Origin of the sequence: Morococcus cerebrosus, assembly GCF_022749515.1 — a bacterium.
Lineage (GTDB): Bacteria > Pseudomonadota > Gammaproteobacteria > Burkholderiales > Neisseriaceae > Neisseria > Neisseria cerebrosa.
Window position 1 is genome coordinate 403,217 of record NZ_CP094242.1, and the last position, 461,373, is coordinate 864,589.

The following is a 461,373-nucleotide window of genomic DNA, read 5'->3' on the forward strand; positions in this document are numbered from 1 at the left end:
AGCCAGCGGCGCGTTGATTGCCAAAGTGATGCCGAACAGCCCTGCCATGCAGGCAGGGTTGCAAGTGGGCGACATCGTCCGCAGCGTCAACGGCGAAGAAGTGCGCGTTTCCAGCGATTTGCCGGTCATGGTCGGCTCGATGCTGCCGGGTAAGGAAGTCACGCTGGAGGTATGGCGCAAAGGCGAGAAAATCAATGTGAAAGTCAAACTCGGCAGCATGGCGGAGCAGAACGAAACTTCTTCTCGCGCTACCGAGCAGCCGCAGCAGGCAAATCCGGCGGACGGATTTACCGTCGATAATACAGGTCTGACCCTGCGCGTCGATGAAGGTGCAGGCAAAAGCCGCCTGATTGTTTCCCGCGTCAGCGGCGCGGCGGAACGTGCCGGACTCAAACGCGGTGACGAAATCCTCGCCGTCAGCCAAATCAGCGTCAACGACGAATCGAGCTTCCGCAGCGCGTTGGCAGGCGCGGGCAAAAATGTGCCGCTGCTGGTTCAGCGCGACGGCAATACGCTTTTCCTCGCCCTGACCCTGCAATAAGGTGCAACGCAAGCGCCATTCAATGATAGAATACCCGCCATCCTAAGGTGGCGGGTATTTTGTAATTTTAGCAACCGATTGATTTGTTTGTTTTTTGATGGTTTTGCTCTTTTGGCTTTGTCAACAATCGCATTCAAAGGTCGTCTGAAAACGTTCCGCTCCGATTGACTTCCTATTAATAAAAATATTATGCACCTGATTGATTATTCACATTCGTTTTTATCCGTCGTGCCGCCGTTTTTGGCATTGGCGCTTGCCGTCATCACCCGCCGTGTGCTGCTGTCTTTGGGCATCGGTATCTTGGTCGGCGTTGCCTTTTTGGTCGGCGGCAGCCCGATTGACGGACTGACACACCTGAAAGACATGGTGGTCGGACTGGCTTGGGCAGACGGCGATTGGTCGCTGGGAAAACCTAAAATCCTGATTTTCTTATTGTTGCTCGGTATTTTCACTTCTCTTTTAACTTTTTCGGGCAGCAATCAGGCGTTTGCCGATTGGGCGAAGCAACACATCAAAGGGCGGCGCGGCGCAAAAATGCTGACTGCCTGCCTCGTATTCGTTACCTTTATCGACGACTATTTCCACAGCCTCGCCGTCGGTGCGATTGCCCGCCCCGTTACCGACAAATTCAAAGTTTCCCGCGCCAAACTCGCGTATATCCTTGATTCCACCGCTGCGCCGATGTGCGTACTGATGCCGGTTTCAAGCTGGGGCGCATCGATTATCGCCACGCTGGCAGGTCTGCTCGTTACCTACCACATCACCGGATACACGCCGATGGGTGTGTTTGTTGCCATGAGCCTGATGAATTATTACGCCCTGTTCGCCCTGATCATGGTGTTTGTCGTCGCTTGGTTTTCTTTCGACATCGGCTCGATGGCGCGCCTTGAAAAAGCGGCATTGCAGGAAACCCATGACGAATCCGCCGGCTCTGACGGCCCTAAAGGCAGGGTTTACGCGCTGATTATCCCTGTTTTGGTGTTGATCGCATCCACCGTTTCCGCCATGATTTACACAGGCGCGCAGGCAAGCGAAACTTTCACTATTTTGGGCGCGTTTGAAAATACCGATGTAAACACTTCGCTGGTGTTCGGCGGTACTTGCGGCGTACTCGCCGTCGTCCTCTGCACACTCGGCACCATCAAGGCCGCCGACTATCCCAAAGCCGTCCGTCAGGGCATATCTTCGATGTTCGGCGCGATTACCATCCTGATTCTTGCCTGGCTCATCAGCACCGTCGTCAGCGAAATGCACACCGGCGACTACCTCTCCACGCTGGTTGCAGACAACATCCATCCCGGCTTCCTGCCCGTCATCCTCTTCCTGCTTGCCAGCGTGATGGCGTTCGCCACAGGCACAAGCTGGGGCACGTTCGGCATTATGCTGCCGATTGCCGCCGCGATGGCGGTTAAAGTCGATGCATCGTTGGTTATCCCGTGTATGTCCGCCGTGATGGCAGGCGCGGTGTGCGGCGACCACTGCTCGCCCATTTCCGACACCACCATCCTGTCTTCCACCGGCGCGCATTGCAACCATATCGACCACGTTACATCGCAACTGCCTTATGCCTTGACCGTCGCAGGCGCGGCAGCGGCAGGCTACCTCGTGTTGGGCATGACGCAATCGGCTTGGCTGGGCTTTTTCGCCACTGGCGTCGTCATGACCGCCCTCATCTTCATACTGAAAGACAAAAAAGGCAAAGCTGCCTAATGTGTTTTCCCGTTTTCAGACGACCTTCGATACTTTAAGGTCGTCTGAAAACATTTTAAGGAATCCAAAAATGAACGCTCCCTATTCCATCCCGCGCGGTCCCGTTATGGCAGACGTCGCCGCCTACTGTCTCTCCGAAGAAGAAAAACAACGCTTGCTCGACCCGTCTATCGGCGGCGTCATCTTGTTCCGCCGCAACTTCGAAAACGTCGGGCAGCTCAAAGCCCTGGTTCAAGAAATCAAAGCACTGCGCACACCCGAACTCATCATCGCCGTCGATCACGAAGGCGGCAGGGTGCAACGCTTCATCGAAGGCTTCACCCGACTGCCCGCCATGAACACCTTAGGGCAGATTTGGGACATCGAAGGCGAAGCCACCGCCAAAGAAAAAGCCGAGCAGGTCGGCTGGGTATTGGCGACGGAACTGACCGCCTGCGGCATAGACCTCTCCTTCACGCCCGTCCTCGACCTCGACTGGGGAACATGTCCCGTCATCGGCAACCGCAGTTTCCACCACAACGCCGACACCGTAACCCAGCTCGCCCTTGCCCTGCAAAAAGGTCTGAACCGGGGCGGCATGAAATCCTGCGGCAAACATTTCCCCGGACACGGATTCGTCGAAGGCGACAGCCATTTGGTGCAACCCGAAGACACGCGTAGCCTTGCCGAACTCGAAGCCGCCGACATGATTCCGTTCCGCGCCTTAAGCGGCGCAGGCATGGCGGCGGTTATGCCCGCCCACGTCGTTTATCCGCAAATTGACGGCAAGCCCGCCGGTTTCTCTGAAAAATGGCTCAAACAAATCCTGCGCCAAGACATCGGATTTAAAGGCGTTATATTTTCAGACGACCTCACGATGGAAGGTGCAGGCGCAGCGGGCGGCATCAAAGAACGCGCAAACGCTTCCTTTACGGCAGGCTGCGACATCGTCCTCGTCTGCAACCGTCCCGACCTCGTGGACGAACTGCGCGACGGCTTCCAAATCCCCGCCAATCCAGATTTGGCAAACCGCTGGCAATACATGGCGAACACATTGGGCAAGGAAGCCGCCCAAGCCGTGATGCAAACGCCCGCTTTCCAAGCCGCACAAGCCATGACCGCGCAACTTGCTACGCCTAAAGACACAGCCGGCGGCGTGAAAGTCGGCGAAGCGTTTTAAAGGCGTTTGATTTAGAAAGCATGAAAGAAGGTCGTCTGAAAACCTTGAATTAAGGTTTTCAGACGACCTTTTTATAGTGGATTAAATTTAAATCAGGACAAGGCGACGAAGCCGCAGACAGTACAGATAGTACGGCAAGGCGAGGCAACGCCGTACTGGTTTAAAGTTAATCCACTATATTTCACAATGATAATTTGATTATCCTTCGTCAGGCAGCTTGGTGATCTGTACCCGCTCGATGCGTTGACCGTCTTTTTCAACGACTTGGAAACGCCAGCCGTGGAAGTCGGCAAAGTCGCCGACATCGGGAATGCTTTGCAGCTCTTCCATAATCAGTCCGGCGACAGTGTGGAAGTCGGCATCTTCTTCTTGCGGCGGGAGGTTGAGTTGCGGCGCGAGTTCGACGTATTCGAGCGAACCGTCCACGGTCAAGCTTTCATCGGCATTTTCTTGAACGGCGGGTTCTTCTTGGCGTTCAAACTCTTCGGGGAATTCGCCGGCAATGGTTTCCAGCAGGTCTTTCATGGTAACCATGCCCAAAACCGCGCCGAATTCATCGACTACCAAAGCATAATCCGCGCTGCTTTGGCGGAACAGTTCAATCGCGCCCAACGCAGTCGTACTGTCCGGCAGGACTAGTGGCTGGCGCAGGACGGCTTGGATATTGAGTTCGCCGGTTTCGAGCAGTTGGGCGAGTAGGTCTTTTTTGTTGATGTAGCCCAACGGTTCGTCCACGCCGGCTTTACCGACGACGAGCAGGCGGCTGTACGGGGTGTTTTGCAGTTGGGCGTGTTGCTCTTCACGGCTTTGGGAGATGTCCAAACGCTCAATGTCGCGGCGGGGAATCATCACGCCGAGGATGGGACGTTCGGCAAGCGTAAGGACGCTGCGTATCATGGATTTTTCGTTTTCTTCGAAATGCCCATCATCCTCTGCTTCATCGCCCGCTTTGGCAAGCACGCTTTCGCGTATGCCCATCATGCCCAAGACGTTCTCGGCGGTTCGTTTGCGCCATGAGCTGCTAATGTAGTCGTTTTTGCGGCTGTTGCGCTGCGAAATTTGGTTGAATGCTTCAATCAGGATGGAGAAGCCGATAGCGGCGTAGAGGTAGCCTTTCGGAATGTGGAAATGGAAGGCTTCGGCAATGAGGCTGAAACCGATCATCAGCAGAAAACCCAAGCAGAGCATGACGACGGTAGGATGCCTGTCCACAAATTCGGTCAGCGGTTTGCTGGCGGAAATCATGACGGTCATGGCAACGGCAACGGCACCCATGGCGACGACGATGTGATCGACCATCGCGACGGCAGTGATGACGGAATCGATGGAAAATACCGCGTCAAGAATCAGGATTTGGGCAACCACGCTCCAAAATCGCGCGTGTTTTCTCTGACTGTCGGCAACGGCAAATTGGTTATGCCCTTCGAGGCGTTCGTGCAGTTCGGTGGTGGCTTTGTAGAGCAAGAAGATGCCGCCCGCGAGCATAATCATGTCTTTGCCGGAAACGTCCAACCCACCAATGTGGAACAGCGGGCGCGTCAGGGTCATGATGTGTGCCATGAAGCCGAGCATGATGATGCGGATAACGACCGCAAGCCCCAAACCGGTAATACGCGCGCGGTCTCGTTGGGCGGGTTTGACTTTGTTCGCCAAAATGGCGACGAAAACGAGGTTGTCTATCCCCAAGACGACTTCGAGTACCAGAAGCGTGGCAAAGCCTATCCAAGTATGCGGCTCTGCCAACCAACTGAAATCCATGATTTTTGTATTCCTTTGTGTTCAAACGCGAAAAGGCAGCCTGAAACGCTCAAGCTGCCTGATTCATATCGATACGCACGAAAAACGGCGGGCGGTCATGCTGCTCTGCTCTGGGTCTTTCATGTGTGCGTATGTCTCAAGTAAAAATAATGTAAATAGTTTAGCAGTTTGGGAGGCGGATGGCAAAAGGTCGTCTGAAAGATAAGCCTTATTTTCAGACGACCTTTTTTTCAAGCTAAACCTGATTCAGATTCAGCCTCTGTTTTTCAACCGTCCGTGCAACTCCTGCACGCTGTACACGCCCAGGTGGTCGCGGCTTTTTGCGCCTTCGCTCATGGCTTCGCCGCCGGCGATGGTGGTGTATTGCGGCACGCGTTGGGTGAGGGAGGTGCGGCGGATGCTGTGGCTGTCAGCGATGGATTGCGCGGAGCTGCTGACGGTGTTGACCACCAGTGCGATTTCACCGTTTTTAATCGCGTCCACGATGTGCGGGCGGCCTTCCTGCACTTTGTTCACCGCTTGCACGATGATGCCGTGCTCTTTCAGGTATTCGGCGGTGCCGCGTGTGGCACAGACGCCGTAGCCTAAGGCTTGGAAGTTTTGCGCGGTTTTGACGATGAGCGGTTTGTCTTCGTCGCGCACGGCGAGGAAGATTTTGCCGGTCGGGTTCAGGCGTTCGCCTGCGCCGAGTTGGGCTTTGTAGTAGGCTTCGCCGAAGCTTGCACCCACGCCCATCACTTCGCCGGTGGAGCGCATTTCCGGGCCGAGGATGGTGTCCACGCCGGGGAATTTGATGAAGGGGAACACGGCTTCTTTAACGGCATAGAAATCGGGGACGACTTCTTTTTCCACGCCTTGCTCTTGCAGGGAAATGCCTGCCATACAGCGCGCGCCGACTTTGGCGAGCGGCACGCTGGTGGCTTTGGAGACGAAGGGAACGGTACGGCTGGCGCGCGGGTTCACTTCCAACACGAACACCACGCCGTCCTGCACGGCAAACTGGACGTTCATCAGGCCGACCACGCCCAGCGCGTACGCCATGGCTTTGGTTTGGCGGCGGATTTCGTCTTGGATTTCTTCGCTGAGCGAGTAAGGCGGCAGCGAACAGCCGGAGTCGCCGGAGTGGATGCCTGCCTGTTCGACGTGCTGCATGATGCCGCCGATAACGACGTCTTTGCCGTCTGAAACGCAGTCCACATCGACTTCAATCGCGTTGTTCAGGAAGAAGTCGAGCAACACGGGGCTGTCTTCGGATACCTGCACGGCTTCGCGCATGTATTTTTGCAGCTCTTCGGCGGAGTGGACGACCTGCATGGCGCGGCCGCCGAGGACGTAAGACGGGCGCACGACCAGCGGATAGCCGATTTCTTCGGCTTTGACGAGCGCTTCTTCTTCGTTGTGGGCGATGCGGTTGGGCGGCTGGCGCAAGCCTAAGTCGTTCAACACTTTTTGGAAGCGTTCGCGGTCTTCGGCGGCGTCGATGCTGTCGGCGGACGTGCCGATGATGTTCACGCCGTTTTCAACCAATGCGTTGGCGAGTTTGAGCGGGGTTTGACCGCCGTAATGCACAATCACGCCCCACGGGTTTTCGGTACGGACGATTTCCAACACGTCTTCCAGCGTCAGCGGCTCGAAATAGAGGCGGTCGCTGGTGTCGAAGTCGGTGGACACGGTTTCGGGGTTGCAGTTCACCATAATCGTTTCAAAGCCCGATTCGCGCAGGGCGAGCGCGGCGTGGACGCAGCAGTAGTCAAACTCGATGCCTTGACCGATGCGGTTTGGGCCGCCGCCGAGAATCATCACTTTTTTACGGTCGGAAGGACGCGCTTCGCATTCTTCTTCGTAAGTGGAATAGAGGTAGGCGGTTTCGGTGGCGAACTCGGCGGCACAGGTGTCGACGCGTTTATAGACGGGATGCAGCTTCAGCGCGTAGCGGTGTTCGCGCACTTCTTTTTCTTTTACGCCTAAAAGTTGCGCGATGCGTTTGTCGGAGAAACCTTTGCGTTTCAGACGACGTAAGGCGGCGAAATCCAAATCTTGCAGGCAGCCTGCACTTACCTGCTGCTCTTCTTTCACCAAGTCTTCGATTTGCGCCAAGAACCAAGGGTCGATGGCGCAGATTTCGTGGATTTCTTCCAGCGTGAAGCCCGCGCGGAACGCGTCTGCCACAAACAGCATACGCTCAGGGCCTGGGTTGGCCAGTTCGCGGCGGATTTCCGCTTTGTCAGAGCTTCTCGGATTGAAGCCGCACAAGCCCGTTTCCAAGCCGCGCAGGGCTTTTTGGAAGCTTTCCTGAATCGTGCGGCCCATCGCCATTACTTCGCCCACCGATTTCATCTGCGTGGTCAGGCGGTCGTCTGCGGCGGGGAATTTTTCAAACGCAAAACGCGGGATTTTGGTCACGACATAGTCGATGGACGGCTCGAACGACGCGGGCGTACGGCCGCCGGTGATGTCGTTGCGCAACTCGTCCAGCGTAAAGCCGACCGCCAGTTTTGCCGCCACCTTCGCAATCGGGAAGCCCGTCGCTTTGGAAGCCAGCGCGGACGAACGGCTCACGCGCGGGTTCATCTCAATCACAATCATCTCGCCGTTTTCAGGGTTCACCGCAAACTGCACGTTCGAGCCGCCCGTGTCCACGCCGATTTCGCGCAATACCGCCAAGCTTGCGTTGCGCATGATTTGGTATTCTTTGTCCGTGAGCGTTTGCGCCGGCGCAACCGTAATCGAGTCGCCCGTATGCACGCCCATCGGGTCGAAGTTTTCAATCGAACAGATGATGATGCAGTTGTCGGCCTTATCGCGCACCACCTCCATCTCGTACTCTTTCCAGCCGAGGACGGACTGCTCAATCAGCAACTCATGCGTGGGCGACGCATCGAAACCGCGTTCGCAAATCGCCAAAAACTCGTCTTTATTGTAGGCAATGCCGCCGCCCGAACCGCCCATCGTGAAAGACGGACGAATCAGCGTCGGAAAGCCGACCTGTTCCTGCGCCGCCAAGGCTTCGTTCATCGTGTGGCAGACAAAAGATTTCGGGCAGGAGAGGCCGATTTTCTCCATCGCCTCCTTAAAGCGGCCGCGGTCTTCCGCCTTGTCGATGGCGTCTTCCGTCGCGCCGATCAGCTCAACATTGTATTTCGCCAGCACGCCGTTGCGCGCCAAATCCAGCGCACAGTTCAGCGCGGTCTGGCCGCCCATCGTCGGCAGAATCGCATCAGGACGCTCCTTAGCAATAATCTTCTCCACCGTCTGCCACATAATCGGCTCGATGTAGGTAACATCCGCCATTTCAGGGTCGGTCATAATCGTGGCGGGGTTGGAATTCACCAGAATGACTTTGTAGCCTTCTTCACGCAAAGCCTTGCAGGCCTGTGCGCCCGAATAGTCAAATTCGCAGGCCTGACCGATAACGATAGGGCCGGCGCCGATGATAAGGATGGATTTTAGGTCGGTACGTTTGGGCATGATGTTTCCTGTTGGATTAAGTCTAAAGTTAATCTATTTTAACTGAAGGTAATGTTTTCAATGAATTGAGAAAGTTATGCCATTCTGCAACTTCCTCCTGTTTCTCAATAATTTTTTCAAATGGCAATAAATTCTCAAAGGTTAGGAAATTAACGCAAAATTTAATAGCAGTATCTATTTTATTTTTTAAATTTGGAATTTCTTTTACTTCCTTTGCCCAATATGCTAAGTCTTTAGATGATAATAAATCAATTTTATCTATTGGGAAATTTTCTATAAATTTTTTTAGTGTATCAGTAATTAGAAGTTTTAAATTATTCTGATCATACATTGCTTCTATACCAGAAACTGTAGCTATATTTTCTTCGATATATTTAATTTCGGTCCTACCTATATTTTCGTAGATAGCTTTTTCTTTTTCTGTCAGTTCTCTTTCAATTGTTATTTGATAAGTCCTATCTCTAGACATTTTTGAAATTTTTTTTCGAACAGTTTCTGGAATTCCTTTGCCATCTCTTAATTGACTAATATATCGATTAATATTTTTTGCAATTTTAAGTCGTGTCTCACACCATTCATTTAAGTTGTTTAAATTGAAGGTATGTAATTCTTCTCGATTAGTGTAGTCTTTGATATCTTGAGTTAATTTTGATGACATAGTTTTAAAATCAACCCCAAAATATTTTTCACCACAATCTTTTCCAATATTTGTAATATGCCCATCAGTAGATACTACAATGTAACCATTTTGATGTTGAGTGTGGCAATTTTTCAATCCACATATAACTTTTCCATGTTCTCCACTGTACTGACCTATAATTTCTTTTAATTTGGTTTCTTCTGGATTTATCTCTCTTCTAAAACCAGCCATTTCTTCTAAGTCAGACCAGTTTTTTATGTAAACTAAGTTTCTATCTTTTTTTAAAGTAATCATGATAAATCCTTAAGCAAGCCTTAGCCCGCATATAGAGTGTGTGCGGTACGCACGCGTTCTCCATTTTCCCTGCAACCTCAACCCACCGCGTGCGTGCCTTGCGGCACACACTCTACCGATGGGTTCAAAGGTCGTCTGAAAAAACGCTCGCGGCGTTTGTTCCATCTGCCTGGCGATAAAGGCTGCCTGAAAAATTCCTGCCGTTGATGTTTCGGGCATTCTTTTTCAGACGGCCTGCAACGCTTGAATCCGCTGCAACCTGCTCCCTCCCCCGTGGGGGAGGGCTGGGGAGAGGGCATTCTCCAAATTGCGGCAACCTTTCCCAATCCCCTAACCACCTCAATACAAGCCTTGCGGCTTGTTGCCCTCTCTCTAACTCTCTCCCACGGGGAGAGAGGACGTGGGCTGTTGGGGTTAAGGGTTCTGCAAACTAATCAGGTTGTATTGGCTGCTTTTTTATTTTTCAGACGACCTGAAATCAAAGACAGTAAATCTAAGTTGCTTTTCAAACCGCCTGTAACCGTAAAACCTGCTGCAATCCACCCCCTCCCCTGTGGGGGAGGGCTGGGGAGAGGGCATTCTCCAAATTGCGGCAACCTTTCACAATACCCTAACTGCCCAAATACAAGCCTTGCGGCTTGTTGCCCTCTCTCTAACTCTCTCCCACGGGAGAGAGGATGGGGTGGCTGTTGGAATTAAGGGTTTTGCAAGGAAAACAGCAAGCCGTAGCCCGCATGTAGGGTGTGTGTGGTACGCACGCGCTCCCCATTTTCCCTGTAACTCCAACCCACCGCGTGCGTGCCACACCCTACCGATGGGTTCAAAGGTCGTCTGAAAAAACGCTCGCGGCGTTTGTTCCATCTGCCTTGCGATAAAGGCTATCTGAAAAATTCCTGCTGTTGATATTTCGGGCATTCTTTTTCAGACGACCTGCAACGCCTGAATCCGCTGCAACCTGCTCCCTCCCCTGTGGGGGAGGGCTGGGGAGAGGGCACGCCCCGAATTTCGGCAACCTTCCCTAACACCCTAACCGACCAAATACAAGCCTTGCGGCTTGTTGCCCTCTCTCTAACTCTCTCCCACGGAGAGAGAGGACCGGGCGGCTGTTGGAATTAAGGGTTCTTCAAGGAAAACAGGTTGTGCAGGCTGTTTTTTACTTTTCAGACGACCTAAAATCAACGACAGTAAACCCAAGCTGCTTTTTAAACCGCCTGCAACCGCAAAAACTGCTGCAACCTGCTCCCTCCCCTGTGGGGGAGGGCTGGGGAGAGGGAATTCCTCGAATTGAGGCAATCTTTCCCAGCACCCTAACCGCCCAAATACAAGCCTTGCGGCTTGTTGCCCTCTCTCTAACTCTCTCCCACAGGAGAGAGGACGGGGTGGCTGTTGGGGTTAAGGGGTCTGCAAGGAAAATAGGTTGTGCAGACTGTTTTTTATTTTTCAGACGACCTGCATCAACAGTTGTAAATCCAAGTTGCTTTTCAAACCGCCTGCAACCGTAAAGCCTGCTGCAACCCGCTCCCTCCCCTGTGGGGGAGGGTTGGGGAGAGGGCATTCTCCAAATTTCGGCAACCTTCCCCAACACCCTAACCGCCCAAAATACAAGCCTTGCGGCTTGTTGCCCTCTCTCTAGCTCTCTCCCACGGGGAGAGAGGACGGGGTATCTGCTGGAGTTAAGGGTTCTGCAAGGAAAACAGGTTGTGCAGGCTACTTTTTGCTTTTCAGATGACCTTTATAAATGCTCAATTCAGGCAGCCTGCACCCTATAATTTCCAATAATCCAATCAAAATCAGCCATCTGCTACCGTGCAGGCTGCTTTTCCAATTCCTGTAACACACGCAGGATTTCTGTCAGCACATCGTTTGTCTGCTGCAAAATCTCGTGATTCCAAAAACGCAGCACGGTAAAGCCCAGGCTGTTGAGATATGCCGTCCGCGCGTGGTCGTATGCGGCTTGTTCTGTGTGCTGCCCTCCGTCTGCTTCGATAATCAGCTTGGGCGTTACGCACATAAAATCAACAATATAATTTCCCATCGGCTGCTGGCGGCGGAATTTATAGCCGTTCAGACGGCCTGCCCGCAGGTGCTGCCACAATTTCGCTTCCGCCTCGCTCATTTCTTGACGCATAGCCTTGGCGCGTTGATTCAGGGTGGGGTTGTCGGCGGTCAATAGTTTTTCGGGCGGGTTCATTTTTTTATTATTGGGTGTGGAAAACGCCTTGATGACCATCTATTTTCAGTATAGTGGATTAACTTTAAACCAGTACGGCGTTGCCTCGCCTTGTCGTACTATCTGTACTGTCTGCGGCTTCGTCGCCTTGTCCTGATTTAAATTTAATCCACTATAAGTGTAGATTAGCTTAAAAAACAGCATAACACGCGTAATCGTACAAAAACGTCGGGCTTGCCAATTCAACCCACCCTTGAGGTCGTCTGAAAAAATCTTGGCGTTTTGTATGTAGGTCTTGGTGAGTTTCTTTCCGGTAATGTTGAGAACGTTAGTTTGTTATGGTGTATTGAGTGGTGGGTGCTGAGTTGCCGAATGTGGTTTTATTCTATGTCTATGATGGTTTGTACGCCTTCTAAGATTTTATTGGATAGGTTTTCTAGGCTTCTTGCGCCTTCATCGACCCTTGCCCCTTTTTGCTTGAGTGCCTGATCCATGTAGATGCTGCCTGCCATGGCGGGTTCTTTCAGGCAGTGGTCTACGGAAAATTGCTCCAATTCTGCGGCGGTTGTCGGGATGGCGCATTCTGAATTGGCTATGGTTTTGCTGCTTTCAGAGATGGTTTTGTAGACGCCTTGGGTGGCGGAATCGAAGATATCCGCGCCGAGTTGGCTGATTTTTTTCAGGTCGATGGTTTTGTCACCTGCGAAGGCGGGGGTGCTCATAAGCAGGCAGAGGAGTAAAGCCGTTTTTTTCATGAAATGCCTTTATGGGTGGGTTTTCTTCAGGCGGTTTGACGGGTAAACCGCCTTGTGGTTTGGTGTAATGTGTTAGCGATTGTTTTGTTTTTGGTAGTCGTCATTCCATGCTTGTACGGCTGTATTGGCGTCGCGTGCGACGGAGTGGATGGTGTTGCACGCGGATAATGCGCCGATTAATGCGATAAACAGGGCTACTTTTTTCATAGGGTTAATCCTTATGTTGATGGTGGTGAGTAAGGCCGGCCAGTGTTTGACCGACATGAAATCGGTATGGTTTTTAAAAGCTGGTGATAAAGGTAATCAAGCCCAAAATGATACCGGGGGCGTTTGCCAGCATAACGGGGTAGTCGCGTTTTTCTTTCAAAAAGCCGTAGGCAACCCATAATGTGCAGTTGATGGCGGCGACGAGTGGTTGCAGCGGCGAGCCAGGGTTGCCTGCGAGGTTGTTTTGGATTTGCGGGATATAGGAAACGTACATGCCTACGGCGGTCAGGGTGGCGACGACGGAGAGGACGCGCATTTGTTTTTCAGTCATGGGGTTTCCTTTCTGACTTGAGGGGGGGATTTTTCAGACGACCTTGTTGAGTTGAGAGGTCGTCTGAAAAGGCGGTTTATTGTTTTGCCGCTTTCATATTGTCAATGAATTTGTCAAACAGATAGCTGACATCCTGCGGGCCGGGGCTGGCTTCGGGGTGGCCTTGGAAGCAGAACACGGGTTTGTCGGTCAGCTCGATGCCTTGCAAGGTGTTGTCGAACAAGGATTTGTGGGTAATTCTTGCGTTGGCGGGTAGGGTGTCGGCATCGACGGCGAAGCCGTGGTTTTGGCTGGTGATGACGACTTTGCCGCTGTCCAAATCTTGAACGGGGTGGTTCGCGCCGTGGTGGCTGAAGTGCATTTTCAGGGTTTTCGCGCCGATGGCGAGGCTGATGAGCTGGTGTCCCAAGCAGATGCCGAAGATGGGTTTGCCGCTTGCCATCAGTTTTTGCACGGCTTCGATGGCGTAGTCGCAAGGTTCGGGGTCGCCGGGGCCGTTGGAGAGGAACACGCCGTCGGGGTTGAGTGCCAACACGTCTTCCGCGCTGGTTTGTGCTGGGACAACGGTCAGGCGGCAGCCGCGTGAGGCGAGCATGCGCAGGATGTTGGTTTTCACGCCGAAATCGTAGGCGACGACGTGGAACGGCTGTTCGGCAGGGGTAACGAAACCTTTGCCCAGCGCCCATTCGCCTTCGGTCCATTCGTAGGCTTCTGTGCAGGAAACTTCTTTTGCCAAGTCTTTGCCGACCATGCTGCCGAACGCGGCGATGAGTTCTTGCGCTTTTTCAACCGTGGCATCCGCGCCGGTCAAAATCGCGCCTCCTTGTGCGCCTTTTTCGCGTAGCAGCGTGGTCAGGCGACGGGTGTCGATGTCGGCGATGGCGACGGTTTTATTACGCACGAGATAGTCGTGCAGGCTTTCGGAGGCGCGGAAGTTGCTGTGCAGCAGCGGCAGGTCGCGGATAATCAAGCCTGCGGCATAAACGCTGCGGCTTTCTTCGTCTTCGGCGTTGGTGCCGGTATTGCCGATGTGGGGGTAGGTAAGGGTAACGATTTGTTTGCAGTAGGACGGGTCGGTCAGGATTTCCTGATAGCCGGTCATGGAAGTGTTGAACACGACTTCGCCGGAAGTCGAACCTTCGTAACCGATTGATGTGCCGTGAAATACGCTGCCGTCAGCGAGAACGAGAAGAGCCGGAGTGGTCATGATGAATCCTGTTTGCCTGATGATGGTCGGTTTGCAGAAACGGGCAGGGGTCGTCTGAAAATTGTTTACAAAAAAGACCGCCTGAGAAAATATCGGCTAAAAAAAAACACGCCCCGCAGCCTTGATTTTGCTGCGTAACGTGCTTTTTCAGGCATAGCTGCCTATGCCGTAGAAGCAATGCATTCTACGTCAAAAAGCCGCATCGTTCAAGTTGTATCCTAAGATAGTTTCTACCTTAATAATCATGCGGTCTGTTTCATTTTCACCATTTGTCCCCTGTATCAGGCAAAAAAATATTCGGAACTGCACATAAATGACATTGTAAATGTTAGAATCACATTCCGAGAAAATAAAAACAACGTCATCATCCGTCAACCGACGATTTTACGAAAAAAGAACGCATTATGAAAAACAACCTTTCACGTTTCCCCGGTACCGTCCGTCCGATGATTTACAGCATCGCCTCCGCGCTCGCCCTGATGGGGGCAGCATCGCAAGCGCAAGCGCAATTTGCCAAAACCCCGCTTTACCTGCAAAACGAATCTCAGATTATCGAGCAGCCAAAAATTAAACATAACATTATGTTTTTTATTGATAACTCCGGGAGTATGGGATGGGGGGCAGGAGGTGGTACCAATAAAACGCGGATGGAAGTAACGAAAGAAGCGTTGCATGCCGTTTTGGATGAGCATAAAGATAAATTCAACTGGGGCTTGCAGGCTTTGGTCAATACCGAAAACGATCCAAACAACGCAGATCCCAAAAAGCGTACCAAAAAGAATTACACCAACGGGGATGAAACATTCAATACTTCATGGGAGCAGATGAAAACCCTGGTGGACGGTATGAGTCCGTCTGGCTATACGCCTTCTACCCGCCGTTATTACGAGGTTGTCGCCACAACGGTGATGCCGAATATCAAATACCGCTGTCAGAAGTCTTATGTCGTCATGATGTCTGACGGCGATGCCAACTTGTCGTGCAGTTTTTCTGCAGGACCAGAGTTTCACCATCGTTTCAATTATGATGGAAATAATAATTGGAGCAATGAGCGAAATGGCGCGTATCGGATGACTTACTACAACTACAACGTATATAACGCTGCGCGAGGGCAGAGTTATCGGGACCCTGCCTTTGTTTCTGCATATAAATATTTCGGTCCGTCTCCGATGAAAGGTCTTTCCACTGCGCAATTGGGAGGATTATGCCGACGAGAGAAACCTAATGATGATAGTACTCCTTGGATTTCCAACTTTTGGGATACTACTGACGGCTATAACGGTGTAGAGGGCGGTATCCGCTTTTTCAGTAAGACGCTTGCTTCCAAAGATATTAAAACTGCAGCTGACGGTAACGGTAAGGATGAGGCGGGTGTAAGTTGGGATGGTGATCCTAATATCGACCCCAAAGGGGTGGATTATAGCAAGCAGTTGGTTCAGACTTTTACAGTCGGTTTTGGCAACACTCTTTCTGATACAGGTAAAAAGTATCTGACCAGAGGAGCGAGCCAAGACGATGGGTATTTCAATGCGGCGCAACCAAAAGATTTACTGGAAGCATTTAATAAAATTATCAGTCTGATTTCGAATGATAGTGCAAACCCGAAATTTGAAGGTGAGGGTGGTACTGCGCCTGCAACTTCCAGCAGTGGTATTCCTGATCTGGCGGCAACCATCAAGCTGAATACCGGTTCTTGGAGTAGTCAGATTTTATTTAAGAAATTGAATGAAAAAGGCAGAAGGAGCAGTACTGATACCGACACTCAACCTTCCTTTGGTAATCGTAAAACGTTGATTAACACAGGTTCTAATACTTACTTTATCGGCGCCATCACTGATGACAAAGTCAGCAATGCCTATTTCGGTATTGAGAGTAGTGACAAAGACGAATGGAAAAAGCTGCTCAATTGGACGGGCAGGGTTGGTAGTGATGACAGTGCATACAGTCCTTACCGTGTCCGTAAGGCCGGAGAGCGTGATTTGGGTGATATTTTGGATGGTTCTGTTGCTGCAGTCGGCAATCAGGAGCATGGTCGCCGCAAATATTTGGTTGCCGCAGCCAATGACGGTATGGTGCATATTTTCCAAAGTACGGATGGTAACCATCCTTATGATTTGAAAGTCAGCTATCTTCCTTCTGCAATGGAGCGCGAAAATGATGCTTCGGGTAACCCGATTACGCTTGCCAAAGCATTGAAAGACATTGCGCATGCGGATTACGGAAAATCCATTGAAAACCATAAATATGGTGTAAACGGCGGTTTTACCCTGCGTCAGACCCCTGTTGCAGAACAAGGCAGTAAGTTTCAGCAGCGCGTGTTTATGTTTGGCGCGATGGGGCAAGGCGGACGTGGCGCATACGCTCTCAATATAGGCGGTAAAGAAGATCAAACCACCAATACCGGTCTGGATGCGGCTGCTTGGAGTGATAAAGTTCCTTTGTTTGAAACGGCCAAAGGGAAAGACAATACTTTGGGCTTTACCATCGGTACGCCGCAAATCGGTCGCGTTTCCATCAAACGTGAAACCGATGGTAGTGTCAAACTGGAGGAAAATATTCGCTATGCGGGCTTTCTTGCCAGCGGCTACGCAGCTGAAGAAAAGGATGCGACAGCCAACGAAACTGCGTTATATGTTTACGAAATGCTTGGTAAAGAAGTCGGTACAGGCGAGAAACGCGGTCAGTCTGCGGGAGAAGAAGATAAGGCAGGTAAAGAGTTGGCGAAAATTATCGTGTCGGGCGGTGTAGGCGGTCTGTCCACACCGACACTGCTTGATACCGATTTTGACGGAGTTGTCGATTTTGCCTTTGCAGGTGATAGAGGGGGTAATATGTACCGCTTCGACCTGCGCGGTGAAACGCCGAAAAATTGGACTGCGGTCAAAATCTTCTCAGGTTCGTCAAGCAAGCCGATTACCTCGGCTCCTGCCGTATCACGAAAAGGAGCTAAGGAATACGTCGTGATTTTCGGTACAGGTAGCGAAATCTACCAAAGTGATTTGAGCAATACTGAAACACAATCGATTTACGGTATTTTCCAAAAACTGGATAAAGCGCCGAAAGATCTATTCGAAGACAAGACAAATCAGGATGTTACCGAGCAAAACCTGCGCGAGCAAACGATTACTGAGGTAGAGCAGTCATACAAAGATGAAAATGATCAGCCGAAAACCGGCAAAGCATTGTATCTGAGTAACAAAAAAATTGAAGACGCCCATAAGGGCTGGTTCATCAATCTAGGTTCTGGCGAGCGTGTCAGCATTAAGCCGACCATGATTCTGCGTACTGCCATCGTTACAATACGCAAATACACTTCAGATGGTGGTAAAACCATCGGCAAGGAAGAGGCGGAAAAAGACTTGTGTCTGCCTGTCAGCAACAATAAGTCAACCGTGACCAGTACAACCTTCCTTGGCATCAATGCTGATAATGGCGGTGCACTCAATAACCGTAGCGCACGTTTTACACCTGATATATTTAAGCGTGAATTGAGTGGTTTCGGTACGCAATACGCCAACGGTTTGACTCTAGAAGGTATTATTGCCAGCTTCACCTTTATCGATCCGAACAAGCGTACAGACGATCCCGTTACCGCCGATGGTGACAGCGGTGGTACAGGTACGGATAAAGAGCTGGGTTATGGTTCTGGTACGCCTAACAATAAATGCTTCTCCGGTAAAGAAGATGATCACCGTAGTTTATTGTTGAATAAGAAGGATGAAAGGTTGAATCAGAAGGATAAAGGGTCGCTTGAAGTGAAGGGTCGTATCTGCGGTCTGCAACGTATCAGTTGGCGCGAGCTGTTTTTCTGATTGGTTCGTGTAAGCGTATGAAGACCAAGAGGTCGTCTGAAAACTTGGAAACAGGTTTTCAGACGACCTTTCCTTTTTCTTTTGCATGGCTCTTTTAGTTATTCATTGAATTTTGAGCTGGGGCTTTTGCGCAGGTAAGATCCACGCTAAACTTCGTGATAAGTATTGGCGCAGCATTAGTCGTCAGGCCAAGCTTATTTTTATGCTGCTATCGAATACAGTTTGTCGAGATGTATTGGACACGGGAGCCTGATTGATAAAACGAAAGGTCGTTTGAAAACTTGGAAACAGGTTTCAGACGACCTTTCGTTTGATATGCTTGATTCGATTAACCCGGTTTGCCATCCGCACGCGGACGGATGAGCCAAGGGATGTATTTCCATGCGTAAAGCAGCAGCGCCAGCGCAAACAGGACTGAGGAGGTGCGGATACTGTGGACATAGCCGGTACCACTGACGAAAATCGCCACCATACGGATAACCGTAGAAGCAATCATCAACCAAAAGGCAATGGGTACGGATTTGGGCGGCGGGTAAATAGAGTTGCCGGTATGCCCAAGCGCGGTGCGTGCCATCATGCCTAAGGTCAGAACACCGATACCGCCGACGCCGATAAGGTGTACGCCGAGGTTGAGGAATGGGGTATGGAAGTAAGAAGCTCCGACGGCAATCAGTCCCAAGCCAGTGAACAAATAACCCGCAAACAAAATCCACAGCATCGGCTCTTTCAAAACGGCTTTATACCACCAGCGGTAAACCTGCACGGTAAAAATCACGCCCGCTGCAAAAGCAAAAGCAGATGAGAGCCAAGGCAGGGCTTGGTGCGCCATCAGCATGGCAGTCAACATAGGCAACCAAAGGGATGCGTGTGCCACCCATACCGGGCTGGGGATTTGCGGAACGTTCAGGCGTTTGGAGGTAAAGAATGAAATAATCCGCATGCCGATAAGACCGATAAAGCCTGCAACCATAATCAAACCGGATTGCAACCCGCTGAGAAGTGCGGCTGCGTTTCCGGCATGCAGTTGAAAGTGGAATGCGGCGTGCGTGCAGCCTAGTACGACGATGGCGAATACGGCGACATAGTTGCGTTTGTTCTTAGACTGGATAACAGGCAATGCCATGCAAACTGCGCCATACCAGAAAAACAGCGTACCGAGTATGCCGCTTGCGGTTGCGCCCCAACCTGGAATGAAAACCGCAATCCGCGCTGCGAGCCAAAGTGCGGTTAACCCAACTAAAACGCCTCCGCGTGTAGGCGGCTGCCCTGTCCAGGTGGCAACAGCGGTCAACAGGAAGGCAATGACGACAAGTCCGGCATACCCCCAAATCATTTCATGGGCGTGCCAGTAAAAGCCGCGCAACTCGGGCGTACCCGTATAGCCGAAGCCCCAAAGCAGGATGGACAGTGCGCCGTATAGTGCCGCCAGAGAGTAGAACGGGCGGAATGCCATTGCCCAAACAGGGTGTTTGAAAAAGGCGGTCATGGTAGTTCCTTGGTTTGTTTTTTTGGAATGGTTTATTTTAAATTTGAATAGATAGGAAGGGGTCGTCTGAAAAAGCTGACATCGCGTTTTTGACTTTTCAGACGACCTTCTTGTCAGATTCCTCCAGGCGGCGGCAGGAACGGCTCGACTGCGGGAAACAGTTCGCGCTCTTCAAAGCGCGCATGGTCGCGCAGAGTAACGGCAAAGTCCTTATTCCACTCTTCATTAAGATATTTAGGATTTGCCATCATACCGCGCAATTTAGCGTGTTCCTTCTCGAAACGCTCACGCATCGCAGCGGGGATATTTTGCCAATATGGAGCAAACATGACCTCCTCTTCAGCAAAATGCGGTTCTAATTCAATAAAATGGGCTTCCAACTCTGTCTGATGACTTTCTGCAGGCGTACGCAGAAGGCGGACACAGAGCGAAAGAGCATGATGGTGTTCGCGGGAAAGTTCGATAAGTGCTGGATGGCGTTTTAACGGCTTCATAATATTTGATTATAATGATAATAAATTATCAAACTGCACTAGATTAATTCAAATGTTTCAGATATTATGAAACTTAATCATATATAAAGTCAAACACATAACGGCGACAGTTCTCCTTAGGACACACTGCCGCCGTTCCAAAAAATAATATATTCAAACAGAGAAAACCATGTATCTGACGCAACATACGGATTATGGTCTGCGGGTATTGATTTATGCGGCCATAAACGACGATTCGTTAGTCAATATCGGAACCATTGCCGAAGCCTATAACATCTCCAAAAGTCATTTGATGAAAGTCGTTACCGCGCTTGTCAAAGGCGGATTTCTGACCAGTATAAGAGGTAAAGGAGGCGGACTACGTCTTGCCGACACACCCGATAAAATCAATGTCGGCGCGGTCGTGCGCCATCTTGAACCCATGCAGATTGTCGAATGCATGGGAGAAAACAATGAATGTCTGATTACGCCATCCTGCCGTCTTGCCGGTATTTTGGGCGGAGCGATTAAGGCTTTCTTTGCACATTTGGACGGGTTTACTTTGCAGGATTTGCTTAACAAGCCGACTTATGATTTGTTGTATGAGCCGAGAATTGAAATTTTTGTAGAAAAAATGAGTAATAAGTCGGCATGATACGATTTTATGAAATTTAAGTTATCAATAGGTGTTTGCGTCTTAGGCGAAGATGGAGACATTTGATTTATTCTGATGATTGCAACATTTTGAACAGGTAAGGTTTTTATTTCAGGCAGCTTATCACCCAATTTAGGTAAAAAATTTTCTTTCCATTTCCATGGGTTTCCTGTTTGTAGTGACTAAAATAAGCCTGAAAAAAAATAAGCCGCAATCAGATATATTTGTATATCATTAAATTTGTTTCGTTATCGTGATTTTTTTTGTTCGTAATCTGGTTAGATGATGAACTTTTTTCATTAAATACATTCTAACCCAATCAACTGAGGCATTAAGTCCTCTTTTTCTTTTGCCTGCTATGATAATGAATAGCAATATCAAAAAATCATGCGTATGATATTAAAATGAGGAAATATTTTTAAATGGATATTCACTAAAAAACAAATGTAAAAATGGGTTGCAAACACAAATTGTTGCTATTATCATGCGTTGATTATGAATAAAGAACGAATTTTAACTCCAGCAGTCGTCATCTCGGTGGTTTTAATCCACGCGGGTTTGGTCGCGTTGTTATGGCAAGCACACAAGCCGCCTGTGCCGGAAATGATGAATATTGAGTTTGTCGATTTGGCAGATTTGGGCGGCGATGGTGGTGGAGACGGTAGTCCTGAGGGCGAAGGTGCGCCGGCGGCTCCGGAAAAGATCCCTGAGCCTGAAAAGCCAAAACCGAAACCCAAGCCGGTTGAGCCTACAAAGCCTGTTATCAAGCCGGTGGTGACGAAAAAAGAGGATGCTGATATCCAGCAGCCTAAAGAGAAGCCGAAGCCGGTTGAAAAACCGAAACCTGAACCTAAGCCGGAACCCAAACCTGAGCCTAAACCGGAGCCACGCCCAGAGCCTAAGCCTGAACCTAAAACAGAATCCAAGCCTGCACCTCAAGCTTCGGAATACACCGGTACTAAAACCGGTCCGAATACTGCGGAAAACGGAAAAGGCAGTGGAGAAGGTAAGGCCCTTCACGGTGAGGGTAAAGGAAGTGGTGGCGGTACGAAAGGTACCGGCAGCGGACGCGGTGAGGGCAGTGGATCAGGCAGTGGCGGTGCCAAAGGTGAGCATGGATCAGGTACCGGTAGCGGCGGAGGTGCAGGAGGTGGAAGCGGTGGCCCTCCTGCTGTCGTAGATAAAGGTTTCCTGCCTACACCAGCTTACCCGCCCCTCTCTCTAGAAAATGGGGAGGAAGGAGTAGTTCATTTATCTATTCTTGTTCAGCCCGGTGGTAAGGTTGTAAAAGTTACCGTAACTAAAAGTAGCGGATTCCAACGTTTGGATAATGCAGCAAGGAAGGCAGCTACTGCCGCCGGCAGCAGATACCCTACAAACCGTTTGACAGAATACCGGGGTAAAATTAATTTCCAACTTCAGTAAATGAACGCGAATTACCTGTATTTTGACAAAAAAGAAATTTTTTAATTTTATTTTTAATCTGGAAAAATTATGGATTTGAAATTAGTGTTTGAATCAGGCGATTTCGTCCTGATTAGTGTATTCGTACTGATGCTGGTGATGAGCATTGTTACTTGGTGCCTGATTATCCTGCGCACTATCAAACTGAAAAAAGCCAAAAGTGCCAATGCTGAAGTAAAAACGCAAATGCTAAATGCTTTTACGCTGTCGGAAGCGGTACAAAAAGTGAAAAGCATCGATTCACCGATGAGCCGTGTGGCGGACGAATCCCTGCGTGCCTACCAAAGCTATCGTCAAAGCAATGCGAAAACACTTACTACCGAACTGCCTTTGAACGAATACCTCGTCATTCAGATCCGAAACAGTATGGAGCAAGCCATGCGCCAGTTTGACTACGGTATGACTGCTTTGGCATCCATTGGTGCAACCGCTCCATTTATCGGCTTATTCGGTACGGTTTGGGGAATTTACCATGCTTTAATCAATATCGGTCAAAGCGGACAAATGAGTATTGCTGCCGTTGCCGGTCCGATTGGTGAGGCGTTGGTATCTACTGCTGCCGGTTTGTTTGTCGCCATTCCTGCTGTTTTGGCGTACAACTTCCTCAATCGCGGTAAGAAAACCCTCTCTCAAGATATGGACGCTTTCGCACACGATTTACACGTCCGCCTGTTGAATCAAAAGGACTAAATTATGGCATTCGGCTCAATGAATTCCGGCGATGACGCGCCGATGTCGGACATCAACGTTACGCCTTTGGTCGATGTTATGCTGGTGTTGTTGATCGTTTTCATGATCACCATGCCCGTATTGACCCACTCGATTCCTTTGGAATTGCCGACCGCTTCGGAAAAAGCGGCAAAGCAGAAGGAAAAGCAGCCTAAAGACCCGCTGCGACTGACGATAGATGCCAACGGCAGCTACTATGTCGGTGGTGATTCTGCGACTAAAGTCGATATTGATACGGTGATTTCACGTTTGAAAACCGAGAAGCAGGAAAATGCGGATACGATCGTAGCAATTGCGGCTGATAAAGCAGTCGAGTACGAATACGTCAATAAGGCGCTCGAAGCTGCGCGTGAAGCCGGTATCAGTAAAATCGGCTTTGTAACTGAAACTAAGGCGCAATAGGATTATCAGCAGATAAAAGGTCGTCTGAAAGGCTAAAGGCTTTTCAGACGACCTTTTTATAATGGGTTGCCACTCTTTGCTTTGCTATCTTCCTCAACAAGGTAAGCATCGGGCAGGTGGTAGGCTGGGGAAGTGATAAAGGTCGTCTGAATCACTACCAAGCGTTTTCAGACGACCTTTCGTGTTAAATACAACAGGAACAGTACGGATTTGCGTCCCGTCAATGCAGACCATACGACGACCGATTACAATGACTCGGAATTTTCCGGATTTCCGATATTCAAGTTGTCCATTTCTTCTTGATGCGTAGCAAACCATGCTCCAACGACTTGGTTGACTTCTTCGATGCCTTGCTTTTTAAGGCTGGAAAATAGTTGTACGCTGATGCGTTGACGGGTCATATAGGGTTTGAGCGATTTTTTGACTGAGCCTAAAGTTTTGATTTGCTCGTTTTTCGACAGCTTGTCGGCTTTCGACAACAAAATATGCACAGGGCGGCCGGTGATGTGGAAAAAGTCCAGCATCCTCAAATCCAGCTCTTTCAATGGGTGGCGCGCATCCATAATCAACACCAAGCCGATGAGCTGGCGCCGTTGTTGGAGGTAGTCGCCCAAGAGTTTGACCCAATGCGTGCGGATGGCTTCGGGAACTTGTGCATAGCCGTAACCCGGCAAATCGACCATAAAGCTGCCGTTGCTCAATTCGAAGAAATTGATGTGTTGGGTTCGCCCCGGCGTTTTGGAAACGTAGGCGAGCCGGACATGGTTGGTCAGGGTATTGATCGCGCTGGATTTGCCTGCGTTACTGCGCCCGACAAATGCGATTTCTGCGGGTGTGTCGGGCAGGTCTTTGAGATGGTTGACGGTAGTGAAGAATTTGGCGTTCTGAAAGAGGTTCATCCGTATTTCCTTGTTCCCTGAGACGGAGTGGCGGAATTTGCCGTGTCCATGTTGCGAAACATGGTAGTAATTTAATGTAAATCTAGTATAGAATAGCACGTTTATAGAATTATCGGTTTTTATCGGGTAAAATTTATCCGGCGTTTTGAGTATAAAAAAGGCATTGTCGCGGTATGCAATGCTGTAATCAGGAGCACTCCATGAAACGATTGACTTTAGCGGCCTTGGTTTTGGCTGCCGGCGCGGCTGTCGCTGCCCCGAAAGCGGATATTGCAAAAGGCAAAGAAGTGGCTACTACCATTTGTGCGGCATGTCATGCGGCGGACGGCAACAGCGGTATCGCCATGTATCCAAAGCTCGCCGCGCAACACAGTGCCTATATCTACCGTCAAACCTTGGACATTAAAGAAGGCAAACGTACAAACGGTTCCGCCGCTGTGATGAAACCTATGGTGATGAACCTGTCCGAGCAAGACATTCTGAATGTATCCGCATTCTATGCCAAACAACAGGCCAAATCCGGCGAGGCTAACCCGAAACAAAATGATCCTGTTTTGGGCGGCAAAATCTACCGAGGCGGTTTGGTGGATAAAAAAGTTCCTGCCTGTATGTCCTGCCACGGCCCCAGCGGCGCGGGTATTCCGGGCGGCGGTACCGAAATCGGCGCATATCCGCGCTTAGGCGGCCAACATATGTCTTATGTGGTCGATCAAATGAAGGCTTATAAATCCGGACAACGCAAAAACGCGATTATGGAAGATATTGCCAAACGCCTGACCGAAGAAGAGTTGAATGCGGTTTCCAACTTCATCCAAGGTCTGCATTGATTCCTGTCAATCCGTCTGTTTGCGGATGATGTGAATATCAAGGTCGTCTGAAAACGCTTGCTCTTGGGCAATTGTTTTCAGACGACCTTGTGCGATGGTATGCCGCCGCTTTTGAGGCAATAAGTATTTTCAAATGGCAGCCTTTGGCTTTTTGCCCCATCATATCTATTTTTCGTGCCGTTCGATAATCGGGCCTCTTCCGGATCCCGACCATCCCCGTATTCTTTATCAAATCAAACCGCTATGAGCAAATCCTCTTCATCCGTCCCCCTTATCCGCAAACCTTGGTTCGCTTTTTTAAGCTCCATGCGTTTTGCCGTTGCCTTGCTCAGTCTTTTGGGTGTCGCTTCGGTTATCGGGACGGTGTTGCAGCAAAACCAGCCGCAGGTCAATTATGTTGTGAAATTCGGTCCGTTTTGGTCGCAGATTTTCAATTTTTTAGGCTTGTACGATGTTTATGCGTCCGCTTGGTTTGTGGTCATCATGATGTTTTTGGTGATATCGACCAGCTTGTGCCTGATTCGCAATGTTCCGCCTTTTCTCCGCGAAATCAAATCGTTCCGTGAAAACGCCAAAGAAAAATCATTGGCGGCGATGCGCCATTCGACTGTGTTGGAAGGCAAGATGTCGTCTGAAATCGCCCGGCGTTATCTCGAAGTACAAGGCTTCAGCTGCAAAACCGTAACGCGCGAAGACGGATCGGTTTTGGTTGCTGCTAAAAAAGGGGCGATGAACAAGTGGGGGTATATCTTTGCCCATACTGCGCTGATTGTGATTTGCTTGGGCGGCTTGATAGACAGCAACCTCCTGCTGAAAATCGGTATGCTGACCGGACGCGTCGTGCCGGACAACCATTCCGTCTATGCCAAAGACTTCAAACCGGAAAGCATTTTGGGTACGTCGAACCTGTCGTTCCGCGGCAATGTGAACATTACCGAAGGGCAAAGCGCGGACGTGGTCTTTCTCAATGCCGACAACGGGATGCTGGTTCAGGATTTGCCGTTTGAAGTGAAGCTGAAGAAATTCCACATCGACTTTTACAATACCGGGATGCCGCGTGATTTTGCCAGCGATTTGGAAATTACCGACAAGGAAAGCGGCAAAAAATCCGAACACACCATCCGCGTCAATCATCCGCTGACGCTGCACGGCATCACCATCTATCAAGCGAGCTTTGCCGACGGCGGCTCCGATTTGAAGTTCAAAGCCTGGAACTTGGGCAACCCAAGCCGCGAGCCGGTAACGCTCAGGGCGACATCTATGCGCGACTTCCCGCTCGACATCGGCAATACGTCCTACAAACTGGAGTTTGACCAATTCACGTCTATGAACGTGGAAGACATGAGCAAGTCGTCTGAAAAAGAGCAAACCCTGCAATCAGCGATTAACGACGTGCGCGCCGTCTCTCAAGAAAACAAAAAATACACCAACATCGGCCCGTCCGTTGTTTACCGAATCCGCGACAAAGCGGGTCAGGCTGTCGAATATAAAAACTACATGCTGCCCGTTAAGCAGGAACAGGATTATTTCTTCATCACCGGTACGCGCACAGGCCTGGAACAGCAATACCGTTGGCTGCGCATTCCTGCCGATAAGACTTTCAAACCCGATACCTTCATGGCGATGCGCGAACTCTTGAAAGACGAAGCCGCACGCAAAGCCGTCATCCGCAACGCGACCTTGAACGCGCCCGACAACATCCGCGAGCAATTCACCCTTGCCGCCGAAAACACCTTGGGCATTTTTGCGAAAGGCGGCTATTTGGCGTTGGACGAATTTATCACCAAAAACATCCCCAAAGAGCAGCAGGAAAAAATGCAGGGATATTTTTACGAAATGCTGTTCGGCGTCATGAACGCCGTATTGGAAGAAACCATCCAAAAATACAAGCTGCCCGCATGGCCTCAAGACGAAGCGCGCAACCGCTTCCTGCTGCACAGCATGGACGCCTATACCGGCCTGACCGAATACCCCGCCCCCATGCTCCTGCAACTGGACGGCTTTGAAGAAGTCCGCTCCTCCGGCTTGCAAATGACCCGTTCGCCCGGTGCATTTTTAGTCTATTTAGGCTCTGTTTTGCTGGTTCTCGGCACGATATTTATGTTCTACATCCGCGAGAAACGCGCGTGGGTTCTGTTTTCAGACGACCACATCCGCTTTGCCATGTCTTCCAGCCGCAACGAGCGCGACCTGCAAAAAGAGTTTCCGCAACATACACAAAGCCTGCAACGACTGGCGAAAGATTTGAACCATGACGCATAACCATAACCCCCTACCCGAACACGAGCTGCTGACGCACAAATCGTTCCTCAAGTCCCTGAATACGGTTGACTGCCTATTCGCCCTCTTGACCGCAGCCGGCGCATTCTTCGCCCAAACCCGCATTCAGCACGCCATGGACATCTACGAAATGGTGATTTTGTGGGCAAGCGCGGGCATTACCGTCTTTTTAGGCTGGTTTTTCAAACCCATGCGCTGGTTTGTCCCCTTGTGTGCCGTCCTCGCATACGGCGCCGTCATGCTCTACGATGGCGAAATCACGCATTCCGACGGCTTCCTGCTCAAATACTTCCTCAGCAGCCAGTCCGCGATTATGTGGCAATGCGCCTTCGTCTTCTTCGCACTCTTCGCCTACATCACCGGCGCCGTGTTGGCACAACGCAAAAACGTCGCCACCAACACCCTGCTCGGCATGGGTTCCGTCTTTGCCTGGGTGTCTGCCGTCGCAGGCTTTACCGGGCTTTTAGTGCGCTGGCACGAAAGCTACCTCCTGCGCCCTGACGCAGGACACATCCCCGTTTCCAACCTCTACGAAGTCTTCATCCTCTTCCTCGTCATCACCGCCCTGATGTACCTCTACTACGAAGCCCGTTTTGCCGTACAAAAACTCGGCGGCTTCGTCTTCAGCTTCATGGCAATCGTCGTCGGCTTCGTCCTTTGGTACAGCTTTTCCCGCGAAGCACACACCATCCAACCCCTGATTCCCGCCCTGCAATCATGGTGGATGAAAATCCACGTTCCTGCTAACTTCATCGGCTACGGCGCATTCTGTATTGCCGCCATGCTCGGCATCGCCGAACTTTGGGCATTGAGAAACGAAAACGTCGGCAAAAAATCATCGCTGCCGCCTTCGCAAGTCATCGAAGAAGTCATGTACAAAGCCATCGCCGTCGGCTTTCTGTTCTTCACCATCGCCACCATCCTCGGCGCACTGTGGGCGGCTGACGCATGGGGACGCTACTGGAGCTGGGACCCGAAAGAAACTTGGGCATTCATCGTCTGGCTCAACTACGCCGTCTGGCTGCACCTGCGCCTCGTCGCCGGCTGGCGCGGCAAAATCCTCGCATGGTGGGCAGTCATCGGACTGTTCGTTACCGCCTTTGCCTTCATCGGCGTCAATATGTTCCTGAGCGGCCTGCACTCTTACGGTACCTTGTAAGCTTCAAGGCACAATATCGAAAGGTCGTCTGAAAAGCCCATACGGTTTTCAGACGACCTTTTTTAAATACGGTTCATGTTTATATCCCTTTTATCTTGATGGCTTCCGTTTAAAACAAAGGCAGCTCCCGCAATAAAGAACGAAGCATCTTCCTTAAACAAAGGTCGTCTGAAAACAGTTTCCCATTTTCAGACGACCTTTTTATTTGCATAAAGCACTAAAGGCTTAGTAGCGGTATGCAGCCAGTTTGCGCCGTATTTCAGGAATGGCGGCTTTCGCGGCACGTTCTCCCTCGGCAATGGCACGTTGTTTTTGGCTGAAGCCGCCGACCGCGCCTAAGTCCAAGACTTGGGGATGGATGATGACATTTGCTTGGCTTAATTCATGTTGCAGGGCCGATTGCGACATGACGTTGATGGATTGGTCGAGGTAGGAGAAAAAGCCTTGTTTGAGGTTTTTAGACGGCCTGTCGGAAATATCAACGGCGATGATGAAGTTTGCTCCCTGTTTTTTTGCCGCGCTGACGGGTACGGGCTGGGTCAGTCCGCCGTCAACGTATCGACGGCCGCCGATCAGGACGGGTTGGAACACGTTGGGGATGGCGGCGGATGCGCGGACTGCCTGTCCGGCATTGCCGCGGTTGAAGGCGACGGCTTTGGAAGATTCGAAGTCGGTGGCGACGGCGGCGAATTTAATCGGGAAGTCTTGAATCGGGCGGTTACCGACTTTGCGGTTGATGTAGTCTTGCAGTTTTTGTCCTTTGATAAAGCCGCTGGTGGATAGGGTCAGATCGACCAAATCGGTTGAGCCGAGAATTTCGGCTTCCAATTCCAAACGGTCGGGACTTGCGCCGGAGGCATACAGGCTGCCGACGATGGCGCCTGCCGACGTACCGGTAATGATTTTGACGGGGATGCCGTTTTGTTTGAGGGCTTTGATGATGCCGATATGGGCAAACCCTTTGGATGCGCCGCCGCCGAGTGCTAAAGCAACGACTGCCTGCGGTTTGGGGGGAGGGGTAATTTGGGTGTTGTGCCGCGGCGGGTTGACGGGGGAAGTGTTGCTTGGACACGCACTGAGGATCAGAACGGAAGAGACGGTCAGCGCGGTACGGAAAACGGAGGAAAAGGAGGATTTCATTTTCAGACGACCTCTGTGTAAGAAGGATGTTTTGCCAGGGTGATAATGGAACACGGTAAATTTTATCTTAGCAATCACGTTAAGATGTTATCGTTTGGCATTATCGCACAGCAAGAGGTCGTCTGAAAACGGTTTGTCATTGTTTTTCAGGCTTTTTTACTGCCGTATAGTCTGCCGGTGCGGGAGGGGCGGATTCCGGCATGATGATGACGGTACTTGAACGGTCGTCCGTCAGCATTTGTGCGGCTTTTTGTACTTCTTCGGCGGTTACGGCCTGTATGCGGCGGCGGATTGCGGCTTCATCGGAATATTTGAACCCGCGTGCTTCCAAACGACCCATCAGCGAAGCTTGTGAAACCATGGAGTCGCGCGCGTAGATTTCGCCCGCCAATGCCTGTGCTTTGATGCGGTCGAGCTCTTCTTTGCTGATGCCGTTGTCGGCGATGTCTTTGATTTCGGACTTCATCTGCGTAAGCAGGGTCTCGGCGGATACGTTTTCAGCAGGCATTCCAAATACGCCGAAAAGCGGCATTTCGCGGCTGAGCAGGTCGTAATGGGCATTTGCGCTTAACGCACTTTGTTTGTCTCGCACGAGGTTTTTGTCCAAACGGCTGGAGGTATTGCCCGCCAAAACGTCGGTCAGTACATCCAAGGCGTAAGGCAGCTTGTCGTCAAGGCGGGAGAGGGAGGGAACGCGCCAGCTGATGGCAGCCAACGGTTGACGGGTAACGGGAGAGGAAGCTTGGGCAAAGGAAGGTGCGCGTTTGACCGGTTCGGCTTTCAGGTTGTTCCGTTCAGGCAAAGATTTACGCGGTATTTTGCCGAACAATCCTGCCGCCGTGCGCAGGGTCTGTTTGGCATCGACATCGCCGACGATGACCAAAACGGCATTATTGGGTGCGTAAAATTGTTTGTACCAAGCACGCAAATCGTCGGCACGCAAGGTGTGCAGGTCTTCCATATAGCCGATAACGGAGGCTTTCATGGAGGGCAGGGTGAAGCTGTTCAGGTAGATTTGTTCCCACATCTTCCCGTCGGCATCGTCTTCTGTACGCTGGCGGCGTTCTTCTCGGATAACGTTCATTTCGTTAGCGAACTCTTTATCGCTGAAATTGAGGTTGTGCATCCGGTCGGCTTCAAGTTTGAGGACTTCGGGCAAGTTGGCAGAGGCGATATTGGCGTAATATACCGTTTCGCTGCGGTTGGTATAGGCATTGTCATCGCCGCCCAAACGGGCGATGCGGCTGCTGTATTCGCCTGATGGTACGGAAGGCGTACCTTTGAACATCATGTGTTCTAAGGCGTGGCTTAATCCGCTTTTGCCCGGTTTCTCATCCACGCTGCCGACTTTGTACCAAATCTGGGAAACGGCGACAGGTGCGCGGCGGTCTTCTTTGACGATGATTTTCAGACCGTTGGGCAGGGTTTGGGACAAGGTTTGTGCGAAGGTGGCGCAAGAGAGGAGGCAGGCAGATAAAAAAACATAACGGCTCAGCATAATGGCTCCTAATAAATATAAATGGTAATGGACAGACTGTAACAAGAAATTTGCCCTCAGGCTATAAAAAAGGTCGTCTGAAAACCCCGATTCAAGGTTTTCAGACGACCTTTCCACATTTTAAAGTCAGGAGAATCAGACTTACACGATGCCTTGCGCCAGCATCGCATCGGCGACTTTGACGAAACCGGCGATGTTCGCGCCGTTGACGTAGTTGGTTTTGCCGTTTTCAGTGCCGTATTTCAGGCAGGATTCGTGGATGCTTTGCATGATGTCGAATAGGCGTTGGTCGACTTCTTCGCGGCTCCAAGCTAGACGGACGGCGTTTTGGCTCATTTCCAAGCCTGAAGTTGCCACGCCGCCGGCGTTGGAGGCTTTGCCCGGCGCATACAGGATGCCCGCTTTGACGAACTGCTCGACCGCGCCCAAAGTAGAAGGCATGTTTGCACCTTCGGCAACGACGTAGCAGCCGTTTGCCAGCAAGGTTTTGGCGGCTTCTTCGTCCAATTCGTTTTGGGTCGCGCAGGGCAGGGCGACTTCGGCGGCAACGCCCCACGGTTTTTGGTTTTCAAAGTATTTCAAACCTTGTTCTTTGGCATAGGTGGAAACACGTTCGCGACGGACTTCTTTCAGCTCGATAAGCGCGGCGAGTTGGTCTTCGGTCATGCCGCTGTCGGGGAAGAGGACGAAGCCGTTGGAGTCGGAAACGGTCAGCACTTTCGCGCCCAGCTGGATGGCTTTTTCGGCGGCGTATTGTGCGACGTTGCCGGAGCCGGAAATCAGCACGCGTTTGCCTTCAATCGAATCGCCGCGCGTTTGCAGCATGGATTGGGCGAAGTACACAGTACCGTAGCCGGTCGCTTCCGGACGGATAAGGCTGCCGCCCCATTCGAGGCCTTTGCCGGTCAGGACGGAGGCAAATTCGTTGCGGATTTTTTTGTATTGTCCGAAGAGGAAACCGATTTCGCGGCCGCCTACGCCGATGTCGCCCGCAGGTACGTCGGTGTTCGGGCCGATGTGGCGGTAGAGTTCGTTCATAAAGGCTTGGCAGAAACGCATCACTTCGGCGTCGGATTTGCCTTTGGGGTCGAAGTCGGAACCGCCTTTACCGCCGCCCATAGGCAGGGTGGTCAGGGCGTTTTTGAACACTTGTTCAAAGGCGAGGAATTTCAATACGCCCAAATCGACGGTCGGGTGGAAGCGCAAGCCGCCTTTGTAAGGGCCGATGGCGGAGCTCATTTGAATACGGTAACCGCGGTTGACTTGGACTTGTCCTTTGTCGTCCACCCAAGTGACGCGGAACATAATGACGCGTTCAGGTTCGACGATGCGTTCAAGCAGGTTTTGTTGGGTGTATTTCGGGTTTTTTGCCAAAAACGGGCCCAAGCTCATGAATACTTCTTCAACCGCTTGGTGAAACGGCTCTTGATTGGGGTTACGTTGTTTGAGGTTGGCAAACAAGGCGTTCAAATCGGTCATTTTATGCTCCCTGTGGATTAGATTGGAAAGGATGATGAATTTGTGGAAAGCAATATAAACCTAATTTTTTTGCCTGCCAAGCAGTTTTGATGAAAATTGTTGACATTATTTTTTTGAGAATTTTATTATTTGGTATATATAGTCAATAAAATATAAAAATATTTTTGAAAATTCCATTATTTTAAAATAAATTGGTTATATATTCTAAGTAATTAAACTAGAAATTTGAAACGAGAGAGTGTAAAAAATTCGATTCAGCGCAAATTTTCATGTGAAAACGGTCAATATTGTCAACAATTTTACGAAAATTACCCTTGGAAAACAGGGTAAGAAGGAAAATAACATATTGAAAGATGAACCTTGTTATTAAATAGATGTCTAGGTAAAGGATGTAGTCAGCTTTCTAAAGCTACCCCTTATAATTCAGTATGATATATTTCGCTCTGATATAATGTGCGGGCAAGGCGTACGGAAGCCGGCGTCTTGCCTTTTTTCAACTTTAGATACTAAGGAACTTATATGTGCGGTATCGTCGGCGCCATCCGCGCCAATCACAATGTAGTCGATTTTCTGACCGACGGTCTCAAACGCCTTGAATATCGGGGCTACGACTCGTCGGGTATCGCCGTGAATACAGACGGCAAAATCAAGCGCGTGCGCCGTGTCGGCCGCGTGCAGCTGATGGAAGACGCCGCGCGCGAAAAAGGCGTGTTCGGACACATCGGCATCGGCCATACCCGCTGGGCAACCCACGGCGGCGTAACCGAACCCAACGCCCACCCCCACATCTCCGGCGGCATGATTGCCGTCGTCCACAACGGCATCATCGAAAACTTCGAAGCTGAACGCGAACGCCTCAAAGCCTTGGGTTACACCTTCGAATCGCAAACCGATACCGAAGTCATCGCCCACAGCGTCAATCACGAATACACCCAAAACGGCGGTAAACTGTTTGAAGCCGTCCGCGCAGCTACCGCCCGTTTCCACGGCGCGTATGCCATCGCCGTGATGGCGCAGGACAAACCCGAAGAAATGGTGGTCGCACGCATGGGCTGCCCGCTCTTGGTGGCATTGGGCGACCAAGAAACCTTCATCGCCTCCGACGTTTCCGCCGTCATCGCCTTTACCCGCCGCATTGCCTATTTGGAAGACGGCGACATCGCCGTATTGAGCGCGAACGGCATCGAAAAACTCATCGACAAAACCGGTGCCGACACCCAACGCAAAGTCAAAGTATCCGAATTGTCGCTCGCTTCGCTGGAGTTGGGCCCGTACAGCCACTTCATGCAAAAAGAAATCCACGAACAGCCGCGTGCCATCGCCGATACCGCCGAAGTCTTCCTTGACGGTGGCTTCGAACCTGAAAACTTCGGCGCGAACGCACGCGAAGTGTTCGACGACATCCGCAGCATCAAAATCCTTGCCTGCGGCACGTCCTACTACGCCGCGCTGACCTCTAAATACTGGCTCGAATCCATCGCCAAAATCCCGACCGATGTCGAAATCGCCAGCGAATACCGCTACCGCGACGTGATTGCCGATCCAAAACAATTGGTCATCACCATTTCCCAATCCGGCGAAACCTTGGACACGATGGAAGCCCTGAAATACGCGCAGTCTTTAGGACACAAACACAGCCTGTCCATCTGCAACGTCATGGAATCCGCCCTGCCGCGCGAAAGCGAATTGGTGCTGTACACCCGTGCCGGCGCAGAAATCGGCGTTGCCTCTACCAAAGCGTTCACCACGCAACTGGTTGTATTGTTCGGCTTGGCGGTAACGCTGGGCAAACAACGCGGCTTTGTTTCCGCCGAAAAAGCGCATGAATACGTCGAAGAACTGCGCCAACTGCCCGGCAGCATCCAACACGCCCTCAACCTTGAGCCGCAAATCGCCGCGTGGGCGCAAAAATTCGCCAAGAAAAACAGCGCACTGTTTTTAGGTCGAGGCATCCACTTCCCGATCGCTCTCGAAGGCGCGTTGAAGCTGAAAGAAATCACCTACATCCACGCCGAAGCCTATCCCGCAGGCGAATTGAAACATGGCCCGCTGGCATTGGTGGACGAAAACATGCCCGTCGTCGTCATCGCACCGAACGACGGCTTGCTGGACAAAGTCAAAGCCAATATGCAGGAAGTCGGCGCACGCGGCGGCGAACTCTTCGTCTTTGCCGATTTGGACAGCAATTTCAACGCCACCGACGGCGTGCACGTCATCCGCGCCCCGCGACACGTCGGCGTACTCTCGCCGATCGTGCATACCATCCCCGTGCAGCTCCTGTCCTACCACGCCGCCCTCGCACGCGGCACGGACGTGGACAAACCGCGCAATCTGGCGAAATCGGTTACGGTTGAATAAAGCTTGATTTGAATGGTAAAAGGTCGTCTGAAAACTAGGAAACCAGGTTTTCAGACGACCTTTTTAATCAATCCCAAAAGGATGCTTAACAATACTTCCTTATTTGCGTATCACGCCTAAGTCAGCGGTTTGCGGTATCGGATTGCGTGGGATAACAACGCTTCAATCTCTATCCACATAGCTCCTCCCATTTACAGCAAACCGGGCTGACCCAGTGCGGGGTCGGTCGCGCGGGCGGCTTTCGCATCTTCAACGGTCAGCCCCAAGGCTTTCGCCACGCCTTCGCCGTAGGCGGGGTCGCAACGGTGGCAGTTGCGGATGTGGCGGTATTTGATGAAGTCGGGGGCGTCGCCCATGGCGGCGGCGGTGTTGTCGAACAAAGCCTGTTTCTGCGCGTCGTTCATCAGGTTAAACAAGGCGCGCGGTTGGCTGAAATAGTCGTCATCGTCTTGACGGTAGTCCCAGTGCGCCGCGTCGCCGCTGATTTTCAAAGGCGGTTCGGCGAAGTCGGGCTGTTGCTGCCATTGGCCGAAGCTGTTGGGTTCGTAGTGCGGCAGGCTGCCGTAGTTGCCGTCGGCGCGGCCTTGTCCGTCGCGCTGGTTGCTGTGGACGGGACAACGCGGGCGGTTGACGGGGATTTGGCGGAAGTTTACGCCCAGGCGGTAACGTTGCGCGTCGGCGTAATTGAACAAACGGGCTTGCAGCATTTTGTCGGGGCTGGCGCCGATACCGGGAACAAGGTTGCTCGGTGCGAAGGCGGATTGTTCCACATCGGCGAAGAAGTTTTCGGGATTGCGGTTCAACTCAAATTCGCCCACTTCAATCAGCGGATAGTCTTTTTTCGGCCAAACTTTGGTCAAGTCAAACGGATGATAAGGCACTTTTTCCGCATCGGCTTCAGGCATGACTTGGATGTACATCGTCCATTTCGGAAACTCGCCGCGTTCGATGGCTTCGTACAAGTCGCGTTGGTGGCTTTCGCGGTCGTCTCCGATGATTTTCGCAGCTTCTTTGTCGGTCAGGTTTTTAATGCCTTGCTGGGTGCGGAAATGGAATTTCACCCAAAAACGCTCGCCCGCTTCGTTCCAGAAGCTGTAAGTATGCGAACCGAAGCCGTGCATATGGCGGTAACTGGCGGGAATGCCGCGGTCGCTCATGACGATGGTGACTTGGTGCAGGGCTTCGGGCAGCAGCGTCCAGAAGTCCCAGTTGTTCGTAGCGGAGCGCATATTGGTGCGCGGGTCGCGTTTGACGGCTTTGTTCAGGTCGGGGAATTTGCGCGGATCGCGCAGGAAGAATACGGGCGTGTTGTTGCCGACCATATCCCAGTTGCCTTCTTCGGTATAGAACTTCAACGCAAAGCCGCGGATGTCGCGTTCCGCATCGGCTGCGCCGCGCTCGCCTGCCACGGTGGTGAAACGGGCGAACATCTCAGTTTGCTTGCCGACTTCGCTGAAGATTTTGGCGCGGGTGTATTTTGTGATGTCGTGTGTTACGGTAAACGTACCGAACGCGCCCGAACCTTTGGCGTGCATACGGCGTTCGGGGATGACTTCGCGCACGAAGTCGGCGAGTTTTTCATTCAGCCACAAATCCTGCGCCAGCAACGGGCCGCGCGGACCAGCCGTCAGGCTGTTTTGATTGTCGGCAACGGGCGCGCCGTTGTTCATGGTCAGGTGGGTTACGGGGCATTTAGAGACAGTCATAATAATTTCCTTTGTGAAATGGTCAGTGGTTTATAAAACGATTTGCCGAAAAGCATATTCGTAGCCGGTTTCTTGGCATTCATAAATTTCTTGTATCGACATTTATTTTTCCTTTTGTTTAAGCTATGAAAAGGACTATACAGAAAGATTTTGACTATTGGAACTATGACTTCAATTTAATATTGTTATTATTAATTGGGATTTGATTTTTGTTAGATTTTTATTATTGATTAATGCATGAAATAGAAAAAGGTCGTCTGAAACTGTTTTCAGACGACCTTTTTGTATCTTCGTTCCCATTAAAGCTTGCGCATCATCATCATGAAATATGCGCCGCCTATGAGCGTGGCCATCATTCCGGCAGGGACTTCGTAAGGGAACATTACCTGCCTGCCCAGCCAGTCGGCCGTCATCATAACCGATGCGCCGATGAGTGCGGCGGCGGCAAGTTGCTGTTTGGGCAGGCGTGCGCCGAGCATACGGGCCAGATGCGGCGCAAGCAGTCCGACGAAGCTCAAGGGGCCGATAAGCAGGGTGGATAAGGCGGTTAACGCTGCGCTTGAGACGATCAGCACCAGCCGTGCGAGGGGGACGTTGATGCCGACGGAGCGGGCGATTGTCGCGTTCAGGCTGAGCAGTCCGAGCCAGCGTTGCAGCGGGAGGATGAGGAGGAGCGAGGCGACGGCGAGGAGGCCGACGGTAAGGGCGGATTCGGGCGTTGCCTGATAGGTCGAACCTGACATCCACAATAAAAGCAGTTGTACGCGGAAATCGCCGCTTGCCGTCCAAATGCGGATGGCGGCATCGGCGAGTGCGGCCAGCGCCATGCCGGTAAGCAGGATTTTTTCGGGAGCCAGCCCGTTTTTGCGGTTGAACAGCATCAACAGTCCCAAGGATGCCAGTGCGGAAATCACTCCGACCAGCCAAAACCAGCCGCTGCCCGAAGTGATGCCGAACAGCATGACGCAGGCCATCGCGCCGAATGCCGTGCCGGAACTGATGCCCAAAAGCTCGGGGCCTGCCATCGGATTTTGCGTCAGCCTTTGCAGCATCACGCCGGTCAGCGCGAGCATGGTGCCAGTGGCGGCGGCAAGCATCACGCGCGGATAGCGGAATACGAAATATTCGGGGTCTATGGTCAGGCGCAGGGTTTCATCGTAGCGTCCGACGGTCAGGGCCAATACCGCTGCGGCAATGGCAATCAGCGGCAGCAGGCGCAACAGGCGCGAGGTATGCAGCGCGGCAGGCGCGGTGTCGGAGGCCGTCTGAAAAGAAGGACGGGACGGGGTTTTCATCATCAGCCACAGCAGAAGCGGCGCGCCGATGAGTGCCGTTACTGCACCGGCAGGCAGGTCTATGCCGCGATAGTGCTTCAGCAGCATCAGGCTGTTGTCAGTCAGCATCAAAAGCAGTGCGCCGATGATGAAGGAACAGATCAGGCGCATGGGCAGTGTGCGCACGCCCGTCTGCCGTACCAGCGTGGCCGCCGCCAGTCCGGCAAAGCCCATCATGCCGACGAAGCCGACCACGCTTGCGCCCAAAAAGGCCGCCGCTGCCAACGAGAGCAGGCGGATTTTTTTGACAGGGACGCCCACCGATTCCGCCTGCGTGTCACCCAGGCTCATGATGGTCAGCGGTTTGATCAGAAAGGCTGTAAACAGGGCGGTTGCGGCGACGCGCCACAAAAGTCCCAGCGTGTCGCGCCAACTGTCCTGCACCAGCGAGCCGCTGCCCCACTGCATCACGCCGCGCGTCTCTTCGCTGAAAAACAGCATCACAATGCCCGTCAGCGAGCCGAGATAGAGGCTGACCACCAGGCCTGCCAGCACGACGGTAAGCGGTTGCAGGCCGCGCCGGGACGACAGCCACAAGACTGCGCCCAAGGCCGCCGCCGCACCGGCAAAAGCCACGGCGGACGTGCCGTAGGAGAGGAAGGAGGGGGCGAATACGGTTGCCGCCACCAGTGCCGTCTGTGCGCCGCTGCTGACTGCCAGCGTGCCGTCAGAGGCGAGCGGATTGCGCATCAGCTGCTGCATCAGCATGGTTGCCGCCGCCGTACTGCCGCCGGCGAGCAGCGCCATCGCCATACGCGGCAGGGTATTGTTCTGCACCATCAGTGCGTCCAGGGGCAGGGTGTCGGGGCGGTCGAAAATCCGCAGCCACGGCAGCGTCCATTCCAGCTTCAAGATCCACCATGCCGTCAGCGCACACAAAAGAAGCAGCAGGACGGCAAGCGGGGGCAGGGGTCGTCTGAACATATTTACCATGCGGCCTCCTTGTTTGCGGATGCCGTTTCAGACGGCATCGAACGCATCAGTTGCAAAGTGAAGTGTTGCATGGAGGGTAGTGCGCCGTAGCTCCACGACGGTTCGAAAATACGGCGGTTTTCCGGCCTGCTGAACGGCAGTCTTTTCCAAAGCGTGCTTTTTTCCAATACCGGCCGCGTATTTTGCGGATGCGGTTTGACGATAATCAGCACCGTATCCGGCGGCAGCTTGGCCAAGTCCACCAGCGTGATGTTTTCAAACCCCCATTCGTTGCTCTTGCCCGTCCATGCATTTTTCAGCCCCAGCTTGTCGAAAACGACCTGAAAGAGCGAAGTTTTGCTGTAAATCCGCAAATGCCGGCCGTCGGCAAACTGGACGGCCGCAAAGGGGCGGTTGCGGTAAGGGGCGAGTACGGGACGGGCGCGGGCGAACAGGTTTTCCGTGTCGCGTATCAGCTTTTCGGCAGCCGGCGTATCGCCGATAAGCCTGCCCAGTTTGCGCGTCGTATCCAGCGTGTGCGCGTATTCGATGCCTTTTGGGGTACCGAAATCCAGCTCGTGTACCGGCGCGATTTTTTCAAATTGCGGCTTGGCGGCGGCATACCATGAAGATTGTACGAAGAAATCGGGTTTGATCTGATAGAGCCTCTCCAGGTTCGGCTGGAAGCGCAAACCTGCCTCTTTCACCGAGGCAGGCAGCGGCGGATAGTTTACCCAGGTATCGTAAACCCTTCTGTCGGCGACACCGACGGGCGGATGCCCCATCGCCGTCAGCGTTTCGGTTATCGTCCAGTCCGAAGTCGCCACACGCGGTGCGGCATGGGAAAAAACGGCAAACAGCGCGGCGGCGGTGAGAAACAGCCGTGCGGCAAAGTGGGGGAGGTCGTCTGAAAAGCGGTGGGACATTTGTTCGGCAGTCTTTCGGGGGTTGGGGTCAAGGTCGTCTGAAAAATGTGGGTCGGATTCTCGAATCCGATATTTTCAAATTGGCGGTGCCGTTCAAAGCAACCGAAATATCTGTGTTTTGTCGGATACGGGTATCCGACCTGCACATTCCGGCTTTTCAGACGACGTGTTCTTCTTGGAAGAATTTTTCAAGGCAATGCCACGGGGCGGCCGTTTTCGGGGTGGGCGATGATGTTCATCTCGACGCTGTAAATGTCTTTCAACACTTGCGCCGTCATGATTTCGGACGGCCTGCCCGTTTTCAGCAGCCGCCCTTGTTTGAGCGCGACCAGTTCATCGCAATACTGCGCCGCCAGATTAATGTCGTGGATGACGATGATGACGCCCAAACCCAAATCGCGAGACAGCTTGCGCACCAGTGCCATCACGTCGATTTGGTGGGCGATGTCCAAAGCGGCAAGCGGTTCGTCCAGCAGCAAAAAGCGGCTTTGCTGCGCCAGGCACATCGCCAGCCAGACGCGCGAACGTTCGCCGCCCGAAAGCGTATCGACGATTTGATCGGCAAATTTTTCCGTATGCGTCAGCCGCAACGCCTGTTCCACCGCCTGTCTGTCCGCATCGTTCGTGCGCCCTAAAAGCCCGCTCCAGGCATAACGCCCCATCATAACCAGCTCGCGCGCGGTCAACGCGGTGGCGGCGGGCAGGTGCTGCGGAAGATAGGCGACTTCTTTGGCGTATGCGCGGGCGGAATAGGCGCGTATTTCTTTGTCGTTCAGCAATATCCTGCCGCCTGCGGGTTCATGCTGGCGGGTGAGCAGTTTCAACAGCGTGGATTTGCCCGAGCCGTTATGGCCGATGAGGCCGTACACGCGGTTAGGGGAAAAGTTGACGCTGATGTCGTGCAGCAGCGAGCGGCCGGGTATGGCGAAGGTGGCGTTTTGGATTTGGAACACGTTTCAGACGACCTTTTGGTGGGTTTGACGTTATGTCGGAGAAAGCGGCGGCGCGGCAAAACCCATTGCCCGTTGTCGATGCCGATGCCGCAAAGGCGGAGTTTTACGGCGGTTGTCCGAAAGCGTAGGGCAAAGTCGGACGCATCAGGCTCCAAGGTCGTCTGAAAACGTTTCAGACGACCTTTGGACCGTTGGAGGCCGTTTGCCGCCCGTCCCTTAAAAATCGACCGAAGCCGACAGGGTGAAGCTGCGCGGTGTGCCGGCGTTCAGGTAGCCATTGTTAGGGTATCCGCCGACGGATGCCCAGTATTTCTTGTTGGCAACATTATCGAGGCGGGCGCGGAAGGTGGCTTCGTGCCTGCCGATTTGGGTGCGGTAGCGCGCGCCGATGTCGAAGCGCGTCCAGCCGCCGACTTTAAGCGTATTGGCCGCATCGGCGTAGGAAGAACCGGTGTAAACCATGCGTCCGTCAAACGCCAGCCCCTGCACTTTCGGCACTTCCCATTCCAAGCCGATGTTGGCCTGGGTTTTGGCCACACCGATGGTGCGTTTGCCGTCGGTCGAGGACGAGCCGGTGGATTTCTGTTTGGCATCGAGCAGGGTTACACCGCCCAAGAGTTTCACGCCCGGGGCAACTTCGCCGTAAACGGTGATTTCCGCACCTTGGTGGCGGTCTTTGCCTTCGGAAGTGAGACGGGCGGTGTTGTTTTCGACAACGTAGAGCGAACGCGGTTTGTCGGTGTGGAACAGGGCCAATCCCGCGCCGAAGCCGTTGGCTTCAAATTTCGTGCCGATTTCTTTTTGTTTGGAAACATAGGGTTTGAGCGATTCGCCGGCATTGCTGACGGCGTAGGCCCGGCCGTTGATGGAGGCAGTCGAGCCTGCGGTCGCGCCTTGTCCCAGGCTTTCGATGTAGTTGCCGTACACCGACCAATTCGGCGTGATGCGGTACACCGCGCCGACGGCGGGACTGAGGCGCGATTTTTTGTAATTTTCGGTTTGCGCGCCCGTATTATAGGCGTAAGCCTTGTTATGCACCTGCTGCCAGCGCGCCCCGAGCATGAATTGCAGGCGTTTGTCCCAAAGGCTGAAGGTGTCGCCCAAGGCGAAGCTGGTCAGACGTGTTTTGCCGGTAACGGCAGGATTGCCCATGTCGTTGCCCGAATACAGCGGGTCGGCGGCTGCGGGTTGCGGATAGCGGGACGGGTTGTAGAGGTTGGTCGTATATTGGTTGCCCCAATCCATGATGTAAGCGTTTTTGCGCGAGGATTGGAAACGGTTGGCGGCAGCGGTCCATTCGTGCTCTACCGCACCCGTATTGAATTTGCCGCGCAAACCGATTTCGCCCGTGTCGATTTTATCCTTACGCGCGTTGTCGAAGCGGTAAATCGATCCGTCGCCGTTGACATTGCGGACAGTCAGGTTTGCCAGAGAATTGTTTTCCTTGCTGCGGCGGAAGCCATAGGCGGCGTAGGCAGTCAGGTTGTCGTTGAAATCGTATTCGCCGCGCATTGTGCCGAACCAGTCGCGCTCGTTGGAATACGTCCACGGCTGCGCCCAGTTGGACGAGGCATCAGGCGCGGCCGGCACGGCGGTCAGGCCTGACAGGGTAACATTGGTACGCGTGGATTTGAGCTTGTTGTCCTGCCAACCCAAATCGGCGGACAGGCGGGCATTTTCATTGCGCCAGTCTAAGCCGACATTGACCAGGCTGAGTTTGGACTTTTCGTCGTCTATTGCGGTTTTGCCGTTATGGTGCGCCGCATTGACGCGCACGCCGAATTCCCGATTTTGTCCGAAACGGCGCGCCACGTCCGCTGCCAAACCACCGCGTTTTCCCGCGCCGTAATTGGCAGTCAGCCGGTTCAATCCTTCATTGGACGCGCGTTTGGGCAATACGGATACCGTGCCGCCGATATTGTTGCCGCCCGGCGCCATGCCGTTTAAGAAGGCGGATGCGCCGCGCTGGACTTCCACGCGTTCGAAAAGCTCGGTGGCGATGTATTGGCGCGGCAGGATGCCGTAAAGGCCGTTGTACATGGTATCGTCCGATTCGGCGGCAAAGCCGCGTATGAAATAGGCTTCCTGAAAATTGCCGTAACCGCGCGCAACGCGGACGGTCGGGTCGTTTTGCAGTACGTCGCCGACGCTGCGCGCATGTTTGTCTTGAATCAGCCTATTGGTGTAAGCAGTATTGGAGAACGGCGATTCTAGGTTTTTTTTATTGCCCAAAATACCCACGCGGCTGCCGCGCGCCACCTGTCCGCCCTTAAATGCAGGAATCAAACCGCCCTTGGATGCGTCCGCGCTGGCGGTTACGGTGATGGTTTCGAGTTCGGCGGTTTCTCGGACTTGGGGTTCGTCTGAGGCAAATGCCGCCGAAACGGCAAGGAGGGAGAGGCTGAGGATGCTGAGTCTGGAAGCGGGCTTAATCATTTGTATTTTCTTTCAAAAGTCGATCGTAACGGTTAATTCTAAAAGAAAATTAATTTCATTTCAAAAAAATATAGTGAATTAAATTTAAATCAGGACAAGGCGACGAAGCCGCAGACAGTACAGATAGTACGGCAAGGCGAGGCAACGCCGTACTGGTTTAAAGTTAATTCACTATAAATGATAAAAGGTCGTCTGAAACTGTTTTCAGACGACCTTTTGACTGAATGGCTGTCAACTTTACCGTTTACGCCGCATCGTACAAACCGCGCACCACCCTGCCGATGGCGGCGATGCCTTTTTCCAGCGTTTCCGCGTCCTGCGCGATGCTCATGCGGATGCACTCGCGGGCGTGCGGGTAGTCCTGCGTGTCAATGCCGACGAAGAAATGTTCACCCGGAATAATCAGCGTGCCTTCGGCTTTGAGCATTTCGTACAGGGTTTGCGATGAAACAGGCAGGTTTTCAAACCAAAGCCACAGGAAAATCGCGCCTTCGGGCTTGTGGATTTTCAGCGAATACTCACCCAGCTCGCGCTTGAGCAGCGAGACGGCGGTTTGCGCCTGATTGCGGTAAAACGGTCGGATGACGTCGTCTGAAAGCTGTTTCAGACGACCGTCCTGCAACAGCGGCGTTGCGATGGCCGCGCCGAAGCGGGTGGGCGACAGGTTCACAATCGCATTCAGACTGCTGACGGCTTTGACGACTTCGGGCGCGGCGACGATGATGCCGGTGCGCACGCCAGGTAAGCCGACTTTGGAAAGGCTGAAGCAGAGGATGATGTTTTCGTGCCAATTCAGCGTCACGTCGCTGTAAATGATGTTGGGGAACGGCATTCCGTAGGCGTTGTCGATAATCAGCGGAATGCCGTGTTCTTGCGCCAAAGCGTCCAGCCGCGCCATTTCGCCGTCGGTCAACACATTGCCGGTCGGGTTAGTCGGGCGCGAACAGCAAATCGCGCCGATTTTGCCCGCTTTAAGTTCGGGCAGGCTTTCCAGCGCGTCAAAGTCCACGCGGTATTTGAAGAAGCCTGCTTCGCCTTCGTGTTCGACCGCTTCGATTTTCGGTTTGACGGAAACAAAGTGCTGCCCTTCGACATGCACGTCGGCATAGCCGATGTATTCGGGCGCGAGCGGCAGCAGGATGGCTTTCTCTACGGAAAGGTCGTCTGAAACCTTGAATTTGCCGCCGAAGAGGTTGAAAAGATAGAAAAACGCGTTCTGCGAACCGTTGGTCAGCGCGATATTGTCGGCGGTCAGGTTCCAGCCGTATTCGCGGTTGAGGAAGGCGGTCAACGCGTCAATCAGCGCGGCATCGCCTTGGGGGTTGGAGTAGTTGCCGATGTTCTCGACGGCGTGTTCCGCCGCCAGCTTGGAAAATACGTCGGCGAACACGGCATTGACTTCGGCGATCCGCGCCGGATTGCCGCCGCCGAGCATGTTGACGGGCTTATCGCTTTTGAGCGCGTCGCCGAGGTCGTCCATAAGTTGCAGGATGCCGCTGTGTTGCGTGAATTTTTCGCCGAATGCCGAGAACTGCATGATGACTCCGTGTAAATATGATTGGCGGGGATTATATCAGCTTGATATGGTGAGGGGTCTCCTGCCAGCCTGAAAACGGGTTTCAGACGACCTTTGATATTTAGGAAGATGTTCCGCCCGTCCATTCGGGTACGGCGCCGGTGTCGAAACCTAAAAGTGAAAGCGCGTGGGCGGTGCTGTGGGTGATGATGTCGTCTATGGTTTGCGGCTGCTGGTAGAGGGCGGGGGTAGGTGGGAAGACGATGCCGCCCATTTCGGTAACGCGGCGCATATTGTCTAGATGGGCAAGGTTGAGCGGGGCTTCGCGCACCATCAGCACAAGGCGGCGGCGCTCTTTCAGGACTACGTCCGCCGCGCGTGTCAGCAGGTTGTCGCCGAAGCCGTTTGCAACCGCAGCCAGCGTGCGCATCGAACAAGGGGCAATCAGCATCCCGTCGGTTTTAAACGAACCGCTGGCGATGGCGGAACCTATATGGTTTATCGGATGGACGACATCGGCAAGGCGGTAGAGTTCGTCTTTTTCATACGGCGTTTCCAGCGCGCGCGTCATTTCCGCGCTTTTGGATACCACCAGATGCGTTTCGACATCGTGTGCGCGCAAAAGCGACAAGGCCTTGATGCCGTATTGAAAACCGCTGGCTCCGCTGATGCCGATAATCAAACGTCGGGTCATGAAAGTCTTTCGTAAAAGCGTATTTTGGCAACATTATAAAGCAGGTCGTCTTGACAGGCAGGTTTCATATTTTGAACAGCGGCTGTTTGACTGAAGGCAAGGGTAGGGGAGGCGGTTCGGCAGAAGCAGCCGAAATATGTTATAAATAAGCCCTTCTACGACCTAAAACTTGGAGCATACGACATGGAATTGGTATTTATCCGCCACGGACAAAGCGAATGGAACGCGAAAAACCTGTTTACAGGCTGGCGCGACGTAAAACTGAGCGAGCAGGGGCTTGCCGAAGCTGCCGCCGCCGGTAAAAAACTGAAGGAAAAAGGCTACGAGTTCGACATCGCCTTCACTTCCGTCCTGACCCGCGCGATTAAAACCTGCAACATCGTTTTGGAAGAATCCGACCAACTGTTCGTGCCGCAAATCAAAAGCTGGAGGCTGAACGAGCGCCACTACGGCCAACTGCAAGGTTTGGATAAAAAACAAACCGCCGAAAAATACGGCGACGAGCAAGTCCACATCTGGCGCCGCAGCTACGACACCCTGCCGCCGCTGCTCGATCCGAAAGACCCGTTCTCCGCGCACAACGACCGCCGCTATGCCAACCTGCCCGCCGATGTCATCCCCGACGGCGAAAACCTGAAAGTTACTTTGGAGCGCGTATTGCCGTTCTGGGAAGACCAAATCGCCCCCGCGCTTCTGAGCGGCAAACGCGTCCTGGTCGCCGCACACGGCAACTCCCTGCGCGCATTGGCCAAACACATCGAAGGCATTTCCGACGAAGACATCATGGGCTTGGAAATCCCGACCGGTCAGCCGCTGGTGTACAAATTGGATGATAATTTGAAAGTGGTTGAAAAATTCTATCTGTAAGCTTTGCGGATAATAAAAAGGTCGTCTGAAACCCTGATTTGTGGTTTCAGACGACCTTTCTTGTCTGAATACGCGTAGAAGGCCTATTGGGCGGTAAAGGTCGTCTGAAAAGTTTGTCCGCCTATGGTGATGTTGGCGATGTAGTCGCGTCTGCCTTCGACGCAGACGGGCAGGTGGATTTGGTGCGCTTGCCAGGTGCGCGGGGATTGTTGTTGGAGCATATAGCGGTTGAAGCCCATGTCCATGTCTTTCATGCTGAAGCTGATGCTGACTTGTTGTGTTTCGGCCGGGGTGTTTTCGACGGTGATGTCGAAGGCGGAGCGGTGGCTGATGGGGGTGGAGCGGACGTGCGAGCCGTCGGGCAGGATGCAGCCTTTGATGAGGTCGCACTCGGCCGCGCGGGCTTGGGGTTGTTGTTTCTGCCACCAGTCCAGCAGCAGGAGTTTGGCGGCGGCGAAGAGGATGAGGAGGACGCCTGCGAGGAGGAGTTTGCGGTTTTTGTCCATTTCAGACGACCTCGGTGTCATTGTCGGACAGGACGGCGTGTGCGCCTGTCGAGAGCCAGCGGTCGCGGTAGCTTGAAACCAGTGTTTCGGGCGCGGCGACAACCAGCGGAACGGATACGCCTTGTTCCAATATTTCAAGCACTTGTCGTGCGCTTGCGTCGTCGTTGACTTGCCAAACGACGACGTCGGCATCTTGAACACGCTGCCATTGTTCGCGGGTGTGTACCGACACCCAAACGCTTTGGGCTTGGGGCAGCTTGCCGAGTTTGCGCAGTTCGGTTTCTGAGATGAGGATGTTGGCGTGGTGCTGCTCAGCTAGGGAGTAGGGGGCGACGCGGTATTCGCCGGTGCTGTTTTGTCCGTGCAAACCGGTTTTCAGACGACCTTGAAGCCGGCGCGGGACGGAGAGGGCGCGCAGCAGCGGACCGTTGGCAGGCAGCATGGGAGCGACGTTGAAATCGCCCGCTTTTTGCCACGACCATGCCTGTCCTTCGCGGGATTGGGGTTCGCCCGTCCATTGGTCGGGGTTTACCCATAGGAATTTCAGGAAGACGCGGGCGTGTTCGTAGGAATGGATTTTGGTCAGCCAAGGTGTGGCGGCGAGGATGCGGATGCCGAGTTCTTCTTCAAACTCGCGTTGCAGGGCTTGGAAGTCGGTTTCGCCCGCTTCGACTTTGCCACCGGCAAATTCCCAATATCCGGCATAGGGTTTGCCTTCGGGGCGGGAACTGAGCAGGTAGTCGCCGTCTTGGTTGAGCAGGATGCCGGCAACGACGCGGATAAGGGGGCGGGTGTCTTGGGTCATGGGGATAGGGAGAAGGGTCGTCTGAAAATTCGGAAAGGTCGGATTTGGGAATCCGACCTGCCAATGGGTGCTGTCTTATTTTTCGGCAACGACAAATGCCAACACGGTGTCTTCTTCGTCGCTCATGCTGAGGCTGATGCGGCTGATGCCTTGTTCTTCCAGCCATTTGGACAGGGTGGGGGCGTAGAAGAATTCGGGTTTGCCCAATGCGTCATGCCCGATGCCGATGTTGCGGAAGGAAACCGCGCCGCGTATGCCCGTGCCGACGGCTTTGGCGAAGGCTTCTTTGGCGGCGAAGCGTTTGGCAAGGTAGTTGACGGGTTTGCCCGCTTGCGGGAATTCGAGCAGCTCTTCGGGGGTGAGGATGCGCTCGGCAAACGCCTGTCCGAATTTTTTGCTCAGGCGGATGATGCGTTTGAGGGAAACGATGTCTGTGCCTATGCCGTAAATCATGCGGTGGTCTCCTTGTTGAGAGAAGGTCGTCTGAAAAGGTGGTGTCGCCTATCAAGGCAGCATTCTTGCCCTGAACATGATTTCCTTCATCTGGCGGACGGCTTCGGGCAGGCCGAGGAAGAGGGCTTGGGCAATCAGCGAATGCCCGATGTTCAGCTCGCGGATGGCGAGGATTTGGGCGATGGGGGTAACGTTGTGTATGGTCAGGCCGTGTCCGGCGTTGACGACCAAGCCCAAATCGCTGGCAAAATGCGCGCCGTTTTGCAGACGCTCGAATTGCTTGATTTGTTCGGCGTGGCTGTGTGCATCGGCGTATGCGCCGGTGTGCAGCTCGATAACGGGCGCGCCGACATCATAGGCGGCTTGGATTTGCTCGTTGTCGGCATCGATAAAGAGCGAAACGCGGATGCCCGCGTTGGTCAGGATTTTGGTGAACTCGGCGATTTTTTCCTGTTGCGCCAATACGTCCAAACCGCCTTCGGTCGTGATTTCCTGACGTTTTTCAGGCACGATGCACACGTCTTCCGGCATGACTTTGAGCGCGTTTTCCAGCATTTCTTCGGTCAGCGCCATTTCAAGGTTCAGGCGCGTGCGGATGGCGTTTTTGACGGCGAACACGTCCGCGTCTTTGATGTGGCGGCGGTCTTCGCGCAGGTGCATGGTAATCAAATCCGCACCGTGTGTTTCCGCGACCAACGCCGCTTCCACGGGGCTGGGATAGGTCGTACCGCGGGCGTTGCGGACGGTGGCGATGTGGTCGATGTTTACACCTAAGAGCATGATGTGTCCTTTCTTTGGATTTTCAGACGACCCGCTAATTGTAATCTTTCTGGTCGAAAAAGGCAGCATACCGACGCATGCTGCCTTGCTGATTGGGAAAAATTGCAGTTGCCATAAGGATGGAAAGTCGTCTGAAACTCCCTTTCAGACGACCTTTATAGCTTTATACGCCTGCGGCTGCTTTCAATGCGGCTGCTTTGTCGGTGCGCTCCCAAGTAAATTCAGGCTCTTCGCGGCCAAAATGGCCGTAGGCGGCGGATTTACTGTAAATCGGGCGCAAGAGGTCGAGCATTTGGACGATGCCTTTGGGGCGCAGGTCGAAATGTTCGCGAACCAGGGCAATCAGTTTGTCTTCGCTGATTTTGCCTGTGCCGAAAGTGTCGATGGAAATCGAAGTCGGTTCGGCAACGCCGATGGCGTAGGAAACCTGAATCTGACATTGGGTTGCCAAACCGGCGGCAACGATGTTTTTCGCGACATAACGGCAGGCGTAAGCGGCGGAACGGTCCACTTTGGACGGGTCTTTGCCGGAGAATGCGCCGCCGCCGTGCGGAGCTGCGCCGCCGTAGGTATCGACGATGATTTTGCGGCCGGTCAGACCGCAGTCGCCTTGCGGGCCGCCGATGACGAAGCGGCCGGTCGGGTTGATCAGGTATTTGGTTTCGGCAGTCAGCATTTCGGGCGGCAGAACGGGCTTGATAATCTGCTCGATCACGGCTTTGCTCAGTTCTTCATGGCTGATTGCAGGGTCGTGCTGGGTGGACAGGACGACGGTGTCGATGCGTTTTACTTTGCCGGTTTCGCTGTCGTAAACTACGGTCAGCTGCGCTTTTGCGTCGGGACGCAGCCACGGCAGGCGGCCGTCTTTACGCAATTCGCTTTGACGCTGCATCAGGCGGTGGCTGTAATAGATGGCAAACGGCATCAGGGTCGGGGTTTCGTCGCAGGCGTAGCCGAACATCAAACCTTGGTCGCCCGCGCCTTGGTTCAGGTCGATGCCTTCGCCTTCGTTCACGCCTTGGGCGATGTCAGGGGATTGTTGGTCGTAGTACACGCCGACCGCGCAGCCGTTGGCATCAAAGCCCAACTCGGACGAGTTGTAGCCGATGCGTTTGATGGTCTCTCGTGCGACTTTGATGTAGTCCACATGGGCGGTGGTGGTGATTTCGCCCGCCAACACGCACAAACCGGTGTTTACCAGAGTTTCCGCCGCGACGCGCGCTTTGGGGTCTTGCGCCAAAACCGCATCCAAAATCGCATCGGACACTTGGTCGGCTACTTTGTCCGGATGGCCTTCGGAAACCGATTCGGAAGTAAACAGATATTCACTCATTTCAATATTTTCCTTCAAAAACAAGCCGTCTGCTTTCAGACGACCTGTTGTTTCAATATACGTCCCACAACGGAAATCATAACAAAATTTCCACCTGCACTCCATCCAAATGATAAATATTCCCACTTGGATAAAGCGGTTCGGAATCCTGCCCGTACAGAACATACGGGCAAAAAAATTCCCGCATCAAGCGGGGGGATTTGAATTGCCCTCTCGGACCACATCGGCTTTGCAGCCGTCCACCTTACCTTTCCGTCTGAAAAGCAGGTTGGCATGGAATTCCCAACTCTTAATGCAGCGCGGATGTTAGCAGAAAAGCCCTTCCCCCGCAAGCCGCGCGCCCTTGCGTTTTACGTTACAATACGTCGTCTGAAAACACCCGAACACCCTATCATGCACCTGCCCTCCGCCATTCCCGCCCTTGCCGCCGCCCTCGCCCTTACCCTGCCCTTGGGCGCGTGCGGCAAAAAAACATCCGAACAAACCGTGCTTCAGGGCGAAACGATGGGTACGACCTATACCGTCAAATACCTTTCAGACGACCTCCCCAACCCGCCCGCGCCCGAAGCCGTGAAAAAGCAGATTGACGGTGCGCTCGAAGAGGTCAACCGCCAAATGTCCACCTACCGCGAAAACTCCGAAATCAGCCGCTTCAACCAAATGCGCGAGACCCGCAAACCCATGCCCGTTTCCGCCGATTTCGCCGCCGTTACCGCTGAAGCCTTACGCCTCAACCGCCTCACACAAGGCGCGCTCGACGTAACCGTCGGCCCGCTCGTCAACCTTTGGGGCTTCGGACCGAACAAAGAAATCACCCGCGAACCCACCCAAGCCGAAATCGACAAAGCCGCCGCCCAAACCGGTACGGACAAAATCATCCTCACGCAAAACGGCAAACAAGCCGCGCTCGCCAAAACCCAACCCGAAACCTACCTCGACCTTTCCTCCATCGCCAAAGGCTTCGGCGTGGACAAAGTGGCAGGCGAACTTGAAAAACTTGGCATCCAAAACTACCTTGTCGAAATCGGCGGCGAGTTGCACGGCAAAGGCCGCAACGCCCAAGGCGAACCTTGGCGCATCGGCATCGAACAGCCCAACATCGTCCAAGGCGGCAACACCCAAATCGTCGTCCCCCTCGACAACCGCTCCCTCGCCACCTCCGGCGACTACCGCATTTTCCACGTTGACCCGCAAGGCAGGCGGCTGTCCCACATCATCGACCCCAAAACCCGCCGTCCGCTGTCGCACCGCCTCGCCTCCATCAGCGTCGTCGCCGATAACGCCACCACCGCCGACGGCCTGTCCACCGGACTTTTCGTACTCGGCGAAACCGAAGCCCTCAAACTCGCCGAACAGCAAAACCTCGCCGTTTTCCTGATTATCCGCGACCAAAACGGCTACCATACCGAAATGTCCGGCGCGTTTAAAAAACTACTCCATTAATATCCACGCACTCATATCCATCCCACAGGAACACCATCATGAAAACCCTACTCCTCACCTTCGGCCTCTTCCTCCTCGTCATCCTCGGCATGGCGGTCGGCTATATTTTTTCCAAACGCACCATCAAAGGCAGTTGCGGCGGCATCTCCTCGCTGGGCATGAAAAAAGTCTGCGACTGCGACACCCCGTGCGACACGCTGCAAAAGAAACTGGACGAACAGAAACAGCAGGAAAGCAAAGGCATTACCGTCGATCATTGAACCTTATCCTAATCAGGTTCAGCCTGGCTTTGAACTTGGCAACACAAAAGGTCGTCTGAAAACCGCATATCGCAGTTTGAACTGCACCCCAAAAGTTGGACATCCCCCCTCCAACTCACAAGGTGCAGTTTTTTTATGAGCAAATATACATTACACTTTAAATACCAAGCCGTACTCCACTACCTGCATATACGCAGCCAACAGCGTACCGCAGACCACTACGGCATCTCCCGAACCCACCTGCGACGATGGATACGCGCCTATCAAGAAGGCGGCATCGGCGCACTCGAACATCCCCAATCCAAAACCATGCCCCAACACCGCAAAAACCCCTTCATCGCCGACAAACCCGACCACGAAAAAACACAGGCGGAGCTTATCGAAGAGTTGTGCTATATGCGCGCAGAGGTCGCCTACCTAAAGGAGTTAAAAGCCCTCAGCCAAAAGCGGACCGAAAAGGACAAAGCCAAACCGTCCAAACACTGAGGGCGCAACACCCGCTCAAATACCTGCTGCACATCGCAAACCTGCCCAAAAGCAGCTTTTACTACCATCACCAAGATCGACCCGATCCCGACGAGGCCGACAAAGCCCTCCTTGTCGAAACCTACAAACGGCATAAAGGACGCTACGGACAAAGGCGCATTGCCGCAGCATTGGATTGGAACCGCAAAAAAGCAGCGCGGTTGATGAAGCAGTTGGAACTGAAAGCCCTCATACGGGCAAAAAAAGCCTACCGCCATCCCGCCATGGGCGAGATATCGGAACACCTCCTCAAACGCCTATTCACAGCCGAAAAGCCCAACGAGAAATGGCTGACCGACGTGACCGAACTCAAAGGAAAGGACGGCAAACTGTACCTCTCGCCAATCTTGGACCTGTTCAACCGAGAAATCGTCGCCTACGCCATGAGCCGCAATGCTAACAGCGAAATGGTGAAGGAAATGCTCGAAAAAGCCGCACCCCGGCTGACCGGCGAAGGAACGATGCTTCATTCGGACCAAGGCGTGCTGTACCGTACGGCGGGATATAGGGAATTGCTTGCGGAGCATTCCATGGTTCAAAGCATGTCGCGAAAGGCGAACTGCTGGGACAATGCGCCGATGGAAAGCTTCTTTGCGGTGTTGAAGACGGAGTGTTTCTATAACGCAGGAGAATTGACGGTGGACGAATTGATGAAGCAGATAGATGACTATATGGATTACTACAACCGGGAGCGTTGCAGTCTGAAATTGAAAAAGCTGAGTCCTGTCGCATACAGAACCCAGCTTGCACAGAGCGCCTGAAAAGGCTTTTATGAGTGTCCAAGATTTGGGGGCCAGTTCAGTTTTCAGACGACCTTTGATTTGCAAGTGTGGCTGTTTTTATAGTGGATTAACTTTAAACCAGGACGGCGTTGCCTCGCCTTGCCGTACCGGTTTAAAGTTAATCCACTATACTTACAATGTCGATTTACGATACAGAAAAAAAGGTCGTCTGAAAAACTCGAAATCCGTTTTTCAGACGACCTTTTGCTCCTCCTTACAAGCGTGTGACGCTCAACACGCCTTTGACGTCGCCGAGGCTGGCGAGGACGCGCGGGAGGTCGTTGACTTGTTTGACTTCGAGCGTGAACCTCATGCTGGCTTCCAAGTCGCGGGACTGGGTTTGCACGGCGGTAACGTTGAGTTTGTGGCGGGCGAGCGCGTCGGATACGTCGCGCAAAAGGCCTGAGCGGTCTTGGGCGCGGATTTCGACATCGACAGCAAACACTTGTCCTTCCTGCAACGCCGCCCAGCTTGCGTCCAACACTTTTTCAGGCGCTTGTTCGGCAAGGTGTTGGAAAGAGGGGCAGGTTTTGCGGTGGACGGAAATGCCGCGTTCGCGGGTAACGAAGCCGACAATATCGTCGGGTGGTGCGGGTTTGCAGCATTTGGCAAGCGTGGTCATCAAACCGTCTTCGCCATCGATAAGAACACCTGTTTTGCCGCCTTTTTTAATTTTGGACTGTTTGACGATGGTGGTTTCGCTGACGGGTACGGGCGGCGGTTCGTTCAGCGTGCCGCAGGCTTTCTGGATGGCGCGGTTGGAAATTTCGCCCTGTCCGACGGCGGTGTAGAGGTCGTCGAGTTTTTTGTAGCCGAGGTTTTCGGCAAGCTCTTGCAGGTTGGGTTTGGGCGTGAGTTTGGCAAGCTGCTTGTCGAGTTGGACGCGGCCTTCTTCGCGCACGGTGTCGGCATTCTGCTGACGGATGTAGGCGCGGATTTTGCCGATTGCCTTGCTGGACTTGACCCAGCCTTCGTAGAGCCAGTTGACGGAAGGATGCCCTTCTTTGGCGGTAATGATTTCGACGCGCTGTCCGTTTTCGAGCGGGGTGGACAGCGGCACGATTTGCCCTTCGACTTTCGCGCCGCGGCAGCGGTCGCCGATGCTGCTGTGCAGGGCGTAGGCGAAGTCGATGGGGGTTGCGCCGGTGGGCAGGGAAAGGACTTTGCCGTGCGGGGTCAGGACGTAAATCGTGTCGTTGAAAAGCTCGGTTTTGAAGGCGGCGGCGAGGTCTTCCTTGCCGCTTTCCGCCATGTTTTCGCGCCAGTCCAAGAGTTGGCGCAACCAAGCGATTTTTTGTTCGTAGGCGGAATCGCCCTTGCCGCCCTCTTTGTAACGCCAGTGCGCGGCGACACCGAATTCGTTGAATTGGTGCATATCGAAGGTGCGGATTTGCACTTCCACGCCTTTGTCTTCCGGGCCGACAATGACGGTGTGCAAACTTTTATAGCCGTTGCCTTTGGGGTTGGCGATGTAGTCGTCGAACTCGCCGGGGATAGGTTGCCAAAGGCTGTGGACGATACCCAGCGTGGTGTAACACTCGGGGACGGTATCGACCAAAATCCGCACGGCGCGGATGTCAAACAGCCCGTCGAAGCTGAGTTTTTTCTTCACCATTTTTTTGTAAATGGAGTAGATGTGTTTCGGGCGGCCGGCGACTTCAAAGTGGACGTTGTATTTTTTGAGCTCCGCGCGCAGGATGTTGAGGAAGTTTTCGATGTATTCGAGGCGTTCGGTGCGTTTTTCGTCCAAAAGCAGCGCGATTTCGCGGTATTTTTCGGGTTCTTGATGGCGGAAGCCGAGGTCTTCGAGCTGCCATTTGAGCTGCCACACGCCCAAACGGTTGGCGAGCGGGGCGAAGATATCGAGGGTTTCTTTGGCGACAGCGCGTTTTTCGGGGCTGTCGGGGATATTGCTGAGAAACTGCATGGTGCGGGTGCGCATGGCGAGTTTGATTAACACGACGCGGATGTCAGTTACCATCGCCAGCAGCATTTTACGCATGGTTTCAGCTTGCTGGGCGCGCTCTTCGGAAGTGGCGAGGCTGTCCACCCGGGCGAAGTGGGTGAGTTTCTGCACTTCGTCCACACCTTTGACCAGCTCGGCGACGGTGCTGTTGCAGCGTTCCGTGAGCAGCTCGCGCCAGTCGGGCACAAAACGCACGATGTCGGCCAAAAGCGTGGCGGCCACCGCATCGGGCAGCAAATCCAATTCGTTCACCATACGCGCCGCACCCAAAAGGTGCGCCAAAAGCGGCTCGCCCGCAGGCGTGGCCGCATCGGCAGGATAATGCGTCTCGGCCAGCGACAAGGCCGTCTGAAGCAGCTTTTGCGCAGGTTCGGGCAAACCGGCGGTGTGCGCGTCAAACCACGCGCGGGATTCTTGCAGCGGTGCGGCGGGGATTTCCGGTGTTTGTCGTGTGTTGCTCATGGCGTGCCGTTTCTCCGTTTGTTTTGTTTCGACATAGCGGCTGTATTGTAGCAGCTTGCCCGTATTTTGCGACAAAGCATGTTTCAGACGGCCTGGGCTACCCAACTTGCAATAACATATAAACATCAAAATAAAACAAACAATTAGCGTGTAAATGTGCTTGCAGTGAAAAAATATTGGAAATAATATCAATGCAAGTAATAATTTTTATGAAGAAGGAGATGAGTGTGAAATTTTTAGCTGCTTTGTTGTGGCCGGCCATGTTGCTGCCCATTTTGTCTCATGCTGATAGCGGCATTCAGACGGTCTCTGTTTCTCAAGCATATGCGGATGACGCAACGGGCTGCGAGCAGCTTTATCCTGTAAATAGCTTCGAGAATTTGTTCAGACAGATGGCAGGCACGCTGCATAGTGCCTGTTTGCTTGATATGCCGCCTGAAGATTTAGCGAAAAAGTGGCAGATTCCCGTGTACCGGCGCTATCTGCGGCTTTCTGGCCGTTTGCGGCCTGACGGAGAAAAACAGGCGGTACTCAGATGGAAAGACAAGGCAGAGCGGCAGAAATGGCTCAAACACAGGCGGCGTAAGCTAAAACGGCCGACCGATGGCTTTACGGTAGTGCATCAGACCGACTACGACGGCAGTACTTTTTTAGAAATCGAAGCAACGCCTGATTATTTAAAGCATTACCGTTCGCTGTTTCCTGACAACCGTTATCCTGATGATTTGCCGAAACCCTATGTTTCATCTCATATCCTAAGCCCGGTCAGCGTATGCTTTAACGACGGAACAAGAAAGAATTTCCCCAGGTATACGGTAGTAAATCAAGTAGCAGTAGATGAAGACAACCGTTTGATCGGGAGTGATAGACATTTGATTATAAGGGAGGGGAAAGGTGCAGGAATATTATTTCAGCATCCAACAGACAAATGCATTAATGATATTTCCAGCATCTTTCTTATCAGATAGTCGATAGTATTTAATTTTAAAGGTATATGGTATGGCTACAACAGCACAAATCCGGCAGCATTTTTTAAAATTAGGGATGCCTGTTTCAGAGGTAAATCAGATTATTCGGGATCCGATTTTAATGGGACAAACTCGTAATTTTATTAGTCAGTGGGGATTAGGGAGCGTTCGAGCGGATCCCGAATATTCCGGTATATTTTTTAAAAGTGAACTAGTTAATAACAAAGAAAATAGAAGCATTGTATTCGGTACGGCAGACAAAAGATATCTGACTGCTTCTGATTGGGCGCATGAAATAGGGCATGGGCTTTCAAAAACAATGTCCAAGCTTGATCTTGATATTGATGGAAATCGTAATACAACAGCGAATGAATATGCACGAAGATTTGTTTATGAGGAAGGAAAAGCCGAATACAACCGTTTTCAGTTTGATCTGCGGAATAATCCCAAAGAAACCAAATACGGATCGGATACGGCAGCAATCAAGGCGATGAATCAACAACAGGCTGTTGATTATTTTGCCCATAAAATGAAAACCCAAAACCCCAGCGGCCAGCCCGGCGATACTTATTGGACATTGGCGAAATCAATATTCCTTAAGAAAATCAATCCAAACCTGCTAAACGGTAAAACTCCGGCCGAAAAGCAAAAAATCCTGCAATCAGGAATGGATGAAGCAGCGCCTGACCATCCCAGCAGACTGTTTGGCGTAGGTGACGAGCGGGTTCGCTTTCAGAAAACCGATCCGAATATGCCGCTTAGTCTGATGCCGATGATGGCGCGTGGAAATCCTACGCTGATGGTGGTATTTGTACCTGCCAACAGCCGTTTGGCAGACGGTACGGTAACGACGGCTGCAAGAACAGCGTTATATTATTCTTCAGGCGGAAAGCAGGGGGCGATTGAATTCGGTATCGGCAGCGCGGGCAAGAGTGTCAGCTTCAACGATAATTTAGTAAATTACTCAAAAAGTGCGTATGCGGCACTGATTACTTCAGCCAGCAGGCTTCATTCCAATGCAGTGAACCGCTTGGCTGCTTTGGTCGAACAGCAAAAATCCGAACAGGCATCAGGAAAAGGCAAAGAAATTCATAATGAAAACGAAGCTTTGAAAGCTTTGCAGGATTTACTGAACAAAGCCAATATTTCACTTGATTTGCAGGGCGGAGTGGATAATCTTCAGCAGAATTTTGACCAAATTGCCAAAAATTACCATACTCCTCTTGCTATCGAGCTGTATGGAGAAGAGTTGCTCACGACTTCGGTAGAGGATGGAGTGAGTTTTGATATGGATGGCGACGGGATGGCCGAACAGACGGCTTGGCTCAAAAAAGGCAGCAGTTTTTTGGTTTGGGATAAAAATGGAGACGGCATGGTAAACGACGGAACGGAGATGTTTGGTGAGGCAACAGTTATGTCTGACGGCAAGCGCGCAGAAAACGGCGTAGAAGCTTTGAAAGATTTGGACAGCGACAATAATAATATCATTAATCAATATGATGAATTGTGGGGCGAGCTAAGAATCTGGCATGACGAAAACAGTAACGGGAAAACGGAGGAAGGAGAGCTTTCTCTATTGTCCGACTGGAATATCCAGTCGATCTCTTTGGATTTTGCAGAAATCAATCTGAAAGATGAAACCGATAATAAAATATTATTTGAATCAGAAGTGGTTTTGGAAAACGGGGAAAGGCGCAAGGTTGCCGATATTGATTTCCAAAACGACAAAGGAATTTACAATGAGTTGGCAGGTGAAATTTCAGCAGAGACAGCCGCTGATGTCGTGTATCCGACGGAAATTTCAACATCGGTTATACTGCCCGGAGAAAATACTGCATATATCCCGGCCGTATAAACACGTTATCAGATATGGCTTCCAAAGATATTTGGCAGGATAATCCTTTTGCGTGAGGCATTCAGACGGCCTTTGCCCAATCAAACCCATTTTCGGAGGATTTTTAATGAAACTGTATTACTATGACCATTGCCCGTTTTGCGTGCGGGCGCGGATAGCGGCGGGACTGTTTGGCGCGGACGTTGAAGACGTCGTGCTGGCAAACGACGACGAGGCGACGCCCATCGGCATGATCGGCGCGAAACAAGTGCCCATCCTGCAAAAAGAAGACGGTTCGTTTATGGGCGAGAGTTTGGACGTTGTCCGCTATCTTGACCGCGAGGGTCGTCTGAAAGATGAAACCCGCCCCGAAATCCAGGCATGGTTGGACAAAGTGGGCGAATACAACCTGAAACTCGTCCAGCCGCGCGTGATCAAACTCGGACTGCCCGAATTTGAAACGCCGGAAGCGGTGAAATATTTCACGGACAAAAAAGAGAAAAGCATCGGCAGCTTCGCCGCCAATTTGGAGAAAACCGGTCAGTATGTGCAACGGCTGAACGAAGATTTGGCGGAACTGGAAACGCTGATGACCGAAAACGGCGCAGGTTTGAACGGCGAAATCGGCATGGAAGACATATTGGTGTTCCCGATATTGCGCAACCTGACCGTCGTGCGCGGTGTCGAGTGGCCGCAGAAGGTTATGGACTACCTGCTGCGCATGAGCGAAGCATCGGGCGTGCCGCTGTATTTCGACCACGCCTTGTAATAACCGAATCCGCCGGATAAAACAAACGGAAAGGTCGTCTGAAAACAGTTTTCAGACGACCTTTCCGTTTGCGCCCGCCCTACCTTCCGGGAGTGAATGGAATTAGGCGGAACAAGCATGGCGAGAAATTGTTGATGTATGACCCCGAACAGATCGGGTGATACATCAATAATTCCTAGCTGTGCTTATTGTGCGGCAGGTGCAGAAGCAGCGGCTGCGGCTGCGCCTTCAGCGGCGCTGCGTTGGTAGCCTTTGTCTTTCATACATGCATCGAACACGGCGCGGTCTTGGTTTGCACCGGAAGCTTGTTGACATTGAGCGATTGCCTCTTCAACGCTTACGCTAGGAGTTTTAGCTTCTTCAGTAGTTTTGCTGCTAGAGCAGGCACCCAGCATCAGGCTTGCAGCGGCAACGGCGATCAATAAAGTTTTCATGTCGTATATTCCTATTGTGATTGATGGTTTACAGCGCAAATTTGCGTCTGTCTCAAAACAGAGTCCCATTAGTACGATTTAGTTTCATTTACATATGAAAGGTTTCGATAAGTTTGAACTATGACAGTAAATGCCGTCAGGAAATGATAAGCGGTTTCAAAAATTTAAGGGACATAAACGCCGTCGGCATGGCAATGTAAAAAATCCCCTTTCCACTCCGGCAACACCGCCCAATCCCAACGCCCCGACCGCCTGCCGTTGGGCGGCGCAAGGGTTTTATGGCATAATCGCGCTTACCTTTCCATACCGCAGAGACCATATCCCCACTTCTGCGGTTTGCCGTAAACCGGCCGCATACTTTGCCGGCGGCATCCTATCAAACACACAATCAAAACATCCTCCCGTTTCAGACGACCCCATGCGGCATTCCGCATCCCGTCCGGACAGAAAGATACCGCCATGAATCCATTCGCCTCACTCGGGCTTGGCAGCGAAATCGTTTCCGCGCTGACCGAACAAGGTTACGAAAACCCGACGCCCATCCAAGCCGCCGCCATCCCCAAAGCACTCGCCGGCCACGACTTGCTCGCCGCCGCCCAAACCGGCACAGGCAAAACCGCCGCCTTTATGCTGCCCAGCCTGGAACGCCTCAAACGCTACGCCACTTCCAGCACCTCGCCTGCGATGCACCCCGTGCGTATGCTCGTATTGACCCCGACGCGCGAACTTGCCGACCAAATCGATCAAAACGTGCAGGGCTACATCAAAAACCTGCCGCTGCGGCATACCGTCCTCTTCGGCGGCGTCAACATGGACAAACAAACCGCCGACCTGCGCGCCGGCTGCGAAATCGTCGTCGCCACCGTCGGCAGGCTGCTTGACCACGTCAAACAGAAAAATATCAACCTAAACAAAGTCGAAATCGTCGTCCTCGACGAAGCCGACCGTATGCTGGATATGGGTTTCATCGACGACATCCGCAAAATCATGCAGATGCTGCCCAAACCACGCCAAACCCTGCTCTTTTCCGCAACCTTTGCCCCGCCCATCCGCAAGCTCGCCAAAGACTTCATGAACGCGCCCGAAATCGTCGAAGTCGCCGCGCAAAACACCACCAGCGCCAATGTCGAGCAGCACATCATCGCCGTTGACGCGCTCAAAAAACGCAACCTCTTAGAGCGGCTGATTGTCGATTTGCAGATGAACCAAGTCATCGTATTCTGCAAAACCAAACAAAGCGTCGACCAAGTCACCCGCGACCTCGTACGCCGCAACCTTGCCGCCCAATCCATCCACGGCGACAAATCCCAGCAAAGCCGCCTCGAAACCCTCAACGCCTTCAAAGAAGGCAGCCTGCGCGTCCTCGTCGCCACCGACGTCGCCGCACGCGGTCTGGATATCGCCGAGCTGCCCTTCGTCATCAACTACGAACTGCCGACCCAGCCCGAAGACTACGTCCACCGCATCGGGCGCACCGGCAGGGCGGGCGCGGACGGTGTCGCCATTTCCCTGATGGACAAAACCGAACAGAAAATGTTTGAAGCCATCAAGGAGCTGACCGGCAACGACTTGGCAGTCGAACGCATCGAAGGCTTCGAACCGAACTGGTGGGGAAGTGACGCCGACAGCGATACCGCCGCAGACACCCAAGCCGCCCCAACCCGCAGCCGTGGCAGCGACAGAAACCGTTCCGAACGGAACAACCGCAGCGAACGCAATGAACGTAACGAGCGCGGCGACAAATCCCAAAAAGCCGACAAAACCGATCCCGGCGTAGCCTGCGGCACCATCGCCGGACGCAGTCGCCGCAGCCGCAGGGAACGCCAACCCTGCGCCCTGCTGCAACCCAATTTCGGCGCAAAATAAAGCCGGTTCTCCATAAAACCCGAAAGGTCGTCTGAAAAAGATTTCAGACGACCTTTTGTGTATGGTCCGTTATTTTTGTTTACGCAGTTGCGGGTGGTTTTTCAGATTGTCCAAGAGGATGTCAATCATACGCGGTGCGGTTTGGGCAAGGTCGAAACTTTTGTCGGACGAGAGCCAACGCCAAATCAGACCGTCCAGCATCGATTTGATGAAGATGACCGCCATGTCGGTATCCAAATCTTCGGATAAGGCATGTTGGGCAATGGATTTGGTCAGGACTTCGGTAATTTTCTCGCGCCAAATCGATTGATGTTTATCCGCAATGTCGATGACGGCAGCGTTCTGCTCGGTGTGTTCGCATTTTAAAAACAGGATACTGTGGAATTTATAGTGGATGTCGTTGGTTTGCAGGCGCGTGAAAAAGTGCATCAAGGTACGGCGGAAAAGCGACCACTCTTGTTCATCGCTATCGGCCGCGTCCTGATGCATACAGTTTTCGATGTCGTCGCAAATGCGCTGGAAGAGGGCGTCGAACAAGTCTTCTTTGTTTTTGAAATGCCAGTACAACGCGCCACGCGTCACGCCGGCGGCCTGGGCGATTTCGTTGAGCGAAGTGCGCACGATGCCTTTTTGGTAGAAGGTTTCCAGCGCGGCGAGCATGAGATGTTCTTTGGTTTTAAGGGCTTCGGTTTTGGTTTCCCGCATGATACCTATTTCAATTGGGTGGAATATTGGGAATTATAAAAAATACTTTGTATCCATGCAAGCATGTATGTATAATGGCACTCGTAATTGAGATTGGCTCTCAAGTATAAAATAAATTTTCAGACGACCTGCTCCGGATATTGAGGCAGGTTATTGTTGTTTCGGAACCAAAAATCGGCTCTGATGACAAAGTATAGGGTAAAACCTCATAACAATTATACAGATAGGAAAAGTAATGGCTTCTTATGCTTCTAAGGTGATGCGCATGGCGGCAATCGCCGCCGCTACTGCGTTGGCTCTTTCAGCGTGTAACAAAGGCTCCGATGCGACGCAAGGTGCAAAAGATGGAAAAGGGCAGCAGGCAGCTGCGCAAAAAGAAGCTCCGCCCCCTGTGGTCGGTGTCGTTACCGTCCATCCTGAAACCGTCGCGCTGACGACCGAGCTGCCGGGCCGTCTGGAGTCGCTGCGCACCGCGGAAGTCCGCGCCCAAGTGGGCGGTATCATCCAAAAACGCCTGTTTCAAGAGGGCAGCTATGTCCGCGCCGGACAGCCGCTTTACCAAATCGATAGTTCCACCTATGAAGCAAATCTGGAAAGCTCGCGCGCCCAGTTGGCAAGCGCGCAGGCAACCCTTGCCAAAGCCAATGCCGACTTGGCGCGTTACAAACCACTGGTTGCCGCCGATGCTATCAGTAAACAGGATTACGATGCGGCGGTAACGGCGAAACGTTCTGCCGAAGCAAGCGTCAAAGCGGCTCAGGCGGCGATTAAATCTGCCGGTATCAATCTGAACAGGGCGCGCATTACCGCGCCGATTTCAGGTTTCATCGGTCAGTCCAAAGTATCCGAAGGTACGCTGCTGAACGCGGGCGATACAACCGTACTGGCGACCATCCGCCAAACCAATCCTATGTATGTGAACATTACTCAATCCGCGACCGAAGTGATGAAGCTGCGCCAACAGGTTGCCGAGGGCAAATTGTCGGGCGTGGACGGCGCGATTGAAGTGGGTATCAAGTTCGACAACGGCGAAGTTTATCCGCATAAAGGCCGTTTGCTGTTCTCCGATCCGTCTGTTAACGAAACAACCGGACAAATCACGCTGCGCGCGTCAGTGCCGAACGACAAAAACATTTTGATGTCAGGTCTTTATGTGCGCGTCCTGATGGAACAAGTGGCTGCCGACAACGCTTTTGTCGTACCGCAGCAGGCAGTAACGCGCGGTACGAAAGATACCGTGATGATTGTGAATGCCAAAGGTGAAATGGAGCCGCGCGAGGTAACAGTTGCCCAGCAGCAGGGAACCAACTGGGTGATCACTGCAGGTCTGAAAGACGGCGACAAAGTCATTGTTGACGGCATCGCCATTGCATCCATGAGTGGCGGGAAAAAGGTTACGCCTAAAGAATGGACACCTCCCGAAAAGGCTGCCGCATCTGCTGCCGGAGCCGTACCCAAAGCTGCTTCCGAAGCGAAAAAAGACGTTCAGACGACCTCTGAAGCCAAACCGGCATCCGCAGCTAAATAAGGAATGCATCAATGGCTAAGTTTTTTATCGACCGCCCCATCTTTGCATGGGTCATTGCGATTTTTATTATCGCATTGGGTGTTATCGGCATTAGGAGTTTGCCGGTTTCCCAGTATCCGTCCGTTGCCGCGCCAACCATTACTTTGCGCGCTACTTATCCGGGCGCTTCTGCACAAGTAATGGAAGACAGCGTGCTTGCCGTTATCGAACGCAATATGAACGGTGTGGAAGGTTTGGACTACATGAGCACTTCCGCCGACTCCAGCGGCAGTGGCAGCGTAAGTTTGACGTTTACGCCTGAAACCGACGAAGATTTGGCGCAGGTAGAGGTACAGAACAAACTCTCCGAAGTATTGAGTAATCTGCCTGCTACCGTGCAGCAATATGGTGTTACCGTATCGAAAGCGCGTTCCAACTTCCTGATGATTGTAATGCTTTCGTCAGACGTGCAGTCCACTGAGGAAATGAACGACTACGCACAGCGCAATATCGTTCCCGAGTTGCAGCGTATCGACGGTGTAGGTTCGGTACGGTTGTTTGGTGCGCAACGCGCCATGCGCATTTGGATTGATCCGAAAAAACTGCAAAACTACAACCTGTCGTTTTCTGCGGTAACCAACGCGCTTGCAACACAAAACATCCAAATTTCAGCAGGTTCTATCGGTTCTCTGCCTGCTGCGCCGGGACAGACCATTTCGGCGACCGTTACGGCGCAAGGTCAATTGAGTACGGCTGAAGAGTTCGGCAACATCATTTTGGTATCCAATACCGACGGCTCGAATGTCTATCTGAAAGATGTGGCGAAAGTCAGCTTGGGTATGGAAGACTATTCTTCTTCCGCCCGCCTGAACGGTGTGAACACCACCGGTATGGCGGTGATGTTGTCCAACAGTGGTAACGCTTTGGCAACCGCCACCGCAGTGAAGGAAAAAATGGCGACCCTGCAAAAATACTTCCCGCAGGGCATGAGCTGGAAAACGCCTTACGATACTTCCAAATTCGTCGATATTTCGATTGAGAAAGTGATCCATACGCTTTTGGAAGCCATTGTATTGGTATTTTTGGTGATGTTCCTATTCCTGCAAAACATCCGCTATACGCTGATTCCGACTATTGTCGTGCCGATTTCGCTGTTGGGCGGTTTTGCCTTCATCTCTTATATGGGCATGTCGATTAACGTATTGACCATGTTTGCGATGGTATTGGTCATCGGTATCGTGGTCGACGATGCGATTGTGGTCGTTGAAAACGTCGAGCGTATTATGGCGACGGAAGGTTTGCCGCCTAAAGCCGCGACTAAAAAAGCGATGGGTCAGATTTCCGGCGCGGTGGTCGGTATTACCGCCGTCCTGATTTCCGTATTTGTGCCTTTGGCAATGTTCAGCGGTGCAACCGGTAATATTTATAAACAGTTCGCTTTAACCATGGCGGCATCGATTGCATTCTCCGCATTCCTTGCACTGACGCTGACGCCGGCATTGTGCGCCACCATGCTCAAGCCGATTCAGAAGGGGCATCACGAAGAGAAAAAAGGTTTCTTCGGCTGGTTCAATAAAAAATTTGATAGCTGGACACACGGTTATGAAGGCTGGGTTGCCAAAGTGTTGCGTAAGACTTTGCGCATGATGGTTGTTTACATCGGTTTGGCGGCTGTCGGCGTATTCCTGTTTATGCGCTTGCCGACTTCTTTCTTGCCGACCGAAGATCAAGGCTTCGTCATGGTCAGCGTGCAACTGCCCGCGGGTGCGACCAAAGAGCGTACCGATGCGACATTGGCGCAAGTTACCCAGTTGGCGAAAAGCATTCCTGAAATTGAAAATATCATTACTGTTTCCGGTTTCAGCTTTTCGGGCAGCGGTCAAAATATGGCTATGGGTTTTGCCATACTTAAAGACTGGAATGAGCGTAAAACTCCAGGCAGCGATGCAACGTCTATTTCAAACAAGCTGACTGGTATGATGATGGGTACGCTTAAAGACGGTTTCGGTATCGCTATTACGCCTCCTCCAATTATGGAATTGGGTAACGGCTCGGGTCTGACCATCAACCTGCAAGACCGCAACAATACCGGTCATGCCGCATTGCTGGCGAAGCGCAACGAATTGATCGGCAAAATGCGCGAAAGCGGCCTGTTTGACCCGAGCACCGTCCGTGCCAGTGGTCTGGAAGATGCGCCGCAATTGAAAATCGACATCGACCGCGCCGCTGCTGCCGCACAGGGCATTTCGTTCTCAGACATCCGAACGACCCTGGCTTCCTCTTTGGGTTCGTCTTATGTCAACGACTTCCCGAACCAGGGTCGTCTGCAACGCGTGATGGTTCAGGCTGATGCTTCTGCTCGTATGCAGCCGTCCGACATCCTGAATTTGACTGTGCCCAACAGTTCCGGTGTCGCTGTCCCGCTTTCTACCATTGCTACTGTTTCCTGGCAGACAGGTACGGAACAAAGCGTCCGCTTCAACGGCTATCCCTCTATGGAACTTTCCGGCTCTCCGGCTACCGGTGTTTCATCCGGCCAAGCAATGGCTGCGGTACAGCAAATGGTTGACGAAATGGGCGGCGGTTACAGCCTAGAATGGGGCGGTCAGTCGCGCGAAGAAGCCAAAGGCAGTTCGCAAACCTTGATTTTGTACGGCTTGGCGATTGCTTCTGTATTCTTGGTGCTTGCCGCGCTTTATGAAAGCTGGTCTATCCCGCTGGCAGTTATCCTCGTGATTCCGTTGGGTTTGATTGGCGCGGCATTGGGTGTTACCGGGCGTAATACGTTTGAAGCTCTGTTGGGCAGTATCCCCTCGTTTACCAATGATATTTACTTCCAAGTCGGCTTTGTAACCGTAATGGGCTTGAGTGCGAAAAACGCGATTTTGATTATCGAGTTTGCCAAAGACCTGCAAGCGCAAGGCAAGAGCGCACTGGAAGCCGCGCTGGAAGCCGCACGCCTGCGTTTCCGTCCGATTATTATGACTTCGTTTGCCTTCATTTTGGGCGTGGTTCCGCTGTATATTGCCAGCGGTGCCAGCTCAGCCAGCCAGCGTGCCATCGGTACGACTGTGTTCTGGGGTATGTTGATCGGTACGATTTTGTCCGTGTTCCTTGTGCCGCTCTTTTATGTCATCGTGCGCAAATTCTTTAAGGAAAGCGCGCACGAACATGAAATGGCCGTGAAACACGCTGCTGAAGCAGGCATGATTTCCCTCGAAGATCAAAATACGGACAACAAGCACTAAGCAAAAAGGTCGTCTGAAAACCTGAAACACGGATTTCAGACGACCTCCAGGAATCCTTATGAACAAAAAGACATTCAAAACGGTATTGAGTACCGTCGCCGCAGCCGTCGCGCTGTCCGCCTGTACCATGATCCCGAAATACGAACAACCGCAGGTTGAAGTTGCCGAAACCTTCAAATACGACACCTTCGACGACGGTATCCGCGCCGCCGACTTGGGCTGGCAGGACTTCTTTGCCGACCCGCGCCTGCACCGCCTTATCGACATCGCGTTGGAACGCAATACCGACTTGCGCACCGCCGCATTGAACGCCGAAATCTACCGCAAACAATACATGATTGCCCGCAACGACCTGCTGCCGAGTATCAACGCCAGCGGTACCGGAACTCGGGTAGGCAGTTTGAGCGGCGGCGTTACCCGCAGCGAATACACCGTCGGTTTGGGCGCAGCAGCCTACGAGCTGGACCTTTTCGGACGCGTCCGCAGCAACAGCCAAGCCGCATTGCAAGGTTATTTCAGCGTAGCCGCGAACCGTGATGCCGCCCACCTTGCCCTGATTGCCGCCGTTGCCAAAGCCCATTTCAACGAACTGTACGCCCAAGAATCGATGGCATTGGCGCAGCGCGTGCTTAAAACCCGCGAAACCACTTACAAACTTTCCCAAATGCGCCACAAAGCAGGCGTGATTTCCGCTGTCGATTTGCGCCAACAGGAAGCCCTGATTGAATCCGCCAAAGCCGATTACGCGAACGCCGTCAAAAACCGCGAACAAGCCCGCAATGCCTTGGCGACCCTGATTAACCAACCCCTGCCGGAAGATCTGCCTGCCGCGCTGCCTTTGAGCAAACAGTTCAAAATCACCCGTCTGCCTGCCGGCTTGAGTTCCGAAGTCCTGCTGAACCGTCCCGACATCCGCGCCGCCGAACACTCGCTCAAACAAGCCAATGCCAACATCGGCGCAGCGCGTGCCGCCTTCTTCCCCACCATCAGCCTGACCGGTTCGGTCGGTACCGCGTCCAGCGAGTTGAGCGGCCTCTTCAAAAGCGGTACGGGCATCTGGTCGTTCGCACCTTCCATTACCCTGCCGATTTTCAACTGGGGTACCAACAAAGCGAATCTCGACGTAGCCAAGCTGCGTAAAGAGGCGCAAATCGTTGCTTACGAAGCCGCCGTCCAAGCCGCCTTCCAAGACGTATCCAACGCCTTGGTCGCACGCGAGCAACTCGACAAGAGCTACGTCGCGCTAAACAAACAAAGCCGTGCTTACAACGACTCCCTGCGCCTTATCAATCTGCGCTACAAACACGGCGTATCCAACGCCCTCGACCTGCTTGACGCAGAACGCAGCAGCTATGGTGCAGAAACCGCGTTGCTTGCTAACCAGCTTACCCGCCTCGAAAACCTCGCCGACCTCTATAAAGCACTCGGCGGCGGTTTGAAACGCGAAACCGTTAGCCAACCAGCCGCGCAGCAGTAAGTCTGTTTGAAATAAACGGCATCAAAACGTCGTCTGAAAACCGGCAATCGGGTTTCAGACGACGTTTTATATTTTGGCATGGATACAATATGGATGGATTGGGCTAGCAGGCAGGTATCTAAGAGTTTGAGCTTACGGCAATTCTAAAGTATGACTGACAATCTGAGGTCGGGATTCCTGCTTGCGCAGAATGACGATGATTAATTATTTTCTATTATAATTTACTATACAAAAAGGTCGTCTGAAAACTTCAGACGACCTGCTGTTTGATTACGCGGTTAGCTGCCCATCAATTTCAAACGCTGACCCGGGGTAACGGTTCGGGTATTTTTATTCCAACGGCGGATATCGTTGACATCTATGTTAAAGCGATCGGCAATCGTATTGAGCGTATCGCCTCTGCGGACTGTATAAGAAACATTTTGAATGTTATTTTTACGGGTTTTGACCGGATCCGCGCTAACGCGTAACAGCTGACCTTTTCGGATATTGCTGCCTTTGATGTTGTTGGTCACAATCAAATCGGCAACGCTTAAATTGTAGCGTTTGGAAATATTGAACAGGGTATCCCCATCAGCTACGCGGTGCATACCTGCCATAGTTGTCGGCTGGGCAGATGATTGATTATTTGCCCTTGCCAGTCGCGCTTCAGTACGGCTTTGATGCTTGGCAATATTTTCGGCAATACGTTCGCTGCGCGCTTTGGTTGCGTCAACCTCTTGATGAAGTGTGATATCTTGAGCAACAGTGGTTTGATGCTCTTCTGTTTTTTGCAGACTCGAATCAACATTGGAAAGCAATGCCATCAGTTGGTCAGGTTCTTCGACTGCAGAGGGAGTGGAAGGGGTAGCTGATTTTGCGGATGCCACAACCTGCGGTTCTGTTAAGGTTAAGGCAGGTTGTGCAGGCTCGGCCGCCGCAATGACAGTTGTGTCCGTAGCAGGTTTGGCTTCCGTGGATTGTACGGTTTGAACGCGTTCTACACGGGGTTGGGCGGTTGTAACGGCATCGGCGGCGATAGGGGCAGTTGCAGCTTTGGTATTGGCAACAAAATCAAAGGTTGTTGGAGCAGGTTCTTGTGCAACCGTATTGGCAGGGGCGACGACTTTTTTGACTGTATCGGTTTTGAGTTCTGCCGTTTGAATCGGAGCCATTGTCGGCATATTCGAACGGTAGGTATCCGGAGTATTGTCAGTATCGATGAAATTAATCATATCCTGTTTGGTAGCAGTATCGGTTTGTGCAACCAAAATGGTACGTCCTTCAGACAGCGAATTGCTGTTTAAGCCGTTCAGTCGTTTGATTTCGGCAACGCTCATCCCGGTTTCTGTCGCAATCGTGTTCAGATTGGTATTGCGGGCCGAGGTATAAGCATTGAAAGAGAGCAGGGTTTCAGGATTCGCATTGCGGTAATTTTTTTCGAATGCGGATACGGCGGAAACGGGCAGCAATAATTTGCGGTTGTTTTTCGGGATGAAGACAGGTGCGTTGAAAGCAGGGTTCAATGTCAGCAGCTCGCTCTCGCTGATATTGGCGAGACGGGCGATGGTGCTGTTGTCGATGGGTTTGTCAATACTGACTGTTTGGAAATAAGGTTGATTGGTGATTTCGCTGATATTCATGCCGAAAGTCTGGGGGCTGGCGACGATATTGCGGACAGCCAGCAATTTTGGAACGTAGTTGCGTGTCTCGTTCGGCATGCGCAGGTTTTCGTAAGTGGGTTCCAGGCCTTGTGCGCGGGCACGGTTGACGGCGCGGCCTACATTGCCTTCGCCCCAGTTGTATGCAGCCAAAGCCAAAGACCAGTCGTTAAACAGCCCGTGCAGATATTGCAGGTAGTTCAGCGCGGCGTCGGTCGCGGCATATACGTCGTGGCGGCCGTCATACAAAGGTGTTTTTTCCAAGCCGAAATGACGGCCGGTTGCCGGCATGAATTGCCACAGGCCGGATGCGCCGACGTGGGATTTGGCTTTGGTGACGAATGCGCTTTCAATGAAGGGGAGGAGCGCGATTTCGGCGGGCATATTGCGTTTTTTAACTTCGGTTGCAATATGGTACATATAAGGTTTACTGCGCGTGATGGTGCGGTCGAAATAGGCACCGTTTGCGGCGAATTTGCTTTCGTGGCGGCGGACCAGCTCGGAATTAACTTCGCTCATGCGGAAGTCTTTTTTCAATGAAGCCCACAGGCTGCCGGAACCGAAAGTCTTGGCTTTGGCTTGGTCGAGAAGGGCAGAATTGAGCCGCATCATTGCCATACCTGTTTGGTTGGGAGTGGCGTTTTGTGCGGCGGCCGCGCCGGAAACGGCGGATAAACCGGACAGCGTCAGGGCGATGGTTTTCAGTTTTGCCATAGTAGTCAATTATCAATATATATTATTCAGTCTTGGCGATGTTACTGTCTGATTCATGTGAACGTCAAGGATATAAGGGTAATTTACATATGACCGGGGCTTAATGATAAAATTTGTCGCGAAAATACGGCGGTTTGCGTATATATGCCGTCAAAATCAGATTAAGCAAAAGAACATGCTATAAAGAACATTCTATGATTTCCGAAAATTCCTCCCTGCTCGATTTCGACCGCGCCCATCTGCTCCATCCCTATACATCCATGACCGACCCGTTGCCTGTTTATCCGGTGCGCCGTGCGGAGGGCGTGCATATCGAATTGGCGGACGGTACGCGGCTGATTGACGGGATGTCGTCTTGGTGGTGTGCGATACACGGCTACAATCATCCCGTTTTGAATCAGGCGGTTGAGGCGCAGATTAAGCAAATGTCGCATGTGATGTTCGGCGGTTTGACGCACGGGCCAGCGGTGGAGCTGGGCAAATTATTGGTCGGAATTTTGCCGCAGGGGTTGGACCGTATTTTTTATGCGGATTCGGGTTCGGTTTCGGTAGAAGTTGCGCTGAAGATGGCGGTGCAATACCAGCAGGCGCGGGGTTTGACCGCGAAGCAGAATATTGCGACGGTGCGGCGCGGGTATCACGGCGATACTTGGAACGCGATGTCCGTCTGCGATCCGGAAACGGGGATGCACCATATTTTCGGCAGCGCTCTGCCGCAGCGTTATTTTGTCGATAATCCAAAAAGCCGTTTCGACGATGAATGGGACGGGGCGGATTTGCAGCCTGTCCGCGCCTTGTTTGAAGCGCATCATGCGGATATTGCCGCCTTTATTTTGGAACCAGTCGTGCAGGGTGCGGGCGGCATGTATTTTTATCATCCGCAGTATCTTCGCGGTTTGCGCGATTTGTGTGATGAATTTGATATTGTGTTGATTTTTGACGAAATCGCCACCGGATTCGGGCGTACAGGCAAGATGTTTGCCTGCGAACACGCGGAGGTCGTGCCGGATATTATGTGTATCGGCAAGGGCTTAAGCGGCGGCTATATGACGCTGGCGGCGGCAATCACTTCGCAAAAAGTCACCGAAACGATTTCGCGCGGCGAAGCGGGCGTGTTCATGCACGGCCCGACATTTATGGCGAACCCGCTGGCGTGTGCCGTTGCCTGCGCTTCGGTCAAGCTGCTTTTGTCCCAAGATTGGCAGGCAAATATCCGCCGCATCGAAAGCATCCTGAAAGGTCGTCTGAAAACCGCATGGGACATCTGTGGCGTGAAAGACGTGCGCGTTTTGGGTGCCATCGGCGTGATCGAGTTGGAAAAAGGCGTGGATATGGCGCGTTTTCAAGCGGACTGCGTGGCGCAGGGCATTTGGGTGCGCCCATTCGGCAGGCTGGTGTACCTCATGCCGCCTTACATCATTTCAGACGACCTCTTGACCGAACTTGCCGATAAAACCGTACAAATCTTGAAGGAACACAGCAAATGAAAGGCGTTTACTTCGTCAGCGGCATAGATACGGACATCGGCAAAACCGTCGCCACCGGCGTGTTGGCAAAACAATTGTTGCAGCAGGGCAAAAGCGTGATCACGCAAAAGCCCGTGCAAACCGGTTGCCAAAACATCGCTGACGACATCGCCGTCCACCGCAAAATCATGGGCATACCCATGCAGGAAGCCGACAAACAGCGGCTGACCATGCCCGAAATATTCAGCTATCCCGCCTCGCCCCACCTCGCCGCCCGTCTGGACGGCAGGGCTTTGGACTTGAACAAAATCCGCACCGCCACGCAGCAACTGGCGGCACAATACGAAATCGTGTTGGTCGAAGGCGCGGGCGGATTGATGGTTCCACTGACGGAAAACCTGTTAACCATTGATTATATTCAGCAACAGGCTTATCCCGTCATTCTCGTTACCAGCGGACGGCTCGGCAGCATCAACCACACCCTGCTCAGCTTCGCCGCGCTCAAACAATACGGCATCAGCCTGCATAGCCTGATTTTCAACCACATCCACGACAGCCGCGACGAACACATCGCCCAAGACAGCTTGGCGTATCTAAAAGGTCGTCTGAAAACAGATTTTCCCGATGCGGAGTGGATGGAGTTAGATAAGGTGGAGACGGACGAAAGGTCGTCTGAAAACGATTAACACATGAAACACATCAATCTAAACCCCATGAATCCCCCTTTGAATTGGCAAGACAAACTTCCCGACGAACTGCCGCAAGGCTGGAACGAACGCGCCGCCGCTTTGTGCCAAGCGCAATCGCTGACCGCCGCCTTACGCGCCTTGGGCGGCAGTTTTACGGTAAAAGTGCTGTATATGGGCGAATTGGACGGGCAGGGCAATTTGTTTGGCGAAAACCATACCGAAACCGCCGCCCCGCAATTTGTCCGCGACGTTTTGCTGCATCTGGACGGCGTGCCCGTCGTACAGGCGCGCAGCGCGTGCGGCCTGCAATCTCAAGCCTGGCGCGGCGTGTTGGATTGCGGCACGCAGCCTTTGGGTGAGCGGCTGTTTGACGGTACGCTGCCCCTGAAGCGTTCGGCATTCGAGTTTTGTCTGATGGAAAACGCAGGCGGTCAGGATGATTTCAGACGACCTGTCGCCGCCCGCAGGTCTTATTTTGATTGGGATGGCGAGGTGTTGGAACTGACGGAATATTTTTTGCCGGGGTTGGCGCGGATTATGCGCTAAACGTCGCAGCAATATAAAGAAAGGTCGTCTGAAACGGTTTTCAGACGACCTTTTTAATCTATTACAATTTCACCGAATGCTCGCGCGTTTCGTGGAACACGATGTCCGGCCAGCGTTCTTGCGTGAGGCCCAAATTCACGCGGTTGGGGGCGAGATACGCGAGGTTGCCGCCTGCGTCGATGGCGAGGTTGCCCGCATTGGCTTTTTCAAACTCCGCCAGCTTTTTCTTGTCGTCGCACGATACCCAGCGTGCCGACCAGATGGATGCGTTGTCGAACACGGCTTCTACGCCGTATTCGTTGGCCAGCCGCGAGGTAACGACTTCAAACTGCAACACGCCGACTGCGCCCAAAATCAAATCTGCGCCGCTCATGGGTTTGAAGACCTGTACCGCGCCTTCTTCGCCGAGTTGTTGCAAGCCTTTTTGCAGTTGCTTGATTTTCAGCGGGTTTTTGATGCGGACGCTGCGGAACAGTTCGGGTGCGAAGAAGGGGATGCCAGTGAACGCCAGTTGTTCGCCTTCGGAGAAGCTGTCGCCGATTTGGATGTTGCCGTGGTTCGGGATGCCGATGATGTCGCCCGCGTAGGCTTCTTCCACCAGCTCGCGGTCGTGCGACATGAACGTTACCACGCTGGACGCGGCGATTTCGCGGTTGATGCGCAGGTGTTTCATCTTCATACCGCGCTCGAATTTGCCGGAGCAGACGCGCAAAAAGGCGATGCGGTCGCGGTGTTTCGGGTCCATATTGGCTTGGATTTTAAAGATAAATCCGGAGAACTTCGGCTCGTCAGGCTCGACCATGCGTATGGTCGCGTCGCGCGGTTTCGGTGCGGGCGCCCAGTCAATCAATGAATTGAGGATTTCCTGAATACCGAAGTTGTTAATCGCCGAGCCGAAGAACACGGGCGTGAGTTCGCCAGCGAGAAATTCGTCGAGATTGAACTCGTTGGAAGCCGCCTGCACCAATTCGATTTCGTCGCGCAACTGCTGGATTTCCAATGGAAAGCGTTGTTCCAATTCGGGATTGTTGATGCCTTTGATGATGTCGAACTCGTGCGGCAGACGTTCGCCGCCCGCTTCAAAGAGATAGATTTCGTCGTTCAGGATGTGGTACACGCCTTTGAAGTTTTTGCCCATGCCGATCGGCCAAGTGACGGGCGCGCAGCGGATTTTTAAAATATTTTCCACTTCGTCCAGCAATTCCAAAGAATCGCGCACTTCGCGGTCGTATTTGTTCATGAACGTCACAATCGGCGTATTACGCAGGCGGCAGACGTTCAAGAGTTTGATGGTTTGCGCTTCCACGCCTTTTGCCGCGTCGATGACCATTAATGCGCTGTCCACGGCGGTTAAAACGCGGTAGGTGTCCTCGGAGAAGTCTTGGTGTCCCGGCGTGTCCAAGAGGTTGACGGTGTGGTCTTTGTAGTCGAACTGCATCACGCTTGATGCCACGGAAATGCCGCGCTGCCTCTCGATTTCCATCCAGTCAGAGGTGGCGAATTTGCCGGTTTTCTTGCCTTTTACCGTACCCGCGCTCTGAATCGCGCCTGAAAACAACAACAGTTTTTCGGTCAGCGTGGTTTTACCTGCGTCGGGGTGGGAGATGATGGCAAACGTGCGGCGGCGGCGCACTTGGTCAAGGATTTCTTGGGACATGGGCTTTCTTTGCAAAAAGGTTCAGGCCGCTTTTCCGACGGCCTGAGGAATGGTTAAGATGGCGGGGATTGTACAAAAAAACATTAATCGGTTCAATGATTAGGGGATAAAAAAGGTCGTCTGAAAACTTTTCAGACGACCTTCTCTTGGATCGGCATCTTGTTTATTCGGTAATTTCTTCGACTATGGGGCTGTAAGTAGCACCGTCAAAGGTGGGCATGGGTGGGGGCAGCAGGTTGTTGAGGGTTAGGGCGGCGGGGTTCAGGGTAGGGTAGCCGCTAAAGGTTACGGTGTAGCCGCCGTTGGCAGTGCTGTGGATTTTGGCATGTGCACCCAAGGGGAAGGTGCTTTTATTGGTAATGTGTCCGAAGGGGAAGCCTGTCAGGACGGGGACTTTGGCGGTGCGTGAGACGTGGTTGACGACAGCGGAGAAGTCGTAGCTTGAGTCGTATACGTCGCGGATGGTGCCCATGCGGAAGTCGCCGAAGATGATGGCGCGTTGTTTTTGCAGGATGCCTGCAAGATAAAGCGTGTTCAACATGCGTTCGATGCGGTAGGGTTGTTCGCTGACGTCTTCGACGAACAGGATGCCGCCTTGGATGTCGGGCATATAGGGCGAGCCTGCGAGGGAGGCGAGAACGCTGAGGTTGCCGCCCCATAAGGTACCTTCGACGTTGACGTTGGCGCGTTGGATGGCGGGAACGTCGATAATGTTGACGTTGTTGGTGGTGCCGCGGATGAACGAATCCATGGTGAAGACACTGGGTTCGGGTTTGCCGAATTCGCTGTAAACCATAGGGCCGGCGAAGCTTGCCATATTGTCTTTGGCGAGCAGGGCGAGTTGGACGGCGCAAACGTCGCTGAAGCCGAAGAACAAGGTGCCGCGTTCGCGCATTCTGGCGCCGAGTGAAGCGAAGTCGATTTGCGGCAGGATGCGTGCCGCGCCGTAGCCGCCGCGCAAGCCCATGAGGACTTTGGGTGTTTCAACGCGGCCGGTGGCGACCTCTTGGAAGTCGGCGGCACGTTGGGCGTCGGAGCCAGCGAAGCGTTGATAGCGTCGGCTGCCTGCTTGTTGGTTGGTCACGGTAAAACCTGCGTTATAGAGGCGGGTTAAGCCTGCGTTGACGCGGTTGGGGTCTTCGGCAAAGCCGGAAGGGGCGACGACGCGGAGGAGGTTATCGCCGGAGCGTGGGGGATGGCTGGTTTTGGGCTGCACGGGTTGGGCTTTCGCTGTGTTGCCGGTTTGAGTGGATGGGGTGACGGTAGTGCCGGTGCCGCAGGCTTGCAGCAGTCCGGCTCCGGCTGCGGCGGAGCAGGCGCGGAGGAAATGGCGGCGGGAGGTTTGCCAGGTCATATGGTTTCCTTTGCTTGGGTTTCAGACGACCTTTTCGGCAGGGGTCGTCTGAAAATCGGTTGATATGCGGTATCCGATACGCCCGTTAAGGTCGTCTGAACGTTACGCCAGCAGGGCTTTGACTTGTTCCGTCCAGTTGTCCGGCAGGGTCATGCCGTGTTCGCGGACTGAGGCTGCCCAAATCGGGGCAGGAAAGTTGGCATCGTTTTCGAAGCGGGCGATGACGTGCCAATGCAGATGGGGGACGACGTTGCCCAGGCTGGCAAGGTTGATTTTGGCGGGACGGAACACTTGGCGCATGGCGGCTTCGACTTTATACACCATTTCCATGATTTCGGCGCGTTCGGCGGCTGAAAGGTCGGTCATCTCGGCGATGTGGTCGTTCCAGATGACGCGGCAGAATGCCGGGGCTGAGGCTTCGTTGTGGACGGCGATAACGCGCAGGTTTGGGGTTTGCAGCAAAATGTCTTCGTTGTCGGCAGTGCAGATGGGGCAGGTCATGGGGTTTTCTCGTTTGGATATGAGGGGACAGGTTGTCGGAAATGAGAAAGGTCGTCTGAAAACTTAATCCATCGTTTTCAGACGACCTTCGATGATTTTATTTTCCGCGCATCAGCTCGAAGAAATCGTCGTTGTTTTTGGAATCTTTGAGTTTGCCCACCAAAAATTCGGTGGCCTCGATTTCGTCCATCGGATGCAAGAATTTGCGTAAGAGCCACATGCGCTGCAACTGGTCGTTCGGTACCAGCAGCTCTTCGCGGCGCGTGCCGGATTTGTTGATGTTGATGGCGGGGAACAGGCGTTTTTCCGCCATGCGGCGGTCGAGGTGCAGCTCCATATTGCCTGTGCCTTTAAATTCTTCATAAATCACATCATCCATGCGACTGCCGGTTTCTACCAAAGCGGTCGCAATAATGGTGAGCGAGCCACCTTCTTCAACGTTGCGCGCCGCGCCGAAGAAGCGTTTGGGGCGGTGGAGGGCATTGGCATCTACGCCGCCGGTGAGGATTTTGCCGGAGGTCGGCACGACGGTGTTATAGGCGCGGGCGAGGCGGGTAATCGAGTCAAGCAGGATGACCACGTCTTTTTTGTGTTCCACCATACGCTTGGCTTTTTCAATCACCATTTCGGCCACTTGAACATGGCGCTGCGCCGGTTCGTCGAAGGTAGAAGACACGACTTCGCCGCGTACGGAACGGCTCATTTCGGTAACCTCTTCGGGGCGTTCGTCAATCAAAAGGACGATGAGTTCGACGTCGGGATAATTGGCGGTAATCGCGTGGGCGATGTTTTGCAGCATCACGGTCTTACCGGTTTTCGGCGGCGCAACCAAAAGGGCGCGTTGTCCGCGGCCGATGGGGGAAACTAAATCAATGGCGCGGCCGGTAAGGTTTTCTTCGGCTTTAATGTCGCGCTCGAGTTTGAATTGCTTGGTAGGGAAAAGCGGGGTGAGGTTTTCGAAGAGGATTTTGTGCTTGCAGACTTCGGGATGATCGCCGTTGATGCTGTCGAGACGGACGAGGGCGAAATAGCGTTCGTTGTCTTTGGGTACGCGTACGCTGCCTTCGATGGTGTCGCCCGTATGCAGGTTGAAGCGGCGGATTTGCGTGGGTGAGACGTAGATGTCGTCGGGACCTGCGAGGTAGGAGGTGTCTGCGCTGCGTAAAAAGCCGAAGCCGTCGGGCAGGATTTCGAGCGTGCCGGAACAGGTAAAGCTTTCGCCCTGCTTCATCATTTGGCGGACGATGGCAAATACGAGGTCTTGTTTGCGGAAACGGTTGGCGTTTTCAATGCCGTGTTCTTCTGCCATTTCCAAGAGTTTGGAAATGTGTAGGGTTTGTAGTTCTGAAACGTGCATGATTTTTGACAGTTGTATTGGAAAAGAATGGGATTCGGAAGACAGAGGTCGTCTGAAAAGAATGGTGTACGGAATGTACGGTGATTTTTGAGAAACCTGAATTGTAGGCAGTCGGAGGGCGGGTGTCAAATTTAGGTGGGGCAAGGTTTGTATGGCATAGGTTTTGTTGCATGGCTGGTAACATCGAATTGAAAAAGTCGTCTGAAATAGGTTTCAGACGACTTTGAGAAGAAATAACCATCTTCTACTGAAAGATTAGTATTTGTTCAGACGACCTTGGGGGAAAATACTGCGATAGGCGGTGTATATGCCGATCATTGCTACAGGGTAGAGAACCAGGTAAGTAATCAATAAGAAGATGAAGAACAAAATAAGGAAAGGGCCGGAGAGCGCGGTTGATTGCTGTATTGATGCTTCTGTTGCAAATGCGGAAATCATGACTATCATAAATATGAACCAAAACGCGATACCGATACCCAGCCAAATTAAGCCGTATACCAGCAGGGCTGGGATATTGCGGCGGCAGGCATTGAAGCTGGCCTTAATGGCGGCAACAGGGTTCATATCCTCCAACATGACAAAGGCGGGAGCCAGCCAAAACATCATGGAGTAAATGGCGATAATAACCAACAGGATAATAAATAAAATCGGAAAGGCCGGCATAAAGTCTGCCCTTAAGAAATTTCCGTTGGCGAATATGCTGAAAGGAATAACAACGGCCAAAGCTAAAAGCAGGCATACGACGATACTCAGCAGTAAAAGAATCAGGAATGCTCCGCTTTTTTTAATCGAAAATCCGGCAAACAGAGAGCCGAAGTTGAAATTCTTACCTTGCGCGGTTTGGGCTGCAAGCAGCACGATACCGCCGAGGAAACAAAAGCCCACCCAATAGAAAAACAGATTGAAGAGCAATTCTCGGATTATTATGGTTGAGGTGAAATCATTGAAATCAGCGGGCGGGCTTTCAATGCCTAGCAAACCGAATAGAAAACCTACCGCGAAAGGAATAAGGCTGATTAAAATAATTGCGCCCATCCATTTGAATTTGTTTTTACTGAAAATACGCCATGAGTCGGTAAACCAGCTTACCCCTTCGCCTGCGCGCAGACGTTTGGGTTCGTTGAAGGAGTTTTTTGGGGGGATAGGGTGCTGGGAAGGTTGCAATGTTTCCATAAAAATAATTTCCAAGTTTACAGATGAGAAAGGCTATCATTATATCATAAGCGTATATGGTTATTTGTTGAGAGTTTGACAAAAGGTCGTCTGAAAATTTTTCAGACGACCTTTGTGTTTAGCATGAGGCAGTTTATAGCGTACCAAGATAAATTGCAGATGGGTTATTGGGCGATATGTTTCGAAATCTATCGGCAGACGGTTTTCTGTTTTGGGAAGGATACGTTTAAAGAACGATGGCAGCTTGCTGTCTGTCAGCTGAACCAAAAGCGGAAAACCAAATAAAAAACCAATGCCAACACGCCAGCCCAGACGACCAGCATAAATCCTGCAACGGCCTGCCCTAATCGGTAAACGGGATTTTTACGTTCGTCTTCAGGCAGGGAAGGCTGAGTGTTTTTAGGTTCAGTCATGTTGTCGGCTCCCGTCGGTAATCGGATAAAAGCGTAAGGTTACGCCGTGGCGGGGAAAGATTCAAGTTTGCTGCATTTTTACAGCGGGATTTCTTCAAGAAGCCTGTTGCCTTCATGGCGGGCTGTTCCGCTATAATCCTTGCTTTCCGAATATCTTTAAAGAGAGGGGAGATATGAAAATCCGTACCAAAATATGCGGCATTACCCGCCCCGAAGATGCGCAATCTGCCGCCGATGCGGGCGCGGATGCTGTCGGGCTGGTGTTTTACGCGAAAAGCAAACGTGCGGTAACGGCGGAACAGGCGGCGGAAATTGTGGCCGCATTGCCGCCCTTTGTGTCGGCGGTTGCTTTATTTGTTAATGAAACGGCGGACAATATCCGCGAAATCCTGCACCAAGTGCCGATAGACGTGATGCAGTTTCATGGTGATGAAGACGATGATTTTTGCCACCAATTTGACCGTCCGTATCTCAAAGCCGTGCGCGTGCAGTCAGCCGCCGATATTCAGACGGCCTGCGCCAGGTTTCCCAACGCGCGTGCGCTGTTGTTCGACGCTTACCATCCTACCGAATACGGCGGCACGGGACAGAGTTTCGATTGGACGCTGTTGCGCGGCAATATCGGCAAACCGTGGATTTTGGCGGGCGGCCTGACGCCGGAAAACGTTGCCGATGCGGTGAGAACCAGCGGCGCGGCGGCGGTGGATGTGTCCGGCGGCGTGGAAAGCTCGGCAGGGATTAAAGACAAGGAAAAAATAGCGGCGTTTGTGGCGGCAACAAAGGTCGTCTGAAACTGGAAATCTGATTTTCAGACGACCTTTGTTGATAAAGGAATGAGATGGAACGTTATTCTGTACATTTGAAACTGCTGGGGATGGCGGTGTTGTGGGGTGCGTCTTGGCCGATGGGGCGGATGCTGGGGCAGTCGCTGCCGCCGCTGACGGGCGGGGCGGTTCGGTTTGTACTGGCTTCGGTTTTGTTGTTGGGCTGGTTGTTTGCGCGCAGCAGGTTTGCGACTTTGGCGGCTTTGTCGGTGCGGCAATGGCTGGGTTTGACGGTGGCCGCTTCCGTCGGGGTGTGCGGCTATGCGGTGTTTTTTATGCTGGGTTTGCAAGCGATGCCGGCGGGTAAGGCGGCGGTAGTCGTGGCGGTGAATCCCGTGCTGACGCTGCTGCTGGCGGCTTGGCTTTTCGGCGAACGTTTAAATGCGAAGATTTTGGCGGGTATGCTGCTGGCGGTCAGCGGTGCCATTGTGGCGGTTACGCAAGGACAACCGTTGACGGTATTGTCGGGCGGCATCAAGGCGGGGGAGTGGCTGATTTTCGGCTGCGTGGTCTGCTGGGCGGCTTATACCTTAATCGGACGTGCGGTCTTGCGCGGGATAGACGCGTTGACGGTAACGGCGGCAACGTCGTTCATCGGCGCGCTGATGTTGTCGGTGGTGGCGTTGTGGACGGACGGAATGCCGTTTGAGGCAATGGCAGCGATGGATGCACATGGTTGGACGGCATTGGCGTGGCTGGTCATCGGCGCGACGGTATTGGCCTACGCGTGGTATTTCGAAGGCGTGAAGACTTTGGGTGCAGGCAGCGCGGCGGCGTATATTACGCTCGTGCCGATTTTCGGTATGCTCAGCTCGGCATGGGTTTTGGGCGAACCGTTGCATATTTCGCTGGTTGCGGGCTGCGCGGCGGCAGTCGGCGGCATGACGTTGATGCGGTATGGGCAGAAGGTCGTCTGAAAAGGCGGCAACCGGCTGCTTTGTGTTCAATATTTTTTATCAAGGAAATCATGATGTCCGCTCCGCTTGAAATCGAAACCCACCCTTTTCCTGCTTTGCTGCCGCCACAGGCGACGGTAATGATGATGGGGACGTTTCCGCCCAAGGAAGACAAACGCGCGATGCAGTTTCATTATCCGAATTTCCAAAACGATATGTGGCGCGTCTACGGGCTGGTGTTTTTTAATGATGCGGCGCATTTCCAAAGGTCGTCTGAAAAAGCGTTTGATGAGGAGAAAATCAAGGCGTTTTTGCGCGAACGGGGGATTGCGTCCTGCCCGACCGTGTTGAAGGCGGTGCGGGAACACGGCAATGCGTCCGACAAGTTTTTGCAAGTGGTCGAAACCGTCGATTTGGCGGCGGTGTTGGCGCAGATGCCCGACTGCCGACATATCTGCACTACCGGCGGCAAGGCGACGGAAGTCCTGCTCGATATTCAGGGCGGCGGTATCAAAATGCCGAAAACGGGCGAAACCGTGCCGTTTCCGTTTGCCGGACGGGATTTGACCCTAACCCGCCTGCCGTCCACTTCGCGCGCTTATCCTTTGAGTTTGGCGAAAAAGGCGGCGGCGTATCGGGCATTTTTCGAAATGGCGGGCTTGGTGTAAGATTGACTGAAAACAGATTGGAAAGAACGGAGGGTATGTATGTTTATGACATCGGGTCTGTTGTTGTGTCTGTTATGGTGTGCAGTAGATATAGTCGCCGTCAATCGAGGATTCGGATTAAACACGAAACAAGGAGCCCATAACCGCACCAATTTTATGGCAGAACTAAATTCACGAGGAGGACGCGTAAAATCTGAAACCCAAACTGATATTGAAGGCATTACCCGAATTAAATATGAGATTCCTACACTAGACAGGACAGGTAAACCTGATGGTGGATTTAAGGAAATTTCAAGTATAAAAACTGTTTATGATCCTAAAAAATTTTCTGATGATAAAATACTTCAAATGGCTCAAAAAGCTGCTTCACAAGGATATTCAAAAGCCTCTAAAATTGCTCAAAATGAAAGAACTAAATCAATATCGGAAAGAAAAAATGTCATTCAATTCTCAGAAACCTTTGACGGAATCAAATTTAGATCATATTTTGATGTAAATACAGGAAGAATTACAAACATTCACCCAGAATAATTTAAAGAAAAAATTATGAAAAATAATATTTTTCTAAACTTAAAGAAAAAATCTATAAATAACAACCATTTTGTTATTTCGATTTTTTTTGAAACAATTTACCAATTTGAAACTAAAGATACGCTTTTAGAGTGTTTTAAAAATATTACAACTACCGGACATTTTGGAGTAATAGGTGCTCAATATGAAAAAATAGATGCTACCAGATGGATTGGAGATTATGAAGAGGTAAATGGATTTGAGTATATTGATAAAGCTCCTTCTATTTATTTTTCAGTTGGAGATGATTTCAATCCTGAAGAATTAATTATACCTATTAATTTAGCATATCATTACTTTAATATTGCAATATCTGATTTCTTAATAGCTCACCCTGAATATCAAAAAAAGTGTAAAGAAATACAAAAAACATATTCTCAAACAAACTGTAGCCTGCATGAAACCTAAAATCCATGCGTAAGGTGTGTGCTTCAGCACGCACGCGTTCCATGATTTACGGCTCAATGCCGTCTGAAAAGCTCACAATTTTTCAGACGGCATTTGTTATGCAAGTAAATATAGCCAAAAACCTTAACTTCCTCCATACTATCCACCATGACCTACTCAACAGACTTCCGCCAACTGGCCTTAAGCAAAATCAAACAAGGCCAATCTATCTACAAAGTTGCCAAAGAAATGGGCAATAGTGGATTAACTTTAAACCAGTACGGCATTGCCTCGCCTTGGCTCAAAGAGAACGATTCTCTAAGGTGCTGAAGCACCAAGTGAATCGGTTCCGTACTATCTGTACTGTCTGCGGCTTCGTCGCCTTGTCCTGATTTAAAGTTAATCCAATATATCTGTATTAACGCGGCGGTATTCGGTAAAAAAGGTCGTCTGAAAACCTTAAATCTGGGTTTTCAGACGACCTTTTGTCCTGATGGGGCTGTCTTTATTTGTTGGCGTTCAGATAAAGGTTGATCAGGCGGGTAGTGGAGCTGTCGTGTTTTTGTACGCCGGTTTCGCCGGTCAGCTCGGCGAGGATGGTTTTGGCGAGCTGTTTGCCGAGTTCGACACCCCATTGGTCAAAGCTGTTGATGCCCCAAATAATGCCTTGAACGAAGGTTTTGTGTTCGTACATGGCAATCAGGCTGCCCATATTGCGCGGATTGATTTTGTCCATGAGGATGAGGTTGGTCGGGCGGTTGCCTGAGAAGGTTTTGTGCGGAACCAGCTCTTCGATGCGCTCTGCTTCCATGCCTTGGGCTTTGAGTTCGGCGCGGACTTCGTCGGGGGTTTTGCCGCGCATGAAGGCTTCGGCTTGGGCGAAGACGTTGGCGAGCAGGATTTCGTGGTGGCCGCGCAGGTTGCTGCGTTTTTCAAGCGAGGCGATGAGGTCGATCGGGGTGATGTGGGTACCTTGGTGTAGCAGTTGGAAGAAGGCGTGCTGACCGTTGATGCCGGTTTCGCCCCAAATAATCGGGGAGGTTTCGTAGCCGACTGCTTTGCCGTCGAGGGTAACTTGTTTGCCGTTGCTCTCCATGTCGAGCTGCTGGATGAATTTGGGCAGGCGGTGGAGGTGTTGGTCGTAGGGGGCGATGACGTGGCTGCCGCCGCCGTAGTAGTTGATGTACCAGATGCCGATGAGGGCAAGGATGACGGGCATGTTGCGCTCAAGCGGGGTGTTGATGAAGTGTTGGTCCATCAGGTGCGCGCCGTTGAGCATTTCGATGAAGTTTTCTTCGCCCAAATAGAGCATGATGGGCAGGCCGATGGCTGACCAGAGGCTGTATCGTCCGCCGACCCAGTCCCAAAATTCGAACATGTTGGCGGTGTCGATGCCGAACTCGGCAACGGCTTTTTGGTTGGTGGAGACGGCGACGAAGTGTTTGGCGACGGCGGCTTCGTCGCCGGCGTGGTCAAGGAACCATTTGCGCGCGGTCAGGGCGTTGGTGAGGGTTTCTTGGGTGGTGAAGGTTTTGGAGGCGATGATGAAGAGGGTGGTCTCGGGGTGGACTTTGGACAATACGTCGCGCAGTTGGGAGCCGTCCACATTGGAGACGAAGTGCATGTTCAAACGCGGATGGCCGAATTGTTTGAGCGCGGTACACATCATCAGCGGACCGAGGTCGGAGCCGCCGATACCGATGTTGACGACGTCGGTGATGACTTGGTTGGTATAGCCCAACCAGCTGCCGCTGCGGACTTCGTGTGCAAATTCGCCCATGCGTTGCAGGACATGGTTGACTTTGGGCATCACATCTTCGCCGTCCACGACGATGGGGGCGTTGGTGCGGTTACGCAGGGCGACGTGGAGAACGGCGCGGTTTTCGGTGGTATTGATTTTTTCGCCGTGGAACATTTGCTGCATCCGCTCCGGCACGCCTGCTTCACGCGCCAGCTCGAACAACAGTGCCATGGTTTCGTCGTTGATGCGGTTTTTGGAATAATCCAGTGTCAGGCCGCCGACTTGCAGCCAGTAACGCTCGGCACGTTCGGGATCTTGATCGAACATTTCGCGCATGTGTTGTTCTTTGGTTTCGTCAAAATGTATCCATAATTTTGACCAAGCCGGTAAATCGTGAAGGTGTTTCATCGGATGCTCCTGAGGTTGGACGGTTTTGTGGGAAAACGGCCGCGAGGTCGTCTGAAACGGGAACGGGTGGGTTTCCGTTTTTAGGGTTGGGTGTGAATGCGGGGTGTCTGCCGTTATTTGGGTTGGGTGTCAACATTGAGGGAAAACGGCGGCACTGATTTTTTGGCCGGTATTTTCAGACGACCTTGGGATATGTCGGGTCGTCTGAAAATGTATAGTGGCTTAACTTTAAACCAGTACGGCGTTGCCTCGCCTTGTCGTACTATCTGTACTGTCTGCGGCTTCGTCGCCTTGTCCTGATTTAAATTTAATCCACTATATTGTTTAGTCTTTGTCGTAATCGATGTGTTTGTTGTGTATGCTTTTTTTGCTTTTTTGCAGTTGCAGGCTGGCTGCATCGCCCAGGCGCAGGGCGAGTCCGATGGCGAGGATGTCGATGACGGCGAGTTGCAGCAGGCGGGACACCATGGGGGTATAGAGTTCGGCGTTTTCCTGCGTGGCGATGCTCAATACGCAGTCGGCAAGCTGTGCCAGCGGAGAGTCGTTGCGGGTCAGGGCGATGACGGACGCGCCGTTTTCTTTGGCGATGCTGACGGCGTCTAAAAGCTCGATGGACGAGCCGGTGTTGGAAATGGCGACGACGACGTCTTGGTCGGACAGGACGGAGGCTGCCATCAGTTGGGTGTGGGTATCGACGTAGGCGACGGTGGAAATGCCGAAGCGGAAGAATTTGTGTTGCGCGTCTTGGGCGACGATGCCGGAGTTGCCGACGCCGTAAAACTCGACACGGCGCGCGTGCATCAGGGTGGCGATGGCGTTTTCCAGTTCGGACTCTTTCAGGAAGCGGCGTTCGCCCAAAATGGAGGCGGCGGCGTTGCCCAATACTTTTTCGACAACGATGCTCATGTCGTCGTCGGCGTTGAGCTCTTCATGGACGTAGGGCATACCTTCGTGGCCTATGCTGGCGGACAGGGCGAGTTTGAACTCGGGCAGTCCTTTGTAGCCCAGGCTGCGGCAAAAACGGATGACGGTCGGCTGGCTGACGGATGCGCGCTCGGCGATTTCGGCGACGGCGGCATGGACAAACCATTTGGGTTCCGCCAAGGCGCATTCGGCGACTTTGCGTTCCGCGCCCGACAGGTTTGACAGTGATTCGCTGATTTTGCTTAACATAAATATGCCCTTCGGTGTGTGCCACCCCTTGTCGGGGCGGCTTGTGTGATTAAACGTTTTTCAAGTGGTTGTCGAGTGCCGCCGCTGCGCCGGTGATGCCCGGAAATTCGCTTAAGACGACATAGACGGGAATCGCGGCGAGATAGGCTTCGAAACGGCCTTTGTTTTCAAAGCGGCTGCGGAAAGGTGAGGTTTTAAAATATTCCAAAACGCGGGGGATGATGCCGCCGCACAAATATACGCCGCCGCGCGCGCCCAGCGTCAGGGCGAGGTTGGAGGCAACCGTGCCGAGCATGGCGCAGAAGATGTCCAAAGTCTGACGGCAGAGCGGGGACGTGCCGCTTAAGGCTTTTTCGGTGATTTCGGACGGTTTGAGGCGGTAGTTTTTCAGTTTGTCGCGTTTGGCGAGTGCTTCGTAAATCAGGCTCAAACCTGCGCCGCTGAGGAAGCGTTCGGCGGAAACATGGCCGTATTTGTTTTTCGCATACTGCCAAATCAAAACTTCCATGTCGTCAAACGGCGGGAAGCTGGAATGTCCGCCTTCGCCGGCAAGCGCGACCCAGCCTGCGGGGCTGTGCACCAGTCCGCTCACGCCCAAACCGGTTCCCGGCCCGATGACGGCTTTGGGGGCGAATTCGATGGGTTTATGCCCGCCTACCTGCATCAGGTCTTTGCTTGAAGTCTGCGTTACCGCCAATGCCTGCGCGGTAAAGTCGTTCAAGAGGATGAGGGTGTCCAGCTCCAATGCCTGACGGGTGGTTTCGATGGAAAACGCCCAGTGGTGGTTGGTCATTTGCACCCAGTCGCCCAAAATCGGGTTGGCGATGGCGAAGGCGGCATGTCGGACTTCGGCTCCGCCTGCCTGTTCCAAATAGGCTTTGGCGGCATCGACGATGGTGTCGTAGTCTTTGCACGGCAAGACTTGGGCTTTTTCAATCTGATGCGGGGCGGTTTCGAGCGCGAAGCGGGCGTTGGTGCCGCCGATGTCGGCGACCAGGCGCGGATAGTTTTTGCCGACGGGTTGTTGAATATCAGTTTGAGTAGAAGACATGGCAGTTCACTCCTTGATGGTTCAATACCAGGCTGGTCGGATATTCCAAATCGGCGCGCGCGGCGGCTTTGTCGAACACGGCTTTTTTCTCCGCACCCTGAATCGCCAAAAAGACGTTTTCCGTTTTGGCGATGGCGCCCAAGGTCATGCTGACGCGCTCGTGCGGCGCGGTAACGGGCGTGGTGTGGATGAGGGTCGGGTCGCCTGATTCGTTGATGGCTGCCTTCAGTTGCGGCGCTTGCGGAAAAAGGGAGGCGGTATGTCCGTCGCCGCCCATGCCTAAAATCAGTACGTCAGGTTGTTTGTAATGTTTCAGCGCGTAAGCAACGACGCTGTCGGGTTGTAATTCAGTTTCAGTTTTACCCGCTTCGACAACGGGAATCCAGGTTGCTGCGGCGGCTTTGTTTTGCAGCAGGTATTCGTGCGCCAGGGCGGTGTTGCTGTCGGCGTGGGTCGTCGGCACGATGCGCTCGTCAACCAAAGTGATGCCGACTTTTTGCCAGTCCAAATCTTTTTGCGACAGGGCTTGGAAGAAGGGAATCGGCGAGCGGCCGCCGGAAACCGCCAACACTGCGCTGCCTTTGTTATCCAGCGCGTTTTGCAGCGCGGCGGCGACTGCGTCTGCCAAAGCCTCTGAAGCGGCTGCTGCGTTTTCGTATTCATGCCAAACGAACATAAAAGTGTCCTTTCTCTGTTTTCAGACGACCTTTTGTTAAGAAGGGGGCAGGAGGTCGTCTGAAAGGCAGTGTTTGTGAGCGGGAAAGTAAGTGAGAGCCTGTATTGTCGATGGCAGCGCGAATGTTGGCGGAAACGCCTAATCTGCCGCCTTATGGTTTTCAGACGACCTTTTTGAACCGTGAACGCTTCAAGCAAAGGTCGTCTGAAAAGGCTTTACTGGTCTTCGTGCCACTTGTGTCCGTTGCGCGCCAACAGTTCGCGGGCGGCTTCCGGGCCCCATGAATGCGCGTCGTAGCCGTGCGGCGGGGTGGTGTTGCTTGCCCAGTTTTCCAGAATCGGCATCACATATTCCCAAGCGGCTTCGAGTTCGTCGCGGCGGTTGAAGAGGGCGAGCTTGCCGTTGATGACGTCCAGCAGCAGGCGTTCGTAAGCTTCGGCGCGGCGGCCTTCGAGGACTTTTTCCAAGTCGGCTGCCAGCGGCACGATTTCGACTTTGTTGCCTGCACCCGGCGCTTTCATCTGCGTATAGAGGCGAACGGATTCGGTCGGTTGCAATTCGATAACCAAACGGTTCGGCGCGGCTTGGCTGTTTTCAAAAATATGGTTTTGCAGCGGACGGAAGTTCAATACGATTTCCGCCACTTTGCCCGCCATACGTTTGCCGGTGCGCAGATAGAAGGGAACGCCTTTCCAACGGTCGTTTTCGATTTCGGCTTTGATGGCGACGTAGGTTTCGGTGAAGCTGTCTTGCGGAACGTTGATTTCTTGAAGATAGCCGTTCATGCCTTTGGCGGCGGTGTATTGTCCGCGCACGACGTTTTCGTTGACAGATTCGATGGTCAGCGGTTTCAACGACTTGATGACTTTGACTTTTTCATCACGTACCGCGTCGGCATCCAAGCTGGCGGGCGCTTCCATCGCAGTCATGCACAGCATTTGCATCAGGTGGTTTTGCACCATGTCGCGCAGCGCGCCGGTAATGTCGTAGAACTCGCCACGTTCTTCCACACCGAGCTGTTCGGCGATGGTCAGTTGTACGCTTTCGATGTATTTGTTGTTCCACAACGGCTCGAACATCACGTTGGCAAAACGCAGCGCCAGCAGGTTTTGCAGGCTTTCTTTGCCTAAGTAGTGGTCGATGCGGTAGATTTGGCTCTCTTTGAAGTAGCGGGCGACATCGGTATTGATTTGTTGGGAAGAGGCGAGGTCGGTACCCAGCGGTTTTTCCAAAACGACGCGCGCGTTGTCGGCGTTCAGTCCGACTTTGGCAAGGTTTTCGCAGGCTTGCGCGAAGAATTTCGGCGCGGTGGAAAGATAGATGATGACGTTGTCGGTCTCTTTGCGGGCTTTGACTTTTTCGCCCAAAGCGGCAAAATCGGCTTCTTGGGTAACGTCGACTTTCAGATATTCGATGCGTTTGACGAACGATGCCCAAGCGTCGTCTGAAAAGTTTTGTTTGACATGGATTTTGGAGTTGGTTTCCACTTTTGCCAAAAAGCCCGCCGTATCCAAATCGCTGCGGCTGACACCTAAAATACGCCCCTGAGGATTGAGCAACCCTGCAACGTGCGCCTGATACAGACAAGGCAGCAGCTTACGCATTGCCAAATCGCCGGTCGCGCCGAACAACACCAAATCAAAATTTGTTTGTGTACTCATCGTTTTATCTCTCGTTGAGGAAGGCCTTGTGCCGGCGCCGCCGGATGCCGTGAAAGACGGGCGGTTTCGGCAGAAAAGCAATGGAAACCAATCGCCTGCATCAAAATTTCAAAACAGGCGGGCTAATGAGTAGTAATACTACACATGGCTACACATTTTGTCTATTCTCATTTTTACAAATTATTTGACTTAGTTTAAAAGTTTGATGAGTTTGGTCTGGTAGATTTTCACAAATGACGCATATCACGATTTAAATCAAATTTCTTACATTTAGCAGATTATTTTGTAACTAAATTACAAGTTTTGTATTATAATAGCCTGCATAGATAGAGTGAGGCTTTCAGACGACCCCTTGCATGGTTTGAAAGGTCGTCTGAAACGCTGAACGCCCCACACCCAATACAAAAAATCAGAAACGCGCAAACAAAAATCCCATACCACCCCTTCCGACAGGAGACCGAACATGAATCCCACTCCTATCCACCCCAAGCTCGCCGAAATCACCGAGCGCATCATCGAGCGCAGCCGTCCGACCCGCGAAAAATATCTGGCGAAAATCCGCAGCGCCAAACAAATGGGACGGCTGGAACGCAACCAGCTCGGTTGCAGCAACTTGGCGCACGGCTACGCCTCCATGCCCAAAAGCATCAAAATCGAAATGCTTCAGGACACCGTTCCCAATTTAGGCATCATCACCGCCTACAACGACATGGTTTCCGCACACCAGCCGTTTAAAGACTTCCCCGACCAAATTAAAGACGAAGCACAGAAAAACGGCGCGACCGCCCAAGTCGCCGGCGGTACGCCCGCCATGTGCGACGGCATCACGCAAGGCTACGCCGGTATGGAATTGTCGCTGTTCTCCCGCGATGTGATTGCCATGAGTACCGCCATCGGTCTGTCGCACCAAATGTTCGACGGCAGCCTGTTTATGGGCGTGTGCGACAAAATCGTGCCGGGTTTGATGATAGGCGCGCTTTCGTTCGGTCATATTCCCGGCATCTTCGTTCCCGCAGGCCCGATGTCCAGCGGCATAGGCAATAAAGAAAAAGCCCGTACCCGCCAACTTTTCGCCGAAGGTAAAGTCGGTCGTGATGCCTTGCTCGAAAGCGAAATGGGTTCCTACCACAGCCCCGGCACCTGCACTTTCTACGGCACGGCAAACTCCAACCAAATGATGATGGAAATGATGGGCGTACACCTGCCCGCCGCCGCCTTCGTCCATCCTTATACCGACCTGCGCGAAGCCCTGACTCGCTACGCCGCCGGACACCTCGCGCGCGGCATCAAAAACGGCACCATCAAACCCTTGGGCGAAATGTTGACCGAAAAATCCTTCATCAACGCCCTGATCGGTTTGATGGCAACCGGCGGTTCGACCAACCACACCATGCACCTCGTCGCCATGGCGCGCGCCGCAGGCGTGATTTTGAACTGGGACGACTTCGACGAAATTTCCTCCATCATCCCGCTGCTTATCCGCGTGTACCCCAACGGCAAAGCCGACGTGAACCACTTTACCGCAGCAGGCGGCCTGCCTTTCGTTATCCGCGAATTACTGGACGCAGGTCTGTTGCACGACGATGTCGATACCGTCGTCGGACACGGTATGCGCCACTACACCAAAGAGCCTTTCCTCATCGACGGCAAACTCGAATGGCGCGAAGCCCCCGAAACCAGCGGCAACGACGACATCCTGCGCAAAGCCGACAACCCGTTCTCCCCGGACGGCGGCCTGCGCCTGATGAAAGGCAACATCGGACGCGGCGTGATTAAAGTGTCCGCCGTGCGCGAAGGCTGCCGCATCATCGAAGCGCCCGCCATTGTGTTCAACGACCAACGCGAAGTGTTGGCGGCATTCGAACGCGGCGAGTTGGAACGCGATTTTGTGTGTGTTGTCCGCTACCAAGGCCCGCGCGCCAACGGTATGCCCGAGTTGCACAAACTGACCCCGCCTTTGGGCATCCTGCAAGACCGTGGCTTCAAAGTAGCGCTACTGACCGATGGCCGTATGTCCGGCGCATCCGGCAAAGTTCCAGCTTCCATTCACATGACGCCCGAAGCCCTGATGGGCGGCAACATCGCCAAAATCCGTACCGGCGACCTGATCCGCTTCGACTCCGTTACCGGCGAACTCAACGTCCTGATTGACGAAGCCGAATGGAACGCCCGCGAAGTCGAACACATCGACTTGAGCGCGAACCAACAAGGCTGCGGCCGCGAACTCTTCGCCAACTTCCGCAGCATGACCAGCAGCGCAGAAACCGGTGCCATGAGCTTCGGCGGTGAATTTGCCTGATGCACGTTTCAGACGACCTTTTCAAACGGAAGGTCGTCTGAAAAATTATTGAAGCGGTTTAAGTTCAAGATGTCGGATTCAAGAATCCGACCTACAGCTCCAAAGGTCTGAAATTTATAATCCCGTCCCGTTTTAACGCAGCAGATGTAGCGTGGGCTTTGCCCACGAACAAAACCAAAGACGTAGGTCGGATTCTTGAATCCGACATTATCAGGACATTTATCGGATACAAGTATCCGAATACAGCCCCTAAAGGTCGTCTGAAACTTAAACCGCCATCCCGTTTGAACGCAGCAAACATAGCGTGGGCTTAGCCCGCAAACAAAATCAAAGACGTAGGTCGGATTCTCGAATCCGACGTTATCAGGGCATTTGTCGGATACGAATATTCGACCTACAGCCCCAAAGGTCGTCTGAAAACTTAAACCTCCGTCCCGTTTGAACGCAGCAGACATAGCGTGGGCTTAGCCCGCGAAAACCAAAGACGTAGGTCAGATTCTCGAAATCCGACACAGCCGTCCAAGATGTCGGATTCAAGAATCCGACCTACAGCCCAAAGGTCGTCTGAAAACTTAAACCCCCATCCCGTTTGACCTCAACAAAAACGACAACCCCATCCCACCTGGAGAATCGAAATGTCCAAACTGACCCCCCGCGAAATCCTGAGCGCCGGCGCAGTCGTGCCCGTCATGGCGATTGACGACTTGAGTACCGCCGTCGATTTGTCCCACGCCCTTGTCGAAGGCGGCATCCCCACCCTCGAAATCACCCTGCGCACTCCCGTCGGCCTCGACGCCATCCGCCTGATTGCCAAAGAAGTGCCCAACGCCATCGTCGGCGCAGGTACGGTTACCAACCCTGAACAGCTCAAAGCCGTCGAAGACGCAGGCGCGGTTTTCGCCATCAGCCCGGGTTTGCACGAATCCCTCGCCAAAGCCAGCCACAACAGCGGCATCCCCCTGATTCCGGGCGTTGCTACTCCGGGCGAAGTCCAACTGGCTTTGGAACACGGCATCGATACCCTCAAACTCTTCCCCGCTGAAGTCGTCGGCGGCAAAGCCATGCTCAAAGCACTCTACGGTCCTTATGCCGACGTGCGTTTCTGTCCGACCGGCGGCATCAGCCTCGCCACCGCCCCCGATTACTTGGCGCTGCCCAACGTCTTGTGCGTCGGCGGCTCATGGCTGACCCCGAAAGAAGCCGTGAAAAACAAAGACTGGGACGCCATCACCCGCCTCGCCAAAGAAGCAGCGGCATTGAAACCCAAAGCCTGATGCTCCCACATCCTAAAGGTCGTCTGAAACCGTTTTCTAGGGTTTCAGACGACCTTGCTCTTTCAGGCGGCGTATATTCGGACGAAATCCGCTATAATCCGTACGATTTTTTTCCATTTTCGCGGTTCGCAAACCTCCCGCGTTACCAAAACTAGGATTCACCATGCAAAACCAACAAGCCTTGGTCATCTTCTCCGGCGGCCAGGACTCCACCACCTGCCTGATTCAGGCGATTCAAACCTACGGGCGCGAAAACGTCCAAGCCATCACTTTCCAATACGGGCAACGCCACGCCGTCGAGCTGGAACGCGCCCGCTGGATCGCGCAGGATTTAGGCGTCAAACAAACCGTACTCGACTTGAGCCTGATGCAGCAGATTACGCACAACGCCCTGATGGACGACACCGCCGCCATCGAAACCGCTTCAGACGGCCTGCCCAATACCTTCGTAGACGGACGCAACGCCCTGTTTCTACTCTACGCCGCCATCTACGCCAAAGGACAGGGCATCAGGCACATCATCGCTGGCGTGTGCGAAACCGACTTCTCCGGCTATCCCGACTGCCGCGACGTATTCGTCAAATCCATGAATGTTACCCTCAATCTGGCGATGGACTACGCCTTCCAAATCCATACCCCGCTGATGTACCTGACCAAAGCGCAAACTTGGGCGCTGGCGGACGAAATGGGCGCGCTGGACTACATCCGCGAACAGACCCATACCTGCTACAACGGCATCGTTGGCGGCTGCCACGAATGCCCAAGCTGCGTGTTGCGCGAGCGCGGGCTGGCGGAATATTTGGAAAGTAAAAGGGTCGGCGGATTCGCATTTGAAGTGCAACTTTCCATAACAGAAAAAGGCCAGTATGCGGTAGCATACGGCCTGTCCTGCAAGAAAGATTGCCATGAGCTACACACAACTGACCCAAGACGAACGATACCATATCCAATACCTGTCCCGCCACTGCACCATCGCCGAAATCGCCAAACAGCTCAACCGCCACAAAAGCACCATCAGCCGCGAAATCAAGCGGCACTGCATCCAAGGACAGCAATACAGCGCCGAAAAAGCACAGAAGCAAAGCCGGCTGACCAAACAGCACCGGCGAAAACCCTATAAGCTCGATTCGCAGCTGGTTCAACACATCGACACCCTTATCCGCCGCAAACTCAGTCCCGAACAAGTATGTGCCTACCTGCATAAACACCACGGGATCACACTCCATCACAGCACCATTTACCGCTACCTTCGCCAAGACAAAAGCAACGGCGGCACTTTGTGGCAACACCTCAGAATATGCAGCAAACCCTACCGCAAACGCTACGGCAGCACATGGACCAGAGGCAAAGTGCCCGACCGCGTCGGCATAGAGAACCGACCTGCTATCGTCGACCGGAAAACCCGCATCGGCGATTGGGAGGCCGACACCATCGTCGGCAAAAATCAGAAAAGCGCGTTATTGACCTTGGTCGAACGCGTTACCCGCTACACCATCATCTGCAAATTAAAGAACTTAAAAGCCGAAGACACTGCCCGGGCGGCCATTAGGGTATTAAAGGCATATAAAGCCAGAGTCCACACCATCACCATGGATAACGGCAAAGAGTTCTACCAACACACCAAAATAGCCAAAGCCTTGAAGGCGAAAACCTATTTTTGCCGCCCTTACCATTCTTGGGAGAAAGGGCTGAATGAGAACACCAATGGACTCATCCGGCAATATTTCCCCAAACAAACCGATTTCCGAAACATCAGCGATCGGGAGATACGCAGGGTTCAAGATGAGTTGAACCACCGGCCGAGAAAAACACTTGGCTACGAAACGCCAAGTGTTTTATTCTTAAATCTGTTCCAACCACTGGTACCCTAGTGTTGCACTTGAAATCCGAATCCAAGGTCGTCTGAAAATACAACCATCATCCGATACAAGCCTTATCATGACCAAACTTTATATGTTCTATCTCGGCGGTAACGCAGGCCGCTCCAATATCGAAGTGCACGACATCCAATTTGCCGTGTGCGACGATTACCGCGAAGCCATCCCCACGCTCAAAGCTGCATGGTTCGGCGATGCGGACAAAATCCACATCGACGGCTGGCAGATTGTCGAATGGGTGGATGGTTACGATGTTGACGTATCCGATATCGCCGAGCCACAGGGGTCGTCTGAAAACGCCCCGCACCTGTATTTCGTCAATGTCGGCGGTTATCGCGCGGGACAGCTTGCCGAGGCGCACGCTTTCGGACTGTTCGTTGCCGCCACGCCCACCGAAGTCAAACACAAAGCCCTGCAAACCCTGTTGACCGACCATGTTCAACAGCATAAAGACAACCTGAAAGACGTGGACAACCTGCTCCTGCTCGACCGCATCGGCAATCATACCATCCGCCTGACCCCGAATCCGAACAGCAAGCCTGCCGAAATGGGCTTTCAGGGCTATTTACCGATTTAAAGTACCCACCATGAAAATTACCAAGATATTTACCTTCGACTCCTCGCACATGCTCGACGGGCATGACGGCAAATGCCAAAATTTGCACGGGCATACCTACAAACTCGAAATCACCGTTTCAGACGACCCCATACGGGGTGGCGCGAAAGACGGCATGGTGATGGATTTCACCGACCTCAAAGCCGCCGTCAAAAAACACATCACCGACCCCTTCGACCACGCGTTTATCTACAACGGCGGCAACGAGCGCGAATGTCAAATCGCCGCGCTCTTGGAAGGCTGGAATATGAAAACCCTGTGCCTGCCCTGCCGCACCACTGCCGAAAATATGGCGGTCGAAATGTATGACCGTTTGCAAAACGCGGGGCTGAAAGTGTGCAGCGTGAAATTGTGGGAAACGCCGACATCGTGTGCGGAGTATGAAGGGGAGTAGGGAATATCTTGCACGTATCAATATAGTAAATTCAAATAAGACATGCCCAACCGCGTCATTCCCGCGCAGGCGGGAATTCAGACCTTGGTTTTTCAGGAATATTTAAAAATTGCAGCAATTCCAAATCTCTGGATTCCCGCCTGCGCGGGAATGACGATGTGGAGCGTCCTTATTTGAATCTGCTTTAAAACGGTTTTTTTCCAGTAAGGATTCCCCCCGTTTTTTCAGACGACCTTCCATATCAAATACACCCATTCAAAGGAATACCCATGAAACTTCTTCCCACCATCCTAGTCCTCCTCGTCGCCGCCGAACATTTCTATATCGCCTGGCTTGAAATGACGCAGATTCCCAGCGAAAAAGCGGCGGAAATGTTCAAGCTGCCTTATGAATTTATGGAACAACAACAAGTGCAGACCCTGTTCAGCAACCAAGGGCTGTATAACGGCTTTCTCGGCATCGGGCTGGTGTGGTCTCGGTTTGCCGCGCCGGACAATGCCGTTTACGGCGCGACGATTCTGTTTCTCGGCTTCGTGTTGATTGCCGCCGCATGGGGCGCGTTCTCTTCCGGCAACAAAGGCATACTCGTCAAGCAAGGCCTGCCCGCGATGCTGGCGGCAGCAGCGGTGTTGGCGGTATGAAAAAAATAAGCGTCGCCCCCGAAAATCCGCAATACCGCATCGTTGAAATTTTCGAGAGCCTGCAAGGCGAGGGCTGGAACACGGGCATGGCTGCCGTTTTCCTCCGCTTGGGCAAATGCAATTTAGCGTGCGGCTGGTGTGATACCGATTATTTGACATTCGGCATGATGAGCCTGTCCGACATCTTAGGTCGTCTGAAAACCTACACCGCCCGCAATATCATCATTACCGGCGGCGAGCCGACCATACAGCCGCATCTCGATATGCTGCTGGATGCGCTCAAGGCGGAAGGTTATTTCCTCTGCATCGAAACCAACGGACTCAAGCCCGCGCCGCCGCAAATCGACTACGTCGCCACCAGTCCCAAAGCCTGCTACGCCGCCAAATACGAAAAAAGCTGCATCGAAACAGCCGACGAAGTGCGCATCGTTGCCGACGGCGATGTCGTTGCGTTCTGCGAAAAAATGGAACGCAAAATCCGCGCGCGCCATTACTACCTTTCGCCCTGCGAACAAAACGGCGTGATGAACATCTACGACACCATCCGCCAAATCGGTATCTTAAACAGCCGCCCCGACGCGCCCGTGCATTGGCAGTTGAGCGTGCAGACACACAAATGGGCGGGGATAGAGTAGGGGAATGGTGAAGAATCAAATGCCAACCTAATACGCAAATATCATTCTTCTAAATCCTTATATTATTGAAAAGGTCGTCTGAAAATTTTCAGACGACCTTTTTTACAACTTTTGGATTTGTTTGATTGAGAATGAAAGATGGTCATGCAGATGAAAATGATGTATCGGGGACTGTGTAAATTATTTGATTCATGCCCGTCAGTTTCCTATACTCCGACCGTTTTATTTCATCCCATTACAGAAATTTGATAAAAATTCTTATTTAATACGCAAAAAAGCCGTTTGCTGCCGAATGGTGCAAGGAGGTTTGGAACTCCGCTGCCGTTCGGACGGCTAAATAATTAGGAGACACCATGCCATTATCTAAATTTCGTCCGGCGCGTTTGCCGGTTGCCGTTGCTACGGCACTTTTGTCTGCCTATTCCTTGGGTGCAGGGGATGGGGTTGAGCAGGTTGATTTGCCTACTGTCCAAGTACGTGGCATCGGCAAACAGACAACCTCCAACTACACCATTCCGGCTTCCTCCGCTGCGACAGGCATCCGCCTGACCCAGCGCGAAACGCCGCAGTCTTTGTCCGTCGTTACCGAAAAACAAATGGACGACCAAGGTTTGGATACCTTGCAGGACGTGTTGAAACAAACACCGGGCGTGTTCCACAGCAAAATGGGCAACAACGTGTCCGGCCACAGCGAGTTTATTTCGCGCAGTCAGGCGATTGACAGCATTTCTGTGGACGGCGCGCCCAAGTTCCTTTACGACAGTAAAGCCATCCGCCGCGGCACCAACAATCTGGACAGCGCATTGTACGAACAAGTCGTCGTCGTGCGCGGCGCAAGCGGTTTGTCCAACGGCGGTATGGGCGAACCGGGCGGTACGGTTGCTTTGGAACGCAAAAAACCGACTGCCAAGCCAGCCGTCAGCGTGGAAGCCGGTGTCGGTTCTTGGAAACACTACCGCTTCGTCCTTGATGCCAATCATCCTCTGAATGCCGACAATACCTTGCGCGGCCGCGCCATTTTGGTCAGCGACCACGGCGGCGATTACCTGCCGAACACTTCGCGCCACAATCACACTTTCTACGGCATCCTGTCTTACGATCTCACGCCGCAAACCCACTGGCGTTTCGGTACGGAAATACACCGTTTCCGCAATACCGGCAGCTCTCCTTTCAGCTATCTGACCGTAGCGGGAGACCCTGACAACAATCAACCTTTCGAACCGTTTGCAGCCTCACCGCGCAGCAATTCCTCGGCAAAATGGGCTTACGGTAAAGAAAACAGTGCGGAAATCTTCACCTCTGTCAATCATGAGTTTGAAAACGGTTGGACTCTGAACGGCAACTACAGCCATACTTATGGAAAAAGTGACGCGGTTGCCGGCATGGCTGGTCCTTTTGTCATTAATCCCGACTATTCCGCTCAATTCGTTGCCGAGCGCGACCAAGCCAAGTACACCGACCAAGATTTTTCTCTGAGTTTGGACGGCGATTACCCGCTTTGGGGACGCAAACATGAATTCAATGCCGGCATCAGCTATCAGTACAATAAGGAAACTCCCTCATATTACGAGAGAAATAAAGATGGGATTGTCCCTGATTTACGCCTTTTTGACGGAAATTTCACAAAACCGTCCATACCCTACATTCGCGACGGCTTTGCCCATATGAAAAACCTCTCTGTTTACGGTTCGACCCGTTTCAAACTGACCGACAGGCTGGCATTGATAGGCGGCGGACGGTTTGTCGATTGGCAGTACCGCTACAGTTCCGATCGCAACCATTTTGCCGACAGCAGGCATAAAAACAAGGTATTTATTCCCTATTTGGGCGCAAGCTATGATTTAAACGACAATCTGACAGCCTACACCTCCTATACCACCATATTCCGCCCGCAAGTGCGCAATTTGGATCGAAACGGCAAACCGCTCGAACCGCAACGCGGTAAAACATATGAACTCGGCTTAAAAGCTTCATGGTTTGAAGGCCGTTTGAACGCTTCTGCGGCGGCGTTTATCAATAAACGCGACCATTTGTCTAAAGAAATTTATGATCGTAAAAATCAACGGGTTTACTATGAATCTATTGACCGCACGACGACCAAAGGTGTGGAATTGTCCGTCGGCGGACGCTTGAGCGACAAATGGCTGATCAATGCTTCTTATGCGTACTCCAAACTCAAAAACGATTCGGGCAATTTGGTCAACCCTTCTTATCCTACCCACCTTTTCAAACTCTTTACTGCGTATGACGTTACCGACCGCCTAAACTTGGGTGCAAACGTCAACTGGCAAAGCGGCACAAACGCCTATGATGAATACCAGCCTTTCACCGTTGCCGGTAAAGAAGCCTTAACCCAACGCCCATACGCTACGCTGGATTTGACCGCGCATTACAAAATCGGCAAATCCACCCGCATCGGTTTGGATTTTGAAAACGTGTTCAACAAACGCTACCGCCCCATGCCCGACATCCACGTTTACGGCACGCCGCGCAGCCTGACCGCTACGTTGAAACACACGTTCTAAAGCAGGCAGAAGAAAAAGTCGTCTGAAAAAACCGATTTAAGGTTTTCAGACGACCTTTGTGTTTTTATAGCGAGCATACTTAACTTTATAATCAATTAAAAACAAAATAGTACAATACTCAACTTTGAAGGTCTAACCATGGCATACTCTGCGGACTTAAGAAACAAAGCTTTAAACTATTACGAACAATGCAAAAACATCAGCCAAACCGCAGCAACGTTTAATTTGTCAAGAAACACGCTTTACCTGTGGATTCGCCTTAAAAAACAAACAGGCAGCCTAAAACATCAAGTTACCGGTCTAAATGCCGTAAAATTGGATAGGCAAAAACTGGCTCAATATGTTGAGCAGCACCAGGATGCCTATCTGCATGAAATCGCCAAACATTTTGATTGTACGCCAGCCGCCGTTTGCTATGCACTCAAACAGATGGGGATGACGCGCAAAAAAAGACCACCACTTACAAAGAACAAGACCCGGCCAAAGTAACGCATTATTTGACACAGCTGGCCGAATTTTCCGGCTACCAACGTGTTTATTTGGATGAAACAGGATTTGACCGCTACCTGTTCCGTCCCTATGCCCGCAGCCCGAAAGGGCAAATAGTGAAAGCGCAGATAAGTGGAAAAAGATACCGACGCTTATCTCTGGTGTCCGCACAAGTCGGCAACCGGCTGATTGCTCCGATGGTTTATCAAAATACGATGACCGGAGTCTTTTTTGAAGCGTGGTTTCAGCAATGCCTACTGCCTGCATTGACTCAAAAATCGGTGATTATTTTAGATAATGCGCGATTTCACCGTATGGGTGTTTTACGGGAAATGGCGGGAAAATGGGGACATAAGGTATTGCCTCTTGCACCTTATTCACCTGAGCTCAACCCGATTGAGAAGGTGTGGGCGAATATTAAGCGGTATCTGCGAACCGTATTGTCTGATTACGCCCGATTTGACGATGCGTTACTGTCCTATTTTGATTTTAATTGACTATAAATACGGTATGTCATCAAATTCCGTCATTCCCGCGTAGGCGGGAATCCATTGTAAAACTTGAGAAACCTTGATTTGAAAAACAGTTTCTGAATTTCAAAAATGGATTCATGCCTGCGCAGGAATAACGACAACCGATAAGTTGCGTATCGAAAAAAGTCATTTAGCTATATCAATCCGTCAGGCGTTTACAGGTTGGGATTGACGATGATTTTGACGGCGGATTCGTTGTTGTGAATCAGACGCTCGAAGCCTTCGGAAACCAGCTCGTCCAGCTTGATGCGCTGGGTGATGAAAGGTTCGAGGTTGATTTTGCCTTCTTCCACCAGTTTGATGGTTTCGGCGTGGTCGTTGCAGTAGGCGATGGTACCGCGCACGTCCAGCTCTTTCATCACAACGCTGTGGACGTTGATGGTGGCGGGGTGGCTCCAAATGGATACGATGACGACTTTCGCAGTCGGACGGCAGGCTTCGACCATGGTGTCCAGCACTTTATTGACGCTGGTGCATTCGAATGCGACGTCCACGCCTTCGCCGTTGGTCAGTTTTTTCACTTCTTCGACGACGTCGACTTCGGACGGGTCGAGGATGTAGTCGGCAACGCCGGATTCGCGGGCTTTGTCTTTGCGCGCTTTGCTCAATTCGGTGATGATGACTTTGATGCCTTTGGCTTTCAACACGGCGGCAAGCAGCAAACCGATGGGGCCTGCGCCGCCGACCAATGCCACGTCGCCTGCTTTCGCGCCGCTGCGGACGTAGGCGTGATGGCCGACGGACAGGGGCTCAATCAAAGCGGCTTGGTCTAACGGGATTTTGTCGGAAATCGGATGCACCCAGCGGCGTTTGACGGCGATTTTTTCGGCAAGGCCGCCACCGCAGCCGCCCAAGCCGATGAAGTTCATGTCTTTGGAGAGATGGTAGTTGCTGCCTTCGCCGGTCGGTACGTCATCGCGGATGATGTAGGGTTCGACCACGACGTGTTGTCCGACTTTGAGGTCATCCACGCCTTCGCCGACGGCATAAACCACGCCGGAGAACTCGTGTCCCATCGTTACGGGCGCGGACTCGCCGGAAATCGGGTGCGGATGGCCGCAGGGCGGAATGAAAATCGGACCTTCCATAAATTCGTGCAGGTCGGTACCGCAGATGCCGCACCAGGCGACGTTGATGCCGACGGTGCCGGGGGCGACGGTCGGTTCGGGGATGTCTTCGATGCGGATGTCGCCTTTATCGTAAAAACGTGCTGCTTTCATTGTAACGCTCCTTGTTTTGAGGTTGGAAAGAAAGGTCGTCTGAAAGGTAGGACGGCTTTTCAGGGAAGGGTAGGTGTGCGCTTGAATGACGACAGTTTTTATTATCGGCAGGGTTTGTGTCGTTTGATTGCTGTTATTTTAATACTTTTTGCTTTGGCCGGCAGGCCGTATTTTGAATAAACAAAAAGAGGTCGTCTGAAAACCTTGTTTCTAGGTTTTCAGACGACCTTTCGTTTAGCCTGACTGGAAATGCGGATTACAGGCTGTAATACATTTCAAATTCCAACGGGTGCGGCGCCATGCGGATGCGGCGTACGTCTTCTTCTTTGAAGGTGATGTAGCTGTCGATCCAGTCTTTGCTGAACACGCCGCCGCGCAGCAGGAATTCGTGGTCGGCTTTGAGGGCGGCGAGGGCTTCTTCCAAAGAGGCGCAGACGGTTGGGACGAGTGCGTCTTCTTCCGGCGGCAGGTCGTAGAGGTTTTTATCGGCTGGGTCGCCCGGGTGGATTTTGTTTTGAATGCCGTCCAAACCCGCCATCAGCAGGGCGGCGAACGCCAAGTATGGGTTGGCGGTCGGGTCGGGGAAACGCGCTTCGATGCGGCGTGCCTTGCTGCTGTTCACGGACGGGATGCGGATGGACGCGGAACGGTTTTTGGCAGAGTAGGCGAGTTTGGTCGGCGCTTCGAAGTGCGGCACGAGGCGTTTGTAGGAGTTGGTGGACGGATTGGTAATCGCGTTCAGGGCTTTGGCGTGTTTGATGATGCCGCCGATGTAGTAGAGCGCGGTGTCGCTCAAGCCGGCATAGCCGTCGCCTGCGAACAGGTTTTGACCGTCTTTCCAGATGGATTGGTGGACGTGCATACCGCTGCCGTTATCGCCCATGATGGGTTTGGGCATGAAGGTGGCGGTTTTGCCGAAGTTGTGGGCGACGTTTTGGATAACGTATTTCATGTCCTGGGTTTGGTCGGCACGTTTGACCAGGGTGGCGAAGCGAGTGCCGATTTCCATTTGGCTGCCGGTGCCGACTTCGGCGTGGTGGACTTCGACTTCGATGCCGAGTTCTTCCAAAATGTTCACCATGGCAGAGCGCAGGTCTTGTCCGGCATCAATCGGGGCGACGGGGGCGTAGCCGCCTTTGACGGCGGGACGGTGGCCGGTATTTTGACCGTCCATGTGCAGGCCGCTTGCCCATGCGCCGCTTTCGGACGTGATTTCGTAACGGGTTTTGTGCATATCGGTTTCAAACTCTACGCCGTCGAAGACGAAGAATTCGGGTTCGGGGCCGAAGTAGGCAGTGTCGCCGATGCCGGAGGATTTGAGGTAGGCTTCGGCGCGGCGGGCGATGGAGCGCGGGTCGCGGTCGTAGCCTTGACCGTCGGCGGGGTCGATGACGTCACAGGTGAGGACGACGGTGGTGTCGTCGTAGAAGGGGTCGATGAAGGCAGTCGCGGGGTCGGGGCGCAACTGCATGTCGGATGCCTGAATGCCTTTCCAGCCGCCGATGGACGAGCCGTCAAACGCCTGACCGTTTTCAAACCACTCTTCGGGGTCGTCGAGGACGATGCGGGCGGGGACGGTGAAGTGGTGCTGCTTGCCTTTGGTATCGGTAAAGCGCAAATCTACGAAGCGGGCTTCGCTTTCTTCAATCAGTTTTACTGCGTCTTTGATAGACATTTTCGGCTCCTAAATGGGAAGTAACGGATACGCAATCTCGCGGAAAATCTGCTGCATTTTATCATGCTGAAGGTCGTCTGAAACCGCAAATCCGTTAAATTTCTGACTTGCGGAATATAGTTTCAGACGACCTGATTGTCAACAATCCGATGCGTATTTGGATTTATTGGAAAACAGCGGTGTGAGGCGGCAAAGGCGGTTATAATGGGCGGTCTTTGCATTTGTCCTGCCGGATAGGATTTTTATGAACACTGTTCCCCGTTATGCCGTTTTCGGCAACCCCGTCGCACACAGCAAATCGCCGCAGATTCATCAACAGTTTGCCTTGCAGGAAGGTGTTGAAATCGAATATGAACGCATTTGCGCCGACATCGGCGGTTTCGCGCAGGCGGTTGAAGCGTTTTTTGCCGACGGCGGACGCGGGGCGAATGTTACCGTACCGTTCAAGCAGGAAGCGTTTGCCTTGTCGGACGAACATTCCGAACGCGCTTTGGCGGCGGGTGCGGTCAATACGCTGATTTTGCTGGAAAACGGTAAAATACGCGGCGACAATACCGACGGAATCGGACTGACGGACGATATTTCAAAGAGGCTGGGTGTGGAACTGTCGGGCAAAACCGTCTTACTGCTCGGCGCGGGCGGCGCGGTGCGCGGCGTCATTCCCGTATTGAAAGAATACCGCACCGCGCGCATCGTCATCGCCAACCGAACCCACGCCAAAGCGGCGGAAATGGCGGCGCATTTCGATATTGAAGCCATACCTTTGGATGAACTGGAAGGCGGCTTCGACATCATCATCAACGGCACATCCGGCGGCTTAAGCGGACAGCTTCCCGCCGTATCGCCCAAAGTCTTTGAACATTGCACTTTGGCTTACGATATGGTTTACGGCGGGGCGGCAGAGCCGTTTTTAGCGTTCTCCCGCCAATCAGGCGCAAAACAAACCGCCGACGGATTGGGCATGCTGGTCGGGCAGGCGGCAGCTTCCTATCGGCTTTGGCGCGGCTTCGCGCCCGATGTCCTGCCCGTCGTCCAATATATGAGAGAGTTATAAAATGTTCCGCATCATCAAATGGCTGATTGCCCTGCCTTTGGGCGCATTTATCTTTTTCAACGCTTATGTGTACGGCAACATCATCACTTACCGCGCCGTCGCGCCGAACAAAACCGCCTTCATGGCGATGCGGATGCGGCAGTTTCAAAGCGAAGGCAAAGATGTCGCGCTCGATTACCGCTGGGTGCCTTACGACCGCATTTCGGTCAACCTGAAAAAAGCCCTGATTGCCTCCGAAGATGCCAAATTCGCCGAACACGGCGGCTTCGACTGGGGCGGCATCCAATACGCCATCAAGCGCAACAAACAAAGCGGCGAGGTCAAAGCAGGCGGCTCGACCATCAGCCAACAGCTTGCCAAAAACCTGTTTCTGAACGAAAGCCGCAGCTATATCCGCAAAGGCGAAGAAGCCGCGATTACCGCGATGATGGAAGCCGTTACCGACAAAGACCGCATTTTCGAGCTGTATCTGAACGCCATCGAATGGCACTACGGCATATTCGGCGCAGAAGCCGCGTCCCAGTATTTCTATAAAAGACCCGCCGCCAACCTGACCAAACAGCAGGCCGCCAAACTCGCCGCCCGCGTCCCCGCGCCGCTGTTTTACGCCGACAACCCGAAAAGCAAACGCCTGCGTAACAAAACCAATATCATCCTGCGCCGCATGGGTTCGGCGGAGCTGCCCGAAAGCGATATGGATTGAGGTCGTCTGAAAATCAGGTGAAGGGGTTTCAGACGACCTTTGTGCAACTGTAACCCTGTTTGCCGTATCACATATATCGCCTATCTTCCCAGTTTTTAATACTTTTTCCGTCATTCCCGCGCAGGCGGGAATCCATTGTAAAACTTGAGAAATCTTGGTTTAAAAAAAGGTTTCTGAATTTCAAAAATGGATTCCCGCCGTAGCCTGTCCTCGCGCAGGCGGGGGCGGGAATGACGATAAGCGGTAAGTTGCGTGTCGAAAATAAAGTAATTTAGCTAAAGTACATAAGGGCATTGGCAACGCCTTATCATTGCAATTTTAATCCACTCCAGAAAACGCCCGTTTCGTCATCTTTACCCCGCCTGCGAGGGAATGACGAAACGGGCGTTTTTGAATGGATTTTCTTTCTGCGCCGCTGTCTTCGGCAAAATTTACGCCACGAAATCCAAGCCTATGTCCAACGAGCGACTGCTGTGGGTCAGATAGCCGAGGGCGATGCCGTCTACGCCGGTTTGTGCCACGCGCTTCAGGCGGTTGAAGCCGATGCCGCCCGATGCTTCGCAATAGATGGTATGGGGGTAGGCGGTTTGCGTGTGGCAGCGGTTTGCCGCTTCTTTCAGGGTTTCGTCGTCCATGTTGTCCAGCAAAATCCGTTCCGCGCCCGCCGCGATGGCTTCGTCCAGTTGTGCCAATGTGTCCACTTCGATTTCCACGCAAGTCAACGGTCCGACCGCCTGTTTTGCCTGCCGAACTGCTTGGGCGATGCTGTCGCAATAGGCGAGGTGGTTGTCTTTGATGAGTACGGCGTCGTCCAAGCCCATGCGGTGGTTCACGCCGCCGCCCGCCCTGACGGCGTATTTTTGCAGGACGCGCAGCAGGGGGATGGTTTTGCGGCTGCACACGATGTCTATACCGTATTCGGCGACTTCGGCTACTGCGCGAGCGGTGGCGGTAGCGATGCCGCTCAAGTGTGTGAGGTAATTGAGTGCAGTGCGTTCAGCGGCGAGTAGTGCGCGGGCGTTGCCTTCGACGGCGGCAAGCATCTGACCTGCAAGGACGGCTTGTCCGTCTTGGATTTTGGCTTGGAAACGGACGGACGGATCCATCGTCTGAAAGGCAAGGCGTGCCAAGTCCATGCCGGCAATGACGCCGTCTTCGCGGCTGACCAGGAAGAGTTTGGCGGTTTTGTCGGGTGTGATGACGGCGGCGGACGTAATGTCGCCGCGCCTGCCCAAGTCTTCACTCAAGGCTTGTTCTACCATGGGACGCAACAGGGTATCGGGTAGAGGAAGAAGATTATTTTCAGACGACATGAAGTTTCCTTTGTTGGAAAAATATTGATATTGCCTCGATGAGGCAAAATTTAATTTGAGACCGTCTGAAAATCAGTTAGCGGCTACCCAGCGGCAGTCCGATATCAGAAATCAGCTGATCGGGCAGGACATCGTCGCGGAAACGGTAAAGCTGCGCAGGACGGCCTTTACTGCCTGATACGCCGGTATCCGACGGCTCGATAAGGTTTTGCTGCTGAATCTGGCGGCGGAAGTTTTGCTTGTGCAGCAATCTGCCGCTGATGGCTTCGACGCTGTTTTGCAGTTGCAGCAGTGTAAATTCGGGCAGCATCAGTTCAAAAATCACGGGGCGGTATTTGATTTTGGCGCGTAGGCGGGACAGGGCTGTCGCCAGTACGCGGCGATGGTCGTGGCGCATGGGCTGCCCCGTGAGCGCGAAATCAAAGTTTGCCTGCGGCTCGGTGGCTTCCGCTATCAGACCGCTTTCATACAGCATTTCATAGCGTTGCAAAACGTATTCTTCCGAGCAGTTTTCAGGTTCTACCCCCCAGCACAAATGAATGCGCTTGAGCCGTTTTTGGCGTACTTCCTCCGTATCCGCAGAGTTTGCCCAAATGCGCAGGCGGCTGACGATGGTCTCATGTTGCCTACCGGCGCTACGTAAATCTTCCCACGGAAAATAGCAGTAGCAGTCCTGCCATTTCGCGTCGGGATGCAGGATGTTGTCGGCCGCCTCGCGCACCAGCCCCAAATAGCTGACGTACAAGACGGGCATGCCGTGTTCGTTGCGGCGGTGGGTATCGACAAAGGTGTAAAGCTGTTCCACATAGCCCATAGGCTGCGAAGTCTGCTTGGCGACCCACAGCTTCACGCCCGCCTGCAGGGAATTGCGCAGGGGGGAGAGCGGGCCGTTGGGCAGGAGCGTGCCTTGGGCGACGGTCAACACCCGCAGGTCGCCGTCGGTAACGGCAATCAATACGGGAACCAGCTCGACGATGCTTTGCGGCGGGGCTTCGGCTTCGGGGTAGGCGTCCATGCTCGGCTTTCTGCGGGTGGGAAAGGCTTTATTGTAAACCAAAGCGGTTTGTCGGAACGAAGCGGGTCGGTTTTGCGGTATCTCAAACCTGTTTTCAGACGACCTTGCATATTATACTCAAGTTGAGCATAATATAAAAACAGTTTGAAAAACAGACGGCAAACCTTCATGCCGTCTGAAAACCAGCTACAAGGAAACATCATGCAAACCGCCGCCCGCCGCTCGTTCGACTACGATATGCCCCTCATCCAAACGCCGACTTCCGCCTGCCAAATCCGTCAGGCGTGGGCGAAGGTTGCCGACACGCCCGACCGCGAGACGGCAGGTCGTCTGAAAGACGAAATCAAGGCTTTGCTGAAGGAGAAAAACGCGGTCTTGGTGGCGCATTATTACGTCGATCCGCTGATTCAGGATTTGGCTTTGGAAACAGGCGGATGCGTGGGCGATTCGCTGGAAATGGCACGCTTCGGCGCCGAACACGAAGCCGGTACGCTGGTGGTGGCGGGCGTGCGCTTCATGGGCGAGAGCGCGAAAATCCTCTGCCCTGAAAAAACGGTGCTGATGCCTGATTTGGAAGCAGAATGTTCTTTGGATTTGGGTTGCCCGGAAGAGGCGTTTTCGGCGTTTTGCGACCAACACCCCGAACGCACGGTGGTGGTGTACGCCAACACTTCCGCTGCCGTGAAAGCGCGTGCCGACTGGGTGGTCACATCTTCGGTGGCGTTGGAAATCGTGTCGTATTTGAAATCGCGCGGCGAGAAGCTGATTTGGGGGCCCGACCGCCACCTCGGCGACTACATCCGCCGCGAAACGGGCGCGGATATGCTGTTGTGGCAGGGTTCGTGCATCGTCCACAACGAATTTAAAGGGCAGGAGCTGTCGGCGTTGAAGGCGGAACACCCCGACGCAGTGGTGCTGGTTCATCCTGAATCGCCGCAAAGCGTCATCGAACTGGGCGACGTGGTCGGCTCGACCAGCAAACTGCTCAAAGCCGCCGTATCGCGTCCCGAAAAAAAATTCATCGTGGCGACCGATTTGGGCATCCTGCACGAAATGCAAAAGCAGGCGCCCGACAAAGAATTTATCGCCGCGCCGACGGCGGGCAACGGCGGAAGCTGCAAAAGCTGCGCGTTCTGCCCGTGGATGGCGATGAATTCGCTGGGCGGCATCAAACACGCCCTGACAGGCGGGCGCAACGAAATCCTGTTGGACAGAAAGCTGGGCGAAGCCGCCAAACTGCCTTTACAGCGTATGCTCGACTTCGCGGCAGGGCTGAAGAAAAAAGATGTGTTCAACGGCATGGGGCCCGCCTGATTTGCCGTCCGTATTACCGTTTCAGACGACCTCTCAAACAAGGACAACACCATGCAAACCGATTGCGACGTATTGATTGCCGGAAACGGGCTGGCGGCACTGACGCTCGCCCTGTCGCTGCCTGAATCGTTCCGCATCGTCATTTTGTGCAAAAACCGGCTGGACGACACCGCCAGCCGTCATGCGCAAGGCGGGATTGCGGCGGCGTGGTCGGGAGAGGACGACATCGAAAAACACGTTGCCGATACCTTGGAAGCGGGCGCGGGTTTGTGCGACGAAGCCGCCGTCCGCGCCATCCTGTCGCAGGGCAAACCGGCAATCGAATGGCTGCTGGCGCAGGGCGTGGCGTTCGACCAAAATAATAACGACCTGCACCTGACGCGCGAAGGCGGGCACACCTGCCGCCGAATCGCCCACGTCGCCGACTACACGGGCGAAGCAGTCATGCAGAGCCTGATTGCCCAAATACGCCGCCGCCCGAACATCCGCGTTTGCGAGCGGCAGATGGCGTTGGATGTTCAAACCGAATCGGGCTCAGCGTGCGGACTGACCGTCCTCGACCGCCGAACGCAAGAAACCTACAGCATCCGTGCCAGCCATACCGTACTCGCAGGCGGCGGCTTGGGACAGATTTACGCCGCCACCACCACTCCGCCCGAATGCACGGGCGACGCCATCGCCATGGCGATACGCGCAGGTTGCGCAGTCGAAAATCTCGAATTTATCCAATTCCACCCCACAGGCTTGGCAAGGTCGTCTGAAAACGGACGCACCTTCCTGATTTCCGAAGCCGTGCGCGGCGAAGGCGGCATCCTGATCAACCAAGCGGGCGAACGGTTTATGCCGCATTACGACCGCCGCGCCGAACTCGCGCCGCGCGACATCGTTGCCCGCGCCATCGCCGCCGAAATCGCCAAACAAACGCAAGACTTCGTCTCGCTCGACATCAGCCACCAACCCGCAGAGTTCGTCCGTCAGCATTTCCCGTCCATCCATCGGCACTGTCTGTCCCAATGCGACTTGGACATCACGCGCCAAGCCATCCCCGTCAGCCCCGTGCAACACTATACCTGCGGCGGTATCCAAACCGACCCCTGCGGCAGAACCTCCCTGCCGCAGCTCTACGCCTTAGGCGAAACCGCCTGCACCGGCTTGCACGGAGCCAACCGCCTCGCCAGCAACTCCCTGCTCGAATGCGTCGTTACCGCCAGGCTTGCCGCCCAAACCATCGCAGACGGGCAAGCGTTCCAAACCGCACCGCCCCAAAGGTCGTCTGAAAGCCCCTCCGCCGAAGCAGGCATCTTTTCAGACGACCTCCAAAACACATTCAGCCGCCACGTCCTGCAAGCCTTCAACCAACGCCATCTCGGCATCCTCCGCAACGATATCGGCCTGCGCCACGCCATCGCCCAACTGCGGCTTTGGAAGCAAAACCAAGCCGAGCCGCACACCGCGTCCGAATACGAAAACCGCAACCTGATCGAATGCAGCCTCGCTGTCGCCCAAGCCGCATACGCAAGGCGGCAAAACATTGGTGCGCATTTCAATACCGACTTGACAGAGCGTGTCGAGTGGAAAAAACAGGCGGCAGGCTGAAGGGTAGGGCTGCACGGGGGTTGGGGATATTCCTGTGGAGAATGAAGAAAGGTCGTCTGAAAGGGGATTTCAGACGACCTTTTTATTCTTCCATTATCTCTTTTTGATGAATTTTTTATCCATTTACCGGACGGAATTTAATTCACCATTTTCAATAATAAGCAGGATACACATCCAATTCATTTTTTTTTATTGGAAATGAACAGAAAAGTTATACCGGTTTTACTTGGAAAAAAGGGGAATTGCCCCTGTATAATCGATTAAATATCTGGCTTTTGAAAAGTACGGTGCGGCGTAAAGTCATTCTGCATTTTCTAAAACAGCCTACATCAAATTTGAAAATCATCCCTACATAAAACCTGCTTTAAGGTATTAAGGAATAACAACGATGAAAACCGGAAGCCTCCAACAACACCCCCATCACAGTGCGCTCGTTTCAATGATTTGGAACATCGCTAACGGTCTGCGCGGAACTTACCGCCCGCCTCAGTATCGCCGTGTGATGTTGCCTTTGATTGTGCTTGCCCGCTTTGATGCGATTTTGAGTAAACATGCAGATGCAATGAAGGCTTTATTTGACGAGAATCAGGCGGAAGACGGAACAGTCAAGTTCCCACAAGTGTTGTTAGATAAAAAACTCACTGAGATTGTCGGTAAAGACCGCAAGCAAACGCTGTATAACGTCAGCGGTTTCAACCTCGCCCGCCTGCTGGACGACCCCGACCATATCCGCGCGAATTTAATCCACTATATCAACGGCTTTTCTGCCAAAGCCAAAGATATTTTTGACAAATTCGAATTTGAAAAAGAAATCGACAAGCTGGATGAAGCCAATCGTCTGTATAAAGTCCTGCAAACCTTTGTCGGAGATTTGCAGTCGCACGGACTGACTTTGTCGCCGGATGTCATTTCCAACACGCAAATGGGCTATTTGTTTGAAGAATTGATTCGCAAGTTTAACGAGCAGGCCAATGAAGAAGCCGGGGATCACTTTACCCCGCGCGAAGTCATCCGCCTGATGGTCAATATCGCCTCTTGGATTCGGATTTCAAGTGCAACACTAGGGTACCAGTGGTTGGAACAGATTTAAGAATAAAACACTTGGCGTTTCGTAGCCAAGTGTTTTTCTCGGCCGGTGGTTCAACTCATCTTGAACCCTGCGTATCTCCCGATCGCTGATGTTTCGGAAATCGGTTTGTTTGGGGAAATATTGCCGGATGAGTCCATTGGTGTTCTCATTCAGCCCTTTCTCCCAAGAATGGTAAGGGCGGCAAAAATAGGTTTTCGCCTTCAAGGCTTTGGCTATTTTGGTGTGTTGGTAGAACTCTTTGCCGTTATCCATGGTGATGGTGTGGACTCTGGCTTTATATGCCTTTAATACCCTAATGGCCGCCCGGGCAGTGTCTTCGGCTTTTAAGTTCTTTAATTTGCAGATGATGGTGTAGCGGGTAGTGCGTTCGACCAAGGTCAATAACGCGCTTTTCTGATTTTTGCCGACGATGGTGTCGGCCTCCCAATCGCCGATGCGGGTTTTCTGGTCGACGATAGCAGGTCGGTTCTCTATGCCGACGCGGTCGGGCACTTTGCCTCTGGTCCATGTGCTGCCGTAGCGTTTGCGGTAGGGTTTGCTGCATATTCTGAGATGTTGCCACAAAGTGCCGCCGTTGCTTTTGTCTTGGCGAAGGTAGCGGTAAATGGTGCTGTGATGGAGTGTGATCCCGTGGTGTTTATGCAGGTAGGCACATACTTGTTCGGGACTGAGTTTGCGGCGGATAAGGGTGTCGATGTGTTGAACCAGCTGCGAATCGAGCTTATAGGGTTTTCGCCGGTGCTGTTTGGTCAGCCGGCTTTGCTTCTGTGCTTTTTCGGCGCTGTATTGCTGTCCTTGGATGCAGTGCCGCTTGATTTCTCGGCTGATGGTGCTTTTGTGGCGGTTGAGCTGTTTGGCGATTTCGGCGATGGTGCAGTGGCGGGACAGGTATTGGATATGGTATCGTTCGTCTTGGGTCAGTTGTGTGTAGCTCATGGCAATCTTTCTTGCAGGAAAGGCCGTATGCTACCGCATACTGGCCTTTTTCTGTTATGGAAAGTTGCACTTCAAATGCGAATCCGCCCCTTTGCAGAAGATCATCAAGAATTGTCCAAATCCGGCGTGTACTGTGAAATTTATGACCCGACCTGCGGTACGGGCGGCATGCTTTCCGAATCTGAAAAAGCCTTGAAAGGATTCAATCAAAAAATCCATCTGGGCTTATACGGGCAAGAATATAACAACGAATCCTATGCCATTTGCTGCGCCGATTTATTGATTAAAGACGAACCCGCCGAAAACATCATTTTCGGCGATACCTTGGGGGTAAAAAACGCCAAAGACAAAGGAAACGGCTTTACCCCGCATGACGGACACCCAAGCAAACGCTTTGATTATATGTTTGCGAATCCGCCTTTTGGGGTGGAATGGAAAATCCAAGAAGATTACGTCAAAGAAGAATACGCAGATAAAGGCTTCAATGGACGTTTCGGCGCAGGTCTGCCGCGTATCAACGACGGCTCGCTCCTCTTTTTGCAACACATGATCAGCAAAATGAAGCAGCCTGAAAAAGACGGTCAAGGCTCGCGCATTGCCGTGGTGTTTAACGGCTCGCCGCTGTTTACCGGCGATGCAGGCAGCGGAGAAAGCAATATCCGCCGTTATGTGATTGAAAACGACCTGCTTGAAGCCGTTATCGCGCTGCCGGATCAAATGTTTTACAACACCGGCATTTATACCTACATTTGGATTTTATCGAATAAGAAAAGTGCCAAACGGCAAGGCAAAGTACAGTTGATTAACGCCACGCAGTATTATCAAAAAATGCAAAAATCGCTCGGCAACAAGCGCAACGAATTGTCAGAAAAGCATATTGCCGACATTACCAAACTGTATGCCGATTTTGCCGAAACCAAAGACAGCAAGATTTTCAACAACCAAGATTTCGCCTATTTGAAAATCACGGTAGAACGCCCCTTGCGCCTGAATTTCCAAGCCGGCGCAGAACGCATTGAAAAACTGTGGGAACAAGCCGCCTTTGCGAATTTGGCGAAAAGCAAAAAAATCAAAGACGAAGCGCAAATCAAAGCCGATGAAGAGCGTGGCGAAGCACAACAACAAGCCATTATTGACGCATTGAGCGGATTGGATGACACACTTTATACAAACCGCAACGCCTTTTTAAAAGTATTGAATCCCGCGTTAAAAGCCTTGGATTTCACCATCGGCGCACCGCTGAAAAAAGCCATTTTGGACGCATTGAGCGAGCGCGACCCAACCGCTGATATTTGCACAGACAGCAAAGGCAATAAAGAAGCCGATTCACAACTGCGCGATACCGAACTGGTACCGATGCCGTCTGAAATCCTATTCCCATTAAGTTTGGGCTATGACAACGAAACGAATTTGGACGAATTATTGACTGCACTCCGTCCGACGATAGAAGCCTATATGCAAGCCGAAGTCTTGCCGCATGTGCCTGATGCGTGGGTGGATGAGGGCAAAACCAAGCTCGGCTTTGAAATTCCGATAAACCGCCATTTTTATGAATACCAGCCGCCGCGTGATTTAGCGGTTATCAAAGCCGAAATCAACGCTCTGGAGCAGGAAATCATACAAATGCTCGGCAATTTGCAATAACAGGCGGACGGGATTTTTCTGAAATGGTCGCAATACCATCGCAGGATAAGCAGAAACATCTCTGCGACGGTATTAAAAACGAGATTAAAAATGAACAGATATGAGAGCTATAAAGACAGCGGTATTCCTTGGTTGGGGGAAGTGCCAGCGCATTGGGAAGTAAAGCGATTAAGATTTACAGTAAACTTAAATCCAGTTAAATCAGAACTTGATATTCCCGAAGATACTTTAGTTTCATTTATCCCTATGGAAGCGGTTAATTTTGATAAGAATTTAACGTTAACTGAAGAAAGAAATCTTGATGAAGTATATAAAGGATACACCTATTTTAAAAATGGCGATGTTGTTTTAGCAAAAATAACACCATGTTTTGAAAATGGAAAGTCTGCTATTGCTCAAAATCTAACAAATGGAATTGCCTTTGGAACAACAGAATTACACGTTTTAAGATCTCAAAATTCTATAAATAATCACTTTTTGTATTATTTAATTAAATCCGATTCTTTTATGAAAATTGGTGAATCTGAAATGTACGGTGCTGGTGGTCAAAAGCGCATTCCTGAAGAATTTATCAAAAACTTTTTTATTGGTTTACCTCCATATTACGAACAAACCGCCATCGCCCACTACCTAGATACTAAGCTCGGTGAAATCGATGTGCTGATTGATAAGCAACAAACCCTGCTCGAAAAACTCGCAGAACAGCGCACCGCCGTGATTACCCATGCCGTAACCAAAGGCTTAAACCCTACAGCCCCGATGAAAAATAGCGGCGTGGAATGGTTGGGGGATGTACCAGCGCATTGGGAAGTTAAGCGTTTGAAGTTTTCAGTTAGAAATATTTCACAAAAAGTAGAATCTCAAACAAGTGATTTAAGATATTTTGGTTTGGAGAACATCGAATCATTCACGGGAAGATTAATATTAAATATTGAGTTAGAAAGTGAAGGAATTGCTAATAAGTTTCAAGAAAATGATGTGCTATTTGGTAAGTTACGACCTTATTTGGCAAAAGTGCATCTAGCTACACAAAACGGTTTAGTTTCAACAGAGACATTAGTCTTTAGGGCAAAAAAAGCAATTAACCCCAAATTTTTATTCTACTTTTGCGTATCTAAAGATTTTATTGACGCAGTCAATGGTACAACTTTTGGTTCTAAAATGCCTAGAGCAAATTGGGAGGACATCGGTAATTTTAAGATGTTGATTCCATCACTAGAAGAACAGGCAATTATTATTGACTACCTTAACCAAGAAACCGCCAAAATCGACCGCTTGTGTGAAACGGTCAATCAAACCATAGGTCGTCTGAAAGAATACCGCACCGCGCTGATTACTCAGGCGGTAACCGGGAAAATAAAAGTAACCGATGAATAAAGGGCAGGGGGGGGATTTAAGCCCATCTTGCAATCAATGAAATAGGAGCAAATGGATGCATACCGAACCATACTTTGAAAATGAAATTGAATACAGCCTATTAACGGAAGGCGGTTACCAAAAAGGCTTGGCAGAAGATTATGAAAAATCAACCGCACTTTTTCCTGCCGATGCCGTGGCATTTATTCAGACGACCCAACCGAAACTATGGGCGTATTTGGAAATGTCGCGTAAAGATAAGGCGAAAGACGAGCTGATCAAAGCGTTAAATCAAGAATTGAACATTAAAGGCAGCCTGCATGTGCTGCGCAATGGTTTCCGTGTGGCAAACCGTACGGCAAAAATGGCATATTTCGCCCCCAATTCCACTTTAAATGAAACCACGCAGCAGCAATACGATGCCAATATCGTCAAAATTACCCGCCAAGTGATTACCGAATGTAACGAGCGGATTGATATGGTGGTATCGGTAAACGGTATTCCTGTTATCACCATCGAATTAAAAAACGAAATGTCGGCAACCGGCTGGACGGTGGAAGATGCGATGCGCCAATACCGTCAAGATCGGAATCCGCAGGGCAAATTATTTGAATTTAAAAAACGTGCGTTGGTGCATTTTGCGGTGGATACGCAAGAAGTGCATATGACCACCAAGCTGGAAGGAGAAGGTACGCGCTTTTTGCCGTTTAACCGCGGTTTTAATGATGGTAAAGGCAATCCGCCGGTTGAAAACGATGTGCGTACGGCGTATTTGTGGCGCGAGGTGTTGCGTAAAGACAGCTTAATGGAATTGATTGGGCGCTTTTTGCATTTGAGCCGTGAAGAACGAAAAGTCCGCCTGAATTCGGGTTTCCGCTATATCACAACCGAGAGCATGATTTTTCCGCGTTTCCATCAGCTTGATGCGGTAAGGAAATTGATTGCCCACACTAAAGCGCACGGCGCGGGCAGAAATTATCTGATTCAGCATTCGGCAGGCTCGGGTAAATCCAATACGATTGCTTGGCTAGCGCATCATTTGGCTTCTTTGCATAATGCCGCCGATGAAAAAATCTTTAACTCGGTGATTATCGTTACCGACCGCGTGGTGTTGGACAGACAGTTGCAAGAAACGGTGGCGCAATTTGAACAAACCGATGGCGTGGTGCAGAAAATTGATAGGGATACCCACCAGCTTACCGCCGCGCTTGCAGCAAATGTGCCGATTATCATCACGACGATTCAAAAATTCCCTTATGTAATGCACAGTATCCAAACCAAAGCAAAACATGGCGAACACATTTCGCTTGATACCGAAGGCAAACGCTTTGCGGTCATCGTGGATGAAGCGCACAGTTCGCAAACGGGCGAGACGGCAAGCGAGTTGCGCCAGGTGTTGAACAAAAGCGGGATTGAAGCGGCGATTGCGGCTGAGTTTTTAGATTTGGAAGATGACGAGCTGCCTGAAGATATTGAAACGCAAAAAAATATCCTGCGCGAACAGTTCAAACGCAGCCGCCAAGATAATTTGAGCTTTTTTGCTTTCACCGCTACGCCAAAATGGAAAACGTTGGCGTTGTTTGACGAACCGAACGAGCAAGGCAAAACGCCGTTTCATAGCTACGCCATGAAACAGGCGATTGAAGAAAGCTTTATTTTGGATGTGTTGGCAAACTATACGACCTATAAACAATATTTCCGTTTATTGAGTACGGCAGATAGCCATATCGAATTACCGAAGCACAAAGCCAAAAAAGAGCTGATGCGGTTTGTGAATTTACATCCGAGCGTAATCAGTCAAAAGGTGGAAATCATTATCGAGCATTTTCAGTCGGTTACTCGCCATAAGATTGGCGGCTATGCTAAAGCGATGGTGGTTACGGGTTCGCGTGAAGCTGCGGTACGCTATAAATTGGCATTTGATGAGTATATTGCCGAAAAAGGGTATGAAGGGATCAAATCACTGGTGGCATTTTCAGGCAAAGTAATTCTGCCGGAACAAACCGAAAAAGAATATTCCGAACCCGGCATGAATGGCGGCATTAAGGAAACGGAGTTGCCGGAACAGTTTGACAGCGATAATTATCAAGTGCTTTTGGTGGCGGATAAATATCAAACCGGTTTTGACCAGCCGTTGTTGCATACCATGTTTGTCGATAAAGTGCTGTCGGGTGTGCAGGCGGTGCAGACGCTGTCTCGTTTAAACCGTACGGCAAAAGGCAAGGAAGATACGTTTGTACTGGATTTTGTCAATGACCGTGAAGACATTTATGCCGCTTTCAAACCGTATTATCAACGGACAGAGTTGGGCGAGATTCCGGATGATGAGAAGTTGGCAAGTTTAGGCAATACACTGGATGAGTGGAAGATTTATACACAAAATGATATTGATGAATTTGCCGGCGTTTGGTTCGGCGGCGGTACTACACCAACCCATAGCGAACATAAAAAGCTCAATGCGATCATCGATAAAGCGATTGAAAAATATCTGCATATTTCAGACGAACCCGAGCATAATGAAGAGCAACAAAAACTCTTTAAAAGCCAGCTGCAAAGTTATTTGAATCTTTATTTGTTTGTTTCACAAATTTTGCCGTATGCCGATTCTATTCATGAGAAACGCTATGTTTATCTCAAAGCTTTGATGATGAAGCTGCCGCGCGGCAAACAAAGCGAAAAATTGGATTTGTCTAAAATGGCAATTTTGCAATATTACCGTTTGCAGCAAATCGGCGAAGGCTCAATCAAATTGAACGAAGGCGAAGCAGAGCCGCAAAAAGGTTCAACTGATGTAGGTACGGGACAAGTCAGCCTGACCGAAGAGCTGGATAAGCTGATTAAAGAGTTGAATGAAACATTTACGACCGAGTTTACATTGGCAGATCAGCTGTTTTTCGAGTCTGTCGAAAAATTTGCGCGCGAAAATCCGGATATTGTCGATGCAGCCAATAACAATCCTTTACCATCTTTCATGAATTATTTCAATACACAGGTTGATGATTTGTTGGTCGGATTGTTTGAGCAGTTTGGAGAGAGCGTTTCTAAAGTTTTGAATAATCCTCAAATCAAAAACAAAGTCTGCCGCCGATTGGCGAAGCAGATTTATGATAATGTCCATTTGGAAAAATAGTTTGTTTTAAAGTCGTCTGAAAAGACGGCTTTATTTATTTTCTGAGGAATGTTTGCTATTAATGAAGTTTCATTTTACTTTTCAGACGACCTTCTTCCAAATCCAAACAAATCAATCCATTCCATCTATTCCCCCTCTAAATATCATCCGTGCAAGCAACAATCGGTGCAATCGGTTAAAATGGGTCGTCTGAAATTTGTTTGACCGAATTGAGAAAACCATGTCCCAACAATACGTCTATTCCATGCTGCGCGTGAGCAAGGTTGTGCCGCCGCAGAAAACCATCATTAAAGATATTTCCCTTTCCTTCTTCCCCGGCGCGAAAATCGGCCTGCTCGGTTTGAACGGCGCGGGCAAGTCCACCGTGCTGCGGATTATGGCGGGTGTGGATAAGGAATTTGAGGGCGAAGCCGTGCCGATGGGCGGCATCAAAATCGGCTATCTGCCGCAAGAGCCGGAGCTTGATCCGGAAAAAACCGTGCGCGAGGAAGTGGAAAGCGGTTTGGGCGAAGTAGCCGCCGCGCAGAAACGTTTGGAAGAAGTGTATGCCGAGTACGCCAATCCCGATGCGGATTTTGACGCGCTGGCGGAAGAACAGGGTCGCTTGGAAGCGATTATTGCGGCAGGTTCGTCCACGGGCGGCGGTGCGGAACACGAATTGGAAATCGCCGCCGATGCGCTGCGCCTGCCGGAATGGGATGCCAAAATCGGCAATTTGTCCGGCGGTGAAAAACGCCGCGTCGCTTTGTGCAAACTCTTGTTGAGCAAACCCGATATGCTGCTGCTGGACGAACCGACCAACCACTTGGATGCGGAATCGGTGGAATGGCTGGAGCAATTCTTGGTGCGCTTCCCCGGCACAGTCGTTGCGGTAACACACGACCGTTATTTCCTCGACAACGCCGCCGAATGGATTTTGGAACTCGACCGCGGACACGGTATTCCGTGGAAAGGCAATTACTCGTCTTGGCTGGAGCAGAAAGAAAAACGCTTGGAAAACGAGGCGAAATCCGAAGCCGCGCGTGTAAAAGCGATGAAGCAGGAATTGGAATGGGTGCGCCAAAATGCCAAAGGCCGCCAAGCCAAGTCTAAAGCGCGTCTGGCGCGTTTTGAAGAAATGAGCAACTACGAATACCAAAAACGCAATGAAACGCAGGAAATCTTCATTCCCGTTGCCGAGCGTTTGGGTAACGAAGTGATTGAATTTGTGAACGTTTCCAAATCGTTTGGCGATAAAGTGCTGATTGACGATTTGAGCTTCAAAGTGCCTGCGGGCGCGATTGTCGGCATCATCGGCCCGAACGGCGCGGGTAAATCGACGCTGTTCAAAATGATTGCGGGCAAAGAGCAGCCTGATTCCGGCGAAGTGAAAATCGGGCAAACCGTGAAAATGAGCCTGATTGACCAAAGCCGCGAAGGTTTGCAAAACGACAAAACCGTGTTCGACAACATCGCCGAAGGCCGCGACATTTTGCAGGTCGGACAGTTTGAAATCCCCGCCCGCCAATATTTGGGTCGTTTCAACTTTAAAGGCAGCGACCAAAGCAAAATCGCGGGGCAGCTTTCCGGCGGCGAACGCGGACGTTTGCACTTGGCAAAAACCTTGTTGAGCGGCGGCAATGTGTTGCTGCTGGACGAACCGTCCAACGACCTAGACGTGGAAACCCTGCGCGCGCTGGAAGACGCATTGTTGGAATTTGCCGGCAGCGTGATGGTGATTTCGCACGACCGCTGGTTCCTCGACCGCATCGCCACGCATATCTTGGCTTGCGAAGGCGATTCGAAATGGGTGTTCTTCGACGGCAACTATCAGGAATATGAAGCTGATAAGAAACGCCGTCTGGGCGAAGAGGGCGCGAAACCGAAACGGATTAAATATAAACCGGTAACGCGTTGATAGGAAAATAAGAAAACGTCGTCTGAAAACTTGAAAAAGGGTTTTCAGACGACGTTTTTGTTGGAGGAGCGTTTTACATTTGCACCGAGCCGTTGACTGTGATGCTGATTTCTTCTGAGCCGGGAGAAGGGGCTTGGATAGCGTTGTTTTCGTCGCTTGCCGAACGCTTGAACATGGCAGCTTCGGCATTCATCATTTTGGCGCGGGCGAAACCGTTGTCTATGGAACGGTTGCCGATGTGGCCTAAATTGAGTTTGACGATTTTGTAGTTGGAAAAACCGAGCGTTTTCGCCAAGTCTTGCGCGCGGTCTTTGAAGCGCAGGATGGCGGCTTTGCTGACTTGATCGACGGCGGCTTCGCGTTTTTCTTTGGATATGCTGAAGCCGATGCGGTTGAGCGTGGCAGTTTGCAGCGTTTCGTCAATCAGGCGGTTGATTGCGTCAAAGTCTTTGCTTTCGACTTTGAACACGGCTTCTTCTTCCCAGCCTGTTTGGATGCGTTTGCCGTTGTTGTTGTATTCATAGCGCGGGCTGGCGCTGCGGTTGAGGATTTCGGTTTGGAGTTTGTTGTTTTGTACGGCTTTGTTGAAGTCGTTGAATTTTTTCTGAAACGCTTTGTTCACCGTAGCGCGGTCTTTGCCTTCGGAAGCAATGCTGAAGTAGGCGGTCATGGTGTCGCGGGTTATTTCGAGATTGGCAGATTCGGCAAATTCGACGATGTTGTAATGAAGGGTGTCGGTTTCGGCTGCGGCGGGCAGGGCGGTTGCGAGCACGAGGGCGGCAAGGATGGGGCGTAACATGGATTTTCCTTTTGGTATTGTATGTGGAAACGGATGATATTGGATGATTTGTGTCAGGTCGTCTGAAAGCGCGGCTTCAATGAAGTTGAAAAAGGTTCTGACTTTGCTGCAACAGGTTTCAGACGACCTTTGACGGTGTCAGCCGAAAAAGCCCATTTTGACTTGGATGAGTTTTTCAAGTTCGGGCAGGACGCGGCGGCGGGAGACGAAGAAGATGATGTGGTCGCCGTCTTGGACAATGGTGTCGGTGTGGTGCCCCATGATGACTTCGCCCGTTTCGGCACGGACGATGGCGGCGATGTAGCAGTCGCCCGGCCATTTGATGCCGCTGATGCGCCTTCCGACGATGGCGGAGGTGTTTTTGTCGCCGTGGACGACGACTTCGATGGCTTCGGCAGTGCCGCGTCTGAGGGGGTGGACGGCAACGATGTCGCCTCGGCGGATGTGGGCGAGGATGGAGCCGATGGTGATGAGGTGCGGCGACACGACGATGTCGATTTTGTTGCCTTCGAGCAAATCGACGTAGCTGGAGCGGTTGACGATGGTGACGACGCGCTTGGCACCGAGGTTTTTCGCCAACAGGCTGGACATGATGTTGTTTTCGTCGTCGTTGGTCAGGGCGCAGAATACGTCGATTTCGTCGATGTATTCTTCGTCCAGCAGCGTTTCGTCGGTGGCGCTGCCTTGCAGGACGAGGGTGTTGTCGAGGTTTTCGGCGAGCCACTCGGCGCGGCGGGGGTTGTGTTCGACGATTTTGATGTCGTATTTGGATTCGAGCTGCTTGGCAAGGCGGTAGCCGATGTTGCCGCCGCCGGCAATCATGATGCGGCGGGTGCGCGCTTCTTTGGGGCGCAGTTCGCGCATGATGATGTTGACGCTGCTGATGTCGGCGGCAAAAAGTACCTCGTCGCCTTCGATGATGACGGTTTGCGGCGTGGGGACGATGAGGCGGTTGTTGCGGTATATGGCGCAGATTTGGCAGTCCGCACCTTCGGGGAGGTGTTGGTTGATGTCGGCGATTTCACGGTTGACGAGCAGCCCGCCTTTACGCGCCTGTACGATGACCATGCGGACTTTGTCGCCGGCAAACCTCAATACCTGCAATGCGCTGGTGTAGCTGAGTAGCCCGACGAGCTGTTCGGTAACGAGCTGTTCGGGGCTGATGGTTTCGGTGATGTCGAAGACGGTAAGGCTGCCGTTTTCCGTATCGTCGTTTTCGGGGTAGGGGTATTCCAGATATTCGCTGGAACGCACGCGGGCGATGCGGCTGGGGATATTAAAGAGATCGGCGGCGATTTTGCAGGCGACGATGTTGGTTTCGTCGCTGCGGGTCAGGGCGAGCAGGAGGTCGGAATCTGCCGCGCCCGCCTGTTCGAGGATGAACGGGGATGCGCCGTTGCCGAGTATGGTTTGGACGTCGAGGCGGCTGCCGATGTGTTGGAGGGCTTTTTCGTCGATGTCGATAACGGTAACGTCGTTGCTGGAAACGGAGGCGAGGTTTTGCGCGACGGTCGAGCCGACCTGTCCGCTGCCGAGGATGAGGATTTTCACGGTTTGGGCGGGTGGTTGGGTAAGGATGATGGGATTGTATAACAAAAGGTCGTCTGAAAACCTATTTTCAGACGACCTTTTGTTGATTTCAGGCAGGGTTTACCAGTAGCCCAGCACTTTCCACCAGATGATGCCGATGGTGCCGAAAATCAGGATTTCGACCACGCTCATGATGAAGCCGGCTTTCCACCATTCGGTCATGCTGACATAGTTCGAGCCGTAGATGACGGGGGACGAACCTGAAGCGTAGTGGGTCAGCGACATCATGATGCCGGTGGCGGACGCCATAATCAGGGCGAACAGCATCGGCGGTGCGTCCAAGGCGAGACCTGCGCCGTAGAACGCGCCGAACATGGCGGTAACGTGTGCCGTGCCGCTGGCGAAAACGTAGTGGGCGTAGAGGTAGGCGAGTACCAGAAGGGCGCAGCCGGCTTCCCAGCCCAAACCGAGATGGGAGATGCCGCCCTGCATGGATTCGGACAGCCATGCAATCAGTCCCAATTTGTTGAGGAAGTTCGCCATCATTACCAAGGCGGCAAACCAGACGATGGTGTCCCACGCGCCTTTTTCTTTCAGCGCGTCGTCCCAAGTCAGTACGCCGGTGAGCAGACACAGGGAGAGGCCGAGGAAGGTGGTGGCGGTGGCATCGACTTTCACGCCGAACAGCATTTCGGGAACGCCCGCCCACAAAAGCAGCAGAATCACGAAAATGCCGAGCATGATTTTTTCGTCGCGCTTCATCGCGCCCATTTCTTTCAGTTTTTCTTTGGCAAGGGCGGTCGCGTTAGGCGTTTGTTTGATTTCGGGCGGATACAGGAAATACAGCACCAGCGGCATCAGGAACATGGCGATCAGGCCGGGTACGACCATGGCGGCGAACCATGTGCCCCAAGAGAGGTGGATTTTCGAATCGGTGGCTTTGGCGACCAATTCGACGACCAGCGGGTTGGGTGCGGTTGCGGTAACGAAGATGCAGCAGGTGATGATGTTGGCGTGGTAGTTGACCAATGCGAGGTATTTACCGATTTTGCTCTCAGTGCCTTTTTCGGGGTCGGAATCGAAACTCAGGGCGATGGAGCGCATAATCGGATGCACGATGGCACCGCCGCGCGCGGTGTTGCTCGGCGTTACCGGACCGATGACCAAGTCGGCCAAAGCCAGGCTGTAACCTACGCCCAGCGTGCGTTTGCCGAAAAGGGAAATCAGAAGGTAGCCGATCCGCATCCCCAAGCCGGTTTTCAACAAACCGCGCGAGATGATGATGGCGATACCGATCATCCAGATTAACGAGTTGTTGAGGCTGCTCAGTGCGTCTTTGGTTGCGTCGGCGGCTTTTTCGTTGGTCACGCCGGTCAGCGCGACCAAGGTAATGCCCAAAATCGCCATTGCGCCGATGGGCATGGCTTTGCCGATGATGCCGGCGATGATGCCGACGAACAGCGCCAAAAGGTGCCATGCGTCGGGCGATACGCCCTGCGGCACGGGTATGACGAACCAGATAATCAGCGTCAGCGCGAGCGCAACCGCCGCAGGAATTAGCTTGAAGCCCATGTTGAGTCTCCTAGTTTGAGGTATCGGGGAAATCGGATTTCAGACGACGTGTGTCCGTTTTGGCGGGAAGAGGTCGTCTGAAACGTATTTGGCAGCAGTTGTTTTATGTTTTTCTTTTGGTGGTTTGGGTAATGCGTGTTTGTGTTGCCATCTTTTTCAGACGACGTTTTTTTAGGTTATTGGGTTTTGCCCTCTCCCTAGCCCTCTCCCACGGGGAGAGGGGATAGATTGCAGGAAGTCCGATAATGGTCGGTTTCAGCACCATCATTCCCTCTCCGAGGAAGAGGGGCAGATTGCAGAAAATCCAATAATAGTCGGCTTCAGTACCATCATTCTCTCTCCGTGGAAGAGAGAACAGATTGCAGAAAATCCGATAATAGTCGGCTTCAGCACTATCATTCCCTCTCTCCGTGGGAGAGGGTTAGGGAGAGGGCAAAACCCTAGGATGCGCGTATCGTTTTTTCTGATGGCAAATCTTCCGGTAAGTTTTAGTCAGACGATGTGTATCCGTTTTAGTGGGGAGGGGGCGTCTGAAACGTATTTGGCAGCAGTTGTTTTTTATGTTTTTCTTTTGGTGGTTTGGGTACTGCGTATTTTTGTGTTGTCATCTTTTTCAGACGACGTTTTCTTAGGTTATTGCGGTTTGCCCTCTCCCTAACCCTCTCCCACGGGGAGAGGGGACGGATTGCAGAAAGTCCGATAATGGTCGGTTCAGCACTATCATTCCCTCTCCCCGTGGGAGAGGGTTAGGGAGAGGGCAAAACCTCAGATTTAGCGGGTTCGGTTGTGAAACCCAACAAATACTTACAATGTTGTGTCATGTCCCAACCTACGAGCATTTTTCAGACGACCTCCTATATAGAAAAGGTCGTCTGAAACGCCGTATCGGATTAATCCTGCTCCGCAGGCAGTCCGTACTCTTCGGGGAAGGTGCGCAGTGAGCTTTGCAGCACGGTAACTGCGCCGTCAATCAGGCCGCAGCGGCCGCTTCGTGGCAGCAGTTGGCACAGGCTTTGCAGGGCGCGGAGGTCGTCTGAAGTGCCGATGCCGGTATCCACGCGGTTGAGCAGGCGTGAAAGTTGGAAGGTGCCGCCTTTGCACGGCGGGCATTGTCCGCACGAGTTGGACGCAAAAAATTCCACATACTCGGCCACTTTGCGCACGACACTGGTGCCTTCGGAAATCACAATCATCGCGCCCGTGCCGAGGCTGGATTTGCGTTCGCGCACGGACACGAAGTCCAAAGGTACGTCCAAATCTTTTACGGTCAGGAGCGTGTTTGACGGGCCGCCGGTGAAGACGGCTTTAAACGTGCGCCCTTCGAGCATACCGCCGCCGTGGTCGAAAATCAGCGATTGCAGGGTCGTGCCCATCGGCAGTTCGTACAGGCCCGGATTCAATACGTCGCCAGAGAGCGAGTAGAGTTTCGTGCCTGCGGCATCGCCCAAACCCAGCGATTTGTACCATTCCGCGCCTTTGGCAAGGATTTGCGGGATGTTGGCGAAAGTTTCGGTGTTGTTGATAAGGGTCGGTTCGCCTTCTACGCCGCTTTCGGCAGGGAACGGCGGCTTGCGGCGCGGGAACGGGAAACCGCCTTCCAACCATGAAATCACGGCGGTTTCTTCGCCGCCGATGTAGCGGCCTGAAGTTTCGACCAATTTCAGGTCTAAAGGTTTGCCCAGATAGTTTTCGATGCGGATGAACAAATCGCTTTTTTTCCATTGCTCGATGGCGGGCACGATGGCGGCGATGGATTCGGTCTGGTGCGGGTTGACATACATAATCGCTTTGTTGGCTCGGCAGGCGACGGCGGCAATCAGAACGCCTTCGATGACTTGGTGCGGCGTTTTCGCCAGCAATACGCGGTCTTTGAACGTACCCGGTTCGTCTTCGTTGGCATTGCAGACGACGTATTTGTCGCCGTGTTTGCTTTGGGCTGCGACGGCCGCCTCCCATTTGCGCCAGGTCGGGAAACCTGCGCCGCCCATGCCGCAGAGATTGGCGTCTTGCAGCTTGGAAACGATGCTTTGAGGATCGGCAAGTGCCGCCAGCAGGCCTTCGCCGCCGCCGACTTTGCGCCACGCGGCCAAATCCGCGCCGACTTGGCGGGACGGGTGCAGTAAGTTTTGATTGGCTTGGTTCATGATTGTTGCTCCTGCAAACCGGCGTGTTCGCGCAAATCGAATTTGCCGTAGTCGGGATATAAAACGGGGGCTTTGATGTCGCTGGTCAGTCCGGCGCGGGTCATTTCGCGTTGTAGATCGTGAACGTGTCCGACACCGCCGCGCACTTTTTTCAGCGGCAGGCCGCAACCGGCGGCGGCTTTACCCGCGCGGCGGCCGAAGCTGATGATGTCCAAAAGCGCGTTGCCCATCAGGCGGTTGCGGCCGTGGATGCCGCCGGTTACTTCGCCGGCGCAATAGAGACCTTCGACGCAGGTTGCGCCGTCGCCGTTGATTTCGACGCCGCCGTTTTGGTAGTGCAGGGTCGGATGAATCATCACGGGTTCGACGGCGGGGTCGATGCCGCATTTGTGGGCGACGTGGCCGAGCGTAACCAAACGGTTCAATACGTCGGGATCGTTTTCAATCAGGCGCGGCGTATCGAGGAACACGCCGACTTGTCCGTCGCGCACCACGCCGCGGCCTTCGCGGCACTCGCGCAAAATAGCGGCAGCAACGACGTCGCGCGGTTGCAATTCGTCAACGAAACGTTCGCCCAAACCGTTGACCAGTTTGGTGCCTGCGGAGCGCACAGCTTCGGAAATTAGCGCGCCTGCCAAGTGCGGCGGATGGGCGACGCCGGTCGGATGGTATTGGAAGGAATCGATGTCGCGCAGTTTTGCGCCGATGCGGTATGCCATCACCAGACCGTCGGCGGTTGCGCCGTAGTGGTTGGAAGTGGCGAAACCCTGCAAATGCAGGCGTCCGCTGCCGCCGGTTGCCAATACCACGGCTTTGGCGTGAACCAATACCAAAGAGCGTTTTTCCAAATCGTACAAAATTGCGCCGACGCAGCGGCCGTGTTCGTCCGACAATAATTCGATGGCGGGGTGGCGGTTGAGCTGGGTAATGTTTTCGTCGAGTTCGACCGCCTCGCGCAGTACGCGCATCATTTCGAGGCCGGTAAAGTCGCGGTAACTCAAGATGCGCGGCACGGTCGTACCGCCTGCACGTTTGCGGCTCAACATGCCGTTGCTGTCCGCGCCTTTGGCAAGGTCGAAAGTCATGCCCAAACCGATCAGCCAGCGGATGGCGGACGGCGCGTCGGTAACCATTTGCGCCACCAATTCTTTCTTGCCTGCGTTGTGGCCGCCTTTGATGGTGTCGTCAAAGTGCTGCTGCAAGCTGTCTTCCGCGCCGACTGCCGCCTGAATGCCGCCTTCGGCCATCACGGTATTGCTGTCGCCGATACGCAGCTTGTTCGCCATAATCACGCGCGCGCCTGCTTCGGTCGCAGACAACGCTGCCGCCGCGCCCGCACCGCCGCCGCCGATAACCAGCACGTCGGTGTTCAAATGTTCCGCGCCCGACAAATCATAGTCGTCAATCAGGGGATGGCTGATCAGCAGTTTCGCCAAATCAGGATGGCAGTAATCGCCCGTGTTCGGGCCGATGGGCAGTTTAACGCGCGCATTTGCCTGATAGTCGGGGTGAAACTGGCTCAACAATTCATTTTTTTCCGGCAGATCGCCGCGCAGTTCCAATGAGGAAGCGCGCAGGTTGGCAAGGGCGGTTTCGTAGTCTATGCCTTGGATTTCGTTCGCCATCACATTGCCTCCTCTTCAAATTCGATTTTCATTTTGCCGCTGTCGATTTCGCGCAGGCGGCGCATCAAATCCACCGGACGCAGCGTGCGCGCCGCTTTCATGCGGCGGGCGAACAGGCCTAAGTGGTTCGGACGGATGTGTTCGGGGCAGGAAAGGGTGCAGAGGTTGCACATCACGCATTGGTCGAAGGTCAGCGCAGCCGCGCCGAAATCGCCCGATACCACTTGCGCCACGCCGTTTTCCACTTCCAAACCTTTGGGGCAGGCGCGGTTGCAGCCGCCGCAATGACGGCAGTGTTGCGCTTCGGGGAAGGCTTTGGCGGTGTCGTCCAGCCAGTTCCAGCCGTCGCCGACCTCGCTCACGTCGTAATACTGGATATGCTCGGGAATGAAGTAGTCCAAGAAGCTGACCTGCATCCCTTCTTCGACTTTGGTTTCACACGCCAACGCAGTCGTTACCTCGCGCTCGCCTTCCTTGCGGATCATGCAGCGGCACGAACCGCACACGCCTTGCCCCATACAGCCGACGTTGGCGGTAATCGCGCTGCCGGCACGGGCATAGGCCTGAATGATTGACGAGTCGGCGGAGGCCTTGACCTCGTGGCCGTCTATGGTCAGGGTTAACAAGTTTTCACTCATGGTAGTGTCCTGTGGAATGGGATAGGGGAAATCGGATGCGTGTATTTTTATTACAAATTTTTAAAATGTAGATATTTTTCAGGAAACGTCTTATAAATCAACGTCTGACTGTCTTTTATTAGTGTATCAGAATTTGGGTTTTTTGATGATGGCAGAGTCGTAAAGGCAGGGTAGTGGCGGATTGTGAACAAAAAATAGCGGTTTTCAGACGATCTTTGTGCCATCTTGTTATTTTGTAAGATAAAATAAACTTACGATAAAGGAATAACTGATAAAAACTGTTTTGAAATACGAGTAAATATCATTATTAAGTGTTTGATATAAAAGCATATATCTATGTATTCATTGGATAAATTTGCAAAGTGTAAGTAAATGCAAATGGTGTTATAAAATTTCATAAAACAGCTAAGTTTGACTTCCGTCAAAAATCATCGTGGGTAGAATGACACGGCTTTTGCATTTGTGTATGGTTGAAAAAAGAAAGACAGGTCGTCTGAAAAGCAATTGTTTCTTTTTAAATTCATGTTATTAGTAAGGTTCATTGCGGCGGTGAATCCAGCCTTTTCAGACGACCCTTTGGAATTTGAGTGGACAAATCAATTGTAGTTTTATTTCTGTCGGTAAATATTGCCGACAATACCCGTTATCATCATCCGAGTGAAATGATAGGTTATTAAGTTTTATGAAAATCAATGGATTATAAAAATCATATTGTCGCCTCATATCGATTGACAGCACTATTACACCGATTAAGGTCGTCTGAAAAACGGCCTCTATAAAAAAGCTAACAAACCCTCCCTACCATATGAAAAGGAACACAATCATGACCGTCATCAAGCAAGAAGACTTTATCCAAAGTATCTGCGATGCCTTCCAATTCATCAGCTATTACCATCCGAAAGACTACATCGACGCGCTCTATAAAGCGTGGCAGAAGGAAGAAAATCCCGCCGCCAAAGACGCGATGACGCAGATTTTGGTCAACAGCCGCATGTGTGCCGAAAACAACCGCCCCATCTGCCAAGACACCGGTATCGCAACCGTCTTCCTCAAAGTCGGCATGAACGTCCAATGGGATGCGGACATGAGCGTGGAAGAGATGGTTAACGAAGGTGTACGCCGTGCCTACACTTGGGAAGGCAACACCCTGCGCGCGTCCGTCCTCGCCGATCCTGCCGGCAAACGCCAAAACACCAAAGACAACACCCCCGCCGTCATCCACATGAGCATCGTACCGGGCGATAAAGTCGAAGTAACCTGCGCGGCAAAAGGCGGCGGCTCTGAAAACAAATCCAAACTCGCCATGCTCAATCCTTCCGACAACATCGTCGATTGGGTATTGAAAACCATCCCGACCATGGGCGCGGGCTGGTGTCCTCCCGGCATTTTGGGCATCGGTATCGGCGGTACGCCCGAAAAAGCCGTGCTGATGGCAAAAGAATCCCTGATGAGCCACATCGACATTCAAGAATTGCAGGAAAAAGCCGCGTCCGGCGCAGAATTGTCCACCACCGAATCCCTGCGCCTCGAGCTCTTTGAAAAAGTCAACGCGTTGGGCATCGGCGCACAAGGTTTGGGCGGACTGACCACCGTGTTGGACGTCAAAATCCTCGATTACCCGACCCATGCCGCTTCCAAACCGATTGCCATGATTCCGAACTGCGCCGCCACCCGCCACGTCGAGTTCGAATTGGACGGCTCAGGCCCGGTCGAACTGACCCCGCCGCGCGTTGAAGACTGGCCCGATTTGACTTACAGCCCCGACAACGGCAAACGCATCGATGTCGATAAACTGACCAAAGAAGAAGTTGCTAGCTGGAAAACCGGCGACGTATTGCTGCTGAACGGCAAAATCCTCACCGGTCGTGATGCCGCGCACAAACGCCTCGTTGATATGCTCGATAAAGGCGAAGAGTTGCCCGTCGATTTCACCAACCGCCTGATTTACTACGTCGGTCCCGTCGATCCGGTCGGCGACGAAGTAGTCGGCCCCGCAGGTCCGACCACCGCTACCCGCATGGACAAATTCACCCGCCAAATGCTCGAACAAACCGGCCTCTTGGGCATGATCGGCAAATCCGAGCGCGGCGCAGCCACCTGCGAAGCCATCGCCGACAACAAAGCCGTGTACCTCATGGCAGTCGGCGGCGCGGCATACCTTGTGGCAAAAGCCATCAAATCCTCCAAAGTCTTGGCGTTCCCCGAATTGGGCATGGAAGCGGTTTACGAGTTTGAAGTCAAAGACATGCCCGTAACCGTCGCCGTGGACAGCAAAGGCGAGTCCATCCACGCCACCGCCCCGCGCAAATGGCAGGCAAAAATCGGCATCATCCCCGTCGAGTCCTAATGCCTTGATGCCAGGTTGAAAAAAGGTCGTCTGAAAACTTGAAACAGGGTTTTCAGACGACCTTTTGGCTAATGCGGTTTCAATGGCGTAAAACCGGCATCCGTATTCCTGCAAAACCCTGCGACAAAGCGTAAAAAAACGCTATAATTGCCGACAATTTTCCCTTTCAGACGACCTTTTTTAGACTGGGGTCATCTGAAAAAACAAAAAAGAAAGAAATCCGATGAAAAACTACCAAGCGCCCGACGAGAAGGGCTTTTTTGGCGAACACGGCGGACTTTATGTCTCCGAAACCCTGATTCCCGCCTTGCAAGAGCTGGCGGATGCCTATAAAGCAGCGAAAAACGACCCGTCGTTTTGGGAAGAATTCCACCGCGATTTGAAACACTACGTCGGCCGCCCCAGCCCCGTTTACCATGCCGTGCGATTGTCCGAGTATCTGGGCGGTGCGCAAATCTGGTTGAAGCGCGAAGACTTGAACCACACCGGCGCGCACAAGGTAAACAACACCATCGGTCAGGCATTGCTTGCCCGCCGCATGGGCAAAAAACGCGTCATCGCCGAAACCGGCGCGGGTCAGCACGGCGTGGCCTCCGCCACCGTCGCCGCCCGCTTCGGCATGACTTGCGACGTGTACATGGGCGCGGACGACATCCAGCGCCAAATGCCCAACGTGTTCCGCATGAAATTATTGGGCGCGAACGTGGTCAGCGTCGACAGCGGCAGCCGCACGCTGAAAGACGCGATGAACGAAGCCATGCGCGAATGGGTCGCCCGCGTGGACGACACGTTCTACATCATCGGCACCGCCGCCGGCCCCGCGCCGTATCCCGAAATGGTGCGCGATTTCCAATGCGTTATCGGCAACGAAGCCAAAGCGCAGATGCAGGAAGCCATCGGCAGACAGCCCGACGTCGCAGTTGCCTGCGTCGGCGGCGGCTCGAACGCCATCGGCCTGTTCCACCCGTATATCGGCGAAGAAAACGTGCGCCTCGTCGGCGTGGAAGCCGGCGGTTTGGGCGTAGACACTCCCGACCACGCCGCGCCGATTACCAGTAAAGCCCCCATCGGCGTATTGCACGGCTTCCGCAGCTACTTGATGCAGGACGAAAACGGCCAAGTCTTGGGTACGCACTCCGTGTCCGCAGGCTTGGATTACCCCGGCATCGGCCCGGAACACAGCCACCTGAACGACATTAATCGCGTCGAATACACCGTCGCCAAAGACGACGAAGCACTCGAAGCCTTTGATTTGTTGTGCCGCTTCGAAGGCATCATCCCCGCACTCGAATCTAGCCACGCCCTCGCATGGGCAGTCGCCAACGCGCCGAAAATGGGCAAAGACCAAGTGATTCTGGTCAACCTGTCCGGCCGCGGCGATAAAGACATCAATACCGTGGCGAAGTTGAAAGGGATTGAGTTGTAAGCATTTCCGTTGAGCGGATAAAGACAAGAGGTCGTCTGAAAACTGAGTAAATAGGTTTTCAGACGACCTTTTACCTTTTCAATAACAAAGTAAAGTTATGGAGGTTTGGTCTGCCTCATCATGCCGTTATAATGCGGGTTGCAGCATTTTGAAAGGGCAGGGTGATGGAAGAATGGTTTGAACGGACTATTATCGGCCGCTATACGGCGGAGCGGGAAAAGCAGTTTTTTGCGCATTACTTGGAGCGGTTTGCGCCTTGCGGTGTTCAAACCGTCGTCCAACAGGGCGGCGAATGGCTGAGATCGTCTGAAAACGTGGTTGCCGTTCCCCGCGATGTATTGATGACGGCGGACGCTATGGCTTGGGAGAGTCATTCTATTGATGTGCTGCTGATGCCGCACAGTCATGAAACTGCTGCGCTGACGCAAGTGCTGCATGAAGCGTCCAGAGTGTTAAAACCTGAAGGGCGGTTGGTTTTGACGGGGTTTAATCCGAAATCTTTGTGGTTTTTCAGCAAGTGGTTTGATGGAACGCGCTTGCCCAAAAAGGAGCATTGCCTGACTTTGCCCGCTTTGAAGCAGCGGTTGGCGGATTTGGATTTTGAGGTGGAATTCGGAAAGTTTATGGTGTACCTGCCTGCTGTGAATTCGCAAAAGGGGCTGCGGTTTTGGCGTTTTATGGAGAAGGCGGGGGACAGGTGGTGGCCGCAGTGCGCGGCGGTGTACGGCTTGGTTTTGGTCAAACGTATGGCGGGGGTTACGCCGTTGCCGGAGTTTGAAAAAATATTGGGAACGCAGACGGTGGCTTTGGGCGCGGCGCGGATTTCGGATTGAGAAATGCGGCGTTGGTAAAACCGGCATAACCAGGTTTCAGACGACATTTTGAGGCTGAACATTTGAAAACGGCAGGTTTGACTGCATAAATATAGCCTCTTCTATATTTGTCATTCTGCCTTGAATTTGCTGCTTTCTGCTTGTAAAGCCGATTGGTTGCAAATTGTCAGGCTGCGTTGGCATCGGTAGAATCTTAGGTCGTCTGAAAAAGGCGATGTTGACTGTATTAGCTTGAGGATAAAGAAAAATGCCGGAATTGCCTGAGGTAGAAACGACGTTGCGCGGTATCAGCCCGCATATTCAAGGTAAAACGGTGGCGGATGTCGTGTTGCGCCAAACCAAGCTGCGCTGGCAGATCAATCCGCAGTTGGCGGAGCTTTTAGCGGGGCAGGAGGTGTTGAGCTGTCGTCGGCGGGCGAAATATCTGATTATCGGTTTTGCAACGGGTATCTTGTTGATTCATTTAGGCATGTCGGGCAGCTTGCGGATTTTTACGGACGGCGATACGCGGATTGACCATCCCGACAAACACGACCATGCGGACATTGTGTTTGCGGACGGAACGGTATTGCGCTATCACGACCCGCGTAAGTTCGGCGCGATTTTGTGGTATGAAGGCATTGCGGAACATCATCCGCTCCTTGAGAAACTGGGTCCCGAGCCGCTTTCAGACGACTTCTCCGCCGATTATCTGTATCAAAAGCTCAAAACGCAAAAACGTGCGGTCAAATTGGCTCTGATGGACAATGCCGTCGTGGTCGGTGTAGGCAATATTTATGCGAACGAAAGCCTATTTAAATCAGGCATATCGCCGCCCCGTCCTGCGGACAAGGTTAAGAAAAAAGAATGCGTTGTGTTGGTAGAGACGGTCAAGGCAGTGTTGCAGCGCGCGATTGAAACCGGCGGCAGCACGTTGCGCGACTTCGTCAACAGCGACGGCAAAAGCGGCTATTTTCAGCAGGAATATACGGTGTACGGCAGGCACAACGAACCCTGCGTCCGTTGCGGCGGTTTGGTGCAGAAGGAAGTTTTGGGGCAGCGCGGGACGTTTTATTGTCCTAACTGCCAAAAATAATTTATGAACCTGTTTTCAGACGACCTCTTTGTCATCTGGGTCGTCTGAAAACGTTATTATAGTGGATTAACTTTAAACCAGTACGGCGTTGCCTCGCCTTGTCGTACTATCTGTACTGTCTGCGGCTTCGTCGCCTTGTCCTGATTTAAATTTAATCCACTATACTATGATTTGATACACATTTAATACGAAAAGAAAAACAGTTATGCACTCACAAAAAGCACCGTTTTTTACCCGTTTGGGCAGATTGTTCCGCTTGGCGGTATGGCTGTTCCGAACCGGAAGGCATTTGCGCCGTATCGATGCCGGCAATCCTGCCGAACGCGATCATGCGGTCATTACGCTGGGTAAAGGCGCGCTGGAAGCCTTGGATATCGAATTGGAAATCGGCACGCCGCTGGCGGATAATGTAAATGGTGCTTTGGTGGCGGCAAACCATGTGTCTTGGCTGGATATTTTTGCCATGAGCGCGGTGTATCCGAGCAGCTTTATCGCCAAGCAAGAGATTAAAAACTGGCCGTTCTTGGGCAAAATGGGGCAAAACGCAGGCACGGTGTTTATCAACCGCAATTCCCGCCGCGATGTCGAGCCGATTAACCAAGCCATTTGCGCCGCGTTGAAAGCCGGGCAGAATGTCAGCTTTTTCCCCGAAGCGCGGACTTCTTTGGGCTTGGATATTTTGCCGTTCAAAGCCGCGCTCTTCCAATCCGCCATTGATGCCGACGCGCCTGTTCAGGCGGTTACGCTGCGCTATTATGATGATGCCGGAAAAAGGACGACGATTCCGTCTTACGCGCAAGTCGATTTGGTGCGCTCGCTCTGGCGCATCGTTTCCATGAAAAAGCTGCGTATCCGTATCGATTTTGCCGCCCCGATTCGCCCCGGCAAAGACGAAGACCGCTTTATGTTGAAAGACAAAGTAGAAAGCAGCATCCGCGAAGTCGTATTGTCCGATGCACACGATTCCGAAAAATAATTCCAGGCCAGGGGCTTGTTTTCTTTCAGACGACCTCTATTTAAATGGAACGTTCGCAGGTTGGGTTTCATAGCTTCAGGTAATTAATATTATTTGAACTATAAATTATACAAATCAAACTCCCTGCGCTAGAATGCACACATTCACTCGTATCATTCCCTAAACCTAAAATTTCAAGGAGATCCAAAATGGCTTTGCAAGATCGTACCGGTCAAAAAGTACCTTCCGTCGTATTCCGTACCCGCGTGGGCGACACTTGGAAAGATGTTTCCACTGATGACTTGTTCAAAGGCAAAAAAGTAGTCGTATTCTCTCTGCCCGGCGCATTTACTCCGACTTGTTCTTCTTCCCACCTGCCACGTTACAACGAATTGTTCGGCGCGTTCAAAGAAAACGGCGTTGACGCAATTTACTGCGTATCTGTAAACGATACTTTCGTGATGAACGCTTGGGCTGCCGAAGAAGAAGCTGACAACATCTACATGATTCCTGATGGCAACGGCGAATTCACCGAAGGCATGGGCATGCTGGTCGGCAAAGAAGACTTGGGCTTTGGTAAACGCTCTTGGCGTTACTCCATGCTGGTTAACGACGGCGTGATTGAAAAAATGTTCATCGAGCCTGAAGAGCCGGGTGATCCTTTCAAAGTGTCTGACGCTGACACTATGTTGAAATTCATCGCTCCTGACTGGAAAGCTCAAGAGTCTGTTGCCATCTTCACCAAACCCGGCTGCCAATTCTGCGCTAAAGCTAAAAAAGCTTTGCAAGACAAAGGCCTGTCTTACGAAGAAATCGTATTGGGCAAAGATGCAACCGTTACTTCTGTTCGCGCCATTACCGGCAAGATGACTGCTCCTCAAGTCTTCATCGGCGGCAAATACATCGGCGGTAGCGAAGATTTGGAAGCTTACTTGGCTAAAAACTAATTGCTTGATGCTTAAGACGGTTTGAAAAAGCCGTCTGAACAGAAAAATAGAGTTATTCAGACGATACGCTACACGGTCGTTCTGAATAGCTCTATATTTACAAGTAGAATTTGAGATTATTGTTTTAAATCAAGATTTTAAAAATAGCTATCGATTTTTTATTTTTGATAGTTTATTAAATAGGTCGTCTGAAAACCTGATACGCTTCACGCTGATACCGCTTCGGACGCTCAACAAAAAAGGACAAAGATTATGAAAAAAATTCAAGCAGATGTCGTCGTAATCGGCGGCGGTACTGCCGGCATGGGCGCGTTTCGCAATGCCCGTTTACATTCGGATAATGTTTACCTGATTGAAAACAACGTGTTCGGCACGACCTGCGCGCGCGTGGGCTGTATGCCTTCCAAACTCTTGATTGCTGCCGCAGAGGCGCGCCATCACGCATTACATACCGATCCGTTCGGCGTGCATTTGGACAAAGACAGCATCGTCGTCAACGGCGAAGAGGTCATGCAGCGCGTCAAATCAGAACGCGACCGTTTTGTCGGCTTTGTCGTTGCCGATGTGGAAGAGTGGCCTGCCGACAAGCGCATTATGGGTTCGGCTAAATTTATCGACGAGAATACCGTCCAAATCGACGACCATACCCAAATCACGGCAAAAAGCTTTGTGATTGCTACCGGCTCGCGTCCCGTTATCCTGCCGCAGTGGCAGTCTTTGGGAGACCGTTTGATTATCAACGACGACGTTTTCTCATGGGATACGCTGCCTAAGAGCGTCGCCGTGTTCGGACCGGGCGTTATCGGTTTGGAACTGGGTCAGGCATTGCACCGTTTGGGCGTGAAAGTTGAAATTTTCGGCTTGGGCGGCATCATCGGCGGCATTTCTGATCCCGTCGTTTCAGACGAGGCAAAAGCTGTGTTCGGCGAAGAATTGAAACTGCATTTGGATGCTAAAACCGAGGTCAAACTCGATGCAGACGGCAATGTAGAGGTTCATTGGGAGCAGGACGGTGAAAAAGGCGTATTTGTTGCCGAATATATGCTGGCAGCCGTAGGCCGCCGTCCGAACGTTGACAATATCGGTTTGGAAAACATCAATATCGAAAAAGACGCGCGCGGCGTACCCGTTGCCGATCCGCTGACCATGCAGACCAGTATTCCGCATATCTTCATCGCGGGCGATGCGTCCAACCAACTGCCTTTGCTGCACGAAGCCGCCGACCAAGGCAAGATTGCCGGCGACAACGCGGGCCGCTATCCGAATATCGGCGGCGGTTTGCGCCGCAGCACCATCGGCGTAGTGTTCACCAATCCGCAAATCGGTTTTGTCGGTTTGAAATACGCACAGGTTGCCGCGCAATACCAACCCGACGAATTTGTCATCGGCGAAGTATCGTTTAAAAACCAAGGCCGCAGCCGCGTGATGCTGGTAAACAAAGGCCATATGCGCCTGTATGCCGAAAAAGCCACCGGCCGCTTCATCGGCGCGGAAATCTTAGGCCCTGCCGCCGAACATTTGGCGCACCTGTTGGCATGGGCGCATCAAATGAAGATGACCGTTGAGCAAATGCTGGATATGCCGTTCTACCATCCCGTTATCGAGGAAGGTCTACGTACCGCGTTGCGCGATGCCGATGCGAAGTTGAAACAGGCTTGATGGGTTGACCTAATCGGTCTGCCGGAATGAAAGGTCGTCTGAGAACTTGATTTAAGGTTTTCAGATGACCTTTTTTGTCTTTACGTTGCGGAATAAAATCAGTTGCGGAGACATTGCTGTGTAATGTGTAGTTCGGATATTTATATCCGATGAATATTTGATGTTTCTGTTTTCTTTACGCGTTGTTGCAGATGGAGATGTCGGATTCAAGAATTTGACCTACGGATTTTTCGCAGTATCACAATGGCTGAACGATAAATCAAAGGGTTATGACGCTTTTGACTTAGCCGTTTTCAGATGACCTTTCGGGTTCAAATGCCATGGTAGCATCATCTGCCGTTTCATTTTTCCGATATTGCCCCGGCGAAATCCCGTATTGTTTTTTAAACGCTTTGCCAAAGTGGGTTTCGGATTGGAAGCCGACGTTCAGGGCGACGGACAGGACGGAATCGGCGGTTTGCCGCAGCAGAACGGCGGCTTGGCGCAGGCGGATGAGGTTGACGAAGGCGTGGGGGCTGATGCCGGTTTGCTGTTTGAACAGGCGCATCAGTTGGGCGCGGGAAAGGTTGGCAAGCGCGGTCATTTTTTCGATGTTCCATTCGTCTTCGGGGCGGCTGACGACGGTTTGGATGAGTTGGCGCAGGCGTTTGTCGCGCAGGCCGTTGAGTATGCCGCCCAAAGGCGCTTCTCCGCCTTGTTCGAGATGGGCGCGGACGATGAGGACGAGGAGTACGGAGGAGAGGGCATTGACGATGGCGCGCGAGCCGGAAAGCGTGTGTGCGCTTTCGTATTGCAACATGGAAATGAGGCATTGCAGCGAGGGATGGTCCATCTTGATAAGGACGGTTTCGGGCAGGTCGTGCATGATGTCAGCGTGTTCGTCGTATTCGAAACGAGCACAGAACAAATCCAGCCCTTTTTCGCCGCCGCTACCTGAAGATTCAATGGTAAACGCGCCGTCGTTGCCGATATGAATGGTATCGCCGCAGTTGTTGCAGTCTGCTTCACTGCTGATAATGTGTTCGGCGCTGCGCGGGAAAAAGATAAGGTCGCCGGTTTGCAAGAGACGCGCTTCGGGTTCGCCTTCGATTTTGATGTAGCTTTCTCCGGCGACGACGAGGTGCGCGATACCGTGCGCACGCCTGCGTTCATGCGGGGCGTACCATTTGTCGCGGAACAGGCATTGTATGTCCACGCTGCCGGTGATTTGCGCCAGTTCGATGAGTTTGTCCAAAGTGTCCATAAGTGTTTTTTGCAAGTGAACGAGATGATTTGACGATTATAATAGTCAAATTATTGCAATAATGCCATTCATCGGATGTAAAGATGGCAGATTAAATTTTAAATTCGCCATGAAAGAGCAACATCCTTCATATCAAACACATTGGAAAGGAAATCAAAATGTTTCAAAATTGGCCCGAACACACCGCACACGTTAAAAAATCATTCGGCGAGCTGGGTAAAAACCACCCGAAAATGCTGCAAGCCTACGGCGCGCTGGAACAAGCCGCCGCAGCCGAAGCATTGGATGCGAAAACCCGCGAACTGATTGCCCTCGCCGTTGCCATCACTACCCGTTGCGAAAGCTGCATCAGCGTACACGCCGCCGCAGCTGCCAAGGCGGGTGCGACTGAAAGCGAAATCGCCGGCGCGCTGGCGACCGCTATTTCCTTGAACGCAGGCGCAGCCTACACTTATGCCCTGCGTGCTTTGGAAGCGGTTGACGCGCAGCGTTGATTTTGTCTCAAAGGGTCGTCTGAAAACAACTCCCGTTTCAGACGACCCTTCTGTTGACGGAACATTGCTTTTTGCCGCCGAACCGTTTAGATTGATATTTTTGTTCAACCGTTTGGAGAAACGACCATGAAAAAATTGCTGACTGCCGCGCTGACTGCCGCCGCACTTGTCCTGCCTGCCGCCGTATCCTATGCCGCGCCCGCCGCCAAAGTCGCCGGCGCGCAACCTGCCAAAGCAAAAGGCGTATGGATTGACGTACGTTCCGAAGAAGAATTCAAATCCGGCCACCTGCAAGGTTCGGTCAATATTCCGCACGACCAAATCGTCGAACGCATCAAAAGCGTCAGCCCCGACAAAAACGCGCCCGTCAACCTCTACTGCCGCAGCGGCCGCCGTGCCGAAGCCGCGCTTACCGAGTTGAAAAAAGCAGGCTACACCAACGTAACCAACCACGGTGGTTACGAAGACTTGGTGAAAAAAGGTTTGAAATAACCAGCAACAAGGTCGTCTGAAACGTTTCAGACGACCTTTTATCCAAGGAAAAATATGAAACCGATACGCACCTTCGCCGCAGCCGCCATCCTCGCCGCCCTAACCGCCTGCGCTTCACACGGTGGCGATGCCGCCCGACAACCTGATTCCCGACAAAGTTCCGCCATGAATCAAACCCATACCGCCGTCAGCAAATACAGTTTCGACGATACCGTCCGCCGTTTGGAAACCGCCGTCAAAGAAAAAGGCATGACCGTGTTCGCCGTCATCGACCACCAAGCCGCCGCGCGACAAAGCGGTTTGGACATGCAGCCCGCGAAAGTCATCGTCTTCGGCACGCCCAGAGCCGGCACGCCGCTGATGCAAAAAGACCCCGCCTTCGCCCTGCAACTGCCGTTGCGCGTCCTCGTTACCGAAACTGACGGCGCAGTCCAAGTCGTATTCAACGACACGCGCGCGCTGGTGTCGGGCAGCAAAATCGAGTTTGCCGAAGTGGAAAACACGCTTGCCAACGCGGAAAAACTCATCCGTAAAACGGTAACGGAATAGGGATAAACCAAATAATCGAAAGGTCGTCTGAAACCGAAAAAAAGGTTTCAGACGACCTTTATTGTTAATAGGCTTATCATTCTTCAGAAGCGTCGAATATTTCTTCGTCCCAACTGCTTTTGAGCGCGGCGTGGATGGTGTCCATGTCGAATCCGCGATAGGCGAGGAAGCGCGCTTGTTTTTGTTTGTCTTTCAAATCGGCGGCGGGTTGTTTGAATTTTTTGCGCAACACGGCAACTGCGGTTTGCAGTTCGCACGCTTTGTCAGGCATGAATTCACGGCTGACGGTTTCGTCTATGCCTTGCTGCGCCAATGCCTGTTTCAGACGCAGGGAGCCGTGTTGGCGGCTTTTGCTGTGGATGTAGGCTTCGGCGTAGCGTTGGTCGGATTGCCAGTTGCGTTCGGCAAATTCGTCCAACACGTTTTCCAATTCTTCTTCACTTTCGGCATACGGGGCGAGCTTGCGCTTGAGTCCGACACGGCTGATTTCCTGTCGGGAAAGGATGTCCATCGCGCGGGCGCGCAGGGATTTTTGGGGTTTCATGCAGAGGTCGTCTGAAAAGGTCGATTCGTAGGTCAGATTCTTGAATCTGACTTGTGTGTCGTAGGATAGAGGAGAGATAAGCAACTTTCATTCCGTCATTCCCGCGTAGGCGGGAATCCAGTGATTTGAAATTAATGAAACTTTTAAACAATTCTGAAAAATCAAGGTCTGGATTGCTGCCTGCGCGGGAATGACGAATTTTTTTATTTCCACTGCTCTATTTTCAGACGACCTTTGAAGCGGGGATAAAGGTCGTCTGAAAACAAGGATACTGATTACTCGTCGTCTTCCGCTTTTTTCGGTCGCAGGTTTTCATAAATTTCGGGCAGCGAGCCGATAATCCAATCGGGCTTGGTCGCTTTGTCTTGCGAGAGCAGGGTCATGTCGCCGTAGCCGAAGGTCACGCCGACGCTGAGGCAGCCGGCGGCTTTGGCGGCGATGATGTCGTTGCGGGAGTCGCCGACCATAATCATGTTGGCAGGATCAATGCCCAAGACTTCGGCGGCGTGTTGCAGCGGCAACGGGCTGGGTTTCTTTTCGGGCAGGCTGTCGCCGCCGAGAATCAGGCTGAAGTAGTCGGCGAGTCCGAGCTGTTTCAAGAGTTCGGCGGCGAGGATTTCGTTTTTGTTGGTGATGACCACCAGCGGGATGCCCAGTGATTTGAGCAATGCCAGCCCGGCTTCGGTTTCGGGGTAGGGACGGGTGAAGTCGCTCAAGTGGTCGCGGTAGTATTTCATGTAGAACACGAAACCTTTTTCCCATAAATCGGGCGCGGCTTCTTGGTCGCGGTCGTTGGTGATGACGCGGTGGACGAGTTTGCCGATGCCGTCGCCGACGTAGCTTTCTACTGTTTTGGCGGGCAGCGGCTCCATGCCGAGATATTCGCGCATGGCTTCGGCTGCGGCGGCAAGGTCGTGGACGGAATCGCATAATGTGCCGTCCAAATCAAAGGCGGCGGCTTGGACGTGTTCGATGGCGGCGGTCATGATGTGTTTTGCTCGTGAATGACAGGGACGCGTATTTTAACATTGTTTCCCGACAGGTAGTTTTCAGATGGATTGTTAACAATATAGTTGGAGCTTGAAATGGCATTTCATTGATTTTCAGAAGCTTTGACTTTGAAAGGCAGGCTAATTCAATTTTCAGAAGACCTTTTTTAAAAACAAAGGTTTTTGGGGTGTGTTCGGAAAACGGGGATGTTTTGTAAAGGGATGGGAGAAGCAGTTTGAATGTACCCTTTTGTCGTCTGAAAAATAAAACCATATATAAATTAACTAACTCTCGTTTTTGCGACTACATGCTATTACATTTCATTTGGAAATTGGTTATAGTTACAAATGTAAAGCCCTTAAACTTCAACCCGACATAAGAAGGAAGAGAAATGTCCCAATCCGCCGCAAAAGAAACCCTTAACCCTTTCGAAATCGCCCGAAAACAGGTCAAAACTGCCTGCGACCGACTCAATGCCGACCCTGCGGTGTATGAAATCCTGAAAAGCCCGCAACGCGTTTTGGAAGTTACCTTCCCCGTCAAACTCGACAACGGCACGGTCAAAACCTTCACCGGCTACCGTTCGCAACACAACAATGCCGTCGGCCCGTACAAAGGCGGCGTGCGCTTCCACCCCAATGTGAATCTGGACGAAGTCAAAGCTCTGTCGATTTGGATGACCATCAAATGTTGCGTTGCGGGCATTCCTTACGGCGGCGGCAAAGGAGGCATTACTTTGGATCCGCGCGATTATTCAGAAGCCGAGTTGGAACGCATTTCACGCGCTTATTCTGAAGCCATTTCCCCGCTCATCGGCGAGAAAATCGATATTCCCGCTCCCGATGTGAACACCAACGGCAAAATCATGTCGTGGATGGTCGATGCCTACGAAAATGTCGTTAAAAAATCTGCGCCTGGCGTGTTCACCGGCAAACCGGTCGAATTCGGCGGCTCTTTGGCGCGTACCGAAGCGACGGGTTACGGCGTGAACTTCGCTGCCGTTCAAGCTTTGGAAAAACTCGGCAAAGACGTCAAAGGCGCGACCTACGCCATTCAAGGCTTCGGCAATGTGGGCTATCACACAGGCTATTACGCGCATCAATCCGGCGCGAAAGTCGTTGCCGTTTCCACCGTTGACGTCGCCATCTACAACGAAAACGGCTTGGATATGGAAGCCCTCTTCAAAGAGTTCCAAGAAAAAGGCTTCATTACCAACGAAGCGGGTTACGGCAAAGAAATCAGCAACGCCGAACTCTTGGCATTGGATGTGGACGTACTCGCCCCTTGCGCGCTGGAAAACCAACTGACTTCCGAAAACGCCGGCAAAGTACGCGCCAAAATCGTGGTCGAAGGCGCAAACGGTCCGACTACACCCGAAGCCGATGCCATCCTGCGTCAAAACGGCGTGTTGGTCGTGCCCGATATTCTGGCGAACTGCGGCGGCGTGGTCGTTTCCTATTTTGAATGGGTGCAAAACCTGCAAGGCTATTACTGGGAATTTGACGAAGTTCAGGAAAAAGAAACCGTCGTCCTGCGCCGCGCGTTCCGCGATATTTGGAATCTGGCGCAAGAGTATGATGTGGACCTGCGTACCGCGTCTTACATGATGAGTATCCGCCGCGTTGAAAAAGCGATGAAGCTGCGCGGTTGGTACTGATCAAATTTTGAAGCGTTAGCTTGAGAAAAGGTCGCCTGAAAAATTTTCAGACGACCTTTTGGTTTGTGCGGCGGATAGTGCTTAAAAATGGAGCGGGCGGACGGGTGGCATTGCGGGACGTATGTTTGCGGATAGGGGAGGTACGTCGATGGTCAGGTTTTTGTCGGAAGAACGGGTGTGGATGTCGAGATTGACGTGCAGCGGCAAACCCGAACCGGCAGCCGGGGCGGGTTGATAGATTTTGCCGTCGAGGTTGATGCACCTGAATGGCGTTTTTTCCCCTTTACTGGAGGTGAACGCCAATTTTTCCAGTGTTTTTTCTTCATCTTTATCGGCATGGGGGTAAGACAGGCAAAGCAGTGTGCTGAATCTGCGATCCTCCTGCCAAACGGTAACCCCTGCCTTTTTGATATTCTTCACAGAATAGGCAAACTTGATTTCGTAGGGATGTTTCAGTTTGGCCTTAAAGATGGGAGAGAGCTTTTCAGACGACCCTTTGTCTAACACATAGGTGTATTGATCACCGAGCATGACCCAGCCGCCTGCAGGCGCATCTTCCGTAGCAGAGCCAAGCTTTCCGAAAGAGAGGATGCTGTCGTTGCCTTTGTGGACGGAGGGTGTGCCGTCGTCTGAAAAAGCAGTGCAGCCTGCAAGAAGGAATACTGCGGATAAAAAGGGGAAAGCGTATGTTTTCATGATGTTTGTTTGGAGGTATTTAAAATCAGGCAAATGGGGGAACGCTCAATCCGAATCGTTCCAACAAGCCGGCCGTTTCGTAAACGGGTAGGCCCATCACGCCGGTGAAACTGCCTTGCAAATGTTCGACAAATACGCCGCCCAAACCCTGAATGCCATACGCGCCCGCTTTGTCCATCGGTTCTCCGCTTCGGATATAGGCGGATATTTCGTCGGCAGACAAGGTTTTGAAACGCACGTCGCTGGTTTGCAAAACGCCGCGTGTCTTTCCTTGCCAATATACGCATACGGCGGTCAGCACCTGATGCGTCTGCCCCGAAAGCCGTGCGAGCATTTCGGCTGCTTGGGCTTCGGTTTCCGGTTTGCCGAGAATGTGGTTTTGATAGGCGACCGTAGTGTCGGCGGTCAGAATTGGATATTCGGGCTGCGCGTCGTGGGTGGCAAACCATTGCTCGACAGCGGCGGCATTTTTTTCCTGCGCCATACGTTGCACATAATCGGCGGCGTTTTCGTCGGAATGCGGTGTTTCATCGATGTCGGCAGGGATACGGATAACCGCATATCCGAGGTTTTCGAGGATTTCGCGGCGGCGCGGGCTGCCGGAGGCTAGGTAGAGTGTGTGCATAACACTTTCTTTTTTAAGAGGATATAAGGTCGTCTGAAAATTATTTTGACTGTTTGTGTTGTCCGGACAGGCGCACATAATGCGCGGACGAGTATTTCAAAAATTCTTTTTCCTTGTTGGTCAGCGGGCGGACTTGTTTGACGGGCGAGCCGACATAGAGATAGCCGCTTTCCAAACGCTTGCGTGGCGGTACCAAGCTGCCTGCGCCTATCATTACGTCGTCTTCGATGACGGTATCGTCCAGAATAATCGTACCCATACCAATTAAAACTCGGTCGCCGATACGACAGCCGTGCAGCATGACTTTGTGTCCGACGGTTACGTCTTCGCCGATGATGAGGGGCGAACCTTCGGGTTTTTCGGCGTTTTTGTGCGAAACGTGCAAGACGCTGCCGTCCTGTACGTTGCTGCGTGCGCCGATGCTGATGCTGTTCACGTCGCCGCGCAAGACGGCATACGGCCAGACGGATACGTCTTCGGCAAGCGATACTTCGCCGATGATGACCGAAGTTTCATCGATAAGGCAGGATTCGTGGATTTGCGGGGTATGGTTTAAGAATGGGCGGATGGGGTTCATGTTGTCTCTTTCTTTTTGACGGTATGGCAGGTTTCAGACGACCTGCGGCTCGGTATGGCGAAAGTATGCCGTTTTGACGCAGGCGGGGCAAGGGCGGTATCTGCCAAGATGCAGTCATGTCTTTGTAAACAATATTCTTTATGGTTAAGAAACCATTTTCTGTTAAGCCGGAATCTTTTGTTTGCCGAAGGTGGAAAATTGTCCGTTATTATCTTGTAGTTGCAAGTAGCTGCAAATCATTCTCTTGCTATTTGAATTAGAATGATATATATTTTTAAAAAATATTTCATAAAATAACGAAACCCGATGGTTTGTTTTCAAACGGATTTCGCGGGTTTCCCATCCCGCAAACCTCCGCTTCCATCCCATATCCGTTTTCAAACCTATCCAATCCACCTTGTTTAAATAAAGGCGGCCTGAAGGTCGTCTGAAACTTTATGAAGGATATTCACATGAGCGAAACACAAGAGCTGACTTTTGCCAAACGGCTGAAAGAGCAAACCACCACCATTCACGACAGCGTGGACAATTTGGTCATGTCTGTCGAGCCGTTTACCAACAAAGAGAATTACATCAAATTCTTGAAGCTGCAATCCGTGTTCCACAAAGCGGTCGATCATATCTATAAAGACCCCGAATTGAACAAAGCCATTCCCGAGCTGGAATACATGGCGCGTTACGACGCGGTAACGCAAGACTTGGCGGATTTGGGCGACAAACCTTACGAATACGGCAAACCGCTGCCGCACGAAACCGGCAATAAAGCCATCGGCTGGCTGTATTGCGCCGAAGGTTCCAATTTGGGCGCAGCATTTTTGTTTAAACACGCGCAGAAGCTGGATTACAACGGCGAACATGGTGCGCGCCACCTCGCTCCCCATCCGAACGGACGCGGCAAACATTGGCGTGCCTTTGTCGAACATTTGAATGCTTTGGACTTAAGCCCCGAAGCTGAAGCCGAGGCGATTCAAGGTGCAAAAGATGCGTTTGCGTTCTACAAAGTCGTTCTGCGCGAAACCTTCGGTCTGCCTGAAGGCGCGGAAGCTCCGGAAGGCTTTGTTCCGCACCGTCATTAATGGTTTGACGATATAAGTAGAGGTCGTCTGAAACACATCTGTATACGCGGATTCATAAATTCCGCTTTCAGACGGCCTTCATACTGATGTAAGTTTAGTACCGTTTGGTTATCCGCATTTGCGGTATATTTTAATTGGTTTGATGTAAATAATTATCAAATATTTTATCACCATCATTCCAAAATACCATTATCACATTCAGGAGTTTTACCATGAAGGAATCATTTAAATTAAGTATGTTGGCGATTGCTTGCAGCATCGCATTGAGTGCATGTGGTTCAAGCGGTGGTGGCACGCCGTCTGCACAGCCTGCACCGACCCCGCAACGGCCGGGCAATAATTCCGGCTCGGGCGGAGGAGGTGATTCAAAACAAACTGAAGACGCTAAGAAAGCCGAAGAAGCCAAGAAAGCCGAAGAAGCCAAGAAAGCTGAAGAAGCCAGGAAAGCTGAAGAAGCCAAGAAAGCTGAAGAAGCCAAGAAAGCTGAAGAAGCCAAAAAAGCTGAAGAAGCCAAGAAAGCCAATGAGGCCAATTCAGGTCAAGGTTTTGGCGGCGAAGGCAAAGTAATGGGTAAAGCTTTGGATGGCGGTGTCTTGGTAGCGAAAAAACGTGAAACCGGCGATTTGGAATATGCCAAAACCGAAGCCCCGATTGCATCGGATAAAAACAGCATCGTACTTGATGGTGTCGCCATTAATACCAAAGACGTTAAAGCAGGTGAGTTCACGTTGGGCGAAAGAAGTACGAACGGCGGTAAAGCCGATGCAGCACAATATGCGATACACAGCGGCGACCTGCTGCCTGATGTTCGTTATGGCGGTGTTGCCGATGTAACCAATCTGCGTGATTTCAAACAAGCTTTATTTGTACAAGGTGCGCCGTCTGGTAGCGAAACCGTTGCCGCTCTAAAGGGTGAAGCTACTTATAAAGGTATCGGTTTGCATTTTGCAAACGGATTGCCGGTCAATACCAGCTTGTTAAACGAGCTTCCTGATACAAGCTCTGCATCTAAATTGGAAAACCTGTATCCTGCCGCCAGAGCAACCGATGTTACCGCAAAAGTCAATTTCGACCAAAAAACCATCAATGTCGGCATCAACCGCTATTCCGATCAAACGGTTGGCGGTGGTAGCGGTGGCAATAGGATTGCAGGTGTCGTCAAATCCAATGCGCGCGATATGGCGGAAAATTTGTCTTTCAATGGCGATTTGCACGGCAACACCTTCTCCAACAAGCAAGGTACGATGCAAGGCGGATTCTTTGGCGCGAAGGCAGACCAACTTGCCGGTACATATAGTGCGGCAGGCAAAAACCAACGTGATGAAGACGTAGTGGCGCGCGGTGTGTTTGGTGCAAAACGCCAAGATGCGGCAGCTCAAGCAGGCGGACAGCCTGATGCGCCGGTTGCCAAACCTGATGCGCCCGTAACCAAACCTAAAGATGCTGCCGCCGCAGCCGAATTGAAAAAAGGTGAAACAGGCGAGCAATACGTCTTATCGAATATCGCGGACTTGACCAAAGTCATTATCAACGGTACGACAATCGCGCTGGCACCTGTTACCAACAAGCTCTATCGAACTGAATTGGGTTCGGACTACAAGTCGTTTGTTGCTTCAGGCAATTTGAGCAATGTTGTCTTTGGTGCGGCAAAACTTGCCGATAATGCCTACTCCTTGTTTGTTCAGGGCGTAATGAGTGCCTCTTTGCCGTCCGGTACGGCCAAATACGCCGGCGAGGTGTTGAATTTCCGTGCCCGCAACTTGGATGATAAGGAAAACTGGGTGGGTGATACAGGAGGCTACCGTACTACCGGTTCGTTTACCGCCGATGTCGATTTTGATGCCAAAACCATCGCCGGTAAAATCAATAGTGGCGACAGATGGTACATGAATGAACGCGCCTTTACTGCCAATATTGCAGGCAGCAGCTTTAACGGCAAATGGACTTCAGGTGCACAAGGCTCTGTAACCGGTGGATTCTACGGCGACAAGGCAGCCGAAATGGCGGGTCGTTACAGTTACAATGAAACCCCAGGTGATAATGGTCCTTCAAGTAATAACGCCTTTGGCGTATTCGGCGGTAAAAAACAATAACCGTCTGTTGAAGCTGAAAACAAACCGCCTGAAAGGGCGGTTTGTTTTTGATTAGATAGGATTTTCAGACGACCTTTTACGGTAACAACAATCCGGAGAGCAATCTACCCGCTAAAAGGTCGTCTGAAAACCTTGAATCTTATTTTCAGATAATCTTTCGTTTAATAATTTAGATTGCCATTCGGAAGACTGGGAATCCTCCCTTTTTAGACCGCGTTTCAAGTGGTTTTGATAGGCGGTAACATAGTCTGCCTTGGGTAGTCCTACGAGAACGCCGATATGGGCTGCGGCGGATTTTGCCAAAGGCTCGAGCGTGTAGCCGCCTTCCAGTACGGAAACGATTCTGCCGGGACAACTTGGAGCGGCTTGGATGATTTTGTGGGTCAACCAGGCGAAATCGGCTTCGTGCAGATTCAGACGACCTGTTTCGTCTTGTTTGTGTCCGTCGAAACCTGCGGACAGTAAGACCAGTTCGGGTTTGAATGCGGTCAGTTTGTTCAACCATTTTTCGCGTACGGTAGTGCGGAAGACGCGGCTGCCGGTGTTGGACGCGAAAGGTAGATGCAACATATTGGCGCCGTTGGCGGAATGGTTGGTTTCGGGAAATGGGAAGAGGTCGGTTTCAAAAAGGTTCATAAACAGGACGCGCGGGTCGTCTTTGAAGATTTCCGCTGTGCCGTCGCCGTAATGGACATCGAAGTCGATGACGGCGATGCGTTGGAGTCGATATTCGGCGATGGCGTGCATGACGCCTGCGGCGACGTTGTTTAATAGGCAGAAACCGCCTGCCTTATCGCTGTGCGCGTGGTGTCCGGGTGGACGGACGGCGCAAAAAGCGTGCCATGCTTTCTTATTCATCACCATATCTACCGCCTGAACGACAGCCCCTGCGGCGTGACGGGCAGCTTTGAGCGAACCATGACTCATGACGGTATCGCCGTCGATGCGGTAGATTTTGTCCGGTTGGGGCTGGCAGGCTTCAAGCGAGCGCAGGTATTTGCGCGGGTGAACCAAGGCGAGGCGGGTATCGCTGATTTCTTCGGCTTCGGCAGTTTGAAGATGCCGCCAAATATCCTGACGTTTGAGCTCCGCCTCGATAACGGCAGTGCGTTCGGGCGAGTCGGGATGACCTGCGCCGGGTTGGTGTTGCGCAAAAACGGGATGAGAAATCCAGACCGTACGCGCATTTTTACCCAAGAGGCGGCGTAGGCGCGTACGCAGTCGTCGAATGAGTTTTTTCATGAGGAAAAGGGCGCGGGGCTTGTCGTTGGTAGGAAGGAATCAGGTTTTAAATGTCGTTGAAACTTCATTTTCAGACGACCTGACATGATAAATATGGTTAATAAATAGGGAAAGGCTTGGAAATTTTTCAGACGACCTTTAGAATAGCTTAATTTTGCGGCTGTACCAATGCTTTTTTCTGTCGCAAGCAGTGTTTTACTTAATTTTAATCTCTTAGAAAACGGACAAATTATGAATCAAACTGTGGCCCAATTTGCCCCTTTAGTGCTGATTATGGTGGTGTTCTACTTCCTGATCATGCGTCCTCAACAAAAGAAATTCAAAGCACACCAAGCCATGCTTGCCGCTTTGAAAGTCGGCGATAAGGTTGTTTTGGCAGCAGGTTTCAAAGGCCGCGTTACCAAAGTCGGCGAACAGTTTTTCACTGTGGACATCGGTCAAGGTGCAAAAATCGAAGTCGAAGTGGAACGTAACGCGATTGCCGCCAAAGCCGAGTAATCCGTATTTTTGCCAAGAGCCGCCTCGGAAAGCTGAGCGCGGCTGTTTGTCTTCATAATAAATCGAAGGTTTACCATGAACCGTTATCCTTTATGGAAATACCTGCTGATTGCGTGCTCGATTTTGGTTGCCGTAGTGTATTCGCTGCCCAACCTTTTCGGTGAAACGCCCGCAGTGCAGGTATCAACCAACCGACAAGCCATCATTATTAACGAACAGACCCAGTCTAAAGTCGATGCCGCGCTGAAACAGGCGGGTATTCAGACTGACGGGATATTTATTGCGAACAACTCGCTGAAAGTGCGTTTCAAAGATACCGAAACGCAGCTTAAAGCCCGCGATGTCATCGAAAACACTTTGGGCGATGGCTATATCACCGCGCTCAACCTGTTGGTGGACAGCCCCGAATGGATGGCCAAAATTGGCGCCAACCCGATGTTCTTGGGCTTGGACTTGCGCGGTGGCGTGCATTTCACCATGCAAGTGGACATGAAAGCCGCGATGCAGAAAACGTTTGAACGTTATTCGGGCGACATCCGCCGCGAGATGCGCCGCGAAAAAATCCGTACCGGCACCATCCGTCAAATTGAAAACGGTCTGATTGTCCCGATGCAGGACGCTGCCGACGTACAGAAAGCCATGCCTAAGCTGCGTCAGCTTTTCCCTGAGGCAAATTTGAATGCCGACGGCAATAACATCACGCTGACATTGTCCGAAGAAGCGATTAACAAAGTACGCTCCGATGCGGTGAAACAAAACATCACCACTTTGCATAATCGCGTCAATGAGTTGGGCGTGGCTGAGCCTGTCATCCAGCAATCTGGCCTCGACCGTATCGTCGTGCAGCTGCCGGGTGTACAAGATACAGCCAAAGCAAAAGACATTATCGGCCGTACCGCGACTTTGGAAGTACGCATGGTGGAAGACGACCCTGTCAAAGTGCGCGAAGCTTTGGAAGGTAATGTTCCGAGCGGTTTCGAGCTGTTGTCCAGTGGTGGCGATCATCCTGAAACCTTGCTGATTAACAAACAGGTTGAATTGACCGGTGACAATATCAATGACGCGCAACCCAGTTTCGACCAAATGGGTGCGCCTGCCGTCAGTCTGAGCTTGGATAGCGCAGGCGGCAGTATTTTCGGCGAATTGACTGCTGCTAACGTCGGTAAACGCATGGCGATGGTGTTGATTGACCAAGGCAAATCCGAAGTGGTTACCGCACCGGTTATCCGTTCCGCTATTACCGGTGGACGCGTGGAAATTTCCGGCAGCATGACGCAGGCGGAAGCCAATGATACTTCCTTGTTGCTGCGTGCCGGTTCTCTCGCCGCACCGATGCAAATCGTGGAAGAGCGCACCATCGGTCCGTCTTTGGGTAAAGAAAACATTGAAAAAGGTTTCCATTCGACCTTATGGGGCTTTACCGCCGTTGCCTTGTTCATGGTGGTTTACTACCGCCTGATGGGATTCTTCTCGACCATCGCCCTGAGTACCAACATCTTGTTCTTGGTCGGTATTTTGTCTGCCATGCAGGCGACGCTGACGCTGCCCGGTATTGCCGCATTGGCGTTGACGCTGGGTATGGCGATTGACTCCAACGTATTGATTAACGAACGTATCCGCGAAGAGTTGCGCGAAGGCGTTCCGCCGCAACAGGCAATCAACCTCGGTTTCCAACACGCATGGGCAACCATTGTTGACTCCAACCTGACCTCGCTGATTGCCGGTATCGCCCTCTTGGTATTCGGTTCCGGCCCGGTCCGCGGTTTTGCCGTCGTACACTGTCTGGGTATCCTGACTTCGATGTACTCATCCGTCGTCGTCTTCCGCGCCTTAGTGAATCTTTGGTACGGACGCCGCCGCAAATTGCAGAACATTTCCATCGGCGCAGTATGGAAACCCAAAGCCGAAACAGCGGCAGGCAAGGAGTAAGACATGGAACTCTTTAAAATCAAACGCGACATCCCGTTTATGAGCTACGGCAAACTGACGACCTTTATTTCGTTGGTAACCTTCATTGCCGCCGTATTCTTCCTCATCACCAAAGGTTTGAACTTCTCCGTCGAATTTACCGGCGGTACCGTGATGGAAGTGCAATATCAGCAGGGCGTGGACGTCAACAAAACCCGTGAAAAACTTGATACCCTGAAAATGGGTGATGTCCAAGTTCAGGCGTTGGGTACGAACAAACACATCATGATCCGCCTGCCCAACAAAGAAGGCGTAACTTCCGCCCAGCTTTCCAATCAGGTTATGGAATTGCTGAAAAAAGAGCAGCCTGACGTTACCCTGCGCCAAGTCGAATTTATCGGCCCGCAGGTCGGCGAAGAGCTGGTGACCAACGGTCTGATGGCATTAGGCTTCGTCGTAGCAGGTATCATCGTTTACCTGTCGATGCGCTTTGAATGGCGTTTCGCCGTATCCGCCATCATCGCGAATATGCACGACATCGTGATTATTTTGGGCTGCTTCGCCTTCTTCCAATGGGAATTTTCACTGACCGTGCTGGCGGGTATCCTTGCCGTATTGGGCTATTCCGTAAACGAATCCGTCGTCGTCTTCGACCGTATCCGTGAGAACTTCCGCAAACCGAGTATGCGCGGACATACCGTTCCGCAAGTCATCGACAATGCGATTACCGCCACCATGAGCCGTACCATCATCACCCACGGCTCGACCGAGGCAATGGTTGTTTCCATGCTGGTGTTCGGCGGCGCAGCGTTACACGGTTTCTCAATGGCATTGACCATCGGTATCGTGTTCGGTATTTACTCTTCAGTCTTGGTAGCCAGCCCGCTCTTGCTGATGTTCGGCCTGAGCCGCGAAAATATCGCGAAGGAAGTGAAGAAAAAAGAAGAAGTCGTGGTCTGATGGCTATGATTGCGATGTGAAGGGGTCGTCTGAAAACTTGGCAACAGGTTTTCAGACGACCTTTTTGTTTTGGGCAGTTGATTTGATAGTTGTGATGCGAATATGGCGGTATTGTTTTGACTGTATGGAAAGGAACACACTTTTCTTGTTTCAGATAGAGGAAGGGAAAGATTGGCTTAAAGGGAAGGATTCTTTGAAAGTAATCGACTGTATAAGACGGACACTTCTATGCCGCTCTTGGTAATGAATTACACAAAATGCAAAAAAGTCGTCTGAAAATTTTCAGACGACCTCAGATTAACTTCTACGGTTAGAGTTAGAAATTAACGTTTTGCTTTTGCGGCAGGTTTTTTAGGAGCCGGTTTGCCTGCTTTGGCAGGGGAGTTGGCAACGGAGCAGTATTTGGCAACGATTTGATCAACGACTTCTTCTTTGCCGTTAACGGTCGTTTTACCGCGTACGGTCAGCATATTGCCGTCCACTTTGTCGATATTGCCCAAATTGGCACGACCTGCCACCCATGCGACGTTTCCGCCCCAGAAGGCATTAATATCGTCGCTGGAGCCGACGACGCGGAACAGGTTGGGGGTCAGTTCGTTTTTGTATTTCACTTGTGCTACAACAGGCTCGTTGCCTTTGAAGCCGTACATAACGCTCAATGGGTCTTGACCGTTTTGACCGCAGCGGTAGTGTACCTCTTTGGTGCTGTCGATAGCGTCCACTTTCACGGTTTGAGGAGTGAAAGGTTGGTTTTGTTGCGCTGCTTGTTGCGGAGCAGGAGCAGGTTTCGCAGCAGGTTTTCCTTTGGAAGAGCTGGAACATGCAGACAGCGCGGCAGCGGCAATAACGGCAGAAATCAGTAACTTGGTATTTTTATTCATCGGTTTACTCCATATGAATTATTGATAAAAGCGGTGTTAAACGTTAGCACAATAGCAGAGATAATATGCTTTGTCTTTGGTTTAGACAAATCTTTAATAAAAGCATCAAATGGAAAAGTAAATTTACTTTTGAAAGGACATTCAAATATTTTACCCTTATATAGTTGTGGGTTTTGCCGTTTAGCTCAATATAAAATGGTAGTCGAAAAATCGGCGACGCAACGTTTCAGCAGTTTGCGCTTTTCTCCTATGAAGAGAATAATGACCTTCATCCATCATCTATACACACGAGGGCAGGCATGAATTCTTTTGCATCATTGTTAAACCATCCCGATATTTCTTTTTCCCCGATTCCAGACAGTATCAAAGTCGATAATCCGGCGACGGGCGAGACTTTGGCGTTTGTCCGCACAACCCATTTAGACGACCTCAAGTTGCTGATTCAAAAAGCGGAGGCCGCACAAAAGCTATGGGCGGCAAAAACTGCGTTGGAGCGTGCCGATGTGTTGTGGCGTTGGTATTTTTTAATCAAGGAAAACAAAGAAGAACTGGCGCGCATCATGACGATGGAACAGGGCAAAAGCCTGACCGAGGCACGCGGCGAAATCGATTATGCGGCTTCGTTTGTGCGCTGGTTTGCCGAAGAAGCGCGGCGGATTGACGGCGATGTGCTGACAAGCGTGAAAGCGACGCAAAAACTGGTCGTGTTGAAACAGCCCGTCGGCGTTACCGCTGCGATTACGCCGTGGAACTTCCCGTCCGCGATGATTGCGCGCAAGGCCGCGCCTGCTTTGGCGGTGGGCTGCGCGATGATCGTCAAACCTGCGTCGCTCACGCCTCTGAGCGCGTATGCGCTGGCCTTGTTGGCTTACGAAGCGGGCGTGCCGCAGGATTTACTTCCCGTTGTCAGCGGTCGCGCTTCGGAAATCAGTCATGAATTTGCCACGAACCCGACCGTGCGCAAAATCAGCTTCACCGGTTCGACCGAAGTCGGCGCGAAAATTTTTGCCGACAGCGCGGCGGACATTAAAAAACTCAGTTTGGAACTGGGCGGCAACGCGCCGTTTATCGTGTTTGACGATGCCGATTTGGACAAAGCCGTCGAAGGCGCGCTGGCCAGCAAGTTCCGCAACAGCGGCCAGACCTGCGTCTGCACCAACCGCGTGTACGCTCAATCGGGCATTTACGACGAATTTTGCCGCAAATTAAGCGAAAAAGTAGCCGCGCTCAAATTGGGCAACGGCTTGGATGAAGGCGTGAACCAAGGGCCGCTGATTGAGGAAAAAGCGGTGGAAAAAGTCGAGCAGCACATCGCCGATGCGCTCTCCAAAGGCGCGGTCTGCCTGACCGGAGGCAAACGCAGCGCATTGTGCGGAACGTTTTTCGAACCGACCGTCTTAAGCGGCGTAACGGCGCAAATGGTGGTGGCGCGCGAAGAAACCTTCGGGCCGTTGTGTCCCGTGTTCCGCTTTGCAACCGAAGCCGAAGTCATCGCGGCAGCCAACGATACGGAATACGGTTTGGCGGCCTACCTCTTCACCTCCGACACCGCCCGCCAATGGCGCGTCGGCGAAGCCTTGGAATACGGCATGATCGGCATCAATACCGGCTTAATCAGCAATGAAGCAGCACCGTTCGGCGGCGTGAAACGCAGCGGGCTGGGACGCGAAGGCAGCAAATACGGTGCGGACGAATATTTGGAATTGAAATATTTGTGTATCGATGTGGCGGATTGAGTTTGCTATTAGAAGCAACAAGTCGTCTGAAAAACAAATTTCATTGAAACCTTGTTTTCAGACGACCTTTTTTCATACTATCCAGCCAGCCACAGCGATACCGTATAAATCACCAGTCCGACCAGTCCGCCGACAAGCGTGCCGTTGATGCGGATATATTGCAAATCCTTGCCCACGCTCAATTCCAGTTTTTCCACCATCAGGCGGCTGTCCCAGCCTTTGACTTTGTCCGAGACGAACAAAGCGGCCTTATCTTTATAACGCATCACAAAATCCCGAACCAAAAGCGAAATCCGCACATCCGCCCGCCGCATAAATTGCGGGTATGCCTGAGCTTGCGAACGCATATGGTTCAGCAGCTTTTCCAGTTGCGCTTGGCACAAAGAGTCTTGTTTTTCCACATCTTCCCGCGCCCAGTCCAGAATGCCGCGCCATAAGGTCATGATTTGACGTTGCAGTGCGGGCGATTGCGCGAGCTGTTTTTTGAATTTGTCCAGGCGGCGGTGCCACAGGCGCGATGTGGTCAGGCGTTCGGTCAGTTCGTCGTATTGCACCAAGAATTGTCGGCGCAGCGCGTTATCTTGCTTGTCCGCTGTTGCCAAATAGCCGTCTATCCATGCCAACGCTTTTTCTGCCGCCCAATCATCGACTTTCTCCACCAAGATCGATTTCACCGCCGCTTTGAGCCTGTCCCAAGTTCCGGGATTGCCGCCTTCGATTTTCGCCGCCCATTCGCGCAGGTTCTGCTCCAGCATTTCACGGGTTTCCGGCGTTTTCAGCCAACGCCGAATCTGACGGAGCAGGCTTTCAAACGCTTTTTCGTGCATCCCTTGCGCTTTCAGCAGCCGCAAACCGTCGGCAAGCGCGTTACCGATTTGTCCGCCGCTGTAACGTTCTTCCAGCAGCATCGCCGTGAAACGCGCCGTCTGTTCCGGTTTGGCGATAGCAAGCAGGGTCGGAATCTGCTTGGAAAGCCACGGCAGCCAGTGCGATTTCACGTCTTCGCCGTCCAGCCATTTCAATAATTTATCGCTGGGCTGCGCTTGATAAATACGCATGGCGATGGGTTTGCCCTGTAAAAAATTGTGTTCGATAAACCGCCCCAATTCATCGCCGATACGCGCCTGATTGCGCGGCAAAATCGCGGTATGGGGAATCGGCAGGCCGAGGGGTCGTCTGAAAAGCGCAGTTACGGCAAACCAGTCCGCCAGCGCACCCACCATCGCCGCTTCGGCAAACGCTTTGACAAATCCCAACCAAGGATATTGGCGCACATAAACGGCGGAGGCTGCAAACAGCACGCACGCCGCAAGCAGCAAGCCCGTCGCCCAACGCCTGCTTTTTGCCAATTTTTTGCGCGCCTCATTTAAGCGGACTTGTTCCGAAAGGGTGTGCATTTCTATTCCTGTCTTTTTTGTCTTTAGAGGGTTGCGAATAGATTGATTATTTTTTAATCAGCTGAAAATATTCAATAGGTTTCAAAATATTATCCAAGTTTTCCACAGAATGCACACATCAATCCGAATGCGGGTTGTGGGCAATATTTTGTATTGCCTATTTTTTAATCATGATATTTTTATTTTGGAAAATCAAAAGGGAAGGAGAGTTGTTCACAAGCTGTTCACATGATTCTGCGGTATGGCTGTGTACAGGTTTTCAGACGACCTTTATGCCGTCCAGCCTGAAACCGAAACCCAAAGCCGCCACAAGGCCCAAGCCGCTACCGTCAACCCTGCCAACAGGCGGATGCTGCGTTTTTGCAAAAGCGTTTTCAACTGCGCCGCAAAGATACCCATCGCCAAAAGGTTGGGCAGCGTGCCGAGCGCAAAAGCCAACATATATAAAGCACCGTGAACCGCGCTGCCGCTGCCTAAGGCGTAAAGCGACGCGCTGTAAACCAGGCCGCACGGCAGCCAGCCCCAGAGCATCCCCACGCCGAAACAGGCTGGGACGGAACGGATGGGCAAAAGCTTGTTTAAAAACGGATTCAGCCGCTTCCATATCGGTTTGCCGATGCGTTCGATACGCGTTGCCGCCGTCGAAATCCCCGCCAGATAAAGCCCTAAAAGCAACAGCAGGATGTTTGCCGCGATATACAACCCCTGCTGCAACACACGGGTGTCATCCAAAGAAATCCCTGCCTGCCCGATCAGTCCGACTAGGAAGCCGATGAGGACATAGCTGCTTACACGTCCTAAGTTCAACAGGACAATCAATCCGAAACGGTTGAGGTTGGGCGGAAGCTGCAAGGCAAATGCGCTGCTTAACCCGCCGCACATACCGACGCAGTGGCCGCCGCCGAAAAAACCGAGCAGAAACAGAGTGAGGAAGGTAAGGTTTTCGTCCATATCAGATATATTTGAAATTGTTATCAGGCTGTTTCGTATTGTATCAACAACGGAGGAATGAGGATAAGAAAGGATGGAATAGGGGCGGATTATTGCGCATCTGTTTGGAAAGGTCGTCTGAAAATCGCTTTGCCTTGATTGGAGGGCACTGGGTTTTCAGACGACCTTTGGACTGCCCGATATTTATAAAGCCCTATTTTGAGAAAAATAATTTGATTTCATTTGAAAACAAAATGTTAAACGAATCGAATATTTCTGAACAAGATACCGAAGAAGCAAGCAAATGTTTGCATATTATCGAGATTTGGTTAAAATTATCGAAAAATATATAAATAATAATCAAAATCATTATATTTATATTCAATCTGACTTGCGGCAAAACCTTTCCGAGGTCGTCTGAAAACTTTCAGACGACGCTGTCTGACATTCCGCCACACAAGGAATCCGTTATGAAGCCAGTCAAAGTCAACACCCTTGCCGCCTGCATCGCCGCCATCGGTTTCTCTCCCATCATTTATGCTGCCGATAATACGCCGACCGTCATTCTCGATACCGTTACCGTCAAAGGCACGCGCAATAAAGACGAAATCGGTAAAAACCGGGTTTATACCCGCGAAATCGTCAATCTTTACAAAGGCAAAAACGAAGTCGAAACCTTCAAGGGCAACACCGTATCCGACCTTTTGAGCGGTATGTCCGGCGTGTACAGCGGCGACGCGCGCAACAGCGGTGCGTTGGATCCCAATATACGCGGCGTGCAGGGGCAGGGACGGATTCCCGTTACCATCGACGGCACGGAGCAGGCGATTATAGTCAATTAAAAATAAAATAGTACAATACTCAACTTTGAAGGTCTAACCATGGCATACTCTGCGGACTTAAGAAACAAAGCTTTAAACTATTACGAACAATGCAAAAATATCAGCCAAACCGCAGCAACGTTTAACTTGTCAAGAAACACGCTTTACCTGTGGATTCGCCTTAAAAAACAAACAGGCAGCCTAAAACATCAAGTTACCGGTCTAAATGCCGTCAAATTGGATAGGCAAAAACTGGCTCAATATGTTGGGCAACACCCGGATGCCTATCTGCATGAAATCGCCAAACATTTTGATTGTACGCCAGCCGCCGTTTGCTATGCACTCAAACAGATGGGGATGACGCGCAAAAAAAGACCACCACTTACAAAGAACAAGACCCGGCCAAAGTAACGCATTATTTGACACAGCTGGCCGAATTTTCCGACTACCAACGTGTTTATTTGGATGAAACAGGATTTGACCGCTACCTGTTCCGTCCCTATGCCCGCAGCCCGAAAGGGCAAATAGTGAAAGCGCAGATAAGAGGAAAAAGATACCGACGCTTATCTCTGGTGTCCGCACAAGTCGGCAACCGGCTGATTGCTCCGATGGTTTATCAAAATACGATGACCGGGGTCTTTTTTGAAGCGTGGTTTCAGCAATGCCTACTGCCCGCATTGACTCAAAAATCGGTGATTATTTTAGATAATGCACGATTTCACCGTATGGGTGTTTTACGGGAAATGGCGGAAAAATTGGGACATAAGGTATTGCCTCTTGCACCTTATTCACCTGAGCTCAACCCGATTGAGAAGGTGTGGGCGAATATTAAGCGGTATCTGCGAACCGTATTGTCTGATTACGCCCGATTTGACGATGCGTTACTGTCCTATTTTGATTTTAATTGACTATACCGTCTGGCGCGGCTACGCAGGCGCAAACAACCGCAACTACGTCGATCCCAACATCATCAGCAGCGTTTCCATCGAAAAAGGCCCTTCGTTCAGCCGCGATATGAAAAGCGGCATAGGCGGCTCCGTCGCCCTGAAAACCATAGATGCCGACGATATTGTCCCCGAAGGGCAGAAATACGGATTTGAAGTGAAGGCGGAGGCTTCCAATAATTCCATTAAGCGGCGTGAGAATGCTTATGAACATTCAGTCGATTATCGAACCTTGCCTGTTCCCGCAGTAGCGACGGGCGGTATTTGGCGTTCGTTTTTTGACGATACCGACCGAATCGACCAGCGTTTCAACGGACGCAATAAATTTGGGGAAGATAAAGCCTACCGCATTGCCGCTGCCACCAAGCAGGACAATTTTGATGCCATGCTCGCCTATGCCTACCGCAGTAAAGGCAATTATTTTTCCGGCAAGAAAGGGGCGGAACGATACGGCTATATCGGTCCTTGGACACAAGAAACTTTAGACGAATTAAAACGTCGTCAAGAAGAAGCCGCTGCCAAGGGCGAGAAATTTTACGGCAGTGAAAACATGCTGGGCGCACCCGATATTTCAAAAATCGGACTTTTCTACCATCCGGGCGGGGAAGTCAGCAATACCTCGCTCGAAACCAAATCATGGGTAGGTAAAACCACCTTCCGTCTGCCGAACCGCCAAACGCTCAAATTCGGCCTGCGCCATACCGATTCCACGTTCGGCGAAATCATGCCTTCGCGTATTATCGGCCCCATCAGTTGGGATGCGTCCGTCCTCAACAAAATTGCCGAATGGCCGCAGGCATGGGTCAAACAGCGTTCCTACAATATCGACTATTCGTGGAAGCCCGAGGGCAGCCGTTGGATAGATTTCGATGCCACGCTTTGGACAACGCGCACCAATTCCAAAACCAATACCGCAGGCGGCTCGCCCGGCGATACCGTTTATGAGGACAACAAATTTCAAATAGCATGGGACGAATACGACAGATGGCAGAAATACACCCCCGCAGAGCGGCAGGAATTGCTGGATGCAGGAATAGAAGCCCCCAAACCGCCCAAATCCGAAACACCCAATACCAACGGACGCTTCAACACCATCGAAGGCAACGCCTATTACGCCCGTAACAACCGGACAGGCTTTCAATTTTCCAACCGTATGAAATTGAGCGACAAACTGTCGCTGACCTTGATGGGCGATTTTCAAAACGAAAAACTGACATCGCGCAATGATTTTTCAGACGAGCTGGAGCGGGGAGGATACGACAAATATCGGGAAGAACTTGAAAACAGCACCATCAGGGCAAATTACGGATTAAACGAATTCGGCGTACCGCGCAACGGCAAGCGGCGAGAATACAATCTGGGCTTCAATTTCCGCTACGAACCGTTCCGCTGGCTGACGTTGACGGCGGGCGGACGGTACACGAATTTCCAGCTTCAGGACAAAAGCAAACGCTTGGAAAGCGGTAAGAACAAATATGGTCGCCCGCTGGAAATGAACAGGGGGATAAAATATTCGGTCGGCAGGGTGGCGACTCTGCAGGAATACGCGGATTACAAGGTGATTGATGATGCGTTGGCAGACGGCAGTTTGGATTGGGGAGATTTATATGCCAAAGATGAATATGCAGAACAATTGAAAAAATATAAGCAGATTTCGCTAAACCAGTTCAGCGTCAATTCTCAAGCTATTCCGACTTTGATAAATGATCGCGAAAAATGGGTCAATCCCAATGAGCAGGTAGATTTCTATTGGCTGAAAGACGATAAGGGTCGTCTGAATATGAAAGACCACCCCCTTACCAACGGCAGCATTCCCGATTTGCACGCCCAAGTCCCCAATCCCGTTTACGACCCGTCCAATCCCGACAGCCCGCAGTTTGTGCCCAAATATTATAACGTTGATGCAAGCGTATATACGACTCCAATGACCGAAGCCGAAAGGCAGCGGGCGATGAAGCAGAAAGGCAGCGGTTGGGTGCCCGCATTTTCTGCCACTGTCAATTTTACTGATTACAGCCGCGCCTATTTGCGCTATACCGAAACCCTGCGCTACCCCAGCATTTTTGAAGGGACTTACGGCTTTTCTACTGCCGCCGGCTCATTCAACCGCATGGGCTATGGCTGGCGGCCCGAACACGCCAAAAACTGGGAAGTCGGCTACATCCATGATTTGACGGGACTGTTACCGAAAATGAAAAAAGCGGATTTCCGCATCAACTACTTCCATAACAAGACCAAAAACGTTATCGATAGGGACAGCAATCTCGAATTCGAACAATTCGACAGACAAATCCGCAGTGGTGCCGAGCTGTCCACCCGCTTCGATACCGGACGCGTCTTCGGCAGCCTGAACGTATTCCGCAGCCTGAAAAACAAAATGTGCGACGAAAATTTCCCTTGGACATCCGCAACAGAGGGCATGGTTGATTCAAGCTATTTTGTGAAAAACGGTAAGACTATGAACCGTCCTGTCTGCAACCACGGCGGCTTGACCGATTCGGGCTATCTGGCAAGCGCGCTTCAACCTCGTTGGTCGATTGATGCCGAATTGGGCAGCCGTTTCCTTGCCAATAAACTGGAAACAGGCGTGCGCCTTCATTACCACAGCCGCGTCTATGAAAACCGCAATGATGCGTGGCAGCCTAACTACAACATATTCAATCAATATAGGGGAACTAATCATAAACCCCAATATAACGATATGCGCTGGCAGCCTGTTGCGGTATGGGATGCCTACCTGCGCTACAAAATCGGCAAAAACCTGACTGCCGAGCTGGTAGGCAGCAATCTGACCAACCGCTACTACCTCGACCCGATGAGCCGCTCCTATCTGCCCGCACCGGGTAGAACCATCAGGGTAGGGATTACGGGCAAGTTTTAAAGTAATTTCAAATTAGGATTTCCCCATATTTCGATATTGGGAAGAGGATATTCGGGGGCTTTGTCATCAAAGCAGAATACAGGTTTTAAGCACCCGAGGTCGTCTGAAAACGAATTTTCAGACGACCTCGAAGGTTTATGTTGGATAAGCTGTCCGCTAAGGAGTCGGTTTTGTAAGAGTGCTATTTTTATCCTGAATACACGTTATAATACGAACCTTGTTTTCAAACCGATTCGAGATTCCGTTTTCAGACGACCTTTAAGATAAAAGGTCGTCTGAAAACGTTTGTCCCGTCCATACGCATCCGCCGAACTATGATTCCATCCGATTTCATTGACGAGCTTCTGGCCAAAGTCGATATTGTCGATATTATCGACGAGCAGGTTCCGCTGAAGAAGGGCGGGGCGAACTATATGGCTTGTTGTCCGTTCCATAAGGAAAAGACGCCGTCGTTTTCAGTCAGTCCGACCAAGCAGTTTTATCATTGTTTCAGTTGCGGGGCGCATGGTTCGGCGATTGGTTTTGTGATGGAACATCAGGGGCTGTCATTTCCGGAGGCGGTGCAGTTTCTTGCCGACCGTGTGGGCATGGCAGTGCCTAAAGTGCGCGGGCAGAACGATAATCCCGAAGTCCGTGCCGAACGTAAGAAAAAACAGCAGACGCTGGAGGAAACGACGGCTGCGGCGGCTGATTTTTATGCGCAACAGTTGAAATTCAATCCGGCGGCGAAGGCTTATTTGGACAAGCGCGGCTTGAGCGCGGAAGTCATCGCGCATTATGGTTTGGGCTACGCACCCGACGGCTGGCAGCCTTTGGCGCAAGTGTTCCAGCCGTACCCGAATACTGCGTTGGTGGATACGGGTATGGTGATTGACAATGAGGGGCGGCATTATGACCGATTCCGTCATCGGATTATGTTCCCCATCCGCAATCCGCGCGGGCAGGTAATCGGTTTCGGCGGCAGGGTGTTGGACGACTCGAAGCCGAAATATTTGAATTCGCCCGATACTCCTCTGTTTGATAAGGGGAAAAACCTTTACGGATTGTATGAAGGGCGTGCCGCGGTCAAGGAAGCAGGGCGGATTTTGGTGGTCGAAGGCTATATGGATGTGGTCGCGCTGGCGCAGTTCGGCGTGGGCTACGGCGTGGCGGCTTTGGGCACGGCGACGACGGCGGAACACGTCAAAATCCTGATGCGGCAGGCGGACAGTATTTATTTCTGTTTCGACGGCGACAGCGCGGGACGGAAAGCGGCTTGGCGCGCTCTGGAAAATGCGTTGCCGCAGTTGAAAGACGATAAATCGCTGCATTTTTTATTCCTGCCGGAAGAACACGACCCCGACAGCTACATCCGCGCCTACGGCAAAGCGCAATTTGAAGACGCGCTGTTGAATCAAAGCAAGCCTTTGTCGGAATATTTTTGGGAGCATCTTTCAGACGACCTCAATCTCAATACGCAGGAAGGTAAGGCGGAATTGGTGAAAACCAGTTCGCCGCTTTTGGCGCAGATTACCGCGCCGGCATTGGCTTATCTATTGAAACAACGGCTTAGCGAGCTGGTCGGCATCGATCCCGACAATCTCGCCCAACTGCTGGGGCAGGAAGCGCCGAAGCGGCACGTCAAACAAAAAAGCTACAAACTGCCTCCGATTTCCGTCAAGCAGCCTGTCATGCTGACGCTGGTGCAACGGCAAATCCGCAGCCTCTTGATAAATCCGGATTGGGCTGCATATATAGACCTGCCCGATTATGTGGCGTTGGACGGAGATTTCGCCTGCCTTGCCAATCTCGCCGAAACCATTAAAAGCCATGCCGCCGTACCTGCTACCGCGCAGGTTTTAGAGTATATGCGCGGTTCTCCTTACGAAGAAACCGTGAACCAAATCTTCCAATCGACACTCTATTCTGAAGAAATGGAAGGCGGAGGAGACGAAGATCGCGAGAACTTCCAAATCGGCATGAAGAAACTCCTTAACGAGTTAAAATACAAACAAATCGAAACCCTCAAGCAGAAAAGCCTGCAATCGGGTTTGAATGAAAATGAAAAAAAACTCTTGCTGTCGCTTTTGACGGCAAAGCAAAATTGAACGAACGGCAATCCCTGCCGAATCCAGCAACCTTCAGGCCGTCAGAAAAGCATTGTCCCAAGCTGCGAACATGATGATCCCGCAGAACACCCGTTCCAAAGAGCTTTCAGACGACCTCAGAGTGATAACCCAATAGATTGACTTTAAATCGGTTATCACTCTGTTCCGCCTTCAGGTGCATCATGCAAACCGTCGGCACACCATCAGATCAAGAAAGTAATCCATGTCTAAAGACCAAAATCACGAAGACTATCAAGAACAGGACGACAACCGTCCGCTGACCCTCGAAGAGCAGCGCGCCCGCCTGCGCCAGCTCATCATCATGGGTAAGGAACGCGGCTACATCACTTATTCCGAAATCAACGACGCCTTGCCCGACGATATGTCCGATGCGGATCAAATCGACAACATCGTCAGCATGATTTCCGGCTTGGGTATCCAAGTGACCGAGCAGGCGCCTGACGCGGAAGACATTTTGTTGAGCGACAACGCCGCCGCCGTAACCGACGACGATGCCGTTGCCGAAGCCGAAGCCGCCTTGTCCAGCGCGGACTCCGAATTCGGCAGAACCACCGACCCTGTGCGTATGTATATGCGCGAAATGGGGCAGGTTGACCTGCTGACCCGCGAAGACGAAATCATCATCGCCAAAAAAATCGAAAACGCCCTGAAAAACATGGTGCAGGCAATTTCCGCCTGTCCAGGCTCCATTGCCGAAATCCTCGAGCTGATCGAGCAAATCCGCAAGGATGAAATCCGCGTGGACGAAGTGGTCGAAGCCATCATCGATCCGAACGAAGTGTTACTCAACGAATTGGGCTTGGGACACTTGGAAAGCGCGTCAAACGACGACGATTCCGGCAGCAGTGAAGAAGATGAAGCGGATGAAGACGACGATGACGACGATTCCGGCAGCGACTCCGAAGCCATGTCCGCTGCCCATCTTGCCGAATTGAAGCAAAAAGTGCTGGAACACTTCGCCTTCATCGAAAGCGAATACGGCAAGATGATCAAAAAGCTGGAAAAACACGACAGCCGCCACCCCGATTATCTGGCACACCGCGACGCCATCGCCAACAAGCTCTTGGAAGTCCGCTTTGCCACCCGCCAAATCGAAAGCCTCAGCGGCAACCTGCGCAGCCGTGTCGAAAACATCCGCAAGCTCGAACGCGAAATCCGCGACATCTGCCTTGACCGCGTCCATATGGAACGCGACTACTTCATCCAAAACTTCCTGCCCGAAATCACTAACCTGAAATGGGTGGAAGAAGAAGTCGCCAAAGGCAGGGTCTGGAGCGACGCGCTCGACCGCTTCCGCCACGCCATCCTCGAAAAACAAACCGAGTTGGCGAACATGGAAAAAGAAACCCGCATTTCCATCGAAGAGCTGAAAGACATCAACAAAAACATGGTGTCGAGCGAAAAAGAAACCGCAGCCGCCAAGCAGGAAATGATTCAGGCAAACTTGCGCCTGGTGATTTCCATCGCCAAAAAATACACCAACCGAGGTTTGCAGTTCCTTGATTTGATTCAAGAAGGCAACATCGGCTTGATGAAGGCGGTCGACAAGTTCGAATACCGCCGCGGCTACAAATTCTCCACCTACGCGACATGGTGGATCCGCCAAGCGATTACCCGCTCGATTGCCGACCAGGCGCGCACCATCCGTATTCCGGTGCACATGATTGAAACCATCAACAAGATGAACCGCATCTCCCGCCAGTATCTGCAAGAAACCGGCGAAGAGCCCGATTCCGCCAAACTTGCCGAGTTGATGGAAATGCCGGAAGACAAAATCCGCAAAATCATGAAAATCGCCAAAGAGCCGATTTCGATGGAAACCCCGATCGGCGACGACGACGATTCGCACTTGGGCGACTTCATCGAGGACGCCAACAACGTTGCCCCTGCAGACGCCGCGATGTACACCAGCCTGCACGAAGTCACCAAAGAAATCCTCGAAAGCCTGACCCCGCGCGAAGCCAAAGTCCTGCGTATGCGCTTTGGTATCGACATGAATACCGACCACACGCTCGAAGAAGTCGGCAAACAGTTTGACGTAACCCGCGAACGTATCCGTCAAATCGAAGCCAAAGCCCTGCGCAAACTGCGCCATCCGACCCGCAGCGACCGCCTCAGAAGCTTCCTCGACAGCGAAGACAGCAAACTGTAAAACAGCAAACCGCAGGTTTATCCCTGCGGTTTTTTATATGCCTGAGGTCGTCTGAAACAGAAGTTGTATAGTGGATTAACTTTAAATCAGGACAAGGCGACGAAGCCGCAGACAGTACAGATAGTACGGAACCGATTCACTTGGTGCTTCAGCACCTTAGAGAATCGTTCTCTTTGAGCTAAGGCGAGGCAACGCCGTACTGGTTTAAAGTTAATCCACTATACGTTTTCAGACGACCTGTTTTGCATTCATTGCACTATGGTCGGTTAAAACCCGTAGAGCGGGCTTTGCCCGCGGATAATAGAGAAAGTTTCGGCAGCCTTTTTTACTCATCATCTTCGTGGGCAAAGCCCACGCTACAAGGCGGCATCATTCTTGAATGGGTGTGCAATTAAAACATGATTGTAAAAAAGGTCCTTGGATTCGGATTTCAAGTGCAACACTAGGGTACCAGTGGTTGGAACAGATTTAAGAATAAAACACTTGGCGTTTCGTAGCCAAGTGTTTTTCTCGGCCGGTGGTTCAACTCATCTTGAACCCTGCGTATCTCCCGATCGCTGATGTTTCGGAAATCGGTTTGTTTGGGGAAATATTGCCGGATGAGTCCATTGGTGTTCTCATTCAGCCCTTTCTCCCAAGAATGGTAAGGGCGGCAAAAATAGGTTTTCGCCTTCAATGCTTTGGCTATTTTGGTGTGTTGGTAGAACTCTTTGCCGTTATCCATGGTGATGGTGTGGACTCTGGCTTTATATGCCTTTAATACCCTAATGGCCGCCCGGGCAGTGTCTTCGGCTTTTAAGTTCTTTAATTTGCAGATGATGGTGTAGCGGGTAGTGCGTTCGACCAAGGTCAATAACGCGCTTTTCTGATTTTTGCCGACGATGGTGTCGGCCTCCCAATCGCCGATGCGGGTTTTCCGGTCGACGATAGCAGGTCGGTTCTCTATGCCGACGCGGTCGGGCACTTTGCCTCTGGTCCATGTGCTGCCGTAGCGTTTGCGGTAGGGTTTGCTGCATATTCTGAGGTGTTGCCACAAAGTGCCGCCGTTGCTTTTGTCTTGGCGAAGGTAGCGGTAAATGGTGCTGTGATGGAGTGTGATCCCGTGGTGTTTATGCAGGTAGGCACATACTTGTTCGGGACTGAGTTTGCGGCGGATAAGGGTGTCGATGTGTTGAACCAGCTGCGAATCGAGCTTATAGGGTTTTCGCCGGTGCTGTTTGGTCAGCCGGCTTTGCTTCTGTGCTTTTTCGGCGCTGTATTGCTGTCCTTGGATGCAGTGCCGCTTGATTTCGCGGCTGATGGTGCTTTTGTGGCGGTTGAGCTGTTTGGCGATTTCGGCGATGGTGCAGTGGCGGGACAGGTATTGGATATGGTATCGTTCGTCTTGGGTCAGTTGTGTGTAGCTCATGGCAATCTTTCTTGCAGGAAAGGCCGTATGCTACCGCATACTGGCCTTTTTCTGTTATGGAAAGTTGCACTTCAAATGCGAATCCGCCGTCGTCTGAAAAAACGGGAAACCGGTTTTTCAGACGACCTTTCATTTGTTTTGACTCTTTAGCCCAATTCTTTCAATTTTCGGCTCAAAATGCCGTGTATTTCCAGCGCCGTTTCGTAGCGGTCTTCTTTGGCAGGAACCGGCTCCAGAAAATGCAGCTCCACCTTGCTGGAAGGCTGGCTGATAATCATACAGATGGATTGCCACAGGCTGGTATCGCCCACATAAGCCGCCTGAAGGTTCGGACTGGTGCCGTCGGGATTGGGGTAGCGGCAGAGCATGGGGATAATGGGAACGCCTGCATCGTAGGCGGTTTGGAAAAAGCTGGGTTTGAACGGGAGGATTTCATAACCTTCCGTACTCGTCCCTTCCGGGAAAATGGTTACGGTATCGCCGTTTTTAAGGGCTTCGGTTACCGTGGCGATTTTAGCGGTATTGCCTTTGGTGCCCTTATTGCGTGAAACGTAAACGGTCTGCGCCTGCGTGGCGAGATAGCCGACTACCGGCCATTTGGCGACATCGTCTTTCGCCACAAACCGACCCGGAAAAGCGCCGTTGACCGCCATGATGTCCAACCAAGAGATATGGTTGCTGATTAACAACTGCGCCTGCCCTTCCTGAGGCAGCGTGCCGAAGGTTTCCAGCTTCATGCCGCATGAAGCGAGAACGCGCAGCGACCAGATTTGGATGGCACGCAGTTTGCGCCGTTTGCTGTAAAAGGGAAACAGGAAGAACATTTCCGCCATACCGTAAAGCAGGCAGATGCCGATGCAGAGCAGGCGGAAGGTAAAACGTAGTTTGGCAATCATAAGGTTGTGGTGTGTGCAATCTTGGTATAGGGTGAAACCGCTAAAAATCAGTTATTTGCTGATTTCACAATAGTTGAGGTCGTCTGAAAAGGTTTTCAGACGACCTTTTGGTCTTTATGGTTTAGGGGCAAAACGTTGGAGGTAACGGTCTGCCAGGCGGGTGATGTCCATCATGATGAGCACGTCGGCGCAGTTGAACGCTTCATCGACGCAAGGCTCGCCGCAGAACCATGCGCCCGCATTGAGGTAGCCTTTAATCAGCGGCGGGACGTCAGGTTTGTCCGACGGGGTAATTTCGTCCCACTTGAGCGGATTGAGCGGCTTGACGCACCATTTTTCAGGCGCGAGATATTTGGATTTCAGGGCATGATACAGACCCGCCGCATCGCTGCCGCCGTCGTGCATATCAATGCTGCCGCAGCCTATCATGAAGCGCAGGTTTTCGTCTTTCATGAATTTGACCAACCCCGACCACAAAAGCATGACCAAACCGCCGTTGCGGTAGTCGGGATGGGTGCAGGCGCGGCCGAGTTCGACGGTTTGCGGCAAAATGTCTTTCAAAGGGGACAAGTCAAATTCGTGTTCACTATACCAGCCGCCGACTTTTTTGGCGGTTTCTTCGGTAATCAGACGATAGCAGCCGATGACGTCTCCGGTTGCGTCGTCAAAAGCCAAAAGGTGGTGGCAATATTCGTCGTAAGGATCGACATCGCGACCGTTGTCGCTTTCGATTTCCGCCCCCAGTTCTTGGGCAAATACCTGATAACGCAAGCGTTGTGCTGCTTCAATTTCCGCCTGCGTTTCCGCAAGGCGCACGCTCAGACCGATTTTGGGGCCGGTTTGGTTGAAACGGCTGGAGGACATTTGACTTCCTGTCGGATGAAAAGAGTTGATTATAGCGGATATGGCAGAGGATTTATATTTCTACCCCTTTGGATGCTTTCATTTGCCGGTTGTTAGACGGAAAGTGTTGGTAAAAGGTCGTCTGAAAACACCTTGGCGTGATTTCATAAGATTAACCAGTATGGCAAAAGCAGCATAACTGACCACTGATTTAAATCAATTATTAATTATATATAATTAATAATATTGTAATAATTCTATACAATATAACTAATTCTAAATAGTTAAATATAATTATTTAGGATTAGTTAGTATTGTTAAAAATTCAAAAATGGAGAATGAAAAGATGAAACTAAACTTATCCGTCAAACCGCTGTGTTTGGTGTTGTCCCTTGTTTTTGCAAATGTTTGTGCTGCAGAAGGTATTGCGACAGGGACGATGCACAAAAACGGTTCTGCCGCATTGGGCAAAGAATCGAAGGCGGGGGAGAATGCGACCGCGTTGGGCGACAAAGCGGCTGCGGCGGGTTATAAGTCTGTTGCTGCCGGCTATGATTCAAACGCTTCGGGTTTGAGCGCGTCGGCATTTGGCAGCGAGGCTAAGGCGGAAGCATTGCGGACGGTTGCCGTCGGTTTCAGAGCGAATGCAAAAGGAACCAACGATATTGCCGTCGGCGGCGCATCGAAGGCTTCCGGCGGGCAGTCGGTGGCGGTCGGTTTGATGTCGCAGGCAAAGGGTTTGCGTTCTATCGCGGTTGGTGAAAGCGCGAAGGCTGCCGATATTGATGCGGTTGCGTTTGGACGGGGCAGCGAAGCCAATGCACTCAGTTCCACTGCTGTCGGGGATAGGGCAAAAGCCAACGGTACGCAGGCGGTTGCGCTGGCATCTGCTGCCGAGGCAAACGGTTATCAAGCGGTTGCAGTCGGTACGCGCGCGGTTGCCGAAGAAACCAACAGCGTGGCATTGGGCGTGGAATCTTCGTCCACCGCGCTCAACGGTCTTGCCGCAGGCACGCGCGCACGGGTACGGAAATCGGGCGGAACGGCTTTGGGCGCAGGTGCTGCCGCATTTGAGGAAAAATCTGCTGCTTTGGGCTACAAAGCAGAAGCACGTCAACAAAACTCCGTAGCGCTCGGTACGGACAGTGTTGCCGATACTGCGGCAGGCGTTGCAGGACATGACTTTGCCACCGGCGCGGCAAGTACCGAAACGGGTAAGGCATGGGTATCGACTTTGGGCGCGGTATCTGTCGGCAGCGAACAAAACAGCCGCCAGATTACTAATGTTGCTGCGGGTAAGGAGGATACGGATGCGGTCAACGTTGCCCAAGTGAAGAGCCTTGCCCGCCAAACCCAAAGCAGCCTTGCCGCAGCCGAGAGCAATCACCAGACCCAAATCGCCGCTTTGCGCAACGAAGCCAAAGTCCGTATGGACAAACTTGAAGAGCGCGCCGATTCAGGCTCCGCCGCTGCAATCGCAGTCGGCAGCCTCGGACAGGCATATCAGCCGGGACAAGGTGCGGTTTCCGTCGCAAGCGGTATCTGGCGCGGTAAAAGCGGCTACGCCGTAGGTATTTCCAAAGTATCCGCCAGCGGCAAATGGCTGGTTAAAGGCTCGGCAGTCGGCGCGGCGAAAGGCGGTGCGGGCGGCGGTGCCAGCGTAACCTACCTCTGGTAATCGTTGTTAGGTGTATCGCCGAAAGGTCGTCTGAAAACATTCCATTTCTCCGAAACCGTGTTTTCAGACGACCTCGTTCTTGATAATTCCCTATTTGTCCCAATTCTGTCGATGTTATTAATTTTCGACAGAACAAAATGAATTCCAAATACGTCCCGCTTTTCCAACCCTTCACGCTGAACAACGGCGTAACCGTCAAAAACCGCCTCGCCGTTGCGCCCATGACCCATTTCGGTTCGCACGCCGACGGTTTAATCAGCGACCAAGAGCGCACGTTCCTCGGCAACCGTGCAGGTGATATGGGGCTCTTTATCTCCGCCGCCACTTTGGTTCAAGACGGCGGCAAGGCCTTTCGAGGACAGCCTGAAGCTACGGGCGAACACTGCCTCGACAGCCTGAAAGAAACCGCCCAAATCATTCAAAAACAAGGTGCGAAAGCGATTTTGCAAATCCATCACGGCGGCTCTAAAGCGATGGCGGAACTCAACCGCCGCGACAAAATCAGCGCGTCCGCCAGCGAAGAAGAAGGTGCGCGTGAAGCGAGTGCCGCAGAAGTGGAAGAACTCATCGCCTTCTTCGCCCAAGCTGCCGATTTGGCGATTCGCGCAGGCTTTGACGGCGTGGAAATCCACGGCGCGAACGGCTATTTAATCCAACAGTTTTACTCCGCCCAAAGCAACCGCCGCAGCGACCAATGGGGCGGCAGCTTGGAAAACAGAATGCGCTTTCCGCTCGCCGTCGTCGATGCCGTTGCCGCCGTCCGCAACAAACACCAACGCAACGACTTCATCATCGGCTACCGCTTCTCGCCCGAAGAGGCAGGCGAAGACGGGCTGACCATGACCGAAACCGGCGCACTGATTGACGCGCTGGTACAAAAGCCGCTGCAATACCTGCACGTTTCCTTGTGGGAATTCGATAAGAAAATCCGACGTGGCGGCGATACGGCGCAAACCCGTATGCAGTTCATCCACGACCGCATCAACGGCAAGCTGCCCCTTATCGGTGTGGGCAACCTGTTTACCGCCGATGATATTCTGGCGGCGTTTGAAACCGGCTGGGCGGAATTTATCGCATTGGGCAAAACCGTCATGATCAATCCGCACATCGCCACACAAATCCGCGAAGGCCGCGAAGCCGAAATTGAAACGCAACTCGACCCGACGCGCGCCGACCATTACGGCTTACCCGACATCCTGTGGGAATTTTCCGCCAGCGGTACGCAATCTTGGCTGCCGCCGGTAAAAGGCGCGGACTGGAAGCCGGTGGATGCTTGATTGAACAATTCAGCCGTCTACCGCTTTTCGAGCAGGGTAGGGGATGAAATTGCCGTTACAGCTAAAGAGGTCGTCTGAAAAACGTTTTCAGACGACCTCTTTCTTGTCCGACAAAACGCTATGTTTTTCAGTTACAATACGCGCTTATTATAATGATCGACAGTTTGAAGAGACGCGATGAAAGAACATAAGGCCCGGAAACGCTTCGGGCAGAATTTTTTGCAGGACACGCGGATTATTGCCGATATTGTCAACGCAGTGCGTCCGCAGGCGGATGATGTGGTGATTGAGATCGGGCCGGGTTTGGCGGCGATTACCGAGCCTTTGGCGAAGAAGCTGAACTGCCTGCACGTTATCGAAATCGACCGCGACATCGTACGTCGTCTGAAAACGCTGCCGTTTGCGGATAAGCTCGTGATTCATGAAGGCGATGTATTGCAGTTTGATTTCAACAGCATCGCGGGCAAAAAGAAAATCGTCGGCAACCTGCCGTACAACATTTCCACGCCGCTTTTGTTCAAGCTGGCGGAAGTGGCGGACGATGTCGTCGATATGCACTTTATGCTGCAAAAGGAAGTGGTCGAGCGCATGGTGGCCGCGCCAAAAAGCAATGACTACGGCCGCTTGGGCGTGATGCTGCAATATTTTTTCGATATGGAGCTGCTGATTGACGTGCCGCCCGAATCGTTTGACCCTGCGCCGAAAGTTGATTCGGCAGTGGTGCGCATGATTCCGGTGAAACACCGCATCGGCAAGGCAGACGATTTCGAGCATTTCGCCAAACTGGTGAAACTCGCCTTCCACCAACGCCGCAAAACCATACGCAACAATCTGAAAGAGCTTGCCGGCGACGAGGATTTACAGGCAGTCGGCATCAGCCCGCAAGACCGTGCCGAACATATCGCGCCGGAGAAATATGTGGAACTGAGCAATTATCTCGTCCGTAAGGTCGTCTGAAAACATCTGGAAACAACATGATTAAATTCAAAAATGTACATAAACATTTCAAAGACCTGCACGTCATCAACGGCGTCAATCTGGAAGTGAAGCAGGGTGAAGTGGTGGTGGTTTGCGGACCTTCGGGCAGCGGCAAATCGACGCTCATCCGTACCGTCAACCAGCTTGAAAGCATTGAGAGCGGCGAGATTTGGGTGGACGGTATCAATGTTGCCGATCCGCAAACGGATTTGAACAAGGTGCGTGAGGAAGTGGGTTTTGTGTTCCAAGGCTTCAATCTGTATCCGCATCTGACCGTATTGGAAAACATCATCCTGTCGCCGATGAAGGTGAAAAAACAAAGCCGCGAACAGGCTGAGGAAAAGGCGATGGAGCTGTTGGAACGCGTGGGTTTGGCGCATAAAAAAGATGCATTCCCCAGCCAGCTTTCCGGCGGACAGCAGCAGCGTGTGGCGATTGCGCGCGGGCTGGCGATGGAGCCGCGAGTGATGCTGTTTGACGAACCGACTTCCGCACTCGACCCGGAAATGGTCGGCGAGGTGTTGAAAGTGATGCAGGATTTGGCGGAAAGCGGCATGACCATGATGTGTGTTACACATGAAATGGGCTTTGCGCGCGAAGTGGCAGACCGCATTATTTTCGTGGATAAAGGACAGATTTTGGAAAACGAAACGCCTGAAGAGTTTTTTACCAATCCGAAACACGAACGCGCCAAACAGTTCTTGCAGCAAGTGATGACGCATTAACAGCTTGTCAAAAGGTCGTCTGAAAGACAGATTTGGGCTTTCAGACGACCTTTGGCGAATGCAACCGATAGATATAGACGGCAAAGAAACCATTTCTCATTTTGCCGTAGCAAAGGAAAACCATGTATTTTGTTGACCGTACCGCCGTCGTGCTTAAGCCGACCGCCCGCTTTTTGGAATGGCTGAAATCCGCCGACGAAAATATGCCCGATCTGACCATCGAGCAACTCCGTGCCAACTGTTCCGTGTTCCTCGTGCCGCAGTTTGACGAGCCGGAAGAGGTGATTGCCTATTTTGACGAACGCTACCAACAGATTTTCGAGGCAGAACTCGCAGGCTGGGACATCGACAAAAGCAAGTGGCCGCAAGACATGAGCCTGAAGGCGTTTTGGGAATTTTTCGATACCGAAATCCACGATATGGTTTTGGACATGGAAGAGGCGGAATTGAGCATTACGCCCGTGTTTGACAATATGATGTAGGGCGATGCGCGCTTTTCAGACGACCTTGAAGCCGTCCCGTTCTTTAAAAGCCTTGTCCGTTTGGTTGCATTTGTCCGCAGTGGCCGTGTGCCTGATATGGTTTTACGGCTGGATGATGTGGTTCGGGCTGGCGGCGTTGGCGGGCAGTTTTGTCCACGCTTGGCGCGTGGTGAATTTGCGGACGGCGGGTGCGGTAAAGAAAATCGCCATCGACCGCCATGCGCGCGCTTCCGTGTTTTGCGGAGACGGAGAAGGGCAGGACGCGGTGTTGGACGGTGCGACGATGCTGACTCCTTACGCTTTGTTTTTACAGTGGAACGCCGACGGTAAAACGATACGGCAATGCGTCACGCCCGATATGGCGGATAAAGAATCTTACCGTCGTCTGAAAGTTTGGGCGCGCTGGTGTCAGGTTCAGGATGCCGGGCATCCGCTTTAATTCGGTAAAGCGGTTTTCCGCCTTGTTCTCGTCAAATTAAACCCAATATAAAAACAGTCCACACAAGCAGCCGAAGCCGCCCCATTATTCGAAACGACGGTTTCAGACGACCTTTTAAAAAACGAAACACACATGAAAACATTACAAGACTGGCTCTCGCATTTGGAAACCGCCCACAGTGGCGGCTTAATCGACATGGGCTTGGAACGCACGGGTGAAGTGAAAAAACGCATGAAACTCGAGCCGCAATGCCCCGTCGTCGTCGTTGCGGGAACAAACGGGAAAGGTTCGGTCTGCGCCTACCTGACGCAGATTTACAAACAGGCAGGCTTCAAAGTCGGTACGCTGACCAGTCCGCATTTATTGCGTTACAACGAACGCATCGCCGTCAACGCCGAGCCGGTTTCAGACGACCTCATCACCGCTTCCTTCGAGCGCATCGAAGCGGCGCGCAGCGAAATATCGCTGACTTATTTTGAATTCAATGCCTTGGCGGCGGTCGATATCTTCATACGCGAACAAGTCGATGTGATGATATTGGAAGTCGGCTTGGGCGGACGTTTGGACGCGGTCAATGTGTTCGACTGCGATTGCGCGGTGGTTACCAGCGTGGATTTGGACCATCAGGCGTTTTTGGGCGATACGGTCGAGCAGGTCGGCTTTGAAAAAGCAGGCGTGTTCCGCAGCGGCAAACCCGCAATCTGCGGGCAAAACCCTGCGCCCGAATCGTTGGTCGCACACGCCGAAGCCATAGGCGCGAAACTGCTGATGGTGCAGCGCGATTTCGATTTTTCCTCATTGGAAAACATCCAATGGAACTACCGCTTCCATCCGCAGCATTCAGACGACCCCGCGCGCAACCGCAATTCCCTGCCGTTCCCCGCATTGCGCGGCGCATACCAGCTTTCCAACGCCGCCTGCGCGTTGACCGTGTTGGAATGTTTGAACGAAAAATTGCCGGTGGACATCGGCGCCATCAAGCGCGGATTGCTGCTGGTTGAAAACCCCGGGCGCTTCCAAGTCCTGCCCGGCCGTCCGCTGACCGTTTTGGATGTCGGACACAATCCCCACGCCGCCCGCGCCTTACGCCGCAGCCTGATTAATTTGGCTTTTGCGCAAAAGCGCACCGCCGTGTTCAGCATGCTGTCCGACAAAGACATAGACGGCGTGTTGGAAATCGTTAAAGACCAGTTTGACGAGTGGTATATCGCACCTTTGGACGTGCCGCGCGGCATGACCGCGGAAGCCTTGCAGGCGAAACTGGAAGCACAAAACATCGAAAATATACAAACTTTTACCTCAGTTCGCGAGGCGTACCGCGCAGCTTTGGCTAAGGCGGGCGAAAATGATAGAATCGTTGTTTTCGGCTCATTTCATACCGTTGCCGACGTGATGGCGGCGTTGTAAAAGGAAATCTCCATGTCTGACAATAAGCAAAATGAAGTTCTGACCGGTTACGAACAGCTCAAACGCCGCAACCGCCGCCGCTTGGTTATGGCATCGGGGTTGGTGGCGGCATCGACCGTTTTATTGGGCGTCGCCCTGTCAACCGGACCGGAAAACAAGCCAGAAGAAAACGCCCAAACTACAACCATCCAACAAAACAACGCCAACGCAGAACCTGCCAACTTGGCGGATGCGACCGTGTTGGAGCCTTCTACCAAAGAAGATTTGGAAGCAGCGGCAGAAGCGGCTAAAAATGCCGATGCCGAAGTAGCGGACAAACCGCAGGAAACCGCCGCGCCGGAGCAAACTGCGCAAGCCGAGCCGCAACCTGATGCGCCGCCAGCCGCGCCCGAAGATGTAGGCCCGCCTTTGGTGCTGATTAACGATACGCTGTCAGACAGCGACATCAAAGGTTTGGAAGAGTCTGAGAAAATCCAAAAAGCCGAAGCCGCCAAACGCGAAGCAGCCGAGCGACGCGCGGAAGAGCGCCGCCGTAATCGTGAAGAACAGCGTAAAGCGCAGCAGCTTCAAGCCCAAGAAGCAGCGGAACGCGAAGCCAATGCCGCAGCGCGTAAACGTGCGCTTCAAGCTGCCAAAGCCGAGAAGGCCGAGCGTGCCGCCGCAGCCGAGCGCAACAAGCTGGCGCAGTTGGAAAAAGCCGAGAAAGCCGTTGCCGAACGTAAGGCGTTAAAAGCCAAAGAAGAAGCGGCGGCAAAACACAAAGCGGCAGCGGAAAAAGCCAAAGAAACCGTCACAGCATCCGCATCCGAACCTAAAGAAAGAATTCGGGTAGATGCCTCCAAATATGAAAAAATCGAAACAGCCGGCAAAAAAGCTTCCGCAGTAAGGGAAGCCGAAGCGAAAGTTGCCAAAGCCAAAGCCGAGCAGACGGCCAAGGCAGAGAAAACCGCTACTGCCGAAAGGTCGTCTGAAAAGGCAAAAACCAAAACCGCCGAAGTCAAATCAGGTAAAAAAGCCGCCATTCAGGCAGGTTATGCTGAAAAAGAACGCGCCTTGAGCCTGCAACGCAAAATGAAAGCAGCAGGTATCGACTCAACCATTACCGAAGTGATGACGGATAAAGGCAAGGTTTACCGCGTCAAATCGGGCGCATACAAAAACGCCTACGACGCCGAACGCGACTTGAACAAACTGCGCGTACACGGCATTGCCGGACAGGTAACCAATGAATGATATTCCGTTAGCCGACATACTCGCCTTCGGCGTGATCGCGGCGTGTATCGTGATGTCGATGATACGCGGCGTCATTGCCGAAGCGGGTTCGCTGTTTGCGTGGGTGATTTCCTTTTTGTTGGCTAAAACGTTTGCCGTGCCGTTTTCGGAAGTGGCGTTTAAATCGATTCAACCGCGCGCCTTGGGCGTTGCCATTTCGTTTGTCGTGATTTTCTTTTTGGCGCGTTTTTTACAGCAGTTTTTACGCACCATACTGACCAACGCAGCGTCATCGATGGGCTTGGGCAGTGTCAACAGAGTATTGGGCGGCGTGTTCGGCGCAGCCAAAGGCGTGTTGCTGGTCACTTTGGCGGTCATGGTCTGCGCCCACACCGATTTGCAGGAAACGGAAGATTGGCAAAGCTCGTACAGCATTCCTTATTTTCAATCATTGTCTGAAGTCATCATGCCTTATCTGCCCGGTCAGAAGGAAAAGGCGGAAGATAAGGCGGAATCGTAAATCCACCGGTTTCAGACGACCCCGATTACATCAAAGGTCGTCTGAAACCGGTTTTTATTGGGATATATTGTTGTATAGAGAGTTAAGTTTAAACACCTGCACAGCTTTACTTTACTCTGGTTTGAAAAGAATAATTTTTTATTGAGTTATCAGGGTAATAAGTGAAATAGTTTTATACATTTTGCTGTCGGCAACCTCATTGCCTTGCTCTGATTTAAGTTTAACCCAATATTTTTTAGATCAAATTTCTGCGAAGATCCGTTATAAGAATTGCAAAATAAAAATCCCCACTGAAAAGTGGGGATTTTGCTTTGCAATTCTTTTGCTTAACCTTTGCGGGCAGGCAATTTTTCTTTAATGCGGGCCGCTTTACCGGTCAGGCCGCGCAGGTAGTACAGTTTGGCGCGACGGACGTCACCGCGGCGTTTTACTTCAATTTTTTCTACGGTAGGGGAGTAGAGTTGGAAAGTACGCTCAACGCCTTCGCCGCTGGAAATTTTGCGGACGATGAAGTTGCTGTTCAAGCCGCGGTTACGACGGGCGATAACAACGCCTTCGTAAGCTTGCAGACGGCTGCGTGAACCCTCTACTACGCGTACGGAAACGACTACGGTGTCGCCCGGTGCGAATTCGGGGATTTCTTTGTTCAGACGAGCGATTTCTTCTTGCTCTAATTGTTGAATCAGGTTCATTGTTTTTCCTAAATTATGATTGGATTTCCTGTTGCTCTTGCAAGATTTCTTTTAAGAGGCGGGATTCCTTTGGGATTAAACTGCGCTTTTCCAGCAGGTCTGGTCTGCGCTCCAGGGTGCGTCGCAGCGATTGTTTCAACCGCCATTCGGCTATCAAGCCATGATTGCCCGAACGCAATACGTCAGGGACGGTTATGCCTTGGAATTCTAAAGGTTTGGTGTAATGGGGGCAGTCTAATAGGTCGTCTGAAAACGAATCCTGTTCGGCTGACTGTATGTCGCCCAATACGCCGGGTATCAGTCTGAGTACGGCATCCATCAGCATCATGGCGGGTAGCTCTCCGCCGGAAACGACAAAGTCGCCTATGCTGATTTCTTCATCTACGCTGCTTTGCAGCAGGCGTTCGTCAATTCCTTCGTATCGTCCGCAAAGCAGTATGAGATGTGGGGATTTTGCAAGCTCTACGGCTTTTTTGTGGGTCAGCGGTTGACCTTGTGGACTAAGGTAGATGACTTTTGCAGGCGCTGAAGATGTTTGTTTGGCTTCTTCTATCGCTGCTTGCAGCGGCGGCGCCATCATAATCATTCCCGGACCTCCACCAAAGGGGCGGTCGTCAATATAGCCGAGTTTGTTGTCGGCGAATTTGCGGGGATTGATGGCTTGGAATTGCCAAAGGTTTTGTTTTTTTGCGCGACCGGTTACGCCGTATTCGGTAATGCTGTCGAACATTTCGGGGAAGATGGTGATGGCTTGTATCAACATCAGTAGTCTAAGCCCCAGTCGGCGGTAATGGTTTTGCCTTCGGTATCGACGGCCTCGATGTAGTTGGATACGAACGGGATCAGGATTTGACCATGTTCGCCATTAATCATCAAAACATCGTTGGCACCGGTTTCCATCAGGTTTGTGACTTTGCCGAGCACGATATTGTCTTTGTTGACAACGGTCATGCCGACTAAATCTGCCCAATAATATTCGTCTTCCTCGGTAGGAGCGAATTCTTCTCGGGGAATTTCGATGGTATAGCCGCGAAGGGCAAAAGCTTGATCGCGATCATCTATGCCTTCGAATTTAACCTGAAGCTCTCCGCTGACGATTTTGCCGGCTTCGAGTGTAACGTTCAGGGTTTTACCGTCTGTGCTTAACTGCCACTCAGGGTAGTCCAGGAGGCTGTCGGCGTATTCTGTATTGGCGGCTATTTTGAGCCAGCCTTTGATGCCGAATACGCCTTTGATGTAGCCCATGGCTACCCGTTGTCGAGTGTCGGTCATAGCAAGATTAGCCGTTGATTAAGCAGCAGCTTTTTGTTCTTTGATCAGTTTTGCAACTGCGTCGCTGACTTGTGCGCCTTGGGCGATCCAGTGGTTCAGGCGGTCGGCTTGGAGGCGTACGCGCTCTTGTTTTTCATTGGCAACAGGGTTGTAGAAGCCAACGCGCTCGATGAAGCGGCCGTCGCGGCGGTTGTGGGAGTCGGCAACGACTACGTGGAAGAAGGGACGGTGTTTAGAACCACCGCGAGCCAAACGGATAACTACCATTTTGAGTCCTTTTGAGAAAATCGGATAGATAAGAAACCGCTAATTTTAGGATATTTTGCGTTGTTCATGCAAGTTTTTATTTGTTTTTGTTGCTGTTTTGCGGAGTGGTCAGGTTGAGGCGTGCTTGGCATAAAGTGTTGTCTTCTTCTGAAGGGGTGATGGTAAAGCCTGATTTTTCAGCAAGTTTAAGCATAGGGGTGTTGGATTTGAGTATTTGGGCACTCATGACGCGGTAGCCTTGTTGTGTTGCCGATTGGATAATCAGCTTCATCATTTCTGCTGCTAACCCTTTGCCGCGCACGTTTTCAGCAAGCGTGATGCCGAATTCGCATTCGTTGCGGTTGATGCGGCTGAAGCGGCTGATGGCGACGATGAGGTCGTCTGAATTGCGTGCCGTCCATGCGGCTTCGCTGTGGTAGTCGAGTTTGCTGAAGCGCGCGAGGGTGGGGATGGGCAATTCGTTGGTGTGGGTCATGAAGCGGGTGTAGCGCGCTTGCGGAGAAAGGTTGCGGACGAATTGCTGCTTGGCTTCCGCGTCTTCGGGGGTGAAGGGGCGGATGGTTACGGTTTCGCCGTTTTTGAGGGTAAGCGTAGCAGGATGTTCGCTCGGGTAGGGGGCGAGCACGTTTTGGATGGGGGCTTCGCTTTCGGTTTTTGCGCCCAAAAGTTCGGCGGCGGCTTCGCCGGTATTGCGGAGGAACTCGGCGGCAGCAGGATTTTTGCTGCGCAGGTATTCCGCTGCGGTCTGTACTTTGGCGGCGGCTTGTTCGAGCTTGAGGGTGGCTATATTGGTTGGTTTATTTTTTGGGGAGGGGCGTTCGTCAGCCTGCAAGACAAAGTCGCTGCTGTATTGGTCGCCGTTGAGGTTGAGCAGGATTTCGCCGATGTATTGCTGCCGTTGGCTGAGTGTGTTTAGGGTATACAGGAGCTGGTTGAGGGTGTGTGTATTGTCGAGTTGGGCGAAACGGGCGATGTGTTCGCTGTCCAGCGTAGAGAACGGCGGGAGCGCGGCGGTGGTTCTGCCTTGATGGCATACGGTCAGGATGTCGCCATAGACGGCATGGCGTTGAAAACGGAATTGCACGGCGTTATGCACGGTGTGCTGATAGGTAGGTAGGCACAGGGCTTCGGCAAGCAGGGGCAGATCTTTTGAGGCGAGGGCTTTGTTAATGTTTCTTGCCTGCGGGGTTTTCAGACGACCTTTTTTTGGCGTGGCGATGCGTAGCTGCTCTTTTTGCAGTTGGTCGGCAATGTTGCGGAACGATACGGCTTGCAGGGCTTGTTCGGGACGGTCGAAATGCAGGAGGTCGTCTGAAAAGCGGCTGCTGACAAGCAGGGGTTTGGCAGTGTGTTTCGCCAGCATGCTCAGGGTGCGGGTCAGATTTTTTTCGTCGGGACTGTCGGTCGGGGCAACGATGGCGAGCAGGGCTTCGGTATGGGTATTTTGAAGGTGTTGGCTGGCGATGCTGTGGTAATGTGCGGGCGTGGGTGTGCTGCCGATGTAGCCTTGTCGGATGTGCGGCTGCTTGGTGGGGAATTGGAGTTTTAGGTTTTGGGGGGCACAGGTTTCCAGCCACTCGGCAGGGGTGTCGGACAGGATGTCGATGCTGTTCAGAGGGGGGAGGTCGGACAAACGCGCGTGCAGGGCGGCTTCGAGTTCGCTGCTGCTGAATGTGGCGAGGAAGTTGCAATGGCGCGCGAGGCAGCGTAGCACGGCTTTTTCGGTGTCGTCCGAACGGTGGGTAACGTGGAGGATGAGCGGTGTGTGGCGGGTGAAATGGCGGATGGCGCTGAACAGGTTGCGCTGGTTTTCGGCCGGGTTGTGTTCGATAACGGCAACTTTGGTGTGGCGGTTGTGGCCGAAACGGTTGAGCCAGTCGGCAGAAGTGGTGGGGCTGAGCGGATAGTTGAGGCTGATGTGGCGTGAAATGCCCTGTCCCATTTTTTGCAGCATGAGGTTGATTTTGCTGCTGACGGAAGCGTGTCCGGTCAGAAGGGCGGTGTAACCTGCCGGATGGTCGGGTTGGGAACTGATGTTGAGGCTTTGCGATGGAAGCTGCACGCCGGCGGGGCTGCACACGCTGATGTTGAGTTCGTTGCCGTGGTGTTTTTTGATGGCGGCTTCGGCGGTGTGCCATTCGTCGTCAGACAGGCTTTCCCAGTCTTGAATGAGGATGATGTGGCCGAACTGTTTTTTGCGGCAGGATTTGAACAGGGCGTCGTAGCTGTCGGGCGGCGTTACGGCGATGACGAGGTCGGCGCTGCCGGGGATTTTGTTGAGGTTGGTGTAGGAGGTGAGTCCGGCAACCGTGCGGTGGCGGAGGTTGACGGGTGTAATTTGACCTTGAAACGGTGCGCTCAGGAGGTTGCTCAGGATGCGTTCGCCCAAGCTATATGGGCGTTCGCTCGCGCCCACGAGAATGATGTGGTTGGGCATGAAGAAGTAGCCGGACATGGATTGGGCGGACATGGTGCCTCCTTTTCGGTGTGTGGACGCTGCGTTTCAGACGACCTTTCGGGGGGGGGAAGGGGTATGTGATGAGTGAACGGGATTGGGCGTTCGTTGTTGGTTTTGTTATCAATGGATAGTTTGTTTCGTTGCTCTTTATGGCGGAACATGCGAACTTTAAATGATTTAATTATTCACTTGCATTATATATGACAAATGGCATAAAAGGTCGTCTGAAAGGCGGGAACGTAAGGGTTTGTTCTTTTCAGACGACCTTTTGTGGGCTTGGGGTGTGGCAATTTGTTTACAAACCCCAATTGGCAACATTCATAGTCAATTAGTTTTAGGATGCGGCTTTTCCGCTTTGCCGTTCACTTTCTTTTTGGGCAGGATAAAGTGCATTTTCAAACCATTCGGCTTGATGTTTTCAGCCATGATTTTACCGTTGTGCTGCTCCATGATGTGTTGGGTCAGGGCAAGGCCTAAGCCGGTACCGGGTTTGCTGGCACTGGAGTCGGCGCGGTAAAAGGCGGTGAAAATGTGCGGCAGTTGCATTTCGTCCACGCCGGGGCCGTTGTCGGTAACATCGACAATCCAATGCTTGCTGTCTTGTCCGATATTGACGCGGATGGTGCTGCCTTCGGGACTGTAATTGATGGCGTTGCGGATAACGTTGTCAAACGCGCGGTACAAATAGCCTTCGTTGGCGCAGACCGTGGCATTTTCGGGGATTCTGGGTTCGACCGAAAGGGTAACGGTTTGTTTGTTCTGCTGGGCGATGCTTTGGTTGTCTTCCACGATGTTTTTCAGGAAGGGGACGAGTTTCAGGCTTTCTTTTTCCAGCGGGATGTTGGACGTTTCCAAACGGGAAAGCGTCAGCAACTCGCCGACCAAGGTATCCATGCGGGTCAATTCGCCTTCCAGCCTTTTCAGGTATTGCTCCTGCTTTTGCGGCTGCGCCTGAATCAGTCCGACAATCGCCTGCATGCGCGCCAAGGGAGAGCGCATTTCGTGGGAGACGTGGTGAAGCAGGTGGCGTTCTTTGGCAACGAGTTTTTCCAGTTTTTCCGCCATTTTGTCGAACTGGATGGCAAGGTGGGACAATTCGTCGTCGCGGTCGTCCACTTGTTGTGAAATACGGGTTTCAAGTTCGCCGTTTGCCACTCTGTCCATACCGCTGCCCAAGATTTTGATGGGCTTAGTAATATTGCTGGCGAGGATGTACGCCATCAACAGGCCGACGACGATGATGAAGGACAGGATGATAAATTCGTGCCAAATCGGGGCGAGCGGCAGACCCGGGATGAAGAGCGGGCTGGGCAGGCGTTGCGCCTGATGGCTGTCCCAACCTTTGATAAAGAAGAGGTATTCCTCGCCGAAACGGTCGTATTCGATGTGTGCCAAATCGGAATTGGGATTATTGATGGCAAACACGCGGGCGCGTTCGATGGTGTGTCCGTCGATATTGCGGTCGAGGATGTCTTTTTTCTCGTCGCCCAAAATGACGTAAACGGAATTGGAGACGGGGCTGTCTTCCCATTCCGCCAAAATTTCGCGCGCACCGCTGTCCCCGCGCGCCCTAAAGGCGGAGAGGATGCTGTTCATCAAAGTGGTTTCGATGGTGCGGCGTTGGTTGAATTGGTTTTCAGCAAGGGTATTTTGCACCAGCCAAAAAGAAAAACTCGCCACAAAGATTGCGCAGACGATGACTGCGCAAAATGTGGCGAAGATGCGTTGAAACAGTTTCATTGATCTGTTTTATCTTTAATTTTTAACAAACAGGTAGCCCAAGCCCCGTACGGTCTGAATCAGCGAGGCATCGCCCAGTTTGTGGCGGATGCTGGAGATATGGACGTCGATGCTGCGGTCGAATTTTGCCAGTTTGCGATCAAGCGCTTCGATGGACAAAGTTTCTTTGCTGACAACTTGTCCGGCGTGGCGCATCAGGACTTCGAGCAGGTTGAACTCGGTGCTGGTCAGCTCAAGCGGAGTATCTTTGATGGTTGCCTGACGTTTGGCAGGGTACAGGACAACATCGCTGACGGAAATGCTGTTTGGCGCGTTGTTCGGCTCGCCGCTTTGTTGGGCGCGGCGCAGAATGGCGTTGATGCGTGCCAACAGTTCGCGCGGGGTGCAAGGTTTCGGAACATAGTCGTCCGCACCCATTTCCAATCCGATGATGCGGTCGATGTCGTCGCCTTTAGCGGTCAGCATGATGATGGGAACGGTGCTTTGGGAACGGACGTTTTTCAATACGTCCAAGCCGTTCATTTTCGGCATCATGGAGTCTAATACGACAACATCGTACTGACCGGTCAGGATTTCGTGTACACCGGCTTCGCCGTCCGGAACGCTGTGGACATTCAATCCTTCGGCGGTAAGGTATTCAGTGAGCAATTCAGTCAGCAAAGCGTCGTCATCTACGAGTAATACGCGACTCATGGGATTTCCTTTTCGTGATTGTATGCGCTGCGCAAACCCGAAATAAACGGGTGCGGCGGATAGTGATGGCTAATCTTAACACGCATTTTGAGTTTTTTGATAGCTTGTTTTCCTATGCTTTTGCGCTTTTTTGCATTGCAGGGACGCTGTCTTTACATTTTCAGACGACCCCTGTACCAAATCCCCAAAATATACGCCGGATACGCGCCAAACGGGCGGCAAAATGATGCCGGTAAAGGCTGCGTTCGAGAAAGGACGAGGGATTCTATAGTGGATTAACTTTAAATCAGGACAAGGCGACGAAGCCGTAGACAGTACAGATAGTACGACAAGGCGAGGCAACGCCGTACTGGTTTAAAGTTAATCCACTATAAAACAGGTCGTCTGAAAACGTATTCAGCTTTCAGACGACCTGTTTGATGTTAGAATGATTGCTTGTATTTATGAATGAATCACAAGGGGCTTGTCGATATGTCCTTATCCATTGACGAACAGCTTTTGCCGCACCGCAATGCCATCGATGAAATCGATGCCGAGATTTTGCGCCTGTTGAACGAGCGCGCAGGCCATGCGCACGCCATCGGCGAATTGAAAGGAACAGGCGCGGTGTACCGTCCCGAGCGCGAAGTCGCGGTATTGAGGCGGATTCAGAGTTTGAACCAAGGCCCGTTGCCTGACGAATCCATCGCAAGGCTGTTTCGCGAAGTGATGAGCGAATGCTTGGCGGTGGAGCGTCCGCTGACGATTGCCTACCTCGGTCCGCAGGGAACGTTTACCCAGCAGGCAGCCATCAAACATTTCGGCCATGCCGCACATACCGCCGCTTTTCAAACCATAGACCAGTGTTTCCGTCAAGTCGAAACGCGGCAGGCGGATTATTTGGTCGCACCGGTTGAAAACTCGACCGAAGGTTCGGTCGGACGCACCTTAGATTTATTGGCGGTAACCGCATTGAAAGCCTGCGGCGAAGTCATTGTCCGCATCCATCACAACCTCTTGCGTAAAGGCACGCACGAATTGGGCGGCATCACAAAAGTCTTCGCCCACGCCCAAGCGCTGGCGCAATGCAACGACTGGCTCGGACGCAACCTGCCCAACGCCGAACGCATCGCCGTTTCCAGCAACGGAGAGGCGGCAAGGCTGGTGGCAGAATCAGACGACCCCAGTATCGCCGCCATCGCAGGACGTACCGCTGCCGATATTTACCATTTGAACTATGTCGCCGAATGTATCGAAGACGAGCCGAACAACACCACGCGCTTCTTGGTTATGGGGCATCAAGATACCGGCAGCAGCGGCAACGACAAAACCTCGCTGGCAGTCTCCGCGCCCAACCGCGCCGGTGCCGTCGCCGCGCTGTTGCAGCCGTTTACCGAATCGGGCATTTCAATGACCAAGTTCGAAAGCCGCCCGAGCAAATCTGCGTTGTGGGAATACCTGTTCTTCATCGACATCGAAGGACATCAAAACGACGAAAAAGTCCAAAACGCCCTGGGGCTTTTGAGCGAACGCGCATCGTTTGTCAAAGTCATCGGGTCCTATCCGGCAGCCGTTTTGTAATGTAGTGAGAATGAAGAAGGTCGTCTGAAAATTCAGATACGGGTTTTCAGACGACTTTTTCCATGCCTTTAACTTGTAGCATCTTCAGCATAATCAGCCCATTGGGCAGCCCACTCTTTCAATAAACGGTGGCGTTTTTCAAATGTCCGACGCAAAGTCGGTAGTCCGATTAGCCGGTCAATCGTTTTTCCCAGCCCGAAAGTAAATTCCACCGTATCCGTCACGCAGGTACGCCCCTCGGAAAATTTGAATTCATGTGTATGGCGGAAGGAACGGTAAATCCCTTTCAGCATCAGGTCGGTAAACGATTGGTTCGGCTCAAGCGAAATGATTTCGGCACGATGCCGCAACCAAATCCCGCAAACTCTGTATCTGAAATCCAAAATATCTCCCCGCGCCCAGTATTCCTTTTCTGATAACCATTGCACGTCAAACGGGAACTGACGGGAAAATCCGTGTCGGGAAGTGCAGTAGCGGAATATCGGTTCGAGCGGCGCATCCAGTCGGACGCTGCGGGTGTAAGTCAGCATGATATCGACCGTTGTGGGCAAAGATGGGAATATTGATAAGATTAGTGCAGTTGGTATCAGTTCATAAATTGCATTGAACGGCGTGGTTTGGTGTTGATAATAGAATAAAGGTCGTCTGAAAATTTTCAGACGACCTTTAGATTTTCAGATAATCTTATCTAAATATTAGGAATTTTTTCATCTTTCAAAAAGTTCAGTAATTTTTCTAATGTTCTTAACTGGCGATCTATTTCGTTTTTTTCTTGTTCGTTTATATTTCCTTTGTCATTGGAGATTTTTTTAGTTTGTTCATGTGTTTGGTTTTTTTGATTTGTAAGTTCAGATATACCAGTTTTGATTATTTCAATATGGTTAACTTTGGAATGTTTGAATTTCTTTATATCCCTAAATAGATTATTCTTCCCAAAGGATTTTTCAATGCTATCAATGGAATTTGTTATGTGAAAAAGCCATATGAAACCATTGTGATCCTTTTGAAAAATTTCACTATAATTTTCTATCGTGGGAATAGTTAATTGTAAATTTTCTAAAAAGTTATATCTATTTATTAAGCCTTGGAAATTATAAAATATTGCTGAACTGTATCCTTCATGTTTTTGATCTGAATGTAGGCAGTTAAAAATAAGTAATTTCAAGATATCATTGGGAATAAAAGAGCGAAGAATATCGCTATATATTTTCTCTTGTGGATTAATATAATGATTACTAAGTTTTTCCATCGAATTTTGATTATCTTTGGAAAAGTCATTTATGGTGAGCTTATTATCTGTTTTTCCTTCTATATCTTTGGATAAACTTAATGATATAAATTTAAGTATTTGAAATAATATAATAAAATATCGTTTTAGTAAGGGGTTCTGGCGAATATTATTTTTTATATAACAATCAATATTAAATTTCTCATCAATGGTAATATTTGTTAGATCAAATATTTTTGATTCAACAAGGTTTTCGATAACCTTATTATGCTGATCCAGCAAAGAAAAAAATGTCGATTCAAATTGTTGAAGATTAAAAATTTCTGACTGGCGGCTTTGTTGCTCTACCTGTTGGCGTTGCTGTTCTGCCGCCTGTTTCAACTCTTCGCGCGTTGCTTGCATTTCCTGCGCTTGCTGATGAATGGTATAGAGTAGGCCGATAAGGGCTAGGAAGCTGATGATAGGGTTCAGCGTGCCGCCCAGATAGTCGCCGAATGTTCCCCATGTGGCGGAGTCGTTAGCAATGGGGAATGTTTTAAAATTGTTGATATATCGTTCTAAAACAAAGATAAATGCTGCAACAGCGATTCCGCCTAATACCCATAATAAGCGATTGGGTTTATTCCCTTTGTCCATGGTTTTTCCTTTTGTTTACACCCATAAAGGTCGTCTGAAAAATTTTCAGACGACCTTATTTTATAAATCCGAATCAGCAATATCTATGCTGTTGTTTCCGCATATGGGGGAATTACGATGCGGGGATTTCCTAGTTTAATCTGCGGTATGTTTGGCGGGTATTCAGCCCAGCATCGCCAAAAGCTCTTCCTCACTCAATACCGCCACACCCAAGGCATTGGCTTTTTCCAGCTTGCTGCCGGCGGCCTCTCCCGCGACGACGTAGTCGGTTTTTTTGGACACGCTGCCGGAAACTTTACCGCCTGCGGCTTCGATCAAGGCTTGGGCTTGGTCGCGTTTGAGGGTGGGTAGGGTACCGGTTAACACAAAGGTTTTGCCTGCTACGGCTTCGTTTAGGTCGTCTGAAAACACTTCGTCTTGGTTTTCAGACGACGTTTGGGCGAAGAAGGTTTTCAGGTTTTCGAGCAGGGCGGCGTTTTGTGTTTCGCTGCGCCATGTTTGCCAGTCAGCAGGCAGGGCTTTGTCGGTTTGCAGGCCTTCTATGCTTTTGCCGGCGAGTTCCCATAAGGCTTGGGCTTTGTTTTCGCTGATTTTGAAACCGGGCAGGCGGGCAATCCAGCGTTGCGGCTCGGCATGGCGGGCGGGCGGGATGGTAACGGCTTGGGTTTGCGGGGCAACGCCTGCGGCGAGCAGCTCGTCTATCATCGCCTGCTGCGCGTCTTGGGCGAAGAAGTGGGCGATGGAGCGGGCGACGACGGTGCCGATGTCGGGCAGGCAGGCGAGGATGGGTTCGGGTGCGCGGCGGACGTGTTCCAATGAGCCGAATGCCTGCGCCAGCGTTTTGGCGGTGCGTTCGCCGACGTGGCGGATGCCGAGCGCGAACAGGAAGCGGGCGAGTTCGGGCGTTTTGCTGGCTTCTATGCCTGCGAGGATGTTTTCCGCCCACTTGGTCGGCTGTTTTTTGCCGTTTTGGGTATTGGATTCAGACAAGTCGCCTGAAACCGTTTCGGCGTCGCCGTTTTCGTTTTCAGACGACCCTTTATCCGCCGTTTCCTTCATTTTTTGCAAGGTCGGGATGTCGAGGCGGTAGAGGTCGGCGAAGTGGCGGACGAGGTTTTGGGCGACCAGTTGCTCGATTTGTTTTTGACCAAGGCCGTCGATGTCCATGGCTTTGCGTGAGGCGAAGTGGATTAAGCCTTGCGCGCGTTGCGCCTGACACAGCATGCCGCCGCTGCATCGGGCGACGGCTTCGCCTTCTTCGCGTTCGATTTCGCTGCGGCAAATGGGGCAATGGGTCGGTAGGCGGTAGGGCTTATGGAGCGGAACGGATTGGGTTTGGTTGGCGGACGGTGTTTCGGCAAAGAGGTCGTCTTGTTGATGTTTGAGGTCGTCTGAAACGGCAATGGTAGTTTTCTGCATCGGGCGGCGTTCGAAAATCACGCGCACGACCTCGGGAATTACGTCTCCGGCGCGGCGCACGACGACGGTGTCGCCGATGCGCACGTCTTTGCGCGATACTTCGTCTTGATTGTGCAGGGTGGCGTTGGTGACGGTGACGCCGCCGACGAATACGGGTTGCAGGCGGGCGACGGGGGTAACCGCGCCGGTGCGCCCGATTTGCACGTCTATGGCTTCGACGACGGTCAAGGCTTCTTCGGCGGGGAATTTGTGGGCAATCGCCCAGCGCGGCGCGCGGGAGATGAAGCCGAGTTCGCGCTGTTGTGCCAAGCTGTTGACTTTGACCACCATGCCGTCGATTTCGTAGGGCAGTTCGGGGCGTTTTTGCTGCATTTGTTCGTAAAACGCCAATACTTCGTCGATATTTTTGAAACAGCCGAAATTGCCGTTAGGCAGGCTGAAGCCGAGCTCTTGGAAATAAGCGAGTTCTTGGATGTGTTCTTCGGCTGTGAAACCGCCTTGCTGACGGGCGATGGAGTAGGGGAAAAAGTGCAGTTTGCGTTGCGCGGTGATGCGCGAATCGAGTTGGCGCAGGCTGCCGGCGGCGGCATTGCGCGGGTTGGCAAAGGGTTTTTGCCCGTTTTCGGCTTGTCTTTTATTGAGGGCGGTGAAATCGGCTTTGAGCATCAGCACTTCGCCGCGCACTTCGATGAGTTCGGGTGGATTTTCGCCGTGCAGCCGCAGGGGGATGTTGGCGACGGTTTTGACATTTTGGGTAACGTCTTCGCCCGTCGTGCCGTCGCCGCGTGTCGCCGCCTGCACCAATACGCCGTCGCGGTAGAGCAGGCTGATGGCGAGGCCGTCGAATTTGGGTTCGATAACGTATTCGGGATTGCCGCCGTCCAAACCGTCGCGCACGCGTTGGTCGAAAGCGTACATTTCGGCATGGTCGAACACGCCGTTTTCATCTTGCGGGGAAAAGGCGTTGGTCAGCGACAGCATCGGCACTTCGTGGCGCACTTCGGCAAATCCCGCTAGAGGCTCGCCGCCGACGCGCTGGGTCGGGCTGTCGGGTAGTTTGAGTTCGGGATGGTTCAGCTCCAACGCTTCGAGTTCGCGGAATAATTTGTCGTATTCGGCATCGGGTACGTTGGGCGAGTCGAGGGTGTAGTATTCGTAGGCGTAGCGGTTGAGGAGGTCGGTGAGGTGGCGGATGTGTTGTGCAGTCGGATTCATGGAGGAAGGTTTTCAGACGACCTTTGTCTGATATAGTGGATTAACTTTAAACCAGTACGGCGTTGCCTCGCCTTAGCTCAAAGAGAACGATTCTCTAAGGTGCTGAAGCACCAAGTGAATCGGTTCCGTACGATCTGTACTGTCTGCGACTTCGTCGCCTTGTCCTGATTTAAATTTAATCCACTATACATGATGGGACGGACAAAGGTCGTCTGAAAAGGATAAGTTGAAAACAGCTGAATTTTACCCGAAAAAAAGCGGATATGCCGTAACGACATATCCGCTTTGATTACATTCGATTTTAGGAGAACAGGCGCAGGGCTTGTTTGCTGCCGGGTTTGATGCCGACTTTGAGCATTTCTTCCTGACGTGCCAAGACGTAATTGCGAATGTCTTTGAGCCATTGGGTAGAAACTTCTTCCATTTTGTCGTTGACCAAATCCAAGCCCAACTGACCGGAGAGGCGTACCGCCAAGTCCATGAAGAGGTCGAAGGTTTTTTCGCCGGCTGGGGCATGCGGGATGTCGAGCAACATGCTGAAGCCTTTGTAGGACTGGTTGTCCAACAGGGCGTTGGTAAACGCGTCGCCTGTGAGGCTGTGGATGGCAAACATCGGGCTGCCGGTTTGTCCGGTGTAGTGGAATGCGCCGTCTTCGCCCAATACGAAGCCGAGGTTTTCAACAGAAGCGCGCAGTTCGACGCCGCTGATGTTGCTGTGTGAAACCAAGTGGATGGCGATGGTTTGATCGACGCGGGCGCAGAAGGTGTCCAATGCCTGCGCAACTTCGGTAAATGCCGCCAAATCGGTGTGGAGGACTTTGCCGCCCATCAGTTGGGCAAAGGTGTCAACTTGTTGGTTGAACTGTTGCAATTCTTCTTGGGTTGCCAAACCGTTGCGGCTGACTGCTTGCAGGCCGACGACGAAACCTTGGTAATACACGCTCGGAATCGGTTCGGCAACTTGGAAGCGGTCGTCCATGGTGCAGCCGATGATTTGGAAACGGTGGCGGTTGGACAGGCGGGGCAGGGCGTGCAGCTCTTGCGCTTCGGAGAGGGCGATGTAGGCGAGGTAGTCGAAGCGCGGGTCAAACCACGGCAATTCGACTTGAGACAATTCGTCCAAGCTGACCAAAGGCTGGTTGGCGGCGGACGGCAGGTTGACCGGCTCGTCGCTGGCGGCTTGGGTGGTGATTTCGTTGTTCAGTCCGATGACGGTATGCTGTACCGGCTCGTCGGTAAAGTCGTCTTCAATCGCCAACTCGACATCGGTTTTGATGGCGGAAGGTTTGGCGAGTTTGGCTTTGGCGGCGAAGATTTCGTCTTGTTCTTGCAGATTGCGCAGCGCGGCTTCTTGGGCTTTGTTCGCTTTTTTGACGAACAGGCCTTTGCCGCCGGATTCTTTACCGTCGCGCACATGGCTGGTTTTACTGTTCAGGAGCGCGTCTTTGTCGGAGTGGCCGAACTGCTCGCGCACCTGTTTGCGGTATTGGTTTTCTTGGTACATATTGTAGGCGATGACGGCAAGGATGACTGCCAAGCCTAAGACGATGAAAATCATGGGTAATCACTTTTTTGTAAGAGCGGCATTCCGTCTTCGTTGCCCGGGGCGGTTTGCCTTTGGGCGCATGCGGAATCGTATTGCCGCGAGTAAGTTCGTCGGAGTCGGACACGGATTGTCCCGTATGAACATTCAATTATAACGAAAATAAACTTTTCTGACAGCAAATGCCGTGAATGATAGCCCAAAATCGGGCTGGGTCGTCTGAAAAATGCTATATGGCATTTTTGAGCGATTAACGGACAACCGGGAAACCTGCTGCCTGCAATCTTTGCCAGTCGAAAAAGTGGCCGGGGTCGGTTTTGCGGTCGGGAGCGATGTCCTGATGACCGGTAACAGCGGTGATGGGGTAATGCCCGACCAACGCGTGCAGCAGGGTTTCCAGCGTTTGATATTGCGCCTCGGCAAACGGCTCGAAATCGCAGCCTTCCAATTCGATACCGACCGAAAACGCGTTGCACTTTTCACGTCTGCGAAACGACGACACGCCCGCGTGGTACGCCATATCGTCGCAAGAAACGAACTGCACCGCCTCGCCCTCGCGGGTGATCAGAAAATGGCTGGAAACGCGCAAGGTGTGGATGACGCTGAAAAACGGATGTTCGTTGGGGGCGATGCGGTTGGTAAACAGCTTTTCCACCGCGCCCGTCCCATATTCGAAAGGCGGCAGCGAAATATTGTGTAAAACCACCAGCGACACAGTTTCTGATTCTGCACGCGGCTCGAAGTTCGGAGAAAACGCGCGGCGGGCAGGCTGCCACCAGCCTTGTTGCCAGTCAATGTCTTGGCATTCGGACGGAAGATTCATAATTCAGACGACCCTTTATTTCAGACGACCACTGAGGCGGAAAAAACATACGTCGGGCGGGCGCGCGGGAATGGGGTGCGCATTTCGGTTATACTGTCGCCCGACGTTCACAAATCAAAAATCCTACCATGCTGAAAAAAATGTTGAAATGGTTTGCGGTATTTTTTGTTGCCGTTGCCGCCGTGTTCGCCGCCTTGCTGTTTGTTCCCAAAGACAACGGCAAAGCATACCGCATCAAAATTGCCAAAAACCAAGGCATCTCTTCCGTCAGCCGTACGCTTGCCGAAGACGGAGTCGTTTACAACCGCCATGTGCTGGTCGCAGCCGCCTACCTGATAGGTGCACACAATAAACTCAACGCCGGCTCGTACCGCCTTCCTTCCAATATTTCCGCATGGGGCGTTTTGCAGAAAATCCGCAACGGCAGACCCGATGCCGTTACCGTTCAAATCGTCGAAGGTTCGCGTTTTGCCACCATGCGTAAAATCATCGATAACACCCCCGACATCGAACACAAAACACGCGGTTGGAGCGATGCCGAACTCATGCAGGCAATTGCCCCCGACGCGCTCAGCAGCAATCCCGAAGGACAGTTCTTCCCCGACAGCTACGAAATCGACGCAGGCAGCAGCGATTTGCAAATCTACCAAACCGCTTATCAAACCATGCAACGTCGTCTGAACGACGCTTGGGAAGATCGCCAAAGCGGATTGCCCTACAAAAATCCGTATGAAATGCTGATTATGGCGAGCCTGATTGAAAAAGAAACCGCCCACGAAGACGACCGCGCCCATGTTGCTTCCGTATTCGTCAACCGCCTCAACATCGGCATGCGCCTGCAAACCGATCCGACCGTGATTTACGGTATGGGCAGCGCGTACAAAGGCAAAATCCGCAAAGCCGACCTCCAGCGCGATACGCCGTATAACACCTACACCCGCAGCGGCTTAACCCCGACCCCCATCGCCCTGCCAAGCAAAGCCGCCCTTGAAGCCGCCGCGCATCCGTCGAATGAAAAATACCTCTATTTCGTCTCCAAAATGGACGGCACCGGCTTGAGCCAGTTCAGCCATAATCTGGAAGAACACAATGCCGCTGTACGCAAATATATTTTGAAGAAATAGGTTGAACTGAGCTTCAAAAGCATAAAGGTCGTCTGAAACCTGATCTTCGGTTTCAGACGACCTTTTATCTTTCGCAAGCCTTAAGCCGCTTCCCAGTAATCGATGTAAAGCTGCAATTCCATCTGATTGCGCCATTCGTTTGCCACGGGGCGGTAAACCGTGCGGATGTATTCGGGGATGTCTTCGCTGCACCGCCAGAACATGGCTTCAAATTCGTAGCCGTCTTTTTGCAGCCAGACTTTTTTATGTTTGCCCTCTGCGCCCAAGGGTTGCTGGCGGACGACGTGAAATTCGTCGGTAAAGCTCGGCGGCGCGAAGCCTTGTCCCCAAACGTGGCGGGCGAGGTTTTGCGCCTGTTCCAACGTGATGTCGCAGGCTTTTAGGCTGCCGTCGGTGATGAAGGTTTGCGATAAATCGTCTTCGCACACCATTTCGCGCACGGCTTCTTCAAAGGCCGTCTGAAACGCGGGAATGTTGTGTTCGAGTATGCTCAAGCCCGCCGCCATCGCGTGTCCGCCGAATTTCAAAATCAAATCGGGGTGGCGTTTGGACACCAAATCCAAAGCGTCGCGCAGGTGCAGGTTGGGGATGGAACGCCCCGAACCGCGCACTTCGCCGTTGTCCGCAGGGGCGAACACGATGGTCGGGCGGTAAAATCGGTCTTTGAGGCGGCTGGCGACGATGCCGACCACGCCTTGATGAAAGTCGTCGCGGTAGGCGACCAGTGTCGTCTGACCTGAAGGCAGGGTTTCAGGAAAGGCGTTTAGCGCGTCTTGCAGCATGGATTGCTCGATTTCGCGGCGTTCGATATTGAGGTCGTTCAACTGCGCCGCCAATGCCTGCGCTTCCGCGTCGTCGCGCGCCAACAGGCAGGCGATGCCGACCGACATATCGTCGAGCCGTCCGGCGGCGTTGATGCGCGGACCCAGTGCAAACCCCATGTCAAAAGGCTGCGCTTTGCGCCAGTCGCGCCGCGCCACTTCAAACAGGGCGCGGATGCCGGGCCGCATTTTGCCGGAACGCATCCGTTTCAAACCTTGCGACACGAGGATACGGTTGTTGTGGTCGAGGGGGACGACGTCGGCGACGGTGCCGAGTGCGACCAAATCCAAAAGTTCGCCCAAATTCGGCTCTCTAAGGTCGTCTGAAAAATAATTACGGCGGCGCAATTCGGCACGCAACGCCATCAACACATAAAAAATCACGCCCACGCCCGCCAGACTTTTGCTGGGGAAGCCGCAGCCTTTTTGGTTCGGATTGACGATGATGCAGTCGGGTACGGTTTCGGCGGGCAGGTGATGGTCGGTTACGATCACGTCCAAACCCAATTCCTGCGCCCGCGCCACTCCTGCGATGCTGGCGATGCCGTTATCGACCGTAATCAGCAAATCCACGCCTTGCGCGGCGGCGATTTCGGCAAGCTCGGGCGTCAAGCCGTAGCCGTGTTCGAAGCGGTTGGGTACGAGGAAATCCACCGCCGCACGCATCGCCGCCAAGCCGCTCATACCGACGGAACACGCGGTCGCGCCGTCGGCATCGTAGTCGGCGACAATCAGGATTTTTTCCTTGCGTTCGATGGCATCCGCCAGACGGCGGGCGGCAGCTTCGCAATTCGTCAGCGATTGATAAGGCAGAAGGCCGGCAAGTTTGTCGTCCAATTCGGCGGGACTCTGCACGTCGCGCGAGGCGCACAGGCGGGCGATTAAAGGGTCGGCGCCGGCAGTGAGCAAATCATCGAGGACGTTTTGGTTGACGGGGCGGGTTTGGATTTTGACGGGCATGGTGTGCGGACGGAGTATAGTTGTATTTGAGGGGATGTATTTTAAGGCGGGAAAGGTCGTCTGAAAACCTAAAAGCAAACCAAAATCTGCTGCTTGGGTTCAGACGACCTTTTATTGCGAAGGACAAGGAGAACCTCTTTCTCGTTTTAAGTTTCCGGAACGAAGTTGTCGTCAAACAAATTGTCCTGCTGTATTTCTTCCCATTCGTCCTGTTGTCTCAGCAAATCGAGTTTTTTGTTGCGGATTTTGGTTTTGCGCATATGCAGCAGGCGCATGACTTGGTGTTTTTGATCGTCCGTCATCTGCTGCCAATACAATCTCTCTTCGCGGCTGCGCAGGCAACCTTTGCAATAGCCTTTTTCGTTGGCTTCGCATACGCCGATGCAGGGGCTGGGGATGGGGAAGAAATCGGGTTGTTCCATGATGAAGGTGCGGAAAGGTCGTCTGAAAGAGTATAGCCAAGGTGCAGGGTTTCGGCCAGGTATGTACCGTCCGAATATATAAGGTCGTCTGAAAACCTTATTGATAGGTTTTCAGACGACCTGTGTTTACTTTAAAAATTCAAGTAATCAGTTTGCCATTTGTTTTGCCTGAACCGCTGTCAGGGCGATGGTGAAGACGATGTCTTCTACCAATGCGCCGCGGGAAAGGTCGTTGACCGGTTTGCGCAAACCTTGCAACAGCGGGCCGACGCTCAGGACGTTGGCGCTGCGTTGTACGGCTTTGTAAGTACAGTTGCCGGTGTTGAGGTTCGGGAAAATCAAGACGCTTGCCTGACCGGCGACGGTGCTTTCAGGGGCTTTGGTTTTGCCGATTTCAGGCACGGTAGCCGCATCGTATTGCAGCGGGCCGTCGATTTCCAAGTCCGGGCGTTTTTCTTTTGCCAGTTTGGTGGCTTCAATCACGGCATCGACATCAGGGCCGCTGCCTGAATTGATGGTGGAGTAGGAAATCATGGCAACTTTAGGCGGGATGCCGAAGGCTTTGGCGGTATCGGCGGATTGGATGGCGATATCGGCAAGCTGTTCGGGCGTCGGGTTCGGGTTGACCGCGCAGTCGCCGAAGACGAGGACTTGGTTGGGCAGCAGCATGAAGAATACGCTGGACACGAGGCTGGCGCCCGGTGCGGTTTTAATCAGCTGCAAGGCGGGGCGGATGGTGTTGGCGGTCGTATGAACGGCGCCGGATACCAAGCCGTCCACGTCGTTTTGCGCCATCATCATGGTGCCGAGGACAACGGTGTCTTGCAGTTGTTTGCGGGCGTCTTCAGGCGTCAGGCCTTTGGATTTGCGCAATTCGCACATCGGCTCGACGTATTGTTCGACCAATGTAGCGGGATCGATGATTTCCAACGAGTCAGGCAGGCTGATGCCGCGTTCTTTGGCAACGGCTTCAACTTCTTCGCGTTTGGCAAGCAAGACGCAGCGGGCAATGCCTTTTTCGTGGCAGATGGCGGCTGCGGCGACGGTACGCGGTTCTGCACCTTCAGGCAGGACGATGCGCATATCGGCTTTGCGGGCAAAATCAATCAGGTTGTAACGGAATTGGGCGGGAGAAAGGCGGGAGGCTTCGCGTTTTGCCAACGCAGATACGTCTTTGAGCGCGCTGCTTGAGCCGTAGAATGTCAGTCCGGTCAGGCGGGCGACTTCTTCGCCTACGGATGCTGCCGCGCCTTCAATAATGAAGCCTTCCAAAAGACCCGGTGCGTTGGTATAAAGCTGTTTGGCAAGGTTGATTCGGTGTGCCACTTCGGCTGCGTCAGCACTATCAGATTGCAATGCCAAGACTACGCCTGCATCCAAAGACAATGCCAGCTCGACGTTTTTGCCGGACAGGAAGAGTTTGTCCGCTTCGGGGGCGATACCTTCGATAACAAGATTGTCGGTATTGAGTGCGACGGCTTTGCCGACCACAGCGTCAAACCAGTCGTCGCTTTTGCCTTGTGCCAACAGAGTTTCGGCGGATGCGTCGAGCGGTTGGAAAACTTGCGCGCCCAAAGCTTGGGCAAAGGCTTTGCTTGCTGCTGCCACGTCCAAACCGGCGGATACCGGAGCGACCAATAATTTAGCCATGATATGTGTCCTTTCTATTTGGAGGTTGTCCGTCTTGGAGGTTGTCCGTCGCCGCCGTGATGCGGACGTAACGGCAATGGCTTAATACTAACAAACAAATTGCGTTTCCAACAAGGTTAAATGTTAATGGATTGAGCGAAAATGCAATGGATTTTTAAGGGGCTGATACTGTCTGTGCGAAATACAGAAAAGGTCGTCTGAAAAAACCTTTGATGGGGTTTTCAGACGACCTCTTGTGCGGTTGGGTTGTCAGCCTTTGAACACGGGGACGAGTTCGAGCTGGCTCAATACCTGCGCGGCGATGTTGATGATACCGAAGAGGAAAACCCAAACCATCAGCCCGAATCCGCCGTAAACCTTGTAGTTTTTGCCTGCGCCGAATTTTTGGCGCGAACGGTAGAGCAGCATGGCGGGGATGATGCCGGTCCAAATGGTTGCCGCCAGACCGACGTAGCCGATGGCGGTAACGAAGCCTGTTGGATACAACAGACAGAAAATCAGGGGCGGCAGGAAGGTGAGGGCGGCGGTTTTGGTGCGGCCGGACACGCTGTCGTTCCATTTGAAGATGTCGGCGATGTAGTCAAAGAGGCCGAGCGTTACGCCGAGGAAGGAAGTGGCAATCGCCATGTAGGAGAAGAGGGTCAACACTTTGTCCATGCTGCCGGTTTGGGCGAACTTGGACAGGGTTTCGATGAGGACGGAGACTTGCCCTTCGGCGGCGATGACGGGGGCGAATTCGTTGCGCGGCAGGTTGCCTTGGATGGCGACTTGCCACAGGACGTAAATCACGAGCGCGACCAGCGTACCTGCCCAAATGGATTTGGCGACTTTGGGCGCATCGCCTTTAAAGTATTTGAGCAGGCTGGAGACGTTGCCGTGGAAGCCGAAGGAGGCGAGGCAGACGGGCAGGGCGGCGGAGATGTAAATCCAGTAGCTCGTGCCTGCGGGGGCTTGGGTGTCGAAGAGGACGGGCAGTTTGGCATCGGCAATCAGCCCGCCGGTCGCCCAGATGAAAGTCAGCACCATACCGCCGATGAGGACGCTGGTGAAGCGATCGACCAGCCGTGCCGACGCCCACACGCAAAAGGCGAGGATGCCGAAGAAGACAAGCTGTCCGACGGTGAGCGAAACATCGCTACCCACCGCGCTGCCCAAGCCTTTGGCGGTCAAGTCGCCGCCGACGAAGATGTAGGCGTAGGTAAGTAAATATAAAACGAAGGCGACAGCGATGCCGTTGATGACGTTCCAAGTTGGGCCGAGCAGGTCTTTGACCATGGTGTCGAAGCTGGCGCCGTGCGGATAGTGGGTGTTGACTTCAAGGATCATCAGACCGCTGGAAAGCATGGAAAACCAAGTGTAAAGCAACACAATCAGCGAGCCTGTGAACCAGACGCCGGAGGTGGCGGTCGGGTTGGCAAGCATGCCTGCGCCGATGACTGTACCGGCGATAATCATGGCGCCGCCGAATAGCGACGGGGTTTTGACGGACATGGAATTCTCCTCGGAAAAACAGTCCGCCATTATGCCGTAAAGTGTAAGGATTGGTAAGGAGGTCGTCTGAAAATTGCGGGGAAATGGCAGACAGCAGGAGGATTTTCGGACGGGGAGGCGGCGTGTGGATGAGGGCGGTTTAATTTTTTGAAAGATAGGGAGAAACGGCGGTTTCTCCTTTTTTATTTGGTTGGGTTGAAAAAAGGTTTTCAGACGACCTTTTGCTTGAAAATGCCGAATTTACATATTTATACGGCATTTTATGGCTAATTTTTCTCTAATTTTGCCTTCCTAGAATGCGCAACCCTTACAGAGGCCGCATCCGCAACAGGGTGCGGTAACAAAAAAAACAGACGACACATCAAGCAGAAAGGAAGCCGCATGAGCCAATCATACGAAGTCATTTTTGAAAACAACCGCAAATGGCAGGAAACGAAGAGGCAGCAATGCCCCGATTACTTCAAAGACCTCGCCGACGGACAAAATCCCGAATACCTCTACATCGGCTGCTCCGACAGCCGCGTCGCGGCGGAAGAGCTGATGGGGTTTGAACCGGGCGACGTGTTCGTGCACCGCAACGTCGCCAACCTTGTGCACGGTTTGGACATGAATGCCGCCTCCGCCATCGAATACGCCGTCTCGCATCTGAAAGTCAAACACATCATCATCTGCGGCCACTACAACTGCGGCGGCATCAAAGCGGCGATGCTGCCCGAAGATTTTGGCACGATGAATCCGTGGTTGAGCAACATCCGCGACGTGTACCGCCTGCATCAGGAAGAACTGGACGCAATCGAAGACGAACATCTGCGCTACGACCGCCTGGTCGAATTGAACGTGCAGGAGCAGTGCCTCAACGTCATCAAAATGGCGTGCGTGCAGGAACGCTACCTGCTCGACGGCTACCCGATCGTGCACGGCTGGGTCTTTGACCTGCGTACCGGCCGCCTCATCGATTTGAACATCGACTTCAAAAACATCCTCGCCGACATCCAGAAAATCTACGACCTCACCGATTCAGAATGGGTGGTCAACGCGCGCAAGAAAGCGGGTTGATGGCTTGGAGGTCGTCTGAAAATCAGTTTGGACAAGCGTCCTGATTTTTTAGACGACCTTGATTTGCCCCAATCCTATCAAATACAAAAACATACACACATCAGGAGTACCCCTCACCATGAAACCCCAGCAGAAAAAACAGCCTTTGGGCAGCCTGTTTAAGTCCAATTTCGCTTCCGGACTGGTCGTCTTCCTCGTCGCCCTGCCGTTGTGCCTCGGCATCGCGCTTGCTTCAGGCGCGCCGCCGTTGTCCGGCGTGTTGGCGGGCATCGTCGGCGGCATCGTCATCGGTTCCCTCAGCACCTCGCACATCAGCGTGTCCGGCCCCGCCGCAGGCTTGGCAGCGATTATCCTTGCCGCGATTACCGAACTCGGTTCGTTCGAGCTGTTTCTGTGCGCGGGCTTAATCGCCGGCGCCATCCAGCTTTTGCTCGGCTTCATCCGCGCCGGCAGCCTTGCCGAATACATCCCCGTGTCCGTTATCGAAGGCATGTTGGCGGGCATCGGCGTGATTATCATCATGAAACAGATTCCGTTCGCCTTGGGCAGCAACGGCAGCCTCGCCGACCCTGCCGCCCTGTTCGCCGACATCCACACAGGCTCCCTTTTGGTAGCAGGCGTGTCGATGGCGATCCTAATCGTATGGGACAAAATCCCCGCGTTGAAAAACATCAAAGCCCTGCCCGCCGCGCTGGTTGCCGTGGGCGCGGGGATACTGATGAACCAATGGTTTGTCGCCAGCGGCAGCAGCCTTGCCATTCCCGCCGGACAACTCGTCCAACTGCCCGTTCCCGACACATGGCGCGAAGCCGCAGCTATGCTCACGCTGCCCAACTTTTCAGGTTTCGGCAACAGCTACGTCTGGATGACCGGCATCACCATCGCCATTGTCGCCTCGATTGAAACCCTGCTCTGCATCGAAGCCGCCGACCGCCTCGACACCCGCCGCCGCATCACCGATACCAACCGCGAATTGCGCGCGCAGGGCGCAGGCAACATCGTCAGCTCGCTTATCGGCGGCCTGCCCATCACCTCCGTCGTCGTGCGTTCGTCCGCCAACGCCAATGCAGGCGCGACGCACAAACTGTCTGCCGTTATCCACGGCGTCCTGTTGCTGGTGTGCGTTTTGGCGATTCCCTTTATCCTCAACATGATCCCCCTGTCCACCCTCGCCGCCGTCTTGCTGCTGGTGGGCTACAAACTGGCGAAACCCGCTACCCTCCTGCATTTCTGGCATAAAGGGCTGTACCAGTTCATCCCCTTCGCCGCCACCCTCGTTGCCGTCGTCGCGCTCGACCTGCTCAAAGGCGTCGGCATCGGGCTCGCCATCAGCATCATCTTCATCCTTCAGGGCAACATGAAACGCGCCTACTACCTCAGCCGCGAAGAACTCGCCGAAGCCGACGAAATCAGCTTAGAGCTGGCAGAAGAAGTCTCGTTCCTGAACAAAGCCGCCATCAAGAAAACCCTGAAAAACATCCGCCCGGGTTCCAAAGTAACCATCAACGCCGAACGCTCGTCCTACATCGCCGGCGACGTATTGGAACTGATTGAAGACTTCGCCAACGTCTTCGCCAAGGAAAACGACATAGACGTCGTGCTCAAAGGCTTCAAATCCGACTACGACCACGAAGGCCGCGACCACCACAGCCATGTGCGGGTAGGGCATAGCGCGAGTATTTAGAAGTCGGGTTGGAATGAATAGGAGAAGAAAAAGGTCGTCTGAAAAACCTGTTTTGGGGATTTTCAGACGACCTTTTTGTATTTCGACACTATAAATCCATTATCGCTTCAATACGATAGGATTCGCGGGCAAAGCCCACGCTACGCTGTTGGGCAACGCTCAAAGTCGGTGAAAAGCCCATAGCGGGAATTGTTGTGTTGGTTTATGGGATAACCGTAGCGTGGGCTTTGCCCACGAGAATCCGCCCCCTCTCATGTTTGGTGAAAGGGGAGTCGGAAGAGGGGGGGGCTTTGATCCTTATGCCGTATATCCGCAAGCCACCCCCCATCCTAGCCTTCCCCCGCCAGACGGGGGAAGGGATCGGGTTGCTGTAACTGAAAAAGGTCGTCTGAAAAACCTATTTCGAGCTTTTCAGACGACCTATTTGGCAGATGCAAATGGAAAATACCTGCTTCGTCATTCCCGCGCAGGCGGGAATCTAGGTTTTGGAAGCTATGGAAATCTTTAAAAATTGCAGCGGCCTTTCAGAGTCTGGATTCCCGCCTGAGCGGGAATGACGGCGGCTGATGAATCGGCTGTTTTGTCCGACAGAAAAGAAACATAATGAAATATCTAAAAAAAAACAGCAGGATTCGCGGGCAAAGCCCACGCTACACCGTCGGGCAATGCCTAAAGTTGGAGAAAACCCATAGCGGAATTTTTTGTGTTGGTTTGAGGGATAACAATCGTAGCGTGGGCTTTGCCCACGAGAATTCGCTCCCTCTCCCGTCTGGCGGGAGAGGGTTGGGGAGAGGGTGGTTCTTGCCCTTTATGCCGTATATCCGCAAACTACCCCCATCCTAGCCTTCCCCCGCCAGACGGGGGAAGGGATCGGGTTGCTGTAACTGAAAAAGGTCGTCTGAAAAACCTATTTCGAGCTTTTCAGACGACCTATTTGCATTCTGATACTTTAAATCCATTATCGCTTCAATACGATGGGATTCGTGGGCAAAGCCCATGCTACACCGTCGGGTAATGCTTAAAGTTTGGGAAACCCATAGTGGGAGTTGTTGCGTTGATTTGTGGGATAACCATAGCGTGGGCTTTGCCCACGAGAATTTGCCCCCTCTCCCGTCTGGCGGGAGAGGGTTGGGGAGAGGGGGGCTCTTGCCCTTTATGCCGTATATCCGCAAGCCACCCCCATCCTAACCTTCCCCCTCCAGACGGGGGAAGGGATCAGGTTGCTGTAACTGAAAAAGGTCGTCTGAAAACCTTATCTCAAGTTTGAACTGCACCCCAAAAGTTGGACATCCCCCCTCCAACTCACAAGGTGCAGTTTTTTTATGAGCAAATATACATTACACTTTAAATACCAAGCCGTACTCCACTACCTGCATATACGCAGCCAACAGCGTACCGCAGACCACTACGGCATCTCCCGAACCCACCTGCGACGATGGATACGCGCCTATCAAGAAGGCGGCATCGGCGCACTCGAACATCCCCAATCCAAAACCATGCCCCAACACCGCAAAAACCCCTTCATCGCCGACAAACCCGACCACGAAAAAACACAGGCGGAGCTTATCGAAGAGTTGTGCTATATGCGCGCAGAGGTCGCCTACCTAAAGGAGTTAAAAGCCCTCAGCCAAAAGCGGACCGAAAAGGACAAAGCCAAACCGTCCAAACACTGAGGGCGCAACACCCGCTCAAATACCTGCTGCACATCGCAAACCTGCCCAAAAGCAGCTTTTACTACCATCACCAAGATCGACCCGATCCCGACGAGGCCGACAAAGCCCTCCTTGTCGAAACCTACAAACGGCATAAAGGACGCTACGGACAAAGGCGCATTGCCGCAGCATTGGATTGGAACCGCAAAAAAGCAGCGCGGTTGATGAAGCAGTTGGAACTGAAAGCCCTCATACGGGCAAAAAAAGCCTACCGCCATCCCGCCATGGGCGAGATATCGGAACACCTCCTCAAACGCCTATTCACAGCCGAAAAGCCCAACGAGAAATGGCTGACCGACGTGACCGAACTCAAAGGAAAGGACGGCAAACTGTACCTCTCGCCAATCTTGGACCTGTTCAACCGAGAAATCGTCGCCTACGCCATGAGCCGCAATGCTAACAGCGAAATGGTGAAGGAAATGCTCGAAAAAGCCGCACCCCGGCTGACCGGCGAAGGAACGATGCTTCATTCGGACCAAGGCGTGCTGTACCGTACGGCGGGATATAGGGAATTGCTTGCGGAGCATTCCATGGTTCAAAGCATGTCGCGAAAGGCGAACTGCTGGGACAATGCGCCGATGGAAAGCTTCTTTGCGGTGTTGAAGACGGAGTGTTTCTATAACGCAGGAGAATTGACGGTGGACGAATTGATGAAGCAGATAGATGACTATATGGATTACTACAACCGGGAGCGTTGCAGTCTGAAATTGAAAAAGCTGAGTCCTGTCGCATACAGAACCCAGCTTGCACAGAGCGCCTGAAAAGGCTTTTATGAGTGTCCAAGATTTGGGGGCCAGTTCAGTTTTCAGACGACCTTGCGTTTTTGACGGATTTGACGACGGTAATTTAGAACGTAACTGCTTCAGCCAAAATTTTACCTGCCAAGTCTTTGGGCGACAGGTTGGGTTCGCCTTGCAACGGCCATTCGATGCCGACGGTCGGGTCGTTCCAAATCAGTGAATGTTCGGCTTTCGGGTTATAATAGTCCGTGCATTTGTAAACGAATTCGGCTTCATCGCTCAAAACGTAAAAGCCGTGTGCGAAACCTTCAGGTACCCAAAGCTGGCGTTTGTTTTCTGCCGACAGGATTTCGCCAGCCCATTTGCCGAAAGTCGGCGAGTCTTTACGCATATCGACGGCAACGTCAAACACTTCGCCGACGACGACGCGCACGAGTTTGCCTTGTGTGTTTTCGGTTTGGTAATGCAGGCCGCGCAATACGCCTTTGCCTGATTTGGAATGGTTTTCCTGTACGAAGGTGCGGTCGCAGACGTTGGCCTTAAACCATTCGTCGCGGAAGGTTTCCATGAAGAAGCCACGAGCGTCGCCGAAGACTTGCGGTTCTAAAAGTTTGACGTCGGGTAGGGTGGTATCGATGATTTTCATGAAGTATTCTCAAAGTATGGGACAAGTCGTCTGAAAACGGACGGGATGTTACAAACAAGCCATTTCGTTTGCCATTAGCTGTTCTAAGGTTTCGCGTCGGCGGATAAGCCGGTATTCGTCGCCGTCCACCAAGACTTCCGCCGCCCGGTTGCGTGTGTTGTAATTGCTTGCCATGCTGGCGCCGTATGCGCCTGCGCTGCGGATAACCAGCAAATCGCCTTCTTCGCAGGCAAGGTTGCGGTCTTTACCGAGGAAGTCGCCGGTTTCGCAAATTGGGCCGACGATGTCGGCGGTCAGCGGCGGGATGTTTTTTGGTTCTACCGCTTCGATACGGTGGTACGCGTCATACAGGGCGGGGCGCATGAGGTCGTTCATGGCAGCGTCGACCATGACGAAGTTTTTCTCTTCGCCGTGTTTGACAAACTCGACGCGCGCCAGCAGCGAGCCTGCGTTGCCGACCAGGCTGCGGCCAGGTTCGAGGATGAGTTTCAGACGACGTGTGCCGATCAGTTTTTGAACCGCTTGGGCATACGCGCCCAAATCGGGGACGGTTTCGTCTCGATAAACGATGCCGACGCCGCCGCCTAAGTCTAAATGTTCTAAAACGATGCCTTCGGCGGCAAGTGCGTCAACCAAAATCAAAATGCGCTCGCAGGCTTCGATAAGCGGGCTGAGGTCGGTCAGTTGCGAACCGATGTGGCAGTCAATGCCGATGATTTTGAGGTGGCTTTGGCGGGCGGCGTGGCGGTAGGCTTCGAGCGCGTCGGCGTAGGCGATGCCGAATTTGTTGGCTTTCAGGCCTGTGGAGATGTAGGGATGGGTTTTGGCATCGACATCGGGGTTGACGCGCAGGGAGACGGGGGCGGTTTTGCCCAAGCGTTCGGCAACCTTTTGAATGCGGTCGATTTCGGGGATGCTTTCCATATTGAAGCATTTCACGCCTGCATGAAGCGCGAACTCAATTTCTGCTTCGCTTTTGCCCACGCCTGAAAATATGGTTTTCGCCGCGTCGCCGCCCGCCGCCAAAACGCGCGCCAATTCGCCGCCGGAGACGATGTCGAAACCGCTGCCCAGCGAGGCGAAGTGTTTGATGATGCTCAGATTGCCGTTGGCTTTAACGGCGTAGCAGACGAGCGGGGAAAGCGCGGCAAACGCGGTTTGGTAGTTTTCAAATGCTTCGGTCAGCGCGGATTGGCTGTACACATAAAGCGGCGTGCCGAATTCTTCGGCAAGACGGGAATAGGGGACTTGTTCGCAATGCAGGGTCATGTTGGTGAGGCTTAATCGTTGGTTTGATTGGTAGGTTCTTTGGAAGAATGGGTTTTCAGGCCGGTTTGGACCACGCCGAAACGCGCCTTGTCGCCTTCTTTGGGCAGGTAGAGGTCGCCTTTGTAGCCGCAGGCTGAAAGCAGGAGGGCGGTTGCCGCCGCAAAAAATACGCCGTATTTCATCGGTAAACTTCCTTCATAAGCGCGAATGTGGCAAGATTCGGTATCTTAAACAAAAAACACACAAAAAGCCATGATGACCGAAAGCGAATTCATCCGCATGAGCGAAGAATTGTTCGAACACATCGAAGACCAAATCGACGAAAACGGCTGGGATTTCGACTGCCAGTTTGCCGGAAACGTCCTGACCATCGAAGCGGCAGACGGCACGCAAATCATCGTCAACCGCCACACGCCAAACCAAGAATTGTGGATTGCCGCAAAAAGCGGCGGCTACCATTTCGCCGAGCAAAACGGCAAATGGCTGGCAACGCGCGACGGACGGGATTTCTACGATGTTTTGAACGAAGCACTAAGCGCGGCTTCGGGCGAAGCGGTTGAGATTGCCGAATTGTGATCGGACTCAGAAGCCCATCTCACACCCAAAACATTTACTCAAAAGGATAATCCAATGCCCCTGTTAGACAGTTTCAAAGTCGACCACACCCGTATGCACGCCCCTGCCGTGCGTGTAGCGAAAACCATGACCACGCCCAAAGGCGACACCATTACCGTATTCGACCTGCGCTTTTGCGTTCCCAACAAAGAAATCCTGTCTGAAAAAGGCATCCACACGCTGGAGCATTTGTTCGCAGGCTTTATGCGCGACCACTTGAACGGCAACGGTGTCGAAATCATCGATATTTCCCCGATGGGCTGCCGCACCGGTTTCTACATGAGCCTCATCGGTACACCCGACGAGCAGCAGGTTGCCGACGCATGGCTCGCTTCAATGCAGGATGTGGTCAATGTCAAAGACCAAAGCAAAATCCCCGAGTTGAACGAATACCAATGCGGCACCTATCTGATGCACTCGCTTGCCGAAGCGCAGGAAATCGCGCAAAACGTCCTGACGCGCAAAGTGGCGGTGAATAAAAACGAAGAGCTGACGCTGGATGAAAGTTTGCTGAACGCTTAAACGATATGCTTGAAAAAAGGTCGTCTGAAAACTGAACTGCCCCCCAAATCTTGGACACTCATAAAAGCCTATTCAGGCGCTCTGTGCAAGCTGGGTTCTGTATGCGACAGGACTCAGCTTTTTCAATTTCAAACTGCAACGCTCCCGGTTGTAGTAATCCATATAGTCATCTATCTGCTTCATCAATTCATCTACCGTCAATTCACCTGCGTTATAGAAACACTCCGTCTTCAACACCGCAAAGAAGCTTTCCATCGGCGCATTGTCCCAACAGTTCGCCTTTCGCGACATGCTTTGAACCATGGAATGCCCCGCAAGCAATTCCCTATACCCCGCCGTACGGTACAGCACACCTTGGTCCGAATGAAGCATCGTTCCTTTAGCAGTCAGACGGAGGGCGGCTTTTTCGAGCATTTCCTTCACCATTTCGCTGTTGGCATTGCGGCTCATGGCGTAGGCGACGATTTCCCGGTTGAACAAGTCCAAGATTGGCGAGAGGTACAGTTTGCCGTCGCTCCCTTTGAGTTCGGTAACGTCGGTCAGCCATTTTTCGTTGGGCTTTCGGGCTTTGAACCGGCGTTTGAGGAGGTGTTCCGATATCTCGCCCATGGCGGGATGGCGGTAGGCTTTTTTCGCCCGTATGAGGGCTTTCAGTTCCATCTGCTTCATCAACCGCGCCGCTTTTTTGCGGTTCCAATCTAATGCGGCGGCAATGCGCCTTTGTCCGTAGCGTCCTTTATGCCGCCGGTAGGTTTCGACAAGGAGGGCTTTGTCGGCTGCGTCGGGGTCGGGTCGGTCTTGGTGATGGTAGTAAAAGCTGCTTTTGGGCAGGTTTGCGATGTGCAGCAGGTATTTGAGCGGGTGTTGCGCCCTCAGTGTTTGGACGGTTTGGCTTTGTCCTTTTCGGTCCGCTTTTGGCTGAGGGCTTTTAACTCCTTTAGGTAGGCGACCTCTGCGCGCATATAGCACAACTCTTCAATAAGCTCTGCCTGTGTTTTTTCTTGGTCGGGTTTATCTGCGATGAAGGGGTTTTTTCGATGTTGGGGCATGGTTTTGGATTGGGGATGTTCGAGTGCGCCGATACCGCCTTCTTGATAGGCGCGTATCCATCGTCTCAGGTGGGTTCGGGAAATGCCGTAGTGGTCTGCGGTACGCTGTTGGCTGCGTATATGCAGGTAGTGGAGTACGGCTTGGTATTTGAAGTGTAATGTATATTTGCTCATAAAAAAACTGCACCTTGTGAGTTGGAGGGTATGTCCAACTTTTGGGGTGCAGTTCAAACTTGGAAACGGGTTTCAGACGACCTTTTTATTTTTAAATCAAGATGGAGGATTACCAGTTTTGTACGATTTGGGTTGCTTCGTTCAGCCGCTCTACCGTTCCGACATCCAACCAAAGGCCGTTGTGTTTTTGCGCGTCAACCTTTCCTTCGTTCATTGCTTGGCGCAGGAGGGGGGCGAGTTTGGCCGGCTGGTGCGGCAGTGTATCGCGGAAGAGTTCGGGACGGTAAACACCTACGCCGCTGAAAGTCAAGGCTTCGCCTGCTGATTTGTCTGAAGAGGCTAAGCCGTTGGCAAGCAGGGCGAAGTCTCCGTCGGGATTGTGCGGCGGGTTGTCAACCAGCCATAGGCAGGCGAGTTTGTCTGAATGCATCAATACTTCGGCGGCCTGTCGGGCTTTGGAAAAGTCGATGTCGGTCAGCACGTCGCCATTGACAACGAGGAATGGTGCGTCGCCAAGCAGGGGCAGGGCAGTGGCAATGCCGCCTGCGGTTTCCAAGCCGCCTGCTTTTTCAGGGGAATAGGCGATGCGTACGCCGTATTGCGAGCCGTCGCCGAGCGTGGTTTCGATTTGTTCGCCGAGCCAGGCGTGATTGATGACGATTTCGGTAAAGCCTGCGGTTTTCAGACGACGTAAGTGCCAGCCGATTAAGGGTTCGCTGCCGACTTGCAGCAGGGGTTTGGGGGTATGGTCGGTCAGTGGGCGCATCCGTTCGCCGCGTCCCGCGGCAAGTATCATTGCTTTCATGGGGGAGATGGATAAGTTTGAATAATGAAATGATGGCAGTCTGTCGGAATTGGTGAGGCTGATTCAAGGTCGTCTGAAAATGAAATCTGATGGTTTCAGACGACTTTGCGAGCTTGGGGAGCTTTATTCCAAAGATTTGAATTGCCGTCGGAAATATAATAAAGCCGGAGGGTGTGTGCCGGAATTTTTGATTTCGTTGATTTCAACGTAAAAGATAAAATGCGTCCCGATTTCGTGTTGTGAAACGATACGTCCGTGCAGATGCGCCAGTGCGTCTTCGACTTCAAGTTGCCCGGTTTTGCCCCTGTTCCAAATATGGTAGGCAAAGCGTTCTTCAGGGGAAAGCCCGGTCAGGCCGGCAAAGTGTTCTGCGATGTCCTGTTGGCTTTCAGACAGGGTATTGATGCACAAGTCGCGGTTGGTCTGAAGAATCGGAATGATTGCCGCCTTGCGGTTGATGCAGAGCATAATGGTCGGCGGTTCGTCGGTAACGGGGGTAACGGCAGTCATGGTAATACCGTAACGGCCGGATTCTCCATCGGTCGTGATGACGTGTACGCCTGCGGCGCAGGATGCCATGGCATCCCTGAACGGATGCTTGAGTGTGTGTGCCGAATCTGTCATTCGTCGTGCTTTTTATTTCAGGTGCTGTTCGATTTTCGACAGCGCCGTCAGCAGCTCTTTGAGTTCGAGCATTTTTTCTTTGGAAAGCACTTGCTCAATGGCATCGTAACGTTCGTCCACTTGCGCGCCGATGGATTCGAAAAGTTTTCTCCTTCGTTTGTCAGCTTCAAATAGACGCGGCGTTGGTCGTTGGACGGCTTCAGACGCACGACGAGGCCTGCTTTTTCCAAGCGGGTCAAAATGCCGGTCAGGCTGGGGCGCAGGATGCATGCTTGATTGGCAAGGTCTTGAAAGTCCAATGTGCCGTTTTCGGCAAGCAGGCGGATGATTCGCCATTGCTGGTCGGTGATATTGGCTTGGTTCAGAATAGGACGGAATTGGGTCATCAACGCTTCCCGCGCTTGAATCAGGCCGATGTTAATAGACGCATGTTTGGATTGGTTGGGCATGAGGGGTCTCCGTTGTTACCGATAAACAAACCTTTGAAGCGTGGAGGCAGATTTGTAAAGGCTGTATTGTCATTATAAGAGCCCTGTGAAAGCGGCGGATGCGTGGGAGCAAAGTATCAAACCAAAAATCAGATAACATTCCGTAAGTTTGTTTTGATAGTAATGTTCCGTATTTTCTTATGTTTGTATATTAGTCTATTTTTGACATAACCTCAACAAAATCATCAGTTGCGCTGGCAAGGGGCGGTTTATTTTTTCAATAAACGAATATTTACTTCGCAGGGTCATGTACTGCGCAGGATTTGAGTTCTTTATATATTAAAGGATTTAACAGGATAGCATTAATAGAACAGATCCGATATGAAAATTCTGGTGCGCAATCCCCAATAAGTGTTGATTCCTGAGGTAAAGTGAACCATTTTTCCGTTTTTAATCAGGATAATGCTCGGGGTAACGGAAACTTTCCATTTTTGCGCCAAGCGTCCGTCGTTGTCGTTGACCGTAGGAAAGTCGAGATGTTTTTCCGACATATAGGTACGGATATGCTCATCCGCACCGGAGTGCAGGGCAATACCGACAACAGGAATGCCGTCTTCGGCAAGCCGGGAAATAGTAGGCGAGGTATAGGCGCAGATATGGCACCAGTCTCCCCATACATAAAGGACGGCGGTACGGTTTGTACTAAGTAAGGCAGGTGTCAGCGTTTCTCCTGAAAGCAGGTGCAGCGGTTCGGACGACATTTGCACGGGCGGTTCGGGTTTGCGCCACCAATCGGCAGCGGCCGATAAGACGGCAAAAATGACTACTGCCTGTAAAAAAGATAAGGAGAGTGATTTGATGCGTGATGGCAGGCGTTTCATTTTTGAGGGATGAGTAGAGGAAAAAAGGGGATGATACTTTGTTTTGATGCAATATTTCATAAAATTACCTAATGGGTCGTCTGAAAAAACGGATGATGGGAAAGGTATAACTGGATTGATAAAACATTAATTACATCAAACTACATTTTTGATATAATTCGGGTCGCAAACCTTTATCCAACCGTAACAGAGGAAAAACCATGGGCATTAAAGTCGCCATTAACGGATATGGCCGCATCGGCCGCCAAGTATTACGCGCCATCTACGATTACAACCTGCAAGACCAACTTGAAGTCGTCGCCGTCAACGCCAGCGGCAGCCTCGAAACTAACGCCCATCTGACCAAATTCGACACCGTTCACGGCCGCTTTAATGCCGACATTTCCCACGATGCGACCCATCTCATCATCAACGGCCGCAAAATCCCGTTCTTCTCCACCCGCAACCCCGCCGAACTGCCCTGGCGCGACTTGGGCGTGGACTTGGTGATGGAATGCACCGGCTCGTTTACCAGCAAATCCAAAGCCAATGTCCATCTCGAAAGCGGTGCGAAAAAAGTGCTGATTTCCGCACCGGGCGAGGCTGACGTTGACGCGACCATCGTTTACGGTGTGAACGATGATATCATCACCGACGACATGACCGTCATCTCCAATGCTTCCTGCACCACCAACTGCCTTGCCCCCGTTGCCAAAGTATTGAGCGAAAACATCGGCATCGTCAAAGGTGCGATGACCACCATTCACGCCCTGACCAACGACCAAACCGTGACCGACGTGCGCCACAAAGACTTGCGCCGCGCCCGCAGCGGTGTGGAAAACATGATTCCGACCAAAACCGGCGCGGCAAAAGCCGTCGGTTTGGTCTTGCCCGAATTGAAAGGCAGGCTCGACGGCCTCGCCATCCGCGTGCCGACCGTCAATGTTTCATTGGTGGATTTGAGCTTCCAAGCCGCGCGCGATACGAGTGTCGAAGAAATCAATGCGCTGATGAAGGCCGCCTCAGAAGAAGGTCGTCTGAAAGGCGTATTGGGCTACAACACGCTGCCGCTGGTGTCTATGGACTTCAACCACACCACCCAAGCCAGCACCTTTGACGCAACGCTGACCAAAGTAACCGACGGTAATATGGTTAAAGTGTTTGCCTGGTACGACAACGAGTGGGGCTTCAGCTGCCAAATGCTGAATACCGCCCGCCGTATGTTCGGTTTGGAAGTACGCCCGTTTGAATAAAACGGATTGTCGAAGATGCCAAAAGGTCGTCTGAAAACCATGATTGGATTTTCAGACGACCTTGGATTCGGATTTCAAGTGCAACACTAGGGTACCAGTGGTTGGAACAGATTTAAGAATAAAACACTTGGCGTTTCGTAGCCAAGTGTTTTTCTCGGCCGGTGGTTCAACTCATCTTGAACCCTGCGTATCTCCCGATCGCTGATGTTTCGGAAATCGGTTTGTTTGGGGAAATATTGCCGGATGAGTCCATTGGTGTTCTCATTCAGCCCTTTCTCCCAAGAATGGTAAGGGCGGCAAAAATAGGTTTTCGCCTTCAAGGCTTTGGCTATTTTGGTGTGTTGGTAGAACTCTTTGCCGTTATCCATGGTGATGGTGTGGACTCTGGCTTTATATGCCTTTAATACCCTAATGGCCGCCCGGGCAGTGTCTTCGGCTTTTAAGTTCTTTAATTTGCAGATGATGGTGTAGCGGGTAGTGCGTTCGACCAAGGTCAATAACGCGCTTTTCTGATTTTTGCCGACGATGGTGTCGGCCTCCCAATCGCCGATGCGGGTTTTCTGGTCGACGATAGCAGGTCGGTTTTCTATGCCGACGCGGTCGGGCACTTTGCCTCTGGTCCATGTGCTGCCGTAGCGTTTGCGGTAGGGTTTGCTGCATATTCTGAGGTGTTGCCACAAAGTGCCGCCGTTGCTTTTGTCTTGGCGGAGGTAGCGGTAAACGGTGCTGTGATGGAGTGTGATCCCGTGGTGTTTATGCAGGTAGGCACATACTTGTTCGGGACTGAGTTTGCGGCGGATAAGGGTGTCGATGTGTTGAACCAGCTGCGAATCGAGCTTATAGGGTTTTCGCCGGTGCTGTTTGGTCAGCCGGTTTTGCCGTTGGGCTTTATCGGCGCTGTATTGCTGTCCTTGGATGCAGTGCCGCTTGATTTCTCGGCTGATGGTGCTTTTGTGGCGGTTGAGCTGTTTGGCGATTTCGGCGATGGTGCAGTGGCGGGACAGGTATTGGATATGGTATCGTTCGTCTTGGGTCAGTTGTGTGTAGCTCATGGCAATCTTTCTTGCAGGAAAGGCCGTATGCTACCGCATACTGGCCTTTTTCTGTTATGGAAAGTTGCACTTCAAATGCGAATCCGCCGACCTTTTCTATTTATCCGCTTGTTTTCGTTCCGGATTGAGCCAGTGCCATTGCTCGCGCAATGTTTGTTCCAATGCCTTTTGTTTTTCTTTGGGATTGTTCAGTCCGTGGGTGATACGGTTGTAGTCGAGTGTAACGGATGGATTGGCGACATTGCCCCGTATTTTGAGCGGTATGGGCTTGGCTGAAGGATTGAGCGTGTTGCGGATAAGCAGATCCTCGGATAGTTCTTGCGTATTCAGATCGGTGTAGCCGTTGCTGACTATGTACAGATGTTCGGAAAACAATTCGGTATTGATGTGGTGGCTGATGCCCTTGTCGATTTCGCTATTGAGGGTAAAACGGTTGAAAGGGGTTTGGGCATGCTCGCCGCCGGGGTGCTGTGCGGAAATACCGTTTTTGAGGATATGGTTTATATCTATACCTTTCCATGCCCCATTCAAAATATTGAGGGTCAGCATCCCTTGTAGGGATTGGATGAGTTGCTTGCGATTGTTGCCCCGTGCCGTCAAATCGATGACGGCATCTCCGTTGCCGCTGAAGCTGTGGAAACCGAACAAATCTTGCAACAATGGTCGGATTTGTACGTTTTGGGCATCTTGTTGGAGATGGTAGGTAGGCGGAGTTGTGTTTGCCATACTGATACCGCCTTCTGTCTGACCACCGTAGAGGCCTGCTTTAAAATGGCTTAGGGCGATGTGTTCTTTGTCGGCATTCAGCAGGGTTTCAATATTGTCCAGTTGCAGGCCGGGTATTTGGACATTGCCGATTTTGATGTTGGCATCAATTTGTGGGATTTGGCCATTGTCGAGGATTGTAGGGTAGCCTGATCCGGAGTTTGCCTGTATATCGTCCCAGTAGGGGAGCAGTGAGAGTTTTTGCAGGGCAACCCCTGCTTCCAAAAGAGGGGATTCTCCTTCCGTTGTTTGATATTTGAATGCAAGCGCAAGGGGTTGGCGGTCGAATGTACCTTTGAAATCCCCTTGCCAGTTTTCTTTGCCGTTCCAGTTGAATGAGCCGGTTAACTGGCTGATAAAGCGCGGATTGGGTAGGCGGTTGACCGTATCCTGCAATGTGGTCAGATTGATTGAGGATGATTGCAATCCCTTGTTTTGCTGCCACAGTAGAGGGCCTGTCAGGGTTAAACTGGTTTGATGGGCGGCATTTTTGTGGCTGGCGTTGAATTCAAAGTTATCCAATTTGGCAACACTGGTACGGATGCTTGCTTTGTCTAATTTGAACGAGCCGTTCCATTGGCTTTCCGGCTTGCCTGCTGTAAATGCACCATTGAGCGATGGGATATTCAATACGTTGTTTTTAAAGGATAAACGGGGAATTTGCGCGGTCAGGTGAAAATTTTGGGCGGGATTATCCGTGCGTAGGCTGAGGTTGTCTGCTTTTAGGGAGTCGTTTTCAGACGACCATGTCCATGTACCGCTTCCATCAACGGACAGTTTGCTTTCTTTTTCAGCAACAGATGCTTCCCAAAGTAGATTGGGAATGCTCCAACCGGTTTCAGAGGCATTGAGCACGCCGCTACCCTGCCATTGGATAGGTTGATTTGGGCGGCGCAGACTGCCGTTGATTTTGAAAGGGCGGCCGTCAGCACCGTCGTTGCGGACGTTTAGATAGAAGTTGTCGATAATATGTGCTTGTCCTGCAATATTCATATGCAGAGAGCTGTTTTCTATAATCAGACGGTTTAAAGAGGTAGGGTGGGAAGGATGTAACAGGTCTTGCAGGTTCCATTTTCCGTCCTCGGTGCGCGATAACACGGCATCTGCGCCTGTAATAACCCATTTTTCGATGAAAGGGTAATCGTTCCACAGACTGCTCCAGCCTAGACCGATACGGGTCTCTTTGATGTGTAAGGCGGTTTGGTTGCTATGAGGTTGGGTAATGGTAACGTTTTTTAGGGTGACGGTAGGACGGGGAAACCAGCTTCGGCGGATGTCGCTGCTGAAGCGGATATTCCGTCCCGTTCCGCTGAAGGCGTTTTGTACGGTTGTTTCAATTCGTTCGGGGGTAAACAGGGCATAAACCGATGCATACAGGGCGGCTGCGGTACAAACAAGCAGTATGACCGCAGTTACGACTGTTTTCAGCCAAAATTTTCCTGAATTAAGCAGAGGATTTTTCATGCGTAAAGGCAATAAGGTAACATAGCTGAAAGTATAGCACATGACATTTGGGATAATGCGGATAGGGGATTAAGGGTAAATGTAAGGTGTGAGTGGTAGGCCTTGTAGCGGGCAGGTCGTCTGAAAGCGGTAGTATGCTAATATTGTCGTCTGTTTCAGGAGATATATGATGATTATTGTGATGGGTAAGAATGCTTCTCAGGAGTCGGTAGAGGGAGTAATCGGTTTTATCCGTAATAAGGGCTTGAAAGAGCATGTCTCTCGGGGGGAAGAGCGGACGATTATCGGTGCGGTTGGTGATGAGCGGGTGTTCCGTCCAAATGAATTGGAACGTTTGCCCGATGTGGAACGCGTTGTCCGGGTATTGAACGATTGGAAAATTATCAGCCGTGAGGCAGACGAGGAAGACAGCAGGATTGTTATACGGGGTGTGATATTCGGCGGAGTGAAGCGGTTGGATATTACTGCCGATACGGACAGGGCGCAAAAGGCGGATGCAGTATTTGTCGATCCGTTTTACCTTCCGGCGCGCCCTTATGAAAAAGTGGACGAGCAGCGTGAAAACTTACGGGTTCGGGCGATTGTTCAGGAAATTTCTGATTTACAGAAAACAGGCAAGCCCGTCATTGTCCGTATCCGTGATGTTCGCCAGATAGATGAGGCCTTGTCTGCCGGTGCAGATATTTTGTATTTGGGCGGCAGTATGATGACCAATCGGACGCTTTTGGATGAAGTAGGTCGTCTGAATACGCCGGTAGTGTTGTGTAAAGACAAGCATCATCGTGTTGATGATTGGTTGGTAGCGGCAGAACATATCGCTTTGCGCGGTAATAGCCATATTATGCTCGGTGAAGCTGGGACGCTCAGTTTTGAGCCGGAACATGCCTATCGTTTGGATGTCGATGCCATCGTTCGGGTCAGGAAAGTGTGCCGTCTTCCGGTTATCGCCAATATTACCCGTCTGTGGCACAACGATATGCCTCAGGAAATATTGTATCGTTTGGCAGCGGCAGCAGGTGTGAACGGGATTATCAGCGGGTAAGAGATATATCCAGCAATAGGGAATATGGTGATTTACTTGAAAATAAAAAACAGAACAGCGAAAACTGTTCTGTTTTTTTATTTTCAGACGACCTCATGGATTTAGCCATTGAAGAGGTCGTCTGAAACTGCTTTACCTACTTGAGACCTTTGCAAAAAAGCCCTTCCCCCGACAGCCGAAACCCAAACACAGGTTTTCGGCTGTTTTCGCCCCAAATCACTCCTAATTTTACCCAAATACCCCCTTAATCCTCCCCGGATACCCGATAATCAGGCATCTGGGCCGCCTTTTAGGCGGCAACAGGCACACTTAGCCTGTTGGCCGCTTTCAACAGGTTCAAACACATCGCCTTCGGATGGCTTTGCGCACTCACTTTATAGTCAATTAAAAACAAAATAGTACAATAATCAACTTTGAAGGTCTAACCATGGCATACTCTGCGGACTTAAGAAACAAAGCTTTAAACTATAGTGGATTAAATTTAAACCAGTACGGCGTTGCCTCGCCTTGCCGTACTATTTGTACTGTCTGCGGCTTCGTCGCCTTGTCCTGATTTAAATTTAATCCACTATATTACGAACAATGCAAAAACATCAGCCAAACCGCAGCAACGTTTAACTTGTCAAGAAACACGCTTTACCTGTGGATTCGCCTTAAAAAACAAACAGGCAGCCTAAAACATCAAGTTACCGGTCTAAATGCCGTAAAATTGGATAGGCAAAAACTGGCTCAATATGTTGAGCAGCACCCGGATGCCTATCTGCATGAAATCGCCAAACATTTTGATTGTACGCCAGCCGCCGTTTGCTATGCACTCAAACAGATGGGGATGACGCGCAAAAAAAGACCACCACTTACAAAGAACAAGATCCGGCCAAAGTAACGCATTATTTGACACAGCTGGCCGAATTTTCCGGCTACCAACGTGTTTATTTGGATGAAACAGGATTTGACCGCTACCTGTTCCGTCCCTATGCCCGCAGCCCGAAAGGGCAAATAGTGAAAGCGCAGATAAGTGGAAAAAGATACCGACGCTTATCTCTGGTGTCCGCACAAGTCGGCAACCGGCTGATTGCTCCGATGGTTTATCAAAATACGATGACCGGAGTCTTTTTTGAAGCGTGGTTTCAGCAATGCCTACTGCCTGCATTGACTCAAAAATCGGTGATTATTTTAGATAATGCACGATTTCACCGTATGGGTGTCTTACGGAAAATGGCGGAAAAATGGGGACATAAGGTATTGCCTCTTGCACCTTATTCACCTGAGCTCAACCCGATTGAGAAGGTGTGGGCAAATATTAAGCGGTATCTGCGAACCGTATTGTCTGATTACGCCCGATTTGACGATGCGTTACTGTCCTATTTTGATTTTAATTGACTATAATCAGTCCAAAATAGGCTGCTCGGGCGTAGCGGAATTTACGGTGCAGCGTCCCAAAGCTTTGTTCCACCACATAACGGGTCTTCGACAAATATCGGTTACGTTTGGTTTGCGCTTCCGTCAGCGGACGGTTGCGGCAGGCTTTGCGCATAATGCCGTCTAACAACTGATGCTCTTTCAGATGTTGCCGGTTTTCCTTACTGTCGTAGCCTTTGTCGGCATAGACGGTCGTACCTTCGCTTAGAACGTGTTCATTGTCTCAGCCTCTGCTGTAAACTATCGGCATGAACAGAAAAACCTACCCAAGCGATATCAGTCGCGAGCAATTTGCGCCTCTCCTTCCCCTGCTGGAAAGTGCCCGTAAACGCACAGCGCCACGCCAGGTGGACTTGTACGATGTCTTTTGTGCCATTCTCTACCTGCAACGCACTGGCTGCTCCTGGCGCGCTTTGCCGGGCGACTTCCCCAAATGGCGCACCGTGCATTCCTACTTCCAGAGATGGACCGAACCACGCGAGAGTGGCATCAGCATCCTTGAGGAAGCATTAAAAAAATCAGGTAGTTGCGGAGCACCGCAAGCAGGGGCGCCATGAAGCAACTACTTTCCTGATTATTGATGCGCAGAGTGTGAAGAACACGGATACCGCCATGGAAAAAGGCTACGATGCGGGCAAGAAGGTTAGCGGTATCAAGCGACATATAGCGGTTGACACGCAAGGTTTGCCGCATGCCCTTGCGGTAACGACGGCGGATGTTACGGATAGAAAAGGCTGCCTGGTGGCATTGGAACGTGGGCGGGATAATCTTGGTGCGATACAAAAAATCCTTGCTGACGGTGGTTACACGGGTAAGGCATTTGCTTCGTCGGTACAGGAGTTGATTGGTGCGGAGGTAGAGATTGCCAAACGAAACGAATTGCACCGTTTTGCAGTATTGCCGAAGCGATGGGTAGTAGAGCGCAGCTTTTCCTGGTTGGAAAAGAACAGGCGGCTTTGGAAAAACTGCGAGCGTAAGTTGAGTACCAGTCTGCAAATGGTAGCTTTGGCTTTCTTGGGAGTCCTGCTACGAAGACTATGAACACGCTCTTAGGCCTTCCAACAAAGGGGACAGATGGTTGCACTCATGGACATTGGCGGGGGTGATGTGCAGTTTCTCGATATAGCCTTCCTCATCGGTACGGGTATGTTGTTTGTAACCGAGTTTGTAGAGGCCGTTTTTCTTTGTCCAGCGGGCATCTTTGTCCTTACTCGGTGTGGTTTGGCCGCTGACTTGTCCTTCATCGTCGACTTCTATGGCCTGACGCTGTTTGCTGCCGGCGGTCTGAATAATGGTGGCGTCAACGACGGCGGTGGATGCCTTCTCTACTTTTATAGTCAATTAAAAATAAAATAGTACAATACTCAACTTTGAAGGTCTAACCATGGCATACTCTGCGGACTTGAGAAACAAAGCTTTAAACTTTTACGAACAATGCAAAAACATCAGCCAAACCGCAGCAACATTTAACTTGTCAAGAAACACGCTTTACCTGTGGATTCACCTTAAAAAACAAACAGGCAGCCTAAAACATCAAGTTACCGGTCTAAATGCCGTCAAATTGGATAGGCAAAAACTGGCTCAATATGTTGGGCAACACCCGGATGCCTATCTGCATGAAATCGCCAAACATTTTGATTGTACGGCCGCCGCCGTTTGCTATGCACTCAAACAGATGGGAATGACGCGCAAAAAAAGACCACCACTTACAAAGAACAAGATCCGGCCAAAGTAACGCATTATTTGACACAGCTGGCCGAATTTTCCGACTACCAACGCGTTTATTTGGATGAAACAGGATTTGACCGCTACCTGTTCCGTCCCTATGCCCGCAGCCCGAAAGGGCAAATAGTGAAAGCGCAGATAAGTGGAAAAAGATACCGACGCTTATCTCTGGTGTCCGCACAAGTCGGCAACCGGCTGATTGCTCCGATGGTTTATCAAAATACGATGACCGGAGTCTTTTTTGAAGCGTGGTTTCAGCAATGCCTACTGCCTGCATTGACTCAAAAATCGGTGATTATTTTAGATAATGCACGATTTCACCGTATGGGTGTCTTACGGGAAATGGCGGAAAAATGGGGACATAAGGTATTGCCTCTTGCACCTTATTCACCTGAGCTCAACCCGATTGAGAAGGTTTGGGCGAATATTAAGCGGTATCTGCGAACCGTATTGTCTGATTACGCCCGATTTGACGATGCGCTACTGTCCTATTTTGATTTTAATTGACTATAGTTTTTTTTCGGCCAGTTGTCGGTTAATCAGTTCCAGCAATTCGGACAGGGTGTCGTCTTGCGCCAGCCAGTTGCGGTAGCGGCATAAGGTGCTGTAATCGGGGATGCTCAGTTCGTCGAAACGGCAAAACAGGTTGAAGTCGATGCGGGTGATGAGGCTGTGTTCGAGCTCGGGATCGGAGAGGCTGTGCCATTGTCCGAGCAGAATGGCTTTGAACATGGACAACAGGGGATAGGCGGGACGGCCGCGGTGGTCTCTAAGGTAACGGGTTCTTTGACGATTCAGGTACTGCTCGATCGGTTGCCAATCAATCACCTGATCCAACTTCAATAGTGGGAAGCGGTCGATGTGTTTGGCAATCATGGCTTGTGCGGTTTGTTGGAAGAAGGTGCTCATAGGAAATCCCCTAAATGTCTTGGTGGGAATTTAGGGGATTTTGGGGAATTTTGCAAAGGTCTCTACCCGTTAAACATTCACGGTCTCGGCTACTTCGTTGTAGCTGTCAATTTCGTTGAAGTTCATGTAGCGGTAGATTTGGTCGCCCTGTTCGTTGATGATGCCGATGTTGGCTTGGTATTCTTCAACGGTCGGGATTTTACCCAGTTTGGAACAAATCGCCGCTAACTCTGCCGAGCCGAGGTAAACGAAGGTGTTTTTACCCAAGCGGTTCGGGAAGTTGCGGGTGGAAGTGGACATGACAGTTGCGCCTTCGTGTACTTGGGCTTGGTTACCCATACACAATGAGCAGCCCGGCATTTCCATACGCGCGCCGGCGCGGCCGAGTACGCCATAGTGGCCTTCGTCGGACAACTCTTTCGCGTCCATTTTGGTCGGCGGCGCTACCCACAGGCGTACGGGAATATCGCTCTTGCCTTCCAAGAGTTTGGAAGCGGCACGGAAGTGACCGATGTTGGTCATGCACGAACCGATGAACACTTCGTCGATTTTGGTGCCGGAGCGTTCAGACATGAAGCACACGTCGTCCGGGTCGTTCGGACAGGCGATAATCGGCTCTTTAATGTCGTCCATGTTGATTTCAATCACGGCGGCGTATTCGGCATCTTTATCCGCTTCGAGCAGTTCCGGGTTCGCCAGCCATTTTTCCATGGCTTTGATGCGGCGTTCCAAAGTACGCGGGTCTTGATAGCCATCGGCAATCATGTTTTTCATCAACACGACGTTGGATTTCATGTACTCGATAATCGGCTCTTTATTGAGCTTCACGGTACAGCCGGCGGCGGAACGTTCGGCGGAGGCGTCGGTCAATTCAAAGGCTTGCTCTACTTTCAAATCAGGCAGGCCTTCGATTTCGAGGATGCGGCCGGAGAAGATGTTTTTCTTACCGGCTTTAGCAACGGTCAGCAAACCTTGTTTAATCGCATAAAGCGGAATGGCGTTCACCAAATCGCGCAAGGTTACGCCCGGTTGCAGCTTGCCGCTGAAGCGTACCAATACAGACTCAGGCATATCGAGCGGCATCACGCCGGTGGCTGCTGCGAAAGCAACCAAGCCGGAGCCTGCGGGGAAGGAAATACCGATAGGGAAACGGGTATGGCTGTCGCCGCCGGTACCGACGGTATCGGGCAACAGCAGGCGGTTGAGCCATGAGTGGATCACGCCGTCGCCCGGACGCAGAGATACGCCACCACGGGTAGAAATAAAGGCGGGCAGTTCTTTATGGGTTCTCACATCGACAGGTTTGGGATAAGCCGCGGTGTGACAGAAAGACTGCATCACCATATCGGCGGAGAAGCCCAAACAAGCCAAGTCTTTCAACTCGTCGCGGGTCATCGGCCCGGTGGTGTCTTGCGAGCCGACCGTAGTCATGCGTGGTTCGCAGTAAGTACCCGGGCGCACACCTTGCCCTTCGGGCAGACCGCAGGCGCGACCGACCATTTTTTGTGCCAACGTGAAACCGGCTTTGCTTTCGGCAGGTGCTTGAGGTAGGCGGAATTCGGTGGAAGCAGGCAGTTTCAAGGCTTCGCGCGCTTTGGCGGTCAGACCGCGACCGATAATCAGGTTGATACGGCCGCCGGCTTGCACTTCGTCCAGCAATACTTGTGATTTCAGGCTGAACTCGGCAACGGTTTCGCCGTTTTTCACGATTTTGCCTTCGTAAGGCAGAATATCGACGACATCGCCCATTTTCAGCGCGGAAACATCGACTTCAATCGGCAGTGCACCGGAGTCTTCTTGAGTATTGAAGAAAATCGGTGCAATTTTGCCGCCCAAGCAGACGCCTCCGAAGCGTTTGTTCGGTACGAACGGGATGTCTTCGCCGGTATGCCAAATCACGGAGTTGGTCGCGGATTTACGAGAAGAACCGGTACCGACCACGTCGCCGACGTAGGCAACGGGATGACCTTTGGCTTTAAGTTCTTCCAACAATTTAATCGGACCGACTTCGCCCGGTTTATCGGGATTGATGCCATCGCGCGGGTTTTTCAGCATGGCCAGCGCGTGCAGCGGAATATCGGGACGGCTCCATGCATCAGGAGCGGGAGAGAGGTCGTCTGTATTGGTTTCGCCGTCAACTTTGAAGACGGTTACGGTGATTTTTTCGGGAACTTTGGCGCGTGAAGTAAACCATTCGGCATCTGCCCAAGATTGCAAAACTTCCTGCGCGTATTTGTTGCCTTTCTCGGCTTTTTCCTGAACGTCGTGGAAAGAATCGAACATCAGAAGCGTATGTTTCAAGCCTTTAGCAGCGATTGGCGCGAGTTTGTCGTCGTCCAAGAGTTCGATTAAGGCGTGAATGTTGTAACCGCCGAGCATCGTACCTAAGAGTTCGGTAGCATATTCGGGGGAAACCAGTGGGCTGGATGCGCTGCCTTCGGCAACGGCAGCCAGGAATGAGGCTTTGACTTTGGCGGCATCGTCCACACCAGGCGGAACACGGTGGGCAAGCAGTTCGACCAAGAATTCGCCTTCGCCTGCGGGCGGGTTTTTCAGCAGCTCAACCAAATCGGCGGTTTGCTGCGCGTTCAAAGGGAGGGGTGGGATACCGAGGGCGGCGCGCTCGGCGGCGGCTTTGCGATAGGCTTCTAACATCTCTTTGTTCCTTTTTTCTGTTTTTTCTTCTGACCGTTGCAAATGATTTGCAATCAAAGAATTGTAAACAATTCTTTTGGGTATCATAGACCAGTTTGGCAAAAATTGGAATATTTATGTTATCGGATGTAATAGATGTTTGCTATTGAAACGAATTATCTTGAAAAAACAAAAAGGTCGTCTGAAAACAGGGTTTCAGACGACCTTTTATATTTTATCGGTATGATCGATTCGTTCTTTTACCGAGCGTTTGCCTGATATTCGCTCCCGTCTTCGCGCAGAAGCTTGGGTTGTTTGCCTTTCTCAATCACGTCTTTATCGATGACAACTTTGGTTACGCCTTTCAAATCAGGCAGTTGATACATGGTATCCAACAGGCAGCGTTCAACAATGGAGCGCAGGCCGCGCGCGCCGGTTTTACGTTCCATTGCCTGACGGGCGATGCTGCGCAGGGCTTCTTCTTCAAATTCCAATTCAACATTTTCCATGCCGAACAGGGTTTGATATTGTTTCACCAAAGCATTTTTCGGCTCGGTCAGGATGTTGACCAATGCGTCTTCGTCCAATTCCGCCAACGTGGCGATGACGGGCAGACGACCGATTAACTCGGGAATCAGACCGAATTTAATCAAGTCTTCAGGCTCAACGATTTCAAACAACCCGGTAATGTCGGCATTTTCGTCCTTGCTGTGAACGGACGCACCGAAACCGATACCGCCTTTTTCAGTACGCTGACGAATCACTTTTTCCAAGCCCGCAAACGCGCCGCCGCAGATAAACAGGATATTGGTCGTATCAACGTTGATAAATTCCTGATTCGGATGTTTGCGGCCGCCTTGGGGCGGAACGCTGGCAACCGTACCTTCAATCAGTTTCAGCAAGGCTTGTTGCACGCCTTCGCCGGATACGTCGCGGGTAATCGACGGGTTGTCGCTTTTACGCGAGATTTTGTCGATTTCGTCGATATAAACGATGCCGCGCTGGGCTTTTTCGACATCAAAATCGCATTTGCCCAAAAGCTTGGTAATGATTTGTTCGACGTCTTCACCGACATAACCCGCTTCAGTCAGCGTGGTCGCGTCCGCCATGACGAACGGTACGTCCAGTTTGCGCGCTAAAGACTGAGCCAACAGCGTTTTACCCGAACCGGTCGGACCGATAAGCAGGATGTTGGATTTCGACAATTCGACGTTGCCGTTGGCTTTGGGATGGCGCAGGCGTTTGTAATGGTTGTACACCGACACCGCCAAGGCTTTCTTGGCTTGTTCCTGACCGATAACGTGATCGTTGAGGTTGGCGACGATTTCGGCAGGCGTGGGCAGCTTGTTGTTCGGATGGGACGCATCCGTTGCAGATTTGTCTGCGGAGAGGTCGTCTGAACTTTGCAGCATCACGCCGCAAGTTTCTACACATTCGTTACAGATAAAAGCGTTTTCGCCTTCAATCAGGTTTTTGACTTCATGCTCGGATTTTCCGCAAAACGAGCAGGAGCGTTTTTCTTCAGTCATAATTTATCTTCTGTTTTCAAGCAATATCGGCAAACCGTCATCCGAATGCTGCGGGAACGGTTTTCGGCAAAGTCGGTAAGTATAATCAGTATCTTAAGGTTTATCAAATACCGTATGGCAAGCTGTTGGGCGTAAGGTTTTCAGACGACCCTCCGACGCATGGCAACACGCCACAATTTCCCATCCTTAAGATTGTTTCCAATTTGGGAAAAAGATGCAAACAAACGCAAAAAAGCCATATTAAACTTTACATTTTGTTGTATTTTAAGCAAAATATCCCCTTTAATAATTCAATTGTCTTAAATTCTACTGGTTGAAGTATGTCGGTTATGAAATTTTATAAAACCCTGAGTGCAGCCTGTTTGGGTATGGCGTTGACTGTCGCCGCCGCCCCTGCCGCTGCAGACGATATGGACGTTTTGGGTCAATTTTTGGAACAAAATTTTCCAACCCAAAATGACCCGATGGAAGCTTTCGCATTAAGCCACGCACAAAAAATCGAGGCTCAGGCGATGATGGCGGGGCCGCTTTTGACATCGCAGGCTGCTTTGATTTTCAACAACAAAACAGGTGAAATCCTGTATCAGAAAAACGCAGATCGCGTGATGCCGATTGCGTCCATTTCCAAACTGATGAGCGCAATGGTCGTTTTGGACGCACGGTTGGATATGAACGAGCCCATTACCATTACTGCCGATGAAATCGACCGCTTGAAGGGTACAGGCAGCCGCCTTGCAGTCGGCACAACACTGACGCGCGGCGAATTGCTGCACCTGAGCCTGATGAGCAGCGAAAACCGCGCAACCCACGCGCTGGGCCGCACCTATCCGGGCGGTATGTCGGCGTTTGTTGCTGCCATGAATGCCAAAGCGCAAAGTCTTGGCATGTATAGCAGCCGTTTCTACGAACCTACCGGCCTAAATTTCCAAAACGTATCAACCGCCAACGATTTGAACCGTATGGTCGCCGCGGCAAGCAAATATCCGCTTATCCGCAAAAACTCGACCTCCAACTACGGCTCGGTTTGGACGGCAAACGGCCGCCAAAACTATAAAAACTCCAACGCCCTCGTCCGCGAAGGCAGCTGGAACATCGAGCTTCAGAAAACCGGTTATATCCGCGAAGCAGGACGCTCGATGGTGGTTAAGGCAAATGTTCAAAACCAACCGATTACCATCGTATTGCTGAACTCGCCAACCTCGACAACCCGCGTAAACGACGCGCGTAAGATCGAATCGTGGATGTTGCAGCGCCGCTCTTGAAATATTTGTTATGCCGTCTGAAAATCAGGCGGCATTTTATTTTACGGTCAAGTGGGTGAAAACGGAAGGCGTTTTGTACGGTTTTGATTTCAATCTTTTGTCAGGCATCAAGGAATTTTTGAAATGAATAAAATCAATAAAATGAATAAAATCAGTAAAAAGTACGGATTATGGTTCGGGGTTGCGGCGTTGGCGGGCTGTACTTCCGTCGCCGATATGGTGGGATACGATACGGCTGCTTTGAATGAGGGAGCCGAGCGAAACTATACGCAGGTTGTACAAAAAGCGCGCAGCCAGAATGCGCTGGATGTCAGCTCTCCGACGGCGCAGCGTGTTCATCGGGTGTTTTCCCGACTGGTTCCGTATGCCAACCGCGCCAACCGTACCGGCATACCTTTTAATTGGCAGATGAATGTTATCCGCAGCAACGAGTTGAATGCTTGGGCGATGCCGGGCGGAAAAATGGCGGTATATACCGGCATGGTCGAACGTTTGCAACTGACGGATGATGAAATCGCCGCAGTCATCGGGCATGAAATGACGCATGCGCTGCTCGAACACAGCAAAAAAGCCATCGGAGGTCAGGTATTGACCGGCTTGGGTGGTTCTATTTTGGCAGGTGCCGTCGGTTTGGACGGGAATTTGGTCGGCGTCGGAACAGATTTATTGGCAACCAAACCTTTTTCGCGTCATCAGGAAAGTGAGGCAGATGCGGGAGGCGTCCGCCTGATGGCTCAGGCAGGTTACAATCCGCAGGCGGCAATCAGCGTATGGGAAAAAATGAATAGGGCGCAAGGCGGCAGTCAGGTTGCCGTCTTGTCAACCCATCCCGCCAACAATACCCGTATCGAAGCAATACGAAGGATGTTGCCGGAAGTTATGCCCGTTTATCACCAAAACAAACGCTGATATTTTGTGTTGATGGATATTTTCAAACTGTTTTAGAGGTCGTCTGAAAACCGAGTATCCAATTAATAGAGATATTTGGATAGTAAAAGGAAAACATGTGATTAAGCCGATTATTTTAAGCCTCGCGGCTGCAACTACTTTGGCAGCTTGCAATGTTCTTGAGAAAGAAAGTGTACCGATGACCGGTATGCCCAATCCGGCTTCAGAATTTTGTGTGAAGCAGGGCGGTAAGTTGGAAATCAAAAAAGACAAGGATGGCGGAGAGTATGGAATGTGCCATCTGCCTGACGGTACCATTGTGGAAGAGTGGGCGTATTTCCGTCAACACAACAAATAAGCAGCAAGAGTTAAAAAGGTCGTCTGAAACATATGTTCAGACGACCTTTTTATATGCGGAGATCTTTGCAATAAGATGAGTTGAGACCTTTGAGAATATATTGAAAAAGCCGGCAAACATTATGTTTGTCGGCTTTTTAGTCAGCACAGTATTAAGAATGCTGATGGTTGGATTTAGAACTTATAACTGATGGTAAAGAGCAAAGTCCTGCCACGCGCATAGTTATTCAGAACGGAGCGTGTCGTGCCGCCATATTTGCCATTGCATAAACCGTTGGCATCACATTCGACTTCTTCGTCATCTAAACCGCCTTTTCTTTCAAATACGCTGAAATAGCGCTGAGTTGCGGCATCGTTTGCGGCATCCAAAGGATCGATATAGCGCTTATTGAACGCATTTTGAATGTCGAAACGAAGGATAAGGTTTTTCTTCGGTTCGTAATTGGCATAGAAATCAAAAATCAGCGGCTGTCTGTTGATGCTTTCTGTTTTTTTGATCGCCCTTCTGCCCATTTGGTGTGAAGAGTAGGTGTTGGCACCGGTTGTACCGTCAACAAATTCTTCCTCAGTCGTTGCCCGTGTACTTTTGCCGTAATAGCGCATAATGCCGCCGATGGTCAATTTGTTGCCCAACCAGCGGGAACCCAATTCAAACCGCCCGTAATCTCGGGGCAAGCGGGAAATTTTGCTTAAGCCGTAACCTTGTTTGATTTGGTCTTCTTTAGAAGAATTACGGGGCGATTCGCTGGCATCGCTATAATTGGTCGGCTGGTTGGTTTTTTGATATGCGTAAGACAGGGTTGAAAAAAAGCGGCCGAAATCATAGTTCATTTCCACTTCCAAACCATTTTTATGGACAGGTTTGGCATAGTTTCGATGCTGGATAGAGTATTGCAGGCCGGTACTGGTTACCCAGCTGGGTGCTTTATCCAAATCCCACCATTTGCCATAAACATTGTGAATATAGTTGTTTATCCTGCTGCGATAGGCGACCAGTTTGAAACCCAATACATCATCCGGCTTGAAAATCCCTTTTTTGAAGGTATTGAAGCCTATTTGGTAAGTATTGGCCTGTTCCGGCTTAAGGGCGGTATTGACGCCCGAGTCGCCGATTTGTGAAAAATACATTTCTTGAATATTTGGCATTCTATGCGTACGAGAATAGCTGATAAACGGCATAAAGTAGTCGTTGACATTGATGTTTAATGCCACCGAATGGTTTACCGCATGCTTTTTACCGGATTTGGTATAAACCGGTTCGTAAAGGTCGCAGCTTGGCGTGCAATGCTGTTTATAAATTTCAGAATCTTCTCCAAATGCTTTTTTAAAGTCTTCTTGGGTATTGAAGTAGTCGGTATATTCGCCTTTGTAGCGGTAGTTGACCATATTGGTACTGTAATTCAATTGATAAATGCCTTTTTTCAAGGAAGTATCAAAATAGAACGTATTGAATTTTTGCTGGCCTGAAGGTTGTAATATGGTTGATTTTTGGGGAAATATTCCTTTGTCTCCTTTGAAGCGGCCTAAAAAGCTGTACAGGCCGGCATCTTGATCGGGACCGTCGTAAAACAGGCTCAGCTCTTCCGGAAAGCGGTTTTTACTGTATTGGTTTTTAAAGAAATTGAAACCGACGGTGGCTTTTAAATCTGTTTTGTTGGGAAGGTTGAAAGAGAAGCGGTTGTTGATATCCAAAAGATTGGCTGTGTTTTTGGTTTCCAAATAATCCAGCAGCCCCCATCCTGAAAAACGTGAGTTTTTCGGATATTTTTGTTTGCCCAGATTATGGGCGGCCAATACGTTTAAATCGACATAATCGCCAATGTTTAAATTGTAATTGGCTTGGTAGTTGCGATTTTCTACTTTGCGGCTGCCGATACGGTTGTTCATGGTACGAAGCTGAAGATCCAGCTTGTTGTTGTCGTTTTCGTATTCCACTTTGACCAAATGACTGTTTGAGCGTTGTTGTAGGCTGCTAGGGTCGATAGGTGTCAGATCCCATTGCGGTGCCAAATTCTCTTTCCAGCTTCTTTCCAAATCATCGACATAATCTCTTTGCAAAACCTCAGGATCGTTATATTTTTTGGAGAAAGGGTAGTCCCAATAGCTTTTACCGACTGCGTTGCGCTTAGAAAAGTCGCGAACCCAACGATTTTGCCCTTGGTCGAATTTCAATAAGTTGCTTTCAAAATATTCTTGTTTTTTACGGTCCAAATATTCTTCGCCAAAATTGCCGATACGCTGACCGCCGCCGCCTACTTTATAGTTTTGCTCGACATTACGGTGGCTGTAACCATATAACGCGCCGAGGCGCGCACCGCTGTCAAACCATTTTTGTACCGCTCCGGTTGCCATAAAATTGCTTTTTGTGCTGTTTGTGCCGGTCAATCCTTTGGTTAAAAGGCCGAAGGTATGGTTTCCGTGTACCACATCGTCCACCCGTAAAGTACGGAAATTGGCTGTACCGGATAAGGTATTGATGCCATTGGCACCCGAGAAACTGCCTTTGGTTACATCCACACCGGCAATAAAATTGGGATCCAGTGCCGTACCGAATTGCGAAGAGCTGCCGCTGCGTCCGGCATCGGCAGAAGTGGAATAGAAGGTTTGGGTTACGCCGTCAACCATCGTATTGACGCGTCCCAAACCGCTATCGCCACGAATATTGACCGCCAATACCCCCGATCCCTTGTCTTGTTGGGTGAAGACGCCGGGCATGCTCCGCACGATGGCATCGATGTTTTCGCTGGATTGATAAACGCGTTCACGCGAACTTTTGGCTTGGCCTTCGGTAAAAACTTTTTTCTCTTTGGTAATGTATTTGCCTTTGACTTGAATTTCATCAAGCTCTTGAGTTGAAACCTCGTCTTCTGCGTGTGCGATACTTGTTATAGCCAGTAAAGATAATGTCAGTAGGTTTAATTTGAAATTCGGATTCATAATAGTTACCTCAGAAACGAAGTCCATTACTTTATAACATATTATTAAACTTTACAAATATTTTGATAATGAATTTCATTAATTAAAAAATAAAGCGAATTTTTGTTTTAGGAGATAACCCAAACACATATGCTGAATATGGTTGAAAAGATAAAGCGGGTCTGAATTTGAATTCGATTAGCCGGGAAGAGGGAGCATTCAATTGGATTTAAACAGACGGAAGAAGAAAATTTGATTGCAATATGTGAATTGGGCCGTCGGGTTAAAATGAAACCGGCAAAAAACGTGAAATGCAAAATATAAAGTCAATATAGAAAGGTTTGAATTCAGTTGAAGCAAAGACCGATCTTTGCAAAATTCTTCTTTCCCTGACAGCCGAAACCCAAACACGGGTTTTCGGTTGCTGGGGAAAAGGGATTTTTTGCAAAGGTTTCGGTTGTATTTCGGCAACTGTTTTTGAAACATTTGCCCTTTCGAATTTCCAATGGATTCCAGTTTGGTGAATGACGGCGGAAGTGAGGGTTTTAAAAACAGGTTTACCGGGGAAGAGGTCGTCTGAAATGATGAATTCACGTTTTCAAACGAACTCTTCCGACTTGCGGCTTCTATGTCGCATCCGACGATTCTTCCTTTACCGCGTCCAGCAGCGGTATCAGCAGCTCTTCCACCAATCTTTGGAACAACGCTCCTTCTACCGGCTCGGTATCTTCGTTGCCGAACACTAAGGCGACTTCTGTATAGTCTTTTTGCCCTTTGCTGACTTTGTTGCCGTGATAGTTTTCCTTGGCTTTGTTCAAGGCATCTTCCCAGTTCTGTTTTTTGCCGTAGGCTTCGGCGGCGGCGAGGTTGGTTTTGGCGAAGAAAGGCAGCGGGCGCGTTTGTCCGAGGTTGAAGAACGTCAACCATTTTTGCAGCATTTGTTGCGCGTGGTTGCTAGGGATTTCGGGATAAAGCGTTGTTTCTTCAGGCTGAACGATATGGGTTTGGCGGGTTTCGGTTTCAGACGACCCTACCGCGCAAAAGATTAAATGTTCGAGCAGGAGGGCGATGCGTTGCGGGGCGTTGGGTTTGCGGTCGAGGTAGAACACTTGTCCGCATTGGTACAGGTTGCCGAGGCTGCCTTGCAGGGTTTGTCCGTCGAACTGGATTTCGTAGGCGAAGGGCGGCAGTTTGGGGCTTTGCAGCAATGCGCCGTCTATACGTTTGGCGGCGGCTTGGAAATTCTGCTGCCACAATTTACCCAGTTCACCGGCGGGCAACAGGCTTTCGGCGTCGAGGCGGACGGCGGTTTCTTGAAAGTCTTGGTTGTGGCGGCGGGCGTCAAGGTAGGCGGCGGCGATTTTGTCGGCGCGTTGCGGTTCGAAGGGTTCGGCGGATTCCCATGCTTCGTCGCGGTAGGGTTCGCGCCAGCCTAAGGTTTGTTGCAGCCATGCTTTGACGGGATTTTTCCAGAAGCGGATGAAGTCGTCCTGCCAGACGGTCGGTGCAGGGCTGTTTTCTTCGAGGGCTTCGCTGAAAAACGGACGCGCCTGTTCGCGCGGGCGGTTGAGGGCGTCGGCGTAGTCCTGCCGCGTGCTGAAGAGGTCGTCTGAAATTTTGTCTGCGATGAAATAGCGGTGTGAGAACGGTTGCAGGGGATGTTGTTCGACCCAGTGTTCCGCCAGTTCTTTGCTGCGCCGTCCGGTCATGGCGGCGATGGTGTCGATGAGTTCGCTGACGAGGGCGGACGGGGCGAGTTCGTCGTCGTTGCGGATGCTGCGGCCGACGTAGGAGAGATAAAGGATGTCGCGCGCGCTGATGATGGCTTCGAGGAAGAGGTAGCGGTCGTCGTCGCGGCGGGCGCGGTCGCCTTTTTGCGGGTGTTTGGCAATCAGGTCGAACACGGCTGCTTTGGTGTTGCGCGGGAAATCGCCGTCGTTCAGCCCCAACAGACAGATGACTTTAAACGGCAGGCTCCTCATCGGCACCATGCTGCAAAAGGTGATGCCACCGCGCAGGAATCCTGCTTGGCTTTCGCTGCCTAAGAAGCGGCGTATGTGGCGGATGACCGTGTGTTGCGGCAAAGTACCGCGAAAGCCTGCCAACGCGGTTTCTTCCTGCCATTTTGCCAACGCCTGCTCGAACTGCTGCAAGGCGTATTGGTCGTCGGCGTCGGGCAGGAACAGCGACTGCACCAAATCGCGGCAGCGTTCCGTCCATTCCTCCGCCGCTGCGGGTTTGCGCCACTCGGCGGCGATGCTCGACAGCGTGCGGATGAAGGCGGCAAAGCGGCCGAACACATCAAGGCGGTTGACATCGCCGTGCCACGCGCTGACGTTTTGCCAAAGCGGGCTGCCGTCGTCGGGCAGCATCCAACCCAACACGATGCGTTCCAACGCCTGCTGCCAGGTGAACAGATTGTCCGCCGCGCCGCGCATCGTTCCGTCCAACCCCCAATGCACGTTCAATTCGGCAATGGTGTCGTGCAGCAGCGGCAAGTCGTCCGCCGTCAGCCCGAAACGGCGCAGCACCAAACCGCTTTCCAACAGCGGCAGCACTTTATCGACTTCAAACCGGCTTTCCAGCAAATCCAGCGTCTGCTCCAGCGCGTAAAGCAGCGGCTGGCGGCGGCTGAGTTTCACGTCCGACACCGAATACGGCAAAGCCTGCGCGCCGCCCTGCGCCTGCCCGAACACCGCTTCGATAAACGGGCTGTACGGCTCGATGTTCGGCGTCAAAACAGCAATATCGTGCGGCTGCCAATCGGGATGTTCGTGCAGAATCCGCAACAGTTTGTCTTTCAAAATCTGCAATTCGCGCAGGGGGCTGTGTGCCGACACGATACGGATGGAGCCGTCGCCCAGCAAATCCGCGCGGCTGTGTTCAGAGTGCGTAGCCTGCCCGTGGTACGGCATTCGCAGGTTTTGAATATCGTTTTGCAGGCAGTGCAGCAGCGTGTCGTCTGAAACTTCTTCAAACACAGGCTGCTCCTCCAAGCCGATTTCTGTCAGAAAATCAAAAAAATCACGCCCCTGCTTGCCCAGCGATGCCAACAGCGGATGCCCCGTCTGCGACAAATCCGCATCGTCGCCGCCCTTCAAAAGCTGCGCCGCCTCAATCACATTGCCCCAATACTGCCCGCTCGGATTAAGTGCGAACACAAACACATCGCAATGTTCCGAAATTTTCTGCAAAAGCTGCAAATACATCGGCGCCATCGTCGAAATGCCGAACACGAAAAACCGCTCGGGCAGGTGCGCCTTATCCAAAGACGACAGCAGCTTTTCCCACAACGCCACACGGTGCGGCGCGGATTGGTTGCCATCGTCCAAATAGCGCCAAAGCTGCGCCTGCCAGACCTCGTCGTCGCCCAGCCCCAGAAGTTTACCTTCCTGCCAGGCATCAATCCACTGCGGTCGGTACACCAGATACTGGTCGAAAATATCCGCCAACTGCCCCGCCAACTGATAATCCGCCGACTCGCCGCTGCCCAAATAGCTTTGCAAGACAGAACGGACGTTTTCAAACTCAGAGGCCGTCTGAAAACGCTCGCTGCGGAACAAATCCAAAAGCCGCCAGCGCATCACCTCCGGCGAAAACGGACTGAGCGCGGGAATATCGGGAATCAGCTTCTGCATCAACTGCCACGTCAAACCCGCCGGCAGGCTGAATTGCAAATTCGCCGCCACCCCTAGTTCGCGCGCCAGATACACGCTCAAATAACGCCGCATCCCCTGACTCTGTACCACAATCTGTTCCGCCGCCAAAGCAGACTCAAGCGGCCTGACCCTTTGGATTCCGGCAAACAGGGCGGCTAGCGATTCGAGGCGGTTGGACTGGTAGAGGTAGAACATGGCGGGAGTAGGGCGGTGGATAATAAACGGGATTATATAGTGGATTGCAATAGAAAATACCTGCGCGTGAATATTGGTACAGGTATTTTTTATTTGGATTGACAGGATATGGGCTTATCGGCTGATGACGGTTGTTTTACCGCATCTGTTTTAGGGATTGAATAGTAACGGAGAGAGATGGGTTTAAAGTCGTCTGAAAACGTTTCAGACGACTTTAAAACATATTTAAATCGCTATGTCCGAATATGGTTTCTCTTGCCAGTGGGAAATGGTAGGCCGGCTGTTTATTGGGATCGATAGCAAAAGGTCGTCTGAAAATATTTCAGACGACCTTGGTTGTTTACGATGCCGGTATCTCCGCCGCGCAAGGTTTGGCAGTTTTATGTTTTGGCGATTTCAGGAAATTGCGGCAGTCTTCCAAAATTTGGGGCAGAAGCGGTTCGAATTCCTTTCTACTGCGGATTTTGCCGGTGTAAAACGACATCATGTAAGGATAGTAATAATACATATCTTGCATCCATTGCGCGCCTTCTTTGGTTTTACCTTGACGGTAGAGGTAGAGGCCGACTTGGTAGTCGTTGCTGTAAGGGCGGTAGGTGAGTGCGTCGAATGCCGCTTTTTGCGCCCAAGGTTGGACTTTTTCATCGGCAGGATCGGCACGGCGGGTCAGGCTCAGGTCGGCATAATAGGCCAGCATGGGGCTGGTTTCCGAAATGCGGCGCAGTCCGGAAATTTTGGCGTTGACTTGAGACGGGTCGTCGGTTTTGGGTTGACGGCTGTAAGCGGTCAGGTCGGTATAGTTCCAGCCTAAGTGTAGCGTGCCGCCGATAATGGCCAATGCGGCGATACCGCCTGCCAAATTGCGGCGACGGGCTTGTTTGATTCCGTCGGATACATCTTCATAACGCGCGCTTGAGAGCGAAAGTATGAGGGCGAACGGAGTCAGGAAGTAGATGTACCAAAGCGGGTATTCGAGCATGCTGTGGCACATGGTTACGCTTGCGGCGGTCAGTAGGAACAGGTTGGCCGGATTGGACGGACGGGTAATCAAACGCCAAACGCCCGCCAGCATGGTTCCCGCGCTCAATAATGCACCTGTCAGCCCCATTTCGGCAAGGATTTGCAGGATAAGGTTGTGGCAGTGGGTGAACAAAACGCCTAGGATGTTATTGGCAAAGTATTGTTTTTCGGCATTTAATAGGAAACTCAGGCTGCCGAAGCTGTTCCAGCCGTGTCCGAGGATTGGGGAGCGGGTAAAGGCGGTCCAGGCATTCCGCCATTCGATTTGGCGCGCAGAACCTTCAAAATCACTATGACCGGCGCGTTCTATGGCGGTTTCGTAACGGCTGTTGCCCAGTAAATCAAGCAATGTCCCCATGCCGAACTGGAAAACCGCAGCCAATACCGCTGCGAAAAAGAAGATTTTAATTAAGCGTGCCGATTCGCGGCCTGCCCGCCAGTACCAAAAAGGCAGAATCAATACGATGGCGATGATGTAGCCCAAGATAGTACGCGAGTTGACCAAACCCAAGACGGCAGTCAGCAGAAATACGCAAAGCAATCCGAGCCAGTCGGGCATTTTCCGCGTTGCCCACAAATAGGATGCGGCAAGTACGCCCCACATCAGATAATGTCCCAGATGGTTGCGCTGCCCGAGCTGGCCGTTTACCGTTCCGCCGCCGTAAGCCAATATGCCGTGGAACAGGGAAATGTCCGACCATCCTTTGAACTGCATAAACGCCACGACAGCCTGCGCGGCTGCACCAAAAAACAACGACCATGCGAATACGGTAACAACTCGGTCCTGCCCGTAAGCGGAAATCCAGCCGCGACAGGCCCAGGCAGAAAGGGCGAGGATGACGAAAGTCCATGCCGCCAAGTCGCTCATCCCCGGATACAGCAAACCCATTGCCCGCGACTGTATCGCCCAATATACCGCCATCAGCAACAGTCCGACAGATACATAAGGCAGGCGGATATTGAGCAGGCCTTTATATGCCGAAGCCAATACTAAAATTGTCGCACCCAACAGGGAGCCGGCTTCAAGGTAGAAGCTCGGCAGTGGGCCTACGCGGTAAATCGACAGGAAAGGGACGGCGCAAACCCAGATAAAACAAACCCATAAAGGCAGCAGGCGGATATTCCATTCATTTTTAAGATGATATGCGGTACGGGCAAACATTATTTCCCCTCTTTTTTGTGTTGTTTGATAAATGCGAGGCAGGCGACAAAGAAAATTATGCAGGAGGTAAGCGACAATGCGGCGCACAGGCGTTCGGCAGGCGAAGCGTCAAACAGGCGCATGACCGCCTCGGCAAAATAAATCAGAATCAGCATAGAGCTGTATTGATAAGTATAAATACGGCCCTTGAGTATGCCGCCCAGCGGCAGGCATAAAGGCAGGGCTTTGAGGGCAAGCCATGAACCGCCGTTGCGCAAAGGCGCAATCCACAATTCCCAAGACAGGGAAAGCAGAATCAGAAAAATCAGGCTGGCACACGAGGCAAGATAGGGTAGGGAAGGTTTCGATGATGTATTCACGGGCAGGTCTGAACGGCTTTCAGCCGGATATTGGAACGCGAATTATACCGAAACAGGATGTGATGACGCAAAAAGGTCGTCTGAAACCCTCTATCTGAAGGTTTCAGACGACCTATTGCCGTTTCATCATTTTTTTTTAGATTTTGGTAAAGATGGCTTCGTTTTCAAAACGCGATTTTGGCAGCGCAGCGTTGAAATCATCTGCGGCACGGTAGCCGAAGGAGACGACGGCGACGGCTTTGTAGCCTTTTTCGGTCAAACCGAATTCCTCATTCAAAACCTGCAAATCCACGCCTTCCATCGGCACGGCGTCGATGCCTGCTGCGGCAGCGGCGAATAGGGTGAAGCCCATGTTGAGATAGACTTGTTTGGCAAGCCATTGCTCTTCATCTTGGATTTGGTTGCGGTGGATGCCCAAGAACAAGCGGCGGGTAGAGTCGCCGGCCTGCTTGGCTTCTTCCGTAGCAAAACGTCCATCTTTGTCTTCTTGTGCCAATACGGCGGCGACATAATCATCGTCGGCGCAAACGCGGGCGGCGAAGACGACGACATGAGAAGCATGGGCAATTTTCGGGGCGTTGTAAGGGAGTTTTTCAGTAGCTTTGGCAATACGCGCTTTGCCTGCTTCGTTATCGGCGATGATGAAGTGCCACGGCTGCATATTGACGCTGGAGGGGCTGTTGCGCAGGGCGGCTTCGATATGGGCGAAGTCTTCGGCTGCGATTTTTTTGGACGGGTCGAAAGATTTGGTGCTGTATCGTTGGCGGACGATTTCGGTAATATTCATGATTTATTGCCTCTTTATAAAAAAAGAAAAACAGATTATAGGAAGGTCGTCTGAAAGGAGCAATCAGGCAAATCTTAATACTTTAGACGATAGGAAGACTTTTATTTTTCGCCGATTGAAGATAATAAGTGTATGCAAAAAAGCCTGAACAAATTGTTCAGGCTTTTTAAATTTGGCTCCCCGACCTGGGCTCGAACCAGGGACCTGCGGATTAACAGTCCGTCGCTCTACCGACTGAGCTATCGGGGAATGGGGCGTATTATATAGCCCTGAAAAAAAGTGTCAACTAAAATTTCAACTTACGAAACGGCAGCATTTCAAATATTTGAATGGTAAGTATATTATTTTGACTTTATTCCATTAATATTTTGCGCTGATTAATTTCCCGTTTTTAAATACCTGTTGCTGCATGACGTTGCCGTTGTAGGCATATACGGTTAATGAACCGTCATACGGTGTGGCGCGGAATTGTAGCAGCCGGTCGCGGGGCAAGGGGTAGGGGTCGGTGCGTTTCCTGCTGTTGTCGCTGTAGAAATCCTGTACCAGATATTCATGATTGTGCCTGCTGATTAATTGCCGATAGTAACCGCCCTTGACGGGGCTGTCGGCAGGGTTGCCCTGCGCGTCAAAGTAAGTAACGATTTGTTCCTCGATAATATGGATACCGCCGTTGTTTTTAGGGATACGGTTTTCCCTTTTGTCGATGCCGACGGGAATATTGACAGAGGTACCTAATCCGATATGGCTGCCTATACCTGTTCCCAAGCCGAGGCCTACCGACATGCGGGGCGAGTTTGCGGTGCAGGCGGTCAGGATGAAGGCGGATAGCGATAACGCAGTGGCAATAGGCTTCATAAGATAATTCTCATGGGTTGAATATCCATATAAAACAATTATATATTATAGATTGGCATAGGTAAAAAAATATCGGCGGCTAGATAGCCGCCGATATTTTTTATGAAGCCAAGATGCGTGGGAACAGGATTTCGTTTTCCAAGTGGATATGTTCTTCCAAATCGTCCGACAGTTCTTGTGCCAACGCATATAACCTTTGCTGGTCTTTGTTGGCGTTTTGCGGCGGAGTGAAATGATTGGTCAGGGTTTTCAACTGCGCCAGTGCGCGGTCGTGTTCTTCGTGTTCGTGCATCATGACATTAACCGGCATGGCGGCGCGGCTGCCCAAGCCCTGTTTTGCCATCGGGAACAACATACGTTCTTCCTTCATCATGTGCATCAGCAGCTCGTTTTGGATGTATTCGAGCAGTTCCGGCAGTTTGGCAGGGAAGCCGTCGGGCGAGGTTGAGGCGATTTTATGCGCCAAGGGGACAAGCTCTTCAAGTTGTGCGCGGTGGGTATTGTGATAGCGGCTGATGACATGGTCTATCACGGTATTTACGGGGGAAACTTCCCAAACGGTCAAATCGGTCATGGCGGTATTCCTGAATTTAGTCGTTTTCAGACGACGTTTAAGGTTTGTGGTAAAGATTGATATTGTATGAATGTATTCGAAGCATACACCCCGCGCGGGCGGATGTACAGTTTTCGGCCTTGTTTCACGCAATACTTATAACCAATTTTTCTTTGCGGGAAACAAACCATTCTTTCCGTTTTTCAGACGACCCCGTTAAAGTGGCAGCATCTTCTTTTTCCCTTCCGAGCGACCATGTTATTACTCAAAACGCCCAGCGTACTGCCCGGCTTCAAAATCAGCCTCGGCCTGACCGTATTGTGCCTGTCGCTTCTGGTGGTTTTGCCGTTTGCGATGATGGCGGCGAAGGCGGCGGAAATCGGCTGGGGCGGCTTTTGGAACACGATTGCCGAGCCGAACGTGTTGGCGGCGGTGTGGCTGAGTTTGCGGATGTCGTTTTATGCGATGCTGACCAATGTCGTGTTCGGCACACTGGTGGCGTGGGTGTTGGTGCGCTATGAATTTCCGCTCAAGGGGCTGGTGAACGCACTGGTCGATTTGCCGTTTGCGCTGCCGACGGCGGTTACGGGCATCGCGTTGGCGACCCTGTATGCGCCCAACGGTTGGATAGGCCGTTTTTTCGAGCCTTTGGGCATCAAAATTGCGTTTACGCCCGTCGGCATTTGGATTGCGCTGGTTGTCGTCAGCCTGCCCTTTATCGTCCGCGCCGTACAGCCGGTATTGGAGGAATTGTCGGGCGAATATGAGGAAGCGGCGGCAACTTTGGGGGCAAACCGCTTCACAACGTTCCGCCGCGTGCTGCTGCCGGAAATCACGCCGGCGCTCTTAACCGGCGCGGGCATGATGTTCGCGCGGGCAACGGGGGAATACGGCTCGGTGATTTTTATCGCGGGCAACATTCCGATGGTTTCCGAAATCCTGCCGCTGATTATTACGGGCAAGCTGGAACAGTTCGACGTACAGGGCGCGTCGGCGGTAGCGTTGTTTATGCTGCTGGTTTCGTTTGTGATCCTGTTTGCGCTGAACGTGATGCAGTGGGCGTTGAGCAGGCGTTCGGGAGCGAAGGGTTGAGGGGTCGTCTGAAAAATGTAGGTCGGATTCTCGAATCCGACGCGTTTTGATACCTGAAACCAGAAAAATGGAACATTGGATATTTTGTCGGATTCAAGAATCCGACCTACCGTGAAAAGTCGTTTGAAATCCCTGTTGCCCTGCGGTGGATTCCCGCCTACGCGGGAATGACGGCAGCTAGACGTTTTTTGTTCCCCTTTTAATCCATAAAAGATAAAAGGTCGTCTGAAAACGAATCCGCTCTACGAAAACGGTTTTTCAGACGGCCTCCAAACATCTTAAACAACAAACCAGAGAACACCACCGCCATGAAACCCTATTCCGCCAATCCCAACCTGACCGAACCGCGCTGGCTGCGCGTGCTGCTGACCGCCGTCGCGCTGGGGTTCCTGCTGCTGATGCTGGTCGTACCGCTTGTCGCCGTGTTTTACGAAGCGCTGAAAGGCGGTTGGGGTCTGTACCTTCAATCTATTACCGACCCCGAAGCGTGGGCGGCGATCAAGCTCACCCTGATTACCGCCGCAGTGGTCGTTCCCGTCAATGCCGTCTTGGGTGTGGCGATGGCGTGGCTGCTGACCCGTTTCGACTTCCGCGGCAAGCAGTTGCTGACCACCCTGCTCGATTTGCCGTTTTCCGTGTCGCCCGTGGTTGCCGGTTTGATGTTCGTCTTATTGTTCGGCGCGCACACGGCATTGGGCGGCTGGCTGGAAGCGCAAGGCATACAGATTATCTTCGCCATCCCCGGCATTATTTTGGCGACGCTGTTCGTTACCTTCCCCTTTGTCGCGCGCGAAATCATCCCGCTGATGCAGGCGCAGGGCGACAGCGAAGAACAAGCTGCCCTGATACTCGGCGCAAGCGGCTGGCAGATGTTTTGGCGCGTTACCCTGCCCAACATCAAATGGGCGCTGCTCTACGGCATCATCCTCACCAACGCCCGCGCGATGGGCGAGTTCGGCGCAGTCAGCGTAGTATCGGGACACATACGCGGCGAAACCAACACCATCCCGCTTTTGGTCGAAATCTTCTACAACGAATACAACTTCACCGGCGCATTCGCCCTCTCCGGCGTATTGGCACTTTTAGCACTGGCGACGCTGGCGGTGCAGAACATCATCACAAAATTACAAGATAAAAAACTCGCCGCCGCCGAAAGGAACGCAGCATGAGCATCACCATCCAAAACCTAAACAAACACTTCGGAGCGTTCCACGCGCTGAAAAACATCAACCTCAACGTACCCACCGGCAAACTCGTTTCCCTGCTCGGCCCTTCCGGCTGCGGCAAAACCACGCTCCTGCGCATCATCGCCGGACTGGAAAACGCCGACGGCGGCAATATCCTCTTTGACGGGCAAGACGTAACCGCCAAGCATGTGCGCGAGCGCAAAGTCGGTTTCGTGTTCCAACACTACGCCCTCTTCCGCCACATGAACGTATTTGACAACGTCGCCTTCGGTTTAACCGTATTGCCCAAGTCCGAACGCCCGTCCAAAGAACAAATCCGCGCCAAAGTCGAAGAATTGCTCAAACTCGTGCAGCTCTCCCACCTCGCCAAATCCTATCCGCACCAGCTCTCCGGCGGCCAACGCCAACGCATCGCCCTCGCCCGCGCCCTCGCGGTCGAACCCAAACTCCTGCTCCTAGACGAACCCTTCGGCGCGCTGGATGCCAAAGTGCGCAAAGAATTGCGTACCTGGCTGCGCGACATCCATCATAACCTAGGCGTAACCAGCATTCTGGTGACGCACGACCAAGAAGAAGCCCTCGAAGTTTCCGACGAAATCGTCGTCATGAACCACGGCAAAATCGAGCAAACCGGCAGCGCCGAAGCCATTTACCGCAAACCCGAAAACGCCTTCGTTACCGAATTTCTCGGCGAAACCGACGCATTTGAAGGACGCATCGAAAAAGGCATCTGGCACTACAACGGCTTCGCGTGGAAATTGGACGCGCACTACAAATGGCAGGAACAAACCGCCACCGGCTACATCCGCCCGCACGAATGGCAGATCGCCGCCAAACACGAAACCCCGATGATCCGCGCCAAAATCGAAAAAATCCACGCCGTCGGCGCCCTGACGCACGTTTTGGTGAAACACGGCAAACAGGACGTACATATCACGCTCGCAGGCAGCGACGCTTCTCGGCTGGATTTGACCGCAGGGCGGGAATTGGCATTGGTGCCGAAACAGGTTTATGTGTTCTCGCAGAACGAGTTGATTGAATATTCGATTTGATAGAGGGGATAACGAAAGGTCGTCTGAAAACAGGTTTTCAGACGACCTTTGCTTTTGATGGATGGCGGGTTCGACCGAATCAGTCTTTCAACCTGAATTCCGCTGAGCGCGCGTGGGCGGTCAGGCTTTCGCCGTGTGCCAACACGCTGGCGATTTTACCCAGTTTCTGCGCGCCTTGTTCGGAGACTTGAATCAGGCTGGAGCGTTTTTGGAAGTCGTAAGTGCCCAGCGGCGAGGAGAAGCGGGCGGTGCGGCTGGTGGGCAGGACGTGGTTGGGGCCGGCGCAGTAGTCGCCGAGGCTTTCGCTGGTGTAGCGTCCCATGAAAATCGCGCCGGCGTGGCGGATTTTTTTCGCCCATTCCTGCGGGTTTTCTACCGACAATTCCAAGTGTTCGGGGGAAATGTAGTTGGCGATTTCGCAGGCTTCGTCCAAGTCTTTGGCGAGTATCATCGCGCCCCTGTTGCCGAGCGAGGCTTCGATGATGTCGCGGCGGGGCATGGTTGCTATGAGGCGGTTCATGGCGGCTTGGACTTCGTCGAGATAGGGCTGCGACGTGCCGATGAGGATGGCTTGGGCGATTTCGTCGTGTTCGGCTTGGCTGAACAAATCCATCGCCACCCAGTCGGCGGGCGTGGTGCCGTCGGCGATGACGAGGATTTCAGACGGCCCCGCCACCATGTCGATGCCGACTACGCCGAACACGCGCCGTTTGGCGGCGGCGACGAAGGCGTTGCCCGGGCCGGTGATTTTATCGACCTGCGGTACGGACTCGGTGCCGTAGGCGAGGGCGGCAACCGCCTGCGCGCCGCCGACGGTGAAGACTTTAGTAACGCCTGCGACGAAGGCGGCGGCAAGTACGATGTCGTTGCGTTCGCCTTTGGGCGTGGGGACGACCATGATGATTTCTTGCACGCCTGCGACATGGGCAGGCATGGCGTTCATGATGACGGAACTCGGATACGCCGCTTTGCCGCCGGGGACGTAAATGCCGACGCGGTCAAGCGGTGTAATCTGTTGTCCCAACAGCGTGCCGTCTTCGTCTTCGTAGGTCCACGATTCCATTTTTTGGCGTTGGTGGTAGCTTTCGACCCGTGCAGCGGCGGTTTTCAAGGCGGTTTGAATTTCGGGCTGCAAACGCTCGAATGCGGCCTGCAAATCGTCTTGAGTGAGGATGAGGTCGGCTATGGTTTGGGCGGACGTGCCGTCGAAGCGGTTGGTGTATTCGATGAGCGCCGCATCGCCGCGCTTTTGCACGTCGGCGCAGATGTCGGCGACGATGCGGTCGATTTCGGGATTCTGCGCGGTTTCAAAGGCCAGCAGGGCTTTGAGTTCGGCTTGGAAATCGGGCGATTGGGTGTTGAGTTTTTTCATGATTTGGTTTTCTCCTTTGTTATTTTGGGACTTGGGGTCGTCTGAAGCATCTCTTGCTCGGTTTTGGGTCTGATATAAGCCTTTTCGCCCCTGCTGGCAAACTTCAATTCGGGCAGGCATTTTTGTTGTAGACCGAGTTTGGCTAATACCTCTTCGCTACGAGAGGTAGTATGGAAACGGTAACGGGTTTGTTTTCTGCCGTTTTTGGTTTCCTCAGTCATTGTTTCAAAGCCGTCCACTTCGTACGCGCTGACAACAGCGTTTTGCAGTCCGGTGTGAACGCCGATAACGTATTTCACTTTTGAAGCGACGTCTTTACCGATAACCCAGTTGCCCAACGTGCGCGATTTGAGGTTGGCATCGTCTTGGTTGTCGAAGCTGTAGTCCGATTCTTCGTCGGTATCCAAGTCTAACGCGTCTTGGATTTTGACGGCGAGAATCAGGCCGTCGGGATTAAGGCCGTCAAGCGGGCAGGGCGTGAATTTGAAGCGGCTGTCGAGTTCTTCCGCGCTGATGCCGCCTGCGCCGCATCCGGCAGATTGGTTTTTGAATTTTTTGCCGACAACGGATTTGACGAAATGAATCAGGGCAGTTTCGGCGGCTTGCGCTTCGGCTTCGGTCAGATGATAGCTGATGATATGGCGGCCGAGTTTCTTGCATTTGGCAATGGCTTTGCGTGCCGGTACGTCAATGTCGCCGTCTTGCGAACGGGCGGCTTGTTCATGCTCGAAGATGCGGTTATCGCAGCCTTTGCCGATGTAGAGGATTTTGTCTTTTTTCATGTCGGTCAGACAATAGACGTAAAACCGACGCTCTCCGTTATTCAAAACGGACAGGGTTGAATCTGAAAATTTTTTTATTTTTGCAACCATTTTAAATCCTCCTATACAGTTTACTGCCGGTGGTATTTTCAGACGACCTGTCGGCGGGAACGGCTAGGGTCGTCTGAAAACGCATCTTCATTCAAATGAACGCTCACCCCGCCTTCGCTGCGCTGCCGAACGCCTGAATAATCGGCTCCAGCAGCGCGTGTTTCGTTTTCAATGCGGCTTTGTTGACCACCAGACGGCTGGAAATATCGACAACGTGTTCGACCGCTTCCAAGCCGTTCGCCTTAAGCGTGTTGCCGGTGGAGACCAAATCGACGATGGCGTCGCTCAAACCGACCAGCGGCGCAAGCTCCATCGAGCCGTAGAGTTTGATGATGTCAACGTGTACGCCTTTGCCGGCGAAATGCTCGGCGGTGATGTTGGGGTATTTCGTCGCGATGCGCAGGCGGCTGCCGGGCTGCGAGGCGGCGGCGTAGTCGAAACCTTTGCGGACGGCGACCATCATGCGGCATTCGGCGATGTGCAAATCCAGCGGCTGATAAAGCCCGCTGCCGCCGTGTTCGATTAAAACGTCTTTGCCCGCGATGCCGAAGTCTGCCGCGCCGTATTGGACGTAAGTCGGCACGTCGGTGGCGCGGACGATGACGAGTCGGATGTTTTCATGGTTGGTGCCGATAATCAGTTTGCGCGATTTTTCGGGCGCTTCGGCAGGAATGATGCCCGCCGAAGCCAAAAGCGGCAGGGTTTCTTCAAAGATGCGCCCTTTGGAGAGGGCGATGGTCAGCGTGTTTTCAGTCATTGTTGTTGTGTGCCGTCAGACTTTGAACCTGTATCAAGCAGGCGGTCTGACTTTCTCCATTGTATAGTGGATTAACTTTAAACCAGTACGGCGTTACCTCGCCTTAGCTCAAAGAGAACGATTCTCTAAGGTGCTGAAGCACCAAGTGAATCGGTTCCGTACTATCTGTACTGTCTGCGGCTTCGTCGCCTTGTCCTGATTTAGTTAATCCAATATATGTTTCAGATGGGAAAAAGGTCGTCTGAAAACCGCGACCGGCATTCAGACGACCCCATGTGGATCAAAGCAGTTTTTTGATGTCGGCGGCAATAGTTGCCGGCTCGCTGCCGTAAGGTGAGAAAATCGCCACTTCGCCGTTTTTATCAATCAGATACGCGCCGGAAGAGTGGTCAACCAGATAGTTCTCGCTGTCTTCCTTCTGAACCACTTTGGCGGAAACCACGCGGTATTGCTGTTTGATGACCGGCAGGCTTTGGTCGCCTGTCGCAGTCAGGCCGATAAATTCAGGATTGAACTGTTTGACGTATTTGCTGATGACTTCAGGCGTGTCGCGCTCGGGGTCGATGCTGACGAACACTACTTTCACATCTTTCGCCTGATCGCCCAGCTGTTTCAATGTGTCGCTGTAAGTCAGCAATTCGGTCGGGCAAACGTCGGGGCAGTGGGTGTAGCCGAAGGACAGGATCACGACTTTGCCTTTCAGGTCGCTTAAGCTGAACGGCTTGCCGTCGCCGTCAGTCAGCGTGAAATCGCCGCCGATGTCCTCTTTACGCATATCCGTTCCCGGACCTTGCGGTTTGGGAGCGGCAGCAGCATTAAGCGAGGTCGTTTCAGGAGAAGAAGCAGGCGTTGCAGCTGGGGCAGACGCTGTTGAAGAAGCGGCTGAAGCAGTCGCAGGATTTTGTTCCGGCGCTTTGGCTTCAGGTTTGCAGGCAGCAAGTGCGGTAAGGGCGAATGCGCCCAAAATGGCGGTACGGATTGCAGTAGGCATCATAAAAATTCTCCAATGCAAATATGGTGTGTGAACGTCGTCTGAAAATAAAAAATCAAACGAACGCCGTCATCTTAGCGCGTTTGCAACATTTAATATAGCGGTTTATGCCGTTTTTTGGCTGAAAATGAATGATGTTTGATATAAGTGGAAAGAGTAGGACGCGTCGGGAACAAAATAAAATAAATTTAATGTTTTTAAAAATCAAAAATATAAGTAGTATATCTGCAAACAAAGCAAGATTTTGCTTTACAAGCCCGAATACACCGCTATAATAGCGACTTCTTCACCAGCCCAGGTGGCGAAATTGGTAGACGCAGGGGACTCAAAATCCCCCGCCGCAAGGTGTGTCGGTTCGAGTCCGACCCTGGGCACCACAACCGCTTTTAGAGCGGTTATTTTTTTGTCTATCACAGTCTAACGCCGTAAACTAAAGCCAAGAAATACAAGGCTTTCCGCTGGTTTTGGCATCTATTTATCATCTAATACCGTCTAATTCAGCTTAATTGAAGTAACCTAAAATTTACGGTATCTTTTGCGGTATCTGAAAAATACCTCGAAAAAATACCGTAAAAATGAAGCTGAACGACCGACAAATCAAAAACGCCAAGCCCGCCGAAAAACCGTTTAAGCTGAATGACGGCAAGGGCTTGTATCTGTATATCAATACGAGCGGCGGGAAGTTATGGCGGTTTGACTTTTCACATAACGGCAAACGTAAAACGCTTTCAATCGGTAAATATCCGACCGTATCACTGGTGGAAGCCCGCTAAACCGCTGAAAACGCCCGCTGCTTGCTTGCATCGGGGCAAGACCCAAGTGAAGCCAAGCAACAAAAAAAGCGTGAACGGCAAGCCGCTGTCAGTAATACCTTTCGGAACATTGCCGCCGAGTGGCACAAACACCGTGAAACAGGATTGACAGGCAATCACGCCGCCCGTGTATGGGACAGCTTGGAAAAGGACGTTTTCCCCGCGCTGGGCAGTTTGTCTGTCAGTGAAATCAAAGTCAGCCAAGTAAAAGAAGTGATTGAAGCGGTGGCAGCAAGGGGAGCACTTGAAACGGCGGGGCGGATATTGCAGCGTATCAAGTCTGTTTTCACTTATGCGATACGGACGGAGCGGGCAGAAAACAATCCCGCTGTTCCCTTGGTAGGTTTAATCAAAGCCCCAAAGCAGAAACATCAGCCCGCATTGCAGCAATCCGAACTGGCCGAGTTTTACCGCCGGTTGATGCTGGAACAAGCCGAACAGCAAACAAAAATAGCCATGCAGCTAATCATGCTGACCTTTGTCAGAAATGGAGAGCTTAGGGCGGCGGAATGGGCGGAATTTGATTTGGATGGGGCAGAATGGAGCATACCCGCCGCCAAGATGAAGATGAAAGCCCCGCATATCGTCCCCCTTGCCGATTGGACGCTTGAGCTTTTGGCAGAACTAAAGGAACTGACAGGATATAGCCGTTATCTGTTCCCATCGGTAAAAGACCCTGGCAAGCATATGAGTGAAAACACCCTATCTTACTTGATGGGCAGAATGGGCTATAAGGGCGTAGCAACGCCCCACGGTTTCAGAAGTCTAGCCACAGACGTATTGAATGAAAACGGTTTTAACAGCGACGTAGTAGAGCGACAGTTTGCCCAGCGGCGAAACCATCACGGCAGACGGCAAAACCCACACCGTCATCTACAACGGCGACACTAGCCAAGCGGCGGCATACCGACCAAACTGAGAGCTTACCGATTGGCAGCAAAGTATCGCCCGATACGCAGCGGGAAACAGCCGCCTATGTTTGGCATTGGGCACGTCCTTTGCTGCTCCCTTGCTATCCTTGTTGGACAATAAACCGCTTATCAGCGGTTATTTTTTTGTCTATCGCAGTCTAACACCGTAAACTAAAACCAAAATGGACAGGGTTTTCAGACGGTTTCGGTATCTGTAAATCATATAATCCCGTCTATTCCTACCTAATTGAATCAACCGTTTTCATGGGTATGATTTGGGGTTTCTGAAATACCCCCGAAAATATATCCCCAAAAATGCCCCTAAATGTCCGTCAATAAAGTAATCGCGGGTTAAAGTTGTATCTAAATGAAATCTTAATTTCAAAACATTGTTAGGCTTTTCAACTTAATCTGTTTTTCTTGTCTTTTGATACGGCAGATACGAAAAGGTCGTCTGAAAACCTGATGGATCAGGTTTTCAGACGACCTTTTTGATGGGAAGGGATTATTTGAAGATGTAGGAATCGGGCATTTCGTCGAAGCTGACGACGCGGCCGCCTTTTTCTTTGGCAAATTTCTCTGCTTGGGCTTTGTCGGCGAAGGGGAGGGCGTCTTCCGCACCCATGCCGCCGATGAAGCCGCTTTCGATGACGTAGTAGGCTTTTTTGCCGTCTATCCATGCGGTATCAGCATTGGGTTTGCTCCAGTCTTTGACTTTGCCCATGTCGGTAACGTAGATGACGTGGATGCCTTTAGGCTCTTCGGGCAGCTTGGTGTAGCCGAACATCTGTTTGATGGTGGAGAACCAGACGGGGCGGTCGGGTTTGCCGTTGAGGTAGATTTGGGCTTTGGGGCCGTTGTGTTCGGTCAGGTTCATGCTGCAATAGTGCCCCACGGCGCGGTCGCTGATTTGCTGAGGCTCAGGCGGCGGGGTGTCATCCTCTTTGGGACAGGCACTCAGGAGCAGGGCGGCGAGGAGCGCAGGTAAAATCTTTTTCATATTTGTCGCTTTCCAAAAATTCTTGCTGCCAAGATAAGGGGAATAATAACCCATAATATCTGCGCGGTCAGCAATACGGGCATGGTCAGGCTGATTTGTTCGCTCAAACCTGCCATACCTGCGTACATGGCGGTGTTTTCGTAACCGGTCAGGTTGAGCAGGCGGTAGATGTCGGTGGGGTTGAAAAGGAGGACGGTTTCAACGACGGGTGCGGTGATTGTTTGCTGGGTATCGGCGACAAGGATGCCCAAAAGCGCCATGTCGAAGATGACGACGAAAAACAGCCAAACGCCGATGGCGATACCGGCGGCAGTACCGTGTTCTTTGACTTTTGCGCTGATGAGGTAGCCCATGGACAGGAATGCGGCGCCCAAAATGACGCTGGCGGCAATCAGCAGGGCAAAGGGTTTCCACGCGGCGATGTCGAAGCTGCCGTTGGCGAGTTGGAGCGTGATGCCCGCGATTCCGTAGCCTGCGGTGGTGGCAAGGGCAAGGATGATGAGGTGTCCGATAAATTTTCCGGCAAGGATTTGGTTGCGGGAAACGGGGTAGCTCAACAGCAGCGCCATGGTGCCGCGTTCGATTTCGCCGATGAGGGAATCGTAGGAGAGGAGCATGGCGATGAGCGGAATCAGGAAGATGGACAGGCTGGAGAGGCTGACGACGGTTACAGTCAGCGGATCGACTTTAACCGAGCCTGTCGGCGAGCTGCCGAGGAAGCCCAATGAGAGGGCGAGGGCGGCGAGTAGGACGGAGGCGGCGAGTACCCAGCGGTTGCGCAGGCTGTCGCGGACTTCTTTTCCGGTGATAATCCAAACGGGGTTCATACGTCCTCCCTTTTTAAGAATTGTGCGTACATGTCGTCGAGTGTGGGTGTGTGGATGTCGAGGTAGGCGAGGTCGGACAGGTTGCCCAGTTCGCTGAGTAATGCCATGCGTTCTTCAGCCTGACATTGCGCCTGATAGCTGAGGTCGTCTGAAAGCGGCTGCCAGCGTCCGCTTAACGGACGCGGAGCTTTGAGTCGGATGTTGACGGTGAGGGGAAGTCCGCTTTGGACGTGCAGCTCGTCCATGCTGCCGTCGGCAACTTTGACGCCGTTTTTCATGACGACGATGCGGTCGGCGTGGCCGTCGAGTTCGGCGAGGGCGTGGGTGCTGAGGAGGACGGTGGCGCCGCGTCCGTTGAGTTCGCGCACGACTTCGTAAAACATTTGGCGCGAGGCGGGGTCGAGGCCTGTGGTGGGTTCGTCAAACAGCAATACTTTGGGTTCGCCCAGCAGCGCTTGGGCGAGGGCGAGGCGTTGGCGCATCCCTTTGGAGTAGGTGCCGACGCGGCGGCGGGCGGCTTGGGAAATGCCGACGCGCTCGAGGAGTTCGTGGTTTTTGGTGAGCGGCTGTTTTTTGAGTTTGGCGTAGAAATTGAGGGTTTCGATGCCGCTGAGGGAAGGGTGCAGGGCGACGGTTTCGGGCAGGTAGCCGATTTGGCTGCGCAACTGTGCGCCGGCTTTGCTGCCGGTGCGCTCGCCCAGCAGCATGACTTCGCCTTCGGTGGGCGTAATCAGCCCGAGTATCAATTTGATGAGCGTGGACTTGCCTGCGCCGTTGTGTCCGGCAAGACCGACACTTTCCCCCGCCTTCAAGACTAAATCGACTTGGTTGACGGCTTTTTGTGCGCCGAAGCGTTTGGTTACGTTTCTCAATTCGACATGGTGTGCGCTCATGAGTGCTTCCTTGTGTGGATGGGTTTCAGACGACGTTGAGGGTCGTCTGAAAAGGGCGTTCTTTGTATGGGGTCGTCTGAAAAAGGGAGAAGGGTTTCAGACGACGTTTGTGATGGGGCGGCGTTTTCGACTGTTGCCTGCGTTGCGGGTTGCACCGTATTTGCGGCGGATGCCCGTTGGTACGGCAATGAGGGGCAAAACCTTGCTGCGGCGGGGTTTTAAGGTCGTCTGAAAAGTTTTCAGACGACCTTGCGGGACGTATTTGCCGGTTCCGCTTAGTTCAATGAGCCGTTTTCGGCATCGCTCCATTCGGACTGATGGGTTTTGGCTTCTTGCAACAGTTGTTCTTTCATGGCTTCGTATTTGGTGGTCGTTTTGTTGCTACCCGCCTTCATCAGCGGTTTGCTGTCGATCACGCCGCCGGGAAGGATGGCGGGGAACTGCGATTGCGCCCATTTGACGATGCTGATGGCGGGGCTGTTCATCAGGAGGCGGGAAACGGGCGCGCGCCAGATGATTTGGTCGATGATGCCGTTGGGGCGGTACGCGCTGTCGCCGAAGCCGTCGCCGTCGAGGTCGAAAGCGCTGTTGTCGCTCCAGTAGTTGCCGCGTCCGCCTTCGCCCCAGTCAAGAAAACGTGTGCTGACGTATTTGACTTGGCTTTCGTTGTTGATGAAGGCGTTGTCGGAAAGGGTGGTGCCTTCGATGGCGGCGGTGAAGTGGATGCCGATTTCGCAGTTTTCAAAATGGTTGGCGACGATTTTGTTGTAGTTGGCGTTGTAGGCAAAAACGCATTTGCCGGCTTTGTTGATGATGTTGTCGTGGATGTCGGAATAGTTGACGTAGTTGAGCATGATGCCTTGGTCGCGGCTGCCGACGGCGATGTTGCCGTACACGTTGAGGCGGTCGGAAAACATCAAAACGTAGCCCATGTTGTTGCCGACGGAAATGTTGCCGCTGACTTCGCTGTCGTTGGTGTACATGTAGTGGACGGCAAAACGCAGGTCGCTGAAGCGGTTGTTTTTATAGGTGTTGTTTTTGCTGGTGTTGGAGAAAATGCCGTCGCGGCCTTTGGAAATGTCGTTGCTGACAACTTGCGCGCCGGGGGCGTTCCAGACGGTTACACCGTTGCCGCGTTCGTTGACGCGCAGGGTGGAGTCGCCGACGATTTTGTTCTCGCGCACCATGGATTCGGCAGAACCGTGGATATACACGCCGACGGAGTTGTCGAGGATGTTGTTGTGTTCAATCAGGGCGCGGGGGGCGGTTTCTTCGAGGTAGATGCCGGCGTCCATGGCGGGCAGGCTCATGCCGGAACGGGTGACGGTGAGGTTGCGCAGGGTAACGTCGGGGGCGATGACGGCAATGGTACGGCCGGTGCGGTCGCCTTCGATTTTGGCGGAGCGGTCGGCAGGGCCTTCGATGGTGATGGGTTTGTCGATAAGCAGTTTGGTTTTGTAAGTGCCGGAGGCAAGCTTGAGCGTATCGCCTGCCTGCGCGCGCGCGATGACTTCGGGGAGGTTGTCGGTCGGGGAAACGTCGATGGTGGCTGCAAAGGTCGTCTGAATCATGCCGCCGAACATAAATGCCAGGACAGCGCGTCGCCATGTTTTGAATTGGGGTGTGTGCATGGAGTTCCTCTGATTCGTGCGGTGTGCGTCGGCACGGTGATGCCTGCCTGTGAGGGCCGTGTTTTTGTTTTATAGCGGAACAGTCTGTTGCGTCCAAACGGTTCTGCTATAAAAGGTCGTCTGAAAACGAGGGCAGCGGGTTTCGCTAAGACCTGAAAGTTTTTTCAGACGACCTTTCCGTTAAGTCAGTGATAAACCGTCAAACCCGATTATCGGGGTTTAACGATCATTTGACCGGACATTTCCATGTGCAGGGCGTGGCAGAACCATTGGCAGTAATACCAGTGTACGCCCGGACGGACGGCTTTGAAGGTTACCGATTGGGTAGCTTGCGGGCCGATTTCCATGGCGATGCCGTAGCCTTCCAAAGTGAAGCCGTGGGTCAAGTCTTCGATGGTTTCAACGTTGGTCACATATACGGTCACTTCGTCGCCTTGGTTGACTTCGAATTGCGGGATGCTGTACGCAGGCGCAACGGCAGTCATGTATACGCGGACTTTGTTGCCCTCGCGGATGACTTTGGCGGCTTTTTCCAGCTCGACACCGTCTTTTTTCGCTTGTTCCACAGCGTCTTGCCAGAACCATGGGTCTTTGCGGTCCCAGGTTTTTTTCGGGTTGACTTTGGAAGCGGCAACCAGACACAGGTCATGCGGTTCGGCAAAGGTCGGGTTGTCGTGTACCAGGCGCATTTCGTCGCCGGAGATGTCGATCAACTGGTCGCATTCCGGTTTCAGCGGGCCGGCGTTGAGGAAGCGGTCTTTGGAGAATTTGTTCAAAGATACCAGCCATTTGCCGTCGGCTTCCTTGGTTTCGCCCATGGTCGTATGGTTGTGGCCGGGTTGGTAGTGGACGTCGAGTTTTTGTTTGATCGGATCCACTTTTTCGCCTTTGTAGGCTTTGATGGCGTCGTCGATGTTCCATTTAACCATTTGGCTGTCGATAAACAGCGTGGTGTAGGCGTTGCCGCGGCCGTCAAACGCGGTGTGTAAAGGACCGAGACCCAGTTGGGGTTCGGCGACAACCACGTCGCGCTCTTTGATTTTGCCGGCGAACAAATCGTCCAGTTTGCTGACGTCCAATACGGTAACGGTCGGAGACAGTTTGCCGTTGAGCATGATGTATTTGCCGTCAGGGGAAGCGTTACAGCCGTGCGGAGAGTTCGGCACGGGGATGTAGCGGGTGTAAGGGGAATTGGCTTCTGCGCGGCCGTCCAGCATTTTCACGCCGTTGACTTCTTTGAAGTCGCCTTTTTTGATGCCTTCTTCGATGGCGGCAAGATTGAAGACTACGCACCAGTCTTGCTCGTTGGAAGAAGCACCTTGTACGGTCAGGGCGCGTTCGGAGTTGTAGCAGGTGGAGAAGGAGTATTTGCCTTGGTAGTCGGCATCGCCGTTGTCCAAGTTGCCGTCCACCAATACTTGCCATGCGATGTCCATGGTTTCGCCGTCGATGGCGGTATAAACGGCATTCCAAGTTTTGGCGTCGTTCCAAGTACCCACGCCGCTTACCGGTACGATGTGTTCGCCGTTGGCAAAGACGTAGCCGGTTTTCGGATAACGTTGCGGACGCAGACCGTGTACACCGGAAACGTTAGGGATTTCGGTGATTTTGTCGGTTTTCATGAAGTCCAGGCGGACGCGGCAAACGCGGTTGTTTGCTTTGTCGTTGGCATATGCGTAGCGACCGTCGTAAGTCTGGTCGGTAAACGACAAGTGAGGGTGGTGCAAGTCGCCGTTAGGGTAGCAGCGTAGGCCGCTGTCCTTCAGGAACTGGTTGGTTTCCGGCGTATTTTTTTCATTCAAAATACGCAGGCTCTCGTTGGTACGGCCCCAACCGGTCGCGCTGTCCATGTTGAATACGGGGATACGCATCAGTTCGCGCATGGAAGGTACGCCGATCAAGCGCATTTCGCCCGATTGGCCGCCGGAGAGGAAGCCGTAGTATTGGTCGAGTTCGCCCGGACCGACTTCGGAAGTCTGTTTGCCCGGTTCGGCAGAGGCATGGGACTCGGTTTTAGCGGCAGGCGCAGCACCTGAAGCGGCGGTTTTATCGCCACCCTCTTTGGAACAGCCCGCCAAACCCAACAGACCGGCGCCGGCAATACCTGCGCCTGAAACGGCGGCAGTACCTAAGAATGAACGACGGCTTAAGCCGTTTTGTTCTAATTTTTCGTCTGACATACAACACTCCTTGGATAAAATTCGGCAGCCGGCGTTTTCAGACGACCTGCCGATTGAAAAAACGTATTTATGTTTATAAGTGTGGGTACGGTTGACCCGGTATTTCTTTAGGGTTTCAGATTATTCGCCGGCTTTAGGGGCGGTTTCTTTTTTCACAAACTGCACAACCTGCTCCCCAGGCTGCTGTTTTGCAGATGCGGTTTCGGGGTCGGCTTTTGCCGCCGCCTGTTTTTGTTTTTTCTTGTTGGTTGCCACAACTTGCGGGCAACGTGTGTCATGGTGATACATGACTTGGCAGTGCAGGCACTGGATACATTCGTTCGGATGGATGTCTCCTTCCGGTGCAATCGCCTGAACGGGGCATTCGTGCGTACAGATTTGGCAAGGGTTGCCGCACATTTTGTAGCGGCGAAGCCAGTCGAATACGCGGAAGCGGCCGGGTAGGGCGATGCCCGCGCCCAATGGGCACAGATAGCGGCAGAAGAAGCGTTCGATAAAGAGGCCGGCAACCAAAAGGGTAACGGCAAACGCGACAAACCACCATTCGCGGACGAATTTCAAAATAATCGCTGTTTTAAAAGGTTCTACTTCTGCGAATTTTTCCGCCGTGCCCAAATCGTACAGGGAAATTGCCAACAGTGCGAAGAAAATGACGTATTTAATCGCAGTCAGGCGCGTGTGCAGCAGGTGCGGCACGGTAATCTGTTTCACGCCCAATTTTTTGGCGATACGGTTGGTCAACTCTTGCAGCGAACCGAAGGGGCAGAGCCAGCCGCAGAATGTACCGCGGTTCCACAGCAGCATGGTTGCGGCGGTAAACAGCCACAGGATGAACACAATCGGATCCATCAGGAAGAAGTCCCAACGGAATTCGGTCAGGATGGCGGAGAACAGTGTCAGCGTATTGACGACCGACAGTTGCGCCTGAGCGTACCAACCGATATAGAACAGGGTAAATGTCAGAAATACCAGGCGGAAGCGGTCGTACCATTTCTCATAGCGGACAATCCAGTCTTGGAACAGGAAGACCAAAAGCAGGATGGTCAAGGCGATGCCGACTACGGCGATTTGTCCTTGTTTCGCTTTCCACACCTGTTTCCAGAGTTGGTTGGACGCACCGTCGTTTGAAGAGGCTTCTTCGGCTATGCCTTTGGTGTCTGAGGCTTGGTCGGCGGCAGGAGCGGCTGCCGGTTCGACTGGCGCGCTGATTTCGACGGGCGGTGCTTTCGGATCATCGACATAGTAACCTTGAGGCAGCTCGTAATCCAAATCGGCGGTTACGAACGCTTTGTCGTTTACGCTCAATACGCGTTGAACCATCAACTGCAAACGCCAAGGTTCGGCAGCATCGAATTCCACGCCTTCGGGAATCGTAAACCAAGATACTTCTTTAAAGTGGGGCGCGCCTTCGGCTGCCAAATCAACCAAGCGTTCGTGTTGCGCGTCGGTGAAGCGGAAGCTGTTTTCGCCTTGAATCATCTCGATACGGTCGAAAATACCGCCGCGGACATAGCCCGAACCTTTCCAAGAATAACGGCCTTCACCGGCAACTAAGACAGCTTGTTGACCCGGTTGCAGACGGTTTTGCAGGTTTTTCCAACCTTCCTCGCCCAACAGGCTTTTGCCGATGGAAGGCTGGCTGACTACGGCAGTGTACAAATCGATAAAGGTATCGTCGCCTGCGCCTTGTTCGGCGTGTTCGGCAACACCTGCTTTGCCGCCTTTTTCAAACAGCTTGTTAATTTCATCAACAGTAATGTGCAGATGGCCGATGGCTTTTTGTTCCAGCAGCGCATTCCAAGATTGGATGTCCTGTTTGTCAGGGTTGACAGCGCGGCGAGGTCGGGTTTGAGCCGCAGGAGTGGCAGCCTGTTGCGTATCCGCAGCATTGGTGGAGGTCGTCTGAACGGCTTTGTCAGTGCCCAAACCATATTTGCCGGCAACAACTTTGAACGAACGCTGGATACTGTCGTTAATCACCATCAGCGTAACGGTCGCGCCGCTGATGATGTCCCCGGGGGCAACGCCCGGAGTAGGTGGATTTTTAATAAAATTCAAACCGATATACTTATTGATGAATTTATCCACACGCGATTGCGGGATACCAATAAGCATAATCGGCTCATGGTGATCGACCAACTTCGCACCGGCGATCGTTCCGTCGTTGGCCAAAGCCATCATCGTATCAATCGGTTTGCTCGAATAGCCGCGTGTATTGACCACGTCCGTCGTGATATACACCAAACCCAACTGCTCGTCGCCCTTATAAACACGGGCAACCATAGGCTTGCCTTCAGGCTTGCCATAACGGTCTGCACCCGGAAAAATTTCCGAAGGCTGGACTTTTGACAAAAAGTCAGGCAAACGCTCAGCGTAAGCGGGCAGTGTCGAAAACAATAGGATAAATACGGCAAACATCGCCAGCATCATATTCAAGATGCCTGATGTGTGTTTCGTTTTTAGGCAGGACATGGCTGTTCCCGATTATTCGATACTCTAAACATTAACATTATATGAATCCATTATTTGCAATAATTTGACCTATGTCAAATTTACAAATCTTAAAACCAGATTTGGAGGGTATGTAATACTTTATAAGTATATGGATATGGGTCTGATTTCATTGCAAATAGAAATAGAAAACAAAGTGATTATATGCTTTTGCCTGCTTCTAGATGTCTTGGTTTGGATTGATTATTAGTTGAAATAAACATATGTATTGAATGAGGGCTATCTAAATAAAGAGGTCGTCTGAAAACCGAAAAATCAGTTTTCAGACGACCTTTGTTTAGCTCAAACCTCCCCGGTTTAAGCAGCGTTGACTTTGTCTTCGCGGCGCAGCAAGGTAATCAGGTCGCTGATGCGCTGTTTCATGCTGCGGCGGTCGACGATTTGGTCGATAGCGCCTTTCTCCAGCAGGAATTCTGCGCGTTGGAAGCCTTCGGGCAAGGTTTCGCGGACGGTTTGTTCGATAACGCGCGGGCCGGCAAAGCCGATAAGGGCGTTGGGTTCGGCAAGCACGACATCGCCGAGGAAGGCGAAACTGGCGGATACGCCGCCCATGGTCGGGTCGGTCAGGACGGAGATGAACGGCAAGTGTTTTTCAGTCAGAAGATGCAATGCCGCGCTGGTTTTGGTCATCTGCATCAATGAGTTGACACCTTCCTGCATACGCGCACCGCCCGATGCGGCAACACAGATGAAAGAGCAGTTGTCGGCTACGGCGCGGCGTACGCCTTGGACGAAGCGTTCGCCGACGACGGAGCCCATAGAGCCGCCGATAAAGCGGAATTCGAAGGCGGCAATTACGACGGGCAGGCCGTTCATAAAGCCTTTCATCACGACCAACGCATCATCTTCGCCGGTGGCTTTGCGCGCTGCGGCCAAGCGTTCGGGATATTTTTTGCTGTCTTTGAATTTCAGCGGGTCGGTCGGTTTGATATTGGCGGCGATTTCTTCGCGGCCTTCCTCGTCCAAAAGCAAATTGAGGCGTTCGCGCGCGGAAAGCGGGTTGTGGTGGTTACATTTCGGGCAAACTTGGTCGTTTTGCTGAAGTTCGGTCGAGTAGATGGTTGCCGAGCAGGAAGGGCATTTGTGCCACAGGCCTTCGGGAACGTTGGACGAGCCTTCGCTTTTGCTGCGGTTTTTGATTTTGGGCGGTAGGATTTTGTCTAACCAACTCATGGATGACTCCTTGGAATTCGGGATTCAGACGACCTTTGCGTGTGTTTTCGGAAAAGGCCTTAACGGATTGCGTCTTTTAATTCTTTTACCAACGCGCCGACGGCTTCTGCTTCTCGGCCTGCGTTATTTTCAATTTCTTTGACGATGCGGCTGCCGACGATGACGGCATCGGCAACAGCGCCGATTTTGCGCGCACTTTCGGCGTTACTGATGCCGAAACCGACGCCGATCGGGATGTCGATATACTTGCGCAAAAGCTCTATTTTACGCGAAACTTCTTCGGTATCCAAACTTGCCGCGCCGGTAACGCCTTTGAGCGAAACGTAATAGACAAAGCCACCTGCAACGCGGGCGATGGTTTGGATACGCTCTTCGGTCGTGGTCGGGGCAATCAGGAAGATGCAGTCGATACCGCGCGCTTTGAGTTCGTCGTGTAGCGGGGTGATGGTTTCGACAGGGGAATCGACGGTCAGCACGCCGTCCACGCCCGCTTCGGCAGCCGCTTGGGCAAATGCCTGATAACCTATTTTATGAATCGGGTTCAGATAACCCATCAGGACGATGGGCGTGTTGCCGTTTGTTTCGCGGAAGCGGCGTACGATGTTCAATACGTCATTGAGGGAAACTTTGTTTGCCAACGCACGCTCGGCGGCGCGCTGGATGGTCGGACCGTCCGCCATCGGGTCGGAAAAGGGAACTCCCAATTCCAGGATGTCGGCGCCGTTTTCAACCAAACTGTGCATCAGCGCAAGCGTGGTATCGAGATCGGGATCGCCTACGGTAATATAGGGAATCAGGGCTTTTGCGCCGTCAAGTGCGGCAAAGGTTTGCTGGATTCTGCTCATCTTGATTTCTCGTTTCCGTAACGGCTGTTTCCAGCCGGTTTTCATCGACAATAAGTTGGCAAGTATAGCATTGACTGTCTGTTTCGGGCGAAACTGCATGACATTTCCTGATGATTTTCTGTATGGAAAGGTCGTCTGAAAAAGGGCAGGGCGGTTGTTTTACTGTTATGGAAGCCGTGATGATTTGAATTGTTGTCCATATCGCGCAGTTGCCTTCGAAAATGCTTCAACTTTCCCGCCAAATTCCGTTAATTTCCATTAAAGGTCGTCTGAAAGCCTTCGGTGTCATACTTTCTCGGTTATAATAGCCGGCTTCTTCAATCTGACCCTTTTTCGGAAATATATCATGGCCTTTGCCTCGCTTTTCACCCTTTTGGACGATATTACCGCTGTCTTGGACGACGTTGCCCTGATGACCAAAATGGCCGCCAAGAAAACGGCGGGCGTGGTCGGCGATGATTTGGCGCTCAATGCGAATCAGGTTACCGGTGTGTCGGCGGAACGCGAGCTGCCGATTATTTGGGCGGTGGCGAAAGGTTCTTTGGTGAACAAGCTGATTTTGGTGCCGCTGGCTTTGCTGCTGTCTGCCTTTTTGCCGAAGCTGATTACGCCTTTATTGATGATAGGCGGGATTTATTTGTGTTTCGAGGGCGTGGAAAAGCTGCTGCATAAGTTTTTACACCGCCACGAAGCGCATGAAGACGAGGAGGCTGCCGCCGAAACGCTGGACGAAAAAACCAAGATTAAAGGCGCGATTCGTACGGATTTCATCCTGTCTGCCGAGATCATTATTATTGCTTTGGGCGTGGTTGAAAAATACGATCTGATGACCCGTTCGCTGGTGATGACGGCAATCGGCATCGGTATGACCGCTTTTGTGTACGGTTTGGTCGGCGTTATCGTTAAACTCGACGACTTCGGTATGCTGCTGATGCGTCAAAAAAGCACGGGCATCCAAACGGTCGGACGAGGCTTGATTGCCTTTATGCCTTGGTTCATGCGCGGTTTGAGCGTGGTGGGCACGCTTGCCATGTTCCTCGTCGGCGGCGGTCTGATTACCCACAACTTGGGCTTTTTGCATGATTTCTTACACGCGCAACATTGGGATAGCGGCTTGATGGAGCATGTCGCCAACCTTGCCGTCGGGCTGATTGCCGGCGCCGTCGCCTGCGCTGTTGCTCTGCCATTGATGAAGCTGTTTCAAAAACACTAAACAACCGATACGTCGTCTGAAAATGGTTTAACTTTGTTGAATCTGTATTTTCAGACGACCTCTTATTTTCTTTTCTCTACAATGAACATTTTCCGCAAACTCGAACAATATTGGCAGCATCCTGTGCTGTACTGGCCGCTGGTGATCCTGATTGCCGCCGCCACGCCCTTAACTTTCGCGCCTTATTACCATTTTTGGCTGATGCCTTTGCTGTTTGGCGCGCTGATCCGATTGATTGAACTGCGTCCGCGCTTTGCTGTTTCTACCGCCTATCTGTTTGGGCTGGTTGCTTATACGGCGCAGTTTTATTGGATACATACCGCGCTGCACGATGTTTCCGGCCTGCCTAATTTATACGCGGTTCCGCTGACTTTCCTGCTGCCGGCGTTTCTCGCGCTGTATCCCGCCGCCTGTTTTTGGTTGTGGAAGAAGTTTCATCTGCCGCGTTGGGTTAAGGTCGGCATCGTTTTGCCGATTTTGTGGACACTGGCGGAATTTGCCCGCGAACGCCTGTTGACCGGCTTCGGCTGGGGGGCGATCGGCTATTCCCAAATCGTCAAAGAAAGCCCGCTTGCCGGCTTTGCGCCTTTGGGCGGTATTCATCTGGTAACGCTGGCGACGGCATTTGTCAGCGCGTGGCTGGTGTTGCTGATTGACAATACGGGTCGTCTGAAACAGCGCCTGCTGCCGATGTGCATGATTGTCATGCTGTGTACCGTCGGTTATGTCGCCCAGCAAACCGACTTTACCAAACCCGACGGCAGCACCAGTACCGTCGCGCTCGTGCAGGGCAATATCGAGCAGAGTCTGAAATGGAATGAAGAACAAGTCGTCCCCACCATTCAGAAATACTACGGTCAAATCAGCAAAACATCTGCCGACATCGTTATCCTGCCGGAAACCGCATTGCCCGTGATGCGTCAGGATTTGCCGGAAAACATCCTGACCCAGTTTGCCGAGCAGGCGCGCACGAACGGCAGCGCGTTGGCCGTCGGTATCGGTCAATACACAGCCGACGGCAGCGGATACGAAAACGCCGTAATCAATTTGAGCGACTACGATGATATTTCAGACGACCTCCCGTATTACGCCAAGAATCATCTGGTTCCCTTTGGCGAATACAAACCGCTGCCTTTTTTGACCGAACCGTTGTACAAGTTGATGAATATGCCGCTTGCCGACTTCCGTCGTGGCGGGGCAGCACAAGCTCCTTTAACCATGAAAGGTCAAAAAGTCGCCTTCAACATCTGCTATGAAGACGGCTTTGGCGACGAACTCATTGCTACCGCCAAAAACGCTACGCTGCTTGCCAACGTCAGCAATATGGCGTGGTATGGCGATTCCAACGCCATGTACCAACAGCTCCAGCAATCCCAAGCCCGCGCGATGGAGCTTGGACGCTATATGGTCCGTGCCACCAATACCGGTGCAACGGCCATTATTTCTCCCAAAGGCAGCATCATCGCCGAGAGCGAACCCAATACCGATGCCGTCTTGGAAGGGCATGTCAAAGGCTATGTCGGCGAAACCCCTTATATGAAGGCAGGCGGTTCGCTGTGGCTGATCGGGGTATTGTCGATTATTGCCATCGCGCTGTTTTTAATCAGGAAACAAGCAGATTGAGTTTGAAAAAGCGGTCTTTTTATAATGCCGTTTTTCTTGAAATTTATTATTTACATACAAGAATGTTTGTAATATACTGAACTTATTCCCAGTAAACCAGTCAAATTTTCAAAATCAATCGAATTTTATAAAAGATAAAAATCCACCTATCAAACAGTCTTTTACAGAAAAAGGCATTTGACAGCATACGATAGGGCAACAGGCAGTGATATACTGCACGGCAAACAACAAGTAAACAATAGTCTCTACATCATATAAAGGAAAGCAACTCTCATGAATAACGCCTTTGCATTACCCGTTATCCACAGCGGCAACGGCAGCCTTGAGCAATACATTCATACCGTCAACAGCATTCCCATGTTGACGCCCGAAGAAGAAAGCCAACTCGCGGAGCGTCAGCAAAAAGGCGACCTTAACGCCGCCAAACAACTTATTCTTTCCCATTTGCGCGTCGTCGTATCCATAGCACGAGGCTACGACGGCTATGGCCTGAACCAAGCCGACCTTATCCAAGAAGGCAACATCGGACTGATGAAGGCGGTCAAACGCTACGAGCCCAGCCGTGGCGCGCGCCTGTTTTCATTCGCCGTACACTGGATTAAGGCCGAAATCCACGAATTTATCCTGCGCAACTGGCGCCTGGTACGCGTAGCGACCACCAAACCGCAACGCAAACTGTTCTTCAATCTGCGCAGCATGCGTAAAAACCTGAATGCCTTGTCTCCGAAAGAAGCGCAAGACATCGCCGACGATTTGGGCGTCAAATTGTCCGAAGTCATGGAAATGGAACAACGCATGACCGGACACGACATCGCCATCATGGCGGACAACAACGATGACGAAGACAGCTTCGCCCCCATCGACTGGCTTGCCGACCACGATGCCGAGCCCAGCCGCCAACTGTCCAAACAAGCCCATTACGCCCTGCAAACCGAAGGTCTGCAAAACGCGTTGGCGCAATTGGATGACCGCAGCCGCCGCATCGTAGAAAGCCGCTGGCTGCAAGACGATGGCGGATTAACCCTGCACGAGCTGGCAGCCGAATACGGCGTATCTGCCGAGCGCATCCGCCAAATCGAAGCCAAAGCCATGCAAAAACTGCGCGGTTTCCTCGCGGAAGAAGCGGAAGCGGTTTAAAAAAAACAGTTCAGTAGAAGGAAAAAGGTCGTCTGAAACCCGAAATCTCGGTTTCAGACGACCTTTTTGTTTTTCTTGAATCCACCCGGGGTGGTCGGTATTCAATTATGAAGTCAGCGCAGCTTTGAGGATTTTGTTGACTTCACCCATATCAGCTTTGCCCGCCAACTGGGTTTTCAATACGCCCATGGCTTTGCCCATGTCAGCCATTCCGGAAGCTCCGGTCATGGCGATTACGGTTTCCACGGCAGTGCGGATTTCTTCGGCAGACATCATTTGTGGCAGGTAGCGGTGCAGGATTTCGATTTCGGCATTTTCTTTGTCTGCCAAGTCCTGACGGCCTGCTTCAGCGTAGATGTTGGCGCTGTCTTTGCGCTGTTTGACCATTTTGGTGATGATGGCGATCACTTTGCCGTCATCGGCTTCGGTGCGCTCGTCCACTTCAAATTGTTTGATGGCGGCATTGATGAGACGGATGGTGCTTAAAGCAGTTTGATCTTTGGCACGCATCGCGGTTTTCATGTCTTCGGTTAATTGTGCTTTCAGGCTCATGGGATGACTTTCAGGAAAAGATGGAAGATGGGATTGCACATACTGCCTTAGGGGATTCTCTATTTTTCAGATGACTCCTTGCCTTACAGGTCGTCTGAAAAACAAAACACACCGCAGGTCAAGCCTTGCGGTGTGTTTCGGCATCACAGGGCAGACCTGCAATTGATGTTTAGTACATTTTAGGAGGCAGTTGTTGGCTGCGCAGGCGTTTTTGCAGGCGTTTTACAGCTGCGGCTTTTTTGCGTTTGCGCTCGGTAGTCGGTTTTTCGTAAGCTTCACGGGCGCGTAGTTCGGTCAACAGACCGGTTTTTTCTACGGCACGTTTGAAACGGCGCATGGCTACTTCGAAGGGTTCGTTCTCTTTAACGCGGATTGCAGGCATTTTATTTCCTTTAAATTTAATTCTGGTTTCAAACCGCCAAAAGGGATAAGGATAAAAGGGGCGGTTTGTAAAAAAGTGGTTGTTTGTATCTCGGGTGTCTTGCGACCGGCGGGATACGCGCCGTGATGTAAACATCACCTCCTAACAAGTCGGCTTGGTGCCAAATATGCCGTCGATGCGGCTGCAAATCAATTGCGGGATTATCTTTGATTAGACAGTTTCTGTCAAGCTGGGGGATTGTCTAAAAAACAGTGTCAGAGTTTCGGAAGCCTTCTTTAAACATCCGACACCAATCGCATTAATTTGCGTATAATGGCGCAACTCCCGATTAACCGACTATGTCAGTAAGGAATACCACACCATGACCTCTATTCATGACCAAATTAAAGAAGTTGTTACCACTCACCGTGTTGTTTTGTTTATGAAAGGCACGAAGCAGTTCCCGCAATGCGGTTTCTCATCCCGTGCCGTTCAAATTCTTAATGCCGCAGGTTGCACCGATTATGTAACCGTTAATGTTTTGGAAAACGATACCGTCCGCCAAGGTATTAAGGAATACAGTGATTGGCCGACCATCCCCCAACTTTACGTCAACGGGGAATTTGTCGGCGGTTCCGATATTTTGATGGAAATGTTTGAAGCCGGCGAATTGCAAGATTTGCTGAAAGCCTGATGAAATATAGCAAAAGGTCGTCTGAAAAATTTTTCAGACGACCTTTTGCCGTGTTCTGCCTGCTTTTCCGAATATTCAAAAAAAAGTATAATCACACCCATTCAAAAACAATCTGAAGCCTGCCAAATGAACGTAACCGTTATCAATCACCCCCTTGTCCGCCACAAACTCACGCTCATGCGCGAGGCTGATTGCAGCACTTACAAATTCCGCACCCTCACTACCGAGCTGGCGCGCCTGATGGCTTACGAAGCCAGCCGTGATTTTGAAATTGAAAAATACATTATCGACGGCTGGTGCGGTCAAATCGAAGGTGACCGCATCAAGGGCAAAACCTTGACCGTCGTGCCGATTTTGCGTGCCGGTTTGGGTATGCTCGACGGCGTGCTCGACCTGATTCCGACTGCCAAAATCAGCGTGGTCGGATTGCAGCGCGACGAAGAAACGCTCAAACCCGTTTCCTATTTTGAAAAATTTGTGGACAGCATGGACGAACGCCCCGCGTTGATTATCGACCCCATGCTCGCGACCGGCGGCTCTATGGTGGCTACCATAGACCTGTTGAAGGCGAAAGGCTGCAAAAATATCAAGGCGTTGGTACTCGTTGCCGCACCCGAAGGCGTCAAAGCCGTCAATGAAGCGCATCCCGACGTTACCATCTACACCGCCGCCCTCGACAGCCATTTGAACGAAAACGGCTACATCATCCCCGGCTTGGGCGATGCGGGCGATAAGATTTTCGGTACACGCTGATTCGTGATTTGAGGTCGTCTGAAACCGAATGTATGGGTTTCAGACGACCTTTTTATAGTGGATTAAATTTAAATCAGGACAAGGCGACGAAGCCGCAGACAGTACAGATAGTACGGCAAGGCAACGCAACGCCGTACTGGTTTAAAGTTAATCCACTATACAAGGTATTTTTCGTTGAAAATCCCATGTTAGAAAGGACAACCATGAGCTTCCAAGACAACCTCGCCGCCATGCCCGACATCGGTCATTTGAGCGGGCTCGACATCCTCGACGCACAAGGCAAAGCCGTCCATCACATCCCCAACGCGCCCGGCAAGCAAGGCTCGCTGAAACTCTACAACGCTTTGGCATTGAATTTCGGCGGCAAGCTCGATGCCGCTGCTGCTGCGCAGGGTTTGGATTGGTTTGCCGAACACGTTGCCGATGCGCAAGCCAATCCGGGCAAACATCCCAATATCGATTTGCTGTTGCAAGTGAAAAACGAAAATCTCAGATTACTTCTAAAGCCGGTTAACGCTTAAACATCGGCTAAGCGAAAGGTCGTCTGAAAACAGAAATCCTGTTTTCAGACGACCTTTTTTTTCATGAACCCGTTTTGTTATAAATAAAATTGTTATATTATAACCAATCAAATTTCTACCCGATACATTTGGAGAACCCATGAAAAAAACCGCATTGTTCATCGCATCCGCACTCCTGTTCAGCACAACCGCCCAAGCACACCGCGTCTGGGTCGAAACCGCCCATACACACGGCGGCGAATACCTGCAAGCCGAATTGGGCTACGGCGAGTTCCCCGAACTCGAACCCATCGCCAAAGACCGCCTGCACATTTTCAGCAAGCCCATGCAGCTGATTACCGAAAAAGGCAAAGAAAATCTGATTCAAAAAGGGACGTACAACTACCAATACCGCAGCAAACTCCCTGTCAAAGACGGCAGCTACCTCGTTACCGCCGAATACCAACCGACCTTCTGGTCCAAAAACAGCGCAGGCTGGAAACAGGCGAGCATTAAAGAAATGCCTGACGCCAGCTATTGCGAACAAACCCGAATGTTCGGTAAAAACATTGTCAACGTCGGACACGAAAGCGCAGACACCGCCGTCATCACCAAGCAAGTCGGGCAACATCTGGAAATCGTTCCGCTGGATAATCCTGCCAACGTCCACGTCGGCGAACGCTTCAAAGTCCGCGTCCTTTTCAACGGCGAGCCGCTGCCCAACGCCACCGTTACCGCCACATTTGACGGTTTCGACACCAGCGACCGCAGCAAAACCCACAAAACCGAAGCCCAAGCCTTCTCCGATACTACGGACGACAAAGGCGAAGTCAGCATCATTCCCCTGCGTCAAGGCTTCTGGAAAGCCAGCGTAGAACACAAAGCCGATTTCCCCGATCAAAGCGTGTGCCAAAAACAGGCGAACTACACCACCCTGACCTTCCAAATCGGTCATACGCATCATTAATATCCAATAACAAAGGTCGTCTGAAAACCGTATTGCAGGGTTTTCAGACGACCTTTTTATCTACTATATTTTAAAATTAAGATATTTTTGAGAAATAAAATTTTAGTAATCTGTGTAAACAGTTAGGTTACCTGTTCTCCAATGTTCTGTATCCCATGATAGAACATCTGGTAAATCTCTATAAATAGCTCGCTGGTTAAATCTAGGCTGTCCGTCTTTTGTGAACCAATAATTTATTACTGTTGTTGATTTAGGTGGAGAAATTTTTTTCTTTTCGTTTAAAGAGGGTTGCCAGAAATAAATAATCAGGGCTTCAGCCATTTCAAGATAATAACGGCTCGCATTTGCTGGCACAACCACTGTTCCTAACCAAAATTCCTGTTCTCTTGTAATAAGTGGGAGTTTATGATGATTCCTAAATCTTGAGGAGAAATTTCCTTCTGTAATCCCACAATATTGGATGGAATTATCACCTCTTTCATATTTTTGTTTGCCTGCCGCAAGATACAATCCATTTCTCAACTCTGGATTGTTAGTAATATCATCGTATGAATATGGACCTTTCCAATTAATAATCAGCGTAGTATGTTCTGACATTTCATAACCTCAGGTAGTGATTTTAAATTTCACAAAAATAAATAAATATTAAATATAAATAATAATATTTAATATTTTATCAGATAATCTCATGAATTAGTATTTTATTATTAATATTAATTTTAATGATCTTAATCAAGGCTTATGCGGCGCAAACGTCCATTGACCAAGCGGCAGGCCCAAATCAAACACGTTCAGACGACCTATTGCCACCCTGACCAAACGCAGGCACGGAAAACCCGCCTTAGCCGTCATCCGCCTGACTTGCCGGTTTTTTCCTTCCGAAATCCGAATTTCCACCCAAAAATCAGGCACGGACTTGCGCACGCGGATAGGCGGCACGCGCGGCCATAAAACATCTGCTTCGTCCGCTTCCAACACGCGAACCTTTGCCGGACGAGTGACAAAATCGCCCAAATCCACTCCGCGCCGCAGCATATCCAGCTTCGCTTCGTCGGGCGAACCTTCCACCTGCGCCCAATAAGTTTTCTCCAGCTTAAACTTAGGATCTGCAATCCGCGCCTGCAAACGCCCGTCGTTCGTCAACAGCAGCAAACCCTCGCTGTCCGTATCCAAACGCCCCGCCGGATAAAAGTCCGACAGCGACACATAATCTTTCAAACACCCATACTTTTCATGCGTCGAAAACTGGCAAATCACGCCATAAGGTTTGTTCAATACGATTAAATCATTCATTTTCATCACATCCTGAAACCAAGCATGAATTGTACCAGCCGTCGCATACGGGCTACAATTTCACGCTTCTTTATATTTTATACAAATGATTTCATACGGTTAAAAAATACCCTGAAGCCCAGCTTGACACGCCCGAGCCAAACCAGTATATTACGCACTTCCTTAGGAGTAATGGCTGAGAGGCTGAAGGCACTTCCCTGCTAAGGAAGCATGTGGGGTCAACCTGCATCGAGGGTTCGAATCCCTCTTACTCCGCCACCATACGAAAACCCGTCGATTATCCGACGGGTTTTCTTTATTTCCCCATGAAACAAAAAGCAGTCATATCACCCCACGCAATCGGGGCTAAGAACAACAGATAGCAAGTAGCTCATCCTAACCGAATATCCCTGCGATAAACTCCTTGTCAGACCCGGTTTATATAAAAGGTCCTTGGATTCGGATTTCAAGTGCAACACTAGGGTACCAGTGGTTGGAACAGATTTAAGAATAAAACACTTGGCGTTTCGTAGCCAAGTGTTTTTCTTGGCCGGTGGTTCAACTCATCTTGAACCCTGCGTATCTCCCGATCACTGATGTTTCGGAAATCGGTTTGTTTGGGGAAATATTGCCGGATGAGTCCGTTGGTGTTCTCACTCAGCGCTTTCTCCCAAGAATGGTAAGGGCGGCAAAAATAGGTTCTCGCCTTCAATGCTTTGGCTATTTTGGTGTGTTGGTAGAACTCTTTGCCGTTATCCATGGTAATGGTGTGGACTCTGGCTTTATATGCCTTTAATACCCTAATGGCCGCCCGGGCAGTGTCTTCGGCTTTTAAGTTCTTTAATTTGCAGATGATGGTGTAGCGGGTAACGCGTTCGACCAAGGTCAATAACGCGCTTTTCTGATTTTTGCCGACGATGGTGTCGGCCTCCCAATCGCCGATGCGGGTTTTCCGGTCGACGATGGCGGATCGGTTTTCTATGCCGACGCGGTTGGGCACTTTGCCTCTGGTCCATGTGCTGCCGTAGCGTTTGCGGTAGGGTTTGCTGCATATTCTGAGATGTTGCCACAAAGTGCCGCCGTTGCTTTTGTCTTGGCGAAGGTAGCGGTAAACGGTGCTGTGATGGAGTGTGATCCCGTGGTGTTTATGCAGGTAGGCACATACTTGTTCGGGACTGAGTTTGCGGCGGATAAGGGTGTCGATGTGCTGAATCAGCTGCGAATCGAGCTTATAGGGTTTTCGCCGGTGCTGTTTGGTCAGCCGGTTTTGCCGTTGGGCTTTATCGGCGCTGTATTGCTGTCCTTGGATGCAGTGCCGCTTGATTTCTCGGCTGATGGTGCTTTTGTGGCGGTTGAGCTGTTTGGCGATTTCGGCGATGGTGCAGTGGCGGGACAGGTATTGGATATGGTATCGTTCGTCTTGGGTCAGTTGTGTGTAGCTCATGGCAATCTTTCTTGCAGGAAAGGCCGTATGCTACCGCATACTGGCCTTTTTCTGTTATGGAAAGTTGCACTTCAAATGCGAATCCGCCGTCGTCTGAAAATACATTTTCAGACGACCTTTTTCAAGTTTGGCTTCCGTATCTGTCAAACAATCCGATCGGATACAGCCGCGTCAATCAATAACGGCCCGGAACGGTTCCCATACGCTGTTTCAGCGAGGTTTGCGGTTCGTTGAACAGGGATGCGTAGAAGGTCGCATTGGTCATGACTTTTTTGACGTAGTCGCGGGTTTCGGTGAAAGGGATGGTTTCAGCGTAAATCGCGCCTTCCAGAGGCGTAGAAGCCTGCCAGTTGCGGGCGCGGCCGGGGCCGGCGTTGTAGCCTGCGGTTGCCATCACTTCGTTGTTTTGCAGGCGGCGTTTGGCATCTGCCATATACCATGTACCCATGCGGATGTTGCCGTCCATGGTGTAGAGTTCGCTGCTGCTCATGCCGATTTTGCCGGCGATTTCGCGGGCGGTGGCAGGCATAACCTGCATCAGGCCTTGCGCGCCGACGCTGGATTGCGCGCCCATGACGAAGCGGCTTTCTTGGCGGATCAGGCCGTAAACCCAAGCGGGATCAACGCCTGCTTGCGAGGCGTAGCGGACGGTGGTCTCTTTAAACGGAGAGAGGTAGCGCAGGTTGTAGTTGAGTTTGCGCTCGGTCCGGTCGGCGCTGTTGATCGCCATGTCGTAGAACTGGTTTTCAAAGGCGACCTGCGCGGCAGTCAGGAGGTTGTCCTCGTTAAAGTCGCGGGTGGCGAAACGCCATTCTGCCTGTGCCTGACGGCGCATTTTGGCATCGTTGCTGCTTTGGCTGTTTTTAAACAGAACCAGCGCGCGTTTGATGGCTCCGTCGTCTGCCATGCGGCGGACGTCTTTTTTATCGGCGTCGGAAACGTTGTTTTTGGTATTGACGCGGCGACCGAGTTCTTCGCCTGCTAAGACGGCGTAGAAATTGCGTCCGCTTGTGGCGGCTTTTTCGTACATTTCTTTAGCACGGCTTTGGTTGCCTTGTGCGGCGTAGCTGCGGCCCAGCCAGTATTGCCAAGTCGGGTCTTTTTGCAGGTTGTCGGGCATTTGTTGGATGATGCCGGACAATTCGTTCCAGCGTTGCAGACGCAGGGCGGCGCGGGCGTACCATTCGAATTGCTCGTCGGTCAGTTGTTTGCGGTCGGAAACGCGGTTGTAGTAGCTCAACGCGGTCTGCATGTTTTGATTTTGCGCTTGGTAGAGTCCCAATACGCCCCATGCGAAGCTGCTTTGTTCGCGGCTTAAGCCGGATTCCATGCCGGACAGGGTAGAGGCTGCGGAGGAGGATTTGCGCGCGTCTTTGCCGATGACGTTCAAAAGGCTATATTCGCGCGCACCTTGCGAGTCGCCCTCAAACGGGCTGCCCAATGCGGCTGCCAAGCTGCGTGCGTCGCTGGTTTGGCTGTTGCTCAACAATCCGCGTACGCGACGCCATGCGTCGTTGCTGTTCAGACGACCTGCCGATGCCGCGCTTTCGATCAAACGGGTACAACCCGCAGGCAGCTTGTTCGTAACGCGCACAAGTTCTGCCGCCATGTTGTAGCTGCCGCTGCTCAGCTCGGCATAACATTGCACTTCCTGCACCCGGCCCGCCGCATTCAGCTTTTTGTTTTCTTGGCGGAACACATCCCATTGTCCGCGCGCGCCGAGGCTTTTGAGCCATTCGTTGCGGACGTTTTCAGCCATCGCGCTGTCGCCCGCTTGCGCCAAGAATTGTTGCACCCACATATCGTCGCCGCGTTTGGCAGCGTCCAGCGCGCCTTGATATTGACCGTAATCGGACAATACTTTGGATTCGCCTTCGGCGCGGCGGGCGGGGATGGAAGCGGGTTCGGTCAGGGAAGAGCCAGGCTCTTTGGATGAAGTCGTGTCGTTTTCGGAGGCACACGCCGACAAAATCGCGGCGGCAATCAGGCTGAGTGAGAGGGAAAATATGCGTTGTGCGTTCATTACGTACCGTATCTTTATTAGAATCAATTAGAACCGCATTCTAAACGATTTGGCGGCATTATCCGAATCTGAAACCGATATTTACATTAACCGCGTAATAAGGGGCAACAAAAAGGTCGTCTGAAAAGCAGGATGGCTGTTTCAGACGACCTTTGAGGCATGGGCAAAGTTTACATGCAGCCTTCGTTTTGCAGCAGGGTAAACAGGGGAACGCCGTTTTCGCGGATTTTGCTGCCGCCAATCAAATCCGTAAATTCCAAAATCGCCGCCGCTTCAACGACTTCGCCGCCGAGTTTGCGGATTAATTCCACGCCTGCGAGCATGGTGCCGCCGGTTGCGACCAGGTCATCGACCAGCAGCACGCGTGCGCCGGGTTTGACCGCGTCTTTGTGGATTTCGACCGTCGCTTCGCCGTATTCCAGCGCGTAGCTTTGCGAAATCGTATCAAAAGGCAGCTTGCCCTTTTTGCGGATGGGGACGAAGCCGACGTTCAACTGATACGCCAACGCCGCGCCGATGATGAAGCCGCGTGCGTCCAAGCCAGCCACGACATCGATTTTCTGACCCATATAGCGATAGACCAGCAAATCCACTAAAAGGCGGAAATATTCCGCGCTTTGAAGTACCGGTGTAATGTCGTGAAATAAAATGCCTTTTTGCGGCCAGTTTTCGATTTTGCGGATTTTGTCCGCCAATGCGGCGACGTCCATCGCCTCAGGATGAACCAACATTTTGCGTGTTCCCAAATGAAAAGTTTTTAACGCGATATTGTAGCCGTCAGACCGTCGGTTGCCAAATCCATCGGGGCTGAAAGGTCGTCTGAACATGAAATTACACGCCCCGTATGCTACAATCAACAGATAATCCCATCGGTACCGACATCATGAAACCCCATAAAAAAGGCAATATTTTCATCATTTCCGCCGCTTCCGGCACGGGCAAGACCACGCTGGTTTCCCGTCTTTTGAAAAACAACGCCGATTTGCGCGTCTCCGTATCGCACACCACCCGCCAGCCGCGCGAAGGCGAACAGCACGGCGTACATTATCATTTTGTTCCCAAAGAGGAATTTGAGTCTTTAATCAAACAGAAAGCCTTTCTCGAACACGCAAACGTTTTCGGCAATTATTACGGAACCAGCATAGCGGGGGTCAATTCCCTTAGCGAAGAGGGTTACGATGTGATTTTGGAAATTGACGTGCAAGGTGCGGCGCAGGTGCGCAAATCGCTGCCCGAAGCGAGCAGCATCTTCATCCTGCCGCCTTCGTTCGAAGTCCTTGCCGAACGCCTTATCGGGCGCGGCACCGACAGCGAGGAAGTCATCCAAACCCGCCTCTCCAAAGCGCGTCACGAAATCGAACAATCCGTCCTGTTTGACTATATTGTCGTCAACGATGATTTGGACAGGGCAGAAGCCGATTTGCTCCACATCATCAAAGCAGGTCGTCTGAAAAAATCTTCCCAGCAAGGATTTATCTCAAACCTGTTGGAAAATTCCTGAAAAACAGCGAAAATACGCATTTACATTCCATCACAAATTAATAGAAAGAAAGCAAACAAATGGCCCGTATCACCACTGAAGACTGCACAGGCAAAATCCCCAATCATTTCGACCTGACCCTCGTCGCCGCCCGCCGCGCGCGCCAGCTTGAAAACGGCAACGCCCCTATGGTTGACGACATCCGCAACAACAAACCGACCGTTACCGCCCTGCGTGAAATCGCCGCCGGTCAAATCGGTACCGAACTGCTGACCCGCAACAAATAATACCGGCAGGCAAAACCTGCCTAACCGCCGCGCGGATTGTATCGGCGCGACACATCCGACCGATACAGTCTGACGGCTCAAAACAAAACACACACCGAAGGCCGTCTGAAATGCCCGCCCCCCAGCCCACTGCCCCCTACGACGCGCTGACTGCCGAAGCACGCGAACTTTTGTTCCGCACCGCCTCCTATCTCAGCCCATCCGAACAGGCCGAGCTTGAAAAAGCCGTCGCCTACGCCTTTCACGCTCATGACGGACAAACCCGTAAAAGCGGCGAACCCTACATTACCCATCCCCTTGCCGTCGCCACGCAACTTGCGTTGTGGCACATGGACATACAAGGCTTGTGCGCGGGCGTGATGCACGACGTACTCGAAGACACGGGCGTATCCAAAATCGAAATGGCGGCGGAATTCGGCGAAACCATCTCCGAGATGGTGGACGGGCTTTCCAAACTCGAAAAACTCAAATTTGAAGATCATGCCGAGCATCAGGCGGAAAGTTTCCGCAAGCTCATCCTCGCCATGACCAAAGACGTGCGCGTGATCGTCGTCAAACTCGCCGACCGCCTGCACAATATGCGCACGCTCGGCTCCATGCGCCCCGACAAACGCCGCCGCATCGCTAAAGAAACCCTCGAAATCTACGCCCAAATCGCCAACCGCATCGGCTTGAACAACGCCTACCAAGAGCTTCAGGATTTATCGTTTCAAAACCTCCACCCGAACCGTTACGAAACCCTCAAAAAAGCGATGGACAACAGCCGCAAAAACCGCCGCGACGTCGTCGGCAAAGTTTTGCGCGCCTTCAGTCAGCGTTTGGTCGGCGCGAATATCGAAGCCAAAATCAAAGGTCGGGAAAAAAACCTGTACAGCATCCATCAAAAAATGTTGGCGAAAAAATTGCGCTTTGCCGAAGTCATGGACATTTACGGCTTCCGCGTCATCGTCAACAGCATTCCCGCGTGTTACGCCGCACTCGGCGCGCTGCACAATCTTTATCAGCCCAAACCCGGACGCTTCAAAGACTATATCGCCATCCCCAAAAGCAACGGCTACCAAAGCCTGCACACGACCTTAGTTGGTCCTTACGGCTTGCCCATTGAAGTCCAAATCCGCACGCGCGAAATGGATGCCGTAGCCGAAGGCGGCATCGCCGGCCACTGGATATACAAATCCGGCGAAAACACCGTCGATCAAGCCGTCCTCCATACCAACCAATGGCTCAAAAACATCCTCGATTTGCAAGCCAGCAGCGCGAACGCCATCGAGTTTCTCGAACACGTCAAAGTCGACCTGTTCCCCAACGAAGTCTATATCCTGACGCCCAAAGGCAAAATCCTCACCCTACCTAAAGGATCGACGCCCATAGACTTCGCCTACGCCGTCCACACCGACATTGGCCATAAAACCGTCGCCGCCCGCATCAACAACACCATGATGCCCCTGCGTACCAAACTCAAAACCGGCGATTCCGTTGAAATCATCACTTCCGAACACGCCAAGCCCAATCCGGCATGGCTGAATTTCACCGTTTCCAGCCGCGCGCGTAGCGCCATCCGCCAATACGTCAAAAACCTCAACCGCCACGACGCCATCGTCCTCGGCGAAAACCTCCTGCAAAAAGCCCTGTCCAGCCTGTTGCCCAAAGACGTATTGCTTTCAGACGACCTCAAAGAAAAATACCTTGCCGACCTCAACGACAAACAAACCTCGTTTGAAGAAGTCCTCTACAACGTCGGCATGGGGCATACCCTGCCCGTGTACGTCGCCATGCACATCGCCGAACTGGCAGGGCAGCACTTCGGCAGCGAAGTCAAACTCAGCCCCATCAAAGTCAACGACCAAGAAACCGGCCGCATCCATTTTGCCGAATGTTGCCACCCCGTCCCGGGCGATTCCGTCCGCGCCCTTTTGGTCAAAGACAAAGGCATGATTATCCACCGCGATACCTGTCCGACCCTGCTCAAATCCGACCCCGAACAGCAGCTTGACGCGAACTGGGAAGGTATAGGCAGCCATACCTACCGCACCGGACTCAGCATCCAGTCCGAAGACGCCCACGGCCTGCTCGCCCTTATGGCGCAAGCCATCTCTAACTCTGGCGCGGATATCGAGTCCGTCGAAACCCCCAACAAAGCGCTGGCAGGTACGGAAGGCTTTGTCGAATTCAAGTTCATCATCAAAGTGAAGGACTTGGCGCAAATCAACCAAATTATTCACAACCTGCACGCCATTCCCCAAGTGCGCAAAGTGGTCAGAAGCTAACGGAAGAAGGGCGGTAAAGCCGATGCCGTTTTGCCGCCTTATGGGGTTTAAGTCTTTCTTAAAATCAAAAACAAAATCGGCAGGATGCGCGAATGCCACAAAGGTCGTCTGAAAACCATGTTTCAGGTTTTCAGACGACCTTTTTAAACCTCATCGTTTACCGTTCGGCGGCGCTGCTTCTTTCGGCTTGCTCTTCTGCCGCTTCATACGCTTCCACAATTTTCTGTACCAGCGGATGACGGACGACGTCTTCGCTGGTAAAGGTGTGGAAATACAGCCCTTCCACGTCGCGCAGTTTTTCGCGGGCGTCTTTCAGGCCGGATTTGATGTTGCGCGGGAGGTCGATTTGGCTGATGTCGCCGGTAATGACGGCTTTTGCGCCGAAGCCGATACGGGTCAAGAACATTTTCATCTGTTCGGGCGTGGTGTTTTGCGCTTCGTCCAGAATCACATACGCGCCGTTGAGCGTGCGACCGCGCATGTAGGCGAGCGGGGCGATTTCAATCAGGCCTTTTTCCATCAGTTTGGTCACGCGGTCGAAGCCCATCAGATCGTAGAGCGCGTCGTAGAGCGGACGCAGGTAGGGGTCGACTTTTTGCGCCAAATCGCCGGGCAGGAAGCCGAGTTTTTCGCCTGCTTCGACGGCGGGGCGAACGAGGACGATGCGTTCGATTTGGTGTTTTTCCATGGCATCGACGGCGGCGGCGACGGCGAGATAGGTTTTACCCGTACCGGCCGGCCCCAACCCGAAGACGACGTCGTGGTTCAACAGCGCGCGGATGTAGCCGTTTTGGCGCGGGGTACGCCCGCCTATGCTGCCGCGCTTGGTGCGGAAATAATATTGTTGGTCGTGGTGTTTTTCTTCGTGTTTCTCGTCGGCGGTTTTGGCTTCGACGGCGGCAAGGCGGATGGCGTTGTCGTCCAAATCGCCTTGTTCGGCGGCTTCGGCGAGCGCGAGCAAGGCGCGGCGGCCGGCGTGGGCGAGTTCGCCCATGAAGGTGAAGTGTTCGAAGCGGCGGCTGATTTGGATATCGAGGGCTTTGCCCAAGGCTTCGAGGTTGCCGTCGAGCGCGCCGCAGAGGCGTTGGAGGACGGTGTTGTCGATGTCTTCAAATTGAAGATGGACGGTATGGGTCATATCTTGTTTCCATGATGATTAAAGGTCGTCTGAAAGGTGCGGGATGCTTTTCAGACGACCTTTCGGTGTTATTTGTTTTGCGCCTGTTCGCGAAGCTCGCGGCGCAGGATTTTGCCGACGTTGGACTTGGGCAGTTCGTCGCGGAACTCGATGTCTTTCGGCACTTTATAAGCGGTCAGCTCGGTACGGCAGAATTCGATGAGTTCTTCTTTGGTCAGGCTTGGGTCTTTTTTAACGACGAAGACTTTGAGTGCTTCGCCTGTTTTTTCGTTGGGCACGCCGATACAGGCGACTTCCATGACTTTATCGTTGTGTGAAACAACTTCTTCGATTTCGTTCGGATAAACGTTGAAACCGGAAACGACGATGAGGTCTTTTTTGCGGTCAACCAGTTTCAGCCAGCCTTTTTCGTCCATGACGGCGATGTCACCGGTTTCCAAAAAGCCGCGCGCGTCTATGGTTTTAGCGGTTTCTTCGGGACGATTCCAGTAGCCTTTCATCACTTGCGGGCCGCGCACCCAAAGTTCGCCCGGCTGTCCGACGCCGACTTCTTTACCGTCCGCATCGCGCAATTCGACTTCGGTGGAGGGAACGGGCAATCCGATGCCGCCGCTGTATGCTTCGATATTGAGCGGGTTGCAGCACACGCCGGGACTGGCTTCGGTCAGGCCGTAGGCTTCGACGATGGGCGTACCGGTAATTTTTTTCCATTTTTCAGCGACGGCTTTTTGAGTCGCCATGCCGCCGCCCAAAGTCAGGCGAAGGTTGGAGAAATCGACGGTAGCGAAATCGGGTTGGTTGACCATACCGTTAAACAAAGTGTTCACGCCGATGAAGACGCTGATGCGCTCTTTTTTCAGCTCGCCGATAAAGCCTTTCATGTCGCGCGGGTTGGTAATCAGGATGATTTTGGAACCGGCGTTGGTGAAAATCATCAGGTTCACCGTCAGGGCGAAGATGTGGTAAAGCGGCAGCGCGGCAATGACGGTTTCTTTGCCTTCGCGCAGTTGGTTCTTAATCCATTCTTTCGCCTGCAGCATATTGGCGCAGATGTTGCCGTGGCTGAGGACGGCGCCTTTTGCGACGCCGGTCGTTCCGCCCGTGTATTGCAACAGCGCGGTATCTTCGCGGGTCAGGGTAACGGGGCGGAAGGTATGCGCCGCACCTTCTTTCAGGGTCGTCTGAAAAGGGATGGCGCCGGAAATACGGTATTCGGGCACCATTTTTTTAATTTTGCGCAGCACGAAATTCATCAGCGTGCCTTTGAAGAAGCCGAACATTTCTCCGACAGAGGCGACGATGACGTGTTTGATTTGCGTGCGCGGCAGCACCAGCTCCAGCGTGTTGGCAAAATTTTCCAAAACGATGATGGTGGTCGCGCCGCTGTCTTTCAACTGATGCTCCAGCTCGCGCGGGGTGTAGAGCGGATTGGTGTTTACCGCCACCAGCCCCGCCTGCAGGATGCCGAAAAGCGCAATCGGGTATTGCAGCAGGTTGGGCAGCATAATCGCCACGCGCTCGCCGCGCGGCAGCTTCAGGACGTTTTGCAGATAGGAGGCGAAATTTTCCGCCAGCTTGCCGACCTCGGCGTAAGTGAGCGTTTTGCCCATGTTTTGAAACGCGGGTTGGTGCGCGAATTTTTCAACGCTTTGACGGAATACGTCGCTGATAGAGCTATATTGCGTGATGTCGATTTCGGCATTGACGCCTTGTTCGTAGCTGTTGAGCCAGAGTTTTTCCATATAAATAATCTTATTTCGTTGGTTTTATGGTTGTCTTGAGGTCGTCTGAAAAGGCGGGAACAAACCTGCCGCAGTAGCTTTCAGACGACCTTTTATCTTTTTTATTCAAGCGGTAATAATGACGGGCTTGTCGGTGGACATGATAATGCCGCCGCCCAAGCAGACGTCGCCGTCGTACAGCACGGCGGATTGACCGGGCGTTACCGCCCATTGCGGTTCGTCAAACACCAGCTCGACCGTTTCATCATCGAGATAACGCAATTCACACGGTGCGTCCGCCATGCGGTAGCGGGTTTTGCAGGTGTAGCGCCCTTCTTTCGGGCGTTCGGGCAGGGTGAAACTCAAATCGTTCATGACGAGGCTGCGTGTATAGAGCAGCGGATGGTCATGACCTTGTACAACGATGAGTTCGTTTTTCGTCAAATCCTTCGCGGCGACAAACCACGGTTCACCCGCGCCGCCGATGCCCAATCCTTTGCGCTGTCCGAGCGTGTAGAACATCAGTCCGACGTGTTCGCCGACGGTTTTGCCTTCGGGCGTGACCATTTTGCCGTTGTTGGTCGGCAGGTATTTTTGCAGGAACTCGCGGAACGGACGTTCGCCGATGAAGCAGATGCCGGTACTGTCTTTTTTGGCGGCAGTCGGCAAATTGAATTCGGCGGCAAGGCGGCGGACTTCAGGTTTTTCCAAACCGCCCAACGGGAAAATCGCGCGCTCGAGTTGAAAAGGCTTGAGGCGGTAGAGGAAATAGCTTTGGTCTTTGTTTTGATCCAAACCTTTAAGCAGGTAATGAGTGCCGTTGCGGACTTCTTTGCGCGCATAATGCCCGGTGGCAATGGTATCCGCGCCCTGCTCTATGGCGTAGTCCAAAAAGCATTTGAATTTGATTTCCGCGTTGCACAACACATCCGGATTCGGCGTACGCCCCGCGCTGTACTCTTTGAGGAAATAAGCGAATACGTTGTCTTTGTATTGGACGGCAAAATTGACGATGTCGATGTCTATGCCGATGATGTCGGCGACGGCAATGGCATCGAAAGAGTCTTGCTTGATGCTGCAATATTCGTCATTGTCGTCGTCCTCCCAGTTTTGCATAAACACACCGCGCACTTGATAACCCTGCTGTTTGAGCAAGGCGGCGGTTACGGAGGAATCGACACCGCCGGAGAGCCCGACGATGATGTTTGAAGGTTGTTGAGTAATGTCCATGAAGGGGATATGGGTAGGAAACAGCAGTTTTTAAAGGCGGATTTTAGCACATTTTGATGAAGGGATAAGGAAGGCCCTAAAAGAGGAATGGCGTTCTGATGAATTTCATATTGCAAGTAATGATTGAATTTGCCCAACCCAAATAACAAAAAGGTCGTCTGAAAATGTTCAGACGACCTTTTGAGTTCAAACGATGAACGATTAGTGTTGATGCGCGCCACCGTGGTCATGGCCATGACCGTGATCCATGCCGGATTGCGGCGCGGTTTTCACTTCCAGTTGTACGGTTTGAGGTTTGGCATTTTTGAATTTCAGGGTAACCGGTACTTTTTCGCCTTCTTTCAGCGGTTTTTTCAAACCCATGAACATAACGTGGTAGCTGCCCGGTTTCAGCTCGGTTACGCCTTTTGCCGCCAGCGGAACACCACCTTTGACTTCGCGCATGCGCATCACGCCGTTGTCGTTGACATGGGTATGCACTTCAACGCGGTCGGCTACCGGGCTGCTGCCGCCGACCAAGAAGTCTTGTTTGGCTTCATCGTTGTGGATCTTCATGAACGCGCCGCCCATTTTCATGCCTTCGACGGTGGCACGCGCCCAACCGTCTTCAACGTGAACACCGGCTGCGGAAGCGGTGGATACCAAACCTGCTGCGATCAGGGTTGCCAATAATTTTTTCATGTATTGCTCCTTTATGATGAAATGGGTGGTTTTGTTGCGGCAAAAGCTTTCCGCGCGACATTGCATGTCGGTAATACTGTTCTCATCCTACATGCAATGGTCGTCTGAATGCTTTGACTCAGATTAAACAAAATGATTCAAATTAATTCATGAGAATTAATACTTAGTAAGTATAAATCATCTCAAAGTAAATTTAAACATACCCGCGCCACAATGCGATCGCCCACACAATACCCAGCATCGTCAAAGCGAGCAATTGCGCGGCGGAGCCGGCATCTTTGGCGCGTTTTGCCAACTCGTGTTTTTCGGTGGAAGTGTGGTCGACGGCGGCTTCGACGGCGGTGTTGAACAATTCGGTGATCAGCGAAACAAACGACGCAATAATCAGCAACATTTTGGTCGCGGAGTCGAAATTGAGGATGAAGGTCAAGACAATCAAAATCAGGTTCAGCCACAATACTTGGCGGAACGCGCTTTCATAGCGATAGGCGGCGGCAAGCCCGTCTTTGGAATAGCCGAATGCGTTGATGATGCGTTTGATGCCGCTTTTACCTTTTTTATCGGCAGCGTAAGAAGATGGTTTCATAAGTAATGTTTGTATCAATATTTATATTTGTAAAAAGGGGTCGTCTGAAAACGAACGAAGCGAGTTTCGCCAAAACGAGCGCAGCGGGTTTCGCCAAAACGAGCGCAGCGGGTTTCGCCAAAACGAGCGCAGCGGGTTTCGCCAAAACGAGCGCAGCGGGTTTTACTAAAACGGATTCGGGTTTCAGACGACCTTTTGGGATTATTGTTTAGACCAAGCTTCGACAGCGTCGGCAAACATCGCGGCGACGTCGAAGTTTTTTTGTTTCATGATTTCTTGGAAACCGGTCGGGCTGGTAACGTTGACTTCGGTCAGGTTGCGGCCGATGACGTCCAAACCTGCCAGCAAGATGCCGCGGCGTTTGAGTTCGGGGGTGAGGGTCTCGGCGATTTCTCGATCGCGTTCGCTCAATTCCTGCGCCACGCCGCGTCCGCCTGCTGCAAGGTTGCCGCGTGTTTCGCCGTTTTGCGGAATACGCGCCAAAGCATAGGGGACGACTTCGCCGCCGATAATCAGGATGCGTTTGTCGCCGTGGACGATTTCGGGAATGTAGCGTTGCGCCATGATGGTGCGGGAATCAAGCTGCATCAGGGTTTCGAGGATGCTGCCGATGTTGGGGTCTTTTTCGGTCAGGCGGAAAATGCCCATGCCGCCCATGCCGTCCAGCGGTTTGATGATGATGTCGCCGTGTTCTTTCAAAAATGCGCGGACATCGGCGGAACGGGTCGTAACCAGCGTAGGCGCGGTGAACTGGCTGAAATTCAAAATCGCCAGTTTTTCATTGAAGTCGCGCATCGCCTGCCCGCTGTTAAAGACCTTCGCGCCCTGCTGTTCCGCCAGCGTCAGGAATTGGGTGGCGTAGAGGTATTGCATATCGAACGGCGGGTCGGTGCGCATAATGACGGCATCAAAGTCTTTCAAGGTCGTCTGAACTTTATCTGCCGCTTTAAACCATTCATGGTCATCGTCGCTTTTTGCACCGAGAAACTCAAACGGCGCAGCCTGAGCCGTCACCAATCCTTGCTGTACGGACAATTCGCCGCTCAAGGTATGGAAAAGCTGCCAGCCGCGTTTTGCCATCTCGCGCATCATGGCATAGGTGGTGTCTTTGTAGGTTTTGAAACTTGCCATCGGATCGGCAATAAACAGGACTTTCATGGGAACTTCCTTATAAACGAACGACGTAATCATACCTTGTATTGAGGTCGTCTGAAAGGGCACGGGCGGTTTGGCAAAGAGGTCGTCTGAAAAGCGGTTTGTAAATGGTTACACAAACTTCCTTTTCAGACGACCTCTTCGATTTTGCGTTTAAGCTGCGGCAAGGCTGATTAACTCTGCCGCATGGCTGCGGGTCGTGTCGGTAATGATTTCGCCGCCAAGCATACGGGCGATTTCTTCGATACGCTGCTGATGGTCCAACACGCTGATTTCGCTGACGGTTTGTTCGCCTTCGCTGTGTTTGCGCACCTGCCAATGGTTTTCACCGCAGGAAGCGACTTGCGGAAGGTGGGTCACGGCGAGCACCTGATGTTTTTTACCCAAAGCACGCAGGGCCTTGCCGACCATTTCAGCCACACCGCCGCCGATACCAGTATCGACTTCGTCAAAAATCAGCGTGGGGACTTGCGTGTATTGGCTGGTAACCACCTGCAAGGCAAGGCTGATGCGGGCAAGTTCGCCGCCGGACGCGACTTTGTTCAGCGGACGGGACGGATTGCCTTTGTTGGCGGCGACTTGGAACTGTACCTGCTCCAAACCGTGCGCTGTGGGCGAAGACGGCAGCAGAACGATGTCGAAACGCGCGCCTTTCATGGCGAGATGCTGCATATGTCCGGTCGTTTCCTCGCCCAACCTGCCCGCCGCCTGATGGCGCATGGCGGAAAGAACATGAGCGGCCTCCTGATATTCGGCAAGGTTGCGGGCAACGGTTTGCGTCAACGCTTCCAAATCGGCAGCGGCTTGCAGGCTTTGCAGGCGCTCGTCGATTTCAGCCAGCTTTTGCGGCAGTGCTTCAGGCTCGATGCGGTATTTCCGCGCCATCCCCATCAGTTCGCCCATGCGCTGTTCCTGCGCCGCCAACTCATTGGGATCGATATCGCTGCGGCCTGCGACGTCGCGCATATTGGCACTGATTTCGCCCAATTCGGCTTCAATGCTCGCCAGCATATTCAGGCTTTCAGCAAAGCGCGGCTCGATGTTTTGCAGATTGGTCAATAATTTTTGACATTGATAAATTTGGCGTTGGATGCCGTTGTCGCCATCGATGTAGTCGCCGACTTCTTCGGCGGCCTGCAGCAATTCGGCGGAATGGGCAAGGCTGTCGTGGCTTTGGCTGAGGGCTTCCCATTCACCTTGTTTGACGTCCAACTGGTTCAATTCGTTGAACTGCCATTCCAAACGCTCACGCTCGATAATGATGGTCTCGGCGTGTTCCTGCGCTTCTTGGAGGGCTTTTTTAGCGTTAACCCAGTTTTGATAAAGCTGTCTGACGGTTTCCGCCTGCGCTTTGCTGCCCGCAAATGCGTCCAACAATTCGCGCTGGGCGGATTCTTGATTGAGGGAATGGTGGGCGTTTTGCCCGTGGATGTCGATAAGCTGCCCGCCGACGGCTTTAAGCTGCGCCAGCGTGGCTGCCTGATTATTGATGAAGCTGCGGCTTTTTCCTTTGGCGTCGATGATGCGGCGGATGCTGAGTTCTTCCGCGTCTTCGTCCAAAAAACCCTGCTCCTGCAATTGGGCTTTAAGTTCGGGCAAAAGGCTGATGTCGAACAATGCCGACAATTGCGCTTCCTTCGCGCCGCTGCGGACTTGGCTGTAATCGGCCTTATCGCCCAACAAAAGCCCGATTGCGTCCAACGTAATCGATTTGCCCGCACCGGTCTCACCGGTCAAGACGGTAAAGCCGCTTTGGAAATCCAGATTGAGGTTTTCAACAATGACAAAATCGCGTAGGGAAAGTGCCAACAGCATGGTAGTATTCCTTAGTAAATCGACCGCACATCGGCGGCATAACTTTAGATATGCTGATTATAACTAAGATTTTTTATAGCTTGAATAAGATTTTCTATATTTATTCAAATTTTTCTTATTGAAATTTTATACATTTGATTTTTATTATTTTATTTACAACACCTTCTAAATAGATCGTCTGAAAACAGTCGGCAACAAAAAAACCTGCCAAAAACGGCAGGTTTTTTATCGGATGGCGGATTCGCATTTGAAGTGCAACTTTCCATAACAGAAAAAGGCCAGTATGCGGTAGCATACGGCCTGTCCTGCAAGAAAGATTGCCATGAGCTACACACAACTGACCCAAGACGAACGATACCATATCCAATACCTGTCCCGCCACTGCACCATCGCCGAAATCGCCAAACAGCTCAACCGCCACAAAAGCACCATCAGCCGCGAAATCAAGCGGCACTGCATCCAAGGACAGCAATACAGCGCCGAAAAAGCACAGAAGCAAAGCCGGCTGACCAAACAGCACCGGCGAAAACCCTATAAGCTCGATTCGCAGCTGGTTCAACACATCGACACCCTTATCCGCCGCAAACTCAGTCCCGAACAAGTATGTGCCTACCTGCATAAACACCACGGGATCACACTCCATCACAGCACCATTTACCGCTACCTTCGCCAAGACAAAAGCAACGGCGGCACTTTGTGGCAACACCTCAGAATATGCAGCAAACCCTACCGCAAACGCTACGGCAGCACATGGACCAGAGGCAAAGTGCCCGACCGCGTCGGCATAGAGAACCGACCTGCTATCGTCGACCGGAAAACCCGCATCGGCGATTGGGAGGCCGACACCATCGTCGGCAAAAATCAGAAAAGCGCGTTATTGACCTTGGTCGAACGCACTACCCGCTACACCATCATCTGCAAATTAAAGAACTTAAAAGCCGAAGACACTGCCCGGGCGGCCATTAGGGTATTAAAGGCATATAAAGCCAGAGTCCACACCATCACCATGGATAACGGCAAAGAGTTCTACCAACACACCAAAATAGCCAAAGCATTGAAGGCGAAAACCTATTTTTGCCGCCCTTACCATTCTTGGGAAAAAGGGCTGAATGAGAACACCAATGGACTCATCCGGCAATATTTCCCCAAACAAACCGATTTCCGAAACATCAGCGATCGGGAGATACGCAGGGTTCAAGATGAGTTGAACCACCGGCCGAGAAAAACACTTGGCTACGAAACGCCAAGTGTTTTATTCTTAAATCTGTTCCAACCACTGGTACCCTAGTGTTGCACTTGAAATCCGAATCCAAGGATGACTCGCTTATTACAGACCGCTCAAACGGGCGGTGTCGTGTGCAATCATCAATTCTTCGTTGGTCGGGATAACAACGGCGACGGCTGCGCTGTCGGCAGTCGTAATCACGCCGGCGTTACCGAAGCGGGCTTTCAGGTTGGCTTCGTGGTCGGCTTTCAGACCGAGGAAGCCCAAGTAGCCGAGTACGCGCTCGCGGATGATGTCGGAGTTTTCGCCGATACCGCCGGTGAAGACGAGCACGTCCAGACCGCCGGCTGCCACAGCCATGCTGCCGATGTATTTGGCGAGGCGGTAGATGAAGACGTCCAGGGCGAGTTTCGCGCCGGGATGGCCTTTGCCGGATTCTTCTTCGATGGTACGGCAGTCATTGGACAGGCCGGACAAGCCGAGCAGGCCGGATTTTTTGTTCAGCATGTCGGTGATTTGGGTGATGGTCATGTTGGCGTTTTCAGCGAGGAAGCCGAAGACTGCGGGATCGATGTCGCCGCTGCGCGTACCCATCACGAGGCCTTCCAGCGGGGTCAGTCCCATGCTGGTATCGCGTGATTCTCCGTTGGCGACGGCGGTAATGGACGCGCCGTTACCCAAGTGGGCAATCACCATGCGCAGGTCTTTTTTATCTTTGCCGAGGAAGCGTGCGGTTTCGTCGGCAACGAAACGGTAGCTGGTACCGTGCGCGCCGTAGCGACGCAAGCCGTATTTTTCATACAGTTCATGCGGAATTGCGTATGTGTAGGCATGTTCCGGCATGGTTTGGTGGAAGGCGGTGTCGAATACGACAACGTTGGGCAGGCCTTTGAAAATGCTTTGTGCAGCACGCAGACCCAAGAGGTGAGCGGGGTTGTGCAGAGGAGCGAGCGGGATACATTTTTCGATGCCGGCGATGACTTCGTCGTCAACGAGGATGGATTCGCTGTACAGTTCGCCGCCGCTGACGACGCGGTGGCCGATAGCGCCGATGCGGCTGTCGAGGCCGTGGGCTTTGAGTTCTTCCATCAGGGCTTCAACTGCGCCGGTGTGGTCGGGCTTGGCGGACAGGTCGACTTTGTGTTTTTCGCCGTTTACTTTGAACGTGATGTAAGCGTCGGGCAGGTTGAGTTTTTCGGCAAGGCAGCTGAGCAGGACTTCGCCGCTGTCGTTATCCAGCACGGCGCCTTTGAGGGATGAGCTGCCGCAGTTCAAAACTAGGATGAGTTTTTGGGTCATTTGTTGTGGCTCCTGGATGTTTCAGACGACCTGTGCGGGCAGTATCGGCAATCTGTTCTTTGTCGTGGATATACCGCCAAACATCTCCCGCAGGCATAGTGGATGCGCTTGAGGTTCGAGCCGGGCGTCTGCGCGGCAGGCCGTATCGGTTGATGGCGTAAAATCTATGAAAGAAAAATGACCGCTACATTCGGAATGGGGCAACTTTATGAATATTGCTTTCCGTGTGGTTTCTGCCGCCGCCGGTTGAACGGGGTCGTCTGAAATCGGTTGATGAATGTAAACCGCGCTATTCTAGCAAAAAACGGGGGCGGCTGCTTGGCTTAATGCTTGACTTGGAGCAGGCGGAAAGCGATAAAGGAAGATATTGATGTTTAAAGGGAAACGGTTTGTTTTCAGACGACCTGTCGAACGCGGGGGCGTAAAGCCCTTTGCAGGGGCGTGTCAAACTGTTACATTTAGAAAGTTTTTGTATTCACTATGTCGTCTGAAAACAGCGGCAGCCTTTTAAGATTCTTTGATATGCACTATTTCAGTATCCATACGCAACAAGGCGCCCATGTGGGCTTTTTCATCATGCTGCCGGATGATGAATCCGAAACGCAGCCGCAGAGCGGGCGTTTCGCCGTCAAGCTGCAAAGTGAAGAAGGCGCGGTGGCGGAGGTTTTGGCGCCTTTCGGGCAAACCGAGATTCCGCAATATTGGCGCGTCGTGAAAGACCGTATCGAGCTGTTTTTCGAAGACGCCCCCGTCGGCTCGCTGCGCAACGAATATCTGACCGTATCGGGACAGACTTTTGTCTTAACCGATTTGACCGGAGCGATGTGATGGAAAGTATGTTTATCTTAGTGCCCATCAGCATTATTTTGGCGTTTGCCATCGGCTATTTTTTCTGGTGGTCGGGCAAAAACGGACAGTTTGACGACCTCGAAGGTCCGGCACACCGCATTCTGATGGACGACGATTCCACCGACAAGCTGCTTGAAAACGAAATAGAAAAAGAAGAACAAGAATCCGAAAAATGAGCCTCAAAAAAGACAATCTGAATTTCCCGACCAGCCGCCGTTTCGCCCCATTATTCGGCACGCAGTTTCTGGGCGCATTCAACGACAATATGTTCAAAACCGCGCTGTTTGTGATGATCAGCTTCTACGGTTTGGGCAAAAACAACTTCCTGCCCGCCAGCCAAATGCTGAACTTGGGCGCGTTGCTGTTTATCCTGCCGTATTTCCTGTTTTCCGCGCTGTCGGGACAACTGAGCACCAAATTCGACAAAGCCGTCTTGGCGCGATGGATCAAAGTATTGGAAATCGTCATTATGGCGGTGGCGGCGTTCGGCTTCTATATCCAGTCCGCCCCGCTACTCTTGATCTGCCTGTTTTGCATGGGCGCGCAATCGACGTTGTTCGGCCCGCTGAAATACGCCATCCTGCCCGATTACCTCAACGACAAAGAGCTGATTATGGGCAACAGCCTGATCGAATCGGGAACGTTCATCGCCATTTTGTTCGGTCAGATTTTAGGCACGTCCGTCGCAGGCTTGCCGCCCTCCGTCGTCGGCATCTTAGTATTGCTCGTCGCCATCGGCGGCACGTTGACCAGCTTCTTCATGCCTAACGTCCCCGCCAAAGCCCCCAACACCAAAATCGAATGGAACATCGTCAAAGGTACGCACGCGCTCCTACGCGAAACCGCGCAATATGATTCCGTCTTCACTTCCATCATCGGCATATCATGGTTTTGGTTTATCGGCTCGGTGTACACCACCCAACTGCCGACTTTCACGCAAATCCATTTGGGCGGCAACGACAACGTCTTCAACCTCATGCTCGCCCTATTCTCCATCGGCATCGCCGCCGGCTCGGTGTTATGCGCCAAACTCAGCCACGAACGCCTGCTCTTGGGCTTGGTAACCGTCGGCACGACCGGTTTGACCGTATTCGGCTTGATTTTGGTATGGCTGACCCAAGGGCAACGCTTTACCGAACTCAACGGCATCACCTGGTTCCTGTCGCAAGGCATGGCGTATCCCGTCATGCTCGTCATGACGCTGATCGGCTTCTTCGGCGGCTTCTTCTCCGTCCCGCTCTACACTTGGCTGCAAACCGCCAGCAGCGAATCCTTCCGCGCCCACGCCGTCGCCGCCAACAACATCATCAATGGCGTGTTCATGGTATCGGCTGCCATTTTAAGCGCGGTACTCTTGATGCTGTTCGACAGCATTTCCCTGCTTTACCTGATCGTCGCCATCGGTAATATCCCCTTGATTGTTTACCTGATACAGCGCGAACCCCGTTTCTTAAACGATATGGGCAAGATATTTCACAATATCGGCAAACGGTAAGCCTAAGCTTAAAAAAGGTCGTCTGAAAACGGGAATCCCATTTTCAGACGACCTTTCGCTTAGCTGATGTTTAAGCGTCAATCGTCCTTAAAATCAATCTGATGTCTTCATTTTATACTTGAATCATAAATTGACAGGTCTATTTTGGGAATGACTGTATTTTGCTTGTCGCTTTTGATAAGCGCCAAAAAACCTCCTGCGGACAGGAGGTTTTGAAAAGCGGGTTAGCGCAATTCGGTATGCAGACGGCTGATGAGCGTAGAGGCATCGCTGCCGTTGTATGCGCTGCCGTCTTTGTTGAGAAGGCGGATTCGCGAACCGCCGTTAACAGGTTCGACGAATACGATGATCTCGGGGTAGGCGGCCGGTTTCTCAACTTTTTTGCCTTTGCCCAGCATACGGCCGAAGAAGCCCGGTTTTTTCGTGGAAACGGCTTCGCTCTCGTTAGGTGCCTGTTGAACCAAGAAAGCGTGGCGTTCGATGTTTTGACCCAAGACATTCAAGCCGATGCGGTCGAGGGCGAGCGCGGTACGGCGCCAGTTGCGGCCGTAGTCGCCGGAGACGAGCAGGGTGTTGCCGTCGATTCGCGCCAATTCGTTGCCGCTGCGTTTGGCGACGCTTTGGGACAGCGCATTTTCGGCTTGTTGCTGATCGACGCCCAAGTATTGCATGAAGCGTGCGAGAAAGGCAGCTTCAAGATTTGGATCGTTGGCGGCAGGCTGCCAAGTGGTCGTGTCTTTGTTTTTGTCTGCGTAAACTTCTTTCATGCCTTTGTGGGCGAAAAAGACGTCGGTTGTGCCGTTTCTGCCTTGTTCGATGCGGATGATGAATTTATCGCGCTCGCTGGTGGAATAGATGCCGCCTAAGCCGACTTTGTCCAAGAGGCGGCGCAGGCCGTCTTGCGGAATTTTCGCGCGGTTTTCAGCCCACTCGGTTTCCATTTGACCGATACCGGGTTCTTCGGATTTGATGTCGAAACCGTTTTCTTGCCAGAATGCTTTCAGTAAAGGCCAAATCTCGGCTGGGGATTTGCCTTGAACTTCAACCCAGCGTTGGTTCCCGTCGCGTTCCAAGCGGACACCTTTGACGGATTTGAGGACTTCGGAATTCGCGGCTTGTTGCGTTGCCGATGTGCGGCGGCTCAGGTCGCTGGCGCGGACGGCGCCGCTGCCTGCGGGTATTTGATAGAGGTTGCCTTGATCGGGGTTGTTCAAATCAGGCGGTACTTCTAATTTGACGATTTTGCGTGTCTGGGTTTGGTAGTCCAGCTTAGGCAGGTCTTTTTTGTTGCCCGAACAGGCAGTCATGCTGATCAGGGCGATTGCTACGACGACAGGTTTCATATAGGTCATATTGGTTTCCTGTGGGATGTGATGGGTTAACGGCAGGTCGTCTGAAAACGGTTTTCAGACGACCTTTGCGGTTTATGCGGTGAGTTGTCCGGATTCTTGCAATGCGGCGCGGACTTTTGCCTGTCCGGCTTCGGTCAGGGGGACGAGCGGCAGGCGGACATAAGGGTCGCATTTGCCCAATGCGGAGATGCCCCATTTGGGCGCGGCAGGGCTTGGTTCGCAGAACATAGTGTTATAAATCGGAATCAGGCGGTCATTTAATTGACGAGCGGTCGCAATATCGCCTGCAAGGGCGGCGCGGCACATATCGGCGAAGAGTTTGGGGGCGACATTGGCGGCAACGGTCACAACGCCTTTCCCGCCGCAGAGCATGAAGGGCAGGCCGGTGGGGTCATCGCCGGAAAGGATGGTGAAACCTTCGGGCGCGTGTTTGATTAATTCGAGATTGCTGCCGATGTTGCCGCTGGCTTCTTTGACGCCGACGATGTTCGGGATTTTGGCAAGGCGCAGGATGGTGTCGTTGGTCATGCTGACGACGGTGCGGCCGGGTACATTGTAGATAATCATCGGAATCGAGGTGGATTCGGCGATGGTTTTGAAATGTTGGTAAATGCCTTCTTGGGAGGGCTTGTTGTAATAGGGGACGACGGAGAGGGTGTAGTCTGCACCGGCTTTTTCGGCGGCGCGGGAGAGCGCGATGGCTTCAAGGGTGTTGTTGGCGCCGGTGCCGGCGATAACGGGAACGCGCTTGTTGACGTGTTTGACCGTTTCTTCGATTACGCTTAAATGCTCTTCGACGGAGAGGGTGGCGGATTCGCCTGTCGTGCCGACGGCGACGATGCCGTCGGTACCGTTTTCGATATGCCAGTCGATCAAATCGCGGAGTTGTTCGTAATGGATGCTGCCGTCTTGATTCATGGGGGTAATCAGGGCAACCAAACTGCCTTGTAACATAAGGAAACCTTTTATTTGTAGGGCGGAAGAGGGTTTGCTTCTAAAGGGAAGGAAATGCTTGGAATTGTAGCTTACTTTGTTGTTTGTGTGAAACATCTTGACCGGACGGTAGCCGTGCGAAGCTGAACGTAATGTTTATCTTAATGAATAATGATGTTTTTAATCAAAAATTTAGCATATTTTCATAGTGAAATGCCTGTCAAGGATTAAAAAGTGTTAAAGTCTTGCGGCGATGATTTTTGCTTTATCGAAGTCCGTTTCAGACGACCTTTTTAAGTTTGTCCGACTGTGTATAATACCTTCCCTCATTTTTTCATCTTCACACTCTATTTAAATTTCTCACCAAAATGACACACCCAAATTCCCCGCAATCCGAATTTTTACGCGGCATCAAAGAATGTTCGCCCATGCTTATCGGGCTTTTGCCGTGGGCGCTGATACTTGGCGTACAAGGCGGACAGAAAGGGATGAGTTGGCTGGAAATGCTGCTGATGACGGGCATGAACTTTGCCGGCGGCTCGGAATTTGCAGCGGTCAACTTGTGGGTAAACCCGCTGCCGATACTGATCATCGCTACCGTTACCTTCATGATTAATTCGCGCCATATTTTGATGGGGGCGGCAATCGCGCCTTATATGCGGGATATGCCGCTGAAAAAAGCCATGCCCGCGCTGTTTTTTATGTGCGACGAAAGTTGGGCGCTGGCGTTTGCGGAAATCCAAAAGCGCAAGGCGATGGGGCTGCCGGCATTCAATATGCCGTTTTATGCGGGCGTGTGTTTCATCCTCTACACCACTTGGATTGGCTTTGCGGCGTTTGGCGCGGCGGTCGGGCCGATGTTCGGCGATGTCGCGGCATGGGGTTTCGGCATGGCGTTTCCCGCTGTGTTTTTGGTGCTGCTGCGCGGTATGTGGAAAAGCTTTAAGGCGGCACGCCCTTGGTTTGTCAGCCTGATTGTGGCGGGCGGGACTTATTTGTCGGTGGACGGGCATTGGTATGTGCCGATGGGCGCGATTTCCGGCCTGCTTGCCGCCTATCTTTGGGGAGAGAAGGAATGAAGGATTTGCTCTCTTGGCAGTCGTTCCTGCTGTTTGCCAGTATGCTGGCGGTAACGTATTCCACCCGCCTTATCGGTTTTTTCGCCTTGCGCAACCGGACTTTAAGCCGCCGCGCACAAATCGTGATGGAAGCCGCGCCGGGTTGCGTGTTGATTTCGGTCATTGCCCCGTATTTCGTTTCCAATAAACCGCACGAGTTGATTGCCATTGCGCTGACCGTGCTTGCCGCAAGCAGGTTTTCCATGTTGGTTACCGTGTTGATCGGCGTGGGCAGTTCGGGGTTGTTGGGGTATTTGATGCGGTAGGCGGCTGCGTTTGAGTGAAACCGGTTACACCTGCTTTCAGACGACCTTATCTTGTTATAATGTCGTCTGAAATTTTTTATAAAGCAAAATCATGGCAAACCAAAGACTCATCTACGGCTTCCACGCCGTCAACGCCCGCCTGTGGCAAAACCCGAAATCGATTACCGAACTCTACGTCCAAGAAGGCAAAAACGATGCCCGCACGCGCGATGTGTTGGAAAAAGCGGCAAACGAAAACGTGCGCGTACACTTCGCCGATGCCGACCGCCTCAACGCTATTAGCAAAGGCGCGCGGCATCAGGGCGTGGTCGGGTTTATCGACGCCTCCAAAAACCACGTTCACCTCGAAGACGTATTGGAAAACCTGAGTGAACCGCCGCTATTACTGATACTCGACAGCATCACCGACCCGCACAACCTCGGCGCGTGCCTGCGTACCGCCGACGCAATGGGCGTACACGCCGTCATCGCGCCGAAAGACAAAAGCGCGGGGCTGAACGCCACCGTCAGCAAAGTCGCCTGCGGCGCGGCGGAAACTGTCCCCTACATCACCGTAACCAACCTCGCCCGCACCCTGCGCGAGCTGAAAGAATACGGCATCTGGATCATCGGCACCGACATGGGCGGCGACGCCGACCTCTACCATTGCGACCTGCCCGACAGCGCGGCATGGGTGATGGGCAACGAAGGCGAAGGCATGCGCCGCCTGACGCGCGAACATTGCGACATGCTGGTGTCGATACCCATGTTCGGCACGGTCGAAAGCATGAACGTCTCCGTCAGCACGGGCATGGTGTTGAGCGAAACGCGCCGGCAAAGAGTGTTGAAAGCAGAAAAATAGGACTTAGGTTTGTGAACGGAAAACGTCGTCTGAAAACCAAATTTCCGGTTTTCAGACGACGTTTTACTTAGAGGCTATTCTATTTACCCGACCATTTCATCGACTTTGCGTTGATAGCTTTTCAACAGCTCCGCCGAGCGGGCGAAGCGTTCGGCTTCGTCGTCTGAAAGTTGCAGGTCGATGATGCGGACCGCGCCTTGGCGGTTGACGACGGTCGGTACGCCGATATACACGCCGTTTTGTCCGAACTCGCCTTCAAGCAAGGTGGAAACAGGCAGCACGACGCCTTGATTGTGCAGGATGGCGTTGGAGATACGGCTCAAGCCCATACCGATGCCGTGGCTGGTCGAGCCTTTGGCGGCGATGACTTCGTAGGCGGCATTGCGCACGTTGTTATAGATTTTGTCCATACGCTCCTGCCCGTCTTCTGATTGTTCCAACATCTTCTGAACCGACATACCGGCGATGTTGGCGGTGCTCCAAAGCGCAATGATGCTGTCGCCGTGTTCGCCGATCATCATGGCATCGACGCTCCAAGGCGCGACGTCGAATTCGTTGCCGAGACAAACGCGGAAACGGGCGGAATCAAGGATAGTGCCCGAGCCGATAACACGCTCTTTGGGCAGGCCTGAAAAGCGCAGGACGGCATAAGACAGTACGTCCACGGGATTGGAGGCAACCAAGAAGATGCCGTCAAAACCGGAAGCCATGACTTTCGAAACGATGTCGCGGAAGATGCGCAGGTTTTTGTCGATTAAGTCCAAACGGGTTTCGCCGGGAGCCTGCGCCGCGCCCGCGCAAATACACACGATGTCCGCATCCGAACAATCATCGTAATCGCCGACGTAAATACGCGCGGGCGAGGCGGCATAAGGCATTCCGTGGCGGAAGTCGCGCGCTTCGCCTTCCGCGCGCGTGCGGTTGATGTCGATTAAAACCATGTCGTCACACAAGGCTTGGTTGAGCATGGAATAGGCATAGCTGACACCGACCGCGCCCAAGCCCACAACGACTACTTTATTACCAACTTTTTTCATGTTTGTTCCTGTTTGTTTGTGAATAGGAATTATTAATAACACCAAGGCAGGGTGGCGTCAAATTTCAGACGACCTGTTTGCTTTGTAGCGGATTGTAATGGGAAAATAAACACATAAGCCGTTTACCGGTCAGGGCGGAATCAATGGCAGGAAAATTAGGGAAGAGGATTGATATAATGCAGTATGAGACCTTTGCAAAATTCCTTTTCCCCCGACAACCGAAACCCCAAACACAGGTTTTCGGCTGTTTTCGGCTGTTTCCGCCCCCAATCACTCCTTAATTCTACCCAAATACCCCCTTAATCCTCCCCGGATACCCGATAATCAGGCATCCGGGCCGCCTTTTAGGCTGCAACAGGCACACTTAGCCTGTTGGCCGCTTTCAACAGGTTCAAACACATCGCCTTCAGATGGCTTTGCGCACTCACTTTGAGCAGACCAAAATAGGCTGCCCGGGCGTAGCGGAATTTACGGTGCAGCGTACCGAAGCTTTGTTCGACCACATAACGGGTCTTCGACAAATATCGGTTGCGTTTGGTTTGCGCTTCCGTCAGCGGACGGTTGCGGCAGGCTTTGCGCATAATGCCGTCTAACAACTGATGCTCTTTCAGATGTTGCCGGTTTTCCTTGCTGTCGTAGCCTTTGTCGGCATAGACGGTCGTACCTTCGGCAATGCCTTCCAACAAAGGGGACAGATGGTTGCACTCATGGGTATTGGCAGGAGTGATGTGCAGTTTCTCGATATAGCCTTCCTCATCGGTACGGGTATGTTGTTTGTAACCGAGTTTGTAGAGGCCGTTTTTCTTTGTCCAACGGGCATCTTTGTCCTTACTCGGTGTGGTTTGGCCGCTGACTTGTCCTTCCTCGTCGACTTCTATGGCCTGACGCTGTTTGCTGCCGGCGGTCTGAATAATGGTGGCGTCAATGACGGCGGCGGATGCTTTCTCTACTTTTAGGTTTTTTTCGGTCAGTTGGCGGTTAATCAGTTCCAGCAATTCGGACAGGGTGTCGTCTTGCGCCAGCCAGTTGCGGTAGCGGCATAAGGTGCTGTAATCGGGGATGCTCAGTTCGTCAAAACGGCAAAATAGGTTGAAATCGATGCGGGTGATGAGACTGTGTTCGAGTTCGGGATCGGAGAGGCTGTGCCATTGTCCGAGCAGGACGGCTTTGAACATGGACAACAGTGGATAGGCGGGACGGCCGCGGTGGTCTCGAAGGTAACGGGCTCTTTGACGATTCAGGTATTGTTCGATCGGTTGCCAATCAATCACCTGATCCAACTTCAATAATGGGAAGCGGTCGATGTGTTTGGCGATCATGGCTTGTGCGGTTTGCCGGAAGAAGGTGCTCATGGGAAATCCCCTAAATGTCTTGATGGGAATTTAGGGGATTTTGGGGAATTTTGCAAAGGTCTCAGTATATTTATTTTGATTTAAGTCATGAATATCATCATAAAACCGTTATATTATAACTTACGGAGTGTATCCGAAGATTTGGACGGATTTTGTTTGCAGACATTGCCGCCGAAATACGGAAGCACACTAGTCATGAATCATGATAATGAAAGGAAACGAATGAAAGCGAAATCTTTATTGGCGGTTTTGGCTGCCACCTGCATTTTGTCCGCTTGCAGCAGCGCTGGCAGCAGTTTGGCGGACGGACTGACCAAGCCGTTTGATCCTAATGCAAAAGATTGGAAGCAACTGACTGTTTCCGAATCTGTTCCCGACGGCGGCGTACTGGAGTTGACCGACAGGGGCGGTAAAACCCAAACCCTGAAAAAAGGAGGGGTTTTGGATACGGGTTATCTGAAAAACGACCGTGTTTCCGATTTTGACTATGTGAAAAAAATCAATGTAAACGGACAACTTATCGAATTGGAGCGCGGTGATTTCTTGGTGTATAAACAAAACCATTCCATCGTTGCCGCCACTTTGGCAAAGCAGAAAACCAATCCGGCAGATGGGGCGCGTTCCGAGGCATTCGATTTTCATGTTAACGAAATTCAGGGGCAGGACATTGCTTTCGGTAATCTGCCTAAATTGGGGCAAATAAACTACAAAGGTATCGCGTTCAACGGCGACGACCGCAGCGGGCGTTTATCTTATACGGTTGATTTTGAGAAGAAACAAGGTAGCGGAAGCATCAGCGGAATGCATAGCGGCTATAACGTCGAATTGGCGAAAACCGACATCCAAGCCATGGGCAACGGCTCAGGCTTGAGCGGCAAAGCCATGAAGGACGGTGTGGAAAAAGGCAGTTACGAGCTGAAGCTTTTCGGTAGTAAAGCCGAAGAAATTGCCGGTAAGGCTAAAATCAACGACGGGGGTAAAACTCAGGAAATCGGTTTGGCCGGTAAGAAAGAGTAGGGCGGGACAATCCTCAGCCTGACGGATAAGGTCGTCTGAAACCTTTATTTTAGATAAAAGGTTTCAGACGACCTTTTTGTATCGGCAATTTGGAAAATATAGCTAAATTACTTTATTTGCGATACGCAACTTACCGGGTATCGTCATTCCCGCCCTCGCGTAGGCGGGGGCGGGAATGACGGAATTTGATGATATGTTGTATTTAAAGTTAAGTATGTTTGCTATATGGTTTGTAGGTGTGGATGCTTTGGACTCAAGCAACTTTCATGATGCGTTCGATTTCATGCCAAAAGCCGTCGGGGCGCAATTCGAGTTTGGCGATTAAGCCGCTTTCGATTTGGCGGACGTCTCGGTCGGACAGGGTTTGCGCCTCGGCGACACGGGCGGGGGCAAGGTATGCCATGCGGTCGATGAGGTGGTAGTGTGCGTCCTCTGTGGTTGGATATGCCGACCAGTCTCGGATAAAGACGCCGCGCCAGCAGTATGGGTTTAACGGGGCTTCGGCGGAATCTGCGCCGACGGGGAAAAAGCCGATGCCGCGTATGATTGAGGCGGGTTGTGGCGCGTCGGGGAGGCGGTTTTGCCGCAGGGTTTCGCTGCCTTCGGGGGATTGAAGCAGGGCGAGTTGACGGGGCAGTTTGGCGGCTTTGGCGGCGAGGGTGTCTTTGGCATTGAGTCCACGCATCTCTGCGGATTTGCCGCTGTCGCTGCCGTAATATTTGCAGGTCAGTTCGATGTGGTAGGGTTTGCCGTTGATGGAGGCGATGAAATCGGCGGCGCCTTGCGTGAGGTCGTCTGAAAACACGGGCAGGTTATAGGCGTGCAATTCGGTATGCGGCGCGTGGGTGAACCAAAATGCGAGCAGGCGTTCGGCGTAGATGCCGAGTCGGTTGCCGAAGGGGGCGTGTTCGGCGAGATAGTCGTTGAGCGGGGCGGGATTACCGTCCAAATCCAAAAGATAGCGGAAGCCGCGTTCGCCCAACAGTTCGCGCACGCTCAGTTCACAGCCGCTTTGCCAAAGCGGCGGAGCGGTCAGCAGGGCGGCGAGGTCGCGGACGGTCGGGGTGGTGAGTTTCCACCATAGGGCATCTAGGGCGTAGTTCATGGCTGTATCTGGTTGATAGTTTGGCTGAGATCGTCTGAAAACTTGATTGAAGGTTTTCAGACGACCTTTTCAGTCTTTCTTCTTCAAGCGATGGCTGACGGTATTGAAAAAGCCGCGCAGGATGTCGATGTCTTCGGTTTGCGTGTTAGCGCGGCCGAACAGGCTTTGCATACGTCGCATCAGGCGTTCGCTGTTGCGGCGGTTGAAAAAGCCGATATCGTCCATGACGCTTTCCATGTGGGCGACCATGCCTTTGATTTGTTCGTGGGTGGCGGCGTGGTCTTCCTGTTGCAGGTGGGTCATGGGCATATTGGTCTGGCTGAAGATTTCGTAACACACAACTTGCACCGCCTGGGCGAGGTTGAGCGAGAAATAGTCAGGGTTGCCGTTGATGGTCATCAGACGGTTGCATGCCTGCACTTCTTCGATGCTCAAGCCGAAGGTTTCGTTGCCGAAGACGAGGGCAACTTGTTCTCCGCGTTGTGCCGCCTGCAATAATTCGGGAACCAGTTCGCGCGGGGTTTGCAGCGGCGCGGTGATTTCGCGGCGGCGGCTGGTAAGGGCGCAGGCGAGCGTGGTGTCGGCGAGGGCTTCGTCGAGCGTGGCGGCAATCACGGCGTTGTGCAATACGTCTGCCGCGCCGGAAGCGAGGATGAAACTTTCCTCCGGCAGTTGGAAATCTTGCGGGTTTTCGGGGTTGAAAATGGGCGGTTGCCCGGTCATCGGTGTGGACATCAAATTCGGGGCGACAATGGTGAGGTTGTGCAGCCCCATAGTTTTCATGGCGCGGGCGGCGGAGCCGATATTGGCGGGATGGCTGGTGCGGGTGAGGATGATGCGGATGTTGCCGAGATAGTCGGGCAATTCGGGCTTGGCTGAAGTCATGTTTTGTTTTCGGTTTGTTCGGGAATCGGGTATAATGTGCCATCTTTTTGTTTTCAGACGACCTTTCGCCTTTGGGCTTGAGAGGTCGTCTGAAATGTTCTTTAACAACGTCGGAAACGTACAAACGTTGCGTCCGGTGCAGATGCGCCGGACGGTATTTTACCTGATTTAGAAAGAAAACCCATGAATCCGTTTTTAAATACCGCTTTCAAAGCCGCCCGTAAAGCCGGGCAGATGATGATCCGCGCAAGCGGCAATCTGGATGCCGTCAAAGTTGACAGCAAGGCATTCAACGATTTCGTTTCCGACGTTGACCGCAATTCTGAAATGATTTTGGTGGAAGCGCTTAAAGAAGCCTATCCGCATCACAAAATCACTTGCGAAGAAGGCGGTTCTCACGGCAAAGCCTCTGCGGAATACGAATGGATTATCGATCCGCTCGACGGCACGACCAACTTCTTACACGGCCATCCCCAATATGCGATTTCTATGGCACTGCTGCACAAAGGCGTGTTGCAGGAAGCTTTGGTGTACGCACCTGAACGTAACGATGTTTACATGGCTTCGCGCGGCAAAGGCGCGTTGCTCAACGACCGCCGTATCCGTGTTTCTTCCCGCATTGAATTGAACCGCTGTTTGATCGGTACTGGCTTTCCTGTTGTCGATCAAAGCATGATGGACAAGTATCTGGCTATTTTAAAAGACTTTTTGGCAAAAACGGCTGGGGGGCGCAGAGAAGGCGCGGCTTCGTTGGATTTGTGTGCCGTGGCAGCCGGCCGTTTGGACGGTTTCTTCGAGTTCAACCTCAAACCTTGGGATATTGCCGCAGGCGCGCTGATTGTGCAGGAGGCGGGCGGTATCGTTACCGATATGTCCGGCAATGAAGGCTGGCTGGAAAGCGGCGATATTGTGGCAGCCAATCCGAAAGTGCTGGCGCAAATGTTGCAAATCATTGGCGGACATCTGTAAACAGGAGGTCGTTTTCAGACGACCTTTTGCTCGTTTTTAATACGGTGTCGTGATTTAGCAATAGTAGGAATATCATCCATGTTACTTTCAGGAGCAGATAACTACCTTTTATCGCAATCTGAAAACAGGGATTCCGATTAATGATAATATGCTCAAAGAATTGATTTGCAACAGGCAACCCCTATGCCAATCTGATAAATGACGAACCGTATTGTTGTGAATAATATGAAGAAAAAATCTTTTTTGAATCGTCCCAAGACATCCGTTTTCCGCACCGGACAAATTGCTGCCGCGGTGTGCGCGGCAGTATGCGCGGCAACGGCGCAGGCTTATCCTTTGCAGGCTATTTTAAGGGATGCCATGGTGTCCGACCCGATTGTGAAGGAAGCGAAAGCAACCGAAGATTCGGCCAAAAGTACGACGAAGGCGACCCGTGCGCGCCATTATCCCGTGTTGACGCTGACGGGTACCAAAGTTTTGGCGCAGAAAAACAAATATTCCAGCAACGATATGAATGACGGTGTCGGCATACGCGGAACTTTGAATGTATATTCATGGGGCGCCATCAATGCGGCGGTGCGGCGCGATAAAAACAGAGAGCAATACTACCATCATCGTTATTTCGAAAATCAGGAACGTCTGGGCAGCGACATTGGCAAACTCTATTTGACCGCATTGCGCGCGAAAGAAATCCTGCGTATCAACCGTCAGAGCTTGGTCCGACACAATAATCTTCTGAAAGATTTGAATATTATCGTGAAATACGATAGCGGCCGCCGTTCCGAACTCATTGAAGCGCGTGCGCGCCTGTTGCAGGTCGAATCATCCATCGCGCAACAACAACGCACGATGGAATTGGCGTTGAGCCGTTTGTCCCGCTACACTGGACGGCAGTTGACGGCAGAGGATTTGGAAGATCCGTTTGCCAACGACAGCGCGGAATCATTGGTCCGCCGTTTCAAAACAGCCGATAACAATACCAATCCTTCCTATCGGGCGCAGGTGGCAGAACGCGACAGCGTGAAGGCAGATTTGGACGTTTCCAAAGCAGAACGCCTGCCCGCCGTGAATCTGGAAGGTAATGCGAACCGCGACAACAGACAGCTTTATTTAAATGTGGCATGGAATGTCTTAGATGTTGCCGCGCGCCATAATGTGCAGAAAAATGCCGATGCCCTGATTGCCGCCGAATCGAAATCCGAGCAGATTATGCGCGACATCACCGAAAAAACCCAAACCGCCGAAATCGACATGCGCGAGAGCGAACGCCGTGCTGATATTGCCGCGCAACATATTGCCGCTCAAAAAGACGTGGTTAAAACTTACGAGCTGCAATTCAAAATCGCCCGCCGCACGCTGACCGACGTTTTGGGCGCATACAACGAATTGTCCAGCATTGAGCAGGAAAACATTTCGGCGCGCAACGACTTCCGCGATGCCGCGTTGGATTATCTGGCTGCGCAGGCGCAGATGGCGAATTGGGCAGGCTTGAAGCAATAACATAAAATCTTAACATCATTACTCATTACGCGAATTATCATGAAAGCAATCATTGAACATATTGTGTTGGTTACCCGTCTCTTAGGGGCGCCTGTGTCAGAAGCCGCGCTGACGGCAGAGGTGGTGCGGGATAAAAAACTCAATGTCAACTATCATTCCCTCGTTGAAGTCTTACGCAGCCACGGCTTCGAAAACACATTGTCCAAGCGCAATCTGGAAGACATTCCATCGCTTGCCGTTCCTGTAATGATCATTCTTCACAACGAAGAAGCAGCCGTCATTACCAATATCGAAGGTTCGGGTCGAAACAGAAAATATCATATCCGTCAGGTAGATGGCTTGGAGCAGCAGCTTGATCATGACCAGCTTTCCGGTCTGTATCTGGGTTACTGCTGGTTTATCAAGCCCAAAATGGCGGCGGACACGCGTTCCGAACTGCCTGAATACCACCTCCCCAAAGCATGGTTTTGGAAAGTCATTTGGCGTTTCCGCAGCTATTACTATCAAGTGATTTTGGCGACCGTCATCATCAACTTCCTCGCCTTGGTCAGCTCGTTGTATGTCATGAACGTTTACGACCGCGTCATTCCCAACCAAGCCTATGAAACCCTGTGGGTTTTGAGTATTGGCGTTGTCCTCGCCATTTTGTTCGAATTTGCCGCCAAGATGATACGCGGCCATTTGACCGACATCGCCGGTAAAAAGGCCGACCTGATTATCAGCTCCGCCTTGTTCCGCCGCGTGATGGCATTGCGTCTCGCCGACCGTCCCGCTTCTTCCGGTTCATACGCCAACAACCTGCGCGAATTTGAATCCGTACGCGAATTCATGACCAGCGCGAGCCTGTTGACTTTGGTGGACTTGCCATTCCTGTTGCTGTTTATCTTTGTTATTTCGATAGTCGGCGGCAAATTGGCTTTGGTTCCTTTGGCGATTATTCCGATTGTCGTCATTGTCGGCTTCATCGTCCAACGCCCCTTGTCGCGCCACATTAACGAATCCATGAAAGAAAGCTCGCAACGTTCAGGCCTTGCCGTAGAAGCCATTGAAGGCATCGAAACCCTGAAAACCAACAATGCGACTTCATGGGCGCAACAACGCTGGGATGAATACACCGCCAAAACCTCCGCTTCATCCATCAAAGTAAAAGATACCAGCAACTTCATGGTCAACTTCGCCGTTGCCATGCAGCAGCTCAATACTGTCTTTTTGGTCGTTGTCGGTACCTATCTGATTCATGCCGACAACCATGCGGAACGGATTACCATGGGTGCGCTGATTGCCTCCGTCATCCTGTCCGGCCGCGCGTTGGCGCCGTTGGCCCAAGTTGCCGGCCTTGCTACCCGCTTCCAACAGGCGAAGCTAGCGTTAAGAGGCGTGAACGACATTGTTTCCCGTCCGATCGAACGCAGCCCCGAACGCAAATACATTACTTTGGACAACGTTCAAGGCAATATCGCCTTTGAAAACGTAACGTTCAAATACAAAAACGAAAGTAACAACGCAGTTGACGAGTTGCGCATCAACATCCGACCCGGTGAAAAAGTCGGTATCCTCGGACGTATCGGCAGCGGTAAAAGTACCATGCTGAAGCTGGCGAGCGGTCTATACGACACCGAAAAAGGCAACGTAACCCTCGACGGCGTCGATATGCGCCAACTTGATCCGAATTTCCTGCGTAACCAAGTCCTCCTGTTCAGCCAATCTCCACGCCTTTTCTTGGGTACATTGCGCGAAAACATGGACTTGGCGCGTACCGACAGCTATTCGACCGACCAAGACCTGCTGACCGCACTCAAACGTTTCGGTTTGGACCAAATCATCCGCAACCACCCGAGAGGCTTGGATATGCCTTTGGGTGAAGACGGCTTGGGTCTGTCCGGCGGTCAAAAACAAATCATCGCCCTCGCACGCATGACGTTGCGCGACCCCAAAGTTGTCCTTTTGGACGAGCCGACAACCAGCCTCGACCAAGGTACAGAACGCATGGCATTGAACGCGATTGCCCACTGGGGACGCAACCGCACCATGCTCTTGGTCACCCACCGTCCGCAAGTGCTGCAAATCGTTAACCGCATCATCGTAATGGAAAACGGCAAAGTCGTTATGGACGGCCCGCGCGATTTAGTGTTGCAAAAACTGATGCAAAACGAGCAAAACAAAGTCAAAGCAGCACAACAAGCGCAGGAAAACCAACGTCCCGGCGAAGCGGCGCAAGCATGACGAAAAGGGAAAAGGTCGTCTGAAAACACAAGCAGAAAGCGTTTCAGACGACCTCTTTGAAAACAACAAACAGATACCGAAGATTCATCATTATGAGCGAAAACAACGTTAAATCCAAAGACCTGCATCTCATTAACGATTTGAATGCAGCCTTACAAAAAGAAAAACATAGCGGCCAATTTTGGGTCATCATCCTGTTTTTCCTGCTGCTCGTCGTCTTTGTCGTATGGGCATACAACAGCACCGTCGAAGAAGTAACCCGCGGCAACGGCAACGTTATCCCCAGCAGCCGCGAACAAGTCATCCAAAGCCTGGACGCCGGTGTCATTACCCAAATGATGGTTAAAGAAGGCGATTTGGTCGAAAAAGACCAAATCCTGCTGAAGCTCGACGATACGCGCAGCCTTGCTGTATTGCGCGAGAGCGAAGCCAAAGTCCAAAACCTCGAGGCCACCATCGCCCGCCTGAAAGCCGAAGCTTACGGCGGCAAACTCACGTTCCCCAACAGCGTCAGCCCCGAACTCCGCCGCCGCGAAACTGCCGCATATAACGCCCGCCGCCAAGCCATGACCGATGCCGTACAAAGCCTGGTACAAAGTAAAGCGGCGCTTGACCGCGAAATTGCCATTACTGCACCTATGGTGGCACAAGGTGTTATGTCCGAAGTCGAACTCCTTAAAATGCGCCGCGAATCCAGCGATCTGACCCTGCAAATTGCTGAACGCCGCAACCGTTACAGAACAGATGCCAACAACGAACTTGTGCAATCCGAGTCCGAGCTGGCGCAATCCAAAGAAAACATGGCAATGCGCGCCGACCCGGTTGACCGCTCCCAAATCCGCTCCCCCATGCGCGGCATCGTCAAAAACATCAAAATCAATACCATTGGCGGCGTAGTCAACCCGGGCGAAGAAATCATGCAAATCGTCCCTGTTGATGACAAACTCCTTGTCGAAGCCTATATCCGTCCGCAAGACATCGCCTTCGTCCGCGCAGGACAGCCTGCACTGGTCAAAGTCAGCGCATATGACTACTCCATCTATGGCGGATTGGAAGGCAAAGTTACCCTTGTCGGCGCAGATACCGTCAGCAACTCCATGCAAAGCCGTGCCAACGATCTGAAGCTCGACCCCAACCAAGTTTACTACCGAGTCATCGTCCAAACTGAGAACAACGCCCTGAAAGACAAAAACGGTAAAGACATGCCGATTATTCCGGGCATGGTTGCCACAGTGGACATTAAAACCGGCGAAAAAACCATCTTCCAATACCTGATCAAACCGATTACCCGTATGAAGCAGGCATTGAGCGAGCGTTAATTTCCCGAGTAAAACTTGCTTAACAGTCAAAAGGTCGTCTGAAAAACCGGTACAGGTTTTCAGACGACCTTTTTGTCAGATAGGGAATATTTTGGCAGCGCTCATGCCTATCTGTACGGAATAGGGGCTTACAGTATTTTCAATCCAATCCGCTTTTTTACGAATATAACGAAATCATCTTTTTTTAAAACCAAGCATTCTTTCCCATTTTCAGACGACCTCATTAAAGTAACGTGCAATCCGAGAATTAAGGAAAGAACCATGACCGCAACCACCGCCCCGCTTTTGCGCTTCATCACCGCCGGCAGCGTCGACGACGGCAAATCCACCCTCATCGGCCGCCTGCTCTACGACAGCAAAACCCTGCTGACCGACCAGCTCGACAAACTCAACCGCGCTGCCGAAAACGGCGAAACGCCCGACTTCGCCAGCCTCACCGACGGCCTTGCCGCCGAGCGCGAACAAGGCATCACCATCGACGTCGCTTACCGCTATTTCGCCACGCCCAAGCGCAAATTCATCATCGCCGACACGCCCGGACACGAACAATACACCCGCAACATGGTAACGGGCGCATCGACCGCCGACGCCGCCATCGTCCTGATAGACGCAACGCGCGTCGATTTTTCCGGCAGCGAACCCGTCCTCCTGCCGCAGACCAAACGCCACAGCGCGATTCTGAAACTCTTGGGCTGTCCCAATATCATCGTCGCCGTCAACAAACTCGACCTGCTCGACTTCGACGAAACCAAATATCAGGCCATTACCGCAGCCTACCGCAAGCTGGCGGAACAAATCGGCCTCCAAGCCCAAATCCACTTCCTGCCCATCAGCGCGTTAAAAGGCGACAACATCGTCAACGCCAGCAGCCAAACCCCGTGGTATCAAGGTTTACCGTTGTTACCCCTGCTCGAAAGCCTGCCCGTCAACCGCCAAAACGCCGCCGACCAAGCCGCCCATTTCCCCGTACAGCGCGTCGCACGGCAAGACGGCAGCAGCAGCGACGACTTCCGCGGCTATCAAGGCAGGCTGGAGGCAGGCCGTCTGAAAACCGGCGACGAAATCAAAATCCTGCCTGGCGGACATACCGCCAAAATCGCCGAAATCTACAATCCAAACGGCAAAACCGAATCCGCCGAAGCAGGCGAAGTACTGACCGTCACGCTCGACACCGACCTCGACATCTCGCGCGGCAACAGCATCGCCGCCGCCGACAGCCCCGTCGCGCCCGAACAGCAGTTCCAAGCCGCGCTGTGCTGGTTCGACGACATCCCGCTCAACCTGCGCCGCAAATACCTGCTGAAACACACCACCCAGACCACCCCCGTCAAAATCAGCGCGATTTCCTACGTTTGGGACGTGAACACCCTCAGCCGCGTCGAATCCGCCGACACGCTCAAACTCAACGACATCGGCAGCGTCAGCCTCAAAACCCAGCAGCCGATTGCCGCTGCGCCCTACGAAGAAAACCATGCCCTCGGCGCGTTCATCCTGATAGACGAAGCCACCAACCACACCGTCGCCGCAGGCATGATACGCAAGGCTGACCAAGCGGACAGTTTTGAAATTTAAAACAAGGCATCTTGAATTGAAGAGGTCGTCTAAAAAACCGAAGCAGAGTTTTTCAGACGACCTCTTCAGTTTGGCAGATTAAGGCAGGGAATATGGCAGGTAGGCTTTAAGCCATACGGCGTTGCCTTATCCTCAGCCAGCGCGGTGGGAAATCACAGTGAATTAAAATAACAAAATCGCGGCATGGCATTTTTCATTTGGATACATGGTAAAAGGTCGTCTGAAATCGGAAAGGAAGGTTTTCAGACGATCTCTCATGACGGCTCGTCTGAATCAAACAGGCTTTTGCATGCATACAGCAGCCCGCCCGCCAATACGGCAAGGCCCACCGCCGCCCAATACGCATCGGCATAGCCGACCACCTTTGCCAGCCGCAGGGCGGCGAAACCGGCCGCGTAACTGCCGAGCAGAACCACGGAAAATTGCAGGCTGCTGTCGAGTGCGGCGGTGGCGCGGTCGGATTTGTCCATCACCAACGCCAGTATCACCGGCAGCAGCAGCGTGTAGCTCAGGCTCAGGGCGATGATTTGCGCGGGAGGCAACCAAGGGTGGACGCGGGCGAGCGCGTCGATGGCGGTCATAGACGCCAAAAGCGGCAGTTGCAGCGCGTAGAGCAGGAACACGAGTTTGCGGCGCGGATAATTGTGCGAAAACCAGCCCGACAGTGGCGTAACAATCAGGCAGGCAACAGGAATACCCACCGCCAGAATCCCGCCCGTCTGCTTCGGGTTGAAGCCCAAATCCGCCAACTTGGGCACAAAAGTCGCCGCCGCAAACGCATACGGCGCGGCGACGGTAAACAGCAAAACCAGCCACCGCCAGCCCGTTTCAGGCTGTCGCCAAAAGGAGACCAGTCGCGCCGCCAACGCCGTCAAACCGCCTTGCGCCGTCAGGCTTTCCGGCTCGCGGTAGCACAAGAGTTGCAGCAGCATCAGCAGGCTGAACGCCAGCATAAAGCCCGCCGCCGCCGTCTGCCCGTATTCCTGATACAGCCACAATACCAGCGCGCCGCCGATCATCTTGCCGCCGCGCGCCGCCATCGTTTGAATCACGCCACCGAAACCGCGTTCGCGATGCGGCAGGACGATGCACGACAAGCCCAGCATCGCACAGCCGTACACCGCCGACATTGCCGAGAGCAAAACGCAGCAGGCCAGAAGCAGCGGGAAGTTCTGCGTGATGTCGGTGCAGGCTATCAGCCCGAACACCGCCGAAAGTCCCAGCGTCGCCGCCAGCAGCCAGCCGCGAAACCGCCCGAACCGCCCCGCTGGCCGCCGCTCCATCAGCGCGGCAAACAACACCTTCGCCGCTTCGATACCGCCGATTAAATGTATCCAGCTCAGTTGGTTCAGGCTGTAACCGTGGTTTTTCAAAATAGCGACCAGCGCGACCAGATAAAAACCGGTCAGCGTGAATTTGTAGGTGCTGCCGCCGATAAGCAGCAGCCAGTCGCGCGGGGCGGGGGATGTCGGGGTTTGTTGGGACATGGATGGCTCCCTATTGCGAGTGTACGAGAATGATGTGGGTGCCGTAGGTCGTCTGAAAAACGTTTCAGACGACCTACGGCTCTTCTGTTTTACATTTTCAAGCAGTTTTTCAGACGACTTTTGGGGACTACTTGAAATGGAAAAAGCAGCCCCTTTTTATCCTTTCATCACCCGAAACGTCAGATTAATCCGCGGCTCTTGGATGCGGGTGCTTTTCAGGATGGTGTGCAGCCAGTGTTTCTGCGTTTCGCCGTGCATCACAATGAGCTGGCCGTGTTCCAGCCACATTTCGCGTTTTTCCTTGCTTTCTTTGTGTTTGAAGGCGAATTTGCGCGCTGCGCCGAGGCTTAAGGAGGCGATGGCGCTGTCTTTGACCAGCCCCTGCCCTTCGTCGCTGTGCCACGCCATGCCTTCGTTGCCGTTGTTGTAGCGGTTGAGCAAGCAGGAGTTGAAGCGGGTGGGGCAGATGTCGGCGATGGCGGCTTCCACGCGGTTTTTGAGCTCGGGCAAGACGCCGCTCCACGGCAGGGCGATGCGGTTTGCGCCGGAATAACCGTAGTTGTAGGACGTGTCGCCGTACCACGCGACTTCGCGGGCGGTGATGATGTGCTTGCCGTATATCACGGCTTCGTCGTGCCGCCAGGGAATATCGCGCTGCAAAATTTCAAAATAACGGTCGGCTTCGGCGGCGGTGAAAATCCGTCCGAAATCGCTGACGATGCCGTCGTAGGGCAGGAGGTTGGCGTGCGGGTTGGCGGTTTCTGGGAAGAGGTCAAGCGTCATCAGTGTCTCCCAATTCGTGCGCCAATATCGCCATTTTGCGCCCGCGTTGCCAGCGGTAGCCGCCAATGATGCCGTTTTCGCGGATGACGCGGTGGCAGGGAATGAGTAATGCAACGGGATTCTGCCCGATGGCCGTCCCTACGGCGCGCGCGGCGTTGGGCGAACCGACGGCCTGCGCCACTGTGCCGTAGCTTTGCAGGCTGCCTGCGGGGATATCGAGCAAGGCCTGCCACACTTTGAGCTGGAAGGGTGTGCCTTTGATGTGCAGGGTAACGCGGCCGCACCGGGTGCGGAAGATGTCGGCGGCTTGGCGGTGGAACGCGGTTTCCTGCCCGATGAGGCGGGCGTTCGGATATTCGGCGCGCAATTCGTTCAGGGCGGCGGAAGGGTCGTCTGAAAAACGCATGAAGCAGATGCCTTTGTCTGTTGCTGCTGCCAACAGGTCGCCGAAGGGGCCGGGAATCAGGCTGTAATGGATTTGCAGGCCTGCTCCGCCGTTTTTGTATTCACCCGGAGTCATTTTTTCGATGCCGACAAATAAGTCGTGCAGCCGCCCCGTGCCGCTCAGTCCGCCGCAATGCGCCGCTTCCGCCACGCTTTCGCTGTTTTTCAGGGCTTCTTTGGCACGGCTGATACTGATGTGTTGCAGCATTTTTTTCGGGCTGATGCCCGCCCATGCGGAAAATTCGCGCTGCAAATGTTCGGGACTGACGTGCACTGCTGCCGCTACCTGCGCCAAATCGGGCTGTTCGGCGGCATGGTCGTAAAGGTATTCGATGGCGCGGGCAATGCGGAGGAATTGGCGGGTTTGATTTAAGTTCATAAATTATCCTGTCGTTGTATGGGATAGGATAGCCTGAAAGCCGACAAGAAACGACCCGATTATTGATGGAAAGATTGTTTGTCTGTTTGAAATTCATCAATAATCGGGTCGTCTTTATATCGCGGCTTCCTTAAACTTGCATCGTCTTTAACCGCATATGTAAGGAACGTTATGTCAAGCTTATTGAATTTGAACAATAAAACCGCCGCCGTTATCGGCGCGTCGTCGGGTATCGGTCGCGCGGTTGCACTGCTGTTGGCGGAGCACGGCGCAAACGTTGTCTTATGTGCCCGCCGTGCCGACAAACTGGAAGAAACCGCCGCACTGATACGCGCACGCGGCGGACGAGCTGTTGCTGTTGCAGGCGACGCGGCGCTGCCTGAAACGCACGAAGCCGTCGTCCGCGCGGCAGAACGAGAGTTCGGTGGCCTAGATATTGCCGTCAACAATGCAGGCATTATCGGTGCATACAAACCTTTGGCCGACATCTCGCCCGACGAATGGCGCGATACGTTGGACGGCAACCTAACTGCAGCCTTTCTGGGCGCGCGCAGCCAAATTCCCCTTATGCTCGCACGCGGTGGTGGCGCGATTGTGTTCACGTCTAGCTTTGTCGGCACCAGTTGTGCCCTGCCGAACAAAACCGCCTACGGCTGCGCCAAAGCCGCACTTGCCGCACTGGCAAAAGGCATCACCGCCGATTATGCCGCCCAAGGTATCCGCGCCAATGCCCTGCTTCCCGGCGGTACGGATACGGAAATGATGACTACCGACCCGCAGCAGCGGGCATGGGCGGAAGGGTTGCATGCGGTCAAACGCATCGCCCGACCCGAAGAAATCGCCGCCGCGATTTTGTTCCTCGTCAGCCCGATGGGCAGTTTTGTAACGGGTACGGCGTTGTTTGCGGACGGCGGAAATTCGGCGGTGAAGTAATAGACCGTCTGAAGATTAAACGCTTCGGCTCAAATCTGCCAAAAACGCCTGACGCTGTTCGTCGGTGGATTTGTCCATATTGCCGAAGTTGAGCCAACGGCGTTTGGCGATACCGATGCCTTTGAGCGTGTGTCCCACCATCGCTTTGCCGATGCCGTTGCCGCCAAACCATTTCAGATACCATGTGGGGGCGGTAGACGTGCTGATGACCAGTGCTTCTTTGATGTGGGATAGGTTGCCTTTCAAGCCTGTGGCAGTGGGGACGTAGGCGAATGTTTTCAGAAAAACTTTGTCTTCAAATCCTTTGACGATGGCGGGCATATCCGCCCACCAGATCGGAAAGATGAAAATCAGTCGGTTGGTGGTTTTCAATAGTTCCTGATAATGCAAAACCAGCGGGTCAAGGGCTTTGCCTTGGTTGAACAGGGCAAGCTCTTCTTTGGTGTAGGCGGGGTTGAAGCCGTCTGCGTATAAGTCGATCAGTCGGTATTTTTCGCCTTTTTCGTCCAATAGTTGCTGCACGCGCCGCAAAATGCCGTGATTGAAGCTTTGATCGTAGGGATGGGCATAAATGATTGTGGTAAATGACATTTTTGTACTCCTGAAAGTCAGTTGCCGAGTGTTCCCATGCTATCAAACGAATGTCGGTTTGCTCAAATCCGTATCGGGCAGGCAAGGCTGAATGATATAGTGGATTAACTTTAAACCAGTACGGCGTTGCCTTGCCTTAGCTCAAAGAGAACGATTCTCTAAGGTGCTGAAGCACCAAGTGAATCGGTTCCGTACTATCTGCACTGTCTGCGGCTTCGTCGCCTTGTCCTGATTTAAAGTTAATCCACTATAAAGCCGCTGTCGGAGCATGGATTCTGTTTTCAGACGACCTTCAACGCTTCTTCCGCCCGCAGCAGGGCGGTTTGCTCGTCGGCTTCGACGATGTAGTTCACGCCCAGCGCGGGGGCGAGTTTGGACGATTGTTCGCGGAAGAATTGCAGTTGCGCCGCGTCGGGTTCGATGAGGAGCATGGCGGCGCAGCGTTCGGCGAGTTGCGGCCGGTGTGCCTTTATCCATTCGATGTAGGTTTTGCGGTCGGCAATGCGCTGTTCGTCGCTCACCTGCCGCCGCATGGGGGTGCAGACGGTGGCGAAGCGGCGGTTTTGATTTAACAGGGTTTCGAATTCGGCCAGCCAGTCGGCGAAGTCGGCGACGTGGGTCAGGTCGGTCAGGTAGATGGTGCCTTCGGGCAGGGTTTTGGCGGGGGTGAAGTAGTGCATGGGGTTCCTTTGGGTGTCGGAGAAATAGGCGCAGGTCGGGCATGAATACCTGACCTGTGCTTTTGCCTAAAACTTCCATTCCGCGCTCACGCCCACGCTTCTGGGGCGTTGGTAGAGTGCGTCTTGGCGGTCGGCGCTGGAAATGAATATGGGGCGGCGGCGGTTGAACACGTTGTCGGCGTAGAGCGAGATGCGGCCTTGTTTGAAGTTGTAGGCGGTGTAGAGGTTGACTTGGTTGTATGCGCCGATTTTGCCCGATTCGGCATTGTCGGCGGCGGAGTAGTAGCCGCCGTAGAAGCGCACGTCGCCGCCGGCTTCCCAGCCTTTGTCGTTCAGGTATTTCACGCCGATGTTGGCGGTGTATTTGGGCGCGCGACCGAGTTTGTTGCCTTCGATGCCGCTGTCGGGATAGCTTTTGATTTTGGTGTTGAGCAGCCCTAGTCCGGTGGTGAGTTTCAGGCTGTCGGTCGCCTGCCAGTCGGCGGCGAGTTCCGCGCCGTAGGTGTGGACTTTTTTGGCGTTGCGGATGACGACGGAGTTGGTGCCGAGATAGAAGGGGAGCTGCATGTCGCGGTAGTGGTTCAGGAACAGGTTGCCGGAGAGTTGCAGGCGGCGGTCTGCGCTGCGCCAGCGGGTGTACCACTCGTAGTTGTTCACATATTCGGGTTCATAAGTGTAGGTTACGACAGGGCGGCCGAAGGTGATGCCCGCGCCGCCGGGGTTGTAGCCGCGCGCGGCTTTGATGCCGCTGACCCATTGGTCGGTGGGTTTGAAGGCGATGTCGATTTTGGGCAGGAACACGGTCTGGCCTTTGTCTAAATCAAGGTGCAGCGCGCCGCTGCCGCCGCTTCGTTTGTGCGTTTCTTTTTCAAGGCGTGCGGCGGCCGTGATGTCCCATTTTTCGCTGGGGCTGTATGTGGTTTCGGCAAACAGGGCGCGCACGCTGTTGCGGTCGTCAAAGGTGTTGCGGCCGCCGACGCTGCGGATATCCACCCATTCGTCTTGTTTACTGCGGAAGTAGTGCAGTCCGGCAAGGCCTTTCAGACGGCCTTTGTTGGAAAAATGCAATACCGGCTCCCATTGCAGTTCGCGGCCTTTGAGTTCGGCGGGCACGCCTTGCGGGCTGACGGTCATCGGCAGGTGCAGCCGCTCGTTGTGGTAGCGGCCGTAAACCAGTTTGTTTTCCAGTTTCAGATAGTCGTTAAGCTGCCACGATACGTCCCAGATGCCCGATGTTGAGCCGGTTACGAACACGGGCTTTTCTTTTAAAAAACGGCGGCTGGCGGTGTTGCCCATGATTTCGTTTTGCGGCGCGCGCGAACGGATGTGGTTCAGCGTCAGGCGGCTGTAAAAATCGGGATGGTTTTCGGGCGTGAGCAGGAGTTTGAAGCGCACGTTGGTGTTTTCCACGCGGCGCGGATTGCCGGTTGGCTCGTAGGACACGAACGGCTCATAGCTTTCGCGCTGCTGCCGCTCCGCGCTCAGGCGGAAGGCAAGGTTGTTTTTCACAATCGGGCCGGACACTACGCCGGCGATGTTGCGCGTTTTCTGGTTGCCCAAACCCAAGCGCAGCGCGCCTTCCCATTCGTCGGTCGGGTCTTTGGAGCGCATCACCACCGCGCCCGCCACCGCGTTCTGCCCGCGCACATGGCTTTGCGGTCCGCGCAAGACTTCCACCTGCTGCATGTCCCACAGCGACTGCGTGCCGAAGGCGTATTCATTGTAAGTGGCGGAGCGGCCGTCTATAGAGAGGTTCAGGCGCGGCCTAGTGCCCGCGAAAAACGCCACCGCGCCGACGGCGGGTCCCGAGCCGTCCACGCCGCGCACGGTCGGCAAATCGTTGCCGCTGCCCAAGTCCACCGTGTTCACAGTCTGTTTGAGCAGGTCGGTCGCAGAAAGGTTGTGGCCGCTGCGGTCGATGTTCGGCGTGGTGAAAACGCGGTTGGATGTGGCGGTTTCAAAGCCGCTGCGGTTGGTGCGTTCGCCGGTGACGACGACTTCTTCCAACTGCACTTGTTCCGCGTCTTGCGCCGCATCGGCGGCATAAATCCATTCGGAGGCAAAGGCGGCGGCAAGCAGCAGCGGCAGGCGGCGGAGGGTAGGTTTCTGCATTTCCTTATCCTTTCAGACGACATACGTCGGAGCGGATTGAACATCAGGCAATCCAACCGATCCGGCAGTATGCAAATATTTGTTGTTTACACATTTACATAAAACAAACTATTAATGTAAAGTATAAGAAACAAAAAACAGGAATGCAAGTGTTTATCATTCACTTTACTTCCCCCTTTTTATAGCCAACCATCTTAAAAAATAATTCCCTCTTCCGTTCGGCGGGAGAAGGTTGGGGGAGGGCGATTCTGTAACCTTTATGAATTTGGCCTGCTAAGCATTCGACAGCCCCCTGTCCGCAGGGCTGAGCGGAGGGATAAGGAAAGAGGTCGTCTGAAACGCCGCCATATTGCTATTGCCGCCGTGGGGAAATATGATGAGTATCCGACTTGCGGATAACTTTAATGAAAACCCTTTATGAACAAAATCAAAACCTTCCTACCGTTATGACTGCCAGCAAACAACAAACCATCACCGACACCGCCCGCCGCCTGTTCCGCGAACACGGCTTTTCCGCCGTATCCGTGGGCGGCATCTGCACCGAGGCCGCCGTCAGCCGCGTTACCTTTTACAAATATTACAGCGGTAAAAACGCGCTCTTACAGGAAATCGTTACCGAACAGAAAAACCGCGTCCGTGCCGAATTTGAAAATCTGCTTGCACGGCAATGCAGCCTGCGCGAAGCCGCCGAAGCCGTGTTCGCCCTGCAAAAACAATCGTTTGAAGAACTTTATTCCGCCGCCTTCCTGCGCGACATTGAAGAAAACACCGATTTGGAGTTGGAACGGTTTTTCCACGAATTGAACGAAGAAAAATACGCCTTTATGCGCGGCTTCTTCCACACCCTGCAACAACGCCGCCTGATTCAGCCCGATTTGCCGGTGGAACTCATCGATCTGTTCATCCGTCAGGCGGATATATTGATGCGCCATCTGCAACTGGCCGCGCTTTATGCCGTTGCGCCGCAAAAGCTGCCGCAGGACGTATTGGGATTGCTGTTGCACGGTTTGGCGGGAGAGGGCAATGAACGTCTGGGATGATTGATCCGTGGATAGCCAAAAGAGGTTTATCATGTTTGACAAAACGTCGTCTGAAAATGGATTGCCCGTTTTCAGACGACGTTTCGGATGTTTGTCATATCAAAATACAGTAAATCGGGGTTGGGATAAGCAGCCGGCTAATTATCAGCCGATAAAGAGTTTTCTCAAATATCTACGGTTTGAGGGGAAAAGGCAATATACCGTCAAACCTGTGATGAAAGGATGGCTGAAATATAGTGGATTAAATTTAAATCAGGACAAGGTAACGAAGCCGCAGACAGTACAGATAGTACGGCAAGGCAACTTAACGCCGTACTGGTTTAAAGTTAATCTACTATAACTTATGTTAGTGCAAAGGCCTCATCCTGTTTTTATTTTTCCCGTTAAACAGAAACGTCGTCTGAAACCGAAAATTAGGTTTCAGACGACGTTTGCGCTCAGGCTTCCTCTAAAAATCCGGTTTGCCTCAGCTTAGCCGATGATATTGGAAGCGCTCAACCAAGCTGCCTGACTGTCGTCAAATTTGGCGAACACGGTATTGCTGCTTGCACCTGCCGCTCGGTAGGCGAGGGTTTGAGATACAGAGTCGAAGACGAGGTAAGAACGTCCGGTGTCGTAATAATAAGGATTTTTGACGAACAGTTCCGACCAGCTCACATTTGCCTCGCTGCCGCTTAGCAGGGAACGCATACCGGACAGATCAAGCTTGTCCATATAAGGGTTGAAGTCGGTAATACGATCTATGCTGCCGTCGCGGATGTCTGAGGCGGAGAAAGCGACGGTATCTTTACCTGCACCTGTAACGATGGTATCGCTGCCCGAACCGCCTGTGAGGTAGTCGTTGCCGTCGCCGCCGTGGAGGTAATCGATCCCGTCTCCTCCATTCAGCCTGTCATCTCCGTCGCCGCCGTAGAGATAGTCGTTCCCGCTGCCGCCCGACAACAGGTCGTCTCCACTCATGCCGTAAAGGGTATCATTGCCACCATCCCCGTTTAATTGGTTGTGGCCGCTGTTGCCGGTAATGGTATTGTCGCCGTAATTGCCGATGCCGAAAGTGTTGTTGCTGCCGGTCAGGGTCAGGTGTTCGACGTAGGTTGGGATTGTGTAGGAAACACTACTATATATCGTATCGACACCTTCTCCCCACCACTCAGTAACTGTATCTTTGACATTATCTACATGGTAGATATCATTCCCGTACCCACCAGACATGGTATCTGCACCGCTGCCTCCGTCCAAAGTATCATTGCCACTGCCACCATCAAGCAGGTCGTTACCTTCGTCGCCGCGAAGAATGTCGTCTCCGTTACCGCCGTATAGGAAATCTCTATCATCCCCTCCCATCAGCAGGTCGTTGCCTTCGTTGCCGTATAGCGTATCGCTGCCGCGTCCTCCGCTTAATCGGTTATTGCCGCTGTTTCCCGTCAGAATATTATCGGCGTTGTTGCCGAATGCGAAGGTATTGTCGTTGCCTGTTAGCGTTAGGTTTTCAACGTGGGTTGGCGCGGTATAGGTAACACTGCTGTAAATCGTGTCGATACCGCCGTTCATTTCCTCAATAACCGTATCGTTCACATTATCAACATGATAGACATCATTTCCCAAGCCGCCGGCCATAGTGTCTGCACCGCTGCCGCCGTCTAAAGTATCGTTGCCATAGCCTCCGTCGAGCAGGTCGTTGCCTGCATCGCCGCGCAGGATGTCATCACCTTGTCCGCCGTAAAGTTCGTCGCGATCATCACCACCCATTAATAGGTCGTTACCTTCCATGCCATAGAGCGTGTCGCTACCTCGCCCGCCACTCAAGCGATTGTTGCCGCTGTTGCCGATAAGGCTGTTATCGGCATTGTTGCCAAAGCCGAAGATATTGTCTTTACCTTCTAAAATCAGTTTTTCAACGTGGGTTGGCGCGGTATAGGTAACACTGCTGTATATCGTATCGTAGCCTGCATCTGCGTCTTCGACGACTGTATCTTTTATATTATCTACATAGAAAGTATCGTTTCCCTTTCCTCCGAGCATGGTGTCCATACCCGTACCGCCATATAAGATATCTTCCCCGTCATGCCCAGATAGAAAATCGTTTCCGCTTCCACCATTCAGAACGTCGTTGCCGCCTAGTCCGCCAAGTCGGTCATCACCATCGTCGCCCCATAGATAATCGTTGCCATTTCCGCCAAGCATCAGATCATTGCCGCCTTTGCCATATAGACGGTTGCCGTTGGAATTGCCCGATATAACATTGTCTGCATCATTGCCGATACCTAACATACTGTTGCCCTGCAACTTCAGATCTTCGACATGTTCCGGTAAGGTAAAGTCGGTGCTGCTATAGATTAGATCGCGGCCTTCGTTTTCACGCTCGATGATGGTATCGCCCGCATTTTTACTGTAGTAAGTATCGTTCCCTAAACCACCGTAGAATATGGTATGTCCCGTACTACCATATAAAGTATCATTACGGTCCGTACCGGTAATAACGACGGATTGGTTGTTTTTTAAAGAAAGCAATGTATCAGCCATAATAGTTCTCCTGTGGAAAAATGGATGGAAAGAGTGAATAATAAAAATTTATATCTATTTGACATTAAATAGATTTTTCTTATATGGCATGATGTCGATTGTATCGGGGAAAACAATAATGTAGAAGATATAGTAATTTAAGATATTGTTTAATATGTTAATTTAAAATTAGAAATAATTAGGTGTATGGATAATAGGGAAAGTAAAACAGAAAAGGTCGTCTGAAAACTGTTTTTCAGACGACCTTTTGCCGTTTTATCACTCAAGGAAGCGAAGGAGTTACGACCGTACCTGTCCGTCGCCCAACACAATCCATTTCTGCGAAGTCAGCCCGTGTAGGCCGACGGGGCCGCGGACGTGGATTTTGTCGGTGGAAATGCCGATTTCCGCACCGAGGCCGTATTCGAAGCCGTCGGCGAAGCGGGTGGAGGCATTGACCATAACGCTGGCGCTGTCGATCGTGCGCAGGAAGGTGCGGGCGTCGGTGTAGGATTCGGTTACGATGCTGTCGGTGTGGTGGCTGCCGTGGGTGTTGATGTGGGCGACGGCTTCTTCGAGGCTGTCGACGATTTTGACGGAGAGGATGGGGGCGAGGTATTCGGTGTCCCAGTCTTCTTCGGAGGCCGTCTGAATGTGGGGCAGGATGGACAGGGTACGCGGGCAGCCGCGCAGCTCGACGTCGCGGGCGGCATATTTTTCCGCCAATACGGGTAGGATTTCGGCGGCTCGGCTTTGGTGGACGAGCAGGGTTTCCATGGTGTTGCAGGTGCCGTAGCGCGAGGTTTTGGCGTTGAAGGCGATGTTGACGGCTTTTTCGGCGTCGGCGGCGCGGTCGATATAGACGTGGCAGATGCCGTCGAGGTGTTTGATGACGGGCACGCGGGCTTCGGCGGCGATGCGGGAAACCAGCGACTTGCCGCCGCGCGGGATGACGACGTCGATAAACTCGGGACTTTGCAGCATGGCGCCGACGCTTTCGCGGTCGGTGTTTTCAATCAGGCTGACGGCTGCTGCGGGCAGGCCGTTTTCAACTAACGCCTGCGTAATCAGTTTGGAAAGCGCCATATTGCTGTTGAAGGCTTCGCTGCCGCCGCGCAGGACGCAGACGTTGCCGGATTTGAGGCAGAGGGCGGCGGCATCGACGGTTACGTTGGGGCGGGATTCGTAAATGATGCCGACAACGCCCAAAGGTACGCGCATTTTGCCAATTTGCAGGCCGTTTTCGCGGGTGCGGAATTCGTCCATTTCGCCGACGGGGTCGGGCAGGGCGGCAATCTGGCGCAAACCTTCGCACATGGCATCTATGGTTTTTTCGGTCAGCCGCAGGCGGTCGAGCAGGGCGTCGTTTAAACCTTTCTGCGCGGCTTGTTCCATATCTTGAGCGTTGGCGGCAAGGATGGCGGTTTGATGGTGTTTGATCAGTTCGGCGGCGCGCAGGAGCGCGGCGTTTTTTTGCGCGGTTTCGGCGGCGGCAACAATATAGGAAGCCTGCTTGGCGGCGGACGCGGTGCGGCGGACGTAGTCTTGGATGTTTTGCATGGTGTTTTTGCGGAGGAAGGTGGGAATGGGTTGATGATAAGGTCGTCTGAACGGGAATTCAATACAAAACAGGGTGAAGGCAGCTAACTTTCGGTTTGTTTCGCGGCAGTATGGAGTTTCGAGGTCAATGGTGGAAAGGTCGTCTGAAAATTTGAAAGTGGGTTTCAGGCGGCAGTAAATCGGGCAGTTATTCCCACTTCTGCATAGGCAGGGGCGGGAATAACGATGGTGGATAAACACCGTATCGGGAATGGGTGGATTTCGTGGGCAAAGCCCACGCTACTTCTGTCTGAAAAGATAGGGTGAATGAAAATAAGAAATCTCTATACCGTCATTCCCGCGCAGGCGGGAATCCAGACTTTGATTTTAATGTTTAAAGATTGGTACGGCTTCAAGACTCTGGATTCCCGCCTGCGCGGGAATGACGGCGTGGGTATTGCCATTTTAATCTGTTTTGGAAGGCAGGTTTCAGACGACCTTTTGTCGTATGGTCTTACTGCTGATTACAGGATTGTCGGTTGATGTTTATTAGGATTCCGTTTCCGCCAATTCCTCTGCTGCTTTTTGAACCATGTCCGGCGTGAGTTTGTTCAGACAGTCGGTGTGTCCCAGCGGGCATTCGCGTTTGAAGCAGGGCGAGCATTCGAGGTGCAGGCTGACGATTTTGGCTTTTTGGCTCAAGGGCGGGGTGTGGTCGGGGCTGGACGAGCCGTAGGCGGCGACGAGTTTGCGGTCTAGGGCGGCGGCGAGGTGCATCAGGCCGCTGTCGTTGCAGACGACGGTGTCGGCGCAGGAGAGCAGGTCAATCGCTTCGGAAAGGTTGGTTTTGCCGCAGAGGTTGGTGCAGTGGTCGTCTGAAAGGCGGTTGATTTTTTCGGCGATGTCGAAATCTTTTTGCGAGCCGAACAGCCAAACCTGCCAACCTTCCGCCAGATAGCGGCGGCCGAGTTCGGCGAAATGGCGCGCGGGCCAGCGTTTGGCGGGGCCGTATTCCGCGCCCGGACAGAAGGCGAGAACGGGTTTGTTCGTGTTTAAGCCGTATTTGGCAAGGGCGGCGGCGCGGCTTTCGGGGGAAATGGTGAAACGCGGGTTATCGGAATGTCCGTTGAAGTCCGCCTGCGTCGGATGGGCGAGGGCGGTGTAGCGGTCGACCATCAGGGGCAGGGCGGCTTTGTCGAGTTTGCGGATGTCGTTCAATAAAAAATAACGCGATTCGCCGACGTAGCCGGTGCGCTGTTTGATGCCGGTGGCGAAGGCGATGAGGGCGGATTTGAGCGAACCGGGCAGGACGATAACTTGGTCGTAACCTTGTTTACCCAGTTCGCGCCCGATGCGCCAGCGTTTTTTCAGTTCCAACGCGCCGTGTCCGAACGGGTTTTCGATGACGCGGCTGATTTCGGGCATACGCTCGAACACCGCCATCGACCATTTGGGTGCGAATGCGTCTATGGTGCAGCCGGGATGGAGTTCGTGCAGGCGGCGGTAAAGCGGCTGGGTCATGACGCAGTCGCCGATCCAGCTCGGGGTGATGATGAGGATTTTTTTGGACATGGTGGTAGGGTAGGTTTGTATTGCGCGATATTGTAGCCGATTTAAAAAGGTCGTCTGAAAAACATTTTCAGACGACCTTTTTGCATTGTGGCGATTAATGCCAACGGCTGTCGTTTTCGCACGGAATACCGTCATGATCACCGTCCATTTTGGTGTTTGGGCAGTTTTTGATAAAAAATTCCGCCTCTTCCAAAGAGTTCATTTGGGAACAGTGCTGACGACCGTCGCATTTGAATGCAGTGGTAGTGTCGGTGGTGGCAGCGGAGCCGGTTGAAGCAGTTGAACCGTGTTTGAAAGCAGTACGCCCGCTTGCCGCGTCTTTCCATGCCTTGCGTTCGGCTTTCATCTTTTCGGCAACTTCGGACACCATCGTAACCGGTGCAGCCGCCGTTGTTTCCTGTACCTGACGGCGGTATTCCTGCCAATAGTTCCAGCCGAACCATCCGCCTGCGGCCAAGAGGGCAATGACGGGGATGATCCACAGGAGTTTGGAAAAGGCTGCTTTAAAAGGCTCGGGCTCGGGGGCGAAAAAGTCGGCTTCGCCGATGCAGTCGGAAGCGAAGCAGATGTTTTCCGCTTCGTCACGTCCGCGTCTGCCTTTGATGATTTCAAACGATACGCGCTGGCCTTCGGCGGGCGGGTGCGGCAGTGTGGTGAAGGCGGAGAGCGGGGCGAATATTTCCTTACCCATGTTTTCTTCCCGGATGGCTCCGAACTTCCGGTTGTCGTTCCAGCGGATGATGGTTCCGTAATGACGCATTTTATCTATATAGAATAGTTGTTGTTTAGGTCGGTATTTTAAACGAAATATATAAATGAACAAGGGGAGGGGTTGATATTTATATGTAAATTTCGGGTTTTAAAGTTAAGAAAGATATTTTTGAAAACAGGTTGTTAATATTTTTATGATTTTATGGGTGCTTTGTTGTTGTCGTGCCGGGGTCGTCTGAAAACTTGTTTTCATGTTTGGGGTAAACCCGTTTCGCTCGCTTTCAGACGACCTGTGCGATGCATCAAAGCAAAGGCTGCTGCCGCACGATGGCGCGGATGACGGCGCGGTTGGGGTGCAGGGCGGTGCGCAGGCGTTGGGACAGGGGCTGGGGCAGGCTGAGGATGTCGGCGGCAATGGCGGCGGCGCAGACGGGGGCGGTGGCGAGGCCGCGCGTGCCGTGGGCGGTATTGATGTAGGCGTTCGGCAGGTAGGGGCAGGGGACGTTGTCGAGGCGGTAGTTTTTGTCCAACGCGAGTTTGGCGTAGGCGGTCTGCATGGCGGCGATGTCGCCGAGCGCGCCGACGACGGGCAGGTGGTCGGGGCTGTCGCAGCGCAGGGCGGCGTGTCCTTGCGGCGGGTCAGAGAGGTCGTCTGAAACCGAACGAAGCGGGTTTTGCTCAAACAATGATTGCGCCAATGGCGGGTTGAGTTGTTGCAGGGCGGCGCGGTTGGCGGTTTCTTCGTGCAGATGCCAAGCGTCGTCGTTGCTGTTGAGGACGAAGGTTGCGCCGTAGCAGTGTTGCCCTTGCCAGCTCGGGCTGATGTAGCTTTCGCCGGATAGGGCGCAGCGCAGGCGTTTGGAAAAACCGCTTGCCGCCGCTACGCTGGTTTGTCCGCGGATTTGGCGGAAAGGCAGAGTGGAGACGTTGGCATCGGCGGCGTTCGGGCTGTGCGCGCCCATGCAGTAAATGATGTGGCTTGCGCTGAAGCTGCCGCGCGGTGTGTGTGCCATCCAGTTTACGCCGTCGTATTCGGTAGCGGATAAGGGCGTGTCTTCGTGCAACGCAATCAGCGGATGATTCAGCAAGGCGCGGACGACGGCGGGCGGGTTCAGCCATACGCCCTGAGGCCAGTAGAGGCCGTCTGAAAAGACGTCTATACCTGCGATTTGCGCGGCTTCGTCGGCGGACACGCTACGGTAAAGGTGGGCGTGATGCTGCTGCAAACCCAATGCCTGATTGCGTTTGCGTTCGGCTTCGTCGAAATTGAGGTGCAACACGCCGTCGCCGCCCCATGCGTCGGAATCGGGCAACAGGTCTTGCAGCAGGCGGCGGGTGTAGCCGTAGCCTGCCAGCAGCAGTTCGGTCTGCTCGGTGTCGTGCGGCGAGATTTTGGCGTAGAGCAGCCCTTGGCGGTTGCCGCTGCCGCCTTGCGCCGCTTTGCCCGCTTCCAAAACGGTAACGCGCACGCCGTGTTCCGCCAGTTTACGCGCGGTCGCTGCTCCGGCAATGCCCGCGCCGATAACCAGCGCGCTTTCGGGCGGGGTGATGGCTTGAGGTCGTCTGAACCAAGGTTTGACGGGCTTGGGCGCGGCTTGCGGTACGGCTTCGGTCTGCCATTCGATAGGGGCGAAATGTTCGTACAGGCTGTCGGCGCGGTGCGGCGGGACAAGCCAGATATGCACGTCGGGCAACAGGTTTTCCAGAAAGTTGACGCTGTTGAACTGAAGGCATTTCACGGCTTGGTCGAGGCGGGTTTTCAGACGACCTTCCAACTCGGTCGGGGCATCGGACAAAGGAAAATTGGGCATGCGGTTTTCGCTCAGACAGGCAACCAGATGCAGCGGCGCGGGATGAGTTTCGATCACGCGGGCAAGTTCGGCGGGGGCGGGCGGGGTGTTCCAAGCGAGGATGGGCATGGCGGGGTCGTCTGAAAAAGTGGGGAAACGGATAAAAGTATCTCAGTAATTTTTATCGTCTTTTATCATCAATTTTTAGTGTAAATGATTGATGAATTTTGTTATTCCAGCCTGCGCGGGAATGACGGGATATGCGTATTTGGGATTTGAACGGATGGTTATTAAAGGTCGTCTGAAAACTTGGCAATCGGGTTTCAGACGACCTTTGGTGTTTATACGAGCTGTTCGCCCCAATGCAGTTTTTGGCGCAGGGTTCGGAAGTATTGGTAGTCGGTGGGGTGGAGGATGCGCAGGGGGTTGTGGTAGCGGCGGATGATGATGCGGTCGAGGTTTTGTACGTCGATGAAGGATTGTCCGTCGAAATGGACGCGGGCGTCGCCGCTTTGGGTAACGAGGATTTCGATTTCAGAGGTGTCGGGAATGGCGATGGGGCGGTTGGTCATGGATTGGGGGCAGATGGGCACGAGGGTGAAGGCGTGCAAGCCTGCCTGCATGATGGGGCCGCCGGCGGCAAGGGAGTAGGCGGTGGAGCCGGTGGGGGTGGAGACGATGAGGCCGTCGGAACGCTGGGTATAGACGAATTCTTGGTTGATGAAGACTTCGAACTCTATCATTTGTCCGGCACCGCCGCGCGAGAGAACGGCGTCGTTGAGGGCGAGGGCGCGGTGGAAGGTTTGTCCGTCGCGGACGAGGGCGGCTTCGATGAGGATGCGCTCTTCGGGCAGGTATTTGCCTTCGAGGACGGGCAGCAGCTCTTCGGTCATGTTTTCGCGGGGGATTTGGGTGAGGAAGCCTAAATGCCCTTGGTTGATGCCGATAACGGGTACGGCGCGGGGGGCGATTTCGCGGGCGACGGAGAGGAAGGTGCCGTCGCCGCCGAGGACGATGACGAGGTCGCAGTGTTTGCCCAAGTCGGATTTGCTGACGATGTGGCAGCCGACGGTATCTTGAACATAGATGCAGCGTTCTTCTATGCCGATTTCGTCCAGATAGACGGTGAGGCCGTGTCCCTGCAGGAAGTGGATGAGGGTGTGGGCGGTGTTTTGGATTTCGGGGGTATTGGGGCGGGTTACGATACCGATGTTGTGAAACGGGCTGTTCATAGGCATGGGGTCGTCTGAAAATTAGTCTATCCAGATGTCGCGTTCGAGCCGGTCGAGGCGTTCGTTGAGGCGGGCGACGTCGTCGCGCAGTTTGTCCACTTCTTCCATCCAGACGGACAGGGTGGCGGCGTCGATAACGGGGGATTCGGGTTCGCGGGAAAAGTCGCTGATTTGCTCGGCTATGCTTTGTCCGATTTTTTTGACGGTTTGCCCGATGTTGGCGGCGCGTTCGCTGATGCTGCCTGCGAGTGAGTCGCCGAAGATGCGGGCAAGGTCGTCTGAAGCGTAGTAGCGCAGGCTGCCGAGTATGGGCAGGACGGTCATGCCGAGCATGAGGTCGCCTTCGAGGCTGATGTCGCCGACGCCGGGTTCTTGTCCGGTCAGGATTTTGCGGATGGCGCTTTGGTGGAAGGTGATGAGGGTGTCGGCGGGTTGGTCGGCGGTTTCGAGGAAGCCGTCGTGATTGATGCGTCCGGTCAGTCCGAATCCGGCGAGGTTGAGGCTCAGGGTTTTGCCTGACAGGCGGGACAGGTCTTGTTGATGTTCCGGATTTTGCTGTATCAGGTGGTTGATAACGGGAAATAGGGCGGACATAGGGTGTTCTCGATACTTTCGGGCTTGGGGTTGTATAGTGGGTGAACTTGATTTGTGCGGCGATGTTTCGCCTTATCCTGATTTTGTCGACTCACTACGTTAAGTAAGACTGTGTTTTTTGGTTTTGGTTTTGCCGCTGCCGAAAGGTCGTCTGAAACGGTTGCGGAGCGCCAATTTTACAGGCTTAATCCGTCGGCGGAAACGGTATTTACAATTTTGCCGCCGCCGGTGCCGTCGGGCGCGAAATCGGGCGGTGGGAGACCGAGTTTGGCGGCTTCGGCAGTGTAGAAATCGCGGCGGGTCGGGTGGCGCGGTTCGACGATGTTGCGGATGCGTTTGCCGTTTGGATGGAGGGTCGTCTGAAACAGGGTTTCGACGGCGATGTCGCGGTGGACGATATTGACGGGCTGGTTGCCGCCCCGAATGTTTTGCTTTTGAACGAGGCGGCTGACGGGATGGCGTTCGGTGCAATAAAGCCCGCCCAGCCGCAGGATGTCGATATTCGGCACGCCGCTGTCGAGCAGGTATTGCTCGGCGGCGACGATTTGGCGGGCGGACTCGGTTTGCGGATCGGGTGCGGAAGTTTCGTCACATTCCCGCGCTTTATCGCCGTAAACGCTGGTGCTGCTGGTGAAAATCAGATGCTGCACATTGCACGCTCGGGCAAGTTCTGCCCATTGTTTGACGGTATCGGCGTAATGCGTCAGCGAGGATGGAGGCAAAAGGCAGAACCAAACGGGTTTGTCGGCGTGGTGCTGCCAAAAGCTTGTATCGCGGGCAAGGTTCGTGCTTTGAAACACGCTGTCTTGATTGAGGTCGAGGGTGTCGAGGTGTATGGGCAGATTAATATCGTCCGAAGTCAGGCTGCGCTTGACGGCGGCGACGCGGCTGCCGTTTTCGTAAAGTTTCTGCGCCAAAGGACGGCCGAGGTAGCCTAGGCCTAAGATAGATGCGTCGGGGGAAGTATTCATGCTGTTGATGGTTCAGATGTAGTCTTTTACGTTCGGGCTTCTGCCGAACACGGCTTCGTGCGATTGGCGGATACAGAGCCGGTTGAACATGACGCGTTGGGTTTGGTCGCCGTCGATAATCTTCACTTTGCCTTGCAGTTTCGGCGCGTCATGATGGAAAGTATTTTTAAAATCGTGCCAGCGTGCGGCTTGCAGGTGGACGACGGCAAACATATCGTGGGAAATATTGACGCCGATGCTGATGAGTTCGGACGATGCCTGAAGGCAGAAACCGCTGTCGCCGAAGAGGCACAGCCCTGTATCGTCGGGATAGCGGAACAGCTCGATTTTCACGGCTTGAGGTTCGGCAAAAACGGCGCAGAACAACCGCTCAAACAGCGACGGTTGTGAAACGCCTTCGCTCAACATGCCATACAGCCCTGAGAGCCAGTTGACATAGCCGAGAAAGGAAAAATGGAAATCCTGCATGATGGATTCGATGCGTTTCGGGTCGCGGCGGCTGATGAGGCTGACGAACTCGAATCCCGCTTCGGGGAGCCGTGAACGCAGGACTTGAAGCAGGCGGTAGGCAAACGGGTTTTGATGGTTGCGGGGATTGCGCAAAATGCCGAGGAATTTGAGCCGCAGCACGCGCCACAGCGCATCGGGGACTTTGACTGAATCGGTCTGATTCAAACACGTTCTGCTCGTTTTAGCGAAACTCGCTTCGCTCGTTTTCAGACGACATCCGGGCAGCGTGCGCAGGTGTTCGCAGGCATCTTCGTAGCCGCTTTCGTGGCGGTTAAACCAGCTTTCGAGGTTGTATTGGTTGCCGGTGTTTTCAACGAAAGTCAGCGTGTAGAGGTTTTTTGCCGCCAGATTGCCGATGATGTTGACGCTTGCCACTTCGGGCAGGGCGGCCGGTTTGGCGGCGTGTTTGCGTTTTTTCCTTTCATCATGCGGCTGATGGGGATGAGTGCCAAACAAGGATAGGGGTAGCCGGTAAACATTTTGGTTTTGCGGACTGACTTGGGGATTGTGCGCATGCTGCCGTTGTTCAGTTTGGGCGATATAGTGGTGTTCCTTGGTCGGATTCGCCGTCAAAAGCGCATAGGGCTTACTGCTGCCTTCGGGGAGCGGCTGGTCGCCTAGGATGAAAACTTGTCGGGTCATGGCTTGGGAAAGGTCGTCTGAATGTGCCGATTATAGTTTATCGGGGCAAAGATGTTCAAAATCCCTGCAATAGAGTGGAACGCAGGTTTTATGGCCGATTGAAATAAAAGGGCTGTCATTCCCGTCTGTGTTTATACAGCGACGGGATAAGGGATCAATTGCTTTGGTTTGAATTGGCTGGATTGAGTTTTCAGACGACCTAAAACCGGTTTTTCAATTCCCGCAGCGCCGCGAACACTTCCAAACCGTTGTTCAATCGCTTCCCTGCCAATTCCTCAACCCGTTCGCGGACTTGGGGCAAATCGACCCGTAAAAACGGATTGATTTTGCGTTCATGCGCAAGGGTTACGGGCAGGGTCGGCGTATGTTCCGCCGCGCGTAAAGCCGCTTGAATATCGGGATTCTCCGGTTCGATAAATTCGGCGAAACGCAGGTTGGCGGCGGTGTATTCATGCGCAGGATAAAATAGCGTGTCTTTGGGCAACTGATTGAATCTTTGGAAACTGTCGTACAACTCTTCTATCGTTCCCGTAAACACCCTGCCGCAGCCGGCAGAGAATAATGTGTCGCCGCAGAAAACGTGTAAACCTTCGGCGTTTTCCAAAAGATAGCTGACGTGGCGGTCGGTATGGCCGGGCGTCGCCCACACGGTAACCAGCCCGTCGCCGAAGGGAAACTGCGTACCCGCCGTAACCGTATGCGTTGCCAAGTCAATATCCGCCTCGCCGTACACGGGCGATTCCATAAAACCGTTTTTAAGGGATTGGACCCCGCCGATATGGTCATGATGCAGATGGGTAACCCACGTTTGCGCCAGCATCAGGCGGTTGTGGACGAGGAATACCAAAACGGGCGTGGCATCGGACGGATCGACGCAGGCGGCGTGGTTGCCGTCTTGAATCATCCAAATGTAGTTGTCGTTTAGGGCTTTGACGGGGGTGATTTTCATGATGTGGTTTTCTGACTTGGAAATAGCAGATTTTAGCTGATGATGAAAAGGTCGTCTGAAAATCTTGAACAAGTTTTCAGACGACCTTTTGTATGAACGGATAAAAATAGCGGCAGAGGGTTCGGATTATTTTTGATCTATGTGTTCATATCCGGGGCAATCTGCATTGCTTGCCCAAAAGATACCGTCGCTGTCGAGATAGACGGAGCAGGTCTCTTTGCTTTTGTATCCGTCATTCGGCTTGGCTTCGAGCAGGAAGCCCGAGGCGGACGGATTCTTTTTCTCTTCTGGGGTGTTTTGATAGTTGAAAAACTGGATGGTGAAGTATTCGTTTTGAACCAGGTCTGTTGCCGGGAACTTCTCAAACGTACGGTTTTGCGCGTAGAAGCGTTCGAGGTTTTTGGCGTTGATCAGCAGCTCGGAACGGACGTTCTCCAAACGGCTTTTACGGATAAAGCGTTCGTAGGAAGGATAGGAGAGGGTGGCCAGGATGGCGAGGATGACGATGACGATGAGCAGCTCGACCAGCGTGAAGCCTTTTTGTAATGTGTTTTTCATGATATGTCGTAATTTTTATTGTATGGGCGGGAATTCAGACTGCAATTATAGTTCTTTTCTCCCATTTTGAATGTTTGGATAAATTTCAGGATTGGGAAAATATGTAAATGCGTTGCAATATCTTGGAAATGGTTTTTTATAAAATGATTATAAAACAATTTATTATGATTTTATTTGATTTGCCGTTGACTTGGCTGGAGTAAAGGCTTGCAGTAAAATCCGCTCGTTTTCAGCGTTTTCGGCGGATAAGTGTTGGGATTATGCGACATGAATCGGGTGCCGGATTGAACAGATGAAATGGATGAATCAGAAAGTCAGTTATGGCAAAAATTATTAATAAATGGACGGTTGGAATAACGGTTGCTGCGGTGCTTGGGTTTGCTGCGTGGTCTTATTTCCAGCCCGAACCTCAAACTTCTTACATCACGGAAACGGTCAAACGCGGCGACATCAGCCAGACGGTATCCGCTACGGGCGAGATTTCGCCGTCGAATTTGGTGTCGGTGGGCGCGCAGGCTTCGGGGCAGATTAAGAAGCTGTACGTCAAGCTCGGGCAGCAGGTTAAAAAAGGCGATTTGATTGCGGAAATCAATTCGACCACTCAGGTGAACACGCTGAATACGGAAAAATCCAAGCTGGAAACGTATCAGGCGAAGTTGGTTTCCGCCGAAATCGCGCTGAACAGCGCAGAGAAGAAATACAAGCGCGAGGCGGCTTTGTGGAAGGAAAACGCGACGTCCAAAGAGGATTTGGAAAGCGCGAAGGATGCGCTGGCCGCGGCTAAGGCAAACGTTGCCGAGCTGAAGGCTTCCATCAAGCAAACCAAAATTTCCATCAATACCGCCGAATCGGAATTGGGCTATACCCGCATTACTGCGACGATGGACGGTACGGTGGTGGCGATTCCGGTGGAAGAAGGGCAGACCGTGAACGCGGTGCAGTCCACGCCGACGATTATCCAATTGGCGAATCTGGATACGATGTTGAACAAAATGCAGATTGCCGAAGGCGATATTACCAAGGTTAAAGCGGGGCAGGACATTTCGTTTACGATTTTGTCCGAACCGGATACGCCGATTAAGGCGAAGCTCGACAGCGTCGACCCGGGCTTGACCACGATGTCGTTGGGCAGCTATACCACCAGCACGGACACGACTTCCAATGCGATTTACTACTACGCCCGCGCGTTGGTGCCTAATCCCGACGGCAAACTTTCCATCGGTATGACGACGCAGAATACGATTGAAATCAACAGCGTGAAAAACGTTTTGCTCGTGCCGACGCTGACGATTAAAAAACACGACGGCAAATCGTTTGTCAGCGTTTTGGGCGCGGACGGTAAAGCTTCGGAACGCGAGATTACGGTCGGTCTGAAAGACAGTATGAATACCGAAGTCAAAAGCGGTTTGAAAGAAGGCGACAAGGTGGTGATGTCGGAAATGAGCGCGGCGGAGCAGGCTGAAGCGGCACAACGCGCCATGCAGGGCGGTCCGCCGAGATAAATAGGCAATAGGTCGTCTGAAAGTTTTGTTTCTTGGCAAAATCCCCTTTCAGACGACCTTTCCACTCCATACATCATTATCGGTCGGAAACACTTATGAGCTTAATCGAATGTAAAAACATCAACCGCTACTTCGGCAGCGGCGCGAACCGCGTTCATGTTTTGAAAGATGTCAGCCTGTCGATAGAGAAGGGCGATTTCGTCGCCATCATCGGGCAGTCCGGTTCGGGCAAATCCACGCTGATGAACATCCTCGGCTGTTTAGATAGCGCGACTTCGGGTTCGTATCAAATCGACGGCATCGAAACCGCCAAAATGGAGCCGGACGAATTGGCGGCATTGCGGCGCGAACGCTTCGGCTTTATTTTCCAACGCTACAACTTGTTAGGCTCGCTGACGGCGCGGGACAATGTCGCCCTGCCTGCCGTGTATATGGGCATGGGCGGCAAAGAGCGTTCTAATCGTGCGGAAAAATTGTTGCAGGATTTGGGTTTGGAAGGCAAGGAAGGCAACAAACCCAGCGAGCTTTCCGGCGGTCAGCAACAGCGCGTCTCCATCGCCCGCGCCCTGATGAACGGCGGCGAAATCATCTTTGCCGACGAACCGACCGGCGCGCTCGATACCGCCAGCGGCAAAAATGTGATTGAAATCATCCAAAAGCTGCATAAAGAAGGGCATACCGTGATTATGGTGACGCACGATCCCGGTATTGCCGCCATCGCCAACCGCATCATCGAAATCCGCGACGGCGAAATCATCTCCGACAGTTCAAAAAATCCCGAAATCCCCGAAAGCAAAATAGAACGCATCAAAGAAAAATCTTCGTGGCTGTTTTATTACGACCAATTCGTCGAAGCCTTCAAAATGTCGGTGCAGGCGATTATGGCGCACAAAATGCGTTCGCTCCTCACCATGCTCGGCATCATCATCGGCATTGCCTCGGTCGTATCCGTCGTCGCTTTGGGCAACGGTTCTGAGAAAAAAATTCTCGCAGACATCAGCGCGATGGGGACGAACACCATCAGCATCTTCCCCGGACGCGGTTTCGGCGACAGACGTAGCGGCAGGATTAAAACCTTGACCATTGACGACGCCAAAGTCATCGCCAAACAAAGCTACGTCGCTTCCGCCACCCCGCAGACGACTTCCGGCGGCACGCTGACCTACCGCAACACCGACCTGTCCGCCTCGCTGTACGGCGTGGGCGAACAATATTTCGACGTACTCGGGCTGAAGCTGGAATCAGGGCGTCTGTTTGACGAGAGCGATGTGAAAGAAGACGCGCAAGTCGTCGTGATCGACCAAAACACCAAAGAAAAACTGTTCGGCGCGGACGTCAATCCCTTGGGTAAAACCGTCCTCTTCAATAAACGCCCGCTGACCGTCATCGGCGTGATGCAAAAAGAAGAAAATTCCTTCGGCAACTCGGACGTATTGATGCTCTGGTCGCCCTATACGACCGTAATGCACCAAATCACCGGCGAAAGCCACACCAACTCGATTACCGTCAAAATCAAAGACGACGCCAACACCCAAGTCGCCGAAAAAGGACTGACCGAGCTGCTCAAAACGCGGCACGGTACGGAAGACTTTTTCATGAACAACAGCGACAGCATCAAGCAAATGGTTGAAACCACTACCGGCACGATGAAACTGCTGATTTCCTCCATCGCCCTGATTTCATTGGTTGTCGGCGGTATCGGCGTGATGAACATCATGCTGGTGTCCGTAACCGAGCGCACCAAAGAAATCGGCGTGCGCATGGCGATCGGCGCGCGGCGCAACAACATCCTGCAACAATTCCTGATTGAAGCGGTCTTAATCTGTATCATTGGTGGCTTGGTCGGGGTAGGGCTGTCCACGCTCATCAGCCTTGTGTTCAACCATTTCGTCACCGAATTTCCGATGGAAATTTCCATCGGTTCCGTTATCGGCGCGGTTGTCTGCTCGACAGCCATCGGCGTGGCGTTCGGTTTCATGCCCGCCAACAAAGCCTCCAAACTCAATCCGATTGATGCCTTGTCTAAGGATTAAAGTTTCAGACGACCTCCAAACCCAAAAGGTCGTCTGAAAATCCCGTTTGGCTATTGTCATCACAATGAACATATAGTGGATTAACAAAAATCAGGACAAGGCGACGAAGCCGCAGACAGTACAGATAGTACGGAACCGATTCACTTGGTGCTTCAGCACCTTAGAGAATCGTTCTCTTTGAGCTAAGGCGAGGCAACGCCGTACTGGTTTAAAGTTAATCCACTATACACACACCGAGGAAAACCGAATGATTACCCTACATGTATTGGCACAATCCCGCGCCCTGCGCATCGTCTGGCTGCTCGAACTCATCGGCGCGCCGTATCAAATCAAAACCTACGCGCGTCATCTCGAAACCCTGCTCGCGCCCGACGAACTCAAAGCCGTACACCCGCTGGGCAAGTCCCCCGTTATCGACGACGACGGATTCGTACTCAACGAAAGCGGCGCGATTACCGACTACCTGATTCAAACCTACGGCGGCGGACGCTTCATGCCCGAACGCGGCAGCCAAGATTATTGGCATTACCAACGCTGGCTGCACTATGCCGAAAGTTCGCTGATGCCTTTGTTGCTGCTCAGATTAGTGTTCCGCAAAATAGAAAACGCGCCCATGCCGTTTTTCGTCAAACCCGTCGCACGCAAAATCAGCGGCAACGTCAAAAACGGCTTTATCGAGCCGCAAGCCGCCCTGCATCTAGCCTATGTCGAAAACGAATTAAACGGCAAAGACTGGCTGATCAGTAACCAACTCAGCGGCGCGGACATCATGATGAGTTACCCGCTGCAAGCCGCCGCCGACCGCTTCGGATTGGCGGAATATCCCAACATCCGCGCCTATTTGCAGCGCATTGAAAACGACCATGCCTATCAAACGGCGGTACAGAAAGCAGGCGGCCCGCTGCTGCGTTTGGATAAATAAGGTCGTCTGAAAAAGCAAAAGTCGGGTCAGAACCCGACGCACGATTCACACAATACATTGCGAAAACAGCCCGAGCGTCGTCCGAACCCGCAACATTTTTCAGACGACCCCTCCCGAAACAGGCATCTCAAGCCTTCAATACAAGGAAACCTATGGACGTTTACGCAAAATACGCTGCCCATCCGCAAAGCGGCATCGAACAAATCAAAGCTTCCTCCGGCACTCCTGCCGCCGTATCCGAATACGGCGCAGGCAAACTATGGGATGCGCTGCATTTCGTTCTGACCGGCAAAGGCTCGGACGATGCCGACGCGGCAAACCCGTTGAGCAAAGCCATTATCGGCAACATTTTGCGGCAGGACGAAGAAGCGGGCGAACACACCGGCTGGATCGACGATACCGAAACCGCTGAAGTAGCCCAAGCCCTGAACCAAGCCGACTTCGCCGCGCTGCTTGACGGCAAAACCGCAGCAGATTTCCAAAACAGCCAAATCTACCCCGATATTTGGAGCGACGAAAAAGCCTTTGCCGAAACCCGTACGGAATTGGCGCAGCGGTTTCAAGAACTTGCCGCGTTCTACCAAACTGCCGCCGAACAGCATTGCGGCGTAGTGGTCAGGATTTCATGATTTCAGACGACTTGTTTGAATGGGCAGAGGTCGGCGGATTCGCATTTGAAGTGCAACTTTCCATAACAGAAAAAGGCCAGTATGCGGTAGCATACGGCCTGTCCTGCAAGAAAGATTGCCATGAGCTACACACAACTGACCCAAGACGAACGATACCATATCCAATACCTGTCCCGCCACTGCACCATCGCCGAAATCGCCAAACAGCTCAACCGCCACAAAAGCACCATCAGCCGAGAAATCAAGCGGCACTGCATCCAAGGACAGCAATACAGCGCCGAAAAAGCACAGAAGCAAAGCCGGCTGACCAAACAGCACCGGCGAAAACCCTATAAACTCGATTCGCAGCTGATTCAACACATCGACACCCTTATCCGCCGCAAACTCAGTCCCGAACAAGTATGTGCCTACCTGCATAAACACCACGGGATCACACTCCATCACAGCACCGTTTACCGCTACCTTCGCCAAGACAAAAGCAACAGCGGCACTTTGTGGCAACACCTCAGAATATGCAGCAAACCCTACCGCAAACGCTACGGCAGCACATGGACCAGAGGCAAAGTGCCCGACCGCGTCGGCATAGAAAACCGACCTGCTATCGTCGACCAGAAAACCCGCATCGGCGATTGGGAGGCCGACACCATCGTCGGCAAAAATCAGAAAAGCGCGTTATTGACCTTGGTCGAACGCACTACCCGCTACACCATCATCTGCAAATTAAAGAACTTAAAAGCCGAAGACACTGCCCGGGCGGCCATTAGGGTATTAAAGGCATATAAAGCCAGAGTCCACACCATCACCATGGATAACGGCAAAGAGTTCCACCAACACACCAAAATAGCCAAAGCCTTGAAGGCGAAAACCTATTTTTGCCGCCCTTACCATTCTTGGGAGAAAGGGCTGAATGAGAACACCAATGGACTCATCCGGCAATATTTCCCCAAACAAACCGATTTCCGAAACATCAGCGATCGGGAGATACGCAGGGTTCAAGATGAGTTGAACCACCGGCCGAGAAAAACACTTGGCTACGAAACGCCAAGTGTTTTATTCTTGAATCTGTTCCAACCACTGGTACCCTGGTGTTGCACTTGAAATCCGAATCCAAGGTCGTCTGAAAAAAGTAGGTCGGATACTTGTATCCGACATAAATTCAAATAAGAAATGCCTTTGCCGTCATTATTGCGCAGGCGGGAATGACGGCAGCAAAAGTAGAGTGGGCTTCGCCCGCGAAAACAAGTTGATCCATCCGATTGCAGGTTTTCAGACGACCTCCAAACCAAAGGCTAAAACATGAGTCCCGACAAAGTACGACGAAGCAAGCTGAACACGCTGACCGACCTGCCCAATGTCGGCAAAGCCGTGGCGGAGGATTTGGCTTTGCTCGGCATCACGCAGCCGCAGGATTTGGCGGGGCAGGACGCTTACGAAATGTACGACCGTCTGTGCAGCCTGACCGCAACCCGACACGATCCCTGCATGATCGATATTTTCCTGTCGCTGGTTGATTTTATGCAGGGGAACGAACCAAAGCCGTGGTGGCATTTTACGGAACAGCGAAAAGCGTTTTTAGCCGATAAATAAACGCAGCCGATGAGATTGTTCAGACGACCTCCCAAACGTTTAGCTCGTCTGAAACCTTAAACCGAAAGATACGATATGCAGACAAAACCTTTTTTTCAGACGGCCTTATCCCTGTCGCTCGCCCTTGCCTTAAGCGCGTGCGCCGTCCACAGCACCGACAAAAACCTCACGCTCGAATCGACGGGGCAGGTGATGAGCGCGGCGGAGACCGCCGAACGCTACGACGTGAACGGCAACTGGTGGGAAATCTACCAAAGCCGGCAGCTCAATGCCTTGATGGCGCAGGCTTTGGAAAACAATATCGATTTGAAACAGGCGGCCATCAGCGTCAATAAAGCCCTGTATCAGGCGAATATTTTGGGGGCGGATTTGGTGCCGTCGTTCAGCGGTTCGCTGGGCGCGTCCACATCCAAAAACCTGAAAACCGGCAGCCACGGCAACACCTTCAGCAGCCAGCTCGGTTTGAGCTACGAATTGGATTTGTGGCGCAAACTCAGTGCCACCGCCGACGCGCAAGTCTGGGAATACCAAGCCACGCGGCAGGATATGGCGAACACGCGCCTGACTTTGATTAACAATGTCGCCGACGCCTATTTCAACATCGCCTATCTCAACGAAGCCATTGAATTGGCGCAAAAATCCCTCAAGCAATATCAGGAAATCAACCGCATTGCCGAAGCCAAGTTCCGCTACGGCAGAGCCGATTCCAGCCAGCCGACGCAGGCGAAACAATCGCTGTTGAGCGCGCAAAACAGCCTGATTTCCCTGAAAAGCAGCCTCGACACGCAAAAACAGGTGTTACGCAACCTGCTCAACCTCAAACCGAACGAAGCCATCGCTGCCGACCCCGCGCAATTCCGCCTACCGTCCGTCAAAGGCGTGAACCTCGACGTACCGATTACCGTATTGGCGAACCGCCCCGACCTGCGCGCCGCCGAATACCGCCTGCAATCTTCGCTCCAATCCGTCGAAGCGCAAAAACGCAGTTGGTATCCCTCGATTACATTGGGCGCGAGCTTGAGCACGTCGTCTGAAAAAGCCAAAAGCACGTTCAATATCCCGCTCTTGGGCGGCTCCGCCACCATCAACCTGCCATTCCTCAACTGGCAGACCATGAAATGGAAAGACAAAACCGCCCAAGCCAATTTCGACAGCGCCAAACTCGACTTTGAAAAAGCCCTGACCACCGCGCTGAACGAAGTCAACACCAACTACCTCGCCTACCAAAACGCCCAAGCCGCGCTCAACAACCAAGAGCAGCGTTACGCCTTGGACAAGAAAAACAGCCGCTACTACCAAGTGCGTTACCAACACGGCAAAAACGAGCTGAAATACTGGCTGGAAGCGTTGAACACGGAATACGGCTCCGCCCAAAACGTGCTGAACCAGCGGTACGAGACGCTGAAATACGAAAACATGGTGTATAAAGCGATGGCGGGACGTTATACGCCGAAGTAGGAATGAGCAATTTCAAAATGCCGCCTGAAAAGTCAGACGGCATTTTTAATTTTGTTAATCAAATTCATCGAAGATGATGTAGCCAGTTCTTTATTTGACTGACCTGATGTACAAGAAATACTTACTTTAAAACCACGGCAAATGGCTAATTACGGCGGATTTAAGCATTGGTTCTTTCTGATTTTTCCGCACACCGCAAAGAGCAGCAGTATCAGTAGTTTTGTTGGTGCTTTTTTGAGGCATTGTGCCATGCACCAACAAAAGCACCGACATTTTTATGCCGATTCGGGTAGATTTGTGTAAACGGGAAAAGACGAGAAACGGGGAACAATAAAATGTAATACTGAATAAAATTATTTATATACAAATGGTTGTATATAAAAGTAGGGCGGAGATACAAGCAAGCAGCGGGCGTTTTCGGCGGCTTGGCGGGCTTCTACCAGTGATATGGTCGGATATTTGCCGATAGTAAATGTTTTCTCTTTGCCGTCTATACGGTATTTCAGGCGGAAAACTTTCCCGCCCGCTGGGGTAACTTCAAGATATAAGCCGCCGCCGTCAAACATCTTGGTCTTTTTCCCTGTTTCGGCGGGCTTGGCGTTTTTGATTTGTCGGTCATTCAGCGGCATAGTGGGGGTATTTTCAGATACCCCGAATCATCCCCCCTGATTTTGGTTGATTCAATTAGATTAAATTAGACGGCGTTATGTAGCCCAAAAGAAAACAATGGAATATAAAGAAGTCTGAAACCCTTGCATTTACAAGGATTGGTTAATGGCATTAGACGGGATTAAACGAAAAAAAAACGCTTAGAATTTCTAAGCGTTTTTGTATGTTGGTGCGGACGGAGAGACTCGAACTCTCACACCTCTCGGCGCCAGAACCTAAATCTGGTGCGTCTACCAATTTCGCCACGTCCGCGTGATGAAACTCGGGATTATACACAAAGTATCCTGCTCTGCAAACAATCTTTGGCTTGAAATTGCTTTATTCCGACCGATATAATGGCAGGTCGGTTATCTGCCGGAACACACTAATATCAAAGAGGAACATCATGCCTGTTTTACTGATTCAGGATTTTTTACAGACACAGGGTTTGAAGCTGTCTTCAGACGACCTCCGTATTGCTTATCTGACCGCGAAGACGGTGATGGATATGGGCAATGCTTCGATTGACCGCTCGGTTTTGTGGCGTGAGGAAGACGGCTGGAAGCTGGCAGACCATATTGAAGAAACGCCTGAAAACGAAGTTTTGCTCAAACAGGTTTTCATGGCTTTGGATTCGGTATTCAGCCGTGCAACAGCCGTCAAAAGCGCGGCGGTTTACATCCACCTTCCGGGCGAACCGCATGCAAGGCTGGTTCGTATCGCAGCACAAGGCGAGCTTTTGGAGAACCTGCTGGCGGTTCATGAAGAAAACGGTACGGTTTACCTTGCCTGCCGTACGGCGCAAAGCGGTTGGATGAATATTGCCAACGATATAGCTTATTGGCTTTCGCTGGACGAAATCCAAGGCAGTCGGAACGAGGGGAGCGGAAGCCAGTTATCCATTCCTGTGGCTACTCAAAATGGGACGGTTTTGGGCGTGGTTCATGTTGAATTTGCCGATAAAGATCAAGCCGATGAAGCAGCCCAAACGGATTGGTCGGCGCTGGCTTTGGCACTTGCCGAGCCGCTGAAAGCATTGGCAGGCATCGAAGACAAGGAAGAAGAACATGAATAATACCTTGAAATTCGTCGCCTCCTGCCGCCTGCCGACCGAATGGGGCGACTTCACTATGCACGGTTTTGAAGAACCGAGCGGACAAGAACACATCGCTTTGACGATGGGCGATTTTTCAGACGACCTCCCCGTTCTGACCCGCATCCACTCCGAATGTTTGACCGGCGATGCCCTGTTTTCCAAAAAATGCGACTGCGGTCCGCAGCTTGAAGCGGCGATGAAAGCGGTTCAGCAAGAAGGGCGCGGTGTCATCGTTTATTTACGTCAAGAAGGGCGCGGTATCGGTTTAATCAACAAAATCCGTGCCTATAAGCTCCAAGACGAGGGGATGGATACGGTCGAAGCCAACCTTGCACTCGGGCTACCCGTTGACGCGCGCGATTTTACGCTTGCCAAGCAAATCTACGACCATCTGAATATCCGCGCCGTCAAGCTGCTGACCAACAATCCCGAAAAAATTCAGACGTTGAAAGATGCAGGCATCAATGTCGTCGAACGTATTCCGCTCCATGTCGGCGAGAATGTTGAAAACGAACGTTATCTGCACACCAAAGCCGATAAATTGGGACATATGATTTTTGATTGAGGGCAGGCGGGCGTATTCCCCGCCTTTTTTCGTTTTCAGACGACCTTTTCCCAATCCGTATCCCGATATTGTTATAATCCGAGCTGTCCGGACAACCACCGATTTATATCCATATGAACACCTTCATCCTCCACGACACACGCCCTTATCCACAGACTCCGGTTAAAAACCATTTACTGATAAACGCCTCCCTGCTCGCACACGGCACGACCGCTGCAACCCGCAAGATTGCTGTGGGGCAGTTGCAAACCGAAATCCGCAGCCAGCTTCATCAAAACTACTACGTCAACCTGTCCGTCGCCATGACCATGGCGCCCGATGTAGAGACTTACAACGCGCTGATGCAGAGCATCAATCAAGTCTTATCCGCCGAAAACGACGACGAAGCACAATGGTTTGCCCTGCCCGTCGTCATCGTCGCCGGCTGCAAACAGGAGCGCACGCTGCCCCTGACGCTGCCTACCGAAGCACTGACCGCCTGCCTGTCCAACTATCCCCACTTGCGCGCTTTAACGCAAAACACCCAATGGCTGCCCTTCCTCGCCCATTCAGACGACCTAAGCGGCATCACGCCCGAACAGTGGTGGAACGCGAAACAAAACAGCGAATCCGCCGCCGCGTTCCTGCAAACCTTTGAAGACAAACCGCTGATCTGCCCCGAAGGACAGTCTGTCCACGTCGTTTACGCGCTGGGCTACGGCGACAAAAACCTGCAAACCGCCTTGGGCATCAACCTGCAACAGGCAGGCCTGCCGCTGATGCAGGTTTGGCAGGAAAGCCTTGCCACCGCCGGCGTTACCCTCTTCACCAACCCGCTGTCTCCGAACACCCCGCTCCAAGCCCTGACCGACGGCAGCCACACCCGTCAGCGCATGGCGATGGACGTGTTCGCCACCAACGCCATCCGCGCCATCCGCATGCAGAGTCCGCGCGTCGGCGTCGTCATCGCTGCAAGGGCGGGCGGGCAGATTCTGTTCGGTTTCAACGCGACCGACAGCGCGTTTGAAGTCGTCCCGCAAGTGTTCGTGTGGAACCTTTCGTCTTCCGACAACATCGCCGTCATCCAACACAACTTCCTCGACCTGATGGCGGAATGCCGCGTCGAGCATATCCGCATCCTGCACGACGTTTTGCCGGAAAATGCCGACCTGCCGACCTACGCGCAGTCCCTGTCCCTGGACGGACACAACCCATTCTTCTCCGAACACGCCTAAACCGCCTATGAAAAACCATTCCGTACTCTTCGTCTGCCTCGGCAACATCTGCCGCTCCCCCATGGCGGAATACGTCCTGCGCCACCGCGCCCGCGAAGCAGGCGTAGCCCACCGCGTCCGCACTGACAGCGCAGGCACATCCGGCTGGCACGACGGCGAAAACATGCACCAAGGCACGCGCAAAACCCTCGCGGCCCACGGCATCAACCATCAAGGTTTTACCAGCAGCAAAGTGCGTTCCGAAGATTTCGATGAATTCGACTTCATCATCGCCATGGACGACAACAACCTTGCCGAACTGGAAAAAATGTTCGGCAAACACCCTGACAAAATCTTCAAACTCACCGACCTCATCCCCGAAAGCGGCTACCGCCACGTCCCCGACCCGTGGTACACCGGCGACTTTGACGAAACCTTCAGGCTTGTGGACGCAGGCAGCGTCGCGCTGCTGAAAAAGCTGGGCTTGGTTTGAATCGGTTGACACAACATTTAAAGTTGAACGCAATGCAGTAAAAAAGGTCGTCTGAAACCTCAAATTTGGGTTTCAGACGACCTTTTGTTGAAGAGATGGCCGGGGTAGGGCGGCTGAATGAGAAATAAACACCGCCTTAGCGCGCGAAAAAGCGACGCCCTCAACCACCGCGGGCAAAGCCCACGCTACTTTATCCGGTTCATTCAAGGGCTTTCCAAGCAAAGCAAATGTTCTGTAAACCGAATCTTAGGTTTCAGACGATCTTTTCAAAAAGCAACAATTCTTACTCTTGTCGAACAAAAAAGCCGGGGTAGGGCGGCTGAATGAGAAATAAACCCCGGCGTAGCGCGGGTTCTACCCGCGAGAAAGCGATGCCTCCAAACCACCACGGGCAAAGCCCACGCTACACAACGCTACTTCGCCCGCCCATTGCCATACATCAAAAGGCCGTCTGAAAAAAGCCGTTTCCAGCGTTTCAGACGACCCCGCCGCCGCGAAAGGCGTATACTTTTCCCTATCGCAACCAAGGAGCCGAATCATGAAAATCCTGCCCGTCCTGACCGCCGCGCTGCTCTTGTGTTCCTGCGCTGCTGACCGTGAAACCGAAGCCCTGAAAAACAGCCTGTCCGAAGCGCAAACCGCCGTGCGCCTTTCCGCCGAAAACACCAAGCGGCTGGAAGACACCTATTCCGACATTTACTTCCACCTCGACAGCCTGACCGTCGAAAGCTTCAAAAAACGCGTCGCCAACGGAGACACCGTTTACGCCTACATCGGCAGACCAAGCTGCGGCGACTGCAACGCCTTCGAACCCATGTTCAAACGCTACATCGCCAGCCGCAACCTGAACGGTAAAATCTACTTCGTCAACGTCCACCGCCTGCACCAAGACAAAGAAGCATGGACCGCGTTCCGCCAACAATACAAACTCGGCGGCACACCCGTCCTAGCGAAATACAGCAAAGGCAAACAAGTCAACAAACTCGATTTGGAAGAAAACGGCGGCAAAATCAGCGCCGAAGACTTGGAGAAATGGCTGGACGCAAATGGCTTGCGGTAAATTGTCCTTTTGAGATTGCTCCGTCTGAGTGTTAAAGACTTTGCGGAAGGAATGAAGAGAGGTCGTCTGAAAACAGGATTTTGGTTTCAGACGACCTTTTATTACATCAACAATCTTGTCCCTTCCCCCGTCCCACGGGGGAAGGTTAGGATGGGGGTGGCTTCCCAGCTTTAGGCAAAATCAAACTGGTGCAGCCGCCCATAGAGCCACCCTCTCCCCAGCCCTCTCCCGCCGGACGGGAGAGGGGGCAGGCTGCGCGTAGAGACATAGATTTCTGTCGGACTACCGTCATTCCCGCGCAGGCGGGAATCTACTTTTGAATCTCGGCAACTGTTTTTAAGACATCAGTTTTTTAGAATTTTCAATGGATTACCGACTGCGCGGGAATGACGACAGCAGGGTGTTTGGCGTGATTTGTTTATAAGAAAAGGTCGTCTGAAAATCTTAAAATCAGGTTTTCAGATGACCTCGTTTATTCAATCAATACAGGCTTGGGATAACTCAAGTAGCGTGGGCTTTGTCCACGAAATGAATAGAAACACAGCCATCCTTCGAATTAACATACGGCAAGTTTCGTGGGCAAAGCCCACGAAACTTGTTGTGCAGCAACGGCAACCTGTCCCTTCCCCCGTTTGGCGGGGGAAGGTTAGGATGGGGGTGGCTTCGCGGCTTGAGGCAAAATCAAATTCGTGCGACCCATAGAGCCACCCTCTCCCCAACCCTCTCCCGCCGGACGGGAGAGGGAGCAGGCTGCACGTCGCGGCATAGATTTCTGCCTGACTACCGTCATTCCCGCGTAGGCGGGAATCTACTTTTGAATCTCGGCAACTGTTTTTAAGATATCAGTTTTTTAGAATTTTCAATGGATTACCGACTGCGCAGGAATGACGGTGGTGGGGTGTTTGGTGTGGTTTGTTTATAAAAAAGGTCGTCTGAAAATAAGTTTGCGGTTTCAGACGACCTTTGTGGGGCAAATCAGTATTCATCACGTTTTTTAGGTATAACCATCTCCTTTCCTGACAAATTACTTATAATTATTAGGTTTGTTTCATCACAGAAGCGTTGCATCACCTTTCTTTTCTCTGATTTTGCCAATCCTTTCCACACAAAATCATTTTCTGTTTTCCAATCAGGATAGATTTTTTTAATAAAATCATAAACTGTTATTTTTGCGAATAATAAATTTCTACTCGTCTTTAGTTGTCTCCAATGCAATTTACATTTGAAAAGCTTTGCATTATTCAAATAAGCTGCTGTTAATTTAGTCCCCTCCATATCAACTGCCCATAAGTATGCATTATCTAACCTAGCCCATTTTAAGTTTGCAGTTTGTAAATTACTCTCAAATAATTGCGCATTTTGAAAGTTAGCTTTACATAATTGACTATTTTGAAACTTAACTTGGTCCAAAATAGCTCCTCGAAAATCAGCTCCATCTAAATTTAAATCTGATAAGTCCCTAGCAGTTTTACTTACTACACTCAACGAAAAATTCATGCCAGCCAAGCAAATATTAGGCAACATTTCGGGGAAATCCCGTAGATTAAGTTTCGTGTTATTCCGATTCAAACTTAATAACACATGCGTTAAAGCCACCCCCATAGGGCTTTCTGCTGATTTTCTCAATTTTCTAATAATCTCCACCCTTTCATTTCTAATAATTTCCTCCCTTTCATAATGTAAACCAATATTTTCGAACTTCTTCAAACTATCCTGCTGCATCGCCTGCCACGCGGATTTCAATAGGTTGAATGCGGGACGACGGAAACTTTCTCCGTAATCTCCTCGGAAAAACGGCAACAAATTGTAGATAGCGGAAATCTGCAAAGCGACCGCTCCGTCCCGTTTACTGAAAGTATCGAAATGGGCAGCATTTGGTTTTTTGGCATATTCTTCAGATTGTTCCATCGTTTGCTCTGTAATTTCTGCTCCGTCTTTTGAGCTGCTTTTCTGCGTGGTTTTACTGACGGTTTTTATTTCCGGCAAATGCGCGCCGCTGACCCATTCGGACAGTTTTTGAAATTCTTTCAGATTAATGTCTTTGCGCTGGTTCTCGATTTGCTGTTTGTTGTTTTCATCACGGAAATGCCAAATTGCAAAAGCGACTGGTGCAGAAACAATCAGAATAATGAAATTCCAAAAACCCGCAGATAAAGTGTCTATCGAATCCTTAGAATAAAATTCAAACCAATTAAATAAAATATCAAAAATAACGATGGAAAATGTCCCGGCACAAAAGACTTTTAATACATTGCTCCATTTTTTACCAAAAAGTACCCAGCATAAAATAATCAGAACAACTAGGATGCTTATAATCGCCCACTTATGGTCAATAACAAAAGCTACATTTCCCATTCTGTATTTCCTTATTAATCATCATTGGAGTCGCTATCAACAGCAGCCCGAATTTTATAGTATTGCGTGGAGGCAAAAAAGAAAAAGGTCGTCTGAAACTGAGTTTACGGTTTCAGACGACCTTTTGTCGCAGCAGCAACCTTGTTCCTTCCCCCGTCCGGCGGGGGAAAGTTAGGATGGGGGTGGCTTTGTGGCTTTGTGGCTTTAGGCAAAATCAAATTCGTGCAGCCCGTAAAGCCGCCCTCTCCCCAACCCTCTCCCGCCGGACGTGAGAGGGGGCAGGCTTGCACATAGAGGCATAAATTTCTGCCTGACTACCGTCATTCCCGCGCAGGCGGGAATCCACTTTTGAATTTCGGCGACTGTTTTTCAAACATCTGTTTCTTAGGATTTCCGATGGATTCCCGCCTGCGCGGGAATGACGGCGGCGGTGTGTTTGGCGTGATTTGTTTATAAGAAAAGGTCGTCTGAAATTGAGTTTGCGGTTTCAGACGACCCCTTGCCGTATCAGCAACCTTGTTCCTTCCCCCGTCCGGCGGGGGAAGGTTAGGATGGGGGTGGCTTTGCGGCTTGAGGGAAAATCAAATTCGTGCAACCCGTAGAGCCACCCTCTCCCCTGCCCTCTCCCGCCGGATGGGAGAGGGGGCAGGCTGCAAGTCGCAGCATAAATTTCTGCCCAACTACCGTCATTCCCGCCCCCGCCTACGCGAGGACAGGCTACGACGGGAATCCACTTTTAAATCTCGGCAACTGTTTTTCAAACATCTGTTCCTTAGGATTTCCGATGGATTCCCGCCGTAGCCTGTCCTCGCGTAGGCGGGGGCGGAAATGACGACGATAGAATGTTTGGCGTAGTGCGTTCATAAGAAAAGGTCGTCTGAAAACCTTGGAATCGGGTTTTCAGACGACCTTTTGTCTTGGTTTCGGATGTTATTTCTTCAATTCCGCCAAAATTTCGTCAACGGTTTTCTTCGCGTCGCCGAAGCACATCACGCTGTTTTCGTTGAAGAACAGTGGGTTTTGTACGCCTGCGTAGCCGGTGTTCATCGAGCGTTTGAAGACGACGACTTCTTTTGCCTTCCACACTTCCAATACGGGCATACCGGCAATCGGGCTGTTCGGGTCGGTTTGGGCGGCGGGGTTGACGGTGTCGTTCGCGCCGATGACCAGCACTACGTCGGTTTCGGGGAAGTCGTCGTTGATTTCGTCCATTTCCAACACGATGTCGTAGGGTACTTTGGCTTCGGCGAGCAGTACGTTCATATGACCGGGCAGGCGGCCGGCGACGGGGTGGATGCCGAAGCGTACTTCGGCGCCGTTTTTACGCAAAAGCTCGGTGATTTCGGCAACGGGGTATTGTGCCTGCGCCACTGCCATGCCGTAGCCCGGGGTGATGATGACGCTGCTGGCGTTGCGCAGCATTTCGGCGACTTCGGCGGGTTTGGCTTCGCGGTATTCGCCGACTTCTTGGCTGCCTGAGGCTGCGGCCGAGCCGTCGGTACCGAAACCGCCTGCGATGACGGAGATGAAGGAGCGGTTCATGGCTTTACACATGATGTAGGACAGAATCGCGCCGCTGGAGCCGACGAGTGCGCCGGTGACGATGAGCAGGTCGTTGGAGAGCATGAAGCCTGCCGCTGCGGCCGCCCAGCCGGAATAGGAGTTCAGCATGGACACGACCACGGGCATATCCGCGCCGCCGATGGAGGCGACCAAGTGCCAACCGAATGCGAGGGCGATCAGGGTCATCAGGATCAGGATGAAGCCGCTGCCGTCAACGGATACGAACACCAGCATCAGGATAAAGGATAAAACCAATGCGGCGAGGTTGAGCTTGTGTTTGGCGGGCAGTTGCAACGGCGCGCTGCTGATTTTGCCGTTGAGCTTGCCGAACGCGACCAGCGAGCCGGTAAAGGTTACGGCGCCGATGAAGATGCCCAAATAGACTTCGACCAGATGGATGGTGTGCATATCGTGCGAAACGTTGCCCGGTGCGATATAGCTGTTGAAGCCAACCAAAACCGCCGCCAAGCCGACGAAGCTGTGCAGAAGTGCAATCAGTTCGGGCATTTCGGTCATTTCTACTTTTTTGGCTTTGTAGATGCCGATGGCCGCGCCAATCAGCATGGCGATGATGATCCAGCCCAGCCCGTGGGTGTTTTCGGAAAACACGGTAACAAACAAGGCGACCGCCATCCCCGCTACGCCGGAATAACAGCCCTGCTTAGCGGTTTCCTGCTTGGACAGCCCCGCCAGCGAGAAGATGAACAGTATCGCGGCTACGATGTACGCCGCTGTAACGAGTCCTGAAGACATGGTGATTCTCCAATTATTTGTGAAAGTAACTGATTGTGAAACAGGTATTAAGGCCGTCTGAAAACCGTTTTTCAGACGGCCTCTTCAAGCTGCATTAGTCAGGGCAATGTTTGCTTCAGACAGAACGGGAGAAGCCTCGTTGTTGTTCTTGTTGAATATTTTGGTTTTCCTGAGCAACTAGCTGTTGTTGCCGCTCTTCTTCTAAAGCCTGTTGGACCCTTTCATTGAAACTGGCAACTTTGTCAGGATTATCAGCCAAAAGTTTTTTTGCATACGAACCGTCGGTATCATTCAATAATCCTTGCAGCATAGCCATAGTTTCTTCGTATTTGGATTGGGGCTTGGGATTCTCAACAGGTTCTGACTGTGTCTGCATGGCATATTGGGGATTTTCTTTGAATTCCTCTTCTTCAAGATAACTCAAGTCCTTCAGGTCGGAAATGCCTGCATCGTCAGGATGTTGCGGTACGAGATTCCTATCCAGTTTATTTCCCGAACCCGGGGCAAGATGTCGGAATATTCCGTCTTTTTCAGGTTCGGGAAAGCCTGCTTCGCGTAATAAGGTATCGGCAAGGGTATTGGAATTTTGCCTCAAGAAGTCGTAAGGATAGATATTGTCCTTGCTTTGGGCATTACGTACCATTTCCTGCCATTTGGTAGATAAATCGGGAGCTTCGGCGATCAGTTCTCGGTATTGCTTTTGTGGAGAAATTGGTGAGCCATTTTTGTAATACCAAGCAGTATCTTTATTATTGATATTATCTGGGTTGTGAGTATTGTATGGCAAACCTATATGATTTGGTAAACCAGTTTCAATATGAATTTTCCCCAAAGGAAGCTGCGGAGAAGTTTCTTGTCCTGCCCAACCACTGATGCTGTACTGTTGGCCTCTTTTATCGGTATAGAGTAAAAATTTATGATGATATTCCACACCTGCAAATGTACCGATATGCCGATAGCCGACTTCTATTTTTTCATTAACCATATTCATTTTCTTATTCAACATAGTTAAGGGTAGCATCAATTTTTTCTAAATAACCATTATTATTAAACCTCAACATTATTGAAATTCTTGGTGTAGGTACAAAAGGTAATTCCTGCTTGAAGTATCCTGCGTGTATAACTCCATCTACCTCATGATAATTTTGATTCATTTGGGTTAATGAATTTATTACTTGTTCTCGCGATGAACCAAGTGGTAAATATTTAGATATGATATGACTTACATCAATCGTACTCCATCTTGGTATAGCTTCTCGTTTTATAGACAAAATTTCGTTCAGCATGGGGCTTTGGGTCGGCATATTACCTTTTCCTTTTAAGGTTGATTGTTGAACTTCAGAGTGTTTTTCATAATTGCTTGCCTCGCAGGCTGATAAAAAAATAAGTGATAGGGTAATTGGCAATACTGCAAATGTGCCGATATGCCTGTAGCCGACTTCTATTTTTTCGTTTGCCATTTATATTCTCCTATTGTTATTGAGCATAATGAAATTTACTATCGATATCCTCCAAATAGCCTAAATTATTAAATTTTAATACAATACTGACCGAAGGATAAGGAATCATTGGATGAACCTGCCTGCCATAACCTGCATAAATAACATTTCTTTCATCAGTATAGTGTTGATTCATATCGCTTAACTTATTAATAACCTCTTCTTTAGAAGAACCAATCGGTAAATATTCGGAGACAATATAGGTAACATCTTTTACCTTCCCTCCGGCGGTATATTTTTCACTGGCAAAAATTTCATTCAGCATGGGACTTGAGGGTTGCATATTGTTTTTTTCTTTCAAGGTTGATAGCTGGGTTTTAGAATTTTTTTCATGGTTACTTGCTTCACAAACCGATAAACATATAAGTGATATAACAAGTGATAATATCGTTAAATTTATAAATTTCATGATGAATCCTTTGATAGACTTCTATTTTTTAATTAATAACTTTTTAATATTTTATAAATTGTTGCTTTTATCTAAGTAGGAGGTGTTACCCAATAAATTTCCATTTCTGTCAAAGAATAAGCCGATATACAAATCACGTCTATTACCCAAATTACCTTCACCTTTTTTATAATGAATAAGCAATTTGTTATTTGAATTCTCTAAAATATCAAACTTGTCAGAGATAATATTATTTATTTCGTGTTGGGAAGTACCTGAACAAATATATTTTGAGACGATATGGCTGACATCTGCACGTTGACTTGAAATGTCTGTAATACGGATTTTAAAGACTTCATTTAACATTAAGTTCAAATTTGACATGTTTCTTTTCCCTTTTAAGGTCGATTGTTGAATTTCAGAATGTTTTTCGTGGCTGTCTGCTTCACAACCTGCTGAAAACACAAACAACATAAAAGTAGATACCAATAGCAATTTTTTGTGCAGCATATTTAATTCTTGCAAAAGTGTATTTGTTTAATGAGCATAAGTTGTGATTTAACGATTTTATAGTTTTCGGTATCTGCCATTTTCAATTTCCTTTTTCAGTATCTTCTACGATTTGTTTTTCAACGTTCAAAGAATCCAACCCCTTTTTAGGAGAGACAATGATGCGGTAAATATGTTTTGCACGACCGCTTCCGGAATGCCCTCCTGTAGCTCTTGACCGAATATACCCGTTATATTCGCAAAACTCTTTTTCTGCCACACAAGTCATACCCATATTTGAAACTACATTTTGGGTATTTTCAGGGCTATTGTCGCCGTTTAAATGGGACGAAACCATTTTCCCCAACTCTTCTTTCTCCGGGTTGTTGGGAAATATTTTAGTAATATATTCTTTGATTTCTCCTTTAGGCAGGTGATCATAATTGACAGACATCCTTGGAAAGCCCAAATCACAAGCAGTAAGAAAAAATGATGAAATCAAGGTAATAATGGAAGACTTTTCCATATATTAATTTCCTTTGTATTTCATAGCAGGGCAGGTCGGGTTGGTAAGCTCAACCCCGCCCGGTTTTCAGACGGCCGTTGCCCCAAGCGACATTATCCGCCGCCGAATTGTGCCAAAAATTCTTCTTCGGTCAGCTTGGGCGTGTCGTTTGCCAGTTCGTAATACGGGGCTTTGGCGTCGATGAAAATCTGCTCTTCCAATTTGAAATCGGCGTTGTCGGCAAACAGCCCGGCGAAGACGAAATAGCTGTCGTTCGGCAGGAAATGGTAGAACAAATGTGTACCGCAGTTTTTGCAGAACGCGCGTTCCGCCCATTCGGACGAATGGTAGCGGGCGATGTTTTCACCGCCATCGATTTTCGGCGGTTTGGCGGCAATCAGCGAAAACGTCGCACCGCTGCCCCAAGTGCGGCACATGCCGCAATGGCAGGCGTGGACATGTTTGTCGTGTTCCACTTCTAAAGATACGTTGCCGCACAGGCATTTTGCTTTCATGATCGAACTCCTTATATTTGAAAGCTGACTTCTAGGTCGTCTGAAACGGTGTTGCCAAAACTTACGTCGCTCGTTTTCAGACGACCCCGCTGTCAGACAGCGGCTACAAACAGCCCGATGGTGCAGACGAATCCGCCCGTCCACATTGCCGAACGCAGGCTCGGTTTATCTTTCAGATAGCTGAAAATATAAGCAATGCGGAAGGCGATGAACGATACTGCCAAAAGGTTGATGGTCGCTTGTGCGGCGTTGCCTGTGGCGTGTGCCACCAAAACAGCAGCGGCAAACGGAGCAAACACTTCAAAACCGTTTTGCTGCGCGGCATTGGCACGCGCCGACAAGCCTTGCGTTCGGGCGAGGAAATCGCGCGGATTTCGGTTGTCCGACGGCTGAAAACCGCCCTGCGCTTTGGCGATGAAAGAGCAGAGCAGCGGCAGCAGCGATGCGATCAGGATGCACCAATAGGCTAAAGTCATGCTTTTACCCTTTCCTAAACATATTCAACATCCGGCGTGTTACGTAGAAGCCGCCGAAGATGTTGATGCTGGCAATCAGGATGGCGATGAAGGCCAGCAGGGTCACGAAACCGTTGCCTTGGCTGATTTGCAGCAGCGCGCCGACGACGATGATGCCGGAAATGGCGTTGGTCACGGACATCAGCGGGGTATGCAGCGAGTGGCTGACGTTCCAAACGACGTAGTAGCCGATGACGCAGGCGAGGACGAACACGATAAAGTGGTTCAAGAATGCTGCGGGCGCGACCGCGCCGACCCACAGTACCAACACGGCGGCGATGACGGCGGGCGCGAGTTTTTTCCACAGGGGAACGGGTTTCGGCTCCGGCTTGGCGGCAGGCGCGGCTTTTTCAGACGACGTTTGCTGCGGCTGGGCGGAAACTTGAATCGGCGGAGGTGGGAAGGTGATTTCGCCGTCGCGGGTAACGGTCATGTTGCGGATAATCACGTCTTCGAAGTCCAGCGTGATTTCGCCGTCTTTGTTCGGGCTTAACAGCTTGGTCAGGTTCACCAAGTTGGTGGCGTAAAGCTGGGAAGACTGTCCGGCAAGGCGGTTTGCCATGTCGGTGTAGCCGATGATTTTCACGCCGTTGTCGGTTACGAACAATTCGCCCGGTTTGGTCAGTTCGCAGTTGCCGCCCGTGGCCGCCGCCAAATCGACGATGACGGAGCCGGATTTCATGCTTTCCACCATTTCTTTGGTAATCAGCTTGGGCGCGGGTTTGCCCGGAATGGCGGCGGTAGTGATGATGATGTCCACTTCTTTCGCCTGTTCGGCAAAGAGCTTCATCTCGGCGGCGATAAATTCGTCGCTCATCACTTTGGCGTAGCCGTCGCCGCTGCCGCCCGATTCTTGCGGGAAGTCGAGTTTCAGGAACTTACCGCCCATCGATTCGATTTGTTCCGCCACTTCCAAGCGGGTATCGAACGCGCGCACCACTGCGCCGAGCGAGTTTGCCGTACCAATCGCCGCCAAACCTGCCACACCGGCACCAATCACCAAAACCTGCGCGGGCGGCACTTTGCCAGCGGCAGTAATTTGACCGGTGAAGAAACGGCCGAAGGCGTTGGCGGCTTCAATCACGGCGCGATAGCCGCTGATGTTTGCCATCGAAGACAAAGCGTCCAAAGCCTGCGCACGGGAAATGCGGGGCACCATGTCCATCGCCAGCGCGTTGACTTTCTTGGCGCGCAAGGCTTCCACCAAAGCCTCGTTTTGGCGCGGCCACAGGAAGCTGACAATGGTCTGCCCTTCTTTGAGCAGAGGCAGCTCGCCTTCGGACGGCGCGTTGACCTTATAAATCAAAGGGCAGGCCCAAACCGTCGCTTTGTCGGCAACGGTCGCACCTGCTGTTTGGTAAGCGGCATCGTCCAAACTCGCCGCCAAACCTGCGCCGCTTTCGACAACGGTTTCAAAGCCCAGTTTGCTCAACAGGGCAACAGTGGCAGGCGTACAGGCGACGCGGGTTTCGCCGGATAATGACTCGCGTGGGATACCGATTTTCATCTCTGAATCCTTTTTTGGGTTGTCTGTATGTATAGTGGATTAAATTTAAATCAGGACAAGGAGGGTAATGCTGTACTGGTTTAAAGTTAATTCGCTATAAATGTTAATATGTTTCATATAATCCCCTTATAGCGAATTTTTCGACGGCTGGCAATAGCTGCGGCGGATGGTTTGCTTTTACGGTAAAGGTCGTCTGAAAGCTTATGTTTGCTGCCATTGATACGGGCTGGGGCTTGCGTTTCGTGTTAAAATCCTGTTTTAACAACATATAAAAGGAACACAATCATGCGCCTGCTCCACACCATGCTGCGCGTCGGCAACCTTGAAAAATCTTTGGATTTTTATCAAAACGTTTTAGGCATGAAGCTCTTGCGCCGCCACGATTACCCGGAAGGCCGTTTCACGCTGGCTTTTGTCGGTTATGGCAGCGAAGCTGAAAATACGGTTTTGGAATTGACCCACAACTGGGATACCGAAAGCTATGATTTAGGCAACGCCTACGGCCACATCGCTATCGAAGTGGACGATGCTTATAAAGCTTGTGAACGTGTAAAAGAGATGGGCGGAAAAGTCGTGCGCGAAGCAGGGCCGATGATGCACGGCACGACCGTTATTGCTTTTGTTGAAGATCCCGACGGCTATAAAATCGAGTTTATTCAGAAAAATAGCGGCAATGATTCGGTGAAATACTGATTTTCTATCAAAAGGTCGTCTGAAACGTTTGGCGAAACCCGCCAAATCTGTTTCAGACGACTTTTATTATATTTATCGGTTCGACCCTTTGACCATATCCATCAAAAACAGGCGGCAGTCTAAGTTGCCGTTGTAGAGCGGGATTTTACGTTTGGGCGAAAGGCGCATGAATTTCGGCATATCGCGGTCGCCGGTAAACATGCCAGCCAGCCAGCCCGCGTAATACTGCTTCAACCACGCGCCCAACTGCGGGTAAAGGGCTTGCAGGGCTTGGACTTCGGCAAGGCGGACGCCGTAAGGCGGATTGGAAATCAAAATGCCGCCTTCCCCGTTCGGACGGGTATCCTGCGCGTCTTTGACTTCAAAACGGACAAACGTGTCCACCTCGGCAGCTTGGGCGTTGGCAACGGCAGCGCGGATCATATGGCGGTCGTTGTCGCTGCCTGAAATCGGGGCAGGCGCGGGGCGGATTTGCGTTTCGGCTTCGTGTTGCAGCTTTTTCCAAAGGGCGGCATCGAAGTTTTTCAGCTTTTCAAACCCGAAACGGCGCATCAAACCGGGCGCGCGGCAGGTGGCAATCCACGCAGCTTCGATGACGATGGTGCCGCTGCCGCAAAACGGGTCTTGGAAAGGCTGCGTACCGTTATAGCCCGCCAGCAGCAGCAACCCCGCCGCCAAGTTCTCGCGCATCGGCGCTTCGCCCGTGTCTTGGCGGTAGCCGCGTTTGAACAAGGCTTCGCCGGATGTGTCGATGAAAATTTGAATGTCGCGCTCGTCGATAAAGGCATGGATGCGGATGTCGGGGCGGATTTTGCCGACGTTGGGGCGCGCGCCGCAAGCGTCGCGGAACACGTCGCATACGGCATCTTTGATTTTCAGCCCGACGAAATCCAAACTTTTGACTTGGGCGCGTTTGCCTTCTACTTTGACTTTGAAGGTTTGTTCTAAGTCGAACCAATCCGTCCAGCGGATATTTTTCGCCGCTTTATAAATGTCTTGCTCGTTGCGGTAGCCGCTTTTGGTCAGGCGCAGCAACACGCGGCTGGCAGTGCGCGAATGCAGGTTGATGCGGTACACCTGCTCCATACCGCCTTTGCACGCGACGCCTCCGTCAACGGCGCGGATGTCTTGGCATTTGAGTTGTTCGAGTTCTTGGGATAAAGGGGCTTCGAGACCGCGCGGGCAGGTAACGAAGAGGGAATAAGTGGTCATGCGAACCTTTCGGGGGTAGGGCGGTTGAACTGAGATTGCGGTGATTATAATGCTTTTCGCAACGGGATTTATCGAAAGGTCGTCTGAAAATTGCAGAAAGCGAGCGATATGGCTGTTGAGATAAAGAAGGTCGTCTGAAAACCAATCCCGGTTTTCAGACGACCTTTGCCGTATTTCAAACCGTCAATCAGCGCGGATGAACCATATCGGCGGGGACGACCAGTTCGTCAAACTCTTCGCCTGTCAGCAAGCCCAACTCAACGGCGGTTTCGCGTAGCGATTTGTCGTTTTTATAGGCGGTTTTGGCGACTTTGGCGGCGTTTTCGTAACCGATTTTGCGGTTCAGCGCAGTAACGAGCATCAGGGAATGGTGCAGGAAATAGTCGATTTTTTCCGGCACGGGTTCGATACCGGCGGCGCAGTTTTCGTTGAAGCTGTTGCACGCGTCGCCCAAGAGGCGGATAGATTGCAAGAGGTTGTAGGCGATAACGGGCATATAGACGTTCAGCTCGAAATTACCCGACGCGCCCGCCATGCCGATGGTGACGTCGTTGCCGAACACTTGGCAGCACACCATGGTCATCGCCTCGCATTGGGTTGGGTTGACTTTGCCCGGCATGATGGACGAACCCGGCTCGTTTTCGGGGATTTTGATTTCGCCCAAACCGCAGCGCGGACCGCTTGCCAACCAGCGGATGTCGTTGGCGATTTTGTTCAGGCTTGCCGCCAGCGTTTTCAGTGCGCCCGAAGCGGCAACGGCGGCATCGCGTCCGCCCAAGGCTTCAAATTTGTTCGGCGCGCTGACAAACGGCAGGCCGGACAGTTCAGCGAGTTTGGCGGCGGCTTTTTCGGCGTATTCGGGATGGCTGTTCAAACCCGTGCCGACTGCCGTGCCGCCTAAGGCGAGTTCGTACAGACCTTTGAGCGCGTCGTTCAGACGACCTAAGCCGTGGTCGAGTTGGGAAACGTAGCCGGAAAACTCTTGTCCCAAAGTCAGCGGCGTCGCGTCCTGCAAGTGGGTGCGGCCGATTTTGACGATGGGGGCGAATTCTTTGGCTTTTTTGTCCAATGTGTCGCGCAGGGCTTTTACCGCCGGAATAAGGTGGCGGTTGATTTCAATCGCGGCGGCGACGTGGATGGCGGTCGGGAACGCGTCGTTGGTCGATTGCGCGTGGTTCACATGGTCGTTGGGATGGACGGGCTGGTACGCCGCCAAACCCGTACCGGCGATTTCGTTGGCGCGGTTCGCCAGCACTTCGTTCATGTTCATATTGGACTGCGTGCCGGAGCCGGTCTGCCAAACCACTAAGGGAAACTGCCCGTCGAGCTTGCCGTTCAACACGTCATCCGCCGCCTGCGTAATCAAATCCGCCTGCTCAGGCTTAATCCTGCCGAGGGAAACATTGGTGGCGGCTGCGGCTTTTTTCACCAGCGCCAAAGCATAAATCAGCGGCTGCGGCAGGGTTTCGCCGCCGATTTTGAAATTGTTGCGGCTGCGCTGGGTCTGCGCGCCCCAATAGGCTTCGGACGGGACTTCGACATTGCCCATGGTGTCGTGTTCGGTACGGGTGCTCATTTGTTTCTCCTAAGTTAAATGATAATGCAAATAATTTGCAAGCGTATTATAGCGGGCAGGAGGTCGTCTGAAAAGCGGGGGAAGGGGGTTTGGTAAATAGGGTGAGGCAGTATATTGAACAATAGGGCAGGGTGCGGATTGCGGTATCAAAAAAGGTCGTTTGAAAAGCGGAAAATGGCTTTTCAGACGACCTTTGCTTTATTTTTGAAGGCTTATTCGATGTTTTGAACCTGCTCGCGCATTTGCTCAATTAAGACTTTCAGTTCGACTGAAGCCTGCGTGCATTCCGCCGCGATAGCTTTGCTGCCCAGCGTGTTCGCCTCGCGGTTCAATTCCTGCATCAGGAAGTCCAAGCGTTTGCCCGCGCTGCCTTTGTTTTCCGTAACGATGCGGCGGACTTCGGCGATGTGCGTGCGCAGGCGGCTGAATTCTTCGTCAACATCGGATTTTTGGATAAACAGCGCAAATTCCTGCTGCAAACGGTCATTGTCGATATTGCCGACCGCTTCCGCCAAACGCGCGTTCACCTTGTCCATATGCGCCTGGAGCAGGCTGGGGAACAGCTCGCTCAACGCATCCACGATTTCTTCCATGCTGGCCAAACGTTGCAACAGATGTTCGCCGAGTTTTTTGCCTTCGCGTTTGCGGGCGGCGGCAAACTCTTTCAACGCTTCGTCCAACAGCTCTTGCACGGTTTTTGCCAAAGCTTCGGGGTCTTCGCTTTGACCTGCCAATACACCCGGAAAGCGCAACACTTCAGCGACCGTCAGCTTGCCGAAACCGTGTTCCTTGCGCCAAGTTTTGTTCAAATCGGACAACTGTTTCACCAATTCTTCATTGGTTTCCAAACTCTGCCCGCCGACTGCCGCGTCCTGCAACTGAATACGGCATTCCAGTTTGCCGCGTGCGGCCGAAGCCGCAATTTTCTCGCGCAACGCGCCTTCCAGATAGCGCAATTCTTCAGGCATACGGAATTGGACATCCAGATAGCGGTGGTTCACCGCACGGATTTCCAAGTTCACGCGCTTGCCGCCGCATTCGCCTGCGGCATTGGCAAAGCCGGTCATACTGTGGATATGGATGGATTGAGTCATGGTTTTACTCCGTTTCAAAATACGAGTGAAAGTGGAGGGACTATAACACAATATAGAATAAGGTCGTCTGAAAACGATTTCAGACGACCTTAAGCAGCCATCCCGCCGAATCCCGTATAATACCGACCACAAATTTTCACCGCTTCCCCAAAGGACAAATCATGAGCAGTTACACCCGCACTTCACGCGCTGCCGACAGCCTGCGCGACATCAAAATCACCCCGCACTTCCTGCCGCACGCCGACGGTTCGTGCCTGATCGAATGCGGCAACACCAAAGTTATCTGCACCGCTTCCATCGACGAAAATGTTCCGCCGTTCCTTCGCGGCAAGGGGCAGGGCTGGGTTACTGCCGAATACGGGATGCTGCCCGCGTCCACCGCCTCGCGTATGCGCCGTGAAGCCACGGCAGGCAAGCAGTCGGGTCGCACTCAGGAAATCCAGCGTCTGATCGGGCGTTCGCTGCGCGCCGTCGTAGATATGGAAAAACTGGGCGAACGCCAAATCCTAATTGACTGCGACGTGATTCAGGCTGATGGCGGAACGCGTACCGCGTCTATTACCGGCGCGTTCGTCGCCCTGCAAATTGCGGTTAACAAGCTGCTTTCAGACGACCTCATCAGCGAAAACCCCATCCGTGAAGCCGTTGCCGCCGTATCCGCAGGCGTGGTGAACGGTGTACCGCTTTTAGATTTGGATTACCCCGAAGACTCCGGCTGCGACAGCGACGTCAACATCGTTATGACCGTTTCGGGCAAAATCATCGAAATCCAAGGCACGGCGGAAGGCGCACCATTCAGCCTTGACGAATTGGGCAAACTGATTGCGTTGGCGCAAAAAGGCATTGCCGAGTTGACGGCGCACCAGCAAAACGCATTAAAAATATCCTGCCCTATCGGATAACGGCATTCTGCAAATGATAAAAAGGTCGTCTGAAACCTGAAGTTTCAGACGACCTTTTGGAATCGGACGGTTCGGATTATGCCAATACGCCCAAAATAACGGCGCCTGCTTTGAAGATTGCCGTTGCTTTTTGGCCGGGTACCAGATTCAGCAAATCGCTGCTTTTCATGGTAATGCCCGCGCTCAAAGCCAAGCCATCACCCAAGTCCAAGTCAACGATGCTGTTGACCGAACCGCGTTCGATATGGCTGATGATGCCTGACAATTGGTTACGCGCGGAAAGTTTGATGTTGTCGAGATTGTTGGCAATCAAGATGCTGCCCGCTTTAATCAGCACCACAACGGCCTTGCCTTTTTCCAAGCCGAGGTTGCTGACGCTCTCGCAAGTAACGGCTGCTACGATTTCCTGTCCGGTCGGTAGGGAGACGGTTACTTCGCTGTTGACCGCGCCGTTGCGGATGTCTTTAACGATGCCGTTGAATTGGTTGCGTGCGCTGATTTGCATAATAATAATATTCCTTTCGTGTGTTTGTTGTTTGAATTTGAACGAACAATACTATACCGTTTTCTGATGTCTAAATACAATATATTTTTAAATAAAATATGTCTTAATAACTAGTATTTTGTACTGATTGATTAGAAAAATATAACAAGATGCAACTATTAGGTTTGAAATAAAAAGTCGTCTGAAACCATATTTTCAGACGACCTTCGACATCCGACGGCCTGTTTGTCGCCAAAATCCAATTTATCCTTGAAATTCATGTAAACGACAGTAAAATACACAAAGATTTGTCCGCCTTTTGCCGCAGCGTGAAAACCTGCTCAGACAGGCGGGAAGATTCCGACTTTGCAGCACCACGCTGCCCTACCAATCTCAAACAGAAAGCACGAAACATGGCGTTAATCGTACACAAATACGGCGGCACATCAGTAGGCTCACCCGAACGCATTAAAAACGTAGCCAAACGTGTCGCCAAAGCCCGCGCCGAAGGACACGACATCGTTGTCGTCGTATCCGCCATGAGCGGCGAAACCAACCGCTTGGTTGCGCTGGCGCACGAAATGCAGGAGCATCCCGATCCGCGCGAGCTGGACGTAGTCTTAGCTACCGGCGAACAAGTGACCATCGGCCTTTTGGCAATGGCATTGAAAGACATCGGCGTGAATGCCAAAAGCTACACCGGCTGGCAGGTCGCCCTCAAAACCGATACTTCCCACACCAAAGCCCGCATCGAAAGCATAGATGACGAAAAAATGCGCGCCGACCTCGCCGAGGGCAAAGTCGTCATCGTTGCCGGTTTCCAAGGCATCAGCAGCGAAGGCGATATTTCCACGCTCGGACGCGGCGGTTCAGACACTTCCGCCGTTGCGCTCGCCGCAGCCCTCAAAGCGGACGAATGCCAAATCTATACCGACGTAGACGGCGTTTACACCACCGACCCCCGCGTCGTGCCTGAAGCGCGCCGCATGGATACGGTTACATTTGAAGAAATGATCGAACTGGCAAGCCTCGGTTCGAAAGTTTTGCAAATCCGTTCAGTAGAATTCGCCGGAAAATACAAAGTGCGCCTGCGCGTACTGAGCAGCCTGCAAGACGGCGGCAACGGCACTTTAATTACCTTTGAAGAGGACGACAACATGGAAAGAGCTGCCGTAACCGGTATCGCATTCGATAAAAACCAAGCCCGCATCAACGTGCGCGGCGTACCCGACAAACCCGGCGTCGCCTATCAGATTTTAGGCGCGGTTGCCGATGCCAACATCGAAGTCGACATGATTATCCAAAATGTCGGCAGCGAAGGCACTACCGATTTCTCCTTCACCGTACCGCGCGGCGAGTACAAACAAACTATCGAAATCCTGACCAAACTGCAAGACAGCATCGGCGCAGCCGCCATCGACGGCGACGACACCGTGTGCAAAGTCTCCGCAGTCGGCTTGGGCATGCGTTCGCACGTCGGCGTTGCCGCCAAAATCTTCCGCACCCTCGCCGAAGAAGGCATCAACATCCAAATGATTTCCACCTCAGAAATCAAAGTTTCCGTCTTGATTGACGAGAAATACATGGAACTCGCCACCCGCGTCCTGCACAAAGCGTTTGATTTGGGTTAATCGGGTTGTATGCTTGAAAGGTCGTCTGAAATTTTATTTTCAGACGACCTTTTATTTTATTGTGGAAAAGTAGCCCAGTTTTTTGAATCAGGCATTTTTGAGTGAAAAGATTACAGGGGAGGGTGGTGGTATAGCGGATTAAAATTGCAATGATACAGCGTTGCCAACGCCCTTATATACTATCCGTAAACGGCACCCGTTGCTGCTTTGTCTCATTTTTATTTTAATCCGCTATAACAATGTAGATATTTACTGTTTTGATTTACTCCGGCTTGTCAGATATAGGCAGTAACAGCAATGTTTTCAGACGACCTTTTGATGCCTTGATATTTTGATGTCTTGATATTTAGTGAGGTTAGGCTATCTTTCTGTTTTCCCTTATAATGCCGAGTCTTTCTATACACTTTTCCGTCCTCCCCCTTTTCCCATGAAACCGATTCCTAGCTATACGCGCTGGTGGCGTTATAAATCCTACCTGCCCGACGCATCGCTGCCGGCGCATACGGTGGATTGCCCGGACTGCGGCAACCGCATGGATATTCCGCGCCTGCGGCAGGGGCAGGAAGCGCATTGTCCGGTGTGCAATCATGAAGTGGTCGAGGTGGAAAACAATCCTTATGTTGCGCCGCTGGCTTACGCGACAACTTCACTGATTTTGATGGCGTTTGCGTACAGCATGGTTTACATCCGCGTGGAACTTTTCGGCGTAACATCCGTCCTGTCGCTGCCGGAAATGATGCGGCTTTTGATTTATCAGGATTACGGTTTTCTGGCGGAAGTGATGTTCGTCCTCACGTTCGGCGCGCCGGTATTATTTTTGCTGCTTTGTTTGTACGTTTATACCGCGTTGGTGCGCGATCGGGCGTATCCTGCGCTGCGGTTTGCGACGCGGGTTTTGGTCAGGCTGCGCCATGCGATTATGGTGGATGTGTTTTTTATTTCCACTTTGGTGGCGTATATCAAGCTCTCGTCTGTGGCGGAGGTTGAATTCGGCTCGGCATTTTATTTGATGTTTGCGCTGTCGGTCATGCTGATTCGGACTTCGGTCTCGATTCCTCAGCATTGGGTTTATTATAAAATCCACAGGCTGACGGGCGGGGATGCGGTACAAGCGGCATCTGAAGACAAATTTTGTTGCAGCCGCTGCCTGTATTTCCGCGATAAAGACGAGCAGCCTTGCGAGGTTTGCGGTGCGGATTTGTACCGCCGCCGCCCGAAAAGCCTGAGCATTTCGCTGGCGTTTTTGATTGCGGCGTTTATCCTGTATTTCCCCGCGAATATTCTGCCGATTATGATTTCGTCGAACCCTACTGCGCTGGAAGTCAATACGATTTTCAACGGCATTGTGTATATGTGGAACGACGGCGACAGGCTGATTGCGGTGATTATTTTCAGCGCGAGTATTTTGGTGCCGGTATTGAAGATTATCGCGATGGCGGTTTTGATTGCGTCTGCTTATTTCAAACCGCCGATGAGCGCGCCGAAAATGTCGGTGCTTTACCGGATTACCGAATCCATCGGCCGCTGGTCGATGATTGATATTTTTGTGATTATTATTTTGATGAGTTCGTTCCACACCAACATGGCGCGCGTCGTCCCCGGCGGGGCGGCGGTTTATTTCTGCCTGGTGGTGGTATTAACCATGCTGTCTGCCTATTATTTCGACCCCCGCCTGATTTGGGACAGGCAGCAGCAGCTTTCAGACGACCCCGATTCCGACGATAACCAGAAACAATGAAAAAACACGATTCTTCTCAAACACATCGCGCACCCGCGCGTGTCAAAAAAACCAATGTCTTCACGTCTATCGTGTGGCTGATTCCGCTGATTGCGCTGATTGCGGGCGGCTGGCTGCTGGTAAAGGACATCCGCAACCGAGGTCCGGTCGTCACACTTTTGATGGACAGCGCGGAAGGCATTGAAGTCAACAATACGGTGATTAAAGTGTTGAACGTCGATGTCGGACACGTTACCCGCATCAAGCTGCGCGACGACCAAAAAGGCGTGGAAGTTACCGCCCAACTCAATGCCGATGCGAAAGACCTCATCCGCAGCGATACGCAGTTTTGGGTGGTGAAACCGCGTATCGACCAAAGCGGCGTAACCGGTTTGAGCACGCTCCTGTCTGGTTCGTATATCGCGTTTACGCCCGGCAAAAGCAATGAAACGAAGGATGTATTTGAAGTGCAGGACATCCCGCCGATTGCCGCCATCGGACAAAGCGGCCTGCGCCTGAAGCTGGTCGGTCAAAACGATAAAATCCTCAACGTCAGCAGCCCCGTACTTTATGAAAACTTTATGGTCGGACAGGTAGAAAGCGCACATTTCGAGCCTGCCGACCAAACCGTGCATTACACCATCTTCATCCAAAGCCCGAACGACAAATTGATTAATTCGGAAAGCCGCTTTTGGCTGGAGAGCGGCATCAATATCGAAACCACAGGCAGCGGCGTGAAACTCAATTCCGCTCCTTTGCCCGCGTTGCTTTCCGGCGCAATTTCGTTTGATTCGCCGAAAACCAAAAACAGCAAAAATGTGAAAAGTGAAGACAGTTTCACGCTTTACGACAGCCGCAGCGAAGTGGCAAATCTGCCCGATGACCGTTCGTTGTATTACACCGCGTTTTTCAAACAATCCGTACGCGGTCTGACTGCCGGTTCGCCTGTCGAATATAAAGGACTGAATGTCGGCGTGGTTTCCGACGTTCCCTATTTCGACCGCAACGACAGCCTGCATCTGTTTGAAAACGGCTGGATTCCCGTGCGCATCCGCATCGAGCCGTCGCGCATGGAAATCAATGCCGACGAACAAAGCAAAGAGCATTGGAAACAACAATTTCAAGCAGCTTTGGGCAAAGGTCTGACCGCCACCATCTCCAGCAACAACTTGATTACCGGCAGCAAAATGGTCGAACTGACCGACCAGCCCTCGTCTTCGCCCAAGCTGCGACCGCACACCGTTTACGCAGGCGATACCGTCATTGCCACACAAGGCGGCGGTTTGGACGATTTGCAGGCAAAAGTGGCGGATTTGTTAGAGAAATTCAACAATCTGCCGTTGGATAAAACCGTTGCCGGGTTGAACGGTTCGCTCGCCGAACTCAAATCCACCCTCAAATCTGCCAATGCCGCCCTAAGCTCTATCGACAAACTGGTCGGCAAACCTCAAACGCAAAACATTCCGAACGAGCTGAACCAAACCCTGAAAGAATTGCGCCAAACCCTGCAAGGCGTATCGCCGCAATCGCCCATCTACGGCGACGTGCAAAATACCCTGCAAAGTTTGGACAAAACCCTCAGAGACGTACAGCCCGTCATTAATACTTTGAAAGAAAAACCCAACGCGCTGATTTTTAACAGCAGCAGCAAAGACCCCATCCCGAAAGGAAGCCGATAATGCGCCTCTTCCCGATTGCCGCCGCCCTGACGCTTGCCGCCTGCGGCACCGCGCAAAGCCCGCAATATTTCGTCCTGCCCGACAGCCAATACATCCGGCCGGCGGCGCAAGGCAGCGAAATCGCGGTCAAAGTCAACCTTGCCGAACCGCTCGCCAACGGCGGCCTCGTTTACCAAACTGACGCGTATCATGTGAATCTGGCGAAGAACCACCTTTGGGCGGCACCGCTCGACGGCGCGTTGGCGGCGAACTTCAGCAACAAACTCAACCGCCTCAACCCGCGCCATACTTTCGTTCCCGCCTCACGCAGCCAAAGCAGCCAAACCCTGAAAATCTATGTTGAAGCCTTCCAAGGCAGCTATCAGGGGCAAACTACCGTCAGCGGCTACGCCCTGTGGCCAGACGGACGCAACAAACCGTTTGACGTTACCACCCCGCAACAAGGCGACGGCTATACCGCCATGCTGGAATCTTTGGAAAACGGTTTGAACGAAGCGGCAAAAAGCATCGCCTATTGATGAGGTCGTCTGAAAACCCGCTGTGGGTTTTGCCAAAACCATTCATCGTGTAAAAGGAAGAAACATGCACAACATCACGCTCTACACCCATCCCTTTTCACGCGGCAGATACGTCGTATGGATGCTGAAAGAATGCGGCGCGGAATACACCGTCGTACCCGTCCAGTTCGGCGCGCAAATGAAATCCGCCGAATATCTCGCCATCAATCCCCAAGGGCAAGTCCCCGCACTCAAATTCGGTGATGCCGTACTGACCGAATCGACCGCCATCATTACCTTTTTGGCAGAACAATTTCCCGACAAACACCTCATCCCCGCCGCAGGTACGGTGGAGCGCGGCGAATACTATCGCTGGATGTGCATATTGATGCACCTCGAATATGCAGCCTTCAATAAACTGCACAACCTGCCTGTCGATACGCCCGAATGCCGCCGCCAAATCGGTTACGGCGATTTCGATACCGCATGGAACACATTGCGCGAACACTTGAAAAACCGCGACTACATCGTCGGAAACAGCTTTACCGCGATGGATTTGTACTGCTCCGCGCTGATTCTGCACTTAACGCAAAATTGGAAAGTGTTGCCCGCCGATCAAACCGACGTATTACAACGCTACGCCGCCAAACATCTCGCCCGCCCCGCTTTCGCCGAAACCCAAGCATGGACGCAAGAAACCGCCGCCCAAATGCCGCCTGTGGCATAAATCAAGATTATTAAAACCAAAAGGTCGTCTGAAAACCCTTCGCAATCAGGTTTTCAGACGACCTTTGTTGTTATATTCGGCGATGTTTTCTCAACCGAACAGTCTGTTCACATCAGACGCTTTTTTGCGGTAAGGCAGGCGGATGTCGACGCGGAAAATGCCGTCGAGTTGGCGGCTTTGGATTTTGGCATCGTTGTCGTACATCAGTGTCAGGCGTTCTTTGAGGTTGTGCAATGCCATCGAGTTGCCTTTGTGCGGTTTGGCGTTTTCGCTGCTTTCGGGCGGGGTGTACGGGTTTTCGATGCGGATGTAGATGGATGATTTGTTGAGCTTGGTAAACACGGTAATCATACCGGGGCGGTGGGTCGATTCGACGCCGTGGAAGACCGCGTTTTCCAAAAGGGGTTGGAGCAGGAGGTGCGGCGTCTCCGCGTCATCGGGCGCTTGGTGCTGCCACATCACCTGCACGCGCATATGGCCCATGCGGATTTGTTCGATGGCGATGTATTCCTGCGCCCATTCGATTTCCTGTCCTAAAGTGCTGCTTTGACTGCCGTCGCGCAGTTGGGCGCGGAAGAGGTTGGCGAGGTTCTCCAGCAGGGTTTCCGCATCATACGGACGCAGGCGGATGAGGCTGATGGCGGCGTTGAGGCTGTTGAACAGGAAATGCGGGCGGATGCGGGCGGTCAGCGCGCTGAGGCGGGCTTCGGAAATCGAAGGCGCAAGGCCGTTCCGGCGCGAAGCTTCGTAATACATCAGCCCGAGCAGGAAAAGGTTGAACAGGAAGAAATGTTGCGAGAGTGTTCTGCCGTGTGTTTTCAGAATGAAGAAATCGACGATTGCAAATATCGATAAATTCAAAAAATAGGTAATAATGACGCCGTAGGGCGATGTTTTGATGGCAGGGGTGAAGATATTGACGAAATAGGCTTTAACCAAAATCCCCAGCAATACGGGAAACACCCATTGGGAATGATGGTAAATCTCTGCGGAATAGGAGAGCGAAGAATCGCTGATCAAGGGTAGAAAGAACAGACTGCCCAAGACAATAATCAAAAGGCGCACGACTGTTGCCGAATTGCGCAGGTCCGGGACGGCGAATGTATTGTTGATTTGACGTATAATAGACATAAAATATTTCCAACCGTTTTCTTTTAATGCGTTTATACGAGCCTTTGCGGCTCTGTTATTTTATCTGAGGATGAAACCATGAGTAAGGACAAAACCTGGTCGGGCCGTTTTAACGAACCTGTTTCCGAACTGGTGAAAAAATACACCGGTTCGATCGATTTCGACAAACGGCTTGCCGAGTGGGACATTCAGGGTTCGCTGGCGCACGCGCAAATGCTTGTTCAATCAGGTGTTTTGAGTGAAGAAGATTTGGCGGCGATTCGTCAGGGAATGGCGGAGATTATAGCAGAAATCAAGGACGGTACTATTTCTTGGTCACTGGATTTGGAAGACGTCCACATGAACATCGAGCGCCGCCTTACCGAAAAAATCGGCGATGCCGGCAAACGCCTGCATACCGGCCGCAGCCGCAACGACCAAGTTGCCACCGACATCCGCCTGTGGCTGCGCGACCAGATTACCGTTATTCAAGACCTGATTCGGAGCCTTCAGACGGCCTTGGTCGATTTGGCAGAACAAAATGCTGAAACCGTCATGCCCGGTTTCACCCATCTGCAAGTCGCCCAGCCTGTCAGTTTCGGACACCACATGCTCGCCTACGTCGAAATGCTCGGACGCGATTTCGAGCGCATGACCGACTGTCGCAAACGCGTCAACCGTATGCCGCTCGGCGCTGCCGCCCTTGCCGGTACGACCTATCCGATTCAGCGCGAAATCACCGCCGAATTGCTGGGTTTCGAGCAAATCTGCCAAAACTCGCTCGATGCCGTATCCGACCGCGATTTTGCCGTCGAGTTCACCGCCGCCGCCTCGCTGGTTATGATTCACCTGAGTCGTTTGTCCGAAGAATTGATTTTGTGGATGAGTCCGCGTTTCGGCTTTATCGATATCGCCGACCGCTTCTGTACGGGTTCGTCCATCATGCCGCAAAAGAAAAATCCCGATGTGCCCGAACTCGTGCGCGGCAAATCGGGCCGTGTCATCGGGCACCTTATCGGCTTGATTACCCTGATGAAATCTCAGCCCTTGGCGTACAACAAAGACAATCAGGAAGACAAAGAACCGCTGTTTGACACCGCCGATACGCTCATCGACACCCTGCGGATTTACGCCGATATGATGCGCGGCGTGACCGTCAAACCCGACAATATGCGCGCCGCCGTGATGCAGGGCTTCGCCACCGCCACCGATTTGGCGGATTACTTGGTGAAAAAAGGCATGCCTTTCCGCGACAGCCACGAAGTCGTTGCCCAAGCCGTGCGCCACGCCGACCAAGCGGGCGTTGATTTGAGCGAACTGCCGCTTTCGGTCCTGCAAGGTTTCAGCAAGCTGATTTCAGACGACGTGTACGGCGTGCTGACACCCGAAGGCAGCCTGAACGCGCGCAACCACTTGGGCGGAACCGCGCCGGAGCAAGTCCGCTTCCAAGTGAAACGCTGGAGGGAATTGTTGGTTTAAAGAGAAATAGATAGAAAGGTCGTCTGAAAACCGAAAATAGGGCTTTCAAACGACCTTTTCTGGTGAAGTAACTGATGAATAGTCAGATTTGCTTTTTAACATTATCCCCGTAAAATTCCGGGTCGTCGTAGAACTTTAACCATTGCCCGCATATTCGAAAAATAAGATATTTTCGGTGCATCTGTTTTCAGACGACCTCCTACATTATTCTCAGAAAGCCAAAATATGAATACCAAACAAAAAGTCATCGCCATAGACGGACCCAGTGCATCGGGAAAAGGTACGGTCGCCTCCCGTGTCGCTCAGGCTTTAGGGTTCGATTATCTGGACTCCGGCGCGTTATACCGCCTGACCGCGCTGTATGCGAAGAAACAGGATGTGGAATGGAACGATGAAGAGGCGGTTGCCGCGTTGGCGGAAAATCTGCCCGCCCGCTTTGAAGGCACTCAGGTCTTTTTGGATGATGAAGACGTTTCGGGACAAATCCGCAGCGAAGCCATCGGCATGGGCGCTTCTGCAGTGGCGCAGTTGCCGAAAGTGCGTGCCGCTCTTTTGCAGCGGCAGCGTGATTTTCTGACGGGAAAAGGTTTGGTCGCCGACGGGCGCGATATAGGTTCGGTTGTATTCCCCGATGCGGCATTAAAGGTTTTCCTGACCGCAGGTGCGAAAATACGGGCGGAACGCCGCGCCAAACAAATCGGCATTCCGTGCGAAGGCTTGGAATTTGAACGGATTTTATCGGACATCGAGGCACGCGACGAAGCGGACCGCCGCCGCAGCGTCGCGCCCTTAAAGCAGCTTCCCGATGCGGAGCTTTTGGATACGGGCGGGCTGAGTATCGAAGAAGCTGTAAAAAAAGTGCTTGATTGGTATCATAAAGTTTGAAATTTAGGGTATAATCCCTGCGTTTTGTTTCAGACGACCTTTGGAGCATCCGAAGGTCGTCTGAAATATTTATTTTCAAAGCCTGCCGTGCCAAGGGCGGCAGGCATCCTCCAACCTACCCCGCACCCCTTGGCGGTGTACCGAAAAGAGTATATATGACTATGGAAAATTTTGCCCAGTTGCTTGAAGAAAGCTTTACCCTGCAAGAAATGAACCCGGGTGAGGTGATTACTGCCGAAGTCGTGGCAATCGATCAAAACTTCGTTACCGTTAATGCAGGTCTGAAATCAGAATCTCTGATTGACGTTGCTGAATTCAAAAACGCTCAGGGCGAGATTGAAGTTAAAGTTGGCGATTTCGTTACCGTTACCATCGAATCCGTTGAAAACGGCTTCGGCGAAACCAAACTGTCCCGCGAAAAAGCCAAACGTGCTGCCGACTGGATCGCTTTGGAAGAAGCGATGGAAAACGGCGACATCCTGTCCGGCGTTATCAATGGTAAAGTCAAAGGCGGCCTGACCGTTATGATCAACAGCATCCGCGCATTCCTGCCGGGTTCTTTGGTTGACGTACGTCCCGTTAAAGACACTTCCCACTTTGAAGGCAAAGAAATCGAATTCAAAGTCATCAAACTGGACAAAAAACGCAACAACGTCGTGGTTTCCCGCCGCGCCGTTCTGGAAGCTACTTTGGGTGAAGAGCGCAAAGCCCTGCTGGAAAACCTGCAAGAAGGCTCTATCATCAAAGGTATCGTTAAAAACATCACCGACTACGGTGCATTCGTTGACTTGGGTGGCATCGACGGCCTGTTGCACATCACCGACCTGGCATGGCGCCGTGTGAAACACCCGAGCGAAGTCTTGGAAGTTGGTCAAGAAGTTGAAGCCAAAGTCCTGAAATTCGACCAAGACAAACAACGTGTTTCTCTGGGTATGAAACAATTGGGCGAAGATCCTTGGAGCGGCCTGACCCGTCGTTACCCACAAGGTACCCGCCTGTTCGGTAAAGTATCCAACCTGACCGACTACGGTGCGTTCGTTGAAATCGAACAAGGTATCGAAGGTTTGGTACACGTTTCCGAAATGGACTGGACCAACAAAAACGTACACCCAAGCAAAGTCGTACAATTGGGCGACGAAGTCGAAGTCATGATTCTGGAAATCGACGAAGATCGCCGCCGTATCTCTTTGGGTATGAAACAATGCCAAGCCAATCCTTGGGAAGAATTTGCCGCCAACCACAACAAAGGCGACAAAATCTCCGGTGCGGTTAAATCCATCACTGACTTCGGCGTATTCGTAGGTCTGCCCGGCGGTATCGACGGTCTGGTTCACCTGTCTGACCTGTCCTGGACTGAAGCCGGCGAAGAAGCTGTACGCAAATACAAAAAAGGCGAAGAAGTTGAAGCCGTTGTATTGGCAATCGACGTTGACAAAGAGCGCATCTCTTTAGGCATCAAACAGCTGGAAGGCGATCCTTTCGGTAACTTCATCAGCGTAAATGACAAAGGTTCTTTGGTTAAAGGTTCTGTGAAATCTGTTGACGCCAAAGGTGCCGTTGTTGCCCTGTCTGACGAAGTAGAAGGCTACCTGCCTGCTTCCGAATTCGCAGCCGACCGCGTTGAAGACCTGACCACCAAACTGAAAGAAGGTGATGAGGTTGAAGCTGTTATCGTAACCGTCGACCGCAAAAACCGCAGCATCCGCCTGTCTGTTAAAGCTAAAGACGCTAAAGAAAACCGTGAAGCCCTGAATTCAGTCAACGCTGCTGCAACCGCCAGCGCCGGTACTACCAGCCTCGGCGACTTGCTGAAAGCCAAACTGTCCGGCGACCAAGAATAAGGTTGCAGACATGACGAAGTCTGAATTAATGGTTCGTTTGGCAGAAGTTTTTGCCGAGAAAAACGGTAACCAATTGCTGGCAAAAGACGTTGAATACAGCGTAAAGGTTTTGGTTGATACCATGACCCGCTCGCTGGCTCGCGGTCAGCGTATTGAAATCCGTGGCTTCGGCAGCTTCGATTTGAACCATCGCCCGGCCCGTATCGGTCGCAACCCCAAAACCGGTGAACGTGTGGAAGTGCCTGAAAAACACGTCCCTCACTTCAAGCCCGGCAAGGAATTGCGCGAACGTGTGGACTTGGCTTTACAAGAAAATGCCAACTAAACCTGAGTAAACGAACGCCGCAGAAATGCGGCGTTTTTTGTCGTCTGAAAATATGGTTCTCTATTGTTTTCGGAATTTAGGTGGAATTTGTAGTGGAAAATTCATAGGGTCGTCTGAAATCATCTATAATACGTTTCTTTTAATGATTACCCATTTATAGAACGTAATTGTCAAACCCAAAAACATAATAAAGGTCAGATATGAGTGATAGAGGTCAACTGTTTGTCGCCCCTCCGTTTGAAAACCACAGCCCGCTGACTTGGTATCAAGCGGCAGCCGAACAACCGAATTTCATCCGCGATGAAGCACAAGCGCGTGCGATTGAATATTTGGATCGTTTGTGGACGGAACTGATGATGTTCAAACGCAAACGCAACCGTTTTCTAGGACGCAGCCTGCGATCCCCCCAAGTACCGAAAGGTCTGTATTTTTATGGCGGCGTAGGTCGCGGCAAAAGTTTTTTGATGGACGCTTTTTTCGGCTGCTTGCCATACCGCCGCAAACGCCGTGTCCACTTTCATGCTTTTATGGCGGAAATCCATAAGCGTTTGAAAGACTTGAAAAGCGAAGCCAATCCTTTAAAGGCAGTAGCTGCCGAGATTGCCAAAGAGACCCGTGTATTGTGTTTTGACGAATTCCACGTCAGCGACATTGCAGATGCGATGATTCTTGGGCGCCTATTGGAAAATTTGTTGAGTGAAGGCGTAGTTTTGGTAGCAACTTCCAACTATGCCCCGTCCGAGCTTTATCCCCAAGGTCAAAACAGAAGCAGTTTTCTGCCGACCATTGCGCTGATTGAATCCAGCCTGACCGTCTTAAATGTTGACGGCGGAGAAGACTACCGTCTGCGCACTTTACGTCCTGCCGAAATTTTCTTCGTTCCCAATAATGAAGAAAACGAGCAGAAATTGGCTGATTTGTTTAAAGAAATGGCGGGAATTTCCGAACTGAATCCCGGTGTCAGCGTAATACACGGGCGTGAAATTCCGCACAAAGCCCAATCCGACCGCGCCATTTGGTTCGATTTCCGCGCTTTATGTTTTGGACCGCGTTCGCAAGCGGATTACCTCTATTTGGCCGAACATTATGAAATGGTGTTCGTATCAGGATTAGAACGCCTGACACCGCAGGAAAAAGCCGAAGCGCGCCGCCTTACTTGGCTGATTGACGTATTGTATGATTTCAGAGTGAAGCTCTGTGCTACCAGTACGGTAGGCGTAAACGATATTTATGTCGAAGGTGATTTTGCCGAAGAATTTACCCGCACTGCCAGCCGTATGGTGGAAATGCAATCGGAAGTTTATTTGGAACAGCCGCATCTGACGTTGAAAAAATAAGATTTAGGCAAAGAAAAAAGAGTAGCTTTTCCCAAAGCAAACTGAAATTTGATAAAATAGCAGTTCATTTTCCTCAAACTCAGACTATTGCACAATGCAATAAAAACAAGGACATAATATGGCTATTGAGCGCACGATCTCCATCGTTAAACCCGATGCTGTAGGTAAAAATGTAATCGGCAAAATTTACAGCCGTTTTGAAGAAAACGGACTGCGTATTGTCGCCGCCAAAATGAAGCACCTCAGCGTGCGCGAAGCCCAAGAGTTTTATGCTGTGCACAAAGAGCGTCCTTTTTACGACAGCTTGGTTGCCTTTATGACCAGCGGTCCTGTGATGATTCAGGTACTGGAAGGTGAAAATGCCGTTGCAAAAAACCGTGAACTGATGGGCGCGACCAACCCTGCAGAAGCTGCTCCCGGTACGATACGTGCGGATTTTGCCGAATCTCTCAGCGTAAACGCCGTACACGGCTCTGACAGTCTGGAAAACGCAGCAATCGAGATTGCCTACTTCTTCAGCCAAAGCGATATCTGCCCACGTTAACGATAAATGCCGTTCGAGCGTCCGACCGGTTCGGGCGTTTGGACGGTTTTGTCGATATTGTTTGTCTAAATCTGTTTTCAGACGACCTTTCTAAAACAAAGGTCGTCTGAAAATATGATAGAAGAAGCTTGAGAATAAAAGCTGTTTTCTCAAAAAAGATTGGGGAAATTTTCCAGACTGTTGCGAAGCTCCCTTCTCCATCAGATTCACAAGACTTATAACCAACGGCAGCCTTTATTCAAAAGCTTTACCAAGAAATAAACCACATGAAAACCAATCTGCTGAATTACGATTTAAACGGACTGACCCATCATTTTGCCGAGATGGGCGAAAAACCGTTCCGCGCCAAACAAGTCATGCGCTGGATCCACCAAGCCGGTGCGCAAAGTTTCGATGAAATGACCGATTTGGCAAAATCCCTGCGCCTGAAACTCAACGAACAGGCAAGCGTGGATGTGCCTAAACTGATGATGGCGCAAGAATCCACCGACGGTACGCGCAAATGGCTGTTGGATGTAGGAACGGGCAACGGCGTGGAAACGGTGTTTATTCCCGAAGCAGAACGCGGTACGTTGTGTATTTCCTCTCAAGTCGGCTGCGCATTGGAATGCACCTTCTGTTCTACCGGCCGCCAAGGTTTCAACCGTAATCTGACTGCTGCCGAAATCATTGGGCAACTGTGGTGGGCAAATAAAGCAATGGGCGTTACGCCGAAAAACGAACGCGTGATTTCCAATGTAGTCATGATGGGCATGGGCGAGCCAATGGCGAACTTTGATAATGTCGTTACTGCGCTGAGCATCATGCTGGACGATCATGGCTACGGCCTCAGCCGCCGCCGCGTTACCGTTTCTACATCGGGTATGGTGCCGCAAATGGACAGGCTGCGCGATGCGATGCCGGTTGCGCTAGCAGTATCCCTTCATGCTTCCAACGACGAAGTACGCGATCAAATCGTTCCGCTGAATAAAAAATATCCGTTGAAAGAGTTGATGGCGGCATGCCAACGCTATTTGGTCAAAGCACCAAGAGATTTCATTACTTTTGAATATGTTATGTTGGACGGAATTAATGACAAAGCGCAACATGCGCGCGAACTGATTGAGCTGGTAAAAGACGTACCGTGCAAATTCAATCTGATTCCGTTCAATCCTTTCCCCAATTCCGGCTACGAACGATCTACCAATGAAAATATCCGCGTTTTCCGCGATATTTTGCAGCAGGCAGGATTTGTGGTAACCGTCCGCAAAACGCGTGGCGACGATATTGACGCAGCTTGCGGTCAATTGGCAGGACAAGTACAAGATAAAACACGCCGCCAACAAAAATGGCAGCAGATTTTGGTTGAACAACAGAGCTGATTATGAAACTGAACATTTGGCAACCCATTATTTTAACTTTGGTTTTGGGCGCATGCGCCGGCCCGAAAGGTCCAAGCAGAGCGGAACGTGCAACACAAGTCGCCAATATCAAAACCCAGTTGGCTATCGAATACATGCGCGGGGGCGATTACCGTCAAGCAACGGTGAGCATTGAAGAGGCATTGAAAGCGGACAGCAGCAATGAAGATGCATGGCTGGTTCGCGCGCAAATCTATCAATATCTTAAAGTTCGCGAAAAGGCGCAGGAAAGCTTCCAAAAAGCCCTATCTTTGAAACCTGACAATGCGGAAATCAACAATAACTATGGCTGGTTCTTGTGCAGCGAGATGAATAATCCTGCCCAGTCCATCAGTTATTTTGACAAAGCCCTGGCCGATCCGACTTATCCTTCTCCGTTTATCGCCAACCTCAACAAGGGCATTTGCAGCGCGAAGATGGGACAATATTCGCTGGCAGAAGCTTATCTCGAACGCTCTTTGGCTGCGCAACCTCAATTCCCGCCTGCGTTTAAAGAATTGGCAAGAACCAAAATGCTGGCAGGCAATTTAAACGAAGCGGACTATTATTTCCGTCAATACCAAAGCAAAGTCGATGTCTTGCAGGCAGATGATTTGCTGCTGGGTTGGAAATTGGCAACCGCTTTGGGCAATAGCCAGGCAGCCTACGAATACGAAGCCCAGTTAAGGGCAAACTTCCCCTACTCGGAACAATTACAGGCAGTAACCACAGGTAAGTAACTACATGGAAAATCAAAAGAAAAACGAATACGACATTCAAGCTGCCAAATCATTGGGTGATGAGCTGGGACAACTCAGACACAAATCAGGTTGGGATATTGACGAAGTAGCGAGACGGTTGAAACTGTCTGCCGAACAAATTGAAGCACTTGAAAAAGGAGACTATTCTTTCTTTTCAGGATTGGTCTTCGTTATGGGCTATCTGCGTTCTTATGCCCGTCTATTGAAAATCGATGAAACAACCATTACAGGTCGTCTGAAAGCCATTTCCGCGCCGGAAGAAGACCATGTCTATCTGGTTGATCGCAAACAAAATGCCGGCTTGAACTACCAAGATGGTGAAAAAGTCGGTTTTCCCAAATGGGTTTTGGGCATGGCGGCGCTCATCCTGCTTGGCGGCGGTATTTATGTTTGGCAAAGCAAGTCCAATCATGAAAACGAACAACAAGTCGCGCAAAACAGCGATGCAGTACGCAACAGTATGCAGACGCCGGATTTGAAAAAAGAAAATGTTGCCGTTTCCAATATGGCAGAAAACGGCAAACAAGAAATATCCAATGCCGAAAAAGCAGCTTCAAGTGTCGCCGCATCCGAAGCAGCGGCATCCGCACCTGAAGTCAAAGTCGATTCAGACGAGCTTTGGATTAAAGTCCAATACCGAAGCAATCTGATTATCACCGACAAGAAAGGTACCATGATTTTCAGCCGGATCATTCCCGCAGGAAGCGAAAGGCGTTTTAAAGGCGGTGCGCCCTACAATGTCTGGATCGGTATTGCCACAGGCGCACAAGCCAATTACGGCGGGACAACCATCAATCTGGCAGAATACCGGGTTGCCGGTGAAAAATCAGCTTCCTTTGTAGCAGGAAAAAAATAAAGATGAACACATCCAAACGCCGCCAAACCCATCAAGTACAAATCGATCATCTCACCGTCGGTTCGGATGCACCCGTTGTCGTGCAATCAATGACCAATACCGACACCGCAGATGCTAAAGCAACCGCCCTGCAAGTCAAAGAATTGAGCGATGCAGGCTCAGAAATGGTGCGCATTACCGTCAACAGCCCGGAAGCCGCCTCCAAAGTTGCCGAAATCCGCCAGCGTTTGGACGACATGGGTTACACCACCCCGCTGATTGGCGACTTCCATTTCAATGGCGAACGTCTGTTGGCAGAATTTCCCGAGTGCGGCAAAGCCTTGTCCAAATACCGTATCAACCCCGGTAATGTCGGCAAAGGCGCAAAAGGCGATGAAAAATTTGCCTATATGATTCGGACTGCTGCCGAAAACGACAAAGCCGTCCGTATCGGCGTCAACTGGGGTTCGCTTGACCAAAGCCTCGCCAAGCGCATGATGGATGCCAATCTGGCGTCCTCATCGCCCAAACCGCCCGAAGAAATCATGAAAGAAGCCTTGATTATTTCGGCGTTGGAATCTGCTGAAAAAGCCGTCCGATTAGGTTTGCCTGAAAACAAAATCATCTTGTCGTGCAAGGTCAGCTCCGTTCAAGATTTGATTCAGGTTTACCGCGAACTGGGCAGCCGCTGCCAATATCCGCTCCACTTAGGCTTGACAGAAGCAGGCATGGGCAGCAAAGGCATTGTCGCTTCGACTGCTGCCTTGGCCGTACTGCTTCAAGAAGGTATCGGCGACACCATCCGCATTTCCCTGACCCCTGAACCCGGCAGCTCGCGCACGCAGGAAGTCATCGTCGGTCAGGAAATTCTACAAACCATGGGACTGCGCTCGTTTACCCCCATGGTTACCGCCTGCCCGGGCTGCGGACGCACCACCAGCACAGTCTTCCAAGAGCTTGCCCAAGACGTACAAAATTACCTTCGCCAAAAAATGACCGTATGGCGCACCCTTTACCCCGGTGTAGAATCTTTAAACGTTGCCGTCATGGGTTGCGTCGTTAACGGACCGGGCGAAAGCAAACTGGCAGACATCGGCATCAGCCTGCCCGGAACCGGTGAAACCCCTGTTGCCCCGGTTTATGTTGACGGAGAACGCAAAGTGACTTTAAAAGGCGACAACATTGCAGCCGAATTCTTAGAGATTGTCGAAGAATACGTCAAAGTCAATTATTGCGAAGGCGGTGCAAAACGCAATCAAAACCGTATCATCCCGATACAGTCAGCTTGATAGGCATGAGAATAAAAGGTCGTCTGAAAAACATTCAGACGACCTTTTGGTTTGCCGGTATATTTATTAATGAAAATTAGGAAGAGGTAGAGAAATAGACCAGTTCTTGGAATATTCAGCCCGTTAGAAACTTGGTCATGCTAAATTTGTTAGGCACGAGGTTTTGCCCATTCGCTATTTTCAAATTAACCTCAAACTCAAAAAAAAGGCGATACCTTTCAGTACCGCCAAAGCTGCTTTGGTGATGAAACCTGTTATTTCGAGGCGCAACGGAAGCCTAGGTTGTGCAGGACGTATTTCGATTGCAGGCTAGTGCGAATGCCGTAGCGCAGGAAGGCGGCGTAATTTGATGGGTCACTGGAGCCTACGGATGCGCCGCTGCAAAACATTTGCGTATCGGCATTGCCTGACGAGAGCAGGCTGCTGTTGAAGTCTTCCGTCCATTCCCAAATCAGGCCGTGCATATCGTAAATGCCCCAGTAGTTGGGTTTGCTTTTACCGACATCGTGCAAGCCGTTTCTGCCGCCGTCTGCATACCAGTCAAGAATGGTACGGTTGTAGCCGGGTTCGGCAGAACCGTTTTTCTGTGTGGCGGAGGCAAGTCCGGCAAATTCCCATTGGTCTATGGTCGGCAGGCGTTTGCCTTGCGCAGTACAGTAGGCATTGGCGGCAAACCAAGATACGTTGGTTACCGGATGTTTCAGTTCGTTGGGTTTGGGCGCGTAGCTGTTGCTGCCTGTTTTAACCCAGTGTTTGAGGTAGGCAGGTTCGGCTTGTTTGGAGCTGACTTTGCCTTTTTGCCACTGCGGGTGTTTTTTGACAAACTCTGCAAATTCGGCATTGGTAACGGGATATTTGTCGATTTGGAAGGGTTTGACTTTAATGATGCTTGTTTCTTTCTTCAGATAGAGCGGGCGGTAGCTGCCTCCTTCAACTTTTGCCATTTCGGCCGCTGCTGCACTGCCGCTTGCGACAAGGGTAAAGAAGGCGAGGAGTGGTATGAGTTTCATAACGGGCTTTCTAATCTGAATGCGGGGTATTAGGCTTTGATTATATAGCGAAACCGGATAAAAATCCTTAGAGGCCGTCTGATTATTGTGCTTTTGGCTTGTCGGGTTCGTGAATGCTTGAAACCGGTTTTTCAGACGACCTTCGATACTTGATAGGTCGTCTGAAAAACCAATCTTTCGATTGGTTGTGGAAGAAAGCCACTGTTGTCCTTGCATCAGCCGGAACAGCAGTGGCTTTTTTCTGTCTCTACGCCGAGATGACTGGATTAGTAGCCGCCTTTACCTGCAGATGCTGCGGAAGCAGGAGCTGCGGAATCAGCTGGAGCAGAAGCAGCAGGGGCAGAAGCAGCAGGGGCAGAAGCGGCACCGCTACCTACATAGGCTTTATCTTCCAGTTTTTTGGTCATGATTTCAGGGTTTTCTGCGCCCTCTACTTTCAGTTGACCCAACGCGCCTTTGTTGAATGCACGGAAGATAGAGTGGTCAACCAAAGTATAGCTGCCCGGAATATCGGCTTTAAATTCGACAATCGCTGCACCACCGGCAGGGATCAGGGTACTTTGTACGTTTTCGTTGATCAGTTTGCCGCCTTCTACGTAAACTTTATCGAAGATTTCACCGATAACGTGGAAGGAAGAAACGAGGTTCGGACCACCGTTACCAACGTACATACGGACGGTTTCGCCTGCTTTAGCTTTCAGAGCGTTGTCGCCGGCGATAGAACCTACGTGGCCGTTAAATACAACATATTCAGGTTGTTCTGCGATGGCTTTGTCCATATCGAATGGTTGCAGGCCTTGCGCACCTTTTTTGCCTTTGGTGTAGAAGTCACCTTGTACGATGTAGAACTCTTTGTCCACTTTAGGCAGGCCTTCTTTAGGTTCAACCAAAATCAGACCGTACATACCGTTGGCGATGTGCATACCGACAGGGGCAACGGCACAGTGATAGATGTACAGACCGGGTTGCAGGGCTTTGAAGCTGAATGTAGAAGTACGGCCCGGAGCAGTGAAGCTGGCTTCTGCACCACCGCCTTGACCGGTAGCAGCGTGGAAGTCAACATTGTGCGGTACAGTAGAAGACGGGTTGTTAGAGAATTCGATATCCACGGTATCGCCTTCGCGTACACGGATCATGCGACCCGGAACGTCGCCGTCAAATGTCCAGTAGTGGTATTCCACGCCATCGTCCATTTTCATGGTTTTTTCGATGGTTTCCATTTTTACGCGTACACGTGCAGGATGGTCGCGGTCAATGGCCGGCGGAACTTCAGGAGCGTGGGTGGTTACCGCGTCGATAACAGGCAAATCAGCAGCCGGGGTTTCGGCAGCAGTCTGAGTGCTGGAAGCAGGAGCTTCGGCAGTTGCAGGAGCGGAAGCGGTTTGCTCGGCAGGTTTTTGGGCAGCTTGCTCACCACAGGCGGCTAAAGCAAAAACTGAAGCAATGATTGCAGCTAAAGCTTGGCGTTTCATAGTTGTCATTTCCTTTAATAACTATTTTAAGAAGGTCAGGGTATAATTTTTCAACCTTTGTCGTCCGCGGCATACCGCTTTCGGCTCTTTACAAACTGCCTTATTCAGGGTCGTCTGAAAAGCATCTCTTATGAACTTTTGTAGGATTATGTAGGGGGTTTTGCCGCTATATCTTGACCTAAATCAATTAATTCATCAAAGATGAACTTTTACTACCTAATTTAATACCTAATTAATACTTAATAATTAGATAAAACTACATCAAATCATCTATTATTGCTCACATGTTTTATCCAATTCTTTACAAAAATGTCATCGTATTTTTGATAATAAGAATTATTATTGACTATATACCTGTTTTTTAAAGATTGTTGTTAAGAGAATATTTCTTTTGCCTGAAAAGAGTGCTACAATCTTTAACATTCATATAGTATGAATTTATAAGCAACCACTTTTTACCAAAATAAGGAGTTCTGAAATGGGACAGTACAAGAAGCTATGGTACTTGCTGTTTGCCGTCCTGGCAGTCTGCTTTACCATTCTTGGCTACATGGGCAGCGAGGTTTATAAAAAAGCCCCGCCTTACCCTGAGAGAGTCGTTTCGGCATCAGGCACTCAGCTGATGACCAAAGACGATATTTTGGCAGGTCAGTCTGCCTGGCAAACCACCGGCGGTATGGAAGTCGGTTCCGTATTGGGACACGGCGCATACCAAGCTCCGGACTGGACAGCCGACTGGCTGCACCGCGAGCTTGTCGCATGGTTGGATTTGACTGCGCAAGAGACTTACGGCAAAAAATTCAACGAAGTTTCTCCTGAAGAACAAGCCGTACTGAAAACCCGCCTTGCCGACGAATACCGTAACCAAAGCCGTATTAAAGAAGACGGCAGCGTCGTTATCAGCGATACCCGTGTCAAAGCCATTGAGAGTATCCTGCCTTACTACCACGGCGTATACAGCGATGATCCCGCCCTTCAGAAAACACGCGAACACTTCGCAATGAAAAACAACACATTGCCAAGTAAAGAAGCGCGTGAAAAACTGTTCAACTTCTTCTTCTGGACTTCATGGTCTGCTTCGACCAACCGTCCTGACGAAACTTTCACCTACACCAACAACTGGCCGCACGAGCCTTTGATCAACAACGTACCGACTACTGAAAACTACATGTGGTCGTTCACCAGCGTTGTATTGCTCCTGATGGGTATCGGCTTGCTGATGTGGGGTTACTCCTTCCTGACCAAACACGAAGAAGTGGAAGTTCCGACTGAAGACCCGATTTCCAAAGTACAGCTGACTCCTTCCCAAAAAGCATTGGGCAAATACGTCTTCCTGACAGTCGCCCTGTTTGTGGTACAAGTGTTGCTGGGCGGTCTGACCGCGCACTACACCGTCGAAGGTCAAGGCTTCTACGGCATCGACGAAGCACTCGGCTTCGAAATGTCCGACTGGTTCCCTTACGCATTGACCCGTACTTGGCACATCCAATCTGCCATCTTCTGGATTGCAACCGGCTTCCTGACAGCAGGTCTGTTCTTGGCTCCGATTGTTAACGGCGGCAAAGATCCCAAGTTCCAACGCGCCGGCGTGAACTTCCTGTACATCGCCCTGTTTATCGTAGTCGGCGGTTCTTACGCAGGTAACTTCTTCGCCCTGACCCACATCATTCGTCCCGATCTCAACTTCTGGTTCGGACACCAAGGTTACGAATACCTCGATTTGGGCCGTTTCTGGCAACTCCTGCTGATGGTCGGCCTGCTGTTGTGGCTGTTCCTGATGCTGCGCTGTACCGTTTCCGCCTTTAAAGAAAAAGGCGTGGACAAAAACCTGCTGGCAATCTTCGTTGCCTCCATGGTCGGTGTCGGCGTGTTCTACGCGCCCGGTCTGTTCTACGGCGAAAAATCCCCGATTGCCGTGATGGAATACTGGCGCTGGTGGGTGGTTCACCTGTGGGTAGAAGGCTTCTTCGAAGTATTCGCTACCGCAGCCTTTGCCTTCATCTTCTACAACATGGGCTTCGTCCGCCGCAGTACCGCTACCGCATCCACTCTGGCTGCCGCCGCCATCTTCATGTTGGGCGGTATCCCGGGTACGCTGCACCACCTGTACTTCTCCGGTTCTACCTCCGCCTCTATGGCAATCGGTGCCTGCTTCTCCGCATTGGAAGTCGTACCGCTGGTATTGCTGGGCCGTGAAGCTTACGAACACTGGTCTTACCAACACCTGTCCGAATGGGCGAAACGCCTGCGTTGGCCGCTGATGTGCTTCGTAGCAGTTGCCTTCTGGAACATGATCGGTGCCGGCGTATTCGGCTTCCTGATTAACCCGCCGATTTCCCTGTTCTACATCCAAGGCCTGAACACTACCGCAGTTCACGCACACGCAGCCTTGTTCGGTGTGTACGGCTTCTTAGCACTGGGCTTCGTCTTGCTGGTTGCCCGCTACCTGAAACCAAACGCACATTTCGACGACAAACTCATGACTTGGGGCTTCTGGCTGCTCAACGGCGGCTTGGTCGGCATGATCGCCATCAGCCTGCTGCCTGTCGGCGCGATTCAAGCATACGCCTCCATCACTCATGGTCTGTGGTATGCCCGTAGCGAAGAATTCCTGCAAATGGAAATCCTCGACACCCTGCGCTGGGTACGCACAGCAGCCGACTTGATCTTCATCGGCGGTGCAGTCTGCGTAGCCATCCAAGCAACCAAAATCGTATTCAGCCGCGATAAATAAATCCTAGCTTGAATACCATGCAAAAGGTCGTCTGAAAATTTTCAGACGACCTTTTCTTTTGGAAGATAGAAGAAACTCAATGGGGAGTTGCCTGAAAGGGGTAGGGCAGCTTAGCTTGGTTCATGCTCGCTTACGCCTTATTATCAGACATCGGAGCCATGCCGTTGATGTATTGGGTTTGCTGAATCTGCTCGTCGCTGGCAAACATTCGGTCAAACACGCTGCGGACTTCATCGGTCAATTCTACGTTCAGACTTTTCAGGGATTGATAGACCTGTTTCAACCATGAACGGAAACGGCGGAACACCCACGCAATTCTTCGCTTGGTGCTTTGCCTTCGTACAGGTAGGCTTCAAAACCGCGCGCCCATTTTTCGTGATTCTCGCGCTGCTCGTTCAGGCTCATTGCGTCCCATGCGGCAAGGTCTTTCACACCGAACCAATCCAAGGTCGTCTGAACGTCGGACAGGAATTGCCGTTCCTGTTCGGTCAGGTTTTCGGCAGGCTTGGCGGTCAGGTCGCGGGCGATATGGGTATTTGTTTCAAGGAAGAAATGCCCCAGTTCGTGAACGAATATAGATGCGTCGGCGTTTTTCAACAGGGCAATCAGGTTATGCTCACGGCTGAACATCCCACGGTCTGCGCCGCCTTGAAACAGTATGTCTTGATTGGTGTCGGTGTTGGGGGTAGAATTGTCATATGCCCTCTCCCCGTTTCGGACGTTGAGGCTTTGGCTGGAAATGTTTTTGATGACATTTTCGGATATTGCCGTTGGGGGATACTTCCGCATGGAATAGCTCGAAAATCTTTCTTTTTACGGCTGGCTTCGGCGATGTAAACCATCAGCCCGTCATCAAATCTCTTCAAATACGCAACCCGTTCAGCCCCTTGTTCTGATTGAAAACCTGTTACGATTTTGTCAGGCGATGTAACAATATCGGGAATCCGCGTCAAATCCTCCGCTGTTACGGCAACCTGAGACCTTTGCAAAATTCCCCAAAATCCCCTAAATTCCCATCAAGACATTTAGGGGATTTCCCATGAGCACCTTCTTCCAGCAAACCGCACAAGCCATGATTGCCAAACACATCGACCGCTTCCCATTATTGAAGTTGGATCAGGTGATTGATTGGCAACCGATCGAACAATACCTGAACCGTCAAAGAACCCGTTACCTTAGAGACCACCGCGGCCGTCCCGCCTATCCCCTGTTGTCCATGTTCAAAGCCGTCCTGCTCGGACAATGGCACAGCCTCTCCGATCCCGAACTCGAACACAGCCTCATCACCCGCATCGATTTCAACCTGTTTTGCCGTTTTGACGAACTGAGCATCCCCGATTACAGCACCTTATGCCGCTACCGTAACTGGCTGGCGCAAGACGACACCCTGTCCGAATTGCTGGAACTGATTAACTGCCAACTGGCCGAAAAAAACCTAAAAGTAGAGAAAGCATCCGCCGCCGTCATTGACGCCACCATTATTCAGACTGCCGGCAGCAAACAGCGTCAGGCCATAGAAGTCGACGAGGAAGGACAAGTCAGCGGCCAAACCACACCGAGTAAGGACAAAGATGCCCGTTGGACAAAGAAAAACGGCCTCTACAAACTCGGTTACAAACAACATACCCGTACCGATGAGGAAGGCTATATCGAGAAACTGCACATCACTCCTGCCAATACCCATGAGTGCAACCATCTGTCCCCTTTGTTGGAAGGCATTGCCGAAGGTACGACCGTCTATGCCGACAAAGGCTACGACAGCAAGGAAAACCGGCAACATCTGAAAGAGCATCAGTTGTTAGACGGCATTATGCGCAAAGCCTGCCGCAACCGTCCGCTGACGGAAGCGCAAACCAAACGCAACCGATATTTGTCGAAGACCCGTTATGTGGTCGAACAAAGCTTCGGTACGCTGCACCGTAAATTCCGCTACGCCCGGGCAGCCTATTTTGGTCTGCTCAAAGTGAGTGCGCAAAGCCATCTGAAGGCGATGTGTTTGAACCTGTTGAAAGCGGCCAACAGGCTAAGTGTGCCTGTTGCAGCCTAAAAGGCGGCCCGGATGCCTGATTATCGGGTATCCGGGGAGGATTAAGGGGGTATTTGGGTAGAATTAAGGAGTGATTGGGGGCGGAAACAGCCGAAAACAGCCGAAAACCTGTGTTTGGGGTTTCGGTTGTCGGGGGAAAAGGAATTTTGCAAAGGTCTCAACCTGTCCGCGTTCTTCTTCCGTTTTGGTGTTGCCATGTTCTTTGTAGATGTGGTGTGCTGCAAATCGGCTGATGGAATGTGAATATCCCTGTGTATCGGCAATTCAGGTATCTGCCGCGTTATCCAAAGTCCAAAATACAGCTTCGTTTTTCGCGGTTTCCCGTCCGTCTGTTGTCCAGATGTTGATTGCGTCCTGCGGGTTTTCGCTATGTACCCATCCGCGCGGCGGGTTGCTTGCTAATGCTTGATTCAATACGCTGTCGTCTAAAAGGCTTTCTCCGACCACATTCAAGCCGCCGTAGGCTGCATCAAAATCACGGATTCCCATATTCAGACGACGTGCAAGGGTTTCAACGGCGCGGGCGTACAGTGTTGCATCAGCTTCAGCCTGCGTTTTGTTCATTATAGTGTATTAACTTTAAACCGGTACGGCGTTGCCTCGCCTTGCCGTACTATTTGTACTGTCTGCGGCTTCGTCGCCTTGTCCTGATTTAAATTTAATCCACTATATTTGTTGTTTCATTCCATAAACGTTTGGTGAGGATTTTCTCTGCCGATTGTTGTATATCAATAGAAAAAGATCGTCTGAAACTTGGATTTCAAGTTTCAGACGACCTTTCTTGTTACTTCAAACTTTTTTAGAACTTGGCTTCAAGCGTGAAGTTGTAGCTTCTGCCGGGAGAGGTGAAGCGTTCTATACCGGCATGGGTTTTGTTGTCGACGCGGTTGACTGTGCCGAATTCGCGGATGCTGCGCAGCGATTCCCAAGTATAGTATTTTTTGTTGCCGATGTTGTACGCACCGGCGCGCAGGGTGAAATATTTGCCCAAGTTGACGTAGCCTGTCAGGTCGAAAAGCGTATAGGCTTTGCTGTGCTTGGCAAAAGGCCAGGGATTGTTCAAATCATCACTGCTGTGGACGGTGTCAGACGGTTTTTTAGCTGCGGTGTGGGTCAGGTATGCGTTGATGCCCCAGCGTTTGGAAGGAGTATCGTAGCCCAGGTTGTAAACGGCAGACCACGGGGAAAGGGCGTTAATCGGGGTTTCCTGTCCGTTGGTCTGTTTGGCTTTGCCTTTGATGTAGCTGACGTTGATACCTGCGTGTGTGCCTTGCGGCAAACCGATGCTGTCAAGGTTCCATGTGCCGTTAAATTCCAAACCTTTCGCCCATGCGGAGGAACGGTTTTGGTTTTGCCAAACGGGTGAGCTGACCAAGGCGGTACCGTCGGAAATCGGCGCATAATTAGGGCTGTTGGGGTTGTCTGAGGACACGCCCATGTAGGTCAGTTCGATAAAGTTGCGGTAGCGGGTTTGGAAACCGGAGAATTTAAAGTTTCCGGCTTTGCCGCTGCCGGCAAGTCCCAGTTCGAAGTTTTTGGCGGTTTCTGCCTTAAGGTTAGGGTTTGCTTTAAGGTAGAAGTCAGGATGCGGGAACAATAGCCAGGTTTCGTCTGAAGTCGGCGCGCGGAAGCCAGTGCTATATTTTGCCAAAAGATTCAGACGCGGCGTGAATTTCCAGTCTAATCCTAAACCGTAGCTGAAACCGCTGTGTTTACGTTCGCTGCCGAGATAAGGAATTTGACCGCGGATGGCAGGAGTGTAGTTGGGATTGTCTTTGGCTTTGCTGCTGCTGTTGTCGTAGCGAAGCCCGGCATTGAGGCGGTATTGGCTGCTGTCGCCGAATTGGAATGTGTTGTTCCAGTAGGCAAAACGGTTTTTGGAGGAGCTTTCGACCAGCATAGTCAATTCTTGGTTGTTGGACGTTTGATATTTCGGGTCGTATAGGCGTACCCAATAGCTATGATCTCTATTGTCGTTGTCGTTTTGGGAACCACCCAATCCGTATTGCATTGCCCATACCAATTTGGAAAAGTCGATTTGTTTTTCAGCATCGGCACCAAATTGGGTATTTTTTTGACGGATGTTGCGAAACATATGGTACACGTCGCTGTTCACACCGTTGCTGGCGTAATCGGTCGGCAAGTCCCAAGTCCAGGTACTCATGTCGATGGTTTGACGGTCGTAATGCAGGTTGAGACTGTCCCATGGTCCTTTGTCAAGTTGGTTTTTGTATTCAAAACCGATGCGTTTACGGTAGGAGATGTCTTGGCGGGAACGGGTATCGCCTAGTGCCTCGCCTTTCCAGTTTGCCGCCCACATATTAGATAATTCAGTCGTCGTGCGGTCGGTGCGTGAATCCTCGTAAATCCAACCGATACGGTTTTTATCGTTGAAGTTGTAACCCAGTTTGAATAAGGTGCTTTTGTTTACCCAATCTTGTGGATCGGGTTTGCTGCGGGCTACGCCGCGGCTGCCGTAGTTGGTGCTGCCGGCATTCGGGTTCCAGCTTTGTTTGTTGTCGGTGATGACGGTATCGGCAGCGTCGCTGTTGTTTTTGGTTTCTTTACCGAAACGGCGGGTATAAACCATCAATGCATCCAGCCCCAACCAGGTTCCAGCGGCGGTTATGCTGCTGAATTTTTGGCTGTTGCGTCCGATATAGCCGCCTTTAATGCCTAAGTGGTAAGGCTTTTCTTCGGAAACATAGTCGCTTGCGGATTTGGTTTTATAGTTGACGGCACCGCCCAATGCGCCGCTGCCGGATTTGAGCGAGTCCGCGCCTTTGTTGATGGTAACTTCCGAGAAGTTTTCGGGTTCGGAAGTATTGCGGTTAGCATTGAAGTTGCCGTATGCGCCGAACAGTTCTTGGAATGCTTCAGACGACCTGCTTTCTGCTTGTGCCAGTCCGTCCACGTTGATGGCGACACGGTCTTTATCGACACCGCGTATGGTAAAACCGTTAGAACCTGAGCGTCCGCCTTCGACGACGCTGATGCCCGGATCGTAGCGTACCAAGTCGCTTTCATCGGAGACCATTTGTTTATCCAATGCCTGACGGCGGACTTTCTCTTCACCGAGTTTTTGGACTTTGCGGCCGCCGATGACTTTGACTTCATTCAAGTCCTGATGGGCTTGTGGTACGGGGTCGGCAGCGAAGGCAGGGAAAGTTTGGCTGACAATAGCTGCCAGCAGTACGGGTTTAAAGGGGAAGGACATTTTTTACCTCTTAAAGATGTACTGATTATCGGTTTATTGGGATGTTTGACGTACGGTTACTTGCTGACAGGTGTCAAGCTTGTATCCGTCGTATTGCGGTCGTCATCATTCTTCACGCCGCCGAACACGGTATCCAACGATTTATCGGCATCAAAGGTAACTTTACCGCCTATACTGACTTCTGTTTTATCGCCGTTAAATTGACCAAAGAATTTCCCTTCGACTTTGCCGTTTTTACCATCGGATTCAGCAGTGCCTGAGAAATCAACGCCGTTGATGCCAACATCTTTCATCACAACATCCGGACCGTAATCCGCATTACCTAAAATCGTGCCGCCGAGTTTGTTGGTGTTGAAATTGGCTGTTAGCAGTGAAAGTTTGGGCGTGTTTTTTTCAGACGACCCGGAGGATTTGCCCGGATCGTAGGTTGAGGTAACGATATTGCCGTTGCGGACGCGGACAGCCCAAACTTCGTATGTAGTCTTACCTTTTGCCACTGTACTGTCTGACGGAGTGTAATAAGACGGTTTCGCCGTTCCGACGGGTTTGCCGCCGACAAACAGGTCTGCCGTGCCGTCTGCATTTATCCATGCGCCGAATTTGAGGTGGTCATGTTTGGTTGCCGGTGCATAGGTGAATTGTCCGGAATTGCTGCAACAGACAAACAGTTTTCCACCCTCAGACAAAGGCTGGCCTTCGTGGCGGGTACGCAGGGCATAAGACGGGCTGGAGTAAGAGGGGACAATCGGGTCGGAATATGAGCTGATGTTGTAATAGTTGCCGGAAGGGGTTTGATAGACATATTGTTTATCGGTATAGCTGCCGCCCCATGATGTTTTCACTTCGAGTTCCGCTTCATGCAGACTGCCGCCTTTACCGGAAAGGGTGTTGATGGTCTGTACCGCACTGCTTTCATCACTCAGCTTGATATTGGCGATAGGCTGAGCCGTAGGTATGGCAACGGGGACTTTGGGTTCGGATGCGCCTCCTCCAGCGCAGGCAGTCAGAATAAGGGTCGCTACCGCAGAAATTGCGGGTACTTTGATTTTCATGATGAATCTCTCTTAATATTGATATTTTATAAATTAATGATAAGGATTACCAATTTTGTTGTAATATTTTGTAATAATCATGGTGTTTTGGCAATATCCGCGTGGATTTTTTATGATTTCTGAAGTAAATATTAAGAAATAAATCAATTAATGACATGGAGTTGAATATTTGTTCTAAATATCTGATTTGATACTACTATCTATTACTGATGAAGAATATCGGGTGATAGTGTGATCAAACTATTGCTTTGGATTCGCAAGATATATTCCAGGCGTGTTCAGTGAGTTGGCTTGATTAATCCTATGAATCTACTGATGAATAACATTTGAATAATTTGTAAGACCATAAAATAAATCAGTTATGTTTGTTTTGGAATTTTACCTCTATAATGCTGCATCTTAATGCGAATCTGTTGCTTTTACGCAAAAAAGGTCGTATGAAAAGTTTCAGACGACCTTTGGCAGGCGTAAATCCCTGACTGGGAGAAATCAGTAGGGTATGTGGGTTGCATTTGGCTATCCCTGCGATATACAAACATATATTTCGGATGATTTTGAATGTTAAGAATAAAACAAAAAATGGTTTCGGTATCTTTATGTTGCCTGTTGCCTTCCGCAGTCTTGGCTCAATTGCCCGAAGGTAGTGTCCGGCAGGATGCGCCTTCTCAGGATGCTGCCGTACAAGTGCAGCAAAAACAATGGCTGGATATTTTGTCCGAAGAAGAAAGGTCGTCTGAAAAGAATGAGAATGCAGGCGAACCGACTGTGGTCGGCGATGATTTTTTAGCGGCAAACCCGCGTATTCTCGAGGACGCGCTGATTCAAGCACTCAACGGCAATAGCGCAGATTTGGTTTCTTCGCTTGCCGCACTTTACCGCAAACAGCCCAACCACAATCCCAAGCTGATTACGCGTGCCGATGCTTTGCTGGCAAAGTTGAAAGGGCGGACTTCCGAAGCGGTCGAACGTTATCGTACCCTTTATGAATCTGACGCTTCAGACGACCGCATATTATTGGATTTGGCGGCGGCAGAGTTTCAGGATTATCGTTTGGGCGAGGCGGCGGCGCATTTCCGCCATGCCGCGCAACGCGATATACCTGCCCCTGTTTTGGAAAACGTCAAACGCTTTCAAGAAGCCGTCAAGCGGCAGACAGAATGGAAATGGTCTGGTGGAATCAGTCCCGTGCATAGCGATAACGCCAACAACGCTGCTCCGCGTTATTGCATCGAAACAAGGGGGCAAACCGCATGCAGCGTTACTGTGCCCGTCAGTGCCAACGGCTTGAATTACGAATTGAACACCGAAAAACTCACCCCGTTTTACGGGCATCACGCTGTCAAATTCCGCGCCAACCTCAGCGGAACGAGCTATTTTTTCGACCGCCAATCGGCTTACGACGATGCGTTCGGCAGGGCTTATTTGGGCTGGCAGCGCAAGGACGGCAAACAAACCGTCAGCGTTTTACCGTTTTATCAGGCACAGTTGGCGGGCAGCAGCGAATTTGACAGTAAAAAAGAAAATAACCGCCGCGCCGCGCCGTATATGCTGGCATACGGGGTCGGCGTACAGCTTTCGCATATGGTTAATCTTGGCAACGCGACACAACTTTATTACTCGCTGGAACGCTACCGCCAAAACTATCGGGAAACTGATCGTGCGCTGCGCAACGACGGTTGGCACGACGGCACCTATCTCTCCCTGGCGCGCCGTTTCGGCAGTACGACCCTGTTCGGCGGTTGGCAATACAACCGCTTTGTTCCTGAAAACAAAAACATACGCAATGCCGTCAACAATGCCGCCTACCGCCGCAACGGGTTCAATATAGGCTGGATACAGCAATGGCCGTTTTTAGGCGGGCTGAACAGCCGCCTGACCGCTTCATTTGCCAACCGCCGCTATAAAGGCATTATGGCATTCGGCACGGAGCCGCAACGCAACCGCGAGCGCTCCCTCTTCGTCAGCCTCAGCCATGACAAATTGTCCTACAAAGGCATCACGCCGACCTTGAATTACGGATACAGCCGCATCCGCAGCAATGCCCCTTATGCACGACGCAGCAGCCGTCAATGGTCGTTGGGTGCGGAGTGGAATTTTTAAAAAAAGGCGGATTCGCATTTGAAGTGCAACTTTCCATAACAGAAAAAGGCCAGTATGCGGTAGCATACGGCCTTTCCTGCAAGAAAGATTGCCATGAGCTACACACAATTGACCCAAGACGAACGATACCATATCCAATACCTGTCCCGCCACTGCACCATCGCCGAAATCGCCAAACAGCTCAACCGCCACAAAAGCACCATCAGCCGAGAAATCAAGCGGCACTGCATCCAAGGACAGCAATACAGCGCCGAAAAAGCACAGAAGCAAAGCCGGCTGACCAAACAGCACCGGCGAAAACCCTATAAGCTCGATTCGCAGCTGGTTCAACACATCGACACCCTTATCCGCCGCAAACTCAGTCCCGAACAAGTATGTGCCTACCTGCATAAACACCACGGGATCACACTCCATCACAGCACCGTTTACCGCTACCTTCGCCAAGACAAAAGCAACGGCGGCACTTTGTGGCAACATCTCAGAATATGCAGCAAACCCTACCGCAAACGCTACGGCAGCACATGGACCAGAGGCAAAGTGCCCAACCGCGTCGGCATAGAGAACCGACCTGCTATCGTCGACCAGAAAACCCGCATCGGCGATTGGGAGGCCGACACCATCGTCGGCAAAAATCAGAAAAGCGCGTTATTGACCTTGGTCGAACGCGTTACCCGCTACACCATCATCTGCAAATTAAAGAACTTAAAAGCCGAAGACACTGCCCGGGCGGCCATTAGGGTATTAAAGGCATATAAAGCCAGAGTCCACACCATCACCATGGATAACGGCAAAGAGTTCTACCAACACACCAAAATAGCCAAAGCATTGAAGGCGAAAACCTATTTTTGCCGCCCTTACCATTCTTGGGAGAAAGGGCTGAATGAGAACACCAATGGACTCATCCGGCAATATTTCCCCAAACAAACCGATTTCCGAAACATCAGCGATCGGGAGATACGCAGGGTTCAAGATGAGTTGAACCACCGGCCGAGAAAAACACTTGGCTACGAAACGCCAAGTGTTTTATTCTTAAATCTGTTCCAACCACTGGTACCCTAGTGTTGCACTTGAAATCCGAATCCAAGAAAGCCTAAAATTCGAATACTTAATCAATAAAGGTCGTCTGAAAACGGGCATCGTAGGCTTTCAGACGACCTTTGCGGCATTTTCAAGCCGATGGATAGGGTTTTGCAATCAATATAGACAGCTTGAACCTTCCGTCTTAAGGACGGTAGAATCAGTCATTTCAATGCAGCAGTTCGAAGTTTTGTTGAAACTGCCGTATATCCTAAATAATCAGATATATATCATGAGTACCGAAACCAAAAACTACATTACACCCGTTGGTTGGCAGGCGTTGAAAGACGAGCTATATCAACTGGTCAATAAAGAACGTCCCGAAATCGTCCAAATCGTCAACTGGGCGGCAAGCAACGGCGACCGCAGCGAAAACGGCGACTATCTTTACGGCAAACGCCGTATGCGCGAAATCGACCGCCGCATCCGTTTTCTGACCAAGCGTTTGGAAGCCGCCGTCGTCGTCGATCCTGAATTGCGCGAAGCGACCGACCAAGTGTTTTTCGGCGCAACCGTCGGACTGTTGCGCGGCGACGGGCGTGAGCAAACCGTGAAAATCGTCGGCGTCGATGAAATCGATACCGCTCAAAACAAAATTTCTTGGATTTCCCCGTTGGCGCGTTGTCTGATTAAAGCGAGAGAAGGGGACGAAGTCATCTTGAATACACCGGAAGGGCGCGAGGAGATTGAGATTTTGTCGGTGGAATATATACGGATAGATTAAATCTCTCGCAAGCATAAGAGATAGGTCGTCTGAAAACTTTACCAATACGTTTTCAGACGACCTTTCCCATAAAAAAACACCGCTTTTGCAAGCGGTGTCCGGTAAAGCATAAATTATTTGCGCAGACCCAAGCGGGTAATCAGGTTGCGGTATGTATCAGGTTGGGTACGGCGCAAGTAAGACAACAGACGGCGACGTTGGCTGACCATTTTCAACAGGCCGCGACGGCTGTGGTGGTCTTTAGGGTTGGCTTTGAAGTGGGGAGTCAGGTCGTTGATGCGGAAAGTCAACAGAGCGACTTGTACTTCAGAAGAGCCGGTATCGCCTTCTTTGCGTTGGAAATCTTTAACAATTTGTGCTTTTTGTTCTACGGTCAATGCCATGATGGATAACTCCGAAAAATAAAAGAACCGTTATTCGGTTCGGACAAGTTTGACGAGCGCGAACCCGTTCAAACTCCTGAAGTCTTTTTGTGAAGACGGGCGGATTATGCCACAGTTTCATCTGTTTTGCACGGCTGAATCCTGTTTTTGATACGAAATTGTGGAAATGTCGTCTGAAAATGTATCGGGGTGTGGCGTAAAGTATGTGCGAGAAGTTTTGATTCGGTGCATTTTACAGCAGGTTAAAATGGAAAATATTCCCATCATTCCTGAACTTCCTGAACAGGCGTGAATCCGGGCTTTTGATTTCGGCAAGATTCAGCGATTATTGCGGATTGCCGCTTGAACAGAAATGGCGGCGTGGGTACTTTTTTTGAATTTCAGCGAATGGGTAGGGCTTTTCGGAAGGGCGTGGGTTTTGTAGTAAAATAGACGCTGATCGACGGCATGAAGAGGTCGTCTGAAATTTAAAAGAGCTTTGATATTATGAATTTTTTTAGAAAAACAGCCTTGTTTTTGCTCGTTTTGTCCGTATTGGCTGCCTGCGGTTCGTTTGTTTCGCAATATGTTTTAGGGATGAATCCCTGCGTATTGTGCATCGTGCAGCGTTTGTGCGTATTGGCGGTCGGGGTGGCGGCTTTGCTGGCGGTATTTTTCCGTCAGTCTTCCAAAGTGGGGCGGACGTTTTCCGCTTTGCTTATCAGCGCGCCTGCTGTGTACGGGATAGGGACGGCGGCTTATCAGTTGTGGTTGCAAAGCCTGCCGCCGGGTACGGCACCTTCCTGCGGTGCTCCGTGGACGTTCCGCTTGAAGGACTGGCCGTTGTTTGACTGGTTCGAACCCATCGTGCGCGGCTTCGGCAATTGCGCCGTACCGGATTATTTTTTGGGTGTCGCGCTGCCGGTTTGGAGCATCGCTTATTTTTGTTTCGTTGTCGTATTGGTTTGGTTTGCTTGGTTGAAAACGAAATAAATGTCCGGAATTTAAAAAAGGTCGTCTGAAAATTCGTTTTCAGACGACCTTTGCTTATGGGGAATGACTTACATCACATCCAACACGTCAATGCCCAGCAAATCCAAGCCTTGTTTCAGCGTGTCGCCGGTGAGCTTTGCCAGTTGTAGGCGGCTGTTGCGGGTTGCGCCTTCGGCTTTGAGTATCGGGCAGGCTTCGTAGAAGCGGCTGAACAGGGTGGCGGTTTGGTAGAGGTAGGCGGCGAGGTAGTGCGGATATGCCGTGTCCGCCACGCTTTGCAGCACGTCTTCGAATTTCAGAAGCTCGGCGGCAAGCTGTTTTTCCAGCGGTTCGGTCAAAACGGTTGGCGCGGCCACGTCCCATTCGCCTGCTTTGCGGAACACGCTTTGCACGCGGGTGTAGGCGTATTGCAGGTAGGGGGCGGTGTTGCCTTCAAACGAGAGCATGGCGTCCCAGTCGAACACATAATCGCTGGTGCGGTTTTTGCTCAAATCGGCGTATTTGACCGCGCCGATGCCGACGGTTTTGCCGATTTTAGCGGCTTCATCCGCGCCCAATTCGGGGTTTTTCTCTTTCACCAAAGCCGTGGCGCGCTCGACGGCTTCGGTCAGCAGGTCAACCAGTTTTACAGTGTCGCCGCTGCGCGTTTTGAACGGTTTGCCGTCTTTGCCCATCATGGTGCCGAAGCCGATAAACTCGGCTTTTGCATCTTCCGGCAGATAGCCTGCTTTGCGGGAAGTGGTGAAAAGTTGTTCGAAGTGCAAGGCTTGGCGGTGGTCGACGACGTACAGCAGGCGGTCGGCTTTCAGACGACCTATGCGGTAGCGCAGGCACGCCAAATCAGTGGAGGCGTAGAGGAAGCCGCCGCCTTGTTTTTGCACGATAAATGCGGCGGGTTCGCCTTCTTTATTTTTAAACTCGTCCAAGAACACGACTTTCGCGCCGTCGTCTTCAACAGCCAGACCTTTTTGAACCAAATCATCGACAACGGGCTGCAAATCGTCGTTGTATTTCGATTCGCCCGCCACGTCCTCAGGACGCAGCTTCAAGCCCAACGTGTCATAAACGGCTTGGGCGTGCGAGAGCGAAATATCGACAAACTGTTTCCACAACGCCAACACGGTTTCATCGCCGCCTTGCAGCTTCACAACGTATTCACGTGCGGTGTCGGCAAAGGCGGGGTCTTCGTCAAAGCGCACTTTGGCTGCGCGGTAAAACTGCTCCAAGTCCGCCAGCTCGAACGCGGCGTTGTCTTTTTGCTGCTCGACCAGATAAGCGACCAACATGCCGAACTGCGTACCCCAGTCGCCGACGTGGTTTTGGCGGATGACGGTGTTGCCCATGAATTCCAATACGCGCGAAATGCTGTCGCCGATGATGCTGGAACGCAGATGACCGACGTGCATCTCTTTCGCCAGATTGGGCGAGGAATAGTCGATGACGACAGTTTGCGGTTTGTCGGTTTTTGCCACGCCGAAACGCGCGTCATTCAAGGCCGCATGAATATTTTGGGCGAGAAATTCAGGACGCAGGCGCAGGTTGATAAAGCCGGGGCCGGCCACTTCCGCGCTTTCAATCACGGCGTTGTCCGCCAATGTTTCGGCAACCTTTTGCGCCAATTCGCGCGGATTTTGTTTGGCTTTTTTCGCCGCACCCATCACGCCGTTGATTTGGAAATCGCCGTGTTCGGCGTTTTTGGTCGGCTGCAAAACAACGGGGCTGTCGGCGATGCCTGCGGCGGCAAAGGCGGCGGCGGCTTCGCGTTCGACGGTTTGATGTAGGTTCATGAAGATCGGTCTTTCGGTTAAATTCAAATCAGGCGGTATTTTAAAAGAATTTGGGGTGTTGAAACAGGGTTAAGGTAAAAGGTCGTCTGAAAAAATGTGGATGGTTTCGGCGTAACCTGCCATGCCCGTTTTCAGATGACCTTTTAATGATGGCAGCGTTTGGGAAAATTCAACGGACAAGGTTCCAAGCCATTTTTATGGCAATCAGCAGCAGCATGATGCCGAAGGAGATTTTAAGCTGGCGGGCGGGGAGTTTGTGCGCGGTTTTGACGCCGATCGGGGCAAAAATAATGGTTGCGATGCTGAGGATGGCAACGGCGGGTAGATAGAGGAAGCCGCCGGAGCCGTGTGGCAGGTCGGGAACGTTCCAGCCGGTAACGAGATAGCCGATTGTGCCGGCGAGCGCAATCGGCCAGGCGAGGCCGGAGGATGTGCCGATGGCGCGGTGGGCGGGGAAGTTGCAATACATCAGGAAGGGGACGGACAGCGAGCCGCCGCCGATGCCGACCCAGCTCGAAGCTGCGCCGAACAATGTGCCGACCGCGCTTAAGCCGGGTAGGGCGGGCAGGTGGCGCGAGGCTTTGGGTTTGGAGTCTGTCAGGGTTTTGAGGGCGATGAGGGTAAGGAATACGATAAAGAAGATTTGCAGGGCGCGGGTAGGCATGTATTTGGCGGTGACCGCGCCGATCAGTACGCCGAATATCATGGAGGGGGTCATACGGCGGACAGTCTGCCAGTCGATGGCGCTTTTTTTGTGCTGCGCGTACATGCTGGAGAAGGTGGTGAAAACCATGACAGCGAAGGATGTGCCGATGGCGAGATGTTGGGCGTAGGGGTGGCTGCTGATGCCTTGCAGTTGCAGTGTCCACAAGACGACGGGGACGACCAACGTACCGCCGCCTACGCCGAACAATCCCGCAATAAAGCCCGCCGCGCTTCCGACGGCGAGCAGGGCGAGGATAATATCCCAAGTCCACATTTTTCAGACGACCTTTTTGGTTTTACGGCGTTTTTTCAACCATCGCCATACCGCCATGATGTAGCCGGATAGGCTGTAACCCAGGAAAAACAGAAAAAGTACAAGCGAAGGTTTCCAGTTGATGAGCAGCAAGACCAACACGGTAAGCACCATGCCCATAAACGGGACTTGGCGGCGGATGTTGATTTCTTTAAAGCTCCAAAACGGGATTTGGACAATCATGGAAATGCCGGCGAAAAGCGTGATGCCCAAAGCCCACCAATGCACGCCGGGGAAGCGTTCGATGCTGTGGTTGACCCAAATCAGGCCGACAATCAACGCGGCGGCGGTCGGACTGGGAACGCCGATGAACCAGCGTTTATCGACTTTGCCGATAAGCGTATTGAAGAGGGCGAGGCGCAGGGCGGCGCAGGCGCAGTAGATGAAGGCGACGGAATAACCGATTTTGCCAAACTGCCAAAGCTGCCATTTATAGGCAATCAAGGCGGGCGCAACGCCGAAACTGACCATGTCGGCAAGGCTGTCGAGCTGTTCGCCGAATGCGCTTTGGCTGTTGGTCAGCCGTGCCACGCGACCGTCCATGCCGTCGAGCAGCATGGAGAGGAATACTGCAATCGCTGCCGTCTCATAACGCCCGTGCATGGATTGGGTGATGGCGAAAAAGGCGCAGAACAACGCGGCGATGGTAAAGGAGTTGGGCAGCAGGTAAATACTGTTCCGGCGCAGCGAATTTCGCGGCGGGATTGGCGGTTGGTTTTGCATGTTGTCCATAATCGTTTGATGATGCAGTACAAAGCAGATGGAGGGATTATACCGTATTGAGATGAAAATGATTCCGGAATGTGCAGGAGGTCGTCTGAAAATGTGTGAATACAACTTGGTTTGTTCACTTTCAGACGACCTTTTTACCGAAATATGAGTTTTGCTGTCTTTCTAAAAAACAGGAACAATCAGCCGTAAATTGCCGTATTTTTGTCAAATCCGAACAACCAAACAATAGCGTACAACGTGGGCTTTGCCCGCGAGGATCATGATTGGCCTGCGGACTCGGCATTCATGCCATATCGGCGAAAGGGGTTCGTGAGGGACGGGCCGTCTGAAAACAGGCGGATCAAATTTTGTCAAAGCAAATGTTCAAATAATAAGCGCAAAGAAAAAGCATCAGAACCGTCATTCATCCGGATTTTTGGTTTTCGGAAGGATTAGGAACGCCATTATTCCAAATCTCCGGATTCATACCTGCGCGAGAATAACGGCAAGGGCGGTTTCTATTTTAATCGACCCTGTTTTCAGACGACCTTTTTCATTCAAGCCGACGGTTAATCAAACAATTCCCGCTGCGCCTGCTCTTTGGTCACGCGCACGTCGGTTTCGCCGTCGGCAAAAGTGATGTGCAGTTTCTGCCCTTGCTTTAAAACATCGGCGTTGCGGATGACTTGTCCGCGTGTGTTTTTGACGACGGAGAAGCCGCGCTCCAGAATCTGCTGCGGCGATACGGCTTCGAGCAGGGCGGTTTGGGCGGTCAGGCTTTGTCGGCGGTGGGCGAGCAGTTGGCGGAAGGCGTGCGACAAGGTCGTCTGAAAACGGTCGATGTCTTGCCGGTAAACGGAAATATCGGGGCGGCAATGTTTCAGGGCTTGGGTTTGGCGTTCGAAACGGGCGGTGTGGGCGCGGACGTTTTGCGTCATCGAGTAGGACAGGGTTTGCGCCAGTTTGCGGATGTAGGTGCGCTGTTCGTCGAGTTTTTGGTGCGGGTGGTGGATTTGCCGCGCGAGCCAGTCGAGCTTTTGGCTTGCATCGAAATAGCGTTGTTCCAAAACGGTTTTCAGACGACCTTTGGCTTGGGCGAGGCGGTGTAACGATTCTTGGCGGTTGGGGCTGACCAGTTCCGCCGCGCCGGTCGGCGTGGGCGCGCGCACGTCGGCGACGAAATCGGCGAGCGTGAAATCGGTTTCGTGTCCCACGCCGCTGACGATGGGAATCGCGCAGGCTTCGATGGCGCGCACGACCGGCTCTTCGTTAAACGCCCATAAGTCTTCAATGCTGCCGCCGCCGCGACAGACAATCAACACATCGCATTCGGCGCGTTGCGATGCGGTTTTAATTGCTTGGGCAATCTGAAACTCGCTGCCCGCGCCTTGAACGGAGGTCGGATAAACGATGACGGGAATTTCGGGCGCACGGCGTTTCAGGGTGGTAACGACATCGCGCAATGCCGCCGCCGCCAGACTGGTTACGATGCCGATACATTGAGGGCGGGCAGGCAAAAGTTTCTTGAGTTCCGCCGCAAACGCGCCTTCCGCCTGCAACTGCGCCTTCAGCCGCTCGTAGGCTTCGTAAAGCTGCCCCAAGCCTTTGAGCCGTACCTCGTTCACGGTAATCTGAAATTCGCCCCGCGCCTCATAAATACTGATTTTGCCCGCTACTTCGATATGGTCGCCTTCTTTCAAAGGTTTTGCCAAACGCGCCGCCGCACCCTTGAACATCGCGCAACGCACCTGCGCGCGGCTGTCTTTAAGCGAGAAATAATAATGCCCGCTGGCGGCACGGGTCAGATTGGACACTTCGCCCGCAATCCACAAGCCGGCAAGATGGTCTTCCAGCAAGGCTTTGGCGAGGGCATTGAGTTCGGATACGGAAATGGAGGAGGGCGCGAAAAGTTCGGACATTGGGGCGGAGATAAATGGGGAAAGGTTGGATTATAAGGGGTTTCAGACAAGGTTTGTATGGGAAAGGTCGTCTGAAAGAAGTCTTTGCCAGATATTATTTTAATAGTATATTGTCCAACCTATAAACGAAAACATTACGGGATACTGTTATGAAACATATTTTGATTGATTTTGAAAACGTCCAACCGGAAGCATCGCAATTGAGCGGAGTGGATGACGAAAACTGCCATATCTGGCTTTTTCTGGGAAAGCTGCAACAAAAAACTTTGTCGGTAGAGCTTTGCGAAGCCTTATGCAGGTTTGGAAAAAATGTTCATTTCGTACGGGTTGCAAAGACAGGCAAAAATGCTTTGGATTTTTATCTTGCCTATTATTTAGGCAAGATTACGGAACAGGACAAGGAGGCATTGATATGCATTCTTTCGAGGGACGGGGGATTTGATGTTTTAGTCGAACATTTGGAAGATACGCATTTGTGTAAGGGTATTGTCAGATTGGGAAGTTTGGAGGATGCAGGGAAGAATGAGGAATTGTTATTGGAAATGAAAAAACAACAGATAGGACAAGAACCTAATCTTTCAAAGGATAAGCACTCCGCCGAAGAAGCGGAAATTGTGTATTCTGAACCTGTTGCTTTACATCAATCTCCTACATTTATTAATTCATGTGTACGAAAGGTAATTGCAGCATTAATTCCGCCCAGTGCTTTCAGACCGACCGTTTTTCACAATTTGGAATCGCGCTTGCATTCTGTTTTGTATCAAGAATTAATCCCCTTTAATCAAGAACAACAAAATGAAATAGTTGGGAAAATTATCCAAAGTATGCTTAATAAAAAACTGATTTCGTTCAATCCTGATACTAATTTTGTGAATTATCACATTAGCAGTAATGATATTTTAGAGAAGTTGACGTGCAAGCTGATTGAATCAAAAAGTAAAACGGTACAGGGCGCTAGAAATGTTCTGCGTTCGCAATCTAAAATATTTTGTTTGGAAGTGGAAGAAAATACATTAGATGATATTTTAAAATACTGCGAATCCCAGCAATTGATACGTATCAAAGGCGACAAGATAGAATATGCCCCTTTCCCTTTGGAGATTCAAATTCCGAAACGGATTGATATTATCAGCAAAGAAGAAGATATTAAGATAATGGATACAGTACAGAAATTTTTTAATAAGTCAGCTAAAAATAAACCAAAAACCAAAAAAGCAATAATCAATTCTTTCAAATCCATTCTGAAATTATCGGATGACCATATTGAAAAATTAATTAATGTGCTTGCCAGTCAGAAAAAACTTTCTATTGATAATTTAGGGAAAGTGAACTATCCAAAAAAATAAGGTTTGCCTGTTTTGGATATTTCCCTTATCCATACTCCAAAAGATGCCCGAATGCCCAAACTCCATCAAATCATCGAACGCCATTGGCAACGCCCCAATCCGTTTTTATCTTTCCTGCTCAAACCCTTATCCAAACTGTTTGCCAAAATTGCGGCGAAACGGCGCGATGATTTCGTTTCAGGCCGTCTGAAAAGCGAAAAGCTGTCCGTGCCCGTGGTCGTGGTCGGCAATATCCACGCGGGCGGGACGGGGAAAACGCCGATTGTCGCCGCGCTGGTGTCGGGTTTGCAGGAAAAAGGCATCAAGGTCGGCATCATCAGCCGGGGCTACGGGCGCAAGAGCAAGGCGGTTCATGTATTGAATGCCGCGAGCCGTGCGGAAGATGCGGGTGACGAGCCTTTGCTGCTGTTCCGCAAAACCGGCGCACCGACGGCGGTGGGCAGCAGCCGTGCGGAGGCAGGCAGGGCGTTGCTGGCGGCGCACCCTGACATCGGGCTGATTGTGGCAGACGACGGTTTGCAGCATTATGCCCTGCGGCGGGATGTGGAAATCGCGGTGTTTCCGGCGGCGGATACGGGGCGGACGGATTTGGATTTACTGCCCAACGGCGGTTTGCGCGAACCTTTGTCGCGTTTGGATTCGGTGGATGCGGTCGTCGTCAGCGGCGGTCAGGCGGATGCGTCGTTTGCGCCGTCTGAAAACATGTTTCACAGCAGTATCGAAACGGGACGGATTTACCGTTTGAACCAGCCGTCCGAAATACTGGATACAGGTCGTCTGAAAAACCAAACCGTCGCCGCCGTGGCAGGTATCGCCAAACCGGAGCGTTTTTTTGATTCGCTGCGGAACATGGGCATCACCTTGAACCAAACCGTCGCGCTGCCCGACCATGCCGACATCGCAGCGGCAGATTTGCCCAATGCGGACGCGGTCATTATTACGGAAAAGGATGCGGTCAAGTTTTCAGCCGGCCTCAATCTGAATCATGTATGGGTGTTGCCTGTTTGTGCGATAATCGAACCTGATTTGGCGGAATTTGTGTTGGAGCAGTTAGGTCTTGCCGAAGAGGCCGTCTGAAAATATTCTGTAGGTCAGGCATTCATGCCTGGCAAGCCGTCTTATTTGGGAAACATCGTCTGAACATTTGTATTTTTGTTTTTAGAAGGAGAGGAAGATGAAATTGAAAACCCTGTTGCTGCCCCTTACTGCCTTTGCATTGTGTGCCAACGCATTTGCCGCTACACCCAGCGATGCGTCGCTGGAGCGTCTGTTTGAAGTGCAGAAGATGGATGCCCTGTTAGACCAGTCTTTCCAAAGTATGGAAGGCATTGTACTTTCCGATCCGAATGTACAGAAATTTTTAAAAGATGCGCCGGAAGACAAACGTCCGCAATTGGAGGCGGTATTGAAAAAGTATGCAAACCAATCGATTGCCGAAATCAACACGCCGCAAGTGCGCGCCCAGTTGCGTAAAGCGGCTTTAGACGGCATGAAGACGGTTTATACGCAGGAAGAAGTCAACGCATTGATTGGCTTTTACAGCACGGCGGTAGGTCAATCGATAATGGACAAAACGCCGCGCTATCTTGAGGCAACGGTGAAACCTATGATGGACATCCTTGCCGGCAAATACACCCAATCCAACCAAAGCGCAAACCTGAGACGTGAAATCCGCCAAATCATGTGCGAAGGCAAAAATCCTGCCCAAGCCTGCGCCAAACAGCCTAACAAACCGGCACGGAAAAAATAATGCCGCTTGAGGTCGTCTGAAAACGAGCGAAGCAAGTTTCGCCAAAACGAGCGAAGCGAGCTTCGCTAAAACCATCAAACCCGAAAGAAACCCCATGGAAAAAAAATTCTTAGACATCCTCGTCTGCCCCGTTACCAAAGGCAGACTGGAATATCATCAGGACAAACAGGAATTGTGGAGCCATCAGGCGAAGCTTGCCTATCCGATTAAAGACGGCATTCCCTATATGCTGGAAAACGAAGCACGAGCGTTGAGCGAAGAGGAACTCAAAGCATGACCGAATTCGTCGTATTGATTCCGGCGCGGCTGGATTCATCGCGCCTACCCGGAAAAGCCTTGGCGGACATCCATGGCAAACCGATGGTCGTGCGCGTTGCCGAACAGGCGGCAAAAAGCAAAGCCGCGCGCGTCGTCGTTGCCACCGACCATCCCGATATTCAGACGGCCTGTCAGGCGCACAGCGTCGAAGTCGTCATGACTTCAAACCGGCACGAAAGCGGCACGACGCGTCTTGCCGAAGCCGCCGCCGCGCTGAAGCTGCCGCAACATCTGGTGGTCGTCAACGTACAGGGCGACGAGCCGCTGATTGCCCCCGAACTCATCGACCGCACCGCCGAAGTCTTGGTGGAAAACAACGTGCAGATGGCGACCGCGGCACACGAATTGCACGATTTCGACGAATTTATGAATCCCAACGTCGTCAAAGTCGTCCTCGACAAAAACCGCAACGCCATCTACTTCAGCCGCGCCCCGATTCCCTATCCACGCGATGCCATGCGCGCCGAAAAACGCGAATTGCCTGCCGAAACCGCCGTCCTGCGCCATATCGGCATCTACGCCTACCGCGCCGGTTTTCTGCAACGCTACGCCGAAATGAGCGTTTCGCCGCTGGAAACCATCGAATCGCTGGAACAACTGCGCGTCCTGTGGCACGGCTACCCGATTGCCGTCGAAACCGCCAAACAAGCCCCTGCCGCCGGCGTAGATACGCAGGAAGATTTGGACAGGGTCCGAGCCGTCTTTGAGGCCGTCTGAAAGGAAAAACATGACCGATTTACGCCATTTGAGCCGCGAAGAGCAAAAACTGCTTGCCGATGTTGCCCTGCTGGTTCAAAACGACGACCAAGAGTTTAACTATGAAATGTTGAAAGCCGCCGCGCCGGACGAAGCCAGCGGCGAGTTTTGGTTCCGTATGGCGGAAACGCTCAGTACGCTGCCGCCGAACCGTTCGCTGGATTTGCGTTTGAACGGGGGCAGGCTGACAGTTGCCGTGTCGATTTTGTCGGTATTGCTGCAAGACAGCCCTGAAATTCCGCAGCTTTGGGCGCAAAAGGTAATTGCGCTCAACTACTTGGCACACGGGCATCAGACCCGCGCGCGCGGTTTGGCGCAGCAGGCGGACAAGGCGGCGGAAGCCAATGAGGAAGAATATTTGGCGAAGACTTTATCGCAAAACCTGCTTTCCACTTTGAAAGACGCATTGGAGCGGTTTCCCGAAGACACATGGTTTGCCGAAATGCGCGATGACGCATGGAAACATTTCGGCGCAGAACAGGCCGTCTGAAGTTTTGAACGATAAACGCAAGCCGTGTAAAATCATTTGAATCACGTTTCAAATCCATACTACTTAACAAGAAGGAACACCCATGAAAGTATTATTGTTAGGCGCGCCGGGTGCGGGTAAAGGCACTCAGGCACAATTCATCACCGCTGCGTTCGGCATTCCGCAAATTTCCACCGGCGACATGCTCCGCGCTGCGATTAAAGCAGGCACGCCGCTGGGTTTGGAAGCGAAAAAAATCATTGACGAAGGCGGCTTGGTGCGCGACGACATCATCATCGGCATGGTGAAAGAACGCATCGCGCAAGACGACTGCAAAAACGGTTTCTTGTTTGACGGCTTCCCGCGCACGCTGGCACAAGCCGAAGCGATGGTTGAAGCGGGCGTGGATTTGGACGCGGTCGTTGAAATCGACGTACCCGACAGCGTGATTGTCGACCGCATGAGCGGCCGCCGCGTCCACTTGGCTTCCGGCCGCACCTACCACGTTACCTACAATCCGCCCAAAGTCGAAGGCAAAGACGACGTAACCGGCGAAGATTTGATTCAGCGCGACGACGACAAAGAAGAAACCGTCAAAAAACGCCTTGCCGTTTACCACGAGCAAACCGAAGTGCTGGTCGATTTTTACAGCAAGCTGGAAGGCGAACACGCGCCGAAATACATCAAAGTTGACGGCACTCAGCCGGTAGAAGCCGTGAAAGCCGAAGTATTGGGCGCATTGGGCAAATAAATCGAAAAGGTCGTACCCACGGGCAGGCTTCGCACTCTGAAAACAGAAAATCAGGTTTTCAGACGACCTGTTTTTGACAAACAGCGTGTTGCAACCGAAAAATAATCATTCGGCGTCATTCCCGCGCAGGCGGGAATCCATTTCTGAATTTGGGCAATCGCTAGTTTAAATTTGATGAACTGAGTTTTATCAATGGATTCCCGCCTGCGCGGGAATGACGGCTGATGTGCCGGTTCAAATTCATCCGAAACAGTTTGTCGGGGGCTTGAGTCCGCGTAGGTCGGACATCAATGCCCGACCTACGGTTTGAATTTACGTTGTTATAGTGGATTAACAAAAATCAGGACAAGGCGACGAAGCCGCAGACAGTACAGATAGTACGGAACCGATTCACTTGGTGCTTCAGCACCTTAGAGAATCGTTCTCTTTGAGCTAAGGCGAAGCAACGCCGTACTGGTTTAAAGTTAATCCACTATACTGCGAAAAAGACGATAAAGGTCGTCTGAAAATCCGAAACGAAAACACCATGAATCCTTTAATCACCGACTTCCAAACTCCGCCACAACGCACCCCCGTCATCGTTGCCCTTGATTTTGCCAACGAAAAAGATACGCTCGGATTCGTCCGCAACCTTGATCCGACCTTGTGCCAAATCAAAATCGGCAAAGAGCTGTTTACCGCCACGGGACGCAGTTTGGCGGAAAGCCTGATTCATCAGGGTTTCAAACTCTTTCTCGATTTGAAATACCACGACATTCCCCACACCGTCGCGCAAGCCTGCAAAGTCGCCGCCGACATGGGCGTGTGGATGGTCGATATGCACGCATCGGGCGGCCGCCGCATGATGGAAGCCGCCGCCGAAGCCGTTGCCGGATACGGCACGAAGCCGCTCTTAATCGGCGTAACCGTGTTGACCAGCATGGAACAGAGCGATTTGGCGGAAATCGGTTTGAACATCGCCCCTGAAGAACAAGTCATCCGCTTGGCGAAACTGGCGCAAAGTTCGGGCTTGGACGGCGTGGTCTGCTCCGCCCAAGAAGCCGCGCCGCTGCGCCGCGAATTGGGACAGGATTTTGTCTTGGTAACGCCCGGCATCCGTTTGGACGTTGCCGGCAACAACGACGACCAACGCCGCATCATGACGCCTGCCGAAGCATTGGCGGCAGGTTCGACTTATCTGGTGATGGGCCGCCCCGTTACCCAAGCCGCCGATCCGGTAGCCGTATTGCGCGAAGTGAACCGCGTGGCGAACCTTGAAGCAAACTGATTTTCAGACGACCTTACAGGTTGAGGCCGTCTGAAAAAACACAACGGAGGCAATATGCCCACCAAGTTCCAACAAGAAACCCTCAAATCCCGTTTCGCGCAAGCCAAAGTCCTTGTTGTCGGCGACGTGATGCTCGACCGTTATTGGTTTGGCGATGTGTCCCGTATTTCGCCCGAAGCGCCCGTGCCGGTGGCCAAAATCGGACGAATCGACCAACGGGCGGGCGGTGCGGCGAATGTTGCGCGCAACATCGCTTCGTTGGGCGGCAAAGCAGGGCTGTTGTCGGTAACCGGCGACGACGAAGCCGCCGACGCGCTCGATGCGCTGATGGCGCAAGACGGCGTCGCCTCCTATCTGATGCGCGACAAACAAATCGCCACCACCGTCAAACTGCGCGTCGTCGCCCGCAACCAGCAGCTTATCCGCCTTGATTTTGAAGAACATCCCAACCGCGAAGTGTTGGAGCAAATCAAGCAGAAATACCGCGAAGTATTGCCCGAATACGACGCAATCATTTTTTCAGACTACGGCAAAGGCGGCCTGTCGCACATCTCCGATATGATAGATTGGGCAAAACACGCAGGTAAAACCGTATTAATCGACCCCAAAGGCGACGATTACGAAAAATACGCTGGCGCCACGCTGATTACGCCCAATAGAGCCGAATTAAAAGAAGTGGTCGGCAGTTGGAAAAACGAAAGCGAGCTGACCGAAAAAGCGCAAAACCTGCGCCGCCACCTCGACCTGACCGCCGTTTTACTGACCCGAAGCGAAGAGGGCATGACCCTGTTCAGCGAAGGCGAACCCATTTACCAGCCCACCCGCGCCCAAGAAGTTTACGACGTATCCGGCGCAGGCGACACCGTCATTGCCGGAGTGGGTTTGGGGCTGGCGGCAGGCTACACCATGCCCGAAGCCATGCACCTCGCCAATACCGCCGCCGGTGTCGTCGTCGCCAAACTCGGCACGGCGGTTTGCTCGTTTGCAGAATTGAACAAAGCATTGGAAGAGCAGTAATTTCTTTTTCAGACGACCCCGTCTTTCCAAGGTCGTCTGAAACGAGTGCAACGAGTTTCGCTAAAACCAAAAAACAAAGGAAACCCAATATGACCATCATCGTAACAGGCGCGGCCGGCTTCATCGGCAGCAACATCGTCAAAGCCCTCAACCAACGCGGTATTACCGACATCGTCGCCGTCGACAACCTGACCCGTGGCGAAAAATTCAAAAACCTTGCCGAGTGCGAAATCACACACTACCTCGACAAACACGAATTCATCCGCCAAGTGCGCGGCCATCTTCTGCCCTACGAAAACATCGAAGCCGTCTTCCATCAAGGTGCGTGTTCCGACACCATGAACCACGACGGCCTCTATATGATGGACAACAATTACCAGTACACGCTCGACCTTTTGGACTGGTGTCAGGACGAACGCATCCCCTTCCTCTACGCCTCCAGTGCCGCCGTGTACGGCAAAGGCGAAATCTTCCGCGAAGAGCGCGAACTTGAAAAACCGCTCAATGTGTACGGCTACTCCAAATTCCTGTTTGACCAAGTATTGCGCCGCCGCATGAAAGAAGGCCTGACCGCACAAGTTGTCGGCTTCCGCTACTTCAACGTTTACGGACAACACGAACAACACAAAGGCCGCATGGCATCCGTCGCCTTCCACCATTTCAACCAATACCGCGAACACGGTTACGTCAACCTGTTCGGAGCCAACGACGGCTACGGCAACGGCGAACAAACCCGCGACTTCGTCAGCGTCGAAGACGTCGCCAAAGTCAACCTCTACTTCTTCGACCACCCCAATCTCTCCGGCATCTACAACCTCGGCACAGGCCGCAGCCAACAGTTCAACGAACTCGCCGCCGCCACCGTCAACGCCTGCCGTGCCGCCGAAGGCAAACCTGAATTGAGCTTAAAAGAGCTGATAGAAGAAGAACTTATCCGCTACATCCCCTTCCCCGATGCGCTCAAAGGCAAATACCAAAGCTTCACCCAAGCCGACATTGCCAAACTGCGCGAAGCCGGATACAAGGAAGAATTTTTGGATGTCAAAGCAGGCGTCGAGCGCTACGTCAAATGGATGCTGGAAAATTTGGCTTGATTTGAAATGCCCATGAAAAAGGTCGTCTGAAAACTCAGATTTAAAGTTTTCAGACGACTTTTTATTGAACCGTTACCTTGTTCAGCGATACAGGAAAACGATGGTTTCGGCGGCTTTGACGCAGCTGTCGACATCGGCGACCAAGGCGATGCGGACGTAGCCTTCGCCTGGGTTGCCCCATTCGGTATCGCGGGCGAGGAAGCGTCCGGGGAGGACTTGGATGGCGGCTTTTTGCCAGAGGTTTTTAGCAAATGCCAAGTCGTCGCCATCTGGTACTTTCAGCCAGATATAGAACGATGCGTCGGGCAGTTTGACATCGAATGCCTGTTGCAAAATGGGGATGACGCGGTCGAATTTTTCCTGATACAGGCGGCGGTTGGCGATGACGTGTTCTTCGTCGTTCCATGCGGCGATGCTGGCGCGTTGGACGGGGATGCTCATTGCACTGCCGTGGTAGGTGCGGTAGAGCAGGAAGTTTTTAAGCAATTCGGCATCGCCTGCGACAAAGCCGGAGCGTAGTCCGGGGACGTTGGAGCGTTTGGAGAGGCTGGTGAACATGACGATATTGCGGTTGCCGCGCCCTAATTGCGCTGCCGCCTGTAAGCCGCCTATGGGTTTGTTGCCGTCGAAATAGATTTCGGAATAGCATTCGTCGGAAGCGATGATGAAACCGTATTTGTCTTGCAGATCAAAGATTTCTTTCCAGTCTTCCAGTTGCAGGACGCTGCCGCTGGGGTTGTTGGGCGAGCAGACGAACATGACTTTGGTGCGTTGCCATACGTCTTCGGTGATGCTTTTCCAATCGGGCTTGAAGGACGGGGCAGGGCAGTTGGCAAAACGGATTTCGCCGCCGCCGAGAATGGCTGCGCCTTCGTAGATTTGGTAGAACGGGTTGGGGCTGAGGACGACGGGTTTGAGGTCGTCTGAAACGGGGTTTAAGACGGTTTGAACGAAGGAAAACAAGGCTTCGCGGCTGCCGAGTACTGGCAGGACTTCCGTGTCGGGATTGACGGTCAGTCCGTCGTAACGGCGGCGCATCCAGTCGGCACAGGCTTGGCGCAGCTCGGGCAGACCTGCGGTCAGGGGGTATTTTTCCAGTTCGTGCAGCGAGGCGGTCAGCGCATTGGTGATGACTTCGGGGGTAGGGTGTTTCGGTTCGCCGATGTGAAGGTGGACGGGGGTGACGCCTTCGGGAGGGTTAATGCCCTGCATGGCTTCGCGCAGGCGGGCAAACGGATAGGGTTGGAGCTGGTCGAGTAGTGGGTTCATGGGTGTTCCAAATGTCTATCGAGACGGTCATCTTAGCATTTTTTATGCGGATTTTGTTGACAATGTATCCATAGAAAGGGAGGCAGGATGAAGGTCGTCTGAAAACTGTTTTCAGACGACCTTTGGAGAAGAACATGATTTGCCAGCAATAAAAAAGGACATATTGAATATGCCCTTCTTTGTTTTGCAAATCTGCGGATATGATTTATTTCGCTGCTGCGGGGAGAGCGCCGTTGAGCAGATATTGAATGGTTTCTTGCACCGTGCGGATAGCATTGCCAAAAGGCAGCGGATCTTTACCTCGGAAAAACAGACCTTTATCGACTTCGCCACGGAAGGCGGCGGAGAGTTGGATGTCGATGCAGAATTGTCCGGCTTTTGCCAAACCGTCGCGTAGTCCGCAGCTGGTCAGACAATTCAAGCCTTGCGTACAGCGGCGCGGGTCGGCTTTGGCGTTGGCTTGCAGCTTGGATTCGCGCTTGATGTAGCTGTCTAGAAACTTGGTGCGCACACCGCGTGCGGGCAGTCCGGCGACGGACATAAATTCGACAACATGCTCGGTTTCTGCGCCTGCCAGCGTTTTTTTGAAGTTGATGTGTGCATCGCCTTCTTCGGTAACTGCAAACGCCGTGCCGATTTGGACGGCGGATGCGCCCCAGTTTTTCAGCGCGGTTTTGACTTTTTCAAAGTTCGCCATGCCGCCGGCGAGAATGAGCGGGATTTTTTCGCTTTCAAGACCTAAGTTCTTGAATACTTCGAAAGTTTCTTCGATGACTCGTTTGAATTCAAACTTGGCATCATTCACACCTGCCACGCTTGCCGCGCCCAAGTGTCCGGCAGCGTGTGCGGGATGTTCGATAACGATGGCGTCGGGCAAAACACCTTTTTTCATCCAGCGTTTCAATACGATGCCGATACCGCGCGATTCGGACAAAATCGGGAACAGGGCGACATCTTTGTGATAACCCTCGGTCATTTCGGGCAAATCCAGCGGCAATCCCGCGCCCATCACAATCGCGTCCGCACCCGATTCGCAGGCTTGGCGGACGTAGGCGGCGTGGTCTTTGACGGCTTTCATGACGTTGACGGCAATCATGCCTTTGCCGTTTGCGTCGGCTTTGGCTTTTTGGATTTCGCGGTCAAGCGCGGTACAGTTGAGTCGGGTGTATTTTTCTTCGCTCGGGTTGATTTTGGATTCGGCGAGCAGGTCGTCGTGCAAGTGGCGCAAATCGACGCTGGCAATCGTGCCGACACCGTTTTCGCGGGCGACTGCGCTGGAGAGTTTCGATGCGGAAACGCCCACGCCCATTCCGCCTTGGACGACGGGAATCAATGATTTGCCACGGATGAGCAATGGGTCGAAGTTGCTTTGCATGTATGGGTTCCTTGATGGTTGCGGGTGGTGTTTTTAATAGACGGGTATCTGTATCGAGGTTGCTTTTATCGGCTAAATGATACCTATTTTAAGATTTTAGGAATTATACTCTAATCAAATGGGAAATTAGAGTTTTAATACAGTTTCTTTGTTAAAATAATCTTAATATATTGTTAATTAAGAAATTATTGTTTTGAGTGTTGGCGGTGTGCTGCGGCATTTTTGGGACGAATGTGTTGTTTAAAAATCAAAAAGGTCGTCTGAAAACCTGATTGGGCGTTTTCAGACGACCTTTGCTTTGCCGGTAACGGTTCGGGCTGCTTACGGACGGTTGGCTGCGATATGGTAGCGCGTTTCAAATGCGGCTTCTTCTCCCGCGTCCAGCTTGATTAACCCTAAACCGTTGTTGAAGCAGTCGGGGGCGCCGCTGAGGTTTTCGATGGCGATGGTGTCGCGGGTCGATGGGGTGAAGATTTGCAGGTAGGGATAGGAGGTATCGGGGTAAATGCTCAGGGTCAGTCCGTTGCCTGAGAGCGTGCAGGCGGCGGGTTTGCTACGTGCCAAGACAAAGCTGTTGTCCAATTCGATGCCTGCCAGGCTTGAGGTCGTCTGAAAACGGGAGTCGTCAATGATGCTGCCGTCGGGAACCAAATCGGCATCGAAGCCTAAGCGTTTGCTGCTGTCGATTTCCAGCGACCAATCGTCGGTTTTGCCGCCGAGTGTGAAATAGGGGTGCCAGCCGTCTGCGAGCGGCATGGCGGTTGTGCCTTGGTTGCGGACGGTGGAGCGGATGCTTAAGCCGTCTGCGCTGAGGCGGTAGCGGACGGTCAGGCTGAAGGGGAAGGGGTAGCCGCTGTCGTCTTGCGCGTAATCTGCGCGGATTTCGACTTCGGCGGATTGGTCGTCGGCATGGCTGTTGACGAGGGCGAATTCGCGGTCATACATCAAGCCGTGTGCCGCGTGTTCGGCGAGTTTGAATTTGCCGCACTGATAGGCTTTGCCGTCAAAGCTGTATTTGCCGTGGCGCAGGCGGCAGGCGTACGGGCTGAGTTTGCCACTGCGGAACCATTCGGTCAGGCTCTCGCAGGCGTGTTGCGGGGTATCGTAGGCTTTGACGATGTTGAACCATGTGCCGTCGGGGCGGCGGATTTCGTAGCGGTTGAGCAGCCCGCCGTAAAGATAAATTTCCGCGCGCAAATCGGGAGAGGCGAGCAGCAGGCGGTCATTGTCGGTTTTGAGTGTGAACATGAAGCGGCTCCTGATTGGGGTTGGGGCAGGGTGTATAAAAGGTCGTCTGAAAAGTTTTCAGACGACCTTTGCGGTCAGGACTTCTTCCGGTGGCGTTCGCCAGGCAGCAGCATGTCCGCCCATTTGATGATGTTGGCGACTTCGGCGGGATTGAGTTCGTAGAACTGCCCGCGTTTGAGGCGGTTGGGTAGGCCGATGGGGCCAAAACCGACGCGCACGAGGCGGCTGACGGTGAGGCCTTGGCTTTCGAATATGCGGCGCACTTCGCGGTTGCGGCCTTCTTTAATCACGACGTTGTACCATTTGTTCGCGCCTTCGCCGCCTTGTTCGTAGATGCGTTCGACTTTTGCCAAGCCGTCTTCGAGCATCACGCCTTCTTCGGTGAGGCTGCGCATTTGTTCGGTGGTCAGCCCGCCCAGTACGCGCACGGCGTATTCGCGTTCGACTTCGAAGCTGGGATGGGCGAAACGTTGGACGAGTTCGCCGGAGGTGGTCAGGATGAGCAGGCCGCTGGTGTTGATGTCCAAGCGTCCGATGGCGACCCAGCGGCTGCTGGCGGCCTGCGGCAGGCGGTCGAAGATGCTGACGCGGCCTTGCGGGTCGTCGCGGGAAACGATTTCGCCTTCTTGTTTGTAATACAGGATGATGCGGGGCAGGCGGTCCGCCCATTTGAGCTTGATGATACTGCCTTTGACGGTAACGTGGTCGTCGGGGGTGACTTTGTCACCCAGTTGCGCGGTTTTGCCGTTGACCGTTACCCAGCCGTTGTTAATCCATTCTTCCATTTCGCGGCGGGAGCCGACGCCGGACGCGGCAAGCACTTTTTGCAGGCGTTCGGGTTCCATACGCGACAGGTCGCTGCGGCGCTCTTTCAAATCGCGCGCGCGTTCCATGATTTTTTGGTTGGGATTGCGGACGACGAGTTTTCTGGCTTTGGCGGCGCGCTGTTTGGGGGTGTTTTGCGGCTTGAGGTCGTCTGAAACTTTTTGTCCGTAAGGTTTGGAAGCGGTTTTGCGCGTTTCGTCTTTGGGACGGGCTTTGCTTTTGAAAGGTTTGGCGGTTTTCTTGGCAGACGGGGCTGCGCCGTCGCGCCATTGGCGTTTGCTGGTGGGTTGCTTGGACATGGGGTTCTCCTAACGCGTTTGATGGCAGCGGGTTGAATTTGAAGCAGGACAAGGCAAGTCAAATTCAACCCGCTGCGGAAAACGGTTCTTCTGCGGCGGTGGCGGCAGGATAAGTTACGGATAAAAGGCCGCCTGAAAACGAATGAAACGAGTTTTGCTAAAACGTTTTTATATTTCAGACGACCTTTTGCGGGAGTCGGGATTTTACCCTATCGGCTTGAAGCTGTGGAAAGTTTAAGGCGACAGCCGCTCGCGTATCCAGTTGCCGTCAACCAAGCGGTATTGGATGCGGTCGTGCAGGCGGCTGGGGCGGCCCTGCCAGAATTCGATGCGGTCGGGAATGACGAGATAGCCGCCCCAATGCGGCGGGCGTGGGACGTGCAGCGGGTGTTTCGCGCCCACTGCCGCCGCTTTGGCAACCAACATCGCCTTGCTCGACAACACTTCGCTTTGCGCGCTTGCCCATGCGCCGATGCGGCTGGTGTAGGGGCGGCTGTCGAAATATTCGTCCGAAGCGGCGGCATCCAGTTTTTCGATTCGCCCTTCAACGCGCACCTGCCGCTCCAGCTCTGGCCAGAAAAATGTCATGGCGGCAAACGGATGCGCGTCAAACGAGCGTCCTTTGCGGCTTAAGTAATTGCTGAAAAACACAAATCCCTGCGGATTGACTTCTTTCAGCAGCACCATGCGGCTGTTCGGCCTGCCGTCTTCGCCCACGGAAGCCACGTTGACGGCGGTCGGCTCGTTGACTTGCGAATGAATCGCCTCGTTCAGCCATTGCTCGAACTGGACAATCGGGTCGGCATGGCATTCCGATTCCGAAAGTTCGCGCTTGCTGTAATCTTCGCGGATATTGTGCAAATCCATGATGTCCTCCGATACTCACGTTTGTTTGAATGAATCATACCCCGTTTTTTCAGATGACTCCAACGATAGGGAGGGAAGAATATGTGTATAATCCGCGTCAAATCAAATGAAACGGAAAAAAACCATGCAAACCGAAGTCGAACTGAAAATCCTTAATCCGAAAATGGCGGATAAACTGCCCGCCTACGCCACGCCCGGTTCTGCTGGACTGGACCTGCGCGCCTGTTTGGACGAAGCCGTAACCCTGCAACCGGACGACACCTATCTCGTTCCAACCGGTCTGGCGGTGCATCTTGCCAATCCCGACTACGCCGCCGTTTTGCTGCCGCGTTCCGGTCTGGGACACAAACACGGCATCGTCTTAGGCAACTTGGTCGGACTGATCGACTCGGACTATCAGGGCGAACTCAAAGTCTCCGTGTGGAACAGGGGCAAAGAAGCGTTTACCATCGAGCCGATGGAACGCATCGCGCAAATGGTCATCGTTCCCGTCATCCAAGCCTCGTTCAAAGTCGTGGACGAATTTGCCGCCAGCGAACGCGGCGAAGGCGGCTTCGGCAGCACGGGCAAGGCGTAAACCGCCTGTTCACATACAAAGGTCGTCTGAAAACTTGCGATGCCGGTTTTCAGACGACCTTTTGCTGTATTTGTATTGTAGGCTGAAATTGATAGAACGTGCAGTATTGGTTACAATTTCGTTTCTTAAAATTTTTTAACGTTTGACAACGGATAGAAAGACTGCAATGGCTGAAACAATGAAAAAACAGGCAGATTCGCCTGATTTGGTGTACGGTTTGGAAGACAAACCGCCATTCGGAAATGCCTTATTAAGCGCGATAACGCATCTTCTGGCAATTTTTGTGCCGATGATTACGCCTGCGCTGATTGTGGGCGGCGCGCTGGAATTGCCGGTGGAGATGACGGCGTATCTCGTGTCGATGGCGATGGTGGCGTCGGGTGTCGGCACTTATTTGCAGGTCAACCGCTTCGGACCGGTCGGTTCGGGGATGCTGTCTATCCAGTCGGTGAATTTCTCGTTCGTTACCGTCATGATCGCGCTCGGCGTGGGGATGAAAGAGGGCGGTTTGACTAAGGATGCGATGATTTCGACGCTGTTGGGCGTATCGTTTGTCGGCGCGTTTTTGGTGTGTTTCTCGGCATGGCTTTTGCCGTATTTGAAAAAAGTGATTACGCCGACGGTCAGCGGCGTGGTCGTGATGCTGATTGGTCTGAGTTTGGTACACGTCGGTATTACCGATTTCGGCGGCGGCTTCGGCGCGAAGGCGAACGGCACGTTCGGCTCGATGGAAAACTTGGGGCTGGCGTCGCTGGTGTTGCTGATTGTGTTGATATTCAACTGCATGAAAAATCCGCTCTTGCGTATGAGCGGTATCGCGGTCGGGTTGATTGTCGGCTACATCGTCGCGCTGTTTTTGGGCAAAGTGGATTTTTCCGCACTGCAAAACCTGCCGCTGGTTACGCTGCCCGTACCGTTTAAATATGGTTTCGCTTTCGACTGGCACGCGTTTATTGTGGCGGGCGCGATTTTCCTGTTGAGCGTGTTTGAGGCGGTCGGCGATTTGACTGCGACGGCAATGGTGTCCGACCAGCCGATTGAAGGCGAGGAATACACCAAACGCCTGCGCGGAGGCGTATTGGCGGACGGTTTGGTATCGGTGATTGCGACGGCTTTGGGTTCGCTGCCGCTGACCACCTTCGCGCAAAACAACGGCGTGATTCAGATGACCGGCGTGGCTTCGCGCCATGTGGGCAAATATATTGCGGCGATTTTGGTGCTGCTGGGTTTGTTCCCCGTTGTCGGGCGTGCGTTCACGACGATTCCGAGTCCGGTTTTAGGTGGGGCGATGGTTTTGATGTTCGGCTTGATTGCAATTGCGGGCGTGCGGATTTTGGTCAGCCACGGTATCCGCAGGCGCGAGGCGGTGATTGCGGCGACGTCGGTCGGTTTGGGCTTGGGCGTGGCGTTTGAACCGGAAGTGTTTAAAAACCTGCCTGTCTTGTTCCAAAATTCCATTTCCGCCGGCGGCATTACGGCAGTTATCCTGAACCTGCTTTTGCCGGAGGATAAAACCGACAAAGTCGTCAAAATCAATACCGAGGGGCTGGAGCATTAAGCTTTAAGCTAGACAAAAAGGTCGTCTGAAACCCATTTTCAGACGGCCTTTTTATATTTTTGTCTTTAGAGTTCTTAAATGTATTTACTACAACGGAGTTTGCTTATCTAATGCTTTGTATTTTAAACCGTGGTTGTGGATACGAGTTCTTTATTCACACTGCTTTTAATTTGAAAAATCAATATATCTAATTATAAAAAGCTATTACTACTGTTTGTTGTATTGTTAAATAAAAATACCATATCTTGTATCTTTATGATTTAATTCACACCATATGTTGTGTTTGTGTGATAAATCATGAAAACGTTGAAATTCACAATCGAGCAAATCGTATGGCAGGAAGTGCCGGGAGAAGTGTCGCTGGCGTTTCTGTTTTCAGGCTGCCCGCTGCGCTGCAAAGGCTGCCATAGTGCCGATGCGTGGAAAGAGGGTATCGGCACGGAATTGACCGAGGATTATTTGAGAGGTCGTCTGAAACGCTATCGCGGGCTGATTAGCTGCGTGTTGTTTATGGGCGGGGAATGGCAGCCGGAAGCCTTGCAGAAAATGTTGGGCATCGTGACGCAGGCGGGGTTGAAAGCCTGTTTGTACACCGGTTTGGAGCGTGAGGAGCTGGAGGCGGTTTCAGGCGGCATCCTGCCTTATCTGACGTATCTGAAAACCGGCCGTTGGCAGATGGAGCTGGGCGGCTTGGACAGCCCGACAACCAATCAGAAATTTATCGATTTGCGCACGGGCGAGGTGTTGAACCGCTTGTTTATCAAAGACAAACCCGCGCCCAAAATCATCCCGATTACGACTCAGCCGCAGGCAGCGGCTTTTCAGACGGCCTGAGGCTTTTTATCCAACCCACACAGGAGGAATTAACATGATTCGGCTGCATCCCGAACAGTTAAACGGCAAACTGCAATTCATGCATGACTACATCAGCGCGCAAAACGCGGCGGATGGCTCGAAAATGGACGCCAATGCCAACGTTACCCAGAAAAACATTGCCACGATGGAAGCGGAAATCATGAAAGACTTTTTCGTGCAGATTAACCGCGCCCAAGTGTCGCGTAAAATTGCCGAAATTTTCGACCAATCCGTTGCCGACGAATACATCCGCCAGATTGAGGCGCACGAGATTTATGTGCATGACGAAACCAGCCTTAAGCCTTATTGTGTGTCGGTTACGCTCTATCCCTTCCTGCTCGACGGCTTAAGCAAACTCGGCGGCGAATCTAAGGCGCCGCAGCATTTGGCATCGTTTTGCGGCTCGTTTATCAACCTGGTGTTTGCCATCAGCGCGCAGTTTGCTGGCGCGGTGGCGACGGTGGAATTTCTGACCTATTTCGACTACTTTGCCCGCAAAGACTATGGCGACGATTATTTGGAAACCCACGGCAAAGAAATCGCCAACCACATGCAGCAGGTGGTGTACAGCATCAACCAGCCCGCTGCCGCGCGTGGCTATCAGAGCGTATTCTGGAATATTTCCGTTTACGATCAATACTATTTCGACGCAATGTTCGGCGATTTCGTCTTCCCCGATTTCAGCAAACCGGTGTGGGCGAGCGTGGCAAAGCTGCAAAATTTCTTCCTCAAATGGTTCAATCAGGAACGCACCAAAGCCGTTTTGACTTTCCCCGTCGTGACCGCTGCGATGCTGACTGATGGCGGCAAATGCAAAGATACCGTGTTCGCCGACGCAATGGCGAAAGAGTTGGCGGAGGGCAATTCCTTCTTCGTCTATCTTTCCGACAACCCCGACTCCTTGGCTTCCTGCTGCCGCCTGCGCAACGCCATTGAAGACCGCACCTTCAGTTACACCCTCGGCGCGGGCGGCGTGGCGACCGGTTCCATCAACGTCATCACCATCAATATGAACCGATTGGAGCAAGACGGGCGCGACCTTGCCGCCGAAGTGGCCAAAATCCACAAATACCAATACGCCTACCGCAAACTGATGGAAGAATATCAAGCCGCCGGAATGCTGCCCGTTTACGATGCAGGCTTCATCACGCTGGACAAACAGTTCCTCACCATCGGCATCAACGGCATGGCGGAAGCCGCCGAATCGCAAGGCATCAAAGTCGGCTACAACGACGACTACATCCACTTCGTTCAAGGTCGTCTGAAAACCATATTCGAAGCCAACCAAGCCGCCAGCAAACACTACGGCGTGAAGTTCAATACCGAGTTTGTCCCTGCCGAAAACCTCGGCGTGAAAAACGCCAAATGGGACAAAGCCGACGGCTACAAAGTCAGCCGCGAATGCTACAACTCCTATTTCTACGTTGTCGAAGACGAAGAAATCAACGCGCTCGACAAATTCCTGCTGCACGGTAAAGAACTGGTGGACTGGCTCGACGGCGGCTCCGCGCTGCACCTGAACCTCGACGAAGCCCTGCCCGAATCCGGCTACCGCTCGCTGCTGGACATCGCCGCACAAACCGGCTGCAACTACTTCTGCGTGAACGTGCGCATCACCATCTGCAACGAATGCGGCCACATCGATAAACGCACCTTGCACGCCTGTTCCGCTTGCGGTTCGCACGACATCGACTACGGCACCCGCGTTATTGGCTACCTGAAACGCGTATCCGCCTTCTCGAGCGGACGGCGCAAAGAACATGCGCTACGGCATTACCATCGTAAAGCGGCTTGATGGTATTGAATAGATAAAGGTCGTCTGAAAACTGGTTTGGGTTTTCAGACGACCTTTTAGGTTTTATCTATGACTTAATAAAGGATGGACAAGTTTAAACTGCGGTATTTAGAAAGTTTAAACTCAATTAGCCTTTGAAGCTGAGAATAAGAGAAACGACCGATACGCCGTACCGGTCGTTTTTACGAATACCTGCTAAATTAGAACCAAGCTTTGATCAAAGCGGCAGTACCTGCGATACCGCCAATCAGACCGACCGCACCGGCAGCAGTACCCATTGCACCGTTGATTTGGTCTCGTTTGTTGGCGCGTTTTTCACGTTCCAATGCCAGCTCTTCAGAAACGTTTGCACGTTGGCGACGGTGTTGTTCCAGTTCTGCGCGGGAAAGTTGAGCAGAGGCACGGTTACGGCCTGCTTTGATGGCTGCGGAATCGTCACCGATAGCCAAGTCACCTACGGAGCTTCCTTGAGTAGCGCAACCTGTTACTACCAGAGAAGAAAGAAGCAGGGCAGCAATTGTTTTTTTCATAATTTTTACCTAGTAAAAAAATTAAGCGGGTGTATTGTAAATTTAGTGGAGAATATAAATTTTTTGATCACCGTAAGCACGTTTGATGGCATCTGCTTCATCCATCATTTCCTCACGGCGTTCGCGACGGCGTTCGGCACGTTCTACTCGTTCATCGTGCTGAACTCTTTGGGAATCAGCCCGCATTGTGGCTTCTTGTTCAGGGGAAGGTAAGAAGCGCATATTGCCATAGGTTGGAGAACAGCCGACCAGCGCAGATAACACAAGGGACATCAAAACAGTTTTTTTCAACATAACAAATCCACTTATCCTTAGAGAGAGTTGGTTTGGGTTAATTCTTTTCATTTTATATCAAAAATTATGAGTTTGGCAAACTATTTTACGAGTGTTTGGGAGGTTATAAAAAATGATATGACATAAATATCAGCGAACGGTAATCCTAATATTTTAAATAAATAACCCATTGTTTAAATGAGATAATAGTTAAATAACTAGCGGATATTTGTATGTTTATTTATATGAATTTACTAATGTAAGTAATCAAATATTAATAAGGCTCGTATGCCATTTTTTTGCATCATTTTAGCCGAGCTATATTTTATGTTTATAGATAGAAAAGAGGTTGTCCCAAGTAATTAAGGCAACCTTAAAAAAATATATAGTGGATTAACTTTAAACCGGTACGGCGTTGCCTCGCCTTAGCTCAAAGAGAACGATTCTCTAAGGTGCTGAAGCACCAAGTGAATCGGTTCCGTACTATCTGTACTGTCTGCGGCTTCGTCGCCTTGTCCTGATTTAAATTTAATCCACTATAATGAAACGCGTGATATCCGTTTTCAGCATGAGAAGCCTGTCTGTGAGATACAGCCTATTTTGTTTCGGCGCAGATGCTCAATCGATGCTGCCGAATTTGCCGCTTTTGAAATCGCTGATGGCTTGGCGGATTTCTTCGGCGGTGTTCATCACAAACGGGCCATAGCCGACGATGGGTTCGTCAATCGGGACGCCGGAGAGCAAAAGGATTTTGACTTCTTCGCTGCCGGCTTCTATGTGTACGTTGCCGCCGCTTTTCTCAAAACCGACCAATTGTTCTGCGCCTGCTTGCTCTTTGCCGTTTAGGGTAACGTTGCCCCGCAGGACGACCATAGACAGGTTGTGGGTTTCGGGTATTTCCAATACGGCTTTTTTACCGGCATTCAAAACGATGTCCCAGACGTTCATTTCGGTGAAGGTGTCGGCTGCGCCTTTTACGCCTTTATATTCTCCTGCAATCAGCCGCAGGCAGCCTGCCTCGTCAGGGAACTCAACCACGGGGATACCGGTTTTGGCGAGATGCTGATAGCGCGGCGGCGTGTTTTTGTCTTTGGCGGGCAGGTTGACCCAAAGTTGGACCATTTCAAACAGTCCGCCTTGTTTGCTGAAGTTTTCGGAGTGGAATTCTTCATGGATGATGCCCGAACCTGCGGTCATCCATTGCACGTCGCCTTCGTAAATGATGCCGCCCCCGCCGCTGGAGTCGCGGTGTGCCACTTCGCCGTGGTAGGCGATGGTAACGGTTTCAAAGCCTTTGTGCGGGTGTTGCCCGACACCGCGCGGGCTGCGGGCTTCGTTGGGGGAGAATTCATAGGGTGCGGCGTAGTCGAGCATCAGGAAAGGGTTGGTGCCGCGGTCGTCGCCCATGTGGGAGAACAAGGGTTGGACGAGGAATCCGTCGCCGACCCAGTGTTGGCTGATTGCACGGTAGATTTGTTTGACGTTGCGCATGATGAGGTTCCTTCTTGTGGGCTCATCTGAAACCTTTTCAGACGACCTTTGTGTAATGAAATTAATAATGTCGTGGTTGCCATACTTTGTTGCATGTATTATATGGGGTACAAACTTATTCACAAGTACGCACAATTTTTATACTGTCATTCGGAGGTCAATAATGGCGGAAACAGAACCGGCACACGGCGCCTGCTGTCCGGTCGTTAATACTTTAGATATTATCGGCGGCAAGTGGAAAGTGTTGATTTTATATTATTTATACGGGGAAACCCGACGATTCAACGAGTTGCAGCGTCTGTTGGCAGGTGTTACCCAGCGGATGTTGACGTTGCAGCTGCGCGAGTTGGAGCACGACGGTATTGTCCATCGCGAAGTGTATCCACAGGTGCCACCGAAGGTGGAGTATTCGCTGACCGCGTTCGGACGGACATTGATGCCCGTCATCGAGGCGATGCACCGCTGGGGCGAGCAATATGCCGCAGAATGCGTGAAACACAGAAAGCAGCCGCAAGAGTAAGCAGCTTTCAGACGACCTTTAGTCCGTTCGAGCAGGATAAGGTCGCCTGAAAGGGGCATATATCATGCCGTTCTTTTGTTTTATAATGACAACAGCCGATGTAAATAAAGTAATCAGGGATGAATATGAAAAAAACAGTTATTGCATTGCTTCTTGCCGTATGTGCAGGTACTGCGGGGGCGGCGGATACTTATGGCTACTTGGTCATGTGGCAGAATCCTGCGGATGGCGGCAGTGCCGTACAGCTTAAAACAACCAAAGAAAATGCTTCGCAACTGGAAGCAAATGCCGAATTGGAGGCTTTCTGCCGCGCACAAGATACACTTTCGGGCGTGCAGCAGGGGCAGGCGACAGGGTGTAAGTCGGTTATTCCGCTTCACAATACCTGTATTGCGCTCGCTTATCCGAAAGCGCAAGGCGGCCTCACGGCGGAAAATGTGGTCGCTATTACTTCTCCGCGTTTTAAAAGCGTCCATCAGACTGCGTTGAACCAATGTATTAAAAAATATGGGACGCAAGGTCAATGTGGTTTGGAAATTGCGTATTGTACGTCCGCTGATTTGTATGGCGGTCAGGTCAGGGCGTTTTGGAACCGCTTGAAATCGTTGTAAGTCATTGAGTTAATTTTTATGGTATAGCCGTTTAAAACAAAAAAAGGTCGTCTGAAAATAGGATTCTGTTATTTCGATTTTTCAGACGGCCTTTTTATTTGGATTCGCGATATTTATTGAGTGACGGTTATACGTTTGATAATAATGGGTTTGATTGGGACGTTTTGATGGAAGCCGCGTGTTTCAGTCGGCGTTTTGCTGATTTGGCGTACGACATCCATGCCCGAGGTTACTTTGCCGAAAACGGCATAGCCGTAGCCTTGCGGGGTTTTGTTTTTGAAGTTGAGGAATGTATTGTCGGCAGTGTTGATGAAGAACTGGCTGGTGGCGGAATTAGGATCGCCGGTACGCGCCATGGCGATGGTGCCGACAGTGTTTTTTAAGCCGTTGTCCGCTTCGTTGATGACGGCTTTATCTGTGGCTTTTTGGGCAAGGTCCGGGGTAAAGCCGCCTCCTTGAATCATAAAGCCGTCGATAACGCGGTGGAAGACGGTGTTGTCGTAAAAGCCTTTGCGGGCGTAGCTGACGAAGTTGGCGACGGTTTTGGGTGCTTTGGTTTCGTCGAGCGACAGGCTGATGTTGCCCATATTGGTTTCGATGACGGCGAGTGTCTCGGCTTGGGCGTTGAAGGCTGCGGCAAGGGCAAGGGCGGCGAAAGTGAGTTTGAGGGTTTTGTTCATTGGAGTGTTTCTCGTAGTGTGAAAATCAAACGTTATTATCGCGGATTTTATGTGAAATCTCTAAAAGGCGTTGTGAAATATTTTAAGGTCGTCTGAAAACGGATACAGTAAACTTCGTTTTCGGACGACCTTATGTGTTGCGCAGTGGCTTATTGTTTGGCGGCTTCGATTTGGATGTCGATGCGGACGTTTTTGGTCATGCCTGCATCAACCAGATAGTCCACGCCCCATTTGGTGCGGTCGATGGTGGTGCTGAAGTCGCCGCCGCAAACTTCGGTTTTCGCCATCGGGCTTTGGTAGCAGTTGAATTTTTCGGCTTTGAGTTTTACGGGGGCGGTTTTGCCGTGCATGGTCAGGTTGCCGTCAACGGAGAGCAGTTTTTTGCCGTTGAAGTTGAATTTGGTGGAAACGAAGCGGATGTTCGGGTATTTGGCGGCGTCGAAGATGTCGGCGGATTTCAGATGGTCGGTAAAGTGTTGCGAACCGCTTTGCAGGTTGGCAACGGGAATGGTAATGTCGATTTTGCCGGTGCGTTTGGCTTGGTCGAAATCGACGGAACCGGTCAGACCGTAGAAACCGCCGACGTTGGTGCTGGTGTTGAAGTGGTCGATGGCGAAACGGGCGTTGGCGTGGTATTCGTCCACTTTGTAGGTGGCGGCCGAGGCTGTACCGATGGCTGCTGCTGCGAGTGCGGCGAAGATGATTTTTTTCATGATTCTTGTCCTTTGTGTGAGGTTGTAAAGACGTTTATCTTAACATAGGAAAGGATGAGAATCATTTCTTAACGGTGAACGGTAGGTTTACTTATGTTTGATAAAAAGGTCGTCTGAAACCGATATTTCGGTTTTCAGGCGACCTTTGGTAATTACAAGGATTACAACTGGTCTTTTTGCGCCAAAATCCTGCGGCTGCCGTTGATGTCTGCGGGGGAAACGACACCGGCGTTTTCAAGCGCTTCCATCAGGTTGGCGGCACGGTTGTAGCCGATGCGCAACTGGCGTTGCAGGGAGGAGATGGAAGTTTTTTTGCTTTCCAAAATGTAGGCGACGGCTTGGTCGAACAGTTCATCGCTGCCCGCATTCGGATTGACGATGTTGGTGGTTTCCAGCGCGGCTTCACCGCTGAGCAAACCTTCGACATAGTCGGCGGGGGCTTGCGATTTGACGTAGTTGACGACTTGATGTACTTCGTCGTCTGAAACAAACGCGCCTTGCAGGCGGGTCGGCTCGGCGCTGCCCGGTTGCAGGAACAGGGAGTCGCCGTATTTCAGCAATTCGTCTGCGCCCATTTGGTCGAGGATGGTACGGCTGTCGATTTTGCTTTGCACGGTAAACGCCATGCGCGTCGGGATATTCGCTTTAATCAAGCCAGTGACGACATCGACGCTCGGTCGTTGGGTCGCGACAATCATATGGATACCGGCGGCGCGCGCTTTTTGGGCGAGGCGGGCGATTTGTTGCTCGACGGCTTTGCGTTCGGTCATCATCAGGTCTGCCAACTCGTCGATAACGACCACAATCATCGGCAGTTTTTCCAGCGGCTCGGGATCGTCCGGATTCAGGCTGAACGGGTTGGGCATGGGTTTGCCCGATGCTTTGGCGGCTTCGACTTTTTGGTTGAAGCCTTCCAAGTTGCGCACGCCGGCGTGGGAAAGCAGGCGGTAGCGTTTTTCCATTTCGGCGACACACCAGTTCAACGCCTGCCCCGCTTCACGCATATCAGTAACGACCGGGCAGAGCAGGTGCGGAATGCCGTCGTAAATGCTCAATTCGAGCATTTTCGGGTCAATCATGATGAAGCGGACTTCGTCGGGCGTGGCTTTGAAAAGCATGGACATAATCATGCCGTTCACACCGACGGATTTGCCCGAACCGGTCATACCGGCAACCAAAAGGTGCGGCATTTTTGCCAAATCGCCGACCACGGGCGTACCGGAAATGTCTTTACCCAAAGCGACGGTCAGCTTGGATTTGGCTTCAGTAAACACGGGCGAAGACAAGATTTCGCTCAACATCACGTCTTGGCGTTTTTCATTGGGCAACTCGATGCCCATGGTGTTTTTGCCCGCGATGGTTTCCACGATGCGCACGGCTTGCAGCGACATGGAACGCGCCAAATCTTTAGACAAAGCAACGATTTGGCTGCCTTTTATGCCTTGCGCGGGTTCGATTTCATAACGCGTAATCACAGGGCCTGAAGTGGCGGACACGACTTGCACGCCGATGCCGAACTCAGCCAGCTTGGACTCAATCAGCTCGGCAGTGCGCTCCAATTCGGCGGGATTGATGCTGACGGGTTCGCCATTGGGCAGGCGCAGCAGGCTCATGCTGGGTTTGTGGTATTCGCCTGTCTGTTGCGGCTCGTTGTCTTCAAACAAAGAAGCCTGAATTTTGGGCGGCGGCGCAACGGAGACTGCGACGGATTTGCGGTTGCTGGTGCTGCCTGCAAGCGGAGTAACGGGCGTGGCGGTGATGTTTTTGGCTTCTTTCACCATGCGGCGTGTATTTTCCGTTTCCAAGGCTTCGGCGGTCGAGCCGTCATCCTTGCGTCTGCCCAACGCCTTTTTCAGACGACCCCAAATGCCTGAAAACAGGCTTTCGGTATTGCGTCCTGTTTTTGCCATGAACTCCAGCCAAGACACTTGCGCCAGCAAGGAAACGGAAAGCAGCAGCATGACGCACATAATCAGCAGGCTGCCGGATTTGCCCAGCAGCCAAGCCAAGCCCGAACCTGCCAAAGCGCCGACCAAACCGCCCGCACCGACAGGCAGGGTTTCGTCCAAAGTATTTTGAAGGGTGAAATATTCGAGAATCGGGCTGCACACCAAAAGCAGGAACAAAGCCAGCGCGGCAACGCCGTGATTGTACGATTTGTAGTTTTCGCGCTTTTGCAGCGGGCGGAAATTTTTATAGAGGAAAACGCACGAAGCGGCGATCCACCACCAAAACGACAGACCAAAAAGATAATAGCCGACATCGGAAACATACGCGCCAAACAGCCCGCCGAAGTTGGCGATATCGTCCGATTTCGGCACGCTGCGCGACCATGCGGGGTCGGTCATTTTGAAGCTGGCGAGGGAAATGGCAATGAAGACCGTCACCATCAGCCCGAAGAGCCACAGCGCGTCGTTAATCAAATTGACGACATGCTCTGGGCGCGCTTTTTTTTCTTCATTTTTTTGCAGCGCTTTGGCAGCCTTCAAACGCTCGGAAACCTTGTTCGGCTCTGTCTGCGCCTTCGTTTGGCTTTGACGGCGCGTGCTCGGTTTGGCGTTTGTTTTGGCTTTCGGTTTTGATGCGGTTTTAGAGGATTTTGCGGTCATGGATGGATTTTTGGTATTCGGTACAGGTCGTCTGAAAAGGGAAAACCGACGGGGAATCAATCCGTCGGGTGTAATGTGTGTTGGGTTCAAATTATACCGTATTTACCGTTTCTGATAAAACAAGGTCGTCTGAAAAAGGTTTTCAGACGACCTTGTTGTCCTAATTAGACTTTAGAACAGGTTGCTGACAAAAATCAGCAAAATCACCAACGGCACAAGGTATTTCACATAAGCAAACCAAATATTGACCGTCGTATGGTTGCCTTTATAAAGCAATTCGTCCTTCGCTTCGTCCTTCATCACAAAACCGACAAACAACGCGGAGCCGAGCGCGGTCAGCATAAATAAGATGTTGCCGCTGATATAGTCAAAGGCATCGAAAATATTTTTGCCAAACACGGAAACGTCTTTCCACGGGCCATAGCTCAGAATGGACGGGATGTTGCCGAAAATGAAGATGGCAGCCAATACAATCGTAATCGCGGCTGTACGGCGGATTTTGGTTTTTTCCTGAATCGTTGTAATCAACACTTCATAAATGGTCAGTGAAGTTGTCAGCGCGGCAATCAGGAGCAGCGAGAAGAAAATCACGGCGAATACAGGTCCTGCCCACATATTCGAGAACACAATCGGCAAACTTTGGAACACCAAAGTCGGACCGGAATTAGGGGCAACGCCGAAGCTGAAGAGCGACGGGAAAATCATAAAGCCCGCCAGTACGGCGATGATGGTATTGGTAATTGCCGTGATAACTGCGGTTTGAACCAGATTTTCGTTTTTATCCAGATAGCTGGACAAGGTAATCATCACGCCGAAACCCAAGCTCAGGGCGAAAAATACTTGCCCCAAAACGAAGACGAACAGTTCGGCGGTAATCTTGCTGAAGTCAGGCTTAAGATAGAAAGTAATCCCTTCCATCGCGCCCGGCAGGGTAACGTTGCGCACGACCATGGCAATCAGGAACAAAAACAGTAGCGGCATCAGGTATTTCGCCGCTTTTTCAATGCCGCCGATGACGCCTTTGACCAAAATCCATTGGTTCACCGCCACAAACAGCAGCGTATAAAACGCAATTTCCCAAGGGCTGTTTTCGATATGTTCAGTGAAAAAGTTTTTCGTTATTTCGCCGCTGACAGGGCTGGAAATATTCAGATTTCCACCAATAATATTAACGATATAGCTGATCACCCAGCCGCCGAGCACCATGTAATACGCCATGATGCCAAACGCACCAATCAAGCCCATCCAGCCGACCAGTTTCCAAATTTTGGCGACAGGTTTGCCGTTCATCGAGCCGCCGAACGCATCCAGCGCGTTCACACCTTTGCGCCGTCCGATGACGTTTTCCACCAAAATCATCGGAATACCGATAACAAACATGGCGATACAGAATAAAAACACATACGCGCCGCCGCCGTTTTCACCGACCAAATACGGGAAACGCCACGTCGCGCCGAAACCGACAGTCGCGCCGGCAACGGTAAGGATATAAGTCAAACGGTTGGACCAAGTTTGACGGGGTTGGTTGGAAGACATAAAACACCATCTGCCTTATTGAGAAAACTTGAAATTATACGCGAACGGATTAACGGTTCTTAACTGAATATCAAAAAGCAGTATGGTGAAAATATCTAGGAATTTTGCATTTTTCAGGGGAAAACCATAAAGACAAAGGTCGTCTGAAAACAAAACAGGGGATATAGCTGGATACACTAGAAAACCATTGTCATTTTCCACCCTATTAAAATGTCAGGAACCATACTTAAAACCACGATATGAAAAAACCTGCTTTGATCATGAAATCAAAGCAGGTTTTATATTTGGTCGGAATGAGAGGATTCGAACCTCCGACCCCTTCGTCCCGAACGAAGTGCGCTACCGGGCTGCGCTACATTCCGAATGAGCAGGCATTATAGAGGAATTTTCGGAGGGATGCACGGATTTTGTCGGTGAAGTCGCCAGGATTCGGATAAACATTTGGATAATAAACATCTTATCGATATATCTATCGGCTTGGGTTTGAAAAGGTGGGAAATACTTACCGTTTTTCACATTTTCCTTGCTTGAAAGCAGGGATTTTATCTTTATGTTAGTATCCGCTATGGCTTCGAATATAAATACGGATTGGTCAGAATCGCTTCGGCTTAGAGATTAAGGAACAGTAATTATGCAATTTTTCGGTATCGGTTTTTTGGTTTTGATTTTTTTGGAAATCATGTCGATTGTCTGGGTTGCCGACTGGCTTGGCGGCAGCGTGGCGTTGCTGTTGATGGTCATCAGTTTCGTGTCCGGTGTATTTATGCTGCGCAATACGGGTCTGTCCGGCATTTTACTGGCAGGGGCGACGATACGGAGCGGAGGAAAGGTTTCGCTTTATCAAATGCTGTGGCCGATACGTTATGCTGTGGCAGCGGTGTGCCTGATGAGTCCGGGCTTTATTTCGACGGGATTGGCATTATTGCTGTTGTTGCCGTTTAAAGGCCGTCCGGTCATGCAAGCGGAGGTGGATGGGAATATGTTCGGGCAACGGCCGTTTTCAACTAAAGCACAAGATGATGATGTGATTGAGGGCGAATATACGGTAACGGGTGAAGATTCGGATACGAAGCAGCAGGCTTACATCGAACATAAAAAAGATTGAGATACGGAATCTGTCAGCCGGAATGGTTGGCTTGAAATAAAAAGGTCGTCTGAAAATATTTTCAGACGACCTTTTGTCATTGTTGCCGAATTAACGGCGACGACCGAATCCGCGACCCATCGGGCGGCGGTAGTTGGAAGGTTGTTGGGTGGTTTGACGGTAGCGGGGTTGTTGTTGAGCCTGCTGCGCGGGGATGCTGCGGGTATTCAGTTGCTGGCTGGTACGGCCGTTTGGACGGGCAGTTTGGTAGTAATGGGAACGTGCGCGCTGCGCAATCGGGCTGTTTTGATTGTTCGCACGAGTGAATTTGTTTGCCAGCGCGTTACCGATAAACGCGCCTGCGGCTGTACCGATCAGGCTTTGAAGCAGCCAGCTTCCTGTGGATTGGTCGTAAATATATTGTTGTCCGTCTTTGCCGGTAACGGGTTGACCGTTGTTGCCGTTAGCTTGCGCTTCGACAGGGATGGTGTCTTGTACGGCTTCGGGAGTGAGTTGGTAAACGGTATTGTCCTGCTGGCCGTTTTGCTGTGCCAATTGTTGTTGCAGGGCTTCGATTTGTTTTTGCTGCTGTTCAAGCTGTGCTTGCGTATTGTCTTTGCAGGCGGCAAGGGCGAAAGCGGAGAGCGCGGCTAAGGCGATAATTTTTTTCATTGTTGTGTGTTTCCTTGGTCGGTTGTCATTAACGTCGTCTTATGTTAGTCGGCGGCGTGGTTCTAAGCGCGTGGCCTGCCTGCCATATGGTGTGTTTTGGGGATTTATCAAGCAAGGTTGCTCTTTTTTACAATGGGAGTTTCGGTAGTTTGGCTGCAAAAGCAAGACTGTCGGCAACAATATTTCCTTGAGGTTTTACTTCGTGTTCGGTTTCCATAATAAGCAGTTTGTCGGGGCGGCGGGCGTGCAGGCTCATGTGCATCTCAGCGGGGGAGAAGGGGAGGTGATGGTGTTTGGCAAATGTTTGTGCGCGCTGATTGGCGGTTTTGAGCATGGGCATCAGGGTGATGTCGAGATGGAAGCGGCGAACGCCTAAAATAAGGATGCGTGCGGCGAAAAAGTCGGCTTCTTCTGTAAACACGGCGGGACTGTTGCAATTGAAGTCGTGTCGTTCGGCCGCAATCAATGTGGCGAGAGAGCGGATTTGCGGAATCAAGGCCTCGCTGATAAGGCCAGAAGTTTGGGGAACGGGGTTGTCTGAAAATGTGTTGTGGCTGTTGCCGTCAACAATCATATGGCAGCGGTGGAGGGTTTGTGGACGTCTTTGGATATTTGCAGAGAGGTTCATGGCTTTTCCTTTATTTGCAACTGTTCGCATCGTTTATTGGGATTGGCGGCCACGAAGGGTATAAAAAAAGCCGCTCAATCAGGGCGGCTCTTGTTTTGCTATTCATTTCCGTCTGTTTCAGACAAGCGCAAAAAAGTACCGCACGTTTGTGTGGTACCAATAGAAGAATGCGTTTGAATGCTTAGCAGTTTGCATGACGGTGTTTCTTTGGATATTGAATATATATGCGTCGAAGTTTAAAGCAGAAAGTCGAATAATTTCAATACTTGATGAATAAATTTGATTAATAATTTTTCAACTTGTTGTAATTGATGGAATTTATTTTTAAGCTATGTATGGGGAGGCGCATGGTATGCGGATGTTGAGGGGAGTATCATTGCTTGGGCAGGTTTGATGCCGTATATTTTAAAAAGGTCGTCTGAAAACGGGCAATGCCGGTTTTCAGACGACCTTTGCGTTTTTAAGCTGCCTCAATCATCAGGCGATTTCGAGCCACATCACTTGGTAGGGGCGCAGCACCAAATCCTGATTCAGTGCCACAGTTTCGCCGCTGATGAGGTCTTTGGCGCGGGCGGGCATGGCTTGCAGGGTGTGCGCGCTGATGGTTTGCGGGTGTTCGCTGAAGTTGCCGAACGCCAACAGCGCATTGTTGCGGATGTAGCCGATGATGTGTTTGTTGTTAGTGTTGAAGGTAACCAGACGGCCGCCGTTCAAACGCGGGTTGTTTTGGCGGATGTCTATCATGTGGCGCAGTCCTTGATAGATTTGTCCTGCCGCGGTTGACGGGTCGTGGCGCTGTTCGTACAACTCGGCGTTGTAACGCGGACGGTGCGCCCAGCGGCTGTCGTCGCTCTTGTTGCGGTCGTTCGACCAGTCGTCGTCGTTGAGCGTGCCGACTTCGTCGCCGAGATAAATCAGGGGCAGGCCGCCGGTACTCAGGGCGATGCTGTACAAAAGTTTGATGCGGTCAACGGCTTGTGGGTCGTGTTGCGCCAAACCAGCCAGTGCGGCGGCAGTACCACTGACGCGGCAGTCGCCGGTGTTGGGGTTGTATTGGAAGGGGACGCCGCGCGCGAAGCTGCCGTCGAAATGGTTGACGAAGAAGCGGTTGAGGAATTGGCGGTGGTCGTAGCCGTGGATGCCGAACTGCCATGCGTCTTCGTCGGCGAACGTCCAGCCGATGTCGTCATGGCTGCGGACGTAGTTGACCCATGCGGTATGGTCGGGCAGGTTGTGGCGGTAGGAGAGGGCTTGGTGGAGCAGGTTGACTTCGCGGGTGGCAAGGGTGTTCCACAGCAATGCCATTTGCAGCGGGTTGTAGCCGATTTGGCATTCGTCTTGTCCGATGTATTGGACGACTTGGTCGGGGTGGACGATGGCTTCAGATTTGAAGAACACGGCAGGTGCGGCGATGCGCATGACGGCGTTGAACGCGCGGATTAAGGCGTGGGCTTGCGGCAGGTTTTCGCAATCCGTACCCATTTGTTTCCAAATGAAGGCGACGGCGTCCATACGCAGGATATCGACCCCCAGATTGGCGAGGAACATCATTTCGCCTGCCATAGCGCGGAATACCCATGGATTGCTGTAATTCAAATCCCATTGGAAGGAATTGAACGTTGTCCATACCCAGCGTCCGTCTTCCAATTGGGAGAAGCCGCCCGGATGCTGGTCGGGGAAGATTTCGCGCAGGGTGCGGTCGTATTGGTCGGGCATCCAGCGGTCGGGGAAGATATAGTAGAAATTGTCGAAAAGCGGGTCGCCGGCAGCGCAGCGTTTCGCCCATTCGTGTTCGTTGGACGTGTGGTTGAAGATGAAATCGACGACGGCGGAAATGCCCGCTTCGTGCAACGCGGCAATGACATCGCGCAAATCGTCTATCGTACCCAAAGCCGGATTGACGTCGCGGTAGCTGCTGACCGCATAGCCGCCGTCGCTCTTGCCTTCAGGGCATTTAAACAGCGGCATCATGTGCAGATAGGTCAGCCCCAGCTCTTGAAAATAAGGGATTTTGGCTTTCAAGCCTTTCAAATCGCCTGCGAACAAATCGACATAGCACACGCCGCCGACCTGTTTATTGGACAAAATCCAATCGGGGTCATTCTCACGCGCGGCATCGATGGCTTTCAGAGACTTGTCGCGTTGGGAATAGCTTTGCCATGCTTGGGCAATCAGTTGTTCCAGCATGGGCAGGACGGCTTCGTTGTCGTTGTAAACGTTGTCCAGCTCGTGCATCAGCTTGGGGAAATGCTCGTTCAAACGCCGGTCAAACTGTTTCCAGTCTTCGGAAGCTTCGACGGTCGCACGCTGTTTGGGGCTATATTCTGCCAAGGCGCGCTCTTTGAGATGATGCAGGGTCAAATCGACCTGTTGGGTCTGGGTCAACATGATGTTTACTCCGAGTTGAGGTTGGATTTGTTTGGAAGCCTGATTCCGGCGGGAACATTGGCTGGAGACAGGCTTATCATACTTTAAGAAACTGCTTGTGAACAGGGTTTGGAGAGGAGTAACCGTATTGTTTTATGTGGAATTTTTTTAAACCTAGGGTGGCGGGTGTGTTTGGGGTAACTGTATATATTATTTGGAAAAAAATTTTATGTGGGGAAGGCTGTGTGGCAGGGGGATGTTTGGGAGGAAGAGGGGAGGAATATCAGATACCTGTCGGATGATTTGGTTTACAAAGGTTTATGACGAGCGCGGAAAGGTTGGATTAATACTGGAAGTAGACGGATGAAAACAATTTCCTTTGACGAAAGTCAAAAGATTGGGATGACATGAAGGGATGAATAAAAAAGGTTTTCAGAGGCCGTCTGAAAACCTTTTCGCTTGTCTATCGCCCCTTAAAACTTAAAGTTCACGCCGCCGGTGAAGCTGCGTCCCATTTGCGGGGTGTCGGACAGGAAGCTGCTGTGGGCGTAAACGGACTGGTTGAGCAGGTTGTCGGCTTTGACGTACCAATTCCACTCGCCGTAGCCGGTGCGGCGGCGGTAGTTTGCGCCGAGGTTGAGCATATGGTGTCCGGGCGTGCGCGTTTCGTAGCGGGCGAGTTTGTTTTGGGCAAACACGCGGTAGTAGTCGAGATGGGCATCGATGCGGTCGGTCAGTGCGGCATTCAGGTGGAAGCCGAGTCGTGCGGCGGGAACGCGCGGGGCGTTTTGGTCAGCTTGAGCGATGAGTGGACGGTTGCCGTAGGCATCTTCCCTGCCGGGCAGCGACGGGAGGTTTTTCAGACGACCTCTGACGTAGTCGCCGGAAAGTCCGATGCGGTAGCGCGGTGTGGGCTTGAAGTAGATTTCGCCTTCCGCACCGTAGAAGTCGGCGCCGGATTGGTTATAGCGCACGAGCTTCATTTCGCTGTCGTCTTCGATGGATTTGGGGCCCCGTCCGTCGTTTAAGGTTTGGGCGTAGATGTAGTTGCCGAAGCGGTTGCGGTAGAGTGCCAGATTGTATTGCCAGCGGTCGCCTTCGTAGCCCAGCGCGAGTTCGATGTTGTTGGAACGCTCTTTGTTGAGGTGTTTGTTGCCGACTTCAAAGGTGTTGGTGGCGACGTGTTTACCGTGTGCGTACAACTCTTGCGTTGACGGCAGACGTTCTTGATGGGAGGCGGTCAGGCTGAGTTTGTGTTGTGGCGTGAAATACCAGTTGCCGGAAAGCGCGAACGAGCGGGCGGTTTGGCGGTGCGCGCCGAGGTCGGGCAAGGGTTGGTTGTAGTAGTTTTCCCGATCAATCAATGCCTTGTCGTACTGAATGGCGGCTTTTTGTTTTTCCACGCGCACGCCGCCTTCAAGCGAGAAGTTGTCCCAATTTGCCTGTTCTACGCCGAAAAAGCTGTAATGATGCACATCGTTGTCGATCAACATCGGCTGTTGGACGGTTTCGGGAATGGCGGAAAGCGCGCTGGATTTTTGGGTGAGGTATTGCACGCCCCAACTGCCTTTCAGACGACCTATGGGCAGGTGGCGCAATTCGATGCGGGCATTTTGCGTTTTGTTTTTAAAGAAGTTTTCCACCGCATCGCCCGCTTTTTCGTCGTGGCGGTAGTCGTTGCGGTTCAGATGCACGCGCAGGGCTTCGAAACCGGGGAGCGGCTGCTTCCATTCGGCGCGGATTTCGTAGCGTTTGTTGCGCAGGTCTATCCACGGTCTGCCGCTGTGGGTATGCGCGTGTGCATTATCGTCGTCGTGGAAGCCGCAGCTTAAGCCCGGATTGTCGTAATCGATGTCTTCTTCGGTCAACAGGTGCGGATAAAGCTGCAAATAGCGTTTGTTAATCAAACTCTTCTGCCAGATGATGTCGGCGTGGCAGTCGTCGTAGAGGTGGCTGTGCGCAGGCAGGCCGTAGCGGTCGCGGCGGTCGCTGTACGTTACGCCGATAAAGCCTTTTTCGCCTACCCAAGACAGCCCGATGCTGCCGGTTTTTGAATCGGCATGGCTGTCGGGCAGTCGTTTCAGACGGCCTTCTTCTTTTTGATAGCGCGGTACGGCGTAATCGCCTGATTTGCGGTACAAGCCTTCGGTATGCAGCACGAAGTTTTTGCCCAAGCCGATATTGATGCCTGCGGATGTCAGTTTTTCCAAATTGCCGCTGCTCAAACGCAATCCGGCTTCGCCCGATACGCCGTTTTCAGGCATTTTTTCGGGGATTTTGCCATCGGCAACATCGACCAAACCGGCTACATTGCCCGAGCTGTACAACAGCGTTACCGGGCCGCGCAGGATTTCGACCTGCTGCGACAAGGCGCTGTCCACCATCAAGGCATGGTCGGGCGAGAAGTCCGCCATGTCGCCTGTTTCGCCGTGATGGTTCAATACTTTAATCCGTCTGCCTGTTTGACCGCGAATGACGGGAGCGGACGCGCCGCCGCCGTATTGCGAGGCATGAATGCCCGGTACGCCGTCCAAAGCATCGCCCAAGTTGACGGCTTTTTGGCGCAAGGTATCGCCGCTGATGATTTTGTCGGAGGCGGTCGAAGCGTGCAGCAGCCCCGACGTTGCACGCGGACGGCTTTTACCGACGACGGTAACCTCTTCCAAGTCAACCGACTGCTCGGTTTCATGCGCTTGGGAGAGGATAGGGGTGCTGATTAAAAGAATAGATAAAACAATGGGTTTGAGTGTGGCTTGTGTCATTTTAGTTTCTCATCATATTTCGAAAGGCTGTTATTATATAACATTGCGTCATTTATATGATAAGATTTTTGAGAAAAAAGGCCGTCTGAAAACGAAGCGTGGTTTTCAGACGGCCTTTGTCTTGTATGCAGGTTATGCAGGTTTAAATGAAAACGGAACAATCTTTCTGCTGCCTGGTTCTAGTAAGACAGAAAATCACGGCAGATTATTTGTTTTCATTGAAAGTATTACTTGTTTTCGGCGGCTTTAGCGCCAGCGGTCTCTGCAATCAAATCCAAGAATACCAACGGCTTTTTGCCGATATTTTTGAGTGCATGGGACTGGCCGGGGCGGGCGATGGTAATGTCCCCTGCGCCGACTTGGGTCTGTTTGCCCGTGCTGTCGGTAAACAGACCTTTGCCGGATACGATGATGTAAACGTCTTCATTGCCGGTATGTTTGTGTTGGCCGATGGAAGCGCCCGGCGGCAATGTGAGCCAGCCGATTTCTTTGAATGCGTCTTGGTCGGTGGTTTGATGGCGCGTGAAGGCAAAGTTGCCGAGCAACGGGCCTTGGCCTCCGGCTGCGTTTTCGCGGTTCCATTCTGCTAAGTCGGTTTTTTTGTACACTTGGATGCTGCGGTCGGTGGGGGTGGTTTGTTCGGCGGCTTGAGTGTTTAGAGATGTGCCGAGTAGAAGGGCGACAGATAATGCGGCAAATAGTGGTTTCATGGCGGTTCTCCGTTTGTCAGGTTGGGTCAGATAATGCGGATTCCGTTTTCAGACGGCCTGCGGGGTTGAAACGATTAACCCCGCAGGCTTCCCCCAAGATTTATTTCACATTGCGAAGATAGTTCAACAATAATGGAACAGGGCGGCCGGTCGCGCCTTTTTCACCGCCGGATTTCCATGCCGTACCTGCGATGTCAAGGTGTGCCCACGGGTAATCTTCGGTGAAGTAAGACAGGAAGGTAGCGGCGGTAATCGTGCCTGCACCCGGCGTGCCGATGTTGGGAATGTCGGCAAAGTTGGATTTGAGCTGGTCTTTGTAGGTTTCAAAGAGCGGCAGTTGCCATGCTTTGTCGTCCACGTTGCGGGAAGCGACCAGCAGGCTGTCGACCAAATCCTGATTGTTGCCCATCACGCCGCTGACGTCATGACCTAAGGCGATGATGCACGCGCCGGTCAGAGTGGCAACGTCGATAACGGCTTTAGGTTTGAACTGCTCGGCGTAAGTCAATGCGTCGCACAAAATCAGACGACCCTCGGCATCGGTGTTCAACACTTCGATGGTCAAGCCTTTCATGCTTTTCACGACGTCGCCCGGTTTGTTGGCCGCGCCGGAAGGCATGTTTTCGCAGGTGGCGACGACGGCGATGAGGTTGATCGGTAGTTGCAGTTTGACGGCGGCGCAGAAGGTGCTGATGACGGTTGCCGCGCCGCACATGTCAAACTTCATTTCGTCCATGTTCAAACCGGGTTTGAGGGAGATGCCGCCGGTGTCGAAGGTAATGCCTTTGCCGACCAAGACGACGGGAGCGGCTTCTTTGTCGGCCGCACCGAAGTAGCTCAATTCAATCAGATAGGGGTCTTCCACGCTGCCTTTGGCGACCGACCAGAACGAACCCATGTTTTCTTTGATGTAGTCTTTTTCGATGATTTTGGCGTGTGCGCCCAGTTTTTCGGCTTCGGCTTTGGCGGTGCGCGCTAAGAATTCGGGTGTGCATTCGTTGGGCGCGGCATTGCCCAAGTCGCGGCAGAGGCTTTGTCCGTAAACCTGCGCCTCAGCGACGCGCAGGGCTTCTTTGACGGCGGCTTCGTGTGCGGTGTAGAACACGGCTTGTGCGAATTTGGCGGGCTTGGCTTCTTTTTTGTAGCGGTCGAAACGGTAGGCGGCGTTGCCGAACGCGATGGCGAAGGCTTCGGCAACGGCGGCGGCTTGCGCTTCATCGAAGGCATGGATGTCCGCATTAACCGTTTCCTGATTTTGCGCCCATTTGGCGGCTTCGGCGGCAGCTTTGTTCAGCGCGGCGCGGTCGGTTTTTTCGAGGCGGACGACGGCGACTGCCTGCAAACCGTTGTCCGTCGGGATTTTGGTGTCGGCAAAAGTTTGACCTTCTTCAAGCGAAGACAAAAGGGCAAGGGCGGTCGGGTGGTTTAATTGCGCGGTTTCGGTGCAGACAAATAACTGCGCGCCTGCCTGTTGCGGCTGCAAGGTTCCGGCTTTTGTGCTAAATTCCACGTTTATTCTCCTGATTGAGATGGTTTCGGGTAGTTTCAGACGACCCTTTGCATTAAGGGGTCGTCTGAAAACGGTTGGAAAGATTGTACTCCATTTGAGAGGTCGTCTGAAACCTTGCGCAGACAATCCGCCTGCGCCGAACCGCTACCGCTCCTAGCCGCGATTCTATGATTTATCAAAGAAACTTCATCAAAGAACTCTCTTTTACCGCCGTCGGCATTTTCGTCGTCCTCTTGGCGGTGTTGGTCTCCACTCAGGCAATCAACCTGCTCGGCCGTGCCGCCGACGGGCGCGTCGCCATCGATGCCGTGTTGGCATTGGTCGGTTTCTGGGTTATCGGCATGACGCCGCTTTTGCTGGTTTTGACTGCGTTCATCAGCACGCTGACCGTGTTGACCCGCTACTGGCGCGACAGCGAAATGTCGGTTTGGCTCTCCTGCGGGCTGGCGTTGAAACAGTGGATACGCCCCGTCATGCAGTTTGCCGTACCGTTTGCCATCCTGATTGCCGTCATGCAGCTTTGGGTCATGCCGTGGGCAGAACTGCGCAGCCGCGAATACGCCGAACTCCTCAAGCAGAAACAAGAATTGTCCATGGTGGAAGCAGGCGAGTTCAACAGCCTGGGCAAGCGCAACGGCAGGGTTTACTTCGTCGAAACCTTCGACACCGAATCGGGCATCATGAAAAATCTGTTCCTGCGCGAACAGGATAAAAACGGCAACGACAACATTATCTTCGCCAAAGAAGGCAATTTCTCGCTGAACGACAACAAGCGCACGCTCGACCTGCGCAACGGCTACCGTTACAGCGGCACGCCCGGCAAAGCCGACTACAACCGCGTTTCCTTTCAAAACCTCAGCCTGATTATCAGCACCACGCCCAAACTCATCGACCCCGTTTCCCACCGCCGCACCATCCCGACATCGCAGCTCATCGGCAGCAGCAACCCGCAACATCAGGCGGAATTGATGTGGCGCATCTCACTGACCGTCAGCGTCCTCCTGCTCTGCCTGCTTGCCGTGCCGCTTTCCTATTTCAACCCGCGCAGCGGCCACACCTACAACATCCTCGTCGCCATCGGGCTTTTCCTGATTTACCAAAACGGACTGACCTTCCTGCGCAATGCCGTGGAAGACGGCAAAATCCATTTCTGGCTCGGACTGCTGCCCATGCACATCATCATGTTCGCCATCGCCGTCGTACTCCTGCGCGTCCGCAGCATGCCCAGCCAGCCCTTCTGGCGGGCGGTTGGCAAAAGTCTGACATTGAAAGGCGGAAAATGAACCTGATTTCACGTTACATCATCCGCCAAATGGCGGTTATGGCGGTTTACGCCCTCCTGGCCTTCCTCGCCCTGTACAGCTTTTTCGAGATCATCAACGAAGTCGGCGACTTGGGCAAAGGCAGCTATAACGGCGCAACCATGGCGCAATACGTCCTCATGCAGATGCCCGCGCGCGCCTACGAACTCATGCCCCTCGCCGTCCTCATCGGCGGACTCGTCTCCCTCAGCCAACTTGCCGCCGGCAGCGAACTGACCGTCATCAAAGCAAGCGGCATGAGCACCAAAAAACTGCTGCTGATCCTGTCGCAGTTCGGACTGATTTTCGCCATCGCCACCGCCGCGCTCGGCGAATGGATTGCCCCCACCCTCAGCCAAAAAGCCGAAAACATCAAATCCGCCGCCATCAACGGCAAAATCAGCACCGGCAATACCGGGCTTTGGCTCAAAGAAAAAAACAGCATCATCAACGTGCGAGAAATGCTGCCCGACCATACCCTGCTGGGCATTAAAATTTGGGTGCGCAACGACAAAAACGAACTGACGCAGGCAACGGAAGCCGAATCCGCCGTTTTAAACAACGACGGCAGTTGGCAGTTGAAAAACATCCGCCGCAGCACGCTTAGCGAAGACAAAGTCGAAGTCTCGACCGCCACCGAAGAAAACTGGCCGATCGCCGTCAAACGCAACCTGATGGACGTATTGCTTGTCAAACCCGACCAAATGTCGGTCGGCGAACTGACCACCTACATCAGCCACCTCGAAAACAACAACCAAAACACCCAGATCTACGCCATCGCCTGGTGGCGCAAATTGGTTTACCCCGTCGCCGCCTGGGTCATGGCACTCGTCGCCTTTGCCTTCACCCCGCAAACCACCCGCCACGGCAATATGGGTTTGAAGCTCTTCGGCGGTATCTGCCTCGGCTTGCTGTTCCACTTCGCCGGACGGCTCTTCGGCTTTACCAGCCAACTCTACGGCGTCCCACCCTTCCTCGCCGGCGCATTGCCCACCATAGCCTTCGCCCTGCTCGCCGTTTGGCTGATACGCAGGCAGGAGAGAAGATAAAAAGATGGATTCGGAGAAAACGTCGTCTGAAAATGGTTTTGCGAAATACGCTATGCCTGTTTTCAGACGACGTTTTGTTTGGCTTGATGTTAGGTAGGGCGGGGTAGCGGAGGGTACGGTTTATTTGGATTGTTATAGTGGATTAACTTTAAACCAGTACGGCGTTGCCTCGCCTTGCCGTACTATCTGTACTGTCTGCGGCTTCGTCGCCTTGTCCTGATTTAAATTTAATCCACTATATTTATTGTTATCCGGCGGTGTTACCGTTTTCCAAAACATCCAAGATGTTTTTCAGGCTGGCGGAATCAAGCTGACCGGGCGCGGAGGCGTTTCCTGCCGTGCCAAATGTGATGGCGGAGCCGAAGGTTGAACCTGAGATACGGCTGACGAGTCCGAGTTTCCCCATAGAAATGGTAACAATCGGGCGGTTTGCAGTTTGACGGGCTTCCCAAGTGGCGTCCAAAAGCGTCAGGACATCGGCAGGGCTTTGGGGCATCACGGCGATTTTGCAGATGTCCGCGCCTGCCTCTTCCATTTTTTTCAGACGACCTGTGATGTCCGATTTGGCGGGCGTTTGATGGAAATCGTGGTTGCTCATCAGGACGGCGGTTTTGTGCGCTTTGGCGGCGGCAACCGCTTGGCGGACTTCGCTCTCGCCGGCGGAAAGTTCGATGTCGATGATGTCGATGATGCCTGAAGCGGCGGCTTTATCGAGCAATTCGAAATAATACGCTTTGCTGCAAGGGTATTCGCCGCCTTCCTCCGCGCGCCTGAAGGTAAACAGCAGCGGAGTTTCGGGAAAAGCGCGACGCACGGCGGCGGCTTGGGTAAGCAGGTATTCGGGGTTGCCTGCTTGGGCGAAATAGTCGGCTCTGAACTCGATAATATCGAAACAGGCGTGTTCGAGGTTTTTCAGGGCGGCGGATAAGGCTGCTTCGTCTCGGGCAACCAAGGGAACGGCGATTTTCGGCTGTCCGCTGCCGAGCGTGAGATGGCGGATGGTCAGGGTTTTCATGGTTTTTCTGCTGTATTGGTACGATGGCTGTCAAGCAGCGGATCGGGGAACGGTGTCCAAACGACGCCGTTGATGCCGCTTTCGGTCAGGCGGCGGTTGAGCCAGCTGTTGCACGTATTGAAAAGATGGTAGCGGCCTTCTGCTTCGTAGAATGCGTCGTCAGCACTGTAATGCGCGCCGGCGACGGGGATGGCTTTGCCCGCTTTCAATTTGAAATGACGCATCAGGTTGGCACTCAGGCGGCGGTATTGTTCGCGGCTGACGGTGAATTTGACGGTATTTTCGCCTTCTCTCGGCGGCTCGCGGTAGTAGATGGCGTGAATCAGCGTGCTGTTGACCCCGCTTAACGCCTGTACGGCCGTAGAGGCGGTCAAATCCGACCACTGCGGCGTGTTCAAATAGAAATTGCGCTCGCCCCAGCCTATGCCGACATAGCGGATGGGCGCATCGCCTTGCCCTGCGGGGCTGTCGGCAGGATTGATGATGCTGGTCCAGTCGAAAAGGTCGTCTGAAAGCGGCATGACGATGTCGGCGTGTACGCCGTTGCTGTTCAGGTAAAGGGTTACCTCGCCATCGGAGGCTTCAATGCTGTCCTGCGGAATCTTACCAAGTATGTAAGCGGCGGCAAAGTAAAGGATGGCGGCGATGATAAATGCCAACAGGGCTTTCAGGAGGATTTTGAATATTTTTTTCATTGACGTGACGGCGTCGTTAAAGATGCGGCATCATATCACGATAACGGCATGTTTTAAGTATTTCAGACGACCTTAACGCTTTAACTACAAAAGAGGTCGTCTGAAAATCAACAAAAAGATATTTTTAGTTTCCCATCAATCCGTTTTCGTAAAAAACCGCACCCGATTGTTAACATTATATTTACACTACACCCGATTACAAATATACTCATTGCCATGCCGCACGGCTTTGTTTGCTTGAAATCCAAAGCCTGCGAACAACCCGCTGCGGGAAACAAGAAAAACCGATTCAGTGAAATCAATAAAAAAGCAATGTCGGGCGATGAGCCTATGCTTCAGCGGTTTTAGCGATTTCACGTTATGTTTCAGAGGAATACTCCATGGACTTACATGCAAAGGACAAAACCCAGCATCCTGAGAATGTCGAGCTGCTCAGTGCACAAAAGCCGATTACCGACTTTAAGGGCCTGCTGACCACCATCATTTCCGCCGTCGTCTGTTTCGGCATTTACAGCATCCTGCCTTACAGCACCGATGCCAACAAAGGCATCGCGCTGTTGATTTTCGTTGCCGCGCTTTGGTTCACCGAAGCCGTCCACATCACCGTAACCGCATTGATGGTGCCGATTCTCGCCGTCGTACTCGGCTTCCCCGATATGGACATCAAAAAAGCGATGGCGGGCTTTGCCGATCCGACGATTTACATCTTCTTCGGCGGCTTCGCGCTTGCTACCGCCCTGCACATGCAGCGTCTCGACCGCAAAATCGCCGTCAACCTCTTGCGCCTGTCGCGCGGTAATATGAAAGTCGCCGTATTGATGCTGTTTGCCGTTACCGCCTTCCTGTCCATGTGGATCAGCAATACCGCGACCGCCGCCATGATGCTGCCGTTGGCAATGGGTATGATGAGCCACCTCGACCAAGAAAAAGAACGTAAAACCTACGTCTTCGTCCTGCTCGGCATCGCCTACTGCGCCAGTATCGGCGGTTTGGGTACCGTGGTCGGTTCACCGCCGAACATGATTGCCGCCAAAGCCCCCTGAATCTGGACTTCGTCGGCTGGATGAAGCTCGGCCTGCCGATGATGCTGTTGATTCTGCCGTTGATGCTGTTCTCCATGTACGTCATCCTCAAGCCCAATCTGAACGAGCGCGTCGAAGTCAAAGCCGAGTCTATCCCTTGGACGCTGCACCGTGTAATCGCGCTGTTGATTTTCATCGCTGCTGCCGTGGCTTGGGTATTCAGCTCCAAAATCAAAGAAGCGTTCGGCATTTCCAACCCCGATACCGTCATTGCCCTGATTGCCGCTGTCGCCGTCGTCGTATTCGGCGTGGCGCAATGGAAAGAAGTCGCCCGCAATACCGACTGGGGTGTGTTGATGCTCTTCGGCGGCGGCATCAGCTTGAGCGCGCTGCTGCAATCCTCCGGCGCATCCGAAGCCTTGGGTCAGCAGGTGGCCACCACTTTCACCGCCGCGCATCCGCTGCTGGTGATTTTCGTAGTCGCCACCTTCATCATCTTCCTGACCGAGTTCACCAGTAACACCGCCTCCGCCGCGCTGCTCGTGCCCATTTTCGCCAGCATCGCCACGCAAATGGGGCTGCCCGAACAAGTCTTGGTATTTGTCATCGGCATCGGCGCATCCTGCGCGTTCATGCTGCCGGTTGCCACGCCGCCCAACGCGATTGTGTTCGGTACAGGCTTGATTAAGCAACGCGAAATGATGAACGTCGGCTTGCTGCTGAACGTCCTTTGTATCGTATTGGTTGCGCTGTGGGCTTATTTCATTCTGATGTAAACCCATAAAACCCTAGCCAAGGTCGTCTGAAAGAATATTTTTCAGACGACCTTGAAGTTTTTCCGCCCAGCTCCATTTGTAAAAAGATTCTTAACGAAAGGAAACCCATGATTATCCTGCACACCAACAAAGGCGACATCAAAATCGAACTCGACTTCGACAAAGCCCCCGTTACCGCCAAAAACTTCGAGCAATACGTCAAAGACGGCTTCTACGACGGCGTAATCTTCCACCGCGTCATCAAAGGCTTCATGATTCAAGGCGGCGGCATGGACGAGAACATGAACGAAAAAGAAACACGCGAGCCGATTCAAAACGAAGCGTCCAACGGCCTGCCCAACGAGAAATACACCATCGCCATGGCGCGCACCTCCGACCCGCATTCCGCCAGCGCGCAATTCTTCATCAACACCGCCGACAACGCCTTCCTGAACTTCCGTTCCAAAGAGCTGTACGGCAAAACCGTCGTCCAAGACTGGGGCTACGCCGTATTCGGCAAAGTCGTCGACGGTTTTGACGTGGTCGATGCCATCGAAGGCGTCGCCACCAAACGCCACGGCTACCACGACGATGTACCGACCGAACCTGTCGTCATCACCAAAGCCGAAGTGGTATAAATTTGACGCGTTACATCCCATGACGCAAAAGCAGCCTGAAACGGGCTGCTTTTTTTGCGGATAAGGCATATCGACGGCTTCTTTGGTTTTTGACGAATCAGTTGCCATCAACCGTCAGCAATCAATCAAACAAATCTGTTGCATTGGCAGCGTAGCGTGGGCTTGACGCAAGGAAAAATATGTAGGACGAAACTGGGCAGGGCGGTATGCCTGACTGTTTTTTGTAATCCGCAACGAAACAGCAGAAAACCTGTGTTTGGGTTTCGACTGTTGGGGGTGAAAAGGGCTATTTGCAAAGTTCTCGATAACAACAAAAGGTCGTCTGAAAACAGGTTTTCAGACGACCTTTTCGTTTTTTACCTCTCAACAATGGTTTGTATTGGAATGGGGGGATATTTAAGTAGAATGAGCGAGGAGATTTTGCAAAGGTCTCCTCATGCTGATTCTAGGAGATAGCTGATTTTAATAGCACTTTTTCATCATTTATAAAAACAAAAGGCATCAATCCGATGCCTTTTTAATTCATTAACATGAAAAATTAACGTTCACTTCAACGTTTATTCGATTCACGAATCACTTCTTTGGATTACTTCAAAAATGCCGCATGATATGCAATATGCTCACCAATAAAACTGGCGATGAAGTAATAGCTATGATCATAGCCTTTATGGAAGCGCACGTTGATCGGCTGATTTGCCGCACGACAGGTTTCGATAAAATCTTCGGTACGCAATTGTGTTGGTAAAAACTCATCTTCCAAGCCCTGATCAATGCGCATACCTTGCACTTTATAGCCTTGTTGAATGAGCGTGCCGGCATCATATTGTTGCCATTTTTCACGATCTTTTCCTAAATAGGCAGAAAAGGCTTTTTCTCCCCAAGGCACAAGGCTTGGCGACAAAATGGGCGAAAAGGCAGAGACACTTTGATAACGTTCCCGGTTTCGCAGTGCCAATACCAATGCGCCGTGTCCGCCCATTGAATGCCCCATAATGGAACGTTTGCCGTTGGTAGGAAAATTTTCCTCAATCAGACTGGGCAACTCGTTCAAAATATAATCATACATTTGATAATTCGTCGCCCAAGGCTGCTCGGTCGCATTCAGATAGAAGCCTGCACCTTGCCCTAAATCATAAGCCGCATCGTTCGGCACTTGCTCTCCGCGAGGGCTGGTATCGGGGGCAACCACAATCACTTGATGTTCTGCCGCATAGCGCTGAAAGCCTGATTTGGTAATGAAATTTTGTTCAGTACAGGTTAAGCCGGAAAGCCAATAAATCACACCAAGTGGTCGATTCTCCTGATTATCCGGCAAATAGACGGCAAATTTCATTTCGCATTGAAGCGTTTGGGCATGATGTGCCCAAACTTGTTGCAAACCGCCAAAAATTTGATGTTGTTCAATCAGTTTCATCACGGGCCTTAGTAATGAATAACAGAGCGGATCGATTTACCTTCGTGCATTAACTCAAAGGCTTCATTGATTTGATCAAGTGTCATTGTGTGAGTCACAAACGGTTCTAACTGGATATCACCTTTCATTGAATCTTCCACCATTTTCGGAAGTTCAGAGCGGCCTTTCACACCACCAAATGCCGTGCCTTTCCAAACACGACCGGTTACCAACTGGAACGGACGCGTTGAAATTTCTTGTCCTGCACCTGCTACGCCGATGATAATGGATTGTCCCCAACCACGGTGTGCACTTTCTAATGCTTGACGCATTACGTTTACATTGCCGATACATTCAAAGGTATGGTCAATGCCCCATTTATTGATGTCTAACAACACATCTTTGATTGGTTTATCGTAATCGTTCGGGTTTAAGCAGTCAGTCGCACCAAACTGTTTTGCCAACTCGAATTTTGCGGAATTGGTATCAATGGCGATAATGCGCCCCGCTTTGGCTTGACGCGCACCTTGCACCACAGCCAAACCAATCGCCCCCAAGCCAAACACGGCCACAGAGTCGCCTTCTTGCACTTTTGCCGTGTTATGTACCGCACCAATACCTGTGGTAACACCGCAGCCGAGCAAACATACTTGTTCGTGGTTGGCTTCCGGGTTGATTTTCGCCAGTGAAACTTCCGCAACAACAGAATATTCACTGAAAGTCGAACAGCCCATATAGTGATAGATCGGCTGACCTTGATAAGAAAAACGCGTCGTGCCGTCCGGCATTAAGCCTTTACCTTGCGTATCACGCACTGAGACGCATAAGTTGGTTTTACCTGAACGACAAAACTCACATTCTCCACATTCAGCGGTGTAAAGAGGAATGACGTGATCACCTGGTTTTACGCTTAACACACCTTCGCCCACAGCAACGACTACACCTGCACCTTCGTGTCCAAGCACCACAGGGAATACGCCTTCAGGATCGTTCCCTGATAATGTAAATGCATCAGTATGGCACACGCCAGTGTGGGTATTGCGGATTAACACCTCGCCTTTACGCGGCATTTCTACATCGATTTCCACAATTTGTAAGGGTTGATTTGGCGCGAATGCTACCGCCGCACGCGATTTGATGGTTGAATTGGTTTGTTTAATTTCCATTATTTTTGCCTTTTAATTCATTAATAAAGTTACTAAATGACACCAGTTTATACTTTGGACTCCAGTCTGAAGCAAGCGTTTTTTGCAATTTTGCTTCGGCAGTAGCATGATTGACTGAAGATGTAAAATGCAATTGGCATTTTATTGAAGTGTCATCAAATATCATTTTTATTTTAAATTAATAAACAAAACAATAATATAAATTATTATATCTTTCTCATCATTTCATTCGCCGATCAAATCCTCGTTGAGATGTACAAGAAAAAAATTCTTTAATGTCATATAGATAGAATTATTTATATTCCCGGCTACTTGATCTCAAGGAGAGCCATCATGGCCAATACATTGCACTCTTTATCCCGCAGCGCAGCAAACAATAAATCAGACGTCCTTAAAGGAACGCCCCATGATGACGTTTTACATGGCAGTCTCGGACATACCACATTCTACGGCGGCTTGGGCGACGATATTTATTACAGTAAGAACGCGGACGACACCATTGTTGAATATGCAAATGAAGGCAACGACACGGTTTACGCCGATACAACCTTTACCTTACCGACCCACGTCGAAAACCTGACACTGGAAGGCAACGGCAACACCTTCGGATTTGGCAACAACTCTAACAATATTCTGATAGGCAACAGCGGCAACAACCGCTTGAGTGGTGAAGAAGGCAACGATTTCCTGTACGGCATGGGCGGCAACGACACCCTGTCAGGTGGCAATGGAAATGATCACCTCAACGGAGGAGACGGAGATGACTATCTTGCAGGCGGCTTGGGTAGCGACACCATCATAACAGGTGCAGGCAGAGACACTGTCGCCTTTACTGCAGCAGATATTCGTGAAGGCAGCATAGATCGTTTGCTCGACTTTAACCCTGAGACGGATAAACTCGACCTATCTGGTATGCGTTCATTGCTGACTGGCAGCAACGCCAATTTGAGCTGGTCAAAGATGTTCGTTTACAAAGACCCTGAGGTCATTCTCCAAAAAGACCATCCTTATCTCATCTTTGATACAGAGCAGCAGACTCTTGCTTATCGTGCAGCAGGTTCAAGCAGTAGCACCGTATTTGCCAAATTCGATAGCGACGATCCATCAAAATGGTTGGATGCATCCAATATCATCGGCTAAAGACCCGTGAAAAAGAACCGACAGTTTGAAATGAATCTGCTTTTTAAACTCCAAAGCAAAGATTTAAAATAAACATTATTTGAAATAAATCGTCAGTTCATTCTAAGCTGATTCAATAAAAACGTCGTCTAAGAGCGTGTTCATAGTCTTCGTAGCAGGACTCCCAAGAAAGCCAAAGCTACCATTTGCAGACTGGTACTCAACTTACGCTCGCAGTTTTTCCAAAGCCGCCTGTTCTTTTCCAACCAGGAAAAGCTGCGCTCTACTACCCATCGCTTCGGCAATACTGCAAAACGGTGCAATTCGTTTCGTTTGGCAATCTCTACCTCCGCACCAATCAACTCCTGTACCGACGAAGCAAATGCCTTACCCGTGTAACCACCGTCAGCAAGGATTTTTTGTATCGCACCAAGATTATCCCGCCCACGTTCCAATGCCACCAGGCAGCCTTTTCTATCCGTAACATCCGCCGTCGTTACCGCAAGGGCATGCGGCAAACCTTGCGTGTCAACCGCTATATGTCGCTTGATACCGCTAACCTTCTTGCCCGCATCGTAGCCTTTTTCCATGGCGGTATCCGTGTTCTTCACACTCTGCGCATCAATAATCAGGAAAGTAGTTGCTTCATGGCGCCCCTGCTTGCGGTGCTCCGCAACTACCTGATTTTTTTAATGCTTCCTCAAGGATGCTGATGCCACTCTCGCGTGGTTCGGTCCATCTCTGGAAGTAGGAATGCACGGTGCGCCATTTGGGGAAGTCGCCCGGCAAAGCGCGCCAGGAGCAGCCAGTGCGTTGCAGGTAGAGAATGGCACAAAAGACATCGTACAAGTCCACCTGGCGTGGCGCTGTGCGTTTACGGGCACTTTCCAGCAGGGGAAGGAGAGGCGCAAATTGCTCGCGACTGATATCGCTTGGGTAGGTTTTTCTGTTCATGCCGATAGTTTACAGCAGAGGCTGAGACAATGAACACGTTCTAACAATATTCTGATAGGCAACAGCGGCAACAACCGCTTGAGTGGTGAAGAAGGCAACGATTTCCTGTACGGCATGGGCGGCAACGACACCCTGTCAGGTGGCAATGGAAATGATCACCTCAACGGAGGAGACGGAGATGACTATCTTGCAGGCGGCTTGGGTAGCGACACCATCATAACAGGTGCAGGCAGAGACACTGTCGCCTTTACTGCAGCAGATATTCGTGAAGGCAGCATAGATCGTTTGCTCGACTTTAACCCTGAGACGGATAAACTCGACCTATCTGGTATGCGTTCATTGCTGACTGGCAGCAACGCCAATTTGAGCTGGTCAAAGATGTTCGTTGACAAAGACCCTGAGGTCATTCTCCAAAAAGACCATCCTTATCTCATCTTTGATACAGAGCAGCAGACTCTTGCTTATCGTGCAGCAGGTTCAAGCAGTAGCACCGTATTTGCCAAATCCGATAGCGACGATCCATCAAAATGGTTGGATGCATCCAATATCATCGGATAAAGACCCGTGAAAAAGAACCGACAGTTTGAAATGAATCTGCTTTTTAAACTCCAAAGCAAAGATTTAAAATAAACATTATTTGAAACAAATCGTCAGTTCATTCTAAGCTGATTCAATAAAAACGTCGTCTAAAAACGTAGTTACAGGTTTCAGACGACGTTTCTGTTTCTAAGATTGCGCTTTCTGAAAAATCTGGCAAAGGTCTCAAACTGCTTAAGCTTTATACGTCATACGTTCCCATTACGCTTGCGCTGTCCAAGATATGTCCTTGCATGGCGAAGTGCAGGTCGTTGAAGCGGAAGCCGCGCGGCAGGTTTAATACGGTGTCGAGTGCGTAAACGATGAGTTCGTAGCGGTGGCGGCAGTTGGGCGGATACATACCGCCGTAGCCTGTGGCTTCTTTGATGTCCAACTTGCCCAACAGGCTTGCCCAACTGTTTGCGCCTTGTGTGTAGTCGGTGGCGGTCAAGCTTTCGTTTTCGGCGACGGAGGTGCGTTTGAGGTCGGCAATCAGCCAGTGTGTCCACACGAATCCGCTGGCGGTAATGGCGTCTTTGTCTTCCAAAACGACGGCAAAGGATTTCGTGCCTTCGGGAGCGCCGCTGATTTCAAAGGGAATGGAATAAGTCGGCATATTGTTCGGACTAAACTGACTGCCGCGTTTGCCGTATTTGTCTTCAAATTCACCGTTGACAATGGCTGAAGTCGTTACCTGCATAGTGTTCTCCTATGGGTTGGGGAAGGGGTCGTCTGAAAAAGGAAGGCTTGTTCAGACGGAGGGTGGATTGTTCGGTTTGCCGGGCTGCTGTTTTCAGACGACCTGTTTTATACCTGCCAATCTATCGGCGTTATCCCGTTTTCCTGCAAATAGGCATTGGCGTGGGAAAAGTGTTTGCAGCCGAAAAAACCGCGATAGGCGGACAGCGGCGAGGGGTGCGGCGCGCTGAGGACGAGATGGCGGCTGCGGTCGATAAACGCGCCTTTTTTCTGCGCGTGGCTGCCCCAAAGCATGAAGACGACGTGTTCGCGGTTTTGGTTGATTTGGTTGACCACTTCGTCGGTAAAGCGTTCCCAGCCCAATGTGGCATGGGAATGCGCCTGTCCCGCGCGGACGGTCAGTACGGTATTGAGCAGTAAAACGCCCTGCTCCGCCCAATATTGCAGATAGCCGTGTTGCGGGATACGGAAGCCTTCGATGTCGTCCGCCAGTTCTTTGTAAATATTGACCAGCGAGGGCGGGACGGCGACGCCTTCGCGGACGGAAAACGCCAGCCCGTGCGCCTGTCCTGCACCGTGATACGGGTCTTGCCCCAAAATCACGACTTTGACGTTACCGAATTCGGTTGCTTTAAAGGCGTTGAACACGTCTTCGGCAGGCGGATAGATAATCCGCCCCATGCCGCGCTCTTTTTTGACGGTTTCGATGATGTGTTGGAAATAGGGTTCGGACTTTTCCGAGCCGATTGCTTCGTGCCAAGTTTGCATGAGGCTGCCTTTGTGAAGGGAGATAGTTGGGATTATAGTGCGGTTGTTTGTAAAAAGGTCGTCTGAAAACCCTGTTTCAGGTTTTCAGACGACCTTTCGTCTTTATTTTTCGTTTTGTTTGTACCAGTTGATGAATTCGTCTGGTTTGACGAAGCCGAGCAAGGGGTCGCTGCGTCTGCCGTCGGCGTGGATGGCGAAAATGCCCGGCGGGCCGTAGATTCCGTATTCTTTGTAGAGTGCCTGATGTTCGGGCGTGTTGGCGGTTACGTCGATTTGGAAGAAGCGGTCCATATCGACGGCTTCATGCACTTGCGGCTGGTTGAGCGTGTAGTTTGCCATTTCTTTGCAGGAAATACACCAGTCGGCGTAGAAATCCAAAACGACGGGTTTGTCGGGGTTGGCTTTCAATGCGGCGTCCATGGCAGCTTTGAGTTCGGCGACGTCAGTGAACATTTTGCCGTGGCCGGTGGTTTTGCCTGCTTCGGACGGGGGAGACAATGTCAGGAAGTGGTGCAGGGCGGTGGTTTGTTTGTTTGCGCTTTGCCAGCCGAACCATGCGCCGCCGATGATGAGCAGGAAGCCTAAAACGGAGGCTGCGGTTTTCAGACGACCTTTTTGTTTGCCGGATTTAACCAGCAACATGACGGCAGGGACGATCATGAGCAGGGTGTACAGCGCGACCACGAGGTAGTAGGGCAGGTGCGGCGTGGCGAGATAGACGGCTACGGCAAGCAGGATGAAGCCGAAGGCGTATTTGATGCCGTTCATCCAGTCGCCTGCTTTGGGCAGGACATGGCCGCCGAATGTGCCGATGAGGATCAGCGGAACGCCGGTGCCGAGTGCCAAGACATACAGCGCCAGTCCGCCCAAAACGGCATCACCGGTTTGTCCGATATAGCCCAAGGCGAATCCGAGCGGCGGGGCGACGCAGGGTCCGACGATCAGCGCGGAGAGTATGCCCATGACGAAGACGGAGAAGATTTTGCCGCCGGAGAGTTTGCTGCTTTGGTTTTGGAAATAGGATTGGACGGCGTTGGGCAGTTGGATGTTGAAGAGTCCGAACATGGAAAGCGCGAGGACGACCATCAGACCTGCGGCGGCAAGGACGACCCATGCCTGTTGCAGCCATACGGTCAGAAGCGCGCCCGTCAAGCCTGCGATGACGCCGACCAGTGTGTAGGTCAGTGCCAAACCTTGCACATACGCTACGGATAGCGCGAAGGCGCGGCCTTTGCCGGCGGTTTTATCGCCGACGATGATGCTGGAAACAATCGGTAAAAGCGGATACATACAGGCGGTAAAGCTCAAAAATACCCCTGCGGTAAAAAACGCCAACAGGTTGGCGTTTAATGTGTCCCACGATAATTTGAAGCGGCTGCCGTCGTCGTTTTGCGAGGCTTTAGGCGCGGCGGCGGGGGATGGTTTGGCGGAATCGGGTTGCAGGAAGCGGTCTTTGGCGGATATGGGTTCGTCGCTTTGCGGCTGGTACAGGCCGTTGCCATTAATCTCGAAAGAAGTGTCCACAGGCGGGTAACATACGCCGGCTTCGGCACAACCTTGATAAGTCAGCGTCAGCTTGTAGGTCGGCGCGGCTTTTTTGTAAGGCCAGTTGACCTGCGCGGCGCGGTGGAACACGGTTTGTTTGCCGAAAAACTCATCTTCTTTGGCTTCGCCTTTGCTGAAAACGGGTTCGCCCAATACGCCTTCAGGCGCGGTGGCGGCGACGATTTTCGATTGGTACATATAGTAGCCGTCAGCGATTTTGAATTCGACGTTGATGCCTTTGTCGGTAACGTTCACTTGCGGCACAAACGCTTTTTCAGGCGGCAGCAAATCGTCGGCGTTCACAGCGAACGCGCTGGAACACAGGGCAAAAAAGGCGGTAAAGAAGTAAAGGAGTTTTTTCATGGCGTCTTCTCGGTGGAAGGGTTGAACAGGCGCATTATAAACGCAGCAGCCGTTTATAGGCCTTAATTTATATTAAAAGCAGCGATTGTTTTTTATCGTCGCGAGGGGGGATTATCGGACTACTTGATAGATGATGCCCGTCGGATTGTCTCTTTTTCATAGCCGATTGGAACGGGAAAGGTCGTCTGAAAACGGATAGGGTAAATTCTGCTAAACCATTTTCAGACGACCTTTCATGTTTTACCGCTTGAGTACCGGTATCTTGAGCCGTTTAATTGATTTCAGGCTGCGGGACTTTGTGCTGAACGGCGTAAACGGCGGCTTGGACGCGGCTACTGAGGTCAAGTTTTCGCAGCAGGTTTTGAACGTGAACCTTGACGGTGGATTCTGCCAATTCCAAATGACGGGCGATGACTTTGTTACTGTGTCCGGCGGCGAGGTAGCCTAAGATTTCGAGTTCGCGCGGGGTGAGGGTAGAGAGTGCCTGATCAGTACGCGGTGCGGACGGGGAAATCAGGGATTGGACGAGGCGGGTGGTCATTTCGGGAGAGAAGACGTTGTCGCCGTCCACGGCTTTGCGGATGCTGTCGAGCAGGAAGTCGGCGTTGATGTTTTTCAGCAAAAAGCCGCGTGCGCCGATGCGCATGCATTCGGTTAGGTCGTCGCTGTCTTCGGAAACGGTCAGCATGATGACGGTTTGGTTCGGGTTGACGCCCAAGATTTGTGCCAGTGCTTCGCGACCGTTCATGACGGGCATGTCAAGGTCGAGTAAGACGACGTCGGGTTTGAGCTGTTCCGCCATTTTGACGCCGGACAAACCGTCGGCGGCTTCGCCGATGACTTCAAAGTCGCTTTGACGGGAGAGCAGGGCTTTGATGCCGCTGCGGAAGAGTGTGTGGTCGTCGATCAGGATAATTTTAATGGTCATGAGAATGTTCTCTTGTGTTTGGGTAGGGTTAGGGTAACGGTTGTGCCTTCATCCGGTTTGGAGCTGACTTCTAATTCTGCGTGGATACGTTGGGCGCGTTCGCGCATGATGCCCATGCCGACATGTTCGCCGGAAAGCGTGTCCAGGTGGGCGGGATCGAAACCTACGCCGTCATCGCGGATGATCAGCGTGAAGTCCTGACGGTTGTCAATGCTGACGGTAACGTTGCGTGCCAAGGCGTGTTTGCGGATGTTGGACAGGCTCTCTTGGAGGATGAAGATAATCTGTAACTGCTCGTCGTTGTTCAATGCCGCGCCTTCATCCCTCCATTCGGTACTGACGTTGATTTTGGTCTGTCTTTCAAATCGGGTAAGCAGGGCAGAAACGGCTTCAGGGAAGTCTTTGTTACTGATTTTGGTGCGGAAGTTCAGCAGTAGTTCGCGCACGTCTTCATAACATTCCTGCACGCCGTCTTTGATGAAGCGGATATTCTCTTCAGCTTGTTCTTTTTGGTTTGAATAGAATGCGCTTTCCAGCATTTGGACTTGGAGGTTTAGGAAAGTCAATGCTTGTGCGATGCTGTCGTGCAGGCCTTGGGCAATCAGGTTGCGCTCCTGTAAAACGGCCAGCAGGCGGCGTTCTTGCTCGAGGCGGCTGTTGACGATGGAAACGCCTAATTGTCCGCTTAATGTACGCAGCAGTTCGTTGTCGTTGTTATCTGGTTTAAGGTCGTCTGAAAAATACAGGTTTAAAACACCCAGTTCTTCTTCTTGATAGCTGATGGGGAAAACGGCGTGTTTGAGTGCCGTTTTATCCGGGGCAGTATCTGGCTCATCCGAATCATCAGGCAGCCCGATGGACGCCACTATGTCCGTGCGTTTGCGTTCGTTATCCCAAAGGCGGATGCTGCCCGCTTCTGCGGAGACGGCAGGCAGGGTGCGCTTGAGAAATTCTTCCGCCGCCTGTTGGGGGGTAAAAGTTTGATGCAAATCGCGGGTGGTTTGATAGAGCAGCGTCAGATCACGGTTTTGTCGCGCCAGGTCTTGAGTTTGACGTGCCACTTGCCCCTCTAAATCGGTATAAAGCGTCTTTAGCCGGCTGCTCATTTGGTTGAAGCCTTTGTTGACTTGGGCAAACTCGCTTATCTGGTCTGTGTCGATCTGAACGCCGAACCTGCCTTGGCTGATGGTCTTTACACCGTCCCTCAGTGTTTCCAAAGGCCGGATAATCCATGCATAGTGCCAGATAATCATTAGTCCCGCCGCCGCAAAAATCATCCCCATCATAATCATTTGAAAGCGGCGCAACCATAGTGTGTTTTTCTCATTGGCGTGTTCCATCGCCTGTAAAAACAGTTCGATATTGGCTGCAAAACGGTAGAGCTTGATTTGGTCGGGGCGTTCGTAACGGCGCAGGACGGGTTGTATGTTGGCTTTCCAGTCTTCAATCAGCGCGGTCTGTATCAGGTCGTAGGCGGGCGGTGTTTCAGAGGGCATCAGCGGGTGTATGGCGTTACTCTGGCTGATGCGGTTGAGGTTTTGTTCGAATTCGCGGATTTGATTGTTGATTTGCGCCTTGGGTGCGCGTTCGCCGACCATGTAGGCAAGGCGGTAAACCTGCGTCCGCAAGTTGCCTGCATCTTCGATAACGGTGGCGGCATTTTGCAACCTCCAAGAGAGTACCAAAGTCAGGATGACGGACAAAAGGGCGGAGCCGACCCATAATATGGTCAGCAGCTTCAAGCGCGAAGACAGGCTCAGGCGGTTTAAAAAACGGAATGTGAAAGACATAGAAGGTATATGCCGTTGGAAGTTTTCGGTCGGTTACTGTGTAAACATATCATTCATTCGGCTTAGAGGCAATCGGACCGACGAGATGGTTGCCATGAAATAGAGATGACACTGTTTCAATGTAAAATCATGTTATGATAAAATTCAAATTATATGAATTTTATCATAAGCCCGCTCACTCGGATGAAGACTTTCAGACGACATCGGGTAACCAAACCGCTTCACAAAGGATAAATATGAAAATATTTGCGTTGATATCGGCAGGGGGACAGTCAGACGGCGTAGATAAAGGCCTGTTGCTCTGGCAAGGAAAAACGTTGATTGATTGTGTTATCGAAAGGATTAGGCCGCAAGTTGACCATATTGCCATCAGTGCCAACCGTAATTTGGAAAGTTATGCCGTCAGAAGCCCGCACCTGCTGCCGGATGCAAGGCAATGGCGGTATTTGGGCGGATTGGCTGCATTGTGTACCGCTGCCAATGATTTGCAGATTGCCTCTGCCGACTGGCTTTTGGTTGTGCCGTGCGATATGCCTAATTTGCCGGATGATTTGGTAGAAAGGTTTCAGGCAGTTTCTAAAAAAACACCTTTGTGCAATGCCTTTTATATCGAAACACCTGTAACGCCGCATTACAACGTGATGTTCATCCGCCCGCAAATTTTACAAAGTACCGTACCTTATTTGAATTCAGGATTAAGGACGGTGAGGGGGTGGTTGCAGCAACAGCGTGCCCGTGTCTTACAATTTGACCATGATGATTGTTTTATCCGTTACGGAAAATCAAACATTGCCTGAGCCGAAAAATTAAATATATTCAAACTACTGGCATTTATTTGTTGCGAAATGAATGTCATTACACAAAAGGTCGTCTGAAAATTTCAGACGACCTTTTGTGATTGAAGGAGGCTTGGGGTTGCAATATCAGCCGTTAGCCTTGCTTCTGCCTTTGCGCTTGGTTGGCGCGGTATTCGGGGTTTTCACCTTGATTTTCACGCTTTTGCTTGGCTTCTTGTCTTTGCGTTTGGCTTTTTCCGTTGCCGTTTTGGCTTTGGCGGTTTTCTTTTTGCCGTTTTCAGACGACGTTGTTGTGCTGGACGGTTGAGCTTTGCTGCGGCGTTTGGCGGCGGGTTTTTCCTGTTTTACAGGCGTTTTCATCGCGTCGTCGATTTCTTTCGCCGTCAGTTTGCGTTTGGTTTTCGAGCCGGTTTGTGCAGTGGTTTTGGCGCGGCGTTTTTTGCCGCTGCTTCCGCCGCTGATCAAGGTCAGGTCGATTTTGCTGGTGTCCAAATCGGCGCGCGCCACTCGGACGCTGACTTTGTCGCCCATGTTGAAGCGGATGCCGCTGCGTTCGCCTTCTATCGCCATGATTTCGGGGCGGAAGTTGAAATAGTCTTCGCCCAAATCGCTGATGTGTACCAAGCCGTCGATGTGGATGCCGTCCAGTGTAACGAAGAGGCCGAAGTTAGTCATGCCGGAGATTTTGCCTTCGAATATTTCTCCGACTTTATCGCGCATGTAATAGGTTTTCAGCCAGTTTTCCACGTCGCGGCTGGCATCGTCGGCGCGGCGTTCGCAAAACGAGGTATGCACGCCCAAAGCCTGCCAGCTTTTGTTTGGCGTGTAGGTCTGTTGGTTCAACACGGCTTTGATGGCGCGGTGGACGGTCAGGTCGGGATAGCGGCGGATGGGCGAGGTGAAGTGGGCGTATGCCTCGTAGGCAAGGCCGAAGTGTCCGTCGCAATGCGGTTCGTAAACTGCCTGCTGCATGGAGCGCAGCATCATGACTTGCAGCAATTCGGCATCGGGTCTGCCTTTAAATTGTTCGGCAAGCGCGGCATAGTCTTTCGGCGTCGGGTTGTCGCCGCCACCCAGTTGCAAACCCAATAAGCCGAGCTGCTCGCGCAGGGTGGCGAGTTTTTCGGGTGTCGGGCCTAAATGGTTGCGGAAGAGGGCGGTGTGCTTGTTTTTCATCAGGAACTCTGCCGCGCAGACGTTCGCCGCCAACATACATTCTTCAATCAGTTTGTGTGCATCGTTGCGGACCACGGGTACGATTTTTTCGATTTTGCCGTTGTCGTCGAAAAGCATTTGGGTTTCGACGCTTTCAAATTCCACCGCGCCGCGTTCGAAGCGTTTTTTCTGAAGGATTTTGAAGAGTTTGTAAAGGGTGTCGATTTGGGCTTTGTGCGGATGGTCGAGGTCGTCTGAAATCCAATCCCAGACTTGGTTGTAAGTCAGACGGGCATGGGAACGCATAACCGCAGGGTAGAAGCGGTATTCTTTAATATTGCCCGCGTAAGTGATGACCATGTCGCACACCATGCACAAACGCTCGACATCGGGATTGAGCGAGCAGATGCCGTTGGACAGGTTTTCCGGCAACATGGGAATCACGCGGCGTGGGAAGTAAACGCTGGTGCTGCGTTCCTGCGCGTCCGTGTCGATAGCGTCATCGGGGCGGACATAATGGCTGACATCGGCAATCGCCACGACCAAACGGTAATTGCGTCCGATTTTTTCGGCAAACACGGCATCGTCGAAATCGCGCGCCGTTTCCCCGTCTATGGTTACCAAAGGCAAATCGCGCAAATCGACGCGACCTTTCAAATCGCTTTTACGAACATGGTCGGGGATTTTTTTCGCGGCTTTGGCACACGCTTCGCTGAATTGGTACGGCAAATGGTGTTTGCGCACGGCGATTTCGATTTCCATACCGCTGTCGGCATAATCGCCCAATACTTCGATGATTTTCGCCACAGCAGGGCGGTTTTGCTCGGGATAAGTCTCGATTTCGCCGACGATGACCTGGCCGGATTCGGGTTTGAAATGTGCGACACTGTCAGGTTCCAAAACGATGCTTTGGTTCAGGCGTTTGTCTTCCGCTTCCAAAATCGCTACGCCGCGATCCATATAGAAACGGCCGACCACTTTGCTTTGCGCGCGTTCGACAATATCTAAAACCGTTCCTTCACGGCGGCCCTTGCGGTCGATGCCGGCAGGGCGGACGGTCACGATGTCGCCGTGCATGATGCCGCGCATTTGGCGTTCATATAAAACAAAATCGCCGTCTTTAGTGGGCGTGAGCGGTACGGCGAAGCCGAAGCCGTCTTTGTGCGCCTCGACACGGCATTTGACCAAATCCAATTTGTCCGCCGCGCAAACCGCACCGCGACGGTTGATTAAAACCTGACCGTCCCGCGCCATCGCTTTCAGACGACGTTCGAAAAATTCGTACTCTTCTTCCGTAATCGACAACTCGCGTGCCAAGACTTCGATTTTCGACGGCACGCCTTTTTGCTCCAATAATTCAATGATCCACTCCCTGCTTGGCAGCGGATGTTCGTAACGTTGTTTCTCCCGTTTCAAAAACGGGTCTTTTTCTCGTAAATTTAAAGATTTAATATTTTTGTTCATTTTATTGGTTGACATTCTTTTTCTAAAATATATAATGACCGCTTCTTTGCGAAATAGTCAATCACTGTAACGCAAAACAGGAAATAAAGCAAAGCCCAGGTGGCGGAATTGGTAGACGCGCTAGCTTCAGGTGCTAGTGTCCTCACGGGCGTGGAAGTTCGAGTCTTCTCCTGGGCACCAAGGCTTTTGGTCGTGCTGCTTTGCTTATCTCCATTCTAATTGCCCAGGTGGCGGAATTGGTAGACGCGCTAGCTTCAGGTGCTAGTATCCTCACGGGTGTGGAAGTTCGAGTCTTCTCCTGGGCACCAAATCAATTATCCGGCTTATCCGGATTTTTTATTGAATAGATTTATTTGTCTGATTAAGCTACAATATCAGACGACAAAATATGTTTGATTCCACAGAGAGGTGGATGAGTGGTTTAAGTCGCACGCCTGGAAAGCGTGTATACGTGAATAGCGTATCGAGGGTTCGAATCCCTTCCTCTCTGCCAGTTACCAAAACACCGCTTACAGCGGTGTTTTTTGTATCTACGACTAGAGAATTTGAGAACATTCTGATTTTTTGGGGCAAAATAGCCTCAAAATTTTTCGATATGAATTAGGTAGTGCATACAATACGGTTATTTTTCATATTCTATTTTTCTAAAGCCTCTTGCAGTTTCTTCTCAATCAAATCCGCGTCAAACGATTTGGCAATCAGCTCGAAGCGCGAGTCGCGCCGCCATGAGACTTGGTTGGCGCCCCATTGTCCGTCAACCCAGTTGAGCCACACCCATGTGCCAAGCACTTGGAACACGCCTTTGGCGCGGACGAGGCCGTCTGTGAATTTGGGCAGGTCGTTGAAGAAGTTGGTCAATTTTTCGCCGTCAAAATCGCGTCCGGCGGGGAATGTGAAACCTTGCGACTGGAAGCCCATGGTGTTGTCCGGCAGGGCTTTGAGGCGGTAGCGTGATTTTTCAACTACGGGGATGTCAAGCCATTGGATGTCGAGTTGTGCGTTTTGGACTTCGACCACTTTGGCTTTGGGCGGGAACAGTTTTGCCGCTTTGTCGTGAAATTCGGCAAGCTGTTCGGGGGTGCATAAATCGGTTTTACTGGCG

Annotated in this window: 397 protein-coding genes, 8 tRNA genes, 18 pseudogenes and 1 riboswitch (2 of these 424 only partly in view); of the genes and pseudogenes, 198 read left to right on the top strand and 225 right to left on the bottom strand. The window is 52.0% G+C overall.

The window, feature by feature from the left end; translation table 11 throughout:
• From MON37_RS01910 to MON37_RS12395, 4 genes and pseudogenes are all read left to right on the top strand, one after another.
• On the top strand, positions 1-541 hold the 3' end of the coding sequence (locus MON37_RS01910) for a DegQ family serine endoprotease (RefSeq protein ID WP_052242818.1). 1,013 nt of this gene lie to the left of the window's left edge; 541 of the gene's 1,554 nt are visible here — the last part of the coding sequence; its start codon lies beyond the left edge, outside the window; it ends in the stop codon at positions 539-541.
• Positions 542-730: 189 nt separating this feature from the next.
• Positions 731-2,251 (top strand): Na+/H+ antiporter NhaC family protein, encoded by a 1,521-nt coding sequence (locus MON37_RS01915; protein ID WP_003758218.1) that lies wholly within the window; start codon positions 731-733, stop codon positions 2,249-2,251.
• Between the two features lie 70 nt (positions 2,252-2,321).
• Positions 2,322-3,410: a beta-N-acetylhexosaminidase gene (gene nagZ / locus MON37_RS01920; protein ID WP_039406721.1), complete on the top strand. Its 1,089-nt coding sequence runs from the start codon at positions 2,322-2,324 to the stop codon at positions 3,408-3,410.
• Between the two features lie 72 nt (positions 3,411-3,482).
• Positions 3,483-3,590 (top strand): annotated as a pseudogene (locus MON37_RS12395) (IS5/IS1182 family transposase); the annotation flags it as partial.
• Between the two features lie 18 nt (positions 3,591-3,608).
• Here MON37_RS12395 and MON37_RS01925 read toward each other — a convergent pair.
• The 9 genes and pseudogenes from MON37_RS01925 to carA all read right to left on the bottom strand — a co-directional run bounded on the left by MON37_RS01925 (position 3,609) and on the right by carA (position 14,240).
• Complete coding sequence (locus MON37_RS01925) at positions 3,609-5,168, bottom strand: TerC family protein (protein ID WP_039406719.1); 1,560 nt, start codon at positions 5,166-5,168, stop codon at positions 3,609-3,611.
• Between the two features lie 252 nt (positions 5,169-5,420).
• Positions 5,421-8,636: a carbamoyl-phosphate synthase large subunit gene (carB, locus tag MON37_RS01930; RefSeq protein WP_039406717.1), complete on the bottom strand. Its 3,216-nt coding sequence runs from the start codon at positions 8,634-8,636 to the stop codon at positions 5,421-5,423.
• A gap of 28 nt (positions 8,637-8,664) precedes the next feature.
• The gene (locus MON37_RS01935; RefSeq protein ID WP_039406715.1) at positions 8,665-9,570 is read right to left on the bottom strand and encodes a hypothetical protein; all 906 of its coding nucleotides are present in this window, start codon (positions 9,568-9,570) and stop codon (positions 8,665-8,667) included.
• Between the two features lie 1,801 nt (positions 9,571-11,371).
• Positions 11,372-11,761: an endonuclease domain-containing protein gene (locus MON37_RS01940; RefSeq protein ID WP_039406824.1), complete on the bottom strand. Its 390-nt coding sequence runs from the start codon at positions 11,759-11,761 to the stop codon at positions 11,372-11,374.
• Between the two features lie 48 nt (positions 11,762-11,809).
• Positions 11,810-11,917, bottom strand: a pseudogene (locus MON37_RS01945) (IS5/IS1182 family transposase); the annotation flags it as partial.
• Positions 11,918-12,120: 203 nt separating this feature from the next.
• The gene (locus tag MON37_RS01950; RefSeq protein WP_039406711.1) at positions 12,121-12,495 is read right to left on the bottom strand and encodes a hypothetical protein; all 375 of its coding nucleotides are present in this window, start codon (positions 12,493-12,495) and stop codon (positions 12,121-12,123) included.
• Positions 12,496-12,567: 72 nt separating this feature from the next.
• Positions 12,568-12,702 carry a hypothetical protein gene (locus tag MON37_RS12290; RefSeq protein WP_003761118.1) on the bottom strand — a complete coding sequence of 45 codons (135 nt, stop codon included), beginning with the start codon at positions 12,700-12,702 and terminating at the stop codon, positions 12,568-12,570.
• Positions 12,703-12,775: 73 nt separating this feature from the next.
• Positions 12,776-13,033, bottom strand: coding sequence for a SemiSWEET family transporter (locus tag MON37_RS01955; RefSeq protein WP_003686764.1), 258 nt, complete (start codon positions 13,031-13,033; stop codon positions 12,776-12,778).
• Between the two features lie 76 nt (positions 13,034-13,109).
• Positions 13,110-14,240 (bottom strand): glutamine-hydrolyzing carbamoyl-phosphate synthase small subunit, encoded by a 1,131-nt coding sequence (gene carA, locus MON37_RS01960; protein ID WP_039406703.1) that lies wholly within the window; start codon positions 14,238-14,240, stop codon positions 13,110-13,112.
• Positions 14,241-14,644: 404 nt separating this feature from the next.
• Between carA and pilC the strand changes: the two genes are divergently transcribed.
• Positions 14,645-18,052, top strand: a complete 3,408-nt coding sequence (pilC, locus tag MON37_RS01965; protein WP_039406700.1) for a PilC family type IV pilus tip adhesin — start codon at positions 14,645-14,647, stop codon at positions 18,050-18,052.
• Positions 18,053-18,380: 328 nt separating this feature from the next.
• Here the strand turns inward: pilC and MON37_RS01970 are convergent, their stop codons facing one another.
• Both MON37_RS01970 and MON37_RS01975 read right to left on the bottom strand, forming a co-directional pair.
• Positions 18,381-19,538, bottom strand: coding sequence for an NnrS family protein (locus MON37_RS01970; protein ID WP_039406697.1), 1,158 nt, complete (start codon positions 19,536-19,538; stop codon positions 18,381-18,383).
• A 113-nt stretch (positions 19,539-19,651) separates the two neighbouring features.
• Positions 19,652-20,032 carry a hemerythrin domain-containing protein gene (locus tag MON37_RS01975; protein ID WP_039406694.1) on the bottom strand — a complete coding sequence of 127 codons (381 nt, stop codon included), beginning with the start codon at positions 20,030-20,032 and terminating at the stop codon, positions 19,652-19,654.
• A gap of 169 nt (positions 20,033-20,201) precedes the next feature.
• On the opposite strand from MON37_RS01975, the gene MON37_RS01980 reads away from it, so the two are divergent.
• From MON37_RS01980 to MON37_RS01995, 4 genes are all read left to right on the top strand, one after another.
• Complete coding sequence (locus MON37_RS01980) at positions 20,202-20,666, top strand: Rrf2 family transcriptional regulator (RefSeq protein WP_039406692.1); 465 nt, start codon at positions 20,202-20,204, stop codon at positions 20,664-20,666.
• 495 nt (positions 20,667-21,161) lie between these two features.
• Positions 21,162-22,091, top strand: coding sequence for a TonB family protein (locus MON37_RS01985; protein WP_039406689.1), 930 nt, complete (start codon positions 21,162-21,164; stop codon positions 22,089-22,091).
• Between the two features lie 69 nt (positions 22,092-22,160).
• Complete coding sequence (locus tag MON37_RS01990; RefSeq protein WP_039406686.1) at positions 22,161-22,820, top strand: MotA/TolQ/ExbB proton channel family protein; 660 nt, start codon at positions 22,161-22,163, stop codon at positions 22,818-22,820.
• A 3-nt stretch (positions 22,821-22,823) separates the two neighbouring features.
• Positions 22,824-23,261 (top strand): ExbD/TolR family protein, encoded by a 438-nt coding sequence (locus MON37_RS01995; protein ID WP_039406683.1) that lies wholly within the window; start codon positions 22,824-22,826, stop codon positions 23,259-23,261.
• A 245-nt stretch (positions 23,262-23,506) separates the two neighbouring features.
• On the opposite strand, the gene yihA is transcribed toward MON37_RS01995, so the two are convergent.
• On the bottom strand, positions 23,507-24,160 hold the full coding sequence (gene yihA, locus MON37_RS02000) for a ribosome biogenesis GTP-binding protein YihA/YsxC (RefSeq protein ID WP_003759508.1): 654 nt from the start codon (positions 24,158-24,160) through the stop codon (positions 23,507-23,509).
• A 200-nt stretch (positions 24,161-24,360) separates the two neighbouring features.
• Between yihA and MON37_RS02005 the strand changes: the two genes are divergently transcribed.
• The 3 genes from MON37_RS02005 to ccsB all read left to right on the top strand — a co-directional run bounded on the left by MON37_RS02005 (position 24,361) and on the right by ccsB (position 28,426).
• Positions 24,361-24,987 carry a c-type cytochrome gene (locus MON37_RS02005; protein WP_003759506.1) on the top strand — a complete coding sequence of 209 codons (627 nt, stop codon included), beginning with the start codon at positions 24,361-24,363 and terminating at the stop codon, positions 24,985-24,987.
• Between the two features lie 243 nt (positions 24,988-25,230).
• The gene (locus MON37_RS02010) at positions 25,231-27,249 is read left to right on the top strand and encodes a cytochrome c biogenesis protein ResB (protein ID WP_107820276.1); all 2,019 of its coding nucleotides are present in this window, start codon (positions 25,231-25,233) and stop codon (positions 27,247-27,249) included.
• Positions 27,239-28,426, top strand: coding sequence for a c-type cytochrome biogenesis protein CcsB (ccsB, locus tag MON37_RS02015; RefSeq protein WP_039406678.1), 1,188 nt, complete (start codon positions 27,239-27,241; stop codon positions 28,424-28,426). Before MON37_RS02010 ends, ccsB begins: the two co-directional genes overlap by 11 nt.
• Before the next feature lie 225 nt (positions 28,427-28,651).
• Here ccsB and MON37_RS02020 read toward each other — a convergent pair whose 3' ends face one another.
• The 3 genes from MON37_RS02020 to gdhA form a co-directional block, all read right to left on the bottom strand.
• Positions 28,652-29,566: a patatin-like phospholipase family protein gene (locus tag MON37_RS02020; RefSeq protein WP_039406674.1), complete on the bottom strand. Its 915-nt coding sequence runs from the start codon at positions 29,564-29,566 to the stop codon at positions 28,652-28,654.
• A gap of 136 nt (positions 29,567-29,702) precedes the next feature.
• Positions 29,703-31,064, bottom strand: coding sequence for a M16 family metallopeptidase (locus MON37_RS02025; RefSeq protein ID WP_039406672.1), 1,362 nt, complete (start codon positions 31,062-31,064; stop codon positions 29,703-29,705).
• Between the two features lie 141 nt (positions 31,065-31,205).
• Positions 31,206-32,543: an NADP-specific glutamate dehydrogenase gene (gdhA, locus tag MON37_RS02030; RefSeq protein WP_039406668.1), complete on the bottom strand. Its 1,338-nt coding sequence runs from the start codon at positions 32,541-32,543 to the stop codon at positions 31,206-31,208.
• Positions 32,544-33,062: 519 nt separating this feature from the next.
• Here gdhA and glmS point away from each other — a divergent pair.
• The gene (gene glmS / locus MON37_RS02035) at positions 33,063-34,901 is read left to right on the top strand and encodes a glutamine--fructose-6-phosphate transaminase (isomerizing) (protein WP_039406665.1); all 1,839 of its coding nucleotides are present in this window, start codon (positions 33,063-33,065) and stop codon (positions 34,899-34,901) included.
• A gap of 191 nt (positions 34,902-35,092) precedes the next feature.
• Here the strand turns inward: glmS and katA are convergent, their stop codons facing one another.
• From katA to MON37_RS02060, 5 genes are all read right to left on the bottom strand, one after another.
• Positions 35,093-36,607: a catalase KatA gene (gene katA / locus MON37_RS02040; protein WP_039406662.1), complete on the bottom strand. Its 1,515-nt coding sequence runs from the start codon at positions 36,605-36,607 to the stop codon at positions 35,093-35,095.
• A 299-nt stretch (positions 36,608-36,906) separates the two neighbouring features.
• Complete coding sequence (gene fhuB, locus MON37_RS02045; protein WP_052242817.1) at positions 36,907-38,874, bottom strand: Fe(3+)-hydroxamate ABC transporter permease FhuB; 1,968 nt, start codon at positions 38,872-38,874, stop codon at positions 36,907-36,909.
• Positions 38,868-39,779, bottom strand: coding sequence for an iron-siderophore ABC transporter substrate-binding protein (locus tag MON37_RS02050; RefSeq protein ID WP_039406658.1), 912 nt, complete (start codon positions 39,777-39,779; stop codon positions 38,868-38,870). Before MON37_RS02050 ends, fhuB begins: the two co-directional genes overlap by 7 nt.
• Before the next feature lie 188 nt (positions 39,780-39,967).
• Positions 39,968-40,732 (bottom strand): ABC transporter ATP-binding protein, encoded by a 765-nt coding sequence (locus MON37_RS02055; RefSeq protein ID WP_039406655.1) that lies wholly within the window; start codon positions 40,730-40,732, stop codon positions 39,968-39,970.
• Positions 40,733-40,948: 216 nt separating this feature from the next.
• Positions 40,949-43,168 (bottom strand): TonB-dependent receptor, encoded by a 2,220-nt coding sequence (locus tag MON37_RS02060; protein WP_039406652.1) that lies wholly within the window; start codon positions 43,166-43,168, stop codon positions 40,949-40,951.
• A gap of 60 nt (positions 43,169-43,228) precedes the next feature.
• Between MON37_RS02060 and MON37_RS02065 the strand changes: the two are divergent.
• Positions 43,229-43,342, top strand: a pseudogene (locus MON37_RS02065) (IS5/IS1182 family transposase); the annotation flags it as partial.
• A 70-nt stretch (positions 43,343-43,412) separates the two neighbouring features.
• On the opposite strand, the gene MON37_RS02070 reads toward MON37_RS02065, so the two are convergent.
• Positions 43,413-44,705: a valine--pyruvate transaminase gene (locus MON37_RS02070; protein WP_039406649.1), complete on the bottom strand. Its 1,293-nt coding sequence runs from the start codon at positions 44,703-44,705 to the stop codon at positions 43,413-43,415.
• A 100-nt stretch (positions 44,706-44,805) separates the two neighbouring features.
• Positions 44,806-45,378, bottom strand: coding sequence for a UbiX family flavin prenyltransferase (locus MON37_RS02075; RefSeq protein ID WP_039406646.1), 573 nt, complete (start codon positions 45,376-45,378; stop codon positions 44,806-44,808).
• A 183-nt stretch (positions 45,379-45,561) separates the two neighbouring features.
• On the opposite strand from MON37_RS02075, the gene MON37_RS02080 reads away from it, so the two are divergent.
• A complete protein-coding gene (locus tag MON37_RS02080; protein ID WP_003766223.1) occupies positions 45,562-46,245 on the top strand; it encodes a 2,3-diphosphoglycerate-dependent phosphoglycerate mutase in 684 nt (227 codons plus the stop codon).
• A gap of 83 nt (positions 46,246-46,328) precedes the next feature.
• On the opposite strand, the gene MON37_RS02085 is transcribed toward MON37_RS02080, so the two are convergent.
• From MON37_RS02085 to metK, 5 genes are all read right to left on the bottom strand, one after another.
• The gene (locus tag MON37_RS02085; RefSeq protein WP_039406643.1) at positions 46,329-46,751 is read right to left on the bottom strand and encodes a hypothetical protein; all 423 of its coding nucleotides are present in this window, start codon (positions 46,749-46,751) and stop codon (positions 46,329-46,331) included.
• Position 46,752: 1 nt separating this feature from the next.
• The gene (locus tag MON37_RS02090) at positions 46,753-47,556 is read right to left on the bottom strand and encodes an NUDIX domain-containing protein (protein ID WP_039406640.1); all 804 of its coding nucleotides are present in this window, start codon (positions 47,554-47,556) and stop codon (positions 46,753-46,755) included.
• Positions 47,557-47,631: 75 nt separating this feature from the next.
• Entirely contained in the window at positions 47,632-48,009 is a 378-nt protein-coding gene (gene acpS / locus MON37_RS02095; RefSeq protein WP_039406637.1) for a holo-ACP synthase, read from the bottom strand.
• A 51-nt stretch (positions 48,010-48,060) separates the two neighbouring features.
• Positions 48,061-48,789 carry a pyridoxine 5'-phosphate synthase gene (gene pdxJ / locus MON37_RS02100; protein ID WP_039406634.1) on the bottom strand — a complete coding sequence of 243 codons (729 nt, stop codon included), beginning with the start codon at positions 48,787-48,789 and terminating at the stop codon, positions 48,061-48,063.
• A 163-nt stretch (positions 48,790-48,952) separates the two neighbouring features.
• Entirely contained in the window at positions 48,953-50,122 is a 1,170-nt protein-coding gene (gene metK, locus MON37_RS02105) for a methionine adenosyltransferase (protein ID WP_009312787.1), read from the bottom strand.
• A gap of 191 nt (positions 50,123-50,313) precedes the next feature.
• A riboswitch (SAM-I-IV-variant riboswitch) is annotated at positions 50,314-50,423 on the bottom strand.
• A 92-nt stretch (positions 50,424-50,515) separates the two neighbouring features.
• Here metK and MON37_RS02110 point away from each other — a divergent pair.
• From MON37_RS02110 to MON37_RS02125, 4 genes are all read left to right on the top strand, one after another.
• The gene (locus tag MON37_RS02110; protein ID WP_039406631.1) at positions 50,516-51,565 is read left to right on the top strand and encodes an FAD:protein FMN transferase; all 1,050 of its coding nucleotides are present in this window, start codon (positions 50,516-50,518) and stop codon (positions 51,563-51,565) included.
• A gap of 38 nt (positions 51,566-51,603) precedes the next feature.
• On the top strand, positions 51,604-51,825 hold the full coding sequence (gene nqrM / locus MON37_RS02115; protein WP_003757168.1) for a (Na+)-NQR maturation NqrM: 222 nt from the start codon (positions 51,604-51,606) through the stop codon (positions 51,823-51,825).
• A 135-nt stretch (positions 51,826-51,960) separates the two neighbouring features.
• Positions 51,961-52,311: a helix-turn-helix domain-containing protein gene (locus MON37_RS02120; protein WP_242883573.1), complete on the top strand. Its 351-nt coding sequence runs from the start codon at positions 51,961-51,963 to the stop codon at positions 52,309-52,311.
• Entirely contained in the window at positions 52,215-53,111 is an 897-nt protein-coding gene (locus MON37_RS02125; RefSeq protein ID WP_242883576.1) for an IS3 family transposase, read from the top strand. Before MON37_RS02120 ends, MON37_RS02125 begins: the two co-directional genes overlap by 97 nt.
• Before the next feature lie 235 nt (positions 53,112-53,346).
• On the opposite strand, the gene MON37_RS02130 is transcribed toward MON37_RS02125, so the two are convergent.
• Entirely contained in the window at positions 53,347-55,560 is a 2,214-nt protein-coding gene (locus MON37_RS02130) for a RelA/SpoT family protein (RefSeq protein ID WP_039406399.1), read from the bottom strand.
• Between the two features lie 221 nt (positions 55,561-55,781).
• Between MON37_RS02130 and MON37_RS02135 the strand changes: the two genes are divergently transcribed.
• From MON37_RS02135 to MON37_RS02145, 3 genes are all read left to right on the top strand, one after another.
• Entirely contained in the window at positions 55,782-56,528 is a 747-nt protein-coding gene (locus MON37_RS02135) for a hypothetical protein (protein WP_242883816.1), read from the top strand.
• A 31-nt stretch (positions 56,529-56,559) separates the two neighbouring features.
• Positions 56,560-58,383: a hypothetical protein gene (locus MON37_RS02140; protein WP_242883749.1), complete on the top strand. Its 1,824-nt coding sequence runs from the start codon at positions 56,560-56,562 to the stop codon at positions 58,381-58,383.
• A 106-nt stretch (positions 58,384-58,489) separates the two neighbouring features.
• Positions 58,490-59,131, top strand: coding sequence for a GrxB family glutaredoxin (locus MON37_RS02145; protein ID WP_039406405.1), 642 nt, complete (start codon positions 58,490-58,492; stop codon positions 59,129-59,131).
• 185 nt (positions 59,132-59,316) lie between these two features.
• Here the strand turns inward: MON37_RS02145 and MON37_RS02150 are convergent, their stop codons facing one another.
• The gene (locus MON37_RS02150) at positions 59,317-59,565 is read right to left on the bottom strand and encodes a hypothetical protein (RefSeq protein ID WP_003757173.1); all 249 of its coding nucleotides are present in this window, start codon (positions 59,563-59,565) and stop codon (positions 59,317-59,319) included.
• Between the two features lie 459 nt (positions 59,566-60,024).
• Here MON37_RS02150 and MON37_RS02155 point away from each other — a divergent pair, with 459 nt between their 5' ends.
• Positions 60,025-61,431, top strand: coding sequence for a DEAD/DEAH box helicase (locus MON37_RS02155; RefSeq protein WP_039406408.1), 1,407 nt, complete (start codon positions 60,025-60,027; stop codon positions 61,429-61,431).
• A gap of 69 nt (positions 61,432-61,500) precedes the next feature.
• Here the strand turns inward: MON37_RS02155 and mtrR are convergent, their stop codons facing one another.
• Positions 61,501-62,136: a multidrug efflux system transcriptional repressor MtrR gene (gene mtrR / locus MON37_RS02160; RefSeq protein ID WP_039406411.1), complete on the bottom strand. Its 636-nt coding sequence runs from the start codon at positions 62,134-62,136 to the stop codon at positions 61,501-61,503.
• Between the two features lie 235 nt (positions 62,137-62,371).
• On the opposite strand from mtrR, the gene MON37_RS02165 reads away from it, so the two are divergent.
• Genes MON37_RS02165 through MON37_RS02175 form a run of 3 tightly spaced genes read left to right on the top strand, consistent with a single transcriptional unit; the run spans position 62,372 to position 68,368 of the window.
• Positions 62,372-63,664, top strand: a complete 1,293-nt coding sequence (locus MON37_RS02165) for an efflux RND transporter periplasmic adaptor subunit (protein ID WP_039406414.1) — start codon at positions 62,372-62,374, stop codon at positions 63,662-63,664.
• A gap of 11 nt (positions 63,665-63,675) precedes the next feature.
• The gene (locus tag MON37_RS02170; RefSeq protein ID WP_039406417.1) at positions 63,676-66,891 is read left to right on the top strand and encodes an efflux RND transporter permease subunit; all 3,216 of its coding nucleotides are present in this window, start codon (positions 63,676-63,678) and stop codon (positions 66,889-66,891) included.
• A gap of 58 nt (positions 66,892-66,949) precedes the next feature.
• Entirely contained in the window at positions 66,950-68,368 is a 1,419-nt protein-coding gene (locus tag MON37_RS02175) for an efflux transporter outer membrane subunit (RefSeq protein ID WP_039406420.1), read from the top strand.
• A 278-nt stretch (positions 68,369-68,646) separates the two neighbouring features.
• Here MON37_RS02175 and MON37_RS02180 read toward each other — a convergent pair whose 3' ends face one another.
• Positions 68,647-70,722, bottom strand: a complete 2,076-nt coding sequence (locus MON37_RS02180) for a LysM peptidoglycan-binding domain-containing protein (protein WP_039406422.1) — start codon at positions 70,720-70,722, stop codon at positions 68,647-68,649.
• Between the two features lie 194 nt (positions 70,723-70,916).
• Between MON37_RS02180 and bioA the strand changes: the two genes are divergently transcribed.
• From bioA to MON37_RS02195, 3 genes are read left to right on the top strand one after another with little or no spacing between them, the layout of a single operon-like run.
• A complete protein-coding gene (gene bioA / locus MON37_RS02185) occupies positions 70,917-72,209 on the top strand; it encodes an adenosylmethionine--8-amino-7-oxononanoate transaminase (protein ID WP_039406424.1) in 1,293 nt (430 codons plus the stop codon).
• Entirely contained in the window at positions 72,206-72,874 is a 669-nt protein-coding gene (bioD, locus tag MON37_RS02190) for a dethiobiotin synthase (RefSeq protein WP_039406426.1), read from the top strand. Before bioA ends, bioD begins: the two co-directional genes overlap by 4 nt.
• A 3-nt stretch (positions 72,875-72,877) precedes the next feature.
• Entirely contained in the window at positions 72,878-73,423 is a 546-nt protein-coding gene (locus tag MON37_RS02195) for a chorismate--pyruvate lyase family protein (protein WP_052242815.1), read from the top strand.
• 61 nt (positions 73,424-73,484) lie between these two features.
• On the opposite strand, the gene MON37_RS02200 is transcribed toward MON37_RS02195, so the two are convergent.
• The 6 genes from MON37_RS02200 to MON37_RS02225 all read right to left on the bottom strand — a co-directional run bounded on the left by MON37_RS02200 (position 73,485) and on the right by MON37_RS02225 (position 79,878).
• Positions 73,485-75,080 (bottom strand): peptide chain release factor 3, encoded by a 1,596-nt coding sequence (locus MON37_RS02200; protein ID WP_039406428.1) that lies wholly within the window; start codon positions 75,078-75,080, stop codon positions 73,485-73,487.
• A 163-nt stretch (positions 75,081-75,243) separates the two neighbouring features.
• On the bottom strand, positions 75,244-76,434 hold the full coding sequence (locus MON37_RS02205) for an LD-carboxypeptidase (RefSeq protein ID WP_039406430.1): 1,191 nt from the start codon (positions 76,432-76,434) through the stop codon (positions 75,244-75,246).
• A gap of 102 nt (positions 76,435-76,536) precedes the next feature.
• Complete coding sequence (locus MON37_RS02210; protein ID WP_039406433.1) at positions 76,537-76,935, bottom strand: HIT family protein; 399 nt, start codon at positions 76,933-76,935, stop codon at positions 76,537-76,539.
• 97 nt (positions 76,936-77,032) lie between these two features.
• A complete protein-coding gene (gene rho / locus MON37_RS02215) occupies positions 77,033-78,292 on the bottom strand; it encodes a transcription termination factor Rho (protein ID WP_003741568.1) in 1,260 nt (419 codons plus the stop codon).
• A 255-nt stretch (positions 78,293-78,547) separates the two neighbouring features.
• The gene (locus tag MON37_RS02220) at positions 78,548-79,465 is read right to left on the bottom strand and encodes a BPSS1780 family membrane protein (RefSeq protein ID WP_039406436.1); all 918 of its coding nucleotides are present in this window, start codon (positions 79,463-79,465) and stop codon (positions 78,548-78,550) included.
• A 254-nt stretch (positions 79,466-79,719) separates the two neighbouring features.
• Positions 79,720-79,878 (bottom strand): hypothetical protein, encoded by a 159-nt coding sequence (locus tag MON37_RS02225; protein ID WP_016687403.1) that lies wholly within the window; start codon positions 79,876-79,878, stop codon positions 79,720-79,722.
• 173 nt (positions 79,879-80,051) lie between these two features.
• Here MON37_RS02225 and MON37_RS02230 point away from each other — a divergent pair, with 173 nt between their 5' ends.
• From MON37_RS02230 to MON37_RS02250, 5 genes are read left to right on the top strand one after another with little or no spacing between them, the layout of a single operon-like run.
• Positions 80,052-80,669, top strand: coding sequence for a phosphoribosylanthranilate isomerase (locus MON37_RS02230; protein ID WP_039406440.1), 618 nt, complete (start codon positions 80,052-80,054; stop codon positions 80,667-80,669).
• 47 nt (positions 80,670-80,716) lie between these two features.
• Positions 80,717-81,619: a DMT family transporter gene (locus tag MON37_RS02235; protein WP_039406443.1), complete on the top strand. Its 903-nt coding sequence runs from the start codon at positions 80,717-80,719 to the stop codon at positions 81,617-81,619.
• A gap of 53 nt (positions 81,620-81,672) precedes the next feature.
• Positions 81,673-82,266 carry a DNA glycosylase gene (locus tag MON37_RS02240; RefSeq protein WP_039406449.1) on the top strand — a complete coding sequence of 198 codons (594 nt, stop codon included), beginning with the start codon at positions 81,673-81,675 and terminating at the stop codon, positions 82,264-82,266.
• 39 nt (positions 82,267-82,305) lie between these two features.
• Positions 82,306-82,797, top strand: a complete 492-nt coding sequence (locus MON37_RS02245; RefSeq protein ID WP_234396258.1) for a CdiA family toxin C-terminal domain-containing protein — start codon at positions 82,306-82,308, stop codon at positions 82,795-82,797.
• Positions 82,798-82,812: 15 nt separating this feature from the next.
• Positions 82,813-83,244 (top strand): hypothetical protein, encoded by a 432-nt coding sequence (locus tag MON37_RS02250; RefSeq protein WP_039406457.1) that lies wholly within the window; start codon positions 82,813-82,815, stop codon positions 83,242-83,244.
• A 484-nt stretch (positions 83,245-83,728) separates the two neighbouring features.
• Here the strand turns inward: MON37_RS02250 and pgi are convergent, their stop codons facing one another.
• From pgi to zwf, 6 genes and pseudogenes are all read right to left on the bottom strand, one after another.
• Positions 83,729-85,372, bottom strand: a complete 1,644-nt coding sequence (pgi, locus tag MON37_RS02255; protein ID WP_039406460.1) for a glucose-6-phosphate isomerase — start codon at positions 85,370-85,372, stop codon at positions 83,729-83,731.
• Positions 85,373-85,581: 209 nt separating this feature from the next.
• Positions 85,582-85,704 (bottom strand): annotated as a pseudogene (locus tag MON37_RS02260) (IS5/IS1182 family transposase); the annotation flags it as partial.
• Positions 85,697-86,545 (bottom strand): DNA-binding transcriptional regulator HexR, encoded by an 849-nt coding sequence (gene hexR, locus MON37_RS02265; protein ID WP_003776986.1) that lies wholly within the window; start codon positions 86,543-86,545, stop codon positions 85,697-85,699. The gene hexR and the pseudogene MON37_RS02260, both read right to left, overlap by 8 nt.
• Before the next feature lie 49 nt (positions 86,546-86,594).
• A complete protein-coding gene (locus MON37_RS02270) occupies positions 86,595-87,596 on the bottom strand; it encodes a glucokinase (protein ID WP_039406463.1) in 1,002 nt (333 codons plus the stop codon).
• Positions 87,577-88,272 (bottom strand): 6-phosphogluconolactonase, encoded by a 696-nt coding sequence (pgl, locus tag MON37_RS02275; protein ID WP_039406466.1) that lies wholly within the window; start codon positions 88,270-88,272, stop codon positions 87,577-87,579. The genes MON37_RS02270 and pgl overlap by 20 nt, the downstream gene beginning before the upstream one ends.
• A 215-nt stretch (positions 88,273-88,487) precedes the next feature.
• On the bottom strand, positions 88,488-89,933 hold the full coding sequence (gene zwf / locus MON37_RS02280; protein ID WP_039406469.1) for a glucose-6-phosphate dehydrogenase: 1,446 nt from the start codon (positions 89,931-89,933) through the stop codon (positions 88,488-88,490).
• Positions 89,934-90,396: 463 nt separating this feature from the next.
• Here zwf and edd point away from each other — a divergent pair, with 463 nt between their 5' ends.
• The 10 genes and pseudogenes from edd to MON37_RS02330 all read left to right on the top strand — a co-directional run bounded on the left by edd (position 90,397) and on the right by MON37_RS02330 (position 101,180).
• Entirely contained in the window at positions 90,397-92,232 is a 1,836-nt protein-coding gene (edd, locus tag MON37_RS02285) for a phosphogluconate dehydratase (protein ID WP_036491636.1), read from the top strand.
• Between the two features lie 635 nt (positions 92,233-92,867).
• Positions 92,868-93,506: a bifunctional 4-hydroxy-2-oxoglutarate aldolase/2-dehydro-3-deoxy-phosphogluconate aldolase gene (locus MON37_RS02290; RefSeq protein ID WP_039406476.1), complete on the top strand. Its 639-nt coding sequence runs from the start codon at positions 92,868-92,870 to the stop codon at positions 93,504-93,506.
• 163 nt (positions 93,507-93,669) lie between these two features.
• A pseudogene (gene queC, locus MON37_RS02295) lies at positions 93,670-94,320 on the top strand (7-cyano-7-deazaguanine synthase QueC); the annotation flags it as partial.
• 91 nt (positions 94,321-94,411) lie between these two features.
• Positions 94,412-95,377, top strand: a complete 966-nt coding sequence (locus MON37_RS02300; protein ID WP_242883752.1) for an IS30 family transposase — start codon at positions 94,412-94,414, stop codon at positions 95,375-95,377.
• Between the two features lie 67 nt (positions 95,378-95,444).
• On the top strand, positions 95,445-95,960 hold the full coding sequence (locus tag MON37_RS02305; protein ID WP_039408277.1) for a DUF1543 domain-containing protein: 516 nt from the start codon (positions 95,445-95,447) through the stop codon (positions 95,958-95,960).
• A gap of 10 nt (positions 95,961-95,970) precedes the next feature.
• The gene (gene queD / locus MON37_RS02310) at positions 95,971-96,393 is read left to right on the top strand and encodes a 6-carboxytetrahydropterin synthase QueD (protein WP_039408280.1); all 423 of its coding nucleotides are present in this window, start codon (positions 95,971-95,973) and stop codon (positions 96,391-96,393) included.
• Positions 96,394-96,662: 269 nt separating this feature from the next.
• Positions 96,663-97,034, top strand: coding sequence for a DUF1304 domain-containing protein (locus MON37_RS02315; protein WP_039408283.1), 372 nt, complete (start codon positions 96,663-96,665; stop codon positions 97,032-97,034).
• The gene (locus MON37_RS02320) at positions 97,031-97,669 is read left to right on the top strand and encodes a 7-carboxy-7-deazaguanine synthase QueE (RefSeq protein WP_039408286.1); all 639 of its coding nucleotides are present in this window, start codon (positions 97,031-97,033) and stop codon (positions 97,667-97,669) included. Before MON37_RS02315 ends, MON37_RS02320 begins: the two co-directional genes overlap by 4 nt.
• A gap of 353 nt (positions 97,670-98,022) precedes the next feature.
• On the top strand, positions 98,023-100,194 hold the full coding sequence (locus tag MON37_RS02325; RefSeq protein ID WP_039408289.1) for a TonB-dependent siderophore receptor: 2,172 nt from the start codon (positions 98,023-98,025) through the stop codon (positions 100,192-100,194).
• 138 nt (positions 100,195-100,332) lie between these two features.
• A protein-coding gene (locus MON37_RS02330; RefSeq protein WP_242883592.1) for an IS630 family transposase occupies positions 100,333-101,180 on the top strand; the annotation gives its coding sequence in 2 pieces (ribosomal slippage) (positions 100,333-100,648 and positions 100,648-101,180; 849 coding nt in all).
• A gap of 191 nt (positions 101,181-101,371) precedes the next feature.
• Here MON37_RS02330 and MON37_RS02335 read toward each other — a convergent pair.
• Both MON37_RS02335 and glnA read right to left on the bottom strand, forming a co-directional pair.
• On the bottom strand, positions 101,372-102,436 hold the full coding sequence (locus tag MON37_RS02335) for a 2,3-butanediol dehydrogenase (protein ID WP_003768647.1): 1,065 nt from the start codon (positions 102,434-102,436) through the stop codon (positions 101,372-101,374).
• A 256-nt stretch (positions 102,437-102,692) separates the two neighbouring features.
• Positions 102,693-104,111, bottom strand: a complete 1,419-nt coding sequence (gene glnA, locus MON37_RS02340) for a type I glutamate--ammonia ligase (protein WP_019270334.1) — start codon at positions 104,109-104,111, stop codon at positions 102,693-102,695.
• Positions 104,112-104,355: 244 nt separating this feature from the next.
• Here glnA and aroE point away from each other — a divergent pair, with 244 nt between their 5' ends.
• Together aroE and mtgA are read left to right on the top strand one after the other, a co-directional pair.
• A complete protein-coding gene (gene aroE / locus MON37_RS02345) occupies positions 104,356-105,165 on the top strand; it encodes a shikimate dehydrogenase (RefSeq protein ID WP_039409586.1) in 810 nt (269 codons plus the stop codon).
• 1 nt (position 105,166) lies between these two features.
• A complete protein-coding gene (gene mtgA / locus MON37_RS02350; RefSeq protein WP_039409584.1) occupies positions 105,167-105,868 on the top strand; it encodes a monofunctional biosynthetic peptidoglycan transglycosylase in 702 nt (233 codons plus the stop codon).
• A gap of 431 nt (positions 105,869-106,299) precedes the next feature.
• Here the strand turns inward: mtgA and nadC are convergent, their stop codons facing one another.
• On the bottom strand, positions 106,300-107,181 hold the full coding sequence (gene nadC / locus MON37_RS02355) for a carboxylating nicotinate-nucleotide diphosphorylase (protein ID WP_039409581.1): 882 nt from the start codon (positions 107,179-107,181) through the stop codon (positions 106,300-106,302).
• Between the two features lie 76 nt (positions 107,182-107,257).
• Entirely contained in the window at positions 107,258-108,196 is a 939-nt protein-coding gene (locus tag MON37_RS02360) for an NUDIX hydrolase (protein WP_039409578.1), read from the bottom strand.
• 201 nt (positions 108,197-108,397) lie between these two features.
• Here MON37_RS02360 and nadA point away from each other — a divergent pair, with 201 nt between their 5' ends.
• From nadA to MON37_RS02375, 3 genes are all read left to right on the top strand, one after another.
• Positions 108,398-109,510: a quinolinate synthase NadA gene (nadA, locus tag MON37_RS02365; protein WP_039409575.1), complete on the top strand. Its 1,113-nt coding sequence runs from the start codon at positions 108,398-108,400 to the stop codon at positions 109,508-109,510.
• A 51-nt stretch (positions 109,511-109,561) separates the two neighbouring features.
• On the top strand, positions 109,562-111,106 hold the full coding sequence (gene nadB, locus MON37_RS02370) for an L-aspartate oxidase (RefSeq protein ID WP_039409572.1): 1,545 nt from the start codon (positions 109,562-109,564) through the stop codon (positions 111,104-111,106).
• A gap of 388 nt (positions 111,107-111,494) precedes the next feature.
• Positions 111,495-112,196, top strand: a complete 702-nt coding sequence (locus MON37_RS02375; protein ID WP_052242837.1) for a type I restriction-modification system subunit M N-terminal domain-containing protein — start codon at positions 111,495-111,497, stop codon at positions 112,194-112,196.
• Here the strand turns inward: MON37_RS02375 and MON37_RS02380 are convergent.
• Positions 112,167-113,132 carry an IS30 family transposase gene (locus MON37_RS02380; RefSeq protein ID WP_242883583.1) on the bottom strand — a complete coding sequence of 322 codons (966 nt, stop codon included), beginning with the start codon at positions 113,130-113,132 and terminating at the stop codon, positions 112,167-112,169. The two genes, MON37_RS02375 and MON37_RS02380, sit on opposite strands and share 30 nt — an antisense overlap.
• 75 nt (positions 113,133-113,207) lie before the next feature.
• Here MON37_RS02380 and MON37_RS02385 point away from each other — a divergent pair, with 75 nt between their 5' ends.
• From MON37_RS02385 to ettA, 4 genes are all read left to right on the top strand, one after another.
• Complete coding sequence (locus tag MON37_RS02385) at positions 113,208-114,776, top strand: HsdM family class I SAM-dependent methyltransferase (RefSeq protein WP_242883755.1); 1,569 nt, start codon at positions 113,208-113,210, stop codon at positions 114,774-114,776.
• A 90-nt stretch (positions 114,777-114,866) separates the two neighbouring features.
• Positions 114,867-116,153, top strand: a complete 1,287-nt coding sequence (locus tag MON37_RS02390; RefSeq protein ID WP_052242836.1) for a restriction endonuclease subunit S — start codon at positions 114,867-114,869, stop codon at positions 116,151-116,153.
• Between the two features lie 55 nt (positions 116,154-116,208).
• Positions 116,209-119,262, top strand: coding sequence for a type I restriction endonuclease subunit R (locus tag MON37_RS02395; RefSeq protein ID WP_039409468.1), 3,054 nt, complete (start codon positions 116,209-116,211; stop codon positions 119,260-119,262).
• A 220-nt stretch (positions 119,263-119,482) separates the two neighbouring features.
• Entirely contained in the window at positions 119,483-121,159 is a 1,677-nt protein-coding gene (gene ettA / locus MON37_RS02400; RefSeq protein ID WP_003756559.1) for an energy-dependent translational throttle protein EttA, read from the top strand.
• Between the two features lie 73 nt (positions 121,160-121,232).
• Here the strand turns inward: ettA and MON37_RS02405 are convergent, their stop codons facing one another.
• The 6 genes from MON37_RS02405 to MON37_RS02430 form a co-directional block, all read right to left on the bottom strand.
• Positions 121,233-121,958 carry an SIMPL domain-containing protein gene (locus MON37_RS02405; protein ID WP_039409465.1) on the bottom strand — a complete coding sequence of 242 codons (726 nt, stop codon included), beginning with the start codon at positions 121,956-121,958 and terminating at the stop codon, positions 121,233-121,235.
• A 138-nt stretch (positions 121,959-122,096) separates the two neighbouring features.
• A complete protein-coding gene (trkA, locus tag MON37_RS02410; RefSeq protein ID WP_003762926.1) occupies positions 122,097-123,509 on the bottom strand; it encodes a Trk system potassium transporter TrkA in 1,413 nt (470 codons plus the stop codon).
• Positions 123,510-123,608: 99 nt separating this feature from the next.
• Positions 123,609-125,060, bottom strand: a complete 1,452-nt coding sequence (locus MON37_RS02415) for a DASS family sodium-coupled anion symporter (RefSeq protein WP_039409462.1) — start codon at positions 125,058-125,060, stop codon at positions 123,609-123,611.
• An 890-nt stretch (positions 125,061-125,950) separates the two neighbouring features.
• Positions 125,951-127,204, bottom strand: a complete 1,254-nt coding sequence (locus MON37_RS02420; RefSeq protein ID WP_039409459.1) for a complex I 51 kDa subunit family protein — start codon at positions 127,202-127,204, stop codon at positions 125,951-125,953.
• A complete protein-coding gene (locus tag MON37_RS02425; protein ID WP_003777401.1) occupies positions 127,201-128,829 on the bottom strand; it encodes an FAD-binding protein in 1,629 nt (542 codons plus the stop codon). Before MON37_RS02425 ends, MON37_RS02420 begins: the two co-directional genes overlap by 4 nt.
• On the bottom strand, positions 128,829-129,467 hold the full coding sequence (locus MON37_RS02430; RefSeq protein ID WP_039409457.1) for a 2Fe-2S iron-sulfur cluster-binding protein: 639 nt from the start codon (positions 129,465-129,467) through the stop codon (positions 128,829-128,831). The genes MON37_RS02425 and MON37_RS02430 overlap by 1 nt, the downstream gene beginning before the upstream one ends.
• 823 nt (positions 129,468-130,290) lie before the next feature.
• On the opposite strand from MON37_RS02430, the gene MON37_RS02435 reads away from it, so the two are divergent.
• From MON37_RS02435 to MON37_RS02470, 7 genes are all read left to right on the top strand, one after another.
• Entirely contained in the window at positions 130,291-131,814 is a 1,524-nt protein-coding gene (locus MON37_RS02435) for a fumarate hydratase (RefSeq protein WP_039409455.1), read from the top strand.
• Positions 131,815-132,037: 223 nt separating this feature from the next.
• The gene (gene trpB / locus MON37_RS02440; RefSeq protein ID WP_039409453.1) at positions 132,038-133,240 is read left to right on the top strand and encodes a tryptophan synthase subunit beta; all 1,203 of its coding nucleotides are present in this window, start codon (positions 132,038-132,040) and stop codon (positions 133,238-133,240) included.
• 164 nt (positions 133,241-133,404) lie between these two features.
• Positions 133,405-134,073, top strand: a complete 669-nt coding sequence (locus tag MON37_RS02445; RefSeq protein ID WP_039409450.1) for a class I SAM-dependent methyltransferase — start codon at positions 133,405-133,407, stop codon at positions 134,071-134,073.
• Positions 134,074-134,320: 247 nt separating this feature from the next.
• Positions 134,321-135,148, top strand: coding sequence for a bifunctional DNA-formamidopyrimidine glycosylase/DNA-(apurinic or apyrimidinic site) lyase (gene mutM / locus MON37_RS02450; RefSeq protein ID WP_039409447.1), 828 nt, complete (start codon positions 134,321-134,323; stop codon positions 135,146-135,148).
• Between the two features lie 205 nt (positions 135,149-135,353).
• Positions 135,354-136,124 (top strand): 1-acylglycerol-3-phosphate O-acyltransferase, encoded by a 771-nt coding sequence (locus MON37_RS02460; protein ID WP_039409444.1) that lies wholly within the window; start codon positions 135,354-135,356, stop codon positions 136,122-136,124.
• A 188-nt stretch (positions 136,125-136,312) separates the two neighbouring features.
• Complete coding sequence (locus MON37_RS02465) at positions 136,313-137,050, top strand: redoxin family protein (RefSeq protein ID WP_003759091.1); 738 nt, start codon at positions 136,313-136,315, stop codon at positions 137,048-137,050.
• A 252-nt stretch (positions 137,051-137,302) separates the two neighbouring features.
• Positions 137,303-138,709 carry a dihydrolipoyl dehydrogenase gene (locus tag MON37_RS02470; protein ID WP_019270860.1) on the top strand — a complete coding sequence of 469 codons (1,407 nt, stop codon included), beginning with the start codon at positions 137,303-137,305 and terminating at the stop codon, positions 138,707-138,709.
• A gap of 283 nt (positions 138,710-138,992) precedes the next feature.
• On the opposite strand, the gene MON37_RS02475 is transcribed toward MON37_RS02470, so the two are convergent.
• Complete coding sequence (locus MON37_RS02475) at positions 138,993-139,952, bottom strand: helix-turn-helix transcriptional regulator (RefSeq protein WP_039409441.1); 960 nt, start codon at positions 139,950-139,952, stop codon at positions 138,993-138,995.
• Between the two features lie 158 nt (positions 139,953-140,110).
• On the opposite strand from MON37_RS02475, the gene MON37_RS02480 reads away from it, so the two are divergent.
• From MON37_RS02480 to MON37_RS02490, 3 genes are all read left to right on the top strand, one after another.
• A complete protein-coding gene (locus MON37_RS02480; protein ID WP_003756322.1) occupies positions 140,111-140,446 on the top strand; it encodes a carboxymuconolactone decarboxylase family protein in 336 nt (111 codons plus the stop codon).
• A gap of 126 nt (positions 140,447-140,572) precedes the next feature.
• Entirely contained in the window at positions 140,573-140,938 is a 366-nt protein-coding gene (locus tag MON37_RS02485) for a rhodanese-like domain-containing protein (RefSeq protein ID WP_039409438.1), read from the top strand.
• 54 nt (positions 140,939-140,992) lie between these two features.
• The gene (locus MON37_RS02490; protein WP_039409435.1) at positions 140,993-141,487 is read left to right on the top strand and encodes a DUF302 domain-containing protein; all 495 of its coding nucleotides are present in this window, start codon (positions 140,993-140,995) and stop codon (positions 141,485-141,487) included.
• Between the two features lie 76 nt (positions 141,488-141,563).
• Here MON37_RS02490 and recX read toward each other — a convergent pair whose 3' ends face one another.
• A complete protein-coding gene (recX, locus tag MON37_RS02495) occupies positions 141,564-142,031 on the bottom strand; it encodes a recombination regulator RecX (RefSeq protein WP_039409432.1) in 468 nt (155 codons plus the stop codon).
• Between the two features lie 275 nt (positions 142,032-142,306).
• Positions 142,307-143,017 carry a phosphoglycolate phosphatase gene (locus tag MON37_RS02500; protein WP_039409429.1) on the bottom strand — a complete coding sequence of 237 codons (711 nt, stop codon included), beginning with the start codon at positions 143,015-143,017 and terminating at the stop codon, positions 142,307-142,309.
• A 395-nt stretch (positions 143,018-143,412) separates the two neighbouring features.
• Between MON37_RS02500 and MON37_RS02505 the strand changes: the two genes are divergently transcribed.
• Positions 143,413-144,678: a Glu/Leu/Phe/Val family dehydrogenase gene (locus MON37_RS02505; protein WP_003757349.1), complete on the top strand. Its 1,266-nt coding sequence runs from the start codon at positions 143,413-143,415 to the stop codon at positions 144,676-144,678.
• Positions 144,679-144,759: 81 nt separating this feature from the next.
• On the opposite strand, the gene MON37_RS02510 is transcribed toward MON37_RS02505, so the two are convergent.
• The 3 genes from MON37_RS02510 to MON37_RS02520 are packed head-to-tail and all read right to left on the bottom strand — an operon-like array spanning position 144,760 to position 146,576.
• The gene (locus tag MON37_RS02510; RefSeq protein ID WP_039409426.1) at positions 144,760-145,374 is read right to left on the bottom strand and encodes a hypothetical protein; all 615 of its coding nucleotides are present in this window, start codon (positions 145,372-145,374) and stop codon (positions 144,760-144,762) included.
• Between the two features lie 25 nt (positions 145,375-145,399).
• A complete protein-coding gene (locus tag MON37_RS02515; protein ID WP_039409423.1) occupies positions 145,400-145,999 on the bottom strand; it encodes a Maf family protein in 600 nt (199 codons plus the stop codon).
• Positions 146,000-146,039: 40 nt separating this feature from the next.
• Positions 146,040-146,576 carry a gamma carbonic anhydrase family protein gene (locus MON37_RS02520; RefSeq protein WP_039409421.1) on the bottom strand — a complete coding sequence of 179 codons (537 nt, stop codon included), beginning with the start codon at positions 146,574-146,576 and terminating at the stop codon, positions 146,040-146,042.
• Positions 146,577-147,028: 452 nt separating this feature from the next.
• Here MON37_RS02520 and MON37_RS02525 point away from each other — a divergent pair, with 452 nt between their 5' ends.
• Positions 147,029-147,652, top strand: a complete 624-nt coding sequence (locus tag MON37_RS02525; RefSeq protein WP_039409418.1) for a biliverdin-producing heme oxygenase — start codon at positions 147,029-147,031, stop codon at positions 147,650-147,652.
• A gap of 212 nt (positions 147,653-147,864) precedes the next feature.
• Positions 147,865-149,745 (top strand): transferrin-binding protein-like solute binding protein, encoded by a 1,881-nt coding sequence (locus MON37_RS02530; RefSeq protein WP_039409415.1) that lies wholly within the window; start codon positions 147,865-147,867, stop codon positions 149,743-149,745.
• 111 nt (positions 149,746-149,856) lie between these two features.
• On the opposite strand, the gene MON37_RS02535 is transcribed toward MON37_RS02530, so the two are convergent.
• Entirely contained in the window at positions 149,857-150,987 is a 1,131-nt protein-coding gene (locus MON37_RS02535) for a histone deacetylase family protein (RefSeq protein ID WP_039409412.1), read from the bottom strand.
• Between the two features lie 231 nt (positions 150,988-151,218).
• Between MON37_RS02535 and yajC the strand changes: the two genes are divergently transcribed.
• The 3 genes from yajC (at position 151,219) to secF (ending at position 154,353) form a co-directional block, all read left to right on the top strand.
• Positions 151,219-151,485, top strand: coding sequence for a preprotein translocase subunit YajC (yajC, locus tag MON37_RS02540; RefSeq protein ID WP_019270848.1), 267 nt, complete (start codon positions 151,219-151,221; stop codon positions 151,483-151,485).
• A gap of 75 nt (positions 151,486-151,560) precedes the next feature.
• A complete protein-coding gene (gene secD, locus MON37_RS02545; RefSeq protein ID WP_039409409.1) occupies positions 151,561-153,414 on the top strand; it encodes a protein translocase subunit SecD in 1,854 nt (617 codons plus the stop codon).
• Positions 153,415-153,417: 3 nt separating this feature from the next.
• On the top strand, positions 153,418-154,353 hold the full coding sequence (gene secF / locus MON37_RS02550; RefSeq protein WP_003760872.1) for a protein translocase subunit SecF: 936 nt from the start codon (positions 153,418-153,420) through the stop codon (positions 154,351-154,353).
• Positions 154,354-154,676: 323 nt separating this feature from the next.
• Here the strand turns inward: secF and MON37_RS02555 are convergent, their stop codons facing one another.
• Positions 154,677-155,234 (bottom strand): hypothetical protein, encoded by a 558-nt coding sequence (locus MON37_RS02555; RefSeq protein WP_039409406.1) that lies wholly within the window; start codon positions 155,232-155,234, stop codon positions 154,677-154,679.
• A 299-nt stretch (positions 155,235-155,533) separates the two neighbouring features.
• On the opposite strand from MON37_RS02555, the gene MON37_RS02560 reads away from it, so the two are divergent.
• A complete protein-coding gene (locus MON37_RS02560; protein WP_039409404.1) occupies positions 155,534-156,970 on the top strand; it encodes an NAD-dependent succinate-semialdehyde dehydrogenase in 1,437 nt (478 codons plus the stop codon).
• Between the two features lie 77 nt (positions 156,971-157,047).
• On the opposite strand, the gene MON37_RS02565 is transcribed toward MON37_RS02560, so the two are convergent.
• Positions 157,048-158,367: a DUF445 domain-containing protein gene (locus tag MON37_RS02565; RefSeq protein WP_039409401.1), complete on the bottom strand. Its 1,320-nt coding sequence runs from the start codon at positions 158,365-158,367 to the stop codon at positions 157,048-157,050.
• A 270-nt stretch (positions 158,368-158,637) separates the two neighbouring features.
• On the bottom strand, positions 158,638-159,318 hold the full coding sequence (locus tag MON37_RS02570; protein WP_003740792.1) for a sulfite exporter TauE/SafE family protein: 681 nt from the start codon (positions 159,316-159,318) through the stop codon (positions 158,638-158,640).
• A 449-nt stretch (positions 159,319-159,767) separates the two neighbouring features.
• Here MON37_RS02570 and MON37_RS02575 point away from each other — a divergent pair.
• The 5 genes and pseudogenes from MON37_RS02575 to rpoD form a co-directional block, all read left to right on the top strand.
• A pseudogene (locus tag MON37_RS02575) lies at positions 159,768-160,133 on the top strand (TonB-dependent receptor plug domain-containing protein); the annotation flags it as partial.
• 45 nt (positions 160,134-160,178) lie between these two features.
• A protein-coding gene (locus MON37_RS02580) for an IS630 family transposase (protein WP_242883587.1) occupies positions 160,179-161,026 on the top strand; the annotation gives its coding sequence in 2 pieces (ribosomal slippage) (positions 160,179-160,494 and positions 160,494-161,026; 849 coding nt in all).
• Positions 160,995-163,943: a TonB-dependent receptor domain-containing protein gene (locus tag MON37_RS02585; protein ID WP_242883758.1), complete on the top strand. Its 2,949-nt coding sequence runs from the start codon at positions 160,995-160,997 to the stop codon at positions 163,941-163,943. The genes MON37_RS02580 and MON37_RS02585 overlap by 32 nt, the downstream gene beginning before the upstream one ends.
• A gap of 314 nt (positions 163,944-164,257) precedes the next feature.
• Positions 164,258-166,030, top strand: a complete 1,773-nt coding sequence (gene dnaG / locus MON37_RS02590) for a DNA primase (RefSeq protein WP_039407798.1) — start codon at positions 164,258-164,260, stop codon at positions 166,028-166,030.
• Between the two features lie 223 nt (positions 166,031-166,253).
• The gene (gene rpoD, locus MON37_RS02595) at positions 166,254-168,203 is read left to right on the top strand and encodes an RNA polymerase sigma factor RpoD (RefSeq protein ID WP_003757828.1); all 1,950 of its coding nucleotides are present in this window, start codon (positions 166,254-166,256) and stop codon (positions 168,201-168,203) included.
• 442 nt (positions 168,204-168,645) lie between these two features.
• Here rpoD and MON37_RS02600 read toward each other — a convergent pair whose 3' ends face one another.
• From MON37_RS02600 to MON37_RS02610, 3 genes are all read right to left on the bottom strand, one after another.
• The gene (locus MON37_RS02600) at positions 168,646-169,611 is read right to left on the bottom strand and encodes an IS30 family transposase (RefSeq protein WP_242883537.1); all 966 of its coding nucleotides are present in this window, start codon (positions 169,609-169,611) and stop codon (positions 168,646-168,648) included.
• A 146-nt stretch (positions 169,612-169,757) separates the two neighbouring features.
• A complete protein-coding gene (locus tag MON37_RS02605) occupies positions 169,758-170,507 on the bottom strand; it encodes a lysophospholipid acyltransferase family protein (RefSeq protein ID WP_039406512.1) in 750 nt (249 codons plus the stop codon).
• Positions 170,508-170,621: 114 nt separating this feature from the next.
• Positions 170,622-171,371: a GNAT family N-acetyltransferase gene (locus MON37_RS02610; RefSeq protein ID WP_039406514.1), complete on the bottom strand. Its 750-nt coding sequence runs from the start codon at positions 171,369-171,371 to the stop codon at positions 170,622-170,624.
• A 325-nt stretch (positions 171,372-171,696) separates the two neighbouring features.
• Between MON37_RS02610 and MON37_RS02615 the strand changes: the two genes are divergently transcribed.
• The 9 genes from MON37_RS02615 (at position 171,697) to MON37_RS02655 (ending at position 180,068) form a co-directional block, all read left to right on the top strand.
• Positions 171,697-173,028 (top strand): YadA-like family protein, encoded by a 1,332-nt coding sequence (locus MON37_RS02615; protein ID WP_039406517.1) that lies wholly within the window; start codon positions 171,697-171,699, stop codon positions 173,026-173,028.
• 137 nt (positions 173,029-173,165) lie between these two features.
• Positions 173,166-174,305 carry an NADH-dependent flavin oxidoreductase gene (locus MON37_RS02620; protein ID WP_039406519.1) on the top strand — a complete coding sequence of 380 codons (1,140 nt, stop codon included), beginning with the start codon at positions 173,166-173,168 and terminating at the stop codon, positions 174,303-174,305.
• 177 nt (positions 174,306-174,482) lie between these two features.
• Complete coding sequence (gene rsmA, locus MON37_RS02625; protein WP_016687675.1) at positions 174,483-175,262, top strand: 16S rRNA (adenine(1518)-N(6)/adenine(1519)-N(6))-dimethyltransferase RsmA; 780 nt, start codon at positions 174,483-174,485, stop codon at positions 175,260-175,262.
• Positions 175,263-175,279: 17 nt separating this feature from the next.
• A complete protein-coding gene (locus tag MON37_RS02630) occupies positions 175,280-176,008 on the top strand; it encodes an amino acid ABC transporter ATP-binding protein (protein ID WP_003740819.1) in 729 nt (242 codons plus the stop codon).
• Positions 176,009-176,130: 122 nt separating this feature from the next.
• On the top strand, positions 176,131-176,490 hold the full coding sequence (locus MON37_RS02635; protein ID WP_039406524.1) for a hypothetical protein: 360 nt from the start codon (positions 176,131-176,133) through the stop codon (positions 176,488-176,490).
• Between the two features lie 4 nt (positions 176,491-176,494).
• Positions 176,495-176,929: a protein YgfX gene (locus MON37_RS02640; protein ID WP_039406527.1), complete on the top strand. Its 435-nt coding sequence runs from the start codon at positions 176,495-176,497 to the stop codon at positions 176,927-176,929.
• 132 nt (positions 176,930-177,061) lie between these two features.
• Complete coding sequence (folC, locus tag MON37_RS02645) at positions 177,062-178,336, top strand: bifunctional tetrahydrofolate synthase/dihydrofolate synthase (protein ID WP_039406530.1); 1,275 nt, start codon at positions 177,062-177,064, stop codon at positions 178,334-178,336.
• A 12-nt stretch (positions 178,337-178,348) separates the two neighbouring features.
• A complete protein-coding gene (locus tag MON37_RS02650; RefSeq protein ID WP_039406535.1) occupies positions 178,349-179,569 on the top strand; it encodes an SPOR domain-containing protein in 1,221 nt (406 codons plus the stop codon).
• Complete coding sequence (locus tag MON37_RS02655) at positions 179,562-180,068, top strand: CvpA family protein (protein WP_039406537.1); 507 nt, start codon at positions 179,562-179,564, stop codon at positions 180,066-180,068. Before MON37_RS02650 ends, MON37_RS02655 begins: the two co-directional genes overlap by 8 nt.
• 326 nt (positions 180,069-180,394) lie before the next feature.
• Here the strand turns inward: MON37_RS02655 and rplS are convergent, their stop codons facing one another.
• The 7 genes from rplS to misR form a co-directional block, all read right to left on the bottom strand.
• Positions 180,395-180,760: a 50S ribosomal protein L19 gene (gene rplS / locus MON37_RS02660; RefSeq protein ID WP_003679470.1), complete on the bottom strand. Its 366-nt coding sequence runs from the start codon at positions 180,758-180,760 to the stop codon at positions 180,395-180,397.
• 13 nt (positions 180,761-180,773) lie between these two features.
• Positions 180,774-181,523, bottom strand: a complete 750-nt coding sequence (gene trmD, locus MON37_RS02665; protein ID WP_039406548.1) for a tRNA (guanosine(37)-N1)-methyltransferase TrmD — start codon at positions 181,521-181,523, stop codon at positions 180,774-180,776.
• The gene (rimM, locus tag MON37_RS02670; RefSeq protein ID WP_039406550.1) at positions 181,523-182,032 is read right to left on the bottom strand and encodes a ribosome maturation factor RimM; all 510 of its coding nucleotides are present in this window, start codon (positions 182,030-182,032) and stop codon (positions 181,523-181,525) included. The genes trmD and rimM overlap by 1 nt, the downstream gene beginning before the upstream one ends.
• 18 nt (positions 182,033-182,050) lie before the next feature.
• The gene (rpsP, locus tag MON37_RS02675; protein WP_003740833.1) at positions 182,051-182,299 is read right to left on the bottom strand and encodes a 30S ribosomal protein S16; all 249 of its coding nucleotides are present in this window, start codon (positions 182,297-182,299) and stop codon (positions 182,051-182,053) included.
• A 76-nt stretch (positions 182,300-182,375) separates the two neighbouring features.
• Positions 182,376-184,769 carry a bifunctional acetate--CoA ligase family protein/GNAT family N-acetyltransferase gene (locus MON37_RS02680; protein ID WP_039406552.1) on the bottom strand — a complete coding sequence of 798 codons (2,394 nt, stop codon included), beginning with the start codon at positions 184,767-184,769 and terminating at the stop codon, positions 182,376-182,378.
• Between the two features lie 312 nt (positions 184,770-185,081).
• Entirely contained in the window at positions 185,082-186,497 is a 1,416-nt protein-coding gene (locus MON37_RS02685; protein WP_039406554.1) for a HAMP domain-containing sensor histidine kinase, read from the bottom strand.
• A 15-nt stretch (positions 186,498-186,512) separates the two neighbouring features.
• Positions 186,513-187,190 carry a two-component system response regulator MisR gene (gene misR, locus MON37_RS02690; protein ID WP_003740839.1) on the bottom strand — a complete coding sequence of 226 codons (678 nt, stop codon included), beginning with the start codon at positions 187,188-187,190 and terminating at the stop codon, positions 186,513-186,515.
• Between the two features lie 471 nt (positions 187,191-187,661).
• Between misR and pheA the strand changes: the two genes are divergently transcribed.
• Positions 187,662-188,750: a prephenate dehydratase gene (pheA, locus tag MON37_RS02695; protein WP_039406556.1), complete on the top strand. Its 1,089-nt coding sequence runs from the start codon at positions 187,662-187,664 to the stop codon at positions 188,748-188,750.
• A gap of 68 nt (positions 188,751-188,818) precedes the next feature.
• On the opposite strand, the gene MON37_RS02700 is transcribed toward pheA, so the two are convergent.
• The 5 genes from MON37_RS02700 to ampD all read right to left on the bottom strand — a co-directional run bounded on the left by MON37_RS02700 (position 188,819) and on the right by ampD (position 195,614).
• A complete protein-coding gene (locus tag MON37_RS02700) occupies positions 188,819-189,280 on the bottom strand; it encodes an SRPBCC family protein (RefSeq protein ID WP_039406558.1) in 462 nt (153 codons plus the stop codon).
• 158 nt (positions 189,281-189,438) lie between these two features.
• Positions 189,439-190,614 carry a putative phage abortive infection protein gene (locus MON37_RS02705; protein WP_039406560.1) on the bottom strand — a complete coding sequence of 392 codons (1,176 nt, stop codon included), beginning with the start codon at positions 190,612-190,614 and terminating at the stop codon, positions 189,439-189,441.
• Positions 190,615-190,776: 162 nt separating this feature from the next.
• Positions 190,777-193,248, bottom strand: coding sequence for an NAD-dependent DNA ligase LigA (gene ligA / locus MON37_RS02710; RefSeq protein WP_039406562.1), 2,472 nt, complete (start codon positions 193,246-193,248; stop codon positions 190,777-190,779).
• Between the two features lie 301 nt (positions 193,249-193,549).
• A complete protein-coding gene (locus tag MON37_RS02715; protein WP_003763891.1) occupies positions 193,550-194,806 on the bottom strand; it encodes a cell division protein ZipA C-terminal FtsZ-binding domain-containing protein in 1,257 nt (418 codons plus the stop codon).
• 235 nt (positions 194,807-195,041) lie between these two features.
• Positions 195,042-195,614: a 1,6-anhydro-N-acetylmuramyl-L-alanine amidase AmpD gene (gene ampD / locus MON37_RS02720; RefSeq protein ID WP_039406564.1), complete on the bottom strand. Its 573-nt coding sequence runs from the start codon at positions 195,612-195,614 to the stop codon at positions 195,042-195,044.
• A gap of 128 nt (positions 195,615-195,742) precedes the next feature.
• Here ampD and mltG point away from each other — a divergent pair, with 128 nt between their 5' ends.
• Positions 195,743-196,738, top strand: a complete 996-nt coding sequence (gene mltG, locus MON37_RS02725) for an endolytic transglycosylase MltG (protein ID WP_039406566.1) — start codon at positions 195,743-195,745, stop codon at positions 196,736-196,738.
• An 80-nt stretch (positions 196,739-196,818) separates the two neighbouring features.
• Here the strand turns inward: mltG and recJ are convergent, their stop codons facing one another.
• The 4 genes from recJ to MON37_RS02745 form a co-directional block, all read right to left on the bottom strand.
• Positions 196,819-198,519, bottom strand: coding sequence for a single-stranded-DNA-specific exonuclease RecJ (gene recJ / locus MON37_RS02730; RefSeq protein ID WP_039406568.1), 1,701 nt, complete (start codon positions 198,517-198,519; stop codon positions 196,819-196,821).
• A 146-nt stretch (positions 198,520-198,665) separates the two neighbouring features.
• Positions 198,666-198,941 carry a DUF1289 domain-containing protein gene (locus MON37_RS02735; RefSeq protein ID WP_039406570.1) on the bottom strand — a complete coding sequence of 92 codons (276 nt, stop codon included), beginning with the start codon at positions 198,939-198,941 and terminating at the stop codon, positions 198,666-198,668.
• 147 nt (positions 198,942-199,088) lie between these two features.
• On the bottom strand, positions 199,089-200,591 hold the full coding sequence (gene pta / locus MON37_RS02740; protein WP_039406573.1) for a phosphate acetyltransferase: 1,503 nt from the start codon (positions 200,589-200,591) through the stop codon (positions 199,089-199,091).
• Between the two features lie 249 nt (positions 200,592-200,840).
• Positions 200,841-202,082: an aromatic amino acid transporter gene (locus MON37_RS02745; RefSeq protein WP_039406575.1), complete on the bottom strand. Its 1,242-nt coding sequence runs from the start codon at positions 202,080-202,082 to the stop codon at positions 200,841-200,843.
• A gap of 381 nt (positions 202,083-202,463) precedes the next feature.
• Here MON37_RS02745 and MON37_RS02750 point away from each other — a divergent pair, with 381 nt between their 5' ends.
• The 4 genes from MON37_RS02750 (at position 202,464) to MON37_RS02765 (ending at position 207,295) form a co-directional block, all read left to right on the top strand.
• Positions 202,464-203,138 carry a carbonic anhydrase gene (locus MON37_RS02750; RefSeq protein ID WP_003768295.1) on the top strand — a complete coding sequence of 225 codons (675 nt, stop codon included), beginning with the start codon at positions 202,464-202,466 and terminating at the stop codon, positions 203,136-203,138.
• Between the two features lie 118 nt (positions 203,139-203,256).
• Complete coding sequence (locus MON37_RS02755; RefSeq protein ID WP_052242816.1) at positions 203,257-204,822, top strand: SulP family inorganic anion transporter; 1,566 nt, start codon at positions 203,257-203,259, stop codon at positions 204,820-204,822.
• A 1,322-nt stretch (positions 204,823-206,144) separates the two neighbouring features.
• Positions 206,145-206,495, top strand: coding sequence for a helix-turn-helix domain-containing protein (locus MON37_RS02760; protein WP_242883573.1), 351 nt, complete (start codon positions 206,145-206,147; stop codon positions 206,493-206,495).
• The gene (locus MON37_RS02765) at positions 206,399-207,295 is read left to right on the top strand and encodes an IS3 family transposase (RefSeq protein ID WP_242883576.1); all 897 of its coding nucleotides are present in this window, start codon (positions 206,399-206,401) and stop codon (positions 207,293-207,295) included. The genes MON37_RS02760 and MON37_RS02765 overlap by 97 nt, the downstream gene beginning before the upstream one ends.
• 85 nt (positions 207,296-207,380) lie before the next feature.
• Here the strand turns inward: MON37_RS02765 and rfbC are convergent, their stop codons facing one another.
• From rfbC to lptM, 3 genes are read right to left on the bottom strand one after another with little or no spacing between them, the layout of a single operon-like run.
• Positions 207,381-207,920, bottom strand: coding sequence for a dTDP-4-dehydrorhamnose 3,5-epimerase (gene rfbC, locus MON37_RS02770; protein WP_003745053.1), 540 nt, complete (start codon positions 207,918-207,920; stop codon positions 207,381-207,383).
• A gap of 48 nt (positions 207,921-207,968) precedes the next feature.
• The gene (gene lysA / locus MON37_RS02775) at positions 207,969-209,189 is read right to left on the bottom strand and encodes a diaminopimelate decarboxylase (RefSeq protein WP_039405228.1); all 1,221 of its coding nucleotides are present in this window, start codon (positions 209,187-209,189) and stop codon (positions 207,969-207,971) included.
• 11 nt (positions 209,190-209,200) lie between these two features.
• Positions 209,201-209,371: an LPS translocon maturation chaperone LptM gene (gene lptM, locus MON37_RS02780; RefSeq protein ID WP_039405231.1), complete on the bottom strand. Its 171-nt coding sequence runs from the start codon at positions 209,369-209,371 to the stop codon at positions 209,201-209,203.
• A gap of 70 nt (positions 209,372-209,441) precedes the next feature.
• On the opposite strand from lptM, the gene cyaY reads away from it, so the two are divergent.
• Positions 209,442-209,765, top strand: coding sequence for an iron donor protein CyaY (gene cyaY / locus MON37_RS02785; RefSeq protein WP_003755648.1), 324 nt, complete (start codon positions 209,442-209,444; stop codon positions 209,763-209,765).
• Positions 209,766-209,819: 54 nt separating this feature from the next.
• On the top strand, positions 209,820-210,326 hold the full coding sequence (luxS, locus tag MON37_RS02790) for an S-ribosylhomocysteine lyase (protein ID WP_003745039.1): 507 nt from the start codon (positions 209,820-209,822) through the stop codon (positions 210,324-210,326).
• A gap of 72 nt (positions 210,327-210,398) precedes the next feature.
• Here the strand turns inward: luxS and MON37_RS02795 are convergent, their stop codons facing one another.
• The 6 genes and pseudogenes from MON37_RS02795 to MON37_RS02820 all read right to left on the bottom strand — a co-directional run bounded on the left by MON37_RS02795 (position 210,399) and on the right by MON37_RS02820 (position 214,287).
• Positions 210,399-211,295: an IS3 family transposase gene (locus tag MON37_RS02795; protein WP_242883710.1), complete on the bottom strand. Its 897-nt coding sequence runs from the start codon at positions 211,293-211,295 to the stop codon at positions 210,399-210,401.
• Positions 211,199-211,549, bottom strand: coding sequence for a helix-turn-helix domain-containing protein (locus tag MON37_RS02800; protein ID WP_039406616.1), 351 nt, complete (start codon positions 211,547-211,549; stop codon positions 211,199-211,201). Before MON37_RS02800 ends, MON37_RS02795 begins: the two co-directional genes overlap by 97 nt.
• A gap of 109 nt (positions 211,550-211,658) precedes the next feature.
• On the bottom strand, positions 211,659-212,354 hold the full coding sequence (gene murU / locus MON37_RS02805; protein ID WP_039407721.1) for an N-acetylmuramate alpha-1-phosphate uridylyltransferase MurU: 696 nt from the start codon (positions 212,352-212,354) through the stop codon (positions 211,659-211,661).
• A 123-nt stretch (positions 212,355-212,477) separates the two neighbouring features.
• Entirely contained in the window at positions 212,478-212,978 is a 501-nt protein-coding gene (hpaC, locus tag MON37_RS02810) for a 4-hydroxyphenylacetate 3-monooxygenase, reductase component (RefSeq protein ID WP_039407724.1), read from the bottom strand.
• A 12-nt stretch (positions 212,979-212,990) separates the two neighbouring features.
• Positions 212,991-213,427: pseudogene (gene hpaR, locus MON37_RS02815) on the bottom strand (homoprotocatechuate degradation operon regulator HpaR).
• A 341-nt stretch (positions 213,428-213,768) separates the two neighbouring features.
• Positions 213,769-214,287 carry a protein disulfide oxidoreductase gene (locus MON37_RS02820; RefSeq protein ID WP_039407726.1) on the bottom strand — a complete coding sequence of 173 codons (519 nt, stop codon included), beginning with the start codon at positions 214,285-214,287 and terminating at the stop codon, positions 213,769-213,771.
• A 200-nt stretch (positions 214,288-214,487) separates the two neighbouring features.
• On the opposite strand from MON37_RS02820, the gene gap reads away from it, so the two are divergent.
• Positions 214,488-215,519 carry a type I glyceraldehyde-3-phosphate dehydrogenase gene (gap, locus tag MON37_RS02825; protein WP_039407728.1) on the top strand — a complete coding sequence of 344 codons (1,032 nt, stop codon included), beginning with the start codon at positions 214,488-214,490 and terminating at the stop codon, positions 215,517-215,519.
• Positions 215,520-215,605: 86 nt separating this feature from the next.
• Here gap and MON37_RS02830 read toward each other — a convergent pair whose 3' ends face one another.
• Positions 215,606-216,571 (bottom strand): IS30 family transposase, encoded by a 966-nt coding sequence (locus MON37_RS02830; protein WP_242883652.1) that lies wholly within the window; start codon positions 216,569-216,571, stop codon positions 215,606-215,608.
• Positions 216,572-216,667: 96 nt separating this feature from the next.
• On the bottom strand, positions 216,668-218,800 hold the full coding sequence (locus tag MON37_RS02835; protein WP_070635703.1) for an AsmA family protein: 2,133 nt from the start codon (positions 218,798-218,800) through the stop codon (positions 216,668-216,670).
• Positions 218,801-218,969: 169 nt separating this feature from the next.
• Between MON37_RS02835 and MON37_RS02840 the strand changes: the two genes are divergently transcribed.
• Positions 218,970-219,842 carry a chorismate mutase gene (locus MON37_RS02840; protein WP_029609510.1) on the top strand — a complete coding sequence of 291 codons (873 nt, stop codon included), beginning with the start codon at positions 218,970-218,972 and terminating at the stop codon, positions 219,840-219,842.
• A gap of 466 nt (positions 219,843-220,308) precedes the next feature.
• On the opposite strand, the pseudogene MON37_RS12400 reads toward MON37_RS02840, so the two are convergent.
• Positions 220,309-220,415 (bottom strand): annotated as a pseudogene (locus MON37_RS12400) (IS5/IS1182 family transposase); the annotation flags it as partial.
• A gap of 19 nt (positions 220,416-220,434) precedes the next feature.
• Here MON37_RS12400 and MON37_RS02850 point away from each other — a divergent pair.
• Positions 220,435-221,222, top strand: a protein-coding gene (locus MON37_RS02850) for an IS630 family transposase (RefSeq protein WP_242883819.1) whose coding sequence is annotated in 2 segments (ribosomal slippage) — positions 220,435-220,690 and positions 220,690-221,222 — 789 coding nt in all. Because the reading frame shifts where the segments join, the coding sequence is not laid out codon by codon here.
• Here MON37_RS02850 and MON37_RS02855 read toward each other — a convergent pair.
• A pseudogene (locus tag MON37_RS02855) lies at positions 221,218-221,469 on the bottom strand (transposase); the annotation flags it as partial. The gene MON37_RS02850 and the pseudogene MON37_RS02855 sit on opposite strands and share 5 nt — an antisense overlap.
• 40 nt (positions 221,470-221,509) lie before the next feature.
• On the opposite strand from MON37_RS02855, the gene MON37_RS02860 reads away from it, so the two are divergent.
• Positions 221,510-222,302 (top strand): IS5 family transposase gene (locus MON37_RS02860; RefSeq protein WP_234403659.1). Its coding sequence is split into 2 segments (ribosomal slippage): positions 221,510-221,773 and positions 221,775-222,302, totalling 792 coding nucleotides; the frame shifts between segments, so codons are not numbered across the junction.
• Positions 222,303-222,311: 9 nt separating this feature from the next.
• Here MON37_RS02860 and MON37_RS02865 read toward each other — a convergent pair.
• Positions 222,312-222,596 (bottom strand): annotated as a pseudogene (locus tag MON37_RS02865) (transposase); the annotation flags it as partial.
• 49 nt (positions 222,597-222,645) lie between these two features.
• On the opposite strand from MON37_RS02865, the gene MON37_RS02870 reads away from it, so the two are divergent.
• Positions 222,646-223,493 (top strand): IS630 family transposase gene (locus MON37_RS02870; RefSeq protein WP_242883759.1). Its coding sequence is split into 2 segments (ribosomal slippage): positions 222,646-222,961 and positions 222,961-223,493, totalling 849 coding nucleotides; the frame shifts between segments, so codons are not numbered across the junction.
• 3 nt (positions 223,494-223,496) lie between these two features.
• Here MON37_RS02870 and MON37_RS02875 read toward each other — a convergent pair.
• The 3 genes and pseudogenes from MON37_RS02875 to clpX form a co-directional block, all read right to left on the bottom strand.
• Positions 223,497-223,895, bottom strand: a pseudogene (locus tag MON37_RS02875) (transposase); the annotation flags it as partial.
• Positions 223,896-223,964: 69 nt separating this feature from the next.
• Positions 223,965-226,550 carry a bifunctional aconitate hydratase 2/2-methylisocitrate dehydratase gene (gene acnB / locus MON37_RS02880; protein WP_039407947.1) on the bottom strand — a complete coding sequence of 862 codons (2,586 nt, stop codon included), beginning with the start codon at positions 226,548-226,550 and terminating at the stop codon, positions 223,965-223,967.
• Between the two features lie 239 nt (positions 226,551-226,789).
• On the bottom strand, positions 226,790-228,058 hold the full coding sequence (clpX, locus tag MON37_RS02885) for an ATP-dependent Clp protease ATP-binding subunit ClpX (RefSeq protein ID WP_039407944.1): 1,269 nt from the start codon (positions 228,056-228,058) through the stop codon (positions 226,790-226,792).
• A 368-nt stretch (positions 228,059-228,426) separates the two neighbouring features.
• Between clpX and MON37_RS02890 the strand changes: the two genes are divergently transcribed.
• The 3 genes from MON37_RS02890 (at position 228,427) to MON37_RS02900 (ending at position 230,566) form a co-directional block, all read left to right on the top strand.
• Positions 228,427-229,320, top strand: a complete 894-nt coding sequence (locus tag MON37_RS02890) for a serine hydrolase (protein ID WP_372338587.1) — start codon at positions 228,427-228,429, stop codon at positions 229,318-229,320.
• Positions 229,321-229,461: 141 nt separating this feature from the next.
• Positions 229,462-230,229, top strand: coding sequence for a M48 family metallopeptidase (locus tag MON37_RS02895; protein ID WP_039407957.1), 768 nt, complete (start codon positions 229,462-229,464; stop codon positions 230,227-230,229).
• 97 nt (positions 230,230-230,326) lie between these two features.
• Complete coding sequence (locus tag MON37_RS02900; protein ID WP_039407938.1) at positions 230,327-230,566, top strand: putative hemolysin; 240 nt, start codon at positions 230,327-230,329, stop codon at positions 230,564-230,566.
• Between the two features lie 173 nt (positions 230,567-230,739).
• On the opposite strand, the gene MON37_RS02905 is transcribed toward MON37_RS02900, so the two are convergent.
• The 8 genes from MON37_RS02905 to MON37_RS02940 form a co-directional block, all read right to left on the bottom strand.
• Positions 230,740-233,502: a TonB-dependent receptor domain-containing protein gene (locus MON37_RS02905; RefSeq protein ID WP_039407935.1), complete on the bottom strand. Its 2,763-nt coding sequence runs from the start codon at positions 233,500-233,502 to the stop codon at positions 230,740-230,742.
• Positions 233,503-234,107: 605 nt separating this feature from the next.
• Complete coding sequence (gene recC / locus MON37_RS02910; protein WP_039407933.1) at positions 234,108-237,335, bottom strand: exodeoxyribonuclease V subunit gamma; 3,228 nt, start codon at positions 237,333-237,335, stop codon at positions 234,108-234,110.
• A 340-nt stretch (positions 237,336-237,675) separates the two neighbouring features.
• Positions 237,676-239,517 (bottom strand): PglL family O-oligosaccharyltransferase, encoded by a 1,842-nt coding sequence (locus MON37_RS02915; protein WP_039407930.1) that lies wholly within the window; start codon positions 239,515-239,517, stop codon positions 237,676-237,678.
• Entirely contained in the window at positions 239,517-239,876 is a 360-nt protein-coding gene (locus tag MON37_RS02920) for a DUF2069 domain-containing protein (RefSeq protein WP_039407927.1), read from the bottom strand. Before MON37_RS02920 ends, MON37_RS02915 begins: the two co-directional genes overlap by 1 nt.
• Before the next feature lie 136 nt (positions 239,877-240,012).
• Positions 240,013-240,663, bottom strand: a complete 651-nt coding sequence (gene nfsB, locus MON37_RS02925) for an oxygen-insensitive NAD(P)H nitroreductase (protein ID WP_039407924.1) — start codon at positions 240,661-240,663, stop codon at positions 240,013-240,015.
• Positions 240,664-240,836: 173 nt separating this feature from the next.
• A tRNA-Asn gene (locus tag MON37_RS02930) sits at positions 240,837-240,912 on the bottom strand.
• A 111-nt stretch (positions 240,913-241,023) separates the two neighbouring features.
• The gene (locus MON37_RS02935) at positions 241,024-241,518 is read right to left on the bottom strand and encodes a hypothetical protein (protein WP_039407921.1); all 495 of its coding nucleotides are present in this window, start codon (positions 241,516-241,518) and stop codon (positions 241,024-241,026) included.
• 100 nt (positions 241,519-241,618) lie between these two features.
• Positions 241,619-242,092 carry a hemerythrin domain-containing protein gene (locus tag MON37_RS02940; RefSeq protein WP_039407918.1) on the bottom strand — a complete coding sequence of 158 codons (474 nt, stop codon included), beginning with the start codon at positions 242,090-242,092 and terminating at the stop codon, positions 241,619-241,621.
• 234 nt (positions 242,093-242,326) lie between these two features.
• Between MON37_RS02940 and cysT the strand changes: the two genes are divergently transcribed.
• The 3 genes from cysT (at position 242,327) to MON37_RS02955 (ending at position 245,402) form a co-directional block, all read left to right on the top strand.
• Positions 242,327-243,163, top strand: a complete 837-nt coding sequence (cysT, locus tag MON37_RS02945) for a sulfate ABC transporter permease subunit CysT (RefSeq protein ID WP_003759178.1) — start codon at positions 242,327-242,329, stop codon at positions 243,161-243,163.
• Positions 243,164-243,471: 308 nt separating this feature from the next.
• Positions 243,472-244,332, top strand: a complete 861-nt coding sequence (gene cysW / locus MON37_RS02950) for a sulfate ABC transporter permease subunit CysW (RefSeq protein WP_039407914.1) — start codon at positions 243,472-243,474, stop codon at positions 244,330-244,332.
• Positions 244,329-245,402, top strand: a complete 1,074-nt coding sequence (locus MON37_RS02955; protein WP_039407911.1) for a sulfate/molybdate ABC transporter ATP-binding protein — start codon at positions 244,329-244,331, stop codon at positions 245,400-245,402. The genes cysW and MON37_RS02955 overlap by 4 nt, the downstream gene beginning before the upstream one ends.
• Positions 245,403-245,481: 79 nt before the next feature.
• On the opposite strand, the gene hisD is transcribed toward MON37_RS02955, so the two are convergent.
• The 4 genes from hisD to MON37_RS02975 all read right to left on the bottom strand — a co-directional run bounded on the left by hisD (position 245,482) and on the right by MON37_RS02975 (position 249,397).
• Positions 245,482-246,774 (bottom strand): histidinol dehydrogenase, encoded by a 1,293-nt coding sequence (gene hisD / locus MON37_RS02960; protein WP_039407908.1) that lies wholly within the window; start codon positions 246,772-246,774, stop codon positions 245,482-245,484.
• Positions 246,771-247,646, bottom strand: coding sequence for an endonuclease (locus MON37_RS02965; protein ID WP_039407906.1), 876 nt, complete (start codon positions 247,644-247,646; stop codon positions 246,771-246,773). Before MON37_RS02965 ends, hisD begins: the two co-directional genes overlap by 4 nt.
• 103 nt (positions 247,647-247,749) lie before the next feature.
• On the bottom strand, positions 247,750-248,403 hold the full coding sequence (hisG, locus tag MON37_RS02970) for an ATP phosphoribosyltransferase (RefSeq protein ID WP_039407903.1): 654 nt from the start codon (positions 248,401-248,403) through the stop codon (positions 247,750-247,752).
• Between the two features lie 280 nt (positions 248,404-248,683).
• Positions 248,684-249,397, bottom strand: coding sequence for an SCO family protein (locus MON37_RS02975; protein WP_082013630.1), 714 nt, complete (start codon positions 249,395-249,397; stop codon positions 248,684-248,686).
• Between the two features lie 289 nt (positions 249,398-249,686).
• On the opposite strand from MON37_RS02975, the gene MON37_RS02980 reads away from it, so the two are divergent.
• From MON37_RS02980 to MON37_RS12410, 4 genes are all read left to right on the top strand, one after another.
• Positions 249,687-249,771, top strand: a tRNA-Leu gene (locus MON37_RS02980).
• A 198-nt stretch (positions 249,772-249,969) separates the two neighbouring features.
• Complete coding sequence (locus tag MON37_RS02985; protein WP_242883760.1) at positions 249,970-250,167, top strand: Arm DNA-binding domain-containing protein; 198 nt, start codon at positions 249,970-249,972, stop codon at positions 250,165-250,167.
• 21 nt (positions 250,168-250,188) lie between these two features.
• Positions 250,189-251,097: a tyrosine-type recombinase/integrase gene (locus tag MON37_RS12405; RefSeq protein WP_308905611.1), complete on the top strand. Its 909-nt coding sequence runs from the start codon at positions 250,189-250,191 to the stop codon at positions 251,095-251,097.
• Positions 251,098-251,149: 52 nt separating this feature from the next.
• Positions 251,150-251,287 carry a hypothetical protein gene (locus tag MON37_RS12410; RefSeq protein WP_420915919.1) on the top strand — a complete coding sequence of 46 codons (138 nt, stop codon included), beginning with the start codon at positions 251,150-251,152 and terminating at the stop codon, positions 251,285-251,287.
• A gap of 335 nt (positions 251,288-251,622) precedes the next feature.
• Here the strand turns inward: MON37_RS12410 and MON37_RS03000 are convergent, their stop codons facing one another.
• The 9 genes from MON37_RS03000 to trpA form a co-directional block, all read right to left on the bottom strand.
• Complete coding sequence (locus MON37_RS03000; protein ID WP_003759050.1) at positions 251,623-252,117, bottom strand: nitrous oxide reductase accessory protein NosL; 495 nt, start codon at positions 252,115-252,117, stop codon at positions 251,623-251,625.
• Positions 252,114-252,944 (bottom strand): ABC transporter permease, encoded by an 831-nt coding sequence (locus tag MON37_RS03005; RefSeq protein ID WP_039407900.1) that lies wholly within the window; start codon positions 252,942-252,944, stop codon positions 252,114-252,116. The genes MON37_RS03000 and MON37_RS03005 overlap by 4 nt, the downstream gene beginning before the upstream one ends.
• Positions 252,941-253,837 (bottom strand): ABC transporter ATP-binding protein, encoded by an 897-nt coding sequence (locus tag MON37_RS03010; RefSeq protein ID WP_009311593.1) that lies wholly within the window; start codon positions 253,835-253,837, stop codon positions 252,941-252,943. Before MON37_RS03010 ends, MON37_RS03005 begins: the two co-directional genes overlap by 4 nt.
• A 96-nt stretch (positions 253,838-253,933) precedes the next feature.
• Complete coding sequence (locus MON37_RS03015) at positions 253,934-254,146, bottom strand: hypothetical protein (RefSeq protein WP_156122128.1); 213 nt, start codon at positions 254,144-254,146, stop codon at positions 253,934-253,936.
• Entirely contained in the window at positions 254,113-255,468 is a 1,356-nt protein-coding gene (locus MON37_RS03020; protein ID WP_009311592.1) for a nitrous oxide reductase family maturation protein NosD, read from the bottom strand. Before MON37_RS03020 ends, MON37_RS03015 begins: the two co-directional genes overlap by 34 nt.
• Before the next feature lie 209 nt (positions 255,469-255,677).
• The gene (gene nosZ / locus MON37_RS03025; RefSeq protein WP_039407898.1) at positions 255,678-257,648 is read right to left on the bottom strand and encodes a TAT-dependent nitrous-oxide reductase; all 1,971 of its coding nucleotides are present in this window, start codon (positions 257,646-257,648) and stop codon (positions 255,678-255,680) included.
• A gap of 120 nt (positions 257,649-257,768) precedes the next feature.
• Positions 257,769-260,075 carry a NosR/NirI family protein gene (locus tag MON37_RS03030; RefSeq protein WP_209323765.1) on the bottom strand — a complete coding sequence of 769 codons (2,307 nt, stop codon included), beginning with the start codon at positions 260,073-260,075 and terminating at the stop codon, positions 257,769-257,771.
• 381 nt (positions 260,076-260,456) lie between these two features.
• Positions 260,457-261,332, bottom strand: coding sequence for an acetyl-CoA carboxylase, carboxyltransferase subunit beta (gene accD / locus MON37_RS03035; protein WP_003760907.1), 876 nt, complete (start codon positions 261,330-261,332; stop codon positions 260,457-260,459).
• 59 nt (positions 261,333-261,391) lie between these two features.
• A complete protein-coding gene (gene trpA, locus MON37_RS03040) occupies positions 261,392-262,177 on the bottom strand; it encodes a tryptophan synthase subunit alpha (protein ID WP_039407894.1) in 786 nt (261 codons plus the stop codon).
• Positions 262,178-262,523: 346 nt separating this feature from the next.
• On the opposite strand from trpA, the gene MON37_RS03045 reads away from it, so the two are divergent.
• The 3 genes from MON37_RS03045 (at position 262,524) to rpoH (ending at position 266,150) form a co-directional block, all read left to right on the top strand.
• Entirely contained in the window at positions 262,524-263,390 is an 867-nt protein-coding gene (locus MON37_RS03045; RefSeq protein WP_003777858.1) for a DUF808 domain-containing protein, read from the top strand.
• An 81-nt stretch (positions 263,391-263,471) separates the two neighbouring features.
• Complete coding sequence (lnt, locus tag MON37_RS03050) at positions 263,472-265,013, top strand: apolipoprotein N-acyltransferase (protein WP_039407891.1); 1,542 nt, start codon at positions 263,472-263,474, stop codon at positions 265,011-265,013.
• A gap of 273 nt (positions 265,014-265,286) precedes the next feature.
• A complete protein-coding gene (gene rpoH, locus MON37_RS03055; protein ID WP_003744881.1) occupies positions 265,287-266,150 on the top strand; it encodes an RNA polymerase sigma factor RpoH in 864 nt (287 codons plus the stop codon).
• Between the two features lie 105 nt (positions 266,151-266,255).
• On the opposite strand, the gene MON37_RS03060 is transcribed toward rpoH, so the two are convergent.
• Positions 266,256-266,702, bottom strand: a complete 447-nt coding sequence (locus MON37_RS03060; RefSeq protein ID WP_003744883.1) for a GatB/YqeY domain-containing protein — start codon at positions 266,700-266,702, stop codon at positions 266,256-266,258.
• A 169-nt stretch (positions 266,703-266,871) separates the two neighbouring features.
• Positions 266,872-267,084, bottom strand: coding sequence for a 30S ribosomal protein S21 (rpsU, locus tag MON37_RS03065; RefSeq protein WP_002214819.1), 213 nt, complete (start codon positions 267,082-267,084; stop codon positions 266,872-266,874).
• A gap of 361 nt (positions 267,085-267,445) precedes the next feature.
• Here rpsU and grxD point away from each other — a divergent pair, with 361 nt between their 5' ends.
• The 5 genes and pseudogenes from grxD (at position 267,446) to MON37_RS03090 (ending at position 269,977) form a co-directional block, all read left to right on the top strand.
• Positions 267,446-267,757 carry a Grx4 family monothiol glutaredoxin gene (gene grxD, locus MON37_RS03070; protein WP_039407809.1) on the top strand — a complete coding sequence of 104 codons (312 nt, stop codon included), beginning with the start codon at positions 267,446-267,448 and terminating at the stop codon, positions 267,755-267,757.
• Between the two features lie 126 nt (positions 267,758-267,883).
• Entirely contained in the window at positions 267,884-268,510 is a 627-nt protein-coding gene (gene upp, locus MON37_RS03075) for a uracil phosphoribosyltransferase (RefSeq protein WP_003744890.1), read from the top strand.
• 53 nt (positions 268,511-268,563) lie between these two features.
• Positions 268,564-268,677: pseudogene (locus MON37_RS03080) on the top strand (IS5/IS1182 family transposase); the annotation flags it as partial.
• A gap of 36 nt (positions 268,678-268,713) precedes the next feature.
• Entirely contained in the window at positions 268,714-269,031 is a 318-nt protein-coding gene (locus MON37_RS03085) for a DUF2322 family protein (protein WP_003763340.1), read from the top strand.
• A 139-nt stretch (positions 269,032-269,170) separates the two neighbouring features.
• Positions 269,171-269,977, top strand: a complete 807-nt coding sequence (locus tag MON37_RS03090) for a DUF4198 domain-containing protein (RefSeq protein ID WP_009313193.1) — start codon at positions 269,171-269,173, stop codon at positions 269,975-269,977.
• Positions 269,978-270,079: 102 nt separating this feature from the next.
• On the opposite strand, the gene MON37_RS03095 is transcribed toward MON37_RS03090, so the two are convergent.
• Both MON37_RS03095 and MON37_RS03100 read right to left on the bottom strand, forming a co-directional pair.
• The gene (locus MON37_RS03095; RefSeq protein ID WP_082013629.1) at positions 270,080-270,574 is read right to left on the bottom strand and encodes a hypothetical protein; all 495 of its coding nucleotides are present in this window, start codon (positions 270,572-270,574) and stop codon (positions 270,080-270,082) included.
• 135 nt (positions 270,575-270,709) lie between these two features.
• A complete protein-coding gene (locus tag MON37_RS03100) occupies positions 270,710-271,270 on the bottom strand; it encodes a pseudouridine synthase (RefSeq protein ID WP_039407554.1) in 561 nt (186 codons plus the stop codon).
• 165 nt (positions 271,271-271,435) lie between these two features.
• On the opposite strand from MON37_RS03100, the gene MON37_RS03105 reads away from it, so the two are divergent.
• Positions 271,436-271,528 (top strand) — tRNA-Ser (locus MON37_RS03105).
• Between the two features lie 199 nt (positions 271,529-271,727).
• Here the strand turns inward: MON37_RS03105 and MON37_RS03110 are convergent.
• The 3 genes from MON37_RS03110 to MON37_RS03120 all read right to left on the bottom strand — a co-directional run bounded on the left by MON37_RS03110 (position 271,728) and on the right by MON37_RS03120 (position 275,447).
• Complete coding sequence (locus MON37_RS03110) at positions 271,728-272,693, bottom strand: IS30 family transposase (protein ID WP_242883739.1); 966 nt, start codon at positions 272,691-272,693, stop codon at positions 271,728-271,730.
• 175 nt (positions 272,694-272,868) lie between these two features.
• Entirely contained in the window at positions 272,869-274,716 is a 1,848-nt protein-coding gene (locus tag MON37_RS03115) for a lytic transglycosylase domain-containing protein (protein ID WP_039409283.1), read from the bottom strand.
• A 170-nt stretch (positions 274,717-274,886) separates the two neighbouring features.
• Positions 274,887-275,447 carry an adenine phosphoribosyltransferase gene (locus MON37_RS03120; RefSeq protein WP_039409281.1) on the bottom strand — a complete coding sequence of 187 codons (561 nt, stop codon included), beginning with the start codon at positions 275,445-275,447 and terminating at the stop codon, positions 274,887-274,889.
• Positions 275,448-275,599: 152 nt separating this feature from the next.
• On the opposite strand from MON37_RS03120, the gene gmk reads away from it, so the two are divergent.
• The 3 genes from gmk to MON37_RS03135 all read left to right on the top strand — a co-directional run bounded on the left by gmk (position 275,600) and on the right by MON37_RS03135 (position 278,750).
• Positions 275,600-276,217, top strand: coding sequence for a guanylate kinase (gmk, locus tag MON37_RS03125; RefSeq protein WP_009312424.1), 618 nt, complete (start codon positions 275,600-275,602; stop codon positions 276,215-276,217).
• 59 nt (positions 276,218-276,276) lie between these two features.
• Complete coding sequence (gene rpoZ / locus MON37_RS03130) at positions 276,277-276,483, top strand: DNA-directed RNA polymerase subunit omega (protein ID WP_003740638.1); 207 nt, start codon at positions 276,277-276,279, stop codon at positions 276,481-276,483.
• A gap of 110 nt (positions 276,484-276,593) precedes the next feature.
• Positions 276,594-278,750, top strand: a complete 2,157-nt coding sequence (locus tag MON37_RS03135; protein ID WP_003764533.1) for a RelA/SpoT family protein — start codon at positions 276,594-276,596, stop codon at positions 278,748-278,750.
• A gap of 157 nt (positions 278,751-278,907) precedes the next feature.
• Here the strand turns inward: MON37_RS03135 and MON37_RS03140 are convergent, their stop codons facing one another.
• The 7 genes from MON37_RS03140 to recN all read right to left on the bottom strand — a co-directional run bounded on the left by MON37_RS03140 (position 278,908) and on the right by recN (position 287,076).
• Positions 278,908-279,888, bottom strand: a complete 981-nt coding sequence (locus tag MON37_RS03140) for a PhoH family protein (RefSeq protein WP_039409279.1) — start codon at positions 279,886-279,888, stop codon at positions 278,908-278,910.
• 68 nt (positions 279,889-279,956) lie between these two features.
• Positions 279,957-281,630, bottom strand: a complete 1,674-nt coding sequence (locus MON37_RS03145) for an AMP-binding protein (protein ID WP_039409277.1) — start codon at positions 281,628-281,630, stop codon at positions 279,957-279,959.
• A gap of 105 nt (positions 281,631-281,735) precedes the next feature.
• Complete coding sequence (mnmA, locus tag MON37_RS03150) at positions 281,736-282,839, bottom strand: tRNA 2-thiouridine(34) synthase MnmA (RefSeq protein ID WP_039409275.1); 1,104 nt, start codon at positions 282,837-282,839, stop codon at positions 281,736-281,738.
• A 201-nt stretch (positions 282,840-283,040) separates the two neighbouring features.
• A complete protein-coding gene (locus tag MON37_RS03155) occupies positions 283,041-283,520 on the bottom strand; it encodes a copper chaperone PCu(A)C (protein WP_009311228.1) in 480 nt (159 codons plus the stop codon).
• Between the two features lie 193 nt (positions 283,521-283,713).
• Positions 283,714-284,106 (bottom strand): diacylglycerol kinase, encoded by a 393-nt coding sequence (locus MON37_RS03160; RefSeq protein WP_003756111.1) that lies wholly within the window; start codon positions 284,104-284,106, stop codon positions 283,714-283,716.
• 201 nt (positions 284,107-284,307) lie between these two features.
• Positions 284,308-285,264, bottom strand: a complete 957-nt coding sequence (gene gshB, locus MON37_RS03165; protein ID WP_039409271.1) for a glutathione synthase — start codon at positions 285,262-285,264, stop codon at positions 284,308-284,310.
• 150 nt (positions 285,265-285,414) lie between these two features.
• Positions 285,415-287,076, bottom strand: coding sequence for a DNA repair protein RecN (gene recN / locus MON37_RS03170; protein WP_003776821.1), 1,662 nt, complete (start codon positions 287,074-287,076; stop codon positions 285,415-285,417).
• A 322-nt stretch (positions 287,077-287,398) separates the two neighbouring features.
• Between recN and MON37_RS03175 the strand changes: the two genes are divergently transcribed.
• A complete protein-coding gene (locus tag MON37_RS03175; RefSeq protein ID WP_242883537.1) occupies positions 287,399-288,364 on the top strand; it encodes an IS30 family transposase in 966 nt (321 codons plus the stop codon).
• Between the two features lie 39 nt (positions 288,365-288,403).
• Here the strand turns inward: MON37_RS03175 and MON37_RS03180 are convergent, their stop codons facing one another.
• Entirely contained in the window at positions 288,404-289,600 is a 1,197-nt protein-coding gene (locus MON37_RS03180) for an acetate kinase (protein WP_039410699.1), read from the bottom strand.
• Positions 289,601-290,122: 522 nt separating this feature from the next.
• Between MON37_RS03180 and MON37_RS03185 the strand changes: the two genes are divergently transcribed.
• Genes MON37_RS03185 through MON37_RS03195 form a run of 3 tightly spaced genes read left to right on the top strand, consistent with a single transcriptional unit; the run spans position 290,123 to position 291,944 of the window.
• Positions 290,123-290,428 (top strand): HLGFF motif protein, encoded by a 306-nt coding sequence (locus tag MON37_RS03185; RefSeq protein ID WP_039410701.1) that lies wholly within the window; start codon positions 290,123-290,125, stop codon positions 290,426-290,428.
• Entirely contained in the window at positions 290,428-290,625 is a 198-nt protein-coding gene (gene ccoS / locus MON37_RS03190; RefSeq protein WP_003744897.1) for a cbb3-type cytochrome oxidase assembly protein CcoS, read from the top strand. Before MON37_RS03185 ends, ccoS begins: the two co-directional genes overlap by 1 nt.
• Entirely contained in the window at positions 290,622-291,944 is a 1,323-nt protein-coding gene (locus MON37_RS03195; protein WP_039410704.1) for an MFS transporter, read from the top strand. The genes ccoS and MON37_RS03195 overlap by 4 nt, the downstream gene beginning before the upstream one ends.
• Positions 291,945-292,168: 224 nt before the next feature.
• Here the strand turns inward: MON37_RS03195 and bamC are convergent, their stop codons facing one another.
• Positions 292,169-293,296, bottom strand: coding sequence for an outer membrane protein assembly factor BamC (gene bamC, locus MON37_RS03200; RefSeq protein WP_039410707.1), 1,128 nt, complete (start codon positions 293,294-293,296; stop codon positions 292,169-292,171).
• A gap of 72 nt (positions 293,297-293,368) precedes the next feature.
• Positions 293,369-294,250, bottom strand: coding sequence for a 4-hydroxy-tetrahydrodipicolinate synthase (dapA, locus tag MON37_RS03205; RefSeq protein WP_039410710.1), 882 nt, complete (start codon positions 294,248-294,250; stop codon positions 293,369-293,371).
• A gap of 347 nt (positions 294,251-294,597) precedes the next feature.
• Here dapA and MON37_RS03210 point away from each other — a divergent pair, with 347 nt between their 5' ends.
• The 3 genes from MON37_RS03210 to rlmB all read left to right on the top strand — a co-directional run bounded on the left by MON37_RS03210 (position 294,598) and on the right by rlmB (position 296,454).
• Positions 294,598-295,308: an AzlC family ABC transporter permease gene (locus MON37_RS03210; protein WP_039410712.1), complete on the top strand. Its 711-nt coding sequence runs from the start codon at positions 294,598-294,600 to the stop codon at positions 295,306-295,308.
• Entirely contained in the window at positions 295,305-295,613 is a 309-nt protein-coding gene (locus MON37_RS03215; protein ID WP_003757495.1) for an AzlD family protein, read from the top strand. Before MON37_RS03210 ends, MON37_RS03215 begins: the two co-directional genes overlap by 4 nt.
• A 91-nt stretch (positions 295,614-295,704) precedes the next feature.
• Positions 295,705-296,454: a 23S rRNA (guanosine(2251)-2'-O)-methyltransferase RlmB gene (rlmB, locus tag MON37_RS03220; RefSeq protein ID WP_039410715.1), complete on the top strand. Its 750-nt coding sequence runs from the start codon at positions 295,705-295,707 to the stop codon at positions 296,452-296,454.
• 83 nt (positions 296,455-296,537) lie between these two features.
• Here the strand turns inward: rlmB and MON37_RS03225 are convergent, their stop codons facing one another.
• Together MON37_RS03225 and MON37_RS03230 are read right to left on the bottom strand one after the other, a co-directional pair.
• The gene (locus MON37_RS03225; RefSeq protein WP_039410719.1) at positions 296,538-297,491 is read right to left on the bottom strand and encodes an L-lactate dehydrogenase; all 954 of its coding nucleotides are present in this window, start codon (positions 297,489-297,491) and stop codon (positions 296,538-296,540) included.
• Positions 297,492-297,835: 344 nt separating this feature from the next.
• Positions 297,836-298,843 (bottom strand): IS5 family transposase, encoded by a 1,008-nt coding sequence (locus tag MON37_RS03230; RefSeq protein ID WP_242883637.1) that lies wholly within the window; start codon positions 298,841-298,843, stop codon positions 297,836-297,838.
• A 222-nt stretch (positions 298,844-299,065) separates the two neighbouring features.
• Between MON37_RS03230 and MON37_RS03235 the strand changes: the two genes are divergently transcribed.
• Positions 299,066-299,860, top strand: coding sequence for a factor H-binding protein (locus MON37_RS03235; RefSeq protein ID WP_039408370.1), 795 nt, complete (start codon positions 299,066-299,068; stop codon positions 299,858-299,860).
• Between the two features lie 253 nt (positions 299,861-300,113).
• Here the strand turns inward: MON37_RS03235 and MON37_RS03240 are convergent, their stop codons facing one another.
• Both MON37_RS03240 and MON37_RS03245 read right to left on the bottom strand, forming a co-directional pair.
• On the bottom strand, positions 300,114-300,965 hold the full coding sequence (locus MON37_RS03240) for a DUF1853 family protein (protein ID WP_039408371.1): 852 nt from the start codon (positions 300,963-300,965) through the stop codon (positions 300,114-300,116).
• A 69-nt stretch (positions 300,966-301,034) separates the two neighbouring features.
• Positions 301,035-301,850: an RNA methyltransferase gene (locus MON37_RS03245; RefSeq protein WP_039408372.1), complete on the bottom strand. Its 816-nt coding sequence runs from the start codon at positions 301,848-301,850 to the stop codon at positions 301,035-301,037.
• Positions 301,851-302,033: 183 nt separating this feature from the next.
• Here MON37_RS03245 and MON37_RS03250 point away from each other — a divergent pair, with 183 nt between their 5' ends.
• The 5 genes from MON37_RS03250 (at position 302,034) to MON37_RS03270 (ending at position 309,433) form a co-directional block, all read left to right on the top strand.
• On the top strand, positions 302,034-302,819 hold the full coding sequence (locus tag MON37_RS03250; protein WP_003767904.1) for an inositol monophosphatase family protein: 786 nt from the start codon (positions 302,034-302,036) through the stop codon (positions 302,817-302,819).
• 198 nt (positions 302,820-303,017) lie between these two features.
• Complete coding sequence (locus MON37_RS03255) at positions 303,018-304,319, top strand: TolC family protein (protein WP_050901444.1); 1,302 nt, start codon at positions 303,018-303,020, stop codon at positions 304,317-304,319.
• Positions 304,320-304,358: 39 nt separating this feature from the next.
• Positions 304,359-306,542, top strand: a complete 2,184-nt coding sequence (locus tag MON37_RS03260; protein WP_003767962.1) for a type I secretion system permease/ATPase — start codon at positions 304,359-304,361, stop codon at positions 306,540-306,542.
• A 92-nt stretch (positions 306,543-306,634) separates the two neighbouring features.
• The gene (locus MON37_RS03265; RefSeq protein ID WP_003756845.1) at positions 306,635-307,861 is read left to right on the top strand and encodes an HlyD family type I secretion periplasmic adaptor subunit; all 1,227 of its coding nucleotides are present in this window, start codon (positions 306,635-306,637) and stop codon (positions 307,859-307,861) included.
• Positions 307,862-308,122: 261 nt separating this feature from the next.
• Positions 308,123-309,433, top strand: coding sequence for a sulfate adenylyltransferase subunit 1 (locus MON37_RS03270; protein ID WP_039408373.1), 1,311 nt, complete (start codon positions 308,123-308,125; stop codon positions 309,431-309,433).
• A 254-nt stretch (positions 309,434-309,687) separates the two neighbouring features.
• Here MON37_RS03270 and MON37_RS03275 read toward each other — a convergent pair whose 3' ends face one another.
• The 3 genes from MON37_RS03275 to MON37_RS03285 all read right to left on the bottom strand — a co-directional run bounded on the left by MON37_RS03275 (position 309,688) and on the right by MON37_RS03285 (position 312,526).
• Positions 309,688-310,920 carry an MFS transporter gene (locus MON37_RS03275; RefSeq protein WP_039408376.1) on the bottom strand — a complete coding sequence of 411 codons (1,233 nt, stop codon included), beginning with the start codon at positions 310,918-310,920 and terminating at the stop codon, positions 309,688-309,690.
• 156 nt (positions 310,921-311,076) lie between these two features.
• Positions 311,077-311,703 (bottom strand): alpha-ketoglutarate-dependent dioxygenase AlkB family protein, encoded by a 627-nt coding sequence (locus MON37_RS03280; RefSeq protein ID WP_039408378.1) that lies wholly within the window; start codon positions 311,701-311,703, stop codon positions 311,077-311,079.
• On the bottom strand, positions 311,693-312,526 hold the full coding sequence (locus tag MON37_RS03285) for a bifunctional transcriptional activator/DNA repair enzyme AdaA (RefSeq protein ID WP_039408380.1): 834 nt from the start codon (positions 312,524-312,526) through the stop codon (positions 311,693-311,695). The genes MON37_RS03280 and MON37_RS03285 overlap by 11 nt, the downstream gene beginning before the upstream one ends.
• A 171-nt stretch (positions 312,527-312,697) precedes the next feature.
• Here MON37_RS03285 and MON37_RS03290 point away from each other — a divergent pair, with 171 nt between their 5' ends.
• Positions 312,698-313,459, top strand: coding sequence for an SDR family oxidoreductase (locus MON37_RS03290; protein WP_039408383.1), 762 nt, complete (start codon positions 312,698-312,700; stop codon positions 313,457-313,459).
• A 15-nt stretch (positions 313,460-313,474) separates the two neighbouring features.
• Here MON37_RS03290 and MON37_RS03295 read toward each other — a convergent pair whose 3' ends face one another.
• From MON37_RS03295 to MON37_RS03305, 3 genes are all read right to left on the bottom strand, one after another.
• Positions 313,475-314,050 carry an NAD(P)H-dependent oxidoreductase gene (locus tag MON37_RS03295; protein WP_003776716.1) on the bottom strand — a complete coding sequence of 192 codons (576 nt, stop codon included), beginning with the start codon at positions 314,048-314,050 and terminating at the stop codon, positions 313,475-313,477.
• Between the two features lie 281 nt (positions 314,051-314,331).
• Positions 314,332-314,730, bottom strand: coding sequence for a hypothetical protein (locus MON37_RS03300; protein ID WP_009311147.1), 399 nt, complete (start codon positions 314,728-314,730; stop codon positions 314,332-314,334).
• Positions 314,731-314,796: 66 nt separating this feature from the next.
• Positions 314,797-316,842, bottom strand: coding sequence for a TonB-dependent receptor (locus MON37_RS03305; RefSeq protein WP_039407606.1), 2,046 nt, complete (start codon positions 316,840-316,842; stop codon positions 314,797-314,799).
• 404 nt (positions 316,843-317,246) lie between these two features.
• Here MON37_RS03305 and MON37_RS03310 point away from each other — a divergent pair, with 404 nt between their 5' ends.
• Positions 317,247-317,882: a TetR/AcrR family transcriptional regulator gene (locus MON37_RS03310; protein ID WP_039407604.1), complete on the top strand. Its 636-nt coding sequence runs from the start codon at positions 317,247-317,249 to the stop codon at positions 317,880-317,882.
• A 229-nt stretch (positions 317,883-318,111) separates the two neighbouring features.
• Positions 318,112-318,219 (top strand): annotated as a pseudogene (locus tag MON37_RS12415) (IS5/IS1182 family transposase); the annotation flags it as partial.
• Positions 318,220-318,353: 134 nt separating this feature from the next.
• Here the strand turns inward: MON37_RS12415 and MON37_RS03315 are convergent.
• The gene (locus MON37_RS03315; RefSeq protein WP_039407601.1) at positions 318,354-320,405 is read right to left on the bottom strand and encodes a calcium-binding protein; all 2,052 of its coding nucleotides are present in this window, start codon (positions 320,403-320,405) and stop codon (positions 318,354-318,356) included.
• 279 nt (positions 320,406-320,684) lie between these two features.
• Positions 320,685-321,944: a glutamate-5-semialdehyde dehydrogenase gene (locus MON37_RS03320; RefSeq protein ID WP_039407598.1), complete on the bottom strand. Its 1,260-nt coding sequence runs from the start codon at positions 321,942-321,944 to the stop codon at positions 320,685-320,687.
• A gap of 306 nt (positions 321,945-322,250) precedes the next feature.
• On the opposite strand from MON37_RS03320, the gene MON37_RS03325 reads away from it, so the two are divergent.
• A complete protein-coding gene (locus MON37_RS03325; protein WP_039407594.1) occupies positions 322,251-322,466 on the top strand; it encodes a hypothetical protein in 216 nt (71 codons plus the stop codon).
• A 6-nt stretch (positions 322,467-322,472) separates the two neighbouring features.
• On the opposite strand, the gene waaF is transcribed toward MON37_RS03325, so the two are convergent.
• The 9 genes from waaF to MON37_RS03370 form a co-directional block, all read right to left on the bottom strand.
• A complete protein-coding gene (waaF, locus tag MON37_RS03330) occupies positions 322,473-323,495 on the bottom strand; it encodes a lipopolysaccharide heptosyltransferase II (protein ID WP_039407590.1) in 1,023 nt (340 codons plus the stop codon).
• 94 nt (positions 323,496-323,589) lie between these two features.
• The gene (locus tag MON37_RS03335) at positions 323,590-324,186 is read right to left on the bottom strand and encodes an excalibur calcium-binding domain-containing protein (protein WP_242883761.1); all 597 of its coding nucleotides are present in this window, start codon (positions 324,184-324,186) and stop codon (positions 323,590-323,592) included.
• Between the two features lie 322 nt (positions 324,187-324,508).
• On the bottom strand, positions 324,509-326,125 hold the full coding sequence (mnmC1, locus tag MON37_RS03340) for an FAD-dependent 5-carboxymethylaminomethyl-2-thiouridine(34) oxidoreductase MnmC1 (RefSeq protein ID WP_039407584.1): 1,617 nt from the start codon (positions 326,123-326,125) through the stop codon (positions 324,509-324,511).
• Positions 326,126-326,337: 212 nt separating this feature from the next.
• Complete coding sequence (locus tag MON37_RS03345; protein ID WP_039407581.1) at positions 326,338-327,228, bottom strand: NAD(+) kinase; 891 nt, start codon at positions 327,226-327,228, stop codon at positions 326,338-326,340.
• Positions 327,229-327,249: 21 nt separating this feature from the next.
• The gene (locus MON37_RS03350) at positions 327,250-327,822 is read right to left on the bottom strand and encodes a ubiquinone biosynthesis accessory factor UbiJ (RefSeq protein ID WP_039407578.1); all 573 of its coding nucleotides are present in this window, start codon (positions 327,820-327,822) and stop codon (positions 327,250-327,252) included.
• 176 nt (positions 327,823-327,998) lie between these two features.
• Positions 327,999-328,793, bottom strand: coding sequence for an SDR family oxidoreductase (locus MON37_RS03355; RefSeq protein WP_039407577.1), 795 nt, complete (start codon positions 328,791-328,793; stop codon positions 327,999-328,001).
• Between the two features lie 12 nt (positions 328,794-328,805).
• A complete protein-coding gene (locus MON37_RS03360) occupies positions 328,806-329,945 on the bottom strand; it encodes a hypothetical protein (protein ID WP_039407574.1) in 1,140 nt (379 codons plus the stop codon).
• Positions 329,946-330,144: 199 nt separating this feature from the next.
• Positions 330,145-330,894, bottom strand: coding sequence for a hydroxyacylglutathione hydrolase (gene gloB, locus MON37_RS03365; protein ID WP_039407572.1), 750 nt, complete (start codon positions 330,892-330,894; stop codon positions 330,145-330,147).
• 126 nt (positions 330,895-331,020) lie between these two features.
• Positions 331,021-331,452: a type IV pilin protein gene (locus tag MON37_RS03370; protein WP_039407570.1), complete on the bottom strand. Its 432-nt coding sequence runs from the start codon at positions 331,450-331,452 to the stop codon at positions 331,021-331,023.
• Between the two features lie 320 nt (positions 331,453-331,772).
• Between MON37_RS03370 and MON37_RS03375 the strand changes: the two genes are divergently transcribed.
• The 7 genes from MON37_RS03375 (at position 331,773) to MON37_RS03405 (ending at position 339,583) form a co-directional block, all read left to right on the top strand.
• Positions 331,773-332,954, top strand: coding sequence for an efflux RND transporter periplasmic adaptor subunit (locus tag MON37_RS03375; protein WP_039407568.1), 1,182 nt, complete (start codon positions 331,773-331,775; stop codon positions 332,952-332,954).
• A gap of 95 nt (positions 332,955-333,049) precedes the next feature.
• Entirely contained in the window at positions 333,050-334,987 is a 1,938-nt protein-coding gene (locus MON37_RS03380; protein WP_039407566.1) for a MacB family efflux pump subunit, read from the top strand.
• A 247-nt stretch (positions 334,988-335,234) separates the two neighbouring features.
• Positions 335,235-335,909, top strand: a complete 675-nt coding sequence (locus MON37_RS03385; RefSeq protein WP_039407563.1) for a glutathione S-transferase family protein — start codon at positions 335,235-335,237, stop codon at positions 335,907-335,909.
• A gap of 152 nt (positions 335,910-336,061) precedes the next feature.
• Positions 336,062-336,538, top strand: a complete 477-nt coding sequence (locus MON37_RS03390) for a DUF1877 family protein (protein WP_039407561.1) — start codon at positions 336,062-336,064, stop codon at positions 336,536-336,538.
• Between the two features lie 120 nt (positions 336,539-336,658).
• Positions 336,659-337,636, top strand: a complete 978-nt coding sequence (locus MON37_RS03395; protein ID WP_242883762.1) for an IS30 family transposase — start codon at positions 336,659-336,661, stop codon at positions 337,634-337,636.
• A 198-nt stretch (positions 337,637-337,834) separates the two neighbouring features.
• Positions 337,835-338,125, top strand: coding sequence for a helix-hairpin-helix domain-containing protein (locus MON37_RS03400; protein WP_039410156.1), 291 nt, complete (start codon positions 337,835-337,837; stop codon positions 338,123-338,125).
• A 75-nt stretch (positions 338,126-338,200) separates the two neighbouring features.
• A complete protein-coding gene (locus MON37_RS03405; RefSeq protein WP_039410154.1) occupies positions 338,201-339,583 on the top strand; it encodes a TolC family protein in 1,383 nt (460 codons plus the stop codon).
• Positions 339,584-339,936: 353 nt separating this feature from the next.
• Here MON37_RS03405 and MON37_RS03410 read toward each other — a convergent pair whose 3' ends face one another.
• On the bottom strand, positions 339,937-340,212 hold the full coding sequence (locus tag MON37_RS03410) for an Arm DNA-binding domain-containing protein (RefSeq protein ID WP_082013666.1): 276 nt from the start codon (positions 340,210-340,212) through the stop codon (positions 339,937-339,939).
• Between the two features lie 207 nt (positions 340,213-340,419).
• Positions 340,420-340,504 (bottom strand) — tRNA-Leu (locus tag MON37_RS03415).
• Between the two features lie 133 nt (positions 340,505-340,637).
• Between MON37_RS03415 and MON37_RS03420 the strand changes: the two genes are divergently transcribed.
• From MON37_RS03420 to MON37_RS03435, 4 genes are all read left to right on the top strand, one after another.
• Positions 340,638-341,306: a hypothetical protein gene (locus MON37_RS03420; RefSeq protein ID WP_039410151.1), complete on the top strand. Its 669-nt coding sequence runs from the start codon at positions 340,638-340,640 to the stop codon at positions 341,304-341,306.
• Positions 341,299-341,892, top strand: a complete 594-nt coding sequence (gene ribA, locus MON37_RS03425) for a GTP cyclohydrolase II (RefSeq protein ID WP_039410147.1) — start codon at positions 341,299-341,301, stop codon at positions 341,890-341,892. The genes MON37_RS03420 and ribA overlap by 8 nt, the downstream gene beginning before the upstream one ends.
• A gap of 113 nt (positions 341,893-342,005) precedes the next feature.
• The gene (locus tag MON37_RS03430; protein ID WP_039410144.1) at positions 342,006-343,106 is read left to right on the top strand and encodes a hypothetical protein; all 1,101 of its coding nucleotides are present in this window, start codon (positions 342,006-342,008) and stop codon (positions 343,104-343,106) included.
• A gap of 7 nt (positions 343,107-343,113) precedes the next feature.
• The gene (locus MON37_RS03435) at positions 343,114-343,578 is read left to right on the top strand and encodes a low molecular weight protein-tyrosine-phosphatase (RefSeq protein ID WP_039410141.1); all 465 of its coding nucleotides are present in this window, start codon (positions 343,114-343,116) and stop codon (positions 343,576-343,578) included.
• Between the two features lie 354 nt (positions 343,579-343,932).
• On the opposite strand, the gene MON37_RS03440 is transcribed toward MON37_RS03435, so the two are convergent.
• A complete protein-coding gene (locus MON37_RS03440) occupies positions 343,933-344,118 on the bottom strand; it encodes a hypothetical protein (RefSeq protein WP_052242844.1) in 186 nt (61 codons plus the stop codon).
• On the opposite strand from MON37_RS03440, the gene MON37_RS03445 reads away from it, so the two are divergent.
• On the top strand, positions 344,117-344,638 hold the full coding sequence (locus MON37_RS03445) for a thioredoxin family protein (RefSeq protein ID WP_003759382.1): 522 nt from the start codon (positions 344,117-344,119) through the stop codon (positions 344,636-344,638). The genes MON37_RS03440 and MON37_RS03445 overlap by 2 nt on opposite strands.
• A 145-nt stretch (positions 344,639-344,783) precedes the next feature.
• On the opposite strand, the gene MON37_RS12295 is transcribed toward MON37_RS03445, so the two are convergent.
• The 11 genes from MON37_RS12295 to MON37_RS03495 all read right to left on the bottom strand — a co-directional run bounded on the left by MON37_RS12295 (position 344,784) and on the right by MON37_RS03495 (position 354,727).
• Positions 344,784-344,906 (bottom strand): hypothetical protein, encoded by a 123-nt coding sequence (locus MON37_RS12295; RefSeq protein WP_278250519.1) that lies wholly within the window; start codon positions 344,904-344,906, stop codon positions 344,784-344,786.
• A 707-nt stretch (positions 344,907-345,613) separates the two neighbouring features.
• The gene (locus MON37_RS03450) at positions 345,614-346,993 is read right to left on the bottom strand and encodes a pentapeptide repeat-containing protein (RefSeq protein WP_039410138.1); all 1,380 of its coding nucleotides are present in this window, start codon (positions 346,991-346,993) and stop codon (positions 345,614-345,616) included.
• A 930-nt stretch (positions 346,994-347,923) separates the two neighbouring features.
• Positions 347,924-349,309: a Re/Si-specific NAD(P)(+) transhydrogenase subunit beta gene (gene pntB, locus MON37_RS03455; RefSeq protein ID WP_039410135.1), complete on the bottom strand. Its 1,386-nt coding sequence runs from the start codon at positions 349,307-349,309 to the stop codon at positions 347,924-347,926.
• 115 nt (positions 349,310-349,424) lie between these two features.
• A complete protein-coding gene (locus MON37_RS03460; RefSeq protein ID WP_242883764.1) occupies positions 349,425-350,330 on the bottom strand; it encodes a hypothetical protein in 906 nt (301 codons plus the stop codon).
• Entirely contained in the window at positions 350,305-350,769 is a 465-nt protein-coding gene (locus MON37_RS03465; RefSeq protein WP_052242843.1) for a hypothetical protein, read from the bottom strand. Before MON37_RS03465 ends, MON37_RS03460 begins: the two co-directional genes overlap by 26 nt.
• A gap of 16 nt (positions 350,770-350,785) precedes the next feature.
• On the bottom strand, positions 350,786-351,217 hold the full coding sequence (locus MON37_RS03470) for a hypothetical protein (RefSeq protein WP_039410129.1): 432 nt from the start codon (positions 351,215-351,217) through the stop codon (positions 350,786-350,788).
• A gap of 51 nt (positions 351,218-351,268) precedes the next feature.
• Positions 351,269-351,706 (bottom strand): hypothetical protein, encoded by a 438-nt coding sequence (locus MON37_RS03475; RefSeq protein WP_039410126.1) that lies wholly within the window; start codon positions 351,704-351,706, stop codon positions 351,269-351,271.
• A gap of 82 nt (positions 351,707-351,788) precedes the next feature.
• The gene (locus tag MON37_RS03480; RefSeq protein ID WP_039410123.1) at positions 351,789-352,211 is read right to left on the bottom strand and encodes a hypothetical protein; all 423 of its coding nucleotides are present in this window, start codon (positions 352,209-352,211) and stop codon (positions 351,789-351,791) included.
• Between the two features lie 92 nt (positions 352,212-352,303).
• A complete protein-coding gene (locus MON37_RS03485) occupies positions 352,304-352,705 on the bottom strand; it encodes a GFA family protein (protein ID WP_039410120.1) in 402 nt (133 codons plus the stop codon).
• A gap of 92 nt (positions 352,706-352,797) precedes the next feature.
• A complete protein-coding gene (locus tag MON37_RS03490) occupies positions 352,798-353,181 on the bottom strand; it encodes an MAPEG family protein (protein WP_039410117.1) in 384 nt (127 codons plus the stop codon).
• A 4-nt stretch (positions 353,182-353,185) separates the two neighbouring features.
• Positions 353,186-354,727, bottom strand: a complete 1,542-nt coding sequence (locus MON37_RS03495) for a Re/Si-specific NAD(P)(+) transhydrogenase subunit alpha (protein WP_039410114.1) — start codon at positions 354,725-354,727, stop codon at positions 353,186-353,188.
• Between the two features lie 285 nt (positions 354,728-355,012).
• Between MON37_RS03495 and gloA the strand changes: the two genes are divergently transcribed.
• Entirely contained in the window at positions 355,013-355,420 is a 408-nt protein-coding gene (gloA, locus tag MON37_RS03500) for a lactoylglutathione lyase (protein ID WP_016687772.1), read from the top strand.
• Positions 355,421-355,492: 72 nt separating this feature from the next.
• Here the strand turns inward: gloA and MON37_RS03505 are convergent, their stop codons facing one another.
• The 3 genes from MON37_RS03505 to MON37_RS03515 form a co-directional block, all read right to left on the bottom strand.
• Positions 355,493-356,632, bottom strand: coding sequence for a THUMP domain-containing class I SAM-dependent RNA methyltransferase (locus MON37_RS03505; RefSeq protein WP_039410109.1), 1,140 nt, complete (start codon positions 356,630-356,632; stop codon positions 355,493-355,495).
• 187 nt (positions 356,633-356,819) lie between these two features.
• Positions 356,820-358,208 (bottom strand): class II fumarate hydratase, encoded by a 1,389-nt coding sequence (fumC, locus tag MON37_RS03510; RefSeq protein WP_009311574.1) that lies wholly within the window; start codon positions 358,206-358,208, stop codon positions 356,820-356,822.
• 212 nt (positions 358,209-358,420) lie between these two features.
• The gene (locus tag MON37_RS03515) at positions 358,421-359,302 is read right to left on the bottom strand and encodes a YicC/YloC family endoribonuclease (protein ID WP_009311742.1); all 882 of its coding nucleotides are present in this window, start codon (positions 359,300-359,302) and stop codon (positions 358,421-358,423) included.
• A gap of 161 nt (positions 359,303-359,463) precedes the next feature.
• Between MON37_RS03515 and rph the strand changes: the two genes are divergently transcribed.
• The gene (gene rph, locus MON37_RS03520; RefSeq protein ID WP_039410105.1) at positions 359,464-360,204 is read left to right on the top strand and encodes a ribonuclease PH; all 741 of its coding nucleotides are present in this window, start codon (positions 359,464-359,466) and stop codon (positions 360,202-360,204) included.
• A gap of 76 nt (positions 360,205-360,280) precedes the next feature.
• On the opposite strand, the gene MON37_RS03525 is transcribed toward rph, so the two are convergent.
• Positions 360,281-360,709 (bottom strand): TOBE domain-containing protein, encoded by a 429-nt coding sequence (locus tag MON37_RS03525; RefSeq protein WP_039410102.1) that lies wholly within the window; start codon positions 360,707-360,709, stop codon positions 360,281-360,283.
• A 392-nt stretch (positions 360,710-361,101) separates the two neighbouring features.
• On the opposite strand from MON37_RS03525, the gene MON37_RS03530 reads away from it, so the two are divergent.
• The 5 genes from MON37_RS03530 (at position 361,102) to MON37_RS03550 (ending at position 366,939) form a co-directional block, all read left to right on the top strand.
• Positions 361,102-362,319 carry an aspartate kinase gene (locus tag MON37_RS03530; protein ID WP_039410099.1) on the top strand — a complete coding sequence of 406 codons (1,218 nt, stop codon included), beginning with the start codon at positions 361,102-361,104 and terminating at the stop codon, positions 362,317-362,319.
• A 427-nt stretch (positions 362,320-362,746) separates the two neighbouring features.
• Positions 362,747-364,057, top strand: coding sequence for a paraquat-inducible protein A (locus MON37_RS03535; RefSeq protein WP_052242842.1), 1,311 nt, complete (start codon positions 362,747-362,749; stop codon positions 364,055-364,057).
• Positions 364,054-365,715 carry an intermembrane transport protein PqiB gene (pqiB, locus tag MON37_RS03540; protein ID WP_003769024.1) on the top strand — a complete coding sequence of 554 codons (1,662 nt, stop codon included), beginning with the start codon at positions 364,054-364,056 and terminating at the stop codon, positions 365,713-365,715. The genes MON37_RS03535 and pqiB overlap by 4 nt, the downstream gene beginning before the upstream one ends.
• Positions 365,715-366,233, top strand: a complete 519-nt coding sequence (locus tag MON37_RS03545; protein ID WP_009311204.1) for a PqiC family protein — start codon at positions 365,715-365,717, stop codon at positions 366,231-366,233. Before pqiB ends, MON37_RS03545 begins: the two co-directional genes overlap by 1 nt.
• Positions 366,234-366,297: 64 nt before the next feature.
• On the top strand, positions 366,298-366,939 hold the full coding sequence (locus tag MON37_RS03550; RefSeq protein ID WP_039410095.1) for a glutathione S-transferase family protein: 642 nt from the start codon (positions 366,298-366,300) through the stop codon (positions 366,937-366,939).
• 90 nt (positions 366,940-367,029) lie between these two features.
• Here the strand turns inward: MON37_RS03550 and MON37_RS03555 are convergent, their stop codons facing one another.
• A complete protein-coding gene (locus MON37_RS03555; protein WP_003755259.1) occupies positions 367,030-368,070 on the bottom strand; it encodes a sensor histidine kinase in 1,041 nt (346 codons plus the stop codon).
• Between the two features lie 78 nt (positions 368,071-368,148).
• Here MON37_RS03555 and argH point away from each other — a divergent pair, with 78 nt between their 5' ends.
• The 10 genes from argH to ispG all read left to right on the top strand — a co-directional run bounded on the left by argH (position 368,149) and on the right by ispG (position 378,724).
• On the top strand, positions 368,149-369,528 hold the full coding sequence (gene argH, locus MON37_RS03560) for an argininosuccinate lyase (protein ID WP_039410093.1): 1,380 nt from the start codon (positions 368,149-368,151) through the stop codon (positions 369,526-369,528).
• Between the two features lie 225 nt (positions 369,529-369,753).
• Positions 369,754-370,413: a (d)CMP kinase gene (cmk, locus tag MON37_RS03565; protein WP_039410091.1), complete on the top strand. Its 660-nt coding sequence runs from the start codon at positions 369,754-369,756 to the stop codon at positions 370,411-370,413.
• A 155-nt stretch (positions 370,414-370,568) separates the two neighbouring features.
• Positions 370,569-372,254 (top strand): 30S ribosomal protein S1, encoded by a 1,686-nt coding sequence (gene rpsA, locus MON37_RS03570; RefSeq protein WP_003759201.1) that lies wholly within the window; start codon positions 370,569-370,571, stop codon positions 372,252-372,254.
• Positions 372,255-372,264: 10 nt separating this feature from the next.
• Entirely contained in the window at positions 372,265-372,579 is a 315-nt protein-coding gene (locus tag MON37_RS03575) for an integration host factor subunit beta (RefSeq protein ID WP_003744632.1), read from the top strand.
• Positions 372,580-372,779: 200 nt separating this feature from the next.
• A complete protein-coding gene (gene zapE / locus MON37_RS03580; protein ID WP_039410089.1) occupies positions 372,780-373,916 on the top strand; it encodes a cell division protein ZapE in 1,137 nt (378 codons plus the stop codon).
• A 118-nt stretch (positions 373,917-374,034) separates the two neighbouring features.
• Positions 374,035-374,460, top strand: a complete 426-nt coding sequence (ndk, locus tag MON37_RS03585) for a nucleoside-diphosphate kinase (RefSeq protein ID WP_039410087.1) — start codon at positions 374,035-374,037, stop codon at positions 374,458-374,460.
• A 266-nt stretch (positions 374,461-374,726) separates the two neighbouring features.
• Positions 374,727-375,821, top strand: a complete 1,095-nt coding sequence (rlmN, locus tag MON37_RS03590; protein ID WP_009312955.1) for a dual-specificity RNA methyltransferase RlmN — start codon at positions 374,727-374,729, stop codon at positions 375,819-375,821.
• Between the two features lie 2 nt (positions 375,822-375,823).
• Complete coding sequence (gene pilW, locus MON37_RS03595; RefSeq protein WP_003759214.1) at positions 375,824-376,579, top strand: type IV pilus biogenesis/stability protein PilW; 756 nt, start codon at positions 375,824-375,826, stop codon at positions 376,577-376,579.
• A gap of 4 nt (positions 376,580-376,583) precedes the next feature.
• A complete protein-coding gene (locus MON37_RS03600) occupies positions 376,584-377,456 on the top strand; it encodes a helix-turn-helix domain-containing protein (RefSeq protein ID WP_039410084.1) in 873 nt (290 codons plus the stop codon).
• A 2-nt stretch (positions 377,457-377,458) separates the two neighbouring features.
• Entirely contained in the window at positions 377,459-378,724 is a 1,266-nt protein-coding gene (gene ispG, locus MON37_RS03605; RefSeq protein ID WP_039410081.1) for a flavodoxin-dependent (E)-4-hydroxy-3-methylbut-2-enyl-diphosphate synthase, read from the top strand.
• Between the two features lie 254 nt (positions 378,725-378,978).
• On the opposite strand, the gene MON37_RS03610 is transcribed toward ispG, so the two are convergent.
• Both MON37_RS03610 and nirK read right to left on the bottom strand, forming a co-directional pair.
• A complete protein-coding gene (locus MON37_RS03610) occupies positions 378,979-379,734 on the bottom strand; it encodes a formylglycine-generating enzyme family protein (protein WP_039410078.1) in 756 nt (251 codons plus the stop codon).
• Between the two features lie 266 nt (positions 379,735-380,000).
• The gene (nirK, locus tag MON37_RS03615) at positions 380,001-381,206 is read right to left on the bottom strand and encodes a copper-containing nitrite reductase (protein ID WP_039410075.1); all 1,206 of its coding nucleotides are present in this window, start codon (positions 381,204-381,206) and stop codon (positions 380,001-380,003) included.
• Positions 381,207-381,684: 478 nt separating this feature from the next.
• On the opposite strand from nirK, the gene MON37_RS03620 reads away from it, so the two are divergent.
• On the top strand, positions 381,685-383,940 hold the full coding sequence (locus tag MON37_RS03620; protein WP_039410071.1) for a nitric-oxide reductase large subunit: 2,256 nt from the start codon (positions 381,685-381,687) through the stop codon (positions 383,938-383,940).
• A gap of 130 nt (positions 383,941-384,070) precedes the next feature.
• On the opposite strand, the gene MON37_RS03625 is transcribed toward MON37_RS03620, so the two are convergent.
• The 3 genes and pseudogenes from MON37_RS03625 to MON37_RS03635 all read right to left on the bottom strand — a co-directional run.
• A complete protein-coding gene (locus MON37_RS03625; RefSeq protein ID WP_242883767.1) occupies positions 384,071-384,247 on the bottom strand; it encodes a hypothetical protein in 177 nt (58 codons plus the stop codon).
• On the bottom strand, positions 384,220-384,729 hold the full coding sequence (locus tag MON37_RS03630) for a hypothetical protein (RefSeq protein WP_242883838.1): 510 nt from the start codon (positions 384,727-384,729) through the stop codon (positions 384,220-384,222). The genes MON37_RS03625 and MON37_RS03630 overlap by 28 nt, the downstream gene beginning before the upstream one ends.
• Before the next feature lie 77 nt (positions 384,730-384,806).
• Positions 384,807-384,929 (bottom strand): annotated as a pseudogene (locus MON37_RS03635) (hypothetical protein); the annotation flags it as partial.
• A gap of 50 nt (positions 384,930-384,979) precedes the next feature.
• Between MON37_RS03635 and MON37_RS03640 the strand changes: the two are divergent.
• Complete coding sequence (locus tag MON37_RS03640) at positions 384,980-385,987, top strand: IS5 family transposase (protein ID WP_242883562.1); 1,008 nt, start codon at positions 384,980-384,982, stop codon at positions 385,985-385,987.
• A 264-nt stretch (positions 385,988-386,251) separates the two neighbouring features.
• On the opposite strand, the gene MON37_RS03645 is transcribed toward MON37_RS03640, so the two are convergent.
• The 4 genes and pseudogenes from MON37_RS03645 to MON37_RS03655 all read right to left on the bottom strand — a co-directional run bounded on the left by MON37_RS03645 (position 386,252) and on the right by MON37_RS03655 (position 390,256).
• Positions 386,252-386,551, bottom strand: coding sequence for a hypothetical protein (locus tag MON37_RS03645; RefSeq protein ID WP_039409771.1), 300 nt, complete (start codon positions 386,549-386,551; stop codon positions 386,252-386,254).
• A gap of 2 nt (positions 386,552-386,553) precedes the next feature.
• Positions 386,554-386,661, bottom strand: a pseudogene (locus tag MON37_RS12420) (IS5/IS1182 family transposase); the annotation flags it as partial.
• A gap of 125 nt (positions 386,662-386,786) precedes the next feature.
• Positions 386,787-389,204: a TonB-dependent hemoglobin/transferrin/lactoferrin family receptor gene (locus MON37_RS03650; RefSeq protein WP_039409773.1), complete on the bottom strand. Its 2,418-nt coding sequence runs from the start codon at positions 389,202-389,204 to the stop codon at positions 386,787-386,789.
• A 56-nt stretch (positions 389,205-389,260) separates the two neighbouring features.
• Positions 389,261-390,256 carry a Slam-dependent surface lipoprotein gene (locus MON37_RS03655; protein ID WP_039409775.1) on the bottom strand — a complete coding sequence of 332 codons (996 nt, stop codon included), beginning with the start codon at positions 390,254-390,256 and terminating at the stop codon, positions 389,261-389,263.
• A gap of 558 nt (positions 390,257-390,814) precedes the next feature.
• Between MON37_RS03655 and MON37_RS03660 the strand changes: the two genes are divergently transcribed.
• The 3 genes from MON37_RS03660 to greB all read left to right on the top strand — a co-directional run bounded on the left by MON37_RS03660 (position 390,815) and on the right by greB (position 394,157).
• Positions 390,815-392,356 carry a surface lipoprotein assembly modifier gene (locus tag MON37_RS03660; protein WP_039409777.1) on the top strand — a complete coding sequence of 514 codons (1,542 nt, stop codon included), beginning with the start codon at positions 390,815-390,817 and terminating at the stop codon, positions 392,354-392,356.
• A 93-nt stretch (positions 392,357-392,449) separates the two neighbouring features.
• Entirely contained in the window at positions 392,450-393,415 is a 966-nt protein-coding gene (locus tag MON37_RS03665) for an IS30 family transposase (protein WP_242883531.1), read from the top strand.
• 250 nt (positions 393,416-393,665) lie between these two features.
• Positions 393,666-394,157, top strand: coding sequence for a transcription elongation factor GreB (gene greB, locus MON37_RS03670; protein WP_039407314.1), 492 nt, complete (start codon positions 393,666-393,668; stop codon positions 394,155-394,157).
• A gap of 113 nt (positions 394,158-394,270) precedes the next feature.
• Here greB and rpsO read toward each other — a convergent pair whose 3' ends face one another.
• The gene (gene rpsO / locus MON37_RS03675) at positions 394,271-394,540 is read right to left on the bottom strand and encodes a 30S ribosomal protein S15 (RefSeq protein WP_016687799.1); all 270 of its coding nucleotides are present in this window, start codon (positions 394,538-394,540) and stop codon (positions 394,271-394,273) included.
• Positions 394,541-395,026: 486 nt separating this feature from the next.
• Between rpsO and MON37_RS03680 the strand changes: the two genes are divergently transcribed.
• Positions 395,027-395,512, top strand: coding sequence for a disulfide bond formation protein B (locus MON37_RS03680; protein ID WP_039407170.1), 486 nt, complete (start codon positions 395,027-395,029; stop codon positions 395,510-395,512).
• Between the two features lie 68 nt (positions 395,513-395,580).
• On the opposite strand, the gene argS is transcribed toward MON37_RS03680, so the two are convergent.
• The 4 genes from argS to xseA all read right to left on the bottom strand — a co-directional run bounded on the left by argS (position 395,581) and on the right by xseA (position 400,947).
• Complete coding sequence (argS, locus tag MON37_RS03685) at positions 395,581-397,299, bottom strand: arginine--tRNA ligase (RefSeq protein WP_039407173.1); 1,719 nt, start codon at positions 397,297-397,299, stop codon at positions 395,581-395,583.
• Positions 397,300-397,468: 169 nt separating this feature from the next.
• Positions 397,469-398,278, bottom strand: a complete 810-nt coding sequence (locus MON37_RS03690) for a sulfite exporter TauE/SafE family protein (RefSeq protein WP_039407177.1) — start codon at positions 398,276-398,278, stop codon at positions 397,469-397,471.
• A 3-nt stretch (positions 398,279-398,281) separates the two neighbouring features.
• Positions 398,282-399,049 (bottom strand): CDP-diacylglycerol--serine O-phosphatidyltransferase, encoded by a 768-nt coding sequence (gene pssA, locus MON37_RS03695; RefSeq protein WP_039407180.1) that lies wholly within the window; start codon positions 399,047-399,049, stop codon positions 398,282-398,284.
• A 548-nt stretch (positions 399,050-399,597) separates the two neighbouring features.
• Positions 399,598-400,947 (bottom strand): exodeoxyribonuclease VII large subunit, encoded by a 1,350-nt coding sequence (gene xseA / locus MON37_RS03700; protein WP_039407183.1) that lies wholly within the window; start codon positions 400,945-400,947, stop codon positions 399,598-399,600.
• A gap of 149 nt (positions 400,948-401,096) precedes the next feature.
• On the opposite strand from xseA, the gene MON37_RS03705 reads away from it, so the two are divergent.
• The 10 genes from MON37_RS03705 to rfaD all read left to right on the top strand — a co-directional run bounded on the left by MON37_RS03705 (position 401,097) and on the right by rfaD (position 409,715).
• Positions 401,097-402,293, top strand: a complete 1,197-nt coding sequence (locus MON37_RS03705) for a PIN domain-containing protein (RefSeq protein WP_052242823.1) — start codon at positions 401,097-401,099, stop codon at positions 402,291-402,293.
• 51 nt (positions 402,294-402,344) lie between these two features.
• Positions 402,345-403,370, top strand: coding sequence for a tetraacyldisaccharide 4'-kinase (gene lpxK, locus MON37_RS03710; RefSeq protein ID WP_039407185.1), 1,026 nt, complete (start codon positions 402,345-402,347; stop codon positions 403,368-403,370).
• A gap of 97 nt (positions 403,371-403,467) precedes the next feature.
• Positions 403,468-404,043 (top strand): DUF2059 domain-containing protein, encoded by a 576-nt coding sequence (locus tag MON37_RS03715; RefSeq protein WP_039407187.1) that lies wholly within the window; start codon positions 403,468-403,470, stop codon positions 404,041-404,043.
• A gap of 94 nt (positions 404,044-404,137) precedes the next feature.
• Positions 404,138-404,320, top strand: a complete 183-nt coding sequence (locus MON37_RS03720) for a Trm112 family protein (protein ID WP_039407188.1) — start codon at positions 404,138-404,140, stop codon at positions 404,318-404,320.
• Positions 404,317-405,078 carry a 3-deoxy-manno-octulosonate cytidylyltransferase gene (gene kdsB, locus MON37_RS03725; RefSeq protein WP_039407192.1) on the top strand — a complete coding sequence of 254 codons (762 nt, stop codon included), beginning with the start codon at positions 404,317-404,319 and terminating at the stop codon, positions 405,076-405,078. Before MON37_RS03720 ends, kdsB begins: the two co-directional genes overlap by 4 nt.
• Positions 405,079-405,088: 10 nt before the next feature.
• Positions 405,089-405,607 carry a hypothetical protein gene (locus MON37_RS03730; RefSeq protein WP_039407195.1) on the top strand — a complete coding sequence of 173 codons (519 nt, stop codon included), beginning with the start codon at positions 405,089-405,091 and terminating at the stop codon, positions 405,605-405,607.
• A gap of 82 nt (positions 405,608-405,689) precedes the next feature.
• Positions 405,690-406,337, top strand: coding sequence for an adenylate kinase (adk, locus tag MON37_RS03735; protein ID WP_002232195.1), 648 nt, complete (start codon positions 405,690-405,692; stop codon positions 406,335-406,337).
• 526 nt (positions 406,338-406,863) lie between these two features.
• Entirely contained in the window at positions 406,864-407,604 is a 741-nt protein-coding gene (pyrF, locus tag MON37_RS03740; RefSeq protein WP_039407201.1) for an orotidine-5'-phosphate decarboxylase, read from the top strand.
• Positions 407,605-407,658: 54 nt separating this feature from the next.
• Positions 407,659-408,621, top strand: coding sequence for an ADP-heptose synthase (gene hldA, locus MON37_RS03745; RefSeq protein WP_019270546.1), 963 nt, complete (start codon positions 407,659-407,661; stop codon positions 408,619-408,621).
• Positions 408,622-408,710: 89 nt separating this feature from the next.
• Positions 408,711-409,715: an ADP-glyceromanno-heptose 6-epimerase gene (gene rfaD, locus MON37_RS03750; protein WP_039407204.1), complete on the top strand. Its 1,005-nt coding sequence runs from the start codon at positions 408,711-408,713 to the stop codon at positions 409,713-409,715.
• Positions 409,716-409,796: 81 nt separating this feature from the next.
• Here rfaD and dapC read toward each other — a convergent pair whose 3' ends face one another.
• The 5 genes from dapC to pdxH all read right to left on the bottom strand — a co-directional run bounded on the left by dapC (position 409,797) and on the right by pdxH (position 415,598).
• The gene (dapC, locus tag MON37_RS03755; protein ID WP_039407207.1) at positions 409,797-410,984 is read right to left on the bottom strand and encodes a succinyldiaminopimelate transaminase; all 1,188 of its coding nucleotides are present in this window, start codon (positions 410,982-410,984) and stop codon (positions 409,797-409,799) included.
• 205 nt (positions 410,985-411,189) lie between these two features.
• A complete protein-coding gene (locus tag MON37_RS03760; RefSeq protein ID WP_016688209.1) occupies positions 411,190-412,359 on the bottom strand; it encodes an NAD(P)H-dependent flavin oxidoreductase in 1,170 nt (389 codons plus the stop codon).
• 321 nt (positions 412,360-412,680) lie between these two features.
• A complete protein-coding gene (locus tag MON37_RS03765; protein WP_039407214.1) occupies positions 412,681-413,607 on the bottom strand; it encodes an aldose 1-epimerase in 927 nt (308 codons plus the stop codon).
• Between the two features lie 74 nt (positions 413,608-413,681).
• On the bottom strand, positions 413,682-414,731 hold the full coding sequence (locus MON37_RS03770; RefSeq protein WP_039407220.1) for a pseudouridine synthase: 1,050 nt from the start codon (positions 414,729-414,731) through the stop codon (positions 413,682-413,684).
• A 234-nt stretch (positions 414,732-414,965) separates the two neighbouring features.
• Positions 414,966-415,598: a pyridoxamine 5'-phosphate oxidase gene (gene pdxH, locus MON37_RS03775; protein WP_003743995.1), complete on the bottom strand. Its 633-nt coding sequence runs from the start codon at positions 415,596-415,598 to the stop codon at positions 414,966-414,968.
• Between the two features lie 124 nt (positions 415,599-415,722).
• Here pdxH and dut point away from each other — a divergent pair, with 124 nt between their 5' ends.
• The 4 genes from dut to nrdD all read left to right on the top strand — a co-directional run bounded on the left by dut (position 415,723) and on the right by nrdD (position 420,383).
• Positions 415,723-416,175, top strand: coding sequence for a dUTP diphosphatase (dut, locus tag MON37_RS03780; RefSeq protein ID WP_039407223.1), 453 nt, complete (start codon positions 415,723-415,725; stop codon positions 416,173-416,175).
• Between the two features lie 166 nt (positions 416,176-416,341).
• Positions 416,342-417,733, top strand: a complete 1,392-nt coding sequence (locus MON37_RS03785) for a nucleobase:cation symporter-2 family protein (RefSeq protein WP_039407226.1) — start codon at positions 416,342-416,344, stop codon at positions 417,731-417,733.
• A gap of 297 nt (positions 417,734-418,030) precedes the next feature.
• Positions 418,031-418,567, top strand: a complete 537-nt coding sequence (gene nrdG, locus MON37_RS03790; protein ID WP_039407229.1) for an anaerobic ribonucleoside-triphosphate reductase activating protein — start codon at positions 418,031-418,033, stop codon at positions 418,565-418,567.
• Positions 418,568-418,601: 34 nt separating this feature from the next.
• Positions 418,602-420,383 carry an anaerobic ribonucleoside-triphosphate reductase gene (gene nrdD, locus MON37_RS03795; RefSeq protein ID WP_039407231.1) on the top strand — a complete coding sequence of 594 codons (1,782 nt, stop codon included), beginning with the start codon at positions 418,602-418,604 and terminating at the stop codon, positions 420,381-420,383.
• Between the two features lie 200 nt (positions 420,384-420,583).
• On the opposite strand, the gene MON37_RS03800 is transcribed toward nrdD, so the two are convergent.
• The 4 genes and pseudogenes from MON37_RS03800 to MON37_RS03810 form a co-directional block, all read right to left on the bottom strand.
• Complete coding sequence (locus tag MON37_RS03800; protein WP_003743017.1) at positions 420,584-420,913, bottom strand: NGK_0946 family protein; 330 nt, start codon at positions 420,911-420,913, stop codon at positions 420,584-420,586.
• 42 nt (positions 420,914-420,955) lie between these two features.
• A complete protein-coding gene (locus MON37_RS03805; RefSeq protein WP_039407234.1) occupies positions 420,956-421,207 on the bottom strand; it encodes a hypothetical protein in 252 nt (83 codons plus the stop codon).
• A gap of 457 nt (positions 421,208-421,664) precedes the next feature.
• Positions 421,665-421,727: pseudogene (locus MON37_RS12425) on the bottom strand (transposase); the annotation flags it as partial.
• 77 nt (positions 421,728-421,804) lie between these two features.
• Complete coding sequence (locus tag MON37_RS03810; protein WP_039407237.1) at positions 421,805-422,677, bottom strand: pirin family protein; 873 nt, start codon at positions 422,675-422,677, stop codon at positions 421,805-421,807.
• A gap of 163 nt (positions 422,678-422,840) precedes the next feature.
• Here MON37_RS03810 and MON37_RS03815 point away from each other — a divergent pair, with 163 nt between their 5' ends.
• Both MON37_RS03815 and MON37_RS03820 read left to right on the top strand, forming a co-directional pair.
• Entirely contained in the window at positions 422,841-423,197 is a 357-nt protein-coding gene (locus MON37_RS03815) for a winged helix-turn-helix transcriptional regulator (protein ID WP_039407241.1), read from the top strand.
• 125 nt (positions 423,198-423,322) lie between these two features.
• The gene (locus MON37_RS03820) at positions 423,323-423,808 is read left to right on the top strand and encodes a DUF4189 domain-containing protein (RefSeq protein WP_039407323.1); all 486 of its coding nucleotides are present in this window, start codon (positions 423,323-423,325) and stop codon (positions 423,806-423,808) included.
• 113 nt (positions 423,809-423,921) lie between these two features.
• Here the strand turns inward: MON37_RS03820 and MON37_RS03825 are convergent, their stop codons facing one another.
• From MON37_RS03825 to MON37_RS03845, 5 genes are all read right to left on the bottom strand, one after another.
• Complete coding sequence (locus tag MON37_RS03825; protein ID WP_039407244.1) at positions 423,922-424,488, bottom strand: peptidylprolyl isomerase; 567 nt, start codon at positions 424,486-424,488, stop codon at positions 423,922-423,924.
• Between the two features lie 149 nt (positions 424,489-424,637).
• Positions 424,638-425,201, bottom strand: coding sequence for a YceI family protein (locus MON37_RS03830; protein WP_039407246.1), 564 nt, complete (start codon positions 425,199-425,201; stop codon positions 424,638-424,640).
• Positions 425,202-425,362: 161 nt separating this feature from the next.
• Complete coding sequence (locus tag MON37_RS03835) at positions 425,363-427,810, bottom strand: DNA translocase FtsK (RefSeq protein WP_039407249.1); 2,448 nt, start codon at positions 427,808-427,810, stop codon at positions 425,363-425,365.
• Between the two features lie 171 nt (positions 427,811-427,981).
• Positions 427,982-429,346 carry a sodium-dependent transporter gene (locus MON37_RS03840; RefSeq protein ID WP_039407251.1) on the bottom strand — a complete coding sequence of 455 codons (1,365 nt, stop codon included), beginning with the start codon at positions 429,344-429,346 and terminating at the stop codon, positions 427,982-427,984.
• Positions 429,347-429,631: 285 nt separating this feature from the next.
• A tRNA-Pro gene (locus tag MON37_RS03845) sits at positions 429,632-429,708 on the bottom strand.
• Between the two features lie 269 nt (positions 429,709-429,977).
• Between MON37_RS03845 and MON37_RS03850 the strand changes: the two genes are divergently transcribed.
• The gene (locus MON37_RS03850) at positions 429,978-430,451 is read left to right on the top strand and encodes an FxsA family protein (protein ID WP_039407253.1); all 474 of its coding nucleotides are present in this window, start codon (positions 429,978-429,980) and stop codon (positions 430,449-430,451) included.
• A gap of 90 nt (positions 430,452-430,541) precedes the next feature.
• On the opposite strand, the gene MON37_RS03855 is transcribed toward MON37_RS03850, so the two are convergent.
• From MON37_RS03855 to MON37_RS03880, 6 genes are all read right to left on the bottom strand, one after another.
• Positions 430,542-431,102 (bottom strand): hypothetical protein, encoded by a 561-nt coding sequence (locus MON37_RS03855; RefSeq protein ID WP_039407255.1) that lies wholly within the window; start codon positions 431,100-431,102, stop codon positions 430,542-430,544.
• Positions 431,103-431,229: 127 nt separating this feature from the next.
• Complete coding sequence (locus MON37_RS03860; RefSeq protein ID WP_039407258.1) at positions 431,230-431,730, bottom strand: hypothetical protein; 501 nt, start codon at positions 431,728-431,730, stop codon at positions 431,230-431,232.
• Between the two features lie 477 nt (positions 431,731-432,207).
• Entirely contained in the window at positions 432,208-434,118 is a 1,911-nt protein-coding gene (locus MON37_RS03865; protein ID WP_039407260.1) for an alpha-amylase family protein, read from the bottom strand.
• A 452-nt stretch (positions 434,119-434,570) separates the two neighbouring features.
• Positions 434,571-436,859, bottom strand: coding sequence for a TonB-dependent zinc receptor ZnuD (znuD, locus tag MON37_RS03870; protein WP_039407262.1), 2,289 nt, complete (start codon positions 436,857-436,859; stop codon positions 434,571-434,573).
• Between the two features lie 227 nt (positions 436,860-437,086).
• The gene (locus MON37_RS03875) at positions 437,087-437,569 is read right to left on the bottom strand and encodes a cupin domain-containing protein (RefSeq protein ID WP_039407265.1); all 483 of its coding nucleotides are present in this window, start codon (positions 437,567-437,569) and stop codon (positions 437,087-437,089) included.
• 100 nt (positions 437,570-437,669) lie between these two features.
• On the bottom strand, positions 437,670-439,079 hold the full coding sequence (locus MON37_RS03880) for a leucyl aminopeptidase (protein ID WP_039407268.1): 1,410 nt from the start codon (positions 439,077-439,079) through the stop codon (positions 437,670-437,672).
• A 167-nt stretch (positions 439,080-439,246) separates the two neighbouring features.
• Between MON37_RS03880 and lptF the strand changes: the two genes are divergently transcribed.
• Together lptF and lptG are read left to right on the top strand one after the other, a co-directional pair.
• Positions 439,247-440,362 (top strand): LPS export ABC transporter permease LptF, encoded by a 1,116-nt coding sequence (lptF, locus tag MON37_RS03885; protein WP_039407271.1) that lies wholly within the window; start codon positions 439,247-439,249, stop codon positions 440,360-440,362.
• Positions 440,359-441,429: an LPS export ABC transporter permease LptG gene (gene lptG / locus MON37_RS03890; RefSeq protein WP_039407274.1), complete on the top strand. Its 1,071-nt coding sequence runs from the start codon at positions 440,359-440,361 to the stop codon at positions 441,427-441,429. Before lptF ends, lptG begins: the two co-directional genes overlap by 4 nt.
• Before the next feature lie 135 nt (positions 441,430-441,564).
• Here the strand turns inward: lptG and MON37_RS12430 are convergent.
• From MON37_RS12430 to MON37_RS03900, 3 genes and pseudogenes are all read right to left on the bottom strand, one after another.
• A pseudogene (locus tag MON37_RS12430) lies at positions 441,565-441,672 on the bottom strand (IS5/IS1182 family transposase); the annotation flags it as partial.
• A gap of 4 nt (positions 441,673-441,676) precedes the next feature.
• Complete coding sequence (gene aroD / locus MON37_RS03895) at positions 441,677-442,444, bottom strand: type I 3-dehydroquinate dehydratase (RefSeq protein WP_039407277.1); 768 nt, start codon at positions 442,442-442,444, stop codon at positions 441,677-441,679.
• Positions 442,441-443,139, bottom strand: coding sequence for a TIGR02117 family protein (locus tag MON37_RS03900; RefSeq protein WP_039407280.1), 699 nt, complete (start codon positions 443,137-443,139; stop codon positions 442,441-442,443). The genes aroD and MON37_RS03900 overlap by 4 nt, the downstream gene beginning before the upstream one ends.
• Before the next feature lie 380 nt (positions 443,140-443,519).
• Between MON37_RS03900 and MON37_RS03905 the strand changes: the two are divergent.
• Positions 443,520-444,937, top strand: a pseudogene (locus tag MON37_RS03905) (SLC13 family permease).
• 107 nt (positions 444,938-445,044) lie between these two features.
• Complete coding sequence (locus MON37_RS03910; RefSeq protein ID WP_003743061.1) at positions 445,045-445,554, top strand: peptidylprolyl isomerase; 510 nt, start codon at positions 445,045-445,047, stop codon at positions 445,552-445,554.
• A gap of 586 nt (positions 445,555-446,140) precedes the next feature.
• On the opposite strand, the gene fghA is transcribed toward MON37_RS03910, so the two are convergent.
• Together fghA and MON37_RS03920 are read right to left on the bottom strand one after the other, a co-directional pair.
• Positions 446,141-446,968 carry an S-formylglutathione hydrolase gene (fghA, locus tag MON37_RS03915; protein ID WP_039407284.1) on the bottom strand — a complete coding sequence of 276 codons (828 nt, stop codon included), beginning with the start codon at positions 446,966-446,968 and terminating at the stop codon, positions 446,141-446,143.
• Positions 446,969-446,976: 8 nt separating this feature from the next.
• Positions 446,977-448,113 carry an S-(hydroxymethyl)glutathione dehydrogenase/class III alcohol dehydrogenase gene (locus MON37_RS03920; protein ID WP_039407286.1) on the bottom strand — a complete coding sequence of 379 codons (1,137 nt, stop codon included), beginning with the start codon at positions 448,111-448,113 and terminating at the stop codon, positions 446,977-446,979.
• Between the two features lie 333 nt (positions 448,114-448,446).
• Between MON37_RS03920 and MON37_RS03925 the strand changes: the two genes are divergently transcribed.
• Positions 448,447-449,253 carry a calcium-binding protein gene (locus MON37_RS03925; protein WP_278250520.1) on the top strand — a complete coding sequence of 269 codons (807 nt, stop codon included), beginning with the start codon at positions 448,447-448,449 and terminating at the stop codon, positions 449,251-449,253.
• Positions 449,254-449,393: 140 nt separating this feature from the next.
• Here the strand turns inward: MON37_RS03925 and MON37_RS03930 are convergent.
• Positions 449,394-450,186 (bottom strand): IS5 family transposase gene (locus MON37_RS03930; protein WP_234403659.1). Its coding sequence is split into 2 segments (ribosomal slippage): positions 449,394-449,921 and positions 449,923-450,186, totalling 792 coding nucleotides; the frame shifts between segments, so codons are not numbered across the junction.
• 78 nt (positions 450,187-450,264) lie between these two features.
• On the opposite strand from MON37_RS03930, the gene MON37_RS03945 reads away from it, so the two are divergent.
• Positions 450,265-450,744 carry a M10 family metallopeptidase C-terminal domain-containing protein gene (locus MON37_RS03945; RefSeq protein WP_278250521.1) on the top strand — a complete coding sequence of 160 codons (480 nt, stop codon included), beginning with the start codon at positions 450,265-450,267 and terminating at the stop codon, positions 450,742-450,744.
• Positions 450,745-450,964: 220 nt separating this feature from the next.
• On the opposite strand, the gene MON37_RS03950 is transcribed toward MON37_RS03945, so the two are convergent.
• The 5 genes from MON37_RS03950 to MON37_RS03970 all read right to left on the bottom strand — a co-directional run bounded on the left by MON37_RS03950 (position 450,965) and on the right by MON37_RS03970 (position 456,855).
• Positions 450,965-451,462, bottom strand: coding sequence for a YbhB/YbcL family Raf kinase inhibitor-like protein (locus tag MON37_RS03950; RefSeq protein WP_039407293.1), 498 nt, complete (start codon positions 451,460-451,462; stop codon positions 450,965-450,967).
• A gap of 107 nt (positions 451,463-451,569) precedes the next feature.
• Positions 451,570-452,229, bottom strand: coding sequence for a uracil-DNA glycosylase (ung, locus tag MON37_RS03955; RefSeq protein WP_039407296.1), 660 nt, complete (start codon positions 452,227-452,229; stop codon positions 451,570-451,572).
• A 102-nt stretch (positions 452,230-452,331) separates the two neighbouring features.
• Positions 452,332-454,137 (bottom strand): protein-disulfide reductase DsbD, encoded by a 1,806-nt coding sequence (gene dsbD, locus MON37_RS03960; protein ID WP_039407298.1) that lies wholly within the window; start codon positions 454,135-454,137, stop codon positions 452,332-452,334.
• Between the two features lie 271 nt (positions 454,138-454,408).
• Positions 454,409-455,065 carry a response regulator gene (locus MON37_RS03965; protein WP_003743074.1) on the bottom strand — a complete coding sequence of 219 codons (657 nt, stop codon included), beginning with the start codon at positions 455,063-455,065 and terminating at the stop codon, positions 454,409-454,411.
• Positions 455,062-456,855, bottom strand: coding sequence for a histidine kinase (locus MON37_RS03970; protein WP_039407301.1), 1,794 nt, complete (start codon positions 456,853-456,855; stop codon positions 455,062-455,064). Before MON37_RS03970 ends, MON37_RS03965 begins: the two co-directional genes overlap by 4 nt.
• Positions 456,856-457,091: 236 nt before the next feature.
• On the opposite strand from MON37_RS03970, the gene mobA reads away from it, so the two are divergent.
• Positions 457,092-457,652, top strand: a complete 561-nt coding sequence (gene mobA / locus MON37_RS03975) for a molybdenum cofactor guanylyltransferase (RefSeq protein ID WP_039407304.1) — start codon at positions 457,092-457,094, stop codon at positions 457,650-457,652.
• A 126-nt stretch (positions 457,653-457,778) separates the two neighbouring features.
• Here mobA and rnr read toward each other — a convergent pair whose 3' ends face one another.
• A complete protein-coding gene (rnr, locus tag MON37_RS03980) occupies positions 457,779-460,271 on the bottom strand; it encodes a ribonuclease R (protein ID WP_141752701.1) in 2,493 nt (830 codons plus the stop codon).
• 93 nt (positions 460,272-460,364) lie between these two features.
• Between rnr and MON37_RS03985 the strand changes: the two genes are divergently transcribed.
• The 3 genes from MON37_RS03985 to MON37_RS03995 all read left to right on the top strand — a co-directional run bounded on the left by MON37_RS03985 (position 460,365) and on the right by MON37_RS03995 (position 460,764).
• A tRNA-Leu gene (locus MON37_RS03985) sits at positions 460,365-460,451 on the top strand.
• Between the two features lie 41 nt (positions 460,452-460,492).
• Positions 460,493-460,579 (top strand) — tRNA-Leu (locus MON37_RS03990).
• A 94-nt stretch (positions 460,580-460,673) separates the two neighbouring features.
• A tRNA-Ser gene (locus tag MON37_RS03995) sits at positions 460,674-460,764 on the top strand.
• A 143-nt stretch (positions 460,765-460,907) separates the two neighbouring features.
• On the opposite strand, the gene MON37_RS04000 is transcribed toward MON37_RS03995, so the two are convergent.
• On the bottom strand, positions 460,908-461,373 hold the 3' portion of the coding sequence (locus tag MON37_RS04000) for a CobW family GTP-binding protein (protein ID WP_003744588.1). The gene runs 464 nt beyond the window's last position; only the last 466 of its 930 coding nucleotides appear in the window; its start codon lies beyond the right edge, outside the window; it ends in the stop codon at positions 460,908-460,910.

What these genes read in the sequence shown, in the direction of transcription:
- MON37_RS01915 (WP_003758218.1), top strand. Translation starts at nt 731, where the DNA reads ATGCACCTGATTGATTATTCACATTCGTTTTTATCCGTCGTGCCGCCG.
- nagZ (WP_039406721.1), top strand. Translation starts at nt 2,322, where the DNA reads ATGAACGCTCCCTATTCCATCCCGCGCGGTCCCGTTATGGCAGACGTC.
- MON37_RS01925 (WP_039406719.1), bottom strand. Translation starts at nt 5,168, where the DNA reads ATGGATTTCAGTTGGTTGGCAGAGCCGCATACTTGGATAGGCTTTGCC.
- carB (WP_039406717.1), bottom strand. Translation starts at nt 8,636, where the DNA reads ATGCCCAAACGTACCGACCTAAAATCCATCCTTATCATCGGCGCCGGC.
- MON37_RS01935 (WP_039406715.1), bottom strand. Translation starts at nt 9,570, where the DNA reads ATGATTACTTTAAAAAAAGATAGAAACTTAGTTTACATAAAAAACTGG.
- MON37_RS01940 (WP_039406824.1), bottom strand. Translation starts at nt 11,761, where the DNA reads ATGAACCCGCCCGAAAAACTATTGACCGCCGACAACCCCACCCTGAAT.
- MON37_RS01950 (WP_039406711.1), bottom strand. Translation starts at nt 12,495, where the DNA reads ATGAAAAAAACGGCTTTACTCCTCTGCCTGCTTATGAGCACCCCCGCC.
- MON37_RS12290 (WP_003761118.1), bottom strand. Translation starts at nt 12,702, where the DNA reads ATGAAAAAAGTAGCCCTGTTTATCGCATTAATCGGCGCATTATCCGCG.
- MON37_RS01955 (WP_003686764.1), bottom strand. Translation starts at nt 13,033, where the DNA reads ATGACTGAAAAACAAATGCGCGTCCTCTCCGTCGTCGCCACCCTGACC.
- carA (WP_039406703.1), bottom strand. Translation starts at nt 14,240, where the DNA reads ATGACCACTCCGGCTCTTCTCGTTCTCGCTGACGGCAGCGTATTTCAC.
- pilC (WP_039406700.1), top strand. Translation starts at nt 14,645, where the DNA reads ATGAAAAACAACCTTTCACGTTTCCCCGGTACCGTCCGTCCGATGATT.
- MON37_RS01970 (WP_039406697.1), bottom strand. Translation starts at nt 19,538, where the DNA reads ATGACCGCCTTTTTCAAACACCCTGTTTGGGCAATGGCATTCCGCCCG.
- MON37_RS01975 (WP_039406694.1), bottom strand. Translation starts at nt 20,032, where the DNA reads ATGAAGCCGTTAAAACGCCATCCAGCACTTATCGAACTTTCCCGCGAA.
- MON37_RS01980 (WP_039406692.1), top strand. Translation starts at nt 20,202, where the DNA reads ATGTATCTGACGCAACATACGGATTATGGTCTGCGGGTATTGATTTAT.
- MON37_RS01985 (WP_039406689.1), top strand. Translation starts at nt 21,162, where the DNA reads ATGAATAAAGAACGAATTTTAACTCCAGCAGTCGTCATCTCGGTGGTT.
- MON37_RS01990 (WP_039406686.1), top strand. Translation starts at nt 22,161, where the DNA reads ATGGATTTGAAATTAGTGTTTGAATCAGGCGATTTCGTCCTGATTAGT.
- MON37_RS01995 (WP_039406683.1), top strand. Translation starts at nt 22,824, where the DNA reads ATGGCATTCGGCTCAATGAATTCCGGCGATGACGCGCCGATGTCGGAC.
- yihA (WP_003759508.1), bottom strand. Translation starts at nt 24,160, where the DNA reads ATGAACCTCTTTCAGAACGCCAAATTCTTCACTACCGTCAACCATCTC.
- MON37_RS02005 (WP_003759506.1), top strand. Translation starts at nt 24,361, where the DNA reads ATGAAACGATTGACTTTAGCGGCCTTGGTTTTGGCTGCCGGCGCGGCT.
- MON37_RS02010 (WP_107820276.1), top strand. Translation starts at nt 25,231, where the DNA reads ATGAGCAAATCCTCTTCATCCGTCCCCCTTATCCGCAAACCTTGGTTC.
- ccsB (WP_039406678.1), top strand. Translation starts at nt 27,239, where the DNA reads ATGACGCATAACCATAACCCCCTACCCGAACACGAGCTGCTGACGCAC.
- MON37_RS02020 (WP_039406674.1), bottom strand. Translation starts at nt 29,566, where the DNA reads ATGAAATCCTCCTTTTCCTCCGTTTTCCGTACCGCGCTGACCGTCTCT.
- MON37_RS02025 (WP_039406672.1), bottom strand. Translation starts at nt 31,064, where the DNA reads ATGCTGAGCCGTTATGTTTTTTTATCTGCCTGCCTCCTCTCTTGCGCC.
- gdhA (WP_039406668.1), bottom strand. Translation starts at nt 32,543, where the DNA reads ATGACCGATTTGAACGCCTTGTTTGCCAACCTCAAACAACGTAACCCC.
- glmS (WP_039406665.1), top strand. Translation starts at nt 33,063, where the DNA reads ATGTGCGGTATCGTCGGCGCCATCCGCGCCAATCACAATGTAGTCGAT.
- katA (WP_039406662.1), bottom strand. Translation starts at nt 36,607, where the DNA reads ATGACTGTCTCTAAATGCCCCGTAACCCACCTGACCATGAACAACGGC.
- fhuB (WP_052242817.1), bottom strand. Translation starts at nt 38,874, where the DNA reads ATGGTAAATATGTTCAGACGACCCCTGCCCCCGCTTGCCGTCCTGCTG.
- MON37_RS02050 (WP_039406658.1), bottom strand. Translation starts at nt 39,779, where the DNA reads ATGTCCCACCGCTTTTCAGACGACCTCCCCCACTTTGCCGCACGGCTG.
- MON37_RS02060 (WP_039406652.1), bottom strand. Translation starts at nt 43,168, where the DNA reads ATGATTAAGCCCGCTTCCAGACTCAGCATCCTCAGCCTCTCCCTCCTT.
- MON37_RS02070 (WP_039406649.1), bottom strand. Translation starts at nt 44,705, where the DNA reads ATGCAGTTCTCGGCATTCGGCGAAAAATTCACGCAACACAGCGGCATC.
- MON37_RS02075 (WP_039406646.1), bottom strand. Translation starts at nt 45,378, where the DNA reads ATGACCCGACGTTTGATTATCGGCATCAGCGGAGCCAGCGGTTTTCAA.
- MON37_RS02080 (WP_003766223.1), top strand. Translation starts at nt 45,562, where the DNA reads ATGGAATTGGTATTTATCCGCCACGGACAAAGCGAATGGAACGCGAAA.
- MON37_RS02085 (WP_039406643.1), bottom strand. Translation starts at nt 46,751, where the DNA reads ATGGACAAAAACCGCAAACTCCTCCTCGCAGGCGTCCTCCTCATCCTC.
- MON37_RS02090 (WP_039406640.1), bottom strand. Translation starts at nt 47,556, where the DNA reads ATGACCCAAGACACCCGCCCCCTTATCCGCGTCGTTGCCGGCATCCTG.
- acpS (WP_039406637.1), bottom strand. Translation starts at nt 48,009, where the DNA reads ATGATTTACGGCATAGGCACAGACATCGTTTCCCTCAAACGCATCATC.
- pdxJ (WP_039406634.1), bottom strand. Translation starts at nt 48,789, where the DNA reads ATGCTCTTAGGTGTAAACATCGACCACATCGCCACCGTCCGCAACGCC.
- metK (WP_009312787.1), bottom strand. Translation starts at nt 50,122, where the DNA reads ATGAGTGAATATCTGTTTACTTCCGAATCGGTTTCCGAAGGCCATCCG.
- MON37_RS02110 (WP_039406631.1), top strand. Translation starts at nt 50,516, where the DNA reads ATGCACCTGCCCTCCGCCATTCCCGCCCTTGCCGCCGCCCTCGCCCTT.
- nqrM (WP_003757168.1), top strand. Translation starts at nt 51,604, where the DNA reads ATGAAAACCCTACTCCTCACCTTCGGCCTCTTCCTCCTCGTCATCCTC.
- MON37_RS02120 (WP_242883573.1), top strand. Translation starts at nt 51,961, where the DNA reads ATGAGCAAATATACATTACACTTTAAATACCAAGCCGTACTCCACTAC.
- MON37_RS02130 (WP_039406399.1), bottom strand. Translation starts at nt 55,560, where the DNA reads ATGAGCAACACACGACAAACACCGGAAATCCCCGCCGCACCGCTGCAA.
- MON37_RS02135 (WP_242883816.1), top strand. Translation starts at nt 55,782, where the DNA reads ATGAGTGTGAAATTTTTAGCTGCTTTGTTGTGGCCGGCCATGTTGCTG.
- MON37_RS02140 (WP_242883749.1), top strand. Translation starts at nt 56,560, where the DNA reads ATGGCTACAACAGCACAAATCCGGCAGCATTTTTTAAAATTAGGGATG.
- MON37_RS02145 (WP_039406405.1), top strand. Translation starts at nt 58,490, where the DNA reads ATGAAACTGTATTACTATGACCATTGCCCGTTTTGCGTGCGGGCGCGG.
- MON37_RS02150 (WP_003757173.1), bottom strand. Translation starts at nt 59,565, where the DNA reads ATGAAAACTTTATTGATCGCCGTTGCCGCTGCAAGCCTGATGCTGGGT.
- MON37_RS02155 (WP_039406408.1), top strand. Translation starts at nt 60,025, where the DNA reads ATGAATCCATTCGCCTCACTCGGGCTTGGCAGCGAAATCGTTTCCGCG.
- mtrR (WP_039406411.1), bottom strand. Translation starts at nt 62,136, where the DNA reads ATGCGGGAAACCAAAACCGAAGCCCTTAAAACCAAAGAACATCTCATG.
- MON37_RS02165 (WP_039406414.1), top strand. Translation starts at nt 62,372, where the DNA reads ATGGCTTCTTATGCTTCTAAGGTGATGCGCATGGCGGCAATCGCCGCC.
- MON37_RS02170 (WP_039406417.1), top strand. Translation starts at nt 63,676, where the DNA reads ATGGCTAAGTTTTTTATCGACCGCCCCATCTTTGCATGGGTCATTGCG.
- MON37_RS02175 (WP_039406420.1), top strand. Translation starts at nt 66,950, where the DNA reads ATGAACAAAAAGACATTCAAAACGGTATTGAGTACCGTCGCCGCAGCC.
- MON37_RS02180 (WP_039406422.1), bottom strand. Translation starts at nt 70,722, where the DNA reads ATGGCAAAACTGAAAACCATCGCCCTGACGCTGTCCGGTTTATCCGCC.
- bioA (WP_039406424.1), top strand. Translation starts at nt 70,917, where the DNA reads ATGATTTCCGAAAATTCCTCCCTGCTCGATTTCGACCGCGCCCATCTG.
- bioD (WP_039406426.1), top strand. Translation starts at nt 72,206, where the DNA reads ATGAAAGGCGTTTACTTCGTCAGCGGCATAGATACGGACATCGGCAAA.
- MON37_RS02195 (WP_052242815.1), top strand. Translation starts at nt 72,878, where the DNA reads ATGAAACACATCAATCTAAACCCCATGAATCCCCCTTTGAATTGGCAA.
- MON37_RS02200 (WP_039406428.1), bottom strand. Translation starts at nt 75,080, where the DNA reads ATGTCCCAAGAAATCCTTGACCAAGTGCGCCGCCGCCGCACGTTTGCC.
- MON37_RS02205 (WP_039406430.1), bottom strand. Translation starts at nt 76,434, where the DNA reads ATGACCTGGCAAACCTCCCGCCGCCATTTCCTCCGCGCCTGCTCCGCC.
- MON37_RS02210 (WP_039406433.1), bottom strand. Translation starts at nt 76,935, where the DNA reads ATGACCTGCCCCATCTGCACTGCCGACAACGAAGACATTTTGCTGCAA.
- rho (WP_003741568.1), bottom strand. Translation starts at nt 78,292, where the DNA reads ATGCACGTTTCAGAACTACAAACCCTACACATTTCCAAACTCTTGGAA.
- MON37_RS02220 (WP_039406436.1), bottom strand. Translation starts at nt 79,465, where the DNA reads ATGGAAACATTGCAACCTTCCCAGCACCCTATCCCCCCAAAAAACTCC.
- MON37_RS02225 (WP_016687403.1), bottom strand. Translation starts at nt 79,878, where the DNA reads ATGACTGAACCTAAAAACACTCAGCCTTCCCTGCCTGAAGACGAACGT.
- MON37_RS02230 (WP_039406440.1), top strand. Translation starts at nt 80,052, where the DNA reads ATGAAAATCCGTACCAAAATATGCGGCATTACCCGCCCCGAAGATGCG.
- MON37_RS02235 (WP_039406443.1), top strand. Translation starts at nt 80,717, where the DNA reads ATGGAACGTTATTCTGTACATTTGAAACTGCTGGGGATGGCGGTGTTG.
- MON37_RS02240 (WP_039406449.1), top strand. Translation starts at nt 81,673, where the DNA reads ATGTCCGCTCCGCTTGAAATCGAAACCCACCCTTTTCCTGCTTTGCTG.
- MON37_RS02245 (WP_234396258.1), top strand. Translation starts at nt 82,306, where the DNA reads ATGTTTATGACATCGGGTCTGTTGTTGTGTCTGTTATGGTGTGCAGTA.
- MON37_RS02250 (WP_039406457.1), top strand. Translation starts at nt 82,813, where the DNA reads ATGAAAAATAATATTTTTCTAAACTTAAAGAAAAAATCTATAAATAAC.
- pgi (WP_039406460.1), bottom strand. Translation starts at nt 85,372, where the DNA reads ATGAAACACCTTCACGATTTACCGGCTTGGTCAAAATTATGGATACAT.
- hexR (WP_003776986.1), bottom strand. Translation starts at nt 86,545, where the DNA reads ATGTTAAGCAAAATCAGCGAATCACTGTCAAACCTGTCGGGCGCGGAA.
- MON37_RS02270 (WP_039406463.1), bottom strand. Translation starts at nt 87,596, where the DNA reads ATGTCTTCTACTCAAACTGATATTCAACAACCCGTCGGCAAAAACTAT.
- pgl (WP_039406466.1), bottom strand. Translation starts at nt 88,272, where the DNA reads ATGTTCGTTTGGCATGAATACGAAAACGCAGCAGCCGCTTCAGAGGCT.
- zwf (WP_039406469.1), bottom strand. Translation starts at nt 89,933, where the DNA reads ATGAGTACACAAACAAATTTTGATTTGGTGTTGTTCGGCGCGACCGGC.
- edd (WP_036491636.1), top strand. Translation starts at nt 90,397, where the DNA reads ATGAATCCCACTCCTATCCACCCCAAGCTCGCCGAAATCACCGAGCGC.
- MON37_RS02290 (WP_039406476.1), top strand. Translation starts at nt 92,868, where the DNA reads ATGTCCAAACTGACCCCCCGCGAAATCCTGAGCGCCGGCGCAGTCGTG.
- MON37_RS02300 (WP_242883752.1), top strand. Translation starts at nt 94,412, where the DNA reads ATGAGCTACACACAACTGACCCAAGACGAACGATACCATATCCAATAC.
- MON37_RS02305 (WP_039408277.1), top strand. Translation starts at nt 95,445, where the DNA reads ATGACCAAACTTTATATGTTCTATCTCGGCGGTAACGCAGGCCGCTCC.
- queD (WP_039408280.1), top strand. Translation starts at nt 95,971, where the DNA reads ATGAAAATTACCAAGATATTTACCTTCGACTCCTCGCACATGCTCGAC.
- MON37_RS02315 (WP_039408283.1), top strand. Translation starts at nt 96,663, where the DNA reads ATGAAACTTCTTCCCACCATCCTAGTCCTCCTCGTCGCCGCCGAACAT.
- MON37_RS02320 (WP_039408286.1), top strand. Translation starts at nt 97,031, where the DNA reads ATGAAAAAAATAAGCGTCGCCCCCGAAAATCCGCAATACCGCATCGTT.
- MON37_RS02325 (WP_039408289.1), top strand. Translation starts at nt 98,023, where the DNA reads ATGCCATTATCTAAATTTCGTCCGGCGCGTTTGCCGGTTGCCGTTGCT.
- MON37_RS02335 (WP_003768647.1), bottom strand. Translation starts at nt 102,436, where the DNA reads ATGAAAGCAGCACGTTTTTACGATAAAGGCGACATCCGCATCGAAGAC.
- glnA (WP_019270334.1), bottom strand. Translation starts at nt 104,111, where the DNA reads ATGTCTATCAAAGACGCAGTAAAACTGATTGAAGAAAGCGAAGCCCGC.
- aroE (WP_039409586.1), top strand. Translation starts at nt 104,356, where the DNA reads ATGAACACTGTTCCCCGTTATGCCGTTTTCGGCAACCCCGTCGCACAC.
- mtgA (WP_039409584.1), top strand. Translation starts at nt 105,167, where the DNA reads ATGTTCCGCATCATCAAATGGCTGATTGCCCTGCCTTTGGGCGCATTT.
- nadC (WP_039409581.1), bottom strand. Translation starts at nt 107,181, where the DNA reads ATGTCGTCTGAAAATAATCTTCTTCCTCTACCCGATACCCTGTTGCGT.
- MON37_RS02360 (WP_039409578.1), bottom strand. Translation starts at nt 108,196, where the DNA reads ATGGACGCCTACCCCGAAGCCGAAGCCCCGCCGCAAAGCATCGTCGAG.
- nadA (WP_039409575.1), top strand. Translation starts at nt 108,398, where the DNA reads ATGCAAACCGCCGCCCGCCGCTCGTTCGACTACGATATGCCCCTCATC.
- nadB (WP_039409572.1), top strand. Translation starts at nt 109,562, where the DNA reads ATGCAAACCGATTGCGACGTATTGATTGCCGGAAACGGGCTGGCGGCA.
- MON37_RS02375 (WP_052242837.1), top strand. Translation starts at nt 111,495, where the DNA reads ATGAAAACCGGAAGCCTCCAACAACACCCCCATCACAGTGCGCTCGTT.
- MON37_RS02380 (WP_242883583.1), bottom strand. Translation starts at nt 113,132, where the DNA reads ATGAGCTACACACAACTGACCCAAGACGAACGATACCATATCCAATAC.
- MON37_RS02385 (WP_242883755.1), top strand. Translation starts at nt 113,208, where the DNA reads ATGCGAATCCGCCCCTTTGCAGAAGATCATCAAGAATTGTCCAAATCC.
- MON37_RS02390 (WP_052242836.1), top strand. Translation starts at nt 114,867, where the DNA reads ATGAACAGATATGAGAGCTATAAAGACAGCGGTATTCCTTGGTTGGGG.
- MON37_RS02395 (WP_039409468.1), top strand. Translation starts at nt 116,209, where the DNA reads ATGCATACCGAACCATACTTTGAAAATGAAATTGAATACAGCCTATTA.
- ettA (WP_003756559.1), top strand. Translation starts at nt 119,483, where the DNA reads ATGTCCCAACAATACGTCTATTCCATGCTGCGCGTGAGCAAGGTTGTG.
- MON37_RS02405 (WP_039409465.1), bottom strand. Translation starts at nt 121,958, where the DNA reads ATGTTACGCCCCATCCTTGCCGCCCTCGTGCTCGCAACCGCCCTGCCC.
- MON37_RS02415 (WP_039409462.1), bottom strand. Translation starts at nt 125,060, where the DNA reads ATGGGCTTCAAGCTAATTCCTGCGGCGGTTGCGCTCGCGCTGACGCTG.
- MON37_RS02420 (WP_039409459.1), bottom strand. Translation starts at nt 127,204, where the DNA reads ATGAACCAAGCCAATCAAAACTTACTGCACCCGTCCCGCCAAGTCGGC.
- MON37_RS02425 (WP_003777401.1), bottom strand. Translation starts at nt 128,829, where the DNA reads ATGGCGAACGAAATCCAAGGCATAGACTACGAAACCGCCCTTGCCAAC.
- MON37_RS02430 (WP_039409457.1), bottom strand. Translation starts at nt 129,467, where the DNA reads ATGAGTGAAAACTTGTTAACCCTGACCATAGACGGCCACGAGGTCAAG.
- MON37_RS02435 (WP_039409455.1), top strand. Translation starts at nt 130,291, where the DNA reads ATGACCGTCATCAAGCAAGAAGACTTTATCCAAAGTATCTGCGATGCC.
- trpB (WP_039409453.1), top strand. Translation starts at nt 132,038, where the DNA reads ATGAAAAACTACCAAGCGCCCGACGAGAAGGGCTTTTTTGGCGAACAC.
- MON37_RS02445 (WP_039409450.1), top strand. Translation starts at nt 133,405, where the DNA reads ATGGAAGAATGGTTTGAACGGACTATTATCGGCCGCTATACGGCGGAG.
- mutM (WP_039409447.1), top strand. Translation starts at nt 134,321, where the DNA reads ATGCCGGAATTGCCTGAGGTAGAAACGACGTTGCGCGGTATCAGCCCG.
- MON37_RS02460 (WP_039409444.1), top strand. Translation starts at nt 135,354, where the DNA reads ATGCACTCACAAAAAGCACCGTTTTTTACCCGTTTGGGCAGATTGTTC.
- MON37_RS02465 (WP_003759091.1), top strand. Translation starts at nt 136,313, where the DNA reads ATGGCTTTGCAAGATCGTACCGGTCAAAAAGTACCTTCCGTCGTATTC.
- MON37_RS02470 (WP_019270860.1), top strand. Translation starts at nt 137,303, where the DNA reads ATGAAAAAAATTCAAGCAGATGTCGTCGTAATCGGCGGCGGTACTGCC.
- MON37_RS02475 (WP_039409441.1), bottom strand. Translation starts at nt 139,952, where the DNA reads ATGGACACTTTGGACAAACTCATCGAACTGGCGCAAATCACCGGCAGC.
- MON37_RS02480 (WP_003756322.1), top strand. Translation starts at nt 140,111, where the DNA reads ATGTTTCAAAATTGGCCCGAACACACCGCACACGTTAAAAAATCATTC.
- MON37_RS02485 (WP_039409438.1), top strand. Translation starts at nt 140,573, where the DNA reads ATGAAAAAATTGCTGACTGCCGCGCTGACTGCCGCCGCACTTGTCCTG.
- MON37_RS02490 (WP_039409435.1), top strand. Translation starts at nt 140,993, where the DNA reads ATGAAACCGATACGCACCTTCGCCGCAGCCGCCATCCTCGCCGCCCTA.
- recX (WP_039409432.1), bottom strand. Translation starts at nt 142,031, where the DNA reads ATGAAACCCCAAAAATCCCTGCGCGCCCGCGCGATGGACATCCTTTCC.
- MON37_RS02500 (WP_039409429.1), bottom strand. Translation starts at nt 143,017, where the DNA reads ATGACCGCCGCCATCGAACACGTCCAAGCCGCCGCCTTTGATTTGGAC.
- MON37_RS02505 (WP_003757349.1), top strand. Translation starts at nt 143,413, where the DNA reads ATGTCCCAATCCGCCGCAAAAGAAACCCTTAACCCTTTCGAAATCGCC.
- MON37_RS02510 (WP_039409426.1), bottom strand. Translation starts at nt 145,374, where the DNA reads ATGAAAACATACGCTTTCCCCTTTTTATCCGCAGTATTCCTTCTTGCA.
- MON37_RS02515 (WP_039409423.1), bottom strand. Translation starts at nt 145,999, where the DNA reads ATGCACACACTCTACCTAGCCTCCGGCAGCCCGCGCCGCCGCGAAATC.
- MON37_RS02520 (WP_039409421.1), bottom strand. Translation starts at nt 146,576, where the DNA reads ATGAACCCCATCCGCCCATTCTTAAACCATACCCCGCAAATCCACGAA.
- MON37_RS02525 (WP_039409418.1), top strand. Translation starts at nt 147,029, where the DNA reads ATGAGCGAAACACAAGAGCTGACTTTTGCCAAACGGCTGAAAGAGCAA.
- MON37_RS02530 (WP_039409415.1), top strand. Translation starts at nt 147,865, where the DNA reads ATGAAGGAATCATTTAAATTAAGTATGTTGGCGATTGCTTGCAGCATC.
- MON37_RS02535 (WP_039409412.1), bottom strand. Translation starts at nt 150,987, where the DNA reads ATGAAAAAACTCATTCGACGACTGCGTACGCGCCTACGCCGCCTCTTG.
- yajC (WP_019270848.1), top strand. Translation starts at nt 151,219, where the DNA reads ATGAATCAAACTGTGGCCCAATTTGCCCCTTTAGTGCTGATTATGGTG.
- secD (WP_039409409.1), top strand. Translation starts at nt 151,561, where the DNA reads ATGAACCGTTATCCTTTATGGAAATACCTGCTGATTGCGTGCTCGATT.
- secF (WP_003760872.1), top strand. Translation starts at nt 153,418, where the DNA reads ATGGAACTCTTTAAAATCAAACGCGACATCCCGTTTATGAGCTACGGC.
- MON37_RS02555 (WP_039409406.1), bottom strand. Translation starts at nt 155,234, where the DNA reads ATGAATAAAAATACCAAGTTACTGATTTCTGCCGTTATTGCCGCTGCC.
- MON37_RS02560 (WP_039409404.1), top strand. Translation starts at nt 155,534, where the DNA reads ATGAATTCTTTTGCATCATTGTTAAACCATCCCGATATTTCTTTTTCC.
- MON37_RS02565 (WP_039409401.1), bottom strand. Translation starts at nt 158,367, where the DNA reads ATGCACACCCTTTCGGAACAAGTCCGCTTAAATGAGGCGCGCAAAAAA.
- MON37_RS02570 (WP_003740792.1), bottom strand. Translation starts at nt 159,318, where the DNA reads ATGGACGAAAACCTTACCTTCCTCACTCTGTTTCTGCTCGGTTTTTTC.
- MON37_RS02585 (WP_242883758.1), top strand. Translation starts at nt 160,995, where the DNA reads ATGCGTTACTGTCCTATTTTGATTTTAATTGACTATACCGTCTGGCGC.
- dnaG (WP_039407798.1), top strand. Translation starts at nt 164,258, where the DNA reads ATGATTCCATCCGATTTCATTGACGAGCTTCTGGCCAAAGTCGATATT.
- rpoD (WP_003757828.1), top strand. Translation starts at nt 166,254, where the DNA reads ATGTCTAAAGACCAAAATCACGAAGACTATCAAGAACAGGACGACAAC.
- MON37_RS02600 (WP_242883537.1), bottom strand. Translation starts at nt 169,611, where the DNA reads ATGAGCTACACACAACTGACCCAAGACGAACGATACCATATCCAATAC.
- MON37_RS02605 (WP_039406512.1), bottom strand. Translation starts at nt 170,507, where the DNA reads ATGATTGCCAAACTACGTTTTACCTTCCGCCTGCTCTGCATCGGCATC.
- MON37_RS02610 (WP_039406514.1), bottom strand. Translation starts at nt 171,371, where the DNA reads ATGTCCTCCAGCCGTTTCAACCAAACCGGCCCCAAAATCGGTCTGAGC.
- MON37_RS02615 (WP_039406517.1), top strand. Translation starts at nt 171,697, where the DNA reads ATGAAACTAAACTTATCCGTCAAACCGCTGTGTTTGGTGTTGTCCCTT.
- MON37_RS02620 (WP_039406519.1), top strand. Translation starts at nt 173,166, where the DNA reads ATGAATTCCAAATACGTCCCGCTTTTCCAACCCTTCACGCTGAACAAC.
- rsmA (WP_016687675.1), top strand. Translation starts at nt 174,483, where the DNA reads ATGAAAGAACATAAGGCCCGGAAACGCTTCGGGCAGAATTTTTTGCAG.
- MON37_RS02630 (WP_003740819.1), top strand. Translation starts at nt 175,280, where the DNA reads ATGATTAAATTCAAAAATGTACATAAACATTTCAAAGACCTGCACGTC.
- MON37_RS02635 (WP_039406524.1), top strand. Translation starts at nt 176,131, where the DNA reads ATGTATTTTGTTGACCGTACCGCCGTCGTGCTTAAGCCGACCGCCCGC.
- MON37_RS02640 (WP_039406527.1), top strand. Translation starts at nt 176,495, where the DNA reads ATGCGCGCTTTTCAGACGACCTTGAAGCCGTCCCGTTCTTTAAAAGCC.
- folC (WP_039406530.1), top strand. Translation starts at nt 177,062, where the DNA reads ATGAAAACATTACAAGACTGGCTCTCGCATTTGGAAACCGCCCACAGT.
- MON37_RS02650 (WP_039406535.1), top strand. Translation starts at nt 178,349, where the DNA reads ATGTCTGACAATAAGCAAAATGAAGTTCTGACCGGTTACGAACAGCTC.
- MON37_RS02655 (WP_039406537.1), top strand. Translation starts at nt 179,562, where the DNA reads ATGAATGATATTCCGTTAGCCGACATACTCGCCTTCGGCGTGATCGCG.
- rplS (WP_003679470.1), bottom strand. Translation starts at nt 180,760, where the DNA reads ATGAACCTGATTCAACAATTAGAGCAAGAAGAAATCGCTCGTCTGAAC.
- trmD (WP_039406548.1), bottom strand. Translation starts at nt 181,523, where the DNA reads ATGTTGATACAAGCCATCACCATCTTCCCCGAAATGTTCGACAGCATT.
- rimM (WP_039406550.1), bottom strand. Translation starts at nt 182,032, where the DNA reads ATGACCGACACTCGACAACGGGTAGCCATGGGCTACATCAAAGGCGTA.
- rpsP (WP_003740833.1), bottom strand. Translation starts at nt 182,299, where the DNA reads ATGGTAGTTATCCGTTTGGCTCGCGGTGGTTCTAAACACCGTCCCTTC.
- MON37_RS02680 (WP_039406552.1), bottom strand. Translation starts at nt 184,769, where the DNA reads ATGTCCGCCCAATCCATGTCCGGCTACTTCTTCATGCCCAACCACATC.
- MON37_RS02685 (WP_039406554.1), bottom strand. Translation starts at nt 186,497, where the DNA reads ATGAAACTGTTTCAACGCATCTTCGCCACATTTTGCGCAGTCATCGTC.
- misR (WP_003740839.1), bottom strand. Translation starts at nt 187,190, where the DNA reads ATGAGTCGCGTATTACTCGTAGATGACGACGCTTTGCTGACTGAATTG.
- pheA (WP_039406556.1), top strand. Translation starts at nt 187,662, where the DNA reads ATGTCCTTATCCATTGACGAACAGCTTTTGCCGCACCGCAATGCCATC.
- MON37_RS02700 (WP_039406558.1), bottom strand. Translation starts at nt 189,280, where the DNA reads ATGCTGACTTACACCCGCAGCGTCCGACTGGATGCGCCGCTCGAACCG.
- MON37_RS02705 (WP_039406560.1), bottom strand. Translation starts at nt 190,614, where the DNA reads ATGGACAAAGGGAATAAACCCAATCGCTTATTATGGGTATTAGGCGGA.
- ligA (WP_039406562.1), bottom strand. Translation starts at nt 193,248, where the DNA reads ATGAATCCGACTGCACAACACATCCGCCACCTCACCGACCTCCTCAAC.
- MON37_RS02715 (WP_003763891.1), bottom strand. Translation starts at nt 194,806, where the DNA reads ATGATTTTCATCGTCTTAGGCTTGGCAGTCATCCTTGCCGTCATCGCC.
- ampD (WP_039406564.1), bottom strand. Translation starts at nt 195,614, where the DNA reads ATGAATCTTCCGTCCGAATGCCAAGACATTGACTGGCAACAAGGCTGG.
- mltG (WP_039406566.1), top strand. Translation starts at nt 195,743, where the DNA reads ATGCTGAAAAAAATGTTGAAATGGTTTGCGGTATTTTTTGTTGCCGTT.
- recJ (WP_039406568.1), bottom strand. Translation starts at nt 198,519, where the DNA reads ATGCCCGTCAAAATCCAAACCCGCCCCGTCAACCAAAACGTCCTCGAT.
- MON37_RS02735 (WP_039406570.1), bottom strand. Translation starts at nt 198,941, where the DNA reads ATGGAACAACCCGATTTCTTCCCCATCCCCAGCCCCTGCATCGGCGTA.
- pta (WP_039406573.1), bottom strand. Translation starts at nt 200,591, where the DNA reads ATGGCTAAATTATTGGTCGCTCCGGTATCCGCCGGTTTGGACGTGGCA.
- MON37_RS02745 (WP_039406575.1), bottom strand. Translation starts at nt 202,082, where the DNA reads ATGTCCGTCAAAACCCCGTCGCTATTCGGCGGCGCCATGATTATCGCC.
- MON37_RS02750 (WP_003768295.1), top strand. Translation starts at nt 202,464, where the DNA reads ATGAGCCAATCATACGAAGTCATTTTTGAAAACAACCGCAAATGGCAG.
- MON37_RS02755 (WP_052242816.1), top strand. Translation starts at nt 203,257, where the DNA reads ATGAAACCCCAGCAGAAAAAACAGCCTTTGGGCAGCCTGTTTAAGTCC.
- MON37_RS02760 (WP_242883573.1), top strand. Translation starts at nt 206,145, where the DNA reads ATGAGCAAATATACATTACACTTTAAATACCAAGCCGTACTCCACTAC.
- rfbC (WP_003745053.1), bottom strand. Translation starts at nt 207,920, where the DNA reads ATGAAAATCATCGATACCACCCTACCCGACGTCAAACTTTTAGAACCG.
- lysA (WP_039405228.1), bottom strand. Translation starts at nt 209,189, where the DNA reads ATGACCCTGCATTGCGAACAAGTCCCCTATTCCCGTCTTGCCGAAGAA.
- lptM (WP_039405231.1), bottom strand. Translation starts at nt 209,371, where the DNA reads ATGAAATACGGCGTATTTTTTGCGGCGGCAACCGCCCTCCTGCTTTCA.
- cyaY (WP_003755648.1), top strand. Translation starts at nt 209,442, where the DNA reads ATGATGACCGAAAGCGAATTCATCCGCATGAGCGAAGAATTGTTCGAA.
- luxS (WP_003745039.1), top strand. Translation starts at nt 209,820, where the DNA reads ATGCCCCTGTTAGACAGTTTCAAAGTCGACCACACCCGTATGCACGCC.
- MON37_RS02800 (WP_039406616.1), bottom strand. Translation starts at nt 211,549, where the DNA reads ATGAGCAAATATACATTACACTTCAAATACCAAGCCGTACTCCACTAC.
- murU (WP_039407721.1), bottom strand. Translation starts at nt 212,354, where the DNA reads ATGAAAGCAATGATACTTGCCGCGGGACGCGGCGAACGGATGCGCCCA.
- hpaC (WP_039407724.1), bottom strand. Translation starts at nt 212,978, where the DNA reads ATGACAGATTCGGCACACACACTCAAGCATCCGTTCAGGGATGCCATG.
- MON37_RS02820 (WP_039407726.1), bottom strand. Translation starts at nt 214,287, where the DNA reads ATGAAACGCCTGCCATCACGCATCAAATCACTCTCCTTATCTTTTTTA.
- gap (WP_039407728.1), top strand. Translation starts at nt 214,488, where the DNA reads ATGGGCATTAAAGTCGCCATTAACGGATATGGCCGCATCGGCCGCCAA.
- MON37_RS02830 (WP_242883652.1), bottom strand. Translation starts at nt 216,571, where the DNA reads ATGAGCTACACACAACTGACCCAAGACGAACGATACCATATCCAATAC.
- MON37_RS02835 (WP_070635703.1), bottom strand. Translation starts at nt 218,800, where the DNA reads ATGAAAAATCCTCTGCTTAATTCAGGAAAATTTTGGCTGAAAACAGTC.
- MON37_RS02840 (WP_029609510.1), top strand. Translation starts at nt 218,970, where the DNA reads ATGATTATTGTGATGGGTAAGAATGCTTCTCAGGAGTCGGTAGAGGGA.
- acnB (WP_039407947.1), bottom strand. Translation starts at nt 226,550, where the DNA reads ATGTTAGAAGCCTATCGCAAAGCCGCCGCCGAGCGCGCCGCCCTCGGT.
- clpX (WP_039407944.1), bottom strand. Translation starts at nt 228,058, where the DNA reads ATGACTGAAGAAAAACGCTCCTGCTCGTTTTGCGGAAAATCCGAGCAT.
- MON37_RS02890 (WP_372338587.1), top strand. Translation starts at nt 228,427, where the DNA reads ATGGCGTTGACTGTCGCCGCCGCCCCTGCCGCTGCAGACGATATGGAC.
- MON37_RS02895 (WP_039407957.1), top strand. Translation starts at nt 229,462, where the DNA reads ATGAATAAAATCAGTAAAAAGTACGGATTATGGTTCGGGGTTGCGGCG.
- MON37_RS02905 (WP_039407935.1), bottom strand. Translation starts at nt 233,502, where the DNA reads ATGAATCCGAATTTCAAATTAAACCTACTGACATTATCTTTACTGGCT.
- recC (WP_039407933.1), bottom strand. Translation starts at nt 237,335, where the DNA reads ATGTTCTACCTCTACCAGTCCAACCGCCTCGAATCGCTAGCCGCCCTG.
- MON37_RS02915 (WP_039407930.1), bottom strand. Translation starts at nt 239,517, where the DNA reads ATGTTTGCCCGTACCGCATATCATCTTAAAAATGAATGGAATATCCGC.
- nfsB (WP_039407924.1), bottom strand. Translation starts at nt 240,663, where the DNA reads ATGAATATTACCGAAATCGTCCGCCAACGATACAGCACCAAATCTTTC.
- MON37_RS02935 (WP_039407921.1), bottom strand. Translation starts at nt 241,518, where the DNA reads ATGAAGCCTATTGCCACTGCGTTATCGCTATCCGCCTTCATCCTGACC.
- MON37_RS02940 (WP_039407918.1), bottom strand. Translation starts at nt 242,092, where the DNA reads ATGACCGATTTGACCGTTTGGGAAGTTTCCCCCGTAAATACCGTGATA.
- cysT (WP_003759178.1), top strand. Translation starts at nt 242,327, where the DNA reads ATGTTATTACTCAAAACGCCCAGCGTACTGCCCGGCTTCAAAATCAGC.
- cysW (WP_039407914.1), top strand. Translation starts at nt 243,472, where the DNA reads ATGAAACCCTATTCCGCCAATCCCAACCTGACCGAACCGCGCTGGCTG.
- MON37_RS02955 (WP_039407911.1), top strand. Translation starts at nt 244,329, where the DNA reads ATGAGCATCACCATCCAAAACCTAAACAAACACTTCGGAGCGTTCCAC.
- hisD (WP_039407908.1), bottom strand. Translation starts at nt 246,774, where the DNA reads ATGAAAAAACTCAACACCCAATCGCCCGATTTCCAAGCCGAACTCAAA.
- MON37_RS02965 (WP_039407906.1), bottom strand. Translation starts at nt 247,646, where the DNA reads ATGGTTGCAAAAATAAAAAAATTTTCAGATTCAACCCTGTCCGTTTTG.
- hisG (WP_039407903.1), bottom strand. Translation starts at nt 248,403, where the DNA reads ATGACTGAAAACACGCTGACCATCGCCCTCTCCAAAGGGCGCATCTTT.
- MON37_RS02975 (WP_082013630.1), bottom strand. Translation starts at nt 249,397, where the DNA reads ATGATGCCTACTGCAATCCGTACCGCCATTTTGGGCGCATTCGCCCTT.
- MON37_RS02985 (WP_242883760.1), top strand. Translation starts at nt 249,970, where the DNA reads ATGAAGCTGAACGACCGACAAATCAAAAACGCCAAGCCCGCCGAAAAA.
- MON37_RS03000 (WP_003759050.1), bottom strand. Translation starts at nt 252,117, where the DNA reads ATGAAAAAGATTTTACCTGCGCTCCTCGCCGCCCTGCTCCTGAGTGCC.
- MON37_RS03005 (WP_039407900.1), bottom strand. Translation starts at nt 252,944, where the DNA reads ATGAACCCCGTTTGGATTATCACCGGAAAAGAAGTCCGCGACAGCCTG.
- MON37_RS03010 (WP_009311593.1), bottom strand. Translation starts at nt 253,837, where the DNA reads ATGAGCGCACACCATGTCGAATTGAGAAACGTAACCAAACGCTTCGGC.
- MON37_RS03015 (WP_156122128.1), bottom strand. Translation starts at nt 254,146, where the DNA reads ATGGAGCGATGCCGAAAACGGCTCATTGAACTAAGCGGAACCGGCAAA.
- MON37_RS03020 (WP_009311592.1), bottom strand. Translation starts at nt 255,468, where the DNA reads ATGCACACACCCCAATTCAAAACATGGCGACGCGCTGTCCTGGCATTT.
- nosZ (WP_039407898.1), bottom strand. Translation starts at nt 257,648, where the DNA reads ATGTCAGACGAAAAATTAGAACAAAACGGCTTAAGCCGTCGTTCATTC.
- MON37_RS03030 (WP_209323765.1), bottom strand. Translation starts at nt 260,075, where the DNA reads ATGCTGGCGATGTTTGCCGTATTTATCCTATTGTTTTCGACACTGCCC.
- accD (WP_003760907.1), bottom strand. Translation starts at nt 261,332, where the DNA reads ATGAGTTGGTTAGACAAAATCCTACCGCCCAAAATCAAAAACCGCAGC.
- trpA (WP_039407894.1), bottom strand. Translation starts at nt 262,177, where the DNA reads ATGAGCAGAATCCAGCAAACCTTTGCCGCACTTGACGGCGCAAAAGCC.
- MON37_RS03045 (WP_003777858.1), top strand. Translation starts at nt 262,524, where the DNA reads ATGGCCTTTGCCTCGCTTTTCACCCTTTTGGACGATATTACCGCTGTC.
- lnt (WP_039407891.1), top strand. Translation starts at nt 263,472, where the DNA reads ATGAACATTTTCCGCAAACTCGAACAATATTGGCAGCATCCTGTGCTG.
- rpoH (WP_003744881.1), top strand. Translation starts at nt 265,287, where the DNA reads ATGAATAACGCCTTTGCATTACCCGTTATCCACAGCGGCAACGGCAGC.
- MON37_RS03060 (WP_003744883.1), bottom strand. Translation starts at nt 266,702, where the DNA reads ATGAGCCTGAAAGCACAATTAACCGAAGACATGAAAACCGCGATGCGT.
- rpsU (WP_002214819.1), bottom strand. Translation starts at nt 267,084, where the DNA reads ATGCCTGCAATCCGCGTTAAAGAGAACGAACCCTTCGAAGTAGCCATG.
- grxD (WP_039407809.1), top strand. Translation starts at nt 267,446, where the DNA reads ATGACCTCTATTCATGACCAAATTAAAGAAGTTGTTACCACTCACCGT.
- upp (WP_003744890.1), top strand. Translation starts at nt 267,884, where the DNA reads ATGAACGTAACCGTTATCAATCACCCCCTTGTCCGCCACAAACTCACG.
- MON37_RS03085 (WP_003763340.1), top strand. Translation starts at nt 268,714, where the DNA reads ATGAGCTTCCAAGACAACCTCGCCGCCATGCCCGACATCGGTCATTTG.
- MON37_RS03090 (WP_009313193.1), top strand. Translation starts at nt 269,171, where the DNA reads ATGAAAAAAACCGCATTGTTCATCGCATCCGCACTCCTGTTCAGCACA.
- MON37_RS03095 (WP_082013629.1), bottom strand. Translation starts at nt 270,574, where the DNA reads ATGTCAGAACATACTACGCTGATTATTAATTGGAAAGGTCCATATTCA.
- MON37_RS03100 (WP_039407554.1), bottom strand. Translation starts at nt 271,270, where the DNA reads ATGAATGATTTAATCGTATTGAACAAACCTTATGGCGTGATTTGCCAG.
- MON37_RS03110 (WP_242883739.1), bottom strand. Translation starts at nt 272,693, where the DNA reads ATGAGCTACACACAACTGACCCAAGACGAACGATACCATATCCAATAC.
- MON37_RS03115 (WP_039409283.1), bottom strand. Translation starts at nt 274,716, where the DNA reads ATGAACGCACAACGCATATTTTCCCTCTCACTCAGCCTGATTGCCGCC.
- MON37_RS03120 (WP_039409281.1), bottom strand. Translation starts at nt 275,447, where the DNA reads ATGTTGGTTCATCCTGAGGCGATGGACGTCGCCGCATTGGCGGACAAA.
- gmk (WP_009312424.1), top strand. Translation starts at nt 275,600, where the DNA reads ATGAAACCCCATAAAAAAGGCAATATTTTCATCATTTCCGCCGCTTCC.
- rpoZ (WP_003740638.1), top strand. Translation starts at nt 276,277, where the DNA reads ATGGCCCGTATCACCACTGAAGACTGCACAGGCAAAATCCCCAATCAT.
- MON37_RS03135 (WP_003764533.1), top strand. Translation starts at nt 276,594, where the DNA reads ATGCCCGCCCCCCAGCCCACTGCCCCCTACGACGCGCTGACTGCCGAA.
- MON37_RS03140 (WP_039409279.1), bottom strand. Translation starts at nt 279,888, where the DNA reads ATGACCCATACCGTCCATCTTCAATTTGAAGACATCGACAACACCGTC.
- MON37_RS03145 (WP_039409277.1), bottom strand. Translation starts at nt 281,630, where the DNA reads ATGGAAAAACTCTGGCTCAACAGCTACGAACAAGGCGTCAATGCCGAA.
- mnmA (WP_039409275.1), bottom strand. Translation starts at nt 282,839, where the DNA reads ATGGACATTACTCAACAACCTTCAAACATCATCGTCGGGCTCTCCGGC.
- MON37_RS03155 (WP_009311228.1), bottom strand. Translation starts at nt 283,520, where the DNA reads ATGAAAAAATTATTGGCAACCCTGATCGCAGCAGGTTTGGTATCCACC.
- MON37_RS03160 (WP_003756111.1), bottom strand. Translation starts at nt 284,106, where the DNA reads ATGAAACCATCTTCTTACGCTGCCGATAAAAAAGGTAAAAGCGGCATC.
- gshB (WP_039409271.1), bottom strand. Translation starts at nt 285,264, where the DNA reads ATGAAAGTCCTGTTTATTGCCGATCCGATGGCAAGTTTCAAAACCTAC.
- recN (WP_003776821.1), bottom strand. Translation starts at nt 287,076, where the DNA reads ATGCTGTTGGCACTTTCCCTACGCGATTTTGTCATTGTTGAAAACCTC.
- MON37_RS03175 (WP_242883537.1), top strand. Translation starts at nt 287,399, where the DNA reads ATGAGCTACACACAACTGACCCAAGACGAACGATACCATATCCAATAC.
- MON37_RS03180 (WP_039410699.1), bottom strand. Translation starts at nt 289,600, where the DNA reads ATGACCCAAAAACTCATCCTAGTTTTGAACTGCGGCAGCTCATCCCTC.
- MON37_RS03185 (WP_039410701.1), top strand. Translation starts at nt 290,123, where the DNA reads ATGCACTATTTCAGTATCCATACGCAACAAGGCGCCCATGTGGGCTTT.
- ccoS (WP_003744897.1), top strand. Translation starts at nt 290,428, where the DNA reads ATGGAAAGTATGTTTATCTTAGTGCCCATCAGCATTATTTTGGCGTTT.
- MON37_RS03195 (WP_039410704.1), top strand. Translation starts at nt 290,622, where the DNA reads ATGAGCCTCAAAAAAGACAATCTGAATTTCCCGACCAGCCGCCGTTTC.
- bamC (WP_039410707.1), bottom strand. Translation starts at nt 293,296, where the DNA reads ATGACCTATATGAAACCTGTCGTCGTAGCAATCGCCCTGATCAGCATG.
- dapA (WP_039410710.1), bottom strand. Translation starts at nt 294,250, where the DNA reads ATGTTACAAGGCAGTTTGGTTGCCCTGATTACCCCCATGAATCAAGAC.
- MON37_RS03210 (WP_039410712.1), top strand. Translation starts at nt 294,598, where the DNA reads ATGACACACCCAAATTCCCCGCAATCCGAATTTTTACGCGGCATCAAA.
- MON37_RS03215 (WP_003757495.1), top strand. Translation starts at nt 295,305, where the DNA reads ATGAAGGATTTGCTCTCTTGGCAGTCGTTCCTGCTGTTTGCCAGTATG.
- rlmB (WP_039410715.1), top strand. Translation starts at nt 295,705, where the DNA reads ATGGCAAACCAAAGACTCATCTACGGCTTCCACGCCGTCAACGCCCGC.
- MON37_RS03225 (WP_039410719.1), bottom strand. Translation starts at nt 297,491, where the DNA reads ATGAAAAAAGTTGGTAATAAAGTAGTCGTTGTGGGCTTGGGCGCGGTC.
- MON37_RS03230 (WP_242883637.1), bottom strand. Translation starts at nt 298,843, where the DNA reads ATGAGCACCTTCTTCCGGCAAACCGCACAAGCCATGATCGCCAAACAC.
- MON37_RS03235 (WP_039408370.1), top strand. Translation starts at nt 299,066, where the DNA reads ATGAAAGCGAAATCTTTATTGGCGGTTTTGGCTGCCACCTGCATTTTG.
- MON37_RS03240 (WP_039408371.1), bottom strand. Translation starts at nt 300,965, where the DNA reads ATGAACTACGCCCTAGATGCCCTATGGTGGAAACTCACCACCCCGACC.
- MON37_RS03245 (WP_039408372.1), bottom strand. Translation starts at nt 301,850, where the DNA reads ATGACTTCAGCCAAGCCCGAATTGCCCGACTATCTCGGCAACATCCGC.
- MON37_RS03250 (WP_003767904.1), top strand. Translation starts at nt 302,034, where the DNA reads ATGAATCCGTTTTTAAATACCGCTTTCAAAGCCGCCCGTAAAGCCGGG.
- MON37_RS03255 (WP_050901444.1), top strand. Translation starts at nt 303,018, where the DNA reads ATGACGAACCGTATTGTTGTGAATAATATGAAGAAAAAATCTTTTTTG.
- MON37_RS03260 (WP_003767962.1), top strand. Translation starts at nt 304,359, where the DNA reads ATGAAAGCAATCATTGAACATATTGTGTTGGTTACCCGTCTCTTAGGG.
- MON37_RS03265 (WP_003756845.1), top strand. Translation starts at nt 306,635, where the DNA reads ATGAGCGAAAACAACGTTAAATCCAAAGACCTGCATCTCATTAACGAT.
- MON37_RS03270 (WP_039408373.1), top strand. Translation starts at nt 308,123, where the DNA reads ATGACCGCAACCACCGCCCCGCTTTTGCGCTTCATCACCGCCGGCAGC.
- MON37_RS03275 (WP_039408376.1), bottom strand. Translation starts at nt 310,920, where the DNA reads ATGTCCCAACAAACCCCGACATCCCCCGCCCCGCGCGACTGGCTGCTG.
- MON37_RS03280 (WP_039408378.1), bottom strand. Translation starts at nt 311,703, where the DNA reads ATGACGCTTGACCTCTTCCCAGAAACCGCCAACCCGCACGCCAACCTC.
- MON37_RS03285 (WP_039408380.1), bottom strand. Translation starts at nt 312,526, where the DNA reads ATGAACTTAAATCAAACCCGCCAATTCCTCCGCATTGCCCGCGCCATC.
- MON37_RS03290 (WP_039408383.1), top strand. Translation starts at nt 312,698, where the DNA reads ATGTCAAGCTTATTGAATTTGAACAATAAAACCGCCGCCGTTATCGGC.
- MON37_RS03295 (WP_003776716.1), bottom strand. Translation starts at nt 314,050, where the DNA reads ATGTCATTTACCACAATCATTTATGCCCATCCCTACGATCAAAGCTTC.
- MON37_RS03300 (WP_009311147.1), bottom strand. Translation starts at nt 314,730, where the DNA reads ATGCACTACTTCACCCCCGCCAAAACCCTGCCCGAAGGCACCATCTAC.
- MON37_RS03305 (WP_039407606.1), bottom strand. Translation starts at nt 316,842, where the DNA reads ATGCAGAAACCTACCCTCCGCCGCCTGCCGCTGCTGCTTGCCGCCGCC.
- MON37_RS03310 (WP_039407604.1), top strand. Translation starts at nt 317,247, where the DNA reads ATGAAAACCCTTTATGAACAAAATCAAAACCTTCCTACCGTTATGACT.
- MON37_RS03315 (WP_039407601.1), bottom strand. Translation starts at nt 320,405, where the DNA reads ATGGCTGATACATTGCTTTCTTTAAAAAACAACCAATCCGTCGTTATT.
- MON37_RS03320 (WP_039407598.1), bottom strand. Translation starts at nt 321,944, where the DNA reads ATGCAAAACATCCAAGACTACGTCCGCCGCACCGCGTCCGCCGCCAAG.
- MON37_RS03325 (WP_039407594.1), top strand. Translation starts at nt 322,251, where the DNA reads ATGAAAATAAGAAATCTCTATACCGTCATTCCCGCGCAGGCGGGAATC.
- waaF (WP_039407590.1), bottom strand. Translation starts at nt 323,495, where the DNA reads ATGTCCAAAAAAATCCTCATCATCACCCCGAGCTGGATCGGCGACTGC.
- MON37_RS03335 (WP_242883761.1), bottom strand. Translation starts at nt 324,186, where the DNA reads ATGGGTAAGGAAATATTCGCCCCGCTCTCCGCCTTCACCACACTGCCG.
- mnmC1 (WP_039407584.1), bottom strand. Translation starts at nt 326,125, where the DNA reads ATGCCCATCCTCGCTTGGAACACCCCGCCCGCCCCCGCCGAACTTGCC.
- MON37_RS03345 (WP_039407581.1), bottom strand. Translation starts at nt 327,228, where the DNA reads ATGAACAGCCCGTTTCACAACATCGGTATCGTAACCCGCCCCAATACC.
- MON37_RS03350 (WP_039407578.1), bottom strand. Translation starts at nt 327,822, where the DNA reads ATGTCCGCCCTATTTCCCGTTATCAACCACCTGATACAGCAAAATCCG.
- MON37_RS03355 (WP_039407577.1), bottom strand. Translation starts at nt 328,793, where the DNA reads ATGAATACTTCCCCCGACGCATCTATCTTAGGCCTAGGCTACCTCGGC.
- MON37_RS03360 (WP_039407574.1), bottom strand. Translation starts at nt 329,945, where the DNA reads ATGACCCGACAAGTTTTCATCCTAGGCGACCAGCCGCTCCCCGAAGGC.
- gloB (WP_039407572.1), bottom strand. Translation starts at nt 330,894, where the DNA reads ATGAAAATCACCCCCGTCAAAGCCCTAAACGACAACTACATTTGGATG.
- MON37_RS03370 (WP_039407570.1), bottom strand. Translation starts at nt 331,452, where the DNA reads ATGAAAAACACATTACAAAAAGGCTTCACGCTGGTCGAGCTGCTCATC.
- MON37_RS03375 (WP_039407568.1), top strand. Translation starts at nt 331,773, where the DNA reads ATGGCAAAAATTATTAATAAATGGACGGTTGGAATAACGGTTGCTGCG.
- MON37_RS03380 (WP_039407566.1), top strand. Translation starts at nt 333,050, where the DNA reads ATGAGCTTAATCGAATGTAAAAACATCAACCGCTACTTCGGCAGCGGC.
- MON37_RS03385 (WP_039407563.1), top strand. Translation starts at nt 335,235, where the DNA reads ATGATTACCCTACATGTATTGGCACAATCCCGCGCCCTGCGCATCGTC.
- MON37_RS03390 (WP_039407561.1), top strand. Translation starts at nt 336,062, where the DNA reads ATGGACGTTTACGCAAAATACGCTGCCCATCCGCAAAGCGGCATCGAA.
- MON37_RS03395 (WP_242883762.1), top strand. Translation starts at nt 336,659, where the DNA reads ATGAGCTACACACAACTGACCCAAGACGAACGATACCATATCCAATAC.
- MON37_RS03400 (WP_039410156.1), top strand. Translation starts at nt 337,835, where the DNA reads ATGAGTCCCGACAAAGTACGACGAAGCAAGCTGAACACGCTGACCGAC.
- MON37_RS03405 (WP_039410154.1), top strand. Translation starts at nt 338,201, where the DNA reads ATGCAGACAAAACCTTTTTTTCAGACGGCCTTATCCCTGTCGCTCGCC.
- MON37_RS03410 (WP_082013666.1), bottom strand. Translation starts at nt 340,212, where the DNA reads ATGCCGCTGAATGACCGACAAATCAAAAACGCCAAGCCCGCCGAAACA.
- MON37_RS03420 (WP_039410151.1), top strand. Translation starts at nt 340,638, where the DNA reads ATGCCTGTTTTACTGATTCAGGATTTTTTACAGACACAGGGTTTGAAG.
- ribA (WP_039410147.1), top strand. Translation starts at nt 341,299, where the DNA reads ATGAATAATACCTTGAAATTCGTCGCCTCCTGCCGCCTGCCGACCGAA.
- MON37_RS03430 (WP_039410144.1), top strand. Translation starts at nt 342,006, where the DNA reads ATGAACACCTTCATCCTCCACGACACACGCCCTTATCCACAGACTCCG.
- MON37_RS03435 (WP_039410141.1), top strand. Translation starts at nt 343,114, where the DNA reads ATGAAAAACCATTCCGTACTCTTCGTCTGCCTCGGCAACATCTGCCGC.
- MON37_RS03445 (WP_003759382.1), top strand. Translation starts at nt 344,117, where the DNA reads ATGAAAATCCTGCCCGTCCTGACCGCCGCGCTGCTCTTGTGTTCCTGC.
- MON37_RS03440 (WP_052242844.1), bottom strand. Translation starts at nt 344,118, where the DNA reads ATGATTCGGCTCCTTGGTTGCGATAGGGAAAAGTATACGCCTTTCGCG.
- MON37_RS12295 (WP_278250519.1), bottom strand. Translation starts at nt 344,906, where the DNA reads ATGTCTCTACGCGCAGCCTGCCCCCTCTCCCGTCCGGCGGGAGAGGGC.
- MON37_RS03450 (WP_039410138.1), bottom strand. Translation starts at nt 346,993, where the DNA reads ATGGGAAATGTAGCTTTTGTTATTGACCATAAGTGGGCGATTATAAGC.
- pntB (WP_039410135.1), bottom strand. Translation starts at nt 349,309, where the DNA reads ATGTCTTCAGGACTCGTTACAGCGGCGTACATCGTAGCCGCGATACTG.
- MON37_RS03460 (WP_242883764.1), bottom strand. Translation starts at nt 350,330, where the DNA reads ATGCTACCCTTAACTATGTTGAATAAGAAAATGAATATGGTTAATGAA.
- MON37_RS03465 (WP_052242843.1), bottom strand. Translation starts at nt 350,769, where the DNA reads ATGGCAAACGAAAAAATAGAAGTCGGCTACAGGCATATCGGCACATTT.
- MON37_RS03470 (WP_039410129.1), bottom strand. Translation starts at nt 351,217, where the DNA reads ATGAAATTTATAAATTTAACGATATTATCACTTGTTATATCACTTATA.
- MON37_RS03475 (WP_039410126.1), bottom strand. Translation starts at nt 351,706, where the DNA reads ATGCTGCACAAAAAATTGCTATTGGTATCTACTTTTATGTTGTTTGTG.
- MON37_RS03480 (WP_039410123.1), bottom strand. Translation starts at nt 352,211, where the DNA reads ATGGAAAAGTCTTCCATTATTACCTTGATTTCATCATTTTTTCTTACT.
- MON37_RS03485 (WP_039410120.1), bottom strand. Translation starts at nt 352,705, where the DNA reads ATGAAAGCAAAATGCCTGTGCGGCAACGTATCTTTAGAAGTGGAACAC.
- MON37_RS03490 (WP_039410117.1), bottom strand. Translation starts at nt 353,181, where the DNA reads ATGACTTTAGCCTATTGGTGCATCCTGATCGCATCGCTGCTGCCGCTG.
- MON37_RS03495 (WP_039410114.1), bottom strand. Translation starts at nt 354,727, where the DNA reads ATGAAAATCGGTATCCCACGCGAGTCATTATCCGGCGAAACCCGCGTC.
- gloA (WP_016687772.1), top strand. Translation starts at nt 355,013, where the DNA reads ATGCGCCTGCTCCACACCATGCTGCGCGTCGGCAACCTTGAAAAATCT.
- MON37_RS03505 (WP_039410109.1), bottom strand. Translation starts at nt 356,632, where the DNA reads ATGACCACTTATTCCCTCTTCGTTACCTGCCCGCGCGGTCTCGAAGCC.
- fumC (WP_009311574.1), bottom strand. Translation starts at nt 358,208, where the DNA reads ATGAGCACCCGTACCGAACACGACACCATGGGCAATGTCGAAGTCCCG.
- MON37_RS03515 (WP_009311742.1), bottom strand. Translation starts at nt 359,302, where the DNA reads ATGACTCAATCCATCCATATCCACAGTATGACCGGCTTTGCCAATGCC.
- rph (WP_039410105.1), top strand. Translation starts at nt 359,464, where the DNA reads ATGAGCAGTTACACCCGCACTTCACGCGCTGCCGACAGCCTGCGCGAC.
- MON37_RS03525 (WP_039410102.1), bottom strand. Translation starts at nt 360,709, where the DNA reads ATGCAAATCAGCGCACGCAACCAATTCAACGGCATCGTTAAAGACATC.
- MON37_RS03530 (WP_039410099.1), top strand. Translation starts at nt 361,102, where the DNA reads ATGGCGTTAATCGTACACAAATACGGCGGCACATCAGTAGGCTCACCC.
- MON37_RS03535 (WP_052242842.1), top strand. Translation starts at nt 362,747, where the DNA reads ATGAAACCGATTCCTAGCTATACGCGCTGGTGGCGTTATAAATCCTAC.
- pqiB (WP_003769024.1), top strand. Translation starts at nt 364,054, where the DNA reads ATGAAAAAACACGATTCTTCTCAAACACATCGCGCACCCGCGCGTGTC.
- MON37_RS03545 (WP_009311204.1), top strand. Translation starts at nt 365,715, where the DNA reads ATGCGCCTCTTCCCGATTGCCGCCGCCCTGACGCTTGCCGCCTGCGGC.
- MON37_RS03550 (WP_039410095.1), top strand. Translation starts at nt 366,298, where the DNA reads ATGCACAACATCACGCTCTACACCCATCCCTTTTCACGCGGCAGATAC.
- MON37_RS03555 (WP_003755259.1), bottom strand. Translation starts at nt 368,070, where the DNA reads ATGTCTATTATACGTCAAATCAACAATACATTCGCCGTCCCGGACCTG.
- argH (WP_039410093.1), top strand. Translation starts at nt 368,149, where the DNA reads ATGAGTAAGGACAAAACCTGGTCGGGCCGTTTTAACGAACCTGTTTCC.
- cmk (WP_039410091.1), top strand. Translation starts at nt 369,754, where the DNA reads ATGAATACCAAACAAAAAGTCATCGCCATAGACGGACCCAGTGCATCG.
- rpsA (WP_003759201.1), top strand. Translation starts at nt 370,569, where the DNA reads ATGACTATGGAAAATTTTGCCCAGTTGCTTGAAGAAAGCTTTACCCTG.
- MON37_RS03575 (WP_003744632.1), top strand. Translation starts at nt 372,265, where the DNA reads ATGACGAAGTCTGAATTAATGGTTCGTTTGGCAGAAGTTTTTGCCGAG.
- zapE (WP_039410089.1), top strand. Translation starts at nt 372,780, where the DNA reads ATGAGTGATAGAGGTCAACTGTTTGTCGCCCCTCCGTTTGAAAACCAC.
- ndk (WP_039410087.1), top strand. Translation starts at nt 374,035, where the DNA reads ATGGCTATTGAGCGCACGATCTCCATCGTTAAACCCGATGCTGTAGGT.
- rlmN (WP_009312955.1), top strand. Translation starts at nt 374,727, where the DNA reads ATGAAAACCAATCTGCTGAATTACGATTTAAACGGACTGACCCATCAT.
- pilW (WP_003759214.1), top strand. Translation starts at nt 375,824, where the DNA reads ATGAAACTGAACATTTGGCAACCCATTATTTTAACTTTGGTTTTGGGC.
- MON37_RS03600 (WP_039410084.1), top strand. Translation starts at nt 376,584, where the DNA reads ATGGAAAATCAAAAGAAAAACGAATACGACATTCAAGCTGCCAAATCA.
- ispG (WP_039410081.1), top strand. Translation starts at nt 377,459, where the DNA reads ATGAACACATCCAAACGCCGCCAAACCCATCAAGTACAAATCGATCAT.
- MON37_RS03610 (WP_039410078.1), bottom strand. Translation starts at nt 379,734, where the DNA reads ATGAAACTCATACCACTCCTCGCCTTCTTTACCCTTGTCGCAAGCGGC.
- nirK (WP_039410075.1), bottom strand. Translation starts at nt 381,206, where the DNA reads ATGAAACGCCAAGCTTTAGCTGCAATCATTGCTTCAGTTTTTGCTTTA.
- MON37_RS03620 (WP_039410071.1), top strand. Translation starts at nt 381,685, where the DNA reads ATGGGACAGTACAAGAAGCTATGGTACTTGCTGTTTGCCGTCCTGGCA.
- MON37_RS03630 (WP_242883838.1), bottom strand. Translation starts at nt 384,729, where the DNA reads ATGCGGAAGTATCCCCCAACGGCAATATCCGAAAATGTCATCAAAAAC.
- MON37_RS03640 (WP_242883562.1), top strand. Translation starts at nt 384,980, where the DNA reads ATGAGCACCTTCTTCCAGCAAACCGCACAAGCCATGATTGCCAAACAC.
- MON37_RS03645 (WP_039409771.1), bottom strand. Translation starts at nt 386,551, where the DNA reads ATGAACAAAACGCAGGCTGAAGCTGATGCAACACTGTACGCCCGCGCC.
- MON37_RS03650 (WP_039409773.1), bottom strand. Translation starts at nt 389,204, where the DNA reads ATGTCCTTCCCCTTTAAACCCGTACTGCTGGCAGCTATTGTCAGCCAA.
- MON37_RS03655 (WP_039409775.1), bottom strand. Translation starts at nt 390,256, where the DNA reads ATGAAAATCAAAGTACCCGCAATTTCTGCGGTAGCGACCCTTATTCTG.
- MON37_RS03660 (WP_039409777.1), top strand. Translation starts at nt 390,815, where the DNA reads ATGTTAAGAATAAAACAAAAAATGGTTTCGGTATCTTTATGTTGCCTG.
- MON37_RS03665 (WP_242883531.1), top strand. Translation starts at nt 392,450, where the DNA reads ATGAGCTACACACAATTGACCCAAGACGAACGATACCATATCCAATAC.
- greB (WP_039407314.1), top strand. Translation starts at nt 393,666, where the DNA reads ATGAGTACCGAAACCAAAAACTACATTACACCCGTTGGTTGGCAGGCG.
- rpsO (WP_016687799.1), bottom strand. Translation starts at nt 394,540, where the DNA reads ATGGCATTGACCGTAGAACAAAAAGCACAAATTGTTAAAGATTTCCAA.
- MON37_RS03680 (WP_039407170.1), top strand. Translation starts at nt 395,027, where the DNA reads ATGAATTTTTTTAGAAAAACAGCCTTGTTTTTGCTCGTTTTGTCCGTA.
- argS (WP_039407173.1), bottom strand. Translation starts at nt 397,299, where the DNA reads ATGAACCTACATCAAACCGTCGAACGCGAAGCCGCCGCCGCCTTTGCC.
- MON37_RS03690 (WP_039407177.1), bottom strand. Translation starts at nt 398,278, where the DNA reads ATGTGGACTTGGGATATTATCCTCGCCCTGCTCGCCGTCGGAAGCGCG.
- pssA (WP_039407180.1), bottom strand. Translation starts at nt 399,049, where the DNA reads ATGGACAACATGCAAAACCAACCGCCAATCCCGCCGCGAAATTCGCTG.
- xseA (WP_039407183.1), bottom strand. Translation starts at nt 400,947, where the DNA reads ATGTCCGAACTTTTCGCGCCCTCCTCCATTTCCGTATCCGAACTCAAT.
- MON37_RS03705 (WP_052242823.1), top strand. Translation starts at nt 401,097, where the DNA reads ATGAAACATATTTTGATTGATTTTGAAAACGTCCAACCGGAAGCATCG.
- lpxK (WP_039407185.1), top strand. Translation starts at nt 402,345, where the DNA reads ATGCCCAAACTCCATCAAATCATCGAACGCCATTGGCAACGCCCCAAT.
- MON37_RS03715 (WP_039407187.1), top strand. Translation starts at nt 403,468, where the DNA reads ATGAAATTGAAAACCCTGTTGCTGCCCCTTACTGCCTTTGCATTGTGT.
- MON37_RS03720 (WP_039407188.1), top strand. Translation starts at nt 404,138, where the DNA reads ATGGAAAAAAAATTCTTAGACATCCTCGTCTGCCCCGTTACCAAAGGC.
- kdsB (WP_039407192.1), top strand. Translation starts at nt 404,317, where the DNA reads ATGACCGAATTCGTCGTATTGATTCCGGCGCGGCTGGATTCATCGCGC.
- MON37_RS03730 (WP_039407195.1), top strand. Translation starts at nt 405,089, where the DNA reads ATGACCGATTTACGCCATTTGAGCCGCGAAGAGCAAAAACTGCTTGCC.
- adk (WP_002232195.1), top strand. Translation starts at nt 405,690, where the DNA reads ATGAAAGTATTATTGTTAGGCGCGCCGGGTGCGGGTAAAGGCACTCAG.
- pyrF (WP_039407201.1), top strand. Translation starts at nt 406,864, where the DNA reads ATGAATCCTTTAATCACCGACTTCCAAACTCCGCCACAACGCACCCCC.
- hldA (WP_019270546.1), top strand. Translation starts at nt 407,659, where the DNA reads ATGCCCACCAAGTTCCAACAAGAAACCCTCAAATCCCGTTTCGCGCAA.
- rfaD (WP_039407204.1), top strand. Translation starts at nt 408,711, where the DNA reads ATGACCATCATCGTAACAGGCGCGGCCGGCTTCATCGGCAGCAACATC.
- dapC (WP_039407207.1), bottom strand. Translation starts at nt 410,984, where the DNA reads ATGAACCCACTACTCGACCAGCTCCAACCCTATCCGTTTGCCCGCCTG.
- MON37_RS03760 (WP_016688209.1), bottom strand. Translation starts at nt 412,359, where the DNA reads ATGCAAAGCAACTTCGACCCATTGCTCATCCGTGGCAAATCATTGATT.
- MON37_RS03765 (WP_039407214.1), bottom strand. Translation starts at nt 413,607, where the DNA reads ATGTTCACACTCAAAACCGACAATGACCGCCTGCTGCTCGCCTCTCCC.
- MON37_RS03770 (WP_039407220.1), bottom strand. Translation starts at nt 414,731, where the DNA reads ATGTCCAAGCAACCCACCAGCAAACGCCAATGGCGCGACGGCGCAGCC.
- pdxH (WP_003743995.1), bottom strand. Translation starts at nt 415,598, where the DNA reads ATGGATTTGCACAATATCCGCGAAGATTACAGCAAGCGCGAACTTTCG.
- dut (WP_039407223.1), top strand. Translation starts at nt 415,723, where the DNA reads ATGCAAACCGAAGTCGAACTGAAAATCCTTAATCCGAAAATGGCGGAT.
- MON37_RS03785 (WP_039407226.1), top strand. Translation starts at nt 416,342, where the DNA reads ATGGCTGAAACAATGAAAAAACAGGCAGATTCGCCTGATTTGGTGTAC.
- nrdG (WP_039407229.1), top strand. Translation starts at nt 418,031, where the DNA reads ATGAAAACGTTGAAATTCACAATCGAGCAAATCGTATGGCAGGAAGTG.
- nrdD (WP_039407231.1), top strand. Translation starts at nt 418,602, where the DNA reads ATGATTCGGCTGCATCCCGAACAGTTAAACGGCAAACTGCAATTCATG.
- MON37_RS03800 (WP_003743017.1), bottom strand. Translation starts at nt 420,913, where the DNA reads ATGAAAAAAACAATTGCTGCCCTGCTTCTTTCTTCTCTGGTAGTAACA.
- MON37_RS03805 (WP_039407234.1), bottom strand. Translation starts at nt 421,207, where the DNA reads ATGTTGAAAAAAACTGTTTTGATGTCCCTTGTGTTATCTGCGCTGGTC.
- MON37_RS03810 (WP_039407237.1), bottom strand. Translation starts at nt 422,677, where the DNA reads ATGCGCAACGTCAAACAAATCTACCGTGCAATCAGCCAACACTGGGTC.
- MON37_RS03815 (WP_039407241.1), top strand. Translation starts at nt 422,841, where the DNA reads ATGGCGGAAACAGAACCGGCACACGGCGCCTGCTGTCCGGTCGTTAAT.
- MON37_RS03820 (WP_039407323.1), top strand. Translation starts at nt 423,323, where the DNA reads ATGAAAAAAACAGTTATTGCATTGCTTCTTGCCGTATGTGCAGGTACT.
- MON37_RS03825 (WP_039407244.1), bottom strand. Translation starts at nt 424,488, where the DNA reads ATGAACAAAACCCTCAAACTCACTTTCGCCGCCCTTGCCCTTGCCGCA.
- MON37_RS03830 (WP_039407246.1), bottom strand. Translation starts at nt 425,201, where the DNA reads ATGAAAAAAATCATCTTCGCCGCACTCGCAGCAGCAGCCATCGGTACA.
- MON37_RS03835 (WP_039407249.1), bottom strand. Translation starts at nt 427,810, where the DNA reads ATGACCGCAAAATCCTCTAAAACCGCATCAAAACCGAAAGCCAAAACA.
- MON37_RS03840 (WP_039407251.1), bottom strand. Translation starts at nt 429,346, where the DNA reads ATGTCTTCCAACCAACCCCGTCAAACTTGGTCCAACCGTTTGACTTAT.
- MON37_RS03850 (WP_039407253.1), top strand. Translation starts at nt 429,978, where the DNA reads ATGCAATTTTTCGGTATCGGTTTTTTGGTTTTGATTTTTTTGGAAATC.
- MON37_RS03855 (WP_039407255.1), bottom strand. Translation starts at nt 431,102, where the DNA reads ATGAAAAAAATTATCGCCTTAGCCGCGCTCTCCGCTTTCGCCCTTGCC.
- MON37_RS03860 (WP_039407258.1), bottom strand. Translation starts at nt 431,730, where the DNA reads ATGAACCTCTCTGCAAATATCCAAAGACGTCCACAAACCCTCCACCGC.
- MON37_RS03865 (WP_039407260.1), bottom strand. Translation starts at nt 434,118, where the DNA reads ATGTTGACCCAGACCCAACAGGTCGATTTGACCCTGCATCATCTCAAA.
- znuD (WP_039407262.1), bottom strand. Translation starts at nt 436,859, where the DNA reads ATGACACAAGCCACACTCAAACCCATTGTTTTATCTATTCTTTTAATC.
- MON37_RS03875 (WP_039407265.1), bottom strand. Translation starts at nt 437,569, where the DNA reads ATGAAACCACTATTTGCCGCATTATCTGTCGCCCTTCTACTCGGCACA.
- lptF (WP_039407271.1), top strand. Translation starts at nt 439,247, where the DNA reads ATGATTTATCAAAGAAACTTCATCAAAGAACTCTCTTTTACCGCCGTC.
- lptG (WP_039407274.1), top strand. Translation starts at nt 440,359, where the DNA reads ATGAACCTGATTTCACGTTACATCATCCGCCAAATGGCGGTTATGGCG.
- aroD (WP_039407277.1), bottom strand. Translation starts at nt 442,444, where the DNA reads ATGAAAACCCTGACCATCCGCCATCTCACGCTCGGCAGCGGACAGCCG.
- MON37_RS03900 (WP_039407280.1), bottom strand. Translation starts at nt 443,139, where the DNA reads ATGAAAAAAATATTCAAAATCCTCCTGAAAGCCCTGTTGGCATTTATC.
- MON37_RS03910 (WP_003743061.1), top strand. Translation starts at nt 445,045, where the DNA reads ATGATTATCCTGCACACCAACAAAGGCGACATCAAAATCGAACTCGAC.
- fghA (WP_039407284.1), bottom strand. Translation starts at nt 446,968, where the DNA reads ATGAAACTGATTGAACAACATCAAATTTTTGGCGGTTTGCAACAAGTT.
- MON37_RS03920 (WP_039407286.1), bottom strand. Translation starts at nt 448,113, where the DNA reads ATGGAAATTAAACAAACCAATTCAACCATCAAATCGCGTGCGGCGGTA.
- MON37_RS03925 (WP_278250520.1), top strand. Translation starts at nt 448,447, where the DNA reads ATGGCCAATACATTGCACTCTTTATCCCGCAGCGCAGCAAACAATAAA.
- MON37_RS03950 (WP_039407293.1), bottom strand. Translation starts at nt 451,462, where the DNA reads ATGCAGGTAACGACTTCAGCCATTGTCAACGGTGAATTTGAAGACAAA.
- ung (WP_039407296.1), bottom strand. Translation starts at nt 452,229, where the DNA reads ATGCAAACTTGGCACGAAGCAATCGGCTCGGAAAAGTCCGAACCCTAT.
- dsbD (WP_039407298.1), bottom strand. Translation starts at nt 454,137, where the DNA reads ATGAAAAAACTCCTTTACTTCTTTACCGCCTTTTTTGCCCTGTGTTCC.
- MON37_RS03965 (WP_003743074.1), bottom strand. Translation starts at nt 455,065, where the DNA reads ATGACCATTAAAATTATCCTGATCGACGACCACACACTCTTCCGCAGC.
- MON37_RS03970 (WP_039407301.1), bottom strand. Translation starts at nt 456,855, where the DNA reads ATGTCTTTCACATTCCGTTTTTTAAACCGCCTGAGCCTGTCTTCGCGC.
- mobA (WP_039407304.1), top strand. Translation starts at nt 457,092, where the DNA reads ATGAAAATATTTGCGTTGATATCGGCAGGGGGACAGTCAGACGGCGTA.
- rnr (WP_141752701.1), bottom strand. Translation starts at nt 460,271, where the DNA reads ATGAACAAAAATATTAAATCTTTAAATTTACGAGAAAAAGACCCGTTT.